Below are 461,373 nucleotides of genomic sequence, written 5' to 3'. Positions count from 1 at the left end.
CGCGAGTCCATTTCTTCGGCTTGTGTGCCGAGGCGGTCGGCGATGGTCATGACTTACGCTCCCAGAATGCCGGTCCGACGGGCTCGATGAAGTCGCCTGCCGCAACGAGGTAACCCTCATTGTTCACCGTGAGCGGCAGCTGTGCGAGAGCACGGGCGGCCGGTCCGAAGATCGGCTTGGCGTACTCGAGTGCATCGAACTGCGACTGGTGGCAGGGACACAGGATGCGGTTGCTCCGCTGTTCGTACAGCGAGGCGGGGCAACCGAGGTGGCTGCAGACCTTGGTGAAGGCGAAGTAGTCACCGTAGTTGAAGCTCTCCTGACCCGTGCGCTTGATGGCGCGGGCCGCGTCCTCGGGACGCAGGCGGATGAGCATGACGGGGTTGCGGACCTCGTGCAGGCTCTCCATCAGCGCGTGACGGGAGTGCTCGGTCTCGCCGTACCCGTTGGAACGACGCCACGGGAAGACGGTCTCCATGCCGCCGGCGTCGAGATCCTCGGGACGGACCAGGGCGACCTGGTACGGGTTGCCCGTGTCGCGACGCAGGTAGATGGTCTCGTTGGGGTCTTCCTTCGAGTTGTAGATCGGCGACCAGCCCGAGTGCCACAGGGGAGCGTTCTCCCGCTCGGCCCACGGGTTCTTGATGAAGCCACCGAGGAAGGCGACGAGACCGGTGAGTGCGAAGGCACCCAGACCGAAGCCGGCGGACCCGATGATCATCTTGCGACGACCCAGGGTCGAGGTGGTGCCGGTGTCCTGGAGGAGTCCGACGATCGTCTTCTTGTCGACCTCGGTCGAACCACCGTCGTGGCGGTCCTGCACGGAGATCTCCGACGGGATGAACTTCTTGGTGATCAGGATCATCGCGATGCCGATGGCCAGCACCGAGAGACCGAACGTCGCACCGAGGAGCGGCGTGTTGAAGGTGTACCACCAGTAGTTCGGGTCGTCCGGAAGGGCGAATTCCCAATGGTTGAACAGGAAGATGCCCAGGCAGGCGAGAGCGGAGACGCCGGCGACCGTGAACCAGATCGCGACCTGGCGCTCGGCGCGCTTCTCGACCTTCGTACCCGGCTCGGGGTACCGCTCGGCACGGTGGATGATCTCGACACCGTCGAGATTGGTGCCGAGTTTGACGAGCTCATCCGTGCTCATCTGCTCCAGTTCGTCCCGCGACGGGACGTCCTTGTCACTGCCACTCATGCTCGAGATCCCATCCACATGGCGCCTGCGACGATGGCGATGACGCCGACAAACCACATCACCATGCCCTCGCTGACCGGACCGAAGCCGCCGAGGCCGAGTCCGCCGCTGGGCTGTGCCTCGGTCACGTACTTGACGTAGGCGATGATGTCTTTCTTTTCTTCCGGATTCAGCTGCCGGTTCGAGAACTTGGGCATGTTCTGCGGGCCGGTCAGCATCGCGGTGTAGATCTGTGCCTCGTCGACGCCGTCGAGCACGGGCGCGTACTTGCCCGAGGAGAGGGCGCCGCCACGACCGGTGAAGTTGTGGCACGACGCGCAGTTGAGGCGGAACAGCTCACTGCCGCGACCGATGCTGTCGCCACGCAGGGATTCCTGCGCGACCTCGCCGTTGGCGTCACGCGGGACCTGCGGTCCGCCGCCCTCGGCCTGGATGAACGCGCCGAGCTGGTCGATCTGCTCGGTGGTGAACTTGGCGGGCTTGCGCTGCGCCTGTGCCTCGCCACGTGCGGCCGGCATACGGCCGGTCGACACCTGGAAGTAGACGGCGGCATCGCCGACGCCGAGGAGTGCGGGACCACGATCGGGCACACCCTGCAGGTTGGCGCCGTGGCAGGTGATGCACGAGGTCTCGTAGAGCTTGCGGCCGTCGTTGATCATCGCGGCGTTGCTCTCGTCGGCCACCGCGACCTGGGGGTCGGGGGTGAGAACCGAGGCGAGCACACCGGCCATGACCAGACCGGCCAGCAGCACGATGGTGCCGCTTGCGCGGCGACGGAGCTTGCGTCGGGCCTTGGCGCGGCGGGCGTCGGTGCCGCTATCCGACGGTCGCGCTGGAGATGAACTCATCTGTGACTCTCTACTAAGCGGGACGGAGTGGAGATCTAGAGCGAGCTGCGCTCTGAGGTGGCGGGTCGCGCGTGGCGCGGGATCGCCGGGGTCATCGGATGAAGTAGATCGTGACGAACAGTCCGATCCAGACGATGTCGACGAAATGCCAGTAGTAGGAGACAACGATTGCGGCGGTTGCCTGCGCCGGGGTGAACTTCGAGAGCTTGGTTCGGATGAGGAGATAGACGAAGGCGATCAGTCCGCCGATGACGTGTAGGCCGTGGAAGCCTGTCGTCATGTAGAAGACCGAGCCGTACGCATCCGATGCCAAGGTCGTGCCGTGGCCGACGAGGACGGTGTACTCGTAAGCCTGGCCGACGACGAAGATCGTCCCCATGATCAGGGTGATCACGTACCAACGGCGGAGGCCGAAGACGTCACCCCGTTCGGCGGCGAACACGCCCATCTGGCAGGTCACCGACGAGAGGATCAGCACCGTCGTCACCGGGATGGCGAGGGCGAGATTCAGCTCGGTCGGTGGCGGCGGCCAGCCGACGGCGGAGTTGGCCCGGGCGACGAAGTACATCGCGAAGAGGCCAGCGAAGAACATGAGTTCACTGGACAGCCACACGATCGTGCCGACGCTGACCATGTTGGGCCGGTTCAGCGAGTGCACGCGCGAGGTTATCGCAGTCCCTGAGGTACCTACAGCGCTTGTCACAAGTGAAGTATGACGGTTCGTAGTAAGCGGTGGCCACCCGGGTCGGATATTGGGTTCGGGTTTTTGTTCCGCTGCAGGTCGGGGGCTCCGTGAGGTAGTGGTCGGCGTGTCCGGAGAATGCCTTGCCGAGTGTCCGGGCGGGGGGTCCGGTGGTTACGGTGAGTTCATGTCGAGTTCGGATTCGCACGGTCGGCGAGACCTCAACGGACGCGTCGTCGCGCAGGGGCGCCTGGCGCGTCTGCGGTCGAGGTTCTCGGGTGGGGCCGGCGGTGGGCCGCTGGCGCTCGACGACGAGGTGGTGGTGGTCGCCGGCTCCGACGACGACGCGATCGCGAGTTCGGTCGCCCTCGACGCGTCGTCGTGGCGGTCCGACGAAGAGGTGATCCTGCGTCACGACCTCGAGCTTCCCCCGGAGCGGGTGGCCGAGGCGGTCGCGGTGGCGGCGATCGACGGCTATGAGGTCGTCGGCGACGAACGGTGGGGATCACGGCCCGGGGCGGGCGATGACCGGCTCGAGGTACTCGTCCTGGCGCGCGTCCAGCTGCTCGACGCGATGCATCTGTCCCAGGAACGCTCCCGGATGGCGAGTCTGGGTTCCCGTCACGGCGGGATCGCTCGACGATGGTCTGTACTGCAGCGTCCGTCGGGTGCGGCGGGGCACTAGGCTCTGTGCCTGTGAGTACCGCACAATCCGCCTTCACCTGGCCGCAGATCCTCGGCAAGATCACCGATCGCATCGACCTCAGCGCCGAAGAGGCCGGCTGGGCGATGAACGAGATCATGACCGACAGTGCCAGCGGCGCGCAGATCGCCGCGTTCGGCGTCGGCGTGAAGATGAAGGGCGCCGCCTCCGGCGAGCTGGTCGGGCTGGCTCAGGCGATGCTCGACCACGCGACGCTCGTCGAGGTGAGTCGTCCGGCGGTCGACGTGGTCGGCACGGGTGGCGACCGTTCGCACACCGTGAACATCTCCACCATGACCTCGATCGTGATCGCGGCCGCCGGGGTGGCGGTCGTCAAACACGGAAACCGGGCGGCGTCGTCGAAGAGCGGTGGTGCCGACGTGCTCGAGGCGCTCGGGGTGGACATCACCCTGTCCGCCGACGCGGTCGCGCGGTGCGTCGACGAGCTCGGGATCGGGTTCTGCTTCGCGCCGGTGTTCCACCCGGCGTTCCGGTTCACGGGTCCGCCGCGAAAGGAGATCGGTATCCCGACGGTCTTCAACGTGCTCGGACCTCTGACGAACCCGGCGCGTCCGACTGCCGGCCTCATCGGCTGCGCGTTCGCCGACCTCGCCCCGGTTCTGGCGAGTGCCTTCGCCGACCGCGGGGGTTCGGCACTCGTGGTCCGCGGCGACGACGGACTCGACGAACTCACCACGACCACCACCTCCACGGTGTGGCAGGTCATCGGCGGTCAGGTCATTCAGCTCAGCATCGATCCGACCGATCTCGGGATCGCACGTGTCCAGCTGTCCGCACTGCAGGGTGGCGACGCGGTCGCCAATGCGGCCATCGCCCGTGAATTGTTCGCGGGCACAACGGGTCCCGTGCGCGACGCGGTGCTGCTCAACTCGGCCGGCGCGATTGTGGCGTTCGAACAGCAGGCCCCGATGACCTCCGCCGAGCTGACCGAGGCGCTCGGTGCCGCGAAGGACCGTGCCGCCGACGCCATCGACTCGGGCGCCGCGGCGACGCTGCTCGACCGCTGGGCGTCGCTGAGCACCCGGCTGGGGTCGGCGGCGGGGAACTAGTTCTCGCCGATGGAGAAGCCGCCCTCGACATCCGAGCTCGAGTAGCTGCGGAAGGCGATGTGGGTGGCGCTCTTGAGCACTCCGGGCAGGCGGTTGATCTGACCGGTCACCACTGACGCGATGTGTTCGTGGTCGCGGACGCGGATCTTCGCGATGAGGTCGACGTCGCCCGCGCAGGAGTACACCTCTTCGACGCCGGCGATGTCGGCCACGGCCTGAGCGGTCTCCGGGATCTGGTGGATGTCGGCCTGGATGAGGACGATGGCAGTGATCATGGCGCAAGCCTAGTTGCCACGAGCTCCCGGACCGGCGAGCGTGGTGCGGGCCGTGGCGTCCGGTGCACCGCCGACCGGGCGTCGGAGCGGGCGTCCCGTGCGGACTGTGACCAGCCGCGGCGTCGTTCGGCGCACCCGGCCGGCAGTGCCACCGGGTCGGTCGTGGACACGATCCGGGCCCCCGGCTCGGTCATCCACCGGTAGATCAGTGCGACTTCTTCCGCCGGTGCACCGCGCAGCGGACCCGGTGCGGGGACGACCGTCTCGGCCGCGGCGACGAGCGCGTCGACGACGGGCATGGGGGAGACGCCTCGGCGGGCGCGTCCCGCTGCGGCGAGCCGTCCGTGACGGACGACGGCGAAATGCCATCCGCGTTCGTCGTCGGGACGCGCGACGACGATCTCGGCGATCGCGCACAGGGCGGCCAGCCGCTGACACCGCGCCAGTGCGTCGATGGTCAGGGCGAGCCGGTCGCGGTGGCGCGCGGCGGTCTCGAACATCTGCGCCTCGGAGAGATCGGCGAGGCGCTCGGTGAGGGCGTCGAGGAGGTCGTCGGCCTCCCCGCGCATGAGGCGGCGGGCCGCGGTGACGTGCGGCAGATAGTCCGGGACGGCCTGGGGTTGCGATGCGGCGGCGTGGCATCCGCCGGGTTGCCGGGTGCCGTCGGGTGTCGGGCACCAGTGATAGCCGGTGGCGCCGAGGCGTTTGGCGCAGGTGCGCAGCCCGGCGGCCGCGGCGATCACGTCGGCGACGGTCGCCGCGTTGTTGCGGTTGCCCACCGGGCCGATGGATTCGTCGGTGGGGGTGCGGCTGACCTTGAGGCGTGGGAAGTGTTCCTCGGTCAGCGTGACCCACCATCCCTTGTGGGGCTGCGTCGAACGGCGGTTGTAGGCGGGCGCGTGCGCGGCCAGCAGCCGCAACTCCCGGACCGCCGCCTCCAGGGCGTGGGAACACTCGACGACGTCGACGCGCTCGGCGAGCAGGACCATCTCGGTGATGCGTCGCCGCGGATCGCTGCCGGAGAAATAGGAACGGACGCGGCGTCGTAGGTCGACGGCCGTGCCCACATAGAGGACCTCGTTCGACGGACCGCGGAAGAGATAGACACCCGGGCGGGCCGGGACGCGGTCGGCGAGATGGCGTTTGGCGCGCAGACGCGGATCGGTCCGCGGCAGATAAGAGGTGAGGTCCCCGACCGTCGCGATGCCCTGGTTCCCGACGCGTTCGAGAAGACGGTGGAACACCTCGACGGTTGCGCGGGCGTCGTCGAGCGCCCGGTGGGTCGGGCGGACCGAGACGTCGAAGAGGTCGGCGAGGGCGCTCAGTTTGACCGTCGGCGCCTCGTCGCGCGACAGGATGCGCCGGGCCATCGTCACCGTGCACAGGCTCAGGCTGAACGGCCAGTCGAGGTGGAGCCGGAGCGCGTTCTGCCGCAGGAACCCCATGTCGAAGCGGGCGTTGTGGGCGACCAGGATCGCCCCGCGGGCGAACTCGATGAATGCGGGCAGCACCGACTCGATGCGGGGGGCGTCGGTGACCATCGCCGTCGTGATCCCGGTGAGCGTGACGATCTGCGGCGGGATGGGGCGACCGGGATCGACCAGGGTGGCGAACTCGCCGATCACCTCGCCGCCCCGGATCTTCACCGCACCGATCTCGGTGATGCGGTCGCCCGAGTGGTCCGAGCCGGTGGTCTCGAGGTCGACGACCACGAGGGTGGTCTCGAACAGCGCCCGGTCGCTGAACTCGTTCGACGTCGGGACGCCATCGGTGGCCTGGTCGGCGGCCTCGAGGTCGGCGAAGGTCAGCTGTCCCTCGGTCTCCCGTCCGGTGGCTGCGCGGCCACCATCCATGCGCCTCACAGGCCGAACATTAGTTCGATGCACCGACAGGGCCGATGTGACACCCCGATCGATCGTTCTGTTTCTGCCGGGGGAGGGAGGGCGAGATGTTCTCCGACGTCGACTGTTACTCGTGTGACGCATGTGTCGAACACTGTGCGATCGAGTTTGTCGGTGGTGCCGCCTAGTCTCCACCTCGAAGTGAGAGATCGTCGCCGACGGCGGCGAAATCACTCCCCTGACCCGCCCGATCCGGGGCTCGAACGCCCCGGACGGCCAGATGAGATGGAGATCACACGATGCACGTCGACTGCGCTACCTGCCCGGCCCGCCCCGTCGCCTGTGACGGGTGCATGATGACGGTGCTTTTCGGTGGTCCGAACTGGGATGATGCACCTGTTGAAGGTGGAGCTTCGGTAACGGCGCAGGCCCTCGACGACGATGCGGAACTGGACCTCGCGATCGATGTCTTCCAGTCGGCTGCAATGGTCACCAGCAGCGCTGCACGATCTGCAAGAACGTCGAAAAGTGCACGTCAGGCACCGTTTCGCGTCATCGCCGGCACCGAGCTGCGGGCGGGCTGAAAATCAACTGCGATCTGCGTGTCCGTGCCCTAGTGGACACGGCGCCGTCGATTTCGTAACCTTTCTGAGACCTTTGCGGAGCGTCCCGCTTCAACAGAAGTGGTCCGCACAAGTCACCGCTCAATCGCCCTCGCGGGCGAACCGGGGAACCACCAACTTCGGGCAGCCCGGCCAGACGATGTCAGTACTGACAAGACCTGGTGACACTGTTCCGAATCGGGGTGAATCGCGTCAAAAGCGCTTGCGTGTCCTCCTGGGGGACGTCTGTGCCGAAAACGCGTAGGGCCACTCTTCCGGCCCGAACCCGACAGCTAACTCGGTCGGCGGTACAGGGAGAAACTGAAGGAGAACACGCTTCGTGCCCAAACATCGTTTGGAACAGCCCAATCGTGGGAGCAAGGTTGCCAAGAAGGCGGTGATCGCTGGATCGATCACGCTCGGTTCGCTCGCCGCTGCCGCCGGCCCTGCTCTTGCGGCCCCGGTCCACACCCCGCTCGGCACCTTCGAGATCCCGGCTCTGCCCGGTGAGCAGAAGGCACCCCAGGCGGCACCCGCGCCCAAGCCCGTCGCGAAGTCTCCGGCCGCCACGGTCGAGATCCCGAACGTCGGCCAGTTCACCATCCCTGGTATCGGTCAGAACCAGATCCCGGAGCAGTTCCGTCCGCACGGTGGCGCCCCGCTCGGGCAGCCCCAGCTGACCGCCGGTGAGAAGGCCGTCAAGGCCGCGGAGAGCAAGATCGGCTCGCCGTACTCCTACGGCTCGGCCGGCCCGAATGCCTTCGACTGCTCGGGCCTCGTCTACTGGTCCTACAAGCAGGCCGGTAAGACGGTCCCGCGTGACAGCTACGGCCAGCTCGGCGGCGGTCGCCCGGTCTCCTACAACGAGGCCAAGCCCGGCGACGTGATGATCTTCAACGGTGGCGGCCATGCCGGCATCTACGTCGGAAACGGACAGTTCGTGCACTCCTCGAACTACGGCACGCCGGTCAAGCGTGACGCTGTCAAGGAGTGGCAGCTCACCGGTATCCGGCGCTACTGATACCAACTGAACAAAGGGCATCAAGGATAGGGCGGGTCGCGAGCTTTGTGCGATCCGCCCGATCCAGTCCTGGGGTCCACCGGGGGGAACTTAGGGTGGTCCGCGGGGGAGTTACACAGCGGTAGAGGAGTGACCAGCACCGTGCTTTCCGGGGAGGGACAAGTGAACGCAACGCGGCTGCGCGCACGATCGGGTTCGATGATGCTCGCCGTCTGTCTACTGGCGGCGCTCGTGACCGTCGTCCCGCTGGCAACCGGTGGCTTCGGGCAGGCCCGGGCCGTGCCCGCGCGATCGGCCGATCAGCTTCTCGAGCGGTACAAACAGCTCGGCACCGAGGCCGAGAAGACCACCGAGGCGATGCACAACGCCAAGATCGAGTACGACAAGCAGCGCTCGATCGTGGCCGGGGCCAAGAAGGCCGCGATCGACGCCCAGCGGAAGCTCGACATCAGCCGTGAGCAGCTCGCCGCCTATCAGTCCAGGGTCGACGCGATCGTGCGTGCGAGCTACCAGGGTGCCCGCGTCAGCGGCCTGTATGCGGTGATGGTCAGCGACTCGCCGCAGGCCCTGCTCGACCAGATGTCGGGACTCGACATGATCTCCCGGCAGGCCGCGTCCGACCTGACCGCCATCAAGAAGGTCCGCGCCCGTACCGCGGTCGCCAAGAAGGACGCCGACCAGACTGCCCTCGCGGCGTCGGAGGCGGTCTCGCGCGCCGAACGAGTCCGCGGAAACCTCCAGACCAAGCAGGCCGACCTGCAGATGCAGGCGATCCAGATCCGCGCGATCTACCAGTCGATGACCGGCAAGCAGCTCGCCGCCCTGCGCGGCCCGAAGTTCGACTTCGACCCGCGGATCGTCCCCCGGGGCACCGCTGCCGCACTCGTCGCCGTCCAGGCTGCGCTGACCCGTATCGGTGATCCCTACGTGTGGGGCGCCACCGGGCCGAACTCGTTCGACTGCTCGGGTCTGATGGTGTGGGCCTACAAGCAGGCCGGCAAGACGCTTCCGCGTTCGAGCGAGGCCCAGCTGGCCGGGGGCAGCCCCGTGGCCCGTGGGGATCTCAAGCCCGGCGACCTCGTCATCTACTACCCAGATGCCCACCATGTGGGGATGTACGTCGGGGACGGCTACGTCATCCATGCGTCGACCTTCGGTGTCCCGGTCAAGGTCGTCCCGCTCGACGAGGCCGGTCCTTTCAACTCCGGCCGCCGGTTCTAGACTCCACCGGTGGTTTCACTCCGCGGGCGATGGCGCCCGACGCTCGCGTCCGCGGTGGTGCTGATCCTCGGTGTGGTCACGGGATGTGGCGGGCCGGATGCGTCGCCGGACGCCGGATCGGTCTCGAGTGCGTCCACGACGACGTCGACGACGCCGGCCAACGTCTACGAGCAGCAGCGGGCGGCGGGCGTGACGCGCCTGCTCGACGAGCTCACCGAGACGATCACGTCCGGGAATGTGCGTGAGGTCGGTGTGCTGCTCGACGACACGGCGACCCCGGCGTTCAAGAACAGATGGGTCACCGCCACCGCGAACTTCCGTCCCCGTGAGTTCTCGCGCGGCGAGTCCGACGGGCGTCTGCGGTTCGCCCACTTCGACTATCAGCTCGCTCCCACGGAGGAAGCAGAGACGCTGGTACCTGCTGATGTGCAAGGGCTTCTCGACGCGAAGGGGAGTTCGGATTCCTGGGTGGCGCCGGTGGAGCTGCGATATGCCCTCGGGGGCGAACGCGCACCGGGCGTGGACGAGTCCGAGGTCGTCGTCTCCACCCAGTTCGTGGTGGCCCGGTACGGCGACGAGTGGAAGCTCGTCGGCGACGCGGAGGCGCTCGGCGGCGAGCCGACACCGACACAGCTGTGGGAACTGCCCGCACTCTCGGTCACCGATGTGGCCACCGCCGGCGGGACCTCGGTGATCGCCTCGTACCCTCGCACCGCCCAGACGGTCGCGAATCTGCGTCGGCTGCTGCCCGACGCCGTGGACGCGGTCAGCGCCTTCTGGGGCGACTCGTGGGATCGACGCGCCGTGGTGGTGGCGACGTCGAAGCCGAACGAGTTCGAAGAGCTGGTGATCCAGGGGCGCGGGGTGACCGGGACCGCGGCCGCGGCCACCGTCTACAACCGCGTGGACTATCCGCGACGCACCGCGACGGGTCAGCGGGTCGTCTTCACGCCGGCCGCCGACGACCTGGCCGCGCCGACGCTCGCCGTCGTGCTGCGCCACGAACTCACCCATGTCGCCGCCCGGGCCCAGACGGCGCTCGACGCCCCGTTGTGGATCACCGAGGGCGTCGCCGAGTTCGTCGGTCGCAAGGGCACGTACACGCGCTTCGCCGACGCCGCGCCCGATCTGACCGAGGCGATCCGGGCCGGGGACGTGCCCGCCGGCCTGCCCGACGCCGCCGCCTTCGCGATGGACGGAGCGACGTCCGAGGTCGCCTATCAGAGCGCGTGGTCGATGGCCGCGTACGTCGCCGATCGCTATGACGAGGCGCGTCTGAAGAGGCTCTATCTCGGGGTCGCGGCCACCGCCGATCCGGCTCGCCAGGACGCTGCCATCCGGGCCGCGCTCGGAGTCGATCGGAGCGAACTGGTGGCCGGTTGGGGACGATGGCTCGACGGACAGGTCCGCTGATGGCACGAACTCTGTTGATCACCAACGACTTTCCGCCCCGGCCGGGCGGAATCCAGTCGTACCTGCAGAATCTGGTGGATCTGCTGCCGCCGGAGGACATCGTCGTCTACGCGCCGCGCTGGCGGGGCCGCTCGCACGCCGACTTCGATGCCGAGGTGCCGTACCGGGTGTATCGCCATCGCACGACGCTGATGCTGCCGACGCCGTTCGTCGCGCGTCGTGCGGCCGACATCGTTCGGCGCGAACAGATCTCGACGGTCTGGTTCGGTGCGGCGGCACCGCTGGCCGTCCTGGCGCCCGCGATGCGGCGCGCCGGTGCGCAACGCATCCTGGCGAGTACTCACGGCCACGAGGTCGGTTGGTCGATGCTGCCGGGCGCGCGCCAGGTGCTCGGGCACATCGGGCGTCACACCGACGTGATCACCTTCGTCAGCCGGTACACCCGGGGCCGATTCGCCTCGGCCTTCGGCGCGCATGCCGCTCTCGAGTATCTGCCACCCGGTGTCGATGTCACCCGCTTCGCGCCCGATCCGGTTCTCCGACAAAAGTTCCGGGATCGACACGAGTTGGGGGACCGGCCCACCATCCTGTGTCTGTCACGGCTGGTGCCGCGCAAGGGGCAGGACGTGCTGATCCGGGCGCTGCCGTTGATCCGCCGCACGATCCCCGACGCCGTGCTCGTCGTCGTCGGCGGTGGTCCGTATGCGGAGAAGCTGCACGCCCTGGCGGCCGAGGTCGGCATCGAGGATCAGGTGATCTTCACCGGATCTGTTCCGGCCGAAGAACTCTCGGCGTACCACAACATCGCGGACGTCTTCGCGATGCCGTCTCGTACCCGCGGCGGCGGACTCGACGTCGAGGGCCTCGGGATCGTCTATCTCGAGGCGTCGGCCACCGGCGTGCCCGTGGTCGCCGGCCTCTCGGGTGGTGCGCCGGAGACGGTGGTGGAGGGGGTCACCGGGACGACGGTCGACGGTACCGACGTCGACGCCGTCGCCATGGCGATCCTGTCGATCCTGGGCGACCGCGCCGCGGCCGCCGAGATGGGCGCGGCGGGAAGACGTTTCGTCGTGGAGAACTGGCAGTGGAGTCAGATGGCGGCTCGGCTGCGCCAATTGCTCTGAGCCCGGCGTCGAAAAGCGTCCCTGGAAACCACCCCCGGTTCCGCCCCGCGTCGAAGAACGCCCCTGGAAACCACCCTGGACAGCGCCGCCGGCGTCGCATCGGACGCGGCGCCGCGCTCGAGGGTGGTTCTGAGGGGCGGTTTCCGGGCTGGGGCGGAAATCAGGGGCGGGTTTCGCGAGCAGTTTTCGACGCGGGGCGGAAATCAGGGGCGCTTCTCGGCGGGGGGAGCGATGCTCGGTACGTGACCGCCTACCCCTGGGTCGAGACCCGTACCACGATCTTCCCTCGCACGTGACCGGACTGGCTGCGCTCGTGGGCCCCGGAAGCGTCGGTCAGGTCGAACACCTCGGCGATCTCCGGCACGAGTTCGCCGGCGTCGCCGAGCCGGGCCAGCTCGGCCAGGTCCGCGGAGTCGGGACGCACCCACACGTACTGGCCCCCGAACTCGTCACGCGCCCGGGCATCGATGATGGAGGCAACGGTGCCGCCGTCGCGCAACACGTCCGGCACCGAGTCGAGGGCGTCACCACCGACATAGTCGAGGACGACGTCGACGCCGGCGGGTTCGATCGCACGTACCCGATCGGCCAGGCCGTCCCCATATGTGATGGGCTCGGCGCCGAGGGCCCGGAGATAGTCGTGATTGGATTCCGACGCGGTGCCGATCACTCGGGCGCCCAGCGCCCGCGCGACCTGCACCGCGAACGACCCGACGCCGCCCGCGGCAGCGTGGATCAGCACCGTGTGACCCGACTGCACGCCCGCCCGACGAATGGTCTGGTACGCCGTCAATCCGGCGAGCGGGACGGCCGCAGCCTCCTCGAACGACCAGCTGGACGGCTTGTGGGCGAGTGTGCGGACCGGGGCGGCAACGAAGTCGGCGAACGTGCCGCCGGCGACTTCCCCGCCGACGACGTCTTTGCGGACGTAGCCGAACACCTCGTCGCCGACCTGGAATTCCGGCGTGTCCAAGCCGACCTGCTCGACCACCCCCGCGACATCCCACCCCGGGATCACCGGGAACACGGTGTCCATGATCTCGGCCAGGTGACCCTCTCGGACCTTCCAGTCCACCGGGTTGACGCTCGAGGCGCGTACTCGGATCAGTACGGAATCGGGGCCGACCTTCGGGGTGGGGAGATCGGTGACCTGCAGGACATCAGGGCCGCCGAAGCGGCTGTAGGTGATTGCTCGCATGGTGGCACCAACGGGTGCCGGGGCGGATTGATTCCGAACCCGCCCCCGGGGCTCACTTCTGGTAGATCGCCTCGATGTCGACGGAGAATTTCTCCACGACCACGTTGCGCTTGACCTTGAGGGTCGGCGTCATCTCGCCGGTCTCCTCGGTGAAGTCCGACGGCAGGATGCGGAACTTCTTGATCGCCTCGGCGCTCGACACGGTCTTGTTGGCGGAGTCGATGGCCGACTGGACCTCGGCGCGGAGGTCGGCGTCGTCGATGAGGTCGGCGACCGAGGCCGACTCCGGCTTGTTGTTGCGTTCCTTCCACGCCGGGAAGGCCTCCGGGTCGACGGTGATGAGCGCGGCCACGAACGGCTTCGCATCGCCGACGACCATCGCCTGCGAGATCAGGGCGTGGGCGCGGATGACGTCCTCGAGACCGGCGGGGGAGACGTTCTTGCCGCCCGCGGTAACGATGAGTTCCTTCTTGCGGCCGGTGATCGTGATGAAACCGTCGGCGTCGACGGTGCCGAGGTCGCCGGTGTGGAACCAGCCGTCGACGATCGCGCCCGCGGTCGCCTCCGGGTTCTGCCAGTACTCTTTGAACACGACGCCGCCCTTGAGCAGGATCTCGCCGTCCTCGCCGAGGCGGACGGAGTTGCCCGACAACGGCTTTCCGACGGTGCCGATCTTCCAGGCCGACGGGGTGTTCACGCTGAACGCGGCCGTCGTCTCGGTCAGGCCGTAGCCCTCGAACACGGGGATGCCGACACCGGAGAAGAAGTGGCCCAGACGTGCACCCAGCGGACCGCCACCGGAGATCGCCATCCCGCACTCGCCGCCCAGGGCCGTACGGAGCTTCTTGTAGACCAGCGCGTCGAACAGCGCGTGCTTGAGCTTGAGGATCAGACCGATCTGGCCCTTCTCACGCCCTTCCGAGTACGCGACCGCGGTGTCGGCGGCGGCGTCGAAGATCTTGCCCTTGCCACCGTCGTAGGCCTTCTGGCGTGCGGAGTTGTAGACCTTCTCGAACACGCGCGGCACCGAGAGGATGAGAGACGGCTTGAAGACCGCGAACTCGTCGACGAGGGTCGAGATGTCGCTGGTGTGTCCGACCTCGGCTCCGGCCTCGATCGCTACGAGGGTGATCGCACGGGCCAGCACATGTGCCAGCGGCAGGAACATCAGGAGGCGCTTCTCGTCGCGCCCGATGAGGTCGTCGAGTAGGTCACCGGCGAGCACCGCGCGTACCTCGGACAGCATGTTCGAGTGGGTCAGCTCGCATCCCTTGGGGCGTCCGGTGGTGCCCGAGGTGTAGATCAGGGTGGCGGGATCGGCGGCCCCGAGGGTCGCGCGGCGCTTGCCGACCTCGTCGTCGTGGACGTCGGCGCCGGCGGACACCAGTTCGTCGACGGCACCGGGTGCGTCGGCTCGGTCGATCTGGAAGACCTTGACCGGCTCGGTGAGCGAGTCGATGGACTCGAAGGCGGCGCGGTGGGCGTCGTCCTCGAGCACGATCGCGACGGCGCCGGAATCGCGCATGATCCATTCGATCTGGCTTGCCGACGACGAGTCGTAGATCGGCACGGTGATCGCGCCGGCCGACCAGATCGCGAAGTCGAAGAGGTTCCACTCGAGGCGGGTGCGCGACAGCAGTGCCACGCGGTCGCCGGGGTTGACGCCGGAGGCGATCAGGCCCTTGGCGATCGACGAGATGCGTGCTGCGGCATCGGCGGCCGTGATGGGAGCCCACGTGTCGCCCTGCTTGTGGCGGAACACGACGTGCTGCGGTGATCGCTGAGCCAGATCGAAGATGATGTTCGTGCAGTTCTCGTCTTCGGCGATCGAGAACTTCGCAGGCACGCTGTACTCACTCATCGTGGTTACCCTCCAGTAGATGCCGTTGTGCAAATCGTATCCCTGCTGTAAATCGGCACGTTCACGGCACCGCCCTTCGGGTGCACTACCCTGCGTCGACGCGAGTATGTGAAGCTAGTGGGCGTGACGAGCATCCAGGTGGCCGACGAGGTCTTCGTCGCCGCGGCACCACGCCTGGCCGCTGCCGTGATCGGCGACCCCGCCAACTGGCGGCGATGGTGGCCCGACCTGCGTCTGGCGGTCACCGAAGACCGTGCGGAGCAAGGTGTCCGGTGGCGTGTCGACGGGCCGGTGGCCGGGACGATGGAGATCTGGAACGAGGCGGTCCTCGACGGCTTCGTCCTGCACTACTTCCTCCACGCGGAACCGACCCGCGCCCTGCCCGGTGAGCGGGGGGACGACCCGGTCGCCCGGGCCGACGCGCTGGCCGAGGAGAACAAGCGACGTCGCGTGGCGGGCAAGGACATGTCCTTCGAGGTGAAGCGTCTCCTCGAGGCGGACCGGCACGTGGGCGGCCCCGCGGCGGGGGCCGAGACCGCGGAGGCCGTGTGATGGCCGACCACACCGAACGCGACATCGTCATCGGCGCCGACGCCGAGGACATCCTCGCCGTCATCTCCGATTTCGCGCACTACCCGGACTGGGTCACCGCGGCACACGAGGTCGAGGTGCTGCGCACCGACGACGCGGGACGGGCACTCGAGGTGCGTTTCGTTCTCGACGCGGGTGTCCTGCAGGACACGTATGTACTTGCCTACGAATGGGATCCGCAGGGAACCTCGGTCTCGTGGCGGCTGGTCTCCAGCGATCTGCAGAAGGATCAGCGCGGCCGCTACATCCTGACCCAGCAGGTGCCCGGCTCCACCAAGGTCACCTATGAGCTCATGGTCGATCTGCAGGTGCCGATGATCGGTCAGCTCAAACGCCGTGCCGAGAAGGCGATCACCGATGCCGCGCTGAACGACCTGAAGAAGAGGGTCGAAGGCTGATCGATCTCACACCCATACATGTGGTGCTCGGTCCCGGAGGCTCCGGCGTCTCCGCTGTCGCCGCCGCGGCGGCGTCCCAACGACCCGGCACGCCCAGGGATTCGCGTCATGCCGTCACCCGGCCGGAGCGGCACACCCTGCTCATCACCGTCGACCGCTGGTCGCCCGTGCACGACTGGGCGCATGTCTACCGGCAGCCCGGTGAACCGGTGGCGGTCTCGAAGTTCCTCCACCTGCTGACACTGGATCGGCTCGATCTCACCGAACGCACCTGGTCGGCCTTCGTCGACGTCCTCGAGCACACCGCGGGTCGCAGCAAGGCCGTCCTGCCCGGGGTCGGGACGCTCGCCGGCATCGACGCCGCGGAACTGACCTCGCTGCCGGGTATCGACGACTTCCTGTTGCTGCGACGTATCCGCGACGAGGCGACGAGCGGTCAGTGGCAACGGATCATCGTCGACTGTTCGGGCTGCGGTGACCCGCTGCAGTTCCTGCGTGGGGGATCGGTGCTGAGTCAGGCGCTCAACCGGTTCTGGCCGCGGCACCGACGGCTCGCGACGGCGGCCGAGCGGCCGGTGATGGCGCAGCTGACCGCCGCGGTGGACGCCATCGACCGCGACTGCGCCGACGTCGCAGAGTTGTTCGCCGACGCGCACGCGGTGGCCGTCCACCTGGTCCTCGGCACGGATGATCGGGCACGCCGCCTCGCCGAGCACTACGTCGCGGGGGCGGACATCATGGGACTGCCGCTGGCCTCGGTGCAGGTGAATCGCGGCGTGGGCGCGGAGTCTCCGGAAGATCTCGTCGCGCACGTCGAGGGGCTGCTCGCCGGTCCCGACGGGTGCGGTGGTGTGCGGGTGGCGGTGGTGGACCGGTCGGCCGAGACGATCGATCGGATGGCCCGGCTGCGCAAACTCGGCGTCCGGCTGCCCGATCCGCACGGTATCCCGCGCGGATCGGCCGCGGCGGTCGTCGACTCCGCGTCCGGAGGGGCGACCGCCTTCCGCTTGTCGTGGCCGCAACGCCTGCCCGATCCCGACTCGCTGGTCCTCGGGCGCAGCGGTGACGACCTGCTCGTGACCATCTCCGGCTTCCGTCATCCGGTGCGTCTGCCGTCGGTGCTGCGGCGATGCACGGTCGTGGACGCGGCCTGGGACGAGGGACGGCTCACCGTCGGCTTCGTCCCCGACCCTGCTGTCTGGCCGCGCCGGTAGTCGCCTCCGGTACGGCCACCGGGTACGTTCGAAGACCACACAGGCGGCGACCGCACGGTACGGTGCTGGGACGCCCGTCCACATGTGGTCGCGGGTGTGCGGCACGATGCCTCCGGGCACCAGCGGCGAGGGGAGAGCAAGCGAATGGGTACGGACGATGGGACGTCACGCGGTGACGGGTCCGATCGTGACGACCGCGGTGCGACGCACGGCGATCCGGTCCGGGACTTGCTGCTCGGGTTGGCGAATCAGATCGACGCGCTCGCGGGCCTCTTCGCACGTGGCCCGCAGGATGCGGGTGCGACTGCTTCCGGGTATGCCGCCGCGTTCGGCGCCGACGGACCTGTCGGTCACGCGTTCGCAGGTGCCTCGGGGGAGATCACCTCGCTGCTCAGTGAGATCGGCGACCTGATCGCCCGGCTCCTCGCAGCGGTCATCGCCGTCCTGGAGGCCATCGCCGAGGCACTGCGGTCGGCTCCCACCACGACATCGGAACCACGACACTACGAACCGATCGCGGTCCGTATCGGTACCCCACGACGCCCGGACGCGCGCACCGGACCCGACCAGGAGCAGTGATGGGTGAGCTGACCATCGGCATCGACATCGGCGGCACGAGCGTGCGGGCCTCGGTGGTCGACGACCGCGGCACGATGCTCGACACCCTCCGCGCGCAGACGCCGCCCACCGTCCAGGCTCTCGAGCACTGCCTGGACCGGCTCGTCGGCGAGCTGACCTCCCGGTGGGATGCGAAAGCCGTCGGTCTCGCGATCGCCGGCTTCCTCACCACCGACCGCAGCATCGTCCGGTTCGCCCCGCACCTGCCGTGGCGGGAGGCGCCGGTCGCCGAGGACATGACCCGGCGCGTCGGCATCCCGGTGTTCGCCGAACACGACGCCAACGCGGCAGCGGTCGCCGAGTGGCGATTCGGGGCGGCCGCGCGTGGGCACAACACCGTGGTGCTCGCGATCGGCACCGGCATCGGCGCCGGTCTCGTCATCGACGGCGAGATCTATCGCGGGAGCTATGGCGTCGCACCGGAACTCGGACATCTCACGATCGTCCCCGACGGTCGTGCCTGCGCCTGCGGAAAGCGCGGATGCTGGGAACGGTATTGCAGCGGAACCGCTTTGGTGGACACCGTGGTCGAACTGCTGGCCGACGGGGACTGGGGACGCAGTCAGCTCGCCGCCGACGTGGCCGCCGATCCCGGTTCCCTGACCGGGCGTCGGGTCGCCGGAGCGGCCGCCGACGGTGACGCCGTGGCCCTCGCGGCCTTCGCCCGCTTCGCGACGTCCCTGGGTCAGGGGCTGGCGATGATCGCCGACATCTTCGACCCCGACCTGATCGTGCTGGCCGGTGGCGTCGGGGCGGCGTCGGGGCTGTTCCTCGACGAGGCCCGCGAGCACTACTCACGGCAGGTCACCGGTGCCGGACACCGCCAGCTCGCGCGTATCCGCGGCACCCAGCTCGGCGAAACGGCCGGTGTCGTCGGCGCGGCAGAGGTTGCGCGCCAAGCGCTTCGGGCGGCAGCGAGCCAGTCCGCGCCGCCGTCGGCCGCCCGCTGAGGAAACCGGGCCGGTCGCCGGAGTCCGACGCGGGTATGGTCTTGATGTCGGGACCGCGGGGTGAGTGTTCCGACGGTGGGGGTCCGCTGCCGGCACCGGCATCGGGTCAGGAGAAGTGTGCGGGCAAGGAGAGTCTCATGTGGTACTGGTCGTTCAAGTACATCTTCTTGGGGCCGATCCTCCGTGTCCTGGGCCGCCCGACGATCGAAGGGCATGAGAACATCCCGACCGACGGGCCGGCGATCCTGGCGAGCAACCACCTCGCGGTCATGGACAGCTTCTTCCTGCCGCTGATGGTGGACCGCCGCATCTACTTCCTCGCCAAGAGCGAGTACTTCACCGGCACCGGCCTCAAAGGGGCCTTCCAGCGGTGGTTCTTCACCGCGGTCGGGCAGATCCCCATCGACCGGTCCGGTGCCGCCGCCGCCGAGGGCGCCTTCACCGCCGCCCGCCGCCAGCTCGAAGCGGGCAAGCTGATGGGCATGTACCCGGAGGGCACCCGCTCACCCGACGGCCGGCTGTACAAGGGCAAGACCGGTCTCGCGCGCCTCGCCATGGACACCGGCGTACCGGTGATCCCGGTCGCCATGGTGGATACCCACAAGTTCAATCCGCCCGGTTCCATCCTGCCGCGCCCCACGAAGGTCACCGTCCGCATCGGCAAGCCCCTCGACTTCTCCCGCTACGAGGGGATGGAGGGCAACCGCTACATCGAGCGGGCCGTCACCGACGAGATCATGTACGAGCTCATGCAGCTCTCCGGCCAGCAGTACGTCGACGTCTACGCCGCGAGCCTCAAGAACAAGGCCCCGGCCGTCGAGCCGCCGGCAGCCGACGCCGCTGCCTGATCTCGAGAGAACGCGACGCACCCGGGTCCGCTGCCCGAGGTGCGAGGAGCGCATCGAAGTCGACGAGCCTCGAAGGCCGGGTGAGCCGACCTCGCCGGCCCTTCGTGGCTCGCTCCGCTCGCACCTCAGGGAGCAGGGGGCGATGTCCTCGCGCTTCTGGGAGCAGGGGGCGATGTCCTCGCGCTTCTGGGAGCAGGGGTGGTGTGCTCGCGCTTCTGGGAGCAGGGGTGGTGTGCTCGCGCTTCTGGGAGCAGGGGTGGTGTGCTCGCGCTTCTGGGAGCAGGGGTGGTGTGCTCGCGCTTCTGGGAGCAGGGGTGGCTGTGCTCGCGCTTCAGGGAGCAGGGGTACTGTGCTCGTCCTTCTGGCATCGCCGGGGGACCCGAGCCCGGCGGCGCGTAGTCAGCCCGCCTCGCCGACCCGTGCGTCGTCGAGCACGGCGCACAGCTCGGGAATCCAGCCACGGTCCGCCGGCACCACGTCCTCGGCGTCGATCCGCCGCAGCTCGTCAGCCGAGAACCACTGCATCTCGAGATGTTCGAGGGCGGCGGGGGTTCCGGAGCGGAGACGAGCCCGATACGCGTGCAGGACCAGGCCACCCGGCAGCCTCACCTCTGCGCCGACGCGCGCGCCCACCTCGATCTCGGCACCGAGTTCCTCGCGGATCTCGCGGGTGAGGGCCTGGGCGTGGGTCTCACCGGACTCGACGCGGCCACCCGGGAGTTCCCACTTGCCGGCCAGCTCGGCCGGATGGGCGCGCTGGGCGAGCAGCACCCGACCGTCGTCGACGATGGCCGCGGCCACCACGTCCTTCGGACGGTCGTCGGTCCCGTCTGCACCGCGCGCCGCCTTGGTGGCGATCATCCAGCCCATCGTGACGAAGGTGGCGACCGCCCACGCCGCGCCCAACACGGCCTCGACGGCCGTCGGGGGTACGGGCCCGTACTCGATGAGGACACGCAGGATCCACGGGATGCCGAGGGCGGCGACGGCCACCCACAGACCCAGGATCGCGCGGGCGCCGGGGCGTCGCGCTCCCGCGCCGTGGACCAGCCAGATGCCGAGCGGGACCACCCACACCCAGTGGTGGACCCAGGAGATCGGCGAGATCAGCAGGCCGAAGAACTGAACGACGAGCAGGACGCCGAGGGCGTCGGACACCGCACGCCAGGTGAAGAAGGCCACGACGGTGGCGATCAGGACGCCGAGGAACCAGATCCACCCGGTGCCGACGTCGAAACCGACGAACCGCGAGAGGGTTCCGCGCAGGCTCTGGTTGATGACCGCCTCGACGGGGCCGATCCGTTCGGCGTCCCCGAACAGCGTTCCGTAGTAGGTGCGGGTGACCTCCGGGAAGAGCAGCAGGCACCCGAGGACCGTGAACACGAAGGCGAACGCCGCCGACAGTGCGCCCCACGGCTTGCGGACGGCGAGGTACCAGAGACCGCTGATCGCGGGGGTGAGCTTGATCCCCGCCATCAGGCCGATCAGCGCGCCGCCGGCGAGCACACCGCGCTCGCTCGATGTCCCGTCGGCGCGGCGCGCCCAGAAGATCGCCAAAAGGGTGCCGAGCATCAGGAAGACGTTGATCTGGCCGTAGTCCAGGGTCACCCGGACCGGTTCACACCAGATGGCCGGTGCCGTCCACAGCGCCGCGAGCACGTGGACGTCGGTGGAGCGGCCGCACAGCCGTAGCGAGAGCACCACACACGCGTAGAGGGCGGCGAAGGTCGCGAGTTGCCAGCCGATCGCCACGATGTCCCACGGAATGAGCGACAGGGGATAGAGGACCACCGCGGCGAACGGTGGATAGGTGAAGGGGAGCGCGAAGTCCGTCTCACCGGAATAGGTGAACAAATAGAGCGACCCGTCGGCGAGACCCGCCGAACCGTCGCGGTAAACGTGCAGGTCCACGAAGTTCCTGCCGTTCACGGTCAGCGTGTCCCAGACGAGCCGCGCGATGATCGACGCCGCCAGGAAAGCGGTCGCCAGCACAGACCTGGAGCGCACGAATTACCAGGGTAGCCAGCAAAGTACGGCAATGGCGAAACGTGGCTCGTCCGGGCGCGTATCCGTGCCCCATCTCGCCGCGGGTCGAGGCCCGTCCGGGCGTGTGTGAATACTGTCCTCATGCGGTTCTTCTACGACTCGGAGTTCATCGAGGACGGAAACACCATCGAGCTGGTCTCGATCGGGGTCGTCGGCGAGGACGGCCGTGAGTTCTACGCGGTGTCCACCGATTTCGATCCCGGCCGCGCCGGTGACTGGGTGCGCGCGAACGTGCTGCCCAAACTGCCGTCGCCGTCGTCGCCGGTGTGGAAGGACCGCCGGCGGATTCGCGAGGACCTCCTCGAGTTCCTCACCGCGGACGGGACCGATATCGAGCTGTGGGCGTGGGTCGGTGCCTATGACCATGTGGTCCTGTGTCAGATGTGGGGTCCGATGACGGCGCTGCCCCGTCCCATCCCGCGTTTCACCCGCGAACTCCGCCAGCACTGGGAGGCCGTCGGACGACCCGCGCTCCCGCCGGCGCCGTCCGATGCCCACGACGCACTGAGCGACGCACGGCACAACCTGCGCCGCTGGGAAGCGATCGAGAAGGCTCGCCTGAACGTCGGTGGCTGACCCGGCGTAAATCGCGGGCGCGCCTGCTTTACGCTGGAACAGTGGTGAACTGGACCGTAGACGTTCCGATCGACGAACTCCCCGAACTGCCGCCGCTTCCCGGTGGCCTCCAGGAGCGTTTCGACGACGCGATGAGCCGACCCGCGCTGCAGCAGCCGAGCTGGCCCGCCGAGGAAGCACGCAAGATCCGCACCGTCCTCGAGTCGGTGCCGCCGATCTGCATGCCCGCCGAGGTCCAGTCGCTGTCGTCGCAGCTGGCCGACGTGGCCGAGGGCCGCGCCTTCCTGCTGCAGGGCGGTGACTGCGCGGAGACCTTCGCCGACAACACCGAACCCCACATCAAGGCGAACATCCGCACGCTGCTGCAGATGGCCGTCGTCCTCACCTACGGCGCGAGCCTCCCGGTGGTGAAGGTCGCGCGCATCGCCGGCCAGTACGCCAAGCCGCGGTCGTCGAACACCGACGCCCTGGGCCTGCCGTCCTACCGCGGCGACATGGTCAACGGGTTCCCGGCCGACGAGGCCGTGCGGGCGCACGACCCGTCACGTCTGGTGCGCGCCTACGCGAATGCCGCCGCGGCCATGAACCTGGTCCGCGCGCTCACCCAGGCCGAGGCCGACCTGCATCGCGTCCACGACTGGAACCGCGAGTTCGTGCGGACGTCACCCGCCGGCGCCCGGTACGAGGCGCTCGCATCCGAGATCGACCGCGGTCTGCGGTTCATGGACGCCTGCGGGGTCACCGACTCGAGCCTCCACTCGGCGTCGATCTTCGCCTCGCACGAAGCGCTCGTCCTCGACTACGAACGCGCCATGCTGCGACTCGCCGACAACCCCGACGGCGATGCCCGGGGAGAGGACAAGGTTCTCTACGACCTGTCGGCCCACTTCCTGTGGATCGGTGAGCGCACCCGTCAGCTCGATGGCGCGCACATCGCGTTCGCCGAACTGATCAACAACCCGATCGGCATCAAGATCGGCCCGACGACGACGCCCGAGCAGGCCGTCGAATACGTCGAGCGACTCGACCCGCACAACGTCCCCGGCCGCCTCACGCTCGTCGCGCGCATGGGCAACGGCAAGGTGCGCGAGGTGCTCCCGGCGATCGTCGCCGCCGTCGAGGCGACCGGGCACAAGGTCATCTGGCAGTGCGACCCCATGCACGGCAACACCCACGAGGCGTCCACCGGCTTCAAGACGCGCCACTTCGACCGCATCGTCGACGAGGTGCAGGGCTTCTTCGAGGTCCACCGTGCGCTCGGCAGCCATCCCGGCGGTGTCCACGTCGAACTGACCGGTGAGGATGTCACCGAATGCCTCGGTGGTGCACAGGAGATCTCGGATCTCGACCTCGCCGGCCGCTACGAGACCGCCTGCGACCCGCGCCTCAACACCCAGCAGTCCCTCGAGCTGGCGTTCCTCGTCGCGGAGATGCTGCGCGGCTGACGGTTGTCGGCCGAGGACCGTATCGAGGTCAGCCGATCGTGAGATAGGTGTTGCCGGCCCAGAACCCGGCGACACCGAGGCCCACGGCGAGCAGCAGCACCAGCAGGATCCACAGCAGCGCGCCCAGCCGCCCGCCACCGGAGAGTTCGGGTCCGAGCGGGTCCTGGTCGCGGGTGTCTTCGACGTCGGTCGTGACCCGCCGGCGGGCGGGCGGTGCGGGCCGATCGTCCGAGGGATCGCCGACACCGGCGACCGGGCGGATCGGTGTCGCGGGGGAGTCCGGCGACGACGAGCCCGGTTCGTATGGTCCCGGTGCCGACTGGACCCGGGTTCCGTGGCCGGCCGGCCCGACTGCGTGGTACCGCGACTTCACCTCGCGCTCGCGCGACCGCGTCGGCGCGGGGACGGTGAACGGCGGGAGATCGAGATCGTCGGCGACGGCGAGCAGGGCCCGCTGCATCTCGAAGCCGTCGGCATACCGGTCGGCGGGGTTGCGCTCGGTCGCGCGCAAGACGATCTCGTCGAATTCCACCGGGACACCGGCGATCACGTCGCCCGGGGCGGGGACGTCGAAAGTGAGTCGCTGATAGGCGAGGGCCAGGGGCGAGTCGCCGTGGAAAGGCGTTCGGCCGGTGAGCAATTCGAACATCATCACGCCCATGGAGTAGACGTCGCTGCGCGCGTCGGCATGGGTGGACTCGACCTGTTCGGGCGAGAGGTAGGCGGCGGTGCCGAGGATCACGCTGGCCGAGGTGACGCCCGCCTCCGCGACGGCGCGCACCAGTCCGAAGTCGGCGACCTTGACCTCGCCGGCGTCGGAGATGAGCACGTTCTCGGGTTTGACGTCCCGATGGACCAGTCCCGCGGCGTGCGCGGTTCCGAGACCTCCGAGTACGGGTTCGGCGACGGCCACCACGGCGTGCGGCGGCATCGGTCCCCGCTCGCGGAGCAGCTCGCGCAGGCTGCCGCCGTCGACGAGTTCCATGACCAGGAAGGCGATGCCGTTGTCGATGCCCTGGTCGTAGACCGCCACGAGACCCGGGTGTTTGAGGCCGGCGACCGCGCGCGCCTCGAACTCGAAGCGGCGCAGGAACTGCGGATCCCCCGAGTATCGCGAGTCCATCACCTTGACCGCGACCTCGCGGCCCAGGCGGAGATCGACGCCGAGGTAGACCGCCGACATGCCACCCCGCGCGATGGGTGCGTCGATGCGGTACCGGTCCTCGAGGACGGTCCCGAGCATCGCGTCGACGGGGGAGTTCACCCTGCTGAATCTACCTGCAGGGCCACACAGTCGGCGTCATCGGCGCGTGTGAACCGGCGCGGGTGTCGTCGGTTCGGGCGGGCGTGCGGAGCTCGGCGGTTTCACCGGGCCCGGGTGTACCGCTACGCTTTCTCCCGTGGGTTCCATACCGTTGTCGCCTGACACCCTGTCCGCTGATGTCGAGATGCTGTCCGTCGACGAGGTCGCCGACCGGCTCGCGGTGTCCACCAGCCGGGTGCGCACCCTCATCCGCGACCACAATCTGCTCGCCGTCTCCCGCGGCGGACATCCGGTGATCCCGGCGCTGTTCTTCGACGACGAGGGCGTCGTCAAACACTTCTACGGTCTCGTCGGGGTCCTGCTCGACGGCGGGTACACCCGCGACGAGGCGATGGCGTGGCTGTTCACCGTGCAGGACGATCTCGACCTGTACCCCGCCGCGGCGTTGCACACCGACTTCGCCCGCGAGGTCATCCGCCGGGCGCAGGCTCAGGCTTTCTGACCTCGTCGGTCCCGGTCGCCGGCATCTCCGGCGTGCCGGTCCGGTCAGACCCCCACGCCCATCGCCAGAACCGGCGCAGGCGCAACGGATCCGGGCGCAGCAGCGACCAGGCCGCGAGTCCTGCCAGCAGGAACGCCAGCGTGAGTTCGAACGGCTTGTAGAAGACGATCGCGTCGTCGGGCTGGAACACGATCAGCATGAACGTCGACACCCCGACCACGGTCGCGCGTGCCCACGGCGGGAGGGTGAACGCCACCGCGATCGCCAGCGCCCAGGTGTAATACCAGGGGAGCGTGGACGGTTCGAGCAGGAGCACGGCCAGCATCGCCCACGCCATCCCGGCGACGGCGTCCTTCTCGTCGTGGCGGTGCCGCCACCACAGCGCGACGAGCGTGACCGCGAGGACCGCGGAACCGATCGCGCGCGTGATCTCCAGCACCGGTTGCAGATTGAGCGCGACGAACGGCGCGGCGACCAGCGTGACGAGGTGTGCGACGAAGGTCGGGACGGTGAACCAGTTGATGATCACGTCGGCCCAGCCGAGGCCGGTCAGCCAGCCGAATCCCAGGCCGGCGAGCAGGGTCCACACACCGAAGACCGCCACCGAGATCCCGACGATCGCGGCGAAGACGCCGACGATGTCGCGGGCGGTCACCGGTCGGCGGGACCGTATGTGGGACAGCCAGATCCACAGTACGAACGGCAGGGCGATCCCGGCGGTGATCTTGATCGACACCGCGAGCGCCAGGACCGCGGTGCCGGTGACGTGCCGCCCGGTCACGACCAGGACGACGCCGGTGGTGAGCACGCCGGCCATCAGGAGTTCGACGTGCGGTCCCGCGACGAGGTGGATGAGCACCATCGGGTTGAACAGCGCCAGCCACAGACCGGCCTGCGGTGAGGCGCCGAAATGCCGTGCGAGCCGCGGGATCGCCCACAGCGAGAGGAACAGGCCGGGCAGCAGCACGAGCCGCACGGCGAGGACACCCGCGACGACGTGGTCGCCGGTGACCTCGGTGACGACGCGCAACAGCCCCATTGTGAACGGTCCGTACGGTGCGGTGGTGGTCGCCCAGACCGTGGCCATGCTGTCGACGAGCGGGCCCGGATGGTGGGCGGGGCCGTCGGCGTACGGGTCGAAACCCGCACCGAACACCGCGCCCTGGGCGAGGTAGGCGTAGACGTCGCGGCTGTAGACCGGCACGGCGACGAGCAGTGGAGCCGCCCAGACCAGCAGCCATCGCTGCAGGGTCCGGATGGACGGGACGTTCGCGGCGCCCGTCGCGACCCGGCGCCCGAGCCGGACCCAGGCGAACACCATGAGGAAGACACCGAGCCAGAAGAAGGTGCCGAAGAGGTTCTTGCCGTGACCGTAGGTGATCCAGCTCAATCCCAGGTCGGTGAGCGTCGTGCTGTTGCGCGGCGGATCCCCGACGCCGAAGCTGCCCACGCACACCAAGGCCGAGCCGATCGCGCCGACGATCAGATCGCCGCGTGCCGTCCGGTCACGAACGCCCGCGGGCGTGGGCGTCGGGGTGGGTGCGTCCACGCCGGGGCTCACGCCTCGCGATGCGCGGCCCGGTGGGCGACCGCGGTGAGTTCGGCGCGGATGTCGTCGCCGATGTCGGCGGCATCGAGTGCACCGAGTGCGGCGCCGAGGAGGTCGTCGATCTTGCCCTCCATCTCGGCGACCGCGCCCACGTCGACGAGAAGTGCTCGCGCGGAGCCCAACTCGTCGTCGTCGAGAGGGCGTCCGATGAAGGAGCGCAAGCGGGCCCCGAGCGCGGGGTCGGAGTCATCGGCGCGTCGTAGTGCGGTGGCCAGCAGGGCGGTGCGCTTTCCGGAGATCAGGTCGTCGCCCGACGGCTTGCCGGTCCGCTCCGGATCCCCGAAGACGCCGAGCTGGTCGTCGCGCAACTGGAAGGCGATGCCGAGGTCGTGTCCGATCTTCCGCAACGTCGCGACGAGGTCCTCCGACGCGCCGGCGAGGCGCGCCCCCAGCTCGAGGGGACGGGCGACGGTGTACGCGGCGGTCTTGAACTCCATCACGCGATAGGCGGCGGCCGCCGAGTCGTCGCCGCTGGCCTCGTTCACGATGTCGAGCAACTGGCCGCCGAGCACCTCGGTGCGCATCGCCGCCCAGGTCGCGCCGACCGCCGGGGGGAGCGCCCGGTAGTCGGAGATCGAATCTGTTCCTCCGCTGGTTGAGCTTGTTCCTCCGCTGGTTGAGCTTGTTTGTCCGCTGGTTGAGCTTGTTTCTCCGCTGGTTGAGCTTGTCGAAACCCCCGGCCGATGATCGTGCACGAGGTCGTCGGCCCACGCGAGCGCGAGGTCGCCGGCCAGGATCGCCGCAGCCACCCCGTGGTCGGCGGCATCCCCGGCCCACGACGCCGCCGCATGCCGCGCCTGGAAGACGCGGTGCAGTGTCGGGTGACCGCGCCGGGTGTCGGACTGATCGATGATGTCGTCGTGGATCAGGGCGCATCCCTGCACGAGTTCGAGGGCCGCGCCCACCCGCAGCGCGTCCCGGGCCTCGCGACCGACGGTCGACGCCGCGCCGGTGTCGGCACGCCCCGATTCGGTCATCCCGCACCGCCAGCCGGCGAAGGCGAAGACCGGTCGGATGCGCTTGCCACCCTGCAGCACGAAGTCCCGGACCATGTCGGCCGCGGTGCCGACAACGGGGGCGATCTCGGCCGCGGCCGGCACCGCGACGTCGAAGAATCTGCGCAATTCGGACTCGACGGCCGCCGGGACCGCATCGAGCGAGGTCGGCGTGGGGAAGGCGGAGGTCACCCTGCCAGGCTATGCGAATCGCTCTCTACACTGTTCGGGTGACCCCAACCGCTCCGGCACCCTCGATCGTCGAACGCCTGTCCGCCCCGCACCGTGGACCGGTGCCGTTCTCCGTCGAGTTCATGCCCCCGCGCGATGCAGAGGGCGAGGCCCGGCTGTGGCGCGCGGTACGGATCTTCGAGCGGCTGTCCCCGGCGTTCGTGTCGATGACCTACGGCGCCGGCGGGTCTACGCGCGACCGCACGGTCCGCATCACCGGCGAGCTCGCCGCCCAGACCACCCTGCTCCCGGTGGCACATCTGACCGCGGTCAACCACAGCATCGCCGAACTGCGCGCGCTCGTCGGCGCGTACGCGGATCAGGGCATCACCAACATCCTCGCGCTGCGCGGCGACCCGCCGGGCGATCCGCTCGGGGAGTGGATCGCCCATCCGGAGGGCGTCGAATACGCCGAGGAACTGGTCCGTCTCATCGGCACCCTCGGCGACTTCCACATCGGGGTGGCGTCGTTCCCGGAGGGCCACCACCGCGCCCCCGACCTCGAGCACGACACCCGCAACCTGGTGAACAAGCTGCGCGCGGGTGCCGAGTACTCGATCACCCAGATGTTCTTCGACGTCGAGGACTACCTGCGCCTCCGCGACCGGGTGCAGGCCGCCGACCCCGAGCAGGGTGCCAAGCCGATCATCCCGGGCATCATGCCGGTGACCTCGCTGGCCAGCATCAAGCGCATGGCCGAGCTGTCCGGGTCGGTGATCCCGCCGAACGTGGTGGAGCGTTTCACCAAGGCTGCGGGCGACGGACCCGAGGAGGACCGCGCGACCGTTCGCGCCGTCGGCATCGACTTCGCGACCGAGACCGCGGAACGACTCATCGCCGAGGGCGCGCCCTGCCTGCACTTCTGCAGCCTCAACTTCGCCAAGGCGACGTCAGAGGTGCTCGGCCGCCTCGGCGTGGACGTCGACGCCGTGCTGCACGTACCGGCCTGACCTCCGGTCTCAGCTGTCCTTCGGTGCGGTTGCCGGGGCGCGATCGGCGGCTGCCGACAATCCCTCGGCGGACAGGGTCGACGGCGTGGTGTTGACCGCGAGCGGTCGTCCCGGCCGAGGTCCGCGGTACCGCTTCGAGTACGCGATCCGCACGATGACCAGCACCGCGATCAGGCAGACGATGGCGACGAACCACGACCAGCTGCCGACCGCGGCGGTCGCCGGATCGGGGTAGGTGGCGTCGGCGCTGAAGTCCGACGGTTCGCCCGGCTCCGGGGTCCAGGTGACCGTCGACTCGCCGACCTGGTCGCCGTTGGTCGCCGTCACCGGCCCGCCGAACGTGACGGTCAGCTGCACGTAGTCGCGACCCGGGATGAGGTCGGAGAGGTCGGTGTCGCCGCGGAATCGGACGACCTCGCCGCTTCGCTTGGCGGTGAGGTCCATCGTCAGCGTGGTCTCGCCGTAGGCGTCGGCGATGATGTCGCCGAGCTGCCCGAACTGTCCGGCGGTCAGATCGGTGAAACTCGCGCGGCTGCCCACACGGGTGATCGCCTCGTCGACCTTGTCACCGGAACCCTTGTCGTCTCCCGCGGACCCCGACGGCGCCGCCGACGCGTCGCTCTCGTCCGGGCTCTCCTTGTACTCGGTCACCGAGACCTGCCCCATCATCGACTCGGGGAGGTCCAGTTGCGGCGCGCCACGGGGATTGTCCGGTGACGTCGCGACGATGACACTGCCGGAATACCGGTCACCGACCGTCGTCGAACGCTCGAGGCATCCGGCCATCAGCGGGGACATGAGGAGCGCCACGACGGCCACCGCCACCGGCATCAGCCTGCGGTGACGGGACTGATCGCGGTGGGACTTCGGTGCACCCTGCTGGGGATTCGACGATCGCACGCTGCTCATCGTGCCAGACGCTCACCCGATCAGGCGTCTCCGACGCTCAGCGGACCGAACGTCTCCGACGCTCAGCCGGAACGGCGTCTCCGACGCTCAGCCGGAACGGCGTCTCCGACGCAGGGCGGCGTGGCCGGCGATGTATCCGCTCGCGCCGGTCACCCCGCCGCCGGGATGCGTCGACGCCCCGGCCAGCAGCAGGCCGTCGGCGCCGGGGACGCGGTGGCCCGACAGATCCGGGGTCGGTCGCCACATGAACATCTGGTCGATCGACATCTCGACGTGCATGATGTTGCCGCCGATCAGGCCCAGTTCGGACTCGAGATCCTCGGGGGTCTGGATGTGGCGGTGCGCGATCGACTCGGCGAAACCCGGTGCGTGACGATCCACCTCGTCGCAGACCGCCGCGGCGGCCTGTGCGCCCGCCGTCGCCCAGTCGCCTCCGGCGACGCTTGCGCCCGCCGTTGATCGAGCACCGGCGAGCCGGTAGGGGTGCCACTGGGCCCACAGGTTGATCGCGTGCCGGCCCTCGGGGGCGAGGGTCGGATCGATCGCCGAGAAGCTCATCGCCACGACCGCGGGCCGCGGCGGCAACGCTCCGACCGCCGCGGCGGCGTGCGCGCGGACGAGGTGCGCACGGTCGGTGACGAGCAGTCCGAGTGCCGAGTGGACTCCGTGCGCGGGCAGGTCGTCGGGTAGGTCGCGGTAGGCGGGTAGCGCGGTCGTGCCGAGGCGGACCGCCATCCCGATCCCGCTGCCGACCACGATGTCGCGGCGCCAGCGGTCGAGGGTCCCGGCGTCGAAATCGCCCGCCGCCAGCAGATCCAGGGTCGCGAGCACATGGCAGGCGTTGATCACCGTCGGCGTGCAACGACGTTCACCGGATTCGGTCTGCACCCGCCAGTGGTCGCCGCACCGGGTGATCGAGACGGCGGGATCCCCGCAGGCGATCCGACCGCCGTCGGCCCCGATGCGATGTACGAGCGCATCCGTGAGCGCACCGCTGCCGCCGATGGCGCGGCCGGGTGGAATCCGGTGCATCAACGCGGCGAATCCGACCATCGGCGCGGTGCCGGGTGCGGTCATCGGCGGTCCCGACTGGGCGCCGAACCAGGCGAGTCCGGCCTTGAGCTGTTCGGAGTCGAAGTACCGGTCGAGAAGGGCGTCGCCCGACGCCATGAGCTCGGCGGTGAGATTGAGCATCGCGCCGCTGCGGCGTCCGACGATGCCGGTGCGTTCGGTGGTCGCGGTCGAACCGAGGCCGAGGAAGGCCCGGCCGAACTGTCCCATCGTCGCGGGCCGGTAGAACGCGTCCATGACGGCCGCCGCCCGCGGCGTCCACGTCTCGACGAACTGCCGATACGCCGCGGCATCTTTTGCGCCGCACGACCGTTCGATGGACGCGCAGGTGGCGTCGAGGTCGGTGCGGAAGACGATGGCCGGCGCGGTCGCGGTCGCCGGGACGAATGCCCACGGGTCGCAGTCGATGTAGCGCAGTCCGTGCGCGGCGAGGTCGAGGTCGTCGAGGACGGGGGAGTGCCGGATCATCAGGTGAGCCGAGGAACCGCGATCGATGAGGTGCCCGGGGAAGCGTTCGACGGTCGAGACGGCGCCGCCGGGGATCTCGTCGCGTTCGAGCACCTCGACGTCCCGGCCGGCCTGTGCCAGATAGGCCGCGGCGATCAGGCCGTTGTGGCCGGCGCCGATGACCACCGCGTCGCGCCGATCGCCGTGGCCGCTCATGCGTGTCCTGTGTCGTGCGCGTTCTTCTCCGGATGTGCCACGACTTCTACCTTCCGGGTTGTGGGGGACCGGCGGGTGGCGGTTGGAGATTCAGGGGCAGCGGACGGCCCAGGAAGGCGAACGGCCGAGGGTCGCCGGTGAAGGTGAAATGACGGAGGACATCCGAGAAACCCATGCGCCGGTAGAGCGACCACGCCCGGTTGCGTTCGGCCGGGATCTCCGGTGTGGACAACAGGACGTGGCGTTCGGGCCGGTCGGCGAGAAGCCGTGCGAGCAGCAACTGCCCGATGCCGTGGCCCTGTGCCGTCGGGTGGACGTGGAGCTCGGTCAGCTCGAAGTAGTCGCGGGCGATCATCTCGATGTCCGCGGGCGAGCGTCCGGTCTGTCGCAACCCGAGCCGGAGTTGCTGATTCCACCACTGGCCGGTTGCCCCCGTGTATCCGTAGGCGATTCCCACGAGGACGTCGTCGGGACCCGTACCCACGGGCAGTCCCACCCGGCGGCGAACGGTCGGCATCGACTGCGCCTCGTGTGGGGGCAGCGTGGCGACCGCTCCGATCGCACGCCATCCGGGACGGGCGATGTGTTCGCGCCACAGGGCGGCGCGGTGCACCTCGGTCCCGCGGGGGTACCCCATCGCGGTCACGTAGACGTCGAGCGCGGGCTCCAGCCACACGCGAGAGTCCTGACCGTTGAGGTTCACCAGGCGGATCGTCAAAGTCGGATCGCTCTCCGGCTCACCGGGCGGGCCGCACCGTCCCGGTCAATGCGTTCTCCGACCATCTGGTGTGACTGTCCTCTCGGTATGGCGGACCCGGCGGAATCGGGTCACGGGACCCGGTGTTGAAGATGGGTGCGGGGCGCGGACCCACGCCTTGAAGAGACGCGCGTCGCTAGCTATATTGAACGTGTCGAACGGGTGTTCGATGAATGTGCCTCCGCAAGCTGTTCGCGTTCATCCCGACGACATGACGGTCCGGTGGCGGACGAGGGAAGCGTCTGCCACCGGGCGCCGTCGTCAGCGAGTGAGGAGGATGCCATGCCCGGTCGGCCCACATCCAGGCGGTCCGCCCCCGTCGACCCGGTGATGGTCGGACGTGCGCGCGATCTGCTTGCGCGCGCCCATCTCCTCCTCGACAACGCGGACGGGGTCTCCGACGACGCCGAGCGTTTCCGTCAGTTCTATCTCGTCGCACTTCGTGCAGCCGGTGCCGCGCTGGCGATAGGCGAGCCGGTCGGTCCCTCCCGTCGCAAGACGTCGAACGCCTGGACCCGCATCGGCGTCGTCGCTCCCGAGCTCGCCCCGCTGGCGGCGCGCTTCGCCTCGCTGTCGTCCGTGCGGATGAAGATCGAGTCGGGGATCATCCGAACACTCGACCCCGACAGCGTCGCCGGCATGCGACTTCTCGTCCTCGATTTCCTTCGGCAGGTCGAAACCCTGGTCATCGCTTACGAGCAAGGCAAATTCGGGACAGAGGAGCCCCAAATCGGGCGAACGGCGTGAGGCCTGACACACTTTCGACGTTCCGTTGTCGTTCCGGTATGCGCATCCGACTCCGCAACAGAGAGTAATGGTGGTCGCGGCTGATTTCACCTCGTATCATGGGAGAATAAGGCGCAGACGCCCCACCGGTCGCGGTTGACCGTCGTCGGCGTCGCGGATCAGGGAGAAGGAGGGTCGGTGCCACTTTCGGAGCACGAGCAACGCATGCTCGAACAGATCGAGAGCGCTCTGTACGCGGAAGACCCCAAGTTTGCGTCCAGTGTCAAGCGTCGTCGGCTGGGCAAGTCGAGTGGTCGTCGTCGCCTGCAGGCGGTGGCGGTCTTCGTCGTCGGCCTCGTGATGCTCGTCGGCGGTCTCATCATAGGGATCGACATCGGGGGCTTCCCGATCGTCAGCCTCCTCGGCTTCCTGGTGATGTTCGGTGCCGGCCTCTTCGCCCTCTGGGGTGACGACCTCGCCGACTCCGCGACGTCCGCGCCGCGCGGGGGAGGCAAGAAGCAGTCCGGGTCATCGGGCTCCAAGCGCAAGCTGTCGGAGCGGATGGAAGAACGATTCAACCGTCGGTTCGAGCAGGAGTAGATCTCTCGCCGGCCTGACGGTCACAACTCTCACACGAGCCGCGCACCCCCTCGGGGGTGCGCGGCTCTTTTGTCTGTCGCCCCGTTTCGCCGCGCCGTTCGTCTGTGGCCCCGTGTCCACGCCTCCGGCTTCCCCCCACCGTCACCCACGCGCCGCCCCACCTTCCCTCACCGGCGTTCCCCACCTCGCCCCACCAGGGGTCCCCACTTTGCCCCACCAGCGAAGAAACGCAGGTCGCACGGGTACCTGGAGTATCACCAAACACGTATGTCACGCGCTTGATCGACGTCCGACGGGCCGGAATCGACGATGACACGCAGTACCACCAGCAGGGTTTTGCCCATCTGAACTGCGGATTTGCTGAATGTGGAAAGCCGTGTGGGCCTCTGGGGTGGAAAGTGGAGGAAAGTGGGGTACTGTGGCATCACTGGGTGAAGCGGTCCGGAGCGCAGAACCCAGGGGCAGGAGGCGTCGACGTGTCAATGCGATTTGTCGGCACCTACACGCCCAAATTGGACGACAAAGGGCGACTCACGTTGCCCGCCAAGTTCCGCGATGCATTGGCAGGAGGGGTAGTGGTCACCAAAGGCCAAGACCACAGCTTGTCGGTGTATCGGACCGAAGAGTTCGATGTGATCGCGGCGAAGATCGTCGAGGCGTCACGCAACGACCCTGACCTGCGTGCGTTTCAGCGAACGTTCTTCGCCGGCTCGGAAGAGCAACGACCGGACGGCCAGGGCAGGATCAGCCTGTCCTCCGACCATCGGATCTACGCGGGACTGTCCAAGGAGTGCGTGGTGTTCGGTAGCTTCGATCACCTCGAGATCTGGGATTCGGCCGCATGGAACGAGTACCAGACCCAGCACGAGGAGAACTTCTCGGCAGCGAACTCGGCCGCGTTGAACGCGGTCTTGTAGCCGAGAGGGGACCACAGGCGGAAGCGGTGCACGGGCTTCGGGTGGCACGAGGCCCCGGTCCGGTCCGACCCTGGCGTACTTCCCCAACGCCAGGTGCGCGATCGGGTCGGGACCTCGCTCCATCCGGGGCGCGGCCCGACGGTGATCCCCACCGTGACGTGACGTGACATGACACTCCTGGCGACAGATTCCGTTCGCACCGATACGCCGACTCAGCCGACCGACCTGGCCGACACGCCGATGGGGGCACTCCGTGGATGACACTGGTGACGACACTCGTCGCTCCGGCGAGTTCGGCCACATCCCGGTCATGGGCCGCCGCATCGTCGAATTGCTCACCCCGGCACTGGAATCAGATGACCGGCGCGTGTTCCTCGATGCGACGCTCGGTGCCGGTGGGCACAGCGAACTCATCCTGAACACGTTCCCCAACGTGCACCTCGTCGGCATCGACCGCGATGCCTCCGCCCTGGAGATCGCCCAGCGCCGGCTCGAGCCGCACGCGGACCGGATCTCGCTGCACCAGGCCACCTTCCACGAGATCGCCGACGTCCTCGCCGACGCCGGTGAGGAATCCATCGACGCGGCCCTGTTCGACCTCGGCGTCTCGTCGATGCAGCTCGACCAGGCCGGTAGGGGATTCGCCTACTCCGTCGACGCGCCGCTGGACATGCGCATGAACTCCGACGATCCGCTCACCGCCGCGGACGTCCTCAACACCTACAGTCACGGCGAATTGGCCTGTGTGCTCTCGGAATACGGCGAGGAACGCTTCGCCGGCAAGATCGCCTCGGCGGTCCTGCGGGAGCGCGAGAAAGAACCGTTCACCACCAGTGCGCGCCTCGTCGAACTGCTCTACGCCAGCATCCCGGCGGCGACCCGCCGCACGGGTGGGCACCCGGCCAAGCGGACCTTCCAGGCGCTGCGCATCGAGGTCAATCACGAACTCGACGTCCTGCGTGAGGCATTGCCGACGGCACTGTCGGTGCTGACGGTCGGCGGACGCGTCGCGGTGATGAGCTACCAGTCACTCGAGGACCGGATCGTCAAGCGGGAGTTCGCGACTCGCACGACCTCGACGTCGCCGCCCGGACTGCCCGTCGAACTGCCGGGTACCGCCGCGGAGTTCCGCCTCGTGACCCGCGGTGCCGAGCGTCCCGACGAGGAGGAACTCACCATCAATCCGCGATCGGCCCCGGTGCGGGTACGCGCGGTCGAACGAGTCGAGAAGAAGGGCTGAGCATGACGATCCTGCACGAGGCCCCCAATCGTCCCGGCTCCGGACGCTCTGAATCCGGTCGAGCTCGCGGCAGCCGTTCCGACACAGGGCGTTCCGAAGACGAGCGCGACACCCGGCGGTCACGGCGGGCGCGCATCGAGTCCGAACGTGCAACCCGTTCGCGTGCCGCACAGCGTGCGCTGGACCGCCGACACAAGCGCATGGCCGCCGGTGCCAGTGCGCCGCGCGCGACCCGCGGCGGGCTGTCGATGTCCGGTGCCTCGCTCCGGGAACGGTTGCAGCACACTCCTTTCGTGGTCCCGGTGATCGCGCTTCTCGTACTCGGTCTCGGTCTCAGCCTGTGGTTGTCCACCAAGTCGGCTCAGGACTCCTACAAACTCGGCATAGAGCGGACCGAGAACCAGTCGCTCATCGACCAGCGAGACGCGCTCAAGCGGACCTACGAATCCGGTAACTCGGCTCCCGAACTGTCCCGTGAGGCAACCCGTCTCGGCATGATCCCGTCGGACAATCCGGCGCGGATGATCGTCGACGACCCGCGCCGGCCCCGCGTCGTCGGGAAACCGGCACCGGCATCGGGGAAGCCGATGGCCGACCTCAACCCCGAGCTGAAGCCCGACCCCACGGAGAGCATCGACCCGCGCCAGGTGGACGACTCGATCGGTCTCGGTGGCGGGGCCGCGGGTACGCCCAATCCGCCAGCGCAGCAGAGCCCGGCGCAGCCGACCCCGGCACAGCCGTCACCGGATGGGTCGACGCCGTCGAATCCGTCGCAACCCGCTCCGGCCCAACCCGATCCGGCTCCCGGTCAGGGGGAGGGATCGGCCGCGCCCGAGTCCTCGACACCCCGGCCGTCGACACCGGTCCCGGCGCCGAACGTCGTGCCCCGCACCTGATGCGGGCGCTTCCGGTGGGTGTCGTCACACTGCCCCCATCGATCTGCAACCCGCCGATGCCAAATCCCTGTCACGACCTCGAAGCGGTGAACAATTGACGACCATGACACGTGCGACCTTCGAGCGACTCGGCCACGAGCCGTCTCGCCCGGGACGTCGTCCGGGGCAGGGATCCGGCGCCGCCGCGGGCGGCCCGCGTCGCGGTGGACCGGGTAAGGGCGGTCCGGGCAAGAACGGTCCGGGCAAGGGCGGGGGACTGCACAGCTTCGGTTTCCGCACACGGGCGGCCGGTGTCGTCGTGCTGCTCGTGGTCCTCGCGGTCGCGACCAAGATGATCGTCGTCCACACCGTCCAGGCCGGGTCCATCTCGGCCGAGGCCGCCCAGCAGCGCGAGTACACCCAGGTCCTCACCGCCAAGCGGGGTTCCATCCTCGACCGCAACGGCCGTCCGTTGGCCTACACCGACGAGGCGCGGTCACTGACGTTCCTGCCCAAGGCGGTTCGCAAATCGATCGAGGAAGAGCACCGGAAGAACGACGAACTGCCCGGCGTCGACGAGCGACTGAAGGAGATCGCGAAGGGCGTGTCGGTCGCACTCGGCGGCTCGATCAGCGAAGAGGACCTCTTGAAGAAGGTCACCGGCGACGAGTCCTTCGTCTACCTGGCCCGCGCGGTCAGCCCGGATGTCGCCAAACGCATCACCGAGGAGTTCCCCGAGGTCGGCGCCGACCCGGAGAGCATCCGGCTCTACCCCGGCGGTTCCCTGGCGGCCAATGTCGTCGGCGACGTGAACTACGACGGCAACGGTCTCATCGGTCTCGAGGCGTCCCTCGACGCGATCCTGTCCGGCACCGACGGTTCCCGGACCTACGACCGCGGTTCGGACGGCGCGATCATCCCGGGCAGCACGCGCAACGTGCACCCGGCGATCAACGGTTCCACCGTCCGACTGACCCTGGACTCCGACACGCAGTGGTTCGTCCAGAGTCAGGTCATGAAGGCCAAACAGGCCTCCGGTGCCCGGGCCGCGTCGGCGGTGGTGCTCGACGCCAGGACGGGCGAGGTGCTCGCGATGGCCAACGACGGCACCTTCAACGCCTCGCAGCCGCTGTCGGATCAGCCGAAGGCCGAACTCGGCAACCCGTCGGTGACCTCACCGTTCGAGCCCGGTTCGGTCAACAAGCTCGTGGCCGCCTCGGCCGCCATCGAATACGGCCTCACCAGACCGGGCACGGTCCATCGGGTTCCCGGCAGCATCCAGATGTCGGGCGTCACCGTCCGCGACGCATGGGAGCACGGCGTCGAGCCGTACACGACCACCGGCATCTTCGGTAAATCGTCGAACGTCGGGACCCTGATGCTCGCGAAGCAGATCGGCGAGGAACGTTTCGCCGAGATGCTCAAGCGATTCGGACTCGGCCAGCGCACCGGCGTCGGCCTACCGGCGGAGAGCGCCGGTGAGGTTCCCGCGCTGAGCCAGTGGTCGGGTGGTTCCTTCGCCAACCTGCCCATCGGACAGGGTCTTTCGATGACGCTGCTGCAGATGACCGCGATGTACCAGGCGATCGCCAACGACGGCCTGCGCATCCCGCCGCGCATCCTCGCCGGTGAGGAGCGCGACGGCAGCACGACGGAGGGGCGCGCCCGTCCCGAACCGGTCCGCGTCGTCAGCGAGGAGACCGCGCGAACCGTCCGCGACATGTTCCGGTCGGTGGTGCAGGACGACCCGATGGGCGTACAGATGGGTACCGGCACCAAGGCCGCCGTCAGCGGCTATCAGGTCTCCGGCAAGACCGGTACGGCGCAGCAGGTCGACCCGTCGTGTGGCTGCTACTCGAACTCGCGCTACAACATCACGTTCGCGGGGATCGCCCCGGCCGACGCCCCGCGCTACGTCATCGGGATCATGCTCGACAACCCGCGTCGTAGCTCCGACGGCTCGGGGGGACAGTCCGCCGGTCCGCTCTTCTCGACCATCGCGTCGTGGATGCTGCAACGCGCCCAGGTCCCGCTCTCCGCGCCGGCACCGAGGTTGACCCTCACCGCGAACTGATCACGATCGGCCGGGGTCGCGCACCGCGTCGGAGATCGCCGATCCCGGGTCGGTATCGTGAGTGCAATTCTGCGCCGAACACGTACCGACCGACCGCACCCCGATCGAGAACACCTGACCGAGAACGCCCGGACCGAACACCCGACCGAGAACAACCGAGGAGGCGAACACATGGCGTCACGTGGTTCCTCGGGCAGTGGTTCCTCGGGCAGTGGTTCCTCGGGCAGGGGCTCGACAGGCAGACGTAAGGGCAAGAAGGTCACCGGCCGTCCGCATGAGGTCGCACCGACGGCCGTGACGGTCCTGTCGACGGCCACCGGCGCCCGGCTCGACCTCGTCGGCGGCGCCGACCGCGAGACGAGTGTGCAGGGCGTGACCCTGCGTGCACAGGAGGTACAGCCGGGCGATCTGTTCGCGGCCCTGCCCGGTGCGACCACCCACGGTGCGCGTTTCGCCGACCAGGCCGTCGCCGCGGGTGCGACGGCGATCCTCACCGATCCGGCCGGCCGGGCCGAACTGAGCCGTGTCCTGCCTCCCGAGACGGCCGTCGCGGTACTCATCCACCCGTCGCCGCGGACGGTGCTCGGCAGCGTGAGCTCCCGTGTGTACGGGAACCCGTCGCAGCGACTCAAACTGATCGGGATCACCGGTACGTCGGGCAAGACCACCACGTCGTATCTCGTCGAGGCGGCCCTGCTCGCGGCCGGTCATTCGGTCGGCCTGATCGGGACCGTCGAGACGCGGGTGAACGGCGTCGCCCAGCCCAGCTCGCTCACGACACCGGAGGCTCCGACGCTGCAGGCGCTGCTGGCCTCGATGCTCGAGGACGGCGTCGACGTCGTCGTCATGGAGGTGTCCAGCCACGCACTGTCGCTGGGTCGCGTCGACGGTGCCCACTTCGCGATCGGGGCCTTCACCAACCTGTCGCAGGATCACCTGGACTTCCATCAGACGATGCGCGCGTACTTCGACGCCAAGGCGCAGTTGTTCGTGCCGTCGTCGCCGAACCACGCGGTGCGCGCCGTGCTGTGCGTCGACGACGAGTGGGGCCGGCGGATGGCCGACCTCGCACGCCGGCCCGGCGAGGCGGCGCATCTGCAGCCCGTGACGGTGTCGACCGGTCCGACGCCCGCACACTGGCACGCGGGACCATCGGATCTCGCCGGTGACGGCACCTCGCACACCCCGTTCACCGAGCCCGACGGGGACCACGTCCTCGTCATCCCGCTTCCGGGCCGCTACAACGTGGCCAACGGACTGCTGGCCGTCGCCGTGGCCCATGCCGCGGGTGTGCCGATCTCCACCGCACTCGACGCGGTCGCGTCGGTGAGCGTGCCGGGACGCCTGCAGCGCGTCGACCGCGGACAGCCGTTCCTCGCGCTGGTCGACTACGCGCACAAGCCGGGCGCCGTCGAGGCCGTCCTGGCGACGCTGCGGGGTCAGCTCGGGGAGGGCGCGGGGCGCGTGGCCATCGTGCTCGGCGCCGGCGGAGACCGCGACGCGGGCAAACGCCCGCTGATGGGGGAGGCCGCCGCACGCGGTGCCGAGCTCGTCATCGTCACCGACGACAATCCGCGGTCGGAGGACCCGGCCGCCATCCGGTCCGAGGTCCTCGCGGGTGCTCGCGGCGTCGACGCCGCCGACCGCCCGGCAGGTGCCGAACCGGTACGTGAGGTGGGGGACCGCGCGGCCGCGATCGCCGAGGCGATCGTCTGGGCGGGTCCCGGCGACATCGTGCTCGTCGCCGGCAAGGGACACGAGGCAGGGCAGGAGATCAACGGCGTGAAGCATCCGTTCGACGACCGTGACGTCGTCGCACAAGCGCTGGAATCGTCGAGCGCGCCCACCGGGTCGGTGGCTGCGGAGGATGATCGATGACCGAACCGTTCGTCACGGTGATCCGCGGGGATACGCCGGTGACGGTCGACGACGCACGCCTCCTCATCCGCCGGCTCGCCGAACACGCGGGTGCGATGCGGGGCAGCACGGTCGAAGACCGGCCGCGCACCTGGGCGATCATCGCCGAGGTCGCCACGCCCGAGGGAATCCCGGAGAACCAGCGTGTCGTCGAGCACGATCTCCTCGGACGCCTGGCCGTCCGGCTGGCCGTCGACAAGACTCTCTGCGTGGGCGACTCCAGATCGGTGCACGCCCTGCACCAGGGCGCCGTGATGGAGGGTTCCTGGGGCGACGAGGCGCGCATCGTCGAATCGGTCGAGGCGGCCGCGGCGCTCGTCGACACCGACCCCGACTGGCGGCCCGCGGCCGGGGATGTCATCCTCCTCGCGGCCGCGAACGCCGACCTCGATTCGGTGGTCACGGCCTGGAGCACGAACTGCGGATGGCAGATCCGCCACGAGGCCGACGGCGGTCCCGGTGGCGAACGGACCGCACCATGAGGGCGCGCGATGAGGCGCGCCGGCCGGGAACAGTGAACAGAGTCGGAGAGAAGAGCGTGGCCGGGAACGGACGAGCGAACACGAGGGCAGCACGGTGACTCAGATCCTCCTCGCAGGTGCGATCGCGATCGCGGTGTCGATCCTGCTGACCCCCGTGCTCATCAAGGTGTTCTCCCGTCAGGGATTCGGCCAGGAGATCCGGGTCGAGGGCCCCAAGAGCCATCAGACCAAGCGCGGCACGCCGTCGATGGGCGGCGTCGCGATCCTCGCCGCACTGTGGGCGGGCTACTTCGGTTCTCATCTGGTCGGCCTGTTCACCGACGGCGGCAACGGTCCCACCGCGTCGGGCCTGCTCGTGCTCGGCCTCGCGACCGCGCTGGGCATCGTCGGCTTCCTCGACGACATCATCAAGATCCGCAAGCACCGCAACCTGGGACTGAACAAGACCGCCAAGTCGATCGGGCAGTTCATCGCCGCGATCCTGTTCGGCATCCTCGTGCTGCAGTTCCGCAACGACTACGGCCTCACCCCGGCCAGCACCCACCTCAGCTATGTTCGCGACATCAACGCCATCGGCCTCGGCGCGGTGGTCTTCGTGATCTTCTGCTGGCTGGTGGTCGCCGCCTGGTCCAACGCGGTGAACTTCACCGACGGACTCGACGGCCTGGCCGCCGGGTCGATGGCGATGGTCCTCGGGTCCTACGTCCTCGTGACGTTCTTCCAGTTCGTCAACGCCTGTGCCGGCGGTGCCAAGCCGCCCAGCGACATCCCTACGGGGTGCTACCAGGTCCGCGACCCCCTCGACCTCGCGATCATCGCGGTGGCCGGCGGCGGCGCATGCCTCGGCTTCCTGTGGTGGAACGCCGCACCCGCCAAGATCTTCATGGGCGACACCGGATCGCTGGCGCTCGGCGGCATGCTCGCCGGCCTGTCCATCACGACCCGCACCGAACTCCTCGCGGTCGTCATCGGCGCGCTGTTCGTCGCCGAGATCATGTCGGTGGTCATCCAGATCGCCTTCTTCCGCACCACGGGCCGGCGCGTCTTCCGAATGGCGCCGTTCCACCACCACTTCGAACTGGGCGGGTGGGCCGAGACCACGGTGATCATCAGATTCTGGTTACTGACGGCCATAGCCTGTGCACTGGGCCTGTCGCTGTTCTACGGCGAGTTCCTCACCGCCAATGGCTGACCCGGCCGGTGCCGGCACCGATCCGCTGGGGTTGACCGGCCGGACCGTGGTGATCGGCGGGGCGGGTACGGCCGGCATGTCGGCGGCCCGGTACCTGATGACCCGCGACGTCCACGTCGTACTCGCCGACGACCGCTTCGCCTCGCGGGACGCCGACGCCGCCGGCCGGGAGTCGGCGGTCGCCGCCGTGGCCGGGGCCGCCGAGCTGATCTCGCAGGGCGCCGAGGCGGTCGCGATCGCCGATCTGCTCGCCGACCCGTCGTGGACCGCCGACACCGCCGTCGTCATCGTCTCGCCGGGGTTCGCCCCGACGCACGACCTCGTCGCCCGGGCGGCGGCGGGCGGCGTGCCGGTGTGGGGCGAGGTCGAGCTGGCCTGGCGCGTCGACGCCGCGGGCCTGCTCGGCGAGCCGCGCACCTGGCTGGTCGTCACCGGGACCAACGGCAAGACCACGACCACGTCGATGCTCGCCGACATCGTCGAACGCTCGGGCCGTTCCGGTGCGGCCTGCGGCAACATCGGCCTGCCGGTCCTCGACGCCATGCGCGCGACGCCCCGCGTCGACGTCCTGTGCGCCGAGTTGTCGTCGTTTCAGCTGCACTGGGCGCCGTCGGTCACCCCGGCGGCGGGCGTGGTCCTCAACGTCGCCGAGGACCATCTCGACTGGCACGGCACCTTCGACGCCTACGCGCTGGCCAAGGCCGGTGCGCTGCGCGGCGACATCGCGGTAGTCGGTCTCGACGACGCGGTCGCGTCGGGACTGCCGGGCGCGGGACGCCGCGTCGGATTCACCCTGAACGTCCCGCGGGACGGTCAGCTGGGCGTCGAGGATGGCCATCTGGTCGACCTCGCGTTCGGTGCGGGCCGCCTGCTACCAGCCGACGCCGTACACCCGGCCGGACCGTCCGGTCTCGCCGACGCCCTCGCCGCCGCCGCCCTCGCTCTGGCGATCGGGGTCGGGCGCGACGCCGTCGAGGCGGCGCTGACCGACTTCCGTCCGGCCGCACATCGCGGCGAGGTGGTGGCGACCCGCGACGGCATCCGCTTCGTCGACGATTCCAAGGCGACCAACCCCCACGCGGCCCAGGCCGCGGTCGCGGCGTACGACCGGGTGGTGCTGATCGCCGGTGGTCTGCTCAAGGGTGCGTCGATGGACGGGATGCTCACCGCGGTCGGTGATCGGCTCGCCGGCGTCGTCGCCATCGGCCGGGATCGTGACCTGGTCGTCGAAGCGATCGCGCGACACGCCCCAGAAGTCCCAACAGTCACAGTATTCACAGGGGACGATGGCACGGTGAACGTGCATCGCCAGGGTCAGACCGAACCCGTCCTCATGTCGACGCAGTCGTCGTCGGCAGAAGCCTCGGAGTCAGACACCGCCATCGCCGTGATGGATCGGGCGGTCGCCGAGGCCTGGGAGCTCGCCGCTGCGAGCGACCCGGCGCCCGACGCGGTGCTCCTCGCACCCGCCGCGGCCTCGCTGGACATGTTCGCCGGTTACGGCCGGCGCGGTGACGCGTTCGCGCGCGCCGCAGTGGACATCGCCGGCACCTCCGCCTCTCGGTGAGTCGCGTGAGCAGCGACAAGACCGCGGTCGACCACAACACCTTCGACGACGAGGGCACGTTCGACGATGATGTATTCGACGACGATGTGTCCGACGACATGACGGACGAGGACCGGGACGGCACGGACGAGAGCAGGTCCGGCGCCGTACGGCGGAAGGCGGCGGAACGCGCGGCCGCGCTGTCGAAGCCGGCCGCGGACGTCTCCGCGGCGGCCTCGACCGCCGCATCGGTGACCGCCTCGCTCCCGGCGTTGATCGTCGAAGCCGTCCGCAACCTGCTGGCGCGGCCGCTGGCGTCGTATCAGCTGGTCCTCACGATGGCCTTCCTGCTCACCACCTTCGGGCTGGTGATGGTGTTGTCGGCGTCGTCGGTGGAGGGGTATTCCGAGGACGGCTCGGCCTACGGACTGTTCACGACGCAGGTCATCTTCGCCGGACTCGGTCTCGTCGTCTTCTACCTGATGCTGCGCGTCCCCATCCGGCTGCTCCGGCGCTTCGCCGCGCCGTCGATGGCGATCACCATCCTGCTGCTCGGCCTGGTGCTCATCCCCGGCATCGGCGTGCTCAGCCAGGGTGCGCGGCGCTGGTTCATCATCGCGGGTGTGTCGGTGCAGCCCTCGGAGCTGGTGAAGGTGGCGCTCTGTCTCTGGGGCGCGCATCTGTTGGCGTCGCGGCGCCGTGACAACGCGTCGATCAAGGAACTCCTGATCCCGCTGGTCCCGGTCGCGATGCTGGTCTGCGTGCTGATCATCCTCGAGCCGAACCTCTCCACGACGATCACCATCGCAATCATCGTCGGCGCGATGCTCTGGTTCGCGGGCCTGCCGATCAAGGTCTTCTCCGCGTTCGCCGTGTCCGGCGTGGTCCTCGCGGTGATCCTCGCGCTCGCCGAGGGCTACCGGTCGCAGCGCGTGATGAGCTTCCTCGGCGGCATCGACGACCCGCAGGGTGCCGGTTATCAGGCGCGCCAGGCGACGTATGCACTGGCCAACGGTGGTGTGTTCGGTGTGGGCCTCGGCCAGTCCAGCGCCAAGTGGAACTATCTGCCCAACGCGCACAACGACTTCATCTTCGCCATCATCGGTGAGGAACTCGGCCTCCTCGGCGGCTTGTTGGTGGTCTTCCTGTTCGTGCTGCTGGGATACATCGGGTTCCGCATCGCGCACCGGTCCACCGACCCGTTCCTGCGTCTCATGACCGCGACCATCACCGTGCTGATCCTCGCCCAGGCGTTCATCAACATCGGCTACGTGATCGGGCTGCTGCCGGTCACCGGTATCCAGCTGCCGCTCATCTCGGCCGGCGGTACCTCGACGCTGACGGTGCTCGCGATGCTCGGCCTCCTGGCCAACGCCGCACGACACGAACCCGAGGCGGTCGCGGCGCTCACCACCGGGACGCCGGGACGGCTCGCGCGCGTGCTGCGCCTCCAGCCGCCGGTGGCCTATCGGCAGTCGCGGGCGGAGACCCTGCGTGATCGCCTCGACCAGCGACGGTCGTCGGGCGGCCGCGGTACCGGCCGCTCCGCCGCACCGGGACGGGCGGCGGCCACCGGGCGGACCGGAGCGTCGAACCGGCGTGGTCGACCGGCCGAGCCGGCCCCGAGCCGGGGTCGCTTCACGATGCCGTGGAAACGGACAAAGGCCCCCGAACCGGCGCCCGCACGGGGTGCGTCCGCACGGCGCACCGCAGCGGGCGGACGCACCCGACCTGCGCCGTCGACACGAGTGGGCGTCGACTACCGTGGCGGGTATCCCGGCGCCGGCACTGCACGTCGCTCGGCGTCACCGGGATGGCGGGCGGGCGCGCATCAGCCGCGTACGCCGCGGTCCGCCGACCCCGGGCGCGATCGGCCGACATACGGCCGCGCGGGACGCCGCTGACCCGGCGCCCGCGGCACACCGAGAGGTGCGGCGGGGGAACAGACGTGCACAGTGGCTGGAAATGGAGTGGCAACGCCGGTGAGTTCGGGTGCAGCACAATCTGATACGACCGGAGGCCCGGGTGGGCGGCCGTTGTCGGTGGTCGTCGCCGGCGGCGGGACCGCCGGACACATCGAACCCGCGCTCGCCGTGGCCGACGCGATCACCCGCATCGACCCGACGGCCCGCGTCACCGCACTCGGGACCAACCGCGGACTCGAGGTCAACCTGGTCCCCGAGCGGGGTTACGACCTCCGCCTGATCCCGCCGGTCCCGCTGCCGCGCAAACCCGGGATGGATCTGGCCAAGACCCCCGGCCGCCTTGTGTCCTCGGTCGCCGCGACCCGCAAGGTGCTCGCCGACGTGGATGCCGACGTCGTCATCGGCTTCGGCGGCTACGTGTCGGTGCCCGCCTACCTGGCCGCGCAGCTGCACATGCGCGGACGCAACCGCATCCCGATCGTCATCCATGAGGCGAACGCCTCGGCGGGCATCGCCAACAAGGTGGGCGCACGGTTCGCCGACCGTGTGCTGGCCGCCGTCGACGGTTCGGGCCTGGACGCGACGGTCGTCGGCATGCCTGTCCGCGGTGTGCTCACCGAACTCGACCGTCCGGCCCTGCGCGCCAAGGCGCGGCACTACTTCGGGCTCGACGAGGACGCGCCCACGCTGCTGGTCTTCGGCGGTTCCCAAGGCGCGCAACGACTCAACGAGTCCGTCTCGGGAGCGGCCGAGGCGCTCGGGAAAGCGGGTATCGGCGTTCTGCACGCCTACGGACCCAAGAACTCGATCGATCCGGTCGTCGTCGACGGCGCGCCGCCGTACCGCGGCGTCGGCTACCTCAAGCGGATGGATCTCGCCTATGCCGCAGCAGATCTGGTGATGTGCCGGTCCGGCGCGATGACCGTAGCCGAGGTGTCGGCGACCGGTCTGCCCGCCATCTACGTGCCGCTGCCGCACGGCAACGGCGAACAACGGCTCAACGCGCTGCCGGTGGTCGAGGCCGGCGGCGGACTCATCATCGAGGACGCGGCGGTGAACCCGGAGTGGGTGGCACGCGAGGTGCCGGCCCTGCTGCAGGACGCGGAACGGTTGCAGAAGATGTCGGCGGCCGCCGCCGGCACGGGTCATCGCGATGCCGCCGCGGCCGTCGCCGACGCCGCGCTCGAACTCGCACGCGGGTTCCGTGCGGGTCGGGGCCCGTCGCGGAAGGCGTTTCGTTCCCGACGATCGGCCGGCGAACAGTGACAATTGGACGGAACGTGGACGACGAGACGACCGGGACCGGTGCAGGAGGTGACGACATGAGCGAGGGCACGACAGTGGGAACCGGAGGACTGCCGCCGCAACTGGCCCGCGTGCACATGGTCGGCATCGGCGGCGCCGGAATGTCCGGACTCGCGCGAATCCTCCTGGCCCGCGGCGGCCAGGTGTCCGGATCGGACGCCAAGAACAGTCGCGGAATCCTCGAACTCCGCACGCGTGGGGCCCGCGTCCAGGTGGGCCACGACCCGTCGGCGCTGGACCAGATCCCGGGCGGTCCGTCGGTGGTGGTGACCACCCATGCCGCGATCCCCAAGACCAACCCCGAGCTGGTGGCCGCCCGTTCGCGGGGGATCCCGATCCTGTTGCGCCCGCGCGTGCTCGCGCAGCTCATGGAGGGGGACCGGACGCTCCTGCTCGCCGGGACCCATGGCAAGACCTCGACCACCTCGATGGCGGTCGTCGCACTCCAGCACGCCGGGAGCGACCCGTCGTTCGCGATCGGCGGCGAGCTCAACGAGTCCGGCACCAACGCCCATCACGGCGGCGACCCGGTCTTCGTGGCCGAGGCCGACGAGAGCGACGGGTCGCTGCTCGAGTACAGCCCCGACGTCGTCGCCGTCACCAACATCGACGCCGACCATCTCGACTTCTTCGGGTCCATCGAGGCCTACGTGGAGGTGTTCGACAAGTTCACCGACCGCATCCGGACCGGCGGCACCCTCGTGGTCTGCCTCGACGACCCCGGTTCGGCCGCGTTGGCCGGACGGGTCCGGGGCGCCCTCGCCAGGCGGGGGGTCACGGTCGTCGGCTACGGCCGGGGAACCCATGCCGAGCTCGCGCCGGGCGTGCCCAACGTGGCGACGCTGCTGTCGTGGGAACCGCGCGGCACCGGGGGAGCGGCACTGGTCCGCTTCACCGCGCCGGTGACCGGTCCCGCCGATGAGACCGGCATGATCGCCGAACGCGAACTCATCCTCCCGCTCCCGGGAGAACACATGGCGCTCAACGCCATGGCCGCGGTGATCGGTGCCGTCCGGGTGAACGGCGCGGCCGGCGCCGACGCGGTGGGCGCCTTCAACGGCATCCTCGCCGGGATCGGCGCCTTCGGTGGCGTCCATCGCCGCTTCGAGTTCCGCGGACGCCGCGGCGGCGTCGAGGTGGTCGACGACTACGCCCACCATCCGACCGAGGTGCGGTCGGTCCTGTCCGCGGCCCAGTCCATGATGGCCGCCCGGGCCGAGCCCGATTCGCCGCGCGGCCGGGTCATCGCGGTCTTCCAGCCCCATCTGTACTCGCGCACGGTCGAATTCGCGGACGAGTTCGCCGCCGCCCTCGACCTCGCCGACACCGTGGTCGTCGCCGACGTCTACGGCGCCCGCGAGGAGCCGATCCCGGGTGTGAGCGGTCGGACGATCGCCGACAAGCTGACCTCGCCGTCGGTCTTCGCGCCGGATGTGTCCCGACTGGCCGGCCAGGTCGCCGGACTCGCCCGTCCCGGCGACATCGTGCTGACCCTGGGTGCCGGTGACATCACCATGCAGGGACCCGAGATCCTCGCCGCGCTCGGCGGGCGGGACAACGGTGAGGACCCCGGCGACGGGGACCCCACGGGACGGGTGTCGTGATCCGCTGGCCGACCCGACGCCGGTCGCGCCTGATCCTCGGCACCCTCATGGTCGTCGCCGCCGGGGTGGGGATGGTCCTGATCGCTTATCTGACCCCGCTGATGTCGGTGCGCAGCACCGACATCCGGGACAACGGTTCGGTGCCGGCCGATGAGATCCTCCGCGTCGCCGCGGTCGCCCCGGGCACGCCGCTGCTCCAGGTCGACACCCGCGCCGTCGCGCAACGCGTGGCCTCGATCCCGTCCGTCGAGTCGGCCCGCGTGCAGCGGTCCTATCCGTCGTCGCTCACCATCACCGTCGTCGAGCGCGTGCCGGTCGTGATCGTCACCAATGGGGACGAGGTCCATGTCCTCGACCGTTCCGGGGTGTCCTTCCTCCACTACGTGCGCGCCCAGGGCGTGCCGCCCGAGGTGCTCAAACTCCCCGTGCTCGAGACCTCCGATCCGGGCCCGGCCGATCCGACCACCCGCGAGGCCATCACCGCGGTCGCCGGACTCCCGGAATCGCTGGCGCGACAGGTCATCCGGGTGACGGCGACTTCGCCGGTCGACATCGAGTTCACCCTCGCCGGAAACCGGCGGGTCGTGTGGGGCGACAGCGATCGGGGAGCGGAGAAGGCTCGAACCCTCACCTACCTGTTGAGCCGGGACGCCAAGATGTACAACGTGTCGAGCCCCGAGTTCCCGGCGTACAAGTGATCCCAGCGGTCCGGAGCGACGCCAGATTCGTTGACGATCGGCCGACTTCACCGAATTTCGGGTGTGACTTCCCGACACGCCGAGCGCTGTTGTGGATACCTGAGCCGCCGATGCCTAGCGTCATCTCCACAACGAACTACTTGACATAACTCTAAATCTATGGTTCAGGTTTAGGGTTTTGCCAGCACCTGAGCACTGGAACACCAGCACCGGAACGCGCTGAGAGATCAGCACCGGACCACCGAGCACGACCCATTACGAGGAAGGCGAGCGCATGACGCCACCGCACAACTACCTGGCCGTCATCAAGGTCGTCGGCATCGGCGGCGGCGGCGTGAATGCCGTCAACCGCATGATCGAGCAGGGACTCAAGGGAGTCGAGTTCATCGCGATCAACACCGACGCGCAGGCTCTGCTCATGAGTGACGCCGACGTCAAGCTCGACGTCGGTCGCGACTCCACCCGCGGTCTGGGTGCCGGCGCCGACCCAGAGGTCGGCCGGCGGGCCGCCGAGGACGCCCGTGACGAGATCGAGGAACTGCTCAAGGGTGCGGACATGGTGTTCGTGACCGCGGGCGAGGGCGGCGGCACCGGTACGGGTGGTGCTCCGGTGGTCGCTCAGATCGCGCGCAAGCTCGGCGCGCTGACCGTCGGCGTGGTCACCCGTCCGTTCTCGTTCGAGGGCAAGCGTCGTGGCGGTCAGGCCGAGGCCGGCATCACCGCGCTGCGCGAGTCCTGCGACACCCTGATCGTCATCCCGAACGATCGCCTGCTGCAGCTCGGCGACGCCCAGGTGAGCCTGATGGATGCCTTCCGCAGCGCGGACGAGGTGCTCCTCAACGGCGTCCAGGGCATCACCGACCTGATCACCACGCCCGGCCTGATCAACGTCGACTTCGCCGACGTCAAGGGTGTGATGAGCGATGCGGGCAGCGCCCTGATGGGCATCGGGTCGGCCCGCGGCGAGGAGCGTGCCAAGAAGGCGGCCGAGTCGGCGATCAACTCACCGCTCCTCGAGGCGTCGATGGAAGGTGCACGGGGAGTGCTGATCTCGATCGCCGGCGGCAGCGACCTCGGTCTGTTCGAGATCCACAACGCGGCCACCCAGGTCCAGGAGGCGGCCCACGAGGACGCCAACATCATCTTCGGCACCGTGATCGACGACAACCTCGGCGACGAGGTCCGCGTCACCGTCATCGCCGCCGGATTCGACGGCGGTACGCCGAAGAAGCGCTCCGACGTGCCCGCCGCGTCCGGACGTTCGGCTGTTGGCCAGGGGCAGGCCGGATCGGTGTCGACGCCGCCCAAGAGCGACCCGCTCTTCGGCGACATGCCCAAGGGATCGGGTGACCCGTTCGGTTCCGAGCGTGAGCCGGAGGCGCCGCGCCGCAACACCGTGCACGTCGACGACGACGACGTCGACGTGCCGTCCTTCATGAAGCGCTGACCCCGATGCGGGTACGCCGTGTGGTCACCACGCGTGCCGGAGGCGTCTCGGTGGCACCGTATGACTCGTTCAATCTCGGTGACCATGTCGGAGACGACCCGGCCGCGGTGGCCGCCAACAGAAGTCGTCTGGCCGACCAGATCGGGCTGCCCGCGTCGTCGGTCGTGTGGATGGAACAGATCCACAGCCGCAACGTGACGGTCGTCGACGGGCCGGTCACCGAGCCGGTCCCCGCGACCGACGCGCTCGTGACCACCACACCGGGGCTGGCCCTCGCGGTGCTGTCGGCCGACTGCGTGCCGGTCCTCCTCAGCGACGACGAGGCCGGCGTCATCGCCGGTGTCCACGCCGGACGCGTCGGGGCACGTATCGGGATCGTGCGCGAGACGCTCAAGGTGATGGTCGAGCTCGGCGCCCGGATCTCCTCGATCGGCGCCTTCCTCGGCCCGGCGGCCTCCGGCGAGCAGTACGAGGTCCCGGCGGCGATGCAGGCCGACGTCGAGAAGCGTCTCCCCGGCAGTGCCAGTCGCACGAAGAAGGGCACCGCCGGTCTCGACCTCCGCGCCGGCCTGCGACGCCAGCTCCTCGAGGCCGGGGTCGCCGGTGTCGCGGTGGACCCGCGCTGCACGATCTCGGACCTGAGCCTCTTCAGCCACCGACGTGGCGCACCGACCGGCCGCCTGGCGTCGGTGATCTGGATGGACGACGAGAGTGCACCGGACGGGGAGTAGGCCCCCGGTGCTCCACGCGGGGAATGTCGGGTGCTCCGCACGGGGAATGATGGGGGACATGAGCGACTCTCTCGATGACGCACGCACCGCCGAGCTGTCCGGGCGACTCGACGCGGTGCGCGGGCGGCTCGACGCGGCCGTCGCGGCTGCCGGCCGCCCGGCCGGTTCGTGTGAGCTCCTGGTCGTCACCAAGTACTTCCCGGCCGACGACGTCCGGCGGCTGTTGAGCCTGGGCGTACGGGAGTTCGGGGAGTCCCGTGAGCCCGAGGCCGGACGCAAGGTCGCCGAGGTGCTCGCCGACTGGAGTCCGGCCGATGTCGCCGACGTACCGGTGTTCGACATGATCGGCACGGTCCAGTCGAAGAAGGCCCGATCCATCGCCCGCTGGGCGCGTGCGGTGCACTCGGTGGACCGTCCGAAGGTGGTCGACGCCCTGGGTCGGGCCGCGCGCGCCGCGCTCGACGAAGGGGAGCGGGCCGAGCCTCTCGGCGTGCTGCTCCAGGTGAGCCTCGACGGAGACCCGCAGCGTGGTGGAGTCGTCGAGGCGGATCTCCCGGCACTCGCCGAACAGGTGTCGAACGACGATGCGCTGACCCTGTGCGGACTCATGGTCATCGCTCCGCTCAGTGGTGAACGGAAGCGCTGGATGGCCGAATCCGCCCGTATTCACAACGCTTTTCGGAATCAGTTCCCCGACGCTGTCGAACTGTCCGCGGGTATGTCCGGTGACATGGAGGAGGCGGTTGCGGCCGGGTCGACATGCGTGCGTGTCGGAACCGCGATCATGGGCGATCGGCCGCTACTCTCTCAGTAATCACATTGGTAACAACAGAACCAAGTGGCACAACAAGCGCAGACATCTCAACAAGCACAGTGACATCAGATGCACCATCCGGCACGGCTGCACACCGGCGTCGCACGACAGAGAGGCCGACAATGACCACGATGCAGAAGTTCAAGGCTTATTTCGGCATGGTGCCGCCCAGCGAGTACGAGGACGACTACCTCGAGGAGTCGGGCTCGGCGCTGCGCGCCCCGTCGCGTGAGCGTGCCTATCGTGACGACTACTACGGCGACGGTGCCTACGAGCCCGGCTACGAGCCCCCGCTCCGTGACGGCGGCTTCCGTGAGGCCGGCTACCGCGACGAGCTGGCCTACGACGACCGTCATTTCGACGGCGGATACGAACTCGCCGGCGAGTTCGCCCCCGAGTTCGCCTACGCCGGACCGCGGCCGGCGCCCGAGGCGCCGATGCGTTCCGCCGCGCGCCTCGAGCCGCTGCAGCGTTCGTCGAGTGCAGCCCTGCGTGCCGCCTCGTCGCGACCGGCCAGTGCCGAGCACCGGGAACTCGAGCGCGTCTTCGCCGACGGCCCGCTGCAGAAGATCACCACCCTGCGTCCGTCGGATTACGGCGAGGCCCGCACGATCGGTGAGCGCTTCCGCGACGGCAACCCGGTCATCATGGACCTGGTCGACATGACCAACGACGACGCCAAGCGTCTCGTCGACTTCGCCGCAGGCCTCGCGTTCGCGCTGCGCGGCTCCTTCGACAAGGTCGCCACCAAGGTCTTCCTGCTCTCGCCGGCCGACGTCGATGTGTCGCCCGAGGATCGTCGCAAGATCGCCGAGACCGGCTTCTACAACCACTCCTGATGCAGGTGGGCACCCTCGGTTCGCGCCGTCCGGTGCTCTTCAGGCAATCTTGACGCGTGGCTGCGATTCTGTTGGGCGTCTTGTACTACGTCCTGTTGGTGTTCTGGTTGTTCCTCCTCGGCCGGCTCGTCGTCGAGTTGGTGCGGACGTTTGCCCGTGAGTGGCGGCCCACCGGGGTGGCGGTCGTGATCATCGAGACGGTGTTCACCGCGACCGATCCGCCCATCAAGGCGCTGCGCCGGATCCTGCCGCCGATCCCGCTCGGCCCGATCCGTCTGGATCTGTCGCTGATGATCGTCATGCTCGTCGTCATCATCGCCATGAATGTCGTCAATGGTCTCCGCGCCGACGCGGTCGCCGATTCGCTCGCCACCGCGGTGGCTCTCGCCCGTTCCTAGACCGCCCGCGACTCGGGCACCGGGACCCTGTCACCCGGGTACCTTGAGGTACGGCGATGGACTACCGTTGGTGGTCGTCTCCAGATGTTCTGGCGAATCGGTGGAGTTTCGATCCGGCTGAGCATCAAAGAGTGCAACCTACGGTTCGCATGTGACAGGATTGGACGCCAGTTACGATTTTTGACTGGTATGAATAGTTAGTGTCAACCTGTATTGGTCGAACGACTCACGTCGAGAGATCCGGGTTGGACGGCACGCCAACTCAACACAAGCTTCACCACAGACACGAGGGGAACCGACATGCGGCTGACTCCAGCTGATGTGCACAACGTCGCGTTCAGCAAACCGCCTATCGGTAAGCGCGGCTACAACGAGGATGAGGTCGATCAGTTCCTCGATTTCGTCGAGGCCGAGCTCGCCCGGCTGATCGAAGAGAACACCGACCTGAAGCAGCGCGTCGAGGAGCTCGAGGGTGAGCTCGCCGACGCCCGGTCGGGAGCCGGCGCCGCCCCCGCGGAGGAGCGGACCCAGATGTTCGCCAAGCCGCCGGTGCAGGAGCAGCCCGCTCCGGTCCAGCAGCCCGCCGCGCCTGTGGTCGACGACGACGCCAATGTCCGCGCCGCCCGTGTCCTCGCGCTCGCGCAGGACACCGCAGACCGCCTGACCGGCAGCGCCCGGTCGGACGCCGACGCCATGCTGGCCGACGCGCAGACCCGCGCCGACACGCTGGTCTCGGAGGCCCAGAGCAAGTCCGACGCCATGCTCGCCGACGCGCGCCAGCGTTCGGAGGCCATCTTGGCCGACGCCCAGACGCGTTCCGAGGCCCAGCTGCGCCAGGCGCAGGAGCGAGCGGACGCGCTGCAGAGCGACGCCGAGCGCAAGCACAGCGAGATCATGGGCACGATCAACCAGCAGCGCGGTGTGCTCGAGGGCCGGATCGAACAGCTCAAGACCTTCGAGCGCGAGTACCGCACCCGCCTGAAGACCTACCTGGAGTCGCAGCTCGAGGAGCTGCAGCAGCGCGGGAGCGCGGCACCGGTCGAGGGTGGTCGTCCTGATCAGTCGTTCTCGAACGATCCGGGCAGCGGCGGTTTCAGCAGCTACTCGCCGAGCTGACCTCGCGCCGGACATGCACCCTAGGCTGGTGATGTGCTGACCTTGGCCCTGGCCGCGACCCTCATCGGGTTCGTGCTGCTCATCCTCGGTCTCATCACCGGGACCGTGTGGCTCGCCGTTGCCTGCATCGTCATCTGCCTCCTCGGCCTGACCTTCCTGCTCGTCGACGTGTTCTCGGGTCGTAACCGGGACTCCGCCCGATCGCTGGAGGACATGATCCCGGGAGCCGGACGCGATGACGACACCGACGACGCGGTCGATCGCGAGCACGCCGGGTCCGGCGGTGAACGGCGAGATGCCGGTGACGAGTCACCGACACGCCGTAATCCGCCGGCGACGCCACCCGCTCGGGACACCGGCTCCGACGCGGAGACGGCGGCCTACGAGGCCCCGTCCTTCGAACCGGGGATGGGTGCACCGTCCCGGCCGTCGACTTCTCAGTCGTCGAGTGATCGTCCGCCGGCACCCGAGAGCCGCCCGGCGCCGGAGCGGCGCGAGGGCAATCTCGAGGACTACCTGCGCTCGGTCGGCGAGCCCGTGGGTAGGGAGCCGCAGCAATCTGGCGGACAGCCACCGCGGCCGATGCCGCCCCAGTCCGGTCCGTTCCCGTCGGGTCCGTCCCGGCCGGGGCCACGCCCTCCGCAGTACGGGGCGCCCGAGAACAGAACGCCATCGTCGGGTCCCCAGCAGCAGTACGGGCAGCAGCCTTCCGGACAGCAGTCTCCAGGGCAGCGTCCGGCATTGGGGCAGGACCAGGTACCTCCGCGGACCGATTCCGCGCAGTCGCGGGAGCGGCCCCGGAGTGAGACTCCGGAGACACCCGAACCGAGGCCCGGCCGGCGTCGTGCCCCGGATTTCGATCCGCTCGACCCGAACTGGCGCCCACCGCTCGACTGATCTTCCCCGTCGTAGGACGATTCTCGTCAACACGACGACGCACCGCCCGGACAGCGATACCGATTCGCCTGTCCGGGCGGTGCGTCGTTACACTGGTTGACGCGTCGATCCGGCCATCACCGGGGAGCACCCGGAAGAACCGAGCCGTCCGCGGCTCCCAGTAGAACCGGGCGGGAGTGGCCCGTCACAGCCGCAGGACCGTACGGGAGACCCGCGCGATCCGATGAGCGGCGCCGGATCTCCGGCGCAAGCGGGGTGGTACCGCGCAGACCTGACGGTGTGCGTCCCCGTGCCGAGGAGAGACATCACCAGGCACGAGGAGACGAGCCGTGACCAACGTCAACGAGACGGGCACGAACGAGACGGGCGCCAACCCGACCGGGCGTGTGTACCCCAAGGTCGACATGACAGGTGGGACGGGCCGCAGCGCCCCCGATTTCCCGTCCGTGGAGGAGAACGTCCTTAAGTACTGGGACGCCGACTCGACCTTCGCCGCCTCCATCTCCAATCGCGCCGACGCCGAGGAATTCGTCTTCTACGACGGCCCGCCCTTCGCCAACGGCCTGCCGCACTACGGCCACCTGCTCACCGGCTACGTCAAGGATGTGGTACCTCGGTACCAGACCATGCGCGGCAAGAAGGTCGAGCGCCGATTCGGTTGGGACACACACGGTCTGCCCGCCGAACTCGAAGCCGAACGCCAGCTCGGGATCACCGACAAGTCGGAGATCGAGAAGATGGGCATGGAGAAGTTCAACGAGTACTGCCGTGACTCGGTTCTCCGCTACACCGGCGAGTGGCGCGACTACGTGACCCGTCAGGCGCGCTGGGTGGACTTCGACAACGACTACAAGACGCTCGACCTCGACTTCATGGAGTCGGTCATGTGGGCGTTCAAGGCACTCTTCGACAAGGGCCTGATCTACCAGGGCTACCGCGTGCTGCCGTACAGCTGGTACGAGCAGACACCGCTGTCGAACCAGGAGTCCAAGCTCGACGACGCCTACCGGATGCGTCAGGACCCGGCGGTGACCGTGCGGATGCCGCTGTCGGTGCCCGAGGGCCCGCTGGCCTCGCTCGACGGCGTCAACGCGCTCATCTGGACCACGACGCCCTGGACGCTGCCGTCGAACCTCGCGATCGCGGTCAACCCCGAGGTCACCTACGTCCACGTCAAGGCCGCCGACGGTCAGCAGTACCTGCTGGCCGAGGCGCTGCTGGGTGCCTATGCCAAGGAGATCGCCGAACCCGAGGTGATCGGTACCCATCTGGGCAAGGACCTGGCGGACCTCTCTTACACGCCGCCGTTCGACTTCTTCGTCGGACACCCCAATTCGCATCGCGTGCTGCTCGCCGACTACGTCACCACCGACAGCGGTACCGGCGTCGTCCACCTCGCGCCGGCCTTCGGTGAGGAGGACATGGACCTCGCGACCGCGAACGACATCGAGGTCGTCCAGCCGCTCGATCCGGGCGGCCGCTTCACCTCGCAGGTCCCGCCGTATGAGGGCCTGATGGTCTTCGACGCCAACCCGGTCATCATCAAGGACCTCAAGGCGGCCGGCCGCATCCTGCGCCACGAGACCATCGAGCACTCCTACCCGCACTCGTGGCGGTCGGGACAGCCGCTCATCTACATGGCGGTGCCGTCGTGGTTCGTCGCGGTCACCCAGTTCCGCGACCGGATGGTCGAGCTGAACAAGCAGATCACCTGGGTGCCCGAGCACATCCGCGACGGACAGTTCGGCAAGTGGCTCGAAGGCGCGCGCGACTGGAACATCAGCCGCAACCGCTACTGGGGTGCGCCGATCCCGGTGTGGATCTCCGACGACCCAGAGTTCCCGCGCATCGACGTCTACGGCTCGCTCGACGAGCTCGAGCGCGACTTCGGTGTGCGTCCGGACAACCTGCACCGGCCGTTCATCGACGATCTGACCCGCCCGAATCCGGATGACCCGAGCGGGAATTCGACCATGCGCCGGGTGCCCGAGGTCCTCGACTGCTGGTTCGAGTCGGGCTCGATGCCCTACGCCCAGGTGCACTACCCGTTCGAGAACCGCGACTGGTTCGACGGTAGTGATTCCGACGGGGGTGAGTCGGCGTCGGCCCGATCTGTTGGGGTGCCGGCCCACAACCCGGGCGACTTCATCGTCGAGTACAACGGTCAGACGCGCGGCTGGTTCTACACGATGCACGTGCTGGCGACCGCGCTGTTCGACCGTCCCGCGTTCAAGACCGTTGCCGCACACGGCATCGTGCTGGGTGACGACGGCCAGAAGATGTCCAAGTCCAAGCGCAACTACCCGGACGTCAACGAGGTCTTCGACCGTGACGGATCGGACGCGATGCGCTGGTTCCTGATGGCCTCGCCGATCCTGCGGGGCGGCAACCTCGTCGTCACCGAGCGCGGCATCCGCGAGGGTGTCCGGCAGGCGCTGCTGCCGCTGTGGAATGCCTACAGCTTCCTGCAGCTCTACGCGGACCGGCCCGCCACGTGGCGGACCGACTCGGAGAACGTCCTGGACCGCTACATCCTGGCGAAGCTCGCGACCACGCGCGACACCATGACCGAGGCGCTCGACACCTACGACATCGCCGGTGCGTGCGATGCGTTCCGTGAGTTCGTCGAAGCACTGACCAACTGGTACGTGCGTCGTTCGCGCGCACGGTTCTGGGCCGGTCAGGACGAGGACACCGACGCCTTCGACACCCTGTACACGGTGCTCGAAGTGGCGTGCCGCCTGGCGTCGCCGCTGCTGCCGCTGGCGACCGAGGCCATCTGGCGCGGGCTCACCGGCGAGCGGTCGGTGCACCTGGCCGACTGGCCGTCGGCCGACGAGCTGCCCGCCGACGCCGACCTCGTCAGCGCCATGGACGAGGTCCAGGCGGTCTGCTCGGTCGCGTCCAGCGTGCGCAAGGCCAACAAGCTGCGCGTGCGTCTGCCGCTGCCCGGCCTGACCGTCGCCTCGTCCACGGCAGCGGCGCTCGAGCCCTACGTCGACCTGGTCAAGGACGAGATGAACGTCAAGACGGTCACTCTCGCGACCGACGCCAGCGAGTACGGGCGGTACGAGATCGCGGTCAACGCCCGCGCGGCGGGGCCGCGTCTGGGCAAGGACGTGCAGCGCGCGATCAAGGCCGTGAAGTCGGGCAACTGGTCGGTGCAGACCGGTGCCGACGGTTCCGAGGTCGTCGTCGCCGACGGCATCGAGCTGCACGACGGCGAGTTCTCGCGCCGTCTGGTGGCCGTCGAACCCGACTCCACCGCGGAGCTGCCCGGTGGACGGGGACTCGTCGTCCTCGACACCGCGGTCACCCCCGAGCTGGAGGCCGAGGGCTGGGCGAAGGACCGCGTCCGCGAGCTGCAGGATGCGCGCCGCAACCTCGACCTCGACGTCTCCGATCGGATCACGGTGCGCCTCGTCGTCCCCGCCGAGCGCCTCGAGTGGGCGCAGACCCACGCCGGCCTCATCGCCGGCGAGGTTCTCGCCGTGGAGTTCGACGTCGCCGCCGACGGGGCGCCGGGTGCCATCGAGCTAGGCGACGGCGTGACCGCCGACGTCGCGAAGGTCGGCTGACCGGCGATTCCCTGCCAGCTGTCACGTTTTGCCGGCCGTCGGTGTCTCGAGGATGACCACCTCGAACACCGACGGAAGGCAGGACGATGAGCATCACCGACACCACCCGGGAGATCCCGACGGTCACCAGGACGCGCGTGGTCGTCCTCGGCGCCGGCTACGCGGGAGCGATGGCGGCCAACCGGCTGCTTCGCAACCCCGACGTGGACGTCACGGTCGTCAATCCGCAGCCGTTCTTCGTGCAGCGGATCCGGTTGCACCAGTTCGTCTCGGGAACCGGTGACCCGCAGGTCGCCTTCGACGACGTGCTGGCCGACGACATCCGCGTCGTCGTCGACACCGCGACGCGCATCGACGCCGGCGCAGCCCGCGTGCATCTCGCATCGGGCGCGCACCTCGACTACGACCACCTGGTCTATGCGATCGGTACCCGGCACCGTGCGCCGGAGATCCCCGGGGCCGCCGAGCATGCCTGGTCGGTGTCGGACTGGGCTGCGGCACAACGACTCCGCGACCATCTCGCGACGCTCGACGAGGGCGACCCGGTGGTAGTCGTCGGCGGCGGACTCACCGGTATCGAGGCTGCGGCGGAACTCGCCGAACGCGGTTTCGCGGTGAAGCTCGTCTGCGGCGGTGCCATCGCGCCCTCGGTGGGCCCACGGGCCCGCCGCGCGACGCTGCGGCAGCTCGCACGCCTCGGCGTCGAAGTCGTGGAGGAGGGGCGGGCCACCGCGGTCGATCCCTCCCGGGTGCTCGTCGACGTCGACGGCGTCGAGCAGATACTCCCCAGTGCGGCAACCGTCCTCACCACCGGGTTCGTCGCCCCCGAACTGGCCGCGGACAGCGGGCTGACCACCGATGAGATCGGTCGGCTGCACACCGACGACGCCCTGACGAGCGTCGACGACGACCGCATCGTCGGGGCGGGTGATGCGGTGGCGGTCGCCGGGATGTACCTGCGGATGAGCTGCCAGGCCGCCGAGCCCCTGGGGGCGCAGGCCGCCGACGCCGTTCTCGCACGGATCGCCGGCGACCGACCGCAGAAGGTCGATCAGGCGTTCGCCGCGCAGTGCACCAGCATCGGGCGCCGCGCCGCGACCCTGCAGTTCACCAAGCGGGACGATTCCCCGGCACGGATGGTGGCGACCGGACGTCTCGCGGCGACGGCCAAGGAGATCGCCTGCCGCGGTACCGTGTGGTTCATCCGCCACGAGGCGGCCCGTCCCGGCTCATACCGCTGGGCCCGCGGCGGTGACCTGACCACGACGACCGAACCGGCCCTCTCATGAGAGGCACGATGGTGAACAGCAGCGAATCAGCCCGTCGAGCAATACGTTTCGCGGAACTTCGGCCCCTGCTTTTCACCGTCGCCTACGAGATCGTCGGGTCCGCGGCCGATGCGGACGACGTCCTGCAGGAGAGCTATCTACGATGGGCCGACGTCGACGACGCCGATGTCACCGACCCGAAGGCCTACCTCGCGAAGATCGTCACGCGTCAGGCGCTCAACGCCCTGCGCTCCCGGTCGCGGCGCCGCGAGGAGTATGTCGGGCCGTGGCTGCCCGAACCGATCCTGCTCGACGACCGCGACCTCGCCGACGATGTCGTACTCGCGGAGTCGGTCTCGACGGCGATGCTGGTGGTGCTGGAGTCCCTGACCCCCGACGAGCGCGCGGTGTTCGTGCTGCGGGAGGTGTTCGGCTTCTCCTACAACGAGATCGGCGACATGGTCGCCAAGCCCGCGGCCACGGTGCGTCAGATCGGCCATCGGGCCCGGTCGCATGTCGAGTCGCGGCGCCCTCGCTTCGAGCCGGTCGACGCCGCACGTGCCGGCGCGGTCGTCGAGGAGTTCCTCGCGGCGGCACAGTCGGGGGAGATCGAGCCCCTCATGGCGTTGCTCTCACCCGATGTCGTGTTCACCGCGGACAGCGACGGCAAGGCCACCGCCGTCAAGCGGCCGATCCGCGGCGCGATGCCGGTGGCACGCCTGCTCACCGGCTTCGCGCGGCTCGGGGCCACGATCGACGACTACCGGGCCGAGGTCGCCGTGTTCAATCACGCACCGGGCATGGTCGTGTACTTCGACGGGAAGCTCCAGGGCGCCTTCACATTCCACATCGTCGACGGCGTGATCGAACAGATCTACGCGATGCGCAACCCCGACAAGCTGGTCGGGGTGGAGGAGCCGCGGACGATCGCACGGTGACAGGTCAGCCGGCACGGTCCCGGAGGTACTCGACCTCTCGCTCCCTGAGGTGCGAGGAGCGTGTGCACTGCCCTCTCGCTCCCTGAGGTGCGAGGAGCGTGTGCACTGCCCTCTCGCTCCCTGAGGTGCGAGGAGCGTGTGCACTGCCCTCTCGCTCCCTGAGGTGCGAGGAGCGATAGCGACGAGCCTCGAAGGGCTGCCGACCCGAACTCCTCAGCCGCGCAACCGGATCGACGTCTCTATCCCCGAAAGAGCGCCGCCAGCGTCAGTTCGATCTGCGAGCGGAACAGTTCGGCCGGGTGCGCGAAGGTGTCCTTGCCGTACTGGCCGAAGGTCTCCAGGCTGATCGCGCCGACGAGAACCGCCCAGAGGGTGGTCGACGCGGCCAGGACGGCCTCCGGGGTGTCGATGCCGAACTCGTCGCGGATCGCGATCATGTCGTCGGCGACTCCGGTTGTGGGAGTGGGCAGATCGTCGCGGATGAGGCCCTCCGAGTGGGCGGCCGCGCACTCGCGCAGGAGTAGGGCGGGAATCCGGGTGCCCGGCTCGACCGTCCGCTCGCCGGGCGCGGCATAGCCGGGTACGGGGCTGCCGTAGAGCAGTGCCCAGCGCGCCGGGTCGGCGAGTGCCCACTCTCGCGCGGCCTCGGCGGCGGCGAGCAACCGCTCCCGGCGGCGTGCGGGTTCGATCGCGTCGACGGCCGCGTCGATCGCGTCGCCGACGTCGTTGTATGCCTCGACGAGCAGCAATGTCAGCAGGTCGTCGCGGCTGGGGACGTACCGGTAGACGGCCGATGAGACCACGCCCATCTCGCGGGCGATCGCGCGCAGCGACAGTCCGGCCGCGCCGTGGGTCGCCAGGTGCTCGCGGCCCAGTCTGCGGATCTCGTCGGTCATCATCGCGCGGTTCTCCGCGCGGCTTCGTCCGGTCGCCATGTGTCGATCCTTCCACATTTCGAGAGCGGTGCTCTTGATTTCTTGCGCGTGTGGGTGCACACTCAAAACGAGAGCAGTGCTCTCGGAACTTCCACCGAGATGAACCCACCGAGATGAAAGGGTCGACACGATGACCGCCACCACCCACTACCGCGCCCCGAGGGCTTCGACAGCGTCTTCAACCGAACCGTCCGCTGGCTCGCCGCCCACGGCGTCAACCTGGCCGGCGCGCAGAACCTCACGGTCGCGGGTCGCCGCACCGGCAACCTGCAGACAGTCCCGGTCAACGTCCTCCGATTCGACGGCGGCGAGTACCTCGTCTCACCGCGCGGCAACACCCAGTGGGCGCGCAACGCACGTGTCGCGGAGACCGTCGAACTCCGTCGCGGACGCCGGCGGTCCGTCGTCACGCTGACCGAGGTCGACACCGACCGGCGTCCGCCGATCATCGGCGAATACCTGCGCAAGTGGGGTTGGGAGGTCGGCCGATTCCTGCCGGAGGGCCTCGACGCCAAGCCCTCCGACGCCGACCTCGAGATCCACGCCGGATCGATCCCGGTCTTCGAGATCCGGTCCGCCGAGTAGCCGATTCCACCCTCGGGTCTGCTCACTAGACTCGGACGCGTGGTGCGCCCGGATCCCGACTCGACGATCGCGGACGGTTCATCCGTCCCCGAACGGTGGATGTCCGGCGGGCACGAGGGCGGCGCGCCGGCGGGCGCCGACTCCGAGCGCGGCGCGCGCTGGGTGATGCACCTCGACATGGACGCGTTCTTCGCCTCGGTCGAACAACTCACCCGGCCCACACTGCGCGGGCGCCCGGTGCTGGTGGGCGGCTCCGGCGGTCGGGGAGTGGTCGCCGGGGCGAGCTACGAGGCTCGGGTGTTCGGGGCCAGGTCGGCGATGCCGATGCACCAGGCCCGACGCCTCATCGGTCCGAGCGGGGTCGTCGTGCCCCCACGCGGCGCGGTCTACGGCAAGGTCAGCAAGCGGGTGTTCCGCCTTGTGCGCGAAGCGGTTCCGGTGATCGAGACCCTCTCCTTCGACGAGGCCTTCGCCGAACCGTCCGAACTAGCCGGGGCGACCGTGGCGCAGGCGCGGGAATTCGCCGAGACGGTACGCGCCCGCATCCGCAGCGAGTGCGGACTCGCCGCCTCGGTCGGATTCGGCAGCGGCAAACAACTCGCCAAGATCGCCTCGGGGATGGCGAAACCCGATGGCGTGATGGTGATCCCGCCGTCGGGTGAGATCGAGTTCCTGCACGGCCTGCCGGTGCGCAAACTGTGGGGGATCGGCCCGGTCTCGGGGGATCGCCTCGCGCGTCTGGGAATCGACACCATCGGCGACCTCGCCGCGATGTCGCCGGTGGAGGTCGCCTCGGTGCTCGGGGCCACCGTCGGACCGGCGCTTCACCGTCTCGCCCAGGGCATCGACGACCGCCCGGTGGCCGAACGCGCGTCGGCCAAACAGATCAGCGCCGAATCGACCTTCGCCGAGGACATCGTCGACCTCGACGAGTTGCGCAAGGCCATCCGACGCGCCGCCACCGACGCGCATCGTCGGCTCCTCAAGGACGGACGCGGCGCGCGGACGGTCGTGCTGAAACTCAAACGCTCCGACATGTCGATCCTGACCCGGTCGGCGACCACCGCCGCGGCCACCACCGATTTCGACGACCTCGAACGCACCGCCCAGCGTCTCGCCCTCGACCCGCGGTCGGTCGGGTCGATACGGCTTGTGGGCGTGGGCTATTCGGGTCTCACCGCAGTGCAGCAGTATGCGCTGTTCGACGACCTCGGCACCGGCGGCGACGAGCAGGTCGTCGAGGTGTCGGAGACGGTGCAGGATTCCACGGTCTCGGAGACCGGGCAGGATCCCACCGTCGACACCGAGTCACCCGAACCCGAGCGATTCGCACCGGGCGTCAATCCGCTGAGCCGGGCGCCGTTCGCTCCCGGGGCCGACGTGACACACCCCGAATACGGTCACGGGTGGGTGCAGGGGAGTGGCCACGGCGTCGTGACCGTCCGATTCGAGACACGCACCACCGGGCCCGGACGCACGCGCACCTTCGGCGTCGACGACCCGGACCTACGATCCGCCGACCCGCTCGACAGCCTCGAATGGGATCTCGGCGACGACGAGTGACCAACCGCGTCGCATCACCCGCGTCGCATCACCTTCCGGAAGCAGCGAAGAACTCCGCGATCGTCTCGGGGTCCGACTTCGCCGTGAGCAGTGCGATCAAGGCCATCCGGGCCTGCGGCGCACGCAGCCACGGGGACACGATCGCGCCCGCACGATGCAGGTCGACGGCGCCGCCACCGCCGCCGTAGGTCGCCGACACCTCGCCGTACGGGACCCGGCTGGCCACGACGACGGTCACGCCGTGCGCGACGGCGAGTGCGACCTCGGCGGTGATGTCCGGGTGGGTGTTTCCCGACCCCGTCGCGGCGAGCACGATGCCCGCGGCGTTCTGCGCGACCGCGGCGGCGATCAGTCCGGGGGACACACCCGGATACAACGCGAAGGTGTCGACCCGCGCGGTCCGGCCGAGCGGGATCCCGTCGGTCAGCACCGGCCGGGGCAGGTCGGTACCGACCGAGTCGAAGGCGGCGGCGTCGGTCGTCGACACCTTGAACACCCCGCGCGCCGGCAGGACGCGACCGCCGGCCACCACGAGGACGCCCCGGCCCCCGGATGCCGGGTCGCCGACCGTTGCCAGGGCGGCGGCGAGGTTCCGCGGACCGTCCGCATCGGGACTGTCGGCCGGCAACTGTGCACCGGTGAACACGACCGGCCGATCGTCGGTGAGGTAGAGATCCACCAGGAACGCCGTCTCCTCCATCGTGTCGGTGCCGTGGGTGACCACCACTCCGGCGGTGGCGGGATCGGCGAGCGCCTCCGCGACCGCCCGAACCACCGCGAACTGTTCGGCGACGGTCATCGCCGAACTGTCCACCGACATCAGGTCGACGGTGCGAACGGCGCCCGGCCCGGCGTCCGCGGCTCCGGTGTTCGACGCGGCCAGCAGGTCGTCGGCACCGAGAGCGGGCACCGCGCCGTCGGTCGTGGTGTGGGCGGCGATGGTGCCACCGGTGGTGATCAGCACGGTCGTCGACCGACCGGGCGGGGGAGAAGCGGCCATGGTCGTCAAGCCTCACGGCACGTCGCCTGGTCGTCAAGCGTCGTGGCGCGCGGCGCGGAGCCCGGACCATCGCGTTTCGTTTGGCATAGTGGTGTGGGTTGTCTCCGGGTTCGCCCCGGCAGACCTCGACGACGAGTCATGGGACAGCGCTCCGGCGCGCCCACGTCCACAGACACAGTGAGGGAGATCGTTGAAGTATCGGAAGTTTCTTGGCGCGACCATGATCGCGGCCGCATTGATGACCGGTGTCGCCGCCTGCGGTGGTGACGACAGCGACGCACCGCCCGTCCCGACGCAGACCAGCACCGCCGCTGCGAGCGGCGCCGCCGGTGACACCGAATCCGAGATCACCAACGGCAGCAAGCCGCCGTCGATCGCGGCTCTCAACGAGCTCGTGGACACCGCTGTCGACCCCGACATCCCGAGCAAGGACAAGATCGTCCTCGTCGAGGGTTCGGAGAAGGACCCGGCCATCTTCGACGAGCTGGTCAAGGCCCGCGCGGAGAACTCCGACGTCGACTGGGTCCTGGTGAACCCGGTGATCACCGCCGGCCCGAACAAGGCCCGTGTGAAGGTCCGCATCGAGACCGCGGGCAACCCGCCGACCAACGCCGAGTCGACCATCGTCTTCGACGACGGCCGCTGGAAGCTCTCCAACGAGACCGTGTGCAACCTGCTCGGCCTGTACCAGGTCAAGAGCGCGATGTGCACGCCGGCGAGCTAGCCCGACGACCGATCGGCTGACCCCGTGAGAACCGGGTTGTCCATCACCGCCAGGTGACGGACAACCCGGTTTTCTGTACCAGGGGGCGCGCCGGGTCCGCCCCGACGAGTTCGCGCGCACCGGTGTACCTCAGCTCGCCGCCGACCGGCAGCCCGCGCGTGAGGTCGACCTGCACGGTGCCGCCGCCCTCGGAACTGAACCTGCTGATGGTGAGCGTGTCACTGCCGCCCGGGATGGCGAACACCGAGTTGACCGGCGTCTCCTCCGCCGAGAACTGGATGGTGAGGCGGTTGCCGTCCCAGGCCGACAGGCGTGCATCGATGGTCTGTGTCACGGTCGCGGCCGCGGAGATGACGCGTTCGGTGCGCCACCGCGCGCCCACCGCGATCGGTTCGGTCGGCAGCGCGATCGAGGTGTTCAACGCCGTCACCAGGGACTGCTCGACCGCCAGGCGTGCTTCCTCGCCGGCCTGCTCCGGCGGGGCGAGACGCAACGCGACCGGGGCGAGGCCGGGACCCGTCGTCAGTCCCGCCTTCGTGCCGGCCATCGCCGGCAGCTGTTCGTTCAGGGAGGAGTCCGGGGAGGTCACGGTCCCCAGATCGAGTTCCAGTTCCGACTTCTCGTCGCACGAGAACCGCGCGGTCAGCGGTGTCTCGACCGTCTGCGCATCGGCCGACCCGGGCGAGGCGACCTCGGACGTCGTCACCAGCGTCACCGCCTGAGCGGACGACGTGTCGGGAGCGGGCGACGCGACGCGACGTTCGCCCTCACCCGCGTCGACGAGGGTGACCGTGGCGGGCGAGATCGGCACCGGAGCCGCTCCGGCCGCACGTGACGGTGATTCGGTGGCACAGCCGGCCGTGGTCGCCGAACTCGCGCCGGCGTCGTCGGACCCCGATGAGCACCCCGCGATCACCACGGATATCGCCGTGGCGACTGCGCACGAGGAGACGACGGACCGGAACACACGACGATGCGAGGACACGGGTAGCCAGCGTATTCGACGGGTCGTGGACAATGATGCTGTGGACGACCAACCCCTGACGAATTCCGGCAACGCCGATCCGCACGGCGCCGACTCTCCGGACGCCGACCCCGACGAGGTCCGATCGGACGGGTCGACACCCGGACGACGCTTCTCCAAGGTGACCGCGGCGGTCCTCGGCGTCGCGCTCGTCGTCATCGGGCTGGATCTGCTGACCAAGACGATCGCGGTCGCGACGCTCGATCCGCAGCGCCCGGTCGAGATCATCGGCGACGTCGTCACGCTACGACTCGTCCGCAACAGCGGCGCCGCCTTCTCGCTGGCCTCGGGATACACCTGGGTCCTGACGGTCATCGCGCTCGTCGTCGTCTCCGTGATCATCCGCTACAGCAGTCGGCTGAAGTCGTGGGGATGGGCGATCGGTCTGGCACTCGTGCTCGGCGGCGCGATCGGCAACCTGATCGACCGCATCTTCCGCGCCCCCGCACCGCTCCAGGGCCACGTCGTCGACTTCGTGTCGGTCGGCTGGTTCCCGGTGTTCAACGTCGCCGACTCGGCCGTGGTCTGCGGTGCGATCCTTCTCGTGGTGCTCTCGGCGCTCGGCTTCGACTACGACGGCAGCCGCACAGGGTGGGCCGCGAGCCGCGACCGGCACGCGGCCGAGCACACCGACACCCACGGCGACAACGTCGAGGACGGGGGACCACCCATGCGTGAATCACGTGTCGTACCGGTACCCGACGGACTCGACGGCATGCGCGTCGACGCCGGGGTGTCCCGCATGCTGGGACTGTCGCGGACCGTGGTGGCCACGCTGGCCGAGGACGGCGACGTCCTCGTCGACGGCGTCGTCGTCGGCAAATCACACAAACTCGCCGCGGGCACCCTCCTGCACGTCACCCTTCCCGAACCCGACGAACCGCTGCGGGTCGAACCGACCCCGGTCGAGGACCTCGAGGTGATCTACCACGACTCTGACATCGTGGTCGTCGACAAGCCGGTCGGTGTGGCCGCGCATCCGTCGCTCGGCTGGAGCGGTCCCACCGTCATCGGTGCGCTTGCCGCCGCCGGGTTCCGGATCTCGACCTCCGGCGCGCACGAGCGGCAGGGGATCGTCCACCGCCTCGACGTGGGAACGTCGGGGGTCATGGTGGTCGCCGTCTCCGAACGCGCCTACACCCTGATGAAGCGCGCGTTCAAGCAACGGACCGTGCACAAGGGCTACCACGCCCTCGTCCAGGGCATCTCGACCCGCCGTCGGGCACCATCGACGCACCGATCGGGCGTCATCGGGGCAACGACTGGAAGTTCGCGGTGACCGCCAACGGCAAGCCGAGCATCACCCACTACGACACCCTCGAGATGTTCGCCGCGGCGTCGTTGCTCGACGTCCACCTCGAAACCGGCCGCACGCATCAGATCCGCGTCCACTTCTCGGCGCTGCACCATCCGTGCTGCGGTGACCCGACCTACGGTGCCGACCCGACTCTGGCCAAGAAACTCGGTCTCGAACGGCAGTGGCTGCACGCGCGGTCGCTGGGCTTCGCGCACCCGGCCGACGGCCGTGCGGTCGAGTTCACCTCGGAGTACCCGGAGGATCTCCAGCACGCCCTCGACGTCCTGCGCGCCACCTGACCGACTTGTCGGATCTCCACTGGGAGGACGGCATTCGTTCGCTCGATCAACCGGCGACATCGCCGGTCAACTCGCCTAGATTGAGAGGGTGTTCGAGCCTGGAACGGTGATCGCCGGGTACCGCGTCGAGCGACTGCTCGGCAGCGGTGGGATGGGCGCTGTCTTCTTGGCCCGGCATCCGGAGCTTCCCCGCTATGACGCACTGAAAGTGCTCAAGGGCTCGGCGGGCTTGACCGACAACAACTTTCGGCGCCGTTTTCTCCGTGAGGCCGAGGTCGCCGCGACACTCGACCACCCCAACATCGTCACCGTCTTCAACCGTGGCCGGGCGACCGTCCCCACCGCGTCGAAGTCCGGCGCGTCGGATCTGCTGTGGATCGCGATGCAGTACGTGCCGGGCACCGACTGCGCCCGCGAACTCGGCGACATCGGGCGATTCACACTGCCGAGGGTCGCGCACATCGTGTCTCAGGTGGCCCGCGGCATCGATCACGCCAACCGGCGAGGCCTCACGCACCGCGACGTCAAACCCGGGAACATCCTCCTCGCCGAGATCGACGAGGACTCGACCGTCGACGAGCAGCGCGTGTTGCTGACCGACTTCGGTGTGGCCAAGATCTCCGACGAGGCCGAGGCCCTCACGTCGGTCGGGACCGTCCTGGCAACCCTGTCCTACGCCTCACCCGAACAGCTCATGGGACGGACGCTCGACGGTCGGAGCGATCAGTACTCGCTGGCGGCATCGACCTTCCACCTGCTCACCGGCCGGGTGCCGTTCGACGACCGGGACACCGGCGCGGTCATCGGCGCACACCTCAAGGACCCGGTGCCGCGGGCATCGGAACTCGTACCCGGGGTGCCCCGGGGCGTCGACGCCGTGATCGCGAGGGCGATGGCGAAGACGCCGGAGGAGCGCTTCGCGAACTGCCGCGAGTTCGCCGACGCCCTCACCGCAGTTCTCCGACCTGCCCCGAACGAAGGTCTCCGACCTGGGCACCCGCCGGCTGTTCCCGACGCCCAGGCCGTCACCGTCCGCGGGGTCACGCCCCGCCCGGCGTCCCGGAACCAGCCGTATCCGATGCCGGCCACGCGTCGCGCGATGCCGCCATCGCAATCGCCACCGACGCCCGGACGTACGGCGTACGGTGCCGGACCGGCGCCCGCCCCGCCCGGTGAGGCGTCGACCCGACGAGCCGCGCCCCGGCCGAACGAGGACCGGCGGGCGGGGGACAGGCAGCCGCGGGAGGGACACCGGCGACCGGCGACGGGAGCCGATCCCGCCGTGTGGCAGCATCCGCCGTCCGGTCCGCACCGCCAGACCAACGACCATCTCCGCGCCGCGGGGTCGGGTCCGATGGGCCGGCCCCCGGGTGGACCGCCGTTCCCGGGCGGACCGACGTCGTCCGGGGTTCCCGGTCCGTCGTCGAGCCCGAACCGGCTGCCCCTGGTACTGGGCGGGGTCGCGGCCGTGCTGCTGATCCTGATCGTCGTCGTCTTCGTCGTGGCGCTGTAGTTCTCGTGGCCCGTGGCGCTACGTGAATCCGGGCGCGCGGCGGACATGGTGTCACAGCTGTCCCATTCGTCACGGCCCGGAGTGCCTCCGAGTAGGTGTCGGTGCGCGCGCCTAAAGTGGACCCGGACTCGGTAGTCGACGAGCACATGATGAGCGTGCGCACGATCTGCGAGCACAGCAACCAGCGAGCACAGAAGAGGCACAGTGACGGACTCGTTTGTTCACCTGCACAACCACACCGAGTACTCCATGCTCGACGGTGCGGCCAAGGTGTCACCGTTGTTCGCCGAGGCCAAGCGGCTGGGGATGACGGCCATCGGCATGACCGACCACGGAAACATGTTCGGCGCCAGCGAGTTCTACAACACCGCGGTCAAGAACGACATCAAGCCGATCATCGGCATCGAGGCCTACATCGCGCCGGGTTCGCGATTCGACACCAAGCGCATCCAGTGGGGCACGCGCGACCAGAAGAGTGACGACGTCTCGGGTTCGGGCGCCTACACCCACATGACGATGGTCGCCGAGAACGCGACCGGCCTGCGCAATCTGTTCAAGTTGTCCTCGCTGGCGTCCATCGAGGGCCAGCTCGGTAAGTGGTCGCGTATGGACGTCGACCTGATCGCGGCGCACGCCGAGGGCATCATCGCGACGACCGGATGTCCGTCGGGCGAGGTGCAGACCCGCCTGCGGCTCGGCCACGACCGCGAGGCCCTGGAGGCGGCGGCGAAGTGGCAGGAGATCTTCGGCCCGGAGAACTTCTACCTCGAACTTATGGAGCACGGCCTGGAGATCGAGCGCCGGGTCCGCGACGGCCTGCTCGACATCGGCCGCAAGCTCGGTATCAAGCCGATCGTCACCAACGACTGCCACTACGTCACCAAAGAACACGCTGCCGCGCACGAGGCGCTGCTGTGTGTGCAGACCGGCAAGACCCTCTCCGACCCGACCCGCTTCAAGTTCGACGGTGACGGTTACTACCTGAAGTCGGCCGCCGAGATGCGCGAGCAGTGGGACTCGGTGGTCCCCGGCGCCTGCGACAACACCCTGGAGATCGGCGAGCGCGTCCAGTCGTACAAGGACGTCTTCACCCACCGCGACCGCATGCCGGTCTTCCCGGTGCCCGCCGGCGACACCCAGGACTCCTTCCTGCGCAAGGAGGTCTTCAAGGGGCTCGCCGAGCGCCGTTTCGCCGGCACCGAGGTGCCGCAGGAGTACCTCGACCGGGCCAACTACGAGCTCGACGTCATCATCCAGATGGGGTTCCCCGCTTACTTCCTGGTCGTCGGCGACCTGATCCGGCACGCCCTCGAGGTCGGCATCCGCGTCGGCCCGGGCCGTGGTTCGGCGGCCGGTTCGCTGGTCGCCTGGGCGCTGGGCATCACCAACATCGACCCGATCCCGCACGGACTCCTGTTCGAGCGATTCCTCAACCCCGAGCGCGTGTCGATGCCCGATATCGACATCGACTTCGACGACCGCCGTCGCGGCGAGATGGTGCGCTACGCGACCGAGCGGTGGGGCAGCGAGAAGGTCGCCCAGGTCATCACCTTCGGAACGATCAAGACGAAGGCCGCCATCAAGGACTCCGCGCGAGTCCAGTTCGGCCAGCCGGGTTTCGCGATCGCCGACCGCATCACCAAGGCGCTGCCGCCGCCCATCATGGCCAAGGACATCCCGGTCTGGGGTATCACCAACCCCGAGCACGAGCGCTACGGCGAGGCCACCGAGGTCCGCACGCTCATCGAGACCGACCCGGACGTCAAGAAGATCTACGACACCGCACTCGGGCTGGAGGGCCTGATCCGCAACGCGGGCGTGCACGCCTGTGCGGTGATCATGTCCTCGGAGCCGCTGACCGACGCGATCCCGGTGTGGAAGCGCGCGCAGGACGGCGCGATCATCACCGGCTGGGACTACCCGTCGTGTGAGGCCATCGGCCTGCTGAAGATGGACTTCCTGGGTCTGCGCAACCTCACCGTCATCGGTGACGCCCTGGAGAACATCAAGCTCAACCGCGGGATCGATCTCGACCTCGACGCGCTGCCGCTCGAGGACGAGAAGACCTATGAGCTGCTCGCCCGCGGCGACACGCTCGGCGTGTTCCAGCTCGACGGCGCGGCCATGCGCGATCTCCTGAAGATGATGCAGCCCACCGGGTTCGAGGACATCGTGGCCGTCCTCGCGCTGTACCGTCCCGGTCCGATGGGTGTGAACGCGCACACCGACTACGCCAAGCGCAAGAACGGTCTCCAGGAGATCCGGCCGATCCACCCGGAGCTCGAGGAACCGCTCAAGGAGATCCTCTCCGAGACCTACGGCCTGATCGTCTACCAAGAGCAGATCATGCAGATCGCGCAGAAGGTCGCCGGGTACTCGCTCGGACAGGCAGACCTGCTCCGTCGCGCGATGGGTAAGAAGAAGAAGGAGATCCTCGACGAGGCCTACGACGGCTTCGCGGAGGGTATGCGCAACAACGGGTTCTCGCAGCCCGCGATCACCGCGCTGTGGGACACGGTTCTCCCGTTCGCCGGCTACGCGTTCAACAAGTCGCACGCCGCGGGCTACGGCCTGGTGTCCTTCTGGACCGCATACCTCAAGGCGAATTACCCCGCCGAGTACATGGCCGGCCTGCTCACCTCCGTCGGCGACGACAAGGACAAGGCGGCGATCTACCTCGCCGACTGCCGCAAGATGGGCATCACGGTGCTCCCGCCGGACGTCAACGAGTCGCAACGCAACTTCGCGGCCGTCGGCGCCGACATCCGCTTCGGTCTCGCCGCGATCCGCAACGTCGGCTCGGGCGTGGTCGGCTCGATCATCAACGCCCGTGAGGAGAAGGGGAAGTTCACCAGCTTCTCCGACTACCTCGGCAAGATCGACGTCACCGCCTGCAACAAGAAGGTGACGGAATCGCTGATCAAGGCCGGCGCGTTCGACTCGCTCGGCCACCCGCGCAAGGGTCTGTTCCTCGTGCACGCCGAGTCGGTCGAATCCGTCATCGGTACCAAGAAGGCCGAGGCGATCGGTCAGTTCGACCTGTTCGGCGGAGGGGACGACGCCGCGGATCCGGGACTCGCCGAGGTCTTCGCGGTCAAGGTGCCCGAGGAGGAGTGGGACACCAAGCACAAGCTCGCGATCGAGCGGGAGATGCTGGGTCTCTACGTCTCCGGGCACCCGCTGGCGGGCGTCGAACACGCCATCGCCGCGCACACCGACACCTCGATCACGTCGCTGCTGGAAGGCAACATCTCCGATGGCGCCCAGATCACCATCGGCGGCATCATCTCGTCGGTGACGCGCCGGGTGAACAAGAAGGGCGAGCCGTGGGCCGCGGTCACCCTCGAGGACATGGTCGGCGGTGTCGAGGTCTACTTCTTCCCGCGCGCCTACGTCGCGTACGGGATGGACATCGCGGCCGACAACATCGTGCTGATCAAGGCACGCGTGAACATGCGCGACGACAGCATGATGATCAGCGCCAACGACCTGGCCGTCCCGGACCTCGAGACCGCCGGCGCGACCAAACCGGTGGCGCTGACGCTGTCCGCCCGCCTCTGCACCCCGGACCGGGTCCAGGCGCTCAAGCAGGTCCTGACCCGGCACCCGGGCATGGCAGACGTGCACGTGACCCTGGTCAGCGACAAGCGTCAGACGCAGCTCAAACTGACCGAGTCCCTGCGCGTGGCACCCAGCTCGGCGCTGATGGGCGACCTGAAAGCCCTGCTCGGTCCGAGCTGCCTGGGCTGACGTTCCTGCTGGTCGAGTCGGTGGGTTTCGACGCGACGCCTCGCTTCGCTCGGTGTCGGCTCAACCGGCGTGGGGTGGCGTGTTCCTGCTGGTCGAGTCGGTGGGTTTCGACGCCTCGCTTCGCTCGGTGTCGGCTCAACCGGCGTTTCTGCTGGTTGAGCCGGTGAGTTGTGTTTCTGCTGGTTGAGCCGGTAGCGAGCGGAGCGAGCCACCGCGTCGAAACCGCCCGACCACCGCACTGACAGGGTCCCCGTCACCAGGGTTTCGGGCCACCGAACATTTCTCTTCGTGAGCCGCTATACTCGACGGCACGTCCAGTCACGTCAGCCGTCGAGGGGAGTGTCCGCAGATGACCACGATGATCGGCATCAACGCGCACCGTCCGGTCCGGCGTGCTCCGCGCACGATCGAGGTCTTCGGCATCGAGTGGCCCGCCCACAAGGCCCACGCGGTTCTCGCCGGTGTCGCCACCGCCGTCGTGACCCTGCTGATCTTCGGGTCGCCGCAGGCCACTGCCTGGGTGACGGCGGTGGCGGTTCTCGCGGTGTGGTGGGGTGAGCGCTACCTGCCGGGGAATGCGGCAGTCGCACCCGGATCGAATCCGCCCGGGATCTCGTAGATACGCCCGTCGAATCCGGCGCGGTACAGGCGTCCGGCCGAGAATCCGCGGTCGCCCCGACCGTAGGAGACCACGCTCGAGGTGGGCAGTCCGGTCGCGAGGACGCAGTAGCGTCCGGGTGAGGTGATCCGGACGATCTCACCGGTCGCGTTGAACGGCACGATCGGCCGTTCGCGGGAGTCCAGGGTCAGTCCGTCAGGAGTCGACGGCGCACCGACGCCGAGCAGACTCTGCACGACTCTCGGGTTGGCGGTCGAGATGCGGCTGACGCCCGGGTTCACGAAGGTGCGCGAGACGTAGAGCCAGCCGTCGCCGCGACCGAGGACCGCGCCGTTGGCGCTCGGCAGCGAACCCCACGCGGCGTTCACCGCACCACCCGGCGTGACCCGCCCGATGAGGTTGCCGAAGTCGTTGGTGGCGTACACATTTCCGCGGGCCGACACATCCATCCCGTTCGCGGCGGACAGGCCGGTCACCCACGGACGGAACGCCAGGCTGTTGATTTCCAGGCGGCCGATGGACGCGTGCCGCAGCGCATCGCCGACGATGACGCGGGGATCGGCGCCGTATCCGACCAGAAGGGTTCCGCCGGGAGTCCAGGCGAGCGCACCCGCACCGCTCCCGCCGGGAACCCGGGCGATCGGGACCGCCGGCGCACCCGGCCCGTTCAGCCGGTACACGCGACCGGAGATGAGATCGGTGGTGTAGAGCCGCCCTCCGGCGTCGACGGTGAGACCCTCGAGCGCGGCACCCGGAACCACGCCGACGAGCCGAGCGGGCGCGGCTCCGGGACACGCGGGTGCGGCCGCCGCGGGGGCGGGGCCGACCGCGGCGGCGAGACCGAGGGCCATGGCCGTGGCCGCAGCGCCGGCGGCGATCCGGGTGAGACGGGATATGCGCCCGGGCCGGCGCGAAGACGGATGGCGAGTTGTCATGACTGCTCCGGTGGTGAGGTGGCGGGTCGTGGTGCCTTCTCCTCGCCCAGTCTCGCGCACGGGCGCGAGCCGGCGAGGGGCTTCGCGGATATACCCAGACATCGGTGAGAGCAACCCCGGCACACACCCGGCACATACCCGCCGTGCCGGAATGGGTGTACCCGGACCGTTCGGGTGATCCCGCGCAGTGAGAACATGGCAGTCGTGAGTACGCACCACGTTCCCGTTCACCAGCGAGGTCCGGCGCTGACGGTCGACGCCATCGAGGCGGCGTCGTCGCGCATCGCCGACGCGGTGGCGCGTACCCCACTCGAGGCCTGCCCGCGACTGTCGGCGTCGGGCGCACAGATCTACCTCAAACGCGAAGACCTGCAGACCGTCCGCTCGTACAAGATCCGCGGCGCCTACAACGTGATGGCGCAGCTCTCGGCCGAGGAACTGTCCCGCGGTGTGGTCGCGGCCAGCGCCGGAAACCACGCCCAGGGAGTCGCATTCGCGTGCAAGAGCATGAAGGTGCCCGGCCGGATCTACGTCCCGACCACCACGCCGAAGCAGAAGCGCGACCGGATCGCCTGGCACGGCGGTGATTACGTCGAGCTGAAGGCGATCGGCGACACCTACGACGCCGCTGCGGCAGCCGCTCAGGCCGATGTGATGCGCACCGGCTCCGCGTGGATCCACGCCTTCGACGACCCGCGGACCGCGGCCGGTCAGGGGACCATCGCACGCGAGATCGTCGAGCAACTGGGCCGGATGCCCGACGTCGTCGTCGCGCCCGTCGGCGGCGGTGGCTGCCTGGCCGGCATGTCCACGTACCTGCGGGGGCTCTCCGACGAGGTGACGATCGTCGGCGTCGAACCGACCGGGGCGGTGTCGCTGAGCGCGGCGCTCGTCAACGGGGGACCGGTCACCCTCGACGAGATCGACCCGTTCGTCGACGGTGCGGCCGTGAAGCGGATCGGCACCATCGGACACCGGGTGATGTCCGAGCTGGGCGCGGTCGTCAGCGATCATCCGATCCTGTCGGAGATCTCGGCGAACCCGGCGGTCCGGGTGATCCCCGACGGACCGCTGTCGCCGGCCCCGGGCTCGGTCCACATCACGCACGTCGACGAAGGTGCCCTCTGCTCGGCGATGCTGGAGCTCTACCAGAACGAGGGCATCATCGCCGAACCCGCGGGAGCGCTCGCGGTGGCCGCACTCGACAAGCTGCGCCTGCCCGCCGATGCGACCGTCGTGTGCCTGGTGTCGGGCGGAAACAACGACGTGTCCCGCTACGGCGAGATCATCGAACGTTCGCTGGTGCACCGCGGACTCAAGCACTACTTCCTCGTCGACTTCCCGCAGGAGCCCGGGGCACTGCGCCGGTTCCTCGACGAGGTCCTCGGACCCGACGACGACATCACGCTGTTCGAGTACGTCAAGCGCAACAACCGTGAGACAGGTGCCGCGCTGGTCGGTGTCCAGCTCGGCAGCCCGGACGGCCTCGGCGACCTGATGGACCGGATGTCGCGCTCCCGCTTGCACTGCGAGCGGCTCGAACCGGGTTCACCGGCCTACGAATACCTGACCTGACCGACGTTCTACAGCCTCAACCCGCGCTCGGCGCGGCTCCGGGCTGTGAATCGCGCCGGACTCCGACGATCACGTTGTGCCCGGGTGAGATCCCGTCGGCCGGTTGCTCCCAGGCCAGCCGGACGTCGAGCGGCCAGGGGAGTGCCACCGGCTCCTCGCCGGGGATGCACACCACCGACCACTCGCCGCGGTGCATCGCGAACCAGCCTGCCGCCTCGTCGAATTCGGCGTCGACCGACGCGAAGGCCGGATCGTGGAGTGCCGGTTCGGTTCTCCGGAGCGCGATCAGCGACCGGTAGAACCCGAGCACGCGGGCATGGTCCGGCCGGGTGGGTTCCGACCAGTCCAGCTTCGACCGTTCGAAGGTCTCCGGGTCCTGCGGATCGGGCACATCGTCGCTGTCCCAGCCGTGTTCGGCGAACTCCGAGCGGCGGCCCTCCGCGGTCGCCCGGCCCAGCTCCGGTTCAGGGTGCGAGGTGAAGAACTGGAAAGGGGTTGCCGCGGCCCATTCCTCGCCCATGAACAGCATCGGGGTGAAGGGGGACAACAGGACCAGGGCGGCCTTGATCGCGAGCTGCCCGCCGTCTAGATAGGCGCTCGGCCGGTCGCCGATCGCCCGGTTGCCCACCTGGTCGTGGGTACACGTGTAGGCCAGCAACGACGACGCGGGCACGAGATCGGTCGGGATCGGCCGGCCGTGGCACCGGCGCCGGAACGACGAGTAGGTGCCGTCGTGGAAGAACCCTCCGGTCACGACCTTTGCGAGGCAGTCGAAACTGCCGAAGTCGGCGTAGTAGCCCTGCCTCTCACCTGACACCAGCGTGTGGATGGCGTGATGGATGTCGTCGTCCCACTGCGCCGCCAGCCCGAGACCGCCGGCCGCGCGCGAGGTGAACATCCGTGGGTCGTTGAGATCGCTCTCGGCGATGAGTGACAGCGGGCGTCCGAGTTCGGCCGACAGCGCGTCTGTCGCCGCGGCCAGTTCCTCGAGGATGTGCACGGCTCGGTGGTCGGCGAGTGCGTGGACGGCGTCGAGACGCAGTCCGTCGATGTGGAATTCGCTGAACCAGCGCAGGGCGGTGCCGGTGATGAAGGCGCGTACCTCGTCGGAGTCGGGGCCCGACAGGTTCACCGACGACCCCCACGACGTCGTGTCCTCACTGAGATACGGCCCGAAGTCGGGCAGGTAGTTGCCCGACGGTCCCAGGTGGTTGTAGACGACGTCGAGGATCACGCCGAGCCCCCTGGCATGACAGGCGTCGACGAAGCGGGCGAGTGCCGCCGGGCCCCCGTAGGTCTCCTGCACGGCGTACCAGCCGACGCCGTCATAGCCCCAGTTGTGGGTGCCGTTGAAGGCGTTGACGGGCATCAGTTCGACGAAGTCGACGCCGAGATCGACGAGGTGATCGAGCCGTTCGATCGCCGAGTCGAGAGTGCCTGCCGGGGTGAACGTCCCGAGATGGAGTTCGTAGATCACCGCACCTCGCGCGTCGCGGCCGGTCCACCCCGCATCGGTCCACAGCGATTCGTCGACCGTGAAGAGCGCCGACATCTCGTGGACGCCGTCGGGCTGGCGGACCGAGCGCGGGTCGGGCCGGACGGGTCCACCGTCGACGGAGAACCCGTAGCGGAGGTCTGGGCCGGCGTCGATCGCGGAGTCGGCGGGGACCCGCCACCATCCTCCTGCGTCGGCGGACATCGGCGCCGACCGTGAGGGGAGCCGGGACCGCCGGATCGTACGACGAGGTCCACTGTTTCCGCCCCGGGCGCCCACACCCGGATCTCGTTCACCGACGTCGGCGGGTGCAGAGGAGCCGCATTGGAACGAAGTGGGGGTTTTGTTCCCGTTGGTCGGCTGACCCAGTTATGGTGCTCTGGTCATCAGTCGCGGACGTCGTCGGGGAATTGCTCACATCATGCAAGGTATGTCGGGGCTCCCGCAGTCGCATCGCACGATACTGTGAGGCCGCGCACATTGGCGAACGAGAGCGGGGTATATTACGGCGACGCTCATGCCCAAGGGGGCACCTCGAGCAGATCTGCCGAGCGAGGTGCGCGATCGGAGCACGAGATCACGCATATTGCGACCTGACGGCCGGTGAACGGGTAAGCCGAGACGCAAGGGTAGGGATTGAGCACAGACGCAGTCACCTCGGATGACGAGGAGACCGGTCGGAAGAGACCGGGTGCGGTTCGGTCGTGGTTCGACAAGCATGTCGTGGCCTCGTTCGACACCTTCGGACGCCAGCTGGGCATGTTCGTCGAGGTGTTCCGCACGCTTTTCGTCGACCTCGCCAAACGGCGTTTTCCGTTCGGCGAGTTCGTCCGTCAGTGCGCTTTCATGGCGAGTACCTCGGTGTTCCCGACGCTCCTCGTCGCCATCCCGATCGGCGTGATCGTGTCGATCCAGGTGTCCAACATCGCCGGACAGGTCGGCGCCACCTCGTTCTCCGGAGCGGCCACCGGCCTCGGTGTGATCCGTCAGGGCGCGCCGCTGGTCACCTCGCTGCTGCTGGCCGGTGCCGTCGGATCGGCCATCGCGGCGGACCTCGGCTCGCGGACCATCCGCGACGAGATCGACGCGATGAAGGTCATGGGCGTCAACCCGATCGAGCGACTGATCTCCCCGCGACTCCTCGCCACGATGGTGGTCAGCTTCCTGCTCTGCGGTTTCGTCTGCTTCGTCGGGTTCATCACCGGTTACGTGTTCAACGTCTACTTCCAAGGGGGTACGCCGGGTAGTTACACCGGCACCTTTGCGTCCTTCGCGACCACTGCCGACCTCATGTTCGCGTTGGCGAAAGCAGTGATATTCGGCGCGATCGTGGCGATCGTCGCCTGCGATCGCGGACTCTCGACGAAGGGCGGCCCGGCGGGTGTGGCCAACTCCGTGAACGCCGCGGTGGTCAACTCGGTGCTGCTCCTGTTCACGGTGAACGTGATCCTCACGCAGTTGTTCGCGATCCTCTTCCCGGCGAAGGTGGTGTGAGATGGCTGCGTCCCGTTATGTGCCACCGGCGCTGAGACCCGTCGAGGCCGCCAAGGCCGTCTACCGCGGCCCGCGCGATGCGCTCGCGGCGATGGGTCACCTCATCACCTTCCTCGTCCGGTCGATCGCCGCGGTGCCACTCGCTTTCCGGCACTACAGCAAAGAGGTCTGGCGGCTGCTGTCCGATGTCGCCTGGGGCAACGGCGCCATCGTCGTCGGCGGCGGCACGGTCGGCGTCATGGTGATCCTCGGCATCATGGGCGGCGCGACCGTCGGCATCGAGGGTTACACCGCGCTGAACCTGCTCGGCATGTCGCCGGTGACCGGCGGACTGTCGGCCTTCGCGACGACTCGTGAGATCGCGCCGCTCCTCGCGGCGACCGCGTTCACCGCGCAGTCGGGCTGTCGCTTCACCGCCCAGCTCGGTTCGATGCGTATCGCCGAGGAGATCGACGCCCTCGAGGCCATCGCGATCCGTCCGCTGCCCTATCTGGTGACCACGCGCATGGCCGCGGCGGTCCTGGCGATCGTCCCGCTGTATTCGGTCTCGCTGGCCGCCAACTACCTTGCCTGCCAGTTCATGTTCATGGTCCAGAGCGGCCAGGGCGAGGGCACGTACCTGTACTACTTCAACCAGTTCATCGTGTCCTGGGACATGGTGTTCTCGTTCATCAAGGTGATCGTCTTCGTCCTGCTGACGACGTTCATCCAGTGCTACTACGGATATTTCGCCTCTGGGGGGCCCGAAGGTGTGGGAGTTGCTGCCGGACATGCCATCCGACTCGCGATCATCGTGATCGTGTTCGCGAACCTGGTCATGACGCTCGTCTTCTGGGGCACCTCGCCCGGAATCAAGATCTCGGGATGAGGGGGAGCCGGTGAACATCGCAACAGACGGGCGCAACCCCTCGCTGCTGCAGTACGTGCTGCGCGGCGTCGCCTTCCTGCTGGTCCTGCTCGTGATCTTCGTGCTGCTGTTCATGCGGTACCAGGGCACCTTCAGCAAGACGGTCGCCGTGACCGCCGATCTCGTCGACGTCGGTGACGGTCTGACGACGGGCGCAGACGTCCGGTTCAACGGGCTCATCGTGGGCTCGGTGAAGTCGATCTCGGTCGCCGACACCGGCGACGAGGTCGACGCGGCGAAGGTGATCAAGAACGTCGACATCGACATCGTGCCCGCGCAGGCGGAGGGCATCCCGGCTTCGGTGACCGCGCGGACCGTGCCGTCGAACCTGTTCGGCGTCAACTCCGTCGAGCTGGTGAAGCCCGCCGAGGCGGGGACCGAACGACTCGAATCGGGCGACACGATTCCCGCGGACAAGTCCCTCGAGACGATCAAACTCCAGGATGCGCAGAACGAGTTGAGCGCCATCCTCGACGCGGTGCCGCCGGAGGAATTGGCCCAGGTGCTCGGCGTCGTCGCCGACGCACTCAAGGGCGGCGGTTCGGTGTTCGGCTCGTTCGTCGGCGTGCTGCGCAACTACTTCGACTCGATCAACGCCCAGTTCCCGCCGGGGGCACCGCCGGGATTCGACAACTTCGACGCGGCGATCAGCGGCCTCGCGGAGTCCGCGCCGGAACTGCTCGACGCCCTGGGCCGCAGCGTGATCCCGGCGGTGACCCTCGCCGAGAAGCAACGCGACCTCGCGGCGCTGCTGTCCGGCAGCCAGGGACTGCTCGACCAGACCCAGTTGATGTTCGCCCGTAACGGCAACGGCGGTCAGCGACTCGTCACCGACCTGAACCGCATGCTCGGTGCCACGGTCCTCGAACCGAATTCGTTGCCGCAGGCCGTCATCGCGCTCAACAACCTGGCCGCTCGGGTGCTGACCGTCTTCACCGGTACCAACGGGCACGTCCAGCTCAACATCGGCGTCAGCTTCGGTGCGTTCGTGCGCTACACCCGGCAGAATTGCCCCGTGTACAACGGCGGTCCGTACGGGACGCTGCGCGGCCCGGGCTGTGTCGGGCCGGGAACCGGTACCGGACCGACGATGTCGGGTCCGCTGCAGATCTACCCGTCCGACGGCATGCGCAAGAACCGGCCGGTGGGCATGGTGACCACCGACTCCGACAACAAGACCCTCGGCGCGGTGCTGCGCCGGGAGCCGTCGGCCGCCGACACGATCATGCTCGGGCCGCTGGTCCAGTCGCTCGACGCACGTGACGCTGCCACAGACCAGGGAGGGGGACGATGAGCGCGGCCTCGGGTTCGATCCGCAAACCGTTGATCGGCTTCACGATCTTCGGCCTCGTCGCGTTGCTCGTGACGTACGTGATCTTCTCGACTCTCGAACGATCGGTGTCGGGATCGACGAACAGCTACTCGACGTTCTTCACCGACGCGTCGGGTCTCGCCGCCGGCGACGACGTTCGCATGGCCGGCGTCCGGGTCGGGCGCGTCGACAAGATCGAACTCGACAACGGGCGCGCCCGAGTCGAATTCGAGGTGCAGAACGATCAGCAGGTCTACACCAACACACGTTCCGCGATCCGCTATCAGAACCTGATCGGTCAGCGGTACCTGAACCTGACGCTGGTCGAGGGCCGGGACAGCAGGCCGCTCGCACCCGGGTCGACGCTGGAGTTGCCGTCTGAGGACTCCTTCGACGTCACCAAGCTCCTCGCCGGGTTCCAGCCGGTGTTCGAGACTCTCGACGCCGAGCAGGTCAACGCGCTGTCGCAGGGTCTCCTCGAGGCCTTCCAGGGCAATTCGGTGTCGCTGAGCTACACGGTCGCCGAAGTGGGCCGGCTCGCCGAGGACACCGCCAACCGCGACGTCGTGCTCGGTGCGATCATCAACAACCTGAGCACCGTGATGCGTGACCTCTCGCGTCAGGGCGGTCAGCTCGGCACGGTGATCGAGTCCATGTCGGCTCTGATCGCCAATCTCAACTCGAACTCGGCGGCCTTCGGCAGCGCGGTCTCCGACATCGGCCGGACCGCAAGTGGTTTCGCCGACGTCCTGAGCCGTAGCCGGGACAGCCTCGCCGACGCCGCGACGAACGGTCGGATCGCCACCAACACGCTGATCCAGAACGGCTCCAAGCTCGACCGGATGGCCGTCGACGCACCGATCTTCCTCGGTCACTTCCCGATGGTGCTCGGAGAGGGCAACTACCTGAACATCTACGCCTGCGACCTCGACGTCGCGATCGGCGATGTCCTGCTGCCGCCGGGGATCTTCAACAAGATCGGCGGCACGAATCACTCGGTGGTGTGCCGATGAACTGGTTCCGCAAGAAGTTTCGCAGCAACACGCGCGTCTGGTACGGGGTGATCGGCGCAGTCGTCATCGTCGCGCTCCTGCTGGGTGTGACGGCACTGGCCGGCGCGCACCTCGGCAAGCAGACGCTCACCGCGGACTTCGCCCAGGCGGGCGGAATCCGGCCGGGTGACAAGGTCCGCGTGGCCGGCATCGACATCGGCGAGGTCACCGACACCGAACTCGCGGGCAACCACGTCGCGCTCACGATGAAGGTCGACAGCGACGTGAAGGTGACGTCCAACGGGATGGCCGAGATCAAGATGTCGACGCTGCTCGGTCAGCGCTACGTCGATGTGTCGCTGGGGGATTCGCCCGACGAGGCGCCCGACGGCCACATCGAACGCACCGCGGTGCCCTACGACCTGAACCGCACCATCGAAGAAGGTGCGCCGATCCTGACCGGCATCGACGACCAGACCCTCTCGCAGAGCATCCGCACGCTCAACCGTCAGCTTGCCGGCGTTCCCGCCATCACCGAGCCGACCTTCGAGGCCCTGACGCAGATGTCCGAGGTGATCACCAACCGCAAGGACCAGATCAACCAGCTGATCGCCGACACCAAGACGATCACCACCATCGTCAACGACAACCAGGCACAGCTCGCGGTGATCGTCGGCCAGGGACGCGACCTGACCCAGAAGATCGTCGCCCGTGAGGAATTGGTGACCCGCCTGCTCGACGGCATCGCCGAACTCACCGAACAGGCCAGTGCCGTCGCGGGGGAGAACGCCAACCAGTTCGCCCCGATCATGGCCAACCTCAACACGATCACGCAGGGTCTCGAGAAGAACCGCAACAACCTGCGCAAGCTCCTGGAGATCCTGCCCGTGACGGCTCGTCTGACCAACAACATCATCGGCGACGGGCCGTACGCGAACGGCTATCTGCCCTGGGGCATCTTCCCCGACAACTGGCTCTGCCTGGCCAAGGTGGTGGACGGATGCTGAACCCGCAGAAGCTGCGTCGTTCGACGCTCCTCGTGTGCATCTCGCTGCTCGGCATCCTGGGACTGTCCGGGTGTTCGATGATCCCGGGCAGCTGGAAGGCTGCCTTCGGGCAGGCGATCGAGGTCACCGCATACTTCGACAACGTCGCCGGCCTCTACGTCAGCAACGACGTCGCGGTGCTCGGCATGCCGGTCGGTCAGGTGACCGCCGTGGAGCCGCAGGGTGATCGGGTCAAGGTCACCATGACCATCGACAACGACGTGCCGGTACCCGCCGACGCCACGGCAGCCATCGTCAACACCTCCATCGTGACCACGCGCCACGTCGAGCTGTCGCCCGCCTACGAGGGCGGGCCGAAGCTCGAGGACGGCTCGGTGCTGAAGGAGACCAAGGCCCCGGTGTCCGTCGGCGAACTGTTCGACGCCATCGACGGTCTCGTCGTGTCGCTGAAGGGCGAGGGCCCCGGCCCCGGACCCCTGGCGGACATGATCGACATCACCTCCGGGATCGCCACCGGCAACGGCGAGGAGATCCGCGCCGCCCTCGAGCAGCTGGGCCAGGCGTCGGATGTGGTGGCGGGCAACAGCGATGCGCTCGTCGACATCATCGAGACCATCGAGGGCCTGAGCACCACGCTGGTGAAGAACTACCCCAAGATGACGGCGTTCTCGAAGTCGGTCAACGAGGTGTCCGAGCTGCTCGGCGCCCAGTCGCCCGGTCTCGTCGCCACCATGCGCAACCTGAACCAGACGCTGCAGAACACCACGGCGTTCCTGCAGAACAACACCAACACCATCTCGGTCTCCTTCGATCGGCTCGCGGCGCTGACCGCCAATCTGAGCGACTACTCGCGGCAGGTGGTGGAGACCATCGACGTCGGTCCGCTGCTCTTCCAGAACCTGAGCAACTCGATCTCCGCCGAGCAGGGCGCCTGGCGTGCCCAGGTGCTGTTGGACAAGTCGCTCGTCGACAACGAGTTGCTCGCCAAGTTCTGTGAGGCGATCAACCTGCAGAAGGACGGCTGCCGCACGGGCAAGCTGAAGGATTTCGGTCCGGACATGGGCATCTACTCCGCGATGCTGGAGCTGACGAAATGAGAGCGGTGACAAGCGCATCCCTGGGTCGCACGGTCGCCGGCCCGGCCCGGCGCCGCACCCGCATCAGACGCGGCGCGGTGACGGCGTTTCTGCTCAGTGCCCTGATGGGGCTCACCGGATGTGGCCTGCTGCCCGGCCTGACCGTCGAGCAGATCCCGCTGCCGGCACCCGGTGGTATCGGCGAATCGATCAGGCTGACGGCGAACTTCGACAACGCGCTGAACCTGCCGACCCGCGCGAAGGTCAAGCTCAGCGGCACCGACGTGGGACAGGTCGACTCCATCGTCGCCAAGGACTACTCCGCCATCGTCACGATGGACGTCAGCAAGAAGACGAAACTGCCCGTCGGTACGGGCGCCGAACTCCGGCAGGCGACTCCGCTCGGTGACGTGTTCGTGGCGCTTCTGCCGCCGCCGAACGCCGAGAAGGGCTTCATGGTCGACGGGGACACCCTGACCGGACCCACCTCCGCGGCGGCGACGGTCGAGGACCTGCTCATCAGCATGAGCGGTGTGGTCGACAGCGGTTCGCTGAACTCGCTCACGGTCATCCTGACCGAACTCAGCGCCGCGGTCGCGACCAATCCGTCCGACCTCAACGGCGCGATCCGCGGTCTGACGACCGGCATCCGCAAGCTGAACCAGAGTTCGGCGCAGGTCGACCGGTCGCTGGAGAACACGCGGATCCTGACCGGCGAACTGTCCGACGGCAGAGCCCAGATCATGGCGTCGATCAACAAACTCGGCCCTGCGCTCGAGTCGCTGAACGGTCAGATCGGTTCGATCCTCACCACTCTGGACAAGACCCAGCAGGTGACCTCGGCGACCAATGACTTCCTCCGCACCGATCAGGACAACCTCGTCGAGATGCTCGGACATCTGTCGACGGTGCTGGCGGGTCTGCGGCAGGCGGCGGGTCCGCTCGGTTCGCTGGCCGACAACCTGCACACACTGACCCCCAAGTGGATCAAGTCCACGCCGGGTAGTGCGGCTGCAGTGTCGTCGAAGGTGTACTGGCTCAACCCGGGTGTCGGATTCGACTCGGCGAGCAGGCTTCCCGAACTCGAGGACGTCGATTCGGGTTCGGCGGCGCTCCAGCAGACGCTCACGCGGTTGCTGGCCCGACTCACCGGAACCAAGGGGTGCTGCGGATGAGCGGCGTATTCGGTTTCCTCCGCAAGCACTCGGTGCTCGTCGGCAACATCGGGCTCGTCCTGGTCATGGTCATCGGGCTCGGCTATCTGGCGCTCGGCACGCTGCGCTGGGAACCCTTCGCGGACAAGTACAAGCTGACCATCGAGTTCCCCATCTCCGGTGGCCTGCAGGAGACCTCGGGCGTCACCCTCCGCGGAGCGCGCATCGGCGAGGTCGACACCATCCGCGTGGAACCGGATTCGGTGACGGTGAAGGTCTCGATCGACGACCGGTACAAGATCAACCGGAACACCGAGGTCGCGGCGCTGGGGTTGTCGGCGGCCGGCGAGCAGTACGTCGACTTCCAGCCGACCACCACGGAAGGGCCATACCTGAAGGACGGCGACGTGATCAACGCCGGCCAGACCAAGGTCACCGTGCCGTTCTCCGATCTTCTCGAGTCCTCCCTGGAACTCATCCAGCAGATCGACCCGGCCGAACTCCGTTCGGCCGTGGACAATCTGAAGGTCGCCCTGTACTCCGAGGACGGCTCCAACGATCTGAAGGTGCTGTTCGACTCGGGCGGCACGATCTTCGCGCGGCTGTACACCGCCCTGCCCGAGACGACGAAGCTGATCCAGAACGCGGGCACCATCTTCGAGACGACCGCGGACATCCAGCCCGACTTCGGGACCACCGTGTCGTCGTTGAGCGACCTGATCAACGCCGCCGCGGCCTCCGACAAGGAACTGCGCACGTTGCTCGATCGCGGCCCGTCGCAGATGACGAGCCTCGCCGGTTCGATCAACCAGCTGACCGATCCGGTGACCGATGTGATGAAGCAGTTCCTCGACATCGCCGAGCAGGGTGCGCTGCGCGCGCCGGCGCTCGCGACGTTGATGCCGTCGATCCGGGACGCGAGCGTCAAGAGCCTCACCATGTTCCACGACGGTGCGTGGTGGGCGTTCGGTTCGGTGTACCCGCGGCCGAGCTGCAACTACCCGGTCACCCCGCGCCGGCCGACCCAAGTCCTCGAGCTGACCATCCCGACCAATCTGTACTGTGTGACCGAGGATCCGAACATGCAGATCCGTGGCTCGGCCAACGCACCACGACCGCCGGGCGACGACACCGCAGGGCCGCCACCGGGTTACGACCCGAACGCCCGCACGGTGCCGCTCGACAAATGACGACCAGACAAGTTGTGTGACCTGTACATGACAGACCGTGAGAACCCAGATCTCGAGAAGACCGACGGCACTGCCGACGAGGAGATCAGCACCGAGAAGACCGGCACCGAGAAGCCGGCCACGAGCGCTCCCGCGACTCCGCGCGGAAAGCCGGCTCGTCGCACCGGTTCCGGTGCGGCGGTGAGTGACCCCGAGTCCGAGCCCCGGACCGCGGATGCCGGCAAGAAAGAGTTCTCGCTGACGGTGACGTCTAGCGGGCTCAAGCGCGCGCTCGGTGTGCTCGTGGTCGTCGCCCTGATCGCGGCCGGTGTGTTCCTCGGCTGGCGGACCTACACGCTGCAGAGCGAGGCGAATGCCTTCGCCGACGCGAAGACCGCCTCGGCCGACTTCGTCACCAAGCTGGTGACGACCCTCAACGCCGACAACGCGGGGAACTCCAAGGAACTGCTCGGTCCGCTGTCGACCGGTGAACTGAGGCAGCGCCTCGAGCAGGAACGCGCCGACACCGAGCAGAACGTCGAGGCGCTCAAGATCGAGGTGTCGTCGAAGATCAGCGTCGTCGCCGTCGAGACGGTCGAGAAGGACTCCGCAGAGACGGTCGTGATGGCCGAGGTGACCGGGCGCAGCGTCAAACTCCCCAGCGGGGGAACCAGTCTCATGGTGTTCCGCCTCGATCTGAACAAGGAAGACGGCAAGTGGCTGGTGTCGAAGGTCGACGGTCCGCCCGGTAGCCCGAGCGGTCAGATCGACCCGTCGCAGTCGCTCCCCGGTGCCGGTGGTGCACCCGCGCCTGCGCCGACTCCCGCACCGGCACCCAACCCCGGCGGCTAGCTCAAACCCCGCGTCCCCGGACGAGGATCGCCACCGGGTGCGCGGATCTCGCGGTGGCGAGATCGACGATGTCGGTGTGGATCACGCCGCTCCGGACGTCCCGCCACGCGCCGGCCGGCAACCCGACGACGGTGCCGACCGCAGAATCGGGATCGAGGCTGTGGGTGAACCGTGCGGTGATCACCACGACCTCGGGAACGTCTCCCGCGCTGCGGGCGAAGGCGACGGCGTGGTCGGAGGCGGGACCGTCGGCGGGCAGTCGGTGATAGGAGCTCGACGCGCCGAACGCCTCCGGGTGCGCGGCACGGACCTCGAGCGCCGTCCGCACCAGTTCGGTCTTCGGGTGGTCGAGGGACTGATCGAAGTCCACCGGCCGCCGGTTGTCCGGGTCGACGAGTGAGTCCTCCCACCATTCGGTGCCTTGGTAGATGTCCGGGACGCCGGGGCCGAGGAGGGCGATGGCCTTGCGGGCCAGGCTCTCCTGCTGCCACGCGGATGCGGTCCGGGCGACCAGCTCGCTCACCGCGGCCGCGATCGGGCCGGTCGTGACCTGGGTGATCCACTTCTCGATCGCGGCTTCGAAGTCCTCGTCGACTTCCGTCCAGGTGGTGCGGAGTCCGGCCTCGCGGGCTGCCTTGCGGGCGTAGTCGACGAGACGGATCCGCAGTTCGTCGGTGACCTCACCATCGGCCGGCCACACCCCGAAGATGTTCTGCAGCAGGAAATAGCACGTCAGGTTGTCGGGGATGTCGGTGCCCAGCCAGACGCGTTCGATGAGCAGCGACCACCGCTCGGGAACCTGGGAGAGAAGCGCGATCCGGGCGCGGACGTCCTCGCCGCGTTTGGTGTCGTGGGTCGACGTGGCCGTCATCGCCAGCGGCCAGCGGCGGGACCGTTCGGTGTTGTGATGATGGAATTCGGTGAGCGACATCGACGGATTGGCCGGATCGCCACCCACCTCCTGCGCCGAGACGAGTCGGGCGGTGCGGTAGAAGAGACTGTCCTCGACGCTCTTCGCGGTGACCGCACCACACGTCTGCGCCAGGCGTGAGGCGGCGGCGCCGGGACTCCGGGTCTCCTGGACGATGGCGTCGAGCGCTCTTGTCAGCGACGGCTTCTCGGCCGCGATCCGCACGGCGGTCGTCTCCAGGCGCGGTCGCAGCGACGGATAGTCGGCCCGATAGACGCCGAGGGCGGCGATGAGTTCGGCGCATCCCTCGGCGATCGCGTCGGAGTCGGCGGCCGGGTCGGAGTGGGTGATCGCGCGCACCAGACGTCGCAGTTCGGTGGGGAAGGAGTCGCGCAGAATCGTCAGCTTGCGCTGGTGTTCCACCGTCGCGAACCACTGTGCGTCACCGGTGTCGCCGGTGACGTGTTCGTTGAGCTCGGTGAGCTGGACGACGCCCGACGGCGCGACGAACAGCGCGTCGATGACCCGCATCTGGTCGTAGCCGGTGGTGCCCTCGACGGGGAGCGTCGGTTCGAGGGGTTCGTCCGGGGCCAGGATCTTCTCGATGTAGATCAGCCGGTCGTCGCCGACGTCGGCGCGGAGCCGGTGGAGGTACTGCTGGGGGTCCCACAGTCCGTCCGGATGGTCGACGCGCACACCGTCGACGAGGTCCTCGGCGATGAGCTCCCGCAGCCACTCGTGTGTGGCGTCGTAGACGACCGGGTCCTCCTGCCGGAGACCGGCGAGTTCGTTGACGGTGAAGAACCGGCGATATCCGATCAGTCCGCTGTTCCACGGCACGAGCTTGTAGTGCTGGCGCGCATGGATTTCCGCGGCGGTGCCGTCCTCGGTCCCGGGTGCGACCGGGAATGCGTGGTCGTAGTAGCGCAGGTTGCCCTGCTCGTCGATCTCGAGCGGACTCAGGTCGCCGTCGGCGGCCACGACGGGAAGCGCGATCTTGCCGCCGGCACCGTTGTCGTCGCTCAGGTCGACGTCGAAATAGGAGGCGTAGGGCGAATGGGGGCCGTGACGTAGCAGGTCCGCGAACCACGGATTGGCGAGCGCATCCGCCACACCGGTGTGGTTGGGGACGATGTCGATGACGAGTCCGAGTCCGCGTTCGGTTGCGGCCCTGCGGAGCTCGCGGAGACCGTCGATGCCTCCCAGGATGTCGGACACGGCCGGCGGCGGTAGCCAGTCGTAGCCGTGGGTCGAACCGGCGGCAGCGGTGCCGATGGGGGACAGGTAGACGTGACTGATCCCGAGGTCGACGAGATGGTCGAGGGTCCCCACGACGTCGGCGAACCCGAAGTCGCCGTTGAGCTGGAAGCGGTAGGTGGCCCGTGGCGTCGGACGTGCGTTCATCGTGTCTGTACTCACCGTTGTCAGGACGTTTTCCGCAGCACGAGTACGGACCGGCCGCCGACCGTGACCGAATCACCGGACACCGCAGTCAGATCCGAGTCGCCGGACGGATGCGTGGTGTCGAGCTCGCCGACCCATTCGAGCCCGTACTGCTCCGGCGGGAGGTGGAAGTCGATGGGCTCGTAGTGGGCGTTGAAACAGATGAAGAACGAGTCGTCGACGACCCACTCGCCGCGTTCGTCCTTCTCGCCGAGCCCCTTCCCGTTGAGGAATACCGCGAGACTCTTCCCGAAACCGCTGTCCCAGTCGGCGGAGGTCATCTCCACGCCCGCCGGGGTGAGCCACGCGATGTCGAGGGACTGGTCTCCCCACCGGATCGGCTTGCCGCCGAAGAAGCGTCGGCGACGGAACACCGGATGCTTCGTGCGCAGTGCGATGGCCTTGCGGGTGAAGTCCAGGAGGTCGGCGTTCTCCTCCGCGAGCGACCAGTCCATCCAGGACAACTCCGAGTCCTGGCAGTACACGTTGTTGTTGCCCTGCTGGGTGCGGCCGATCTCGTCCCCGTGCGCGAGCATCGGCGTCCCCTGCGACAGGAAGAGGGTCGCGAGGATGTTGCGCTGCTGCCGGGCCCGCAACTCGTTGATCTCGGGATCGTCGGTCGGACCCTCGACGCCGCAGTTCCAGGACCGGTTGTGGCTCTCGCCGTCGTGATTGTCCTCGCCGTTGGCCGCATTGTGTTTCTCGTTGTACGACACCAGGTCCCGCAGCGTGAAACCGTCATGGGCGATGACGAAGTTGATGCTGGCCAGCGGACGTCGGCCAGTCGCCTCGTAGAGGTCCGACGACCCGGTCAGCCTGGAGGCGAACTCGCCCAGCGTCGACGGTTCTCCGCGCCAGTAGTCGCGGACGGTGTCACGGTACTTCCCGTTCCACTCGGTCCACAGCGGCGGGAAGTTCCCGACCTGGTATCCGCCCTCGCCGACGTCCCATGGCTCCGCGATCAGCTTGACCTGGCTCACCACCGGATCCTGTTGCACCAGATCGAAGAATGCCGAGAGGCGGTCGACATCGTGGAGTTCGCGCGCCAGCGTCGACGCCAGGTCGAAACGGAAGCCGTCGACGTGCATCTCCAGGATCCAGTAGCGCAGTGAGTCCATGATGAGCTGCAGGGTGTGCGGGTGCCGGCCGTTGAGGCTGTTGCCGGTTCCCGTGTAATCCATGTACATCTCGGGGTTGCCGTCGACGAGGCGGTAGTAGGCCGCGTTGTCGATGCCGCGGAAGGAGATCGTCGGACCCATGTGGTTGCCCTCGGCGGTGTGGTTGTAGACCACGTCGAGGATGACCTCGATATCGGCGTTGTGGAACTCCCGTACCATCGCCTTGAACTCGGTCACCGCGCTGGCGGGCTGATCGGGATTCGACGAATACTCGATGTGCGGCGCGAGGAATCCGAAGGTGTTGTACCCCCAGTAGTTTCGCAGCCCTTGGTCGCGGAGGACGAAATCCTGCATGAACTGGTGTACCGGCATCAGTTCGATCGCGGTGATGCCCAACGACTTCAGATGGTCGATGATCACCGGATGGCACAGGCCCGCGTAGGTGCCGCGAAGGTGTTCGGGTACACCGGGATGGGTGGCGGTCATGCCCTTGACGTGGGCTTCGTAGATCACCGTCTGGTGGTAGGGCCGGTTGGGCGATCGGTCGTTCTGCCAGTCGAAATACGGGTTGATGACCACCGAGACCATCGTGTGTCCCAGCGAGTCCAGTGCGGGCATCGGGTTCTCGACCGAGGGCGGGTCCGTCGGAAGAGGTTCGGAATCAACCGTTTCCACCGCCTCGTCAGCCTCGTCAGCCTCGTCGACCTCGACCTCGTCATCGACATCGGTGGCGGCGCCGTCGGCCTCGTCGTCGGTGTCGACGCCCGCGGCTTCCGTGTTCTCGGAATCGGCGTCGGTGACCTGTGCCTCGTCGTCAGGGGCCGCGTCGAGATCGTCTGCGGTCGGCAGGGGATAGGAGAACAGCGAGGCGTCACCGTCGAAGTCACCGTGAAAAGCCTTGCCGTACGGGTCGAGGAGCAGTTTGCTCGGGTCGCACCGCAGGCCTTGGGCGGGGTCGTAGGGTCCGTGTACGCGGAAGCCGTAGAACTGTCCGGGAACCACGTTCGGCAGGTAGCAGTGCCAGCAGTAGCCGTCGACCTCTTCGAGCCGGATGCGCCGTTCCTTGCCGTCCCGGTCGATGAGGCACAGTTCGACGGCCTCGGCGACCTCGGAGAACAGCGAGAAGTTCGTTCCCGCACCGTCGTAGGTGGCCCCGAGCGGATACGGGGTACCCGGCCACACCGGGATCGGTGCGGGTTCGGGTTCGACGAGCGCTTCGGCCTGGACCGGGTCCGTCGGCATGGGGACCGGCGGCGTTGCCGGGGTGTCGCTCCCTGTCGGTTCCGGCTGCCCTGTCGGTTCCGGCTGTGCTGCTGGGTCCGGTTGTTCACCCGCGGTTGGCGATGCGGTCTTGCCCACCTTCGGAGACGACGTCATGGGTCGACACTAGTCGTGTTGGGTCAGGCGGTCATCTCGGAGAGCGAATCACCGACAAAGCGGGCAGGCTCACCGGCGGAGTCCTGGTGATGTCGTTCGTGATGTGAAAGTTGCAGGTCACGGCACCTGTGGGCCAGTCCAGGGGAGCTGGGCCTCCATCTGGCGGCCGAGTTCGTCCGTGAGACTCCGGACGAACGTCGCCGACAGATGATGTGGGTCCTTGTAAACGGTGATGTTGCCGATGATCGCCGGGCAGAAGTCGTCGGTGCAGATGCCCCTCGACATGTCGAGCGGATGGAAGTCCGGGCGGGTGGCGGCGAGTTCCAGCGCCGGGTCCTCGGGGGCGAGGACGGTGGCGCGGCGCGAACCGCAGCTCTCCGCGTCGCCGCCGTCGGCGAGGCAGATGGGTGTGTCGATGGTGCCCTTGCCGTTCTTCGGCCACGGTGTGTCCCGCATCCCGAACACCGGGACTCCGGCGTCGAGGAAGCGATCGAAGATCGGGGTGTAGTCCGGCGGCACCCAGTCGCCGGGCTGATAGTCGCGCGGGCGCGTCGAGTTGGTGAAGACCGCGTCGGGCTTCTCCGCGATGACCCGGTCGATGACCCGCTGGCCCCAGTCGTAGCACTCGGGGTAGGGGACGCCGCGCTGCTTGGGGATCCGGTTGGTCGACAGCGGGCAACCCATCTTCAGATAGGTCTTGACCTTGAACCCGTTGCGTTTTCCGAGTGTGTCGAGCGCGGAGATCCACATCTCCGAGTGGGAGCCGCCGGCGAGTGCGATGGTGCGGGTGGCGTTGGGGTCACCGTAGACACCGACGTGGATCTCGTTGTCGGTGAAGTCGCTCATGTATCCGTCGGTGGAGGTCTCGGGATAGTCCTGGATCACCTCGAGCGCCGACGGTTGTGGGTCGAGAGCGGGGACCGGCCACCCGTCGAGGAGTGCCCGTGCACCCGGATACGACCGCGGGTCGAGGTTCTTGGTGTCGACGACGATGTTGTCGACGTGGTTCTCCCACACCTTGATGCCGACGCCCGCGACCACGGAGCCGAGCAACAGGATCGACGTCACCACCGCGGTGTAGGACAGCCGGCGTGATCTGCCCTGCCGATTCCCTCGTGCGAGGGCCGCCCGGTCACCGCCGCGGAGCGGGTCCTCGATGTACCGCTTGGTGAGCCAGGCGAGACCGATCGACACCCCGAGGATGCCGACACCCTCGAGGAAGTTCGCGTGGTTCTTGTCGCGCCAGGTGAGGTAGAAGATCAGCAGCGGCCAGTGCCACAGGTACAGCGAGTAGGCGATGGTGCCCAGCCACACCGGCCAGGTGCCGGCCAGCATCCGGTTGACCGCGGGCATCGTGTCCGGGGCGGCGTGTTCGCCTCGCGGCCGCTTCTGCAGCGCGGTCGCACCGGCCCAGATGATGAGCAGCGTCGAACCGACCGGGACCAGCGCCATCGGGCCCGGGTACTCGTTCACGCCGTCGATCCAGAAACCGCAGCTGACGATCAGCGCCAGGGCGACGACGGTGGCGGTGTTGCGCACCCAGTTCGGGACGCGCAGGCTCGGCAGCCAGATCGCCAGCAGACCGCCCGCGAGCGGCTCCCAGAGCCTGGAGAGCGTGGAGTAGTAGTTGTACGGCTGGTTGATGGCCATCCCGCGATGCGCCCACCAGAACGACGCCAGCGCGACGACGAACACCGCGGCGCCGACGAGGAATTTGATTACCCGCGGATCGGCGAACGGGCGCGCGAGGCCGGCGAGGAGCTTGAGGACGCCGGCGAACGCCAGCGCGACGAGCAGCGTCAGGAGGAAGAACTGTCCCTGCATCGACATCGACCAGATGTGCTGCAGCGGGCTGTTCGCCGAACTCGCGGCCAGGTAGTCCTGCGAGTTCAACGCCAGATACCAGTTCTGGTAGTACAGGGCGCTCGCGACGACCTCGTGCCCGATGTTGGCCCAGCGGGTCTGCGGCAGGATCACCACCGTGAGCACCGTGACCGCGAGGAGCACGGTGATCAGTGCGGGCAGCAGGCGTTTCAGGAGTCGTTTCAGGCGCGGCCACGGGTTCAGGGTGTCGCGGAAGGTGACGTTCGGCTTCTGGGCGTAGATCGCATGCCGGAGGAGCGAACCGAGGAAGAAGTATCCCGACAGGGTGAGGAAGACGTCGACACCGCCGGAGACCTTCCCGAACCACACGTGGAAGCAGGCCACGAGGGTGATCGCGATGCCGCGCAGACCGTCGAGGTCCGTGCGGTAGGCGGGGGTCGTCGGCGTCGAGGGGGCCGACTCCGGCGCCACTACTCGAGTCGTCGATGCCACAGAGGAGTCTTTCGGGTCGGGAACGGTTTCGGCCGGGTAGCAATGTACCCGCCGATCCTGTGAATTCTCGACTCAGCGGGCCGCGACACCCGGGTGCGTTGCACTAGTCACCGGCCCGGGTGCGGGCCCCGTCGAGGATGATCGTCAGCCCGTCCACGAACTCGCCGTCGAAGTTCCGTCCCGACGGCCCGGTGACGCCGAGGCGCTCCATCTGTGCACGCGTCTGTTCCTCGATGGTCAGGCCGATGACGAGCTGGCACACGGCGGTGCTGACGGCCTCCGCGTCGCGCAGGGACAGGCTGCCGGCATGCGCAGCCGCGACGATGTCGGCGGTGATGGCCTTGGTGGACAGGCCGCTGGCCCAGCTCGACGACACGACCTCGGCGCTGTCGGGCACGTCGAGCAGGGCGGCGCGCATCCCGGTGGCGAGCAGCTGCAGTCGTTCGTCCCACGCCAGGTCGGAGGCGGGGATCACGACCGCGCCGAGGATGTCGTCGGCGAGTGCCGCCAGCAGGGTCTGTTTGTTGGGGAAATGCCAGTACAGGGCGTTGGGACGCACCCCGAGCTCGGTGGCGAGCCGGCGCATCGACAGGTCGGCCAGGCTGTGCTCGCGCAGGATGTCGCGGGCAGCGCGGAGGACGTCGGTGCGGCTGTTGCTCACGCGGTCAGCGTAGTGACCGGTCGCCGACCGCCTCTCGCGAGCCACCTGTACACCGTCCAGGCCTACCTGTACGGTGTTCAGGAATCCTGGACGGTGTCCAGGCGATCGCGGGGGACAGACAGGAGGAGCGCGCCGTGGACCAGGCCGAGATCAGCCGTGTCGACGCCGAGCACATCTGGCATCCGTACGGGGCGTTGCCCGCGACGACCGAGCCGCTGGTGGTGTCGTCGGCGTCGGGGGTTCACCTCGAACTCGCCGACGGACGGTCGGTGGTCGACGGGATGAGTTCGTGGTGGGCGGCGATCCACGGTTACCGGCACCCGCGCCTCGACGCCGCGGCCGCGGTTCAGATGGGGCGCATGTCGCACGTCATGTTCGGCGGCCTCACCCACGAACCCGCAGCCCGGCTCGCGCAGCTCCTGGTCGAGCTGACCCCCGAACCGCTGCAGAAGGTGTTCTTCTGCGACTCGGGTTCGGTCTCGGTGGAGGTCGCGGTCAAGATGGCGTTGCAGTACTGGCGCAGCCGCGGACAGTCGCGGCGCACCCGGCTGCTGACCTGGCGGGGCGGCTACCACGGCGACACCTTCACGCCGATGAGTGTCTGCGACCCCGACGGCGGCATGCACTCGATGTGGTCGACCGTCCTCGCGCAGCAGGTGTTCGTCGACGCTCCGCCCGCCGACTATCGACCGGAGTACGTGGCCACGCTGGAGACGGCGGTCCGTGAGCACCGCGACGAGCTCGCGGCCGTCATCGTCGAACCGGTCGTCCAGGGCGCCGGCGGTATGCGCTTCCACGATCCCGCATATCTGTCCGCCCTGCGCGACATCTGCGACCGCCACGGCGTCCTGCTGATCTTCGACGAGATCGCCACCGGCTTCGGCCGTACCGGAACGCTCTTCGCCGCCGACGCCGCGCAGGTCGCCCCCGACATCATGTGCGTCGGCAAGGCGCTGACCGGCGGCTACATGACCCTCGCTGCCACGCTGTGCACCTCCCACCTCGCCGAGGTCATCAGCGCCGGCGAGGCCGGCGGTCTCGCCCACGGCCCGACCTTCATGGCCAACCCGCTCGCCTGCGCGGTGGCCGTCGCCGCAATCGAGTTGCTGCTGGAGACGCCCTGGGCCGCACGTGTGGCGGAGATCGGGAAGGGTCTCGCCGACGGCCTGGCGCCGCTGCGGGACCTCGACGGCGTCGTCGATGTCCGGGTACACGGCGCGATCGGGGTCGTCGAGCTCGACCGCCCCGTCGACATGTCTGCGGCGACCGCGGCCGCGATCGCCGCCGGGGCGTGGCTGCGGCCCTTCCGCAATCTCGTCTACACGATGCCGCCGTTCATCTGCACGCCCGACGACGTGGCGACCATCGTGCGCGGGATCTCCGCGGCGGTGCGGGCCACGCTGAGTGAAACATCTTCTGCAACTGCCGAACTCGTGGGGGCGCGGTCATGACCATCACCTCGGGACAGCCGGCCGCCGGTCACGACATCACCTCGGGTGAGGTCGGACTCGGTTGGCTCGCCCGGGCCGCCCGCGACCGCGCCGAGGCCGGGCTGCACCGCGACCCGCACGTGCGTCGCGTCGGTGTCGATGCGATCAATCTCGGATCGAATGACTACCTCGGGCTGTCGACGCACCCCGACGTCGTCGCCGGTGCGCAGGCCGCGGCCGCGCAGTGGGGCGGCGGCTCGACGGCGTCGAGGCTGGTCGTGGGCACCACGCAGGCGCATGTCGACCTGGAGAACGAACTCGCCGACTTCCTGGGTTTCCCTGCCGCGCTGGCCTTCTCCTCTGGCTACCTCGCCAACGTCGGTGCGGTCACCGCGCTCGCCGGTCGCGGCGACCTGATCGTGAGCGACACCGGAAGTCATGCATCGCTGATCGACGGGTGCCGCCTGTCCCGGGCTCGTGTGGTCGTCGTCGACCGCGGCGATCACGACGCCGTCCGCGCGGCACTGGCCGAACGCACCGAGGAGCGTGCTCTGGTCGTCACCGACTCGGTGTACAGCATCGACGGCGAACCGGCCCCGGTCGCCGACCTGTACGCGGCTGCTCGCGCACACGGTGCGACGCTGCTCGTCGACGAGGCCCACGCCGTCGGCGTCCGTGGTCCCGGTGGGCGCGGACTGGTTGCCGAACAAGGACTTTCCGGTGCCCCGGACCTCGTGGTCACCACGGTCCTGTCCAAGTCGTTCGGATCGCAGGGCGGAGTTGTCCTCGGGCCGGAGATCCTGCGGTCGCATCTGATCGACTGCGCGCGGCCCATGATCTTCGACACCGGACTCAATCCGGCGGCGGTCGGCGCGGCGCGGGCCGCCCTGCGAATCCTGCGGGCCGACCCTGCGCTGCCGGACCGGTTGCGGGACAACGCTCGCCACCTCGCCCGCGCTTGCGGCGCCGATGAGCCCGCCGCCGCGGTGATCTCGATCATCGTCGGCGACCCGCAACAGGCCGTCGACGCGGCCGCGGCCTGTCGTGACCGGGGCGTCCTCGTCGGTTGCTTCCGCCCGCCGTCGGTCCCGCCGGGCACGTCCCGTCTGCGCATCACCGTGCGCGCCGACCTCGACGCCGCGACCCTCGACCACGTCGCCGAGGTCGTCGACGCCGCGCTGCGTGAGGTGGGTGCACGATGACCTCACCGACCCCGCCACCGGCACGCGGGCGCGTCCTCGCCGTCACCGGCACCTCGACCGACGTCGGCAAGACGGTCGTCACCGCCGCGCTCGCGGCAGCCTCCTCGCTCCCTGAGGTGCGAGGAGCGCACGCGGCAGCTCCTTCGCTCCCTGAGGTGCGAGGAGCGCAAGCGACGAGCCACGAAGGGCCGGCGACCGGACCGCCCCGCGCAGCCCCGTCGCTCCCTGAGGTGCGAGGAGTGCACGCGGCAGCTCCCTCGCTCCCTGAGGTGCGAGGAGCGCTGGCGGCAGCTCCCTCGCTCCCTGAGGTGCGAGGAGCGCAAGCGACGAGCCACGAAGGGCCGGCGACCGGACCGCCCCGCGCAGCCACCGTCGCCGTCTGCAAACCCGTCCAAACCGGTGTCGCACCAACCGAACCCGGCGACCTCGCCGAAGTCGCGCGCCTCGTCGGCGACGTGACGACGGTCGAGTCCTACCGTTATCCCGAACCGCTCGCCCCGGACACCGCGGCTCGGCGCGCGGGTATGCCGCTCGCCGATCCCGCGGTCATCGTGCGCACGGTCGACGACCTCGCGGCCACGCATGATCTCACCCTCGTCGAAGGCGCCGGCGGTGTTCTGGTGCGGCTGGGGGAGTCCGCCACCATCCTCGACATCGCCGCCGAGACCCTGGCGCCCGGGACGGACGACGGCGTCGTCATCGTCGTGGCTCCCGGCCTCGGTGCCCTCAACCACGCCGAGCTGACCGTGAACGCGGTTCGCGCGCGCGGACTCCGTCCTGCCGGACTCGTGATCGGGTGGTGGCCGCCGGACCCCGACCTCGCCATGCGCTGCAACCGCTCCGACCTGCCGCGGATCACCGGCGTCCCGGTGATCGGGGTGTTGCCCGCGGGGGCCGCCGCCCTCGGCCCCGAGGAGTTCCGCCGGGTCGCACCGACGTGGTTCGACCCCGAGTGGCTCGCCGGCTCATCGACCAGTCGCCCGGCATCGCTCGCCCGGACCCCGTAGACCGTTCCCGCCCCGTAGCCCCTCTCCGCCCTCGTAGACAGTTCCAGCCCGCAATCAGTTCCAGTACAAGGAGTTCAGCCCCGTGACACAGGCAACCGTCGACACCGCCCGCGACGCACAGACGTCCGACGACATCCTCGCCATCGCCCGCGAACAGGTGCTCGAGCGCGGTGAACCGCTCGACCGCGACCAGGTCCTGGCCGTGCTGCGTCTGGACGACGATCGCCTGACCGAACTGCTGCAGCTCGCCCACGACGTGCGCATGAAGTGGTGCGGCCCGGAGGTCGAGGTCGAGGGCATCATCTCGCTGAAGACCGGTGGCTGCCCCGAGGACTGCCACTTCTGCTCGCAGTCGGGGCTTTTCGCCTCGCCGGTGCGCAGCGCCTGGATCGACATCCCGTCGCTGGTGGAGGCTGCCAAGCAGACCGCCAAGACGGGTGCGACAGAGTTCTGCATCGTGGCCGCCGTCCGTGGACCCGACAAGCGTCTGCTGAGCCAGGTCGCGGCCGGCATCGAGGCCATCCGCAACGAGGTCGACATCCAGATCGCCTGCAGCCTCGGCATGCTCACCCAGGAGCAGGTCGACCAGCTCCGCGACATGGGTGTGCACCGCTACAACCACAACCTCGAGACCGCGCGCAGCCACTTCCCGAACGTCGTCACCACCCACACGTGGGAGGAGCGGTGGGACACCCTGCGCATGGTCCGCGAAGCCGGCATGGAGGTGTGCTGCGGCGGCATCCTCGGCATGGGGGAGAGCCTCGAGCAGCGCGCCGAGTTCGCCGCCGATCTGGCCGCACTCGAGCCCGACGAGGTGCCGCTGAACTTCCTCAACCCGCGTCCCGGTACGCCCTTCGGCGATCTCGACGTGCTGCCCGCGTCCGAGGCGCTCAAGTCGGTGGCCGCCTTCCGTCTCGCCCTGCCGCGCACCATCCTGCGGTTCGCCGGCGGCCGTGAGATCACTCTGGGCGACCTCGGCGCCAAGCAGGGCATCCTCGGCGGCATCAACGCGGTCATCGTCGGCAACTACCTGACGACTCTCGGCCGGCCCGCCGAGGACGACCTCGACCTGCTCAGCGACCTGTCGATGCCGATCAAGTCGCTGAACGACACGATCTGACGTCTCCGCCAGTCCCGACAATCCCAGACGATCGGTAGCGTGTTCTCTCATGATCGACACCGTCCCGGGGCCGCTCGCCGAACCGTGCAGGTACGGCGTCTACACCGGCCTCGAACTGGAACTGCAGGCACCCGACGCCATCCCGCCGGCCGCGCGACTGGGTCTTGAGCCGCCACGCTTCTGCGGGCAGTGTGGACGCCGCATGGTCGTGCAGGTCCGTCCCGACGGCTGGAGCGCGCGGTGCTCTCGCCACGGGACGGTCGACTCGGCCGAGCTGGGTCGTCGGTGAACGGTCAGGTGCCCGGGCGACGACCCGCCCGGTCGGTCGCGACCCTGCTCACCGTGACCGCGGCGGTGCTCGTGCTCGGCGCGGTCGCCGGTGCGATCTGGGCAGTGGTGACACCCCCCACGACCGGCGTCGTGTTCAAGGGGCTGACCCGTGAGAACATCCCGACCGAGTTCGACGGCGTCGGCGCCTTCGCGCTGATCATGTTCGCCTACGGCGGCATCGCCGCACTCGTCGCCTGGGCAGCGGCGCGGCCGTGGCGCGGCGTCACCGGATTCCTGGTGCCCGCGGTCGGTACCGTGGCCGGTTCCGCGATCGGCGCCCAGCTCGGAATGTGGTTGGCAGGGCTGAGATTCGACGACGACATCGCCGGCCTGCCGCTCGATTCGGTGTACCGCGTGGTGCCCGACCTCTGGCTCGACGGCGGTACGCGCGCCGGGCACAGTGCACCCTGGACGTTGCTCATCTGCGCGCCGTTCGCCTTCGCGATCATCTATCTGGTCTGCGTGTTGTCCTCACGCACAGCCGACCTCGGCGTCGGCGACCTCGACGACGATCACCTCGCCGGGGGACCGGACGCGTCCGACCTCACATCGGTGGACGCAGCGTCGCGAACTCATCCGTGACGCGTAACCCGTTGTCGGCGAAGGCATAGAGCGCCGGCGGCCGCCCGCCGGACCGGCCGGTCTTGCCGACGGTTCCGGTGGACACCACCACGGCGCGTCGACTCAGGATGCGGAGCAGGTTCGTCGTGTCCACCGGGTAACCGAGAGCGGCACAATAGATCTCCGACAGTTCCGACATCGGGAACTGTTTCGGTGCCAGCGCGAAGGCGATGTTGGTGTAGGAGAGTTTCGCGGCGAGCCGGTGTCGGGCGGTGTCGATGATCTCGGCGTGGTCGAAGGCCGTCGGGGGGAGCGCGTCCACCGCGAACCACGCCGCCCCCTCGGGCAGCGCCAGCGGACTGTCCGATCGGATGAGGCCCATGTACGTCGACGCGATCGTCCGGATGCCGGGAACACGTGCGGGATCGGAGAAGACCGACAGCTGCTCGAGGTGAGCGATGTCGCGCACATCCATGGTGTCGGCGACGAGTCGTCGCGCGGTGACCGACAACGTCTCGTCGCCGGCGACATCGCCTCCCGGTAGCGACCACAGGCCGGGTTCGGCGCCGGAGTGGGTACGGGAGAGCAACACGCAGAGCGAGGGGTGGACGTCGGTGTCGTCGGCGGAAGACGGAGTGCGGACCTGGAAGACGACGCTGAGGACCTCGACCCGCAGCACGCCGGAGCTGGAAGGGTCGGACCCGGCGGCTGGCATGGCGTCGATTGTATGGGTCCGGTGCTCCCTGACTAGCGAACCGGAGACGTCAGTACGCGCGCCGCGCCGTCGGTGACCGCGATCGTGTGTTCGCTGTGGGCGCCGCGGGAGCCGTCGAACGACCGGATCGTCCAACCGTCGGCGTCGAATTTGATGCGCTCGGTGCCGAGCGTGAACCAGGGCTCGAGCGCGAGCGTCAGCCCGGGCCGGAGCTTCATGCCGCGACCGGCCTTGCCGACGTTCGCCACATGCGGGTCCTCGTGCATCGTGCGGCCGAGGCCGTGCCCGCCGAACTCCGTGTTGACGCGGTAGCCGTAGGACTTGGCGACGGCCTGGATCGCGGCGGAGATGTCGCCGAGCCGGGCGTCGGGGCGGGCTGCGTCGATGGCCGCCTGCAGCGCTTCCTCGGTTGCCTGGACCAGGCGCTGGTCCTCGGGGCGAGGGGTGCCGACGATGACGCTGCGGGCCGAGTCGGCGACCCAGCCGTCGATCGAGACCGCGATGTCCATGGACAACAGGTCCCCGTCGGCCAGGGCGTAGTCGTGGGGGAGCCCGTGGAGCACGGCGTCGTTCACCGACAGGCAGATGACGTTGCGGAAGGGCCCGCGGCCGAACGACGGGGAGTAGTCCCAGTAGCAGGATTCCGCACCGCGCTCGGCGATGAGGTCTCGGGCGCGCTGTTCGAGGTCGAGGAGGTTGACCCCCACGTCGGCCCGTTCGGCGAGGTCGGCGAGCAGATCCGCGATGAATGCCCCGGTCACCCCCATGGCGTCGACCTCGGACGGCGACTTCAGCTCGACCATTCTCATTTCCCCTTCACGATGGCGTGTACCGGTATAGAAATACCAACATGTCGGTATAGGTATACCGCATCGGCTAGTCTTCGGGGCATGGTCCGCAACCCGTTGACCCCGGAACAGATCGCCGCCGGCCGCCGTCTGGGCGCCCGACTCCGCGAACTCCGCGGCGCCCGCGCCCTCGCCGAGGTCGCGGTCAGCGCCGGCATCTCCCCGGAGACGCTGCGCAAGATCGAGACGGGCCGCATGCCGACTCCCGCGTTCGCCACGATCGCCGCGCTCGCGCGTTCGCTGAACACCTCGCTCGACGACCTGGCTCTGGTTTTCGACCAGACCGGCCTCGACGAGACGGTTCTCGGCGGCGAGGTGGCGCGCGCCGGGTGACCCCGCAGCCGTCGGACCTCACCTACGCGGAGGTCGGAGCGACCGCCGGAGAGTTGCCGGCGGGCTATCACCATCTGCGCCGCTCGCGCGTGATCGGCGCCGGGGAGGAATGCTTCACCACTGCCGCGCATCGAATCCTGAACTGGGACATGCATCGTCGTGCCGGGATCGGCATCGATTCCTCGACGCCGCCGGCAGCGGTCGGCGCCGCGGTGACCATGCGTCTGGGGCTGGGCCCGGTGGTGATCTCGGCCGCCTGCCGTGTCATCGAGGTGATCGATTCGGGGTCGATCGACGCGGGGACCGAAAACGGCTTCGCCTATGGCACCCTGCCGGGGCATCCCGAGATCGGGGAGGAGCGTTTCTGGGTCCAGCGACTTCCCGACGATTCCGTGGTCGCCCACATCGTGGCGTTCTCCCGTCCGGGTCGCTGGTTCACGCGGATCGGTGGCCCGATCGGACGGATCGCACAGTCGAGGATCACCGAGCGGTACCTCGACGCCCTGATGTGCGCCTGAGGAGGCCGCGAGGGGCGCGGAGCGAGGGGCGAGGGGAATGAACCGAGTGTGGTGAATGTTACGATGGACAGCGTTTTCGACCATGAGTCGAAAACCCTGCCTCGGACACACGGCCCGTGCTCCGGGGACACCGATGACCCGGGGGTCGTGGACGCCCGCCGGGACAGCCAGAGGAGTGGCAATGAGCATCACCAGTGATCGCCCGGCGGCCGTGACCGCGCCTGGGCTCCTCGATGCCGAATGGTTCGACGCACCTGGTGGCTACACCGGTGTCGAACCGACCCAGGAGTGGGCAGACGAGGTCCGACGCCTCGCCCGTGCCCGCAACGCGACCCTGCTCGCGCACAACTACCAGCTTCCCGCCATCCAGGACGTCGCCGACCACGTGGGCGACTCGCTGGCCCTGTCGCGTATCGCTGCCGAGGTCGACTCCGACGAGATCATCTTCTGCGGCGTCCACTTCATGGCGGAGACCGCCAAGATCCTCAGCCCCGAGAAGTGCGTCCTCATCCCGGACGGGCGCGCCGGCTGCTCCCTGGCCGATTCGATCACCGCCGACGAACTGCGTGCCTGGAAGGCCGAGTTCCCGGACGCGCTCGTGGTGTCGTACGTGAACACCACCGCCGAGGTGAAGGGTCTGACCGACATCTGCTGCACCTCGTCGAACGCCGTCGACGTCGTCGCGTCGATCGACCCGGACCGCGACGTGCTGTTCCTCCCGGACCAGTTCCTCGGTGCGCACGTCAAGCGGGAGACCGGCCGCGACAACATCCACATCTGGGCGGGCGAGTGCCACGTGCACGCCGGCATCAACGGTGACGAGCTGGCCGACCAGGCCGCGTCGCACCCCGATGCCGACCTGTTCATCCACCCCGAATGCGGCTGCGCCACCTCGGCTCTCTACCTGGCGGGCGAGGGTGCCGTGCCCGAGGATCGCGTCAAGATCCTCTCGACCGGCGGCATGCTCGACGCTGCTCGTGAGACCGGCGCCAAGCAGGTTCTCGTCGCCACCGAGATCGGCATGCTGCACCAGTTGCGCAAGGCCGCGCCCGGTGTCGACTTCCAGGCCGTGAACGACCGCGCGTCGTGCCCCTACATGAAGATGATCACCCCGGCCGCGCTGCTGCGCTGCCTGCGTGAGGGTCGCGACGAGGTGTTCGTCGACCTCGATGTCGCGGAGAAGGCCCGCAAGAGCGTCGAGCGGATGATCTCGATCGGTAACCCGGGTTCGGGCGAGTGACCGGAAGCTCCGCTGTGAGTGACGGTTTCATCGGCCAGGCCGCGGCCGGCGGCGCGCTGGAACTGGTCGTCGACGACGAGATCCGTGCCCTCATCCGCACCGCGCTCGACGAAGACCTGCGGTACGGACCCGACGTCACCACCACTTCGACCGTCCCGGCCGGCGCTGTCGTCGACGCGGCGATCGTCAGTCGTGCACATGGCGTGATCGCCGGTGTGCCTCTGGTGATCGCGGTGTTCGACGAGGTCATCGGAGAGGGCAACTTCGAGGTGACGGACGTCGTCGCCGACGGCAGCGGGGTCGAACCCGGCGACACCGTCCTGCGCGTCCACGCTCCGACGGCCGCGCTGCTGACGGCGGAACGTACCGCGCTGAACCTGATCTGCCATCTGTCCGGTATCGCCACCGCGACCCGCGCATGGGTCGATGCGGTTGCCGGGACGTCGGCCCGGATCCGTGACTCGCGCAAGACGCTGCCGGGTATGCGCGCACTGCAGAAGTACGCGGTGCGCGCGGGTGGGGGAGTCAACCACCGTATGGGTCTCGGGGATGCCGCCCTGATCAAGGACAACCACGTCGTCGCCGCCGGTTCGGTCGCAGCTGCGCTGGAGGCTGTCCGCGCGGCGGCTCCCGGTCTGCCCGTCGAGGTCGAGGTCGACTCGCTTGCTCAGCTCGACGAGGTCCTGCCCCTCGAGCCGCAGTTGGTACTGCTCGACAACTTCGAGCCGTGGGAAACCCAGATGGCCGTGCAGCGACGCAACACTCGCTCGCCGCAGACCAAGCTGGAGAGCTCCGGCGGCCTGACCCTCGACGTCGCCGAGGATTACGCCCGTACGGGCGTCGACTACTTGGCCGTCGGTGCGCTGACGCACTCTGTCACCGTGCTCGACCTGGGTTTGGACATACCCGCGCCGTAGGCGGCGACGTACCCGAAATGGCTGCGCGACTTCCATTTTCGCTCCCTGAGGTGCGAGGAGCGTTGGCCTGCGGTCTGCTCCCTGATCCGAAAGAAGTGACCCGACTCTCGCTCCCTGAGGTGCGAGGAGCGTTGGCCTGCGGTCTGCTCCCTGATCCGAAAGAAGTGACCCGACTCTCGCTCCCTGAGGTGTGAGGAGCGTTGGCCTGCGGTCTGCTTCCTGAGGTGTGAGGAGCGTTGGCCTGCGGTCTGCTCCCTGAGGTGCGAGGAGCGTTAGCGACGAGCCTCGAAGGGCTGGTGCCCCTTCCGCTCTAAGTCCCGAACGCATGATTGAGAAGTGCTGAGGCGACTGCGAGTTCGACGGGTGTGGCGTCACGCAGGTCGATGACCTGACGCAGGTGCAGGCGTGGGGTATCGCCGGACTCCGTGTCGGGTCCGTGGATTTCGTTGCGTACCTGTTTGAGGTGTTCGTTGAATCGGCGGGGGATGTCGGGTCGCCGGTTGATGCGTTCGGGGTTGGGTGGTGCGCCGGATCGGTGTTGAGTTGCCAGGTGCAGCGGCCTTCGTCGGGGCCTTCGCGGACCATGCGGGTGGTGTACTGGCCGGGTTGGTCGCCGACCATGCGGTTGTGTTTCGGGCAGGCGGGGGTGAGGTCGGTGATGTCGGTGAGTCCGCCGAGACCCCAATCGAGTTGCGCGTGATGGATTTCCACGTGCGCGGCAGATATGCCGCAGTCGGGGGTGGAGCAGCTGTCGCCGTCGGGTCGGGCGAAGGAGACGAGGCGTTGTTCGCGGGTGGCCAGTCTTTTGCCGCGTCCGAAGTAGAGCGGGACGGCGGTGGCGTCTTTGAACACTGCCAGCCAGGGTTGGACGTCGGCGGCCATGGCGAGGAGATCTTTGATCGGGATCAGGGTGCCGGTGGCGGTGGTGGCGACACCGGCTTGACGGAGTAGATCGGTCAGGTCGGCCTTGATGATCAACTGCATCGGCAATCCGCGGTGACTCTTCCCGAGGAGTCCGTCTTCGAACACGGCTTTGAGCAGGGCGTTGAAGGCGTCGTGGTTGAGCTGGGCGGGGGTGCGGTCATCGCGTGCGGCCGCGGCGGCCACGGCGTCGGGGTCCGCGTGTTCGATCGATCCGGTGGGTGATTGGGGGTCGTCGGGGTTGTTCATGCCGGGTCTGGCCCATACGGCGAGCAGCATGGTGATGCGGGCCAGTGCTTCGGGGGTGAAGTCGGCGGTGAGTTTGGCGGTGCCGTCGGCGCGTTGCCGGTTGACGTACAGCTGGCGGCGGCGTGTGCGGTCGGTGTCGTCGGTGAGTGTGCCGTCGGGGTCGAGGTGGGCGAGCAGTCGGGCGCCGAGGTTGGTGATGTCGGTGGGGGTGTGGTCGACGGCGATGTCGGCCATGTGTCGTTCGGCGGCGGTTTTCACGTCGTGGTCGACGGCGTGGGGGATCTGGTCGAGGACGTCGATGACGGCGCGGACGTGTTCGGGACCCACGTGCCCGTGGGCGAAGGCTTCGGCGAGGGTGGGGTGTTGGGGTGGGTGAATCACCCTAGGTTTTGTGCCGCCTCCAATGTGGGCTGGTCCTCGGGGCCGAGGCCAGCGTAGTGGAGCGTTTCGAACTCGGTCGGGGGAATCTGGCCAATACTCGAGTGCAACCTGCTGTTGTTGTACCAGTCGACCCAACCAGCGGTCGCGAACTCGACGTCGGAGATCGTCCGGTACGGGCCGGAGTGGAAGATCGTGGTCCGGATGCACTCGGTCTTGTACAAGCCGTTCACCGACTCGGCCAGCGCGTTGTCGTAGGCGTCCCCGACCGATCCGATCGACGCTGCGATGTCTTCGAGTCGCAGACGCTCAGTCAGTGTAACCGATGTGTACTGGGCGGGTTCAATCGGTCCATGCAACACCGGGTTGTTGTAGTGAGTGTAACTGTCCTTCAAAGACTTCGGCGGGGGTCTTCCAGCCGAGGGCCTTTCGGGGACGGTTGTTGAGGGTGTATGCGATGGCTTCGAGGTCGTTTGCAGACCACCGTGACAGGTCAGTTCCCTTCGGAAAATATTGGCGCAGCAGCCCATTAGTGTTCTCGTTGGACGGTCGCTGCCACGGTGAATGCGGATCGGCGAAGAACACCTGCGTTCCGGTATCCATCGCGAACTGGGCATGAGCGGACAGTTCCTTACCGCGATCCCACGTTAACGTCTTGCGCAACTGCTGCGGCAGCGCCGCTATCGACGCCGTCAGTGCCGCGTTCATCGCGATGGCGCCGTAGCCACCGAGTGCCGGCCCGTTCTTCACCGGCGGTTGCTCACCCCACCCTTGCAAGCGTGGGAGATGGACTAGAATCGTTGCGCGACTGCGCCGTTCGACAACAGTGCCGATAGCCGACCGACCCACACCGATGATGAGATCACCCTCCCAGTGGCCGGGGACAGCACGGTCGTGGGCCTCAGGCGGGCGCTGGCTGAGGACGACATCGGAGGTGACGTGACCCTGCGGCTTGTTGCGTGAGCGAGCACGGGGCTCCCGTAATGCCCGCCCGGTCCGCAGGCACGCCACCAACTCGCGTTTGAGCGCGCCACGGCCCTCGATGAACAGGGATTGATAGATTGCCTCATGACTGATGCGCATGGATTCATCATCGGGGAAATCGACCCGCAGGCGCTGGGAGATCTGCTCCGGACTCCATGCCAGAGACCACCGCCGGTCGGCCCGGTGCGGCTTGTTGAGCCCCTTCCACGGCGGCGGCGTGGGGCCGGCGACGATCGTGCCGTCGGGGCTACGGACAGTGCCCGCCAACCGCTCCTGCACGTACTCCCGCAACTCGACGTTGGCCACGAGTTTCGCTGTTTTCGGGCGCTTGGCGGCCTGCTCAGCTTTCCACTGCGCCACCGAGGCTCGATACTCACGTTTCCCACTCCTGGTAGCGGAGTTGCGGCGCAACTCACGCGAAATCGTTGCCGGACTGCGTCCGATCTGCCGAGCAATCTCTCTCACACCACACTGTTGGGCGCGGAGCAGCGCGATCTCTTCCCGTTCAGCGAACGACAGGTAACGACCCGCCGGCTCGTCCAGACTCAGTGGCGTCATTCCGCCAGCGTGGCGGAACCACCGCGACCCCACCGGCACCGACACGCCGACCGCCACCGACGCCTCCGCCGTGCTCATCCCCGTCGCGATCAACCCCCAAAACTGACGTTGCACCGCCCGCGACGGCTCGGGCCGGCCCGGCGAACGCATCGCCGGCCGCAACGCACGATCAGCTCGCCACTGCCGACGAACCCCCGTGGGCGCATCGCTGGTCTTCTTGCTCCAGTCTGCTGTAGCCAAAGCCAACACCTCCAAGATCAAGGTGTTGCGACGACAAGTTGAATTCACCCTGACTTCCGGCATCCGAATGATGAATAAGCTCAGCAGCTTTCACCGGATGCCCTTCCCGATTGCGCTGCCACAGTGCCATCCGAAGCGGGACTGTCACCAACTCCACCGACTTCGATGTCGAGGCATGCCATGCCACGATTCGACGGGAGAACACGTCGATGATGAACACCACATACACCCACCCAGCCCAGGTCCGGCAGTAGGTGAAATCGGTCACCCAAACCCGGTTCGGTTCGGCAGCACTGAACTGTCGGTTCAACAGATCCTCCGCGCGGACACCATCAGCGGATCTGACGGTCGTTCGGACTCCCTTCGACCGTCGAATTCCTTGGTGGCCTAACACTTTCATCGCTCGATCAACGGCGCCATAGGACACCCCAGGCAGAGTTGTGCGATGCAGATGGGCGCGCATCTTCACCCGCCCGTAGAGGCCCTCGGGAGTCATCTTCCGCCGGCCGTCGTCACCGGTGCGCCAGACGACAGTGCGCACCGCATCGACGACGTGGGCATCAGAGACCGTCCGTGCGGCAGGCGTGCGTGATCGCCATGCCCGGTAGGTTCGTGCGGCAATCTGGCAGCCCTGCCCACGCAGGACCCGGCAGATCGACTCGACCGCAAACCCGTTGGCGCGCATTTGATCTATGAACGCCACGATCATCGGTTGCGGGGGTCGAGTTCCCCCGCGAAGAAAGTTGTCGCTGCTTTCAGAATGGCAACGTCTTCTCGTAACTGCTTGTTCTCGGCCTTGAGGCGCTTGATCTCGGCGGACTCCTTCGTAGTGGTCCCGGAGCGGGCGCCGGCATCGATCTGGGCTTGTACGGCCCATCGACGTACCGTCTCCCCGCCGACACCGACCTGCTTGGCGATCGCTTCGGCCGCGGCAGTCAACGACGTGTACTCGCCGCCGTGGGTCTCCAGCAACCGCAAGGCCCTCGAACGGACCTCCGGGTCGATTTTCTTAGGCATGTGCTCATCCTTCCTGACTCAGAAGGAAGCGGTATCAAACCTGGGGTGATTCAGGGAGTGGTTCGCCGGTGAGGTTGGGAAAGGTTGCGGTGGCCGACATCTGGTCGCGGCGGCGCATGGGGTGGGCGACGCGTAGGCGGTGGGTCATGAACTGGATGACGCTGCGGTGCCCGGTTTTGCGGGGCAGGTCGCGTTCGGTGGCTTCGACGAGCTGCCGGTCCCCGGCGAAGGTCAGTCGGGCGATGGCGCGTTCGGTCTCGGCGGCGACGTCGACGATCTCGGCGTCCGAGCATTGTGTCAGGTCGACGGTCTGCAGTTCGGTGGTGATCCGGTGCAATTCCTGCACGAGCTCGCCAGGCGCGGGTCGACGGAGTGCCGTCGGTCTGCGAGTTTTCGGTCAAGACGGTCACCCCCGATGCCGTTGTACGAACGCATGTTCGACTGTACGCCTAATCCTGCTGCGGTGCAATGACTATCGCGATCGGATAGGTGGCCCGTGTTTGTCGGGGGTGTGTGCTAGCGGGTCGCCGTCGGCGGGCTGGGCTTCGGCGATCCCGCCACGGAAATCGGCCCCTTACGGTATACGGGTAGGGGGTATATAGTCGACGGCATGAGTGCTACATCGACCCGGGCCGGGCACGACATGAGTACGCACGAGGGTCACCGGCATGCCGGTGGCGAACACGCGGGCCACGCCGACCACGTCGGCCGATTCCGCCGGCTGTTCTGGATCATGGTGGTACTGGCTGTCCCGACTGTGACGTTCAACGAGATGTTCGCCCACCTGGTCGGCTATTCGCTGCCCCACCACGGGTGGGTCATGTGGATCTCGCCGGTGCTGGGCACGGTCATCTACCTGTGGGGTGGCCGCCCGTTCCTCACCGGCGCGGTCGCGGAGATACGGTCTCGCACCCCGGGGATGATGCTGCTGATCGGGCTGGCCATCACCGTCGCGTTCGTGGCGTCGTGGGGTTCGAGCCTGGAGTTGCTGTCCGGTGAGTTGAACTTCTGGTGGGAGTTGGCGCTCCTCGTCGTGATCATGCTCCTGGGGCATTGGATCGAGATGCGTGCGCTGGCCCAGACGACGTCGGCTCTCGACTCGCTCGCCGCATTGCTGCCCGATGAGGCGGAGAAGGTCGACGGCATCGGAACGATCACCGTCGCCGTCTCCGATCTGGGGGTCGGCGATGTGGTGCTGGTCCGGCCGGGCGCATCGATCCCGGCGGACGGCGAGATCATCGACGGGACCGCGGACATCGACGAATCGATGATCACCGGGGAGTCGCGTCCGGTACGACGATCCGTCGGGGAACGTGTGGTGGCCGGGACGGTCGCCACGGACTCGGCGGTCCGGGTGCGGGTCACCGCGATCGGAGACGATACGGCGCTGGCCGGGATCGAACGGCTCGTTGCGAAGGCGCAGGCCTCGTCGTCACGGGCTCAGCGTCTCGCCGATCGCGCCGCTGGGTGGCTCTTCTGGTTCGCCCTCGCCGCGGCGGCGGTCACGGCTGTGGTGTGGACCGTCGTCGGGATGCCGGATGCGGCGGTCGTACGTGTGATCACCGTGCTCGTCATCGCGTGCCCGCACGCCCTGGGTCTCGCCATCCCTCTGGTGGTGTCGATTGCGACGGAGCGTGCCGCGCGCGGGGGAGTGTTGATCTCGGACCGGCTGGCCCTCGAGACCATGCGGTCGGTCGACGCCGTTCTCTTCGACAAGACCGGGACGCTCACCCGCGGCGCCCCGACCGTCCGCGCCGTCGAACCCGCCGACGGCCGCACGGCCGACGACGTCCTGGCGCTGGCCGCAGCTGCGGAAGCCGACAGCGAGCATCCGCTCGCTGTCGCGATCGTCGAGGCCGCGCACGATCGCGGTGTGGATCTGTCGGCGGCGGAGGACTTCACTTCATCCCCTGCTGTGGGTGTCTCGGCACGAGTGGACGGGGTCCTCGTCGCGGTCGGCGGGCCGAGGCTCCTCGACAGCTATACGACGGCAGAACTCCCGATCGCCGAGACCTGGCGCGATGACGGGGCGATCATTCTGCATGTCGTCGCCGATGGTGAGGTCATCGGCGCACTCGCACTGACCGATGAGGTGCGAGCGGAATCACGCGAAGCCGTCGACGGGCTGCGTCGTCGCGGGATCGAGGCGGTTATGGTCACCGGCGACGCGCGTGCGGTCGCCGACGACGTGGCTCGCGAACTGGGGATCGAGCGCGTCTACGCCGGCGTCCGACCCGAGGACAAAGCGGAGAAGGTGGCCGAGCTGCAACGCGAGGGCAAGCGGGTCGCGATGGTCGGTGACGGGGTGAACGACGCTCCGGCACTCGCGCAGGCAGATGTGGGAATCGCCATCGGAGCAGGTACCGACGTCGCGATCGCCTCCGCAGGTGTGATCCTGGCGTCCTCGGATCCTCGATCGGTGCTGTCGGTGATCGAACTCTCGCGGGCGAGCTACCGGAAGATGGTGCAGAACCTGTGGTGGGCGGCCGGGTACAACCTGATCTCCGTCCCACTCGCCGCGGGCGTGCTGGCGCCGATCGGGTTCGTGCTGCCGATGAGCGTCGGCGCGATCCTGATGTCGGTCTCGACGGTTGTCGTCGCACTCAATGCCCAGTTGCTGCGCCGGCTCGATCTGTCTCCGAGTGGTCGGCCGTCCCGGTGAACTGCGACTGAGTCGACTTCCCGCTCGCTCTCCTCTGATGGCCCGGACCCGCTGTCCCCCGGCGGATCCGGGCCCTCGTCCTGTCTGTAGATGGACGCCTCGCCGAGTTCGTCATCGAAAACAGCGACGTCACGCTGGTGATCTCACTCACACAGGATCATTTGTCCAGGATTGCGTGACCTGCATGGGTGTGTGAAAAGGGTTGTGGCGCAACGGTGTTCAGTTTCATATATGAAACAGGGAATTCGGGACGCCGAAATGCTATTCACGGATTCTTGAAATCGCCCCGTAATACGTGACCATTCATATCTACTCACAAGTAGCAACGGCGTGGAAAAGGAGGTCGGAATGAACTCTTCGACCGTGCCGCTGTTTCGTCTCCCAACGATGTGAAGATTTGTGACAGACACTGATGAAAATTCATGCATCCTCGCGTACACCCCGTCATGCGTGCGACAGAACCGTTAGATCGTCTCAGGCTGGTCGGTCTGGATCTGCTCGTCAATGGGCAATCGGCTTGACCGGAATAGCGCTCACCGCGAGCGTCGCGGTAACAGCTTTCGGAGGCGCCGGTGCCGGCGTTGCCGCGGCCGCCCCGACGATTTCCACCTTCAATCTCTTCATCCCGGGAACCTGGGAAACGGACGCTGCCGCAGACCCGACGCATGCGACCGGCGCACTGGCCGAGGTGGCGAGGTCGATCGCCCGGGAGCACGGCGACTCGGCCACCGTCTACTTCCTGCCCTACATGGCCCGTGCCTTCGACAACGGGAGGACGTATGCGGACAGCAAGGCCTCGGCGATCGCGAGTGCATCCCGGGTGCTCGCCGACCGTGCGAAGGCCGACCCGGACCTGAGATTCACGATCAGCGGTTACAGCCAGGGCGCCGACGCGGCCGGCGATCTTGCCGCTGCGATCGGCGGTGGCGAGGGTCCGATTCCGGCGGACAAGGTGCTCGCCGTCGGTCTCCTCGCCGACCCGGGTAACGGAACCGCTGGTCAGAAGGTGATCGGACCGACTGCTCGGGGTATCGGTATCGCCGACCCTCGTCCTCAGGGGATGGGTGAGCTGTCCGGGCGGGTCACGAGCATCTGTGCCCCGGCCGACCTCTACTGCTCCATCGACAAGCGGCGGCATCCGGTTCTGGGGAAGATCGGCACTGTTCTCAGCGAGGGCGCGGAGGAGGTCGCGGACGCGGTGGAGACCGCCATCGACGTCATCGGCGCCATCACGAGGATCGACTACGCCGGTCTGGGGGCCGATATCGTTCGATTGCCGCAGCTCATCGGGGTGGGGGACCTGCGGTCGGCCCATCGGGTGGCGGGGCGTGTGAACGCCCAGCTACGTCCTTTCGTGAAGCTCGCGGACGCGGTGGACTACGCGAAGACCGCCCGCATCCTGGGCCTGATTCCCGACAAGACGGGTCTGGCGAAGGTCGGCGCGCGGGTCTGTCGGGTGCTCGATCGCGTGGACTTCGAGCGCACCGCGGACCTCGTCGGAGAGGTTCAGGAGCTCACCTGGTCGGCGGTGGGAGCGGTCGGGGCCCGCGTCGGCGCCGAGTCGCTGCCCGAGTCCGAGGTCTCGGTCGAAGAGGTCCTGGACCTGGGGAAAGAGCTCGCTTCGCTGGTCGCGGACACGTCCGTGGATGCTTCCGACGACGAGGAGGGGGATGCCGAAGCCCGCGCCGGGCTCCTCTCTGAACTGGTCTCGCCCGAGTTCAAGGAACTCGGTAAGGAGCTGGCCAGGATCGTGACGAAGCAGGCCATCACCGACCCGGCGTCGTTGATTCGTGACGCGGTCACGGCGAAGGACTTCTATTCGGGCAACGCGCACACGAACTACGCGAAGTTCGTCGTGGACGAGCTCGGTCGTAGCGCGATCACCTGGCTGGGTGGCTGGCTCGCCGACACCATCGACACGGCCGGCTCGGAGTCCGAAGGCGACTCCGAATAGAGCGATCCACGCGACTCGGTGGTGGGCCTCAAGGGGCTTTCGACTCAGGCCGCCCGGGTCTTCTGCTGGCGGAGTTTCACCAACGATTTCCAGGCCTGAAAGACAATGACCATTGTCGTGAATATCAATGCGCGTTGGCATCGTGGCAATGGGTGTTGTCGTAAATTTCGAGACGCTAAAGAACTGGGTCGTATGTCCATGGGGGTATTAGTCCGAACGGGCTACAAATAGGGCAACGCACGTATTCAAAAATCTGGAACAAATGGCCTAGAAGCGGTGAGTCACTTCAAAGGATTAATATCAGAAAACGGTCAAAAACAAATGACGAACAATCTAAATTACTCGTGAGTAGCAATGAGCTACGACCCCCGCAGAATGATGGATGGAAGATGACCAACAACCAGACCCCCAGCACCGCCCCTCTGACCGACGACGAGCGCAACCGCAAGAGCCGCAAGCGCAAGGCGATCCTCGCCTCGGGCGCGGTCCTCGGCATCGGCGCAGTGGTCACTCTCGCCGCGTGGAACGACACCGTGTTCGGTAGCGGAGAGTTCGGCATCGGCAACACCGCGTGGAACGTGCAGGGCAGCACCGTTTCGTCGACCGCAGGCTTCCTGGAGTACGCAACGAGCCCCGAGGCCGGCGCCATCTCGTTCTCGGCTACCCCGATCAACGCACTGCACCTGATGCCGGGGCAGACCACCGAGGGCAAGTTCTGGCTGAAGGAGACCAAGGGCAACCTGGATGCCCTGGTCACCATTCAGGCCCCGACGATCACTCCTGCGGTCAACTCGCTGGCTGACGTGCTGGAGGTGACGATCACGGACGGCACGACCGACTTCGTCGCGAACAAGAAGCTCAGCCTCCAGGGCGCTTCGACTGTCATCACGGTCCCGGCAGGTCAGACCAAGGAACTCACCTTCCGCGTGACTCTCCCGGCCGGCGCGAACCCGAACGCGATCTCGAACACGACCGCCCAGGCGACCTGGCAGATGACTGCACAGAGCGAAGAAGCCTGATGAGCCGCCTCGATCCGGCGGCGCGGCATTCCATCCCCTCTCGGGCCCCCGTCGGATCGAGGCTCTCATCGACCTGGAGTCGTGCTGCGTACTACCGAAACCCGGCCCCCGAGACCTCAGAGAGACAGCCCGATGACGACCACCGCGAAGCCAGGAACCGACCAGCCCCCGACGTCCGGGATCCGGGATTCGTGGACCGTGACCGCACCGATGAACGTCGTGACACCTGCCGCGCGCGCGGTGTGGACCTCTGTCCCCGGATGCTACGTTCCGGCATCGGATACACCGACCGTGCCGATCCCCGTGGTTCCGCTGACGCCGCCGGTGGACGCGGTTCCCGCTGAATCCGCGCCCGTCGAATCGCAGCAACCGCAGCCGGCCGCACGAACCTGGGGCGGCAGGCTCGTCGACTGGGGGCTGAACGTCCTCGCCGTGTTCGGCGTCCTGTGTATCGCGCTGACAGTCCTTGCCTTCGTGGGCAACTACACGATCATCATGTTCAAGACCGGCTCGATGGACCCGACCATCCCGCAGGGGTCCATCGCCGTCGTGCACGAGATCCCCGCCACCGAGGTGAAGGTCGGCGACATCATCACTGTCGACCGTGGGGTCGGCCTCAAGCCGATCACCCACCGGGTCATCGCCATTGAACAACTCGGCGGCGGCGAGGCCCTCATCGAGATGCAGGGCGACGCGAACCCGAACCCCGACCCGGAGCCGTATCGCGAGAGTCAGGTGCGCAAAGTCGTCTGGCACGCACCGGGTCTCGCCAAGCAGATCGTCTGGCTGTCGAATCCCTACGTTCTCGGCGGCATCACCCTGAGTGCCGCACTGCTCGTCCTCTGGGCCTTCTGGCCGAGGTCGACCGCCGGCCGCCGCGAAGACGAGAACAACTGATCGCCTCGTTCCCGACCCTCAGTTCCTCCGCAACTCATAGAGATACACGGCAAGCATGAACCTCACCAAGCGCAGCAAGATCCTGATCGCCGTCGTCGGCGTGATCGCGATACTCGGTGTCGTCGGCCAAGCGACCGGCGTGCTCGCGGCCTGGAACGACAAGGTCTGGGGCAAAGCGACTTTCACCCGTGCCGCCAATCTCGAGGGGTACGCACGGTCGACGACCGCCCACGCGTACACCAACCGTGCGATCACCAGCGGCGAGTTCACGGCGACGAACGCCACTCATACCCAGGCGAATCCTGGGACCACCCTGATTCCCAGCGCGACCGGTTGGACCCATGCCTCGAGTTCCGGAATCCTGTTGCTGGGCACGGTTTCGGCGGACGGCCGGTCGTCGGCGACGTACACGATGAACGGCAGCGTCGTGACCGCAAACGCCGCGTCGAACGCGAGGAACATCGAACTCTTCCCAACTGGCTTCGCCTCGGTGCTGAACACCGACAACAGTCAGTACTCGGCATCGGTGAGCTGCTCATCCAGCAACTGGGGCGGGGCGGTCTCCACCACTGCGGTCGCTCCGGCCGGTGGAAGCTTCCGAGTCGGGCTCACCAGCTACACCGTTCCGTCGGCGAACCAGACCACCACCATCGATTCGCTCGCTGCCGGATTCAGGGTGCAGGGAACCCTCAAGAGCACGGTGACGACGACCGCGAAGCGTGCGCTGTCCACCCTGATCCTCGATGTCGACATCAAGACCGCGATCACGCAGACCACCGTGTGGACGGTCACCGTGCAGTTCGTCCGCGCCGAATGCGGCATCGGCGAGCCTCTTCCGAGCGCGGGCGTCCAAAGTGCGGCGGCGGCGCGACTGGCCCGACTCGCCCCGAGTTCGTCGAGCGCAGAGCCCTCGGAGTCGGCGGCGAGCTCCAGTGCGGACAGTTCGGAATCGGCGACTCCTGGCAGTGAATCTGCGGCCTCGGAATCGGAGAGCTCCTCCGCAGCCCGCTCCGAGTCCGAGAGCGCCTCGTCGGCGAGCTCTTCCGAGAGCGAAGCCGCCGACACTCCGGTCGCCGGTCAAGGCCCGACGACACCGACCGACGTCGACGTCGGGGATCGGTTCCCGGTGATCGCGACCGATGGCACCGACCTCGGTGTGGCGACGATCCAGAAGATCGAGTCCACCGCACCCTCGGAGGGGGCGAAAGCGACGGTCGCGGTGAAGATGTCGGTGACCACGTCGGACACCGGCGGTGACGGACGGTTGTCGTCGGTCGCCTGGGACGACTTCGCCCCGATAGTCGGGGGAGTGCAGCAGGCGTCCGGGCGGGCGACCGCAGAGGGGTCGCCGTTGCCGGCGCAGCTCGAACCCGGCCGGACCTACACCGGATGGGTGACGTTCACCGCGCCGAGCGCTGCGGGGAGCGCCATCTGGAAGGCCCCGGGGACAGCAGGATTCACGTTCGTCCTGCCGGAGCCCGAGGTGCCGGTGACGTCGATGACCTCGAAGCCCGCACCCGTCGTGAAGGCGCCGGAGACCAGCGCACCGGAGACGAGTGAGCCCGCTGCCGATGCCCCGGAGGCGGATGCGTCCGAGCCTGAGGACTCCGACCCTGTGCCCACTCCGGAGAAGAAGCAGTCGCGATCGAGTTCCGACGACTCGTCGGAATCGTCGTCTGCCTCCTCCGACGAGGAGTAGCCGCGCGAACACGCCGCTGTCAGGGGTCTCGCCCCAGGTCCGCGAGAGCGCTTGCGAGATAGTCGTCTTCGGCCTCGTTGCCGGGGAGTTCGAGGGCACGCCGGTACGCGGCGGCCGCACCGTCGTGATCGTCCAACTCGGCGAGCGTGAGTGCACGCGCGACGTGGAACGGTCGGTACCGGTCGAGTGCGGCGTTTGATGCCAATCGGTCGAGCATCTCGATCCCGCGTGACGGTCCGAATGCCCGTCCGACGGAGACGGCCCGGCCCACCCGCACGACCGGCCCGGGGTCGTGCGCTTCGAGCAGGCGGTAGAGGACCGCGATCTGCGCCCAGTCGGTCTCGTCGGCGGTCCGAGCCTCGGCGTGCACCGCGGCGATGGCCGCCTGGATCGTGTACGCGCCCGCGTCACGTTGTGCAGCAGCGGATTCGGCAAGCCGCGTGCCTTCCGCGACAAGGCCGGCGTCCCACCGCATCCGGTCCTGGTCGGACAGGGGGATCGGCCGGCCGTCGGAGTCCACCCGCGCCGGCCGCCGGGATTCGGTGAGCAACAGCAGAGCGAGCAGCCCGGCGGTCTCGGCACAGGGGAGCAGGACATACAGCGTCCGCGTGAGCGCGATGGCCTCGGCGGTGATGTCGTCGCGGATGTGCGAGCTACCCGTCGACCGTGCGTAGCCCTCCGAGTACATCAGGTACACAACCCGTAAGACGCCGCCGAGGCGGTCCGGTAGATCGTCGGGACGCGGCGGATGGAACGGCACGCCGAGTGCCTTGATCCGCTTCTTTGCGCGTACGAGTCGCTGTTGTGCGGTCGGAACCGGGATCAGGAGTGCGTGCGCGACCTCGGGTGTGGTCAGGCCTGCGACGAACCGCAACATGAGTGCGATCCGGTCCTCGATCCGCAGCACCGGGTGGGTACACGCGAAGAACATGCCGAGACGTTCGTCGGTCAATTGTGTCTGCGTGATGTCGGCGGGATCGCCGAAGTCCGCCGGCACGGGCGCGCGGTCCGAATCGTTCTGCAACTGTGCGAGTTTCCCGGCGAGCACGTTCTCCCGCCGCAGCGCGTCGAGCACCCGACGTTTCGCGGTCGTCGTCAGCCACGCCTCCGGTGATTCGGGGACACCCGCCTGCGGCCAGGTGATCAGGGCCTGCGCCAGTGCATCCTGCAGGGCGTCCTCGGCACGATCGAGGTCGCCGAATCTCGCGGTGAGAGTGGCGATGACACGGGTGCGGACGTCGCGGTCGATGGAGGCAACCGCCCGACGGGCCACGAAGAGCGCGCCCGCCGAGCGGTCGGGTGGTCCGGTCACGGCTCAGTACGGCGCGAGCGGCCGGATCTCCACGTGCCCACCCGGTGCCGAACCCGGACTACGGCGAGCCCACTCGATCGCCTCGTCGATGTCGGCTACGTCGATGACGTAGACGCCGCCGACGAACTCGCGAACCTCCGCGAACGGACCCGACGACGCCACCACGCGTTCGCCTGTGCCGTTCGTGTGCACGACCGCGCGTTCGTCCTCGAGAGCGAAAGAGCTGACCACGACGCCGGCCTTGGTGATCTCCTCGTCGAACGCGAAGAACTCCTCGGGCGTCGCCCCGCCTTCCTCTCCGCACGCCGGGTCGTTGACGTGTCCCATGAGCAGCAGTGCGTATTTCATCGTTCCTCCAGTCATCTGCCGCCGGACCGGAGTGGTCCGACACCATGGTGACGTACGGGCAGGCGCGATATCGACAGCTGCCGGAAAACAGTCGACCGGCCGCTCGCGACGGCTATGCCCGGCACACCACGACCGAGGAGTCGTTGTCGACGGCGACGACCTGGCCGCTCACGATGAAATCCGCCCCTGAAAACTGGCCTCGGTATGGGTCCTGACCAGCGGTTTAGGCGACACCATGTCATCGGCAGGTCTGTGGAGGGTGGTTTACAGGGGCGGATTCCGACGCACGGGTCCGGGAAACGAAAAGCGGGAGGTCCGAAATTCGGACCTCCCGCTCGTCGGGGTGGATGACGGGACTCGAACCCGCGACAGCCAGGATCACAACCTGGTGCTCTACCAACTGAACTACATCCACCATCGGCACCGGAAACCTGGGCTTTCGCGCCGGGCCTCAGAGCCAAGAACACTCTAGCGGGTAGATGCCGCAGAACTCCAATCGGTTATCTGACCTGCGTTTTCAGGCGGGCCCGAGGTCCTTGACGATGTTCGCGAGCTCATCGACGTCGGGACCGGGAGCCGGCACGAAGGCCGCTGCACGGTAGTAACGGAGCTCGCGGATCGACTCGCGGATGTCGGCGAGGGCGCGGTGGGCGAGGCCCTTGTCCGGCTGCCCGAAGTACACCTTCGGGAACCAGCGGCGGGCCAGTTCCTTGATCGAACTGACGTCGACCATCCGATAGTGCAGGTAGGCGTCGAGCTCGGGCATGTCGCGGGCGATGAAGCCGCGGTCGGTGGCGATCGAGTTGCCGGCGAGCGGCACGGCCCCGGGCGTCGTCACATGTTTGCGGATGTAGTCGAGCACCATCTTCTCGGCCTCGGCGAGCGTGACGGTGGACTTGCGGACCTCTTCGGTGAGACCGGAGTCGGCGTGCATCTTGGTCACGACGTCGGGCATCGACGCGAGTGCCTCGTCGTCGGCGTGGATGACGACGTCGACGCCGTCACCCAGAATGTTGAGGTCACCGTCGGTGACCAGGGCCGCGATCTCGATCAACTTGTCCGACTCGAGTCGGAGGCCGGTCATCTCGCAATCGATCCACACCAGTTTGTCCTGCACCCGACAACCTTAACCAACCGTCACGACAAGCCCGCGTCAGACGCAGAACAGGGGTCCTACGCGGGCTATTGTGTCCATCGTGACCGAAGCCCTCAGCCCTGCTCAGACGATCGCCGCCGGCTACGCCTTCACCTCGACCTCGCTGGAACTGGGGTCGGTGTCGGTGGACGGTCAGGTCGACGCCGCCGCGTCGGTGCGTATCCCGCTCGCGATGATGAACCGGCACGGCCTCGTCGCCGGGGCCACGGGCACCGGCAAGACCAAGACGCTGCAGCTGCTGGCCGAACAGCTCTCCGCCAACGGGGTGCCCGTGGTGATGGCCGACATCAAGGGCGACCTCTCGGGGCTGAGTCGTGAGGGGGTCGGCAACGACAAGATCGCCGAACGCGCACAGCAGACCGGCGACTCGTGGCAGCCCGCCGCCCATCCCGTCGAGTTCGTCTCGCTCGGATCCACGGGCATCGGTGTGCCCATCCGTGCCACGATCACATCCTTCGGGCCGATCCTGCTGTCGAAGGTGTTGGGACTCAACGACACCCAGGAATCCACCCTCGGGCTGATCTTCCACTGGGCGGACAAGAAGGGCCTGCCGCTGCTCGACCTGAAGGATCTGCGGTCGGTCATCGCCTTCCTCACCGGCGACGACGGCAAGGAAGAGCTGAAGAACATCGGCGGGGTGTCGCGCCAGACCGCGGGCGTGATCCTGCGGGCACTGACCAACCTCGAGGCCGACGGCGGCGACACCTTCTTCGGTGAGCCCGAGGTGGAGCCCGCCGACCTCATTCGGCTCGCCGCCGACGGTCGCGGCATCATCACCCTCTTCGAACTCGGTGCGCAGGCGGCACGCCCCGCCCTGTTCTCCACCTTCCTCATGTGGATTCTGGCGGATCTCTTCGAGTTCCTGCCCGAGGTCGGCGACATCGACAAGCCGAAGCTGGTCTTCATCTTCGACGAGTCCCACCTCCTGTTCGACGACGCGTCGAAGGCCTTCGTCGACCAGGTCGTCCAGACGGTCAAGCTGATCCGTTCGAAGGGCGTGGGCGTGTTCTTCTGCTCCCAGTTGCCCACCGACATCCCCAACGAGGTGCTCTCGCAGCTCGGCGCCCGCATCCAGCATGCGTTGCGCGCCTTCACCCCCGACGATCAGAAGGCACTGAAGAAGACGGTCAAGACGTATCCGGTCTCCGAGGTCTACAAGCTCGAGCAGGTCCTCACGTCGCTGGGCACCGGTGAGGCCGTGGTGACGGTGCTGTCGGAGAAGGGCGCACCGACCCCGGTCGCGTGGACGGTGGTGCGCCCGCCGCGTTCGTCGATGGACGCCATCGGGGCGGAGGCGATCACGGTCGCGGCCAAGGCGAGTCCGCTCTACGCGAAGTACGGGCAGTCGATCGACCGTGAATCCGCCTACGAGATGCTCGCCGCGAACACCCTGTCGCCGGGTGAGGCCGCCGACGCGCCGGCCCCGGCGCCGATCCCGGCGCCGATCCCGGCACCCGCTCCTGCACCGACGCCGGAACGGGCGCCGGCACCGAAGCCGGTGCCCGAGGAGCCGGGCATCATCACCGAGGTGCTGACCAGCAAGCCGGTCCAGAGCTTCCTGCGTTCGGCGGCCAGCGCCGCGGGCCGCGAGTTCAGTCGCGCGATCTTCGGAACGGGGCGTCGCCGGAAGCGTTGAGCGGTTGCCTTGCTCCTTGAGTAGCCCCTGAGCTTGCGAAGGGGCGTATCGAAAGGTGCATCCACAAGCAGTGGGTGCAGCAGTTGCCTACTCGGCGCTGAACTTCTTGTAGAACCCGCCGACGATCGGCGCGACGACGGCGCGCGGGGTGTATCCGCCGGCCACCGACATGGCCTTGGACAGAGTTCCCGGGACAACGCGCATCTTGTTGTGCGCCAACGCATCCAGACTCATCTCCGCGACCTTCGCCGACGAGTGCCAGAGGAAATCGGGGACGACCTTGTCCACGATCGATTCTTCCTCGGGTGACGGCGTGTGCGTGCGGACGGGGCCGGGAGCGAGGAGCGTGACGTGGACGCCCCGGGAGGAGACCTCGCCGCGCAGCGATTCGCTGAACGTGTTGACGAAGGCCTTCGACGCGGCGTAGGTGGCGTTGTTCGGGATCGGCATGTTGCCGGCCGCCGAACCCACCATGAGGATGCCGCCGGAGCCGCGTTTCACCATCTGGGGAGTACCGCGAGGGTGAGGTCGTGAACGGCGTTGACGTTCAGGAGGACCTGGGCCTTCTCGTAGGCGGCGTCGAGTTCGGCGACGGGGCCGAAGGTGGCGATGCCGGCGTTGTTGCAGAGGATCGAGATCTCGCGTCCCGCGAACTCGGCGGCGAGGACCTCGACCTTGGTCGGGTCGGACAGGTCGACGGCACGGACCTCGACCGCGACCTGGTGTGAGGTGCGCAGTTCACCGGCGAGCTCTTCGAGTAGCTCCCCACGACGGGCGACGAGGATGACCGAATGGCCGCGGGCGGCAAGTGCCCGGGCGAGCTCGCGGCCGATCCCGGAGGAGGCTCCGGTGACGACGGCGCGGGCGTTTTCTGAAGGCGGCGGGACCGGCATGGGAGCAATCGTAACCGCCGCTACACCCCGGCTCGTCGAAGAGCCGGGGCGCAGCGGCGGTCGGTGTGAGAGGGATCAGTCGATACCGGCGGCGACCTCGGTGCCCTGCCGGATCGCGCGCTTGGCGTCGAGTTCGCCCGCGTAGTCGGCACCGCCGATGACGTGGGTCGTGACGCCGGCGAGGGTCAGCGGATCGATGAGTTCGCGCACCGATTCCTGGCCGGCACAGATCACCACGTTGTCGACCTCGAGGACCCGGGTCTCGGTCACGTTGCCCTCGTCGTCGCGGAAACTGAGGTGCAGTCCCTGGTCGTCGATCTTGTCGTAGGTCGCGCCGCTGATCTGCTCGACGCCCTTCATCTTCATCGTGGCGCGGTGCACCCAGCCGGTCGTCTTGCCCAGGGTCTTGCCCTGCTTACCGGTCTTGCGCTGGACCATGTAGACCTGACGCACGGCCGGCAGGGGTCGGGGCTTGGTGACGAAGCCGGGCTTCTCCGGATCGTCGGTGACGCCCCATTCCTGTTCCCATTCCTTCAGATTCAGCGTCGGCGACTCATCGGTGGTGAGGAACTCGCTGACGTCGAACCCGATTCCGCCGGCACCGATGACGGCGACGCGCTTGCCGATCTCGCGGTGGCCGAGCACGGCGTCGGCGTAGGACATCGCCATCGGATGGTCGACGCCGGGGAAGTTCGGGATACGCGGCACGACGCCGGTGGCGACGATGACGTCGTCGAACTTCTCGGCGATGATCGTGTCCGCGTCGACCCGGGTGTTGAGTCGGACGTCGACGCCGAGGACCTCGAGCTTGCGGGTGAAGTAGCGGATCGTCTCGTTGAACTCCTCCTTGCCCGGGATGCGGGCGGCGATGGAGAACTGGCCGCCGATGGACTTGCCGCCCTCGAACAGCGTCACCTTGTGGCCGCGTTCGGCGCTCGACACCGCAGCCGACAGGCCGGCCGGGCCGGCGCCGACGACGGCCACCCGCTTGGCCTTGCGGGTCGGGCTGAGGACCAGCGTGGTCTCACGTCCCGCACGCGGATTCACCAGGCACGACACCTTCTTGCCGACGAAGGCGTGGTCGAGGCAGGCCTGGTTGCAGCCGATGCAGGTGTTGATCTCGTCGGCGCGTCCCTCGCGGGCCTTGTTGGCCAGGTGGGGGTCGGCGAGGAACGGCCGGGCCATCTGGATGGCGTCGACGCGGCCGTTGCCGAGGATCTCCTCGGCGAACTCCGCGGTGTTGATGCGGTTGGCGGCGATCAGCGGGATCGACACCTCGTCGCGGAGACGCTCGGTGAACTTCACGAAGGCGCCGCGCGGGACCGAGGTCACGATGGTGGGGACCTGGGCCTCGTGCCAGCCGATGTCGGTGTTGATGGCGTCGACGCCGAACTCCTCGGCCTTACGGGCCATGAGGGCGATCTCGTCCCAGGTCTGGCCCTTGCGGATCAGGTCGGCGACCGACTGGCGCAGGATGATCGGGAAGTCGCGGGGGACCTGGCGGCGGATCTCCTTGATGACCTCGACCAGGAAACGCTGCCGGTTCTCGGTGTTGCCGCCCCACTTGTCGGTGCGGTCATTGGTGTGCGGGCAGAGGAACTGGTTGATCAGGTAGCCCTCGCCACCCATGATCTCGATGGCGTCGTAGCCGGCTTTGCGCGCGAGCTTGGCCGACTGGCCGAAGGATCTGATCACGTGCCAGATGATCGGCTCGGTCATCCGCAGGTGCTTGAACGGGTGGATCGGCGACGGCTCCTTGCCCGGTGCGACCTTGAACGGGGTGTACCCGTAGCGCCCGGCGTGGATGAGCTGCATGGCGATCTTGCCGCCCTCGTCGTGCACCGCCTTGGTGACGCGCTGGTGACGCTTCCAGTCGAGGACGTTGGTCATCTTGCCGCCGGCGAAGGCGAGCAGGCCGGTGCGGCTGGTGCCGAAACCTCCCGTGATGATGAGTCCCGCACCACCTTTGGCGCGCTCGGCGAAGTAGGCGGCGAGCTTGTCGGTGTCCCAGAGGCGATCTTCGAGGCCCGTGTGCATCGACCCCATCACGAGGCGGTTCTCGATGGTCATGCCGCCGACCTGCAGCGGCGTGAACAGGTGCGGATAATGCTGGTTGGGTTGTGCCGTGTGGGCTGACATGGCGCGACCTTTCATCTCGGTGTGTCTTCGTATTGCTCTGTGCGGGTGTTGTTTTCGTGCATGATCCGGTGGGTCGAGCGTTTCACCTTCCGGCGAGTTCGCGTTCGAGTGCGGGGATGACCTCGTCACACCACTCGACGTAGCTCTGCTCCTGGCGGATGCCGCCGCGCAGCACGAGGTACCGATGCAGTTTCCGGCCGGTCAGGGAGTCGGGTTCGGGGTAGTAGTCCGCCTGGAACCCCTGGAACAACTTCAGCTGTGCGAGGTGCTCGTCGCGGTGGGCCTTGAGTTCTCCGATGATGGCGGCGAGGTCGCCGAACTCCGCGGCGCGGAGCTTCACGCCGATGTCGCTGCGGAGCGGTTGCCGGGGAGTGGGACTCATCGCCCACTGCGCCAACGCGTCCCGGCCGGCGTCGGAGATGGTGTAGACCTTCTTGTCCGGCCGGCCGTCCTGGCTGATCGACTCGACGCTGACCAGTCCGTCGTCGAGGAGCTTCTTGAGCGTCCGATAGATCTGCTGGTGGGTGGCCGACCAGAAGTAACCGATGGACCGGTCGAACTGCTGACCGATCTCATAACCCGTGCCGGGTCGCTCCGCCAGCGACACCAGAATCGCATGTTCGAGCGCCATGTGAGCACGCTAACACTGCAACAGTGCACTATGCAACAAGGTGTATATGAGTCTTGTTGCATATGCCGTCGACTGGGGAAAGAAAGCGCAGGGTAGGGGGAGCGGGCGAGCCGTGAGTGCCGCAAACTATTGCGCATGACTGAACCGGGGACGAGATCCCAGAACCTGCTGTCGTGGAAGCTCACGACGAACGCCGTGGTGGCACCGGAGGAGCGGCTGAGCTGGCCGCGCACCGTGGGCATCGGATTGCAGCACGTGGTCGCGATGTTCGGCGCGACCTTCCTGGTGCCGGTGCTGACCGGGTTCCCGCCGTCGACGACGCTGTTCTTCTCGGGCGTCGGCACCATCCTGTTCCTGCTGATCACCCGCAACCGGCTGCCCAGCTACCTCGGTTCGAGCTTCGCGATCATCGCCCCGGTCACTGCCGCGGTCGCGTCCGACGGCGCGTCGTCGGCTCTCGGCGGCCTCGTCGCCGTCGGCGCCCTGCTCGTCATCATCGGTCTGATCAGCCACTTCGCCGGCGTCAGGTGGATCGAGACGCTGATGCCGCCGGTGGTGACCGGTGCGATCGTCGCGCTGATCGGTCTGAATCTCGCCCCGGCTGCGAAGAACAACTTCGTCGCGGACCCCGTGCTGGCGACCATCGTGCTGGTGCTGCTCGTCGCCTCGGCGGTGTTGTTCCGCGGACTGCTCGGGCGTCTCGCTATCTTCCTCAGTGTCGCCGTCGGATATCTGCTCGCGCTCTTCCTCGACTGGATCGACGCCGACAACGACTACATCGACACGTCCAAGATCGGCGACGCCGCGTGGATCGGCTTTCCCGACTTCCAGACCCCGACCTTCGACCTCGGCGTACTGCCGTTGTTCCTGCCCGTCGTCCTGGTGCTCGTCGTCGAGAACATCGGTCACGTGAAATCGGTCGCGATGATGACCGGCAAGGACTACGACGACACGATGGGCCGGGCGATCGCCGCCGACGGCCTGGCCACGATGCTCGCCGGCAGCGGCGGTGGTTCGGCGACGACCACCTACGCCGAGAACATCGGCGTGATGTCGGTGACCAAGGTCTACTCGACCGCGGCCTACTGGGTGGCCGGTGCGGCCGCGATCCTGCTGGGACTCTCGCCGAAGGTCGGTGAGGTGATCGCCGCAGTCCCGCCGGGCGTCCTCGGTGGCGTGACGACCGCCCTCTACGGTCTGGTCGGCATCATCGGCATCCAGATCTGGGTGAGCAACAAGGTCGACTTCTCCAAGCCGATCAACCAGTTCACCGCCGCGATCCCGCTCATCATCGGCATCGCCGACTACACGTGGCAGATCGGCGATCTCGTGTTCGCGGGCATCTCGCTCGGTTCGGTGGCCGCGCTGGTCATCTACCACTCGATGCGGATCATCGGCGGTTGGCGCGGGACGGTGGTTCCCGACAAGAGCTGAACAAGTCGCCGCTCACCACGGGAGCCGCAGTTTGATGTCGGGGATGGGGCCCGGCATGTCCACGTCTCCGTCGGCGCGGTCGTTGAGCAGGTACAGCCACCACAGTGGCGCGAACGCGGCGCCGGGCGGCGGGGGCGGGAGTTCGGGGACGTCTGGTTTGCGCGCGACGTAGAGGTCGGGCTGTTGACCGGTGATGACCTTCACCATGTTGTGGAAGGCCGTGGAGTGCGGGTCGTTCCAGTAGCCGCCGTGGGTCTTGATCCCGCTGTCGTAGGTGCGGCCGTCGATCTCGACCGTTCCGGTGTCCAGGCGGGTCACGCCCGGTGCGGAATCGGGGTCGGAACCGTGTGGATTGCCCGGCAGGGTCTGCGCGTAGTGGATCGGGTCGCCGGGGAACGTCAGCGAGTACCGGTCGACGCTGCTCGGGTGGGGTAGATCGTGGACCCCGGTGCCGGCCGATGATGCGTAGATGACCCGGTCGGGTGTCAGGCCGAGTTGTTCGGCGGTGCCGACCACCGATCCGCCGTACGAGTGGCCGATATAGGTGGTGGTCGCGCCGGGCGCGTGGCGGGCGATCTCGGCGTCGAGTTCGGTTCCGAACAGCTCGAGTCGATGTGCCATGGCGGCGGCGAACTTCGGGCTCGCGGCCGCGCGGAGGTCCGGGGGCAGGTCGCCGTCCAGGTAGAGGAACACCGGGCCGTTGGTCTGTGTGGCGAGTTCGGCCGCGGCGCGCCGGTTGTCGCCGCCGGCGGTGTCGATGGTGGTACCGGTGCCGGGCACATACGTGGCGACATTCCTGGTGCCGGGACGCAGTGAACCGATCATCTCGACGAGACGTCCCTGCGGCGTGTTCACGAAGGTGACGAACTGCCGCTCGACCAGTCCGTCGTCGCCGGCATGGGGGATCGGGGATGTGGGATCGGTTCTCGGTGTCAGCATGTCTCGTAGCGTTCGGGCACGACGGCCCTCGCCGCGGCCGGACTGGATCTCGTCGACGAGCGCGTTGCGGATGTTGATTTCGTTTGCCTGGATTCGCAGATCGAAGGGGACGCCCGGAAGGTTGCCCAGCACATGCGGATTCGCCTGTATGAGGCGGCGTGTGTCGTCGGGCGGCATCGCGTCGAGAACGGTGCGGATCTGGGCAGGCGTGAGGCTTTCCAGCGTGCGCACCGCGGCGTCGGCGTCCATGGTCCGGCCGCCGGGCAGGGTGACGTCGGGTTGGCCGTCGATCATGGACGCCAGATCTGCGGCGAAGTCGTCGAGTCGGGAGCCGTAGCGTTCGTCGAGGGCATCGATCGTGGTGAGTCCCGACTCGATGGTGTCGGTGACCTCGGCGGCAGTCGGGGCGCGAACCGGATCGGGGTGGGTGACGGTCCCGTCGTCGGCGACATCGAATCCGGACGACCTCGCCGCATCCACGATCCGGAGCACGTGGTCCCGGGCGTAGGACAGGTTCGTCCCCGCGTCGGAGGCCTCGTCGGCGATCATCTGGAGCACGTTCCGGACCTCGCTGCCGTGGTCGTGCTCCTGCCAGATCTTCCGATGCGCGGCGTCGTGGGTTCGGCCGAGCCAGGATCGTGCGGACTCGAAAGCCCGCACGGCTCGGCCGATTCCGGTGTCCAGGGCTTCGGCGGCGGTGGCGGCTGCTGATCCGGCGTCGACCAGGGTCTGCGGATTCCAGGTGCGCAGCGCCGAGATCGTCGGACGCATCAGCGCTCCCGCAGGGAGTCGAACTTCGAGGCCGATCGGGAGTCGGTCGCGAGCGTCGTCGACACGAAGGTGTCCAGGAGTTCGCCCATCGTGGTCAGGCGGTGGCCGATGGACTCGACGGCGCGTCGCGCGGGGTCGGCGGTGTCGCGTAGTGCACGCGCCACCCGGCTTGACGCGCCGTGGGCGTCGCCGATGGTTCGGACGCCGAGGGCTCCGGTGTCGATCGCGTGGATGGCGATGCCGTTGGCGCGCCACGACGTGACGATTTCCTCGATCTCGGACGGGGAGACCCCGAAAGTGTCCTCCTCCGTGCGGGTTCCGCGGTCCGGCCAGGGAAACCGAAGGGGGAGTGATGGATTGGGGAGCGGGCGTGTCATGATCCTCCGTGCCGGGATACTCGAGGATTGCGGCCACCCGGAGAGGTGGCGCGATTCTTGGACGCGCGGCGCGCCTGGCCGGTTCCGAAATGTGTTTCGCCGCGGAAGTGTCCGCGGGCTACGTTGGGACACTCAGCCACACGGTACAGGGGAGGCACCGATGCCGCAGCAGGCCTGGCGTACAAGAGCGGAGCGGCCCGACGACGTCGCGCGTGTCCACGAGATCAATGTCGATGCCTTCGAGAGGTCGGAGGAGGCCGAGCTGGTCGACGCACTCCGCGCCGACGCGGCGTGGATCGACGGGCTGTCCGTGGTCTCCGTCGACGCCGACGACCGACCGGTCGGCTACGCGCTGCTGACTCGCTGCCACATCGACGACACTCCGGCACTCGGCCTCGCACCGTGCGCGGTGGTCACGGCACAGCAGCGCACGGGCGCCGGTTCGGCCGCGATCATCGCCGCCCTCGACGCGGCGAGGGTGCTGGAGGAGAGCACCGTCGTCGTCCTCGGTCACGCCGATTACTACCCGCGCTTCGGCTTCGGTCGAGCCGTCGACCACGGCGTCCGCCTGAGCATCGAGGTGCCCGAAGACGCGCTGATGGTGCTCAGCCTCGACGGGACCGACATCCCGTCCGGGACGGTCCGCTACGCGGCGCCGTTCGGCATCTGATGCCGTTCTCACGGTGCCCCCGGCAGGACTCGAACCTGCGACCTAGGGATTAGAAGGCCCTTGCTCTATCCACCTGAGCTACGGAGGCTGACCGGCGCTGTCGTGACAAAAAGGGCACTGGGCGTCGGGCACATGGAGTTTACACATGGCGCCGGCGCCGCCACCGGCGTGCCGGGCCCATCGAAACGATGTCGCACGCGACATCAATGCGGTTCCGCGACGTCGGCCGAGGTCGCGCATCCGGATCGAGGTCGCACGCGACTTCGATCGGGTTGGGCAGGTCGCCGATGTGCCGCACACCACGGTGTCACCAGGTCGGACGGTGTGTCGTCGACGCGCGGACCTACAGTTGTGGAATGACCCGCACGTCGACGTCCGCCTCGCCGGATCAGAATCGCGACGCGATGAACGAACCGCGCGGCGTCGTCTCCGCGGTCCTCTGGGCGTCGGGATGGCTCGCCGCGATCGTGGCCGTCGCCGTCACCGCCGTGTCCGCGTCCACCGCGCTCAAGCTGACCGGCGTCCCGGACCCGGGCCCGCTCACGACCTACGGTCTGCCGGCGCTCACGGCCATCGGTGAGTTCGCCGCCGCGATCGCCCTCGGCTGTGCGGTGTTCGCCGCGTTCTTCGTGCCGCCGCAGTCCGACAACGTGCTCGACGTCGGCGGCTACCGCGCCATCCGGATAGCGGCGTCGTCCGCGCTCGTGTGGTCGGTGTGCGCGTTGCTGCTGATGCCGCTGTCGGCGTCGGAGGTCAGTGGTTCGCCGCTGTCGGAGGCGATCAAACCGGTCAACCTGATGAATGCGTACGGCCAGGTCGCCGAGGTGCGCACCTGGTTCTGGACGGCGGTGTTCGCGCTGGTCGCCGCGATCATCGCGCGGATGGTCCTCAAGTGGGGGCCGACGGTCGCGGTCATCGCGTTCACGATCTTCAGCCTCATGCCGTCCGCGCTGGCCGGGCACTCGTCGTCCGGCGGCAACCACGACATCGCCACCAACAGCCTCATCCTGCACCTGATCGGCGCGACCCTCTGGCTGGGCGGACTCGCGGCCGTCGTGGTCTACTCGCTCGCCTCCGGTCGATGGCGGGCACTGGCCGTTCGGCGCTTCTCTCGCGTGGCCTTCTGGTGCATCATCGTCGTCGGCCTCAGCGGCGTGATCAACGCCTTGGTGCGGGTACCCCTCGATCAGCTGTTCTCCGACACCTACGGCCGCCTCGTCATCGCCAAGGTGGTCGCCCTGGCCGTCCTCGGTGCGCTCGGTGCATGGCATCGGCGCGTGACCATCGCCCAACTCGAATCCGAGGAACGGCCGTCGCTGTTCGTGCGGTTCGGGCTCGTCGAGCTGGCCGTGTTCGCGGCCACCTTCGGCCTCGCGGTCGGCCTGAGCCGGACCCCGCCGCCGGCCCTCGACACGGCGAACGTCTCCCCGGTCGAGAACACCATCGGCTACGACATCGACGGTCCGCCGACCTTCGTCCGCTTCCTCACCGAGTGGCGGTTCGATCTCATCTTCGGTCTCGCCGCGATCGTCCTGGCGGTCGTCTACCTCCGTGGTGTCGTGCGGCTGAAGCGCCGCGGTGACGACTGGCCGATCGGGCGCACCTTCGCGTGGCTCCTGGGATGTCTGCTGCTGCTCCTGGCGACCTCGTCGGGCCTCGGCCGATACGCCCCCGCGATGTTCAGCGTCCACATGATCGCCCACATGCTGATGTCGATGATGATCCCCGTGCTGCTGGTGCTGGGCGGTCCGGTGACCCTCGCGCTGCGCGCACTGCCACCCGCCGGCCGCGGCAACCCGCCCGGGCCGCGCGAGTGGATTCAGGCCGGTGTGCACTCGGGGCCGTCGCGCTTCCTGACGCACCCGCTGATCGCGGCCATCATGTTCGTCGGCAGCTTCTACATCCTCTACCTCGGCGGCCTGTACGAGTCGGTGGTGCAGTACCACGCGGCACACCTGCTGATGAACCTGCACTTCCTGCTCAGCGGCTACCTGTTCTACTGGCTGGTCATCGGCATCGACCCCGCTCCGCGTCAGGTGAAACCGGTGGCGAAACTGGGGATCGTGCTGGGCTCGTTGCCCTTCCATGCCTTCTTCGGTGTGGCCCTGATGATGACCACGGCAGTCATCGCCGAGAGCTACTATCGCGGGCTCAATCTGCCGTGGACCTACAACCTGTTCGACGATCAGCGTGCCGGTGGCGGAATCGCCTGGGCTGCAGGCGAGATCCCGCTCGTCGTCATCATGCTGGCCCTACTGGTCCAATGGCAGCGCAGCGACACCCGCCAGGCAAAACGCTATGACCGCAATGCGGTCCGCGACCACGACGCCGAGCTCGAGAACTACAACGACATGCTCAAGGAGCTCAACAAGCGCGGCTGACCTGCAACCGGGACTCAGTTCGACCCCGTCGACACCACGCAGACCGACGCCCCGGCCTGGATCAGGGCGGCGACGTGGAGCGGATCGAAGCCGAGGCCGGCCGCGGAGGAACCGGTCGCGGCGACCAGCTCCGGCGGGCAACGGAGGCTTCGCGCAAATCCTCTCGAGGCGGCCAGTTCGTCGACGATGGCCACGTTGAACTCGTTGATCGCCGCCCGGACCGGACCGAGATCCGGAGTGGCGGGCGGGGCCGTTCGTCCCGGTAGTCCCCACTGGGCGAACAGCCCGCGCTGCACGGTCTTGCTCGCCTCGATCTGGTCGCGGAACACGCCGCGTACGTAGGCGGGCTCGAGGCCGCGGTCGACGGCCAGCTGCGACACGGTGTTGAGGACGACCTGCTCGCGCGCGGGATCGTCGATGGCCGCGCCTGATGCCCACTTCGTCGCGGCCACCGTGTCGGCCAGGGCGAGGCGGCCGGCGATCGCGTCGGTCAGGCCCGTCAACGGCGGCTGCGCCGCCGGTGCCGCGACGGCGAGGGGCTGCGCCGAATAGGTCGGTGACACCAACACCACTGCCGCGATCAGACCGGCCAGGAACACTCGCATCCGCATTCCGGGATTCTATGGGCAGGCGCGCCAGGTGTACCCGCGATCTGTGGGTAACCCAGAGGAGTTCTCCACAGCCCCATCGCGTCGCCGTCTCCGGTGTACGCCGGGAGAGATGCTGGTGCGGCCACACTTCCCGTGGCCGACACCAGTAGGAGACGACCATGTTTGAGACGTACACGACCGTCATCGGAACCGTTGTGTCCGAGCCCCGCCGACGCCAGACGACCACCGGCGAGGACGTGATCTCGTTCCGCGTTGCCTGCACCTCGCGCCGTATCGACAAGCGCACCGGCGAATGGATGGACGGGCCAACGCTGTATCTGACGGTGAGCTGCTGGCGTCGCCTGCTTGCCGGCGTCGGACTGGCCATCGCGAAGGGCCGGCCGGTCATGGCCCACGGCCAGATCAAGACCAACGAGTATCCCGCGGCCGACGGGTCACGCCGATCGGATCTCGAGATGACCGCCGTCGCGGTAGGCCTCGACCTGAGCCGGTGCATCGTCACCTACCGCGGGACGCCGTCGTCGGAACGCGGCGTCGCCGTCGGCGTGCCGCTGACAGACGAGAAATCGGTCACCAGCGAGACGGCCCCGTCTGCGGCGTAAGGCATCGTGCCGACGCCCGACGGCGAAACGAGGTCGCACGCGAACTCGATCCGGCCACGCGACTCCGGCCGAGGTCGTCAGGCCTGATCGACGTCGCGCGCGACTTCACTCCGGGCGATTCGGCTCGGCCGTCGCCCGTCGGCGGGGTCCGCGGAGTCGGTGACTAGACTGGGTTGCTGTTGTGCCACGAGGGCCCACCTCCACTGTGCTCACGCCATTCGATGCGGGGGATTTGCGGGAGGGGCCGCGGCAGATGAGCCAATAATCGCTGGTAGAGAGGCTAAGACATGGCAGAGTTCATATATACGATGAAGAAGGTGCGCAAGGCGCACGGCGACAAGGTCATCCTCGACGACGTCACCATGTCCTTCTACCCGGGCGCCAAGATCGGCGTCGTCGGTCCCAACGGCGCGGGTAAGTCGTCGATCCTGAAGATCATGGCCGGCCTCGACCAGCCGTCGAACGGCGAGGCCTTCCTCGACCCCGAGGCCACCGTCGGCATCCTGCTCCAGGAGCCGCCCCTCAACGAGGAGAAGACGGTCAAGGAGAACGTCGAAGAGGGCATGGGCGAGATCAAGGTGAAGCTCGACCGCTTCAACGAGATCGCCGAACAGCTCGCCACCGACTACTCCGACGAGCTGATGGAGGAGATGGGCAAACTCCAGGAAGACCTGGACAACAACGACGCCTGGGACCTCGATTCGCAGCTCGAACAGGCGATGGACGCCCTGCGCTGCCCGCCCGCCGACTCGCCGGTCACCCACCTCTCCGGTGGCGAGCGCCGTCGCGTCGCACTGTGCAAGCTGCTGCTGCAGAAGCCCGACCTGCTGCTGCTCGACGAGCCCACCAACCACCTCGACGCCGAGAGCGTGCTGTGGCTCGAGCAGTTCCTCGCGAGCTACCCGGGCGCCGTCCTCGCCGTGACCCACGACCGGTACTTCCTCGATCACGTCGCGCAGTGGATCTGTGAGGTCGACCGCGGCAAGCTGCACCCCTACGAGGGCAACTACTCCACCTACCTGGAGAAGAAGGCCGAGCGTCTCGAGGTCCAGGGCAAGAAGGACCAGAAGCTCCAGAAGCGCCTCAAGGAAGAACTGGCCTGGGTGCGGTCGGGTGCCAAGGCCCGCCAGACCAAGAACAAGGCCCGTCTGGCCCGCTACGAGGAGATGGCCGCGGAGGCCGAGAAGACCCGCAAGCTCGACTTCGAGGAGATCCAGATCCCCACCCCGCCGCGTCTGGGCGACGTGGTGGTCGAGGTCTCCCACCTCGACAAGGGTTTCGAGGGTCGCGTCCTGATCAAGGATCTGTCGTTCACCCTGCCGCGTAACGGCATCGTCGGCGTGATCGGCCCCAACGGCGTCGGTAAGACGACCCTGTTCAAGACCATCGTCGGTCTCGAGCAGCCGGACTCGGGCACCGTGAAGGTCGGCGAGACGGTCAAGCTGAGCTACGTCGACCAGTCCCGCGCCAACATCGACCCGAAGAAGACGGTGTGGGAGGTCGTCTCCGACGGACTCGACTACATCGAGGTCGGGCAGAACGAGATGCCGTCCCGCGCCTACGTGAGCGCCTTCGGCTTCAAGGGACCGGATCAGCAGAAGCGCGCGGAGGTCCTCTCCGGTGGTGAGCGCAACCGCCTGAACCTCGCGCTCACGCTGAAAGAGGGCGGCAACCTGATCCTCCTCGACGAGCCGACCAACGACCTCGACGTCGAAACCCTGGGATCGTTGGAGAACGCCCTCGAGAACTTCCCCGGCTGCGCCGTGGTCATCAGCCACGACCGCTGGTTCCTCGACCGCACCTGTACCCACATCCTGGCGTGGGAGGGCAACGTCGAGGAAGGGCAGTGGTTCTGGTTCGAGGGCAACTTCGAGGCGTATGAGGCCAACAAGATCGAGCGCCTCGGCGCCGACGCGGCCCGCCCGCATCGGGTGACGCACCGCAAACTCACCCGCGACTAATCCCATCCCCGTCCGGTACGGGTGACTAGCATCGGCGATGTGACGTCACTCGTGCCGGACGCGGTGAACCACTACTTCAGGTCCCGGGCCGATGGCTCGGCGACCGACAGCGCCGCCGAGCAGGTGGTGCGTCACCTTGACGTCGCAACCCGGCGCGACCCCGGTCAGGCACTCGTCGAGGTGGTCATCGACGAGGGCGGCGCGGTCGAGATCGTCGTCGTCAACGACGACATGCCGATGCTGGTGGAGGCGGTCCTGGCGACCGTCGAGGCGCATGACCTCACGATCGGCCGCATGGACCATCCGGTGATGCCGGTGCAACGCGACTCCGGCGGCCGGCTCGAGGCGATCGACGACGTACCCGGTGCCGGCTGGGAGTCCTGGATCTTCGTCGGCGGCCTCGCCGGTCATCCCGGCATCGACCCGCAGGAACTCCGTTCGCATCTCCTCGAGGTCGTGTCCCGGGTGGGCGACGTCGACCACGACTCCGCCCGGATGCGGTCGCGGATGACGTCGTGCGCCACCGATCTGTCCGTGGCACCGCTGCGCGAGTCGACCGGCATCGGCAACACCGATCGCCACGAGTACGCCAAACTCCTCGAGTGGTTCGCCGGGAACCACTTCCATCCCCTCGGGTACACCCGCGTGGGCAACGACGGAACCGGTGAGGGTGACGAACGGCTCGGTGTCTGGCGCACCGACTCGATCAACCGGGACTTCCCGTCGGTCACCGCGCGACCGCTGCTCCCGCGAGCGAGCCGCGTATTCGTCGCCACCGGCATCCAACGGTCGAATTTTCCTGTACTGCTTCAGGTCCCGGCCTTCGACTCGCACGGCGACCACGACGGCGAGCACCGCTTCCTCGGCACGCTGACCTCCTCCGGCCTGCATCAGACCGTGCTCGACGTCCCGGTGCTGCGCACCAAGGTGCACGACGTCCTCGCGCGAGCCGGGGTCGACGAGGACTCCTTCGCCGGCCAGTCGATGATCGAGCTGCTGCAGAACTATCCGCTGGTGGAGATGTTCGCCTCCACCACCGGAGAACTCACCCGACGCGTCACCGAGATGCTCGACGCCGTCGCGACCCGGTCATTGCGCCTGTTCGTGCGTACCAATCTCGACGGGAAGACCGCGATCGCCCTCATCTATCTGCCCCGCGACCGGTACAACACGCAGAGTCGGCTCGCCCTCGAACATGCGCTGATGGGCGAGTTACACGGCAGCGCACTGGAATACACGGCCCGGGTGAGCGAGATGCCGCTCGCGCTCCTGCAGGTGCTGGTCTGCATCGACCCGGCCACCGCATCCGGGCTCGGCTCGGTCGACACCGGGTCACCGGCACACGCCCGGATGCAGGCGGCGCTCGCGGCGGCCATCCGCAGCTGGGACGAACGCATCCGTGAACTCGCCGCGAACATCGGCGACCGCCTGGACTCACTGGACGGTGGTCCCGAACTCCTTCTGCGACAGCTGCCCTCGCTGTCCGACGACTACAAGGAACTCCGTGAACCGCAGGATGCCGTCGAGGACCTGATCCGGGTCGTCGCCCTCGAGCCGGGAGCCCTCGAGGTGACACTCGACGCCACCGAGGAGCGCGGGCCGGGCGGCCACGCCCGTTGGCGGTTCACCCTCTACCTGTGCGGGGCGTCGGCGACCCTCACCGACGTCCTGCCGGTGCTGCACAGCCTCGGACTCGACGCCCTCGAAGAACATCCGTACGAGATCCGCCGCGCCGACGACACCGTCTGCTGGGCCTACGAGTTCATCGTGCAGCTGGCCGCCGGGATGTCGGTCGACCTCGACCACATCGACGACCTCGAGGACCGTTTCACCGAGGGCTTCCGTCAGATCTGGCTCGCCGCGGCAGACGTCGACGACTACAACGAACTGATCATCCGATGCGGACTCCAGTGGCGGTCGGCCGCGATGCTGCGCGCCTACGGTCAGTACCTGCGGCAATGCGGATTCTCGTACAGCACAGCCCATGTCGCGAACGTGCTGGGCCGCCATCTGCAGATCACCCGCGGTCTCGTCGACTTGTTCGTGGCCTCCTTCGATCCGTCGGCCGCCGATCCCGAACGCCGGGAGAGTGTGAGTGAGCGGCTCCACGCCGACATCGGCACGGTGCTGAGCCTCGACGCCGACCGGATCGTGTCCGCGTTCGCCGCGGTCATGACCGCGACGTCACGGACCAACTACTTCGTCCGGGTCGGTGGTCGGGATGGTGAATACTGCCCGGTCATCTCGTTCAAGCTGCGGCCCCGGGAGATCCCGCAGACCCCCGAGCCCCGACCGCTGCACGAGATCTTCGTGTATTCGCCCCGCGTCGAAGGTGTCCACCTGCGGTTCGGTGCGGTGGCTCGCGGCGGGCTGCGCTGGTCGGACCGCAAGGAGGACTTCCGCACCGAGATCCTCGGCCTGGTGAAGGCCCAGGCGGTGAAGAACGCCGTCATCGTCCCGCTCGGCGCGAAGGGCGGCTTCATCGTCAAACGGCCGCCCGCGCCGACCGGGGACCCCGGAGCAGACCGGGATGCGCACCGCGAGGAGGGGATTACCTGCTACCGGCAGTTCATCGCGGGCCTGCTCGACATTACCGACAACATCGATCGCACGACCGGGGAGATCATCCCGGCGCGGGACGTGGTGCGGCTCGACTCCGACGACACCTACCTGGTCGTGGCCGCCGACAAGGGCACCGCGGCGTTCTCCGACATCGCCAACGAGGTGTCGAAGTCCTACGACTTCTGGCTCGGCGACGCGTTCGCCTCCGGCGGTTCGGCCGGCTATGACCACAAGGCCATGGGCATCACCGCGCGCGGTGCCTGGGAGTCGGTGAAACGGCACTTCCGCGAGATGGACGTCGACACCCAGTCGCAGGACTTCACCGTCGCCGGGATCGGCGACATGTCCGGTGACGTCTTCGGCAACGGGATGCTGCTCAGCGAGCACATCAGGCTCGTGGCGGCCTTCGACCACCGGCACATCTTCATCGACCCGGACCCGGTCGCGGATCGGTCATACGCCGAGCGGCGCCGACTGTTCGAGCTGCCGCGGTCATCGTGGGCCGACTACGACGCTGACCTGATCAGCGCGGGTGGCGGCGTGTGGTCTCGTGACCGCAAGTCCATCCCGGTCAGCGCGGAGATGGCGGCCGCGCTCGGCATCGACGAGGGTGTCGCCGAGCTCTCGCCACCGGATCTGATCAGGGCGGTCCTGCTCGCGCCGGTCGACCTGCTGTGGAACGGCGGGATCGGCACCTACGTCAAGGCGTCGACCGAATCGCACGGGGAGGTCGGCGACAAGTCGAACGACGCGATCCGTGTCGACGGAGACCAGGTGCGCGCCAAGGTGATCGGGGAGGGCGGCAACCTCGGGGTCACCGAACGCGGGCGGATCGAGTTCGACCTCGCGGGCGGCCGGATCAACACCGACGCACTCGACAACTCGGCGGGCGTCGACTGCTCGGACCACGAGGTGAACATCAAGATCCTGCTCGACTCGGCGGTGTCGACCGGTGTACTCGAACCCGGCGATCGCGATCCGCTGCTCGAATCGATGACCGAGGATGTCGCCGATCTCGTTCTCGCCGACAACATCTCACAGAACGCCGAGCTCGGTTTCTGCCGCACCTTCGAACTCAAGCGGGTGGAGGTGCACGCCCGGATGCTCGACAAACTCTCGCGGGAGCGCGGCATCGACCTCCGGCTCGAGGCGCTCCCGGAACCGCGTGAGTTGCGCAAGCGATTCGACGGGGAGCTGCACCGGGGTCTCACCTCACCCGAATTCGCCACGCTCATGGCCCACGTCAAGCTCGAGGCGAAGTCGGATCTCCTCGCGAGCGACCTGCCCGACAACGACGTGTTCGCACAACGGGTGGCCCGGTACTTCCCGGAGGCCTTGCGCGAGAAGTGCGATGACGCCATCGCCGGTCACCGGCTACGACGCCAGATCGTGGCGACGACCCTGGTCAACGACGTCATCGCGCACGCCGGGATGACGCACCTGTTTCGCTTGGGCGAGGGCAGCGGCTGCACCACGGAGGAAGGTGTCCGCGCCTACGTCGTGTCCAACGAGATCTTCGGGATGTCCGACGTCTTCGAACGCATCCGGCATTCCCCGGCGCCGGTCGAGGTCGTCGACGAGATGATGCTCTACGCCCGGCGGTTGGTGTTCCGGGCGTCGCGGTGGCTCCTCGCCTTCCGGCCCCAGCCCCTCGCCATGGCCGCCGAGGTCACCCGCTACACCGGCCGTGTCACGCGGCTGTCGGACGTGGCCGGAGCCTGGTTCGGCGAGAGTTCACGACGCGACATCGCCGATCGTGCGCGCACCTACATCGACCAGGGCGTCCCCGAGGACCTCGCGCAGACCGTCGCCGCAAGCCTCCACCGCTTCTGCCTCCTCGACATCATCGACGCCGCCGAGATCGCCGATCGCGCCCCGGAAGAAGCCGGTGAACTCTATTTCGCGGTGATGGAACATTTCGGTCTCGAGGGACTACTCACCGCGGTGTCCACCCTCGATTACGGGGACCGCTGGCATGCGCTCGCCCGACTCGCACTGCGCGACGACATGCACGGTGCGCTGCGGGCTCTGACACTCAAGATCCTGGAGGTCAGCGAGCCCGACGAATCGTCGGCGGACAAGATCGCCGAATGGGAGTCCTCGCATTCCAACCGGCTGAACCGGGTGCGCACCGTGCTGGAGGAGATCGAGGAGACCGGAACGCTCGACCTCGCGACCCTGTCGGTCGCCGCGCGGCAGCTCCGCAGTGTGATCAGATGAGCGGCTTCGCCGCGGTGATCGGATGAGCGGCTTCGCCCACGCCGACCCGATGCCCGGGCCTAGCGTGGGTTCATGACGCGCACGGCACCTCGAATCTGTCCGCTCTGCGAGGCAACCTGCGGGTTGACCCTCGTCATCGACACCCACGGCGGCCCGATGGACGAACACGCCGGGCACCACCGTGAACACGTCAGCGGCGCGCGCGGCGACACCGACGACGTGTTCAGCCACGGCTACATCTGTCCGAAGGGTGCGAGCTTTCCGGAGCTCGACAACGACCCCGACCGTCTCGCGCGCCCACTCGTCAAACGTGACGGACGATTCGTCGAGGTCGATTGGGACGAGGCGCTCGACGTCGCCGTCTCCCGGCTCCGGACGGTCATCGCCGAGCACGGCGGATCGTCGGTCGGTTTCTACCTCGGCAACCCGTCGGCCCACACCATCGCGGGCACGATGTACGCGCCCCTGCTGGCCCGTGCCCTCGGCACCCGCAACGTCTTCAGCGCCGGCACTCTCGACCAGATACCCAAACAGGCCGCGACGGGATACCTCTTCGGTCACGCCGGGACCTTCGCCGTGCCCGACCTCGACCGCACCGACCACCTGGTGATAATCGGGGCGAATCCCGTTGTCTCCAACGGGAGCATGACCACCGCCGCCGACTTCCCCGGCAAGCTGAAAGCCCTGCGGCATCGCGGGGGCCGTCTGACGGTGATCGACCCGGCCCGCACCCGCACCGCCCGGCTCGCCGACACCCACCTGGCACCTCGACCGGGTACCGACGCCGCGCTGCTGGCCGGCGTCGTCACCTGCCTGTTCGACGAGGGGCTGGTCGTCGACGACCTCGGCGGTATCGGGCAGTACGTGCAGGGCGTCGACGAATTACGCAGGGAGATCAGTGATCTCACACCCGAGCGGGTCGCATCGTACTGCGATGTACCGGCGGAGGACATCCGCGGGCTCGCCCGTGCGATCGCAGCATCGCCGTCGGCAGCGGTCTACGGGCGTCTGGGCACCACGGCGGTCGAGTTCGGCACGCTCGGGAGCTGGCTCATCGACGTGGTGAACATCCTGACCGGCAACCTCGACCGCCCGGGCGGTGTCATGTTCCCGACGGCGCCGACCGCGCCGGCACCCCGCCCGCCGGGACCGGGGCGGGGTTTCCGGACCGGTCGCTGGCGCAGCCGGGTGTCGGGGCATCCCGAGGTGGCGGGGGAGCTGCCCGCGGTCGCGATGGCCGAGGAGTTCGAGACCCCCGGTGACGGGAGGCTGCGGGCGTTGGTCACGCTCGCCGGCAACCCCGTGCTGTCCGCGCCCAACGGCGGCCGGCTCGCCACCGCACTCGGCTCCGCCGACGTCGTCGTGTGCGTCGACCCGTACCTGAACGAGACCACCCGGCACGCCGACGTCATCCTGCCGCCGCCGCGGCCCTCGCAGAGTCCGCACTACGACGCGATCCTCAACAATCTGGCCGTGCAGGCCACCGCGCGCTACTCGCAGCCGGTGCTGCCGCTTCCCGACGGCCGGCCCGACGAGGCCGAGATCGTCTGTCGCCTGATCCTGGGCCTCTCCGGGGTGGGCGTCGACGCCGATCCCGGTCTCGTCGACGAGCAGGTCATCGCCGCCACCCTGGCCAAGGAGGTGACCGATCCGCATTCGCCGGTGGCCGGCCGTGAGGTGGCGTCGCTCGTGGCGATGCTTCCCGAAGCCCCGGGCCATCAGCGCCGCCTCGACATGATGATGCGCATCGGCGCCCACGGCGACGCCTTCGGCGCCCGGGAGGGGCTGACGTTCGCCGACGTCCTGGCAGCTCCGCACGGCATCGACCTCGGACCCATGCGGCCGCGCCTGCCCGGGATTCTCCGCACCGCGTCGGGGAAGGTCGAGCTGGCGCCGGACCCGCTGATCGGCGACCTCGCCCGCCTCCGCGCCGCCGTCGACACCGAACAGGACCCCGACGATCAGGCCGCACTGCTCCTCGTCGGTCGCCGGCACCTGCGCTCCAACAACAGCTGGATGCACAACCTGCCCGCGCTCACCGGCGGCACCAACCGGTGCACCCTGCAGATCCATCCGGACGATGCGATGCGACTGGGCATCGACGGGCTCGCGACGGTTCGCGGCGCAGGCGGATCACTGACCGTCCCGGTCGAGGTCACCGCGGACATCAAACCCGGCGTCGCGTCGATCCCACACGGTTGGGGCCACGACGACGCCGAATCCCGACTCCACGTGGCAGCCGCCGAACCGGGCGTCAACGTGAACGCCCTCAACGACGGGACGCGGCTCGATCCGCTCTCGGGGACGGCCGTCCTCAACGGCCTGCGGGTCGAGATCGGCCCGGCCTGAGCCCGCCGCGGTGTCCCGTGCGTAGGGTTGGAGTCCGCGACGCCCGGCTGCGTCGTTCAGGAGATTCCGATCGAACAGGGGATGTGAGCACGTGCTCAACGAGGACGCGGGGATCGCGACGGCCGCCGGCTACGTGGTGAAGGTCCCGGTGCGATGGTCGGACATGGACGTGTACCAGCACATCAACCACGCCAGGATGGTCACGCTCCTCGAGGAGGCGCGCATCCCGTGGCTGTTCCTCGACGGCCGGCCCACCGCGCCGCTGCGCGACGGCTGCCTCGTGGCCGACCTGCACGTGAAGTACCAGGCGCAGCTGCGGCACTCGGAGGGGCCGATCGAGGTCACCATGTACGTCGAGCGACTGCGTGCCGTCGACTTCACCGTCGGCTACGAGGTCCGTGCGGCCGGTGCCGATCCCGCATCGAAACCGGCCGTCGTCGCCAGCACCCAACTCGTCGCCTTCGACGTCGCGGGACAGCGCATCGCCCGCCTCAGCCCGGAGCAGAAGGACTACCTGAACTCCTTCCGCCGCTCCGACGACACGTCCGCGAACCCACGCTGATGGAACGGTTCATCCAGATCGCGGAGTCGGATCGGTCCAACGCGTCGGCGTTCCTCGCGCATGCCGGCCGACTCGACGACGCCGCCGTGGTCCGTGTCGTCGCACGCTCCGACGGCCTCATCGCGCTCTGGACGCACACCGGCTTCGAGGTGCTCGCGACCCGTGCGGTCTCGGGACGGGTGGCGCCGGCCGACCTGGTCTGCGACGCCGCGTCGCTGCACTCGGCGCTCGCCGCCGCCCCCGCAGGCGCGCAGATCGATCCCGGGTTCTCCCTCGACTCCGCTTGGCGTGGAGCGCTTCCCGCGACGGTCGGCTACCGGCACGTCGACGACGTGCCCGCGCGCAGCGTGGTCGGCCTGGCTCGTGACGGTGCCCGCGTGGCGCGCGACGAGGGGAGTGCCCATGGACCCGCCACGGGGTTGCTCGACCAGGACGTGCTGGAGGTCTCGACCGAGGACGGCGCGCTGCGTGCGGCGATCACCATGCGGTCGCTCTTCGCCCTGACCGGGATGGGGTTCATCCGCGACCGCGACGGGCGTGCGGTCACCGAGACCTCACCCGTCGACGACATCGACGTCGCCGAGCCGGTCCGAATCCGCTTGTCGGCGGCCTGGATCCGGATTGACGCCCGGTACGGCTCGGTGTACCAGCGTCGTCATCGGGACCTGTCGGTGACGGTCCTCTAGGCCGGTTCGCTAGACCAGCCAGGCGGCGGCGTCGGGCGCCAGCATGCCGTCGACCAGCGGCGAACTGATCAGCAGCAGCTCGCCCGGCGGTAGCGGAACCGGGACGTCGCCCGCATTCAGGGCGCAGATCAGGAACCCCTCGGACCGCCGGAATGCCAGGCATCCCTCCGGCGATTCGTACCAGTCGATCGAGTCGCCGGCGAATTCCGGCCGGTTGTAACGCAATTCGATGGCCGCCCGGTACAGCGACAGCATCGAGCCCACGTCCTCGAGTTGCGCCTCCGCGGTCAGCGATCGCCACGACTCCGGCATCGGCAGCCAGGTGTCGGCCGATGTGCTGAAGCCGAACGGGGCTCGGTGCCCTGCCACGGCAACGGGACCCGGCATCCGTCGCGGCCGCGTTCGGTGTGACCCGACCTCTCCCACACCGGATCCTGGAGGACTTCCTCGGGCAGATCGTCGACGTTGGGCAGCCCGAGTTCGGAACCGTTGTAGAGGAATATCGATCCGGGCAGGGCCATCTCGACGACGAGCATCGCCCGCGCACGACGCGTCCCGCGTGCGAGATCGGGTTCGCCGGTCTCCGGGTCGACGGGGCGTAGCGCGTGACCTCTCGTTCGACGTCGTGGTTGGACAAGGTCCACGTGGGCGTCCCCGACACCGACAGCACCGCGTCGAGGGAGTTCTCGATGGCCTCCCGGATCGCCTCGGGCTCGAAGGGGCCTTGGCGAGACGGAAGTTGAAACCGAGGTGCAGTTCGTCGGGGCGTAGGTACTCGGCGAACCGTTCGTTGTCGTTCACCCAGATCTCGCCGACGTTCGCCGCACCGGGGTATTCGTCGAGGACCTTGCGGATCTTGCGGTGGATGTCGTGCACCGCATAGTTGTTGAACCGCGGATCGTCGTCGTCGTTGCTGAGCAGCGCGGTGTTGGTCAGATCCATGTCCGGCAGATCCGCGGGCTTGGCCATCCCGTGCGCGACGTCGATCCGGAAACCGTCGACCCCGCGATCCAGCCAGAACCGCAGCGTCTTCTCGAGATCGTCGAAGACCTCGGGGTTCTCCCAGTTCAGGTCGGGCTGTTCGGCGGCGAAGATGTGCAGGTACCACTGACCGGGACTGCCGTCGGCCTCGGTGACACGGGTCCACGACGGACCGCCGAAGATGCTGTGCCAGTTGTTCGGTGGCTCGTCGCCGTTCTCTCCGCGACCGTCACGGAAGATGTAGCGGTCGCGTTCCGGACTGCCCGGACCGGCGGCCAGCGCGGCCTGGAACCACTCGTGCCGATCGCTCGTGTGGTTGGGGACGAGGTCCATGGTGACGCGGATCTCGCGCTCGTGGGCCTCGGCGATGAGGGCGTCGAAGGTCGCCAGATCGCCGAACAGCGGATCGATGTCGCGCGGATCGGACACGTCGTATCCGTGATCGGCCATCGGCGAGGTCATGATGGGGCTCAACCAGATCGCGTCGATGCCGAGCAGTTCGAGATACCCCAGTTTGCCGATGACGCCGGCGAGGTCGCCGACGCCGTCACCGTTCGCGTCGCAGAACGACCGCGGATAGATCTGGTAGAAGACCGCGGACTTCCACCAGGTGGTGTCGGTCGGATCCAGCTGCGGTACAACGACGGTCACCGGTTCCTCCGGTGCGTCCACGATTTCCGCGGACTCGGCGTCCGGATCGAGTTCGGCGGCGGCCTCGGCTTCGATGGCCTCGTCGTCGAGGGCCTCGGGATCGGTTGTCGCGGGATCGATCACCTCGGGATCGCCGACGGCCGGCGCATCGTCGGAGTGTGCACCGTCGGCCTGACCCCCGTCAGATGGCTCGGCGGGGACAACATCTGGTGTCTCGTCGCTCACCGTGGTCATTCTGCCTTACCTGTGTTTTAGGCGAGAAATCCAGGTCAATCGGCGTGTCGATGGTGCGGGTGGCGAAAGGCGAAAGGTTTAGCCCGCTATCAGACCGGCGAGTTCATCATCGACTGGGCGGCCATCTCCATGTAGTCGACGAGCGCCTGCCGATGCGGCGGGTCGAGGGTCTCGTCGTCGATGGCGGCGATCGCGGTGTGCATGCAGCGCAGCCAGGCGTCGCGCTCGATCGGGCCGACCCGATAGGGGTTGTGGCGCATGCGCAGCCTCGGATGGCCGCGCTCGTCGGAGTAGGTCCGCGGGCCACCCCAGTACTGCTCGAGGAACATCCGGAGGCGTCGTTCGGCCGGCCCGAGATCCTCTTCCGGGTACAGCGGGCGCAGCACCTCGTCCTTGGCCACTTCGGTGTAGAAGACCTCGGTGAGCCGATGGAACGTCTCGGCGCCACCGATCTCCTCGTAGAAGCTCCGCGGGGCCGGGGTGGGGGAGTTGCCGGATTCGCCAGTCACAGCCGCCATTGTCCTCATGACCGCGCGGTGTCTCAATGTGACGTGCCGTCGGTCTCGACGTGACGTGCCGCCTGCCGGGGCCCGGGCAACCGACTTGCGGAGGAGTTTTCCTCCCGCGACGTCGGCGTCCGTGGTGAACTGTGCAGGTCAACCTGTTCACGCAGGCCTGGCGGGAGGTCGAATGACGCACCGGTCACATCACCAGAAGACCGAGGTCACGAGGCTGCACGGCGGTGCGGCCTCGCAGACGGTCGGGTCACGATCGTGGACGCGCCGCCGGGTGCTGCTGCTCAACGCGACCTACGAGCCGCTGAGCGCGGTCACCATCCGCCGCGCCGTCGTCCTGATCCTGCGTGGACGCGCCGACATGGTCCACGCCGACGAGTCCGGGGGAGCGTTCCACTCGGCGGCGACCGCGGTGCCGGTGCCGACGGTGATCCGGCTGCGGAGCTACGTCCGCGTCCCGTACCGCGCGGTGGTGCCGATGACCCGTTCCGCACTGATGCACCGTGACCGGTTCCGCTGCGGGTACTGCGGGAAAGCCGCCACCACCATCGACCACGTCGTGCCGCGCAGTCGGGGTGGCGCACACACGTGGGAGAACTGCGTCGCCTGCTGCGCGTCGTGCAATCACCGCAAGGCCGACCGTCTGCTCAGCGAGTTGGGATGGTCGTTGCGGACCCGGCCGATCGCCCCGAAGGGCCGGCACTGGGGCCTCATCGCCGCGGTCAAGGACATCGATCCGGCGTGGATGCAGTACATCGACGCGGGGGCCGCGTGAGGTGCCGGAGATGCCACTCGAGATGACCTCCGGAATGCGCCCCCACGGGTGTCTACGACGCGCTGTAGGGGTCGATGCACCGGGCGGTGTGATGTGGGCTAGATTGATCACCGATGACCTGTGCCGACAACCGGCCGGGTCCGGCGCGACCATCGAAAGGGTGACATGGACAGCCTGATCGTCCCCATCGGAGTGCCAGTCACGATCGTGACGGTGCTCTTCGTCGTGCTCTGCGTTGTCGCGATGGTGTTCTCCGGCGGGGTCAAGTACCCGAAGGTCAAGGAGTACACCCTCGATCAGCAATGGGAGCATGCACCGCTTCTCTTCAGTGCCACCGACATCGAACCGATGGCACTTCCGCGGCACGCGGAACCCGGCGACGTTGATGGGAGCTCGGCAAGTGGCAAGTGGTGAGGTTTCGCACGCGAACGTGAGTGCAGAGGTTGCGGCCCGCTCGGCCGCCGAACTGCCGATGGGCGCCGTGATCACCAACAGCGGACGCATCTCGGCGGCCCGCTACCCGGGTGACGCGCCGTCGACGCCGCCCTTCAGCCAGAAGGACCTGATCGCACTCGACGACACCCTCAAGGCGGCCAGCGAGAAGGCTCTCGTGCGCTTCTCGGTCTACGTCGGTGACCTCGACGGCGACCTCGACGCCAGCGCGCGCGCCATCCTGGCGAAGGCGCCCGAGCCGGCCCACGGCACGCTCATCGCGGTGTCGCCGAACACCCGTGACGTCGTCATCGTCTCCGGTAGCGAGGTGTCGAGCCGCGTCAACGATCGCGTGGCCGCCCTCGGTGTCACCGCAGCCGTCACCGGCTTCCGTCAGGGCAACCTGATCGACGGTCTGATCGCATCGCTGCGCGTGATGGCCACCGCCGCCGCAGCCGGCTGATCGCCGATACGAGAACCGCAAAGAGGCCGCCCCACCTTCCGGTGGGGCGGCCTCTTTCTCGATTTCCGGGTGCTGATGCAGATCAGCGGTACATGCGGACCAGCGGACAGGTGAACGGGTCGCGATCCCCGAGACCGACCTGGTTGAGGTACCGGATGACGATGCCGTAGGACGCGACCAGCGAGGTCTCGGTGTACTGCACGCCGTGACGCTCGCAGTGGGCACGGACGAGCGGCCGCACCTTGATCAGGTTGGGTCGCGGCATGCTGGGGAACAGATGATGTTCGATCTGGTAGTTGAGCCCTGCCACCAGGTTGTCGCCGAGCGCGATCACCGCTGTCCAGCAGCCGATGAAGGCGAGGACGGTCAGCGCCATGCGGGTGACGTAGAACCCGCGGCGGCGGTCGAGCAGCCCGGAGGCGCGGACCTCCACCGCCAGCTCGGTGTAGGAACTCACGAATTTCGTGGCGCGGGCCGGAACCGACTCGCCGAGAGCTCAGGACCTGGTGGCAGACCCCTCGAGCACCTTCTCGTGAGCGCCTGCCCCGACCGACTCGAGCTCGTCGTCGACCATGTTCGACTCGTCGAACGGGACGCGTCCGGCGAGCACTTCGTCGACCTGGTGCTTGTCCACGGTCTTTGTCCACGACCCGACCAGGAGAGTCGCCACCGCGTTGCCGGAGAAGTTGGTGACCGCACGCGCCTCGGACATGAACCGGTCGATGCCGACGATCACGCCGACGCCTTCGAGCATCTCCGGGCGGTGCGCCTGGAGTCCGGCGGCGAGGGTCGCCAGACCCGCACCGCTGACGCCCGCGGCACCCTTGGACGCGATGATCATGAATGCGAGGAGACCGATCTGCTCACCGACCGACAGCGGGTCGCCCATCGCGTCGGCGATGAAGATCGACGCCATCGTCAGGTAGATCGCGGTGCCGTCCAGGTTGAAGGAGTAGCCGGTGGGCACCACGACACCGACGGTGGTCTTCTCCACACCGAGGTGCTCCATCTTCGCGATCAGTCGCGGCAGCGCCGACTCCGACGACGATGTCGCGAAGATCAGCAGGTACTCGCGGGCGAGGTAGCGGACCAGGCGGAAGATCGAGACGCCGGCGATGGTCCGGAGGAGCACGCCCAGCACGCCGAAGACGAAGACCAGACAGGTGAGGTAGAAGGCGAGCATCAGGGTCAGCAACTGCTGCACGGCCGCCCACCCGGTCTGGCCGACGACGTTCGCGATGGCGCCGAAGGCGCCGATCGGCGCCACCCACAGCACCATCGTCAGGACCTTGAAGACCAGCTTCTGGAAGTAGGAGACCGCGGTCAGGATCGGTTCGCCGGTGCGTCCCATCGCCTGGATGGCGAAACCGACGAGGAGCGCGACAAACAGTGCCTGCAGGACGCTGCCGTCGGTCAGGGCCGAGAGCATGGACTCCGGGATGATGCCCTGGATGAAGTCCATGGTGCCGCCCGCCTCGTGGGCTTCCTTGGCGAGTTCCTCACCCTTGTCCGACAGCGACGAGATGTTCAGGCCCTCACCGGGCTGGATCAGATTGCCGACGACCAGGCCGATGGCGAGCGCGACCGTCGACATGATGAGGAAGTAGACGAACGCCAGGCCGCCGACCTTGCCCACCGTGGCCGCCTTGCGGACCGATCCGATGCCCAACACGATCGTGCAGAAGATGACCGGCGCGATCATCATCTTGATCAGGCTGACGAACATCGTCCCCAGTACGCCGAGCTCCTTGCCGAACTCTGGAGCGACGAGACCGACGACGACGCCGGCGACCACCGCGATGATGACCGCGATGTAGAGCCAGTGCGTGCGGTCCCGTTTGGCCCGCGGCGCCCCGGTCGAGTCGGTCGAGCCGGGCGTCGGGTCGGCTCCATCGCCGGCCGTCTCGTCACCGGCCTTCCGATCTGTGTTCATCGTCAGTTCTCTCCTCGTATACCCGGGACATCGGTGATTAGGATTGTGAATCGGTGCGGTGACCACGGTCACGGTTCTGTTCATTACGTTCACCGACTCCGGGGAACACCCGGAAACGGGGCTTCGGCGAAACACCGGCCCCGAAACACGAATCGAGGCCGAGAGCATGCGGTGGTATCCGCGGACGCTTGCCGGCCAGGTGGCGACACTCGCGCTTGTCGTGGTGGCGGTGGTGGTCGTGGCGGGCAGCGTCCTCGCGGCGATCGACGCGCGTGTCGACGGGGACCGGGCCGCACGCGACGAGGTCACCGCGGTGGCCGTCAGCCTCGCGGACTCGCCGTCCACCGTGGAAGCGCTCACCTCTCCGGACCCGAGTGCCACCCTGCAACCGGTGACCGACCGCATCCGTCGGGACACCGGCGTCGCCTTCATCACGGTTCTCGCTCCGGATCGCACGCGATACACCCACACCGATCCCGCGCTGATCGGCGCCCCCTACATCGGCAGCATCGACGCAGCCCTACGCGGGGAGACGATGACCGAGACCTACACCGGGACCCTCGGCCGGTCCATCCGCACGATCGCGCCGGTCCGGGGTCCCGACGGCCGGGTCATCGGCATGGTCGCGGCGGGGATCACCCAGCGTTCGCTCACGTCGACGTGGCGCGGGGAGCTGCCGCTGATCGCGGTCACCGCGCTTGCCGCCCTGATGACCGCGGCGGCCGGCGTCTGGTGGATTCGCCGGCGCCTGCTGCGGCAGACCGGAGGCCTGGCGCCGGATGACCTACGGCTCATGTACGACCATCACGATGCGGTACTGCGCGCGGTCCGCGAGGGGCTGGTCGTCGTCGAGGACGGGCGGCCGGCTCTGGTGAATGCCGAGGCGCAGCGCCTGCTCGGCATCGGAACCGACACGCCCGCCGACGATCTCCCGGATTTCCTGACCCGTGAGGACGATGCGGTCGTCGACGAGCTCTATGCGGAGGGCGGCCGGGTCCTGCTGGTCAGCCGGTTGCCGGTGTCCGGACGGCGCCGCTCCTCGGTCGTCACGATCCGCGACCGGACCGAATTGGCCGCGGCCATGGGCGAATTGGATTCGATGACCCGATTCGCCGAGGCGCTCCGCTCCCAGGCGCACGAGTCCGCGAACCGGCTCCACACGCTCGTCGCGCTGGTCGAGATGGGGAGGCCCGAGGAGGCGGTCCGGCTGGCGACCACCGAACTCGAACTGTCGCAACACCTCATCGACCGGATGACCCAGGCCGTGGCCGAACCCGCCTTGGTGGCACTGCTCCTCGGCAAGAGCGCGCAGGCGGCCGAACGGGGAATCGCGTTCTCGCTCACCGAGGATTCACAGGTGAGTGACGAGGCCACCCAGATCCTGTCACCGGCCGAGATGATCACCGTCGTGGGCAATCTCGTCGACAACGCCCTCGACGCGTGCGATCCGGACGACCCGTGGGTCGAGGTCGGCGTCGTCGGGGACCACGCCGCGCTCGACATCGTCGTCGCCGACAGCGGTCCCGGCATGGATGCGGACCTGTTCAGCAGGGCGACGGCTCGGGGGTACTCCACCAAGACCGGCGGTGACGAGGCCGGCCGGGGGTTGGGCCTCGCCCTCGTCGCCCAGGTGGTGGAGCGGCATCACGGGACGTTGACCGCGGAGAACACCTACGGTTCGGTCGTTTCGGTGCGGATACGCGCGGTGCCGGCAGTGGTGGGGGTGACGCGGTGATCCGTGTGCTGATCGTGGAGGACGAGTCGGTCATCGCCGAGGCGCACCGCGACTATCTCGGCCGGATCGGCGGATTCGAGGTCGTGGGGGCGGTGACCACCGCCCAGGAGGCGTTGCGCACCGCGCGCACACAGAACGTCGATCTGGTGCTCCTCGACCTCGGTCTGCCCGACGCCCGGGGTACCGACCTCGCCTCCGCGCTGTCCGGGGTGCGGCCGGCCCCCGACGTCATCGCGATCACCGCCCAGCGCGACCTGCAGACGGTGCGCGATGCGATGTCGCGCGGGGTGCTGCTCTACCTGCTCAAACCGTTCACGTTCGCGGCCTTCCGGGAGAAGATCGAACAGTACCTGCGGTACCGGGAGGCGTTGGCGGGTGATGCGGATGCGGTCAGCCAGCGCGACGTCGACCGGGCGCTGGCCGAGCTGCGCTCCGGCGACTCCCGGCGGTCGGCGAAGAAGGGTTCCGCGCCGCACACCGAGGACGCGGTCTGCCGGGCGGTCCGCGACAGCGCCGACGGACTCACCGCGTCGGAGGTGGCCCGCGCACTCGGGTCGTCGCGGGTCACCGCGTGGCGTTACCTGGAGCGGCTCGCCGACGACGGTGTCCTCGATCGCGACACCCAGTACGGTTCGGCCGGCCGGCCGCAGGTGCGGTACCGGTGGCGCCGGCGCTGACCGCCGCCGACACCACCGATACCGCGAATCCTCAGCCCTGCGCGTCGAACTCGCGTGCACGCAGCGAACGCGCCACCCCGTCGCGGCCTTCGGAGATCAGCCGCTTGAGGGCCGGCGGATGGTCACCGGCCAGGAACTCCTCGGCGAGGTCGAGGGCCCGCTGCGTCATCGCACCGCTCGGGTACAGGCCGATGACGACGGTCTGGGCGACCTCACTCGAGCGTCGGGCCCACACCTTCGGCACCGCGTCGAAGTACTTCTCGACGTACGGTTCGAGCAACTCGCCCTGTCCGGGACGTGCGAAGCCCTCGATCATGGTGCGGGTGTAGATGTTCGACAACGAGTCGTCGTCGATCGCCTGCGACCACGCGTCGGCCTTGGCCTCGGGGAGCGGTCGCGACGCGCGTGCGGCGGCGGCCTGGCGGGTGCCGGTGGCGGTGTTGTCGCGCTGCGCCTCGGCGTCGATGATCGGCGTCGAACCCGCATCCGGATCGATCGCGCCGGCGGTCGCCAACGCGCGCACCAGCTTCCAGCGGAGATCGGTGTCCACGGCCAGTCCGTCGAGACCCTGCTCGGCCGGGTCGGCCCCGTCGAGGAGGGCGCGCGCCACATCGGTCTGGTCGTCGTTGAGCTTGCCGGCCAGCCAGGTGTTGACGAAGGCGAGCTGGTGGTCGGAGCCGGCGTCGGCGCCCCGGGCCAGTTCCAGCAGTCGGGCGCTGAACGCGGGCCGGCCGGTCGTGGCCGCCCAGTCGGGATCGGCGTACGACTCGACGGCGGTGGTCGCCTGCATCAGAACACGCTGCACCACACCGATCTCGGTCTCCGACGCGATCCCGCGCTGCACGAGTTCGACGAAGTCGCGGGCGCGCATCTCGGCCTGGCGGGTCATCTCCCAGGCCGCCGACCACACCAGGGTGCGGGGCATCGAGTCGGTGATGTCGCCGATGCGGGCGGTCGCGGTGGCCAGCGACTCGGGGTCGAGCCGGATCGAGGCGTACGTGAGGTCACCGTCGTTGAGCAGCACCAGATCTCCGCGGTTCACGCCGACCAGGCCGGGCACGTCGGTGCGTTCGCCCTCGACGTCGAGTTCGACGCTGTGGGTCTGTTCGATCGCACCCGAGCCGTTGTCGGCGTAGACACCGACGCGGAGCCGGTGCACGCGGGTCTCGCCCGCGCCCGGAGCAGCACCGTCCTGCACGATGGTGAACCGGGTGAACGCACCGGAGGAGTCGACCTCGAAATCGGGACGCATCACGTTGATGCCCGTGGTGCGCAGCCACTGGTCGCCCCAGTCCGACAGATCGCGTCCCGACGACTTCTCCAGTGCGCCCAGCAGATCCGTGAACGTGGCGTTGCCGAACTTGTGGGCGGCGAAGTAGTCGCGCAGACCGGCGAGGAAGTCGTCGACACCGACGTAGGCGACGAGCTGCTTGAGTACCGAGGCGCCCTTGGCGTAGGTGATGCCGTCGAAGTTGACCTCGACGGCGGCGATGTCGGGGATGTCGGCGGCGACCGGGTGGGTCGAGGGCAGCTGATCCTGCCGGTACGCCCACGACTTCTCGACGTTGGCGAAGGTCGTCCAGGCGTTGGTGTACTCGGTGGCCTCCGACTGGCAGAGCACCGAGGCGAAGGTGGCGAAGGACTCGTTGAGCCACAGGTCATCCCACCACTGCATGGTGACCAGGTCGCCGAACCACATGTGCGCCATCTCGTGCAGCACGGTCTCGGCGCGTCGTTCGTAGAGGTACTTGGTGACGCGCGACCGGAAGACGTAGTCCTCCAGGAAGGTCACCGCGCCGGCATTCTCCATCGCGCCGGCGTTGAACTCGGGCACGAAGAGCTGGTCGTACTTGCCGAAGGCGTAAGGGATGCCGAAGTTCTTGTGGTAAAAGGCGAATCCCTGCTTGGTCTCGGTGAAGAGCCGGTCGGCGTCCATGTGCTCGGCGAGCGAGGCGCGGCAGTAGATGCCCAGCGGGATGTCGCCGTGGTCGTCGGAGTAGACGTCGGTCCACTCCGCGTACGGCCCGGCGATGAGCGCGACGAGGTAGGTGCTCATCGGGGCGGTCTCGCGGAAGCGGTGGATGCCCGGTTCGGCGGCGACGGTGTCGACATGCGCGGCGTTGGAGATGACCTTCCAGTCGTCCGGGGCCGTCACGGTGAGCGTGTAGGTGGACTTCAGGTCGGGCTGGTCGAAGCAGGCGAACATGCGCTTGGCGTCGGCGGTCTCGAACTGCGAGTACAGGTACACCGAGTCGTCGGACTGGTCGACGAAGCGGTGCAGGCCCTCACCGGTGTTGGAGTAGGCGCAATCGGCGACGACGGTGAGAGTGTTCTCCGCGGCCAGGCCGGGCAGGGCGATGCCGACGGATTCGTCGAAGCCGGAGACGTCGAGTTCGACGCCGTTGAGCGTCGCCGAATGCAGCGTCGGGGCGACGAGATCGATGAAGGTCTCGGCACCCTCGGTCGCGGTGAACGTGACCGTCGTGGTGGAACGGAACGTCTCGGTGCCGGGCGCACCTTTCCCGTCGGTGAGGTCGAGTTCGATCTGGTAGTTCGACACGTCGACGATCGCGGCGCGTTCGCGGGCCTGGTCTCTGGTGAGGTTCGGAGCAGTCACAACGGCCAGCTTATCGAGACCGGCGGTACTCAGCTGTTCGACAGCAGACCGGCGGGCAGCAGGATCCGGTTCGCGAGTGTCGTGAGGTCCTCGGTGATCCCGGGACGCTCACGCAACTCGGGGGACTGGACGATGTCACCTGCCACTCCGAGGAACGCCCGGGTGAGTGCTGCGGCGTCGGCGTCGGTCAGCTCGGCCGCCCGGGCGCGGATCGCGGTTACCCATTCGGCGATGTACTCGCGCTGCGCCGACCTCGAGGTCTCCTGGTCGGCATCCGGGAGATAGACGATGTCGCGGGTGAAGACGGGGATGATCCGTCCGTGGACGCCGAGCGACTGCTCGACGTGGATCGAGATCAGCACGTCGAGGGCATGGCGGGGGTCGACATCGCGGAGCGCATGCGTCGTCAGATAGAGCATGCCCTCGAGTCCGCGGATCAGGATCGCGCGCAGGACCTCGGTCTTGCCGGGGATCTGCTGGTAGAAGGTGGCGACGGAGATGTCAGCCGCCCGCGCGATGTCGTCGATGCGGACGTCGTGGAAACCGCGCTCGGCGAACAGGTCCGTCGCCGCATCGAGGATGCGCTCGTGCCGGCCGGCCGGGCGTCGCCCGGACGGCGCCGGTGCAGTGACGCCGGTGCCGACCGGGGGCGGCGTGCAGTCGACGATCGAACGGGCGATGGCCCGCTGGATCTGCATCACGCGTACGGGCGCCATCGACCCGCGGATGACGGAGGTGTTGGAGTACAGGCTCAGGACCGTGAATCCGAGGAGACGTGCGTCGTCGGTCGACAGATCGGGCCGTGCGGCAGCGACCTTGTCGGCGATGTAGTCGCTGAACCTCGTGAAATAGCCGCGCATCTGCTCGAGCTGCGTGGGGCGCAGGTGTCGCTGCTCACGGCGCCACAGGATGGACACGTCGTGGTTGGCGGTCAGGTCGCCGAGGCGATCGAGGAAACGCCACAGCTGGGCCTCCGGCGTCTCGCTGTACTCGTCGGCCTCGCGGACGAGTTCGTCCAACAGGTCGACCTGGGTGAGGAGTGCCTGCACCAGGATCTCGTGTTTGCCGGGGAAGTGGCGGTAAACCGCGGGCCCGGTCAGACCCACCGCGGCTCCGATCTGTTCGATGCTGACGTTGCGGTACCCGGCTTCCTGGAAGAGTGTCGTCGCCGCCCGGATGATCTGCTCGGCCCGAGGGCCGCGGGGGGTGGAACGACCGGCCGTCGACCCGGAAACCGATTCCGGATCCAACGGCGGTGACGACATGAAACCCCGACCTCTCTGTGAACCGCAGCAAATCTCTACTCAACGAACCGTAACCGGAATGGCCGCGGATTTCCCCACACACATCACAAACGGGGAACAGCCGCGTGGGCTCAGCTGTTGAGCCCGGTTGACGGTGCCGCCGGTACGGTTAGATCGAGTCACATTTCTGAGAGGACGTCGACGATGTCAGAGCAGGCCCAGTCCACCACCGATCGTGTCGATTTCTGGTTCGACCCGCTCTGCCCGTGGTGCTGGATCACCTCCCGGTGGATCCTCGAGGCCGAGAAGGTCCGGCCGATCGACGTGAACTTCCACATCATGAGTCTGGCGGTTCTCAACGAGGGCAAGGACGTCCCCGACGAGTACCGCGAGGCACTGAAGAACGCATGGCGCCCGGTGCGTGTCATCGCGGCGGCCGCGGCACAGAAGGGTGACGAGGTCCTCGCGCCGCTCTACGCGGCGATGGGCATCCGCATCCACAACGAGGGGATCAAGGACTTCGACGAGGTCATCGCGGGCGCGCTCGCCGAACTCGGACTCGACGCGTCGCTGGCGCAGGCCGCCGACTCGGAGGAGTTCGACGAGGCCATCCGCACGAGCCATCACGAGGGCATGGACAAGGTCGGCGACGACGTCGGCACCCCGACGATCCACGTGAACGGCACCGCCTTCTTCGGCCCGGTGCTGTCCCGAATCCCGCGCGGCGAGGACGCCGGCAAGGTCTGGGACGGCGCGCTCGCACTCGCGTCCTATCCGCACTTCTACGAGCTCAAGCGCAGCCGTACCGAGGACCCGCAGTTCGACTGAGCCACACGAGAAATCGGTCTCACGAACCCCCGCTCAGAACCTGGGCGGGGGTTCGATGCCGTTCGGGAGGGACCCGGCCGGAACCGAGGCCGGGTGGGGCGGCGGCGGAACGGCCACGACGTTGCCGCTGCCGATGCCCCGCACGATCCGGCGCGGCCGCAGCAGCATCGCGCCCGCTCGGGAGCGGTCGCGGAGTGCGGCTGCGCGCCAGGTCAGCACCGGATGGGTCGAGATCGCGTTGACCAGATGTACGAAGAACCCGCGCTCGTGGGTGGCGCGGTCGGCGAACTGGTCGAAGTCCACCGCGGACAACATGTACTTGCCCGCGGCGAGCACCCCGATGGCCCCGGGCGCACCCGCCGGCTTCGCGTAGTAGCCGTAGTTGTCGGCGCTGAACTCCTGCGCCCGCGACAGCGCGCTGCCGAGGAGGGGGATGCTGTTCCCGAAGACCGTCGCCAGCTGCCGCCAGTACGACGTGTGGCCGGCCGCGATGTGACCGACCTCGTGACCGATGATGAACTCCAGTGCCTCCGGGCTGCGGGCGGCGCCGCCGACCTCGAACAGGTCGGAGTACACCACGACGAAGCGCCGGAACCCGTGGCCGGAGGCGAACGCGTTGATCTGTCCGTTGCCGAGCACGACGTAGGCGTCGGGCACGTACTCCAGACCGAAGCGGGCGGCCGCCTCGACGACCATCCGGTATCCCTCGGGGAACTGGGTCGGCGTCATCTGCACACCGTTGACCCGTGGGGTCGCATACGTCAGACCACGAATCACGAAGAGAACCAACGGAAACGCCAGCGCGGCCAGTAGCAGCTGGTCGAGCATGCCGAAGGCGACCAGCACGATGATCGCGGCGTAGCCCACGACCGTCGTCAGGATGACGACGATCAGGACCGGGATCTCCCACGGATGCAGCTGCGGCCGTGCGGCGAACCGGGCCGCGCGTAGCCAGCGTCGTGACGGATCGGGGAGGGCCTCCGGGAGCGGATCGGCGACCCCGGGCACGTTCGGGATCGGGCTCGGCAACGCTCGGGGGATGGGCGCAGGCGTGTCCACGTCACCAATCTATAGTGGCGCCATGCGTGTCTACCTCGGTGCCGACCATGCCGGATTCGAACTCAAGAACCAGATCGCCGACCATCTGAAGGCGAACGGCCACGAGGTGGTGGACTGCGGCGCCCACGCCTACGACGCCCTCGACGACTACCCGGCCTTCTGCATCGACGCCGCGGCGCGGACCGTCGCCGACCCCGGCAGCCTGGGCATCGTGCTCGGCGGCAGCGGCAACGGCGAGCAGATCGCCGCCAACAAGGTGCCCGGCGCCCGTTGCGCCCTGGCCTGGAGCGTCGAGACCGCGCAGCTCGCGCGCCAGCACAACAACGCCCAGCTGATCGGCATCGGCGGGCGCATGCACTCGACCGAGGAAGCCCTCGCCATCGTCGACGCCTTCCTGGCCACCGCCTGGTCGGAGGAGCCCCGCCACCAGCGCCGCATCGACATCCTCGCCGAGTACGAGCGCACCGGCGCGGCACCCGAGGTCCCGCAGCCCCCGGCCTGACCGGTGCCCGAAGGTCACACGCTGCACCGGCTCGCCCGTCGGCAGCAGCGACTCTTCGGCGGCCGCCGCGTCCGGGTGAGCAGCCCCCAGGGGCGGTTCGTCGACGGCGCGGCCGCCGTCGACGGGATGACCTTCCACACCGCGGAGGCGTGGGGAAAGCACCTGCTCCATCGCTACCGCGACGGTCGTACGGAACGGATGGTGCACATCCACCTCGGGCTCTACGGCGCGTTCACCGAGCTGACGCAACCGCTGCCCGAACCGGTCGGTCAGGTCCGCCTGCGAATCGAATCCGAGGACGGCGGAACCGATCTGCGCGGACCGACGGCGTGTGAGATGTACCACCCCGCCGATCTCGAGTCGCTGGTCGCGCGTCTGGGGCCCGACCCCCTTCGTCGTGACGCGGACCCGGACCGTGCGTGGGCGGCCATCTCCCGGTCGTCACGCCCGATCGGTGCGTTGCTGATGGATCAGAAGGTCATCGCCGGCATCGGGAATGTGTATCGTGCCGAGGTCCTCTTCCGCGCCGGGATCGATCCCATGCGCCCCGGAAAGCGCCTTCTCCGAAGCGAATTCGACGAGATGTGGCTCGATCTGGTGGCGCTGATGAAGGTGGGCGTCCGACGGGGACGTATCCATGTGGTCCGCCCCGAGGACGATCACGGGGCGCCGGCGTATGCGGCGAACCGCCCGCGGACCTACGTCTATCGCCGGGCGGGGGAGCCGTGCCGCATCTGCGGTACGCCGGTCCTGCTCGCCGAACTCGAAGCGCGAAAGCTCTACTGGTGCCCCGTCTGCCAGACGTGACGAGGCCCTCAAAAGATGAAAGGTTAGGCGAACCTCAGTAACATCGCCGGGGTAGTTCGGGGTGCACGGCATCCAAAATCACCGACCCGGGGAGTATGTGTGTCGATCACCGAGGGCGCTCGTGTCCACGCGGGTCTGATCTCACGCGGCGAGGTGTCGCCGTTGAAGGACGTGCCGTTCCACGGCGCATCCGAGGCGCCGATCACCCGGCGCGTCCTCGCCGGTGGTGACCTGTTCCCCGAAGCCGAGAAGCGGGTCGTCGCGCATGAGATGCGCGCGGTGTCCGCGGCGACGCGGGACTACTGCGAACCGCACGTGCACGACTGTCCCGAGATCAACATCCTCCTCTCCCTCGACCACCTGGTCTACGAGATCACCCTCGGCGACGAGTCGTATGTGGTCGAGGCGCCCGCGAGTATCTACATCCCCGCCGGACTGCCCCACAGCGCGAACGTGATCGAGGGAAGCGGTTTCTTCATCGCGATCATCGAGACCGCGGAGTACGTCGCCAAACCGCCGCCCGGCGGGACGCTCTGACACGTCACGCCGGGAGACGTCGAACGGATCTCAGCGAACCCACAGTGTCGTCTGACGTCCGCTCACATGTGCGGTCGCCACGATGGACGAGGTGTACAGCGACCATCAGCTCTCCGAGGACGTCGTCGATGACAGCCACCCCGAGGGCGTCACGGTGCTCGTGGTCGGCGGGACCGGCGAGTCGCACCCCGGTGATCTCCGTACCGAGGTGACGGGTCTCCTGTCCGCGGTGACCGACGAGCTCGACGAACGATTCGACTGCCGCTGGGTCGCGTACCCGGCGAGCTACGGTCCCGCACCCCATCCCGGTGGTATGAGCTTCGCCGACAGTGTGACGATCGGCGCCCGACGACTGGCCGAGTCGCTCGAACGGACAACGGGGCCGGTTGCCCTGTTGGGCTATTCGCAGGGGGCCGTCGTGACCCGGGCGGCGCTCGCCGAACTGTGGGCATGCGGCCATCCCGTCGTCGCACGCGTTCTCGGCGTCGGGCTCGTCGCGGACCCGCACCAGCCGCCCGGTGCCGTACCCGGTTGTGACGGATGGGGTGTCGCCGGTCCCGGTGCGGAGCTGCCGCCGGGACTCCCGGTGATGTGGGTGGGCGCGCCCGACGACATGATCTGCAACGCTTGTGCCGACTCGCTCGTGCGCGACATCGCCGACCTGACGCGCGCGATGACCTTCGCCGGACCAGGCCGCTGGGGGCGCAGCGCATGGGAGGTAGTGCGTCGCAACGCCTTCCAGAACGCGCACCGCACCGCGGTCGGGCCGTCGCAGTGGCGGCGGGACATCTCCCGGCTGGCCTCGGCGTGGTGGGAGATCCGCTGCTATCTGCCGTCGATGATGCGCATCCTCGGCGTCGCGTTGCCGAATTCGCCGGGCGGACGCCACACCTCGTACCGGCACGAGCCGTACCGTCGTGGTTCCGTCACCGATCCGGTCTCCACCGGTTGTCAGGTCATCGCGGGCTGGCTGCAGGTCCAGGCGACCTTCGCCGAGGCTCTGGCCGCGTGAGGAGTCGCCGCTCGAGTCGCATCCGCATACGACGACGAGGGCCGGTCACCGTGTCGGTGACCGGCCCTCGTCGGGGTCGGATGGGCGTAGAGGTCAGTCGCCCTGGAACTGGCCGCCGATGGTGTTGCGCACCACGATCGGGGTTCCGCGCGGGACGTTGTCATAGACCCACTTACCGTACTCGGTGGTGACGTTGATGCAGCCGTGGCTCACGTTGCTGTTGCCCTGCTGCGCGACCGACCACGGTGCGGCGTGGATGAAGATGCCGTCCCACGACATGCGGGTCGCGTACTCGACGTAGGTGCGGTAGCCCTCGGCGGAGTCGACCGGGACGCCGTACGTGGACGAGTCCATGTACATGTCGCGGTACTTCTCCTTGGTGTGGTACACGCCGTTCGGGGTCGGGTGCTTGTCCGAACCCATCGAGATCGGCATCGTCTTGACGACCTCGCCGTTCTTCCACCAGGTGATGGTGTGGGTGTTGTCGTCGGCCAGGGCGATGTAGCCCGTCGAGGTCTTCACGTTCGGGATCGCCGGACCGGCCGGCTTCTCCGGGGTGGTGCTGCTCGACGGCGGCTCGGGAGCCTTCGGGGTGCTCGGCGCCGGCGGGGTGGGCAGACCGGGGATCACGGGGATCTCGACCGGGGGCAGCCCCGGGATCACGGTGACCGGTGCGGCGTTCGCGACGCCGGGAAGGGCGAGAGCCATGGCCAGGACGCCGACGACGATCCCGGTGAGGCGTCGAGTCGAGCGTCGACGAGACCGCGGGGTCGGCACTTTGTTGGTCTGCACTAGTCGTACCTTCGGTTCGATGAATATCTCGCGCATAAGATCTGAAAGCGCGAATCCATCGTTACACAACCGTTGTCTGGCGGCCAAGGAGTGCGGACCCCACACCCGCCCCGCGATCGCAAATGGCGGGTGCGAGCTGGCAAAAACCCGTGGTGAGCGCATCAGGCGGAAAGCCTGTGACTGTCGTCACAGCGAGATGGCAGACTCGGCCGATCATCCCGTTGGCGTACATCTCCGCCGCTGTCGCGACGGTGTCAACAGGATCGCTTGTCCCGGAGGGGCGTCGGTGGATCAGGCGGGTTGCGGATGCTCGGTGCGCAGATGGCGCACGGGCTCCGTGCAGGACTCGTCGCGGCAGACGAGCATGACGTCCACGCGCTGGAGGCCGGTCTCCGATTCGGTGATGTCCCTGCGTACGTATAGTGGTGCGCCGCAGGTCTGGCACTTGCGCTGGGTCTTGGTGTGTGAAGAGGACATGGGTCCACCCTACGCGAGATGTGTCGTGGGTCACAGCATGGTTTCGGCTTCGCGAAGGTTGCCTCGAATGTGCGGACGGGGAGGAACGTATATTTCGGTACCCGGGAAGGACAGGGCGCGTGCATGAGAGTGTGCGCAGGTCGGGAGACATTTCCGCGCGGAGGGGGGTGCTGACGATCTGCGAATGGAAGACCGAGAGCAATGAACCGACCCTTGACCACCTTGACGTTCGCCGTCGCCACCGCCACCGCAGGCCTCTTCGGTGGTGCGGCACTCGCGAGCGCCGACGAACCCTGCACGATGCCCATCGCCGACGGCCAGACCGCGCCGTGCCCGCCGCCCGTAATCTCGACGGGTCCGGGGGAGAACGGCCCGTTGAAGGAAACCCCGGAGACACCGCCGCTGCCGGATCTGCCCCCGTTCTATGACTATCCGTACGACTTCTACGAGTTCGGCGAGATTCCCTGGCTCGACCCCTTCGTTCCGTGATCGGTCGCCGCTGACCACTACGGGAAACGAAAAAAACGACCCTGGTCCGTACGTCTTGCGACGGGCCAGGGTCGGTTCGTGTCCTCGAAACCGAGGAGGGCGGTGGAGCGGGTGACGGGAATCGAACCCGCGTAGCTAGTTTGGAAGACTAGGGCTCTACCATTGAGCTACACCCGCGTGCTCGCGATCACCGGGAATCCGGTGCGCTGCGTGCGTTGAGTGACTGTACATGGCGGCTCGCCGGATTTCTAAATCGGGGGCGGGCCGCGGTGCGTCGGGCACCCGTTGGTCGAGTCGCTGCAGGCGCCACGTACTATCTTCTGTTGGCCCTGATGCGCGGTCGGCCGTGAGGCCTCCACCGCGTGCACGGACCGCGGGATGTGGCGCAGCTTGGTAGCGCATCCGCTTTGGGAGCGGAGGGTCGCAGGTTCAAATCCTGTCATCCCGACTTGTCGATGTGGCCGTGGGTCACGGGGGCACAACCCGCCGAAACGAACTTTCAACACCACCGCAGATATAAGGAGCAGTAGGCGTGAAGAGCACTGTCGAGCAACTCACCCCGACCCGGGTCAAGCTCAATGTCGAGGTCCCGTTCGAAGAGCTGTCGGCAGACTTCGACCGGGCATACCGGTCGCTGGCCCAGCAGATCCGGATCCCCGGCTTCCGTCCGGGCAAGGCGCCCGCCAAGCTGATCGAGGCCCGCGTCGGTCGTGACTCGGTCCTGGCTCAGGTCGTCAACGACGCCATCCCGGCCAAGTACTCGGAGGCCGTCGCCGAGACCGAGACCAAGGCCATCGGACAGCCGGAGATCGACCTGTCCGAGCTGAAGTACGGCGAGTCCGTGACCTTCACCGCCGAGGTCGATGTCCGCCCCGAGATCACCCTGCCCGACTACTCGACCCTCTCGGTCGAGGTCGACGCCATCGAGATCGACGACGCCGCTGTCGACGAGCAGCTCGAGGGCCTGCGCGCCCGCTTCGGCACCCTCAAGGGCGTCGATCGCGGGATCGAGAACGGCGACTTCGTGTCGATCGACCTCGAGGCCACCGTCGACGGCGAGGCCGTCGAAGAGGCCTCCACCGAGGGCCTGTCCCACGAGGTCGGTTCCGGCCAGCTCATCGACGGACTCGACGAGGCCCTCGTCGGCCTGAAGTCCGGCGAGAGCAAGGAGTTCACCACCAAGCTCGTCGCCGGCGACCACGCCGGTGAAGAGGCCCTGGTCAAGGTCACCGTGCAGTCGGTCAAGGAGCGCGAGCTGCCCGAGGTCGACGACGAGTTCGCCCAGATGGCCAGCGAGTTCGACACCGTCGAGGAGCTGCGCGCGAGCCTGGCCGAGCGCGTCGAGCAGTCGGCGAAGCTCGAGCAGGCCAACAAGATCCGCGACGCCGTGCTCGAGAAGCTGATCGAGACCGTCGAGGTCCCGCTGCCCGAGAAGGTCGTCGCCGACGAGATCGAGGGCCAGCAGCACCAGATCATCCACGCTCTCGGCCACGACGACGAGCAGGTCGCGAAGTTCCTCGAGGCGCAGGGCAAGACCCGCGAGGAGTGGGACGCCGAGGCCCGCGAGGAGGCCGAGAAGTCGGTCAAGCAGCAGCTGCTCCTCGACGCGATCGCCGAGCAGCAGGAGACCGAGGTCAGCCAGGACGAGCTGACCCAGCAGATCATCTTCACCGCGCAGCGCTACGGCATGCAGCCGCAGGAGTTCATCCAGCAGCTGACCCAGGCCAACCAGGTCGGCGCGGTCTACGCCGACGTCCGTCGCGGCAAGTCGCTGGCCGCCATCGTCGGCGAGTTCACCGTCACCGACTCCAAGGGCGCGACCGTCGACACCTCCGAGTTCTTCGGCAAGGACGAGGCCGCCGAATCGGACGAGGCCGCCGACGCCGACAACTGAGTCGACCGGGCACCTCGCCCGCACCGCACCACCGATCGCCGGTCCCCGTCAACGGGGGCCGGCGATCGCCGTCGGTGCGCAAGTGCCAGCTGTCCCGTCGGGGTATGTACCCGAGTGCATTCTCAGTCCACTGTGATGACCCGTTCTGCTCTCAGCGAATAGACGTGTCCTCGGAGTGCCGGTGGGTGCGGATTGGTTAGTGTCGGTGAGGACGTCATCAGAGAAGAGAACATGTGTGTTGCCGGAGACGGCGCGCACAGGTCATGACAACAAGGCAAAGGTAGGAACCCGTGAGTGAGCCGACCATCCACACACCCTCGATGAGTTCGGGTGTGGCTGGGTTGAACCTGACCGACTCGGTGTTCGAGCGTCTGCTGCGCGAACGCATCATCTTCCTGGGCACCCAGGTCGACGACGACATCGCCAACCGGCTGTGCGCACAGATCCTGCTGCTCGCCGCCGAGGACCCGACCAAGGACATCCACCTCTACATCAACTCGCCCGGTGGCTCGGTCACCGCGGGTATGGCCATCTTCGACACCATGCAGCTCGCCGAATGTGATGTCGCCACCTACGCGATGGGCATGGCGGCCTCGATGGGCCAGTTCCTCCTCGCCGCCGGCACCAAGGGCAAGCGTCACGCCCTGCCGCACGCGCGGATCATGATGCACCAGCCTTCGGCGGGTATCGGTGGTACCGCCGCCGACATCGCCATCCAGGCCGAGCAGTTCGCGCTCACCAAGAAGGAGATGAACCGGCTCAACGCCGAGTTCAGCGGTCAGCCGCTCGAGAAGATCGAGGCCGACGCCGACCGCGACAAGTGGTTCACCGCAGAAGAGGCCAAGGAGTACGGCTTCGTCGACAAGGTGATCTCGCGTCCGGGGCAGTGACCCGCACCCGACGACCCCGCCACCTTCGAGCCACACCTACTCATTGGAGCAACAGATGACCAACTCCCTTTCCCTGGACGGCATGCCCGCCGAGGTCGCCGCGGGTATCCCCGCGTCGGCGTTGGCGCTCAAGAGCATCGAGGCGCGCTACATCCTGCCGTCGTTCATCGAGCACACCCCGAACGGTCAGCGCCAGTACGATCCGTACGCCAAGCTGTTCGAGGAGCGCATCGTCTTCGTCGGCACGCCGATCGACCAGGTCGTGTCCAACGACGTGATGGCACAGCTGCTCGTCCTCGAATCGCAGGACCCCGATCGCGACATCACCATGTACATCAACTCGCCCGGCGGCAGCGTGCCCGACATGCTCGCCATCTACGACACGATGCAGTACGTCCACTGCGACATCGTGACCGTGTGCCTCGGTGAGGCGGCCTCGGCGGCGGCCATCCTGCTCGCCGGCGGAACCCCGGGCAAGCGTGCGGCACTGCCGAACGCGACCGTCCTGATCCACCAGCCGCGCACCGGCGGCGCGTACCAGGGTCAGGTCTCCGACCTCGAGATCCAGGCCGCCGAGATCGAGCGCATCCGTGATCGGCTCGACGAGATCCTGGCCGGCCACACCGGCCAGGACAAGGTGAAGATCCGCAAGGACACCGACCGCGACAACATCCTGACCGCCGCGGCGGCCAAGGAATACGGAATCATCGACGAGGTCTTCGAATACCGCAAGAAGTCGATGAAGAAGTCCTAGGGGACTTCTCGACCAGCACAGGAGTCGCGGGGATTTTCTGTCGCGACATTTGGCCTTATCGGTCGAAGTTCGAGCGGTGCGCGGGTACCGTCGGGTTACTGGGCATTCGGATGTCGATCAGATGACCCGTGCCCGGTTGCGTGCGACGCGACGGACCACACACGACAGTCCGGCAACGAGGAAGTAGGTACTACGCGAGATGGCACGAATCGGAGACGGCGGCGACCTGCTGAAGTGCTCTTTCTGCGGGAAGAGTCAGAAGCAGGTGAAGAAGCTCATCGCCGGTCCCGGCGTGTACATCTGCGATGAGTGCATCGACCTCTGCAACGAGATCATCGAGGAAGAGCTCGCCGAGAACGGCGACGTGAAGCTCGACGAACTCCCCAAGCCCGCGGAGATCCGGGACTTCCTCGAGAAGTACGTCATCGGTCAGGACACCGCAAAGCGCACGCTCGCGGTGGCCGTCTACAACCACTACAAGCGCATCCAGGCGGGGGAGAAGAAGGACTCCCGCACGGGTGAGACCGTCGAGCTGATGAAGTCGAACATCCTCATGCTCGGCCCGACCGGTTGTGGCAAGACGTACCTCGCGCAGACCCTGGCCAAGATGCTGAACGTGCCGTTCGCCATTGCCGACGCAACCGCTCTCACCGAGGCCGGCTACGTCGGTGAGGATGTCGAGAACATCCTGCTGAAGCTGATCCAGGCCGCCGACTACGACGTCAAGCGCGCCGAGACCGGAATCATCTACATCGACGAGGTCGACAAGATCGCCCGCAAGAGCGAGAACCCGTCGATCACCCGGGACGTGTCCGGTGAGGGGGTGCAGCAGGCACTGCTGAAGATCCTCGAGGGCACCCAGGCGTCGGTGCCGCCGCAGGGCGGTCGCAAGCATCCGCATCAGGAATTCATCCAGATCGACACCACCAACGTGCTGTTCATCGTCGCGGGTGCGTTCGCGGGTCTCGAGAAGATCGTGTCCGAGCGAATCGGCAAGCGGGGCTTGGGCTTCGGCAACGACGTGGCGAGCAAAGACGAGGTCGACACGAGCGATCAGTTCGCCGACGTCATGCCCGAGGACCTCATCAAGTTCGGTCTGATCCCCGAGTTCATCGGCCGCCTGCCGGTCGTCGCCTCGGTGACCAACCTGGACAAGGCCTCGCTGGTGAGCATCCTGTCGGAGCCGAAGAACGCGTTGGTGAAGCAGTACACCCGCCTGTTCGAGATGGACAACGTCGAGCTCGAGTTCACCCAGGACGCCCTCGAGGCGGTCGCCGATCAGGCGATCCATCGCGGCACCGGTGCTCGCGGTCTGCGCGCTATCATGGAAGAGGTCCTGCTGCCGGTGATGTACGACATCCCGAGCCGCGACGACGTCGAGAAGGTCGTCGTCACCGGGGAAACGGTGAGCGACAACGTGTTGCCGACCATCGTGCCGCGCAAGGCGTCCAGCAACGAGCGTCGCGACAAGACCGCCTGAGACCTCGATACGGCCGGCAACGACCGACCAGCGAAGAAATCCCCGCCCGGTGATCCGGGCGGGGATTCTTTCGTCCTGGGGGCGCCGGTCAGGCCGGTTCGAGCCGCACGACGACGGCCTTGGACACCGGCGTGTTGGATTCCTTCGCCACCGAGTCGAGCGGGACCAGCGGGTTGGTCTCGGGGTAGTAGGCAGCCGCGTTGCCCTGCGGGGTGTCATAGGCGACGACCTCGAAGCCTCGCACGCGACGCTCCTCGAGTCCGTTCTCGCCGTCGAACTCCGACACGATGTCGACGCGCTGGCCGTCGTGGAGTCCCAGTGCGGAGATGTCCGCGGGACTCACCATCACCACGTGGCGGTTGCCCTTGATCCCGCGATAGCGGTCGTCGTGGCCGTAGACGGTGGTGTTGTACTGGTCGTGACTGCGCAGGGTCTGCAGGATCAGCCGGCCTTCCGGGATCTGTACCCACTCAAGGGGATACACCGCGAAGTTGGCCTTGCCGTTGGGGGTGTCGAAAGTGCGGGTGTCGCGGGGCGGGTGCGGCAGCACGAAACCGTCGCTGCGCCGCACCCGGATGTTGAAGTCCTCGAACCCCGGCACCACCCGCTCGATCCGGTCCCGGATGGCGTCGTAGTCACCCTTGAGCTGCTGCCACGGCACCGGGTGATCGGCGCCCAGGGTGGCGGTGGCGAGGTCGCAGACGATGGCGACCTCGCTGCGCAACTCGGTCGACACCGGGGGCAGCGAGCCGCGGGACAGATGCACCGCCGACATCGAATCCTCGACCGAGACCCGTTGCGCCACACCGTTGATGACGTCACGATCGGTCCGGCCCAGGGTCGGCAGGATGAGGGCCGCGCGGCCGGTGACCGTGTGCGACTCGTTGAGCTTGGTCGACACGTGCACGGTCAGGGCGCAGCGCCGCAAAGCGTCGGCGGTTGCCTCGGTGTCGGGTGATGCAGACACGAAGTTGCCGCCCATCGCCACGAACACGCGGACGTTCCCGGCGGCCATCGCCTTGATGGCCGCGACGGTGTCGTAGCCGTGTTTGCGCGGGCTGACGATGCCGAACTCGGCGTCCTGCGCGGCGAGGAAGGATTCGGGCATCTTCTCGAAGATGCCCATGGTCCGGTCGCCCTGGACATTGGAATGGCCACGGACGGGGCACAATCCGGCGCCGACCCGGCCGATCATGCCGCGGAGCAGCAACACGTTGGTGCCCTCGCCGATCGTCGCCACGCCGTGCCGGTGCTGCGTGAGGCCCATCGCCCAGCACAGCACGATGCGCTGCGAGGTCCGCACCGCCTCGGCCAGATCGACGATCTGGGCGGTGGTCAGGCCGGTGATGGCGGCGACCTCGTCGATGTCGACGTCGTCGAGGAGCGCGAGGTAGTCGTCGACGCCGGCGCACGACTCGGCGAGGAACTCGTGGTCGAAGACGGTGCCCGGGTTCGCGTTCTCGGCGTCGCGCAGCAGTCGGGCGACGGCCCGGAACAGCGCCATGTCCGAGCCGAGCCTGACCTGGAGGAAGTCGTCGGCGAGCTTGGTTCCCTCACCGATGACCCCGCCGACCTTCTGCGGATCCTTGAAACGCATCAGGCCCGCCTCGGGCAGCGGGTTGATCGCGACGATCCGCGCGCCGTTGTGCTTGGCCTTCTCAAGGGTCGCCAGCATCCGCGGGTGGTTGGTGCCGGGGTTCTGGCCGGCGATGAGGATGAGGTCGGCGGCCTCGAGGTCGGGCACGGTCACAGAGCCCTTGCCGATGCCGATGGATGCGCCGAGGGCGGCGCCCGACGATTCGTGGCACATGTTGGAGCAGTCGGGGAGGTTGTTGGTCCCGAGGCTGCGTGCGAAGAGCTGGTAGACGAAGGCGGCCTCGTTGCTGGTCCGGCCGGAGGTGTAGAAGACGGCCTCGTCGGGGGAGGACATCGCGGCGTACTCGTCGGCGATGATGCGGTTGGCCTCGTCCCAGCTCACCGGGCGGTAGTGGGTGTCACCGGGAGCGAGATACATCGGATGCGCGAGCCGGCCCTGCTGGGAGAGCCAGTAGCCGCTGCGGGTGCCGAGATCCTCGACGCTGTGGGCGGCGAAGAACTCCGGGGTGACCGATCGTTTGGTGGCCTCCTCGGCGACGGCCTTGGCGCCGTTCTCGCAGAACTCGGCGTGCTTGCGGTGACCGGGCGTCTCCGGCCAGGCGCAACCGGGGCAGTCGAATCCGTCGCGCTGGTTGAGCTTGACGAGGGTCTGTACGGTGCGCATCGCACCCATCTGTTCCAGGCCGCGCTTGAGTGCCACGGCGACGGCGGGAACACCGGCGGCGTAGGTCTTCACGTGCTTGCGATGGACGTCGGTCGGCTCGCTCACCGAGCGGGGGTCACTATTGGGGGTATGGCTCATGATGTCCATCTTGCCCCGCGGTGACGTCGAATCGCGCACACTGGAGCCTGTGACTCAAGACACCGGGACGCAAGACACGGAATCGGGCAAATCGGAACTCGCGGCGATCGTGCTGGCCGGCGGTCGTTCGCGGCGGATGGGCAGCGACAAGGCGGCTCTGGACTGGGAGGGCGAGCCGATGCTCGCCCGTGTCGTCCGGGTCGTCTCGCAGCGGTGCGATCCGGTGTTCGTGGTGGCGGGTGAGGCGTCGGCGGCTTTCCGTGGCATCGACGACATCCGGGACCGCGCCGCGCCCGGCATCGACCGGTCCAAGGTCCACTGGGTGACCGACGAGCAGGAGGGGATCGGCCCGCTCGGTGGTCTGGTCGCGGGCCTCGCCAGGGCTGTGGCGGCGGGCGCCGACCTGGCGTTCGTGTGTGCCACCGACATGCCGCTGATCACGCCCGAACTGATCGACGAACTCCGCCTGGGCATGACCGGTTCCACCCAGGCCGTGATCGCCCGGGACGCGCAGCGCGACCATCCGATGGCCGGGGTCTATCGGACCGACGCGGGGCCGCTGATCGCCGATCTCGTGGCCGGCGGCGAACGCCGGATGCTCGGTGCGATCGAGGCCCTCAACACCCACCGGGTCGGCGTGTCCGATCCCGACTGGCTCGTGAACGTGAACGCGCCGGAGGACCTGCACCGGCTGCGAGTGGCCACGGGCTAGCGACGCCGCACGATCCCGAGATGCTCGGCGGCCGACACCCATTCGGCGAACTCGCCGAGCAGATCGGCGTACAGCTGTTCGTCCGAGCGCCGGTCGATGTCGTCGACCTGGAAGAAGCCTGCGTTGTCGACCACCCGCCCGGTCATCGTGTCGAGTGTGGTGAGTGTCCCGAAGTTGTTGTCGCCCAGTCCGATGAACTGCCAGAACACGGGCCGGGACGCGGCCTCGGAGATCAGTGTGCGAATACGGGGCACCTTGGAGTGGAACCCGCCGTCGGTGAAGAACAGGACCAGCACGGGCTGTTCGTCGGGTAGATCGTCGAGGATCGCCTGCATGATGGGTACTTCCTCGTTGGCCCCGCCGATGTGTTTGTCGTAGTCGATGTCGGGGCACATCGGGGACCCGTGACGGCCACGGAGGTGGACGAAGGTGTCCACCCACTGGTCGACGTTGCCCACGGTCACATCCGGCAGCTTCGCGAAACTCCGTGCGTACAAGTAGGTTTCGAGGTTCCCATCGCTGTCCAGCTGGGTGGCGACCGGTATCATGCGCTCGACGACGCGGTGGACGGTCCGCTCCCGGTACAGCGCGCTCATCGAGTGTGTCTTGTCGATGACCAGAATGACTCGCGCGTCGCGTCCGGCGACGCCCTTGGTCAGAAGGACCTTGTGTACGGCCTTCTTGCGGAGGTCGAGCTTCTGACGCTTCTCCAGGGAGAGCTTCTCCTCGCCCTCCACCCTGCGGATCGCTGGTGTCACTGTCGCCGGTTCGGGTGTCGCCGATTCGTGGGCGGCCTCGGGCTCGTCGTCGACGGTCACACCGAGGGCGCGCACCAGGGCGGCGAATCCGGCGTCCCACCCGGCCGACTCGCTGCGTACCTTCCATGCGCCGTTGCGACGGTAGATCTCCACGAGTACCGCTGCCCGCTCGGTGGACAGTCCGTCGGCCGGGGCGGTGATCTCGGCGTCACCGGCACGGACCGTCGCCGTCGGCGCGGCGGCCCCGAGCGGTCGTTCAGATGCCACGGCGACCGCTATCCGCTCGATGCCGTGCGGAACGGCGTGCAGGGCGATCTCGATGTCGGTCGGACCCACGAGCCTCACCGCGTCCTCCGGAGACCTCGGCTGGTTGAAGAAGACGAAGTCGGAGTCGTCTCGGACCGTGTTCGACTCCGTGAGCTGGAAGGCGAGGATGTCGAGTCCGGTGCCGGCAACGGTGACCGTCACCAGGTCGGCGGTGGGCAGGGTGAGGTTTTGGCCACGGGCCAGGGTGAGCGACGCCACGGTGTCCTTTGCCGGCTGGAACAGGAGTGAGGACCGGAGCGAGGGCAGGCCCGGCGAAAACATAGAATAGCGGCCGTGACATCACTCGACCCGACATCTGAGCTGCCCGCGACCGAATTGCCGAAGTCGTGGGACCCAGCCGAGCATGAGGCGACGCTCTACCAGGGCTGGGTCGATGCCGGCTACTTCACCGCCGACGCGACGAGTGACAAGCCCCCGTTCTCGATCGTGATCCCGCCGCCCAACGTCAACGGGTCGCTGCACATGGGTCACGCCTACGAGCACGTTCTGATGGACGCGCTGTCGCGTCGCCGCCGGATGCAGGGCTACGAGGTCCTGTGGCTGCCCGGCATGGACCACGCGGCGATCGCGATGCAGACGATGGTCGAGCGCAAGCTGGCCACCGAGGGCAAGACGCGCGACGATCTGGGCCGCGAGGCCTTCATCGAGCGGGTGTGGACCGAGAAGGCCGAGATCGGCGGCAACATCGGCGAGCAGATGCGCCGGCTCGGCGACAGCGTCGACTGGTCGCGCGAACGCTTCACGATGGACGAGGGTCTGTCGCGCGCCGTGCACACCGTCTTCAAGAAGATGTTCGACGACGGCCTGATCTATCAGGCCGAGCGCCTGGTGAACTGGTCGCCGGTGCTCAAGACCGCGGTCAGCGACATCGAGGTCAGCTACGCCGACGTCGAGGGCGAACTCGTCAGCTTCCGCTACGGCTCGCTCGACGACTCCGAACCCCACATCGTGGTGGCCACGACGCGTCTGGAGACGATGCTCGGCGACACCGCGATCGCCGTTCACCCCGACGACGAGCGCTATGCGCACCTGATCGGCACCGAACTGCCGCACCCGTTCCTCGACCGGACGATCCCGATCGTCGCCGACGACTACGTCGACCCCGAATTCGGCAGTGGCGCGGTGAAGATCACCCCGGCGCACGACCCCAACGACTTCGCGCTCGGCCAGCGGCACAACCTGCCGATGCCGACGATCATGGACGAGACCGCCCGGATCGCCGACACCGGAACGCAATTCGATGGCATGGACCGCTTCGAGGCGCGCGTCAAGGTCCGCGAGGCGCTGGCCGAACAGGGCCGCATCGTCAAGGAGGTGCGCCCGTACCTGCACAGCGTCGGACACTCCGAGCGCACCGGCGAACCGATCGAGCCGCGTCTGTCGATGCAGTGGTGGGTCGATGTCAGCTCGCTCGCGCAGGCCGCCGGCGACGCCGTCCGTGACGGTTCGACGGTGATCCATCCGAAGTCGATGGAGCCGCGCTGGTTCGGCTGGGTCGACGACATGCACGACTGGTGCATCTCGCGTCAGCTGTGGTGGGGCCATCGCATCCCGATCTGGTACGGCCCGGACGGCGAGGTCGTGTGCGTCGGACCCGACGAGCAGGCGCCGGAGGGTTACGTCCAGGAGACCGACGTCCTCGACACGTGGTTCTCGTCGGGCCTGTGGCCGTTCTCCACCATGGGCTGGCCGGAGAAGACCGACGACCTCGAGAAGTTCTATCCCACTTCGGTTCTCGTCACCGGATACGACATCCTGTTCTTCTGGGTGGCGCGGATGATGATGTTCGGCACCTACGTCGGCAAGGATCTGGGCCCGGGTAACGAGATCCCGTTCCACAACCTGTTCCTGCACGGCCTGGTCCGCGACGAGCACGGCCGCAAGATGTCGAAGTCGAAAGGCAACGGCATCGATCCGCTCGACTGGGTCGAGCGCTTCGGCGCCGACGCGCTGCGCTTCACCCTGGCGCGTGGAGCGAACCCGGGCGCGGACATCTCGGTGGGCGAGGACCATGCCCAGTCGTCGCGCAACTTCGCGACCAAGCTGTACAACGCGACGAAGTTCGCGCTGATGAACGGCGCGAAGATCGGCGAACTGCCGGACGCGGAGGCGCTGACCGACGCCGACCGGTGGATTCTGCGCCGCCTCGACGAGGTGCTCGTCGAGGTCGATGCCGGGTTCGAGTCCTACGAGTTCTCCAAGGCCTGTGAGTCGCTCTACCACTTCGCCTGGGACGAGGTGTGCGACTGGTATCTCGAGCTGGCCAAGGTCCAGTTCGCCGAGAACGACGAGAAGCGTTCGGAGACAACCGCCGTCGTGCTCGGTGCGGTGCTCGAACCGCTGCTTCGCGCGCTGTCGCCGGTGATGCCGTTCGTCACCGAGGTGCTGTGGAAGACGCTCACCGGCGGCGAGTCACTCGTCATCGCCGAGTGGCCCGCGCCGTCGGGACGCGACTGGTCGACCGATTCGGCGGCCCGCATCGCCGACCTGCAGCGCCTCATCACCGAGGTGCGCCGCTTCCGCAGCGATCAGGGACTGCGTCCCGGCCAGCGGGTCGCCGCACAGTTCGACGGACTGGGGGAGTCGGGCCTCGAGCCGCTGCTACCCTACGTGCAGTCGCTGGCGCGCCTGGATGCGGCCGGACCCGACTTCGGGGCCACCGCGACCATCGAGGTCCGCCTGTCGGTCGCGACGGTCACCGTGGCCATCGACACCTCGGGAACCGTGGACGTCGAAGCCGAGCGCAAGCGCCTCACCAAGGATCTGGCCGTCGCCGAGAAGGAACTGGCCACCACCTCGGCCAAGCTCGGCAACGAACAGTTCCTGTCCAAGGCGCCCGACAAGGTGGTCAGCAAGATCCGTGATCGCCAGCGGATCGCGACCGAAGAGGTCGAGCGGCTGAACGCCAAGCTGACGAGTCTGGCCGGCGGCGCGTGAGCGACGAAACCGGCTTCCCGGAGGAGGATCCCGCCGTCGTCGGCGAGGATCCGCTGGGACTGTCGGAGTTGATCGACGAGGAGGAACGGGCGGCAGACGCTGAGACCGACCGTCCGCCGCTGACCGTCTCGGACAGTGCCGACGATCTCGCCGAACTCGCCGACGTCGAGGCCGAACTCGACACCCGCTGGCCCGAGACCAGGATCGAGCCGTCGCTGACGCGGATCTCCACGCTGATGGATCTGCTGGGCTCGCCCCAGCACAGCTATCCGGCGATCCACGTCGCGGGCACCAACGGCAAGACGTCGGTGACGCGGATGATCGATGCGCTGATGGCCGCGTTGCACCGGCGGACCGGTCGGATCACGAGCCCTCACCTGCAGCGGGTCACCGAGCGGATCTCGGTGGACGGCGCGCCGATCCGGGCGCGCACGTACATCGACACCTACCGCGAGCTCGAGCCGTTCATCACCATGGTCGACGACAGCTCGACCGCGGCCGGTGGCCCGCGGATGAGCAAGTTCGAGGTGCTGACCGCGATGGCCTATGCGGTCTTCGCCGAGGCGCCGGTCGACGTCGCGGTGGTCGAGACCGGCATGGGCGGACGCTGGGACGCCACCAACGTCGTCGACGGCATCGTCTCGGTCATCACGCCGATCGCCATGGACCACGCCGATTACCTCGGCGACACACTCACCGCCATCGCGGGAGAGAAGGCCGGCATCATCAAGCCGGGCGAGCCCGACGCCATCGGCGCCGTCGACCCGGTCACGATCATCGCCGAACAGACCCCGGAGGTGATGGACGTGCTCCTGCGCGCGGCCGTCGAGGCCGGCACTGTCGTCGCCCGTCAGGGGTCGGAGTTCGCGGTACTCGACTCGGTCACCGCCGTCGGCGGCCAGATGCTCACGATCCAGGGTCTCGGCGGGGTCTACGACGAGGTGTTCCTACCGCTGCACGGTGCCCACCAGGCCGCCAACGCGTCGCTGGCACTTGCCGCGGTCGAGGCCTTCTTCGGTGCGGGACCGGACCGTCAGCTCGACATCGACGCGATCCGGAGCGGGTTCGCCGCGGTCGGCAATCCCGGTCGCCTCGAGCGACTGCGCAGTGCGCCGACGGTGTTCGCCGACGCCGCGCACAACCCGCACGGCGCGACCGCGCTGGCGCAGGCGCTGGCCGAGGAGTTCGACTTCCGCCGGCTGATCGGCGTCGTCGGGGTGCTAGGCGACAAGGACGCCCGGGGACTCCTCGAGGCTCTCGAGCCCGTGTTCGACGCCATCGTGGTCACCAACAACGGCTCGCCGCGTGCCCTCGACGCCGAGACACTCGCGGAGTATGCGCACGAGGTCTTCGGAGAGGAACGGGTCGTCGTGAAGCCGTTCCTGCCCGACGCCGTCGAAGAAGCCATCGCCCTCGCGGAGGACTCCGAGGGCCAACGTGTCTCGGGTGCGGGAGTCGTCATCACCGGCTCGGTCGTGACCGCCGGTGCCGCCCGCACCCTGTTCGGTAAGGAACCCTCATGACCCGCTACACACCGCCTACCAACGACCCGTGGAAGGGCCTGCGCGGGGTGATGGCCGGGACGATGGTCCTCGAGGTCATCGTGATCATCCTGGCGTTCCCGATCGTCTGGCGACTCGGCGGCGGCCTGACCTGGGTGTCCGGCGGATACCTCGCACTCCTGGTGCTGGCGATGATCGCGGCCTGTGGAATGCAGGGGCGCCCCTACGCCCTGAAGCTCGATCTCGCCCTTCAGGTGGTGGTGATCGCCGGCGGCGTCTTCCATTGGTCCATCGCCGCGGTCGGGGTGATCTTCGGGTCGGTCTGGCTCTACATCCGGTACATCAAGATGGATGTGGAGAAGCGCGTCGAACTCGGAATGCTTCCCGGTCAGGAACCGATCGACTGAGAGGTGCCCCACCTGGGCCGTCAACGCTGTCCCGACGGCGGTTTGGTGGTCGCAAGACCTGTGTCCGGACCGTTATCGGCGAAGACGAGCGGACCGCGGGGGTTGCTGTAACAATGGCGCAAGCCGTGGGGGAGCGGACGGGTTCCCGTCTGGCTTCATCCCACCGCGACCCACCATCGTGACGACATCCAACGTGAGGACGTACGTGCAGTTCCTGTTTTCCCGGACGCCCGCCGGTATCGATCGCCCCCGCATCTCCGCCCCGATCGGCCGTCGCGCCGGAATGGCTCTCCTCGGTGCGGCCGCACTCGCAGTGACCGCACCCGCGGTCGCCTCGGCGGATCCCGCTCCCGGGCAGACGCCCCCGGCGGTGGAGGCGTTCGCGGTTCCCGAAGCAGGTGCACCCGTCCCGGTCTCGCAGGGCGAGTTCAGCTACCTCGCGACCCATTCCGTGACCAAGCGTGCGGCCGGGATGAAGGCACCGGAGGCCATCGCGACGTTGCCGGTGCCCGCCCAGTACCGTCCGGCGAATCTCGCTCTGGCACAACAGTTCGACCTCGCGCTCGCCGGTGCGCTCACCTCGCCGGGTGGCTGCCTCCAGATCGTTGTCGACCCCCGTGCGCGTTCGGGCAGCCTGTTCAACTACGGCTTCTTCCCGGTCGCGGGTGAGTACTGCTCCTGACCGTCGGAAACCGCCGGCCGGTCGTTAAGGTGTCAGTCGTGACTGAACGCACTCTCGTACTCATCAAGCCGGACGGCGTCGAGCGCTTGCTCGTCGGCGACATCATCAGCCGTATCGAGCGCAAGGGACTCACCCTGGTGGCGCTCGAACTCAAGACCGCCACCGACGAGGTCGCCCGCGGCCATTACGCGGAACACGAGGGCAAGCCCTTCTACCCCTCGCTGCTGGAGTTCATCACCTCCGGCCCGCTGGTCGCGGCCGTCCTCGAGGGGCCGCGCGCCGTCGCGGCCTTCCGGCAGATCGCCGGCGGCACCGATCCCGTGGAGAAGGCGGTGCCCGGCACCATCCGCGGCGACTTCGCCCTGAACACCCAGTACAACCTGGTCCACGGCTCGGACTCGCCGGAGTCGGCCGAGCGTGAGATCGCTCTCTGGTTCCCCGAACTCGCAGGCTGATCGGGGTCTCCTGAAGTTCGACGCGCGGGACATACGCGCATACTTTGCGGTCATCCGACCACCGTGTGGGATACTTGCAGGGTTATCGCCGACACACTTTGTCGACGGTGGCCGGATGACGCGCCCTGGTTCGGCGCGTCGCGGTGCGGCTGATCCGCATCGCGACGCCCACAACCACAGCTGACCCCGCCGAGGTTCGTACTGCTGCCAGCAGCCGAACACTCAGGCTCTGCCTGTGCCCGGTGTCGTGGAAAGCGCCCGGGATGCGGTCATCGACACAGCAAGAGCGTTCTCTGCTGAACCGACTCTCGGCTCAGCGTGATGACGCGCAGACCACACAACACCGGCCATACGTGACCGGGACACAGAGCAGACCCTCGCGTGGCCGCGTCAGCCCGACGCGCCCGGGGGTTCGAGGAGACTGAGTGACCGACAACGGGTCACCGGCTGACGCGAACGCAGCGTCAGAACCGGTGGAAGAATTTCCCAGCAAACTTCGTGTGCACGCACTGGCCCGCTTCCTGGGCCTGACGAGTCGGCAGGTGCTGGCGCACCTGGCCAATCTCGGGGTGCAGACTCGCAGTCCGCAATCCAGCGTCGACCGCGAGTTGGCGCAGGCCGTCGCCGCTCGGGTGCGTGCCAACGTGGAGGCGGACGAGCCGGCAGCGGCGCCCGCCGCGCCTGAGGCGGCAGCCGAAGAACCGGCGACCGAGGCGCCGGCAGCAGAAGAACCCGCAGCGGAGGCACCGGCGGCCGACGAGCCGCCGACACTGTTCTCGGCTGCGGCGACCCGATACGACGAGCCGGTCGGATCGGCAACCGAGGTCGACACGTCGTTCGGCGGCCAGCCGCTGTTCCTCCAGCCGCAGGCGCCGGCCGAGAAGCCGAAGGCCACGCGCGCGCCGAAGAAGGCCGACCAGGCAGAACAGCCGGCGAAGGTCGAGAAGACGTCGGCTCCGTCGACCGACACCCCGTCCGAAGAGGCGGCGGCACCCGAGGCGGCCGAAGAGGCCCGCGCGGACGTCACCGACGAGACGACCGAAGCCACCGACACCGACACCGGGGACACCGACAACGACTCCGACGAGTCGGGTTCGGGCCGCAGTCGACGTCGTCGTCGCGGCCGGCGCGGTCGCGGTCGCGGTCGTGGCGACCAGGGTGGAGACGGCGAATCCGGCGATGCGTCGGATGACGACGAATCCGACGAGACCGGCGACGGGTCCGCGGACAAGGCATCCGAGGCCGACTCCTCGACGACCGAAGAGTCCGCCGATGAGTCGACAGCAGACGAGACCACCCCGGAAGAGTCGGAATCCGACGAGTCGAAGACCGACGAGACGAAGGCGGATGAGCCGACGACCCGGCGTCGCCGCCGCCGTCGGTCGGGTGCCGACACCTCCGAAGAAGCCGACGGCAAGGGCTCGGAAGCGGAGGCCGGCGACTCGTCGAAGGCCGCTGATTCCGGCGACGACGCCGAGTCGGACGACGGTGAGGGCGACGAGTCCGGTGAGGACGCCTCGGGCGACGGGTCCTCGACCCGCCGCCGGCGTCGTCGGCGCCGCCGCAAGGGCGGAGGAGAGCCCGACGAGGGTTCGCCGGACGATCCGCCGAACACGGTCGTCCACGAGCGTGAGCCCCGCAGCAAGCGTGCGCGTGACGAGGTGCAGGGAATCACCGGTTCGACGCGGCTCGAGGCCAAGCGTCAGCGCCGTCGCGACGGACGCGACGCAGGTCGTCGACGTCCGCCGATCCTGACCGAGTCGGAGTTCCTGGCCCGTCGCGAGGCTGTGGACCGCGTGATGGTGGTGCGCGAGCGCAGCGCAAACACCAGCATCACCGACAGCGACGGCCACGATCACGCCGCCGTGGAGGACTACACCCAGGTCGCGGTGCTCGAGGACGGCGTCCTCGTCGAACACTTCGTCACCACGGCGACGTCGTCGTCGATGGTGGGCAACATCTACCTCGGCCGCGTGCAGAACGTGCTGCCCGGCATGGAGGCGGCCTTCGTCGACATCGGCCGCGGCCGCAACGGTGTGCTGTACGCCGGTGAGGTCAACTGGGACGCCGCCGGGCTCGACGGCGGCTCACGCAAGATCGAGCAGGCGCTGAAGCCCGGCGACAACGTCCTGGTGCAGGTCAGCAAGGACCCGGTGGGCCACAAGGGTGCCCGCCTGACCACGCAGATCTCGCTGGCCGGCCGGTACCTCGTCTACGTGCCCGGCGGCTCGTCGACCGGCATCAGCCGCAAGCTGCCCGACGTCGAGCGCAAGCGCCTCAAGCAGATCCTGGCCAAGCTGGTGCCCGACGAGGCCGGCGTGATCATCCGCACCGCCTCCGAGGGTGTCAGCGCCGAGGAACTCGGCGCCGACATCGCTCGCCTCGAGTCGCAGTGGAAGACCATCGAGGAATCGGTCGCCGAGGCGAAGAAGGGTGGCTCGTCGGCTCCGCGTGCGCTGTACGAGGAGCCCGACCTGCTGGTGCGCGTGGTGCGCGACCTGTTCAACGAGGACTTCAAGAAGCTCGTCGTCGAGGGCGACAAGGCGTGGAACCTCGTCGAGGGTTACGTCAGCTCCGTCGCGCCCGACCTCATGGAGCGGGTCGAGCAGTTCAGCAAGCCGCACGCCGATGCGCCCGACTCGTTCGTGGTCCACCGCATCGACGAACAGCTCGCGAAGGCACTCGACCGCAAGGTGTGGCTGCCCTCGGGCGGCACGCTGATCATCGAGCACACCGAGGCCATGACGGTCGTCGACGTCAACACCGGCAAGTTCACCGGTTCGGGCGGCAACCTCGAGGAGACGGTCACCCGTAACAACCTCGAGGCGGCCGAGGAGATCGTGCGGCAGATGCGTCTGCGCGACATCGGCGGCATGATCATCGTCGACTTCATCGACATGGTGCTCGAGTCGAACCGCGATCTGGTGTTGCGCCGGCTCACCGAGGCCCTGGCCCGTGACCGCACTCGTCACCAGGTGTCGGAGGTGACCTCGCTCGGCCTGGTCCAGATGACCCGCAAGCGACTCGGTACCGGTCTGCTGGAGGCGTTCTCGACGCAGTGCACCGCGTGTGGCGGTCGCGGCATCATCGTGCACACCAATCCGGTCGAGGTGCGCGCCGACGACTCGGCGCGGTCGGACGGCGCCGGTTCCAAGCGCTCGCGCCGCGGCAAGAAGAAGTCGGAGGCGCCCGCCGAGACCAAGCCGGCCCCGCAGCAGCCGGCCCACAAGCCCGCCGCCGAGCATCCGCTGTTCCGCGCCATGGCCTCGCACACCCACGACGACGAACACCCCGAGGGTGAGCACGTCGAGGCCGAGACCGTCGAGGTCGAGCAGGCGGTGGCCACCGCCGCCGACAACGCCGCGACGACGGAGACTGAGAAGCCAGAACCGGCTGTCACCGAACCGGAACCGGCCGCGGAACCGGAGCCGGCCGCCGAGCCGGAACCGGCGAAGGCGGGGGAACCGACCGGGTCGACCGATGGGCAGGCCCCCGCGGTGGCGAAGCGCCGCCGCCGGGTGGTGCGCCGCCCGGCGCAGACGACGACCGCACCGGAGAACGTGGTGATGACGGCCGTCGAGGTGACTCCGGAAGCGCCCAAGACGACCTTCGGTCCCGTCTCCACGGGAGAGTCGGTGGTCGCGGTGCGCCGACGCCCACGGAAGCGTACGGCGGGCAGGCCCGCCGGGCCGCCGCCGGCCGACGGCTGATCCCCGAGGGGAGGGGCCGGCGGGGCGAGTTTGACCCGGCCACCGCCGTTCCCGTAACCTTGGAAAGTCGCCTCCCGCGGAGGGTCTGCGCTGTTCTGCGTGCCACGTGCACCGCAGCGGTGCGAATCCCGTCGGCAGGCCCTTGGTGTGAATCGCAGCCACTCCCGGTCAACTGACTGGGTGGACTGCGGCCCGCACCGGCAAGCACTACACGAACGCCTTCGAAAGCGCCTCGGCGCTGACGGAGGGCCCGACCAGACGATTAAGAGGAAGAACTTCGATGGCAACGTACGCGATCGTCAAGACCGGCGGCAAGCAGTACAAGGTCGCTGAGGGCGACACTGTCAAGGTCGAGAAGATCGACGAAAAGGTCGGCTCCACGGTGAGCCTGCCGGTCGCGTTGGTCGTCGACGGCTCGACCCTGACCACCGACGCCGACAAGCTGGCCAAGATCTCGGTCACCGGCGAGGTCGTGGAGCACGTCAAGGGCCCCAAGATCCGCATCCACAAGTTCAAGAACAAGACCGGCTACCACAAGCGCCAGGGTCACCGTCAGAAGCTGACGGTCCTGAAGGTCACCGGCATCAAGTAGTTCGACCCGCTTCGCGAAGACCTCAGGAGGACTGACACATGGCACATAAGAAGGGCGCATCCAGCTCGCGCAACGGTCGCGATTCCAATGCCCAGCGACTCGGCGTCAAGCGCTTCGGTGGCCAGCAGGTGAGCGCGGGAGAGATCCTCGTTCGTCAGCGTGGCACCAAGTTCCACCCCGGCGTGAACGTCGGTCGCGGTGGCGACGACACCCTGTTCGCGCTCGCCGCGGGCGCGGTGGAGTTCGGCAGCAAGCGTGGCCGCAAGACGGTCAACATCGTCCCGGAAACCGCTTCGGTCTGACCCGAGCAATCCGGCACGACAAGCCTTTTCGCAGGGCGGGCAGGGTCATCATGTACCCCGCCCGCCCTGTTCTTTTTTGACGGAAGAAGGATTTCGATGTCACGGTTCGTCGACCGCGTGACCATTCACGTCGCGGCGGGCAACGGTGGCCACGGCTGCGCCTCTGTCCACCGGGAGAAGTTCAAGCCCCTCGGTGGCCCGGACGGCGGCAACGGCGGCAACGGCGGGTCGGTGCGCCTCGTCGTCGACCCGCAGGTACACACCCTGCTCGATTTCCACTTCCGTCCCCACGCCAAGGCGGGCAACGGTCGGCCCGGAGCGGGCGACAACCGTGACGGTGCCAACGGAGAAGACCTGGTCCTCAAGGTCCCGGACGGGACGGTCGTCCTCGACGAGAACGGCACGATCCTCGCCGACCTCGTCGGCAACGGCACGACCTTCGAGGCCGCACAGGGCGGGCGCGGGGGGCTCGGCAACGCCTCCCTCGCGTCGAAGGCCCGCAAGGCACCCGGTTTCGCGCTCCTCGGCGAGGACGGCCAGGAGCGGTCCCTCGTCCTCGAGCTGAAGTCCGTGGCCGACGTCGGTCTCGTGGGCTTCCCGTCGGCGGGCAAGTCGTCGCTGGTGTCGGTGCTGTCTGCGGCCAAGCCGAAGATCGCCGACTACCCGTTCACCACGCTGGTGCCGAACCTCGGCGTGGTCCAGAGCGCGGGCGACGTCTTCACCATCGCCGATGTGCCCGGCCTGATCCCGGGTGCGTCGACCGGCCGTGGACTCGGTCTGGAGTTCCTGCGCCACCTCGAGCGGTGCGCCGTGCTCGCGCATGTCGTCGACTGCGCGACCCTCGAACCGGGCCGCGACCCGGTCTCGGACATCGACGCCCTCGAAGCCGAGCTCGCCGCCTACAAGCCGGCGCTCGACGCCGATCACGGTCTGGGGGACCTGGCCGAGCGTCCGCGCGTGGTCATCCTCAACAAGGTGGACGTCCCGGACGCCGCCGAACTCGCCGATCTCGTCGAACCCGAACTCGCCGAACGCGGGTGGCCGGTGTTCCGGATCTCGGCCGTGGCCCACTCGGGTCTGCGCGAACTGACCTTCGCGCTGGCGAAGATGGTCCGCGAGTACCGGGAGGTCCAGCCCGCGAAGACGCCTCGCCGCGCGATCATCCGCCCGAAGGCCGTCGACGACACCGGCTTCACCATCGTCCACGATCCGGAGAACGAGGGCGGTTTCATCGTCCGGGGCACTCGTCCGGAGCGCTGGATCGCCCAGACACAGTTCGACAACGACGAGGCCGTCGGCTACCTGGCGGACCGGCTCAACCGGCTCGGGGTCGAGGACGCATTGGTCAAGCTGGGCGCCGAGCCCGGCGCGCCGGTCACCATCGGTGCGGTCACCTTCGACTGGGAGCCGAGCACGCCCATGGGTGACGACGTCCCGATCACCGGGCGCGGCACCGACATCCGGCTCGATCAGAGCGACCGCGTCGGCGCCGCCGAACGCAAGCAGGCCCGCCGGTTGCGGCGCGGGCTGCCTGTCGAGGACGGAGAGCAGGACCAGTCGTGACCGCGGAAGCCGGCGTCGAGGTCCGGGGGGTTCGGGAACAGATCGCGCACGCGCGCAGCGTCGTGGTGAAGATCGGCTCGTCGGCGCTGACCGATCTGGCTGAGGGTCTCGACCGCGACCGACTCGACGCCCTGGCGGACGCGCTCGAGGCGCGGATGCGCGCCGGCTCCGACGTCATCGTCGTGTCGTCGGGTGCGATCGGGGCGGGCATCGCCCCACTGGGACTCAAGAAGCGTCCGAAGGATCTCGCCACCAAACAGGCCGCGGCCAGCGTCGGTCAGCTCGCGCTGGCGCACGCATGGGGAACCTCGTTCGCCCGGTACGGCCGCACGGTCGGGCAGGTCCTGCTGACCGCCGACGACTTCTCCAACCGCTCGCATCACGCCAATGCCCAACGCACACTTGATCGTCTGCGGTCGCTCGGCGCGGTCGCGGTGGTCAACGAGAACGACACGGTGGCGACCAACGAGATCCGGTTCGGCGACAACGACCGGCTGGCCGCGCTCGTCGCACATCTCAGCGGCGCCGATGCGCTGGTACTGCTGTCGGACGTCGACGGCCTCTACGACGGCGACCCGCGCAAGGTGGGTGTCGACGGGCGTCGTGCCCGACTGATCCCCGAGGTGAACGGTCCCGAGGATCTCGACGGTGTCATCGCCGGGTCCGGGGGAGCGCTGGGCACCGGCGGGATGGCCTCGAAGCTGGCCGCGGCGCGCCTGTCGGCGGATGCCGGTGTCCCGGTTCTGCTGGCCGCCGCGTCGTCGGCCGCGCAGGCCCTCGCCGACGCGTCGGTGGGCACGGTGTTCGCCGCGCGCGACGAGCGTCTCTCCGCCCGTCGTTTCTGGGTGCGTCATGCCGCCGACGCGCGTGGCCGGATCGTGCTCGACGACGGTGCGGTGGCTGCCGTATCCCGAAGGCGCCGTTCGCTTCTCGCGGCGGGCGTGGTCGGTGTCGAGGGCCGGTTCTTCGACGGGGACGTCGTCGAACTGGTGGATCAGCACGGCGTCGTGAAGGCGCGTGGAGTGGCGTCGTACGACTTCGACGACGTCACCTCGATGATCGGACGTCAGACCGACGAACTGCCGCCCGAACTGCAGCGGCCCGTCGTGCACGCCGACGATCTGGTCGTCGTCTCGCGCTGAGCGTCGGGTTCTGTCGCTCTAGCCGGACGCGAGGGCCGGCAACACCACTCCGGCCCGATGGTCGATCTTGAGTGTGGCCAGCTCGTCGCCGCGGGTGTGGCCGCGATTGACGATGATCAGCGGTTTGCCCGCGCGATGCGTCCGGCGTGCGAACCGCAGGCCGGACATCACCGTCAGCGACGAACCGACCACTAATAGGGCATCCGCGTCGTCGACCGCTGAGAATGATTGCTCGACAAGAGGTTTCGGAACAGTCTCACCGAAATAGACGATGTCGGGTTTGAGGATGCCGCCGCAGTGCGGACAGTCGATCATCACGAAGTCCGACGTGTCGGAGAGCGTGGCGTCGGCGTCGGGCGCGACTTCGATGGCGCCGCGGCCGGCGACGCGCTCGGCGAAACCGGGGTTGACCGACTCCAGGAGTTCGGCGAGTCGGTGCCGGGAGATGCGCCAGTCGCAGGTCAGGCACCGCACGCGCCCGTAACACCCGTGGAGTTCGAGGACTCCCCGGGTGCGGGCCTTGGTGTGCAGCATGTCGACGTTCTGGGTGATGACCGTCGAGACCGCTCCGCTCGACTGCAGGTCGGTGAGGGCGCGGTGGGCGGCGTTGGGGAGGGCGGCGTCCATGTGACGCCAGCCGAGATGGTTGCGCGCCCAGTAATGGCGGCGGAACTCCGGAGAGGACAGGAACATCTCGAGAGTCATCGGCGTCCGCGGCGGGGACCCCGGACTGCGGTAGTCGGGGATACCCGAGTCGGTGGAGATGCCGGCGCCGGTCAGGACCGCGAACCGACGCCCGCCCAGGATGTCGCCCGCGAGTTCGATGCGCTCGGCGACGTCGTCGTCGAGGGGCGTGTGTTCGGCCGGGGCCTGGCCGAGCTGAAGACGAGTGCGCACCCTGCCCAGGATAGGCAGGGTGCGCACTCGGGGTGTTCTGCGAGGTTCGTGCGTCAGGACGCCGCGGTCTCCTCGAGGGCCTCCTCGGCATGCTTCCCGGTCGGCTGCGGAACGGCGACCAGCGGGTACACGCCGTTCTCGTCGTGCACCTCGGTGCCGACCACCGGGGGATTGAACACGCACAGCATGCGCATCTGGGTGTCGGCGGTCACCGTGTGACGCTCGTGGCCGTTCAGCAGGTACATCGTGCCGGGCGCCAGCGGATGGGTCTCGCCGGTTTCCCGATTGAGCAGGGTGCCGGTGCCCTCGACGAGCCAGACGGCCTCGATGTGGTTGGCGTAGTGGAACTCGTTCACGCTGCCGGCCTCGATGGTGGTCTCGTGGAACGAGAATCCCACACCGTCGCCGCCGAGCACGATGCGCTTGGAGCGCCAGTGGCCGTCGGCGACGTCGCGCTCGGTACCGGTGATCTCTTCGGTGGTTCGGACGATCATCCGATCACCTCCTTGACTGCGTCGGAAAGGATGGACAGGCCGCGGTCGAGGTCCTCGCGCGAGATGGTCAGCGGCGGGAGCAGCTTGACGACCTCGTCGGACGGGCCCGACGTCTCGGCGAGCAGGCCGGCGCCGAAGGCCTGCGCACAGACCTTCCCGGCGGCCGTGTGGTCCTCGAACGCCAGGCCGCGGACCATGCCGCGACCGCGGGTCGAGATGCCTTCGTATCGGTTGCAGAGGTCGGTGAAGACCTCGTTGATGCGCTCACCCTTGGCGTGGATCTCGCGGCTCAGGGTGTCGTCGGACCAGTAGGTCTCGATGGCCTTGGCGGCGGTGACGAAGGCGGGGTTGTTGCCGCGGAAGGTGCCGTTGTGCTCACCCGGCGTCCAGACGTCGAGCTCGGGCTTGAACAGGGTCAGTGCGAAGGGCAGACCGTAGCCGCTGATCGACTTGGACAGGGTGACGATGTCTGGCTTGATGCCGGCCTCCTCGAAGGAGAAGAACTCGCCGGTGCGGCCGCAGCCCATCTGGACGTCGTCGACGATGAGCAGGATGTCGCGGCGCTCGCACAGATCGGAGAGCGCGCGCAGCCACTCGGCGCGTGCGACGTTGACGCCGCCCTCGCCCTGCACGGTCTCGACGATCACCGCGGCGGGGCGGTTGAGGCCGCTGCCCGAGTCGTCGAGGACGCGCTCGAACCAGGCGAAGTCCTCCATGACGCCGCCGAAGTAGTTGTCGAACGGCATCGGGGTCGCGTGAACCAGGGGGATGCCGGCGCCGGCGCGCTTCATCGAGTTGCCGGTCACCGACAGCGAGCCCAGCGTCATGCCGTGGAATGCGTTGGTGAAGCTGATGATCGACTCACGGCCGGTCACCTTGCGGGCCAGCTTGAGGGCCGATTCGACGGCGTTGGTTCCGGTCGGGCCGGGGAACTGGATCTTGTAGTCGAGTCCACGCGGCGCGAGGATGTGCTTGGTGAACTTCTCGATGAAGTTGCCCTTGGCGACGGTGGCCATGTCGAGGCCGTGGGTGATGCCGTCGGACGCGATGTAGTCGATGAGCGCCTTCTTCAGCACCTCGTTGTTGTGGCCGTAGTTCAGCGAACCGGCGCCGGCGAAGAAGTCCAGGTACTCCCGACCGTTCTGGTCGGTGATGTAGGAATCCTTGGCGGTGGTGAAGACCGCCGGCCAGTTGCGGCAGTAGCTGCGCACCTCGGATTCGTGGGTGGTGAAGACGGAATCGTCGATCTTCTTGTCGAGAACGGGACTGCTGTCGAGAAGTTGCATAGCGTGCTTCCTTCTTCTTGGTATAGCCGCGCTACATCTGTGTGAGCGCAGGAGTTCCGGTGCGGTTCGACGACCGCGAGTACCCAGAACTCGGGAATTCATGCCGGTTTTCGGCAACTTGTTCTGGAATGTGCCAACGGGCTTGGGGCACTTCGCATTCCGGATATGAGAGTGCAGCGACTCTCATCACGATCCGGGTGCCGAGGGATCACGCGCGAGCTCTACGGCTCGGGGATCTCCGGTTCCAGCATGTAGAGGTCCTCGGGCTCGTGAGAGTCCGGAAAAGCGTTGGCGGCGAACAGGTCACGACGCTCGAAACGGAGCCCGCGTGCCTTGGCCACCGACTCGAACAGCCGTTGCGACGGAATGTTGTCGGGGCTGATCGTGGTGTGCATCGCCACCATCCCGTGACGGTTCACGCGATCGAAGAGGTGATGCAGCATCGACCCGGCGATGCCGTGGCCGCGCATCGAGTCGTCGACGGCGACCTGCCAGACCATGAGGGTCGAGGGGTCGTTCTGACGGCGGTAGCCGGTGACGAAACCGACTGCCCGGCCGTCGAATTCGGCGACGATCGAGGTCTGGGCGAAGTCGTGGCACCACAGCACATAGGAGTACGACGAGTTGACGTCGAGAACCTTTGAGTCCGAGGCGATTTCCCAGAAGCGAGTGCCGTCGGCGACAGTAGGCATCCGATAGTCGACGGTGAGGACAGTTGTTGGGGCACTTCTTGTTTGTGAAGGGCTCATAACGCTCTCGACGTTAACAACGGGTATCGGGGAAGTCACCCACCAGCCGAAATTGCCCCATCGATCCACTACCTTCTACCTGCTCAGGCATGCAATGTGAAGTGGGTCACAAGAGTGTTACCCGGACGTCGATTCGTGGGCTCACGGGGGAGCAGAATGGCCGCATGACGAGGATCATCGCGGGCGAGCTGCGGGGTAGGCGGCTCCGTGTTCCGGACGAGGGAACTCGTCCCACTTCTGACCGTGTCCGCGAGTCGGTCTTCAACATGCTCGACGCCCGGTTCGATCTCGACGGTCTCTGGGTCCTCGATCTCTACGCCGGTTCCGGCGCCCTCGGGATCGAGGCGGTGTCGCGCGGTGCCGCCGGCGCGACCTTCGTCGATTCGGCCCGCAAGGCCGCCGCGGTGATCGGGGCCAATGTGAAAGCGTGCGGGATCGCATGCTCGACGACGGTGATCACCCGCGCGGTGTCCGCCTATCTGTCCTCGCCGCCCGAGCGTACATACGACCTCGTGTTCTCCGACCCGCCGTACGCGGTCGACGCGGCCGCGCTGTCGGAGGATCTGACCCGGCTGGCGGCGACGCGCCTGGCGCCGGACGCGCTCGTCGTGGTGGAACGTTCCGCCCGGGCGTCCGGCGACATCTGGCCCGCCGGCTTCGAGATCGTGGCGGACAAGAACTACGGCGACACCCGCGTCGAGGTCGGGGAGTTCACCGGCGCCTGACCTGCCTCGTGTCGGAGACCTGACGGTAAGTTCAGGCCATGACGACGGCAGTGTGTCCCGGTTCCTTCGATCCCTTCACCCTCGGCCACCGGTACGTGGTCGAACGCGCCGCGGCGTGTTTTGACGAGGTGGTCATCACCGTGGTGGTCAATCCCAACAAGCGTGGGATGTTCAGCGTCGACGAGCGCATCGCCCTCATCGAGGAGGACTGCGCCGATCTGCCCGGCGTTCGGGTCGATCGCTGGGAGGGGCTTCTCGTCGAGTATCTGAAGCAGGAGTCGATCCACACGATCGTCAAGGGGTTGCGCTCGGCGGTGGACTTCGACTACGAGGTCCCGATGGCCCAGATGAACCGTGCTCTGGCCGACGTGGAGACCGTCTTCCTCCTCACCGACCCCCGGTTCGCTCATGTGTCGAGTTCGCTGGTCAAGGAGGTGGCCAAGCTCGGCGGCGACGTCACGCCCTTCCTGTCGGCCCATGTCCACAAGTCGCTGAACGCGAAGCTGACGGGGGAGCGGTCCGTCTGAGGCGTCGAGGTTCGCGAGTCACCTGCGAAAACCGCGACACACCCCACGCGCTTCACTAATCACAGGCGCAACATTCGGCACAATAGTCACAGATTCACCAACTGTTGCAAACAGGCAAGCGCCGGATTGGGGTGGCTGTGTACCGGGTATTTGAGGCTCTCGACGAGCTCGTGGCGATTGTCGAGGAGGCACGGAGTGTGCCGATGACCGCGGGCTGCGTCGTGCCGCGTGGTGACGTGCTCGAACTCCTCGACGACATCAAGGACTCCATCCCGGGCGAACTCGACGACGCGCAGGACGTCCTCGACCAGCGCGACACGCTGATCGGCGATGCGCGGGAGCATGCCGAGACGACGGTTGCCAAGGCCGACTCCGAATCCGAGGCCGTGCTCGCCCACGCCCGCGCGGAGGCCGACCGCATCCTGTCCGAGGCCAAAGCTCAGGCCGATCGCATGGTCGACGAGGCGAGCTCGCACTCGCATTCGCTCGTCGAGGACGCCACCGAGGAAGCGCGCCGGCTGCAGACCAGTGCCGCCCGTGAGTTCGAGGCGGTCACCGGACGGGCGCGGGCCGAGGCGCAGCGCACCGTCGATGCGGCGAACAACACCTACGACAAGTCGGTGGCCGACGGCATCGCCGAACAGCAGCGTCTCGTCTCCGAGACCGAGGTCGTCGGCGCGGCCAAGTCGGAGGCCGAGCGCATCATCGACGCCGCACACGCCGAGGCCGATCGTCTGCGCGGGGACTGCGATGTCTACGTCGACGAGAAGCTGGCCCAGTTCGAGGAGATCCTCACCGGCACACTGCGTTCGGTGAACCGTGGACGTCATCAGCTGCGGACCGGCGCCGGGATGCACGACTATGTCGAGTATCCGCGCAGCGTCGAGGAGCCGGCACGCGAATCCCGCGGCGAGAACACACGTTCGCGTGAGACGTCGACCCGGAATTCCTACGACCGCGACCAGGGCTCCCCGCTGGCGGTGTGACCGAGTCGGCACACGCCGTCGGCGGCAGTCGATGATTCGTGATCGCCAGCGTATGGTGCAGATTGTGTCTGATCATGCTGTGACATCTGAAACGTCGCACGGTCCCGATTCCGCGCCGCGGCGCGATCCCTTCGTCCTCGACGTCCGGTCGTTGGGTCGTCGCCCCGGCACCATGTCGGAGGTTCACCGGACGGTGACGACCACCGACAAGCTCGGGGTCGAGATGATCGGTATCGCGGCCGGCTCCGAGGTCGACCTCGACCTCCGTCTCGAGTCGGTCAGCGAGGGAATCCTGGTGACCGGCACCGTCTGCGGTGAGACCACCGGTCAGTGCTCGCGTTGTCTCGAACCGATCGACGGCACGGTGACCGTGTTCCTGACCGAACTGTTCGCCTACCCGGACAGCGTGACCGAGCAGACCACCGAGGAAGACGACGTGCACCGCATCGTCGACGACCGCATCGATCTCGAGCAGTCGATCATCGACGCGGTGGCGCTGGAACTGCCGATGTCGCCGCTCTGTTCAGAGGACTGTGAGGGGCTGTGCCAGGTGTGCGGCATCCGGCTCGCGGTCGCCGAACCCGGTCACGCGCACGAGCTGATCGACCCCCGGTGGGCCGGTCTCGCCGACAAGTTCTCCGAAATCTCGGAAGACGGGAACCCGGACGACCAGGACCGTCGTGACTGAGACCAAACGTGAGGATGGTCGGCGGGCCGCGTTGCTCGCCGCGCTCGACACCGACATCCCCGAAGACCTTCTGACGCTGGCGCTCACGCACCGTTCGTACGCCTACGAGCACGGCGGTCTGCCGACCAACGAGCGTCTGGAGTTCCTCGGGGACTCCGTCCTCGGCGTGGTGATCACCGAACGCCTGTACCTGCATTTCCCCGATCGGCCGGAGGGCGAGCTCGCCAAGATTCGTGCCAGCGTGGTGAACATGCATGCCCTCGCCGACGTGGCGCGCGGTCTCGGGGAGGGCGGCCTGGGAATGTACCTGTACCTCGGCCGCGGCGAGGAGATGACCGGCGGTCGCGACAAGGACTCGATCCTAGCCGACGGCCTCGAATCGCTGTTCGGCGCGGTGTTTCTCAGCCACGGGCTGGAGACCTCGCAGCGGATCATCCTGCGTCTGTTCGACGAGCGCATCGAGAAGGCGGGGCAACTCGGCGCCGGACTGGACTGGAAGACCTCGCTGCAGGAGCTGAGCTCCGAGCGCGGTTACGGCCCGCCGCAGTACCAGATCTCGTCCACCGGCCCGGACCACAACAAGGAGTTCACCGCGATCGCGATGGTCGCGGGGGAGAACCTGGGCGAGGGCGTCGGACGCACCAAGAAAGAGGCCGAGCAGCAGGCGGCTGCGCTCGCGTGGACGGCGCTCACCGAACGCGCCGCCTCCTCCTCGTGACACCGGCAGTTCATGCCTGAACTACCCGAGGTCGAGACCGTACGGATGGGTCTCGAGAAGCATCTGACCGGGCGGACGGTGACCTCGGTCGAGGTTCTCCATCCCCGCTCCGCGCGTCGTCACGTCGGCGGCGAGCCCGATCTGATCGGTCGCCTGGCCGGCAAACACGTCACCGGGGTGCGTCGTCGCGGCAAGTACATGTGGATCGATGTCGCCGACGACACCGACCGCGCCGCCCTCGTCGTACATCTGGGCATGAGCGGGCAGATGCTGATCGCCCGCGACGGGGCACCCGATCACACCCATCTCCGTATCCGCGCGCACCTCGACGACGACAACGAACTTCGCTTCGTGGACCAGCGCACCTTCGGCGGCTGGCATCTCGACGATTATGTGGACGACATCCCGGTGTCGGTGGCGCGCATCGCGCCCGACCCGTTCGACCCCGCCTTCGACGCGGCGGGCGTCGTAACGCGCATGCGCGCCAAGCACTCCGAGATCAAACGCGTCCTGCTCGACCAGACGGTCATCTCCGGGGTCGGCAACATCTACGCCGACGAGGCGCTGTGGCGGGCCCGACTTCACGGTGCGCGTGTCGCCGAGACGATCTCACGCAAAAAGCTGCTCGAACTGATCGAGGCGGCGACCGCGGTGATGACCGAGGCGGTGGAGGTCGGGGGCACGTCCTTCGATGCGCTGTACGTGAACGTCAACGGGCAGTCGGGCTACTTCGAGCGGTCGCTCAACGCCTACGGACGCGAAGGGCAGCCGTGCCGTCGCTGCGGGGCGATCATGCGCCGGGAGTCGTTCATGAACCGCAGCTCGTACTTCTGCCCGAAGTGCCAGACTGCTCCTCGGCGTCGCGCGCGCTGAAGGCTTCGAGCGTTCCGCGGAACGCTCGTAGACACGTGGCCAGGCATTTTGTCGGTGGGCGCCGCTAAGTTGTTCGCATATCCGTTCGAACAGCTGGGGGCTTGGGGTGTCTGTTTCGGTGCTGCACGGTGAGAATGTGTCGTCGATGTTCGACGGCGCGGATCCGGCGTCTCTGTCCGATGAGGCGTTGGAAAGCAGAGTGCTGGGTCATGCCGCGCAGATCACCGCGCTCACCGCCGAGTTCTTGTCTCTGGTTGCGGAGTTGGATGAGCGGGAGTCGTGGCGAGGGCCGGGTATTCATTCGCTCGCGCACTGGTTGTCGTGGAAGGCCGGTGTTTCTCAGCGCACGGCGCAGGAGCAGGTGCGGGTGGCGAAGGCTTTGACGGAGTTGCCGCTGATTCGGCAGGCTTTCGGTGCGGGGCGGTTGTCGTATTCGAAGGTGCGGGCGCTGACGCGCGTGGCGACCTCGTTGCGGGAGAAGGAGCTGGTGAATCTGGCGTTGTCCTGTACTGCGTCGCAGCTGGAGCGGGCGGTACGTGCGATGGGGCAGATCGATCGGGATCGTGGCATCGAGTCGGGGGATCGGCCGCCGGTGGAGTCGACAGGCCGGTGGAAGTGGAATGCGGATGGCTCCTTGTTGGTGTCGCTGAGGCTGTCTCCGCTTGATGGTGCCCGGGTCCTGGCCGGTGCGGTCCGCGCGGAGTACGAACGAACCCGGACCTGCGACGATGCGGATCTGCCTGCGGTGTCGAACGTTCCGCGGAACGCTTCGAGCGAGTTGGAGACCGTGGAGGGAGAACCGGATTCCGAGGTCAAGCCGGCGAATCGGCGGGACCTGTGGCGGAATGTGCCGTCGAATCTGGCGCCGGCGATGGTGGCGATGGCCGACATGGTGCACGAGGGGATCGCGATGCCTGATCTTGCGCCGGGAGCCGAGATTCTGATCCATACCGACGAGGGTGGGGAACAGGCCCACCTTGACGACGGGCCGGCACTGTCGGAGGCCGAGTTGGAGGAGGCGCACTGCGGTGCTGCGGTCCGTAAGGCGCTGTCCAGCAGGGTTTCCGGCGCTCCGGGAAAGTTGGCGTTGCTGGGGTTGGGGCGTAGGTCGCGAACGCCGAACAAGGCACTCGTCAGGGCGTTGTTCCTGAGAGACCGGTGCTGCCAGACGCCCGGCTGTGAACGCACACGGCATCTGCACGCCCATCACGTGGTGTTCTGGTCGGCCGGTGGGGAGACCGAGCTGGACAACCTGATCCTGTTGTGTGGAAGCTGTCACCGTGCGCTGCATCGGGGTGAGTTCAGCATCACCGGTCATGGGGCGCAACGGTTTTCGTTCCACCGGCCGGGTGGTTCGGTGATCGACGTGGGTCCCGCGACACGTGCCCCAGGGTTGTGGCAGCCAGACTCGAAGATCGCGGCCGATGCGACAGTGCCTGTGGGCGGCGGCAAGCTCGACCTCGGGTATGCGACCGAGGTGATCTACGCGGTGTGGGAATGGAAGGAACGCAACGCAAGCCGAGAGTCGGCGGCGGCCTGACGACCCGCCCGCGGTGTCAGTGCCGTTCCAATCGGTAGTGCAGCCGTAAGGCCCGGAATCGCCCGACCCTCAGTTCGTGATCGGTGCGCAGGACACCTTCGTCGTCGACATACACCCGGAACGACTCCCGCAGAGGCGGCTGCGCCGAGTGCCACTCCTCGCCGAAGAGTACCGACACGTAGGCGCCGTCCTCGCCGAATCGACGAGATCGGGACGTCAAGGTCAGTGCCCCGTCGGCCTCCGCGCGTGGGGTGAGGAACACATGGACGTTGCCGAGTTCGAGCGGAAAGGCGACCGCGACGTGCGGCTGTGGCTGCCCCGGCAGGACCGCCCAGCGATAGAACCCGCTGTACACAGCAGAGCCGTCGAGGCGCAGGCGCCGGAGCCAGGCCGCACCCTCCCGGTGCCCCGAGTCGCCGGTGACGACACGGACCTCACTCGACATGCCACGGCTCACGGACAGGGGTTCGGTCGGCAATGCGAGTTGTTCGACGCGCCGGCCGAACAGCGCGGCGACAGCCATCCCGCCGGGAGCGAACAGCGGATTCCATTGCGACCAGACCTCCATCCGCCACGATCCGGTGTGTTCGTAGAAGTCGCGGACCATCGGGTGGAGGTCCGCAGCCCGGAAGTCCGGTCCGTCGAGTACCGACATGTCGTCGAACAGGCCGGCGTTCGGCGACGGCGGGTCGACCTCGCCTCGCTTCTCGTATCGGTGCAGCCAGGCGTCGCCGACCTCAAGCCGGCCGTTGTGGGGCGCAGCCAGGAAAGCGAAGTCCGGAGTAGAGAGGTCGACGGGCCGTCCGACCGCCCGCCACCATCTACGAGTCAACGGGTCCAACGCATGCGTCACCGGTCTGCGAGCCATGTCGGAGACGGTAGCGACCGTCTCACACTCATGCGCGCCGGGAATCTTTCCTGAATCGCAGCTCTTACTATGGTCTGCGGTGCCAGCGCCGCCCCGCCGCCTGAGAGGACTCATCCCAGCATGACGATCGAACAGAACACCGCCGCCCCGGCCCAGGCCGCGGAGCCCGCGCACACCGACCTCTGGGTCGAGCGCACCGGCACCCGTCTGTACACCGGGCGCAGCTCGCGCGGCGCCGAGGTGAAGATCGGCTCGCAGGACGTCGACGGGGTCTTCACGCCGGGCGAACTGCTCAAGATCGCGCTCGCGGCCTGCACCGGAATGTCGTCGGACCGTCCGCTGTCGCGCCGCCTCGGCGACGACTACGACGCCACCATCCGCGTCAGCGGTGACGCCGACCGGGAGAACGAGGTGTACCCGCGGATCGAGGAGATCCTCGAGGTCGACCTCTCCGAACTCGACGCGGAGGCCGCACAGCGTCTGCTCGTCGTCGTCGAGCGGGCCATCGACGCCGTGTGCACGGTCGGCCGCACCATCAAGGCCGGCGCCGAGGTCGACCTGAAGATCGTGACGGACTGACGCCCATGAGTGCCGACCCCGTCCGGCTGTCCGCGTTCGTCCACGGATACGTCCAGGGCGTGGGCTTCCGATGGTGGACGCGGTCGCGGGCCCTGGAGCTCGGCCTGGTCGGTTACGCGTCCAATCAGGCCGACGGGCGGGTGCACGTCGTGGCCGAGGGACCCCGCGACAAGGTGCAGGCTCTGCTCGATGCGCTTCGGTCCGGGGAGACCCCCGGTCGGGTGGATCTGGTGGTCGACAGCCTGGACCCGGCGCGCGGAGACCTGGTCGGCTTCCTCGAACGGTGAGCGTTGCCCGAAAGGTGTCGCGATGGTGAGTAGTCTGTACCGTCGTGCACCTCAAAAGCCTGACCCTGAAGGGCTTCAAGTCGTTCGCCTCGGCGACGACCCTGCGCTTCGAGCCGGGTATCACGTGCGTCGTCGGCCCCAACGGCTCCGGTAAGTCCAACGTCGTCGACGCCCTGACCTGGGTCATGGGCGAGCAGGGCGCCAAGGCGCTGCGCGGCGGGAAGATGCAGGACGTCATCTTCGCGGGCACCTCCGGACGTCCGCCGCTGGGACGTGCGGAGGTCACGCTCACCATCGACAACGCCGACGGTGAGCTGCCGATCGAGTACTCCGAGGTTTCGATCACCCGTCGCATGTTCCGCGATGGCGCGGGGGAGTACGAGATCAACGGCAGCACCTGCCGGCTCATGGACGTCCAGGAGCTGCTGTCCGACTCGGGTATCGGACGCGAGATGCACGTCATCGTCGGGCAGGGACGTCTGTCGGCGATCCTCGAATCGCGCCCCGAGGACCGGCGCGCGTTCATCGAGGAGGCCGCGGGCGTCCTCAAGCACCGCAAGCGCAAAGAGAAGGCGGTTCGCAAGCTCGACGCGATGCAGGCCAACCTCGCGCGGCTGACCGACCTCACCGCCGAACTGCGGCGCCAGCTCAAGCCGCTCGGCCGGCAGGCCGAGGTGGCCCGTCGCGCCCAGACCGTCCAGGCCGATCTCCGCGACGCCCGCCTGCGCCTCGCCGCCGACGACCTCGTGATCCGTCGCACCGAGATGGCCGAACACTCCGCCGTCGAGGAAGAGGTGCGGCGCCGCCAGGACGAGGTCGCCGCGGAACTCGACCGGGCCAACGCCGAGCTCACCGAACACGAACAGCATCTCGCCGAGGTCACCCCGGCGGCCGCGGCCGCGAGCCGCGCCTGGTTCCGGCTGTCGGCCCTCGCCGAGCGCGTCGACGCGACCCGCCGGGTCGCCGCCGAGCGCAGCCGCTACCTGAGCGAGGCCGCCACCGAGTCCACCGGACCGGATCCGGAGGAACTCGACGAACAGGCCCTCGAGGCCGCCGAACTCGAGGCCGAGCTGACCGAGGGCGTCGAGATCGCCGCCGAACAGCTCGAGACGGCCCGTGAAGTACTCAGTGAGCGCGAGTCGGTCGCCGAGGCCGCCGAGGCCGCCCATCTGGCCGCGGTGCAGGCCATTGCCGACCGGCGTGAGGGCCTGGCCCGTCTCGAGGGGCAGGTCGACAACCTGCGCACTCGGTCGGAGTCGTCCGACGCGGAGGCCGACCGCCTGACAGCCGCGATCGCCCACGCCTCCGAACGTGCGGAAAATGCTGCCTCGCAACAGGATTCGGCAGCCAGTGAGCTCGCGCAGCTGGAGGCCTCCGAGCAGGCCCTCGACGAACACCACGAGCGGTGCGTCGCCGCGCTGAACCTGTCCAACGAACGAGTCGCGACGCTGCAGGCGCAGCACCGCGAAGCCGAACAGTCCATCGCCTCGCTGTCGGCTCGGGTCGAGGCGCTCTCGATGAACCTGGAACGCAACGACGGCGGGGCCTGGCTGCTCGACAACGCCCCCGACGGCCTGCTCGGTCCGATGTCGGAGCTGCTCACCGTCGAGCCCGGTTTCGAGACCGCGATCGCCGGTGCCCTCGGACCCGCGGTCGACGGCATCGTGACCGTCGACGGCATGGCCGCCGTCCGCGCGCTCGAGGCCCTCAAGACCGGGGACGGGGGACGGGCGGCACTCATCTGCGGCGGCCTCACCGAATCCGTGCGGCAACGCGATGTCGCACTGCCCGAGGGTGCACGCTGGGCATCCTCCGCGGTGACCTGCGGGCCGGAGATCCGCAACGCGATCGACACCGTCCTCGCCGACACCGTCGTCGTCGACGATCCGGCGCAGGGCCTGGAACTGGCCCGTCGTCTCGGCGTGCGCGTGGTGACCCACGCCGGTGATCGGATCGGCCCCGCGTCGATCGAAGGCGGATCGTCGCGCCGCCCGTCGACGCTCGAGGTGCAGTCGGCGATCGACGCCGCGAGCGACGAGCTGGCCGCCACCCGGCGCCGCGTCGAAGAGCTGGAAGCCGCGCTCGACGGTGCCCTCACCGAACAGCGCGAACGTCGCGAGGCGGCCGAAGAGGCCCTCGCCGCGCTGCACGAATCCGATTCCAGTGTCGGTGCCGCCTATGAGCAGATGGCCCGGCTGGGCCACGAGATCCGGACCGCTCGGGCGGAGGCCGATCGCTTCACGCGTCAGCGCAACCTCCTGGAGAAGGGTCGCGCCGAGACCCTGGAGTCGCTGCACGAGCTCGAGGAACGGCTGCGCCTGGCCCGCGACGAATCCGACTCGGGACCGGAGATGGCCGCCGACGACTCCGAGCGGTCCACCGCCGCGGCGGCGGTCGGGATCGCCCGCGGCACCGAGATGGAGGCGCGGCTGGCCCTGCGCACCGCCGAGGAACGCCTCGCGTCGGTGCGCGGCAAGGCCGACTCGCTGCGCCGGGCCGCCCAGCGCGAACGCGAGGCCCGGGAACGGGCGCGCCGCCAGGACGAGATCCGCCGGCAGGCCGCGGGTGTCGCCGCGGCCGTCGAGCGGGCCGGAGCCCAGGTCGCCGAACGTCTCGCGGCGTCGGTCGCGTCGGCGCAGGCCGGCCGCGACGAACTCGAGGAGATCCGTATCGCACGGTCGGCGACGCTCGACGAGCTGCGCCTGAAGGCCGGCGAACTGACCAACACGCTGAACTCGTTGCGCGACACCGTCCACCGCGACGAGGTGGCCCGCGCCCAGGTGGCGCTGCGGATCGAGCAGCTCGAGGAGCAGATCCTCGAGTCGTTCGCGATGTCGCCCGACGACCTGATCGCCGAATACGGTCCCGACGTCCCGATGCCGCCCTCGGCCCTGGAGATGCAGGAGTACGAGGAGGCCAAGGGACGCGGCGAACAGGTGGTGGCACCGGCGCCCATGCCGTACCACCGCGCCACGCAGGAGGCCCGCGCGAAGAAGGCGCAGAAGGACCTCAACACCCTCGGCCGGGTCAACCCGCTCGCGCTCGAGGAGTTCGCGGCGCTCGAGGAGCGCTACAACTTCCTGTCCTCGCAACTCGAGGACATCAAGGCCGCACGCAAGGACCTGCTCGACGTCATCGAGGAGGTGGACGCCCGGATCCTGCAGGTGTTCACCGAGGCCTACGCCGATGTCGAGCGCGAGTTCGGACAGGTCTTCCAGACGCTGTTCCCCGGCGGTGAGGGACGCCTTGTGCTGACCGAGCCCAACGACATGCTCACCACCGGCATCGAGGTGGAGGCCCGGCCGCCGGGTAAGAAGGTGAAGAGGCTGTCGCTGCTGTCGGGCGGGGAGAAGTCCCTGACCGCGGTCGCGATGCTCGTGGCCATCTTCCGCGCCCGCCCGTCGCCGTTCTACGTCATGGACGAGGTCGAGGCGGCGCTCGACGACACCAACCTGCGCCGTCTCATCAAGCTGTTCGAGCAGCTGCGGGAGAAGTCGCAGCTCATCGTCATCACCCATCAGAAGCCCACGATGCAGATCGCCGACGCCCTCTACGGCGTCAGCATGCGCGGGGACGGCATCACGACCGTCATCTCGCAACGCATGCGCGGCGTGAACATGCCCGTGGCTCAACAGGAGGACACCAGCCAGTGAACACCGGAATCATCATCGGGATCGTCGTCGCGGTGGTCGTCATCGCCGCGCTGATCGTGCTCGGGCTGGTGCTGGCGCGCCGTCGGCGCATCTCGCTGTCCGACACGACCACGCAGCCGGAGATCGTCGACGGCAGCAAGCCCCAGGTCGATCGATCCGGGGGCTATCAGGCGGGGTCGGGTTTCAGTTTCAGTCGGGGTGACACGGCGCTGGCCGAGCCGCCGGAGCGCAAGCAGGCGCCCGAACGCAGGCCCGAACCGCCGGTGCAGCCGGAACCGCCCGTCCAGCCGGTCGAGGAGCGCACCGACGTCGACGGCCAGCCCGCGGTCGGCGACGACGCCGCGGTGCCGCGCGACGCCCACCGCCGCGGCATCACCGAGGTGTCCCTGCCGGACGCGGACGTGGTGGAACCGGCAGAACCGGAGACAGCAGAGCCGGAGACGGCAGAGCCGGAGACGACCGAGCCGGAGGCGAACGCCGCAGAGCCGGAAACGACCGAGCCGGAGGCGCCGGAGCCGGTCGTCGAGGAGCCGGTCACCGAGATTCCGGAGGACGCATCCGGTGCGGCGACGGCACCGCCGCGCGAGGAGATCGCGCCGACTGCGGGGCGTCTCGGTCGGCTGCGTGGTCGGCTGTCGCGGTCGCAGGGTGCGATCGGCAAGAGCGTGCTCGGTCTGCTCGGCGCGGGTGACCTCGACGAGGACAGCTGGGAGGAGATCGAGGACACCCTGGTCATGGCCGACCTCGGCACGGCGACCACCACGACCGTCGTCGAGACCCTGCGTTCCGAACTGGCCGCGAACCCGGTCAGGTCCGCGGACGAGGCGCGCGCACTGCTCAAGCGGGTGCTCGTCGAACAGCTCGATCCCACCCTCGATCGCTCGATCCGAGCGCTGCCGCATGCGGGGCGTCCGGCCGTCGTGCTGGTGGTCGGGGTCAACGGCACCGGCAAGACCACGACGACGGGCAAGCTGGCCCGCGTCCTGGTGGCCGACGGACGTCGCGTGCTCCTGGGCGCCGCCGACACCTTCCGTGCGGCCGCCGCCGATCAGCTGCAGACGTGGGGTGAGCGCGTCGGTGCGGAGATCGTGCGCGGCAAGGAGCAGGCCGATCCGGCCGCCGTGGCCTTCGATGCGGTCGACCGTGGCATCGAGGCCGGCGTCGACGTCGTCATGATCGACACGGCCGGCCGTCTGCACACCAAGACCGGCCTGATGGACGAGCTGGGCAAGGTCAAGCGCGTGGTGGAGAAGAAGGCGCCGGTCGACGAGGTGCTGCTCGTGCTCGACGCCACGGTCGGCCAGAACGGATTGATGCAGGCACGGGTGTTCGCCGAGGTCGTCGACATCACCGGTGTGGTGCTGACCAAGCTCGACGGCACTGCCAAGGGCGGCATCGTCTTCCACGTCCAGAAGGAGCTCGGCGTGCCGGTGAAACTGGTGGGTCTGGGCGAGGGCGCGGACGACCTGGCACCGTTCGAACCCGAGGCCTTCGTCGACGCGCTGTTGTGAGTCGGGCGGCGCGCTGCGAGTGAAGTCGATTCACGATCGGCAATCCCGAACTAGATGTGCTCGGACAAAACTGAGACCTACCTCAGAAGCATCCTTGCGATTTACCTGAGCGAAATATGAATCGCTCATGGGGTTACGTGGCTGAAACGTGAAGGCACCACCACGGAAACCGAGTGCCGACACTCTCTTTGGAGGCGCCGAGCCGTCGGCGCATCCTGAGGAGGTTTCACAGTGGTTTTGGCGCTGCCAGAAGAAGCGTTCGGCGCATTCGACACCGGCGACACCGCGTGGATCGTCACGAGTGCCGCATTGGTGCTGTTGATGACACCCGGACTCGCGTTCTTCTATGGCGGACTCGCTCGAGGCAAGTCCGTGCTCAACATGATGATGATGTCCTTCATCTCGCTGGCCACCGTCAGCGTCGTGTATGTCCTCTGGGGCTTCTCGATGGCTTTCGGCAACGGCATCACCGGCGATGACGACATCGCGGGTCTGTTCTCGAACCCGTTCGCACTCTTCGGGTCCGGCCAGCTGGCCGACACCATCCCCGGCCCGGACGACACCGAACTGGTCGTCACCGGCGGCCTGTCGATCCCGTCCTTCGTGTTCATGGGCTTCCAGCTCACGTTCGCGGTGATCACCGTGGCCCTCATCTCGGGCGCGCTCGCCGAGCGCGTCAAGTTCGCCACCTGGACGGTCTTCACGGTCATCTGGGCGACGGTCGTGTACTTCCCGCTCTCCCACATGGTCTGGGGCGGCGGCATCATGTCGGGTGCCGAGAACGGCTTCGCGTCGTGGATGTTCGGCAGCACCGACGGTGAGGCCAACGTGGCTCCGATCGACTTCGCCGGCGGCACCGTGGTCCACATCAACGCAGGTATGGCAGCACTGGTCCTGGCCCTCGTCGTCGGCGCCCGCGCCGGATTCGGCCGCACCGCCTACCGTCCGCACAACATCCCGTTCGTCATGCTCGGCGCCGCACTCCTGTGGTTCGGCTGGTTCGGCTTCAACGCCGGTTCCGAGCTCGCCGCCGACGCCGTCACCGGTCTCGTCTGGGTCAACACCACCGCCGCCACCGCTGCCGCGATGATCGGCTGGCTCGCAGTCGAACTCGTCCGCGACAAGCACGCAACCAGCGTCGGCGCCGCCTCGGGCATCGTGGCCGGCCTGGTCGCGATCACCCCGGCCTGTGGTGCGCTGACCCCCGTCGGCTCGCTGATCCTGGGTGTCATCGCAGGTGCTCTGGCCGCGCTCGCCATCGGCATGAAGAACAAGTTCGGCTACGACGACTCGCTCGACGTCGTCGGCGTCCACCTGGTCGCCGGTCTGTGGGGCACCGTCGGAATCGGCTTCCTGGCCAAGGACGTCGGCCTCTTCTGGGGCGGCGACTACAAGCAGCTCGTCGTGCAGGTCGTGATCGCGCTGTTCGCCCTCGTGTTCACCGGTGTCCTGACCGCGGTCATCGCCTTCGCGCTCAAGCCGCTCGGCTGGCGTGTCAGCGATGAGGACGAGAAGAGTGGCATCGACGAGGCAGAACACGCCGAGACTGCCTACGAGCTGGCATGACGCTCACGCCAAATCGCTACTACGCTGACACCCGTGGAGAGGGATAACAAATGAAGCTGATCACTGCAATCGTCAAGCCGTTCACGCTCGAGGACGTCAAGGCCGGCCTGGAGCAGGCGGGAATCCTCGGCATGACCGTCAGCGAGGTCCAGGGTTACGGCCGCCAGAAGGGCCACACCGAGGTCTACCGCGGCGCCGAGTACTCGGTTGACTTCGTGCCCAAGGTCCGCGTCGAGGTCGTCGTCGACGACGCCGCCGTGGACAAGGTCGTCGACGTCATCGTCGAGGCCGCCCGTACCGGCAAGATCGGTGACGGCAAGGTGTGGGTCTCGCCGGTCGAGTCGGTCGTGCGTGTCCGCACCGGTGAGCGCGGCGGCGACGCTCTGTAAGTGAGCTCGTGCCCTTTCTGAACAACCCGAACGGCCCCGCGTCCGACGACCAGTCGGGCGCGGGGCCGCACCGTTCGACCCCCGAGACCGATTCAACTCACGACACCGAGGAGCCTCCCGTAGCCGCGACCGATCTGGCCAAGACCCGCCGGCAGCTCACCGAGTCGAGCCGGAACGGGAAACTCGACGCACCGGCGTTGCGCCAGGTGCTCGTCGACCTGCACGAGTTCTGGCTGACCAGCAAGGGCGCCGAACTCGGCATCAAACCCCACAGCGGATTCGCGATAGTCGCGGTCGGCGGACTCGGACGCGGCGAACTGCTGCCGTACTCCGACCTCGACCTGATCCTGCTGCACGACGACATGCCCGTCGAGCGGGTGTCCGAGGTCGCCGACGGGCTCTGGTACCCGTTGTGGGACGCCAACATCCCCCTCGATCACAGCGTCCGGACCGTTCCGCAGGCGCTGCAGGTCGCCGGTGAGGACGTCACCGCCGCCCTCGGACTCCTCGAGGCCCGTCACATCGCCGGCGACGAGGATCTGTCGAACCTGCTGATCGGCGGTGTCCGCCAGCAGTGGCGCAACGACATCCGAAATCGCTTCCCCGACGTGGTCGCCCACGCGCAGGACCGCTGGCGCCGGGCGGGCGACATCGCGCACCGCGCCGAACCCGACCTGAAGAACGGCCGGGGAGGACTGCGCGACGTACAGCTCCTCGGTGCCCTGGCGATCGCCCAGCTCACCGACGGGATGGCCAGTCTGCGTCCGGATTCGCCCGGCGCCGGACCGCAGGTCGCCTACGCGCGACTCCTCGACATCCGGACCGAGCTGCACCGCATCGCGGGTCGCCCGCGTGAACAGGTGCGCGCGCAGGACGCCGACGAGATCGGCGCGGCGCTGCGGATCGGCGACCGGTTCGACCTGGCGCGCGTCATCAGCGACTCCGCCCGCACGATCAGCTACTCCATCGACGTCGGCCTGCGGACCGCGGGCAACGCGCTCCCGAGGCGCGGACTGGCCAAACTCCGCCGGTCGCCGCTGCGTCGTCCGCTCGACGAGGGCGTCGTCGAGCACAGCGGGGAGATCGTGTTGGCGCGCAACGCGATCCCGAGCAAAGACCCCGGCCTCATCCTCCGGGTCGCGGCCGCGTCGGCACGAACGGGTCTGCCGATCAGCGCGTCGACCCTGAGCCGGTTGGCCGACTATGCACCCGAACTGCGGGAACCGTGGCCCGCGGAGGCATTGAGCGATCTGCTGGTCCTGCTCAGTTCGGGGCACCACATGGTGGATCCGATCGAGGCGCTCGACCGCACCGGACTCTGGGGCCGGCTGCTGCCGGAATGGGGTGCGGTGCGCGACCTTCCGCCGCGCGACGCGATCCACACCTGGACCGTCGACCGCCACCTCGTGGAGACCGCGGCGTACGCGAGTTCGATGACGACGCGGGTCTCGCGGCCCGACCTGCTCGTTCTCGGAGCGCTCATCCACGATCTCGGCAAGGGGCGAGGCGCCGACCACAGCATCGTCGGCGCCGAACTCGCCGTCCAGATCGGCAACCGATTCGGCCTGTGGCCGCAGGACGTGACCATCCTGTCCGACATGGTGCGGCACCACCTGCTGCTGCCGCAGGTCGCGACGCGCCGCGACCTCGACGACCCGGCCACTGCCGAGTTCGTCGCCACCACACTGGGTCACAACCGCGTGCTGCTGGAACTGCTTGCGGCACTGGCCGAAGCGGATTCCCTCGCCACCGGTCCGGGCGTGTGGGGCGAGTGGAAGGCCTCACTCATCGGTGAACTCGTGCGACGCGCGATGCGCCACATCGACGGCATCCCGCCGTCGGTGCCCGAGCCGCTGACGCCCGAGCAGCTGGCGATCGCGGGCGAGGGGGAGTACGCGGTCCGGCTGGTACGCGCCGACGGTCAGCACACCTACGACGTCACGATGGTGGCTCCGGATCAACCCGGTCTGCTGTCGAAGATGGCCGGCGTGCTCGCGCTGGGCGGTTTGCGATCGCACAAGGCCTGTGCGCAGAGCCATGACGGCAAGGCCATCAACTCGTTCATCGTCGTGCCGATGTTCGGCAGTCCGCCCGACGCGGGCCTCCTGCGCCAGCAGCTGATCGCCTCGGTGAACGGCAAACTCGACGTCCTCGCGCGCCTCGATGCGCGGGAACGCGATTCGCCGATACCCACCATCGGCTCCGTCAGCACCCTGCCCGGAACGATGGTGAGCCTCGGGGCGAGTGCCGGCAGCACCGATCCCGACGTCGACGGCGCCGGTCACCCGAAGAACGCGGTGCCCGCGCTGTTCGCGGTCGCGCCGCCCCGGGTGACCTGGCTCGACGCCCCGGAAGCCGGTGCCGACGAGGGAGCGGTGTTGCTCGAGGTCCGCTCCGATGACCGCATCGGCCTGCTGAGCCGGGTCAGCGCGGTCCTGGAGAAACACGGCGCCGACATCCGCTGGGCGAAGGTCTCGACACTGGGTGCGACCGTCGTCGACATCTTCAGCCTGCGGCTGGCCCCGACAGCGACACCGACACCGAGGAGATGCGGACGACGCTCACCGACGCGATCATCGCCGTGTGTCCGCCACCGCAGCCCAAGCGTGACGAGGAGGGGGACGGCCCGCCGTCCCATGGGACCGGACGGTCCGGAGTGCCGATCTCCTAAATGGAACGCTCGGGGACCCACATGGAAGGATGGGACCCATGTTCGATTCCCTCTCCGACCGGTTGACCGGTGCTCTGAAGGATCTTCGCGGCAAGGGGCGGCTCTCCGACGCCGACATCGACCGCACCTGCCGCGAGATCCGGCTCGCCCTGCTCGAGGCCGACGTCTCGCTGCTGGTGGTGCGCGCCTTCATCGCGCGGATCAAGGAACGGGCGAAGGGCGCGGAGGTCTCCGCGGCACTGAACCCGGCCCAGACGGTCGTCAAGATCGTCAACGAGGAACTCATCGGCATCCTCGGCGGCGAGACCCGGCGGGTGCGGTTCGCGAAGAACCCGCCCACGGTCATCATGCTGGCCGGTCTGCAGGGTGCCGGTAAGACGACCCTCGCCGGCAAGCTGGGCAACTGGCTCAAGCAGCAGGGCCACACGCCGCTGCTGGTGGCCTGTGACCTGCAGCGCCCGGGCGCCGTCTCGCAGCTGCAGATCGTCGGCGAGCGCGCCGGCGTCCAGGTCTTCGCGCCGCACCCCGGCACGAGCATCGGCGGCGAGGGAACACTCGGCGTCACCTCGGGCGACCCGGTCTCCGTCGCGAAGGCCGGTGTCGACGAGGCGAAGGCCAAGCACTACGACGTCGTCGTCATCGACACCGCGGGCCGCCTCGGCATCGACGCCGAGCTGATGAAGCAGGCCTCCGACATCCGCGACGCCACCTCGCCCGACGAGGTACTGTTCGTCGTCGACGCGATGATCGGTCAGGACGCGGTGTCGACCGCCGAGGCCTTCGCCGACGGGGTCGGCTTCACCGGCGTCGTGCTGACCAAGCTCGACGGCGACGCCCGCGGCGGTGCGGCACTGTCGGTGCGCGAGGTGACCGGCCAGCCGATCATGTTCGCGTCCTCCGGTGAGAAGCTCGAGGACTTCGACGTCTTCCACCCCGACCGCATGGCCAGCCGGATCCTCGGCATGGGCGACGTGCTCAGCCTCATCGAGCAGGCCGAACAGCATTGGGACGCGGAGCAGGCCGAGGCCGCCGCGGCCAAGATCACCCAGGGCGAGCTCACCCTCGAGGACTTCCTCGAGCAGATGCTGATGATCCGCAAGATGGGTCCGATCGGCAACATCCTGGGCATGCTCCCCGGAGCGGGCCAGATGAAGGACGCGCTGTCGCAGGTCGACGACAAGCAGCTCGACCGCGTCCAGGCGATCATCCGCGGCATGACCCCCGCCGAGCGCGACAACCCGAAGATCATCAACGCCTCGCGCCGGCTGCGTATCGCCAACGGCTCCGGCGTGACCGTCAGCGAGGTCAACCAGCTCGTCGACCGCTTCTACGAGGCCCGCAAGATGATGGCCCAGATGTCGGGGCGCATGGGCATGGGCGCGATGAACCGGAAGTCCAACCGCAAGGGCAAGAAGGGCAAGAAGGGCAAGGGCCGCGGCCCCACACCGCCGAAGATGCGCGGCGGCTTCCCGGGGATGCCGGCCGGTATGCCCGCCGGGTTCCCCGACCTGTCCAACATGCCCCCCGGACTCGACCAGCTGCCCCGGGGCTCGAGGGCATCGACGTCTCACAGTTCCAGCAGCCCAAGAAGAAGAAGTAGCGGTGAGTGGCCCGGCGACGGATGGCCCCGCACTGGATGTCACCGCCCGTCACTACCGGGGTTCCGATCCGCTGACCGGCGAACCGATCGAGTTCTGGGTGGCGGGTGAGACCATCAGCCACACACCCATCCCGGACGCCGAGACCGCCGTCGACGGCGGCTGGCTCCTGCCGGGGCTCGTCGACGCCCACAATCACGTGGGTATCGCCCCCGGCCTCGGTGTCGACATCGAGCAGGCCCGCGGCTACGCGTACGCCGACGCCCGGGCGGGGACGCTGCTGATCCGCGAGGTCGGATCACCGCTGGACACCCACCCGCTCGACGACGACCCGGCCTGCCCGCGGTTCATCCGTTCGGGCAAGCACATCGCCCGACCCAAGCGCTATCTGCGCGACTACGGCGTCGACCTCGACGATCCCGACGAACTCGCCGCCGAGGTGGCCCGTCAGGCGGCGGCCGGTGACGGCTGGGTGAAGATCGTGGGGGACTGGATCGATCGCGAGGTCGGCGACCTCGCCCCGCTGTGGTCCCGGGATCAGATCGAGGCCGCGGTCGCCGTGGCGCACGAAGACGGCGCGCGGATCACCGCGCACGTCTTCGGGACGGACGCCCTCGTCGACCTCATCGGTGCCGGCGTCGACTGCATCGAACACGGCACCGGGCTCACCCCTGATCTGATCGATCAACTCGTGGAACGGTCGATTGCATTGGTGCCCACCATGATCCAGGTGGAGAACTTCCCGGGAATCGCCGACGGCGCCGAACGGTTCCCGACCTATGCCGAGCACATGCGCCGGCTGCACGCCGACGCCCCGAAGGTCTTCGACGCCGCGCGTGAGGCGGGTGTGGCGATCTTCGCCGGCACCGATGCCGGCGGGTTCGTCGAACACGGCCGGATCGTCGACGAGATCGAGGCGCTGTCGAAGGTCGGGATGGGGAACGCCGGGGCCATCGCGGCCGCGTCGGTGCAACCCCGTCGCTGGCTCGGAGCGGACCTCCTCGACGACGGCGATCGCGCCGACTTCGTGGTCTACGCGGAGAACCCGTGCGACGACCTGGGCGTCCTGCGCCACCCGCTAGCAGTGGTGTCATCGGGTCGCCACATCGTGTGAGCAACGCCACAAGTGGGGTGCTGGTTGCGAATACCTACTGCCGCGTAAGGTAGCAACCGCGTTGCAGAGGTTCGTAAGGGGACGAACCGATCAGCTCAGTGCAAGACCCTGCCGAAGCCGGGGGTACAACGGGGTTTCGGCAGGGTCGCGCAAGCCTGGGGGCCGAGTTCTCGGTGGGCAAGTGGGGTTGGCGACGTACGGCATGTGGTTGTTCTCGCGGGGTGGACAACCACATGCCGGATCTCCGTCCGGGGCTACATGCCGGATTTCTTTTCAGAGCCACCGTTCTGGCAGAATGGCTCGACGGTTCGTCGGATACGGTCACGGCCGTCCGACGGTCACACCGAAACAGACGCAAAACCGGGTCCACCATTCCGGGTGGGCCGCAGAATTGCGCAGTGACCACACGAAAGTAGATGTAGACATGGCTGTCAAGATCAAGCTCACACGGCTCGGCAAGATCCGCAACCCGCAGTACCGCATCGTCGTCGCCGACGCTCGGACCCGCCGCAACGGCCGGGTGATCGAGACCATCGGCAAGTACCACCCGAAGGAAGAGCCCTCGCTGATCGAGGTCGATTCCGAGCGCGCGCAGTACTGGCTGGGTGTCGGCGCACAGCCGACCGAGCCCGTCGCCGCGATCCTCAAGGTCACCGGTGACTGGCAGAAGTTCAAGGGCCTGCCGGGCGCCGAGGGCACCCTGAAGACCGCCGAGGCCAAGCCCTCCAAGCTCGACCTGTTCAACGCTGCGCTCGCCGCCGCCGACAACGAGCCGGTCGCCGCGGCGACCACCCCGAAGAAGAAGGCCGCCAAGAAGGACGAGGCTCCGGCAGAAGCTGCTGCGGAGTCTCCCACCGCCGAGGGTGACGCGTGAGCGCAGTCGTCGCCGACGCGGTCGAGCATCTCGTCCGCGGAATCGTCTCGAACCCGGACGACGTCCGGGTCGACCTCGTCACCGGTCGTCGCGGCCGGCTCGTCGAGGTCCACGTGAACCCCGACGATCTCGGTAAGGTCATCGGCCGCAACGGCCGGACCGCCACCGCCCTGCGCACCCTCGTCTCCGGCATCGGCGGACGTGGCATGCGCGTCGACATCGTCGACACCGACCGCTGACGGTCAGCTCGCAGGGCGATCGCATCGTGGATCTCGTCGTAGGACGTGTGGTGAAGTCGCACGGTATTCGTGGCGAACTCGTCGTCGACGTCCGAACTGACGACCCCGACCTGCGCTTCGCTCGCGGCTCGGTGCTGCGCGGCCGTCTGCCGCGCGGTGGTGGGGAACGTGAGTTCACCGTGACAGCCGCCCGGGATCATTCCGGGCGGCTGTTGGTGTCTCTCGACGGCGTCGCGAGCCGCGACTCGGCCGACGCCCTGCGGGGCACGCTGTTCCTCATCGACTCCTCGCAGGTCGAGCCGTCCGACGATCCGGACGAGTTCTACGACCACGAACTCGAGGGGGTCCCGGTGCAGCTCACCGACGGTACCGAGGTCGGCGTCGTGGAGTCGGTGCTGCACATGCCCGGCGGCGAGTTGCTCGCGGTGCGTACCCCCGACAAGCGCGAGGTCCTGATCCCGTTCGTGCGGGAGATCGTGCCCACGGTGAGTCGCGAACTCATCGTCATCGACCCGCCCGAAGGTCTACTCGACCCCGACGCGGCCGACGGCGCGAAGTGATGCGCCTCGACGTCGTCTCGATCTTTCCCGAATACCTCGACCCGCTCCGGGTTGCCCTGCTGGGCAAGGCCATCGACGCCGGCCGCATCAGCGTCGACGTCCACGACCTGCGGAACTGGGCGCACGACGTCCACCGCAGCGTCGACGACTCGCCGTACGGCGGTGGTCCCGGCATGGTCATGAAGCCCGAGGTGTGGGGGCCGTGTCTCGACGACGTGTGCCCCGACGACGCACTACTCGTCGTCCCCACGCCGGCCGGTGTGCCGTTCACCCAGGCGACCGCCGAGCGGTGGAGCACCGAGAAGCATCTCGTCTTCGCCTGCGGCCGCTACGAGGGCATCGACCAGCGTGTGTTCGACGACGCGGCCCGCCGGGTCCGCGTCGAAGAGGTGTCCCTCGGCGACTTCGTCCTGATCGGCGGCGAGGTCGCGGTGATGGCGATGATCGAGGCGACCGTCCGGCTGATCGACGGCGTCCTCGGGAATCCTCGCTCGCACCAAGAGGATTCGTTCTCCGACGGGCTCCTCGAAGGGCCCAGCTACACGCGTCCGGTGAGCTGGCGCGGCCTCGACGTCCCGGCGGTCCTCCTCAGCGGCGACCACGCGAAGGTCGCCGAGTGGCGACACGAGCAGGCGCTGGAGCGGACCCGCGCCCGCCGCCCCGATCTCCTCGCCGATCCTGTGGATCCCACCGGTGACCGCGGGCCGGATTCCGGCTAGGATTCGGCACAACTCGAGCCGAACGGGGGTGGGCATTGCAGGGCTATGAGGCCATGGTCGACGAACTCGACCGTCAGCGTGCCGAACTCGCGCGGACCCGTGAGACGTTGTCGGAGCTGACGTCTCGCGCCATCAGCCGGGACCGGCTCGTAGCCGTCACCGTCAATGCGCGCGGACTCGCCGTCGACATCTCGATCGATCCCACCGCACTGCGCCGATATCGGGCCGACCAGCTCTCCGAGCTGCTGACCACCCTCATCGCCGAAGCGGATCATGCCCTGAGCTCCCGTCGCGGTGAACTCCTCGCCGGCGCAGCGGCTTCCGGTGTGGATTACGCCGACGCACGCCTCGACCCCGAGCGGGCGCCCCGGTGATGTCGGGAGGACGGCGCAACCGGGTCGCCGCCGACGTGGGTACCGCGGCGGATCTCGCCGCACGTCTGGCCAATGCCGAGACGCGGTTGGGCACCGTGCACTCCGAACTCGTCGAACTGCTGGCCGACATCGACATCGCGGTCGGGACAGGGGCGGGCGCGCTGGCCTTCCGTCGGGGTTTCGGGCCCGCGAGCGCAGAGTCGACCGAACTCCTCCGGACCGCGGTCACACGCCTCGCGGAACATCGGACGGTGCTCACGCGGGGCGTCGAATCGCTCGCGGAGGCCGATGCCGACGCCGCGGCGGCATTCGAGTCCGGTGACACGCAGTGAACTCTCAGCCCAGGCAGATCGCGGACGAACTCGCGCAGGGAGTGTGGCCGGGTGCGGATCCGTTGTCGTTGCGCGAAGCGGCTCGTCGGGCACGGGCGCTCGCCGAGTCGGTGGAGCGGGCGACCGACGTGGTCGTCTCGGCGACCGGGGCCTACGCCTCGCCGGACACCGGCAGCGCGGCGACGGAGGGGGAGTTCGGCCTCGCCGTCGTCGACGGGCTGGAGCAGATCACCGGAGACGGTCCGCGCTCCCTGCCACACGTCGCCGGCCGTCTCCGGGCCATGGCCGCGTCGTTGGACGGCTATGCCGACATCGTCACGGAGACCGAGCAGCAGATGACGACCATCGCGCTCGTCGCCGACCGGGACCGGCATCGTGCGGAGGTCTTCGCCGAGGTCGGTGACGACTCGTGGCGGGTGAGTGCGGCGAGTGCGGGCCGGATGGCTCTCACCGCTGCCGGCGACGACTACACGCAACGGTCCGAGGAGGCCGGTCAGTCCGCCGGCGGAACCCCGCCCGCGGCGACCAGCGGGATGATGCCGTTCGCCCCGATGGGGGCGATGGGTGGGGCCGGAGCCCTGGGCGCCGGATTGGGGGCCGCCGGACTGGGCGCGGCGGTGGGCGCCGCCGCCTCACGCGCCGACCGGGGCTCCACCGGCGGCGACCTGACCTGGCTGCGCCGACGCGCCGAGAACCTGCAGTCGACCGTGCCGGCGGGTATCGCGGGGTGGTTCCGCACCGCCGTCGGCGTGGGCGTCGGGGCTCGCGGGCGTCGCGTGGTGGTCGTCGGGACCAACGATCCGCAGCCGTACCAGCGTGCGGGGCTCGAACTCTCCGACGACGAGGCACTGACCGCGAACGGCCGCGCGCCCGAGCTCGCGATCGTCGAACACATGACGAGTTCGGGGATCACGCCCACGGCGATCGCCGCGGCCACCCCGATGGAATCGGCCACCCTCTCGGCCCTGCAGGCCGCCGGCGTCGTCGCGATGGGACCCGGTTCCCGGCGCTGACCGGCGATTTCGTCGGACCGGGGTCTCTCTGGCACAATAGTCGGGTTGCCTGTCGTCATCGACCGGCACCGACGACTCGGAGTATGAACCGGTTCGAAGCCCACGGGCCCGCCAGGTTCCTCTGCTCAACGTTAACGCCAGACAAGGACCAACCAATGAACACGCTCGACTTCCTCGACAAGCAGTCCCTCCGCGACGATGTCCCGGACTTCGGCCCCGGCGACACCCTCGACGTCCACGTCAAGGTCATCGAGGGCAGCAAGGAACGCGTCCAGGTGTTCAAGGGCGTCGTGATCCGTCGCCAGGGTGGCGGCGTCCGCGAGACCTTCACCGTTCGCAAGGTGTCCTTCGGCGTCGGCGTTGAGCGCACCTTCCCGGTGCACAGCCCGAACATCGCCAAGATCGACGTCCTCACCCGCGGTGACGTCCGTCGCGCCAAGCTCTACTACCTGCGTGATCTGCGTGGCAAGGCCGCAAAGATCAAGGAAAAGCGCTGACGCGTCTAACCTGACGAGGTGGCCGACACACAGCGACCCAGCGACGATCGTGACCTTGACACCGACGGCGACGACGGTGAGAAGCGTCCCTGGCGATTGAAGTCCGATCCGGACGACCCCGCCGAGGACGGCAAGCGCAAGAAATCGGGCTCCGGCTCGCTCCTGCGCGAGGTCGTGATCATCGTGGGGTGCGTCCTGCTCCTCACCTGGCTGCTGCAGACCTTCATCGGACGGCAGTACGTCATCCCGTCGGAGTCGATGGAGTCGACTCTCATCGGCTGCGACGGGTGCACCAACGATCGCATCGTCATCGACAAGATGGTCTACCGCTTCGGTGACCCTCAGCCCGGTGACGTCGTCGTCTTCGAGGGACCGTCCGAATCGTGGAACGGTGCCTGGATGTCCCCGCGGTCGACGAACCCGGTGATGCACAAGGTGCAGGATGCGCTGTCGTGGTTCGGTTTCGCCCCGCCCGACGAGAACAACCTCGTCAAGCGTGTGATCGCTACCGGCGGGCAGACCATCGAGTGCCGCAACGACGAGGGTGTCGGCGTGAAGGTCGACGGCAAGCCGTTGCACGAGCCGTACATCAACATGGAGTTGCAGCGGCAGACCGTGGCCGCATTCGGTCCCGGCGTCGCCGGCCCCGGAGACTCGGTTCCGCCGTGCCTCGGTCCCGACTTCGGCCCGATCAAGGTGCCCGAGGGCAACGTGTGGGTGATGGGCGACAACCGCCTCAACTCGCAGGACTCGCGCTACCACGTCGACGACAAGTACCAGGGCACCGTCCCGATCAGCGACATCCGCGGCAAGGTCCGGACCATCATCTATCCCTTCTCGCGGATCGGTGGTGTCGGTTCGATCAATCCCCAGCAATGATCATGTGGGGATCGGGTACACCATGAGTCGCTGGCCACCGCGTTCGCCTGTCCGCCGTGCGGCGGGACTGCGGACCTTCGAATTCGCGCTCCACCGGCAGGGCCTCGGTCCGGTCGCGGGCGTCGACGAGGCGGGTCGTGGCGCATGTGCCGGCCCGCTGGTGGTCGCGGCCTGCGTGCTGAAACCGACTCAACTGGCGTCGCTGGCCGAACTCGACGACTCCAAACGCCTCACAGAGAAGACCCGGGAAGTGCTGTACCGCTCGGTGACCCGGTACGCGCAGGCATGGAGCGCGGTCATCATCGATGCCGCCGAGATCGACCGGATCGGCATCCACGTCGCGAACATCGAGGGCATGCGCCGCGCCGTTGCAGCACTCGACGTGACTCCCGGGTATGTGCTGTCCGACGGCTTCGTCGTCCCCGGGCTGACCGCGCCGTCGCTGCCGGTGATCGGAGGAGACGGGGCCGCGGCCTGCATCGCGGCCGCGAGCATCATCGCGAAGGTGACACGGGACCGGATCATGGTCGCGATGGACCAGGACCTACCCGGCTACGATTTCGCGATCCACAAGGGATACAGCACCGCACTACACATGTCCCGCATCGATGCGGCGGGACCGTCACCACAACACCGCATGTCGTACCGTAACGTCGCGGCACGAGTGGTCACCAGCGCAAACGACAACAGGGATAGGCTTACAGGATGAGTGCTGAGGATCTCGAGAAGTACGAAACCGAGATGGAACTCTCTCTGTACCGCGAGTACAAGGACATTGTCGGGCAGTTCACCTATGTGGTGGAGACCGAGCGGCGCTTCTACCTTGCCAACGCGGTCGAGATGATTCCCCGCAACACCGACGGCGAGGTGTACTTCGAACTGCGGATGAGCGACGCCTGGGTCTGGGACATGTACCGGCCGGCGCGTTTCGTCAAGCAGGTTCGCGTGATCACGTTCAAGGACGTCAACATCGAGGAGCTCGAGAAGCCGGAACTGCGGCTTCCCGACGAGCCCTGAACTCTCATGGGGTGATCCCGCCACCATGTGGGTGGTGGGGTGGTTCTCCACAGATTCGGCCGCGGCGGGTGCAGACCCGCCGCGGCCGAGTCGTGTTCGGGGAGGCTTCGCGGCATGAGCAATCGTCGTGCGCACATCGGCAGGCTGGGGGAGGACCACGCAGCCGACTACATCGAGTCGCTGGGTTGGGTTGTGCTGGAGCGCAACTGGCGCAACCGATATGGCGAACTCGACTTGATCGCAGCCGACTCCGACGCCCCGGACGGCTCGACGCTGGTGGTCGTCGAGGTCAAGACCCGGTCCGGCCGGACCTACGACGATCCGGTCATGGCGGTCACCCCGGAGAAGCTCGTCCGGATGCGGCGATTGGCCCGTCAGTGGCTCACGACGCAGGGGCGCGGGTGGTCACGGATCAGATTCGATGTGATCAGCGTTCGGCTCGACGGATTCGCGCCGGAAGACCCTGCGGCAGTCCGTATCCGCCACCATCGGGGAGTCTACGAGTGACCGCGGCCTACAGCTTGCTGAGGTCGGAGCGGATGAGCATGACGTTGTAGTCGCTCCAGCGTGAGGCGTTGAAGTACAGGTCTTTTCCCGTGCCCGTCAGTGCCGGCGAGTTCGGCAGCATCATGGGGCCGTACACCACAGGATTGCCGGGGCCCACGATGTTCCGCGGCGAGCTCCACGGGCCTTCCGGGTGATTCGCGGTGCGGAGCCGAATGCCGTTGTCGCCGTCGAGCATGATGTATTTGTTCAGATACGGGCTCCACGCGACAGACAGTTCGCTGACGGGCTGGCGGGCGACGACCCCTTCGGTGTCGTGGATGTCGCTGATGCTGTCGACCCAGCCGATCCGCTCGCCGGACCAGTACTCGTACTTGTCGAGGTCGAGGATGTCCGCCGGCTTGAACCGCGCCAGGAATGCGGCGCCGAAACGGCCGTTGGGCGTACCGAACTGGTAGATGTAGCCCGCTTCATCGGAGCCCGGCCGACCGCGCATGTACGCGTTCTGCTGGAACTTGCCGTTGTTGACGTCGATCGCGCGGAGGTTGCCGGGGAGGGCGAGATCGATCGGCGCGTTGATGAGGATCGTGTCGGGGTCGCTGGTCCAGGTCTGGCCGTTGTTGTCGGAGTACGCGATTCCCGAGTAGTTGGTGATCCAGTTGCCGGCCGAACCCCAGGAACGCACGGACATGTAGTTGATGTACTGCCGGAATCCGTTGCCGTAGGGGAGGGAGATCGCCGCGGTGGGGATCGTGGTGACCTCGATGTTCGAGATGCCCAGTGAGGGAATGAGTTCCTGGGCGAAGTTCGGCTTTCCGGGTGCGATCACGGTGCCGGACTCGACGTCGCCTGCGACACCGTTGGGGACCGAGAGGCCATCGGCGAGGTTGTTGTCGTTCGAGCGCAGGAGGACGTTGTGCCGCCATTCCTGTCGCGGGGCGTTGCAGTTGCCGAAGGTGTCGCCGAAGGCCATCAGGGTCTGGCCGCGGCCGTTGTCCCAGGCGATTCCCAGATCTGTGCCGCCGATGCCGAATCGGTCGAAGGTGTCGTTCTTGCTGTACGGGCCGGTCACCCAGCCCACCGAGCGAGAGATGGTCCCGACGTAGGGGATGAGCGGACGCTGAGGTCCCGGGTTGGGAACGCTGGAGCCGGAACCGGAGCCCAGGGAACCCGATGAGCCGAACCCCAAGAAGCTCGAGCCGTTTCCGGAATTCCCGCATGGAGCGGCTTCGGCGGTACCTGTGCCTGTGGTGAGGACGATCGCGGAGGTACCGACAGCGATTACCCCGGCGAGCGCCAGTCGGACACCCTTGGTGAGACGGCTGGACAACCCGTGACCTCCGAGTGGCTGGTGTTACTGATGTGAATGACGTGACTATTGTTACTAGAGTTGCGTCACAGCGGTGGTCGACCTGGGTCACGATCTGGTGTCAGCGGATGAGATGCCTATTCTCCGACTCGGTGCGGGACTGCCAGCCGACGCGCTCGAGTTCGGGGATGTCGTTCTCGTGTTCGGGGTATCCGACGCAGAGGTAGGCGACGAGCTTCCAGGCAGACGGGACCGCGAGTGCCGCGGTCACCTCGCCGGGTTCGAGGATCGACACCCAGCCGATGCCGACGCCGCGGGCTCGGGCCGCCAGCCACATGGTGGTGATCGCGGTGACGACGGAGTACTCGAGGGTTTCCGGCACGGTCTGGCGGCCGAGTCCGTGGCCCTGGTCGGCGTCGGGCTCGCAGAACACGGCCAGGTGGACCGGAGCGTCGTCGAGGCCGGCGAGTTTCAGTGACGAATACAGCTGCGCGCGCTCGCCGGTGTACCCGTCGAGCGCTTCGGTGTTGCAGCGGACGAAGCTGTCGCGCACCGCCTCCCGCGCCGATGCGGTTTGCACCTCGACCCAGCGCCAGGGCTGGCTGTTGCCGACCGACGGCGAGAACTCCGCCGACTCGAGGATCTCGGGGAGGAGATGTGGTTCGAGTGGCTCCCGGCTGAACCGCCGGACGTCGCGTCGCCAGCGGAACAGTCGGTCGAGGTCGCGGACGAACGCATCGTCGAAAGTTCCGTCACTCATCGGTTGTCGAGCTTAGCGACGACGATCTATCAGAACGGCGCCGGTCCGTCTGCTTGCTCGCGTCGTTCGCGTTCGCGCTGGTTGCGGGCGCGTTCGGCCCTCCGCCGGGCGTGTTTCGCGGCGGTTCGGTTGTTCGGTGGCGGGGTGTCGTCACCGGTGATGACCCGTGGTGTGGGTGGGGCCTGGGCGGGTTGTTCGAATCGGATGCGACGGAGGTTGGGGAAGAGGTCTTCGAGGGTTTCGGCGTCACCGCGGATGCGATAACCCTCCGGGGTGATGTATTCGGTGACCAGGCGGCCGTCCTCGTCGCGGTACTGCACATCGACCCAGTCGCCGAAGGTCTTGTGCAGATGCCCGAACCGGCATTTGGCGTTGAGGTTCTCACTCGAGGTGAGACCGCCGCGGGTGGGGCGCTGGCGGTCGTATTCGGTGACGTGGTCGAGGTCGCAGCTGAATGCTGACTTTTCGCAGCCGGGTTCGGTGCAGTAGCCGTCGCGGATGCGCACGAAGTCCGCGCAGGCGGTGGTGGGGCGATAGGGGTCAGACGGTTGCGAGCCGGGGTAGATGACGACAACATCCGACGACGGTGCTTCGGCGGCAAACCGTGTAGGCGCTGTACGTGCCGGGGTGACCGGTGTGATGGTTGCGTCGGGCCGGTCGGCGAGGTCGCGGACATGCTCATCGGAGATGACACCGTGCTCATCGACCCAGCCGATCCCCGGAGCCCCGTTCAGGGTCGCCTGATCAGTGACGACGTGAATGACGACCTCGCTGCGCACCGCCGCGACCACCGCATCCGGTTCAGGAACCTCCGCGGTGCAGTCCTCGCGATCACATAGACACTCGAACACGGTGCCGGTCAACAACGCGAACATCGCGTCGGAGTTGCGTTGCCCGACGGTGCGGCCGTCGTGTTTGCACACCGAATCAGCCAACACACGAACAGCTTTCGCCGCAATCCGCACATTCTCCGCAGCCATCACCCCGGTGAGCTCGGCGGTACCGTCGTCGAGGATGTGCGTCCACATGCCACGGTTGTCGAGCGCTTCTTTGCGGCGTTCCCGGACGAGGTCGGGATCATGACGGAAAACGAGGCGGTCGACCTCGTCCCGCAACCGGGCGCGCGTCCAGGAGCCCTTCTTCGACCGCAGGGTGGCGGCGATCTCGGCGTCGAGGGTCGGGGTGATCGACGACTCGTAGGGAACGAGCGCAGTGCGCGACAGGATCACCTGCAGCTGCCAGCGGGTGGTGATGCCATCACGCAGGGTGTCGAGGCCTTCGGGCAGCGATTCCCGCAGACCGATCGCCTCATCGACCAGGATCTCGGCCTGGCGTCGAGTGAGGGACAGCTGGCGGGCCACCCGAATCACACAATCCGTGTCGCCGCTGACGACGATCCCGCCATCGATGGTGCTGCGCACCGCGATACAGCGGTCGGCGATGGCGGTGACCACTCCGTAGCGCCGCCAGTCCTCGCGAGACTGGCGGTGTTGCGACTCCGCCAGCTCGTCCATCAACGAGTACATGTTGGCCGCGTACGGGTGGGCAGGATCGACCCCGGCGAAAGACCCGCCCGGTAGATCGACCCGATTCCCCGACACACTGCCCCCAGAAGTGTTGCAGCGCCAGCCGGTCGGCCGGCTCACTAGCTGATTACCAATGTAGACCCGACCACCGACAAGATTCGATTCTGATCCACAGGGCTCGGATCGTTACATGGTTGCGCAGCAACCAGATTCGCCGAACTGAAGTCGCACGCGACATCGATCCGGATCTGCGACCTGGGTGGAAGTCGCCCCGCCGGATCGACATCGCGCGCGACTTCGTTTCTTGGTGACCGATCAACCATCGGCGGTGGACAACCCAGCGCCCATCCACAGATCGCTCATCTCCCCGCCGCGAAGACGTTGTGAATCCTGACCCTCGATGACACTGTCTCCCATGTTGGGGCAAACACAGTCGGTGGGGCTCAACGCCTTTGCGGCGCGGGTCGTCGACGTGCAGGCGAGTGTGGGGTCGGGCCTGCCGGGCTTCTCGGTGACCGGGAACCCGGACCCGTCGGTGCGGGAGGCGCGCGACCGGGTGCGGGCGGCGATCAAGAACTCGGGATTCACCTTTCCCGATCTGAAGGTGACGGTGGCGCTGTCGCCGGCCGACATGCCGAAGGTCGGTTCGGGTTTCGATTTGTCCATGGCCGTCGCGATCCTGGCTGCGACAGAACAGGTGTCGTCGGAGAAGTTGGAATCGGCGATCTTCCTCGGGGAACTCGGACTCGACGGGAACCTTCGTCCGATCCGGGGTGTGCTGCCGGCGGTGATCGCCGCGCGTCAGGCGGGCTATCGGCGTGCGGTGGTGCCGATCGAGACGGTGGCCGAGGCGGCTCTGGTGGAGGGGATGGACGTCGGCGGTGCGTCGAGCCTCAAAGAGGTTGCCGCCTGGCTCGCGGGTGATCTCGTACTCGACAACTTCCATCGGACGGCACCCACCAAGCCGCCGCCGATCCCGGACATGGCCGACGTGGTGGGGCAGCACGAGGCGCGGCATGCACTCGAGATCGCCGCGGCCGGAGCGCATCACGTCCTGATGACCGGATCGCCCGGCATCGGGAAGACGATGCTGGCACGACGGCTCCCGGGCATCCTGCCGCCGCTGGGGCTCGAGGATTCCCTCGAGGTGACGGCGATCCACTCGCTGGTCGGTGAGTTGTCACCGGGACGTCCGCTGATCACCGAGCCGCCGTTCGTCGCGCCGCACCACAGTTCGTCGACGACGGCTCTACTCGGCGGGGGTACCGGATTCGCCCGACCGGGTGCGGTCTCCAAGGCGCATCGCGGAGTGCTGTTCCTGGACGAATGCGCCGAGATGAGCGCGAAAGTCCTGGAATCGCTGAGGGAACCGCTCGAAGACGGTGAGGTGAGGGTGCCGCGTCGCGACGGGGTCGCGTCGTATCCCGCGCGGTTCCAGCTCATCCTCGCGGCGAATCCGTGCCCCTGCGCGCCCGCGCACGACGTCGACTGCGTGTGCACCGCAGTTGTCCGGCGACGCTACCTGGGCAAGTTGTCGGGTCCGCTGCTGGACCGTGTCGACATCCGCGTCCGCATGGACCCACCGGGGAATGCCGCGCTGATGAGCGGGGTGGGGGAGTCGAGTGCCGAGGTGCGGGCACGTGTCACCGCGGCGCGCGCGGCAGCTGTCGAAAGATGGTCTGAGTTCGGTTGGCGCACCAACGCCGAAGTTCCGGGAGCGGCGTTGCGACAGCGATTTCGGCTACCTCCCGACGTCCTGCGTCCCATCGAGCTGTTTCTCCGCGACGGGCGCGTCACGGCACGTGGCGCCGACCGTGCGTTGCGATTGGCCTGGACTCTCAGCGATCTGCGCGGCACCGACGTCCCGGTCGAAGACGATGTCGCGCAGGCACTTCTGTACCGAGACCGAGGAGCGACCTGGTGAGTGGCAAGTATCCGGCAGAGATGACGGCGTGGGCGTACCTGGCCCGGGTGGCCGAACCGCCCTGTGCGGATGTCATCGCGCTCGTGGACCAGATCGGTGCGGTCGACGCGGCGGCGGCGATACGCAACCGCAAGGTCCCGGACGGGCACGAGCCTGTGCTGGCCGCGACGGCGGCCCGGTGCGATTCCGACTCTGGGACCGATGATCTCGACGCCGCGGCCGCTATCGGTGCACGTCTGGTGACCCGTTCCGGCCCCGAGTGGCCGGCATGGTCGTTGCTTGCGCTGAGCCAGGCCGACACCGCGGCTCGCGGTGGCGAACCACTCGCTCTCTGGGTGCGCGGACCGGCCCGCCTCGACGACCTCGCCGCAGCATCGGTCGCGCTCATCGGCTCCCGCGCGGCATCCCCGTACGGCCAACACGTCACGCAGACGCTGGCTTCAGGCCTCGCGGGTGAGGGTTTCGCGGTGATATCCGGCGGTGCCTTCGGGATCGACGGCGTCGCGCACCGGGCCGTGATCGCGTCCGGGGGAGTGACGGCGGCCGTCATGGCCTGCGGGATCGATCGTGACTATCCGGCCTCGCACTCCGCACTCCTGGGCGAGATCGCCCGGACCGGAGCGATCGTCAGCGAATACGCACCAGGGACCACCGCGGCCAAACACCGCTTCCTGACCCGCAACCGACTGGTCGCGTCACTGTCGGGTGCGACGGTCGTCGTGGAGGCGGGTAGGCGGTCGGGTGCGGCGAACACCGCAGCCTGGGCGCGCAAGCTCGGGCGTCCGCTGGGTGCGGTGCCCGGACCGGTGACGTCGGCGACGTCGGTGGGGTGTCACCGGATGATCGCCGACGGGCTCGCCGTCCTGGTCTCCGACGTCGCGTCGGCGGCGAACCTCGTCCGACCCGACGGCGGGGGAGACGTCGGTCGCGGACGGGCGAAGCCGACAGATGGGCTCAGCGACGAGCAACTCCGGGTGCACGACGCCATCCCCGGGCGCGGTGGCGTGGGCATCGAGGAAATCGCGTTCGCGGCAGGTCTCGAGGTGCCGACGGTCCGGGCGGCCCTGGCGCGGTTGGACATCGACGGTCTGGTGGAGAACGTCGGCGGTCAGTGGCGCCTGGCCGGCGGGTGATTCACTTGCGCGTCAGGATGTCGAGAAAGATCCGCAGATCGTCGGGCGTCGCCTCGCCGAGGCGGCCGTGGGCGTGGACGAAGCCGATGCCCGCGTACAGCAGTGTGGTCGCTCGGGCGTGGGCCTCGGCCTCGTCGAAGCCGAGCTCGCGCATCGCCTGATCGGCGATCTGGAAGATCTGGCCGTCGAGCTCGGAGACCGAGTCCGCGATCGACCCGTCGGTCTCGGCCCAGCGGCGCATCGCGCCCTCCATCCGCCAGCGCCGGGGGTCGGACACGAGCCGTGCCATCCCCTCGATCCGCTCCGCCGGTGGCAGGTTCTCGAGGGCGGCGATCTGTGCCGCCGCCGCGGTCTGGACCTTTCGGCAGTGGGCCGCGAGTTCTGACTTCATCGTCGCGATGTCGGTGAAATGCCAGTAGAAGCTGCCCTTGGTGACCCCGAGCCGGGAGCTGAGCCGTGAGATCTTCAGTCCGCCGATGCCGTCTTCGAGGAGGACCTCCACCGCCGCGTCGAGCCAGTCGTCGGCGCCGAGACGCGGTCCGCGAGCGGGAACAGTCTCCTGGGCTGGCTGGGGTTCCACTGGTCGGTCCGGCATGGAATCGCCTCTGGTCGGGGTCTCGCGACGTCTGATCTCAAGAATTGCAAACTCTCGGATCACATCGCTTGATCGTGAGAAAACCTTACAAGGACGCACCGCGGATTCGCCGAAATGACCGAAACCGGCTCTTAGGTAAACCTAAGTAGGAGGCGTAGGGTGGTCGCGACAAGGAGGTTTCATGGCCAAGCGTGTGAACACGATGACGGTGGTCCGTCGTGAACAGATCAGCCCCCACTTCGTCCGCCTGTATCTCGGCGGCGAGGGCTTCGACGACTTCCTGGCGGCGGTCGGGCCGTCGGGGGAGGCAGACACGGACATGTACGTGAAGTTCATCTTCGCGCCGGAAGGGGTGACCTACCCCGAGCCGTTCGACCTCCAGGAACTCCGCACGACGCTGCCTCCCGAACAGCAGCCGGTCCTCCGCACGTACACGGTTCGCCGCGTCGATCGGCAGGCCCGCGAGATCCTCGTCGACTTCGTCGTCCACGGCGACGAGGGCATTGCCGGCCCGTGGGCCGCCTCGGTGGAGCCGGGTGAGACCGTTCGGTTCATCGGCCCGGGCAGTGGATACCGACCGAAGTCCGACGCTCCGTGGCACCTCCTCGCCGCTGACGAGGCCGGACTGCCCGCCGTGGCCGCCGCCCTCGAGGCGCTGCCCGCCGACGCCGTTGCCAAGGTCTTCATCGAGGTCGCCGGGCCGGAGGACGAGCTCGACCTCATCGCACCCCCGGGTGCCGAGATCGTCTGGGTCCATCGCGGTGGACCCGCCGGCGAGGTCGACGACTCGGTCGCCGGCGACAACGCGCCCCTCATCGCCGCGGTCCGCGAGGCGCAGTGGCTCGACGGCGAACCCCACGTATTCATCCACGGAGAGGCGCAGGCCGTCATGCACAACCTGCGCGGCTACATCCGCAAGGAGCGCAAGGTCGGCGCCGCCAACGCCTCGATCTCCGGGTACTGGCGCCGCGGTCGCACCGAAGAGGGCTTCCGGACCTGGAAGGCCGAACTCCGCGCCGCCGAAGAGGGCGCACCGGCCGGCCGGTAGGCGGCCGAGTAGGCATCGATCCGGCCACGGCACCGCGTGTGGGGTTGCACCCGCTCGCGCCGCACGCTGTGCTGTCGGGCATGCTCGACGACTTCGCCGATCACCTGCGCCTGGAGAAAGGTCGCAGTGAGCACACCATCCGCGCATACCTGGGTGGTGCGCGGGCGCTGCTGTCGTTCGCGGGTGCGCGCGGAGTGGCCGCGGCGGACATCGACCTCGCGCTCCTGCGCGCCTGGCTCGCGGAGCTGACGCGACGCGGCGCCGCCCGCACGACCGTCGCGCGCCAGGTGTCGGCGGCGAAGACGTTCTGCTCGTGGGCGGTTCGCGAGGGCATCATGGCCACCGATCCGTCGCAGCGACTCAAGGCGCCCAAAGCGCATCGGACGCTGCCGGCGGTGCTCGCGCCCGGGCAGGCCGACGCCGCGATCGTGGCAACCGCGCAGGATCGCGATCCCGGCGACCCGATCGCCCTCCGCGACCGCCTGATCCTGGAGTTGTTGTACGCCAGTGGTGTTCGCGTAGGAGAACTGTGCGGCCTCGACGTCGACGACATCGACACCGGGCGGCGAATCCTGCGCGTGATCGGCAAGGGGGACAAGGAACGGTCCGTGCCCTACGGCGAACCCGCGGCCAAGGCGATCGACGAATGGCTGCGACGCGGCCGCCCGGAGCTGGCGACCGACGCGTCGGGACCCGCGCTGCTTCTCGGAGCACGCGGGGGTCGCCTCGACCAGCGGATGGCACGGTCGGTCGTCGCCGGCGCGGTCCAGGCCGCCGGCGGCCCGGCCATGGGACCGCACGGCCTCCGGCACAGCGCCGCGACGCACCTGCTCGAAGGCGGCGCCGACCTGCGCGTCGTACAGGAACTGCTCGGGCACTCCTCGCTGGCGACGACGCAGATCTACACCCACGTGAGCGTCGAACGCCTGCGCGCGGTGCACCGCCAGGCACACCCGCGAGCCTGATCGCGTCGCGCCGGCTCACGGTGGGTCCTTCTCGAGCGGTTTGAGCCGGACCCGCACCGCTCCGAGCAGGCCCAGGGGATTCAGATACTCGGCATCGCGACCCACCCCGCGTCGTGCGCCCCAGTGCAGGCACGCGAGCACCGGACATCCCGGATGCCCGGCGTCGAGCGTGCCGATCGGCTCGCCCCGAGACACGTGATCACCCTCGTCGACGGTGGCCTCGACGGGTTCGTAGGTCGTGATCACCCCGTCCGGGTGCTGGACCGAGACCACCGGGCGACCGGCGACCCGGCCCGCGAACCGCACGCGCCCGGCGCCCGCCGCCGAGACCGTCACACCGGGTACGGCCGCGAAGTCGACGCCGCGGTGACCCGGCTGCCACCGCTTCTCCGGCGCATCGAAGCCGGTCACGACCGTCGGACGCGGCGACAACGGGGCAGAATAGGGGCGCGACGCGGCGTCACCGGCCGGCGGGGTCGAGCACATGACGACCAGCCACACAGACACGGTGAGCGCAAGGCGGGAACCCGGGTTCGGCACTCCCATAAGACGCACCGGGGGCCGATCCGGATCCGTCATCGGCGGTCACGGGCCGGAGCGTTTTGGTTTTCGCTGGTCGACGCGCGTAAACTTTCGTCCGCATCTCATCGGTTGTTGATGGGGTGACTTCGCGCGCCTGCGAGAACACGTCGAGTGAGCAGTCCCGGCCACGGTCCACGGACCGATTCAGGGGTCACCGGCTGCAGGCGCCAGGGTCGGCACCAACCCGGTACCGACGGATAACTGCGACAAAAGGAAAAATCATGGCTGTCGTGACCATGAAGCAGCTGCTTGACAGCGGCGCACACTTCGGGCACCAGACCCGCCGTTGGAACCCGAAGATGAAGCGATTCATCTTCACCGACCGCAACGGCATCTACATCATCGATCTGCAGCAGACGCTGACCTACATCGACAAGGCCTACGAGTTCGTCAAGGAGACCGTCGCCCACGGCGGCACCATCCTGTTCGTCGGCACCAAGAAGCAGGCTCAGGAGTCCATCGCCGCCGAGGCCACCCGCGTCGGGATGCCCTACGTGAACCAGCGCTGGCTGGGCGGCATGCTCACCAACTTCAACACCGTGCACAAGCGTCTCCAGCGCATGAAGGAGCTGGAGACCATGGAGCAGACCGGTGGCTTCGAGGGTCGCACCAAGAAGGAGATCTTGATGCTGACCCGCGAGAAGAACAAGCTCGAGCGCACGCTCGGCGGTATCCGCGACATGGCCAAGGTTCCCTCGGCCGTGTGGGTCGTCGACACCAACAAGGAGCACATCGCCGTCGGTGAGGCTCGCAAGCTGAACATCCCGGTCATCGCGATCCTGGACACCAACTGCGACCCCGACCTCGTCGACTACCCGATCCCGGGCAACGACGACGCCATCCGCAGCGCTGCTCTGCTGACCCGCGTCGTGGCCTCGGCCGTCGCCGAGGGCCTGCAGGCCCGCGCCGGCGCTGCCGGTGGCGACGCCAAGCCGGAGGCAGCCGCAGGCGAGCCTCTCGCCGAGTGGGAGCAGGAGCTGCTGACCCAGGCCGCAGCTCCGGCCGGTGGCGAAGCAGCCACCGACGCCCCGGCCGCGCAGTAACACCTGCCGCAGCAATTCGGTCCCACCACACTCTTTCGAAGGAGGCTCGCCGACGATGGCGAACTACACCGCAGCCGATGTGAAGCGACTTCGCGAACTCACCGGCTCTGGAATGCTGGACTGCAAGAACGCGCTGGCCAACAACGACGGTGATTTCGACAAGGCCGTCGAGGAGCTGCGCATCAAGGGTGCCAAGGACGTGGGCAAGCGCGCTGAGCGCTCCACGGCCGAGGGCCTGGTCGCCGCCAAGGGCGGCGCCCTGATCGAGATCAACTCCGAGACCGACTTCGTCGCCAAGAACGACGAATTCCAGACGCTCGCCGATGACATCGTGACCGCGGCCGCCGAGGCCAAGACCAACGATGTCGAGGAGCTGAAGAAGGCTCCTCTCGGCAGTGGCACCGTCGACGAGGCGATCGCGGCTCTCTCGGCCAAGATCGGCGAGAAGCTCGAGCTCCGCCGCGTCGTCTACTACGACGGCCCGGTCGCCGTGTACCTGCACAAGCGTGCTTCGGACCTCCCGCCCGCCGTCGGCGTGCTGGTGTCCTACGAGGGTGCAGGCGACGCTGCCGAGGAGGCCGCTCGCGGCGCCGCCATGCAGGTCGCAGCTCTCAAGGCCAAGTACGCCACTCGCGACGAGGTCCCCGCGGACGTCGTCGAGAACGAGCGTCGTATCGCCGAGCAGACCGCCAAGGAGGAGGGCAAGCCGGAGCAGGCTCTGCCCAAGATCGTGGAGGGTCGCGTCAACGGCTTCTACAAGGACGTCGTGCTGCTCGACCAGGCGTCGGTCCAGGACTCGAAGAAGACCGTCAAGGCTCTTCTCGACGAGGCCGGTGTGACCGTCAAGGGCTTCACCCGCTTCGAGGTCGGCCAGGCCTGATCGTTCCCGGGGTCTCCCCGGACGACATCTCGACCGCCCCGTCTCCCATCGTGGAGGCGGGGCGGTTGTCGTTTCGGTGCAGCAGCATCGTCAGCATCCCGATGCCGACGGCGAGGCCGGCGAGCACCCACAGCGTCGTGCGGAACGCACACAGGAAGGTACGCGCGGTGACGGCCCGTGCCGCGCTCTGCGTCCAGGGCTGCGCCTCGGCGGCGATCGCGGCGACCGCGCTGCCGGTCGGGGCCCCGGCGCACCCGGCGGCGGGACGTTCCGGGTGCGGTGAGGTGAGCTGTTCGGTTGCGCACCAGGCGAACCGGTCGGCGACGGCCGGCCGGAACATCGGGTTGACCGGCGAATCCTCCAGTGCGACGGACAGTTCGGCGTGTACCGCGGGCACGCTGGTGTCGGTCTGCCCGGCCACCTGTCCGAAGAAGAACATCGTCACGAGCGCCAGACCGATCGACGCCCCGATCTGCTGCGCCGTCGGGATCGTGCCGCTGGCCGACCCCACCGTCTCCACCGACGTGTCGGAGAGGACGACCGCCTGCAGAGGCGCGACGAACAGTCCTGTACCGATCCCGCCGACCACCAGGGGAGCCAGGATCGCCACCACCGGAAGGGTTTCCGACGACGGGTCGAGGAGCAGTGCGATCCAGGCGAACGCCGCCCCGACCGTCAGGACGCCGCCGAGCAGGACCCGAGGCGCCGTCGCGCGGGCGACCGCCCACGGTGACACGACCGATCCCACGGCGGCACCGCAGGCGAACGGCAGCGCGAGCAGACCGGTGCGGAGTGCCGAGTAGCCGAGGCCGAACTGCGCCGAGATCGACACGGTGAAGAAGAAGCCCGCGAAGACGCTGAAGAACATCAGCGACATCGTGAGCCCGACCGCGAATCGGCGGGACGCGAAGAGATCCAGGCGGAGCAGGGGTGTCCCGCCGCGCGCGGCGAGCCGGTTCTGCTGCCGCACGAAGGCGAGCGACAGGATCACCGCGGCCCCGAGCATGACCCACAGTCTCGGCGGCCACTGCTGTTCGCGACCCACGGCCAGTGGATACAGGAGCAGGAAGAGTGCGGAGGCCGACAGCACCATCCCGGCGATGTCCGGCCGGTCCGGATCGGGGTCGAGGGCGGCGGGGAGCCGGCGCCAGGCGAGCGCACAGGCGAGGATGCCGAGCGGGAGGTTGACGAAGAAGATTGTGCGCCAACCCCATCCGGCGACGTCGGCGTGCACCAGCAGTCCGCCGACGACGGGACCCAGGATCGCGGCCATACCCGCCACGGCGCCGTAGATCCCGAAGACCAGTCCGTGGCGTTCCCTGGTGAACAGTGCGGCGATCAGGGCCAGTGTCTGGGCGGACATCAGCGCGGCGCTGATGCCCTGCGCCCCGCGGAACACGATGAGCATCACCGGATCCGTCGCCAGACCGCACAGCATCGAGGTGACGGTGAAGGCGATCATCGCGATCACGAACAGGCGCCGGCGCCCGTATCGGCCGCCGAGCGTGGCGGCGGTGAGCAGCGTGCATGCGAACGACAACGTGTAGACCGTCAGCACGAGCAGCTGTTGCGAGGTGGACGCGCCGAGGTCGACCGTAAGGTCGGGGAGCGCGATGTTGACGATGGTCGTGTCCAGCATCTGCATGAACACACCCAGGAGGCACCCGGCGAGGGCCAGCCACGCCGGGCCTCTGGTCACGATGTGAGTGCGGGCAACGACGGTCGATAGTCACCCTGGTCGGCCACCGAGCCGATGACCTCGACGAACCGCTCGACGTAGCGTTGCACCGATTCCTGCGCGATGTCGGTGTTCGGGTACAGGAAGGTGATCGACGTGGTGTCGGGGAACCGGTTCACCCACATGTAGACCTCTTCGCTGCTGCCGCGGTTGCCGAACAGACATCCGTTGCCGGCCTCGAAGATCTCCACTCCCGGGAGTTTGCGAACGTCGACGTAGGAGATCATCGGGACCGACCAGCCGGGTTGGACGGTGATCCCGTCCGCGGGTTCGGCCAGTTCCAGCACCCGGTGGAACGAGATGTCGGTCAGTTCCTTGCCGGCTGCGTAGCTGCTTGCGGCCTGTGGTGCGAGGCTGCGGAAAGTGGTCGTGTCGTCGACTCTCAGCGGAACCGGGATGAGGCTGGTGAACCAGCCCACCGAGTTCATCTCCTCGGCGCCGGATCGGGTGCTCTTCGGCGTCATGCCGAAATAGTCTTTCTTCCCGGTGAACTCGGCGTACACGAGTGCGGCGGTGGCCATGATCCCGGAGATCACGTTGGAACCCAGCTCGCGGCAGACGTCCTCGAAACGCTGGGCGGCGGCCTCGTCGAACACCGTCGCGTTCAGAAGTGCGCTTCGCGTGTAGCCCTCGGCGTCGGTGCCGAGGGGGAGCGGGAAGCTCGGCAACCGGCCCTCGTTCGCCTGGACGAGCTCGATCCACCGTTCCACGTGGGGCGAGCGGCGGGTCAGCTGCCGGGAGATGGCGCGTTCCCGTGCGCAGTAGTCGATGTAGCTTCCGACCGGCGGGAGTTCGGCGCCGGCGCCGAAGGCGGCGTTCATGTACAGCGTCATGAGCTCCAGGCAGGTCGACGCCTGGGAGATGCCGTCCGTGTTGAGGTGGTCGACGGCCGCGTAGATCGTGAAACCGCCGTCCCATTCGATCGCGCCGAAGGTGAAGCAGTCCCAGTTGAACGGTCCGGACGTCTCCTCCTGCACGAGAGTGCACAGGCCCTCGGCGTCGAGATCGCCGTGATCGACCGACACCATCTCGATGTCCTCTTCCGGAACGAGATGGCGCAGGACCGAACCGTCGTCCTCCAGCGAGAACCACGAGCGGAAGCTGTCGTGGCGCCGGACGAACTGGTTGACGGCCGTGGTCATCGCGGCCACGTCGAGCGGGGCCGTCACGTCGAACGCCATGAGACACAGACGGGCGAACCGGAAACCGGCGGACTCGTTGCGCCACGCGACCTTCAGGTATTCCTCCTGCTGGTGCGAGGCGGGGACGGGATGGACGGGAGCCCGGCCGGCGGCGGTCGCCGAGTCGACCGATGCGACCCAACTCGTCAGGTGACCTGGGCGGGGGTTCCATTCCTCGATCAGACCGAACTGGATCATGGTGTAACCACCTCTCTGCTGAAGGGGATGTGCTTCCGGGCGAGCCGATGTGACTACACCTGTTGTCATTCGGTTGACTGACAGACCTCGACGATCGCACGGACGCTACATGAGTTTTATTACGGCGACGAGCGGTTCCGGCGAACGCGTCCGTTTTGGGCGAAAGTGCCGGAGTTCCTGGACAATTGACCACATTCGATGTCAGTTGGGCCGTGGTGGACATCGTTGCGTTTGTCCGGCAGACTGCCTCCGCGTCACTGTGATGCGGATCGTATGGGTTGCGTCTCTGGCAGGAAAGCGGAGTGGATGAACGAAGAGGCTCACGCCGGCGTCGACGGTCGCCGGATGTTCGGTGTGGTGGGTCTCGTCGCGCTGTCGGTGATGGCCATGGTCATCGGTCTTCCGGGTCATGCTGCGGCGGAGCCGAATCCGAATCCGGCGTCGATCGTCGCCGAGTCCGTGCAGCCTGCCGGTGAGCTCGACCTGGCGGTGCGGTCAACGGCCATGCGGCGGAACATGACCGTGAAAGTGCTTCCGGCCAAAGGGGATCGACCGGCTCCCACGTTGTATCTCCTGAACGGGGCGGCCGGCGGCGACGGTGGCAGCAGCTGGTTCGACCGCACGGACATCCGGACGTACTTCGCCGATCAGAACGTCAACGTGGTCGTGCCCATGGGTGGTGCCGCCAGCTATTTCACCGACTGGCAGCATCCGGATCCCGTCCTCGGGGTGCAAAAATGGGCCACCTTTCTCACCTCGGAACTTCCCGCGGTGATCGACCGGCGTCTCGACACGAACGGTCGCAACGCGGTCGCGGGGATCTCGATGGCCGGCACCTCGGTGTTCCAGCTCTCGCTGCACGCCCCGGAGCTGTATCAGGCGCTCGGCTCCTTCAGCGGCTGCGCGCAGACCAGCGACCCGTTGGGCCAGGCGGTGGTGCGGATGGTCGTCGAAGGACGCGGCCACGGAAACACGCTCAACATGTGGGGTCCCCCGACCGATCCGGCGTGGCGGGCCAACGATCCCTACGTGCACGCGGCGTCGTTCCGCGGCAAATCGATCTACGTGTCGAACGGTACCGGCGCGCCGGGGCGTTACGACACGATCGACGGCCCGGGCATCGACGGCAACGGCCAGAAACTCTTCGATCAGCTCGCCGTCGGCGCGGTGATCGAGACCGCGACCGCCGAGTGCACCCGCAACCTCCAGCGCCGGATGCGGGAGGTCGGGGTCCCCGCGACCTTCCACCTGTACGAGGGTGGTACCCACTCGTGGCCGTACTGGCAGGACGAACTGCATCGGGCCTGGCCCCAGTTCCGTGCGGTGCTAGCACGCTGACACGCACACGCGTCGCGAGTCGCATTCGGTGAGGACGTACGATAGTTCACCGAACCGACGAGTGAGGAAGCGAATGAGCGAAGCGCCCGATCCCACCCCATCCGATCTCAACAAGTCCGAGCGTTCCGGATTCCAACGAGTCCTGCTGAAGCTGGGCGGTGAGATGTTCGGCGGGGGAGAGGTCGGTCTGGACCCGGACGTCGTCGCGACCGTGGCCGATCAGATCGCCGACGTCGTCAACTCCGGCGTCCAGGTGGCCGTCGTGATCGGTGGCGGCAACTTCTTCCGCGGCGCCGAGCTGCAGCAGCGCGGCCTCGACCGCAGTCGCTCGGACTACATGGGCATGCTCGGCACCGTGATGAACTGCCTTGCGCTGCAGGACTTCCTGGAGAAGCGCGGCATCAGCACGCGAGTGCAGACCGCCATCACCATGGGGCAGGTCGCCGAGCCGTACCTGCCGCTGCGCGCCCAGCGTCACCTGGAGAAGGGGCGCGTGGTCATCTTCGGCGCCGGCATGGGCATGCCGTACTTCTCCACCGACACCACCGCCGCCCAGCGCGCGTTGGAGATCAAGGCGGAGGTGGTCCTCATGGCCAAGGCCGTCGACGGTGTCTACGACGCCGACCCGCGTACCGATCCCGACGCCAAGCTGTTCACCGAGATCACCCACCGTGAGGTCCTCGACAAGGAGCTCAAGGTCGCCGACGCGACCGCCTTCAGTCTGTGTATGGACAACAAGATGCCGATCTTGGTGTTCAATTTGCTCCAACAGGGCAACATCGCCAGGGCGGTGGCCGGGGAGCGGATCGGCACGCTGGTCGGCACCTAACCGCACGCACCGGACACGCACGCACACGAGAACCGGCCTCCTCCCCAGGAAGCCCGACCGAACGGAACAAGGACGAAGATGATCGACGACGCGTTGCTCGACGCCGAGGAGAAGATGGAGAAGGCGGTCAACGTCGCCAAGGAGGACATGGGCTCCATCCGCACCGGACGTGCGAACCCGGCCATGTTCAACAAGATCAACATCGAGTACTACGGCGCGCTCACCCCGGTGACGCAGGTCTCGTCGATCAACACGCCCGAGCCGCGCCTCGTCGTCATCAAGCCGTACGAGGCGTCGACCCTCCGCGACATCGAGACCGCGATCCGCAACTCCGACCTGGGTGTGAACCCCACCAACGACGGCACGATCATCCGTGTCGCCATCCCGCAGCTCACCGAGGAGCGTCGTCGCGACCTGGTCAAGCAGGCCAAGGGTAAGGGCGAGGACGCGAAGGTCGCCATCCGCAACGTGCGCCGCAAGGCCGCCGACGAGCTCAAGCGCATCCAGAAGGACGGCGAGGCGGGCGAGGACGAGGTCACCCGTGCCGAGAAGGAACTCGACAAGACCACGGCCACCTACGTGCATCAGATCGACGAACTGGTGAAGCACAAAGAAGACGAATTGCTCGAGGTGTGAGCGAGAAGACATCCGACCCCGAGAAGGATTCTGGCCCCGAGAAGGATTCTGGACCGGCCAAGAAGTCACGGGCAGGTCGTGACCTGCCGGCCGCCATCGCGGTGGGCGGCACGCTCGGCGTCAGCATCATCCTGATCCTGCTGTTCGCGCCGATGCTCTGGTACGGCCTCGTGGCGGCCGCGTTCGCGATCGCCACCTGGGAGGTCACCAAGCGTCTGCACACCGCGGGATACAACGTCGCGCTCTGGCCGCTGCTCATCGGCGGACAGGCCATCATCTGGCTGAGCTGGCCGTACGGGCCCACCGGGGTGCTCGTCGCCTTCGTGGCGACCGTCCTGGTCTCGATGGTGTGGAAGCTGCTCGCGCAGGGCATCTCCAGCGCTCCCGAGAACTACCTCAAGGACCTGGCTCTCACGGTGTTCGTGCTGGCCTGGCTCCCGCTGCTCGCGTCCTTCGGTGTGATGCTCGTGACGCAGGAGGACGGCGCGGCCCGGGTCGCGACCCTCATGGTGGTCGTCGTCTGCTCCGACGTGGGCGGGTACGCCGCCGGGGTCCTCTTCGGCAAACATCCGATGGCGCCGGCCATCAGCCCCAAGAAGTCGTGGGAAGGTCTCGTCGGTTCGCTGCTCGTCGGCACCATCGGCGCGGTCGGCTGCATCACGTTCCTGATCGGGAGCCACTGGTGGATCGGCCTGATCCTGGGACCGGTGCTGGTCGTCTGCGCGACGCTCGGCGATCTGGTGGAGTCGCAGGTCAAGCGTGACCTCGGCATCAAGGACATGGGCACGCTGCTACCGGGTCACGGCGGCATCATGGACCGCCTCGACAGCCTGCTGCCCTCGGCGTTCGTCGTCTGGGCGGTGCTGACCGCCCTGCTCTGACCGCCCTGCTCGGACCAGGACGGTCCGACTATTTCGTGGCCTTGTTGAGGGCTCGTCGCAACTGCAGCATGCGCAGGCCGCCGACGAGCGCGACGATCAGCGCACCCGCGATGGCGGCGATCAGCAGGCTCACGCCCAGCGGGAGATTGACCTCCCAGAAGATCAGCTCGATCCGCTGACTCTCCAGGTTCTGGACGATGAACACCAGCAGCAGGACCAGGATGATCGCCCCGATGATGACCCCGAACCAGGTCGCCCGCGTGCGGGTGTGCTCGACGTCGGCCACCGTCTGTCGCAGCCGGTCTCGCTCGGCCACCACGGTGTCCTGATCGTCGCCCGGAGGCACCGGAGCCCCGGGCTCCGGTACTGCCTCGGGCGCCGGGCCGGGCTCGCCCTGCGAACCCCACTGCGGGACCGGATTTCCGCTTCGTCGGCGATCGGGTGTGGTCATGGGTTCATCATGACATGCGACAATGGCTGAATGACCTCATTACCGCTGGTGTTCGACGCGCCCAAACGCGGGCTGCCGCCGACACACTTCGCCGACCTCGACGCCGCCGGTCGCGTCGCGGCGCTGGCTGAGTTGGGGCTCCCGAAGTTCCGTGCCGACCAGTTGGCCCGTCAGTACTACGCCCGACTCAACGGCGACGTCGACGAGATGACCGACCTGCCCGCGGCCTCCCGCGAGGCCGTGCGGGAAAAGCTGTTCCCGCAGCTGCTGGCGCCGGTCCGGCATATCTCGTGCGACGACGACTCCACCCGCAAGACGCTGTGGCGCCTCCACGACGGCACACTCCTCGAGAGCGTGCTGATGCGCTACACCGAGCGCAACACGTTGTGCATCTCCAGCCAGGCCGGCTGCGGCATGGCCTGCCCGTTCTGTGCGACCGGACAGGGCGGCCTCGACCGCAACCTGTCGACCGCGGAGATCGTCGATCAGGTGCGGGCCGCGGCGCGTGCCCTGCGCGACGGTGAGCTCGGCGAGCCGGGTCGCCTGTCGAACGTCGTGTTCATGGGTATGGGGGAGCCGCTCGCCAACTACAAGCGCGTGGTGAGCGCGGTCCGGCAGATCACCTCACCCGCACCCGACGGACTGGGCATCTCGGCGCGGTCGGTGACCGTCTCGACCGTCGGTCTCGCACCGGCGATCCGGCGGCTCGCCGACGAGGGGCTGTCGGTCACGCTCGCGGTGTCGCTGCACACGCCCGACGACGAGCTGCGCGACACCCTGGTCCCGGTGAACAACCGCTGGTCGGTGGCCGAGGTCCTCGAGGCCGCGCGGTACTACGCCGACACCACCGGACGCCGCGTCTCGATCGAGTACGCGCTGATCCGCGACGTCAACGACCAGCCGTGGCGGGCCGATCTGCTCGGGCAGAAGCTGCACAAGGCCCTCGGGTCCCTCGTGCACGTCAACCTCATCCCGCTCAACCCGACACCCGGCTCGGAGTGGGACGCCAGCCCCAAGCCGGTGGAACGCGAATTCGTGCGCCGCGTCCGGGAGCAGGGCGTGTCCTGCACCGTGCGCGACACCCGCGGCCAGGAGATCGCCGCGGCCTGCGGACAGCTGGCCGCCGAAGAGCGCTGACGCGCCGACCGACAACGAAGAAAAACGCTGAGCGGCCGGGGCCGCTCAGCGTTTCTTCGTATTGGGGTTCAGTGGTCGGTCAGGACCACTTGCCGCGGCTCATCCACCAGCCGCGCGCGGCGATGACCAACACGCCGACGGCGAAGGCGACGAGCCAGATGTCCTCGACGTGGCCGGTGTGGTTACCGATCATCATGAGCAGCAGGAAAGCGGCGAAGAACACAGCGGCGCCGTAGAACGTCTTCGTCGCCACCCCGTGCCAGCCGAAACGGGCCGACGGTGCATCGGCGGGCTCACGGCGCCAGCCGGTGTCGATGACCTCGGCGTGTCCGCCAGTGTGCTCCACATCGGTGCTTGCCACAGCCACTCCTCACAGCGCGGGTCGTCAGATGTCTGACGAACGGTAGTAGTTCTCGATCAGCATAGCGGCACAGCGATCTCGCCGACCGAGCCCGGTGGGTGATTCGGTGACAGAATGCGGCTCATGTCTTCGTCGGAGTTCCGCCCAGGCCCGGGTGCGGGCCGTTCCCTCGCCGATTACCGGGCCGAGGCCTATCCCCGCGACATGGTCGGTTACGGTGCCACGCCACCGGATCCGCAGTGGCCCGGCGGTGCGAAGGTCGCCGTCCAGTTCGTGCTCAACTACGAGGAGGGCGGCGAGAACAACGTCCTCGAGAACGACCGCGGCAGCGAGACCTTCCTGTCGGAAATGGTCGGCGCGCAATCATTCCCGAACCGGCACATGAGCATGGAGAGCATGTACGAGTACGGCTCGCGGGCGGGCGTCTGGCGAGTCCTGCGGGCGTTCGAGCGCCGTGGGCTGCCGCTGACGGTCTTCGCCGTCTCCCAGGCCATGGCCCGCAACCCCGAGGTCGCGGCGGCCTTCGTCGAACGCGGCCACGAGATCGCCTGCCACGGATACCGGTGGCTCAACTACCAGCTGATCGACCCCGAGGTCGAGCGGGAGCACATGCGGGCCGGTATCGAGCTGCTCACCGAGATCACCGGTGAGCGGCCACGGGGCTGGTACACCGGACGCGACTCGCCCAACACGCGCCGGCTCGTCGTCGAACAGGGTGGATTCACCTACGACTCAGACAGTTACGCCGACGATCTGCCCTATTGGGTGAAGGTCCTGCGCGGCGACGAGCTCGTCGATCACCTCGTCGTGCCGTACACGCTGGACACCAACGACATGCGGTTCTCCTCGCCTGGCGGATTCCCGTCGGGGGAGCAGTTCTTCGCGCATCTGCGCGACGCCTTCGACGTGCTCTACCGCGAGGGCGTCGACGGGTCGCCGAAGATGCTCTCGGTGGGTCTCCACTGCCGGCTCGTCGGGCGGCCCGCGCGATTGGCCGCCCTCGAGCGGTTCCTCGACCACGTCCAGTCCCACGACGATGTGTGGATCACCCGCCGCATCGAGATCGCCGAACACTGGCGGAAGGTGCACCCGGCCGGCTGACACAATGGATACGTGCCCACACGTGTCTTGATCCTCGGCTCGACCGGTTCCATCGGCGTTCAGGCGCTCGAAGTGATCGCCGAGCATCCCGATCGCTTCGAGGTCGCCGGCCTCGGCGCGGGCGGCGGCAACCTCGACCGGCTCGTGCAGCAGGCCGCCGCCTTCGGTGTACCGGCGTCGAGGCTGGCCGTCGCCGATGTCGCCCGCGCCGCCGAACTGTCCGAACGACTCGGGGCGACCGTCCTCGGCGGTGCCGACGCCATGTGTGACCTCGTCGACGCGGTCGCCGCCGAGGCCGGTGTCGACGTCGTGCTCAACGCCGTGGTCGGCTCGATCGGCCTGGCGCCCTCGCTCGCCGCCCTGCGGACCGGCGCGCGACTCGCCCTCGCGAACAAGGAATCGCTCGTCGCCGGCGGGTCACTGGTCCTCGACGCGGCGGCCCCCGGACAGATCGTCCCGGTGGACTCGGAGCATTCGGCGATCGCCCAGTGCCTGCGCGCCGGAACGGCCGCCGAGGTCGATCGCCTCGTCCTCACCGCGTCGGGCGGGCCGTTCCGCGGCTGGACCGCAGAGCAACTCGAGGACGTCACCCCCGAACAGGCCGGCCGCCATCCCACCTGGTCGATGGGGCCGATGATCACCCTGAACTCGGCGACCCTGGTCAACAAGGCGCTCGAGGTCATCGAGGCGCACCTGCTCTTCGACGTCGACTACGACCACATCGACGTCACCGTCCATCCGCAGTCGATCGTGCACTCGATGGTGACCTTCGTCGACGGCGCGACCGTCGCCAAGGCCTCGCCGCCGTCGATGAAACTGCCCATCGCGCTGGCGATGGGCTGGCCGGATCGCGTTCCCGGATCGTCGACCGCCTGCGACTTCTCCACCGCCTCGGCGTGGACGTTCGAGCCGGTCGACGACAAGGTGTTCCCGGCGATCGAGCTCGCCCGGGCGGCCGGACGGGGCGGGGGAGTCTCACGGCGGTGTACAACGCGGCCAACGAGGCGGCCGCCGAGGGCTTCTTCGCAGGTGCGATCCGGTTCCCGCGCATCGTCGGGATCGTCGGCGAGGTGCTCGGCGAGGCGGATCAGTGGCGTGTCGCGCCAGGTACTGTGGAGGAGGTCTTCGCCGCCGATCGGTGGGCCCGGGAACGCGCAGCTCAGCTGGTCGCGGCCGCCGTGTAGCTGGATGGAGTGAGTACGTGAGTTTCGCGATCGGTGTCACGCTCTTCGCGTTGGCGCTGTTGCTGTCGGTCGCCTGGCATGAGTGCGGTCACATGTGGGCTGCGCAAGCGACCGGCATGAAGGTGCGTCGCTACTTCGTGGGCTTCGGACCGACGATCTGGTCGACGCGCCGCGGCGAGACCGAATACGGACTCAAGGCGATCCCGCTCGGCGGCTTCTGCGACATCGCGGGCATGACCCCGCACGAGGAGCTCACCGCCGACGAGCAGGACCGGGCGATGTACAAGCAGAAGGCGTGGAAGCGCCTCGTCGTGCTGTTCGCCGGTCCCGCGCAGAACTTCATCCTCGGCTTCGTCCTGATCATCATCGTCGGCCTCAGCTTCGGTCTGCCCGACCTCAGCCCGCCGCCCACCCCCGCGAAGGTCGCCGAGACCCAGTGCGTCTCGTCGACGATCACCATCGCCGACGGCAAACAGACCAACTCGCCGTGCACCGGCGGTGGTCCCGCAGCGGCCGCCGGGCTGCGTCCGGGCGATGAGATCGTCGCCATCAACGGCCAACCGGTCGGCAAGGCCGCCGACCTGACCCCGGTCATCCGGGAGTCGACCGGTCCGGTGGTCCTCTCCGTCGACCGTGCCGGCGAACGCCTCGAGCTGACGATGACGCCCGAACCCGTCACCGTGTCCGCGACGCGTTCCGACGGCACCACCGAGACCGTCAGCTACAACATGGTCGGCATCGCCTACGACGCCCCGCCGGCGATCAAGGACTTCAGCGGCTTCGACGTGATCCCGGGCGCCGTCGTCTTCACCGGCGACCTGATCAAGGAGACCTGGAACGCGCTGCTGTCGCTGCCCAGCAAGATCGGTGCGCTCTGGACCGCGGTGACCGGCGGAGAGCGCGCCCTCGACACCCCGGTCAGCGTCTACGGCGCCTCCGTGCTCGGCGGTCAGGCCGTCGAACGCGGACTGTGGGACATGTTCTGGATGCTGCTGATCAGCATCAACTTCTTCCTCGGCCTGTTCAACCTGGTCCCGCTGCTGCCGCTCGACGGCGGGCACATGGCGATCGTGGGCTACGAGAAGGGCCGCGACACCGTCCGTCGCTGGTTCGGCCGGGCACCCGGTGCCGCCGTCGACTACTACAAGCTGCTCCCGATCACCTACGCCGCGGTGGTGGTGATGGCCGGCTTCATGGTGCTCACCCTGACCGCCGACATCGTCAACCCGATCAATCCGTGGTGAGTTCCGGCGACGAATTCCCACCAGACATCCATCAGCCCCAACACGTCCGACTCACAGAGGTGAACAGATGAACGCCCCGACTCCTGCCAACGCCGTGCCGATCGGACTCGGCATGCCGGCCGGACCCCCGCCGGTGCTGGCCCCGCGCCGCAAGACCCGGCAGCTGTTCGTCGGCTCGGTCGGCGTCGGCAGCGACCACCCGATCTCGGTGCAGTCGATGACGACCACCAAGACCCACGACATCAACGCGACCCTGCAGCAGATCGCGGAGCTGACCGCGTCGGGTTGCGACATCGTCCGTGTCGCATGCCCGCGTCCCGAAGACGCCGAGGCGCTGCCGATCATCGCCAAGAAGTCGAAGATCCCGGTCATCGCCGACATCCACTTCCAGCCGAAGTACATCTTCGCCGCGATCGACGCCGGTTGTGCCGCGGTGCGCGTGAACCCGGGCAACATCAAGGAATTCGACGGCCGGGTCAAAGAGGTCGCCAAGGCTGCCGGTGAGGCCGGCATCCCCATCCGCATCGGCGTCAACGCGGGTTCACTCGACAAGCGCATCCTGCAGAAGTACGGCAAGGCGACGCCCGAGGCGCTCGTCGAGTCGGCGCTGTGGGAGGCGGGACTGTTCGAGGAGCACGGCTTCGGCGACATCAAGATCTCGGTGAAGCACAACGACCCGGTCATCATGGTCGAGGCCTACCGCCAGCTGGCCGCGCAGTGCGACTACCCGCTGCACCTCGGCGTCACCGAGGCGGGTCCGGCGTTCCAGGGCACCATCAAGTCCGCGGTCGCGTTCGGTGCGCTGCTGAGCGAGGGCATCGGCGACACCATCCGCGTCTCGCTGTCGGCACCGCCCGCCGAGGAGATCAAGGTCGGTGACCAGATCCTCCAGTCGCTCAACCTGCGGCCGCGCAAGCTCGAGATCGTGTCCTGCCCGTCGTGCGGACGCGCCCAGGTCGACGTCTACAAACTCGCCGACGAGGTGACCGCGGGACTCGAGGGCATGGATGTCCCGCTGCGCGTGGCGGTCATGGGTTGCGTGGTCAACGGACCCGGTGAGGCCCGCGAGGCCGACCTCGGTGTCGCCTCCGGAAACGGCAAGGGACAGATCTTCGTCAAGGGCGAGGTCATCAAGACCGTCCCGGAGGCGCAGATCGTGGAGACATTGATCGAGGAAGCGCTGCGGATTGCCGAGGAAACAGGAGAAACTGGAGACGGCACGCACGTCGGCCCGCCGGTGGTGACCGTCTCCTAGACGATGGGGTTCCAGGGCGCGGGCGCTGTCGCGAGATCCTTTCAGGAAAGTGAGGAGCGGTGGTGCTGAAGCTACTGGGCGACAAACCGCTCGGCGCGCGTGATGCGGCCGCTGTCGAACGCGTGCTCATGTCCGACCCGGTGGCGATGTGCATGGTCGCCGCGAGGTTCGAGACCCACGGCATCAACCCGCGTCTCCTCGGCGGTGAGCTCTGGACCGCGCAGGATCCGTCGACGTCGCTGTGTTTCTCCGGCGCCAACCTGATCCCGCTGCTCGGGGCCGCCGACGATCTCGACTACTTCTCCGACCGTGCGGTGGCCGCCCCGCGTGCCTGTTCGTCGATCGTCGGTCGGGCCGACCTGGTGCTGCCGATGTGGCAGCAGATCGAACCCGTGTGGGGCCCGGCGCGCGAGGTGCGGCCGGTCCAGCCGCTGCTGGTCCTGACCGGATGCCCGGCGGTGCCATCGGATCCGGCCGTGCGACTCGTCACGCTCGACGACCTCGACGCCTACATGCCGGCCGCGATCGACATGTTCATCGGCGAGGTCGGCGTCGACCCCACCGCCGGTGACGGCGGCCGCTCCTACCGCAGGCGCCTCGCATCGTTGATCTCGGCCCAGCGGGTCTTCGCCCGCTTCGACGGCCCCGACGTCGTGTTCAAGGCGGAGATCGGGTCGCTGTCGCGGCGGGTCGGTCAGATCCAAGGTGTGTGGGTGTCGCCGGAACGCCGCGGCGAAGGGCTGGGCCTGGGCGGCACCGCCGCCGTCGCCGAGGCGGTCGCCGCTCACGGGCGACTCCCGAGCCTCTACGTCAACAGCTTCAACGAGACCGCGCGCGCGGTGTACGACCGCATCGGGTTCACCGAGGTCGGCACCTTCGCCACCGTCCTCGTCGACTGATCCGAACCGGTCCGGAGGTCACAGTGCGACCTCCCGCGTGGCTACCCGGGATCGGCGGGTCGCAGCCCTAGACTCGACCGCGATGTGGCACACGCGAACTCGATGGACCCCGGCGGTGATCGTCGCGGTCAGTGCTGTCGTGATCGCGGCCACCGCAGCCTGTTCGACCTCGGAGGACGACGGCCCGCGACGCGCCGCCGAACGATTCCTCGAGGCGTACTCGCAACAGGAACTCGACGCAGCCGCCGCCCTCACCGATGTGCCGCAGACCTCGGGGTCGGCGATGAAGTCGGCGTGGTCGGGGCTCGCCGCGGAAGAACTCGACGCGAAGGCCGGTCGAGTACGCGTCACCGGTGACACGGCGGAGGTGCAGGTCGACTACACCTGGACCCTCCCGCGCGGCCGGGACTGGTCCTACGACGCGACCCTGCGCATGGGCCGATCCGACACCGGCTGGGCGGTGCGCTGGGCGTCGACCGCGATCCACCCGAAACTCGGTGCCGACCAACGACTCTCGCTCCAGATCATCGAGGCGCCCCGGGCCACGGTGAACGAGGCCGACGGCTCTGAGGTGATGGTCAACGGCACCGTCGTCGGGGTGAACTTCGATCCGGAGAAGGCGACCGAACAGGGCGCCTCCGTGGCGGCCTCGGTCACCAGTGCGGTGGCGGTGCTGCGCCGGTTCAACCCGGACCTCGACGAGCAGCTGATCACCGAGCGGGTCACCTCGAACGGGCAGCAGTATCCGCTGGCCCGCCTGTCCAACGCCCAGTTCGACCGGCTCCGCGACCAGCTCGCGATCCCCGGTGTCGTCACCAACGAGCAGGCCGAACTGGTCCCCAAGGACCCGAAGTTCGCGCCGGCGCTGCTGACCGAGGTCAAGAAGGTCGTCGACGGCGAGGTCGCCGGGCGGGCCGGTTGGCGCGTGGTCTCGGTCAACCCGAACGGTCTGGACGCCGACGTGCTCGCCGACCACGATCCCGACCCGTCGCCCGCGGTGTCGCTCAGCCTGTCGCGGACCGTGCAGAACTCGGCCCAGCGGGCGGTCAACGCCGCCAACCGGTTCCAGGTGGCGATGGTCGTCGTGCAGCCGTCCACCGGACGCATCCTGGCCGTCGCCCAGAATCCGTCCGCGGACCGGCAGGGGCCGATCGCGACCACCGGCCTGTATCCGCCCGGTTCGACGTTCAAGATGGTCACCGCCGCGGCTGCGATCAACCGCAAGATGGCCTCCCCGGACACGACCGTCGGCTGTCCGGGTGAGATCCAGATCGGCCCGCGCCTGATCCCGAACTACAACGGCTTCTCGCTGGGTACCGTGTCGATGCTGCAGGCCTTCGCCGCCTCGTGCAACACCACGTTCGCCAAGCTCGCCAGCCAGATGGGACCCTCGGACCTCGCCCACACCGCCGCGGCGATGGGGATCGGTCAGCGGTATTCGATCGCCGGCCTCGACGCCGTGTCCGGATCGGTGCCGATCGAGAACGAACTGGTCGCACGCAGTGAGGACGGGTTCGGCCAGGGCAAGGTGCTCGTCTCGCCCCTCGGCCTGGCGCTCGTCGCGGCGACCGTCGCCAACGGCTCCAAAGCCCCGGTGCCGCAACTCATCCTGGACAAGCCCACCGAGATCGAGGGTCCCATCCCGACGATGCCGCCCGAGGTCTACGAGCAACTGCGGCCGATGATGCGTGCCGTCATCACCAGCGGTACCGCATCGGTGATCGACGGCCGCGGAGCCGTGTTCGGCAAGACCGGTGAGGCCGAGTTCGACGGCGGATCGCACGCCTGGTTCGCCGGTTACCGCGGCGACATCGCCTTCGCGACCCTCGTCGTCCGCGGCGGCGACTCCAACAATGCGGTGGCCGTCACCCGCGACTTCTTCGACGGACTCGGGCCGGGTTACGCGGTGCGGTGATCAGCGGGATGAGCGTTCGGGCAGGATGATCCGGCGCCCGCCGTGGTCGACGACCTCGACCGGATGATCGTAGGTCCGGCTCAACAGCTCGGCGGTCATCACCTCGTCGGTGGGGCCGACCGCGAGCAGCTCACCGTGTTTCATGACCGCGACGCGGTCGGCGTACGCGGCGGCCAGGGTCAGGTCGTGTACGACGAGCAGCACGGCATTTCCGGCGTCGCGATGGATGCGCAGGATCTCGAGGACCTGTTCCTGGTGGTGGATGTCGAGTGCGGCGGTCGGCTCGTCGAGCATCATGACCGGCGTGTCCTGGGCCAGGGCGCGCGCCAGCGAGACCCGTGCCTGCTGGCCGCCGGACAGCTGGGCGAAGGGCCGGTCGACGATGTCGGCGAGTTCGCACAGGTCGACGGCGTCGGCGATCACGGCGGGGGACTGGGCGGCCTTCGGGGTGCGTAGCCACGGGTAGCGGCCCATGGCGACGACCTCGGCGACGGTGAACGGCGTGTCCACCCGGTTCTGCTGGGTGACCACGCTGCGGTGCCGTGCGAGCTCGCGCAGCGAGGTGCTCGCGACGTCGCGGCCGTCGATCGTCACGCGGCCGCTCTGCGGCTTCCGCGTGCCCGACAGCACCGACAGCAGCGTCGACTTGCCGCAGCCGTTCGGGCCGACCAGCGTCACGATCTCGCCGGGATGGACCTCGAGCGACACCCCGCGGACGACCTCCCGCCCACCGAGTTCCACCCGGACGTCCTCGGCGACGATGCCCGGTGTCGTCGCGATCGTCTCGGCGGTCACCAGCCTGCCCCCGCTCGACGGCTGCGGCGCAGCAGGATGAAGAAGACCGGGCCGCCGATCAGAGCGGTGAACATGCCGAGCGGGAGATCTGCGTCGCCGAGCATGGTGCGGGCCGCGAGATCAGCGGCGGTGATGACCAGCGCACCGCCGATGACGCTGGTGGGCAGCAGGATCGAGTGCTTGGGGCCGACGATCAGCCGCATCACGTGCGGTACCACCAGACCCACGAACGCGATGATGCCCGCGAAGGCCACCGCGGCGGCGGTCAGGACCGCGGTCAGCACGATGGCCTGGCGTCGAACCGCTTCCACATTGACACCCAGTGACGCGGCCTGGATCTCGCCCAGCGCGAGCAGGTCGAGCTTGTGCACGAGGAGCACGCAGACGGCGACACCGATCACGACCAGCGGTGCGACGACCCAGATGTCGCTCCACGTGCCGCCGGCCAGCGAACCCAACTGCCAGAAGACGATCTGCTCGCGGGCGGCGGTGGAGGCGACGAAGGTGAGGAAGGCGATGACACCGGCGGCGAAGGCGTTCACCGCGATACCGGTGAGCACCAGCATGATGGCCGACGACGAGCCGTCGCGCAGCGACAGCACGTACACCGCCGCTGCAGTGGCCAGGCCGAAGACGAACGCGGCACCGGCGAGCAGCCAGTTGTCCGCGGCGCCGCCGACTCCCGCGCCGCCGCCGGCGACGACGATCACCAGGCAGGCGCCGATCGCGGACCCCGACGAGACGCCGATGATGCTCGGTTCGGCGAGCGGATTGGCGAGCACACCCTGCAGCAGGCAGCCGGCCGCGCCGAGCGCGGCGCCGACGAACAACCCGAGCACGATGCGGGGGAAGCGCACGTTCCACAGTGCGCCTTCGCCGTTGGGGTGCGACGGCAACGGCCCGATGTCGAGATGCCAGTGGTGCGCGATGCTGCCCAGCACCTCCAGGGGCGGGACCTGTACCTGGCCGATCCCCGCGGAGATGATCGCGAGCAGCGCGGTCGCGATCAGCATCACGACCACGACGACGGTGTTGCGGACCCGGTGTGAGGTCGCCACGGGCGCAGGGGTCTGCGCCGTGGTGGTGGGCGCGCTCACTCGTAGATCGCCTTCGCCAATGACGCCAGCACGAGACCCACGTCGGGTCCGAAGGCGAGGATCTTGGTCTCGTCCATCTGCACGACGCGGCCGTTGCGGCCGGCCTCGGTCTCGGCGATGCCGGGAAGGCTCAACACGCCCTCGGGACCGCCGACGGTGTCGGCGCCCTGCGTCATGACGATGACGACGTCGGGGTCCGCGGTGATCATCGACTCGGCGGTGACCGCGGTGAAGGCGCCCGTGAGCCGGGCGGCCTCGCCGGCGTCCTTGCCGCCGAGTTCGGCGATCAGATCGTCGGCGCCGGAACCGGGTCCGGCGAGCAGCAGGAGATTTCGGCCCCGGATGTAGAGGAACGCCATCGTCGGGTCGCCGGACGGATCGGGGACGAGGTCGCGGGCCGACTCGAGCTGGGCGTCCGTGCGCTCGACGAGCTTCTCGCCGGACTCGGGCACACCCAGGGTCTTCGCCACCGACCGCATCAGGGTGTCGTTGGAGGCGAGGTCGCGGGTCGCGGGGAACACCACGACCGCGACACCGGAATCGCGGATCTGGTCGACCGCAGTCGCGGGCACCGTCGACTCGCTGACGAGTACGACGGACGGATCAAGGGCCAGAACGGATTCCGCGTTGAGACTGTGGCCGCGGTTGGTCACCACCGGCAGGCCGGCCGCGGAGGGAAAGGCCGTCGAGGTGTCCCGGCCGACGACCTTGGAACCGAGACCGAGGGCATAGACGATGCTGCCGAGCGTGCCGCTGATGTCGACGGCGATGATCCGGCTCGCGTCGGTCACGGTCACCTCGCCGTAGCGCACCGACTCGACCGTGACCGGCAGCCTCGGCGTCGGATTCGCCGACACCGGGGTGACATCGGTGTTCTCGAACTCGGCGGTCTGCGGGCCGCTGCGCAGATGCGTGGTCGGGGACTTCTGCTTCTGGTCGATGGGTGTGACGAAGCAGGCCGAAGCGGTCAACGACACGATGGCAAGGGTGAGCAGGACCAGCAACGTCCGCATCGACCTGCTCGACGAGCTCACCGCGACCACCTTCGAATCGGTGACCGCGCGTCCCGTCGCGGTCATCTTAGGACGAGCTTACTTATGCGGACCGTCGCGTCCGCGCGCCGGTCCGGTCCGATCGGAGGAGATAAAGTGGCCGCATGCCAGTTCGCAGTGCCCTCAAGCCCGGTACCCCGACGCCGATCCGGACCGTTCCCGACTCCATCGAGCGACCGGAGTACGTGTGGAAGCCGACGGTCGACGAGGGGCACGAACCGTGGGTACAGACCCCCGAGACCATCGAGAAGATGCGCCTCGCCGGGAAGATCGCCGCCAACGCCCTCGCCGAGGCCGGCAAGGCCGTCGCACCCGGCGTGACCACCGATGAACTCGACCGCATCGCCCACGAGTACATGGTCGACCACGGCGCCTACCCGTCGACGCTGGGCTACAAGGACTTTCCGAAGTCCTGCTGCACCTCGCTCAACGAGGTGATCTGTCACGGCATCCCGGATTCGACCGTCATCGCCGACGGCGACATCGTCAACATCGACGTCACCGCCTACATCGACGGCGTCCACGGCGACACCAACGCGACCTTCCTCGCCGGGGACGTCGAGCAGGAGGTCGTCGATCTCGTCGAGCGCACCCGCATCGCCACCCAGCGGGCGATCAAGGCGGTCAAGCCGGGACGCGAACTCAACGTCGTCGGACGGGTCATCGAGTCGTACGCGAATCGCTTCGGCTACAGCGTCGTCCGCGACTTCACCGGCCACGGCATCGGTGAGACATTCCACAACGGCCTCGTCGTGCTGCACTACGACGAACCCGACGTCGACACCGTCCTCGAGCCGGGCATGGTCTTCACCATCGAGCCGATGATCAATCTCGGCGGCCTGGCCTGGGAGATGTGGGACGACGGCTGGACGGTCGTGACCGCGGACCGCAAGTGGACCGCTCAGTTCGAGCACACCCTCGTCGTCACCGAGGACGGCGCGGAGATCCTGACCGTGCCAGACGCCTGACCGTGCCAGACGCCTGACAGGGGCCGGACGAGTGCTCAGGCGGGGAAACGCACCGGCTGGGGCTCGTTGCTCGTCGTGGTGGTCCCGTTTCCCAGCTGTCCCTTGCTGTTGAGTCCCCAGCAATACATCTCGGAGCCCGCCACCGCACACACGTTGGCCGAGCCGGTGGTGATCTCGGTGACCCCGGACAGGCCGTTGACCCGGTCCGGGCTGTGGTCGGGAAGACCGCTCCGCGAGCCCCAGCAGTAGGCGGAACCGCCCGCCGCGGCGCAGGCGCCGTATCCTGCGGTGGACACCTGCGTCGCCCCGCGTACGTCGATCGGGGTCGGGCGCGTCCGGTTGACCTCGGTGCCGTCACCGAGCTGCCCGGAGTCGTTCTCGCCCCAGCAGAAGACGGCTCCCGCGACGCCACCGGAACCGTTGGCGACCGCGCAGGTCGAGTAGAGGCTCGTGCTGATCGAGGTGGGCGAATCGAGGCCGGTCACCCTGGTCGGTGCCGACCGGTTGGTGGTGGTCCCGTCGCCGACCTGCCCGTCGGCGTTGTTGCCCCAGCAGTAGGCGGTTCCCGACGCGATGGCGCAGGTCGTCGTGTGCGAGGTCGAGACCGCCGTGACGCCGGACAGGCCCGGGACCCGCGTCGGCTCCGGGACCGTGGCATCGCTGCCCCCGCCGGCCTGACCGTTGAGGTTGTTTCCCCAGCAGTACAGGTCGCCCGAGGTGATCGCACAGGTGGTGAGGCCGACGGACACCGCGCTCACCTCGCCCATGCCGCGGACCTTGGTCGGCAACGTCACCTTCTGACCGGACTGTCCGACGCCATGACCCCAGCAGTACAACTCACCCGAGGCGATCGCGCACGCCTTGCCGAGGCCACCCATGCTGACCGCCGACACGTCGTCGAGGCCGGAGACCTTCTCCGGGCGGGGTCGGTCCGTCGTCGAGCCGTCACCGAGCGTGCCGTACTGGTTGCCGCCCCAGCAGAAGAGCTCGCCGCCGCGCACCGCGCAGGTGCTGTCGCCGCTCGAGGCGATGGACTCGAAGTCGCTGCTCGAACCGGGTGCGGCACTGGTCGATCCGCTCGCCGATGAACTCGAGGACCCCGAGGCCGTGGTCGCCGGGGCGTCGTCCGAACCGACCAGGACGATCGCGGTGACGACGAGTGCCAGGACCAGGACGAAGACACCGACGCCCACGCCCACGAACAACCCGGTCCGCTTCGGCGGCCGGGGTGGCCCGGACGGCCCGGACGGCCCGGACTGCGGCCCGGGAGGTGGCGGGTTCTGGCCGCCGAATATCGGGACCGGGGTGTGCGGGTTGTAGCCGGGTGGCTGGAGCCGGGGGTGTTGCCGGGTGTTCGGGTACAGCTGCGCCGGTGGTTGCTGCTGAGGCTGTGGGTGTTGCTGGACCTGCGGCGGGAACGCGGGCGCCGGGGTGGTGGTCGCGGCTCGCCGCGGGCCGGCGGCCCCTGTCTGGTCGAGGGGACGCGCACGCTCGAGGGCCGTCGCGAAGTCCGCGCACGACGCGAACCGGTCGCCGGGTCGCTTGGCCAGCGCGCGGGCGAACACCGGGTCGAGGTGTGCCAGTGCCGGATCGCGGTCCGAGAGCCGGGGCACGGGGGAGTTCACATGACCCGAGATGAGGGCCATCGGCGTCGTGCCCGGGAACGGCTGACGGCCGGTGAGGAGTTCGAAGGCGGTGCAGGCCAGGGCGTATTGATCCGAGGCGGGGATCGCGGCCTCTCCGGTGAGCAGTTCCGGCGCGGCGTAGGCCAGGGTGCCCACGAACAGGTTCGTCGCCGTCATCTTGTTCCCGTCGACCAGGCGGGCGATGCCGAAGTCGAGGACCGTCACGCGGCTGATGCGCCCGTCCGGCCCGCGGGCGACGACGATGTTCGCGGGCTTGATGTCGCGGTGGATCACGCGTTGACCGTGGGCGTAGTCGAGTGCGTCGGCGGCGCGGCCGACGACGGTGACGACCTCGTCCACGGGCATCGGACCGGCTGCGGTGAGGTCCCGGCCGTCGAGGTAGGTCATCGAGAACCACGGGCTGCCGTTCTCCACCCCGTGGGTGTAGACGGTGACGATGCCCGGGTGATCGAGGGCCGCCGCGGTCCGGGCCTCGTTGCGGAAACGCTCGTCGAAGCTGGGATCCGCCGGATTCGGCGAGATGATCTTCAATGCCTCACGACGGCCCAGCGTCGGATGTTCGACGAGCCAGACCTGGCCCATGCCGCCGCGACCCAGCAGCGAGATCACGCGATACCCGGCGAACACCGATCCGGGTTCCACGATCTCCACGCCCGACGACCCCCTTGTTCCGACCTGCTCGCACAGGCTCTCCCGACCGCGCCCCCGCGGGCGCTGTCGTCACTCTAACCAGCCGGAGCGGCTCGCGAGGCGAGTGGTGCGTCGGCTGAACGACGTCGCCGCCAGACGGATGCCCCTACACGGATGGCCCGACCACGTGTCGGCTCCAGTCGACGTGCGGGATGCCGTCCTCGACGGTGACGCGTGCCCGGACCGAGTACACATCCTCGACCAGCTGTTCGGTGATGACTTCGATCGGGGTTCCGGCCGCGACGATCGAGCCGTGGTCGAGGACGACGACGCGGTCGCAGAACACCGCTGCGAGATTCAGGTCGTGCAGCGCGATGTAGCTGGTGATCGGCAGGCCGGATACCAAGGCGAGGATGTCGAGCTGGTGGGAGATGTCCAGGTGGTTCGTCGGCTCGTCGAGGAGCAGCTCGTCGGGTTGTTGGGCGAGGGCTCGTGCGATCTGGACGCGTTGACGTTCGCCGCCGGACAGCGTATGCCACCGCCGGTGCCGATGCCGGAGCATCCCGGTGTGCGTGAGCGCTTCGTCGATCGCGGCGGCGTCGGCTGCCTGGTCGCCGCCGAAGGTGCCGCTGTGCGGGATCCGTCCGAGCCTGACGATGTCGGCGACGTTGATGTCGATCTCGGTGTCCGCGTGTTGCTCGACGACGGCGACTCTCCGGGCGATCTGACGCCGGCGAAGCGTTCGTATGTCGGTGTTGTCCAACAGGACACGACCCGTGTCCGGTCTGTGGACTCCGGCCAGCACACCGAGGAGCGACGATTTTCCGGAGCCGTTGGGTCCGAGGAGTCCGATCGTCTCTCCTGGGGCCGGTTCGACGGTGACGCCGTCGAGGACGAGGTGTCCGCCGCGGCTCCATCCGATGTCTTTGGCGTGCAGGGGCATCAGCACACCGTCCGTTGCGTGGATGGGTTCATGCGGTGCCCCGCATGCGGAACAGTATGAGTGCGAAGGCCGGAACCCCGACCAGGGCCGTGACGACGCCCACCGGGATCTCCTGGGGGGCGAACAGGGTTCGTGCAGCGGCGTCGACCCACACCATGAACACCGCGCCGATCACCGCGGCGGCGGGGAGTAGCCGTCCGTGCCGCGGCCCGACGAGGAATCGGGCCGCATGTGGCAGCACCAGACCGACGAACCCGATCGCGCCCGCCGCGCTCACCAGTGATGCGGTGATCAACGCGGTCACGGTGAGCAACAGGATCCGGATCCTGCGGACGGACACCCCCAGAGCCGCCGCTGCGTTGTTGCCGAAGGTGAACGCATCGAGCGATGAGGACACCGTGAGGCAGACGACGATTCCGAAGCCGGTGATCGTGCCGCAGACGATGACGTCCGACCAGTCGGCGCCACTGAGCGAGCCCAGTAGCCAGAACAGCACCCCGCGGGTCTGTTCGGCGTTCGCCGAGGACATGACGATGAACGAGGTCAGCGCAGAGAACAGTTGTGTCCCTGCGACTCCGGCGAGAATGACCTTCGCGGTGCCTCCTCCCGCACCCGCAGCCAGGGCGATGACTGTCGCGAATGCGACCACCGCGCCGGCGAACGCACCGGTCGACAGCGAGATGATCCCGCCCCCGATTCCGAGGATCGCCACCAGTACCGCACCGGTCGAGGCACCTGAGGAGATACCAAGAACGAACGGGTCGGCCAGGGGGTTGCGCAGCAGCGATTGCATGATCGCCCCGCACAGTGCGAGTCCTGCGCCGCAGACCGCGGCGAGGAGGGTGCGGGGGAGTCTGAGCTGCCAGACGATGCCGTCCTGTAACGCGGTCAGGCCCGACGAGCCGATTCCCCAGTGCTCGCCGATGACGGCGTATACGTCCCGTACCGACAGGCTTGCCGGGCCGAGAGTGACGGCCGCCGCGATCGAGATGATCAGTAGGGCGACTCCGCCGGCGAGCACGCCGATGAACACGGCGGTCGAGTCGGATCGTCGAGTCGCCAGGGGTGCTTCGATTGCCTCGACCGAGGTCTCTTCGGTCGCCACGTCGGACGTCACGATTGCGGAGTGGCGAGGTTCCACTTCTGCAGTGCAGCCGCGACCTTCTCGATGCCGTCGACGGTGCGGATCGTCGGGTTCATGTCCGCGCCGTTGACGATGATGTAGCGGCGGTCGCGTACTGCCTGCATCTGGGCGGTGACCGGATCGGACTCGAGGAACGCGATCTTGCTGTCGAGTGCGTCGCCGTCGACGCTGCGTCGACTCAGGTCGGCCAGCACCAGCGCGGTGGGATTGCGGTCGGCGACTGTCTCCCAGGGCACCTGCGGCCATTCGTCGGTGGTGTCGGCGAAGACGTTGGTGGCGCCGACCGCGGTGGTGATGGCTCCCGACGAGCCGCAGCATCCGGCCATGTACGGGGTCTGGGTGTCGGCGAACCAGTACGCCAGTGTCACCCCTGTCGCGTTCACCGGTTCCGAGGCCGCGCGTACGCGGCCCTTGAGTTCGTCGATGAGATCCTCGCCGCGCTCGTCGACACCGAAAATCGCTGAGAGCTCGCGAATCTCCTGGTAGACGCTGTCCATCGTGTATGGGGTCGTGCGTGCGCCGTCGGCGTTGGAAGCCGAGGACACGTCGCCGTTGCAACCGTTGTCGGTGGGCGAGAGATAGGTGGGTACGCCGAGCTTCTCGTACTGGTCGCGGCCCTCGGCTCCACCGTCGCCGATGGACGAGCCGAACGATGCCGTGACGAAGTCCGGGTTCGCCTCGAGCACGGTCTCCAGCGACGGTTTGTTGTCGGCGAGCCGGGGGACCGCGGCATTGGCGTCGGCGAGATTCTCGCGGACCGGGTCGGTCCACGTCGCCGTGCCGACCATGCGGTCGGCGAGGCCCAGGGACAGCAAGATCTCGGTCGAGGCCTGGTTGAGTGAGACCACCCGCTGCGGCGGGGACTCGACACTGACGGTCCGACCGCAGTTGTCGATGGTGACGGTGTCGCCGGTGGCGGCGGCTTCGTCTGTGTCGCTGTCCGAGCCGGTGCAGCCGGCGAGGACCAGGGTCGCGGCAAGGGTGATCGCGCAGCGGGTCGCTGAGATGCGCATGAGTGAGAGCTTTCCGGTCATGGGCCCACTCGCGGAGCCCAGGAATACCTGAGCCGAGCGGAGGAGCGATCGGACTCGCATGCAGTCGTTTGTCGGACTGGATGCTCACCGTTGCGCGTCAGTTCCGGATTTGCACCGGATTCTCTCGACCGATCGGCGCCGCAAAGCGGCCACGGTCACCTTAGCGGCACCGTGCCTGTCCGGTTTGACCGGCTCGCCGCCTGGTGTGCGGGACCGTCCGGTCAATCCTGTACCGGCCGGGGACGGTAGGGCACGGAGTCGCTGACCTCGGGGTCGACGTGAATGGGTCGCCCGAGTTGGGGGAAAGCGCGTTGCGGGCAGGCGGGGCGGTCGCACACCTTGCATCCGGCCCCGATGGGTACCACCGTCCGGGGATCGGTGAGGTCGACGCCGGTGGAGTAGACGAGTCGCTCGGCGTGGGCGACATCGCAGCCGAGTCCGATCGCGAAACTCTTGTGAGGGGTGAGGTACCCGCCGGGTTCGACGGTGGTGCGGGCGAGCCAGAAGTACGAGCGCCCGTCGGGCATCGCCGAGACCTGGGTCAGGACTCGCCCCGGTGTGGCGAAGGCGTCGTGCACGACCCACAGCGGGCAGCTGCCGCCGACTCGCGAGAAGTGGAATGCGGTGGCGGACTGTCTTTTCGAGATGTTTCCGGCGCGGTCGACGCGTACGAAGATGAACGGGATTCCGCGGCTGCCCGGTCGTTGCAGAGTCGACAGCCGGTGGCAGATGGTCTCGAACCCGACTTCGAAACCGAGGCTGAGCAACTCGATGTCGTAGTGTGCGGCGTCGGCGGCCTGTCGGAAGATCTCGTACGGCAGTAGTAGTGCGCCGGCGAAATAGTTGGCCAGACCGATTCGGGCAACGGGGACCGCTTCATCGCTGAGATCATCAGCGCCGGCGATGATGTCGTCGATGACCTCGGACTGGGTTTCCATGGCCAACTGGGTCGCCAGCTGGAACGCGCGCTGTCCTGCGGTCAGTCGCCCCGCCAGATGCACGGTGCGGTCGGTCGCGTCGAATCGTCGTTTGGGCGTGTGTGCCCGGGCGGCCGGGTCCGGGTGGTGGGTGATGGCCACCCGGATGCCGTGATCGGAGGCCAGTACGTCGGCCAACTGGAGGTCGAGGCCGCCGATGGTCAGTCGGTGATCGGAGAAGATCCGCTCGGCTGCCACGTCGAGTGCATCGATGTGGTTGCGCCGGTCGTAGAAGAAGTCACGGACCTCTTCGAACGGCATCGGGGTCGACGCCGGGCGGGACGGGTCGCCGGACACCTGCGCCCGGTAGTTGTCCACTTCGCTGTCGGCGGCGGTAAGGCGGCGGTGCAGGTTCACCAGTGTCGTACCGACCGCCGGCATGCGTGCGACGAGTTCGGCGATCTCCGCGCGGCTGACGTCGGGGACGTCAGGTTGGGCGGCGAGGACGTCGGCGAGGTCGGCAACGAGCCTGGCGTCACCGTCCGGGGCGAAATAGTCTGCGTCGAGGTCGAATTCGCGCGACAACGTCAGCAACACCGGCACCGTGAGTGGCCGCTGATCGTTTTCCAGTTGGTTGACGTAGCTGGTCGACAGGTCGATCCGCCGGGCCAACGCCGCCTGGGACAGGCCTCGCTCGTCGCGTAGCCGACGCAGTCTCGCGCCAACGAACATGCGCCGGCCGGGTGATCCGCCTCCTGCTTTCCTCACGACGGCAGCATAACGCTCTCCGCATCCACAACGTTCGCAAATTCTTCCGACCGCGTCCGCAAGAATACGCATCTGCCAGGTCTTTTCGAGGGGAGGGATGGATGCGTACGGTGCGAACATGATCAATCATCACGTCCGGACCCATCGCAGCTCCGAGGACTTCCCGCAGTCGGAGCATCTCGCTCAGAAGATCGCCGACATCGCCGTGGACCCGGTCGAGGTACCCGCCGACACCCGCGACATGATCATCAACCGCATCATCGACAACGCCGCGGTGAGTGCCGCCTCGGTCATCCGCCGTCCGGTCACCTCCGCGCGCCGACAGGCGCAGGCTCATCCGGGCACACCGGGCGCCACGGTGTTCGGGATCGACGGCACCTTCTCCCCGGAGTGGGCCGCGTGGGCCAACGGCGTGGCGGTGCGCGAACTCGACTTCCACGACACGTTCCTCGCCGCGGAGTACTCCCATCCCGGCGACAACATCCCCGCACTCGTCGCGGTCGGACAGCACGTCGGTGCCGGCGGCCATGACCTGATCCGTGGCCTGGCCACCGCCTACGAAGTGCAGGTCGACCTCGTCCGCGGAATGTGCTTGCACGAGCACAAGATCGACCACGTCGCCCACCTGGGGCCCTCGGTGGCCGCCGGTCTGGGCACGATGCTGAACCTGGACGCCGAGACCATCTATCAGGCGATCGGTCAGGCGCTGCATCTGACCACGGCGACCCGCCAGTCGCGCAAGGGGCTGATCTCCAGCTGGAAGGCCTACGCGCCCGCCCACGCCGGCAAGATCGCCGTCGAGGCGGTCGACCGCGCCATGCGCGGAGAGGGTGCCCCCGCCCCGATCTGGGAGGGCGAGGACGGCGTCATCGCCTGGCTGCTGAGCGGGGCCGACGCCGAGTACACGATCCCGCTCCCCGGGCCCGGTGAGCCGAAGCGGGCAATCCTGGACACCTACACCAAGGAACACTCCGCGGAGTACCAGAGCCAGGCGCCGATCGACCTCGCCCGCCGGATGCGTGAGAAGATCGCCGACTTCGACGACATCGAGTCGATCGTGCTGCACACGAGTCATCACACACATGTCGTCATCGGAACCGGGTCCGGGGATCCGCAGAAGTTCGATCCGACCGCCAGCCGCGAGACCCTCGACCACTCGGTGATGTACATCTTCGCCGTCGCCCTGCAGGACGGCACCTGGGATCACGAGAAGTCCTACGCCCCGGAGCGTGCGAACCGCCCCGACACCATCGCACTGTGGAAGAAGATCTCGACCGTCGAGGATCCCGAGTGGACCCGCCGGTACCACTCGACCGATCCGAACGAGAAGGCATTCGGGGCGAAGGCAGTCATCACGCTGCGGAACGGTGAGGTCATCACCGACGAACTCGCCGTCGCCGACGCGCATCCGCTCGGCGCCCGTCCGTTCGGCCGGGACCAGTACACCGCGAAGTTCCGTTCGATGGCCGAGGGCGTCGTCGACTTCGATGAGCAGGACCGCTTCCTCGGCGATGTCGAGAAGCTGGAGACGATCGCCGCCGGTGGCCTGTCGGTGCTGAACACGCTTGTCCTTCCGGCAGTCCTGGACAAGGCTCCGCAGACCGGGAAGGGCATTTTCCGATGACCGCCACCACTGAGGCAGCCACCACCTCCGCGGTCTCGGGCCTGTTCTCGTCGAACGCTTCCGCGTCGTCGAAGCGGCAGGCCCTGCGGGCGGGTCTCGACTCCGGGGCCCTCCAGCGTTGGCCGGGAGCATTCTCACCACTCGTGGCGAAGCTGATCGCGGACGTCGGCTTCGAGGGTGTCTACGTGTCCGGTGCGGTGCTCTCGGCCGACCTGGGACTGCCCGACATCGGGCTCACCACGCTCACCGAGGTCGCGACCCGGGGCGGATCCATAGCCCGCGCAAGCGAACTCCCCACCATGATCGACGCCGACACCGGCTTCGGCGAACCGATGAGCGCCGCTCGCACCGTCGCAACACTGGAGGACGCCGGACTCGCGGGCTGTCACCTCGAGGACCAGGTGAATCCCAAACGCTGCGGTCACCTCGACGGCAAGGACGTCGTTCCCGCCCGCGACATGGTCAAGCGGCTCGGTGCGGCGGTCGCCGCCCGCCGTGACAGTGACTTCGTCATCTGCGCGCGCACCGACGCCCGCGCGATCGAGGGGCTCGATGCCGCCATCGACCGGGCGAAGGCCTATGCCGACGCCGGCGCCGACCTCATCTTCACCGAGGCGCTCCGCGACCTCGGCGAGTTCGAGCAGTTCCGCAAGGCCGTCGACGTGCCGTTGCTGGCGAACATGACCGAATTCGGGAAGTCGGATCTGCTGACCGCCGAACAGTTGACGAGTGTCGGCTACAACGCGGTCATCTACCCGGTGACCACGTTGCGTATCGCGATGGGTGCGGTGGAACGACGGTTGCGTGACATCGTCACGCAGGGAACACAATCAGGGCTTCTCGACGAGATGCAGCACCGTAGCAGGCTGTACGAACTGCTTCGTTACGAGGACTACAACGACTTCGACTCCGATCTGTTCAACTTCACCATCGAGGGAGCACCGTGATGACCACAACCGAAGCGGACGCCGCGGGAGCGGTCGAGACCCCCACCATCTACAAAGGGCTCGCCGGTGTCGTCGTCGACACCACGGCCATCTCCAAGGTCGTACCGGAGACCAACTCGCTGACCTATCGCGGTTACGCCGTCCAGGATCTCGCCGAGCACTGCTCGTTCGAGCAGGTCGCGTACCTGCTCTGGCACGGCGAGCTGCCGACCGACGGGCAGCTGGCCCTGTTCACCCAGCGTGAACGCGCGAGCCGCCGACTCGACCGCTCGACTCAGGCCGTGCTGCAGCGGATTCCGGAGAACTGCCATCCCATGGACGTCGTCCGTACCGCGATCAGCTTTCTGGGCACCGAGGATCCCGACGAGGAAGTCAGCACTCCGGAGGCCAACTACGACAAGGCGGTGCGGATGTTCGCCGTGCTGCCGACCATCGTCGCCGCGGACATGCGCCGCCGGCGCGGCCAGGACCCGATCGCGCCCCACCACGGACTGGGCTACGCCGAGAACTTCCTGAACATGTGCTTCGGCGAGGTCCCCGACCCGGTGATCGTCCGGGCCTTCGAGAAGTCGATGGTGCTCTACGCCGAACACAGTTTCAACGCATCGACCTTCGCCGCGCGCGTGGTCACCAGCACCCGGTCCGACATCTACAGTGCGGTCACCGCTGCCATCGGAGCGTTGAAGGGGTCGCTGCACGGCGGGGCGAACGAGGCCGTCATGTACGACATGATCGACATCGACCGGCCCGACCGGGCGAGGCCGTGGCTGACCGCGAAACTCGATGCCAAAGAGAAGGTGATGGGCTTCGGTCACCGCGTCTACAAGAACGGTGACTCACGCGTACCCACCATGAAGAAGGCCCTCCTCGACGTGGCGGATCACCTCGGGGAGACCAAGTGGTGTCAGATCTACGCCGAACTCGAAGCGGTCATGGACGAACGCACCGGCATCAAGCCCAACCTCGATTTCCCCACCGGCCCGGCGTACTACCTCATGGGCTTCGACATCGCCTCGTTCACGCCGATCTTCGTGATGAGCCGGATCACCGGGTGGACCGCGCACATCATGGAGCAGGTCGCGTCCAACGCCTTGATCCGACCGCTCAGCCAGTACTCGGGTCTGCCGCAACGGTCACTGACCTCGGCATAGCGACCACCCCCCAGCCCGACGAGAGAGAGACACGTGTTCGAGAAAGTCCTGGTCGCCAACCGCGGCGAGATAGCTGTGCGCGCTTTTCGCGCGGCCTTCGAACTCGGTGCCCGCACCGTTGCGGTCTTCCCCTACGAGGACCGTAACTCCGTCCATCGAGCCAAAGCCGACGAGTCGTACCAGATCGGGCATCCGGGACACCCGGTACGCGCGTACCTGTCGGTCGATGAGGTGATCGCGGCGGCGCAACGTTGTGGCGCCGACGCGATCTACCCGGGCTACGGATTCCTGTCGGAGAATCAGGGGCTGGCCCGAGCATGCCAGGACGCGGGAATCACCTTCGTCGGACCGTCGGCAGACGTGCTGGAGTTGACCGGTAACAAGGCGACAGCGGTCGCCGCGGCCAAGGCGGCGGGCCTGCCGGTCCTGGCGTCGTCGGAGCCGTCGGCCGATGTGGACGAGTTGGTTCGGGCTGCACGCGACATGGTGTTCCCGGTGTTCGTGAAGGCTGTTGCCGGCGGCGGTGGCCGCGGTATGCGTCGGGTGGAAAGGATGGCCGACCTGGCCGATGCGATCGCAGCGGCCTCTCGTGAGGCCGAAGCGGCGTTCGGCGACCCGACGGTGTTCCTCGAACAGGCGGTGGTCGATCCGCGCCACATCGAGGTGCAGATCCTCGCCGACACTCACGGCAATGTGATCCATCTCTTCGAGCGTGACTGCTCGGTGCAACGGCGCCATCAGAAGGTCATCGAACTGGCACCGGCACCGAATCTCTCGCCGGAGCTGCGTGAACAGATCTGTTCTGATGCCGTCGCGTTCGCTCGTCACATCGGCTACACCTGCGCCGGTACCGTCGAGTTCCTCCTCGATGAGAACGGCAGGCATGTGTTCATCGAGATGAACCCGCGTATCCAGGTCGAACACACGGTGACCGAGGAGATCACCGACGTGGATCTCGTTGCCGCGCAACTGCGCATCGCCTCGGGTGAATCACTGGACGAACTCGGTCTGAGTCAGGACCGGCTCGACATACGCGGGGCGGCCATGCAGTGCCGAATCACCACCGAGGATCCGGCCGACGACTTCCGGCCCGCCGTCGGACGCATCACCGCCTACCGCAGTCCCGGGGGTGCCGGGGTTCGCCTGGACGGCGGCGCGGTACTCGGCGGCGAGGTCAGCGGGCATTTCGACTCGATGCTGGTCAAACTGACCTGCCGGGGGCGTGATTTCGGGACTGCGGTACGCCGTGCCCGACGTGCGGTGGCCGAGTTCCGCATCCGTGGCGTGGCCACCAACATCCCCTTCCTGCAGGCGGTGCTCGACGACGTCGACTTCCGCGAGGGACGGGTCACGACGTCGTTCATCGAGGAACGGCCCTGGTTGCTGACCTCGCGGTCCTCGGCCGACCGCGGCACGAAGATCCTGTCCTACCTGGCCGACGTCACCGTCAACAAACCCCACGGCGAGCGTCCGACGACGGTGTACCCGCGCGACAAACTGCCCACCCTGGGCCGGACGAGTCTGGCATCGCCGCCGGACGGCTCGCGGCAGCGTCTGCTGGCGTTGGGGCCGCAGGGATTCGCCGACGACCTGCGCGATTCGAAGGCGTTGGGCGTCACCGACACCACCTTCCGTGATGCGCATCAGTCGCTGCTCGCGACCCGGGTGCGTACGACCGGGCTGATGGCCGTGGCGCCGTATGTGGCGGCCATGACCCCGCAGTTGCTGTCCCTGGAGTGCTGGGGCGGCGCCACTTACGATGTCGCGCTGCGTTTTCTGAAGGAAGACCCGTGGGATCGGCTGGCGCAGCTGCGTGAAGCGGTGCCCAACATCTGCCTGCAGATGCTGCTGCGCGGTGCCAACACGGTCGGCTACACCCCCTATCCGGAGAAGGTGACCATGGCGTTCGTCGCCGAGGCGACCGCGACCGGCATCGACATCTTCCGGATCTTCGACGCCCTCAACAACATCGACGCAATGCGTCCGGCGATCGATGCCGTCCAGGAGACAGGCACGGCGGTGGCGGAGGTGGCCATGTCGTACACCGGGGATCTGGCGAACCCGGGTGAAGATCTCTACACGCTCGACTACTACCTGCGCCTCGCGGAACAGATCGTCGACGCGGGTGCGCACGTGCTGGCGATCAAGGACATGGCCGGCCTGTTGCGCGCGCCGGCCGCGGCCGCATTGGTGTCGGCGCTGCGCAAGAACTTCGACCTGCCGATCCACGTCCACACCCACGACACCCCCGGCGGTCAGCTGGCCACCTATCTGGCGGCATGGCAGGCGGGTGCATCGGCCGTCGACGGTGCCAGCGCCGCGCTGGCTGGGACCACGAGTCAGCCCGCACTGTCGGCGATCGTGGCCGCGGCCGCGCACTCCGACCGCGACACAGGTCTCGATCTGCAGGCGGTGTGCGACCTCGAACCGTACTGGGAAGCGCTGCGAAAGGTGTACGCGCCCTTCGAATCCGGTTTGCCCGCGCCGACCGGCCGCGTCTACACCCACGAGATCCCCGGTGGTCAGTTGTCGAATCTCCGGCAGCAGGCCATCGCACTCGGGCTCGGCAATCGTTTCGAGGCGGTCGAGCAGGCGTATGCCGACGCCGACCGTATGTTGGGCCGACTGATCAAGGTGACACCGTCGTCGAAGGTGGTCGGCGATCTCGCATTGGCCCTGGTGGGCGGTGGGATCACCGCCGAGGAATTCGCCGCCGATCCGAGCGCCTACGACATCCCGGATTCGGTGATCGGCTTTCTGCGCGGCGACCTCGGCGATCCCGCCGGCGGATGGCCCGAACCGCTTCGTACGGTGGCACTCGAGGGCCGCGCCGATGCGTCGGCGACAGAGGAACTCTCGGCCGACGACTCGGCAGCGCTGGACATTCCCGGACCTATGCGGCAGCACACCCTCAGCCGACTGCTGTTCCCCGGCCCCACACGAGACTTCGACGATCACCAGGACACCTTCGGCGACACCTCACGTTTGTCGGCGAACCAGTTCTTCTACGGCCTGCGATACGGCGAGGAACATCGCGTGGAGCTCGAACCGGGTGTGGAACTGCTCATCGGGCTCGAAGCCATCAGCGAACCCGATGAGAAGGGTATGCGCACCGTGATGTGCATCCTCAACGGACAACTGCGGCCGGTACAGGTGCGTGACCGCTCCGTCGACGCCGAAGTCGCCGCCGCGGAGAAGGCCGACCGGTCCAACCCGCGTCACGTGGGCGCACCCTTCGCCGGCGTGGTGTCACTGAGTGTCGGCCTCGGCGACGAGGTCGCTGCCGGTGCGGCCATCGGCACGATCGAGGCGATGAAGATGGAGGCGACCATCACCGCACCCGTGGGCGGTCGGGTCGCGCGGCTCGCGATCGATTCGGTCACCCAGGTCGCCCCCGGCGATCTGCTCCTCGAGATCGGTTGAAGGCTTCCTGAGCTCACGCGTGGCGAACCACATGCGCGCTCACCACCAGTGAGCGCCGAAGGTGTCCGGCCGAGCGCGGGAGAAGACCTCGAAGTCGAGTTCCCCCGACCGGCAAGGGAAGATTGACACCTGGTTCACAGTCGAGGAGGGGATGTCCTGGTGGCCGATCTCGGTGGTGCGTTGCTCGTGGGCGGGACCAGCAGTGACGCCGGCAAGAGTCTCGTCGTCGCAGGCCTGTGCCGTGCGCTGGCACGCGACGGTGTCCGGGTCGCGCCGTTCAAGGCGCAGAACATGTCGAACAACTCGGTCGTCACGCCCGACGGCGGGGAGATCGGACGCGCCCAGGCCCTGCAGGCCTTCGCCTGCGGACTCGAACCCTCGACGCGATTCAATCCGGTACTTCTGAAACCCGGCAGCGACCGGCGTTCCCACGTCGTGCTGCGCGGGCGTCCGGCCGGTGACGTCGGGGCCCGCGACTACCTGTCCTGGCGGTCGCGGCTGCGCGAGGTCGTCACCGAGGAACTCGCCGCGCTCCGCCGCGACTTCGACGTCGTCATCTGCGAGGGCGCGGGATCGGTCGCCGAGATCAACCTCCGTGCCAACGACATCGCCAACATGGGACTCGCGCAGGCCGCACGACTCCCGGTCCTCCTCGTCACCGACATCGACCGCGGCGGCTCGCTCGCCTCGCTGTTCGGCACCACCGCGATCCTCGATCCCGCAGATCAGGCGCTGATCGCGGGCTACGTCGTCAACAAGTTCCGCGGCGACCCGACGATCCTCGAACCCGGCCTCGAGCAGGTCCGGGCGATCACCGGTCGTCGGACACTCGGCGTCGTGCCGTTCGCCGACGACCTCTGGCTCGACGCCGAGGACTCGCTGTCGGCGCCCGTCGGGCGGCGGGTCGGACCGCCGCTCGACCCCGCCGAGGCGGGACGTGCCCGGCTTCGCGTGGCCGCGATCCGGTTACCGCGGATCTCCAACTCCACCGACGTCGAGGCGCTCGCCTGCGAACCCGGCGTCGACGTCACCTGGGTCGACGACCCGGGCAGCGTCGCCGCCGCGGACCTGGTGGTCATCCCCGGTACCCGTGCGACCGTTTCCGATCTCGGGTGGCTGCGTGAGCGCGGACTCGGTGATGCGCTGACGAACCGCGCCGCGCGGGGAGCGCCGATCATCGCCGTCTGCGGTGGATTCCAGATGCTGGCGCGCACGATCGACGACGCGATCGAGTCCGGCCGCGGCCGCGTCGACGGACTCGGCGTGTTCGACCTCGACATCAGCTTCGCCGCCGACAAGACGCTGCGACAGGTCACCGGCACCGGGCGCGGGGAGAAGCCATCGCCGGCTATGAGATCCACCACGGCCGGGTCGTCGGGTCGGGGGAGGACACCTGGATCGTCGACGACGTCGGCGGCCCCGAGGGCGCCCTACGGGGTCCGATCCGCGGGACGCACTGGCACGGACTGTTGGCCAACGACGCGTTCCGGCGAACCCTGCTCGCCGAGGTGGCCGCCGAGGCCGGGGTCGTGGGCTTCCAGGTGGCCCCGGACACCGAGGTCGAGGCGATCCGCCGACGTCAGGTCGACACGATGGCGGACCTGATGAGCGAGCACCTCGACCTCGACGCGGTGCTCCGCCTCATCGAGAACGGGCCGCCCGCGTCGGCGCCCGTCATCCGTCACCACCTGGACGACCGCACCCGCCAGTCGGATTCGCTATCGTTGCCCAATGACTGAAGATCAGCGTCAGGTGACCGTCAACGGCCTCACCTTCGACGTCCGGATCGGGGGACCGGACCGGGGCCCGTGGGTCCTGCTGCTTCACGGATTCCCGGTGAACGGTTCCTGCTACGACGCGGTGCTCCCTCGGCTCCACGAGTCGGGCCTGCGCACCCTGGTCCTCGACCAGCGCGGCTACAGCCCGGGCGCACGGCCCGAGGCCGTCGAGGACTATCACCTCAGCCACCTGGTGTCCGACGTCATCGCGGTGCTCGACGAACTGAAGGTCGGCTACGCGATTCTCGTCGGGCACGACTGGGGCGGGATCGTGGCGTGGCACCTCGCCGCCAAGTACCCCGACCGTTTCACCGGCCTCGTGGTTGCGAGCACCGGTCATCCGTCGGCGATGCGGGACGCGCTCGCGGCGAGCGATCAGCGCGAACGATCGTCCTACATCCTGGATTTCGTCGCCGACGGCGCCGAGGACACGCTCCTCGCCGACGACGGCGCGAAGCTGCGGGCCGCCGGGGTCACCGCCGACGAACTGGTCCCGCTGCGCGAACCGGGCGCGCTGAACGCTGCCCTGAACTGGTACCGGGCCAACTTCGTCGGCGACATCAAGGGCACCATGGCGTGCCCGCCCGTCGAGATCCCGACCACCCTGGTGTGGAGCGACGCCGATGCGGCGCTCGGTCGCGAGCAGGCCGAGGGCAGCGGTCGATACGCCTACTCCGACTTCCGGTTCTGCGTACTGGAGGGCGTCGACCACTGGATCCCGCAGAACGCTCCCGCGGCCCTCGCCAGCGAGATCGCCCTGCGGTCGACAGTCTTCTAGCCGGTCCTAGATCTCGAGACCCAGCAGCGCGTTCTCGAGGACCTCGGGCATCGCCGGGTGGATCCAGTACTGGCCCTTGGCGACCTCGAGTGCGGTCTGCCCGAACGACATCGCCTGGATGACCGGCTGGATCACGGTCGGTGCCTGCGGACCGATGATGTGCGTGCCGAGGATCTTGCCGGTGCCGCGTTCGGCGATCACCTTGCAGAAACCGGTCGTGTCCTCCATCGCCCAGCCATAGGCGACGTCGCCGTAGGCCTGGACCTTGACCGTGATGTCGTGGCCGGCGTCGCGGGCCTCGTCCTCGGTCAGCCCCACCGAGGCGATCTGCGGATGGGTGAAGACGGCCGCGGGCACGAAGCGGTGGTCGAACTCGACGAGATCGTCTGCATCCCAACCCTTCAGCAGGTTGGCCTGCACCACGCGCTCCTCGTGGTTGGCGACGTGCTTGAGCTGGTACGGCGAACTGACGTCACCGAGAGTCCACACCCCGCGCGCGGCGGTGCGACCGTGGGCGTCGCAACGCACCCGCCCCTCCTCGTCGAGTTCGATGCCGACCGACGACAGATTGAGGCGGTCGCCGTTGGGTTTCCGGCCGGTGGCGACGAGCAGGACGTCGGCCTCGAGATCCGATCCGTCGGCCAGATGCAGGCGCACTCCACCGTCGGGCAGGTCCTCCGCGCCGGAGATCCCGGTATCGAGGTGCACATCCCACTTGTCCCGGGCCACCTGCGTGAACCGGTTGGAGATGTCGGCATCCTGCTTGCGCAGCAGGGCCGGGCCCCGGGCGATGATCGAGACCCGGGAACCGAGCGCGCCGAAGACATGAGCGAATTCGGCTGCGATGTAACCACTTCCGACGATGACGAGCCGCTCGGGCAGTTCCGGGAGGCGCATCACGTCGTTGTTGGTGTAGTACTTGACCCCGGATTCGGCGATCGCCGGGGGGATCACCGCACGTGAACCCGCGGCCAGCACCACCTCACGGGCGAGAACCGTTGCGCCGTCGGCGGTGACGAGGAGATACAGCCCGTCCTCGTCGCGGCCGTCGAACTCCACATGCGAGCTGTAGACGGTGATGTTCTCGCAACGGTCAACGCGATATTCCTTGCCGCCCTCGGAGATCGGGTCGATCCGCCCGAACACGCGCTCGACGATGCCGGGCCAGTCCACCGAGTCGACCTTGGCGTGCACCCCGAGCCGCGCACCCTGCTCGGCGATCTCGGCGACCTCGGCGGCGTAGACGAACATCTTGGTGGGGATGCAGCCGACGTTGAGGCAGGTGCCGCCGTACACGCCCTCCTCGAAGATGGCGATCGTCGTGTCGGCGAACCGCTCGTCGGGGATGGAGTTGCCGCTGCCGGAGCCGATGATGGCCAGGTCGACGACCTGCGTGGCGCTCATAGGGTGCTCTCTTTTCTGGTGGGGTCCGAATTGTGGGTGCCGGGACGGATGGTCTGGGTCAGCCATGCGTCGACCTCGCGGTAGGCCTGTTCCCGGGCGTGCGCCACGGAGAGGAATACGTCGTGGCGGGCGTCGGGGATGGGGACGGCCGTCAGTCGTCCGCCGAGACATCCGCTCCACCGCGCGATCTGCCGGACGTCGAGGACGACGTCGGCGCGGTCGGTGGACGCCGAATAGCTCTTCGCGAAATGTGTCTTGTCCGAACGCAATACGAGAGCCGGTGTGCCGACGTCGATGCCGCGGTGCAGACGTCGCTGTCCGTTGCGGACCGCGTTCAGGAAGCCGAAGGTCACCGGGAACCCACCCATCGGTTTGAGTTCGAGGTCATAGCTCCACTCGCCGTGGGCACTTTCGTGGAGGCTCTCGCCGTAGGCGGCCGACAGCTCCTGTGGGATCACCCGAGTGGGGGCCACCGCGGCGACCGCCTTGATCAGCATCGTCACCGGCAGGGTCCGCAGCACGGCATCGCCCTGCAGATCCAGCCACGGAGAGTTGAGCAGCAGCCCGTCGACGAGCGCGTGGCGCGCCGGATCCCGCCGGCGCAACCGGTCCAGCCACAGCGCGGTGATCAGGCCACCCGTCGAATGACCCGCGACGATGATCCTGGTTTCCGCACCCACCTCCTCGGCGATGATCTCGAGCGCCAGGCCGAGCTCCTCGTCGTACTGCGCGAGGTCGGTGGTGAAGTGAGGCGTGTGGTGCGGTTCCCGCGAGCGCCCGCATTTACGCAGGTCGATCGCATAGAAGGCGTAGTCGCGGTCGGTGAAGAAGTCGGCCAGCGGCTCGTGGAAGAAGTAGTCGGTGAAGCCGTGGACGTAGAGCACCGCGCCGGCGACCGGGCGGGGATCGTCGATCCGTGCGGCCGCCTCGGCGCGACGGATCAGGGTCGCGGTGACCGGTGATTCCCCGTCGGGATCGTCGCCGAGCGGGATCGTGCGGAGTTGGTAGTGGTCCAGGAAGCGGTCGGGTTGCCAGCCGGTGCCTGCGGATACGCTCACAGCAGCCAGCTTAGTGACCCGGCCGCGGGGCTCTCGCCTTCTCGCCGGGGGTACCGCCGCAGTGTCGCGGATACCACAGTTGAGCAGGTCGATTCTCTGACCGAACGTGCCATGCTGGACAATGGCCGATGAAGAGATCGTCGATCAGCTTGAAGTGGAGTCCAGGTGTCGAAAACGGTGATCAAGACCGACGTGGCGTTGGTGGGTGCGGGCATCATGAGTGCCACCCTGGGAGCGCTCCTCCGTCAGCTGCAGCCCGATTGGTCGATCAGTCTGTTCGAACGGCTCGACGCGGCGGCCGGCGAGAGCAGTGACCCGTGGAACAACGCGGGCACGGGCCACTCGGCGCTGTGTGAGCTCAACTACACGCCCAAGACGGCCGACGGCGATGTCGACATCACCAAGGCGCTCAACATCAACGAGCAGTTCCAGGTGTCGCGCCAGTTCTGGGCCCACGCGGTCGACAACGGCATCCTCGGCGACCCGTCGGAGTTCATCAACCCGATCCCGCACGTCGCCTTCACCCATGGTGACGAGGGCGTGAAGTACCTGCGCAAGCGCTACGACAACCTGGCCGGCCAGACGCTGTTCGAGGGGATGGAGTTCATCGACGATCCCGCCGAGTTCACCAAGCGTCTCCCGCTGATGTCGGACGGTCGCGACTTCGCCGACCCGGTCGCGCTGAACTGGTTCGACCAGGGCACCGACGTCGACTTCGGTGCGCTCACCCAGCAGCTGCTCAACTACGTCGCGCAGGGTGCCGACATCTACTTCGGTCACTCGGTGACCAACCTCTCCAAGCAGTCCGACGGCAGCTGGATCGTCAAGGTCCGCAACGGCCGCACCGGCGACGTCCTGAAGGTCCACGCGAAGTTCGTCTTCGTTGGCGCGGGTGGCGGGGCACTGCACCTGCTGCAGAAGTCGGGCATCAAAGAGGCCAAGGGCTTCGGCGGCTTCCCGGTGTCGGGCGAGTTCTTCCGCTGCACCAACCCCGACCTCATCGGCGAACACCAGGCCAAGGTCTACGGCCAGGCCGCCGTCGGCGCGCCGCCGATGTCGGTGCCGCACCTCGACACCCGCGTGATCAACCACAAGCCGGGTCTGCTGTTCGGCCCGTACGCCGGCTGGTCGCCGAAGTTCCTCAAGTCGGGCAAGATCACCGACCTGCCCGCATCGATCAAACCCGGCAACCTCCTGCCCATGGTGTCGATCGCGCCGCAGGAGTTCGGCCTGCTCAAGTACCTCATCGGCGAGCTCGCCGCGAACAAGGCCGATCGCGTCAACACGCTGTCGGAGTTCGTGCCCCGTGCGCGCGGAGCGGACTGGGAGCTCATCACCGCCGGCCAGCGCGTGCAGGTCATCCGCAAGACGGGTGTCGGCGGCAAGCTCGAGTTCGGTACCGCCGTCGTGACCTCCGCGGACGGCACCATGTCCGGCCTGCTCGGCGCATCCCCGGGTGCCTCGACCGCGGTCCCGGCGATGCTGTCCGTGCTCGAGAAGTGCTTCCCGTCGGAGTACGCAGGCTGGTCGTCGAAGCTGACCGAGATCATCCCGTCGTTCGGCAAGAAGCTGAACGGCGACCGCGACCTCTACCGCCAGGTGTGGGACTGGACCAACAAGTCGCTGCGTCTGACCGGCCGCGACGCGAGCACTGTCGAGGCCGACGCGCTCGCCCCAGCCACCGCGGGGTGATGTGGGGCGGCCATCTGTGCTAACCACGACACATGAGCGCTGAACCGCAGGAACACCGGCGACCGCGGGTCCATCGCAGTACGGCAGCCGAGATCGACGCGGCGACGCTGTACCGCATCCTCCGGCTCCGGGTCGACGTCTTCGTCGTGGAGCAGGCCTGTCCGTACCCGGAACTCGACGGCCGTGACCTCGAGCCGACGACCCGTCAGTTCTGGATCACGGAGAGCGACGACCCGGAGGACGACGCGGTCCTGGCGACCCTGCGGCTCCTCCACGAGCCGCCGGGACCCGACGGTGGGCCGGTGTACCGGATCGGCCGCGCCTGCACGGACCGCACCCATCGTGGCCGCGGTCTGGTCGCCCGACTCCTGACGGAAGCGCTGGACGAGGTCGGAGACCATCCCTGCCGGATCGAAGCGCAGGCCTACCTCACCGAGATGTACGGCAAGTTCGGTTTCGTCGCCGAGGGCGACGAATACCTCGAGGACGGGATCCCACACGTGTCGATGCTCCGCGCCGGCTCACGATGAGCGACGAACCGATCCGCTACCCGTTCAGCGCGGTGGTGGGCCAGGAGCAACTCAAGCTCGCGCTCATCCTGTCGGCGATCTCGCCCGGAATCGGCGGCGTGCTGATCCGCGGCGAGAAGGGGAGCGCCAAGTCGACGATCGTGCGCGGGCTGGGCCCGCTGATCGGCGGCGACGACCGCTCGGGTCGCGTCGTCGAACTCCCGATCGGCGCGACCGAGGACCGCGTGGTCGGTTCGCTGGACCTCACCTCGGTGCTGCGAGACGGCCGCGCGGAGTTCACCCCGGGGCTCCTCGCCCGGGCCCACCGCGGCGTCCTCTACATCGACGAGGTCAACCTGCTCGCCGACCATCTCGTCGACGTCCTGCTCGACGCTGCCGCCAGCGGACGCGTCACCATCGAACGCGACGGCGTATCCCACACGCAGGCAGCCGATTTCGTGCTCGTCGGCACCATGAACCCGGAGGAGGGCGAGCTACGCCCGCAGTTGCTCGATCGCTTCGGGCTCGCGGTGGACGTCGCCGCGGGCAAGGACCTCGACGAACGCGTCGAGGTCATCCGGCGGCGGATGGCGTTCGATGCCGACCCGGCCGGGTTCGCAGCTGCACACCTCGAGGCCGAACACGAACTCGCTCAGCGCATCCGTGCGGCGCGCGACGACGTGGGAGGGGTCGAACTCCCGACACGTGAACTGCGCCGGATCGCCGGCATCTGCGCGCACCTCGAGGTCGACGGACTCCGCGGCGACATCGTCGTGGCGCGTACCGCGGCCGCGCACGCGGCGTGGCGAGGGGCCGTGACGGTGGCCGAGGAGGACGTGCGGGCCGCCGTCGAACTCGCCCTGCCGCACCGCCGGCGCCGCAACCCGTTCGACGAATCGGGACTGTCCTCCGATCAGCTCGACGATGCGATGTCGGCCGGCCGGGACGCCGCCGGTCCGGACTCGCCCGGGTCACCCGACGACGACCCGACCCCGCCCGAGGGCGGCCCGGACGGTGGAGCGCCCGACCCCGCCGATCCGTCGGACGTGTCCGGTCCCTCGGAAACCCCTGATGCGCAATCGGATTCGGAGTCCACGTCTCAGTCCCGGTCCCAGCCCGCGCCCGGTCCTGCCTTCGGTGCCGCCCCGATGCCGACGGGGCGGCGCGTCCGCGCGCTCCGCGTGACCGGTGTGGGCGAGGGTGACCCCGGACGCCGGTCGAAGGCGCGAAGCCGGCGCGGACACACCACCCACGCCGTCGACTTCGAGGCCGGCCGCCCGGTGCACCTTTTCGCGACCGTGCTGACCGCGGCGGGCCGCGCAGATCACACCGCGGCGGGCCGTGCTCAGCCGTCACCGCTCCGGATCGCCGCGCCGGACCTGCGCGGTGCCGAACGCATCGGGCAGGAATCGAATCTCGTCGTCTTCGTGGTGGATCTGAGCGGATCGATGACCGCACGACGCCGGCTCGCCGCGGTGGCGGAGCTGTGTGTGGAGATGCTGCGGGATTCCTACACCCGTCGCGACCGGGTCGCCGTCGTCGTCGCCCGCGGCGGCTCCGCGACGCTGGCCGTGCCGCCCACCAAGTCGGTGGACATCGCGGTGCGCCGCCTCGCCGAGATCCGCACCGGTGGCCGCACGCCGCTGGCCGAGGGGCTGTCGCTGGCCGGCGACGTCGTCGAACGTTGCCGTCGCACCGAACCGAACCGCAGGCCGCTCCTGGTCGTCCTCACCGACGGTCGGGCGACCGCCGGCCGGGACGCCCCGGCGCGGGCGCGGACCGCGGCATCGGCGATCCGGCGCCGGCGGATCGAGTCGGTGGTCGTCGACTGCGAGCAGGGGGTGGTCCGGCTGGGCCTCGCCGCCGATCTCGCCGGACACCTCGGCGCCGAGTTGCTGACGATGGACGAGCTGTCCGCGATCGCGTTGACCCGCGGCGCGGCCTGAGTTCGGCGAAGAAGGAGACATCCAGTGCCCCAAGGGGTTCCCGCCTCGGTTCCCGACGACGGCTTGACCACGCGTCAGCGTCGCAACTCACCGGTGCTCGCCGTTCACACCGGTGACGGCAAAGGGAAGTCGACGGCTGCCTTCGGGATGGCGATGCGCGCCTGGAACGCCGGGATGCGGGTCGCCGTCTTCCAGTTCGTGAAGAGCGCCAAGTGGAAGGTCGGGGAGGAGTCGGCGTTGCTGGCCCTCGGACAGTGCCACGCCGACACCGGCGTGGGTGGTCCGGTGGAGTGGCACAAGATGGGCCAGGGGTGGTCGTGGTTGCGGGCCAACTCCGAGCACGCCGACGATCACGCCGAAGCGGCACGAGCCGGCTGGACCGAGATCGCCCGCCGGCTCGACGGCGGTGAACACGACTTCTACGTCCTCGACGAGTTCACCTATCCGCTCGACTGGGGCTGGATCGACACCGACGAGGTCGTCGAGACGCTCGCCCGACGCCCCGGACGCCAGCACGTGATCATCACCGGTCGCCGGGCGCCGCAGAAACTCATCGACGCATCGGACCTCGTCACCGAGATGCGCAAGATCGCTCATCCGATGGATGCCGGCCGCAAGGGCCAGAAGGGTATCGAGTGGTGACCATGCCGGGTACGACTCCGGCGGTCGTGATCGCCGCACCCTCCTCGGGCAGCGGCAAGACGACGGTGACGACCGGACTCATCGGCGCCTTGCGCGCGGCCGGTCACCGGGTGGCGCCGTTCAAGGTCGGTCCCGACTACATCGACCCCGGTTATCACGCCGTCGCCGCCGGGCGTGCGGGCCACAACCTGGACCCGAACTTGGTCGGCGAGGACCTGATCGCACCGCTGTTCGCCCACGGCTCGGCCGGAGCCGACATCGCCGTCGTCGAAGGGGTGATGGGTCTGTTCGACGGCCGGATCACCGGCGATGACCTCGGCGCCGCCGGCACCGACGCGCTCGGCGTCGGCTCGACCGCGCACGTCGCGTCGATCATCGGTGCACCCGTTGTGCTGGTCGTCGATGCCGGCGGACACAGCCAGTCGCTGGCGGCGGTGCTGCACGGATTCCTGTCCTACGACTCCTCGGTGCACATCGCCGGCGTCATCCTCAACCGCGTCGGCTCGCCGCGGCACGAGATGGTGCTGCGCCAGGCGTGCGCCCGAGTCGGCGTCCCGGTCGTCGGCGTGCTGCGGCGCGACCCGTCGCTGACCGTGCCGTCCCGGCACCTCGGACTCATCCCCGCGGCCGAACGCAGCGCCGACGCGGTCGCCGCCGTGGCCTCGATGACCGATCACTTGCGCCACGCCCTCGACCTCCCGGCGATCGTGGCGGCAGCCCGGCAGCGTCGGATTCCGGACGCCGCACCCTGGTCGGCGGCCGACGCGCTCGCGCCCTATGCACCCGTGGAGAGGACCCCGGTACCGATCACGCGCCCCGTCGTCGCGGTCGCCGGGGGAGCGGCCTTCACCTTCGGCTACACCGAACACGCCGAGATGCTGCGTGCCGCCGGCGCCGAGGTCGTCGCCTTCGACCCGCTGTCGGACCGCCTTCCCCGAACACCGCGGGTGTGGTCATCGGCGGCGGCTTCCCCGAGGAACACGCCGAGGAACTCGGTGCCAACCACGAGCTGCGTGCCGACCTGCGCGCGCACGTGGCCGCGGGCCGGCCCATCCATGCCGAATGCGCGGGCCTGGTCTACCTCGCCGACCATCTCGACGGCCACCCGATGAGCGGTGTCCTCGACATCACCGGCAGCTTCGGGCCGAGGCTGACGCTCGGCTACCGCGACGCCGTGGCCGTCGGCGATTCGGTGCTGTTCCGCGCCGGGGAACGAGTCACCGGGCACGAGTTCCATCGCAGTACCGTGCAGACAGCCGGCGCGTCGCCGGCCTGGGCCTGGCGCGACGCCGAGGGTCGGCCGGCCACCGACGGCGTCATCACCGCGGCGGTCCACGCGTCGTACCTGCACCTACATCCGGTTGCGATCCCGGAGGCGCTGTACCGCTTCGTCTCCCGAGTAGGCTCCACCACGTGCACGACGCCGACAAACTGCTAGACGCAGGTTCCCCCATGACGGCGCGCAGACTGCGTGAGACCCTCGACGCGCTGGCCACCCACGGCGCCGACGACCCCGACCTGCTGCGCCAGCTGCTCGAAGCCGTACTCGTCGTCGGGCAGGGCGTGGAACTCGACCGCGCGCTGCAACGCATCGTCGAAGTGGCCGCCGGTCTGGTCGACGCCCAGTACGGTGCGCTGGGCGTGCGCGGTCCCGACGGGGGCCTGAGCGAGTTCGTGCACATCGGGATCACCGAGGTGCAGCGGGCGACGATGGGACACCTGCCGGTGGGGCGGGGCGTGCTGGGCCTGCTGATCGACGACCCGCGACTGCACCGCATCCACGACCTCGGCGCACATCCGACGTCGGTCGGGTTCCCGCCGAACCACCCGCCCATGCACACCTTCCTCGGTGCGCCGATCCTGGTGCGCGGCGAGGTGTTCGGCAGCATCTACCTCACCGAGAAACGCTCGGCGGACGACTTCTCCGAGGTCGACGAGACGGTCGTCGCCGTGCTCGCGGTGGCGGCGGGCATCGCCATCGACAACGCCGGACTCTTCGAGCGTGCGCGTACCCGGCATCGCTGGATGCAGGTGCTGGCCCGACGCGGTTCGGAACCGCTGGCCGGTATCGCCTTGTCGGACACCATGTCCCGGATGTGTGCCGATGTCGCCGACCTGGTCGGCGCGGTCGATGTGTACCTGCTCACCGAACTCGACGGTGAGGTGGAATTGCGCGGCCACACCGGTGACCGGGTCGAGATCGACACCTTCACCGCACCGCCGGCGAACGCGCTGACCGTCCTCCGCTCGGGCTCGATCGCGCCGTCGCTGGTGCGCCGCGGCGCCCGGTGGACGTCGGTGCAACCGCTGCAGCGGGCGTCGGGGGCCTTCGGCTGGATGCTCATCACGCACCGGAATCGTCCGTACTGGGACGAGGAGGAGATCGCCGGGCTGGCCGGTGTCGCCGAGATCGCGTCCCTCGCGGTCGTCTACGCCGAACAGCAGCAGATCGCCCGCGACCTGGAGGTGCTCGAGGACCGCCACCGCATCGCCCGCGACCTGCACGACCATGTCATCCAGCGGCTCTTCGCCGTCGGCATGTCGGTGCAGACCCTGCTCGCCGGATCGACCGATCCGGCCGCGGCCACCGCGCGTCTCGAGCAGATCATGACCGATCTCGACCGCACGATCGCGCAGATCCGGACCTCGATCTTCGATCTGCAGACGGTGACGGCCAATGCCGACGGTTCGACGCTGCGTCGTCGCGTCCTCGACATCGTCTCCGAGCTGTCCGGGCACGCGTCGATCTCGCCGAGCGTCCAGTTCGACGGTCCCGTCGACACCGTGGTGCCGGACACGCTGGGGCCGCACATCGATGCGGTGCTGCGTGAAGGGCTCAGCAACGCGCTGCGGCATGCGCAGGCCGACCACATCGAGGTGTCGGTGCGTGCCGACGACGTGCTGACGGTCGAGATCACCGACGACGGCGTCGGGATCGGCACCGACGTCACCTACCGCGGTCTGGAGAACCTGACCCGGCGCGCCGAAGACTGCGACGGCACGTTCAGCGTGATGACCCGCCCGCGCGGCAACCGGGACGAGGGCGGGACGACGCTCACCTGGTCGGTACCACTGATCGGCTGACGCCGGGGCCGCTGATTCGGCTAGACGGTATGGGTGGGGACACGTCCGATCGAGAGATTTGTTGGATGGATCGTAAGGGTAGGCGACGTTCGTGCATACAAATCCGTCGTCAAAGTCTGTCCTCGTGATAGCCGATCCAGGTGCAACGGAGACGATCGGTGAACGTCTGTCTGAAGCCTTGGCGGCGGGCAGGGAGAGTGCTGACGGGTGGGAGGTGTCCACCCGAAGGCAGGCGTACCCGATCGAGGAGCACACCGACTTTGTCGACGTGGTGGGCACGCTCGATCCCGATAATGTGAGCGAAGACATCGTCCTCTACCTCACCGATTTGCCCCGCCGCTCAGGGACGATCCCGCTTATTGCCGAGATAGCTCTTTCGAAGCGCCTTGCGGTGATCTCGATTCCGGGGATGGGGGCTACCTACGTCGAACGGCGGACACGGCGCTTGGTGCGATGATCGCCTGGCTGATCGTCGATCACGAATTGTGGGAACGGCCGGCGTCGCCGGATGAGCGGGAGCACGCTGTGCTCTACAACATGTCCACCGTCGTCACGCTGACGATCGGGGTCATGGTCTTCTATGTGGTCGTGTTTGTCCCATTGCTTTTGACGGCATGGTGGACGATACCTCCGGACGTGTTCGCCGACCAGATCGGCCACCCGGCGGGGTTTTCGTCGTTGGTGATCATGGCGTGGTTGGTGGCATCTGTTGCCACGTTGGGCGGCGCGCTGGGTTCGGGCATGGAGACGACGATGCAGTGCGGGCAGCTACCTACGGTGCCCGCCAACGTCAGCGGTTCGAGCGGGACGACACCGACGGTCGGCGGTCAGGCAAGAGTACGAGCGGTTGATGGCAGATGACCTCGAGCGCGTGCCGGCGGATTTCCGCGAGCGCTCGGGTCAGCGTCCGGCGAAGTACTCGTGGATCTGGCGTACCGCCATGGCTCCCTCGCCGACTGCCGATGCGACCCGTTTCACCGAGCTGCGGCGGACGTCGCCCGCCGCGAACAATCCGGGGCGGCTGGTCTCGAGCGTCCTGGATGGCTCGGCGCTGGTAGACCGGTGACCGTCTCTGTGGATGTGGACCGCGTCCTTGCCCGTGAGGACGAAGCCGTGGTCGTCGAGTGCGATCGCATCAGCCAGCCACGCGGTCTGCGGCGTCGCCCCGATGAAGACGAACAGTGCGCGCGCCTGGATCGTGTCTTGGGCGCCTGTGCGATTGTCTTCGACGCCGAGCCCGTCCAGGTATTTGGTGCCGTGGACCGCCCGCACCTCGGTGTTTCGGTGCACGGTGACGCGCGGGTGCTGTTCGATCTGGTCGACCAGATATCGGGACATGCTCTTCCCGAGATCGTCCCCGCGGATGAGCAGGTGGACGTGGGAGACCTGCTCGGCGAGAAACACAGTGGCTTGGCCGGCGGAGTTCCCGCCACCCACGATTCCCACCGGGTCGGTCGCGCACATCTGTGCTTCTTGGTGGGTCGCGGCGTAGTACACGCTGGTCCCCTCCAGTGCCTCGATCCCCGGAACCGTCAGCTTGCGGTACCGCGCCCCGGTGGCCAGCACGACGGCTCGTCCCCGAACAGCGCCGCCGTCCGCGAGTCGAAGCACATGATTCCCGCCCTCGGATTCGAAACCGGTCACCTCCGCCGACACCAGGACGCGGGCACCGAACTTGCCGGCCTGGATCACCGCCCGCTCAGCCAGTTCTGAGCCGGACACCCCTGCCGGGAAGCCCAAGTAGTTCTCGATCCGAGAGGAGGTACTGGCCTGCCCGCCTGCGGCCATCGACTCCAGTGTCACCGTGTTCAATCCGTCTGAGGCGCCGTATACCGACGCGGCCAGCCCGGCCGGTCCGGCACCCACGACGACGAGGTCGAACACGTCCTGGGACTCGTCCGGGACCGCAAGCCCGACGATTCGGGCGAGTTCCGCGTTCGTCGGATTGCGCAGCACCCTCTCGCCATGCCAGATCACGACGGGAGTGTCCTCGGGCGCGACGTGCAAGCTCCGCAGCAACTGCTCGGCCCGCTGGTCCTGCTCCAGATCGATCCACCTGTGCGGTAATCGATTTCGCATTGCGAACTCGCGAAGCCGCAACGTGTCCGGTGAATAGCAGGAGCCGATGATCCGGAAACCGGCTCCGAGGCCGATGAGTAGGTGCCGGCGAACAAGGTAGGCCCGCAGGATGAGATCGCTGAGCACTTGGTCGTGGGCCACAAGTTCGCGCACGCGTGCGGCCGGGACGACGAGCACCTCGCCGTCCTCGATGGCCTCGGCGGTGAAGAACGCCATCTGGCCTTCGAGTAGTCCGAGTTCGCCCAGGAATCGGCCGGGTCCATGCACGCGCAATACGCGGCGTCCGCCGTCACTGTCGCCTTCGTCGATGACTGCGACCCTTCCGGAGATGATGACGAAGAATTCGCGGCTGGGCGTGCCTTCTGTGATCAGAACCTCGCCGGTGTGCACCGATCGGCGGGTGCCACCGACCTCGAGCGTTGCGACTTGTTCGTCTGTCAAGCGTGGGAATGCTCCTGCATCGTCCGGTGTCTCGTCGTCGACCGCCAGAGTCCCACGGGCGGGTGTGGCGTCCTCAGACGAAGTTCTGGTCGACATAACACCAGCGCCAATCTTCACCGGGTTCCAGCGACTGGACGATCGGATGGCCGATGACGCGAGCGTGTGCGCTTGCGTGCTTGCCGGGCGAGGAGTCGCAACAACCGACGTGTCCGCACGTCAGGCAAAGGCGCAGATGCACCCACGGGGTGCCGAGGCGAAGACATTCCTCGCAACCCTGCGGGGTCCGGGGCATGACGGCCCGGATGGCGGTCACGTGTGGGTCCGCCTGATGAACAAAGGTCATGATTCAGCGTTCTTGTCTGCATCTTCCGGGAGTGTCTCATCCAGCCACGTGCGCAGCTGGCGAACCGGGGCTGCGCCAGCTTGACGTGCAAGGACTTCACCCCGGTTCATTACCAGCAGTGTTGGTACGGCGCGGACGGTGAACCGTTCGGCCATCTGGGGAGCAGCATCGACGTCGACCTTGACCAGCTTGATCTGACCCGCACGTTCTGTGGCGAGCTGCTCGAGCGCCGGGCTGACCATGCGGCACGGCGCGCACCACGTCGCCCAGAGATCGACGAGTACAGGCACCGAGGACTTCTCGGCAACCTCCGGAAAGTCACCGTCCCCGGCCGCGGCGATCCAGGGAAGCGATTGGTGGCAGTTCCCGCAGCGGGGTTTTCCTTCCCCGGCCGCCGGCACATTGTTGACTTTGCCGCAGTTCGGGCACTTCACCTTTTCGGGTCCCATGACCTCACCTCCGATCAGGCCGACGCGACAGCGGGTTCCGCATACGCGACGGCGAGCTCGTCGCCGTCCACCGTGACACTGATGGTGCCCCCCGGTGCGATTTCGCCCCGCAACAGCGCACGGCCGATCTTGGTCTCGACCTCGTGGGCGATGTACCGTCGCAGCGGCCGCGCACCGTAGACCGGGTCGAAACCGTGTTCGGCGATGAGCCGGCGTGCTTCCGGCGTGATATTCAGGTGTATCTGCCGCTCCGACAGCCTGTTCCGAAGGTCGGTGAGTTGCAGCTCCACGATGTGCTCGATCTGGGGCAGGGTGAGCGGGGTGAACAACACGATGTCGTCGACCCGGTTGAGGAATTCGGGACGGAAGTGCCCGCGCAGTTCCGCCAGCACCCGTTCCCGGGCGTCCGGTTTGATCTCGCCGTCGGTTGTGACTCCGTCGAGGAGATGCTGGGATCCGATGTTGGAGGTCATGATGATCACGGTGTTCCGGAAATCGACGTGCCGCCCTTGCGAATCGGTGATCCGGCCGTCATCGAGTACCTGCAGCAGGGTATTGAAGACGTCGGCGTGGGCCTTCTCGATCTCGTCGAAGAGCACCACGGAGTACGGCTTGCGGCGTACCGCCTCGGTGAGCTGGCCGCCCTCGTCGTAGCCGACGTACCCGGGGGGCGCACCGATGAGCCTGCTCACCGTGTGCCGCTCCTGGTATTCGCTCATGTCCAGGCGCACCATGTTGTCTTCGCTGTCGAAGAGGGCACTGGCCAGCGTCTTTGCGAGCTCGGTCTTTCCCACGCCCGTCGGGCCCAGGAAGATGAACGAACCGATCGGCCGGCGCGGATCACGGATACCGGACCTCGCCCGGATCACCGCGTCTGCGACCAGTTGCACCGCCTCGTCCTGACCGACGACCCTCTCGTGCAGAATCTCGTCGAGCTTCAACAGCTTCTCCCGTTCACCTTCCTGCAGCCGGGCGACCGGGATACCCGTCCATGCGGCCACGATCTCTGCGATCTCGTCGTCGGTGACCACCTCGCGCAGCAATGGATTGCGGCCCTGCCTGGTGGCCAGTTGCTCCTCCGCCGCCTCGAGTCTGCGTTCGAGTTCGGTGATCTCGCCGTATCGCAACTCGGCGGCCCGATTGAGGTCGTAGTTGCGCTCCGCCTCCTCGGCCTCGTGGCGCAATCGTTCCAGCTCCCCCCGCAGCTCCTGAACCCGCCGGATCGCCTGCCGCTCCGCCTCCCACTGAGCGTGCCGGGCGTCGGCCTCGGCCCGTAGATCGGCCAGCTCCTTACGCAGTTCTTCGAGGCGCGTCTTGCTGGCCGCGTCCGTTTCCTTGGACAGCGCGGCCTCTTCGATCTCCAGCCGGGTCACCTTCCGGGTGAGCTCGTCGAGTTCGGCGGGCATCGAATCGATTTCGGTGCGTAGCCGGGCACACGCCTCGTCCACCAGATCGATCGCCTTGTCCGGAAGGAAGCGGTCGGTGATGTACCGGTGCGAGAGGGTCACGGCGGCCACCAGTGCGCCGTCCTGAATCTTCACGCCGTGAAACACCTCGAGGCGTTCTCGAAGTCCGCGCAGAATCGAGATCGCATCCTCGGCGCTGGGCTCGTCGACGAGAACGGTCTGGAAGCGACGCTCCAGTGCCGCATCGGATTCGATGTGCTTGCGATACTCGTCGAGAGTGGTGGCACCGATCATGTGCAGTTCGCCGCGGGCGAGCATCGGCTTGAGCATGTTGCCCGCGTCGAGAGATCCCTCGCCGCCGACTGATCCCGCACCGACCACTGTGTGTAACTCGTCGACGAACAACAGGATGTGCCCCTCGGCCGACTTCACCTCGGACAGCACCGCCTGCAGTCGCTCCTCGAACTCGCCGCGGTACTTCGCGCCCGCCACCAGGGAACCCATGTCGAGCGAGAAGATCGTCTTGTCGCGCAGGCCCTCGGGCACGTCGCCGCGGACGATCCGCTGGGCGAGGCCCTCGACGATCGCGGTCTTACCGACGCCGGGGTCGCCGATCAGCACCGGATTGTTCTTCGTCTTCCGGCTGAGGATCTGCGTCACCCTGCGGATCTCGGAATCCCGGCCGATGACCGGATCGAGTTTGCCTGCGCGCCCCTCGGAGACGAGGTCGCGTCCGTACTTCTCCAGAGCCTCGTACGCCCCCTCCGGGGTCGCCGAGGTGACGCGTTGATTGCCGCGCACTTTCGTCAGCGCCGTGAGGAAGGCCTCTCGTGTGACCCCATGACTGGCGAGGACCCGCCCTGCCGCACTGGCCGATCCCTCCTCGGAGAGGGCCATCACGAGATGCTCCACCGATACGTAGGAATCCTTGAGTCGCTTCGCCTCCCGCTCCGCGGCGTCGAGCAGCTTGGCCAACCGCTGGGTGATCATCACCTGACCGGGCGTCGCGCCGGGGCCGCTGACTTTCGGCCTGCGCGACAGTTCACGTTCCAGGTCGGATCGCAGGGCATCGACGTTCGCGCCGGCCTGCTCGAGCAGTCGGGGGACCAACCCTTCCGGCTGATCGACCAACGCGAGCAACAGGTGCTCTCCGTCGACCTCGGTGTGACCCATTCTGGTCGCTACGTTCTGGGCTTCCTGCAGGGCTTCTCGTGACTTTTCAGTCAGGCTGCCGGTGTCCATCGGGGTGTCCTCCTTCTGCGGGAAGCTGCTTCGAGTTTCTCGATTCGATCCAGCAGATCGAGCACGAGCCCGATTGCCGAGTAGTTCAGGCCCAGACCGGTCCGCAGCCGTTGGATGCGGGCGGCGTGGGCCACTTCGGACGGTTCGAACGACATCTCGCCGTCGGCGGCGCGGTGGGCGTCGAGCAGGCCGAGAGCCACAAGCTTTCGTGCCAGGTCAGGGTGCAACCCGGTACGTTTGGCGAAGGCATCTGGCGACAATGCGGCACGGCGAACCAATACGTACTGGGTGACCGGGGTCGGGGTGCTCATGTCTCTTTCCTCGGATCGAAGTTCGATTCGGTGGCCAACTGCTGGAACAGCTCGCGCTCGCGTGCTGTCGGTTTCGGCGGCACCATGACCTTGATTTCGGCGTAGAGGTTGCCGTTGGCGCCCCGCGGATTTGGCATTCCCTCTCCGCGTAGGCGCAGCTTCCGTCCCGTCGACGAGCCCGGCACCACTTTGACTTTCGCCTCGCCACCCGGGGTGGGAACGACGACGGTCGATCCGAGTACCGCCTCCCATGGCGATACGGGCAGGTCGACGTAAATGTCCCGGCCCTGTACCCGGAACCGCGAATGCGGCTTGATCCGCACCACGAGGTACAGATCCCCGGGCGGCGCGTCACCGTTGCTCCGGCCGCCTTGCCCGGCCAGCCGGATTCGCTGGCCGTCCAGGACACCGGCCGGAATGTCGACGTCGTACTGCCGTCCGTCCAGTCTGAGAGTGCGTTTGCCGCCCCGATACGCCTCTTCCAGGGTCAGTTCCAGTTCCGCTTCCTGATCGGCGCCAGGAATCGGCCCGTACCCTCCACCGCCGCCGAACATCTGCCCGAAGAGGTCCTCGAAGTCGACGCCGCCCTCGCCACCGACACCGTGCCTGAAGTGCACCCGTCTGCCCCCGCCACCGCCGTACCGGCCGGCGCTTGCGCGGACCCGTTCGTCGTAATCGTCAGGGACATGCCGGAAGTCGGCGCCGAACCGGTCGTAGCGTTTCCGGGTGTCCGGGTCGGACAACACCTGGTAGGCCTCGTTGGCTTCTTTGAACAAGTCCTCTGCGGTGGGGTCCTTGTTCACGTCGGGGTGGTACTTGCGGGCCAGCTTCCGGTAAGCCTGCTGGATCTCCTCGGTGCCGGCGTCCCGCGGGACCCCGAGCGCTTCGTAGTAATCCCGTGCCATCGATGCTCACCCCTCGGGGCGGCTGACGACCACCGCGGCTGGACGCAACTGCTGCGCGCCCTCCCCGTAGCCCGGGCGGACGACCTCGATCACGGTCCCCGAGGGAAGGTCCGGTTGGGCCACAACGCTGACCACCTCGTGGAGCTCCGGGGAGAACGGCACCCCGACCTCGTCGTGGCGCTCGAAGCCGTAGCGTGCCAACACCTGCACTGCCTGGTCACGAGTCGCCTTCACCCCGTCGATGACAGTCTGCGGGTCGCTACCCGCATGCGCTAGAGCAAGCTCCAGGTTGTCCAGTACCGGTAGCCATGCCGCGGAGACCTGTGCTACTTCGGCGGCGCGTTCCCGGTCCAGATCCTTGGCATAGCGCTTGCGCAGGTTGTCCAGATCCGCCAAGGCCCTGCGCCAGCGGTCCTCGAGTTGAGCCAACTCGGCACCTGTGTCGGTGTGATCTCGCGCCGCTGTCCCGGACTGGTCGGTGTCAGCACCGTCGCGAGCCGGCTCGGTCGTTGAATGATCCCCAGAGCCGTCCATCGTGGGCTTCAGCTCCGATCGAATTCGGCGTCGATCACGTCGTCATCTGACGACGTGCCCGTTGCGTCGCCGACCTGGTGCCCGTCGCTGTCACCGGTTGGCGCCGGTGCAAGCCCGTAGAGCAATTGTTGTAGCTCCGAGGTCAATGGCTCTACCTCCGCAGGGGACGCACCATCTTGCACCGCTTTCCGGGCATCGGTGATCAGCATCTCGGCGCGTGCCCTGTCATGCGGTGGGGCGCTGTCGCCGAGTTCGGCGAGTCGCCGTTCCACTTGGTAGGCAACCGAATCGAGCGCGTTTCGGGCGTCGACCGCCTTGCGCAGCGCCTCGTCCTCGCCGCGGTTCCGTTCGGCCTCGGCGAGCATCCGTTCGACCTCGCTCTGGTCGAGGTTGCCCTGCTCGCTGATCGTGATGCTCTGTTCTTTTCCGGTGTCCTTGTCGCGGGCGGTGACGTTCAGGATGCCGTTGGCGTCGATGTCGAAGGTGACCTCCACCTGGGCTTCACCGCGCGGAGCAGGGCGGATGTCTTCGAGGCGGAACCGGCCGAGGACCCGGTTGTCGGCGGCCCGCTCGCGTTCGCCCTGCAACACCACCACGTCCACGGCGGACTGGTTGTCTTCCGCTGTGGAGAACACTTCGCTGCGCCGGGCCGGGATCGTCGTGTTGCGCTCGATGATTTTTGTCATCACGCCGCCCTGGGTCTCGACGCCGAGGGACAGCGGTGTGACATCCAGCAGCAGCACATCGGAGACCTCGCCCTTGAGCACGCCCGCCTGGACTGCGGCACCTAGTGCCACGACCTCGTCCGGGTTCACGCCCATGTGGGGGTCCTTGCCGCCGGTGAGCCGGCGAACCAGCGCCTGCACCGCCGGAATACGTGTCGAACCCCCGACCAGGATTACCTCGTCGATCTCGTTGGCGGTGACCTTGGCGTCACTCATCGCCTGCTTCACCGGATCGAGGCAGCGTTCTACCAGATCCGCCGTGAGATCCTCGAACTTCGATCTCATGATCGTGGTGGTGAGGTGCTTGGGTCCGTTTGCGTCGGCGGTGACGAAGGGTAGGTTGACCTGCGCCTGTGTCACCGATGACAACTCGACCTTGGCCTTCTCCGCGGCCTCGAACAGTCGTTGCAATGCCTGCGCATCCTCGCGCAGATCGATGTTCTCGGCACGCTGGAATTCGTCGGCGAGGAAGTCCACCAGGCGCCGATCGAAGTCGTCTCCGCCGAGGTGCGAGTCCCCGGCCGTGGACCGAACCTCGACCACGCCCTCACCGACGTCGAGCAGACTCACATCGAAGGTGCCGCCGCCGAGGTCGAAGACCAGTACGGTTTCATGGACCTGCTTGTCCATGCCGTACGCCAGTGCCGCGGCGGTCGGTTCGTTGATGATTCGCAGAACTTCGAGGCCGGCGATGCGGCCGGCATCCTTGGTGGCGTTGCGCTGCGCGTCATTGAAATAGGCCGGAACGGTGATGACCGCTTCCTTCACCTTCTCTCCGAGGAACTTGCTCGCGTCGTCGACGAGCTTGCGCAGCACGAGCGCGCTGATCTCCTCCGGCGCATACTTCTTGCCCCGCACGTCGATTCGGGCCTCACCGTTGTCGCCCGGCACGACGTCGAAGCTGACCGCTCGCGCTTCCTCGGAGATCTCATCGTAGTGACGCCCGATGAAGCGTTTCGCCGAGTAGATCGTGCCCTTCGGATTCAAGATCGCCTGCCGTCGTGCAAGCTGACCTACCAGGCGCTCGCCACTCTCAGTGAAGGCGACCACCGACGGAGTCGTCCGCGCTCCCTCGACGTTGGAGATCACCACCGGTTCACCGCCTTGCCAGCTTGCGATCACCGAATTCGTGGTACCCAGGTCAATTCCCACAGCTGTTGGCATGACTCAATTCCCTTCCATCGGACCAGCCGCCGCGAACTCGGGAGTGATCCCTGGAATGACTGGACCGCGGTGACATCGGGTCGGTCGCGCTGCCGAACTCCGGTGGAACGACAGTCGGCGTACTATTCGACGCCAGCGAGGCTATGGCGACGACGTAACGGTTGACTCTACCTCCTGTGGAGACGGGATTACTAGGGAGTCGCTGAAGTTCCTTGCCATTCCATATCGTGGGCGCACGGATGATTCCACAGTGCGGGTCCGCCGACGGCTTTGTGGTCGGGCCCCGCTGGCCGACCGTTGCCTTCCCAGGGCAGTGAGTAGTGACGATCGGCGCGTCTTTCTCGATTCAGTTGCGCAGGCTCGGCTGGTTGATGTCGAGCAGCGCGGCCCCTCCTCGCTGGGGTACGCGCCCGGGCCGCAGGGGTCCGCTGGCGGTGGCTAGTTGTCATGACCCGAGAGGTTGTTGACGGCGTGCCCGCTCGAGATGGGGAGGACCTCCTGACGGAGTGGATGTGTCTACACGGCCCGGGGACTGCGGCGCAGGTTCATTACTCGCCGCCTGACAACAACGTGTCAGGTCACTACAGCTAGTCCTTGGTGTCGCGCAGCTTGGTCGCCATCACCGCGACCTGCGTGCGGCGCTGCATGTCCAGCTTGCCGAGGATGCGGGACACGTAGTTCTTGATCGTCTTCTCCGCCAGGAACATCCGCTCGGCGATCTGCCGGTTGGTCAGCCCTTCGCCGATGAGGTTGAACACCTCGCGTTCCTGATGGGTGAGCTCGGCGAGCGGGTCCTTCTCGGACTCTTTGCCGCTGCGCAGCTTCGCGAGCAGGGCGGCCGTCGACCGATCGTCGAGCAGGGAACCGCCCTGACCCACGGTGCGGACCGCGGCGACCAGGTTGTGGCCGAGGATCTGCTTGAGCACGAAGCCCGACGCGCCGGCGAGGACCGCGGCGAGCAGGGCGTCGTCGTCGGCATAGCTGGTCAGCATCAGGCACTTCACGTCCGGTTCGGCGGCGCGGACGTCGCGGCAGAGTTCGACTCCGTTGCCGTCGGGCAGCCGGACGTCGAGCACCGCCACGTCGGGCTTGGTCGCGAGGATGCCGACGAGCGCCTCACCGACGGATGCGGCTTCGCCGACGACCTCGATGTCGCCTGCGGTGCCGAGGAGGTCGCGGAGTCCGCGTCGGACGAGTTCGTGGTCGTCGACGAGGTAGGCGCGGACCGGGGCGGGGGTCGAATCGTCAGCCATGGTCTGAACGTACCGGACCTTCTCAGCTGCGAGAACTCACAACGGCCCGCTGTGTCGGCGGCGACAGTGTTCCGGCTCGATTCGCGACGTCCGCCCCCATGGATGCGGGACTTTCTCCCCACGAGCAACACCCGCCCCGGCGAGCAGAGTGGTGGTCGACGGATTCTCGATCCGCCTGTCCAACCCGACCTTCGGACCAGGAGCGCACGTGACCACCCTCATCGGACCCCCCGAACTGAGCGACACCGGGATGACCGGATCGGACCTCCTCCGCGAACTGCTGCCGGTCTGCGAGACCGAGGTGGAGCGGCACATGCGGATGACGAAGGACTGGCATCCCCACGACTACGTGCCGTGGGACGAGGGGCGCAACTTCGCGATGCTGGGCGGCGTCGACTGGGACCCGGCGCAGTCGCAGCTGTCCGAGACCGCCAAGGCGGCGATGATCACCAACCTGCTGACCGAGGACAACCTGCCGTCGTATCACCGGGTCATCGCCGACAACTTCAGCCTCGACGACGCGTGGGGATGGTGGGTCGGCCGGTGGACGGCCGAGGAGAACCGGCATTCGGTGGTCATGCGGGACTACCTCGTGGTGACCCGCGGCGTCGACCCGGTGGAGCTCGAAGAGGTCCGGATGGCCCACATGACAGCGGGCTTCAATCCGCTGCCCGAGGACGACGGCCAGCGGGACCACAGCTTCGACATGCTCTACGCGGTCGCCTATGTCAGCTTCCAGGAACTCGCCACCCGCGTCTCGCACCGCAACACCGGCAAGGCGTGCGGTGACCCGATCGCCGATCGCATGCTGCAGCGCGTGGCGGCCGACGAGAACCTGCACATGCTCTTCTACCGCAACATCGTCGCCGGGGCTCTCGACCTGGTGCCGGACCAGGCGATGGCCGCGATCTACGCGATCGTGTCGAACTTCCAGATGCCCGGCGCCACCATGCCGAACTTCCGGCGCAACGCGGTGCTGATCGCGAAGGGTGGCATCTACGACCTGCCCCAGCACATGTCCGAGGTGGTCATGCCGGTGCTGCGCAAGTGGCGCATCTTCGAACGCGAGGACTTCGGCCCGCTCGGCGAGCACTACCGCGAGCTGCTCGCCGACTTCCTCGAGCAGATGAACGTCAAGGTCGAGAAGTTCGAGGCCTCGCGTGAGCGCGCGCTGCAGCGCGAACGGGCACGGGGTCGGGCATGACGCTTGCGCAACCGATGACGTCTGAAGTGATCGACCCCGAATCTCTGGGCACCGAATCCTGTGGCTGCGACACGGGTTTCGCGACCGCCATCTCGATGGCCGAGGCGGCCGCGGACCGTAACCCGGCGTGGTGGAACGAGATCCGCACCAACGCCGACGACGCGCTCGACGCGGCGTACTGCAGTTCCGAGCTGCTCGGCGCGCTGCTGCAGTCGGCCGCGCACCGGCTCGGCGTCCCGGCCGCCGACATCTGGGCCCACATCCGGCGGACCGGAGAGCTGCCGCTCTAGATCACACCGCACGGGCGGCGGAGAGCATGTCGACGCCCGGTAGTGTCACCTCCCATGTCTGGTCACTACCTCGCCGGCCTCGATCTCGCGGGCCGCAGGGTCGTCGTCGTCGGCGGCGGATCCGTCACGCAGCGGCGTCTTCCCAACCTCGTCGCCGCCGGGGCCGATGTGCATGTCATCGCCGTCGACCCCACTCCGGCCGTCGAATCGTTCCAGGGCATCACCGTGACCCGTCGCGCGTATGCCGACGGTGACCTCGAGGGCGCCTGGTACGCCATGGCGTGCACCGACGTCCCCGAGGTCAACGCCGCGGTGGTCGCCGAGGCCGAACGCCGCCACACCTTCTGCGTCCGCGCCGACGACGCCCGGTACGGAACCGCCGTCACCCCGGCGTCCGGCCGGCACCGCGACGTGCACTTCGGTGTGCTCGCCGGCGGTGACCACAAACTGTCGGCCGCCCTGCGCGCCGCGATCAGCCGCGCCCTGGCCGACGGTTCGCTGTCGGTCGACGACGCCGAACCCCACGCCCCGGGCGTCGCGCTGGTCGGCGGCGGCCCCGGCGACCCCGACCTCATCACCGTGCGCGGCCAGCGGCTCCTCGCCGAGGCCGACGTCGTCGTCGCCGACCGCCTGGCACCGCCGGAGTTGCTCGCCGAGCTGGGCCCGCAGGTCGAGATCATCGACGCCGCCAAGGTGCCCTACGGCCGCGCGATGAAGCAGGAGGCCATCAACGACGTCCTCGTCGCCAAGGCCAAGGAGGGCAAGTTCGTCGTCCGGCTCAAGGGCGGCGACCCCTATGTCTACGGCCGCGGGTTCGAGGAGTTGCAGGCGTGTGTGGCCGCCGGAGTGCCGGTGACCGTGGTACCCGGTATCAGCAGCTCGATCTCCGCACCCGCGTCGGCCGGCATCCCGGTGACCCACCGCGGCGTCACCCACGAGGTGGTCATCGCCTCCGGTCACGTCCCGCCCGGACACCCCGACTCCCTGATCGACTGGTCGGCGATGGGCAAACTGCGCGGCACGCTGGTGCTGATGATGGCTGTCGAACGTGTCGACGTCTTCGCCGACGCACTGCTCGAGGCGGGTCGCCCCGCCGACACGCCGGTCGCGATGATCGAGAACGGTTCACTGCCGACCCAGCGTCTGCTGCGCACCGACCTGGCACATGCCGCCGAGGTCGCGTCCGCCGAGGGACTCCGTCCGCCGGCCATCATCGTCATCGGGCAGGTGGCCGCTTTCACCGAAGGCGCCTGAGCGAGCGGCACCACCGAATCAACAGCGATCGGCGAATCAACAGGGATTGGCACATCGGAGCGGTGGGCCGGTACCGTCGTGCCTTATGTCGAATCCCGGATCCGTGCACGCTGGAACCGTGGGCACCTCCCAGTTCCGTCCGGTCTTCGGATTGCCGATCCTGGTGCTGTCCGGAATGCAGCTGCTCATGGTGCTCGACGGCACCGTCGCGGCGCTGGCCCTCCCGCGGATCCGGGAGGCCCTGTCGCTCTCCGAATCCAGCGCCAACTGGGTCATCAGCAGTTACGTACTCGCCTTCGGCGGGCTGATGCTGCTCGGCGGTCGTCTCGGTGACACCTTCGGCCGCAAACGGATGTTCATCGTCGGCGTCGTGGCCTTCACCCTGACCTCGCTGCTGTGCGGTCTGGCCTGGAACGAGGCGAGCCTGATCATCGGCCGCGCGTTGCAGGGTGCGTCGGCGGCGGTGGCCGCACCGACCGCGATGGCGCTGGTCGCGACCACTTTCGCGCCGGGCAAACCGCGCAGTCAGGCCTTTGCCATCTACGCGGCCATGACGGGCGTCGGATCGGTGGCCGGGCTGATCGTGGGTGGCGTCCTGACCGAGGTGTCGTGGCGGCTCGTGTTCCTCATCAACGTGCCCATCGGTCTGGTCGTCGTGATCGGTGCCATCGTCGCGCTCCGCGAGTCGCAGGGGGAGCGGCTGCCGCTCGACGTCCCCGGCGCGGTGCTCGGCACGCTCGGGTGCACGCTGCTGGTGCTCGGTGTCAACGAGGGCCCCAACGGGTGGGGGTCACCCGTCGTCGTGGTGTCGTTCGTGCTCGGCGCACTCGCGCTCATCGCCTTCGTCGTGGTCGAGCGGCGCGCCCGCAACCCGATCCTGCCGTTCTCGCTGTTCGACAACACCTCACGCGTCGCGGCGCTCCTGGCGATCCTGTTCGCCAGCATGATCATGATGTGCATGGCGGTCTTCATCTCGCTGTATCTGCAGGGCATCCTGAAGTACTCGCCGATCCAGAGCGGCCTGGCGGTCGTCCCGTTCGCCTTCGGTCTCGGGATCGCCGCGGCGATCGCGTCGAAACTCGCCCTGATGGTCCAGCCCCGCTGGCTTGTCCTCGTCGGCGGCGCGGTCATCCTCGCCGGCTGCTTCTACGCCTCGTCGATCGCCACCGACGCGCCCGACTACTTCCCGGGCATCTTCATCCCGGTGGTGGTCATCGGTTTCGGGGTGGGACTCGCGGTGATCCCGCTGACCCTGTCCGTCGTCGCCGGCGTCGGCGCGCACGAGATCGGTCCGCTGACCGCCCTCGCGCAGGTCGCCCAGAACCTCGGCGGTGCGGTCGGCCTCGTCGTCGTCGGCGCGATGGTCACCTCGCGGGCGCTGTCGAAGGGCGGCACCACCGAACCGGTCGAGACCATGAACCCCGCCCAGCTGGCGGCCCAGGCGGAGGGCTACGGCCTCGCCTTCGCCGCGTGCGCCGGGATCGCGGTCATCGCCGCGATCGTGGTCCTGTTCATGCGGTTCACCCCGGAGCAGGTCGCCGAGGGACAGGCCGCGCAGGAAGCGGCCGACGCGGGGGTGGACCCCTAGTCCGTCAGCACGACGATCTGGTCGGGTGCGGCGATCTCGACGCGTTTTCCCGCGTCGGAAAGGACGGCGGCCAGGCCGTTGACGTCACGGACATTGCGTCGCGTGCGCACCAGTTCACGGGCCATCAGCCCCTTGTAGTGCTTGTTGAAGTGGCTCACGACCTTGCGCGACCCGTCCGGCTGTTCGGTCATGACCGTTGCGGTCACCGCGCCGCTCACGGGGCCCAGTTGCTGGTACACCCCGGAGCGCAGATCGACGACGAAGTCGTCGACCGCGTCGAGTGCGGGCGACAGTTCGGGCTTCCAGATCGACGCGAGGGTCGGCATCCCGGGGAGCTTGGAACCACCCGACAGCCGGTAGGCGGGGATCGCGTCGGCGGCCCGGACCACTCCGAACAAGGCGGAACCGATCGCCAGCCGGTCGGCGGCCTTCGTCTTGCCGGCCTTGGTCAGCGAGGCGTGGTCGAGGGCGTCGTAGAGGACGCCGGTGTAGCGCTCGATGGCCGGGCGGGTGGGGGAGAGCCAGAGGTCGGCGTTGCGATCGACCTCGGAGAGCTGCGTCGCACCCAGACCGAGCGCCGTGCGGCTCGCGTCGAGGTCACCGGCCAGGTCGACGATGGCCTCACCGATGCGCTTGCGGACCGGGTTCAACTCGGGAAACGACAGGGTGTCCAGATCGAGGGGAGCCCCGCGCCCACCGTCGGATTTGGTCTCGGAGGGAGGGAGGATGACGAGCACCGGAACACCATAACTAAGCTGGTTTGTCGTGATCACACGCATGTCGACCCTGTTCCTGCGGACCCTGCGCGATGACCCGGCCGATGCCGAGGTTCCCAGCCACAAGCTGCTGGTGAGAGCGGGCTATGTCCGCCGCGTCGCGCCCGGCGTCTACTCCTGGCTCCCGCTGGGTCTGCGCGTGCTCAAGGCCATCGAGACGGTGGTGCGCGAGGAGATGAACGCCATCGGCGGTCAGGAGATCCTGCTCCCCGCGCTGCTGCCGCGCGAACCGTACGAGGCCACCAACCGCTGGACCGAGTACGGTGACGCCCTGTTCCGCCTCAAGGACCGCAAGGGCGCCGACATGCTCCTCGGGCCCACCCACGAGGAACTCTTCGCGACGCTGGTCAAGGGCGAGTACTCGTCCTACAAGGACATGCCGGTCATCCTGTACCAGATCCAGACCAAGTACCGCGACGAGGAGCGTCCCCGCGCGGGCATCCTCCGCGGACGCGAGTTCGTGATGAAGGACGCCTACTCCTTCGACCTCGACGACGACGGCCTCAAGAAGGCGTACAACGCGCATCGCGAGGCGTACCAGAAGATCTTCGAACGCCTCCAGATCAAGTACGTCATCGTCTCCGCCACCTCCGGCGCGATGGGCGGCAGCGCCTCCGAGGAGTTCCTGGCCGAATCCGAGGTCGGCGAGGACACCTTCGTGCGCTGCCTCGAGTCGGGCTACGCGGCCAACGTCGAGGCGGTCGTCACGCACGCGCCCGACCCGAAGCCGATCGACGGCCTGCCCGAGGCGGTCGCCCACGACACCCCGGACACCGCGACCATCGACACCCTCGTGGCGTGGGCGAACGAGACCCTCGACGGCGAGTTCACCGGTGCCGACACCCTCAAGAACGTGCTCGTGAAACTGCATGCGCTGGGCCAGGATCCGGAGATCGTCGGCGTCGGCGTCCCCGGTGACCGCGAGGTCGACCTGAAGCGTCTCGAGGCATCGGTGGCGCCGGCCGAGGTCGAGTTGCTCACCGAAGCCGACTTCGCCGCCAACCCGTTCCTCGTGAAGGGATACATCGGACCGAAGGCCTTGGCCGCCAATGGAATCCGCTACCTCGTCGACCCCCGTGTGGTGGACGGGACGTCGTGGATCACCGGCGCCGACGAGCCCGGACGTCACTACGTCGGTCTCGTCGCCGGACGTGACTTCACCCCCGACGGCACCGTCGAGGCCGCCGAGGTCCGGGACGGCGACCCGTCGCCGGATGGCGCCGGAGTCCTGGTGAGCGCCAAGGGTATCGAGATCGGGCACATCTTCCAGCTCGGCCAGAAGTACACCGACGCCTTCGAGGTCGACGTCCTCGGCGAGAACGGCAAGCCGGTCCGGCTCACCCAGGGCTCCTACGGTGTCGGTGTGTCACGCCTGGTCGCGGTGATCGCCGAGCAGTCACACGACGACAAGGGCCTGCGCTGGCCGAAGGCCGTGGCGCCGTTCGCCGTTCACCTCGTCATCGCCAACAAGGACGCGGCCGCGATCGCCGGAGCCGAGCAGCTCGCCGCCGACCTCGACGCCGCCGGACTCGAGGTCCTCCTCGACGACCGCAAGGCGTCGCCCGGCGTGAAGTTCAAGGATGCCGAGCTCCTCGGCATGCCGACCGTCGTCGTGGTCGGACGCGGGTACGCCAACGGCACCATCGAGATCCGGGACCGCTTCACCGGTGAGGCCACCGAGGTCGCGGTCGACGGCGCGGTGGACGCGATCGTCGCGGCCGCCCGCGCCTGAGGACCAGCCCCTGCTTTTTGATCAACCCGAGACGGGAGACCCCGGGAACGCCACCGTGACCGGGGTTTCCTGCAGTATCGCGCGCCAGCCGGCGGCACGGACCGCGCATTCCGACAGGCCGTCGACGCCGATCCGGCGACCGGGTTCGTCGTCGGCCCGCTCGAGCAGTGCACGATAGGCCGTCGTGCAGTCCACCTCGGCCGCCAGCGCGGCCCGCGCGGCGGTCTCCGGGTCGGTGACCTGCACCGGGAGTGTGTACCCGGCAGCAGCGAGCGGCGGGGTGCCGCCGGCGGCGGTTATCGCCCGGTCGATCTCGTCACGGCGGGCACGGTGCTCCGCCGCGTAGTCGCCGACCATGCGACGGCGCGCAGCCGCGACGAAGGCGGTGATCACCCCGTAGGTGAAGATCGCGGCGTTCTCCGCATCGGCCGCGACGGCGAGCGGATCGTCGCTGTCGGCGGCCGTGGACGGCGTCGGGACGGGGCTGGTCATGCCAGTTGCACCTCTCGCATCGAGGTCACGGCGGCCGCGACCGAACCGACCAACCCGGCCGGATAGCCGGAAAGGGAGATCGCCACGTCACGGGCCTCACCCGACGACCGCTCGAGGTCGGTGCGGAAGCCGACCAGGGTCGGGGGTGTGGCGGGAGCGGGCGACGTCGACGGCGCGGGTTCATCGAGGGTCGTCGCGACGTCCTGGTCGAGGCGGATGATCTCCTCGCGCAACGCCCGCGCATGCTCGGCACGCTGATCGGCCACCACGGTGAGCGCGGCCGCGTAACCCGCCTCGGCGGTCACGAGGGCCCGGGCGCTCTTCTCGTCGGCGAGTGCGGATCGAACGAGTGGGGTCAGGCGCTCGGCGGTGATGGTTTCCTCGGAGGGGCCGGTGCTGCAGCCCGACACGCTGACGGCCCCCACCCCGGCCACCGCGACCCCGACAACGAGTCCGCCGCGCAGCACGGTGCGCCGATCCAATGTGGTCACGCGAGACATGATGCCAGTCGTCCGGCAGAGGTGGTCGGGGCATGCCCGGCGATCCACTAGGATGTGTCGAAGCAACGACGTGCGAGACCTTGCACGGCCCGACAACTGAAGACGAGGGGAGTGGCATGCCGATCAGCCCGCCGCAGGTGAGTGAACTCGTCGAAAAGCTTGTCGTAGAGCAAGGTTTCGACCTCGAAGACGTCACGGTGAACCGACGCGACGGCCAGGACGAACTGACCATCGTCGTCGACCGCGACGGCGGTAGCGACCTCGACGTCCTCGCCGAGTTGTCCAACCGGATCTCCGAGGTCCTCGACGCCGCTCCCGAACTCGCCGACGACCCCTACACCCTCGAGGTGACCTCGCCCGGGGTCGACCGTCCACTGACACTCCCGCGGCACTGGCGTCGCAACGCCGGACGCCGCGTCGCAGTCGACGTCGCCGGGGGAGCGGACGCCGAGGCGCGGTCCGTCACCGGCCGCATCGGCAAGCTCGTCCCGGGAGACGACACCGACGAGGACACGGGCGGGCACGTCGAGATCGTGATGAACCACCGAGGGCGGATCGCCGTCGAGTCCATCCACCTGGACGCCGTGACGAACGCGGTCGTGCAGGTCGACTTCTCGCAGCCGAGCGCGACCGAACTCGAACTCTGCGGCCTCGACGCCGACGAGATCGACCGGCGCCGGGCACGCGACCGGACACAACTCAACAGCGATTGAAGAACAACAGCGACAAATGAACAGCGGCGACAAGTGAATAGGAGACAGACATGAACATCGACATCGGCGCACTGCGCATGATCGAGGCCGACAAGGGCATCTCGATCGACATGGTCATCACCGCGATCGAGACGGCCCTACTGACCGCCTACCGCCACACCGACGGATTCGCGCCGCACGCGCGCGTCGACGTCAACCGCAAGTCGGGTGCCGTCCGCGTCATGGCGCAGGAACTCGACCAGAACGGCGACGTCGTCCACGAGTGGGACGACACCCCGAGGGCTTCGGCCGAATCGCGGCGACCACCGCGCGCCAGGTCATCCTGCAGCGCCTGCGCGACGCCGAGAACGAGAAGAACTTCGGTGACCTCGTGGCACACGAGGGCGAGATCGTCGGCGGCGTCGTGCAGCAGGACTCCCGCGCCAACGCCCGCGGCATGGTCGTGGTGCAGATCGGCAGCGACGCCAACAGCACCGAGGGCGTCATCCCGCCCGCCGAACAGGTGCCGGGCGAGGTCTACACCCACGGCGACCGCATCAAGTGCTACGTCGTCGGCGTCAGTCGCGGAGCCCGCGGACCGCAGATCACGCTCTCGCGCACCCACCCGAACCTGGTCCGCAAGCTGTTCTCGCTCGAGGTACCCGAGATCGAGGACGGTTCCGTCGAGATCGTCGCCGTCGCCCGCGAGGCCGGTCACCGTTCCAAGATCGCCGTGCACACCGGCGTCTCGGGCCTCAACGCCAAGGGCGCCTGCATCGGACCGATGGGTCAGCGTGTGCGCAACGTCATGAGTGAACTGGCCGGCGAGAAGATCGACATCATCGACTTCGACTCCGATCCCGCGGTGTTCGTCGGGAATGCGCTGTCCCCGGCGAAGGTTGTATCGGTCACCGTGGTCGACGAGGCCGCGAAGGCTGCACGGGTCGTCGTCCCCGACTATCAGCTCTCCCTCGCCATCGGCAAGGAAGGGCAGAATGCCCGATTGGCCGCTCGTCTCACCGGGTGGCGGATCGACATCCGTTCCGACGCCGCACCCGCGGTCGAGGAGGCCGCCGAGTGACGCGAGTGACAACCGATTGTTCGCCACCGGGCCGGTCGGGCTAGACTGATCGATGGTTCAGCGATCCGCCCCCAGCACGTCGACCAACCACAAGCCAGTCCGGATGTGTGTCGGTTGCCGGCAGCGGGCAGAGATCACCGAGTTGGTTCGTGTCGTCGCTCGACAGCGTGACGACATCACCACGATCGTGATCGACCCCGCGAAGACCATGCCGGGACGTGGCGCTTGGTTGCATGCGAGGGCGGAGTGCATCTCCGCCGCGACGCGACGCAGGGCCTTCGCCGCGGCACTCCGGACTCCCGGTCTGACCGTGGACCCGGACGATCTCGCCGAACAGCTCGGCGTGATCACCCACTAAAGATGGCTCCTCGGAGCCGGAACAGGTTGCAGAAAACATGAGCACACCGTGAAGTCCCCACGATGAGCATGTACCGGACATAAATCGAGGCCGTAGCGGGTTAGCCGCTTGGCCTCCAGCAAAGGAGAGCAGTGGCAGGCAAAGCCCGCGTGCACGAACTGGCCAAAGAACTTGGCGTGACGAGCAAACAGGTGCTCGAGCGTCTCAAGGAGCAGGGCGAGTTCGTCAAATCGGCGTCGTCGACGGTAGAGGCCCCGGTGGCCCGTCGACTGCGTGAGTCATTCCCCGGCCAGGACGGGGGAGCCAAGGACGGCGGTTCGTCGTCGGCACCCAGTCCTCGCCAGTCGGCCAAGCCCGGACCCAAGCCGTCCGCAGCGCCGAAGCCCGGAGCCGCCCCGGCGGCGCCCGCGGCCGAACGTCCCGCCCCGGGACCCCAGACCGGTGCACCTCAGACAAGTGCACCCCAGACAAGTGCGCCCCGGACCGGTGCACCCAAGCCCGGCGGCCCGAAGCCGGGTCCCGCCCCGGTCGAGACGCCTGTACCTGCAGCGCCGGCGGCCGAGCGACCGAGCCCGGCTCCCGCGCCCGGTGCTCCCAAGCCCGCGGCACCGGCACCTGCGGCTCCGGCCGCATCGGCAGCACCCACGCAGCCGACCAAGGCACCGGGTCCGCGTCCGGGCGGTCCGAAGCCCGGCCCGCGTGCACCGCGCGTCGGTAACAACCCGTACTCCTCGGCTCCGGCTCCCGCGCCGCGTCCGGCGGCTCGCCCCGGCGGCCCCGGTCAGGGCGGTCCGCGTCCCGGCGGCGGCCGTCCCGGTGCCGCCGGACAGGGTGGTCCGCGTCCCGGCGGCGGCCGTCCGGCTCCCGGTCAGGGCGGTCCCCGTCCCAACCCGGGCAACATGCCCCCTCGTCCCAGCCCCGGTGCGATGCCCTCGCGCGCGGCTCGTCCTGACGCCCGTCCGGGTGGTCGTGGCGGAGCCGGCGCCGGCGGTGGTCGCGGCGGAGGCGGCGGCGGTTACCGCGGCGGCCCCGGTGGCGGCGGCGGTGCACCCGGCGCACCCGCAGGTGGTGGCTTCCGCGGCCGTCCCGGCGGCGGTGGCGGCGGAGGACGTGGTCGCGGTGGAGCCGCGGGTGCGTTCGGACGTCCCGGTGGCGCTCCTCGCAGGGGCCGCAAGTCGAAGCGCGCAAAACGCGCCGAATACGAGAACATGCAGGCTCCGGCCGTCGGTGGCGTCAGGCTTCCGCGCGGCAACGGCGAGGTCATCCGTCTCGCCCGTGGTGCCTCGCTGTCGGACTTCGCCGACAAGATCGACGCCAACCCGGCATCGCTGGTCCAGGCGCTGTTCAACCTCGGCGAGATGGTGACGGCGACCGAGTCGGTCAACGACGAGACGCTCGAGCTGCTCGGCTCGGAGATGAACTACCGCGTCCAGGTCGTCAGCCCGGAGGACGAGGACCGCGAGCTGCTCGACAGCTTCGACCTCACCTACGGCGAGGACGAGGGCGGCGAGGAAGATCTCGCGCAGCGTCCGCCGGTGGTCACCGTCATGGGCCACGTCGATCACGGTAAGACCCGACTGCTCGACACGATCCGTAAGGCGAACGTCCGCGAGGGCGAGGCCGGCGGCATCACGCAGCACATCGGTGCCTACCAGGTGAACACCCACCTCAACGGTGAGGATCGCCTGATCACCTTCATCGACACCCCGGGTCACGAGGCGTTCACCGCCATGCGTGCACGTGGTGCGAAGGCCACCGACATCGCGATCCTCGTGGTCGCGGCCGACGACGGCGTCATGCCGCAGACGGTGGAGGCGGTCAACCACGCGCAGGCAGCAGACGTGCCGATCGTGGTCGCGGTGAACAAGATCGACAAGGAAGGCGCCGATCCGCAGAAGATCCGCGGACAGCTGACCGAGTACGGCCTGATCCCCGAGGAGTACGGCGGCGACGCCATGTTCGTCGACATCTCGGCCAAGCAGGGCGAGAACATCGACGCACTGCTCGAGGCCGTGCTGCTCACCGCGGACGCATCGCTCGACCTGCGTGCCAACCCGGACATGGACGCCCAGGGTGTCGCCATCGAGGCGCACCTCGACCGTGGCCGCGGCCCGGTGGCGACCGTGCTGGTCCAGCGCGGAACGCTCCGCGTCGGCGACTCGATCGTCGCCGGTGACGCCTATGGTCGTGTCCGTCGCATGGTCGACGAGCACGGCGAGGACGTGGCCGAGGCACTGCCTTCGCGTCCGGTCCAGGTCATCGGTTTCACCTCTGTCCCCGGTGCAGGCGACAACCTGCTCGTGGTCGAGGAGGACCGCATCGCCCGGCAGATCGCCGACCGCCGCAACGCGCGCAAGCGCAATGCGCTGGCCGCGCGCAGCCGCAAGCGGATCAGCCTGGAAGACCTGGATTCGGCTCTCAAGGAGACCAGCCAGCTCAACCTCATCCTCAAGGGTGACAACAGCGGTACGGTCGAAGCCCTCGAAGAGGCCCTGCTGGGCATCGAGATGGGCGACGAGGTGTCGCTGCGGATCATCGACCGCGGTGTCGGTGGCGTCACCGAGACCAACGTCAACCTGGCGGCGGCCTCGGACGCGATCATCATCGGCTTCAACGTCCGCGCGGAGGGCAAGGCCACCGAGCTGGCCAACCGCGAGGGCGTCGACATCCGGTACTACTCGGTGATCTACCAGGCCATCGACGAGATCGAGAGCGCGCTCAAGGGCATGCTCAAGCCGATCTACGAAGAGGTGGAGCTCGGCCGCGCCGAGATCCGCGCCATCTTCAAGTCGTCGAAGGTCGGCAACATCGCCGGTTGTCTCGTGCAGTCGGGCATCATGCGTCGCAACGCCAAGGCCCGCCTGCTGCGCGACAACGTCGTGGTCGCCGAGAACCTCACCGTGTCGTCGCTCAAGCGCGAGAAGGACGATGCCACCGAGGTTCGCGAAGGCTACGAATGTGGTCTCACGCTGACGTACTCCGACATCAAGGTCGGCGACGTGATCGAGACGTACGAGCTGCAGGAGAAGCCGCGCGACTGATCGCGTGAACGTCTGAGCTCGTACGACACTCTCGACCCGCTGCCGTGCGCGCCGTCCCGACATGGGGCGGCGCGCACGGCACCGCTACGGAAGGACTCCCGATGGCTGATCCGGCACGGGCACAACGTCTGGCCAAGCGGATCTCGACGATCGTCGCCTCGGCGATCGCCACCGAGATCAAGGATCCGCGCCTGGCCTACGTCACGGTCACCGACACCCGCGTGACCAATGATCTGCACGACGCGACCGTCTACTACACGGTGATGGGCGAATCCCTCGACGTCGAACCCGACTACGAGGGTGCGGCGGCCGGCCTCGCCAAGGCGACCGGGGTGCTGCGCTCCAAGGTCGGCGCCGGCACCGGGGTGCGGTTCACCCCGACCCTGCGTTTCATGCTCGACACGGTTCCCGACACCGCCCGCCAGATGGAGGAGCTCGTCGAGCGCGCCCGCGCTGCCGACGAACTCGTCGCGCGGCAGGCGGCCGAGGCATCACCGGCCGGTGACGCCGATCCCTACCGTTCGGCAGACGACGCCGACCCCGACGACAAGTGAGCGGTTCGCCGACTGCGGCGATCGCCGCCAAGCTCGCCGACGCGCCGGCGGTGACAATCTGCTGCCACATCCGCCCCGACGCGGACACGATCGGCAGCGGTCTCGCACTGGGACTGGCCCTCGACCGGCGCGGCGTCGACGTCGAGGTGTCCTATCCCGGCGCCGAACAGCTACCGGCATCCCTCGGCGGCCTGCCCGGCAGCAAACTCCTGTGTTCTCCGAGCCAGGTGGTCGGGCACCCGCTGGTGGTGTCGGTCGACGCCGCCAACCTCGAGCGCCTCGATTCGCTGGGGGCGGTATTCAGCGCGGCCGACACCTCGATCACCATCGACCATCACGCGTCGAATCCCGGCTTCGGTGATCTCGACCTCATCGACCCGGCCGCCGATTGCACGTCGGTGCTGGTACTCGACGTGCTCGACGAACTCGGTGTCGAACTCGACGCCGACATCGCCACCTGCATCTACGCCGGGCTGACCACGGACACCGGCTCCTTCCGATGGGCCCGCCCGCAGTCGTTCCGCATCGCGGCCCGCCTGCTGGAGACCGGCGTCGACGCGCGCAGGTGGAGTCGCATCCTGTTCGACTCCCATCCGTTCGAGTGGTTCGCCATGATGTCGGGCGTGCTGGCCTCGGCGCAGCTGGTCCCGTCGGCCTGCAACGGTGAGGGTCTGGTCTACGCGATCGTCGACCAGCAGGCCCTCGCCGGCATGAGCTGGGAGGAATCCGAGAGCGTCATCGACACCATCCGGACGGCTCGCGACGCCGAGGTCGCCGCGGTGTTCAAGGAGAGCGAACCCGAGGTCTGGACGGTGTCACTGCGGTCCAAGGAGATCGTCGACCTCGTCCCGATCGCCCGCGCCCACGGCGGCGGCGGACACCGCCAGGCCTCCGGCTACAGCGACACCGGCACCGCCGACGAGGTGGTCGCCCGGTTGCTGGAGTCGCTCTGAGCGAGACCCGGCAGGACACACCCGGCGTCGACGATGCGGGACATGACGATGTGGGCGTCGCGCGGATCGCGACGCTCACCGTCTCGGCGCTCGCGGTGCTCATCGCGCCGCCGCTCTACCTGCTCCTCGACCTCGCGGTCGTCGGCCGGCTCGGCGGCGATCAGCTCGCCGCGCTCGGCGTCGGCACCCTCGTCCTGTCGATCGTCAGCACCCAGCTGACCTTCCTGTCGTACGGGACCACGGCCCGCGCGGCGCGCAGATTCGGTGCGGGCGACCGGGCCGGCGCGGTGCGCGAGGGCGTCCAGGCCAGCTGGATCGCGGTGGCCGTCGGCGTGGTGATCGTCGCGGTCGCGTATCCGCTCGCGCCGCTGGTCATGCGGTTGCTCGTCGGTACGTCGTCGCCGGCATCGGCCGCGGTGGCCGCCGACGCCGCGCACTGGATGCGCATCGCGATGTTCGGCGTCCCGCTGATCCTGCTGTCGATGGCGGGCAACGGGTGGATGCGCGGTGTGCAGGACACACGTCGTCCGGTCGTCTACGTCGTCATCGGGCTGTCGCTCGCAGCCGTGCTCGTCGTCGGCCTCGTGCATGGCATCGGGCCGTTCCCGCGTCTCGGCCTCCCGGGTAGCGCCGTCGCCAATGTGATCGGCCAGGGCGTCACGGGCGCGTTGTTCGCGGTGCGGGTGATTCGCGAGGCGTCCGGGGAGTCGCAGGGGTTCCGGCCGGACCGCACGATCATCGTCGCCCAGCTGGCGATGGCGCGCGATCTCGTCGTGCGCAGTCTCTCGTTCCAGATCTGCTTCGTGTCGGCGGCCGCGGTGGCCGCCCGCTTCGGCGTCGCCCAGGTCGCGGCGCATCAACTCGTACTGCAGCTCTGGGAGTTCATGGCGCTGTTCCTCGACTCGGTCGCGATCGCCGCCCAGGCGCTCGTCGGCGCGGCTCTCGGCGCCGGCCGGCTCAAGGTCGCCGACTCGGTGGTCCGCCGGGTGACCGCTGTGTCGGTGATCGCGGCGACCGCGATGGCCGCGGTGTTCGCCGCCTGCGCGTCACTCATCCCGCGCGTCTTCACCTCCGACGACGCCGTGCTCGACGCGATCGGGGTGCCCTGGTGGTTCTTCGTCGGCATGCTGCCGATCGCCGGGGTCGTCTTCGCCCTCGACGGCGTGCTGCTCGGCAGCGGCGACGCCGCCTTCCTGCGCACCGCCACACTCACCGGCGCACTCGTCGGGTTCCTGCCGCTGATCTGGCTGTCGCTGATCTTCGACTGGGGTCTGGCCGGCGTCTGGTCGGGCCTCGTGGTGTTCATGCTGGTCCGGCTCGCGACCGTCGTGTGGCGTATCCGTTCCGGCCGATGGCGACAGACCGGGGCCGTCCGGGCCTGAAGCCTCAGCGACGATCGTCGGGTCTGCGGATCTGTGTGGTGCGGAACGACGGGTCCTCGGGCCGCGCGGGCGGGCGGTTCCCGAGCGGAGGTGGCGGTGGGCGATACCGTTCGGTCTCCCGCTGATCCGTCTGGTGCGCCTGCGTCCGGTAGAGCTGGGTGGCGCCGAAATCGTCGGCCGGCGGTCCCTGCGGCGGCACCGTCGATGCGCCGCGTCGCATTGTCAGACCGATGCCGTCGAACGCCCACAGGATCAGGACGGCCACGAGGATGAAAGCCATCTCGAAGGCCACCACGCCGGCGAAGTAGCCGAGGGGGAGTGTGCCCCCGCTCGTGAGGTCCACGCCGAAGTCGGGCTGGTGGAAGTGGATCGCCCAGGTGCCGAGGGCGAGCACCCCGGCCGCCGGGATGACACCGAGCCAGGTCGCCGGCGTCCGGCGGCGTGCGATCGACCAGACGATGACCGCGCCGCTGTCGAAGAGGGCGATGTTCGCCATCGCCGCCGTGTCGAGGGCCCGCGCGTCCCAGTCGGCGATCACCGACGAGTCGAGATAGAAGGGCAGGATCGCGACCCGTTCGAGGGCCAGGAGGATGAGCCCGACCAGCAGTACGAGCGCGAGCCGCACACCGCTACGTGCCCACGCCGCGGTGATCAGCAGGAACACGAACGGCACGACCGCGGACGCCCCGTACCGAACCCAGGAGCCGGTGCCGGCCGATTCCATCGTGTGGAGCGACGCCACCAGGGCGGCGGCGAACGCGACGAGGATCGCGGCACTCACCAGCGTCTGGACCCACCAGGGCCCTCGATTGCCCCACACCGCTCGATGGTCCCACGTGGGGCCGCCCGCGGCACGGCGGATTCATCACCTCTGGCACGATGGATCCTCGTGGCAACTTTGTGGGCGATCAGCGATCTGCACGTCGCCCATCGGGGCAACGAGCACATCATCGACGACATCCGGCCGTCCTCGGCGGAGGACTGGCTCATCGTCGCCGGTGACGTCGCCGAACGCACCGACGACATCGTCGACACCCTCCGCCGTCTGCGCACCCGCTTCCACACCGTCATCTGGGTTCCGGGCAATCACGAGCTGTACACCACGGCCAAGGATCCGCTGCAGGTGTTCGGGGTCGCGCGGTACGACTATCTGGTCCAGGCGTGCCGCGACATCGGTGTGGTGACCCCGGAGGACATCTACCCGCTGTTCGATCCCGGCGACGGCAGCGACCCGGTCCGCGTGGTCCCGATGTTCCTGCTGTACGACTACACGTTCCGGCCGGAGGGCACCGCCAACAAGCTGACCGCGCTGGCCCTCGCGCGCGAACGCAACGTGGTGGCCACGGACGAATTCCTGCTCTCGCCCGAGCCCTTCCCGACCCGAGACGCCTGGGGTCGCGCGCGGATCGAGATCACGCGTCGCCGGTTGCAGGCGCTCGATCCCTCGGAGAAGACCGTCCTCATCAACCACTGGCCGCTGCGCCGTGAACCGTGTGATGCGCTCATCTACCCGGAGTTCGCCCTGTGGTGCGGCAGCGAGCTGACGGCCGACTGGCACACCGAGTTCAACGCGGAGTGTTGCGTGTACGGGCACCTGCACATCCCGCGCACCACCTGGTACGACGGCGTCCGGTTCGAAGAGGTGTCGGTCGGCTACCCGCGCGAGTGGAAGCGACGCGGCCTGCCCAACCCGTTGATGCGCAACATCGTGCCGGGTGACGGTCTCGGCCCGACCGACCTTCCCGAGCACGGCGTGCGGTTCGACCTGCCGCCCGATTACGCCGAACGAGCCGCGGAGTTCCGGGCACGGGTGGAGCAGAGGCAGGCAGAACGCCGTACGCGGCAGGCGGAGCGGCAAGCACGAAAGGACGAACAGTGATCGAACAACTCCTCCCATCCGGGGTCGCCTCGGCGGAGGCGTTCGACGATCCGCCGGGCCTGGTCCCCATGCCCGCCGAGCAGGCGCTCATCGGCCGCGCCGTCGAGAAGCGTCGCCGCGAGTTCACCACCGTGCGCCACTGTGCCCGACAGGCGCTCGGTGAGCTGGGCTACGACCCGGTGCCGATCCTCAAGGGGGACAAGGGTGCCCCCATCTGGCCCGCGGGCATCGTGGGCAGCCTGACACACTGCGACGGCTACCGCGCGGCCATCGTCGCCCATGCGATGGGTGTGCGTTCCCTCGGCATGGATGCCGAACCGCACGAAGCACTGCCCGACGGCGTACTCGACCACACCAGCCTGCCCGCCGAACGCGAGGTCCTCGCGACCCGGCCGGCCGGCCTGCACTGGGACCGGTTGCTGTTCTGCGCCAAGGAGGCCACCTACAAGGCGTGGTTCCCGATCACCAAGCGGTGGCTGGGATTCGAGGACGCCCTCATCACCTTCGAGCAGACGGCGGAGACCTCCGGGACGTTCATCTCGCGCATCCTCATCGACCCGGCCGCGGTCGACGGCGGCGCACCCGTGCTCGAGTTCCACGGCCGCTGGCTCGTCGAGCGCGGCATCATCACCACGACGATCGCGATGGTCTGAGATGGCCGACGCAACCATCGAGAAGGCCGGCCTGCTCATCGTCGACAAAGAGGCCGGGATCACCAGCCACGACGTCGTCTCGCGGTGCCGGAAGATCTTCAACACGCGCCGGGTCGGCCACGCCGGCACCCTCGACCCGATGGCCACCGGTGTCCTCGTCGTCGGGATCGAGCGGGCCACAAAGCTTCTCGGCCTGCTGTCGCTGACCACGAAGTCTTACACCGCGACCATCCGGCTCGGCGCCTCGACCACCACCGACGACCGTGAGGGGGAGATCCTCACCACGGTCGACGCGTCCGGTGTCGCCGACGACGAGATCGCCTCCGCGGTCGCCGATCTCACCGGTGACATCCAGCAGGTCCCGGCGAAGGTCTCGGCGATCAAGGTCGACGGCCGTCGTGCACATGCACTGGTCCGCACCGGCGCCGACTTCGATCTGGCCGCCCGTCCGGTGACGGTGTCGCGCTTCGATGTTCGCGCCACCCGTCGTGGCGACGAGAACGACACCGCGGGCGTCGTGGATCTCGATGTCGCCGTGGACTGTTCTTCGGGCACCTACATCCGGTCGATGGCGCGCGATCTCGGTTCCGCACTCGGGGTCGGCGGACACCTCACCGCCCTACGGCGCACCGCCGTCGGCCCCTTCACCCTCGAACACGCGCGCACGCTCGACGAGGTCCGCGAGGACGGCCGCGTCAGCCTCGACATCGACGAGGCCGTCAAGATCTCCTTCCCGCGTCGCGACATCAGCGACGACGAGGCCGAATCCATCAGCCAGGGACGGTGGCTCGAGCCCATCGGCATGAAGGGTGTCTACGTCGTCGTCGACCCGCACGAGCAGGCCATCGCGCTCATCCAGGAGAAGGGCAAGCGGGCGAGTTCGGTGATGGTCGTACGACCCGCCACCCTGCGCTGAGGCGCTAGCGCGGCACCACGAAGATCGCCCGCGCGGCGATGTCGCCGAGGTCGATCGGCGCCGCGTCGTCGAGGGACACCGAGATGGTGCCGGCGAAGGGACGCTTCTCGGCGACGGTGACCACACAGTCGAGGGCCACGCCCACCTCGTCGAAGTAGCGCAGCATCTCGGGGTCGGTGTCGGAGATGCGGGCGATCGATCCCGACGCCCCGACCTCGAGGTCGGCGAGAAGCGCCGCGGCGGGCGTGGGGATCGAACCGTCGAGTGCGGGGATCGGGTCGCCGTGCGGATCCCGGTCGGGGAAGCCGAGTTTGGCGTCGAGCCGGGCCATCAGCCGATCGGAGACGGCGTGCTCGAGGATCTCGGCCTCGTCATGTACCTCGTCCCAGCGGTAGCCGAGTTCGCGCACGAGGAAGGTCTCGAGGAGACGGTGGCGCCGCACCATGAGGATCGCGGCCTCGCGTCCCTCGTCGGTCAGCGTCACCGCGCCGTACGGTTCGTGGGAGACCAGACCCTGGTCGGCGAGTTTGCGGATGGCCTCCGACGCGGTCGACGCGGAGACGCCGAGGGACTGGGCCAGCAGCTTGGTCGTGACCTTGACGTCTTCCCATTCCTGGCTGGTCCAGATGACCTTCAGATAGTCCTGGGTGACCTGTGAGAGCTCGTTCACCGGACGGTCCGATCGCCATGGCATGGATACGAGCTTAGCGTCCCCTTGTCTGCCCGTACGCGTGTGGCGGTGGTGGTTTGGAACTGGTGCTGCCCGTAGTCTGGTCGCGTGTTGCGATGGCGAGGTCTTGACGACATCCCCGCGGACTGGGGACGGTGCGTGGTCACCATCGGTGTCTTCGACGGTGTGCACCGTGGGCATGCCGAACTGATCCATGCCGCCACGAAGGCGGCGAAGGAGCACGGGGTCCCCTCGGTCCTGATGACCTTCGACCCGCATCCGTCGGAGGTCGTGCGGCCGGGATCCCATCCGCCGCAACTGACCACGCTGACGCGACGCGCCGAGCTGGCCGAGGAACTCGGCATCGACGTCTTCTGCGTCATGCCGTTCACCCCGGAGCTCGCGGCGCGATCGCCCAAGGACTTCGCCCACGACATCCTCGTCGAGACGCTGCATGCCGCCGACGTCGTGGTGGGGGACAACTTCACCTTCGGGCGCAAAGCGGCCGGCGATGTCGCGAAACTGACGGAGCTGGGCGGCAAGTTCGGCTTCGAGGTGCAGGCCATCTCGCTGTTCGGTGAACACGCGGTGACCTACTCGTCGACCTACATCCGCTCCTGCGTAGCGGCCGGCGACATGGACCGGGCCGCGGAGGCTCTCGGCCGGCCCCACCGGGTGGAGGGCGTCGTGGTGCGCGGCGACGGTCGCGGACGCGATCTCGGGTACCCGACCGCCAACGTCGCGCCGCCGATGTACGCCGCGATCCCCGCCGACGGCGTGTACGCCGCCTGGTTCACGATCCTCGGCGCGGGACCGGCCGTCGGTGAGGTCGTCCCGGGCGAGCGATACCAGGCCGCGGTGTCGGTGGGCACCAACCCGACCTTCTCCGGACGCACCCGCACCGTCGAGGCCTTCGTCCTCGACAAGAACGCCGACCTCTACGGCCAGCACGTCGCCGTCGACTTCGTCCACCGCATCCGCGGGATGGTCCAGTTCGACGGGATCGACGCCCTCGTCGCCGAGATGGGCAACGACGTCGCCACGACCAGGAAGATCCTGGCGGCGGCCGAGACATCGTGAGCAGCCAAGGGGCCGACGCTCCCGGCAAGGGACCCGCGCCGACCGCGGCGATCGCCGCGGCTCTCACATCGGTCGTCCTGGGTCTGGTGGTCGTTGCCGCGACCTTCATGGAGTGGGTGGACCTCGGTTCGGTAGGGCTCGCCCCTCTCAACCCGAACGGTTTCGGCGTGCACAACGGGCGCTACGCGGAGGCGTTCGGAACCCAGCTGACACTCGGGTGGTTCACCACCGCGCTGGGTCTGCTGATCATCGTCGGCGGGCTCGCCGCCCTCTACGCCGTGGTGCGCCGCGTGGGTGCACCGCATCCGGGTTTCGCCGTGGTCGCCGGGGCCGGTGTCGGCGTCGTCGTCATGGCCGGAGCGGTACCCGTGCGGCCCTCGGGCTGACGCTGCCGTTGGGACAGGTCGGGGCCACGTCGGCAGCCGCCGACGTCGGTGACCCGACAACCGGGTTGTTCCTCATGCTCGCTGCCGCGTTCACCTCGGTCGTCCTGGGTGTGGTCGGTGTATCGCTGACCGGCCGCGGCGCCGCGCGGCACCAGGCCCGACGGCTGCAGGCGATCGCGATCATCGTCGGCGCGGTGATCGGGGTGATCGCGGTCGCGCTGGTCTGGTGGTGGCTCGGCCGCGACACGGGCATCCACGTCGGCGGGTAGGTGTCCGACGGATTTGGGTCCAGCGTCCCTCGGCAGGTAGCCTGATCGGTCGGTGTTGCTGCAGTCCGCGGTGGCGCACCGTGGTTCATTTTCAGACGCGGCACTGAGAAACAGGAGTGGCTCATGGCATTGACTGTCGAGCAGAAGAAGGAAATCCTCGGCGAGTACGGTCTGCACGAGACCGACACCGGTTCGCCCGAGGCCCAGGTCGCGCTGCTGACCAAGCGCATCGTCGACCTCACCGAGCACCTCAAGCAGCACAAGCACGACCACCACAGCCGCCGCGGTCTGCTGCTGCTCGTCGGCCGTCGTCGCCGTCTGCTGAAGTACGTCGCCAAGGTCGACATCAACCGCTACCGTTCGCTCATCGAGCGCCTCGGCCTGCGTCGCTGATCGCGTCCTCGCGGCAACAGACTCACCGACCGGCCATCTCCCACGGGGAGGTGGCCGGTCTGTTGTATTCCGGTATTGACAGCACGCGGTGATAGGCTGACACACGGATCGTTGCCGTGAACTGATGGCAGTGCGTGACGACGAGCCAGATCGGTCCTCGGTAGTGGCCGCCGGAGCACAGGTTCCGGCCGCTTCGATCGAAGGCCGTCTGAGCACTCAACCGGGCGCGAACACGTCGCGCCATTCACCCGCTGCCATATTTTCTCGGCGCGTTCTGGGTAGGTCCGATCCGCGCGTGCGATGAGTTCGACAGCACCTCTGCACCGATACCTCGGTGTACGCGGCGCACCTCGCGATGACCACCCTCAACCGCACAAGCGGCCATGTCTGCGTGGCCGCGCATCATGACGGCCGCTCACGGCAGCCGCTACGAAGGGATTCCACCCCACATGACAGATGTGACCACCACCGAAGATTTCACCGACGAGTACGACGACGCGATCACCGAGGCCACCGCGATCATCGACAACGGGAGCTTCGGCACCCGCACGATCCGGTTCGAGACCGGGCGCCTCGCCCTGCAGGCCGCCGGTTCGGTGACCGCCTACCTCGACGACGAGAACATGCTGCTCTCGACCACCACCGCGTCGAAGCACCCGAAGGAGCACTTCGACTTCTTCCCGCTGACGGTGGACGTCGAGGAGCGGATGTATGCCGCCGGACGCATCCCCGGATCGTTCTTCCGTCGTGAGGGCCGTCCGTCGACCGACGCGATCCTCACCTGCCGTCTGATCGACCGCCCGCTGCGCCCGTCGTTCGTCGACGGTCTCCGCAACGAGATCCAGGTCGTCGTGACCGTGTTGTCGCTCAACCCGAACGACCTCTACGACGTCGTGGCCATCAACGCCGCGTCGGCGTCGACCCAGCTCGCGGGTCTGCCGTTCTCCGGTCCGGTGGGCGGCGTGCGTGTCGCGCTCATCCCGACCGAGGAGAACAAGGCCGGCCAGTGGGTCGCGTTCCCGACCGTCGAGCAGCTCGAGGGTGCCGTGTTCGACATGGTCGTCGCGGGCCGCATCGTCAGCGGTGAAGGCGATTCCGCCGACGTCGCGATCATGATGGTCGAGGCCGAGGCGACCGACAACGTCATCGACCTGATCGCCGGTGGCGCCCAGGCACCGACCGAGGCGATCGTCGCCGAGGGCCTCGAGGCCGCCAAGCCGTTCATCGCCCGTCTCTGCGAGGCACAGAAGTCGCTGGCCGCCGCCGCTGCCAAGGCCACCGGGGAGTTCCCGCTGTACCCGCCGTACCAGGACGACGTCTACGAGGCCGTCGCCGCCGCCGCGACCGAGCGCCTCTCGGAGATCCTCACGATCCCCGGCAAGCAGGAGCGCGACGACAAGACCGACGAGCTCAAGGCCGACATCCTCGCCCAGCTCGGCGAGCAGTTCGAGGGTCGTGAGAAGGAGATCGGCGGCGCTTACCGCTCGCTGACCAAGAAGCTCGTTCGCCAGCGCATCCTGACCGACCACTTCCGCATCGACGGTCGCGGCATCACCGACATCCGTGCACTCTCCGCCGAGGTCGGCGTGATCCCGCGCGCCCACGGCAGCGCCCTGTTCGAGCGTGGCGAGACCCAGATCATGGGCGTCACCACCCTCGACATGGTGAAGATGGCGCAGCAGGTCGACTCGCTCGGACCCGAGACGTCCAAGCGGTACATGCACCACTACAACTTCCCGCCGTACTCGACCGGTGAGACCGGCCGCGTCGGTTCGCCCAAGCGTCGCGAGATCGGCCACGGCGCGCTCGCCGAACGTGCCCTGATGCCGGTGCTCCCGAGCGTCGAGGACTTCCCGTACGCGATCCGCCAGGTCTCGGAGGCGTTGGGCTCCAACGGTTCCACCTCGATGGGTTCGGTCTGTGCCTCGACCATGTCGCTGCTCAACGCCGGTGTGCCCCTGCGCGCCCCGGTCGCCGGCATCGCCATGGGTCTGGTCTCCGACACCGTCGACGGCGAAACCCGTTACGTCGCACTGACCGACATCCTCGGCGCCGAAGACGCCTTCGGCGACATGGACTTCAAGGTCGCCGGCACCAAGGACTTCGTGACGGCCCTTCAGCTCGACACCAAGCTCGACGGCATCCCGTCGCCGGTGCTCGCGGGTGCGCTCAGCCAGGCCAAGGATGCCCGACTGACCATCCTCGACGTCATGGCCGAGGCCATCGACGAGCCCGACGAGATGAGCCCGTTCGCGCCGCGGATCACCACCATCAAGATCCCGATGGACAAGATCGGCGAGCTGATCGGCCCCAAGGGCAAGACGATCAACGGCATCACCGAGGAGACCGGCGCCAACATCTCCATCGAGGACGACGGCACCGTGTTCGTCGGCGCCTCCGATGGTGTGAAGGCCCAGGCTGCGATCGACCGCGTCAACGCGATCGCCAACCCGCAGCTGCCCAAGGTCGGCGAGCGCTTCCTCGGCACCGTCGTCAAGACCACCGCGTTCGGTGCGTTCGTGTCGCTGCTGCCGGGTCGCGACGGCCTGGTGCACATCTCGAAGCTCGGTAAGGGTAAGCGCGTCAACAAGGTCGAGGACGTCGTGAACGTGGGCTCCAAGCTCCGCGTCGAGATCGCCGACATCGACGAGCGCGGCAAGATCAGCCTCGTCCCGGTCGACGACGACAAGGCAGAGGCCCCGGCCGCCGAAGCGGCCACCGCCGACGCCTGAGCCGTTCTGATCTGAAGTACCCCACACCGGGCCCGTCGTCCCTCGCGGACGGCGGGCCCGGTTGTCGTATCCGCGGCCGCCTATGATCTTCAGGGATGAACGGTCCGCCTGATCAGCTGACGGTCGCGCACCGCCGCGACGCGCAGCGCACACCCGGCTCGCGCACGGTCGCCGACCTGCTGCGGACCGCGCCGGTCATCGGGCGGGCCGACATGACCGTGCGGCAGGCCGCGGCGCTGATGACCGAGCGCGACCAGGACTACATCGTGATCCCGAGCCCCGAACACGGTCTCGGGTTGCTCACCGACGCCGGCATCCGCGCGCGGGTCGTCGCCGCCGGGCGGAGCATCGACACCCCGGTGGGGGAGGTCCTCGACGGGCCGGCGTTCGTCGTCGACTCCCGGACCGCCCCGGTGGACGCCCTCACCGAGCTCGTCGACCGCGACCTGACGGTGATCCCGGTGTGCGACACCGCCGGCACTGTCCTCGGCGTCATCGGCGCGAGCGATTTCGTCGCGGACCCGGCCGGTTCGAGTATGCCGCTGCGCGAACAGATTTCGCGGTCGCAGACGGTGGCGGAACTGCAGGGGCACGCGCGGCGCATCCCACAGCTGGTCGCCGATCTCGTGCGGCGGGACCGCCCGGCACACGAGGTCACCAGGGTCGCGTCACTGATCGTCGACGCCGTGGTGCTGCAAGGGTTGCAACTCGTCGTCGACAACCGTCCCGACGTCGATCCCGCGGCGTACACCTGGTTGTCGCTGGGCAGCAACGCGCGTCGGGAGCCGGTGCCGAGTTCCGATGTCGACTCGGCCGTGGTGTTCGACGACTCGCTGGAGGGGGCCGACCTCGACGGCTACCGAGAGGCCTTCGCCGAGCTCGACGAGATGCTCCGCGGTGCCGGTCTGACCGTCGATACCAACGGCGCCATCGCGTCGAAGCCGCTGTTTTCGCGGACCCGCGGCCAGTGGCAGACGGCGTCGCGCGGCTGGATCGACGCGCCGCTCGAGAACAAAGGGATGATCTTCACGTCGCTGATCCTCGACGGCCGGCCCCTCTTCGGGTCGCGTCGTGAATCGCGTTCGCCGGCACCGGGAGTCGAGATGATCGGCGCGCTACGTGCCGATCCGCGCACCATGCGTCTGCTGCTGGAGGAGTCGCTGTCGACCAAGGCCCGTCTGCGGTCGATGCGCGATGTCCTGACCCGGCGCGGCGACTCTTTCGACATCAAGACCCACGCGCTGACGCCACTGGTCAACATCGCGCGGTGGGCGGCGCTGAGCGTCGAATCCACCGAGGTGAACACCCGCGCCCGGCTACAGGTCGCGGCGGGGAGCGCGCTGCTGCCCGACGACGACGCGAGGACACTGACCGAGGTCTTCGACGTCCTGCAGCGGGTGCGGTTGAGGTACCAGGTCGCGCAGTTCGACCGAGGTGAGACGCCGACCGACGTCCTGGAGATGAAACGGCTGTCCCCGCTGGACCGGAGCCTGGTGGCGCAGGCGGTGCGGGAGATCGCCGGCGTCCAGCGCAGAATGGCCGGTATGAGCCACTACCAGGTGAACTGAGATGCCATGTGCCTGATCCTCTTGGCGTGGAATGCGCATCCCGAGTACCGGCTGATCGTCGCGGCCAACCGCGACGAGTATCACCGGCGGCGCACGTATGCGCTGTCCCGCTGGGACGACGCACCGATCATCGCCGGACGCGACGCGCTGGCCGGCGGCACCTGGATGGGTGTCTCCGCCGACGTCCCCGGTCGCGTGGCGATGGTGACCAACGTGCGGGTCGGTCGGCCCGAACGTTCGGGTGTCCGCTCACGCGGGCGGTTGCCGGTGGACTTCCTGACCGGTGACGAGGACCCCAAGGTGTTCGCCGACCTCGTCGTCGAACAGGCCGCCGACTACGACCCGGTGAATCTGCTCGTCGGTGACACCGACGACCTGTGGTGGGTGACCAACCGGCCCCATCCGCAGACCGCCCGGGTACTCGACGGCGTGCACGGGGTGTCCAACGGTGCGCTCGACAACGACTGGCCGAAGGTCGTCGACGGGGCCGCCGCGCTTCGCGATCTGATCGACTCCGGTGCGTCCGACGAGGACTACTTCGCGATGCTCTCCGACCAGGACCGCCCCGACCCGGTGCGTCTGCCCGACACCGGTGTCGGACCCGAGTTCGAGGCGGCCCTGTCGTCGAAGTTCATCAACATCCCGGGATACGGCACGCGGGCGTCGACGCTGTTGCGCATCCGCTACGACGGCCACGGCGAGATCAGCGAACGCCGCTACGGGTACCGCGGGAGGCGGCGGGGCACGACGCGCCTCGACTTCTGATCAGTTGTGTGCGAACGGCATCGCGGTGACCGGCAGGTCCAGCGCTTCGCCGACCTCGGCGGTGAACAGCTCGCCGCGATGGGTGCTGAGGCCCGACGCCAGTGCCGGGTCGGCGTCACAGGCCTTCTCCCAGCCCTGGTCTGCGAGGCGCAGCACGTAGGGGAGGGTTGCGCCGGTCAGCGCCTGCGTCGACGTGCGGGCGACGGTGCCCGGCATGTTGGCCACACAGTAGAAGGTGGTGTCGTGGACGCTGAAGGTCGGCTCGGCGTGGGTCGTGGGGTGCGAATCCTCGAAGCAGCCGCCCTGGTCGATGGCGATGTCGACCAGCACGGCGCCCGGCTTCATCTGTGCGACAAGGCTGTTGGGGACGAGGACCGGAGCCTTGGCGCCGGGGACGAGGACGGCGCCGATGACGAGGTCGGCCTTCTTGATCGCCTCGTCGAGCGCGAGTCCGGTGCTGTAGCGCGTGTGGACGCGGCCGGCGAAACGGGCGTCGATCGCGCGCAGCTTGGCGATGTCGAGATCGAACACGGTGACCTGGGCGCCCATGCCCACCGCGACGATCGCGGCGTTCACTCCGCTGACGCCACCGCCGATGATGACGACGTCGGCGGGTTCGGTGCCCGGGACGCCGCCCATGAGCACGCCGCGGCCACCTTCGGACTTCATCAGCTGGTAGGCGCCGACCTGGGGTGCCAGGCGTCCGGCGACCTCACTCATCGGGGCGAGCAGGGGGAGCGCGCCGTCGGCGGTGCGGACCATCTCGTAGGCGATGGAGGTGGTGCCGGAGGCGAGCAGGGCTTCGGTGCATTCCCGTCCCGCGGCCAGGTGGAGGTAGGTGAAGATCGTCTGACCCTCGTGCATGAGGTCGAATTCGGAGGCGATCGGTTCCTTGACCTTGAGCAGGAGGTCGGACTGCTCCCAGACCTCGGCGGCGGTGCCGAGGATCTGCGCGCCGGCGGCCTTGTAGTCGTTGTCGGTGATCGCCGATCCCTCGCCGGCGCCCGCCTGGATGATCACGTCGTGGCCGCGGTGATGCAGCTCGGCGACGCCCGCCGGGGTGATGGCGACGCGGTACTCGTGGTTCTTGATCTCGGTGGGGACGCCGACGCGCATGATGCTCCCTTTCGTTTCGAAGTTTGTGCAGATAATCTGCCTTCAGGGTGAAGGAACTTCAGAAGTCACACAATGTGCGTGAAGAAGATTCTCAGGAGCTCGGAAGTGGTGAAGATGGTTCTGCAGAGGAGGGTGAGATGCCTGCCGCACCGAAGGATGTTCAGCCGGGAGAACTCGACGCGACGGACCGCGAGCTGCTGAAGCTCCTGCAGTCCGACGCTCGCATGCCCAACAGTGAGCTGGCACAACGCGTCGGGATCGCCGCGTCGACGTGTCACGGGCGCATGCGCAGGCTCGTCGAACTCGGTGTCATCCGTGGATTCTTCGCCGACGTCGACCCGGCGGCCGTCGGGCGGCCGTTGCGCGCGATGGTCGCGGTCAGCCTGCAGTCCGATGCGCGCGGGCAGATCCGGCGCTTCGTCGGCGAGATCGCCGCCTACGACGAGGTCATCGACGTGTTCTTCCTCGCGGGCGCCGATGACTACATGCTCCACGTGGCCACCGCCGACACCGAGACGCTGCGCCAATTCGTGGAGCGGCTCAACAGCCGTCGCGAGGTCGCGGGCACCACCACGTCACTGGTCTTCGAGCATCGCCGCGGCGATGCGCCGATCTACTGATGCGCCGGGATACCGGAAAAGTCCTCGCCACTAGACTTGGGTCCTGTTGACACGTCGAGATCGAAGAGGGTGGACATGAGCGGTATCAAGGTGGGCGTCCTGGGCAGTCAGGGCAAGGTCGGGCAGGCGATCGTCACAGCGGTCGAGAACGCCGACGACCTCACCTACACCGTGGGCGTCGACAAGGGTGACTCGCTGGAGTTCTTCTCCGACACCGACACCCGGGTCGTCGTCGACTTCACCCACCCCGACGTGGTGATGGACAACCTGAAGTACCTCATCGCCAACGGGATTCACGCCGTCGTCGGGACCACCGGCTTCACCGAGGAGCGCCTCGAGACCGTGCGCGGCTGGCTGGCCGAGAACCCGAACGTCGGCGTGCTGATCGCCCCGAACTTCGCGATCGGTGCGGTGTTGTCGATGCGCTTCGCCGCGCAGGCCGCCAAGTACTACGACTCGGTCGAGGTCGTCGAACTCCACCACCCGCAGAAGGCCGACGCGCCGTCGGGTACCGCCTACCGCACCGCCGAGCTGATCGGCCGCGCACGTGCCGACGCCGGCGTCGGACCGAGCCCGGATGCCACCACCGAAGAACTCGACGGTGCCCGCGGGGCCGTGGTCGACGGTGTGCGCGTCCACTCGGTGCGCCTGGCCGGCCTCGTCGCCCACCAGGAAGTGCTGTTGGGTACCACCGGTGAGACGCTGACGATCCGCCATGACTCGCTGGACCGTTCGTCCTTCGCGCCGGGAGTGCTCCTGGGTGTGCGCAAGATCGGCGACCAGCCTGGGCTCACCGTGGGACTCGAAGAACTGATGGACCTCTGATCCCCATGGTCGATGACGGCACGCACGACGGCGGAACTCACGACGGCGGAACTCACGACGGCGGAACTCACGACGGCGGCAACCACACCGGCGACACCGAGGGTGGCGCACCGCAGCTGGGGCCGAAGAAGAAGGATGCGCGCCCGATCATCTGGATGATCGGATTCCTCGTCGTCGCGCTCGTCGTCTACTTCGTCCTGCTCGGCTGGCGCGGCTTCCAGCTGATCGCGACGGGTACCGCCGCCGGAATCGGACTGGGACTGGGCGTCATCGCCCTGCCGCTCATCGGTGCGTGGCTGATCTACGCGACGCTGCGCGCGGGTCTGGAACACCAGAAGCTCGCCGCGGTGATTGCCGAGGAAGGCCGCGAGCTCGACATCTCGAACCTCCCGCACCGCGCGTCGGGCCGCATGGAACGCGACGCCGCCGACGAGCTGTTCGCGCAGGTCAAGGCCGAGTGGGAGGCCGACCCGAACGACTGGCGCAACACCTACCGCATCGCCCGGGCCTACGACTACGCCGGTGACCGCCCCCGCGCCCGCGCGATGATGAAACGCGCGGTCGCCCAGTTCCACGGGCGCAAGCAGTAAGGCGGCCCGGGCCAGATGATCGCTCGGACGCGCAGGCTCGACGACGCCGCCCGGCTGTGGGCCGAGCATCTGGCGAAGGCCGGGCCCGAGACGCTCGGCGGGGCAAGCGGTTGCGCGGGATGGACCAACCGCGATCTGATCAACCACCTCATCGGCGGCGGCTACCGATACGCCATGCTGCTCGACGGCGCGAGCGCCACCGACACGCTGAAGACGCGCGACGTCGACTACGTGGGGGCGGGTGACGCGACCGCCGAATTCTGGCGTAGCGAGAACGCCTTTCGGGCGGCCGTCGACTCCGCGGACCTCGACGTCGAGGTCGATCATCGCGCCGGCCGACGCCCGGGACGCCAGCTCGTGGTGATGCGAATCATGGAGCTGGCGTTGCATTCCCACGATCTATGCGTCGGCATCGGGGCGAAGTGGACTCCGTCGGACGGGCTCGTCGACTTCGTGCTCACCGACGCCGGACCGGTCATCGAGGAGTTACGTGCGGCCGGACTGTTCGAGGCGCCGATCGAACCGGCGTCGGAGAGTGCCGCAGACCGGTTGCTCGCGTTTGCAGGGAGGTCCTGATGGCGGACAAGAGGCTACTGATCGTTCACCACACGCCGTCACCCCATTGCCAGGAGATGTTCGAGGCCGTCGTCTCGGGTGCCACGGACCCGGAGATCGAGGGCGTCGAGGTGGTACGTCGAGCCGCTCTGGCGGTGACCGCGAGCGACTTCCTGGAAGCCGACGGGTACATCCTCGGCACACCGGCGAATCTCGGATACATCAGCGGCGCACTGAAACACGCGTTCGACGTCAGCTACTACCAGATCCTCGACTCGACGCAGGGCCGCCCGTTCGGGCTCTACCTTCACGGGAACCAGGGGACCGAGGGCGCGGCGAAGGCCGTCGATGCGATCACCACCGGGCTCGGCTGGGTGAAATCGGCTGAGTATGTGACTGTCTCCGGCGCCCCGAGCAAGGACGACCGAGATGCATGCTGGGAGTTGGGCGCGACGGTGGCGGCGGGGTTGATGGGCTAGCCCGCTCGCTGACGCCCGGTCCGTGGACGTCAGCTCTTGGGTTCCAGCCACGCGACGATCGCCTGCCTGCGGGTGTGTACGCGGGAAGTCGCATCGGCGGTCAGTTCGCTGAGTCGATCAGGACCGAGCAATGACGCGAGCAAGATCCAGACTGTGCCACCGAGCACCCCACCGAGAAAAAGAATCCCGAAGAGCACATCGGCGAATGTGGGAACCAGTTCAGGCGCTCCAGGAAGTAGGAAGAACACGAAGAGCGCCGAGACGGTGATTGTCGCCAGCCGAAGCTTAAGACCGCCGAATACCAGCAGTGCTGCGCCGATCACGAACACGATCGCTACTACGCCGTACGCTACTGCGAAAGATGTCGCTGTATTGACTCGGTTGGCGGGAGGGTCCTGAAGGTGGTCTGTTTCGTTCGCCCACACGGCAAACACAAATACGAGGGACGTGGCCGTGGCGGCGCCGACTGCAGCTTCAATCACTCTTGACAGCCGCTCGATTCTCGAGAAACGAGAAGCCGCGAGCAGCTTGGCAATTGCGGTGGTGCCGAACTGCACGGCGGTGATGATGACCAAGTACGGTGCGAGGAGAGCCCAGTTGGAATTCATGGTCGCATCGTGCTCTACGTCACTGACAAGCGGCGCAGCGCGAATTTTCGCGGAACACTCGCCGTCTTCGGGACTTGCCTGGTTCAGCGCGTGGGCACAGGTAACCGGTCTCAGTATCGAGCGTTCCGCGGAACGCTCGTGGAGTCGTGATCTGCGGAATTGTCGGTGCCCCAGGGTAGCTTATTCGTATATTTGTTCGAACTGGCTGGGGGGTCGGGATGTCTGTTACCGCGTTACGTGCCGAGGGCGTGTCGTCGATGTTCGACGGTGCGGATCCGAAATCGCTCCCGGATGAGGTGCTCGAGGTTCGGGTGCTCGGTTACGCCGCGCAGATCACGGCGTTGACGGCGGAGTTCCTTGGTCTGGTGGCGGAGTTGGATGAGCGACAGTCGTGGCGAGGGCCGGGGATTCATTCGTTGGCGCACTGGTTGTCGTGGAAGGCCGGCATTGCACCGCGGACGGCACATGAGCAGGTGCGAGTCGCCAAGGCGCTCCGTGAGTTGCCGGTGATCCGGCAGCACTTCAGCGAAGGCCGGCTGACGTATTCGAAGGTGCGGGCGCTGACTCGGGTCGCAACTCCGTCGCGGGAGAAAGAACTGGTGAATCTGGCTCTGTCGTGCACCGCGTCGCAACTGGAGAAGGCGGTGCGGGCTATGCGCCAGATAGACCAGGGCTACGCCGATGGTGGGGAACTCGTACCGCCGGCGGAGTCGTGGGCTCGGTGGAAGTGGAACCTCGATGGCTCGTTGTCAGTGTCGATGACGTTGACGCCCCTGGATGGGGCGCGGTTTCTGGCGGGGACGGTGCGGGCGGAGTACGAGCGCACCCGCACGATGGGCGATTCTGATCTGCCGAGTGTTCCGCGGAACACTCCCGGCGAACTGGAAACCGAATCCGGCGAGACGGATTCGGAGGTGAAGCCGGCGAATCGTCGGGATCTGTGGCGAAACGTACCGTCGAATATTGCTGTAGCGGTGGTGGCGATGGCCGATGCGGTACATGAGGGAATCGCGATGCCGGAGTTGGCGCCGGGTGCGGAGATCCTTGTCCATGTCGGTGATGGCGTGGAGCGCGCTCATCTCGATGACGGACCGGCGCTCTCTGAGGCGGAGGTCGAGGAAGCGGCCTGTGGTGCGTCGCTACGAGAAGCGTTGTCCAGGAGGGTTCCTGGTCGTCCGGGGAAGCGGGCGTTGTTGGGGTTGGGTCGGAAGCAGCGGACCCCGTCGAAGGCGATGATTCGGGCGTTGTTCCTGAGGGATCGGTGCTGCCAGACGCCGGGTTGCGAGCGCACACGGCACCTGCACGCGCACCACGTGGTGTTCTGGTCCAACGATGGCGAGACCGAGCTCGACAACCTGATTTTGTTGTGCGGGTCATGTCATCGGGCGCTGCACAGAGGTGAGTTCTCTATCAAAACTCATGGGCGTCAGCGGTTTACGTTCCATATGCCGAATGGTTCGGCGATCGAGGTGAGTCCAACAACCCGGGCACCGGGCCTGTGGTCACCCGATGAACAGATCGCGGCTGATGCGACGGTGCCTGTGGGTGGCGGCAAGCTCGATCTCGGGTACGCCACCGAGGTGATCTACGCCGTCTGGGAGTGGCGCGAACGCCAGGCGTCAGCCATTCCCGCGGCCGCCTGAGTGTTCCGCGGAACACCGGAGGGCCGGGTGGTCAGCGTGGGGTCAGCTTGATGATCGGCAGTTCCCGATCGGTCTTCTCCTGGTACCCGGCGAAGCGCTCGTTCTCGCTGATCTGCTTCCACGCCGCTGCGCGCTCGTCGCCGTGGAGCTGCTGGGCGCGGACCTCGACGGTCTTGCCGTCCACCTCGATCCGGGCCTCATCGGGATTCGCCTTCAGGTTGTGGTACCAGCCGGGGTTGTTGACAGCGCCGTTGGCCGACGCCACGATCAGCCAGCTGCCGTCGGGTCCGGGGAACCAGGCGAGCGGGTTGGACCGTTCCTTGCCAGATTTGGCGCCGGTGGTGTGCAACACCAGCGCATTCGAACCGCCGAACTGTCCCTTCCGGCGGATCCTCGGCGTCACGATCGTGTTCACGATGCGCATGAGGGGACCCTTCGGCACACGGCCGCCACGTGTACCTGTCGAGGTCTCGAAGCTCATGGTCGTCTCTCCTTCGCCGGGATGATCCCAGTGTGCTCCAACAGAGTGTTCCGCGAACACTTCGCACCAGCCTGGGCCGAGCTCCGGACTACTCGACGTCGGCCAGGAGCCTGCTCACCTCGTACTGCCGCACCAGGAACGCCTTCTCGTCGAGCTTCTTGCGGCGCATCCAGGAGGTGACCTCGGAATTGCACTTGCTCGCGTTGCACGAACCGCAGCACGGCACGACGTTCGTCACGGTGTAGCGGCCGCCGCGGGAGATCGCGAGCATGCAGTCGCGCTGTAGAGCCACCCCATCGGCGCCGCAGTACGCACAACCGCCCCAGGCCTCCTGAAGGGCGAGCCACTGGGTGTCGGTGAGGTCGTTGTCGCGGGAGGCGACACGCTTACGGCGTCGCTTCGCGTAGCGATTGGCGCGGGTCGTGCTGCGGGTGGCCACGGGAGGAGGATACCGCTCGGAGTCACAGCAGTCACAGCAGTCACAGCGTCGTGTCATCAGGGGCTTCGACGCGGTTCGTCGCTGCGCTCCGTACCGGCTCAGCCGGCGGGGGGCGGTGGGTCTGAGCTGCAGCAAATGCGTCAGGCCCTACACTGACAGCCGTGAGCACCGCCATCCGCGACATCTCATCGACCGGGACGATCCCCACTCCGTACGAGGACCTGCTGCGTCTCGTGCTCGAGACGGGCACCCCGAAGGCGGATCGCACCGGGACGGGAACCAAGAGTCTCTTCGGTCATCAGCTGCGCTACGACCTCGCCGAGGGCTTCCCGCTGATCACCACCAAGAAGGTGCACCTCAAGTCGATCGTCTACGAACTCCTCTGGTTCCTGCGGGGCGACTCCAACGTCCGCTGGCTCCAGGAGCGCGGCGTGACGATCTGGGACGAGTGGGCCGACGCGAACGGTGAACTCGGACCGGTCTACGGCGTCCAGTGGCGCAGCTGGCCGACTCCTTCAGGGGAGCAGATCGACCAGATCTCGGCCGCCCTCGACATGCTCAAGACCAACCCGGATTCACGACGCAACATCGTGTCGGCTTGGAATGTGGGCGAGATCCCGCAGATGGCGCTGCCGCCGTGCCACGCGTTCTTCCAGTTCTACGTCGCCGACGGCAAGCTCTCCTGCCAGCTGTACCAGCGCTCGGCCGATCTGTTCCTCGGCGTGCCGTTCAACATCGCGTCGTACGCGCTGCTGACCCACATGATGGCGCAGCAGGCGGGTCTGGAGGTCGGCGAGTTCGTGTGGACCGGTGGTGACTGCCACATCTACGACAACCACGTCGACCAGGTGAACCTACAGCTCTCGCGAGAGCCGTTCCCGTACCCGAAACTCGAACTGCACAAGCGGGATTCGATCTTCGACTACGAGTTCTCCGACATCGAGATCGTCGGCTACCAGTCGCATCCGGGGATCAAGGCGCCGGTGGCGGTGTGACACCCCGTGTCCGGCTCGTCTGGGCGCAGGCACACGAGGTCGCCGGCAGCGGCGCGGCGATAGGACGGGACAACACCATCCCGTGGCGCGTCCCCGAGGACATGGCCCGCTTCAAGGAGAAGACCCTCGGACACCCGGTCGTCATGGGCCGCAAGACGTGGGATTCGCTGCCGCCGAAATTCCGGCCGCTGCCCGGCCGCACCAACATCGTGGTGACGCGCAACCCGGACTGGTCCGCCGAGGGGGCACTGGTCGCGCAGACCATCGACGAGGCACTGGCCCTTGCCGGCGGCGACGAGATCGGTGTCATCGGCGGTGGCGAGATCTACCGGGCGGCAATGCGGTTCGCGACGGAACTCTGCGTCACCGAGATCGACGTCGACGTTCCGGGTGCGGATGCATTCGCGCCGGAGATCGGGCCGGAGTGGACGGTCGCCGACCAAGGGGAGTGGCAGACCTCGACCACCGGCACGGCCTACCGCTTCATCGACTACACCCGCTGATGGCACCGGAACGGCTGTCCCCGGCTCAGGCGCGTCGAACCGCGCTCGCCGCACAGGGATTCGCGGATCGTGCACCGTCGGGCGCCCCGACCATGGCGCACCTCAAGCGGGTCGTCGGCCGGACCGGCCTGCTCCAGATGGACTCGGTCAACATCGCGGCGCGGGCGCATTTCATGCCGCTCTACAGCCGGCTCGGACCCTACGATCCCGACCTCCTGCATCGCGCGGCCTGGCAGCCGGTCCGGGGGAAGCGTCTGCTCGTCGAGTACTGGGCGCACGAGGCCGCTCTCATCCCGGTCGACGACTGGCCGCTGTTCCGTTGGCGCATGGATGAGTTCGCCGACGGACGGTACCGGCACACCCGGGAGGTCATGCGCCGCAACCGGAGTCTCGCCGAGGACGTCCGCAGTGTGATCGAGGAGATCGGTGCCGCGATGCCGCGGACCATCGAGGAGAAGCTCGGCATCGAACGCGAACCGGGCACCGCCGGGAGTTGGTGGCAGCGCGGCGAGATCAAGCACCTGTGTGAGGCGATGTTCGCCGCCGGCGACCTGTCGGCGGTCCGCAACGGCAACTTCATGCGCCACTACGACCTCACCGAACGGGTCGTCGGCGCCGACATCGCCGCGCAGCATCCGGACCGTGTGCAGGCGCACCGGGATCTCGTCGCCCGCGCGGCTCGGTCCCTCGGCGTCGCGACCGTCGCCGACCTCGCCGACTACTACCGCCTCAAACCCGCCGACGCCCGGCCGGCCGTCGCCGACCTCGTGGATGCCGGTGTGCTGCACGAGGTCTCGGTCGAGGGATGGCGAGACCCCGCGTATCTCGCCGACGGCGCGCCGATGCCGCGACGCATCGACACCTCGGCGATCCTCTCGCCGTTCGACCCGCTCGTCTTCTTCCGGCCACGAGCCGAGCGCCTCTTCGACTTCCACTACCGCATCGAGATTTACGTCCCCGAGCACAAGCGCGTCCACGGTTACTACGTGCTGCCCTACCTGCTGGGCACCGACATCGCCGCACGCGTCGACCTCAAGGCCGACCGCAGGTCCCGAACCCTGTTGGTACTGGGCGCCTTCTGTGAGTCCGGACACGATCGCGGCGTCGTCGCCGGGCGACTGGCCGACGACCTGCGCACTTTCGCGGGGTGGCTCGACCTCGACGACGTGTCGGTGGGTACGAAGGGTGACCTCGCGCGCGACCTCCGGACCGTGATGGGATGCTGAGCATCGGGAGGCCGCGAACCAGCGGAACACACACCCGGGGACGACCTGAAGGAGAGAACCGACGATGACCGTGTCGTATGACGGCAACGACTACCGCCTGGTGATGTTCGACCTCGACGACACACTCGCACCCTCGAAGAGCCCGCTCGACGACCAGATGGTGGACCTGCTCCGCCGGATGCTCGACGTCAGCCTCGGGTGCATCATCTCCGGCGGCAACTTCACCCAGTTCTCCAAGCAGGTCCTCGCGCGTCTCGGCACCTTCGACTCGGTCGGCAACCTCCATCTGATGCCCACCTGTGGCACCCAGTACGTCCGCTGGTCGGGCAACGAGTGGGAGACCGTCTACGCCGAGTACCTCACCGACGACGAGAAGAAGCGCACCCTCGACGTCCTCGAGACCGGTGCCAAGGAACTCGGGATCTGGGAGAGTGAGACCTGGGGTGAGATCCTCGAGGACCGCGGCAGCCAGATCACCTTCAGCGCACTGGGACAGAAGGCTCCGGTCGACGCGAAGGCCGCCTGGGACCCGGACGGCGCGAAGAAGGAGTCGCTGCGCGCCTACGCCGCCGAGCGGCTGCCCGACCTCGAGGTCCGCAGCGGCGGTTCGACGTCGGTCGACGTCACCAAAAAGGGCATCGACAAGGCGTACGGCGCGCTCAAGCTGATGGACATCCTCGGCCTGAGCACCTCGGACATCCTGTTCTTCGGTGACCGCCTCGACGAGGGCGGCAACGACTACCCGGTCAAGGCGCTCGGCATCACCTCGATCGCCGTGCACGGCTGGCCCGACACCCACGCCAAGCTGACGGCGATCCTGGAGCAGAGCTAGACGGCGGGTCGTCCGAGCGGCTCGACCCGCTGCGTACCGTTGCGCACCCGGTAGGACTTGGCGTAGAACTGGCCCGACCTCGGGTCGATCTTGTTGTTCACGAAGTACCAGTCCATCTGGGTGGCGGCGGGGGTGACGGTGAGGACCGAGTACCCGTGCGCGTCCAGCTCGCAGAAACGCACGTGGTGGTTCGCCGTGCGGAACGCCGCCGACGCCGCGACACCGGCGGTGTCCGGCGGCACGTTGAACATGTCGTCGACGTTGGTCGCCGTGACCGAGGTGCCGACGAGTTCGGTGGCGACGGTCCCGGCGCCGGGGTAGTTCGCCACGTCGACCGGGACATCGCAGGCCCACGACGAGTGGATGTCGCCGGTCACGAACACGACGTTGTCGACGCGGTTGGTCCGGATGGAGTCGAGCAGACGCCGGCGGTCGGCGGCGTACCCGTCCCACTGATCGGCGTTGTAGGGGATTCCCTCCTTCGGGATCCCGAGCATCGAGGTGACCGCGCCGGTCGTCGCCGGATCGAGCGGCGGGATCAGCACCGGCGTGATCATCACCGGGTTGCCGACGATCTTCCAGCGAGTCTCCGACGACATGAGCCCGTTGGTGAGCCACGACATCTGCGCCTTGCCCATGATCGTGCGAGCCGGGTCGTCGATGCTGGCCGACCGCGCGCTCACCTGCAGGTCGCGGTAGGAGCGCAGATCCAGCATCGACAGTTCGAGCAGTTTCCCGAACCGCAGCCGGCGGAACAGGTGTCGGCCCTGCGGGTCGACGCCGGGGCGGATGGGCATCCACTCGGAGTAGGCGCGTAGCGCGGCGGCGCGCCGGACCGGCCACGGCCCCTCGTTCGGCTGATGGTTCTCCGCGCCGCCGCTCCACGCGTCGTTGGCGGTCTCGTGGTCGTCCCAGACGGGGATGAACGGCACCTTCCGGTGCAGTGCGGCGAGGTCCGGGTCGGTCTTGTACTGGGCGTGACGCGTCCGGTAGTCGCGCAGCGTGACGACCTCGTGGCGTGGGTCGTGGACCCGGACTGTTCCGGTTTTCCCTGTGTAGCGGCCGGTTTGGTAGTCGTAGAAGTAGTCGCCGAGATGGAGCACCGCGTCGAGGCCGGGCTGGGCGGCGAGGTGCCGGTAGGCCGAGAAGTAACCCGCCTCCCAGTTGGCGCAGGACACGACGCCGAAGCGGATCCGTGCGACATCGGCGCTCGTGGCGGGAGCGGTGCGGGTGGTGCCGACCGGCGAGACTGCCCCGGCGGCCGGTCCCGATGTCACGGTGAATCGGTAGTGGTAGGTCGTCCGCGGACTCAGCCCGGTGGCGTCGACCTTGACGGTGAAGTCCTGCTCGGCCGACGTCTGCTCGACCCCGGAACCCACGATCGCACCGAAACCCGCGTCCTGAGCGATCTCCCAGCGGACTGAACACGGTTGTCCCACACCGGAACCCGGCGTCGACGTGGGGGACTGGGTGATTCGGGTCCACAGGATGACCGCGTCAGGCAGCGGATCGCCGGAGGCGACGCCGTGGACGAAGACGTTCCGTGGGGCAGCCTGCGCCGGGCCGGATTCGGCGGGGGCGGGCACCGTGAGGGCGGCGCCGGTGACGACCGCACCGGTTCGCAGGAAAGTCCGTCGGGTGGACTCATGCCGAGTGGACACATAGGGACCTTACCCACCGTGGACCGCGACTTCAGGCCGAATCCGAGCCCGGTGGAGCGGTGGGGGACAATCGGGTCACACAAACGTCGAATGGAGGGGACTGAGTGTCCGAGTTGGTGCCGCTGAAGGTGCAGATGGTCGCCATGACCCAGTTCACCCCGCCCGAGGACGTGCCGTGGAGCACGGACGCCGAGGGCGGTGAGGCGCTCGTCGAGTTCGCCGGCCGCGCCTGCTATCAGAGCTGGGACAAGCCCAACCCCCGCACCGCCACCAACGCCGGCTACCTCCGGCACATCCTCGAGGTCGGGCACCTGTCGCTGCTCGAACACGCCTCGGTGACCTTCTACATCTCCGGGATCTCGCGCTCGTGCACCCATGAGCTGATCCGCCACCGCCACTTCTCCTACTCCCAGCTGTCTCAGCGGTTCGTGCCCGAACACGACTCCAACGTCGTCGCGCCACCCGCGATCGTCGGCGACGAGCACCTCGAAGAACTGTTCACCGCCGCCACCGACGCGAGCCGTGAGGCGTACACCGAACTGCTCGCGGCGCTCGAGGCGAAGTTCGCCGACGTGCCCAACGCGATCCTCCGCCGCAAACAGGCGCGTCAGGCTGCCCGTTCGGTGCTGCCCAACGCCACCGAGACCAAGATCGTCGTCACCGGCAACTACCGTGCGTGGCGGCACTTCGTCGGCATGCGCGCCACCGAGCACGCCGACGTCGAGATCCGCCAGCTCGCGGTCGAATGCCTGCGGCAATTGATGCAGGTGGCGCCCACTGTTTTCGGCGATTTCGAGATCGGCACCCTCGCCGACGGCACCGAGGTCGCGACCTCACCGTTCGTGCTGGAAGGGTGAGGCCCGTCACGGAAACGGAGGCGGTAGCCTTTAGCACCATGAACGCAGTCCAGGAACCGCTGCACGAGCATCCCTTCGGGACGAACGTGGTGGCGATGGTGACCCCCTTCCGTCCCGACGGAAGTCTCGATCTGGACAAGGCCGCCGTCCTGGCCGACCACCTCGTGTCGAAGGGTTGCGACGGGCTTGTCGTATCCGGCACCACCGGCGAATCGCCGACCACCACCGTGCCCGAGAAGCTCGATCTCCTGCGCGTCGTGCTGGACACCGTCGGCGACCGCGCCCGGATCACCCAGGGTGCCGGCAGCTACGACACCGCCGAGAGCGTGCGGTTCGCGATCGAGTCGGAGAAGATCGGCGCCCACGGCCTGCTCGTGGTGACCCCGTACTACTCCAAGCCGCCCCAGGCGGGCATCCTCGCGCACTTCCGGACCGTCGCCGATGCCACCGCACTTCCCGTGCTGCTCTACGACATCCCGCCGCGCTCGGTGGTGCCCATCGCCAACGAGACGATGCTCGCGCTCGCCGAACATCCGAACATCCGTGGCGTCAAGGACGCCAAGGGCGATCTGCACTCGGCCGCCGGCCTCATCGCCTCCACCAAGCTCGAGTACCTCTCGGGTGAGGACGCCCTGAACCTGCCGTGGCTGTCGATCGGTGCCACCGGGTTCGTCAGCGTGATCGGGCACCTCGTGCCGGATCGCTTGCGCGAGATGCAGATCGCCGTCGAGAAGGGTGATCTCGCCACGGCGCGGTCGCTCAACACGTCGATGCTCCCGCTCGTCAACGCCATGGGTCGCCTCGGAGGTGTCACGATGGTGAAGGCGGCGCTGCGCGTCCTCGGACTCGAGGTCGGCGACCCGCGTCTGCCACAGGTGCCCGCAACCGGGCCTCAGATCGAGGAGTTGATCGTGGATCTACGTGCGGCAGGTGTTCTCGCCTGATGTCCGACAACACCGGCAGCGACACCAACGGTCCCGAAGCACGGCCGGCGCGCACCCGACGCCGCGCCGCGTCCCGGAAGGCCGGGCCACCCGTCACGCCGCCGGTGGAAGCCGTACCGGTGGATCCCGTACCTGCCACCACCGCACCCGAGGCGCCCGCGGCTGCTCCGGCCAAGCAGACCGAGTCCGCTCCCAAGCACTCCGCCAGGCAGCGGTCCGGCTCGTCGTCGGGCGGCAGGCGGGGTCGTCATGAGCGCGGTGGCGACTCCCGTGGTCGCCGGAACGAGCCGGCGACCCCGGCGCCGGTGGACCGTCTCGGCCCCCCGCGTCGTCTGCCCAAGGGCGGACTGCGGATCGTCGCACTCGGCGGTATCGGCGAGATCGGCCGCAACATGACGGTCTTCGAGTACGACGGTCGTCTGCTGATCGTCGACTGCGGCGTGCTGTTCCCCGAGGACCAGCAGCCCGGCGTCGACCTGATCCTGCCGGACTTCCGCTACATCGAGGACCGCATGGACGACGTCGACGCGGTGATCCTCACCCACGGGCACGAGGACCACATCGGCGCCATCCCGTTCCTGCTGCGTCTGCGCAGCGACATCCCGGTCGTCGGATCGAAGTTCACGCTCGCCCTCGTCGAGGCCAAGTGTCGGGAACATCGGCTGCGGCCCAAGCTCGTCCAGGTCACCGAGGGGGAGCGGACCACGCACGGTCCGTTCGAGTGCGAGTACTTCGCCGTCAACCACTCGATCCCCGACGCCATCGCGGTCGCCATCCGCACGCCGGCGGGTGTCGCGCTGCACACCGGTGACATCAAGCTCGACCAGCTGCCCCTCGACGGTCGTCTCACCGACCTCGCCGGCTTCAGCCGCCTCGGCGACGAGGGCGTGGACCTGTTCCTCGTCGACTCGACCAATGCCGAGGTCCCCGGCTTCGTCACCCCCGAACGCGAGATCGGCGGCGTGCTCGACCAGGTGATCGGCAAGGCCAAACAGCGCGTCATCGTGGCATCGTTCGCGAGCCACGTACACCGCATCCAGCAGATCATCGACGTCGCGCACACCCACAACCGTCGCGTCACCTTCGTCGGCCGGTCGATGGTGCGGAACATGCAGATCGCACAGGACCTCGGCTACCTGTCGGTGCCCGACGGGGTGGTCGTCGACCTCGACACCGCCGCAACGCTTCCCGACCATCGCGTCGTGCTGATCTCCACCGGTTCGCAGGGCGAACCACTGTCGGCGCTGTCGCGGATGGCCCGCGGTGAACACCGTCAGATCAACATCCGCGCCGACGACCTCGTCGTGCTGGCGTCGTCGCTGATCCCGGGTAACGAGAACTCGGTCTTCGCCGTGGTCAACGGACTCGCCAAGCGCGGCGCGACCGTCATCACCCAGCAGAGCGCGAAGGTCCACGTGTCCGGCCACGCCTCGGCCGGCGAACTGCTCTACCTGTACAACGCGGTGCGGCCGTCGAATGCGATGCCGGTGCACGGCGAGTGGCGCCACCTGCGCGCGAACGCGGCGCTCGCGGTCGCGACCGGCGTGCCGGAGGACCGGGTCGTGCTGGCCGAGGACGGCGTCGTGGTCGACCTCGTCGACGGCCGGGCCGAGATCGTCGGCCGGGTTCCGGTCGGACACGTCTACGTCGACGGCCTGTCGGTCGGCGACGTCGGCGAGTCGACCCTGTCCGAGCGTCTCGTGCTCGGCGAGGGCGGCTTCATCGCGATCACCGTCGCGATCGATGCGACGACGGGACGCGCGGTCAGCTCACCGGAGGTCTCCGGACGCGGCTTCTCCGACGACCCGGATGCGCTCAAGGCGGCCGCCGACCTGGTCAACCAGGTCCTCGACTCGCTGGCCGCCGAGGGCGTCACCGACGCCCACCGCATCGCGCAGGGCATCCGGCGCGCCGTGGGCCGCTGGGTTTCCGACGTCTACCGACGCCGGCCGATGATCGTCCCGACGGTGCTCGCGGTGGGCGCCGAGTAAATCGGTACGGCGGTATCGCCGAAACGCTCGTTACTGTGGAGCGGGTGACCGGTGCACAGGAAGAACGAGCGGCTCTCGTCGAGACCCTGAAGAAGGTGGGCCCGGACGCGCCCACCCTCTGTGAGGGCTGGACCACCCGCGATCTGTTGGCCCATCTCGTCGTTCGCGAACGGCGACCCGACACCGGGCCGGGCATCATGATCCCCGCGTTCGCCGGATACACCGAGAAGGTGCGGAGGAAGGCGGCCCAGCGGGACTTCGACGAACTGCTCGCCGAGCTCGCGTCGGGTCCGCCCGTATACTCGCCGTTCAAACTGGTCGACCGGTTCGCCAACCTCGCCGAGATGTTCGTCCACCACGAGGACGTACTGCGCGGGGGAGCGGACCCGGAGGGTCGATGGACGCCGCGGATGCTCTCACCCGAACTCGAGGCCGAACTGCGCGGTCCGGCCACCTCGATGGCCAGGATGACGCTGAAGAAGGTCCCCGCGCGCCTGACCCTGCGCACGACCACCGGCGAGGACCTGGTCACCGTCGGCTCCGGGAACGAGGTGGTGGTCACCGGATCGGTCGGCGAACTGGTCCTGTTCGCATTCGGACGCGCCCCGGTCGCGGTGACCTTCGACGGCGATGCGGCCGCGATCGCCGCGGTTCGTGAGAGTTCTCACGGCCTATAGGGCGTGTCCCGATGCGGCCGGGTAACAACTTCGACACGGCGCCGTTATCGGTGTTGCCCATGTGACTGAAGTGAACTCTGCCGACTAGTCTGTCGGTATGGCTTCGAAGGCAAGCACGGGTACGCGCACGTCCGCGTCTGGGTCGAGGGCATCCGGCACGCGATCGGGTGCCAAGAGCAGCGGACGGTCGACCGGTTCGGCGACTCGCTCGAGCGCGAGCCGGGGCGGTTCGAGCAAGACCGGTGCGAGCAAGACCGGTGCGAGCAAGACCGGGGCGGGCAAGGGCGGGGCCGGCAAGGCCCGTTCGAGCAAGTCCGGGTCGTCGCGGACGACCGGTCGTTCCACCGGTGGCAAGTCCCAGGCCCGGCAGTCCGCGACCGCGACGCCGCGACGCCGCAACACCTCCGCCTCGGCCGAATCGGTCGATCTGCACCGTCGTTCGGTGGCTGCCGCCGGCGCCTCCGCGGTGGGGAAGGGGATCGGCGCGGGCTGGTCGCTGTTCGCCCGCGGGGTCGGCAGCGCCGCCCGCGTGGGTTCCGGCGTCGGCCGCGGACCGCGTCCCGAGCCGCGCCCGTTCGACGACGACGATTTCGATCTGGACGCCGTCGACGGTGACGACACCGAGTACGACGACGATCTCGATGCCGACCCGCGGGGCGCGCGCGCCCAGAGGTCGGGCGGTCAGGGGCACAGTCATCGCCGGGACGGCGTCGCGCTCGGTCTGCTGGCGCTGGGTCTCCTGTTCGCGGCGAGCGTGTGGTTCGGCGCCGCCGGACCGGTCGGCGCCTTCATCGAGGCGCTGATCCGCGCGATCGTCGGGTCCGCGGCCGTCGTGGTCCCGGTGGCTCTCGTCGTACTCGCGATCATGCTGATGCGACGTCCGGCCGCACCCGACCGTCGTGGCCGTTACGTCGGCGGCGGATTCCTCGTCGTGCTGCCGCTGCTGGGCATCATGCATCTCATCGCGGGTGCGCCGCTGGATCTGCCGGGCCGTTCGGCCGCGGCGGGCTTCGTCGGTTTCGCCATCGGCACCCCGCTCACCGCAGGCGTCACCGCCTGGGTATCGGTTCCGATCCTGTTGCTGTGCATGGCTTTCGGTGTCCTCATCCTCAGCGGGCGGACCGTTCGCGAGGTCGTCGACGCCGCGGCCGGATACCTCGGACTGGGCGTGGCCGGTGCCGACGATGCGCCCTGGGAGGGCGACCTCGACTGGGACGAGGACGCGGAGAACTACGAGGACCCCGACTTCGGCGACCCGGCGGCACCCGCCGACGACGATGACGCCTACGGCTCCCGCGCGACCCGTCGCCAGTACTCGTCGAACCCGTACGACAACTACCCGCCGGACGAGACGTCGGCCCGGACCACGAGCCGGTCGCGTCGCAAGCCGGCCAAGATCGCCGACGAACCGATCGAGGAAGCGGTCACCGAGAACTTCGCCGACGCGTTCACCGAGCCGTTCGGTGACAACGCCGCCGACGAGCAGATGACCGAGGTGATCGAGCCCCCGGCCCGCCCGGCCGCCTTCCGCCGTACGACGCCGGCCGCGCGTCCGGCTCCCAAGCCTGCACCCAAGCCGGCGCCCGAGCCGGAGCCGGAACCAGACCTCGACGAGGAGGAGACCTTCTCGTCGACGGCCCCGGCCGCCGAGGGGGACTACATCCTCCCGCCGCCGCATCTACTGCTCGAGGGCGATCCGCCGAAGGCCGGCACCAGCGCCAACGACGAGATGATCGACCGGATGACCGGCGTCCTCGAACAGTTCAAGATCGACGCCGCCGTCACCGGCTACACCCGCGGACCGACGGTCACCCGGTACGAGGTCGAGCTCGGGCCGGGCGTGAAGGTCGAGAAGATCACCGCGCTACAGCGCAACATCGCCTACGCCGCGGCGACCGACAACGTGCGTCTGCTGGCGCCGATCCCCGGCAAGTCCGCGGTCGGTATCGAGGTGCCCAACGCCGACCGGGAGATGGTCCGCCTGGCCGACGTCCTCAGCGCCCCGTCGACCCGCAAGGACAAGCACCCGCTGGTCATCGGTCTGGGCAAGGACATCGAGGGCGACTTCGTCAGCGCGAACCTGGCGAAGATGCCGCACCTGCTCGTCGCCGGTTCGACCGGCTCGGGTAAGTCGAGCTTCGTCAACTCGATGCTGGTCTCGCTGCTGAGCCGCGCCACGCCCGACCAGGTCCGGATGATCCTCATCGACCCGAAGATGGTGGAACTCACGCCGTACGAGGGCATCCCGCACCTGATCACGCCCATCATCACCCAGCCCAAGAAGGCCGCCGCGGCCCTCGCCTGGCTGGTGGAGGAGATGGAGCAGCGCTACCAGGACATGAAGGCCTCGCGGGTGCGTCACATCGACGACTTCAACGCGAAGGTGCGCTCGGGGGACATCACCACCCCGCTGGGCAGCGAACGCGTCTACAAGCCGTACCCGTACATCCTCGCCATCGTCGACGAGCTCGCCGACCTGATGATGACCGCACCGCGCGACGTCGAGGAGGCGATCGTGCGCATCACCCAGAAGGCGCGCGCCGCCGGTATCCACCTGGTCCTCGCGACGCAGCGCCCGTCGGTCGACGTCGTCACCGGTCTGATCAAGACGAACGTGCCGTCGCGCCTCGCGTTCGCCACGTCGTCGCTGACCGACTCGCGCGTCATCCTCGATCAGCCCGGTGCCGAGAAGCTCATCGGCATGGGTGACGGCCTGTTCCTGCCGATGGGCGCCAACAAGCCCATCCGCATGCAGGGCGCCTACATCTCCGACGAGGAGATCGCGGCCGTCGTCGACTTCGCCAAGGAACAGGCCGAGCCGGAGTACACCGAGGGCGTCACCGCGGCGAAGGCCGGCGACAAGAAAGACATCGACAGCGACATCGGCAACGACCTCGACGACCTGCTGCAGGCGATCGAGCTCGTCGTCTCCAGCCAGTTCGGCTCGACGTCGATGCTCCAGCGCAAGCTGCGCGTCGGCTTCGCCAAGGCGGGCCGCCTGATGGACCTCATGGAGACACGAGGCGTCGTCGGACCGAGCGAGGGTTCCAAGGCGCGCGAGGTGCTCGTCAAACCCGACGAGCTCGCCGGGGTCATCGCCTCGATCACCGGTGGTGGCGAGGAAACCGACGGTTCGGGAGACTGAGAAACCTTCTGAACTGGGGTTTCTGCGGACTTACTACAGCCTGTACTAAGGTGGCGGCAGATCCATGAGGGGAGTATCCCCGACGCGGCGTCTCCGTCAATACGGTCACGGCCCGCGATGATGCCGATCATCGTCGCAGCCCTGGCCCGGAGCGTCGGCCGCCATTTCGGCGGGAGAGACCTCTGGCTCGTCAGCTGAAGCTGCCTGCTGGAGGAATTCTGTGGATGTCTCTGTATCCGTGTGGCTGATCACCGTTGCGGTGATCCTCGGATTGTTCGTGTTCGACTTCTTCTCCCACGTGCGCGTGCCGCACGCCCCGTCGCTCAAGGAATCGGGCACCTGGTCTGCGGTGTACATCACGATCGCGATCGTGTTCGGTCTGTTCGTCTGGTGGAAGTGGGGGTCGACGTTCGGCGGTGAGTACTTCGCCGGATACGTCACCGAGAAGGCGCTCTCGGTGGACAACCTGTTCGTCTTCGTCATCATCATGGCGAAGTTCGCGGTGCCGCCGGAGTACCAGCAAAAGGTGCTGCTGCTCGGCATCGTCATGGCGCTGGCCATGCGCGGTATCTTCATCGCCGTCGGCGCGGCCGCCATCAACGCCTACAGCTGGGTCTTCTACCTGTTCGGCGCCTTCCTGATCTTCACCGCGGTCAAGCTGGTCCGCGAGAGCGACGACCCCGTCGAGCACGAGGAGCAGCGGGAGACACGGCTCGAACGTTTCGTCAAGCGGTTCCTGCGCACCCATGACTCCTACGACCGAGACAAGCTCTTCACCCGTGTCAACGGCAAGCGGCTCGCGACGCCGATGCTCATGGTGCTCATCGTCATCGGCTTCACCGACGTGCTGTTCGCCCTCGACTCGATCCCGGCGATCTACGGCCTGACCTCAGAGCCGTACCTGGTGTTCACCGCCAACGCCTTTGCGCTCATGGGCCTGCGCCAGCTGTACTTCCTGCTCGGCGGACTGCTCGACCGGCTCGTGTACCTGTCGATCGGCCTGTCGATCATCCTGGCGTTCATCGGCACCAAGCTGGTCCTGCACGCCCTGCACGAGAACACCCTGCCCTTCATCAACGGCGGCGAGCACGTGAGCGTCCCGGAGATCTCGACGCCGCTGTCGCTCTCGGTGATCCTGGGTGTCCTCGTCATCACCACCGTCGCGAGCCTGGTGAAGAGCCGGCGGGGGGTCGCCGGCCGGGAGGACTCGGCTCAGGCGCCGAACGGCCCGAAGACCTGAGTCCACTCGTCGATGCGGATCGCGTCGACGGCCTGGTGGGCCTGGAACGGGTCGTTGGCGAGGAACGCCTCGGCCGCCTCGAGGTCGGCCGCGCTGATGATGATCAGCGCGCCCGACCCGTCCGGGTACGGTCCCGCGACGAGCACGTTGCCCGCCTTGTGCTCTTCTCCCAGCCACTCCCGATGGAGCGGCCGGTGCTCGTCGCGGAGCATGGCCTTGCCCGGACGGTAGGTGTACTGCACTGCGAAATAGGGCATCTGCTCACTCCTGGGAGATGGTGGCCAGCATCCTGGTGTTGCCCAGGGTGTTGGGTTTGACGTAACTCAGGTCGAGGAACTCGGCGACACCCGTGTCGTAGGAGCGACACATCTCCTCGAACACCTCGCGGGTGACGGGGGTGCCCTGGATCTCGCTGAAGCCGTGCCGGGCGAAGAAGCTCGTCTCGAACGTCAGCACGAAGACGCGGGACAGCGCGAGCTCTCGGGCGACCTCCATCAACCGGCCGACGATCTTGTGCCCGATACCGCGGCCGGAGAACGTCGGGTCGACCGCAACCGTGCGGACCTCGCCGAGGTCGGCCCACAGCACGTGGAGCGCACCGCAACCCACGACCATGCCGTCGAGGTCGGCCACCCAGAACTCCTGCACGGACTCGTACAGGGTGACGAGGTTCTTCTCCAGGAGGATCTTCCCCGCGTACTTGTCGATCAGCTCCTTGACGCGCGGCACGTCCGACGTACGCGCGCGTCGGACCACGACATCGCCAGTAGTCGGTTCGGGCGCAACGGGATCCGCCGCGGATCGGGATTCGGCGGGCTCCGGGGAGACGGGGGACATGGGAACACACCTTAGTCCTGCGGGGCCCGCGCGTCCCGCGGTGATCCCTGGGCGCGTCCGCGCGGATCGGCCCGGTTGACCTGCCACGCGGCGCGGGCCGATACCCTGTTGGGCGTGCGTATGAGAATTCCCGTGTATCGCGGAACCTGTCCGCGCCCGGGGGTGTGCTCATGACCGATCGCATTCGGCGGGCCGTCGACGAAAAAGGTATCGCAAATGTGGGCCGCGGGCCGGACCACATCACCGACCCCGTCGACCCGGTCCCGGTCGTCAACATCGCCAACGCACTCACCGTCTTCCGGATCCTCCTGGTCCCGGTGTTCCTGGTGGCGTTATTCATGGAGTCCGGTGAGTCGACGCTGTGGCGCACGATCGCGACGGTCGTCTTCGTGGTCGCGGCCCTCACCGATCGGTACGACGGACGCATCGCCCGGGAGCGCGGCCTGATCACCGACTTCGGCAAGATGGCCGACCCGATCGCCGACAAGGCCCTCATCGGCGGCGCGCTCGTCGGGCTCTCGATCCTCGGCATCCTGCCGTGGTGGGTCACCGCGGTCATCGTCGCGCGCGAAGTGTGGGTCACCGCGTTGCGCTTCTGGGTGTTGCGCCACAAGGTGATCCCCGCCAGCCGCGGCGGCAAGCTCAAGACGCTGCTGCAGGCGGTCGCGATCGGGTTGTACCTGGCGCCGCTCGGCGGCGGATGGCACCTCGCCGCCGACATCGTGATGGGTCTCGCGGTGGTCGTCACCATCTACACCGGCCTCGACTACACGTGGCAGGCGATCAAGGTGCGGTCCAGCACCGACACCCCCGATCCGGAGCCGGCGCCGCACAAGCGACGGGCCGTGGGAGGAACCGGCGCGGGGCGCTGAGTTCGACTATCGTCGGGGGAACCGCGGCCGGGAACCATTCGGCCGCGTGAGGCGTTCTCTGACAGTGGACAGGGAGAGGAGACTCGATGGCGATGCTCTTACGTGAGGCGCTCGGCGACAGCCTGCGTCGGGTCCGCACGCAGCAGGGCCGGACCCTGCGCGAGGTGTCCACCGGTGCACGCGTCAGCCTGGGTTACCTCTCCGAGGTCGAGCGCGGCCAGAAGGAGGCCTCGAGCGAACTGCTCGCGGCCATCTGCGATGCACTCGACGTGGAGATCGCCGACCTCCTCCTCGACGTCGGGAACGCGATGCGTCCCGCCGAGACGGTGGCCGCCGAGGTGGCCGAGGCCGGTCTGACCGCGACGAAGGTGGTCATCCCCGCACCCGCCGGACGCCACGACACCGCGCTGGCCGCGGCCTGATCCTGATCGTCCGAATGACCATTCGGCGTGCTGTGGCCTCATCGGTACCCGCAGCCACTAGATTGGTGTGCACAGTTCTCTCAAACCCCTGAATGGAGTGACGTAGAGCATGGCGAACCCGTTCGTGAAGTTGTGGCGTTATCTGACCGCACTCGGTAACGCGAAGATCGACGAACACGCCGACCCGAAGGTCCAGATCCAGCAGGCGATCGAAGATGCTCAGCGTCAGCATCAGGCGTTGTCCCAGCAGGCCGCCTCGGTCATCGGCAATCAGCGACAGCTCGAGATGAAGCTCAACCGGCAGCTCGAGGACATCGAGCGCCTGCAGGCCAACACCCGGCAGGCGCTGACGCTCGCCGATCAGGCCGCTGCCGCCGGCGACACCCAGAAGGCCACCGAGTACACGAACGCCGCCGAGGCCTTCGCCGCGCAGTTGGTGACCGCCGAGCAGAGCGTCGAGGACCTCAAATCGCTGCACGATCAGTCGCTGCAGGCCGCCGATCAGGCCAAGAAGGCCGTCGAGCGCAACGCGATGATCCTCCAGCAGAAGCTCGCCGAGCGTTCCAAGCTGCTCAGCCAGCTCGAGCAGGCCAAGATGCAGGAGCAGGTCAGCGCTTCGCTCAACCAGATGAGCGAGCTGTCGGTGCCCGGCAACACCCCGAACCTCGACCAGGTGCGCGAGAAGATCGAGCGTCGCTACGCCAACGCCCTCGGCTCGGCCGAGCTCGCCAAGAACTCGGTCCAGGGCCGGATGCAGGAGGTCGAGCAGGCCGGCATCCAGATGGCCGGTCACTCACGCCTCGAGCAGATCCGCGCCAGCATGCGCGGCGACGCCCTGCCGTCCGCCGGCGCCACCGCGCCGCCGCTGCAGAAGGGTCAGCCCGCGACCCAGGCCACCCCGCCGACCACCGAGCCGCCCACGCAGAACTGACCGGCGACACGTGCATGTCGCACTTGTCGCGGGTTCGGATGCGGGACATGCGTTTCCGGCCTTCGCCCTCGCCGAGCGATGTGTCGCGGCCGGTCATCGGGCCACGGTCTACACCGGACTGAACTGGTCGGACGCCGCGCGTCGTCGTGGCATCGACATCGCCGGGCTACCCGGTCTCGCGGCGACCGATGTCGATGACGACGCCGATGCCGGCGACAAACTCAGCGCTCGCGCGGCGCGCATGGCGCAACTGCTCGCCCCCGTCCTGTCGGAGTCGGGCACCGATCTCGTCGTCTCCGATGTCATCACCGTCTGCGGGGGATGGGCGGCGGAGCTCGTCGGCCTGCCGTGGATCGAGCTGTCGCCCCACCCGCTGTACCTGCCGTCCCGCGGCCTGCCGCCGATCGGTTCGGGACTCGCCCCGGGAACCGGTATCGGCGGGCGCCTCCGGGACACCTTGATGCGCGCCGCGACCGCGACGTCCATCCGCAGAGGGGAGCGGCAGCGCGCCGCCGCGCGGGAGTCGATCGGTCTCCCGGCGGTCGACGACGGCCCGTACGCGCGATTCGTCGCCACGCTGCCGGGACTCGAGGTGCCGCGGCCCGACTGGCCGGCCGACACCCATCTGATCGGTCCGCTGCTGTGGGAACCCACCGACGACGTCTTCGACCGTCCCGACGGTGACGAGCCGCTCGTCGTGCTGGCACCGTCGACCGCGGAGACGGGCGCCCCCGACATGGTCGGCGTGGTCCTCGAGGCACTGTCCGAGCGGGTCCTGGGCCGGCGTGTCCGAGAGGTGGTCTCGGGACTGCGTCGGCCCTCCGCCGACGACCTCGCCCGTTTCGGCTTCGGCGACGACGGCTCGGCCCCGATCACCGTGGGCCTGGGAAGACAGGACGAGGTGCTGGCCGACGCGCAGGTGCTGATCTGCGGCTCCGGGCACGGGATCCTGGCCAAGGCGATGACTGCCGGGGTGCCGGTGGTCGCGGTCCCCGGCGGCGGCGATCAGTGGGAACTGGCGAACCGGCTACAGCGCGCCGGTGCCGGCCGGTGGGTACGTCCGCTCACGGTCGACGCCGTCGCCGACGCCGTCCGCACGGTCCTCGACGATCCCGAACACACGCGGCGCGCGCAACGGATCGGGGCGAGCGGCGCCGACACGGTGGACCCGGTGACGGTCATGCGACGTAGGGTGGTGCGGTGCGCCTGACCGAGTTCACCGAACTGATGACCACCGAATTCGGTGTGTCCAGGGCGGATTCGATCCTCGTCGACCACGTGCTCACCGAGTTCGGCGGACGCAGCGGCGCGCAGGCGATCGACGACGGGATCGACCCCCGGGATGTCTGGGTCGCCATCTGCCGCGACTTCGACGTGCCGCGTCAGCGTTGGTGACACGCCCCGCGTGTCGCACTTGCCATCGAACACCTGTTCGTTCATTCTGGTGATCAGACGGAACCGTACGGACCGCCGCTGCGTCTGAAGTATCGGGACCGAGGAGAAAAAAGGGTCGCCGGGAGCGCCGCCAAGGCTTGTCGGACCCACGCGATACCTTTCAGACATGAACGCCCGGACCGCACCGACCACCCGCCGGAAATCCGGCTCACAACCGAGGAGAACTCCCATGGCATCTGCGCCTCAAGACCGTGAGAAGGCACTCGATCTGGCCCTCGCCCAGATCGACAAGAACTTCGGCAAGGGTTCGGTCATGCGCCTGGGCGAGGAGACCCGGCAGCCGATCGAGGTCATCCCGACCGGCTCGATCGCACTCGACGTCGCCCTCGGTATCGGTGGTCTGCCCCGCGGCCGCGTCGTCGAGATCTACGGTCCGGAATCCTCGGGTAAGACCACGGTGGCACTGCACGCCGTCGCGAATGCCCAGGCCCAGGGTGGCATCGCCGCCTTCATCGACGCCGAGCACGCGCTCGATCCCGATTACGCCGCCAAGCTCGGTGTCGACACCGATGCGCTGCTGGTGTCCCAGCCCGACACCGGTGAGCAGGCTCTCGAGATCGCCGACATGCTGATCCGTTCGGGCGCTCTGGACATCCTGGTCATCGACTCGGTGGCCGCACTGGTGCCCAAGGCCGAGATCGAGGGCGAGATGGGCGACAGCCATGTCGGCTTGCAGGCCCGCCTGATGAGTCAGGCGCTTCGCAAGATGACCGGTGCGCTCAGCCAGTCCAAGACCACCGCGATCTTCATCAACCAGCTGCGCGAGAAGATCGGCGTCATGTTCGGTACGCCCGAGACCACCACGGGCGGTAAGGCTCTCAAGTTCTACTCGTCGGTGCGTCTCGACGTCCGGCGCATCGAGACCCTCAAGGACGGGACGGACGCCGTCGGTAACCGCACCCGCGTGAAGGTCGTCAAGAACAAGGTCGCACCGCCGTTCAAGCAGGCCGAGTTCGATATCCTCTACGGGCAGGGCATCAGCAAGGAGGGCTCGCTGATCGACATGGGTGTCGCCGAGGGCTTCATCCGCAAGTCCGGCTCGTGGTTCACCTACGAGGGCGATCAGCTCGGTCAGGGCAAGGAGAACGCCCGCAAGTTCCTGCTCGAGAACGTCGACATCCGCGACGAGATCGAGAAGAAGATCAAGGAGAAGCTCGGCGTCGGCGCCACCGTCGACGCCGACGACATAGCCCCCGCGCCGGTCGAGTTCTAAGGCGGACATTGAACAAGGCATCGGACCCCGAGCAGACGCAGAAGCGTCGGGACAGCAATCCCGACCGAAAGGGACCCAGCGCATGGGATTCCGCGCTACGCCTGCTCGGGGTCCGTGCGCGTTCGCGGCAGGAGATGCGGGAACGTCTGACCCGCAAGGGATTCGACACCGACGCCGTCGACGAGGTGATGGCGCGTCTGGACAAGCATCGACTGCTCGACGACACCGACTTCGCCGCGGAGTGGGTGCGGTCGCGTCACCTGAACTCGGGAAAGGGGCGGGTGGCGCTGCGCCATGAACTCCGCACCAAGGGGATCGACGAATCGATCATCGTCGAGGCGCTGTCCGACATCGATCCCGATGACGAACGCGAGATCGCCGCGGGACTCGTCGCTCGGAAGCTGACGCCGTCGGTCGTCGAACGCGTCGCCGCCGACCGCGCGGAACGAGAGAAGACGCTACGACGCCTGGTCGGATTCCTGGTCCGCCGAGGCTATTCGCAGTCGCTCGCGTTCGACGTGGTCGGGGAGGCGCTCCGCGCCTTGGACGGCGCCTGAGGCCTCCCCGCCATGGTCGATGCACCGTCAGGGCATGTTCCCCCCGTCAGGGCATGTTCCCCCCGTCAGGGCATGTTCTCCGACGCGGCCAGTTCGGTCTTCTCCGGATCTGCCGGCGCCGTGGACGTGCGTCCGCCTTGCCGTAGGCGTCGCTCGACGTAGGTGGCGAGGTTCGACAGTCCGAAGTTGATGAGGATCATGATGATCGCCACCACGATCAGCGCCGGGATGTAGTTGCCGTAGCGCGACGCCGACAGCAGGCCGCTGCGGACGACCTCCGAGTAGCCGATGATGTAGCCCAGTGCGCTGTCCTTGAGGGCCACCACCATCTGCGAGATCAGCGCGGGCATCATCGCGGTGATCGCCTGGGGGAGCAGCACGATGCGCATCATCTGGCTCTTCCGCAGACCCAGCGCCATGGACGCCTCGGTCTGGCCCTTCGGCAGCGAGTTGATCCCGGAGCGCAGGATCTCGGCCATCACCGACCCGTTGTAGAGGGTCAGGCCGGTGACGACGGCGGCGAACGCCAGCATCGACGACGGGAAAATCCCGTAGATGGCGAACAGGAACCAGGTGAACACCATCAGGATGAGCACCGGGATCGCCCGGAAGACCTCGACGAACAGGCCCGACACCGCACGTACCCAACGGTGGTCGGACAGCCGGCCGATGCCGAGGACCGCACCGAGGATCAGCGAGAAGACGATCGACACGGCGGCGGCCGAGAGGGTGCGCCACAGACCCGGCAGGATGTAGCCGGTCCAGGTGGACCAGGTGACGAACGGGCTCCACTTCTCGCCGGTGAACTGCTCGTTGGCGGCGAGTACGGAGATCACGTAGATCGCGATCGCGGCGAGGATCGCGACGAACACGATCGCCGTCACGCGGTTTCGTGCCCGTGCCCGGGGTCCGGGTGCGTCGTAGAGAACGGTGGATTCGGCGCTCATCGTTTCACCGCCAGTCGCTTGGCGAGGTAGCCGAAGACGGCGCCCTCGGTGAGGGTTATGATCATGAAGCCCACGGCGATCACGCCGAAGATCACGAACAGCTGGTCAGAGAAGGTCTCGATCTCGGTCTTCATCAGGGCCGCGGCCTCCGCGACACCGATGACCGAGGCCACCGTCGTGTTCTTGGTGAGCGCGATCAGCACGCTGCCCAGCGGGCCGATGACCGACCGGATGGCCTGCGGCAACACGATGATCCCGAAGACCTGGGTGAACGACAGTCCCAGGGAGCGGGCCGCCTCGGCCTGTCCGAGGGGCACCGTGTTGAAGCCGGACCGGAGCGTCTCGCACACGAACGTCGACGTGTAGAGGATGAACGCGAGGACCGCGAGCCAGAAGTTGTTGGACTTGATGGTCGGTGCGAACGTCAGCCCCAGGTTCTGGTACAGGCCGATCGCGCAGAACAGCACGACAAGCGTCAGCGGGGTGTTGCGGACCACGTTCACGTAGACCCCGGCGAAGGCGCGCATCACCGGCACGGGGGAGACCCGCATCCCGGCGAGGATGGTGCCCCAGATCAGGGAACCGATCGCCGAGTAGAAGGTGAGCTGGATCGTCACCCAGAAGGCGGGCCACAGCTGGGGGCCCATGCTCTCCCACAGAGAGGCGTCATTCATCGAAGGCTCCTCTCACTCGAGTCCGGGCGGGCACGGCTTGGATGGCGAATCGAGGAACTCGAGGTCACCGGGGTCGGGTTTGTAGGGGAACTTCGAGCCGGGACGATCCGCGCGGGCGATGATGTCGTCGACGTACTTGTCGCCGAGGGCCTCACGCAGGTCGGCGTTCCACGGTGACTCGGCTCCCTCGACCGGCGTCAGCATGGTGTCGAGGGCCTTGTTGATCGCGTCCACGGACGCCTGGTCGCCGAGCGCGACGCCGATGCCGTAGCGCTCGGTCGAGAACGGGCTGCCCGCAGACTTCAGGGCGTCCTTGACGCAGGCGTCTTTGAGGTAGGTCATCTCGACGAGCTTGAACTCGTCCTTCCAGAAGTTGGCGTAGCCGGCGAGGATCGCCTCGTCGGTGGTCAGGGCGTCGACCTTGCCGCGGCGCAGCGCCTCGACACACGCCGAGTAGGAGTCGTACTCTTGCAGCTGCACCGTCGGGAGCTGGGCCTTCACGTTCTGTGCCGACGTGGAGCCGGTCACGGAGCAGAGCTTCTTGCCGTTGTCCAGGTCGGTGAGCTCGTCGATCGAGTTGTCGTCGGCACGCACCATCAGGCCCTGGTAGGTCTGCAGGTACGGGCCACCGAAGGACACCTTCTTGGAGCGGCTCGCATTGATCGAGTAGGTCGCGGCGATGAGGTCCACCTCGCCGTTGTCGATCATCGCCTCACGACGGGCCGACGGGGTCTCGCGCCAGGTGATCTCCGGGTGGGCCACCCCCAGGTCGTCGGCGATGTGGTTGACGACGTAGGTGGCGACCGATGCGTCGAAGCCGGTGACGTTGCCGTCCGGCTCGTACAGGCCGAGTCCGGGCTGGTCGAACTTGACGCCCAGGACCACCGATCCGTCGCGGACCGAGTCCAGCAGGTTACGGGGCTCGGTGCTGCCGCAGGCCGACAACAGGCCGGCCAGCAATGCGCCGACGGCGAGAACCAGACCGGCGCCACGCCATCGGGACGGACGCGGGTGTGCTCGTGGTGTGTTCCGGCTCATCCGCATCTCAGTGCCCCAGGATCTTGCCGAGGAAGTCGCGCGCCCGGTCGGTCTCGGGGTCGGTGAAGAAGGTGTCGGGGTCGGAGTCCTCGATGATCGCTCCGTCGGCCATGAAGATCACCCGATCGGCGGCCTTGCGGGCGAAGCCCATCTCGTGGGTGACGACCAGCATCGTCATGCCCTCCTTGGCCAGCGCGACCATCACGTCGAGCACCTCGTTGACCATCTCCGGGTCGAGTGCCGAGGTCGGCTCGTCGAACAGCATGATCTTGGGGTCCATCGCGAGTGACCGGGCGATCGCGACGCGCTGCTGCTGGCCGCCCGAGAGCTGGGCCGGGTACTTGTCCTTCTGGCTGGCGATGCCGACCCGTTCGAGTAGTTCGAGGGCACGCTTGTCGGCCTCGGCCCTGGGCTTCTTGCGCACCTTGGTCGGGGCCAGGGTGACGTTCTCGAGAATCGTCTTGTGGGAGAACAGGTTGAAGGACTGGAAGACCATCCCGACGTCGGCGCGCAGTCCGGCGAGGTCCTTGCCCTCGGAGGGCAGCACCTGGCCCTGGACCCGGATCTCACCGGAGTCGATCGGTTCGAGCCGGTTGATCGTGCGGCACAGTGTGGACTTTCCCGACCCCGACGGCCCGAGGACCACCACCACCTGTCCGGCGGGGACCTCGAGGTCGATGTCCTTGAGTACGTGGAGCGACCCGAAGTGTTTCTGCACTCCCCGCATTTCGATCATCGGCTGGGACGCTGGGCCCGCGGACTTGCTCGGCGAAACGGTCATTGAAGAACCCTAACCAAGTTCGTGCCATCCGGTGGGCTGCCCCCTACCCTCCGGTGAGTCGTCCAGGTCACGTGGAGGAAGCGATTTGCGTCGGCCCCGTACCCTGGTAGGAGTGAGTATCGAGTTGTCGGATCGGCCTGACGAGGCTGCATCAGCCCAGGCGCCCCGCAGCTACCAGGTTCGTACCTACGGCTGCCAGATGAATGTCCACGACTCCGAACGCATCGCCGGACTGCTCGAGGACGCGGGCTACGTGCGGGCCGCCGGGGACGACGACGCCGATCTGGTGGTCTTCAACACCTGTGCCATCCGCGAGAACGCCGACAACAAGCTGTACGGCAACCTGTCGCATCTCGCGCCGGTGAAGGCCGACCGTCCGGGCATGCAGATCGCCGTCGGCGGATGCCTCGCCCAGAAGGACAAGGACACCGTCGTCTCCAAGGCGCCCTGGGTCGACGTCGTGTTCGGCACCCACAACATCGGGTCGTTGCCGGCGCTGCTCGATCGCGCCCGCCACAACGAGGCGGCACAGGTCGAGATCCTCGACTCCCTCGAACGCTTCCCGTCGACGCTGCCCGCCAAGCGCGACTCGGCCTACTCCGGCTGGGTGTCGGTGTCGGTCGGCTGCAACAACACGTGCACCTTCTGCATCGTGCCGTCGCTGCGCGGCAAGGAGGTCGATCGTCGTCCCGGTGACGTGCTCGCCGAGGTGCAGGCCCTCGTCGACCAGGGCGTCGTCGAGGTCACCCTTCTCGGGCAGAACGTCAACGCCTACGGCATGTCCTTCGCCGATCCCGACCAGCCCCGCAACCGCGGCGCATTCGCCGAGCTGTTGCGGGCCTGCGGGACGATCGAGGGTCTCGAGCGGGTCCGCTTCACCTCGCCGCACCCCGCGGAGTTCACCGACGACGTCATCGAGGCGATGGCGCAGACCCCCAACGTGTGCCCGCAGCTGCACATGCCGCTGCAGTCCGGTTCCGACCGCGTCCTGCGGGCGATGCGACGCAGCTATCGCCAGTCCAGATTCCTCGGCATCCTCGACAAGGTGCGTGAGGCGATGCCGCACGCGGCCATCACCACCGACATCATCGTCGGGTTCCCGGGGGAGACCGAGGAGGACTTCCAGGAGACCCTCGACGTCGTCGAGCGCGCACGGTTCTCCAGTGCCTTCACCTTCCAGTACTCGCCGCGGCCCGGCACGCCCGCCGCGACGATGCCCGACCAGGTCCCGGCCGACGTCGTCGGCGAGCGCTACCAGCGGCTCATCGCACTGCAGGAACGAATCTGCCTGTCCGAGAACGAGTCCCTGACCGGCACCGAGGTGGAGCTGCTCGTCGTCGCCGACGAGGGACGAAAGTCGGCCGAGACCCGGCGCATGACCGGTCGCGCGCGTGACGGACGCCTGGTGCACTTCGCCCCCGGCGATTCCGCGGGCATCCGCCCCGGCGACGTGATCAACACCGTCGTGACCGCGGCCGCCCCGCACCACCTGATCGCCGACGCCGGGGTGCTCTCGCACCGCCGCACGCGCGCCGGCGACGCCTACGAGCAGAGCCGCACGCCGACCACCGCGCCCGTCGGTGTCGGCCTCGGCCTTCCGACGGTCGGCGTACCCGCGCCTGTACCCGCGTCCGCCGACGCCGGGTGCGGCTCCTGCGGTTAGAACGCGTCACACCAGACCCACACTCGAGATGAGGCGATGACATGTCCGAGAACCCGGACCGAACACCCGGCACTTCCGACCGGGACGCGTTCAAGGAATACGAACAGGACCTGAGGAAGGCCGAGCGCAAGGTCGCCGGCGAGATCGATCCCGGAGCACGAGCGGTCGTCGTGGCCGTCGCGGTCCTTCTGGCCATGGTGTCGCTGGTCCTGCCGCACACCGGATCGGTGACCGGCCTCGAGGTGCTGTCCTTCGCACCGGAGGCCGCGGCCGAACGCGTCACCATCGTGTCGAAGATCTTCGTCTATCTGGTGGCGATCTTCGGCATCGTGTTCTCGATGCTCGCGCTGCTGACCCGCCGGTGGATTCTGGCGTGGATCGCGTTGTGCGGCTGCGCGATCGCGTGCGTCGCCGGAATGCTGGCATGGTGGTCGCGCAACACCCCCGGCGTCGGTGGCCTGGAACCCCCGTCGGGTGTGGGCATCGGCCTGATCCTCGGCTGGATCGCGGTCTTCGTCCTCACGTTCCACTGGTCACGCGTGGTGTGGGCGCGCTCGTCCTACCAGCTCGCGATGGAGGCCGAGCGGCGCCGGCAGGTCGCCGAGCAGGAGGCGTATGCGTCCGCGCTCTACCGCAAGCACCCCGACGACCAGTCCTGAGGGCCGTTGGCACCCGCGCCCGGCGGGGCCGCTCAGCGGTCGGTGACGGCGCTCTGGGCGGCTTCGGCCCATTCGCGCCACTGCGTCGCCTGATCGCGTAGCTTCGCTGCTTCCCGATCCTTGCCGCGTTCGGCGGCCTTGCGCGCCTGCTCCTCGAACTGCGCGGCGCGATCGGCGAACTGGGCGGCGCGGGCCAGGGCCTCGGGGTCGGTGCGTTGCCACTGGGCGTCCTCGGCGTCGCGGATGCGCTTCTCGAGGGCGCGGGCGCGTCCCTCCAGCGACTGCATCTGATCGCGCGGCACCTTGCCGAGCTCGTCCCACTTGTCGCGGAACGCGCGGAATTCGCGGCGGGCGGCGTCGAGGTCGGCGGCCGGGTCGATGGCCTTCTCGGCCGCGTGGAGCAGTGCGATCTTGGCGGTTGCGTTGGCCGTGAACTCGGCATCGCGTTCGGATGTGGCCGCGTTGCGGGCGCTGAAGAACACGTCCTGGGCGGCCTTGAAGCGCTGCCACAGGGCTTCGTCGGTGTCGCGGGGAGCCCGGCCGGAGGCCTTCCACTCACCCAGCAGTTCGCGGAACCTGGCCGACGTGGGACCCCAGTCGGTCGACGAGGACAGTTCCTCGGCGCGGGCGATCAGCTCTTCCTTGCGTTCCTTGGCGCCCGCGCGTTCACGGTCCAGTTCGGCGAAGTGAGCGCCGCGGCGGCGGTTGAAGGCATCGCGCGCCTTCGCGTAGCGCTTCCACAGGGCGTCGTCGGTTTTGCGATCGATGCCCTTGATCGTCTTCCACTCGTCGAGGATCTCGCGGAGCCGGTCGCCCGCACCCTTCCAGTTGGTGGCCTCGGCACCGATCTGTTCGGCCTCGCCGGCGAGGGTCTCCTTGCGGGCGATGGCGGCGGCGCGGGCCTTCTCGCGTTCGGCGCGCTGCGACTCGGCCACCTCGTCGGCGTTGCCGACGATGGCCTCCAGCCGCCGCTGCAAGGCGGCGACATCACCGATGACGTGGGCATCGGGCAGGCCGTCGAGCAGGTGTTTGGCGGCGGTCTGCGCCTTGCGCGGGTCCCCCGACCGGGCGCCGAGTCGTTCCTCGAGGATCTCCACCTCGGTGGCGAGATCGTCGAAGCGGCGGGCGAAGTGGGCGAGGCCCTCTTCGATCGTGCCGGCCTGCCACTGGCCGATCTCGCGTTCACCGTCGGCGGTCTTGAGCCACACGACACCCTCGGAGTCGATGCGTCCGTAGCGGTGCGGGTCGCCGGCGCTGATGTGCGTGATGACGGGCTCGTGTGCCGCGCCCGGCCGCGGACCCGGCTTGGGACGAGGGCCGGGCTTCGGCCCCGGCGTGGGGCTCGGGGCCGGGCTCGGGGTGCTCGCCTGGGTCTCCTCGGTGGCCGGGGAGGGATCGATCGGGTGGGTCATCTGCACATGTCCTGCCGCTCATTGGTGCCGCGCGTCACGGCTGCCGGTCGCTGGGTCGGTTCTCGCCGGGCATCGTAACGCCCCGTCGACAGCCGACAGTACGGATCCATTCAAGCAGTTCAGGCGCGTGCATGTGGCGTGCGCGCCGACTTGCCGGGATCCGTGTCGGGGTTCGGCCGTCGGTGGGCATCCCCGGTTCGACTAGCGTCGTGGTGTGCTTGCGGCCGTCGTCTTCGTACCGAGTGCCCCGTTGCTGGTACCCGAACTGGCCGGTCCGTCGGCGTTCGACACCGAACCCGTCCGGTCGGCGGTCGGTGATGCCCTGGCCGGCGCGGTGGCGGTCGGGGTCGACCGCTGGGTCGTGGTCGGCGCCTCCGACGACCCGGTGACCGGTCCGGTCCGGGAGGCCGGATCGGGCGGTTTCGCCCGGTTCGGGTGGATGTCCGCGTGAGCCTGAACGATGAGACCGGACCCCGGATGAGCCTGTCGATGCTGGTCGGCGCCTGGCTGCACGAGTGGGCCTCGCTCGGTCCGGCGAGCGCCTGCGTCGTCGGCCGGGAGTCGACGCCCGACGAGTGCGCCGGGATCGGTGCGGAGCTCGCCGCCCGGCTGGGGGAGTCGCCGGAGCGGATCGGGCTCCTCGTGGTCGGCGACGGCTCGACGGCGTTGACGCCCAAGGCGCCGGGCGGGGGCCGACGCGACTCCGCGGTCGCCCTCAACGATGCGATCGTCGCCGCGATCGGCGGCGCCGACACCGCCGCCCTCGCCGCACTCCGGCCCGAGCCCTGCGACACCGAGGGTGTGGGCGGGCGGGTGGCCTGGCAGGTCGCGGCCGCCGCGGTGGAGAACTGCGGGTCCGCCGTCGTCGCGAAGACGGAATACGCCGACGAACCGTTCGGGGTCGGCTACATCGTCGCCACGTGGACCGTCACCGGGGATCGGGCATGAGCGACCATCCGGGGCCGCGGCCCATCATCGTGGTCGGTCCGACGGCGTGCGGTAAATCCGACCTCGCCCTCGACCTGGCCGAGCGCCTGGGCGGCGAGATCATCAACATCGACGCGATGCAGCAGTACCGCGGCATGGACATCGGGACCGCCAAGGTGCCGGTCGACGAACGCCGCGGCATCGCACATCACCAGATCGACGTCCTCGACGTCACCGAGGTGGCCACCGTCGCCCGGTATCAGCAGGCGGCGACCGCCGACGTGGAACGCCTGCTCGCCGCGGGCCGGGTGCCGGTCATCGTCGGCGGGTCGATGATGTACATCCAGGGGCTGCTCGACAACTGGCAGTTCCCGGCGACCGATCCCGAGGTCCGCGGCCGGTACGAGGAGATGCTCGCCGAGCGCGGGGTCGCCGAGATGCACCGGCTGCTCGCGTCGGTCGACCCGGCGGCCGCCGCGACCATTCTCGACACCGACGGCCGGCGCATCGTCCGCGCGCTGGAGGTGGTCGAACTGACCGGGCGGCCGTTCGCGGCGTCGCAGCCGACGATCGGTGAACCTCGATGGGGCACTGCGATTCTGGCGCTCGATCGGGAGACCGCCGAACTCGACGACCGGATCGCGCGACGCACCCGGCTGATGTTCTCCACCGGTCTGGTCGACGAAGTCGAGGCGCTGTGCGCGTACGGTCTGCGCGAGGGCCGCACGGCGTCGCAGGCGATCGGCTACAAGCAGGTCCTCGCCGCGCTCGACGGCGAGTACGACCTGGCCCAGGCCGAGGAACTCACCTTCATCGGCACCCGACGGTATGTGCGCAGGCAGCGGTCGTGGTTCCGGCGCGATCACCGTGCCGTCTGGCTCGACGCCGCCGCGCCCGATCTCGCCGACCGTGCCCTGGCGGCCGTCGCCGTGTGAGGTCACCGGCGTCCGGGTGCCGGCACGCGAAGTAGTCTGGTGCGCGTGAGTTCCCACCAGAGCGGCCTGCGTTTCGTCAAGGGTCACGGCACCCAGAACGATTTCGTCGTGCTCGCCGACCCGGCCGCCGAACTGACCCTCGACACCGAGATGGTCGCGGCGCTGTGCGATCGGCAGCGGGGGATCGGCGCCGACGGTCTGCTGCGCGTCGCGCGCACGGGAGCGCTCGTCGAACGCGGTGTTCTCGACGCGCTGCCCGACGGCGTCGCGGCCGACGACTGGTTCATGGACTACCGCAACGGCGACGGCTCGATCGCCGAGATGTGCGGCAACGGGGTCCGCGTCTTCGCGCATTACGTCCGCGCCACCGGCCTCGTCGACGTCGACACCTTCACCGTCGGCTCGCGCGCCGGAGCACGGCCGGTCATCATCCACTCCTTCGACGACGTGCACGCCGAGGTGACCGTGGAGATGGGTGTCGCACGCCTCGACGGCACCTCGGTGGTGCGCATCGGCGACGACATCTACCCCGGCGCCAAGGTCGACGTCGGCAACCCGCATCTGGCCTGCGTGGTCGCCGATCTGACCGCCGACGACCTCGCGGCGGTCGACTTCACCGCCGGTGTGGTCATCGAACCCGGAGACTTCCCGAACGGGGCCAACGTCGAGTTGCTGACCCCGCCGGTCGAGGACGCCGACGGCTGTCTGTACGCCCGGATGAGGGTCTTCGAACGCGGCGTCGGCGAGACGCGCAGCTGCGGAACGGGCCTGGTCGCGGCCACGCGCGCCGCCCTCGATGCGCGCGGTCAGGACGCCGGTGAGCTGCGGATCGGAATCCCGGGCGGCGAGGTCACGGTGACCATCCGGCCCGACGGCTCGACCCTGCGCGGGCCCTCCGCGCTGGTCGCCGACGGCGTCCTCCGGCCCGGCTGGGACCGCTGAGCCGATAATCACGTGCTGAGCAGGGGTCGGGCGTGAGACCATGGATCCCGTATGACCGAATCATCAGCACAGATCCTTTCCTCAGCGGACCTCGACGATCGCACCGGTGACATCCGGGACGACGATCCGACGGTCGGCGAACTCCAACTCTCCGAGCGCGCGTCACTGCAGCGCGTCGCGGGACTCTCCACCGAACTCACCGACGTCACCGAGGTCGAGTACCGGAAGCTCCGCCTCGAGAAGGTGGTGCTCGTCGGCGTCTGGACCGAGGGCAGCGCCGCATCGGCCGAGGCCAACATGGCCGAGCTCGCCGCCCTGGCCGAGACCGCCGGTTCGCAGGTCCTCGACGCGCTGATCCAGCGCCGCTCCAAACCGGACTCGGCCACCTACATCGGCAGTGGCAAGGCCGAGGAACTCCGCGAGATCGTCCTCTCCACCGGCGCCGACACCGTCATCTGCGACGGTGAGCTCACACCCGCCCAGCTGACCGCGCTGGAGAAGGTCGTCAAGGTCAAGGTCATCGACCGGACCGCACTGATCCTCGACATCTTCGCCCAGCACGCCACGTCCCGCGAGGGCAAGGCGCAGGTCTCGCTCGCCCAGATGGAGTACATGCTCCCGCGCCTGCGTGGTTGGGGTGAGTCGATGTCCCGGCAGGCCGGTGGTCGTGCCGGCAGCAACGGCGGCGTGGGCCTGCGCGGTCCCGGTGAGACCAAGATCGAGACCGACCGCCGGCGCATCCGTGAGCGGATGGCCAAGCTGCGCCGCGAGATCCGCGACATGAAGAAGGCGCGCACCACCAAACGGGCGGCGCGCAACCGTTCGGCGATCCCGTCGATCACCGTCGCCGGCTACACCAACGCCGGCAAGTCCAGCCTGGTGAATGCAATGACCGGCGCCGGTGTCCTCGTCCAGGACGCACTGTTCGCGACCCTCGACCCGACGACGCGGCGGGCCACCCTCGACGACGGTCGGGCCGTGGTCTTCACCGACACCGTCGGTTTCGTCCGGCACCTGCCGACCCAACTCGTCGAGGCCTTCCGCTCGACCCTCGAGGAGGTCGTCGACGCCGATCTCCTCCTGCACGTGGTCGACGGATCGGATCCGTTCCCGATGGAACAGATCTCGGCCGTCCGTCAGGTCATCGGCGAGATCGTCGCCGAGGAGAAGGCCGAGGCGCCGCCGGAACTGTTGGTCATCAACAAGATCGACGCGATCGACGGCAACCGGCTCACCGAGCTGCGCGGCGCCCTCGGCGTCGACGCGGTGTTCGTCTCGGCCCGCACCGGCGAGGGACTGCCCGAACTGTTCGACCGCATCCGCGAATTCGTGGGGCGTGAAGACGTCGAGATCACCATCGAGGTGCCCTTCTCGCGCGGTGACATCGTGTCGCGCATCCACAGTGAGGGCGAGGTCCTCACGTCCGATCACACCGAGTCGGGGACGACGATGAAGGTCCGCGTCCCGGCCGCTTTCGCGGGCGAGATCGCGGACCTCAGGGTCTAGCCGAAACCGTTCGGCGTCGGATAGATCGGCGTCGGATCAGTCTGCGTCCAGGTCGGTCTCGACGAGGGTGACGATCTTGTCCAGGGCCGCCTGGTCGTCGGCGGTCACCACGACCTTGGTGCCCTTCTCGGCGCCGAGGGTCATGATCATCAGCGCCGAACCGGCGTCGACCGGATCGCCGCCCTCGAGGCCGAGGGTGACGGTCGTGCCGGCGTCGGCGACGGCCTCGGCGATGATGGTGGCCGGGCGGGCGTGCAGGCCGACGGCCGATCCGACGGTGGCGGTGGTGCTGGGCATGGTGCCTCCTGTGTTGGTGGTTGCTGTTGTCTGGACGTGGTTGTTGTGTGCGGGCGTGGTTCTCAGGCTGCCACGGCTTCGAGCTCGGCCGCTGCGACCTCGCGGGTCCTGCCGAACTGCTTCGCAGCGATCACCGCGACCGCGCTGACCACGGTGCCGGCGACGAGGGCCACGAGGAACAGCACCCAGCTGTTCATGGCGAAGAAGACGAAGATGCCGCCGTGCGGGGCGCGGAGCTCCACGCCGAACGCCATGATGAGCGCGCCGGACAGGGCGCCGCCGGCCATCATCGAGGGGATGACGCGGAACGGGTCGGCCGCGGCGAACGGGATGGCGCCCTCGGAGATGAACGACGCGCCGAGAAGCCATGCGGCCTTGCCGTTCTCCCGTTCGGGTTCGGTGAACAGGCCGGGTCGCAGCACGGTCGCGAGGGCAAGCGCCAGCGGCGGCACCATGCCGGCGCACATGACCGCGGCCATGATCTGGAACTGCGCGGGACCGGCGGTCGCGGCGTCGGCGATTCCGGCGGTGGCGAACAGGTAGGCGGTCTTGTTGACGGGTCCGCCGAGGTCGAAGCACATCATCAGGCCGAGCACGATGCCGAGGACGACGGCCGATCCGCCGGACATGCTCTCCAGCCCGGAGTTCATCTGCTCGGTCAGCCAGGCGAGCGGCTTGCCGAGGACCATGTAGAGCAGTCCGCCGACGATCATGCTGCCGAACAACGGGATGACCACCACCGGCATCAGCCCGCGTGCCCACTGCGGCACCGGAAGCCGCGAGATCCACAGGCAGACCGCGCCGGCGATGAGACCACCGATGAGTGCGCCGATGAAGCTCGCACCGACCGCGAGTGACACCAGGCCCGCGACGAAACCGGGGGCGATGCCGGGCCGGTCGGCGATGGCGAAGGAGATGTATCCGGCGAGGACCGGGACGGCGAGTCCCATCACCCCCGACCCGATCGCGAAGCTGACCGCGCCCAGATACTGGAGCAGACCGCCCGATGGCAGATCCCAGAGGCTGTTGTTGAGGGCGATGAACGCGGCGTCGTTGAGCGAGCCGCCCGAATCGAGGGTGCTGTTGGCGATCTCGTAGCCGGCGAGCAGGAAGCCCAGCGCGATGAGCAGACCGCCCGCGGCGACGAAGGGGATCATGTAGCTGACGCCGGTCATGAGTGCCTGGCGGGTCCGACCTGCCAGACCGACGCGCGACGATCCGGTCGAGGTGGACTCGGTGCCACCGTCGTCGGTCACCCGCGGAGCACTCGGATCGCGGCCGGCCGCAACGGCTTCGGCGATCATCTTGTCGGGTTCGTTGATCGCGCGTTTGACGCCCGATGCGATGACCGGCTTGCCGTGGAAGCGGCCCTTGCCCTTCACCCCGATGTCGGTGGCGAAGATGACGGCGTCGGCGGCCGCGATCACCTCGGGGTCGAACGGCGTGGTGGCCGACGATCCCTGCGTCTCCACCGCGAACTCGACACCGGCTCGTTCCGCGGCGTACTTCAGTGCGTCCGCGGCCATGTAGGTGTGCGCGATGCCCGTGGGGCATGCGGTGATCGCCAGGATGCGGGGCCGGGTCTCGGCGGCCGGGGCGGCCGGGGCGGCCGGGGGAGCGGCCTCTTTCTTCTTGGCCTCGGGATCGACGGCCTCGGTGACGAGTTCGATGACGCGTTCGTCGCTCTCGGCCTCGCGGAGGGCCGCCACGAAGTCGGGACGGACCAGCGAGCGCGCCAGGGAGCTCAGCAGCTTCATGTGCGCGGCCGCACCGCCCTCGGGGGCGGCGATCAGGAAGACGAGGTCGGCCGGGCCGTCGGGGGCCCCGAAGTCGACCTTGCGGGACAGGCGCGCCATGGCGAGGCTCGCCGTCGTCACCGATGCGGTGCGCGCGTGCGGGATCGCGATGCCGCCGGGCAGGCCGGTGGCCGACTTGGCTTCCCGCTCGAGTGCCGCGCGGGCCAGATCGGCGGGGTCGGTGGTCCGTCCGGCAGCAGCCAGGGCGTCGGCGAGGGTGGTGATGACGGCGGCGGGGTCTGCACCGGCGTCGACGTCGAGACTCACCGTCTGGGCGGTGATGATCTGCTCGGTCATGGGATGTCCTTCGGAGTGGAGAGGTCGGTGAGCGGGTCGGGGTTCGGTCAGTTCATGGGGGCGGCCCCGGACAGCTCCGTGACCGAGACCCCGGACAGGTCGAGGTGGTCGGGGGTGGGTGAGGCGGTGCCGGCCAGGGCGGCGGCCGCCGAACCGTAGGCGACGGCGGATCGCAGACATTCGGGCGCCGAGGCGCCGCGCGTCTGGGCGATGAGGAAGCCGGCGAGGGAGGAGTCACCCGCGCCGACGGTGCTGCGCGGCACGATGGGCGGCGGGGTCGCGCACCAGGTGCCCGCCGGGGTGACCAGCACGGCGCCCCGCGCCCCGAGAGTGGCCAGGACGCTGCCGCCGATCTGCTCGACGAGAACTCTCGATGCGGTCACGACCGGACGGAGATCGTTGTGGGACAGCGATTCCCGGAGCTCGTCCGCATCCGCGCCGGTGAGTTCGGCGAGCTCGTCCTCGTTGGGCTTGATGAGGTCGACACGTCCGGCGGCGGCTGCACGCAGCGGTGCGCCCGAGGTGTCCACCGCCACGCGGCAGCCGGCGGTGACCAGGGCGTCGGCGACGGTCCGATACCAGTCGTCGGGTACACCAGGCGGCAACGATCCGCACAGGGTGACCCAGTCCGCTCCGTTCGCGTGGGAACGGATCAGCGTGCCCAGCGCCTCGAGTTGGGCCGGCGCCAGGGTGACGCCGGGTGCATTGATCTTGGTGGTGGTGCCGTCGGACTCGGCGATGGTGACGTTGGAGCGGACCTCGCCGTCGACGGGGACCGCGTCGTAGGGGAGTCCGAGGTCGTCGAGGGCCGCGAGCAGCGGATCACCCGCACGCGCCGGTAGCAGGGCGCGGGTGACGAGTCCGGCGGCGGCGACGGTCCGGGCGACGTTGACGCCCTTTCCGCCCGGTTGCGCCCGGACGACGCCGGCGCGCTGGACCTCGCCGCGCCGTAGCGGGGTGGCGAGTTCGAGGGTGCGGTCGACACTGGGGTTGGCCGTGACGGTGAGGATCACGCGATCACGACCTCGACGCCGCGGGCCGACAGTGCGGCCGAGAACCTCGGATCGATCCCGGAGTCGGTGATCAGGACGTCGATGTCGTCGACGCCGGCGAATCCGGACAACTCCTCGCGCTCCATCTTCGAGCTGTCGGCAAGGACGACGACACGTCGGGCCGCGGCGACCATCGCCGCCTTCACCGCCGCCTCGTCGGGGTCCGGGGTGGACAGGCCGTGTGACTCGCTCAGGCCGTTGGTGCCGATGAACGCGGTGGTCACGCGCAGCCGGCCCAGTGCGGCGACGGTTTCGGAGCCGACGGTGGCCTGGGTGAGGCCGCGGACACGGCCACCGAGCGAATGCAGACCGTCGGCGCGACGTCCGGCGAGCAGCCCGGCGATCGGCAGGCTGTTGGTGATGAGTGTGAGGTCGCGGTCCCGCGGCATGGCCTCGGCGGCCCGGAAGGTGGTGGTCCCGGCGTCGAAGAGCACCGATCCGCCGTCGGGCGGGAAGAAGCGGAGGGCGGCGCGGCCGATGGCGGCCTTCTCCTCGGTCTGTTCGGTCTCGCGTTCGTCGATGCCGAGTTCGCCGATCACGCGCGTGATCTCGGGCCGGACGGCACCGCCGTGGACGCGCTGCAGATGGCCGGCCCGCTCGAGGGCGGCCAGGTCACGCCGCACCGTCTCGCTGGTCACGTCGAACTTCGTGGCGAGCTCGGCGACCGAGGCGCGCCCTGCGACGCGCACCTCCTCGGCGATGGCCTGCTGTCTCTCCTCGGCGTACACACCGGCTCCGTTCTGATCGTTCCCGCGAGTCTGGCCGCTCCCGTGAATGTGGGAACATGTGACTTTGCGTGTTGTAGTAACTGTGTTTACGCCTGTTTGTGTTGACAAGTCAAGAAGAATTTGTAACCGTGGTCACATGACGGAGATTTTGACGGGGACGCCGGTTGTCGGTGGAGTGGCTCACGGGCCCGCGCTCTGGCCGGGACGCCGCCCCGACCATTCCGCGGAGGCACTCGGCGCCGGGGTCGAGATCGCGGAGGGCCGGCGCGCCGAGGAGAGCGCGCGGTTCACCGAGGCTGCGGCCACCGTCGCCGCGCGGCTGCGCGAGCGTGCGTCACAGAACACCGGCGTCGCCGCCGAGGTGCTCGCCGCCACGGCCGGGCTCGCGGAGGACCGCGGCTGGATCGGCGCGGCATCGGCACTGATCGCGAAGGGCGCCTCGGCGCCGTCCGCGGCCGTCGCCGCCACCGAACAGTTCGCCGCGGTGTTCACCAAGCTCGGCGGGCTGATGGCCGAACGTGTCACCGACCTCAACGATGTTCGCGACCGCGTCGTCGCCGAACTGCTGGGCCTTCCCGAACCCGGTGTACCCACGCCTGAGGTGCCCTCGATCCTCCTGGCCGACGATCTCGCCCCCGCCGACACCGCGGGCCTCGATCCCGCCGCCACGATCGCGCTCGTGACACGACTCGGCGGACCCACCAGCCATACCGCGATCATCGCCCGTCAACTCGGCATCCCGTGTGTCGTGGCGGTCGGCGGACTCGGCGAGATCGAATCCGGCACCGCGATTCTCGTCGACGGCACCACCGGCGAGATCGTCGTCGACCCCGACGACGCCGTCGCGTCCGCCCGGGTCGAGGAGTACCGGCACCACGCCGCGCGCGTCGCCGGTTGGTCGGGTCCCGGCCGGACCGCCGACGGCGTCGAGGTGGCGATCCTGGCCAATGTCGCCGACGGCGCGTCGGCCCGCGCTGCCACCGGCCAGCCGGTCGAAGGGGTCGGACTGTTCCGTACCGAGTTGGCGTTCCTCGAGCGCGCCGACGAACCGTCGGTGGAGGAGCAGGCCGCGATCTACCGCGAGGTGCTGGACGCGTTCGCAGGCGGGAAGGTCGTCGTGCGGACCCTAGACGCCGGATCGGACAAACCGCTTCGGTTCGTCTCCCACCCCGACGAGGCCAACCCGGCACTCGGTGTCCGCGGCGATCGGATCGCCCTGGCGCACCCCGAGATCCGCGCCCATCAGCTCGACGCGATCGCCCGCGCCGCAGAGGAATCGGGAGCCCGGCCATGGGTCATGGCGCCGATGATCGCCTCACCCGCCGAGGCCGCGGCGTTCGCCGCACAGGTGCGCGAACGCGGTCTCGTCGCCGGGGTGATGGTCGAGGTCCCGGCCGCGGCGATCCTCGCGCCGGCGATCCTCGCCGAGGTCGACTTCGTCTCGATCGGCACCAACGACCTCACGCAGTACACGATGGCCGCCGACCGGATGTCGGCCGACCTCGCGGCGCTGACCGATCCGTGGCAACCCGCTGTGCTGCACCTGATCTCGATGGTCGCGCAGGCCGGACGCGATCAGGGGAAGCCGGTGGGTGTCTGTGGTGAGGCGGCCGCGGACCCGTACCTCGCCTGCGTACTCGTCGGCCTGGGGGTGACGTCCTTGTCGAGTGCTCCGGTGGCGGCCCCCGCGGTGGGCGCCCAGCTCGGCGCGGTCACCCTCGAGACATGCAAGAAAGCGGCGGCAGCGGCGCTGGCCGCCACCGATCCGGCTGCGGCCCGCGCGGCTGCCGCCGCGATCCTGGACAGTGACGAGGTCAGACTCGCCGCATCACGGTGACGACCTTGCCGAGGATGACGGCCTCGTCGCCCGGGATCGGGTCGAACAACTCGTTGTGCGGCATCAGCCAGACGTGTCCCTGCCGGCGTTTGAACGTCTTGACCGTGGCCTCGCCGTCGATCATCGCGGCCACGATGTCGCCGTTGTCGGCCACGTTCTGCTGACGGACCACGACCCAGTCACCGTCACAGATCGCGGCGTCGATCATCGATTCGCCGACGACCTTCAACAGGAACAGTGACCCCTCGCCGACGAGTTCGCGGGGAAGCGGGAACACGTCCTCGACGGCCTCCTCGGCGAGGATGGGACCGCCGGCGGCGATCCGGCCGAGGACGGGCACGAAGGTGGGCTCGGGCAGCGCGCCGCCGGCGGGCGAGGTGGGCGGCGGTGGATCGCTCGGTGCGATGTTGACCGCACGCGGCCGGTTGGCGTCGCGCTTGAGGAGCCCCTTGCGTTCCAGCGTCCGCAGCTGATGGGCGACCGACGACGTGGACGTGAGACCCACCTCGTCACCGATCTCCCGGATGCTCGGGGGGTAGCCGCGTTCGCGCACGGATTTGCGGATCACCTCGAGAACTCCGCGCTGGCGGGGCGTCAGCGAGGCCTCTGCCGCCGCCACATCCGCCGGGGTGACGGGCTCGTCGGCGCCCCGCGCTCCGGTGCGCTTACCGCCGTCATCGCTCATGATCGGGTTTCCTCTCGATTCCGAACGTGCTGGTAGACCGCTTGTCTGTCCACGACCCTAGCCGAGAATGCCGACCGCATCAAACATTTGTTCGACGTGTCGCGAGACAATTGTCGGAGCGCCGTGCTACAAATCGAACATCAGTTCATCGAACAGATGATCGACATTCGAACGGTTCGAACGCGACGACGCCGTCGCAGTACGAACCCCGTTCGACCGGAAACACGGAGGGCACCATGCGCACCGCCACTCTCATCGACCCCGTCCGCCACACCGACACCGTCCGCGGTGACGTCCTGGATCGTCCCCGCGCGCCCCGACGCACCGACGGTCGCCGGCCCGTCGACAACCGTCCGGTGCCGGAGTCGGCGATCCGGGTCCGCCGCGTCAACTCCACCCAGTGCGCCGCACCGGTCGGTACCCGTGGGCGCGGACCGGTGGTCCCGGCCGCGCGTCCCGCCGCTCCGGCTCCCGCGGCTGTCATCCGCCGCCGTCGTCGTACCGCCACGGCGGTCCTCGCCGGCGTCGGGCTCGCCCTGGCCGTGTGGGTCATCGCGATCGTCGGGCAGAACTACGCCGCATCGGTCACGCCCGCCTCGGTCGGCACCGAGGTCGTGCACGTGCGGTCCGGCGACTCGTTGAGCACCATCGCGTCGCGGATCGCCCCCGAGATGCCGCGTGAAGCGGTGGTCGACGAGATCATCCAGATGAACGACCTGGCGTCCAGCGGGCTGCGCGTCGGTCAGCCGCTCCTCACCCCCCGGTACCACTGACCCCGGGCGGTATCCTCGATGTCACAGGGACCGGCCGAGTACCGGCCTGGCGTGCGGCGCGGCTGCACCACAGTGTCCCGTGACGTGCGTGAGGATACGATGCGCTGCCCCTTCTGCAAGAACGACGACACCAAGGTCATCGACTCGCGTGTCGCTGATGAGGGGCAGGCCATCCGGCGTCGCCGCTCCTGCGTGGAGTGTGGGCGACGCTTCTCGACCGTGGAGAGCGCCGTGCTCGCAGTGGTCAAACGCAACGGCGTCACCGAGCCGTTCAGTCGCGAGAAGGTGATGAGGGGTGTCCGGCGCGCATGCCAGGGACGCCACGTCGCCGAAGACGCCCTCGCCCAGTTGGCACAGCAGGTGGAGGACACCGTGCGGGCCAGCGGGTCGGCCGAGATCCCCAGCAACGAGGTCGGCCTCGCGATCCTGAAGCCCCTGCGCGACCTCGACGAGGTGGCCTACCTCCGTTTTGCGTCGGTGTACCGCTCGTTCGACTCCGTCGAGGACTTCCAGCGGGAGATCGACGATCTGCGCGCCGCCTCAGCCGAGTCGATCAAGAGTTCGTAGGACCCGCTTCTCCGACACCGGGAACGCGGTGCCGAGTCGTTCGGCGAACAACCCCACCCGTAACTCCTCGACGAGCCATTGCGCCTCGTCGTTGACGTGGGCTCGCCGATGTTCGGGTACCTGCGTCAGGCGCTGCGCCCACCGTTCGGTCACCCGGTCCACGACGGACACCCCGGCCTGATCCCGCGCGGCGGACGCCGGGAGAGCCGCCAGCCGTGCCTCCGCGGCCGCGAGATATCGCGGCACGTTCTCCAGATGGCGACGTGCGGTGGCGGCCACGAATCCGTCGAAGACGAGATTGTCGAGTTGTTCGGCGACGTCGTCGGCGGCCAGTGAACCCGCATGGCGGTCGATCGCGGCACGTACCGGTGCCACCCAACCGAGCGCTTCCACCGCGAGTGAGAAGTACTCCGGCGCCGATTCGGTGATGCGGGGACGGATCTTCTCGGTGAGGGCGCTGAACGCCTCGGGAGAACGCACCGCGGACAGCGTCCCGGCGCCGAGGCCGGCAACCACGTCGCGGATCGCGCGGCGCGTGCAATCTGCCAGCAGGACATCGAGATCGGCATACGGGCTCTGGCTCAGTGCGAGTCGTTCCGTGGCCCCGAGCGAACCGGCCACTCGCCGGTGCAGCGGCGGTATCGCCAGGTCGAGGAGCGCGACGATTCCCCTCTCCGCGAGGCGATCACGGGCCTGCTCCGACGCCGCGTCGATGACGACGACCCCACGGCTGCGTCCGGCGTCGTCGGTGATCGCGTCGATGGTCGGATAGCGCGTGAGGCGCTGACCGGCGATGTCGACGGTCCGCTGTTCGGCGAGTGTGCCGATGCCGTCGTCGGTCCAGGTCCGGTACAGCGTGCGCTTCACCGTCTTCGACACCGCGGGCGTGGTCGCACGCTGGAGTTCGGCGATCGAGTCGGCGCGTGCGGTGATCCGGCCGGCGTCGTCGGTGACCGCGTAATGCATTCGCAGATGAGCGGGAATCCGTTCGAGGTCGAAATCGGCCGCGGTGACCGTCAACCCGGTGATCGTGGACAGTTCACGGGCGAGCCCGACCGCGAGTGGTTCGCTGCGCGGGGTGAGCCGGCCCAGTGCCAGATCGGCGAACCGCTGTGCGGGGGACATCGACTTGCGCAACTGCTTCGGCAACGACTTCACCAGTGCGGTGGCCAGTTCCGACCGCATGCCGGGAACCGACCAGTCGAAACCCGCCGAGCGGACATGGGGGAGCAGTGCCCGCGGGATGATCACCGTGACGCCGTCGTCCGGCGCGCCGGGCTCGAAACGGTAGCGGAGTTCGAGCCGGGTGTCGCCCTGCTGCCACGCACCCGGGTAGTCGGTGGGCGCGGCCTCGGTGGCGGTGACGTCCTCGGGTTTCAGGTCCAGCAGGTCGGGATCGGTGCGTCGGGTCTTCTTCCACCACGTGTCGAAATGGCGCGCGGAGGTGACCTCTGAGCCGACCCGCTTGTCGTAGAACTCGAACAGCTGGTCCTCGGTGATCACCAGTCCGCGCGTGCGCATTCGGTTCTCGACGTCGGAAGCGGCGTCGAGCAGGGCCCGGTTGCGTTCGAAGAACGGATGCTGGGTTCGCCAGTCACCTTCGACGAGGGCGTGGCGGATGAACAGTTCCCGCGAGACCACGGGGTCGATGGGGCCGTAGTCGACGCGACGCTGGGCGACGAGGGTGACCCCGTAGAGGGTGACCCGTTCATAGGCCATTGCCGCGCCGCGCTTGGCCGACCAGTGCGGTTCGCTGTGCGTGCGTTTGACCAGATCGCCGGCCAGTTTCTCCGCCCACAGCGGATCGATGCCGGCGACGGTGTGCGCGAACAGTCGCGAGGTCTCCAGGACCTCGGCGGCCATGATGAACGGCGGCGGCTTCTTGGCGAGCGGCGACGCCGGGAAGATCATCAGCGTGGTGTTGCGCGCGCCGGTGAACTCGCGGCCCTCGGTGTTGCGTGCCGCGATGTTGGACAGCAGACCCGAGAGGATGGCTCTGTGAACGGCGTCGGCGTCGACCTCGGGCAGTTCGGAACCGATGGGACTGACCGGCCAGTCGAGGTCCTTGACGATCTCGGTGAGCTGGCGGTGCAGATCGCGCCACTCCCGAATGCGAAGGAAATGCAGGAACTCGCGCTCGCACATCCGGCGGAATCGGCTGCTGGACAATTCTTTGCGCTGCTCGTCGAGATAGCGCCACAGCTCGACGTAGGACAGGAAGTCCGACTGCGGCACGACGAAGCGACGGTGTGAGGTGTCGGCGGCCTCGCGGTGTTCGGCGGGCCGTTCGCGCGGATCGGGCAACGACATCGCGGAGGCGATGACCAGAAGATGGTCGAGGCAGCCGAGCTCACGGCCGGCGATCAGCATCCGGGCGATCCGCGGGTCGACCGGGATGCGCGACATCGAGCGGCCGACCGGGGTCAGGCGTGGTGGGCCGCTGTCGCGGTTCACGGTGATCGCACCGAGTTCGGTCAGCACACCCATGCCGTCGCGGATGGCGCGCTCGTCGGGTGGCTGGACGAACGGGAAGTCGGCGATCTCGCCGAGTTTCAGCGAGGTCATCTGGAGGATGACCGCGGCGAGGTTGGTGCGCAGGATCTCCGGGTCGGTGAACGCCGGCCGCGAGTCGAAGTCGTTCTCGCTGTAGAGCCGGATGCACACACCGGGTGCGACGCGACCGCATCGGCCGGCGCGCTGCCGGGCGCTGGCCTGCGAGACCGGTTCGATGGGAAGACGGTTGACCTTGGTGCGGGTCGAGTACCGGCTGATGCGGGCGGTGCCGGTGTCAATGACGTAGCGGATACCGGGCACGGTGACCGACGTCTCGGCGACGTTGGTGGCCAGCACGATCCGGCGACCGTTCGACGGTGCGAAGACCTTCTGCTGGTCGGCGATCGACAGCCGGGCGTACAGCGGGACGATCTCCGTGCCGCCGCTCTTTCCGTTGCCGGTCCGGCGCCCCAATGCATCTGCGGTCTCACGGATGTCGCGCTCGGTGGGGAGGAAGATCAGGATGTCGCCGCGGCCGCCGGCCCACAACTCGTCGATCGCGGCGTCGATGCCCTGGATCTGATCGAGGTCGGCGTGCTCGCCGCCACCGGCGTCGTCACCGCTGTCCGGACGCTCCTGCAGACTCAACGGCCGGTAACGGATCTCGACCGGGTAGGTGCGCCCGGACACCTCGATGACCGGCACCGAGGCGTCGGGCGTGCTGAAATGCCGTGCGAAACGGGCGGGCTCGATCGTCGCGGAGGTGATGATCACCTTCAGATCCGGGCGTTGCGGTAGAAGTCGACGCAGATAGCCGAGGATGAAGTCGATGTTGAGGCTGCGTTCGTGGGCCTCGTCGATGATGAGGGTGTCGTAGCGGCGCAGCATCGGATCGGTGGCGATCTCGCGGAGCAGGATGCCGTCGGTCATCACCCGGATGAGCGTGTCGGCGCCGGAACGATCGGTGAACCGGACCGAGTAGCCGACCGCGTCACCGAGTTCGGTGTCGGTCTCGTCGGCGATGCGCTTGGCCACCGAGCTCGCCGCGATTCGACGAGGCTGGGTGTGCCCGATCGTGCCGCGGATGCCGCGGCCGAGTTCGAGGCAGATCTTCGGCAGCTGTGTGGTCTTGCCGGAACCGGTCTCACCGGCGACCACCACGACCTGGTGATCCCGGATGGCGTCGGCGATCTCCTCACGAGCTGCCGACACGGGGAGTTCGTCCGGGAAGCGCAGCACCGGCACGCCTGCCCGGCGGCGTTCGAGGCGGTCGCGCGCCTTGGTCACGTCGGCGACGAGCTGGTCCCACTTGCGTGGTTCCGGGGTGCGCCCGAGCTTGTCGACCCGGCGGCGGAGACGGTGGGCGTCGAGAATCCCCACCTCGTCGAGTGAGCGCAACAGTTGGGATCGGGAGACGCCGGGCTCAGGATCTCGCGGGGCTGGATCTGGGGACTCGACCGACATGATGCCTCCAGGATATGGGGCGATGACGAAGGTGCTCACCTCGCCCGGCATCATGGTGGCCATGGCTGAGAATTCTGGTGCGCTGTGGCATGGTTTCGCCGACATGGGTGCGGTGACCGCGAGCGGTCCGTTCGTCGTGACCAGGGGTGAGGGAACCCGGATCTGGGACCGCGACGGCAAGTCCTATCTCGACGCGACCGCCGGCCTCTGGTTCACCAACGTCGGCCACGGCCGCACCGAGATCGCGGACGCGGTGTCGCGTCAGCTCGGCACCATCGCGCACTACTCCAACTTCGGGGACATCGCGAGCGACGTCACACTGCAGCTCGCCGACGAGCTGGCGGCGATCGCACCGGTGCCCGGATCGAAGATCTTCTTCACCTCCGGCGGCAGCGACTCGATCGACACCGCGGTGAAGCTCGCCCGCCGCTACTGGGTGGAGCAGGGCAAGCCCGGCAAGCGCGTCGTCGTCAGCCGCACCAAGGCCTATCACGGCATGCACGCGGCGGGTACGTCGCTGGCGGGCATCCCGCTCAACCACGACGGCTACGGCGAGCTCATGCACGACGTGCAGAACGTCGACTGGGACGACGCGAAGAGCCTCCTCGGGCTCATCGAGCGGGTCGGCGCGGACAACATCGCCGCGTTCTTCTGCGAGCCGATCATCGGTGCCGGTGGCATCTACCTGCCGCCGGCGGGCTACCTGGAAGAGGTCCGCGCGATCTGCCGCGACCACGACATCCTGTTCGTCGTCGACGAGGTCGTCACCGGCTTCGGTCGCATCGGCGGCGACTCGTGGTTCGCGTCGGCCCGCTTCGACCTGCAGCCGGACATGATCACCACCGCCAAGGGCCTGACCTCCGGATATGTCCCGATGGGTGCTGTCTTCATCGCCCCGCGCGTGGCCGAGCCGTTCTTCGCCGGCGGCGTCTGGTGGCGTCACGGCTACACCTACGGCGGGCACGCCGCGGCCGCCGCCGCCGCGCTTGCCAACCTCGAGATCATCCGGCGCGAGAACCTGCTCGCGGAGGCCACGCGACTCGAGGGCGACCTCGCGGCGGCGCTGTCGCCGCTGGCCGAACTCGACTCGGTCGCCGAGGTGCGCACCGGGCTCGGTGCGGTCACCGCGGTGCAGCTCGCCGACCCGGCGTCCGCACCCGCGACGGTGCTGAAGCTGCGTGAGCACGGTGTCAGCACACGTGCCGCCGGTCAGGGTGCGCTGCAGGTCTCGCCGGCCTTCGTCATGACGACCGAGGAGGTCGGCGAACTCGCCGACCGCATGCGGGCCGCGCTGAGCTGAACGACATCGCTCCCTGATCCGAAAGAGCGCGACGCTCCCAGGTCCGCTGGTTGATCCGAAAGAGCGCGACGCACCCAGCTCCGCTGGTTGATCCGAAAGAGCGCGACGCACCCAGCTCCGCTGCCTGAGCAGCCTATGAGGGTTTGTGTCAATGGGTCCTGTGGTGGGGTGTGGGCGTGTGGGTATTGCCGGGCGGCCTGGACGCTGTCCGGGATAGGTGCTGGTGATCGGTTGGGCGGCCGGGGTCGTTGCCTGGCGCGGGCTCTACCTAGCGGTCAAACGGGTTGGTACCCAACAGCCTTCATCCGAGCTCGGGTCGCGCCGGGTGGGACTGCTCAGGCTCAGGCGCGGGTTGTGCCCTAGGTGCGGCGAGCTTGTCCCGGTCGGTGGGGTTTTCGGTTCAGGCGGCGTTCACCTCCGCGGTCTGGGGTGCGCCGGCCAGGGTTGGGTCCCAGGGAGTGGCGGTGGTGATCACCACGTGCAGCTGGCGTAGCAAGGCAGCGGCGATGGCCACATAGGCCTGGTTGGGTTGCAGTCGGTTGTGGGTGCGGGTGGTCAGGTGTTGGTAGCGGGCGGCGTAGACCGGGTTGTGCCGCAACGCGCCGAACGCCGCACGCCAGGCGGCGGTCCGTAGGCGGGGCCGCCCGCGTCCGCTGATGGTGGTTTTGCCCTGGTAGCTGCCCGAGGAGTTCTCCCGCGGGCATAGGCCGGCGTGTTTGACCACTGCCCGTGCGGAATTAAAGCGGGACAGGTCACCGGTTTCGGCGAGGATCGCCGCGACCGAGACCGCGGTGACGCCGGGAATGCTGCTGGCCAACTCGTTCAGGTGCAGGTCGTTAAGGACGGCGAGCATCCGGTGTTCGACCTCGCGGCACTCGACGGTGGCGTGGTGAAAGTCGTTGAGAGCGTAGTGGGCACGTTCCAACGCTCCGGTCCGCTCGGGCGGCATGGTGGTCGCGAAAGCGGCGGTGATGATCGCGGTCAGGATCGGTCCGTGGATGCGGCGCACACCCCAGCGGGCAAGTTCACGGCGCAGCTTCGCCCGGAGCCGGGTATCGGCACGGGCAGGGGTTCTCAAGGCGGTGATAGTGCGCGGATCGCAGCCGATGATGGCCATGGTGGCCAGCCAGGTGGCCGAGTCCAATGGTTGGGCGGCGCACTCGAGCACCTGTGGCCAGGCACTGTCGAGCAGGTCACGCACTTGTTGGCGGGCCGCGGCTCGGCGGGTGAGTTGCTCGGCCCGTCGCACGCCGAGGTGGCGCAGCCGTGCCCAGTGCTGATCGGCGTGTTCGGGCAGGTAGATGTGGAGTTGGGTGGTCAGGCGAGCGATCAGCAGGGCGTCTTTGTCGTCGGATTTGTCGCGGGTGAAGTCTTCGGTTTCCCGAGCGCGGGCCACGACCATCGGTTGCACGCACACCATCTGCGCTCCGGCTGCGGCGGCCAAGTCGGCCACCACTTTCCAGCGGTGCCCGGTCGGTTCACAGGCGATCACGATGCCGGCGAATCCGGCCACCTCGGCCTGGGTGCGGGCCCAGGCGATCGCCGGCCCCAACTTCCACGGGGTGCAGGTAAACGTTTTGCGGGCCAGGATGCGGGAGTCGTGATCGGCGACCACGATCACCTGCTTCTTGGCTGCCAGGTCGATCGCCACCACCGCGTGATCGCGGCCCACGATTTCTCGGAACCGGGTCAACCGGTCGTTTCGGCGTTTCGCTCCTCGGCTCAACGGACTAGCCTCGAACATCGACATCCTCCTTTTGTGGTTGGGACACCAAGCCCTTATGACCACAACAGGAGGATGTCCCTCATTTCACCACCTTGGAGCTATTACTAGGTGCGAGGAGCGCAAGCGACGAGCCTCGAAGGCCGGGTGAGACACCGTCGCCCACCCAACCACCGGTCGACGGCAACCCGACCGACAGACGTCGATCGACGTCTGCCGGTCGAGTTGAGGTTCGGCAGTGGGGCTCCGGACGCTCCTGAAGGGCGGGTTGAGGTCGCGCGCGACCTCGTTTCCGGATGTGGTTGCGCGGCGAGGCGAACTCGCCGGCCCTTCGTGGCTCGTCGCTTGCGCTCCTCGCGCCTCAGGGAGCGAGAGTCGTGGCTCGTCGCTTGCGCTCCTCGCGCCTCAGGGAGCGAGAGTCGTGGCTCGTCGCTTGCGCTCCTCGCGCCTCAGGGAGCGAGAGTCGTGTCACAGCTCAACGCAGCACCAGCCCCACTCCTCGAGGAGGCCCGAGCTTGCTGAGGGCGTCCCGAAGGGCCGTTCGCTCGCACCTCGGGCACCAGCCCACACAACAAGGCCCGGTCGCCGAATCGGCAACCGGGCCTTGTGGTTTCTTGTGACGCGCTATCAGGCGTTCGCGAGCACCTCGGTGGTGGCGATGGCCTGGGCCACGCCGGTCACGATCGAGGCGACCTTGAGGGCCTCGAGGATGGCCTCACGGTCGACGCCGGCCTCACGCAGGGTGTTCTCGTGGGCGGCGACGCAGTGGCCGCAGCCGTTGATCGAGGACACGGCGAACGACCACAGCTCGAAAGCGGCCTTGTCGACGCCCGGGTTGCCGATGATGTTCATCCGCAGGCCGGGACGCAGATCGTCGTACTTGCCGTCGAGGAAGCCCCGACCGCGGTAGAACACGTTGTTCATGCCCATGATCGACGCGGCGCCCAGCGCGGCGTTGTATGCCTCGGCCGACAGGATGTCAGCGGCCTCGTCGGCGATCTCGGTGAGCACCTTGGCATTCTGGGTGGCGGCAGCGGTCGACAGCAGGGTGCCCCACAGCTGCTCCTCGTTCAGCGCGGTGGTCCGGCTGATCGAGCCGAGGTTGAGCTTGAGGTCCTTCGCGTACTCCGGAAGGGCTTCCTTGAGATTGTCGATACTCATCCGGTCTCCTCCTAGACGCCCGAGGACATGAGCTCGCCGGCGTTGATCGTCGGGTCGCCCTTCTTCCAGTTGCAGGCGCACAGCTCGTCGGACTGCAGGGCGTCGAGGACGCGCAGGACCTCGTCGACGTTGCGGCCCACCGAGCCGGCGGTGACCGACACGAACTGGATCTCGTTGTTCGGGTCGATGATGAAAGTGGCGCGGTCGGCGACGCCGTCGGCGTTGAGAACGCCTGCAGCGGTAGCCAGTTCGCGCTTCAGGTCGCTCAGCATCGGGAAGGGGAGGGTCTTCAGGTCCTCGTGCTGTGCACGCCACTGGAAGTGGACGAACTCGTTGTCGACCGAGGCGCCGAGCACCTGGGTGTCACGATCGGCGAACTCGTCGTTCAGCTTGCCGAATGCGGCGATCTCCGTCGGGCACACGAAGGTGAAGTCCTTCGGCCAGAAGAAGACGACGCGCCACTGGCCGGGGTGGTCGTCGGAGGTGACGGTGGTGAAGTAGTCATCGGGCTGCTGGGCGTTGACCTTGCTGAGGTCGCCGCCGATCACGGCGGTCAGGTTGTAGGCGGGGAACTGGTCACCGATGGTGAGCAGGGCCATATATCGCTCCTTCAGCTGGGGTGGTGTACCGAACTTGCGCGCGAAGAACTTTCGCAACGTACGAGTACCATCGTGCCGGAAATCCGGCAAAAGTGAAACGTGATTAGTAGCACTACACTGATAACCATGCCCGATAAAACTTATCAGCCGACCATAGCCGGTTTGCGTGCCTTCGTCGCGCTTGCGCAGCGCAGGCACTTCGGTTCCGCAGCAACGGATCTAGGTGTCAGCCAACCTTCGCTTTCGCAGGCACTGTCGGCGCTCGAGGCTGGTCTCGGCGTGACGCTCGTGGAACGCACGACGCGCCGGGTCCTGTTGACCCCGGACGGCGAGGAGCTGCTGCCGCGGGCGATCGCGGCAGTGGACGCGGTCGACGAGTTCACCGCGGCCGCTGCCGGTGCCGGACGGCCGCTGCACGGGGCGATCCGGCTCGGCGTGATCCCGACCGTCGCACCCTATGTGCTGCCCGCCGTACTGCGCGGTCTCGCCGAGCGGCTTCCGGACCTCCGCCCCCGCGTCGTGGAGGAACAGACCGCGCGGCTCGTCGAACAGTTGCGGGGCGGCACGCTCGACGTCGCGCTGCTCGCACTGCCGCTCGACGTACCGGGGATCGTCGAAGTCCCGCTCTACCGTGAGGATTTCGTCCTCGCCCTGCCGGCCGGGCACGCTCTCGCCGGAAAGCGCCGGGTGAACCCGAACGCACTGGCCGACCTGCCGCTGCTGCTTCTCGACGAGGGGCACTGTCTGCGGGATCAGGCGCTCGAGGTGTGTGCGCTCGCAGGCGTTCGGCCCGACCTCGGGCAGACCCGCGCGGCGTCGCTGACGACCGCCGTGCACTGTGTCGTCGGCGGACTCGGCGTGACCCTCATCCCGCAGACCGCGGTCGCCTCGGAGACCGCGTCGGGGGACCTGGCGATCGCCACGTTCGCCTCGCCGCGGCCGGGCCGTCAGATCGGGGTCGTGTTCCGGCGTTCCGCACGCCACGACGAGGCGTACCGGCAACTCGCGGCGATCATCGGTGAGCTCGTCGCCGAGACGGGCGCCGTCGCGCCAGTGTAGGGCTCAGACCTCAGCGGCCTGTGCGGCGAGCGCCTCCCACTCGTCGACCAGGCTGGAGTCGACCTCGCGGACCATGGTGCCGAGATCGGCGACGATCTGCTCGATCTCCGGTGTCACGGCGCTCGTCGGGACCCCCTGGCGCAGAACCCGGTAGCAGTCGGACAGGTAGCGCAGCACCACGCCCTCGCTGCGGGCGAGGCCGTAGGCGGAGATCAGCTCGGTGAAGGTCATCGCCTTCTCCAGCATCTCCCGGAGCACCGACTTCGGGTTGGGTGGGAACGACGCCACCCAGGGGTGTCCGCGCCGGTAGATCTCGAAGGCGCCGAAGATCTCCTCGAAAAGCGGTTGCGGCCAAGTGATGTCCTCCAGTTTGGCCATCCGTTCCTCGTATTCGATCCCGTCGGCCTTCATCTCGGCGATCGCCGCATCCCGCGCGACCTTGCGCTGGGCAAGCAGCAGCGGCCGCGGGTTCTCCAGCGTCGACTCGAGAATCGAGACGACATCCAGGGCGTACGTGGAGGATTCGGGGTCGAGGATCTCGAAGGTGGCCATCGCGAACGCCGACAGCGGGTTGGTCAGGGCGAAGTTCTCCGGCATGTCCACGCTGAGCGCGATGTGACGACCGGTCTCGTCGGGTTCCTCGAGCTGCACGACGATCCCGGCGTCGCGCAGACCGCGGTACAGCTCGATCGTGTGCTTGATGTGGCGCAGCTGACGGTCGCGCGGTTCGTGGTTGTCCTCGAGCAGGTGCCGCACGGCGACGAAGCAGTCGCCGGGACGGCCGAGGACCTCGAGCAGCATGGCGGTGGTCATCTGGAAGTGTGACCGCAACGGCTCGTCGGGTGCGTCGATCAGCTGGGTGAAGGTCTTCTCGCCCCACGACACGAAACCCTCGGGAGGCTTGCGGCGCACCAGTTTCCGCAGCTTCTTGGGATCGTCACCGGCCTTCGCGACCGCGCGGGCGTTCTCCACGTCGTGCTCGGGCGCCTGGGCGACCACGTAGCCGACGGTGTCGAAGCCGGCCCGACCGGCGCGGCCCGCGATCTGGTGGAACTCACGCGCCCGGAGGCGTCGGACCCGGCGGCCGTCGTATTTGCTCAGTCCGGCGAACAGCACCGTCCGGATCGGCACGTTGATGCCGACGCCGAGAGTGTCGGTGCCGGCGATGACCTTCAGCAGCCCTTGTTGCGCAAGACGTTCCACGAGGCGCCGGTAGCGGGGAGCATCCCGGCGTGGTGGACGCCGATACCCGAGCGCAGCAGCTTCGACAGGGTGTTGCCGAAGCCGGTGGAGAAGCGGAAGTCGCCGATCGCCTCGGCGATCGCGGCCTTCTGGTCCTTGTCGCAGATCTTCACGCTCAGCAGTGCCTGGGCGCGTTCGACCGCGGCCGCCTGGGTGAAGTGCACCACGTAGATCGGTGCGCGCCCGCGGTCGACGAGATCGGCGATCGTCTCGTGGATCGGGGTCATCGCATAGCCGTGTTCCAGGGGCACGGGACGCTGGGCGCCGGTGACCTCGACCGTGTCCCGGCCGGTACGCCGGGTGAGGTCGTCGACGAAGAACGAGACGTCGCCGAGAGTCGCCGACATGAGCAGGAACTGGGTGGAGGGCAGCTCGATGAGCGGAACCTGCCAGGCCCAGCCGCGGTCGGGTTCGCCGTAGTAGTGGAACTCGTCGGCGACGAGCGTGCCGATGTCGCTGTCGCCACCGGCCGCGAGGGCGAGGTTGGCGACGATCTCGGCGGTCGCGCAGATGATCGGCGCGTCCGGGTTGACCGCGGCGTCACCCGTCAGCAGACCGACCTGGTCGGCGCCGAACATCGCGCACAGTTCGAAGAACTTCTCGCTGACGAGAGCCTTGATCGGCGCGGTGTAGTACGCCCGCTCGCCTCGGCACCGCGCGAAATACAGTGCGCCGGCAGCCACCAGCGACTTACCCGAACCGGTCGGGGTGGCCAGGATGACGTGGCTGCCGGCGAGCAGCTCGAGCAGCGCCTCCTCCTGATGCTCGTACAGGTCGAGGCCGCGATCGGTCCACCACTGTGTGTAGGTGTCGAGCGCCTGGTCCTCGTCGTCGACGGGGACCAGGGCCGTCGAACTCGTGGTCAGATCGACGATTGCGGTCCCTCGTCTCCGGGCTCGTCGTCCGTCCGGCTCTGCTCGGCGGCCTGCTCGGCGAGGAAGCGTTCGAGTTCGGCACCGAGTTCGTCACCGCTCGGCAGCGATTCCTCGGCGGCGAGCAGGGATGCCCGTTCCTCTGCGGCCTGGGTGAACGTGTCGTACTGGGTCTCCAGCGCGGCGACGACCGACTCGATCTCGGCGTTGCCCTCGACCTCGGTGTCGACCTGTGCGCGCACCTTCTCGGCGGCGCTCTCCAGCGCGGCGAGCGGCAGGTCGAGACCGGCCAGCTCGGCAACCGCGGCGAGCAGTTTGGCGGAGGCGGCCGGGTAGTTGGTCTGCGCCAGATAGTGCGGCACGTGGACCGACAGCCCGGACGCCCGGTAGTCGTGCTCGCCCATCCGCAGCTCGAGCAGCATCGATGCGCTGGCCGGCAGCTTCATCGCCGAACCCCAGCGGGGGAGGTCGCCGAGGGCGTCGGGATCGCTGCCGTGCCCGGTGATCGACGGCGGCCGGGTGTGCGGCACCGCCATCGGAATCGCGTTGAGGCCGATCACATCGGTGACGCCGAGCCGGTCGGACAGGCGACGCACCGCGTCCACGAACTGTTCCCAGCGCAGATCGGGTTCGGAGCCGGCCAGCAGCAGGAAGCCCTTGCCCGCGTTGTCGCGGATCGCGTGCAGCGTCAGTGCGGGCATCTCGACGTCGGTGAAGGTCTCACCGCTGAACGAGATGGTCGGGCGCCGGGAGCGGTAGTCCATCAGCTCGTCGGAGGAGAACGTCGCGACCAGTTCCGACTCCAGGCTGTCCCGGAGATGGGTGGCCGCGAGCGCGACGGCGTGGCCGGCGTCGGCGAACCCTTCGAGCGCATGGATCAGTACCGGGCCCGTACCGTCGGCACGGGTGACCTGCGGAGCGGGAAAGGCGAGTTCGTACAGCGCGTCGTTCCGCGCGGGTTGATCGTCCACGTCATCCCTCCTTACACGTGGCAGCCGTCATACAGCACAGCTGGATTCTCGTCATCTGTCTCATTGTCTCGCACCGGGGTCGCGGGTGAGTACCTGCATCCGGCCAAACACCAACTATCCAACGACATCGCCTCGTCAGGGATTCCCGGCCCGGGTGTGTCACCCGCACAGGCGGGCGGTCTCGGTGGCACAGTAGATCGCTGTGACCCCGGCAACCGCTTCACCCCGTACGCCCTCTGGACGCCGTCTGCCCGCACTCGTGCTGGCCGCGGCCTGCGCCGTTCTCGCCGGTGGTGTCCTCTCGGCGTGTTCGGTCGGGGGAGACGCCCAACCGTCGAACCCGGACCTGTCCTCGAGGTCGGTGTCGGCGTCGGACTTCCCGACCCCGGCCAGCCCGATCCCGCCGCAGGCGGTGGCCAACGCGCTCGCCGACATCACCGGCAGCCCGTCGCCGGGGCAGGGGAGCAACACCGAGATCTCGCCGTCCGAGTGCGCACCCCCACCGGTGTCCGCCGACGGCGCGGTCGCCTTCCTCGGTCCCGGGACCGCGGAGCGTTCGACGCTGACCACCGTCGTCGCCCACGTGGACACGCCGCTCGCCGAGGTCGTGCGACGCGCCGAGAAATGCCCGGAACTGACGACGACCACGTTCGGCGCGTCGTCGACGGTGACCACCGAGGTCCTGCCGGCACCGCCGGCGCGCGACGGCGTCGAGACCGCGACCATCCGCCGCACGATCCTCACCGGCGGCGGCACCGTGCCCACCACCACCAGCTCGCTGTCGCTGATCGGCGAGCGCGACGGGGTGCGGGTGTACGCCGAATATCGTTGGCCTGCTGCGGGTCCCGTGCCCGCCGAGGACTCGGCTGCGCTCGACGAGCTCTTCACCAAGGCGGTCTCGGCGGCCTTCGGCTGAGTTGTGCCTGCCTGTGGACGGATCGCGCCCGTTGTCCACAGGCCTTCCGACGCGCCGTCGTGGGGGCCCCGCCCGGCAGATGCTGACGTGCATGCCAGCACTCCCCGCATCCTCCCGGTCCGCCCGTGGCCCCATCGATCCGACGACGCTCCTGACGGCGGTCCCCGCGCTGCTCGGCTTCCTTCCGGAGCGCTCGATCATCGTGGTCGCCTTCGCGTCCGACCGCGGTATCTCGGCCACCATGCGCCATGACCTCGCACTCGACGACGCGGGCAACCCGACCCGCGAGCTGGAGTCGGTGCTGGAAGGGCTCGGCACGATCACCCACTCGTACGGCGTCGAGGAGGTCGTGGCGGTCGTCGCCGACGACCGCTATCCGGCCGACAGCGCGCCGTACCGGCGTGTGCTGGAGATCGCCGACCGCCACTTCGACGCGATCGGGGGCGTCGCCGCCGGATTCGTCCTGTCCGCGTTCGATGCCGGTGCGGCGTGGTCGGTCGTCTGGTGTCCCGACGGACAGACCTGGTCGGTCGACGTCCTCGACGACCGGGGCGGGATCCTCGACGATCCGCAGACCTCCCCGACCGCGATCGCCGAGGCGGTGAGATCAGGCCGCCGGATCCTGACGCGCCGTTCGGAGATGAGAGCCATGCTCGAACCCGTCGACGGTGAGTGCAGCGCTGCCCGGCCGGGCCGGGACTGCGACGGCTGCGGCAGCCGGGCCGCGGTCGCGCCCCGCCGCCCGCTCTCCGACGCGCAACTGCTGGATCTGGTGATCGGTTCGGTCGCCGACGGTAGAAGGCCTCTGCCGTGTTCGGAGATCGCCCTCTTGGAGCAGGCCGTCCGACGACCCCGGGTACGCGACGCCGCACTCGCCCTCGCGGTCACCGACCTCCGCGACCACGCCGAGTCGGCCTGGCGGGAGCTCATCCGACGTCTCGCCGGGCCCGGACGGGCCGCCGCGGCGACGCTGCTGGCCCACCTGCACTACATCGGCGGGGAGGGGGCGTACGCCGGCGTCGCCCTCGACGTCGCCCTCGAATCCGACCCGGAAGCGAAGCTCGCCGAACTCCTCGACGGCTGCCTGCGCTCGGGAGTCCGGCCCACCAGACTGTGGGAGATGATCGACGGCTCCTACGCCACCGCCCGGGAACTGGGGGTCGGAATGCCAGAGATCACCCGGCGCGCCGCCGGGTGATCTCTGTGATTCCCTTCGCCTCAGACCGTCACGGCCTCAGCGCGTCAGACCTTCTCGACGACCTTCTCGACGAACACCGAATGTGCCATGTCCGCGGAGAGCTCCAGACCGTCGTGTCCGGGCGTGTTGATCGTGATGGTGCCGGCGGCGTTGGTCACCGTCACACGCGCGTTCGGCACCACGCCTGCCTCCCGCAGCTGCGAGATGAGCCCCACGTCGGACTGTGCGTGCTCGGAGAGCCGCCGCACGATGACCGCGATGGTGTCACCCGCCGGCAGGTCGGCAAGGCGGGTCGCGCCGTCGTCGGTCCCGGGCACCTCGACCCCGAGCAGCTCAAGACCCGGGATCGGGTTGCCGTACGGCGAGGTCGTCGGGTACTCGAGCACGGCGAGCAGACGACGCTCGACGTTCTCGCTCATGACGTGCTCCCAGCGGCAGGCCTCCTCATGGACCTGATCCCAGGGCATGCCGATCACGTCGACGAGGAGCCGCTCGGCCAGACGGTGCTTGCGCATCACCGCGACGGCCAGCGAGCGGCCGCGTTCGGTGAGTTCGAGGTGGCGGTCGCCTGCGACGCGCAGCAGTCCGTCGCGCTCCATCCGGGCGACGGTCTGGGATACGGTCGGGCCGCTTTGGTCCAGACGTTCGGCGATCCGTGCCCGGAGCGGCACGATCCCTTCCTCCTCGAGGTCGTAGATCGTCCGCAGATACATCTCGGTGGTGTCAACCAGATCGTTCACTGTGCCCAATCCCTTTCGTCCCCGCCAAGATTACCCTGTTTACCCACGGTGACCGCCCTCTCAGGCGCTCGTCGGCGTTGCAGCACGACCCCGACGGTACCCAGATGTGGCCGGACCGACATCGTGCACCCGCCCGCGAGCTGAACCACTAGCCTGAACCTGTGACCGACACTTCCGCGACGGCCGTCATCTGGAGCGAGGACTTCCTGTCCTACCGGTGGGCCCACACCCACCCGATGAACCCCGTGAGGCTCGCGCTGACGATGACCCTCGCCCAGAGCCTCGGGGTGCTCGACGAGGTCGAGACCGTCCCGCCGCAGGCCATCGACGACGACGCGCTCACCGTCGTCCACTCGCGCGACTACGTCGATGCCGTCCGCGCGGTCGGTTCCGGGACGGCATCGCTGTCGGGTCCGCTCCTCGAGCGGTTGTTCGGGCTCGGCGACGCCGACAACCCGGTCTTCGCCGGGATGCACGAGGCCGCCCGACTCCTCGTCGGCGGCACTCTCGCGGCCGCCCAGACCGTCGCCTCCGGGGCCGCGACCCGCGCGGTCAACATCGGCGGCGGCATGCACCACGCGATGCGGGCGCGGGCGGCGGGATTCTGCATCTACAACGACTGCGCGATCGCGATCAGGTACCTGCTGGACAAGGGATTCGACCGGATCGCCTACATCGACGTCGACGCCCACCACGGCGACGGGGTGCAGGTCGAGTTCGCGGCGGACCCGCGCGTGATGACGGTCTCGCTGCACCAGCATCCGGCGACGCTGTGGCCGGGGACCGGATGGCCCACCGAGGTCGGCGACGGCGACGCGCAGGGGAGTGCGGTCAACCTCGCGCTGATGCCCAACACCGAGGATCGACTGTGGCTGCGGGCCTTCCACGCGGTCGTGCCGTCGCTGATCGCCGAGTTCAAACCGCAGATCATCATCAGTCAGTGTGGTGCCGACAGCCACCGTGCGGACCCGCTCACCGACCTGTCGCTCACCGTCGACGGCCAGCGCGCCGCGATGATCGCGATGCGTGATCTTGCCGACAAATACTGCGAGGGACGCTGGATCGCCGTCGGCGGCGGCGGGTACGGCGTCGTCAACGTGGTGCCGCGGAGCTGGACCCACCTGCTCGGGGTCGCACTCGGCCGGGAGGTCGACGTCACCGCGAAGATCGACGAATCCTGGTGCGCGACAGCCGAACAGATCTCGACGCAAGTGCATTCGGATTATGCCCGGCCGCCGGTCGACGTGATGGGCGACGGCGGTGACGTCGACTATCAGCCGTGGGACGGCGACGCCGGCCAGGAGCCGCTCGAGGGAGTGAGCGCAACCGCCCAGCGACAGACCGATCGCGCGATCCTCGCGACCCGTCGCGCGGTGTACCCTCTGCACGGTCTCGACCCGGAGGATCCCCGTGACTGATCAGGACGTGTCGTCCACCCCAGAACGCTCCACGACCTCAGAACGCTCCACGACCCCAGAGCAACCCACGGCGCCGGGAGCACTGGCGGATCAACCCGAACCCCGCAGCGCCTGGGATTACCCGCGGCACTGGATCGCCGACGTGCTGGCCTCCGACGGCGGTGTCGTCCACCTACGGCCGATCGTGCCCGACGACGCCGACCGGATCGTCGCCTTCCACTCGAAGCTGTCCGAACGCACCCGTTACATGCGGTACTTCGGTCCGACGCCCACGCTGCCGCCGCGCGAGGTCGCGCGGATGACGACCGTCGACCACCAGCAGCGCGTCGCGATCGTGGCGGTCCTCGGCGGCGAGATCATCGCCGTCGGCATCTACGAGGGACTCGCCTTCGACGGCAAACCGGAGTCGGCCGAGGTCGCCTTCGTCGTCGCCGACGAACACCAGGGACGCGGTCTCGGCCCGATCCTCCTCGAACATCTCGCGGGTGCGGCCGCGGAGAACGGCTTCACCCGTTTCGAGGCCGAGGTGCTCAGCGAGAACCCGAACATGGTCGCCGTGTTCCGGGACGCGGGTTACCAACTCGCCCGCAGCTTCGACGGTTCGACGGTGCACGTGGAATTCCTGATCGACCCCACCGAGGCGCTGCTGTCGGTGCGCAACGCCCGCGAGAACGCGTCGGAGGCCCGTAGCGTCGCGAACCTGCTGCGCCCGACGTCGGTGGCGGTGATCGGCGCGTCGACCGATCCGAACAAGGTCGGAAACGCGTTGCTGGCCAACATCATCGCCGGCGGTTTCACCGGGCCGGTGTTCCCGGTGAACGGGCCCGCCCGCGTCGAGGAGGAGCCGGAGCAGCCGGGTTCACGGCGCCCCGGCCGCCCGACGACCCCGAGCCGGCGGCGTTCCCGCGAGCGGCCGCCGTCGGTCCGCGGCATCCGCGCCTACGAGACGGTGCGCGACATCCCGGATCCGGTCGACCTCGCAGTGGTCGCGGTCCCCGCGTCACGGGTCGACGACGTCCTCGACGACTGTCTGGTGAAAGGCGTGCGCACGCTCGTCGTCGTGTCGTCGGGCTTCGGTGACTCCGGCGAGGAGGAGGGGCTGGAGAACGAGCGGCGTCTCGTCGCGCAGGTCCGCGAACACGGCATGCGCCTCGTCGGCCCGAACGCACTGGGCGTGGCCAACAACGACGCCGGGATCGCCCTGAACGCCACGCTCGCGCCGCGCATCCCCGCGACCGGTCGGGTTGGGTTCTTCTGCCAGTCCGGCGCGCTGGGCATCGCGATCCTCGACACCGCCGCGCGGCGCCAGATCGGGTTGTCGACGTTCGTCTCGGCCGGCAACCGCGCCGACGTCTCCGGCAACGACCTGCTGCAGTACTGGGACAGTGACGCCTCGACCGACGTGATCCTGCTCTACCTGGAGAGTTTCGGTAACCCGCGCAAGTTCTCCCGCATCTCCCGGCGGGTGTCGCGGGCCAAGCCGATCATCGCGGTGAAGTCGGGCAAGGGCGCGATGAGCCCGGTGCGCGCCGCCCGGTCGACGGCCAACTTCGACGACCAGATCGCGCGCATGATGCTCGAGCAGGCCGGCGTCATCCAGGTCGACACGATCCCCGAACTGTTCGACTGCGCGGCGCTGTTCGCCTATCAACCGTTGCCGCGAGGACCCCGCGTCCGCATCATCGGCAACTCGTCGGTGCTCGGCAGCCTCGCCGCCGATCACGCGCGCAACGGCGGCCTCGAGGTGGTCGACAACATCGATCTCGGCGCGGGCGCGTCGGAGGAACTGTTCGAGGACGCCGTCTCGGCGGCGATGACCGACACCGGCGTCGACGCGATCATCGTCGTCTTCGTCCCACCGGTGGCCGTCGACGCCGACTGGCATGCCCGAGCCCTCATGGCGGCGGCCAACACACCCGGCGCCGACGGTGCCAAACCGATCGTCACCACGTTCCTCGCGGTGGACGGCATCCCGCCGGGTCTCACCAAACCCGGCCCCAACGGTATGCCCGAACGCGGGTCCATCCCGTCGTACGCCAGCCCGGAGCGGGCCGCGGCGTCACTCGCTCGTGCCTGGCAGTACGCCAAGTGGCGGATGCGGCCCGAGTCGGTGGTCCACCGGGCCGAGGGCGCCGACCCGGAGGCGGCCCGCATGTACGTCCGCGAGGCGATGGACTCCGACGGGCAATCGTCGGATCGTCTCCTCGGCCAGGTCGAGTCGGCGAAACTGCTGCGGTGGTACGGCATCTCGGTCGTCCCGTTCCGCGAGGTCAGGACGATGCACGAGGCGTCGGCGGCGGCCCGCGCACTCGGTTTCCCGGTGGCGGTGAAGGCCACCTCGTCCAAGTGGCGTGGACGCCTGGACCGGGAGGGCGCCCGACTCGACCTGCCCGACGCAACCGCGGTCGTCAACGCCTTCGCCGAACTGAGCGAACTCACCGGCGACCACGTTCTGCACGTCCAGAAGATGGCCCAGAAGGGGGTCGGCACGGTCATCCGCGTCCGCGACGACGAGTCCTTCGGATCGGTGATCTCGTTCGGGCTGTCCGGACGGACCTTCGAGCTGCTCGGCGACCACGGCTACCGCGCGATCCCGCTCGCCGAACTCGACGCGCGGGAACTGATCGACGAGCCGCGGTCGGCGCCGCTGCTGTCCGGATACCGGGGCGAGGAGCCGGCCGACAAGGAGGCGCTGGTCGACCTGCTGTTGCGGATCTCCACGCTGGTCGACGACATCCCCGAGGTGCGCGAGGTGCTGTGCGACCCGATCCTCGTCTCGGTCGACGGCGCGTCGGTGCTCAACGCCCAGATACGCGTCGGTCCGGTGCCCGACAGGCGGGACACCGGACCGAGACGATTGAGCTGAGGGACGGTTGGGTCAGTAGACCTCGAGGACGTCAGCTGGCGTAGGCGCGCAGGCGCTCGGCACGATCGCCCTGACGCAGCTTGCCCATGACCTCGCGCTCGATCTGACGAACGCGCTCGCGTGACAGTCCGAACATGCGGCCGATCTGGTCGAGGGTGCGCGGCTGGCCGTCGTCGAGGCCGTAGCGCATCCGGATGACCTGCTGCTCACGCTCGTCGAGGGTCGCGAGGACCGCGCGGATGTCGGAGTGGAGAAGACCGGCGATGACGGCGTTCTCGGCAGAGGTGGCCTCGGCGTCCTCGATGAAGTCGCCGAGCGGTGCCTCCTCGTCGCTGCCGACCGGCATGTCCAGGCTCACCGGGTCGCGGCTGTGGTCGAGGAGATCGGCGATCTTCTCGGCCGGGATGCCCGACTCGTTGGCCAGTTCGTCGTCGGTGGCCTCGCGACCGAGCTGCTGATGGAGCTCACGCTTGATCCGGGCGAGCTTGTTCACCTGCTCGACGAGATGGACGGGGAGCCGGATCGTGCGGCTCTGGTCGGCCATGCCGCGGGTGATGGCCTGACGAATCCACCACGTCGCGTACGTCGAGAACTTGAAGCCCTTGGCGTAGTCGAACTTCTCCATGGCGCGGATCAGGCCCAGGTTGCCCTCCTGGATGAGGTCGAGGAGGGGCATTCCGCGGCCGGTGTAGCGCTTGGCCAGCGAGACGACGAGACGGAGGTTCGCCTCGAGAAGGTGGGCCCGTGCGGCCTCACCCTCGCGGACGATCGTCGCGAGGTCGCGCTTCTTGGTGGCCGAGAGCCGCTTCTTGGTAGCCAGGACGTGTTTGGCGTAGAGGCCGGCCTCGATCTGCTTGGCGAGCTCGACCTCCTGCTCTGCGTTGAGGAGAGCGGTGCGTCCGATCCCGTTGAGGTACACGCGGACGAGGTCCGCGGCCGGCGACTGGGCGTCGAGATCCTGCTCCGTCATCGCCGGGCGGGTACCCGGGCGGAAGGATCTGCGAAACCTGTGGTCGGGGTCGAACGTGCAACTGTCGAGCGTGACATGCGGCCTCCTGACTTGAATGCGTTCACTGGGTTCAACGTCCATGTGATGGCGATAGTTCCCGAAAGTGATTCGGCGCAAACCCGGAGGAGGCTTGGTGACCTGCGAAGACTTTCCACGATTCGCGGGGCGGCTGAGAAGTTGCTGAGATGTCGGGCGCGGGGGAACCGCGCGGGGCCGAGGGGTGACTCAGTCGTCGGGATCGACGACGTGCCCCTCGACGGTTCCCCGATCGAGTTGCTGTTCGGTGCGCGTCAGGGCGGGCGGGCCGATGACGTCGTGGTCGGCGCCGTACTTGTAGTGGGGGACCTCACCGCGCTTGCGGGGCGGGCGGTCGTTGGCGATCAGCACCGCCATCCACGGCAGCGGGATGGAGATGGCGACGATGGCCAGCGCGAGGAGCCCGGAACCGGTGATCGAGTAGGCGATGCCGGCGATGATCAGCGCGGGGACGCGGAACGCCATCATGATCAGGTACTTGCGAACACGAGCCTTCTGCTGTGCTTCGAGCGAGTCCTGCGCGTCGGTGATCAGGAAGGTATCGGCGGACACCGCAGAGTTCTCCGACCTGCCGAACCGTCTCGAGCTCTCGTCATGGCCGTGCGGCTCACGGCCGGTCGCGCCCATGGAATCCCTTTGTTCGAACACCCTCTCCACTGTCCCACTTTCGGTTGCTCATTGCACTCGCGGATTCCGGGGCAACGCCTATGTGTGCTGTCGCTTCCCCGGTGACGCACAATAGAGCAATGGCAACTGAAACCATCGAACGCCCCGATCTCGACGAATTGACCGACACCGAGACCGACGAGCGGTCCGACGCCGACGCCACCGACGGTACGGACGACGATCGGCCCAAGTTCTTCCACTACGTCAAGAAGAACAAGATCGCGGAGAGCGCCGTGATGGGCAGCCATGTGGTTGCCCTCTGCGGCGAGACCTTCCCGGTGACCCGCTCGGCCAAGCCCGGTTCGCCGGTGTGCCCGAAGTGCAAGAAGATCTACAGCAAGCTGCGCAAGTAGACCCCGCGCAACAGCACGAGGGGTCGCCGGGACCGGTCAGTCGCTCTCGCGGTCACGCGTGGGCCGTCGGATCGGTCCCGACGACAGCCGGTCGGGGATCGTCTTGAGCTGACCGGTGATGTCCGAGGTCTGCGAGTTGACCCAGTGCCGGACCTGGGTCGTCGTGGACGCCTTGGCCGGCCAGAACTGTTGCACCGCGGCGTTGAACTCGGCGCCGATCACGATGCCGAAGCCGAGCGAGAACGTGAACAGCAGGAAGGCGATCGGCGTGGCCAGCGCACCGTAGGACACGCCGGCCTCGGTGATCTTCGTCAGGTAGATGCGCAGCACGTAGCTGGCGACCCAGAAGAACACGCCCGCGACGATCGCGCCGCCGATGAGCCGGTGCCACGGCAGCGGATTGGGCAGCGCCAGGTGGTAGAGCGTCGTCAGCACGAACAACAGCAGCACCGTGACGAACGGGAAGTAGCCGTAGTCGATGAGCGTGGTCACGAAGGACCCCCACGACTCCGGGACGATCGCCCGCAGGTAGTTCGGTCCGAGTGCGACCAGCGGCAGCAGGAACACCGCGACGCACAGGAAGCCGACGTAGAGGAACAGCGCGAAGAACCTCTGCCACACCGGATGCCGGACCTCGTGCTGGTCGTGGGCCTTGGCGATCGAGGCGATGAAACACGACATCGCCGACGAACCGGCCCACAGCGACAGGATGAAGCCCACCGACATCAGCCCGATCCGACCCCGTCCCAGGACGCTGTCCACGGTCGGGGTGATCAGGTCGTCGACGACGGTCTCGGTGAACGTGCGCTGCGCGAACTCGATGATGCGGTCGTAGACGATGTCGACGGTGCCCGGGCCGAACCAGCCCGCGACGTAACCCACGGAGCCGAGGAGCCCGAGCAGCAGGGGCGGCAGCGAGAGCGCCTGCCAGAACGCGGCCTGGGCTGCCCAGCCGATGATCCCGTCGTCCCAGGACTTCACGATCGTGCGCCACACCACCCGGTGGATGTTGGGCAGTACCGGCGGCCCCGGTTCGTCGTCGGCGTCGTCCGGGCCGGGCGCCGCGTCGGGCCGGCTCGCCGGGACCGGATCGTCGGTGCCTTCGGGCTTGCGGAGCTTCTCCGTCGGCGGGGTCTTCTCCGGCACGATCGCGACGTCGCGTGAGGCGGGCGCGGTGTCGCCGGGTACGTCGGTGTCCCCGGCGAGAGGTGCCGGCCGGCGCTGCTTCCGGGTGGGGGTGTCGAGCGGAGCGGTCACCGCGCTCGACGGATTCGGATGCACGGCAACCACCGGCGACGTCACGTCGCCGGCCAGCGGGACCGGGTTCCTCTTACGCGTTGTGATGAGTTCAATATCCCCGATCGGGGGTCCATGTGGGTACCCGGGTCACCAGGCGCGTCGTTCGGAGTGACCACACCGAGATCTCCGCGCACCCGGCGGCGAACGGCGCGGAGGGGGTGTCGCGATGCGGGGGGAGGGGTCGCCCGGCGGTACGATTGCCGGGTCCCCTTCGGCGCGGGTCCTCCCAACGCGAGGGGTCGTTTCATGCCCGGTAGGGAATCCGAACGCCGTCAGGAGCAGCACACACGTGACGTCAGCCGAACCCTCCACCAGCAGTACCAACGCTTCGGGAACCGCCGCTCCCAACCCCGGATCGCTCCGTGCCTGGCAGCGTCGTGCGCTCACCAAGTACCTGACGCGCAAGCCGAAGGACTTCCTCGCGGTGGCGACGCCGGGTGCCGGTAAGACGACTTTCGGCCTGCGGGTCGCCCGCGAGCTCCTCGACGACCGGACCGTCCAGCAGATCACCGTCGTCGCGCCCACCGAGCACCTCAAGCACCAGTGGGCGGAGGCGGCCGCGCGCGTGGGCATCGCACTGGACTCGCACTTCTCCAACTCGGCCGGCCAGACCAGCTCCGACTACCACGGCGTGGTCCTCACCTACGCCCAGGTGGCCGCACACCCGACCAAGCACCGCGTCCGCACCGAGAACCGGCGCACGCTCGTGATCCTGGACGAGATCCACCACGGCGGTGACGCCAAGTCGTGGGGTGAGGCCATTCGCGAGGCCTTCGACGATGCCGAACGCCGCCTGCTGCTCACCGGTACGCCGTTCCGCTCCGACGATTCGCCGATCCCGTTCGTCGTCTACGAACCCGAACCCGGCGGCAACCAGCGTTCCAAGGCCGATCACACCTACGGCTATGCCGACGCACTCAAGGACGGCGTCGTCCGTCCGGTGGTGTTCCTCGCGTACTCCGGTGAGGCGAGCTGGCGGACCAGCGCCGGCGAGGAGTTCACCGCGCGTCTCGGTGAGCCGTTGTCGGCCGAACACACCGCCCGTGCCTGGCGAACCGCCCTCGACCCCCACGGCGACTGGGTTCCGGCGGTCCTCACCGCCGCGCACACCCGGCTCGGCCAGCTGCGTGCCAGCGGCATGCCGGACGCCGGCGGCCTGGTCATCGCGACCGACCAGTCGACGGCCCGTGACTACGCCGAGCTGCTCACCGCCATCACCGGCAAACAGCCGACGCTGGTCCTCTCCGACGACCCCAAGTCGTCGTCGCGGATCGCCGAGTTCGCCGCGTCGAAGGACGAGTGGATGATCGCGGTGCGCATGGTGTCCGAGGGCGTCGACGTGCCGCGCCTCGCGGTCGGCGTCTACGCCACCAGTTCGTCGACGCCGCTGTTCTTCGCGCAGGCCATCGGTCGCTTCGTGCGTTCGCGACGCCCCGGCGAGACCGCGAGCGTGTTCCTGCCGTCCGTCCCGGTGCTGCTCGACCTCGCGAGCCAGATGGAGGCCCAGCGCGACCACGTCCTCGGCAAGCCGCATCGCGAGAGTGACGGTCTCGACGACCAACTGCTCATCGACGCGAACAAGCAGAAGGACGAACCGGGGGAGGACGAGCCCGCGTTCCAGTCGCTGCACGCCGACGCCGAACTCGACCAGGTCATCTTCGACGGCGCGTCGTTCGGCACGTCGACCTTCTCCGGCAGTGACGAGGAATCGGACTATCTCGGTCTGCCGGGTCTCCTCGACGCCGACCAGGTGCGCGCGCTCCTCCAGAAGCGTCAGTCCGAGCAGGTCGTGGCCCGGATGTCGGCCCCGGCGTCGGAGCCCACGCCCGCACCCGCCGATCCGGGGCGCGCTGCCGGCACCACCGCGGAGAACCTCCACGCGCTGCGCAAGGAACTCAACACACTGGTCGCCATGCATCACCACCGCACCGGGAAGCCGCACGGCATGGTGCACAACGAGCTGCGGACCAGTCTGGGCGGGCCGCCGACGGCGCTGGCGACCGCCGACCAGCTCAAGGAACGCATCGCCGCGCTGCGGACATGGCGCTGAGGCGGATCCGGCGCTGAGCGCTGACCCCGAACACGAGAGAACCCGGCCGGTGATCCGGCCGGGTTCTCTCGTTTCGTCTGTGGCTGTCGCCCGTCAGGCCATGACGACTGTCAGACCAGTTCGCCCGCGGATTCGACGACGGTGGCGCTGAGCTCCACCAGGCGGGCTTCGTGCTCGTTGAAGTGATGACGGCAGAAGAGAAGCTCGCCGCCCTTGGGCAGGACGGCGCGTACCTTGGCTGCGGCGCCGCAGCGATCACAGCGATCGGCGGCGGTGAGCGGTAGGTAGATCGGGGCTGTGGTGGTGGCGATGTCAGTCATTGTTCCTCCGTCCCGGTCCGGCGCCGGTGTCCGAGCGCCTTCCCTTCGAGCCGACACATCCGGGCGATGCGTCAGACCTCACTCTGTCAGACGCTCGGCGCCTTCGTATTGTTCCGGCAGGTGCTATCGGTGTGTCGTCACTCACCGTTTACCTCAGGCAACAATCCGACAACGTCCCGCTTCTCGGTGGCATCCGGGTCCGGGCCCGGCGCCGGAACGTCGTCGGTCCGGGTGCCGACGAGCGCCACCTCCTGCTCCTCACGGAAGTGGGTGACCGCGTCGGAGGACTCGTTGTCGCGGTCGCGCAGGTACTCGCGGAGCGAGTAGGCGAACGCAGCCGCCCAGCCGATGACGATCACGACGTAGAAGACGTTCCGCACGCCGCCGGGCGCGTCGATGAAGTCGCTCTTGAGCAGGCTGCGCGTGTTGGTGAGGACTATCAGGCCGCCGACCGAGGCGCCGAGCAGGCGCGGCGGGATGTGACGGACCAGCCAGGCGGCGATCGGCGCGGCGATGACACCGCCGACGAGGATGGCACCGACCCAGGCGAAGTTGATGCCCTGCGAGCCCAGGCTGAACAGGAAGCCCAGGCTCGCGGCGACCGCGATGATGAATTCGCTGGTGTCGATCGAACCGATCACCTTGCGGGGCTCGAGACGCCCACTGGCCAGGATCGCCGGGGTGCCGACCGGACCCCACCCGCCACCGCCGGTGGCGTCGACGAATCCGGCGACGAAGCCCAGCGGGCTCAGGAAGCGCTTGCGCAGCGGCTTGCCCAGGTTGTGTCGGGGGATGCCCTGGAAGGTGAAGCGGATCAGGATGTAGAGGCCGAGCAGCAACAGGATCACGGCCATCACGGGTGCGGCGGCCTCGGTCGACAGCTTCGACAGGATCGTCGCGCCGAGGAAGGCGCCGATGGCTCCCGGGATCGCGATGCGGCGGACCACGCGCCAGTCGACGTTGCCGAACTTCCAGTGCGAGACACCCGACACCAGGGTGGTGCCGATCTCGGCGAGGTGGACGGTGGCCGACGCCGCGGCCGGATTGGTGCCGATCGCGAGCAGGAGAGTGGTGGTGGTGACGCCGTAGGCCATTCCGAGGCTGCCGTCGACGAGCTGAGCGGCGAAGCCGACGAGGCCGATCAGGACAATCGTTCTCATAGAGGTACTTTCCGGGGCTGACGCGCGCGCGGGTCAGGGGCGCGCCGAGGCGGGGCGAGCGCTACGAGCGGCTCGTGATGAAGGGGGGGACACGAAGGTTCCCGGGTGGGGTCGGTCGCGTCACCGACACAACATCGAGGCCACGCGCAGGAGGTCCACGGCCGGGCGGGTCACCAAGAGGGGGCCACGGCTGCTTCCGGACGACGTCAACGCATAAGGCACCGGCACATCGTAGGCATCAACCTGCGGAAACGGCGAAGTCGGCGGCCGCGTCAGAATCCGTGCGCGTACAACCCTTGACGAACCGCGCGGCGTCGTGGTCAATCCAGGGGTGGCCGCGCCCGAGAATTCCGTTCTGACCCATCTCATCACGGTGGCGGACTGGGCCGAGGACGCCGCGGTCGTCGACGTCCGGGAACTGCGGCCGGGTCCCGACAACGCATTCGCCCCCGTGGCCGGGTGACGGCGACGGGGGCGAAGCAGACTGCGTTCGGAGTCCGGATGGGGCCTAGTCCAGGTAGTCCCGGAGAACCTGCGACCGCGACGGGTGGCGCAGCTTGGACATCGTCTTCGACTCGATCTGGCGGATGCGCTCACGCGTGACGCCGTAGACCTGACCGATCTCGTCGAGGGTGCGCGGCTGGCCGTCGGTGAGACCGAAGCGCAGGCGCACGACGCCCGCCTCACGCTCGGAGAGCGTCTCGAGGACCGACTGGAGCTGGTCCTGGAGGAGGGTGAAGCTCACCGCGTCGACTGCGACGACCGCCTCGGAGTCCTCGATGAAGTCGCCGAGTTGGCTGTCGCCCTCGTCGCCGATGGTCTGGTCGAGCGAGATGGGCTCCCGGGCGTACTGCTGGATCTCCAGCACCTTCTCCGGGGTGATGTCCATTTCCTTGGCGAGCTCCTCGGGAGTCGGCTCGCGGCCGAGGTCCTGGAGGAGTTCACGCTGGATGCGGCCCAGCTTGTTGATGACCTCGACCATGTGCACCGGGATGCGGATGGTGCGGGCCTGGTCGGCCATCGCGCGGGTGATGGCCTGACGGATCCACCACGTGGCGTAGGTCGAGAACTTGTAACCCTTTGTGTAGTCGAACTTCTCAACCGCGCGGATCAGACCGAGGTTGCCCTCCTGGATGAGATCCAGGAATGCCATGCCTCGACCGGTGTAGCGCTTGGCGAGCGAGACGACCAGACGGAGGTTGGCCTCGAGCAGGTGGTTCTTCGCGCGGTTGCCGTCGCGGGAGATCCAGTTCAGGTCGCGCTTCTGCGCGGTGCTGATCTTCTCGCCGGCGTCCATCATGCGGCGGAGACGCTCGGTGGCGAACAGGCCGGCCTCGATGCGCTTGGCGAGTTCGACCTCTTCCTCGGCGTTGAGGAGCGCGACCTTGCCGATCTGCTTGAGGTAGGCGCGCACACTGTCGGCCGACGCGGTGAGCTCGGCGTCCTTGCGTGCCTGACGGAGTGCCTCGGACTCCTCCTCGTCCCAGACGAAGTCACCGGACTTGGCGGCCTCGGTCTTGGTCGACTCCTTGGCCGCGGTCTTGGCGCCGGCGGGTGCCGCCTCCGCCTCGTCCGACTCCTCGTCGTCGGAATCCTCGGCGTCGTCGTCGACCTCGAGGTCGTCGTCGATCTCGACGTCCTCGAGTTCGGCGTCGGGACCGTCGATGTCGTCGATCGAGTTCGGATCGTCGGGCTCGGCGTCGGTGTCGCCCGCGCCGCCCTCGGCGGAGGTGGCCTTCTTGGCTGCCTTCTTGGGGGCTGCCTTCTTGGTGGCCTTCTTCGGTGCTGCCTTCTTCGCGGGGGCCTTACGGGCAGCGGTCTTCTTCGCAGCCTTCTTGGCGGGCCGCTTGGCCGGGGTTTCGGTCGAGGCGGTGGTCGACTGGGTTTCGTCGGCCTCGGCGTCCCCCTGGCGGGTCGTGATGGCTGCCACGTACAACCTTTCGAACTTCTCTTCTACGTTGTCTTTGTCGAGTCTTGCGAGACGTGACACGGCAGCATGAGCCGCCGTGGACAAGGGCTTGGTTTATCGGTTCAGATGACCGGTGACGACCATTGTAACGACATCGGCGGGCCCGATGTGACAAAGGCCTGGTCATTCCACGTGTGGTCTATGTTTTGAGGCCCTGGGAGACCGCCATCGCCGCGCCCACGATCCCGGCGGTGTTCAACAGCGTGGCGGGAACGACCGGGGTCTTGTTGGTGAGCAGCGGAATCCACTTGTCGGCCTTGCGGCTGATCCCGCCGCCGGCGATGAACAGCTTGGGCCAGAACAGCGCCTCGTAGGCCCCGAGGACGTCCGAGACCTTCTCGGTCCATTTCTCGTAGGACCAGTCCTTCTCCTCCTTGATCCGCGAGGACGCCTGATGCTCGGCCTCCTTCTTGCCGACCTGCATGTGGCCGAGTTCGGTGTTGGGCGCGAGGTTGCCGTTGATGAGGATCGCCGATCCGATGCCCGTGCCGAACGTCAGCAACATCACCACGCCGTCCACACCCTTGCCGGCGCCGTAGGCGTCCTCGGCCATGCCGGCCGCGTCGGCGTCGTTGAGGACCGACACCGCACGCCCGCCGAGGTGCCGGCTGAACAGCTCGTACACGTCGGTGCCGATCCAGCCCTTGTCGATGTTCGCGGCGGTCCGCATGATGCCCTCGGTCACGACGCCCGGGAGGGTGATGCCGACCGGGCCCGCCCAGTCGAAATGCGCGACGACCTCCGCGACCCCGGCGGCGACCGCCTCCGGGGTGGCAGGCTGCGGGGTCAGCACCTTGAATCGCTCACCGACGAGTTCGCCGGTGTCGAGATCGACGATGCCGCCCTTGATCCCGGAGCCCCCGACATCGACCCCGAAACCCAGATTCGTGGGAGTCGGCGAGCTTTCGGTGGCGGGCGTGTCGGTCATGGCGGAGTCCCCTTCGGCGGCCGGCGGTGATCGACCTCAGGCTATCGGCGCCCGGCCTCGGCCGCGCGGCATCCCTCTGATGGGTCCATCACGTCACCGGTGAGCGTCTCCGGCCGGTGATGTGCTGACATGGAACACGTGGATCAGACAATTCCGGTGGACGAACTGGCCGCCATCGCGGTGGACGTGGCGCAGGAGGCGGCGGCACACGTGCGACGACGCCGGCCCGAATTGTTCGGGGGGCAGGGGAGCCGACGGGGGAATCGGTGTCGACCGTGGCTCCGGTGTCGACGAAGTCGACGGAAGCCGATCCGGTCACCGTCGCCGACACCGAGACCGAACGCCTGATCCGGCAGCGCCTGCACGAGGCCCGGCCCGCCGACGAGGTCCTGGGTGAGGAACACGGCGGGAGTCGGGCCGTCCCGTCCGGTGTGCGCTGGGTGGTCGATCCCATCGACGGCACGGTCAACTTCATGTACGGCGTCCCGGCCTACGCGGTGTCGGTCGCCGCGCAGGTCGACGGCCACTCGGTCGTCGGCGTCGTCGTCGACGTGGCGCGCGAGGTGGTCTACGGCGCCACCCTGGGTGGCGGCGCCTGGGTGGCCGACGGCGACGGCACCCGTGTGCCGCTGCGGTGCAATCCCGTCGATCGTGCAGAACTCGCGCTCGTCGCAACAGGTTTCGGCTACGCCGCGGACCGTCGGCGCGCGCAGGGACGGATCGTCGCGGAGCTGCTCCCGCAGGTGCGGGACATCCGGCGGATCGGTGCCGCGGCCCTGGATCTCTGCATGGTGGCCTCGGGCGCCGTCGATGCCCATTACGAACACGGCCTGAGTCCCTGGGACTGGGCGGCCGGCGGCCTGATCGCCGCCGAGGCGGGTGCCGTCGTGGTGACCCCGCCGCCGGACTCGCGGGCGGACGAGGGCCACATCACCGTGGCGGTCGCACCCGGGATCGCCGACGAGTTCCTCGGCCTGCTCGACGAGGCCGGAGCGCGGGAGCCGCTCGCCTAGGGCCCGCTCAGCACGGGGCCGAGTGGACTGCCTTCACCAGGGCGGGGTCGGCGCCGGTCTCGGGGTTCTTGGGATCGGCCGATCGCAGCGCCTCGAGGGCCGCCTGCGAGTCCTGGGAGAGTTCGCCGGAGGAGTGGTAGGTGCCGAGCGCGACGTCGACCGCGGTGCCGCGGCGTCCGTCGTCGACGAGCTGTGCGCACGGGAACGCCAGCCAGGTCGCCGCGGCGGCGGCGCGTCCGGCGGGCCCGAACCGGATCTGCGCCACGCAGTCGAGATCCCGGTTCACGTAGACGGGGTCGTCGCCGAACGGGGTGTCGGCGGTCGGGGTGAAGCCCTGGGCCGCGAGGTCCTCGGACACCGATCGGGCGGCACCCCGCTCCTCGGACGCGTTGAGGACCCGGACCTGGAAGGTGGACAGCGGCGCGGGCGCCACCTCCACCATCTCGTCGCGGGGGACCGGGGTGAGGGCGGGCGGTTCCACCGACTCCGGGGAGCCGGGTTCGACCGCGGTCGGGGGAGTCGGCTGATTGCAGGCGGTGGGGACCGATTCGCTGTCGTCGCCGCCGAGGACCACCGCCCACATGACGACGCCGACGACCAGGAGAACCACCACCGTCACGATCGCCGGGACATAGCGCCGCCGCGGATACGGACGGCCCTCTTCGTCGGTCGGGTAGCCGGTCGTAATCTTCGAGACCACCGTGGAACGACTCCTCACTGGGATTTCTCACTCGGCTACGCCGAGGGCGCACTTCTCGAGCGGATGTACATCACCGCGAGCGACTCCCCGCGCAATGGCAACACTCTAGAGGGTCGGCAGCGCGGCGGGTGCGAGCCTCGCCGCAGTTGACGTTTCGCGCCGCCGTCGAGGGCCCCTACCTGCGACAAACACCAGATTTCGGACAAGTTCGCGTTGCCACATTGACGATTGACTGGACATGGTCTATTCTTCGGGCGCCCGCGCTTCCAGCCCCGGGGAGTAGTCGAAATCGAACCGTGACCGAAGTCACACAATACGTCGGATTCTCGGGTACGAATCTCGCTCGAGTCGACGTTGTAGTGACCCCACCGGCAAGACAATCCCGGCGGAGTCGTGCGCACACCCCTGGGTGACGGCCACCAGCCGGAACCGAGAGCGCCCCCTCACACTCTCAACCAAGTAAGGCACACAATGGCTACTGATTACGACGCGCCACGACGCACCGAGACCGAGGATCTCAACGAAGACTCGCTCGAGGAGCTGAAGGCCCGCCGAAGCGAGGCACAGTCGGCGGCGGTCGACGTCGACGAAGGTGACACCGCGGAATCCTTCGAACTGCCCGGTGCAGACCTCTCCGGTGAAGAACTGTCGGTTCGGGTCGTCCCCAAGCAGGCTGACGAATTCACTTGTACCAGCTGCTTTCTCGTCTACCACCGTAGTCGGCTGGCAGAGGAGAACGGCAACTCGCTCATCTGCGTCGACTGCGCATGAGTTCCGCGGGTCACCCGCGGATGCGCACGACGAGTCCCTGGCAGACGGAGTTCTGACGCAGGGCCTGACGAAGAAGGGGCCGCGCCATCCGGCGCGGCCCCTTCTTCGTGTTCGGTGTTCGGGTCAGGCGGTGGGCTCGGGGCGGTCGGCCGCGGCGTCCGGGATGTCGAGGGCGGCCAGCAGTTCGGCCGGGCGGCGGGTGGACACCAGCCAGTACGGGGTCGGGTCGTCGGGATCGTCGAGGACGATGAGCACCATGGTCTTCACCCAGAAGCGGTGCACCAGGTAGGCGGCGGGGTCGAGTTGGCGGCCGAGGGCGGCGCTCTTGGCGGTCGCCGGGATCGAGGCCCCGCGTGCGACGACGGCCCGTGGCAGACGCGCCCGGTGGGCCCGCAGTTCGTGGTCGGCGGTCACCTGGACACGGGTGCGGCCCATCGACCACAGCATCAGGACGCTGAGGATCGCGGTGACGACGTAGCCGATCACGCTCCACTTGCTTCCGTGGGCGGACAACTGGATCTCGTAGCCCACCACGCCGGTCACGACGGCGGCGGCGAGCCACCACCACCACGGCACGTGCAGACGCTCGTCGAAGAGGTCTGCGGGTCCGGAGTCCCGGCGGTTCGCCGGATTCTCCGACGTGCCGCCGGTGTTGTCAGGCGATTGAGGTGCGGTCACGTTGACCAGCGTAGTCTGCGTGCGTGACCCCAGATCTCCCCCCTCTGCCGCCCATCGCGGTACGACGACTCGACCCCGATCTGCCGTTGCCCACCCGAGCTCATCCCGGGGACGCGGGCGTGGACCTGTGCTCGACGATCGACCTGGAGCTGCCTGCCGGGCGGCGTCAGCTGGTCGGTACCGGGATCGCGATCGCGTTGCCCTTCGGCACCGTCGGCCTGATCCATCCGCGCTCCGGGCTGGCCGCCCGTGCCGGCCTGTCCATCGTCAACACCCCGGGCACCGTCGACGCGGGGTACCGCGGGGAGATCAAGGTCTGCCTGATCAATCTCGACCCCGAGCAGTCCATCACCATCTCGCGCGGTGACCGGATCGCGCAGCTGATCGTGCAGCGCGTGGAGCTGCCCGAGTTCGTCGAGGTCGACGAACTCGACGACACCAGCCGCGGCGACGGCGGATACGGATCCAGCGGCGGCCACGCCGTCCTGGGCTGAGCACGACACGCCGGGCGTCGCCCGCCGCAGCGTCGATTAATGTTCAACACGAACGCGGATCAACGAGGAGTAGGCGATGACGAAGAACGGTTCGGACGAGCTGCGGGTCGGACAGGCCCTCGGTCCCTACGACATCGACGCCCTCGCGACGGAGCCGCGCGAGCTGGAGAACTCCCACCTCGACCTGGGTTCGGTGCTGGTGCCGGTGGTCGAGGGCGGTCAGGTGACCGTCGAGATGTCGGAGACACACGAGCCGCAGAACGTCTACCTGGTCACGCCGATCGGCCGGATCTCGGTGAGCGCGTTCGCCGCGCCCAAGTCGCCGGGCATGTGGCGCGAGGTGGTCCGCGAGCTGGCCGAGTCGCTGCGTGACGGCGGTGCCGCCACCAGCATCGAGGACGGCCACTGGGGCCGTGAGGTGGTCGCCGAGGTCGAGGGCGCCACGCACCGCTTCATCGGCGTCGACGGCCCGCGGTGGCTGGTGCGGTGCGTCGGCAGCGGCCCGTCGGAGAACGCCGAGGACCTCGCCCGGCTGAGTCGTGCCGTGCTGGCCGAGACCGTCGTGCGCCGGGGTTCGGATCCGCACCCTCCCCGGGAGCCGCTCCCGATCGTGTTGCCGCCGGTCCTCGCCGATCAGGTGGCCGCGGCCCAGCAGCAGATCTTCGCCGACGCGGAGGCGGGTGAAGGCGCCCAGGCCCAGCCCCAGCAGACTCAGCCCCAGCCGCCTGCCGGTCAGGTCGCCGGTGCCGACGAGTCGGAAGCGGTCGCCGGGGGAGCGCTGGACCAGGTGGCGCACGCGACGGTCTACGGCGAGAACACCTACTCCGATACTCCCGCCGAGGGCGGTTCGGGTGGCCACGACGACCCGTCGTTCACCGCCGATCCCGATCCCGAGGACGACGCTCCGTTGCCGCCGTCGTCCGGCTCGGCGATGCAGCGGTTCTTCCGCCGGCGCTGAATCCGCCGCCGGTTCACCCGGACAGGCGCGTGTACGCGTCGAGACAACTGTCGCCGAGGAGCGCCGGATCACGGCCCCATCCTTCGAGCGTGACCTCGACCAGGCCCGATCGCGGCGCCGCGTCGCGCCAGGTGCGCGCGACCTCGATCGGATGAATGGCGTCGTCCGGGGCCGCGACGAGTGCCAGGGGCACGGTCAGTCCGGTGATCTGTTCCGGCGTGGGCGCCCGGTAGCGCGCCGCGTCGCGCAGCTGGCCGACGACTCCGGGGTGCAGTCGCCGCCAGGAGCGGGAGAGTTCGGCGGCCAGCCAGTCCGGACTGCCGGCGGCCATCGCGGTGACGGTGGCGTCCAGGCCGTCGCGTTCCATCGAGTCGGCGGTGGCCTGTGCGCTCGCGGCGGCGAGCGCCGAGTCGGCGTCGCCACTCCATGCGGGCAGCGCCGCGAACACACCCGCGCAGCGTCCGCCGGTGTCGGCGAGTGCCCATTCGAGAGCGATCGCGGCGCCGATCGACACGCCGCCGACCAGGACCGACCGGTGCCCGGCGGCCGCGCGGTCGAGACCTCGCCGATGCCCGTCGACGAGCGCCGGGGTCGGTTCGAGTGCCACGAGCTCCACGCCCAGCGACGACGCGGCGTGACCGAAGGCACGTGTGACGTGGTCGGCGTCGGAGCCGGTCCCGGGAATCACGACCAGCGCGGTGGGTGTTCGGGGCTGCGGACTGTCCATGCGGGGCATCAAATGTCGATCCGGATGCGGGGCACCAGGAGATCATCCCCTAGGGTGGCCCGGGACCGCGGGTGCGCCCCGGTCGTTTACGTTGTCACCCGCCGATGCCGGGTCTACGCTGGCGGACAGCCACCGATCATTCGTTCGGTGGCCACGGACGCTGTCGGCGGAAGCCTCGGCATCCGGCTGAAATCCATTGGGAGGTTGGGATGCCCACAGCTGGTTATCTCAAGCGACTGACCCGCCGACTCACCGAAGACCTCGGGGACGTCGACGCGGAGCGAATCGCGCAGGAATCGAAGGCGACGGGCGCACAACGCGCGTCGGACTGCGCCCGCGGTGACGAGGTCACGATGCACGGTGAGCTGCGCGCGGTGGAGACGTGTTCGCGCACGGCGAAGGCCGGCGTGAAGGCGGAGTTCTTCGACGGCTCCGACATCGTCATCCTGAAGTGGCTGGGCCGCAATCGCATCGCCGGTATCGAACCCGGCCGCAAGGTGACCGTGCGGGGTCGGCTGGCCCTGCAGGACGGTCACAAGGTGATCTACAACCCGTACTACGAGCTGCAGGGCAGCGACGACGAGTGACACCCACGAGTGGTGCCGACGGGTCGGCGGACGGGACCGCCGGCCACGACGTCGAACAGGATTCGAGCCCCGAGCAAACCCCCACGGTGCTGGAGCAGATGGGTGGCGTCTCCGGCCTGATCTACTCCACGATCCCGGTCGTGGTGTTCGTGCCGGTGAACTCGTTCTTCGGCCTCCGAGCCGCCATCGTCGCCGCGCTCGCCACCGCGGCACTCGTCTTCCTGATCCGGATCGTCCGCCGCGAAGGACTCACCCCGGCGATCTCCGGCCTCCTCGGCGTCGCGATCTGCGTCTTCATCGCCGATCGGGTGGGCGACGCCAAGGGATACTTCCTCTTCGGGATCTGGACCACTCTCGCCTATGCGATCGTGTTCGTGGTCTCCATCATGGTCCGCTGGCCGCTGATCGGCGTCGCCTGGCACCTGGTGAACGGCCAGGGGACCGCCTGGCGCAGGCATCGTCGGACATTGCGCGCCTATGACATCGCCACCGCACTGTGGGCACTGGTCTTCGCGGCGCGGTATCTCACCCAGTCCGAGCTCTACGACCTCGGCGCGACCGGCTGGCTGGCCTTCGCGCGGATCGCGATGGGATGGCCGCTGACGGCTCTGGCGGTGCTCGCGACGGTCGTACTCGTCCGCCGCGCGGTCCGCGAGGAGGACACCGTCAGCGCGTGATCTGCATGGCGTCGTAGAGGGCCGGTTCGGCCTCCGCCGGGGCGATGAAGACCAGTTCGTCCCCACCCTCGATCGGATCGTCGCTCTGCGGCACGATGACCCGCCCGCCCCGCAGGATCGCGACCAGGGCCACGTCGCGCGGCAGTTCGAGCCTGCGCACCGGCTTTCCGGCCATCGGTGTGTTCGACGGCAGGGTGAGTTCGACGAGGTTGGCCTGACCCTGGCGAAACGTCATGAGACGGACCAGGTCACCCACCGACACCGCCTCTTCGACGAGGGAGGCGAGCAGGCGCGGGGTCGACACCGCGACGTCGACGCCCCAGTCCTCGCCGAACAGCCACTCGTTGCGCGGGTCGTTGACCCGGGCGACGACGCGGTTGATCGCGAACTCGGTCTTGGCCAGCAGGCTCACGACCAGATTGGCCTTGTCGTCGCCGGTCGCGGCGATCATCACGTCGAACGTCTGCAACTGCGCGTCTTCGAGTTTCGCGAGTTCGCAGGCGTCGGCGAGGATCCACTTCGCGCCCGACACCGAGTCCGGGTCGACGTGGTCGGCCTTTCGCTCGATCAGCGTGACGTCGTGTGAGTTGACGAGGAGCTCGCGGGCGATCGAACGCCCGACCGCGCCGGCTCCGGCGATGGCGACCTTCACAGGACTACTCCTCGGTGGTTCGGCCCTCGGTGTCCGGGGCTCCGGGGGATCACGACTCGGCCTGGGTGAACGGTTCCGCGGCGACGCGACGCGCGTTCGCCAGGTTGTCGAGAAGGACCGCGCCGTAGATCACATCGTCCTGCTGCAGAACGGTTTTGGCGTCGGGGAGGACCGGCCGGCCGACCCGGTTGAGGAAGGCCACCCGCGCACCGGTCTGTTCCTGGAACCTGGCGACCGAGACCCCGATCCACGACTCGTCGACGTGGATCTCGGCGACCGCCAGCGAACCCGACGGGTCGCGCCACTCCGCCGTGGCGGTCTCGCCGAGCGCGGACACGAATCGTTCGGTCGTCCACGGCACGGTCGCGACGGTCGGTATGCCGAGCCGTTCGTAGACCTCGGCGCGTTTGGCGTCGTAGATCCGTGCGACGACACGTTCGACGTCGAAGGTCTCCCGCGCGACGCGGGCGGCGATGATGTTGGAGTTGTCGCCGGAGGACACCGCGGCGAAGGCGTCGGCGTTCTCGATCCCGGCCTTGACGAGGATGTCGCGGTCGAAGCCGACGCCGGTGATGGTGCGGCCCGCGAAATCGACGGACAGGCGCGCGAACGCGGACGGGTCTCGGTCGATGATCGCGACGTCGTGTCCGCGTTTCTGCATCGCCATCGCGAGCGACGATCCGACCCGCCCGCAACCCATGATGACTACCTGCACGGCATTCCTCTCCCGATGCGGCGTGCGTGCCGCGAGTCGAACCTACCCGCCGCGACGCGGACGCTCTAGGGTTGCCTGGTGTCCACCGTCTCCAAGGTGTCCGTTGCGACGAAGCGACTCCTGCTCGGCAGGCCCTTCCGCAGCGACAAGCTGGGCCACACCCTGCTTCCCAAGCGCATCGCCCTCCCGGTCTTCGCCTCCGACGCGATGAGCTCGGTGGCCTATGCGCCACAGGAGATCTTCCTGGTCCTGTCGGTCGCCGGGATCACCGCACTCGCCTTCACCCCGTGGGTGGCGCTCGCCGTCGCCGTGGTGCTCGCGGTGGTGGTCGCCAGCTACCGGCAGAACGTGCACGCCTACCCGTCGGGTGGTGGCGACTACGAGGTCGCCACCGTCAATCTGGGGCCCAACGCCGGCCTGACGGTGGGCAGCGCCCTGCTCGTCGACTACGTCCTGACGGTCGCGGTGTCGGTCACGTCCGCGGCGGAGAACATCGGTTCGGCGGTCCCGTTCGTGAACGAGCACAAGGTCTGGTTCTGCGTGGGGGCGATCATGATCATCGCCGCGGTGAACCTGCGCGGCATCAAGGAATCCGGCGCGGTGCTGGCCATCCCGACCTACGCCTTCATCATCGGTGTGCTCGGCATGCTCATCTGGGGGTTCACCGAGATCTTCGTCCTCGGCGAGGAGATCCGTTCGGAGACCGCCGACTTCGGTATCGCCGCCGAACAGGACAACCTCACCGGTCTCGCTCTGGTGTTCCTCGTGGCCCGGTCGTTCTCCTCGGGATGTGCCGCTCTGACGGGAGTCGAGGCCATCAGCAACGGCGTCCCGGCCTTCCGGAAGCCCAAGTCGCGCAACGCCGCGACCACGTTGCTGATGCTCGGTGGCTTCTCGATCACCCTGCTGCTGGGCATCGTGCTGCTCGCCCAGGAGATCGGCGCGAAATACGTGATGGATCCGGCGAAGGACCTCGTCGGTGCTCCCGAGGGGTATCAGCAGAAGGCGATGATCGCGCAACTCGCGCACGCCGTCTTCGACTCCTTCCCGGCCGGCTTCTTCTTCGTCGCGATCGTCACGGCGCTGATCCTGCTGCTCGCCGCGAACACCGCGTTCAACGGCTTTCCGGTGCTCGGTTCGGTGCTGGCCCAGGATCGGTATCTGCCGCGTCAGCTGCACACCCGCGGCGACCGCCTCGCGTTCAGCAACGGCATCATCTTCCTGGCCGCGGCCGCGATCATCTTCGTGGTCGCGTTCGGGGCTCAGGTGACCGCACTGATCCAGCTCTACATCGTCGGCGTGTTCGTCTCGTTCACCCTGAGCCAGACCGGCATGGTGCGGCACTGGACCCGTCTGCTGCGTACCGAGACCGACCCCAGCGCCCGTCGCCGGATGATGCAGTCGCGGGTGGTGAACTCGGTCGGCCTGGTGATGACGGCAACGGTCCTCGTGGTGGTTCTGATCACGAAGTTCACCGCGGGCGCGTGGATCGCGGTGCTGGCGATGGTCTCGATCTTCGTGCTGATGAAGCTGATCCACCACCACTACGCGTCGGTCCAGCGCGAACTCGACCGCGCCGAGACCGACGACGAGGGCGTGCTGCCCAGCCGGACGCATTCCATCGTTCTCGTGTCGAGTCTGCACATGGCCTCCAAACGGGCCGTGCGCTATGCCCGGGCGACGAGACCGGACGTCCTCGAGGCGATCACGGTGAACGTCGACGACCGGGACACCCGCAAACTCGTCTCCGAGTGGGAGGCCAGCGACATCACGGTCCCGCTGAAGGTCATCGCCTCCCCGTACCGCGAGATCACCCGGCCGGTGATCGAGTACGTGCGCCGGGTGCGCCGCGAGAACCCGCGCGACGTGGTGACCGTGTTCATCCCGGAGTACGTCGTCGGACACTGGTGGGAACAGATCCTGCACAACCAGTCCGCGTTGCGGCTCAAGGGACGCCTGCTGTTCGAACCCGGGGTGATGGTGACCTCGGTGCCCTGGCAGCTCACCTCGTCGGACCGCCGCAAGGAGACCAAGAGATACTGGGCGCCCGGCGAGACCCGCCGCGCCCTGGGCGAATCGGAGCGCACGCTATGACACCCCCGGCGACGACGCATCGCGTCGAGGTCACCGTCGATCGCCCGGCCAACGGCGGGGAGGCGGTCGGCCGCGCCGACGGCCGGGTGCTGTTCGTGCGTGGTGCGATCCCCGGGGAGCGGGTGGTCGCCGAGATCACCGACGACCGCCACGACTCGTACTGGCGGGGCGACGCGGTCGAGATCCTCGATCGGTCCCCGCGCCGGATTCCAGTGGCGTGTCCGGCGGCGGCCGGGGGAGCGGGCTGCTGCGACCTCGCCCACATCGAACCCGGGCACGCGCGCGACCTGAAACAGGCCGTACTGCTAGACGTCCTGAGTCGGGTGGGCCATCTCGACGAGACGACGATCGCCGCCACCGACCTCGCGACGCGCGGGGTCGACAGGTTGCCGGGTACCGACACCGGCTGGCGCATCCGGACGCGGCTGGCCGTCGACGGACGCGGTCGTGCGGGTCAGCACGCGTTCCGCGGTTCCGCGGTGATCCACGACGTCTGCGTCCAGCCGACGCCGGGGATGGTCGACGACCTCGCCGGTCGCCGGTTCACCCCGCACGCCGAACTGGCGGTCGTCCTCGACGCCGACGGCGTCCGGCACATCACCGAGCTCGCGCCGGTCGCCGAGGTCCGTCACGGCGACGCACGGCGACGCGCACAGCAGAACCGCCGGCGCAGGTCCCGACCCCGCGCCCAGACGGTCGTCGAGGGCGCCGATTACGCCGTGCACCGCGTAGGCGACCGGACCTGGGACATCCCGGTGACCGGATTCTGGCAGGCGCACCGCGCCGCGCCTCAGACCTACGCCGACACGGTGGTCGACTACGTCCGGGGCCGTCTGGATTCGACGCCGCGGGTCGCCTGGGACCTCTACGGCGGTGCCGGAGTGTTCGCGGGTGCGCTGCTCGACGGCCTCGACGGCGGGCTCCAGCGGGTGCACATCGTCGACTCCGACGCCGGGGCGCTGGCGGCCGCGACCCGGACCTTCGACGCCGACGGCGACCGGGTGGTCACCCACCGGGGTGAGGTGGCGGCCCGGCTGCACGATCTCGGCGAGGCCCCCGACATCGTCGTCCTGGACCCGCCGCGCACCGGTGCCGGCGAGCGGGTGATCGAGGCGATCACGGCCGCGCAACCGGCCGTCGTGGTGCACGTCGGTTGTGACGCGGCGAGGTTCGCACGTGATCTCGGTCTCTTCGTCCGGCACGGATATCGGGTGGCGCAGGTGCGCGGCTTCGACGCTTTCCCGCTGACACACCATGTGGAGGCCGTCGCGTGTCTGGTCCGCGCGTGAGCCGACACTTCCGGTGAACGCCCGTCGGCCATCCGCGGGGCGGGGTGGCGTCGAATGCTTCCGTAGACTGACGGGTTATGGGCCGGGGGTTTTCTCCCGGGATCGTGAACCGGGATTCCCCCGGGGACGTCACGTGATGGAGGAAACGATGGGTGTGCTCGACCGGATCAGCTCGCCGGCCGATCTGCGGTCGCTGTCGGAAGCGGAGATGGAGACTCTCGCCTCCGAGATCCGGACGTTCCTGATCGAGAAGGTCGCGGCCACCGGCGGGCACCTCGGACCCAACCTCGGCGTGGTCGAACTGACACTCGGGATCCACCGCGTCTTCGACTCACCGCACGATCCGATCCTCTTCGACACCGGCCACCAGTGCTACGTTCACAAGATCGTGACCGGCCGCAAGGACGGCTTCGACGAGCTGCGTCAGCGCGGCGGCCTGACCGGCTACCAGGAGCGAGCCGAATCCGAGCACGACTGGATCGAGTCCTCGCACGCCTCGGCCGCCATGTCGTACGCAGACGGCCTGGCCAAGTCCTTCGAGCTGACCGGCCAGCCAGACCGCACCGTGGTCGCGGTGGTCGGCGACGGCGCCCTCACCGGCGGCATGTGCTGGGAGGCGATCAACAACATCGCCGCCTGCAACCGACGCGTCGTGATCGTCGTCAACGACAACGGCCGCTCCTACGCCCCGACCATCGGCGGTCTGGCGAGCCACCTTTCGGGTCTGCGCCTGCAGCCCGGATACGAGAAGTTCCTCGACGAGAGCCGCCGCGTCGTCAAGCAGGTGCCCGTCGTCGGCGAACCGGCCTATGCGGTGCTCCACGGCATGAAGAGCGGCCTCAAGGACCTGCTGGCGCCCCAGGCGATGTTCACCGACCTCGGACTCAAGTACGTCGGACCGGTCGACGGACACGACATCGGAGCCGTCGAGTCGGCTCTGCGGCACGCCCACGACTTCGGCGGACCGGTCATCGTGCACACCGTCACCCGCAAGGGCATGGGTTATGCCCACGCGGAGAACCACGTCGCCGACCAGATGCACGCCACCGGCATCATCGACCCCGTCACCGGCCGTCCGACCAGCGTCGCACCGCAGGACTGGACCAAGGTCTTCTCCGCGGCCCTGCTCGACGCCGGTGCCAATCGTCCCGACGTCGTCGCGATCACCGCGGCCATGCCGGGACCCACCGGACTGACGCCGTTCGGGGAGCGCTACCCCGACCGGATGTTCGACGTCGGGATCGCCGAACAGCATGCGATGACCTCGGCGGCGGGTCTGGCCCTTGGCAGTCTGCACCCGGTCGTCGCCATCTACTCGACCTTCCTCAACCGCGCCTTCGACCAGCTGCTGATGGACGTCGCACTGCTGAAGCAACCGGTCACCCTCGTACTCGACCGGTCGGGCATCACCGGACCCGACGGGCCCAGCCACCACGGCATGTGGGATCTGTCGCTGATGGCGATGGTCCCCGGCCTGCGGGTGGCCGCGCCGCGCGACGCACTCCGGCTGCGCGAGGAGTTCGACGAGGCACTCGGTGTCGACGACGGGCCGACCGCGCTCCGGTTCTGCAAAGGTGCTGTCCCCGAGGACATCCGGGCGGTCGAGCGACTCGACGGCGGTGTCGACGTGCTGCATCGCAGCGACCGCGACCTGGGTCCGGCGACCGGCGACGTGCTCATCGTCGCGGTCGGCGCCTTCTGCGGCCTCGCGGTCGACACCGCCGAACGCCTGGCCCAGCAGGGCATCGTGGCCACCGTCATCGACCCGCGCTGGGTGCTGCCGGTGCCGACCTCGGTCGTCGAGGTCGCCCGTCGTCACCGCCTGGTCGTCACCCTCGAGGACGGATGCGTCAGCGGCGGTGTGGGATCGGCTGTCGCGGGAGCACTCTCGGCGGCCGAGGTGCCGGTTCCGGTGCAGATCAAGGGCATTCCGCAGGAGTTCATCGAGCACGCCTCGCGTGGGCAGATCCTCGGCGAACTCGGTCTGACCGCACAGGATCTGGCCCGTTCGATCACCGCGACGGTGTCGGGGATGCAGGCCGGCCCCGCGCTGGAAGGCCAGATCGAGAAGCCCGCGGACCCGGCGCCGAGTCGCGCGGAGGACTGACACCCGAGTCGATCCCGACGGGTGACCCGAGTACCTCAGCGCAGGGTGGCGAGATTCGAGATCGACTTGTGCACATCGGATTCCAGTACCTTCGCGACGAGTCGCCCGACCGGTCCGTTGAGCAGTCCGCCGGACAGTTCGGCGGACAGGTCGAAGTAGGAGCCGTCAACGATCTCGTCGACCTTCATCGCCAGATCGATCTGCACGCCGCCCCGGCCCGAACCGGACAGGGCGATCAGGCGGGGTTCGTCGTAGTCGGTGACCGACCAGTGGATGATGTTGCGGAACCCCTTGACCTTGATCAGCGACGAGATCTTCGTCCCCTCGGTGATCGTGTCCGGGATCGGGGACTTCCATCCGCCGAAGATCGTCATCCACTCGTCGAATCGCGACAGATCACTGGCGAGTGCCCATGCCGTACCGGGGTCGAGGTCCGAGTCGATACCGACAGAGACTGTGGCCACTGAGTGCTCCCATTCCGTGAGGTCGTGCCTGTGCGAGGTCGTTCCTGTCGGAGTGTCTCTTACCCAGGTCGGCGCCGGCCTATTCGCCGGTGCCCTGATTCCCGGCCGGTCCGGCGTCGCGCAGGGCCTCGGCCAGCGGGTCGACGCAGAGCCGGCGCTGCCACTCACGGGCCCCGGCGGCCGCGAGATGCGCATCCACGGCCTCGGGGGTGACCGGTTCGTCCAGGCCGTCCCAGCACAGCTGGCGGACGACGTCCGGGGCGAGGAGGTTCTCCACCGGGAGGGTGTGGTTCTCGGCGACCTCTTTGAGTGCGGGACGGACCTTCTGCATCCGGGCCGCGGCCTCCGGGTTGCGCTGATCCCACCGGCTCACCGGTGGTAGTCCGGGACCGGTGGTCTTGCGGTCCGGCAGCTCGCTCTCGGGCAGTTCGCGCGCCCGCTGCAAGGCACTGAGCCAGATTCCGGCCTGGCGCCGCTGGCGGGGGCCGCCGAAGATCGGCAGGCGGGTCAGTTCGTTGTTCGACTTGGGGTCGACGGTCGCGGCGTTGACGATCGCGGTGTCGGGCAGCACGCGGCCGGGGGCGACATCGCGACGTTCGGCCAATTCCTCACGTGCCGTCCACAATTCGCGTACCGCGGCGAGGGCGCGGGCAGACTTCACGGTGTGGATGTTCGACGTCTTGCGCCACCGGTCGGTGCGTGGCGGCGCCGGCGGACGGGACAGCACGTAGGCGAACTCCTCACGGGCCCAGCCGTCCTTGCCGGATTCGGCCAGTGCCGCGTCCATCGCGTCGCGCAGCTCGACGAGCACCTCGACGTCGAGCGCGGCGTAGTTCAGCCAGTCGTCGGGGAGGGGCCGCCGCGACCAGTCCGCCGCGCCGTGCCCCTTGAGCAGACCGAGGCCGAGGAACTGGGCGACCATCGCCGCCAGGTTCACCTTCGCCAGCCCGAGGAGGCGTCCGGCGAGTTCGGTGTCGTACAGCTCGACGCATTCGAAGCCGAGCTCGCGCAGGCACGGGAGATCCTGGTCGGCGGCGTGCAGCACCCATTCGGGTCCGCGTAGCGCGTCGATCACCGGGGTGAGGGCCTCGGGATCGGCGATCGGGTCGAGCAGGAAGCTGCCGGCGCCGCGTCGTTTGATCTGGATCAGGTACGCGCGCTGTGAGTAGCGGTAGCCGGAGGCACGTTCGGTGTCGACGGCGATCGGGCCCTCACCCGCGGCGAGTGCTCGGGCCGCGTCGGCGAACTCCGCCGCGGTCGACAGCACCGGCGGGACACCGTCGGCGGGGGCGAGCAACGGCTCGACCTCGGGAGCCTCGTCGTCTCCTGGTGCCTGATTCTCGGCTGTCTGGTTCTCGGGTGCGGTGTCCACGGTGCTCACGTCGCGCCGAGTTGGGTCACGCCCGCCGGAGGCAGGCCGGCCGCGGACGCCAACACCTCGCAGAAGGCCTCGAGGTGTCCGTTGAGGCCGTCGGCGGTCAGCGCAGTCCACGACGCCCGGACCTCGAGCTGGTGGGCGCGCGGCGGCCCGGCGATGTCGCCGTAGCGGACCGACGTGGTCGAGGTGACGGTGCCGCCGAGCGCGGTGACCTCGATGCGGTGGGCGGTGCCGTTCGGGGACGGGCCGTCGGGGGAGTGCTCGGGGTGCTGCTCTCACCGACCGGGACGCCGAGGGCGTCGGACAGCCAACTCCAGGCCACCTCCGGCAGCAGCGGATCCATCGCCAGCGCGGCCTCGACCTCGGCCTGGAGATAGGCGACGAGTCGGATCGTCCCGTTCCAGGCTTCCTGCCCGGCCGGGTCGTACAGCAGGATCAGCCGTCCGAATGCGGTGCCCTGGGAGTCGGTGGGCACGATGTCGGGGTCGTCGGGCGGGCGCACCTCGGCGCCGACGGCATAGCTGTACGGCGCCAGACGCTGCGGCGGGCGGATGGGCCCGACCTCGATCTCCCGGCGGACGCGGGCAGCATGCAGCGACTCCACTGCCGCGCGGAAATCAGCAGGCTCGTCCGGAGCTCCCGAAGAAGTCACCGTTCGACCGTAGGGGTGTCGTGCCTGGCCGCGGCGGAGGCGCGCCGAGTCGGCGGCCCCCGAATCGCCGGAGGCGGGCACGGATGTGCGGCAGTGGCGGGCCGGAACTCCGAACATGGCAGAGTAAACGGTGATGTCGAACGTAACTGGTACCCGGGTCCATCGGTCGCACCTGCCGCTCGTCGCCGCGGCCACGGGAGCGACCCCGTCACGCCGTCCGGTGTGGTTCATGCGGCAGGCGGGCCGTTCCCTGCCCGAGTACCGCGCGATCCGCGCGGACCACGGCATGCTCGAATCCTGCTTCGACGCCGAGCTGGTCTGCGAGATCACCATGCAGCCGGTGCGTCGCCACGACGTCGACGCCGCGATCCTGTTCTCCGACATCGTCGTGCCGCTCAAGGCCGCGGGCATCGACCTCGACATCGTCGCCGGCACCGGCCCGGTGATCGCCGAACCGGTGCGGTCGGCCGAGGCCGTCTCCCGCATCCCGCGGCTGGAACCAGCCTCGGTGGGCGCGATCTCCCATGCCATCGAGCTGCTGCTCGCCCAGCTCGGCGACACCGCGCTGATCGGTTTCGCCGGTGCGCCGTTCACCCTCGCGTCCTACCTCATCGAGGGCGGGCCGAGCCGCAACTACGAGCGCACCAAGGCGATGATGCACGGCGACCCGGAGACCTGGGCCGAACTGATGGCCCGCCTAGCCGACATCACCATCGCCTTCCTGCAGGTCCAGCTCGACGCCGGCGTCGATGCCATCCAGCTCTTCGACTCCTGGGCGGGCATGCTGTCGGCCGCCGACTACCAGCGTTTCGTCGCGCCGCACAGCGCCCGCGTCCTCGCCGAGGTCGCCGGATACGGCGTCCCGCGCATCCACTTCGGTGTCGGGACCGGCGAACTGCTCGCGCCCATGGCCCACGTCGGGGCCGACGTGATCGGCGTCGACTGGCGGGTGCCGCTCGACGAGGCCGTCCGCCGCGTCGGGCCGGGCAAGGCGGTCCAGGGCAACCTCGACCCGACGCTGCTCTTCGCGGGCCCGGAGGTCGTCGACACCGAGGTGCGTCGCGTGGTCGCCGACGGTGACCGGGCGATCGAGGCCGGTGCGATCGGCCACATCTTCAACCTCGGCCACGGGGTGCTGCCGGGCACCGACCCGGACGTCCTCACCCGCGCCGTCGAACTGATCCACAGCCTCTGATGAGTGCCCGGCGCCGGATCGCGGTCGTCGGCGGGGGTGTCTCCGGTCTGACGGCGGCGTACCGGCTGCGTCGCGAACTCGGCGCCGACGCGCGGATCGACGTCCTCGAGGCGAGCGAACGACTCGGCGGTGTCCTGCACACCACGACGGTCGGCGGGCAGTCCGTCGATGTCGGGGCCGAGGCGTTCATCGTCCGACGGCCGGAAGCGCTGGGTCTTGTCGACGAACTCGGACTGGGGGATCGGGTCGTCTCACCGACCGGCCGGCGTCCGGCCGTGTGGTCCGGCGGACGCCTGCACCCGCTGCCGACCCCGGCGCTGATGGGCATCCCGGCGTCTCCCGAGGCGGTTGCCGGCCTCGCCGAACCTGCCGACCTCGAACTCATCCACTCCGAGACACAACGCCCCTGGCGCTGGGACCCGTCGTCGGACCCGACGGTCGGGGACCTCGTCGCCGACCGTTTCGGGGCATCGGTGGTCGCCCGCAGCGTCGATCCCATGCTCGGCGGCGTCTACTCGAGCCTCGCCGCCGACATCGGACTACGTGAGGCGCTCCCCGCGCTGGCGGCGCGACTCGACGCCGGTGCGGCGAACCTCACCGAGGCCGTCGCCGGTCTCGTCGCCGACGCCTCCGGTTCGGGTCCCGTGTTCGGCACCCTCGTGGGCGGCTACCGGGTCCTCCTCGACGCACTACGAACCGCCGCGGCCGTGGAACCCGAACTCTGCTCCTACGTCCGTGGTCTGGAACCGACGGCCACCGGCTGGGCGCTCGACGTCGCCGGTGGGGCCCGCGAGGGCGTGCGCGACTACGACGGCGTCATCCTCGCCGTCCCCGCCTGGCAGGCCGGACACCTCCTACGGCGCTCGCTGCCCGACTTCGCCGCCCCGCTGCGCGCGGTTCGGGGGGCGTCGTCGGTCGTGGTGTCGATCGCGCTCGCCCCCGGCACGCCGTTACCCGATCGTTCCGGGGTGCTCGTCGGGACCGGGGAGAGCCTGCGCGCCAAGGCCTTCACCCTCAGCTCGCAGAAGTGGGGGCATCTGTCGCACGACGATGCGCCGGCCTCGGTGCGGGCGTCGTTCGGCCGGTTCGGAGCGCCGGTACCCGACGTCGACGCCGAACCGGGCGTCGACGACCGGCTGCGGGCCGAGGCGCTCGAGGATCTCGACGAGGTGTGCCGGGCCGCAGGTGTGGCACCCGCGTCGCCGAACGTCCTCGACACCTATGTGCAGCGCTGGACCAACGGCCTACCGGTCTACGGACCGGGGCACCTGGCCGCTATGGCACAGGTCGCCGCGTCGCGGCCGAGTCGACTCGCACTCGCCGGGTCGTCGTATGCGGGGGTCGGTGTCCCGGCCTGCATCGGCCAGGCCGGACGCGCCGTGTCGGCGCTGCTGACCGAGCTGACCTGACTGTTCGTCGTCCCGGCGGCGGTGGCACCATGTCAGACATGGCCCGCTTGGATTACTCAGAACTCAACTCCACGATCCGCTACCTCATGTTCTCGGTCTTCGCCGTCCGCCCCGGCGAGCTCGGCGCCGACCGTGACCAGGCGAAATCGGATGCCGCCGACTTCTTCAAGTCCCTCGAGGACACCGGCGTCGTGGTCCGCGGCGTGTACGACGTCTCGGGACTCCGCGCCGACGCGGACTTCATGATCTGGTGGCATGCCGCGGACGTCGAATCCATTCAGGCCGCCTACGCGAAATTCCGTCGCGAGACCGTCCTCGGCCGTGCCTGCAACGCTGTCTGGAGCAACGTGGCGCTGCACCGGCCCGCCGAGTTCAACAAGAGCCACATCCCGGCCTTCCTCGCCGGTGAGGAAGCGGGCAACTACATCTGCGTGTATCCGTTCGTGCGGTCCTACGAGTGGTACTTGCTACCCGACGAGGAGCGTCGCAAGATGCTCGCCGATCACGGCAAGGCCGCCCGCGAGTACAAGGACGTCCGCGCCAACACGGTGTCGTCGTTCGCTCTCGGCGACTACGAATGGCTGCTCGCCTTCGAAGCCCCCGAACTGCACCGCATCGTCGACCTGATGCGCAACCTGCGTGCCACCGAGGCCCGCATGCACGTCCGCGAGGAGACCCCGTTCTTCACCGGGCCGCGCGTCGAGGTCTCGGCGCTCATCGACGCCCTGCCCTGACCCACCGCGACACACGACGACAGAGGTTCTCGCCCGCGAAAGGCGAGAACCTCTGTTTCTGTGTGACCGGTGTCACCGGAACGAATGAAATCGGACAGAAAACGCCACGGGTGACGCGAAGGGAAGCGGAGCGTAAACGGAGCCTCAACACGAGGCAAACAACGCTCGACTCAACGTGGAGGAACCCAGATGGTCCGAATCGTCCCCGCGACACGCGTCATCGCAGCCCTGGCCTTCTCGGCCGCGCTCGCCGGCGGAGCCGCGGTCGCCAACGCTCAGCCCTGCCAGATCGACCTCGCGAACGGCCAGGTCGCGCCGTGCGCTCCCGGTGTCGTCTCGACGCAGCCGGGCGACCCGGGTGGCGGCAACGACGCGGCGTCCGAGCCGGCCGAGTTCGTGCATGTGCCGCTGGAGCACAGTTTCCCCGAGCCGGCACCGGAAGAACCTGAAGACCCGTCAGTCGAGAAGTGAGGGTCGCACTGTCCTGACCCGAGAAGTATCTGAAAGGGTGCCCGCAAAGACTGCGGGCACCCTTCTTCTCATGAGTTGCACTCTGGCACAAGCGACTTGGTCAATCGACCCACGAAAGGGCAGTTGACGAAAACCGGACAAAGCGCCCGTAACCTCTGTTATGAAGTGGAATGTGATCTTGGTCTCACCGAGGACGCATCAACGTTCTACTCGACGTGGAGGAACCCCCCGATGACTCATATCGTCCCCGCGGTCCGCATCATCGCAGCGCTCATGTTCTCGGCCGCTCTCGGCGTTGGACCCGGCGCCCTTCGCGCACACGCTCGTCGACGTCTCGCCGCCGGCCCCGGCGCCGGTCGAAGAGAAGCCGGCCGAAGAGAAGCCGGTCGACGACGACAAGATCTCGATTCCGCAGCCGGAGGAGAAGGAACAGCAGGAGAAGGAGCAGAAGGAACGGGAGCAGTCGGCGCCGAGTTAGGGGTCACTGCAGTAGGAGCCCACCGCAGTCGGGGTCACGGCAGTCTGTCCGGCCGTGACCTCGGGTGCGACAGTCCTACTCGGCCGGCTCGAGCTTCAGGCTGATCGAGTTGATGCAGTAGCGCAGGTCGGTGGGGGTGTCGTAGCCCTCACCGGAGAACACATGACCCAGGTGGCTCTTGCAGTTCGCGCAGAGCACCTCGACCCGCTTCATGCCGAGCGAGTTGTCCTCGACCTCGATGATCTTGTCGCCGGCGAGGGGTGAGAAGAACGACGGCCAGCCGCAGTGGGATTCGAACTTCTGCTCGCTGCGGAACAGCTCCGTGTCGCATGCCCGGCAGCGGTAGACGCCGACCGTCTTGGTGTCGGTGTACTCGCCGGTGAACGGTGCCTCGGTGCCGGCCTGGCGCAGAACCCGGTACTCGGCCGGGGTGAGGCGCTGCTTCCACTCCGCGTCGGTGAGGTTCGCGAGGTTCTCGGTGTCAGGCTTGCTGTCGGTCATGGGACCACGTTAGCGCGGAGCGCGGCATGTACCCCAGTAGCGCGGAGCGCGGCATGTGCCCCAGTAGCGCGGAGGCCCTACTTCGAGAGCGACAGCGAGTCGTCGGTCTTCGTCGCCGGCGCCGGGGGAGCGTCGGTCTCCGACCGCATCACGGTGTCCTCGCCGGTGACGCCGTCGGACCGCATGTCGAGCCAGCGGAACAGCAGCGAGCAGAACACGGCGATCATCAGCAGCGACCATCCCCAGGTCACCTTGTTGTACTCGACCATCCAGCCGAACGCGGTCCACCGCTGCGAATAGAAGCTGTCGAAGGTCATGCAGCCGTACACGCCGAGCCAGGCGGACCAGTTCCGCATCGCCGATCCGGGCAGCAGCACCGTCATCAGCAGCGGGAACAGCAGCATCGAGTAGTAGCCCTGGCCGAGCGAGCCGACGAGGAAGGTGGTGCCCAGCAGCACACCCGACGACGTCGTGAGCCACAGCAGTTCATTGGTCTTGCGGTAGTAGCGGTACAGGAACCACAGCGAGAACGCGGCCATCGCCACGAACGCGACACGCAGCAGCAGCACCAGCCACGGTGCGACGCCGAAGTAGGCGCCGTTGCCGGCGATCGAGCTGTTGTAGTAATCGCGGGCCTCACCGAGGTACGGGACCGTCCGGCTGATGAAGGCGTCGGCATCCACCGAGAGCGGCCAGGCGAGTGCCATCAGGACCAGCGGGATCACGATGGCGAGGACGAACACCCGCCACTGCCGGTTGAGCAGGGGCAACAGCATCAGCGGCGCCAGAACGGGTTTCACGGCGAGCGTCAGACCCATCGGTACACCCGCCCACCAGTCGTGCCGCGAGCGCATCAGCATCAGGAAGGCGAGCATGCCCAGCAGCACGAACGAGTTGAAGTTCGTGAAGATCAGCGTGTGCGAGACGGTCTCGGTGAAGAAGAAGGCGAACAGCACCGTCGGCATCACCCACGAGTTCAGCGCGTAACCGAACATCCGGGTCAACAGGTAGGCGCAGACCAGCAGGGCCACCACGCTCGCCGCGATGAACGCCCAGCGGGCACGTTCGTAGTCGATGACCGCGACCGGCGACATCAGGAGCGTGCCCGACGGCGGGTACAGGTAGTGCGGATCGACCGTGGCGTAGTTCTCGCCGTAGACCGGCAGGCTGTTCAGGAAGTTGTAGGCCGCGGCGTACACCGGCTTGAAGTCGTCGGTGCGGTCGCCGTTGACACCCAGGAACAACGAGCGGTGCACGACCATGAACAGGCTGATCGGCCACAGGATCATCGGGATGATCCGCTGCGCACTCATCTGGGGATAGAGATACCTGTCGAGATTCGCCACCCGCGCACCGTACTACGGGCGGCCTCCGACTCTCCGCAGAACCCTCCGGGCCAGCACCGATCCGGGCCGGTCAGGTGGGGCAGCCCCGCTGAGTGGGACCCTCGAGAGGCGTCTTCTCCACGTATTCGGCCGCGACCTGGGCCGCACATGCGCTGCGACCCAGCACCGAGAAGCCCAGTCCGTCCCAGCTGACGGTGACGGGCTCGGCGCCCGCGTTCATGAACAGCGGTACGAGGGTGTTCGCCCCGTTGCCGCCGTTCACCGGGTCCCGGGTGCCGTTGAGGATCAGCGGGTCGGCGGGCAGCGACGACGGCGGGCGCGCCCCGTTGTCCGACGCCCATCCGTTGCAGCGCACCAGCGACAGCGCGCTGTCGGCGCCGGTCAGTGGATTCTGCTTCGTCCAGGCGTCCACGAGACCGGGGATCTCGTTCTGACCGACCGGGCCGGTGACGTCATTGCAACGGGAGACCAGGGCGCCGTCGGTCGTCCGCAGGGTCGTAGCCCGATCGGCCAACCGGACCAGTGCGGCGGTGTCACCCCGGTCGGCGCCGGTGATGGCGCGGGACAGGTCGAGCAGCGCTTCGGGACGGTCAGGGGCGAGAGCGAGCGTGGTGGTGATCGCGTTCAGTGCGGTGGTGTCCGACAGGCCGTCGAGGCGGCCGGCGCGCGCCTTGGCGAGCAGGCCGGTCATCACACCCACCCCGTTGGTGCCGAGCGTGCACCCGTCGAGCGTGGAGCATCGCTGTGCGAACCCCTGCAGCGCGGCCTGCACACCCTGCGCGCGCAGATTCGCCCGATCGCGGGCATTGGCGCCGAAGGGCGTGGGGGTGTCGAGGATGATGCGTCCGGCGCGGCCGCCGTAGAGGGAGGCATAGGACAGGACGACGTCGGAGCCCTCGCCGACGCCGATGAGACCCAGATGCTCGACGCCCCACTTCTGCCGGAGCGTCTCGAGGTCTGCGGCGGCGAACTGTGCCCCGAAGTTGAGCTGGTACGGCGTCAGCGTCTCCGTGCAACCGTCCGAGGCCGACGACGCGGCCGAGGCGAGCCGCGAGATGCGCGCCTGGGTGGTGGTTCCGCGGGAGGTGAGCCCGTTGTCGGCGATCGTGCTGCGTTCCAGTCGGGTCATGCAGTCCAGGTCCCCGCTCTGGGGGATGCCGCGATGATCGACGGCCACCACGGGGTGGGCGTCGAGGAACGCCCGGCCCGGGCCCGAGGACATCACCATCAGGGTCCGCGACGACGGGAGATCCGACCCGGACGTGAGTACGAGCGGCGGGGCGTCGGCGGGCGTGGTCGCGGTGCGCGCTCGGGTCGCCGCGATCGTGACGACCTCACCGTCGGGCTTGTTCCGGTCGACCGGCGAGTCGAACTCGGCGCATTCGATGGTCACCCCGGCCGGGCGGGCGACGCCGTAGCGTCCGCTGGTGCCCGCGGCGCAGTCGGTCCACTCGAGATCGGCCTTCGGTACGGCGAGCGCAGGCGCCGGGGGCGGAGCCGACGACGAGGTCGCCGGGCCGTTGCCGCCGCCGCCACCGGGGATGAGTTCCGGGCCGCGGTCGGGGCCCACCGCGCACGACGACACGGTGATCGCGACGATCACACCCAGGACTGCCGTGACGGCGTGCGCTCTTCGCATGACCGCGAGCGTAGTCAACGTCTCCGGGTGGTGGCTGTGCAGTGGTCAGTGGATGGACGACCGGCCGTGCCGCAACCAGCGCATGAAGAGGTAGCCGTCGTCGTCGGTGAGGATCGCCGCCGGTGTCATTCCCTTGAGCGCCAGGGCGCCGTCGTCGTTGTCGTCGGCAGCATGGGTCGCGATCCGGCCGGCGCGGCCGCCGACCAGGTGGGGGCTGGTCGTCAGGCACAGTTCGTCGAGTAGGTCGTCGGCGATGATCGATCCGAGCAGGCTCGGTCCGCCCTCGCACAGCACCCGCGGCCGGCCCCGGTCACCGCACGTCTCGATCAGCTTCGCCGTCTCGACGTCCTCGTCGCCGCAGTCGATCAGGGTGGCGCCGGCGTCGACGAGCGCAGCACGTCGGTCCGCGGGAGCCGACCCGCAGGTGAGCACCACGGTCTCGGGGTGGCCGAGCGGCGGATAGTCCGGCGGGATCGAGAGTGAACGCGACACCAGGGCGAGGGCGGGGGCGGGTGCCTGTCCGTTCTCCTCCCGGAGTCCGGCGAACGCGGTGTCGGGTTGCGGCTGGCGATATCCCTCGGTGATCGCGGTCCCGGCGCCGACGAGGATCACGTCGGCCAGTCCGCGCAGCACACGGAAGACGGTCTTGTCGCCGTCGCCGCCGAGCCCGCCGGACTTGCCGTCATGTGTCGCCGCGCCGTCGATCGAGGAGACCATGTTGGCCCGGACGAACGGCGCCGCGGCGCCGGGCCCCTCGGCCGGCCGCGGGGGATAGCGGTAGTGCTCCGCGAGTCCGAGCAGCGTGTCGTCCCCCTTCTGATCGGACTCCGCGGATGTGACCTGGGTCGCTTTCTGCAGGTGGAACATGCGTCCATCATTCCGCGGATGGCTACTCTCCACACATGGCGGCCCGACTTTGCGATCGCAACCCTGCGACCTCGCCGGACGCACTCATCGACGAGATGGTGCCTCCGTCGACCTTCGACGACGTGAGTTTCGACTCCTACATCCCCGATCCGAAGGAGCCGTCGCAGGCCCAGGCGGTCGCCAAGGCCCGTGATTTCGTCGCGCGTGCGTCGAAGGCGCGGTCGGGGAAGAAGGGCCTGTTCTCGCGCAAGGCGCCCTCGCAGGGGATCGGGCTGTACCTCGACGGCGGATTCGGTGTCGGCAAGACCCATCTCCTCGCCTCGATCTACCACTCCATGCCCGAGCCGAAATCTTTCGCGACCTTCGTCGAGGTCACCCATGTGGTCGGCGCGCTGGGCTTCGTCAACGCCGTCGAACGCCTCTCACAGCACACGGTGCTGTGCATCGACGAGTTCGAGCTCGACGATCCCGGCGACACGATGCTGGTGTCGCGGCTGCTCACCGAGCTCACCGCCAAGGGCGTGTCGATCGTCGCCACCTCGAACACCCTGCCCGGTCAGCTCGGCGAGGGCCGCTTCGCGGCTCAGGACTTCCTGCGTGAGATCCGCAAGCTCTCATCCGTGTTCGAGACCATCCGCGTCGACGGCCCCGACTACCGCCACCGCGACCTGCCGCCGGCTCCGGATCCCCGCACCGAGGCCGAGCTGGTCGACATCGCCGATTCCACCGAGGGCGCGACCCTCGACGACTTCGACGCGCTGTGCGACCACCTGAGCACCCTGCACCCGTCCAAGTACAAGGACCTCGTCGACGGTGTCTCGCTGGTCTGCATCACCGGGGTACACCCCGCCAAGGACCAGTCCGTGGCACTGCGACTCGTGGTGCTCGCCGACCGCCTCTACGACGCGCACATCCCGGTGACGGTGTCGGGCGCCAAGCTCGACGAGATCTTCACCGACGAGATGCTCGCCGGCGGATACCGCAAGAAGTACCTGCGCGCGACCTCGCGGCTGCTGGCGTTGTCGCGGTTCGCCGAGACGGCTGCCTGAGAGTCAGTTCCCGCGTGACCGTTTCCCTCCCGCTTATTGAGTCTGACACGCGGGACGGAGACACGCCGGCGGGATGGAAACATGCCGGCGATTAGCCGCTACAGCTTCTGCGTGAACACGTAGTCGTGTTCGACGCTGCCGCCGAGCTCGAAGGTCCGCACCCCGGCGTTGGTGAAACCCGTTTTGGTGTAGAACTTCTGGGCCCGTTCGTTGAGCTGGTTCACGCCGAGCCAGACGACCGCGCTCCCGCGGTCGCGCGCACGATCGAGCGCCGCGGACATCAGGGCGCGTGACGGGCTGAGGCCGGGACGCGAATGGTGGTCGGGGAGTACGTACATCTTCGACACCTCGCTCGCCGGCCGCTCGGGAACCAGCGCGGCGACAACGGGATTCGACGGTGGGCGGTGCAGGACCAGCGCATAGCCCAGGATTGCGCCGTCCGCTCCGTCCCGGGCGACGAGCACGTCGGCGTCGGGGTCGGCGATGTAGCCGCGAAAGTTCTTCTCGCCGAGGTTTGTTGCCACGAACTCGGCGATGTCGGAGGCGGCGGTGTGCGGCGGGCACGCCAGCGGGAAGGTGGCGCCGGCGACCTCGGCCACCGCCGCGGCCAGGTCGGGATCGGTGACGAGTTCGACGGCCACCGCGGGGTGGGTCGAGGTCATGACCGGGAGTCGACCGACGACAGGGGACGTGCCGGGTCCGCGGTCGAGGCGTTCATCGACCCGTCGTACACCGCCACGTCGTGCCGGCCGAGGGTCTTCAGTGCGAGTGCCGCTGCGGTGGCTGCGATCCCGCCGCCGCAGTAGGTGACCGGCCGGACGGCGGGATCGAGGGCGCCGGCCTCGGTGAACAGTTCGCGCAGTTCGTCGAGCGACTTCAGTGCACCGGACTCGTCGACGAGTTCGCCGAACGGGACGTTGACGCTGCTCGGGATGTGACCGCCGGAGAACGATTCCCGGTCGAGCGCGTTGACCAGCAGAACCGACGAATCCGCGGTGGCCGCGACCACCTCGTCGGTCGACGCGATGCGCCCCGGGCGACGGTGCGCGGTGAAAGTGGCTGCCGGATGGGGGGATTCGCCGGTCTCGGTCGGGAGTCCGGCCTTCACCCAGGCGTCGTATCCGCCATCGAGGACGACGACGTCGTCGAATCCCTCGAGGCCGAACTGCCACCACAGGCGCGTCGCCCAGATGCCGTTGACCGTGTCGTAGACGACGACGGTCGAGTGGTCGCCGATCCCCGCCTCGCCGACGGTCGCGGCGAACTTCTCCGACGACGCGGCGGCGAAGGGCGCCTCGCCGTCCGGATCGGACAGGCCGGTGATCTGGTCGATGAACACCGCGCCGGGCAGGTGCCCCTCGAGGTAGGTGTCCCGGCCGGAGGCGACGTGCGCGCCGTCGGCGTCGAAGGTCAGGTGAACCGTCGCGTCGACGATGCGCAGGCGCCCCTCGCCGAGACGGTCCTGCAGTTCGGTCGGGGTGATCAGCGGTGCGGAGGTCATGCCTGACACGGTAGTCCCGCCGCCACGCCGGCCGATCTCAGGGATCGAGCGGCTCGGCGTGGAAGTCGGCGAGGTCGACGCGCCGGGTCTTGGCCCAGTAGTCGACGATCCGCCACGGCAGCACCGCCACCACGCGGCCCTCGGGGTTGCGGTACCAGTTGGTCATCGCCGGATGCGTCCACACCATCTTCGCGTGCGCGCGGTCGACGGCGTCGTTGTACTCCTCGGTGACCTCGCGGCGTACCTCGAGTGCGCCGAGCCGGTTCTCGATCATGGCGCGGATGGCGTCGCAGACGTAGCGCACCTGGTATTCGAGGATGCTGATGAAGCTGCCGCCGTGTCCGAGTGCGGTGTTGGGGCCTGTGAGGATGAACAGGTTGGGGAAGTCCGGAGCGGTGATGCCGAGGTAGGCGTACGCGTCGTGATCGCCCCAGGCCTCGACCGTCGTCTTGCCGCTGCGGCCGACGACGTCCATCGGGTAGAGGTAGCGGTCGCTGTGGAATCCGGTCGCGAACACGATGATGTCGAAGTCGTGTGCCCGGCCGGTGCTGTCGACGAGGCCGGTGGCGGTGACGGAGTCGACGCCGTGGCCCACCAGCTCGACGTTCGGCTGCCGCAGCATGCGGAACCAGCCGTTGTCCAACAGCATCCGCTTGCCGAAGGGCGGGTAATCGGGCGTCGACAGCTCGATCAGGTCGTCCCGATCGCCCAGTTCGGCACGCATGTAGCGCAGATAGAACTCGCGGTGGCCGTGGTTGACCGCGTTGATCGACGCGGTGGGTTCGGGCCACTCGGGATCGACGTGCAGGGTGGAGTGGACCTTGTCGTTGAAGATCCACGAGAGCCGGGCGCGGTACCACTCGCGGTAGCCGGGAAGGTTGTTCATCAGCCAGTGGACGCTGTCGCCGACCGGCGCGAAGTAGTCGTCGTTGGGGGCGATCCACTGCGGCGACCGCTGGAAGATCGTCATCGACCCGACCTTGTCGGCGATCGCGGGACCGATCTGCATCGCCGAGGCGCCGGAGCCGACGATCGCGACGCGCTTACCGGCCAGTGCTCCGGGCTCGTCGAGTTCGGTGGGCCAGTCGGCGGAGTGGAACATCCGGCCGGTGAAGGTGTCCATGCCGGCGAGGTGGGGGAGCTTGGGCCGGTTGAGGATTCCGACGGCGCTGATGAGGATGCGCGAGGTGAGGGTGCTCTCGCTCCCGTCCCGGTAGCGCACCCGCACCTCCCAGTGCTGCGCGGCGGAATCGTAGGTGGCGGAGAGGACCTCGGTTCCGAAGCGGACCCGGTCGCGCACCGAGTGCCGGTCGGCGAAGGCCTGCAGGTAGCCCTGGACCTCGTCGCGTTTGCCGAAGTGGGTGGACCAGTCGTGGTCGAAGGACGAGATCGAGTACAGGTAACTCGGGGTGTCGACACCGGCGCCGGGGTACTGGTTCTCGTACCAGGACCCGCCGACCTCGTCGTTCTTCTCCAGAACGGTGTGTTCGATCCCGGCCTCGGCGAGCTGGGTGGAGATCAGCATCCCGGCCACGCCAGCCCCGATGACCAGGGCGGTCATCGTCGAACCGAGTTCCGCGGGCAGCGCCGGCAGATGTGTGCCGCGCAGGTCGCCGCGCACGATCTCGCTCATCATCGGGCCGAACTCCGGCGCCACCGCCTCGCCGGCGGTGAAGGACATCAGCGCGGCGACGAGTTCCTCGTCGGCCGGTTCGCGGTCGGGTGAGCCCTGCTCGTACCAGTCCTCGAGGGCGTCGACGACGGCGTCGCGGATCTCGGCCTGCACATCCTCCGGCAGGCCGCCGGTGGAGTTGTCGTCCATCCCGCGGCTGCGTGTCGGGCGGAAGCGATCACCGAGCCAGCGACGATCCCCGGTCATCTCCACCAGCACGGCGAGCAGTGTCGGGATGTTGCCCGCGGCGACCGCCGCCCGGATCTCCGAGGTGGCCGGACGCGTCTCCGGACGCAGGGAAACTGAAGTCATAGTTGCAACTAACCACTGTTAGTCCCGTCTCGTCAACACGAGAAAACAATCGATATTCGACGCTTGACGACCGACCTGGCGTATGGAACTGTGTCCCCAGTCATACTAACAATGGTTAGTGATCACGGAGGATGACATGGAACTCAGCGAAGCAATGCGCACGACGGGCACCTGCCGCTACTTCAGCGACAAGCCCGTCGAGGACGACGTTTTCTACCAGGCGTTCGACGACGCGCGCTTCGGTCCGCAGGGCGGTAACCGGCAGCCGGTCCGGTGGGTTGTGGTCCGTGACGACGCCACCAAGAAGGCGCTGGCCGATCTCTACCTGCCGTACTGGGAGGGCTACTACGCGGCGGTGGTCGAGGGCTCCAAGAAGGTCGGTGCCATCCCCAAGACCGTGGAGAGCGCCAACTACTTCGCCCACCACCTCGCCGAGGTGCCCGCGCTCGTCGTGGTGTGCGCCGAGTCGGAGGGACTCCATCCCACCGATCACGAACTCGGCCGGCTCAGCGTCGTCGGCGGCGCGTCGATCTACCCGAGCGTGCAGAACCTGACCCTCGCACTGCGTCAGCAGGGCGTCGCCACCGCACTCACGACCCTGCTCTGTGCGGCCGAGAACGAGGTCAAGGAACTGCTCGGCATCCCGGACGACTACATCACCGCTGCCCACATCGCCGTGGGTTATCCGCGTGACGGCTTCCCGCGCAAGCTCACCCGTAGCCCCGTCGAGGAGATCGCCTTCCTCGACCGGTTCGACAACCGGATGTTCGCGTGAGCGCCCCCGCCATGGCCGCAGACCGAGCACGCACAGACCGGGCACTCACGGAGAACCAGACATCGCTGCTGGGCCGCGCGACCATCGGTGACCAGCTGCGCAGGCTGTCGCGCTCGCAGGGCAGCAAGCCCGCGATCATCGCCTACGCCGCCGACGGCGGCCGCACGTCGACCAGTTACGCCGAGCTCAACCGCATGGCCAACCGGGTCGCGCACGTCCTCGCCGACCTCGGCGTTCGACGCGGCGACCGCGTCGCGGTGATGAGCCGCAACCGCGTCGAGACCGTCGCCACCTACTACGGCGCGCTGAAGGTCGGGGCCGCGTACTCCGGCGTCAGCCCGATGTTCCGCGAGAAGGAGATCGCCCAGCAGCTCGGCCATCTCGAACCCGCGGTCCTCGTCGTCGAACGTGACCTGGCGCAGCTCGCCGGTCCGATCGCCGACAGTCTCGGGATCTCGGTCCTCGTCGTCGGGGAGGCCGCGTCGAACGAGTGGAACTCCTTCGACGACCTCGTCGGACAGGCCGACGACGCCGAACCCGACTGCGACGTCGACGAACACGATCTGGCCATGATCGTCTACACCAGCGGCACCGAGTCGACCCCCAAGGGCGTCGAGATCGCGCACCGCAACTACCTGATCTCCACCGCGCCCGCTTATACGTGGGGACTGCGATGCCAGAACGACGACGTCTGGCTGTACGTCATGCCGTTCCACACGATCGCCGGCATCGGATCGCTGACATCCCTGACACTGCTCGGGGCGACGCTCGTGCTGCCGGCGGCGGTCGACCCGGCGACGTCGTTGCGGATGATCCGCGACGAGAAGATCTCGGTGCTCGCCCAGACGCCGACCTTCTTCATCGCGCTGGCCAACCACCCCGAGTTCGGACCCGACACCGTCGGAACCGTCCGGCGCTGCCTCACCTACGGCGGCCAGGTGTCGCCGCACGCGGTCGACGCATGGGCCACTGCCACACCGGAATCGGTGTGGGGCACCTATTGGGGTCAGTCGGAACTCACCCAGCTGGGCTCGGTCGGGTGGTTCAAGCGGCTCGAGGACGTGCCCGGCCAGGACCCGACGTGGATCGGCAAGCCGGTGGGCCATCTCGAGGTGCGCGTCGTCGACGCCGACGGCAACGATGCCGAGGAGGGCGAACTGCTCTGCCGCACACCGTCGGTCATGTTGGGGTACTTCAAGGATCCGGAGAAGACCGCGCAGGTCCTCGAAGGTGGTTGGGTCCACACCGGCGACATCGTGCGCATCGACGACGACGGCAACATGTTCTTCCGCGACCGGCGCAAGGACATGATCAAGACCGGCGGTTACAACGTCGCCTCCCAGGAGGTCGAGCGTGTGCTGCAGGCGCACCCCGACGTCGAGCGCGGCGCGGTCGTGGGCCTGCCCGATCCGTACTGGTCCGAGGCCGTCACCGGTTTCGTCGTGCTGCGTGCGGGTAGTTCGGTGTCCGCGGAGGACATTCGCGAGCACTGCCGCACCGAGCTGGCGTCGTACAAGGTGCCCAAGGGGGTCCACCTCGTCGACGAGTTGCCGACCGACGCCCAGGGCAAGTTGCTGAAGCGTGAGTTGAGGAGAGCCTATGGAACCCCTCAGGGCTGAGGACGACGCCGCCGAGGCCGTCTCGACAGCGGCGGTGGCGGCGGAGCGTCCGCGGACCCGCCGCGACGAGATAGTGGAGGCCGCCGCACGGTATTTCGCCGAGCACGGTTATGCCAACGCGGGGATGCGCGACATCGCCGAGGCCGTCGGCATGCGAGGTGCGAGTCTCTACAACCACTTCCACTCCAAAGAGGAGATCCTCTTCGCCATCGCGTTGCGGATGACCGAGGACCCGCAGCAGGATCTGCTGGTGCTCGACGGCGAGGGCGGGCCGGTCCAGCGACTCACCGCCCTGGTCGAGGCGCATGTCCGCAGGCTCGCGCGGTACCGGGTGGAACACCTGGTGGCGCTGCGGGAACTGTCGGCGCTGACACCGGATCATCGCCGGGTGGTCACCGACTACCGCAAGTACTACCAGCGGCGCATCCGCGATGTGATCGAGGCGGGTGCCCGGATGGGCGTATTCGAGGTGCGCGACGCGCATCAGTCCGCGATCGCGGTGCTCGACCTGATGAACGGCATCAGCTGGTGGCTGCGTGACGAGCACGATGTGGACCAGTTGGTCGGCGACTACGTCGATTTCACGATCCGCGGGATACTCCACCATCAGGCGGATTCGTGAGCGGTCCGCTCGCCGGTGTGCGGGTCGTCGAGATGCCGGGACTGGGTCCGACGCCGCACGCGGCGATGATGCTCGCCGACCTCGGTGCCGACGTCATCCGGGTTCGACGCCCCGGCCCCGAGGCGCCGGGCCCGGACGGCCTCGTCGGGGCAGACGCCGGTCTGTACCGATCACGCCGCAGCGTCGAGGCCGACCTCAAGGACCCCGCCGACCTGGCTCGCATCCGCGAGATGATCGTGCGCGCGGACATCCTCGTCGAGGGTTTCCGGCCGGGCGTCATGGAACGTCTCGGACTCGGACCCGAGATCTGCGACGACGCATCGCAACTCGTCTATGCCCGGATGACCGGGTGGGGACAGGACGGCGACCGCGCGATGCTCGCCGGCCACGACATCAACTACCTCGCGGTGACCGGTGTGCTGGAGGCGATGGGCCCCGCCGGCGCGCCTCCGGTACCGCCGTTGTCGCTGGTCGGCGACTTCGGCGGGGGATCGATGCTGCTCGTGGTCGGCGTGCTGGCTGCGCTGCACGACCGGTCGCGGACCGGGCGCGGGCAGGTTGTCGACGCGGCGATGGTCGACGGCGCCGGTCTGCTCGCGCAACTGCAGTGGTCGTGGAAGGCGGCCGGCCGCTGGGTGTCCCGGTCGGAGGGAAATCTCCTCGACGGTTCGGCACCCTTCTACGCGACGTACGAGTGCGCGGACGGCAGGTTCGTCGCCGTCGGAGCACTCGAGGAGAAGTTCTGGCGCAACCTCATCGGCACCCTCGGCCTCGGTGATCTGCCCGACCGCTGGGACCGCGCGCACTGGCCGGTCATCTCCGCCGCGCTCGCCGCACGGTTCGCGACGCGCAGCCGGGACGAGTGGACCGACGAGTTCGCCGGCGTCGACGCGTGTCTGACCCCGGTTCTCGATTTCGACGAGGCGGCCGCCGATCCTGTTGCGCGGCAACGGGTTGCCTACATGTCGGTCGACGACGCCGTGCAGCCCGCGCCCGCGCCTCGGTTCTCCCGCACCGTCCTGCCCACGCCGTCAGGTTCCTCGACCGTCGACCTGACGCAGATTCTCGATCAATGGTCGACCTATTCACCCGTGGAGGTGTCGTGAGTTTCACCAGTCCGTTCCCCGATGTCGAGATCCCCGAGGTCAGCGTCCACGAGTTCCTGTTCGGCACGATCGCCGACGACGAGCTCGGACGGACCGCTCTGGTCGACCCGAAATCCGGTGCGGTGACGTCGTATGGGGAACTCATCGCCCAGATCGACGCGGTCGCCGGATGGCTGGCGTCGCGCGGGGTCGGGGTGGGGGACGTGGTGGGAATCCTGTCGCCGAACATCCCGGCGTTCGCGACCGTGTTCCACGGCATTCTGCGGGCCGGCGCCACGGCGACGACGATCAACGCGTTGTTCACCGCGTCCGAGATCGCCAAGCAGCTGCGGGATTCGGGTGCGAAGATGCTGGTGACGATCTCGCCGATGTTCGAGGAGGCGAAGGCGGCCGCCGACGAGGTGGGACTGCCGGCGGAGAACCTGATCGTGCTCGACGCTGCGGGGCAGGCGGATTCGGGTCATCCCAATGCGGCCGACGTGATCGGCGCGAGACTGCCCGCACCGCAGGTGTCCTTCGATCCGGCCACCCATGTGGCGGTGCTGCCCTACAGCTCCGGAACCACCGGCAATCCGAAGGGCGTCGCCCTCTCGCACCGGAACCTGGTGGCGAACGTCGCCCAGTTGAAGCCGTTGCAGGGCATGACCCCGGACGACGTGGTGATCGCGGTGCTGCCGTTCTTCCACATCTACGGAATGACCGTGCTGCTCAACGCGGCGCTGTTCAATCGCTCCTCGCTGGTGGTCATGCCGCGCTTCGACCTGGTGGAGTTCCTGGAGAACATCCAGAACCACAAGGTCACGATGGCCTACATCGCCCCGCCGGTCGCGGTGGCGCTCGCGAAGCATCCGATCGTGGACAACTACGACCTGTCCTCGCTGCACACGATGATGTCGGGAGCTGCACCGCTCGATGACGAACTCGGACAGGCAGTGGCCAAGCGTCTGGACCTGCACATGCTGCAGGGCTACGGCATGAGCGAGCTGTCCCCGGTGTCCCACATCATCCCGTTCGACACCCAGGCCACGCTGGGGCGTGAGGACCCGCCGCTGTCGTCGACCGGGTGGCCGGTGCCGAACACGGTGAACAAGGTCGTCGACCCGGCCACCGGCGAGGACATCCCGCTGCCGCAGGAAGGACTCTCCGAACCGGGTGAGCTGTGGGTGAAGGGGCCGAACGTGATGCTCGGTTACCTCAACAACGAGCAGGCCACGGCCGACACGATCGATGCCGACGGCTTCCTGCACACCGGTGATCTGGCGCAGGTCGACCCGACCGGCTGTGTGTTCATCGTCGATCGGCTCAAGGAGCTGATCAAGTACAAGGGTTATCAGGTGCCGCCGGCGGAGCTGGAGGCGTTGCTGCTGACCAATGACAAGATCGCCGACGCCGCGGTGATCGGTGTGATCGATGCCGAGTCGGGGGAGGAGATCCCCAAGGCGTTCGTGGTGCGTCAGCCGGATGCGGAGATCGGCGAGGCCGAGGTGATCGAGTTCGTGGCGTCGAAGGTGGCCCCGCACAAGAAGGTTCGTGCGGTGGAGTTCATCGAGGCGATCCCGAAGTCGGCGTCGGGCAAGATCCTGCGCAAGGACCTGCGGGCGTAGGAGCCAGGGCCCGCGGCTAACCCAGGTCGCGCCTGCCGAATCCGACGAGGCCTCCGATCGCGGCGACCGCCGCCAGTACGAGGACCCCGAGAATTCCTCCTGCGGTGACCGTGTCGAGAGGTGCCTGGGGCAGATGGCGGAACGGCGATGCGGTCCGGGTCCACTCGGGCAGGTTGAACGACTGGGCGAGGATCTCGGCGACGAGGCAGTACGCGAAGTACGTCCAGGCGATGATCGCGGCGGCCCGGGGCAGCCACCCGACGCCGGCCACGGCGACCGCAGGGATCAACCAGACCGCCGGAACGTACACCGCCGCCGCGGCGAGCAGGCGCGGGATCTGGCCGAGATCGCCGATGGTGAGGCCGTAGGCCAGCCCTTCGCCCACCGCACCGGCTGCCAGGACGGCGGCGCTGCCGACGAGCGCCATCGTGACGTGGCCGGCGAGCCAGGAGATCCGGTTGGTGGTGGCCGCGACCAGCCACTCGGCCCGCTCGGCGGTCTCCTCGCGGCGCGCCCGTAGCGCGCTGTTCACCCCGTATCCGGCCGAGAGCAGCGCGGCGATCGTGAGGGTCAGGGCGAGGTAGGCGTCCACGGCGTCCTCGGCGCCGCCGGGCAGGAACTCCGCGATCTGCGGGTTGTTCTCGATGAACTCGGTGATCGCGTCGCCGAACGATCCGTAGGCGGCCGACAACACGAACACGCCTGTCGCCCAGGCGGCGATCGATCCGCGGTGCAGACGCCACGCCAGACCCGTCGTCGTGTGCAACAACCACGACGCCTCCGCACGCCCGGCGCGGTTGCCGAAGACCCCGGCGCCGAAGTCGCGGTGTTCGGAGACGGCCACGGCCGCTCCGACGGTGAGCACCGATGCCACGAGTGGAAGCAGAAGAGGCCACCACCTGTCATCCACGTACGGCAACGTGCGCTGACCCCAGCCGATGGGGGAGAGCCACGACGCCAGCCCGTTGCCGACGTCGCCCACCGCGCGGAGGACGTACGCCAGGCCGAGCATGGCGGTGATGGATCCGTAGACGCTTCGGGGATTCTCGAAGATCTGCGCGGCCAGTGCCGTCAGTGTCGCGAAGGTGAGACCCACCCCTGCGAGTGCCGCTCCGAAGAGGACCGAGCCGCCGGCCGGGAGCCCGGTGGCGACGGCGGTGACCGCGACGGCGATGCCCGCGGCGAGGTTTGCGAGGGAGGCGAGGGCGAGGGCGGTGGCGACCGGCGCGTCGCGGCCCACACGTGTCGACCGGAGGAGTTCGGCGCGTCCGTTCTCTTCGTCGGTACGCGTGTGGCGACCGACGAGAAACATCGACATGAGTCCGAGAACGATTGCGGCATAGCCGAATATCTCGAACACGACCTCACCGCCGATACTGGCGAGAAGTGCCTCCGGGCCACTGAGTGCGACGACCGCGGGGCTCCCGCCGATGGTCTCGCGGAGGGCCGCGAGCTTCGCCGGCGTGTCGTAGAGGTTCTGACTGGCAACGGCCTGGAAGCCCACCAGGGCCGCGGTCCCGCCTATCCACGCCACGAGTGCGGCCCGTTCACGCCGGATGTAGAACCTCAGCAGTGTGCGGAGACCGGTGGCGTCTGCAGTCCGCCCGGCGCTGCGCACCGTGCTCTGCTGGGCGACCTGGGTCATCTCGATCTCCGCCATCCGGGGGCTCCCCAGACCTCAGTCGCCGTAATGCCGGAGGAAGATGTCCTCCAAGGTCGGTGGGGCGCTTGTCAGATCGCGGACGCCGAGGGTCGCGAGTTCGCGGACCACCGTGTCCAGTGCGGCGGCGTCGACGGTGCAGCGGATGCGGTGGCCGTCGCGGATGAGGTCGTGAACTCCGGGGACGTCGTCGAGTCGCGCGGGATCGTGGGTGGTTTCGGCACTGATCTCGAGGCGGCCGAGGTGCCGCAGTTCGGACAGCGAGCCGCTGTCCACCGTCCGGCCGGCCCGGATCAGGGTGACCCGATCGCAGAGGGTCTCGACCTGGGCCAGGATGTGACTCGACAGCAGGACGGTGCGCCCACGCCGCCGCTCCTCTTCGATGCATCGCTGGAACTCGGCTTCCTTGAGCGGATCCAGGCCGGCCGTCGGTTCGTCCAGCAGGAGCAGTTCGGCGTCGGAGGCCAGGGCGGCGATCAATGCGACCTTCTGCCGGTTGCCCTTCGAGTAGGTGCGGGCCTTCTTGCGCGGGTCGAGGTCGAAACGATCGATCAGCTCGTCGCGACGACGCCGGTCACGGTCACCGCGAAGGTTGCACAGCAGGTCGATGACCTCGCCGCCACTGATACCCGGCCACAGATTCACCTCGCCGGGCACATAGGCGATACGCCCGTGCAGGTTCACGTTGTCCCGCCACGGGTCCCGCTCCAGGACACGTACCACTCCCGAATCCGACCGCAGCAGCCCGAGCAGCACGCGGATCGCGGTCGTCTTTCCGGCGCCGTTCGGTCCCAGGAATCCGTGGACCTCACCGTCTTCGACGGTCAGGTCGAATCCGTCGAGCGCCCTGACATGGCCGAACGACTTGGCCAGGTCCTTGATCGCGATCGCGGCCACGATCTCAGACTAGATCGCCCCGGGCGTCCTGGTCGTTGGGCCGAAAGTCACCTGATTCCCGCTCGGTTGTGGCGGCTGATGGTCGGCCGGAAGCGAAAAGCCCCGGCCGAAGGCCGGGGCTGACTGGTCGGGCAATGGTGCGCGATACAAGGATTGAACTTGTGACCTCTTCCGTGTCAGGGAAGCGCTCTCCCACTGAGCTAATCGCGCGGGATGGGATTTTCATCCAGATGCGAGTCGACTCGCGTCGAGCGGATGACGGGATTCGAACCCGCGACCCTCACCTTGGCAAGGTGATGCGCTACCAGCTGCGCTACATCCGCATTCCCGCGAGCGATCTTGTGGATCGTGCTGCTCGCGGTGCGAAGAGAAACATACGCCATGAATTCGAAACTTCCGAATCGCCTGCACATCGCGGTGGAGAAACCGAGACGGCGGCCGGAACCGCAGACACAGAAAAGCCCCGGCCGAAGACCGGGGCTGACTGTTCGGGCAATGGTGCGCGATACAAGGATTGAACTTGTGACCTCTTCCGTGTCAGGGAAGCGCTCTCCCACTGAGCTAATCGCGCGGGTATGTAATTGTCACACGTGTGGAGGTGGCGACGGGAATCGAACCCGTGTACACGGCTTTGCAGGCCGTTGCCTCACCACTCGGCCACACCACCAGATGCGAGTCGACTCGCGCCGAGCGGATGACGGGATTCGAACCCGCGACCCTCACCTTGGCAAGGTGATGCGCTACCAGCTGCGCTACATCCGCATGCCCACGAGCGATCTTGTGGATCGTGCTGCTCGCGGTGCGTTGAGAAACTTACGCGATGGATTCCGAACTTTACAAATCGCCTGGTCAGAGGGCCGCCCGACGGCGAATTCCCAGCGTGTGATTCCCCAGGAGCAGCAGAATCGGCCTCTGTGACGTGGCGCACGTCGGTGATTTGGGAACTCTGGGCAACCCGTGTAATCTTCTGGCTCGTGCACAGGCGCCTCTGTCACAGACATAGGCGCCCGACACGGTCCCGTGGCTCAGTGGAAGAGCGTCCCGTTCACACCGGGAAGGTCGCTGGTTCGATCCCAGCCGGGACCACAGAACGAAAGGCCTGCCGAATAGGCGGGCCTTTTTTCGTTCCATTTCCCGCCGACTCCGGGGAGCTGCGACGCTGAGACGCGAATCGGCAACGACTCGCCAACCGTCGGCGTTTCTCGTGACCTGGATCACATTCCGAGCGTAGTCTCGCCCGAGTGCCCGCACCGACCGCTCTCACCCGTGCGATCCCGAGGTGGGCGCTGGTGGTGGCGGGGGTCGCGGCGCTCGGTGTGATCGCCTGGCACATCACCGCTTTCCCGATCACCAACCCGTTCTACGGGCTCTTCGAGAACGCGACCGATGCCCGCGTGTATCGCGCCGGTGCCGACACCGTGCTCGACTCGCGTTCGCTCTACGACGCGCCCGTGCTGTGGCGCCTGCACTTCACGTATCCGCCGTTCGCGGCGATCGCGTTCGTGCCGCTCGCGGTGATGAGCGCCGGAATGGCAAACATCGTCTGGTGGACAATCGGTTTCGCGGTACTCGTCGCGGTGGTGGCCCTGGTGACGCGCAGTCTGGGCTACCGGCCGGATGCCCGCCTCGTCGGGTTCGCCGTCCTCTTCTCGATCGCGGTGACCGCCCTCGAGCCGGTGCGGACCACCATCTGGCTCGGCCAGGTCAATCTCCTCGTCATGGCGCTGATGCTCACCGACCTGGTGTTCCTGCGCGCCGGTTCGCGGTGGCGGGGAGTGGCGCTCGGGATCGCGGCCGGAATCAAGCTGACACCGCTGTTCGCCGTGATCTACCTGCTCGTGACGCGGCAGTGGCGGGCTGCGGCCACCGCGATCGCCACCTTCGGCGCCACGGTCGCGATCGGGTTCCTCGTCGTCGGATCGGATGCCCGGGCGTACTGGACGCGCCACCTGTTCGACTCCGACCGCATCGGCCGCGCCGACTCACCCGCGAATCAGTCCGTCCGCGGCTTCGGCTCTCAGATGCTGGCGCACCTCGACGTCCGGCGCTTCACCCATCCCGGACCCGGCGGTCCGGTGTTCACCGCGCCGCCGTGGTTGTGGGTGCCCGCAGCACTGGTGGTCGCGGCGCTCGGACTGTGGGCCGCCGTCGTCGCCCACCGGATGTCCCGGGAACTTCTCGCCGCGACCATCGTGGGAATGACGATGTGCGCGGTCTCGCCGTTCGCCTGGGGACACCACTGGGTGTGGTGCGTGCCGCTGCTGCTCGTGGCCCTCGACCTCGCCCTACGGCACGGCGGGTCGCGTCGGACCTGGTGGTACTGGCTCGCCCCGGCGGGCGTCGTCGCGCTCACCTTCACCTGGTGGCGGCACTGGTGGGACAGCGGTCCCTATCTGACATCGGACCACGCGATCTCGTTGGGGTTGTTCATGATGCCGCGAAGCCCGGGTCCGGTCGGGCACGGACCGGCCGTCGTCTACGCCGGCTGCTACCCGCTGCTACTCGCCGTCACGGTGGTGGCGACCCTGGTCGCCCACACGGTCGCGCAGCGTCGTGCCGACGCCCGGGCGCCGGCACGCGACGACGTCGTCGCGGTTGCGTAGCAAGGTCACCGCGGTGGCGTGGCCAGGAAGGCCGCGATCTCGCTGCTCACCTGCCCGCTCTGGCCGAGCAGGAGGTGCCCGCCGGATTCGAGGGTGACCAGTCGAGCACCGGGAATCCTCGACGCCGCCTCGACGGCCGCGGCGTGGGACGCCAACGGATCGTCGGCAGCGTGGACGATCAGCGTGGGAGTGCTGATCTCCTCGAGCGGGTAGGTGCCGATCTCGGGGTCCCCGACGTAGGCGTCGAACACCGCGCCGCGTCTGCGCAGCGCCATCGGGAAGATGCTGTCGGCCACCTCGTCGGCGAGTCGACGTTCCTCTGCCGTACGAGGAAGACCCGCCGGGACGCCGAGCAGCCGGAAGAACATCGGCCGGGCGCACATCCGCAACGCCCACATCGCACGATCGTCGTAGAACAGCCGGGCCCACCGCGGCGGGGGCTGCGCTGTTCGGCTGCCGGGAAAGCTGCCGGAGACGATGACCAGGTGGCGAACCCGAGTCGGGTGCCGCAGTGCGAACTGGGCCGCGGCGCTCGTGCCCGCGGAGATCCCGATGACGTCCACCTCGTCGTAGCCGAGATGATCGAGTAGCTCGGCGAAGCCATCCGCCTGATGCGCCACCGACGGTTCGTCGGGCATCGCCGAACCGAGATAGCCGAAACGGGAGGGGGCGAGGACCCGCCGGTCCGTCACGAGGTCCCGTGCGGCCAGCAGCCCGCCATCGCAGCCCTGGAAGATGCCGTGGCTCAACAGAACCGGGCCTCCGGCACCGCGCCCGGCGTACTCGATCGCACCGAATCGCGATTCGATCAGGTGGCGGGGGTCGACCCGATCCGTTCGCGCGCTGCGACCAGGTCGCGAACATAGGCGACCCGGACGAACCCGGCGGCCGTCGCGACGATCGCGGCGGTGATCAGGGGGAGGGTGCGCACCCTCATCGGGCTTCGGCGACTCGGGCTTCGGCGACGCGGAGAGCTCATTCGAAGGCCACCGTCCGTCCCGGCGCGAGCTGGACCAGCAGATCGCGGCACTGGACATCGATCGGGTCGACGTCGCGTTGCTCGGAGGTCACCTCGATGCCGCTGCCGCTGACGGTCAGCTTCAGCCGGTGGCGCCGGTAGTAGATGCGAAAGGACAAGGCGCCCAATGATCGAGGCCAGCGCGGATTGAGGATCAGCCGGTCGTTGCGGAGCTCGAGGCCGCTGAAGCACCGCTGCAACAGGTCGATGCTGCCGCACATGGCCGCCAGATGGATGCCCTCCGAGGTCGTGCCGCCCTGGATGTCGGTGATGTCTGCGTCGAGCACCTGCTCGAAGAACTTGACCGCATGCTCGCGGTCGGCCCGGGCGAGGACCCACGAATGGACCACCGAACTCAGCGTCGAACCGTGCGAGGTGCGCGCCATGTAGTAGTCGATGGTGTGCGGGATCATCTCGGCCGGCAGGCCATAACCCAAGTGCTCCAAGAGTTCTCGTAGTTCCTCCGCGGACAGGAGATAGAAGAGCATGAGGACGTCGGCCTGTTTGGACACCTTGTACCGGGTCACGTCGTCGTTCTCGGCCTCGAGGATGCGGTCGAGGCGCTGGATGCTTCCGTACTTGGCGCGGTAGGCGTCCCAGTCGAGCTCCTCCAGCTCGTCGTATCCCTCGAACTGACTGATCATCCCGTCGTGGAAGGGCACGAACATGCGGCGGATGAGCGTCCGCCACACTTCGAGCTCGGGTTCCCGCAGCCCGAGGTCGACGAGCAGGTTGATGCGATCCCGCTGCGGGATCGTCGCGAGGGCGTCGAGGGCGCGACGGATCACCCATACCGCCATGACATTGGTGTAGGCGTTGTTGTCGATCCCGTCGTAGGGCGCCTCCGGATAGCCGGCATGGAATTCGTCGGGCCCGATGACCCCGCGGATCACGTAGCGACCGCGGTCGTGGTCGTAGGTCGCCAGGTCGGCCCAGAAGCGTGCGATCTCGACGAGCATCTCGGCGCCGGCCCCGATCAGGAAATCGAGATCGTGCGTGATCTGGAAGTACTGCCAGACGTTGTAGGCGACCGCCAGACCGACATGATGCTGGCGTGCACTCGGATCCGGATTCCACCGGCCCGACCGCGGGTTGAGATGCAGCTTCTGACTCTCCTCGCGACCGTCGCTGCCGGACTGCCAGGGGAACATCGCACCGCGGTGGCCGGCCTCACGGGCGGCGATGCGGGCCTCGTCGAGCCGGCGGAAGCGGTACCGCAGCAGCGCCTCGGCCAGGTGGGGGAGCCGCGGCGTGACGACGGGGAGGACATACATCTCGTCCCAGAAGATGTGCCCGCGGTAGGCCTCTCCGTGCAGTCCACGCGCCGGGATGCCGACATCGGTGTCCACGGTGTTGTGGGAGACCACCTGCAACATGTGAAGCATGTGGAACCGGATCGCCCGCTGCGCGACGGGATGGCCGTCGAGGTCGATGCGGCACAGATCCCACAGGCGCACCCAGGCACGTGCGTGGTCGGCGAGCAGGCCGTGGAACCGTCCGAGCCGCGCGAGCCCGTCGGCTGCGGCCAGGCCCGGCTCGGAGATGCTGCGATCACGGGAGGTGTAGAGCATGACGACCTTCTCGACGACGAGCTCCTCGCGGGCGGCGACGTCGACGGTGAGGAGATGTCCGATCCGGCCCTGATCGGAGACGAGGTCGCGGTGCGCCGGGACCTGTTCGTTCCCGCGCCACACCGTGGTCCGCGCCGCCAGCGCGACCTCGATTCGTGACTGGTTGGTCTGCACCCGCAGGAGCACCGAATCCGGTGCGGTGGCCGTGGTCTCGTGCGCGGTGAGATGGCGGCCGGCGAGCTCGCGGTACCGATCGACCCCGGTGTTCGCGACGTCCCCGTCGAGTACCGAGGACAGCTCGACACGGCCCGACCAGTCCTCGGCGTGGATTGTCGTCTCCAGAGCGCACACGTGCGGCATGTCCATCGACACGAAACGACGCTGCCGGAGCCTGGTCGTGCGTCCTTGGGGGTCGCGGAACCGGACGTCGCGGATCAGGACCGCCCGACGCAGGTCGAGGGTCTGACGGAACCCCAGGAGCTCGACCGCGTCGATGTCGAACCAGTCTCCGTCGTCGATCCGGAAGGTGAGCGGCAACCAGTTGGGCAGGTTGACCAGGCTCTCGTTCTCCACCACCCCGGCGGGGAGCTCGTCGCTGAGCCGGTTGTAGACGCCGGCGGCGTAGGTTCCCGGATAGTGGATCGCTCCGGCGACGGATTCCGGTGCGGCGCCGCGGGTGGCGAAGCAACCGTTCCCGACGGTGCAGAGGGCTTCGCGGAGCTTCTCCTCGGCTGGGTCGTAGTGGTCATAGGTCAGCGACCAGGCGGTCGACGGTTCGACGGTCTCGGCGATGAGGTCGGCGATCCGCCCCAGCACCGCCGGGATGGCCGCGGGCGAATCGACGGCGAACTGCGCAGCGGTGCGGCGGTTGCGGTTCTCGTCGGCCCGCACCACCACTCCCAGGCCGTCGGTCGCCACCCGGTCGAAGGCGTCCTCGTCGGGGAGGTCGTCACCGAAGTAGATCGGGATCGACTCGACGTCGGCCGCGCCGACCTGGTGGAGTATCCAGTCGACCGCGCGACCCTTGTCCCACTCGACGTCCGGACGCAGCTCGAGGACCATGCGCCCGGGGAGGGCCCGCAACCCGTGCTGCGCGCCGATACCCCGTGCGCCCGCGAGGATGTCGTCGGCCAGAGCGGGGTCCGCGTTGCGGAAATGCACGGCGACGCTGTACTGCTTGGGTTCGATCAGGACCCCGGGCAGGTCGGCGAACCGTTGCCGGAGGTCGGCGGTCGCGGCGAACACCGCGGAGGTGGATTCGCGCGCGACGTCGTTGACGCGATGCTCGCCGTTCGGGCCGACGAGCTCGAGGCCATGACACCCGGCGTACCAGAGTCCGGGCATGCCGACACGCTGCCGGATGTCGGGCAGGTCGCGGCCGCTGATGATCGCCACCGGGCACAGTTCGGAGAGTCGGGCCAGCGCCTCGCGGGCGCCCTCGACGAGGGTCGCGACCGCCGGGTCGTCGACGATCTCCGACAGCGTCCCGTCGAAATCGAGGAAGACGGCGGGCCGCCGCGCGACGGCGATGGCGTTCAGGTGTTCCAGGTAGGTGACGGCGTCCGGCATCGTCGAGATCCGGGCGCCGCCGAGGCGCGTTCTGATGTCTGCGGGGTGCTCGAGGACGGCGTCGGCACCGTGGCGCCGCAGTTCGTCGGCGGGCGCGGTGCCGTCGACGCCGATCACCAGGGCGAACCCGTCGCGACGAGCCGCGGCCACGCCGGCGGGACCGAACTCGACGGCGACACATCGTTGCGGCGACACCCCGATGGCGTCGGACACATGCAGAAGAGTCGCCTCGTCGGCGGGGCCGACCAGGGCCGGGACATCACCCATCCCGGCGGCGTCGAGCAGGGCGGGAAGGTCGCGACGGGAGGAGTGCACCCCGCAGGCGACACCGAACCCGCGCAGGCGGTGGACGAGTCCGCCGGTGGATTCGAGCAGCGTCGAGCCGGCCTCGGTGTGCATCGTGTCGAGACCGAAGACGACGCCGTCGTGCAAACGTGCGTCGATCGTGATCGGGCGAGTCGACCCCATCGCCCCAGCATGCGCTCGAGCCGGGGTAGACACGGGGGACTTCGGTAGCCTGGACCCGACTTTGCAGGTGACGGGTCCGAGGAAAGGGGAACATGGCGGAGTCGATGTGGAAGCGGCTGCGTATCCGGGCGCGTCATCGCCGGTACGTGGTGAGGTCCAATCCCCGCTGGCATCGCGCATACCGCATCGCGGTCGCCGTCGTCGGCACGATCGTGCTGCTGTGCGGCATCGTCGCCATCCCGTACCCGGGGCCCGGCTGGCTCATCGTCTTCCTCGGCCTGGGGATCCTGGCCTCGGAGTTCGACTGGGCTCACCGTCTCCTCAAGTTCGCCCGGGCGAAGTACGACGCCTGGATGGAGTGGATCGGCCGGCAACACTGGTCGGTGCAGTCGGTGTTCTGGATCGGTACCTGCATGATCGTCGTGGGCACGCTCTGGCTCCTGGGGGCCCTGTACACAGCGGCCGGATGGGTGAACCTCGACTACGCGTGGCTCGCCAGCCCCTTGTTCTCCTGATCGGGCCGCCGGCTCCGGCGGCGCAGCGCGCCGCGGAGGAGGGGTTCGGCCGGTCGGGATGACACGCGGATACCATCAGAGTCGCAAACGTCCCCCCTCGGACGCGCCCTCTGCGTGTCCGAACTATCTCGAGGAGCGTCCCGTGCCCGACGACGTCCAGGTGACCAGCCCAGCCACGATCCGTGTGCCGGCTGGAACAACCGCGGGCACCGCACTCCGTGACCACGACCTGCCCAACAAGGGCCCGGAGGCGATCGTCGTCGTCCGCGATGCCGCCGGGGACCTGCGTGACCTGTCCTGGACGCCGGCCGAGGACGCCGAGGTCGAGCCCGTCGCCGCCAACACCGAGGCCGGCCGCAGCGTCATCAGGCACTCGTGCGCGCACGTGCTGGCCCAGGCGGTCCAGGACCTGTTCCCCGACGCCAAGCTGGGCATCGGCCCGCCCATCAAGGACGGCTTCTACTACGACTTCGATGTCGCGGAACCGTTCACGCCCGAGGACCTCAAGGCCCTCGAGAAGAAGATGAAGCAGATCATCAAGTCGGGTCAGCGCTTCTCGCGCCGCGTCTACGAGTCCAAGGACGAGGCACGTGCCGAACTGGCGAACGAGCCGTTCAAGCTCGAGCTGATCGACGACAAGGGTGCTGCCGACGACGCCGAGGTCATGGAGGTCGGCGGCGGTGAGCTGACCGTCTACGACAACCTGAACCCGCGTACCGGCGAACTCATCTGGTGCGACCTCTGTCGCGGCCCGCACGTGCCGACCACCAAGTACATCGCCGCGTTCAAGCTGACCCGGAGTTCGGCCGCGTACTGGCGCGGTGATCAGGACAACGCCGACCTGCAGCGCGTGTACGGCACCGCATGGGAGTCGGCCGAGGCACTCGACGCCCACCTCGAGCTGCTCGCCGAGGCGGAGAAGCGCGACCACCGCAAGCTGGGCGCCGAACTCGACCTGTTCAGCTTCCCCGACGAGCTCGGCTCGGGCCTGCCGGTCTTCCACCCCAAGGGCGGCATCATCCGCAAGGAGATGGAGGACTACTCACGGGCTCGCCACGTGGCGGCGGGCTACGAGTTCGTCAACACCCCGCACATCACCAAGTCGCACCTCTACGAGGTCTCCGGTCACCTCGACTGGTACCGCGACGGGATGTTCCCGCCCATGCACGTCGACGCCGAGTACGACGAGAACGGCGAGGTGCGCAAGCCCGGCCAGGACTACTACCTCAAGCCGATGAACTGCCCGATGCACAACCTGATCTTCCGGGGGCGCGGCCGTTCGTATCGTGAACTGCCGCTGCGCATGTTCGAGTTCGGCTCGGTCTACCGGTACGAGAAGTCGGGCGTCATCCACGGCCTGACCCGCGTGCGCGGCATGACGCAGGACGACGCCCACATCTACTGCACGCGCGAGCAGATGCGCGACGAGCTGACGTCGATCCTCAACTTCGTCCTCGGCCTGCTCAAGGACTACGGCCTCGACGACTTCTACCTCGAGCTGTCGACGAAGGACCCGAAGAAGTTCGTCGGCTCCGACGAGGTGTGGGAAGAGGCGACCAACACCCTCGCCGAGGTCGCCGAGGCGTCGGGTCTCGACCTGGTGCCCGATCCGGGTGGCGCCGCGTTCTACGGTCCCAAGATCTCGGTCCAGGCCAAGGATGCCCTCGGCCGCACCTGGCAGATGTCGACGATCCAGCTCGACTTCAACCTGCCCGAGCGCTTCGAACTCGAGTACACCGCTCCGGACGGCACCAAGCAGCGTCCGGTGATGATCCACCGCGCCCTGTTCGGCTCGATCGAACGGTTCTTCGGCGTGCTCACCGAGCACTACGCGGGAGCCTTCCCGGCGTGGCTGTCGCCGGTCCAGGTCATGGGCATCCCGGTCGCCGACGCGTTCGCCGATCACCTGCAGGGCGTCGTCGACGCGCTGCGCGCTGCAGGCGTCCGCGCCGAGGTCGACCACTCCGACGACCGCATGCAGAAGAAGATCCGCAACCACACCACCGGCAAGGTGCCGTTCATGCTGCTCGCCGGCGAACGCGACGTCGAGGCGCATGCGGTGAGCTTCCGCTTCCGCGACGGATCGCAGATCAACGGCGTCCCCGTGGGTGCCGCGATCGCCGCGATCACCGACTGGGTGGCCAGCCGGCGCAACGAGTCGCCGACCAAGGAGTTGCTGGAGGCGAAGCTCGGCACCATGGGGGCCGTCGATGGCTGAGGCACCCGGTGAGATCCGCGACGAGGGCGTCGGAGTCGGCGATCGGCTGGAGCGGCTGTGGAGTCCGCACCGGATGACCTACATCGCCGATCCGCAGCCGGCGGCCAAGACCGGTCACCCCTTCCTCGACATCCCGACGATGTCCGACGAGGACGGCCTGATCGTCGCGCGCGGCGAGTCCGTGTACGCGGTGCTCAACCTGTACCCGTACAACCCGGGTCACACGATGGTGGTGCCGTACCGCCAGGTCGCCGACCTCGAGGACCTGACGCCGGCCGAATCGGCCGAGCTGATGGCGTTCACGCAGCGGATGATCCGCACGATCAAGGCGGTCTCGAACCCGAACGCCTTCAACGTCGGACTCAACCTGGGCTACGCCGCCGGCGGCTCGCTGTCCGAGCACCTGCATCAGCACATCGTGCCCCGATGGATGGGCGACGCGAACTTCATCACGATCGTCGGCGAGACCAAGGTGATGCCGCAGTTGCTGCGGGAAACCCGGGGGCTGCTCGCCGAGGCGTGGCAACGACTCGATGGCTGAAGGGGGAGGTGCTCGACGATGCTGAGCATTCTGGGTCGGGCGTCGGTCTCCAAGGTGACGTTGCCGATGGGGCGGGCGCTGTTGAAGACCGGCCTCACCCCGGACATCATGACCGTGATCGGGACGGTGGCGAGCGTGGCGGCCGCGCTCACGCTGTTCCCGATGGGATACCTCTTCGCGGGCACCCTGGTCATCTGGCTGTTCGTCATGTTCGACATGCTCGACGGTGCGATGGCGCGTGCCCGCGGTGGCGGGACGCGGTTCGGCGCCGTGCTCGACGCCACCTGTGACCGTATCGCCGACGGGGCGATCTTCGCTGGTCTCGTGTGGTGGTGCACCGTCACCGAGCCGCATCGTCTGCTCCTCGTCGCGACCCTGATCTGCCTGGTCACCTCGCAGGTGATCTCGTACGCGAAGGCTCGCGCCGAGGCCAGCGGACTCTATGGCGACGGCGGTCTCATCGAACGTCCCGACCGGCTCATCATCGTGCTCGTCGGCACCGGGCTCACCGGACTCGGTCTGCCGTGGGCGGTCCATGTCGCGATGTGGCTCCTCGCGGTCGGCAGTGTCATCACCGTCGGGCAGCGCATGTGGTCGATCTCGAACTCGCCGGGTGCGCGGGACCTCATCCCGCTCGAGGCCGCACCCGAATCCACCGATTCCGACCCCGCCGGCACTGACACCGACGGCACCACCCCGCCCGCGGGGTCGCGATGACCGACATCTCGGCCATCGCCGCCGACCTCGGTTACCGGGCCGGTTGGGCCGCGGTGCGGCGAGCCCCCGAAGGCGCCGCGCGGGCCGTGTTCGACCGCGTCGGCGGATTCGCCGGACGCCGCAATGGAGGCCCGGACCAGCTGCGCCGCAACCTGGCCCGGGTGATCGGGGTGCCCCCCGCAGAGGTTCCCGACGAGCTCGTCGCGGACGCGGTGCGCTCCTATGCGCGGTACTGGTGCGAGGCCTTCCGGCTGCCCGCACAGGACCGCGCCACCGCGGCGTCGACCGCGAACCTGCCCGCCGCCGACCACGCCCGGCTCGACGCCGCGGTCTCCCGCGGCAAGGGTGTGGTGCTGGCGTTGCCGCACACCGGCAACTGGGACATGGCCGGGGTGTGGCTCGTACAGCACTACGGGAAGTTCGCGACGGTGGCCGAGCGTCTGAAGCCGGAGTCGCTGTTCACCCGGTTCGTCGAATACCGCGAGTCGCTGGGCTTCGAGATCTTCCCGCTCAGCGGCGGCGAGCAACCGCCGTTGCGCGTACTCGCCGACCGGCTGCGGGCCGGCGGGATCGTCTGCCTGCTCGGGGAACGGGACCTCGCCCGCCACGGCGTCCCGGTCACCTTCTTCGGCGAACGCACCCGGATGCCGGCCGGATCGGCGCGCCTGGCGATCGAGACCGGCGCCGCCCTGTTCCCGGCTCACCACTGGTTCGAGAAGGCGCCCTACTCGTCCATGAGTGTCGGCGAGGAGATCGATGTCTCCGGCGGCGTGGAGTCGGCCACCCAGGCGCTCGCCGACGCGTTCGCGGCCAACATCGCCGCGCATCCCGCCGACTGGCACATGCTGCAACCGCTGTGGGAAGCGGACTGGACCGATCGACAGAAGGCGCGGATGAGCGAAACCGGGGGAGCGGCATGAGAATCGGCATGATCTGCCCCTACTCCTTCGATGTGCCCGGTGGTGTCCAGGCGCACGTGACCGAGCTCGCGCACGTCTTCATCGACCGCGGGCACGAGGTCAGCGTGCTGGCCCCGGCGTCGCGGCGGACCGAACTGCCCGAGTACGTGGTGCGGGCCGGCCCGGCGTTGGCCATCCCGTACAACGGGTCGGTCTCGCGGGTGAACTTCAGCCCGAAAGGCTATCTGCGGCTGCGTCGTTGGATCGCGGAGAACGGATTCGACGTCCTGCACGTCCACGAGCCCAATTCGCCGTCGATCTCCATGCTCTCGCTGATGGTGGCCTCCGGTCCGATCGTCACTACCTTCCACACCGCGACATCGAAGTCGCTGTGGCTCAGTGCTTTCCAGGGCATCCTGCGTCCGTATCACGAACGCATCGCGGGGAAGATCGCCGTCTCCGAACTCGCCCGGCGCTGGCAGATGGAGTCGCTGGGGTCCGATGCCGTGGAGATCCCCAACGGCATCAACGTCGGCGGCTTCGCCAACGCCAAGCCCCTGGACGGCTACCCGCATGCCGGACGCACCATCCTGTTCCTCGGCCGCTTCGACGAGCCGCGCAAGGGCATCGACATCCTGATGCGCGCACTGCCGTCCGTGGTCGAGGAGTTCCCGGATGTGCGCGTGCTGGTCGTCGGCGGCGGAAACCAGGCAGCGCTGCGTCGGCGCGCTGGGGGACTCGCCGATCACCTGGTGTTCCTCGGGCAGGTCGACGACGCCACCAAAGCGCGCGCCCTGGCCTCGGCCGACGTCTACTGCGCACCCAACCTCGGCGGCGAGAGCTTCGGCATCGTCCTCGTCGAGGCGATGGCCGCCGGTGCCGCGGTGATCGCGAGTTCGCTGAACGCCTTCCGGCGCGTCCTCGACGACGGCCGGGCGGGCAAGCTCGTCGACACCGGTTCGCCGGATCAGCTCGCGGCGGGCATCATCTCGCTGCTCTCCGACGACGAGGCCCGCGAGCAGCTGATCGCCCGGGGACGCGTCCGTGCGGACAAATACGACTGGTCGCGGGTCGCCGACCAGATCCTGCGTGTCTACGACACCGTGACGGTCGGTGCCGGACCGGTGGTGGTGTCGGACTGATGGCCACCTGGATCGTCCTCGGGGTCGTTGCAGTCCTGCTGGCCGCCGGCTGGGCGTATCACACCGCCAACCGGCTCGACCGCCTCAACGTGCGCGTCGATCTGGCCCGCCAGTCCCTCTATGCGAGCCTCGACCGTCGCGCCGTCGTCGTGCGCGCGATCGCCGCGGAGCAGGCTTCGTCCGATGAGAGCGCGAATCGAGAGCTGGTCGCACTCGCGGACCGAGCCGAACGATCCGGCCCGGAGGCGCGTGAGGACGCGGAGAACGCGGTGTCGGCGGCACTGGCCCGCACCAGCGCCCACGGGCGGTCTCACGCCCTGGTCATCGAGCTCGCCGACGCCGAGACTCGGGTGATGATGGCCCGCCGGTTCTACAACGACGCGGTGCGCGACACCCGGGCACTCGCCGAGCGGCGACTGGTGCGGTGGCTGCGTCTGGGCGGCCGTGCCTCGCCGCCGTCGTACTTCGAGATCATCGAGCGCGTCACGCCGGGCCGGGGCGAGTGATCCTGGTACCAGGGCGTTCAGCGCGCTGACCTAGACTGGTCCCACGCTGCCGCGGGGTCCCCGAGAGGGATCGGTCGCGGCACGCCGAGACAGCGACATGAGGAGAAATCAGTGAGTCACAACGGCGCGACCGTTCCCGAGGTCGGACAGGGCACCGCCCGGGTCAAGCGGGGAATGGCCGAGATGCTCAAGGGCGGCGTGATCATGGACGTGGTCACCCCCGAGCAGGCGAAGATCGCCGAGGACGCCGGCGCGGTGGCCGTGATGGCTCTCGAGCGGGTACCCGCCGACATCCGCGCCCAGGGCGGCGTCTCGCGGATGAGCGACCCGGACATGATCGACGGCATCATCTCCGCGGTGTCGATCCCGGTGATGGCCAAGGCCCGCATCGGCCACTTCGTCGAGGCGCAGATCCTGCAGAGCCTGGGCGTCGACTACGTCGACGAGTCCGAGGTCCTGACCCCGGCCGACTACTCCAACCACATCGACAAGTGGGCGTTCACCGTTCCCTTCGTCTGTGGCGCGACCAACCTCGGTGAGGCGCTGCGCCGCATCACCGAAGGCGCGGCGATGATCCGCTCCAAGGGTGAGGCCGGCACCGGTGACGTGTCCAACGCGACCACCCACATGCGTCAGATCCGCGACGAGATCCGTCGTCTCACCTCGCTGCCCAAGGACGAGTTGTACGTCGCGGCAAAGGAACTGCAGGCACCGTACGACCTGGTCGTCGAGGTCGCCGAGGCCGGCAAGCTGCCGGTGACGCTGTTCACCGCCGGCGGTATCGCCACCCCGGCGGATGCGGCGATGATGATGCAGCTCGGCGCCGAGGGCGTCTTCGTCGGGTCCGGGATCTTCAAGTCCGGCAACCCGGCTCAGCGTGCCGCCGCGATCGTGCAGGCCACCACCTTCCACGACGACCCGGACGTGCTGGCCAAGATCTCGCGCGGACTGGGCGAGGCGATGGTCGGCATCAACGTCGACGAGATCCCGCAGCCGCACCGTCTGGCCGAACGCGGCTGGTGATACTTTCCGCCGGGACGCCCCTGCTCAACACGCCGGAGACCGAACAGTCGACATGCGTAGCGAGCCGGGGGTGTTCCGGCGGTAGTATCTGCTGATCATGGATGCGGCGACCATCGTTCGGGACACCTCGGTCTCGGGCACACACATCGTGGGTGAATTGCGGCTCGAGTGGTCCGCGGCGTGCAACGTCGGTCGGGTCCGCGAGACCAACGAGGACGCCGCACTGGCCCTGCCGGGCATGTACCTCATCGCCGACGGCATGGGCGGCCACGACAGCGGCGAACTCGCCAGCGAGGCCGCGCTGCTCACCCTCTCCGAGGCGACGAGCGCCGGCGAACTGAACGCCACCAAACTCCAGCTCGACGACCTGCTGGTCGCGGCCCAGCGCCGCATCGGCGAGATCGACACCGAGACCGACCGCCGTGCGGGCACCACCGCCACCGGCGCCGTGCTCGTCACCTACGAACAGAGTCCGCACTGGCTGGTGCTCAACATCGGCGACTCGCGCACCTACCGCTACCAGAACGGTTCGCTGCAGCAGCTGACCACCGACCACTCGCAGGTCCAGGAGTTCATCGACGCGGGCTTCCTGACGCCGGAGCAGGCGCGGACCGACCCGCGCCGCAACGTCATCACCCGTGCGCTCGGTGCGGGGATGGTCGACCCCGTGCCCGACTTCTTCAACACCCCGGCCTTCCCGGGCGACGTCCTGCTCCTCTGTACCGACGGGCTCACCGGTGAACTGCCCGACGAGGAGATCGGCGACATCCTGGCCAACGCGTCGACCTCGCACGAGGCCGCCGAACGTCTCGTCGACGCAGCGCTGGCGCTCGGCGCCCACGACAACGTCACCGTAATCGTGGTGACCGTGCACGAGTCGGTTCCGACCCTGACGATGCCCGCTCTCGACGGTGCGGCCGAGGGTGAGACCACCGGCGAGGCGACGGTCGCCGACCCCAACTGAACGAGGTGATCTGATGACCCCAGGTCACGACCCCGCGGTGTACGACCACTCCGGGGTTCCCGATGCCACGCCGGCGGATGCAACTCCCGACCCGGATGCCGCCGCCACCTTCGTCGAATACTGCGGTGAGCGCACGGCGCTCGACGCCGATCGGCGCTTCTTCATCGGGCGCGAGGCCGACCTCTCCATCGACGACAACCCGTATCTCCACCGCCGATTCCTGGTGGTGCACAACGAAAACGGGCTGTGGTGGCTGACCAATCTGGGTACCCACCTGTCGGCGAGCGTGTCGGCGGGCGACGTCGGGTTCTCCGCAACCCTCGGACCGGGGGCACGCATGCCGCTGGTGTTCGGCGAGACGACCATCGTGTTCACCGCCGGTCCCACCACCTATGAGCTGAGTGTGTTCGCGCGTGCGCCGCAGGTGAAGTCGGTGACCCGTCCGGAGTTCAGCGGCGGCCACACCACCCAGGGCGTGCCGACCCTGACCGAGAGCCAGAAGCTGCTGATCGTCGTGCTGGCGGAGGAGATCCTGCGGCGCGAGGGGACCGGCGCCTCGTCGATCCCGTCCTCGGCACAGGCCGCCCGACGCCTCGGCTGGCCGCTGACCAAGTTCAACCGCAAGCTCGACAACGTCTGCGACAAGCTCGATCAGCTCGGCGTCAGCGGGATGCGGGGCGGCGGTGGCAAACTCGCCAGCAATCGCCGGACCAAGCTCGTCGAGTACGCGGTGTCCTCGCGCATCGTGACCCGCGAGGACCTCCCGCTCATCGACGCGGAGGCGGCGAAGAACGCCGCCGGCTGACGCGGCACCCTGACCTGCACTGATGGCATGGGTAGTTCTCCCCATGCGGTGGGGAGTTCTCCCCATCGACCGGGGCGCGAAACGCCCATAATCTTCATCTCATCGCCGGAGGAGAACCGGCACAGACCACCCGGTTCGATGAGTGAAGAGGAAGCACACATGACTGCGATCGCCCACCAGGCCCCCCAGCACCTGCGCCAGATCAACGCTCGACGCGACGCCGAGGCCCAGGCCCGTCGTCAGGAGGCCCTGGCCCGTCTCGCGGCCCGCCGGATGCCTCTGCCCGGGCAGGTTTCCCGCCAGACGCAGCCCGGACTCGGCCTGCGCCCCGGTCACCCCCACCTGCACCGCGTCGCCTCGCCGATGCCGGCCGCGGAGACCCCGGTGACCGCCGAGGCGGCCGCCGGTCGCGCCAAGCCGAACCTCACCTCCCGCGAGGTCGAGGTGCTGCGGACCTGGATGCTCGTCGACTCCAAGCCCGCCGTCGCGCAGGAGCTCTACATCTCGCTGGGCACGGTCAACACCCACCTGACCCGCATCCGCGCCAAGTACGCCGAGATCGGTCGTCCCGCGCCCACCAAGGCGTCGCTCGTGGCCCGTGCCATCCAGGACGGGATCATGACGCTCGACGAGCTGTGAGGCCGGCCTCGGGCCGGTGACACCGTGGTCGGCCTACGGCCGGGTCACCCCGTGCGGAATACTGGTCGGCGTGGCAGCCATCGAGGACATACTCCAGGTCGAGCGGATCGAGACCGACATCTACCGGGGTGGTGCGTTCCCGAGCCACCTCCAGCGCACCTTCGGCGGGCAGGTCGCCGGACAGGCGCTGATGTCGGCGACGCGGACGGTCGACGCCGACCACCACGTCCATTCGCTGCACGGATACTTCCTGCGGCCCGGTGACCCCGACATCCCCGCCGTGTTCCTCGTCGACCGCATCCGCGACGGCCGATCCTTCGTCACCCGGCGGGTCACCGGAATCCAGCACGGCGAGGCGATCTTCATGATGTCGGCGTCGTTCCACGTCCGCACCGACCAGGGCTACGAACACCAGGACCGCATGCCGCCGGTGCCGGACCCCGAAGAACTCAACGACCGTCTCGACGAGCTCGCGGAGGAAGAGCGCGCGGTCTTCAAGGAGTGGCGCAACTTCGACCTCCGCATCGTACCGCCCGAGAAGATGGTGACCTCGCCGTATCTCGCTGCGCAGCAACGGGTCTGGTTCCGATACCGCCACCCGCTGCCGGCCGACACGGTGTTCCATGTTGGAACGCTCGCCTACATGAGCGACATGACGCTCCTCGGGTCGTCGAGGGTGCCGCACCCCGAGGTCAACCCACAGGTCGCCTCCCTGGACCACGCGATGTGGTTCATGCGCCCGTTCCGCGTCGACGACTGGCTGCTCTATGACCAGACCTCGCCGTCGGCCGATGGTGGCCGCGCCCTGACACAGGGCCGGATCTTCGACCGGCAGGGACGCATGGTCGCGGCGGTCACCCAGGAGGGACTCGCCCGGACCGGTCGCGTGATGCCCGAAGACCAGCACGCCCGGACCGATCGGTGAGCGCCGGATCGCAGCCGCGGATCGGGGTTCTCGCACTGCAGGGTGACGTGCGCGAGCACGTCCACGCCCTGCAGGCCAGCGGCGCCGACGTGCTGCCCATCCGGCGTCCGGTCGAACTCGACGAGATCGACGGCATCGTCATCCCCGGCGGGGAGTCGACGACGATGAGCAAGCTGCTCGGCATCTTCGACCTCTTCGACCCGCTCGTCGAGCGACTCGGGAACGGGCTGCCCGCATACGGTTCCTGCGCGGGCATGATCATGCTCGCCTCCACCATCCTCGACACCCGACCCGACGCTCGTCACCTCGACGCGCTCGACATCACGGTGCGCCGCAACGCTTTCGGCCGTCAGGTGGAGAGTTTCGAGACCGATCTCGACTTCGTCGGCATCACCGATCGCGACGGTGCGCAACCGATGCGGGCGGTCTTCATCCGTGCCCCGTGGGTCGAATCGATCTCGCCCGACGTCGAGGTCCTGGCCCGGGTCCCGGAAGGTCCGGCGGAGGGGAGGATCGTCGCCGTGCGCCAGGGGAATGTGCTCGCGACGTCGTTTCATCCGGAAGTGACCGGCGACCGTCGCGTACATGAATACTTCGTGGAGATGGTGCGTCGGTAAGATCGTGCCGAACCAGCGATAGTGCAAGCGCCTGCGGCATCAGTCGGCAGGTTTGAGGATCGCCGGATGCGGGGCCGCGGCCCGGCATGCGTGCGCCGGGCACCCACCCGCCGCGCACCGGCACCGGGAAAGGATGCGACGGACATGAGCGGCCATTCCAAATGGGCCACCACCAAGCACAAGAAGGCGGTCATCGACGCCAAGCGCGGCAAGATGTTCGCCAAGCTCATCAAGAACATCGAGGTGGCGGCGCGTACCGGCGGTGGTGACCCGGCCGGCAACCCCACGCTCTTCGACGCCATCCAGAAGGCGAAGAAGTCGTCGGTGCCCAACGACAACATCGAACGCGCCCGCAAACGCGGCGGCGGTGAAGAGGCCGGCGGCGCCGACTGGCAGACCATCATGTACGAGGGCTACGGCCCCAACGGCGTGGCGATCCTCATCGAGTGCCTCACCGACAACCGCAATCGCGCGGCCGGCGAGGTCCGCACCGCGATGACCCGCAACGGCGGCAACATGGCCGACCCGGGTTCGGTGTCGTACCTGTTCACCCGCAAGGGTGTCGTCACCCTCGAGAAGGGCGACCAGTCCGAGGACGACGTCCTGATGGCCGTGCTCGACGCCGGCGCCGAAGAGGTCACCGACCTCGGCGACACCCTCGAGATCGTCAGCGAACCCACCGACCTGGTCGCGGTGCGCAGCGCCCTGCAGGAAGCCGGTATCGACTACGACTCGGCCGAGGCGAGCTTCCGGGCATCGGTCGAGGTCGCCGTCGACGCCGACGGGGCGCGCAAGGTCTTCAAGCTGATCGACGCGCTCGAGGACTCCGACGACGTGCAGAACGTGTACAGCAACGTCGACATCAGCGACGAGGTCCTCGCCGAGCTCGAGAACGACTGATCCTCGGCGCCCTCGTGAGGGCGTGTTGATCATCGGAGTTGTCCGCCCTCCCCGATAGAATCTCGAACAATTGTTCGTAACACTTGTCCGCAAGGCCCGGGAGGGCTGCGGACGCCTGGGAGGGTTGTCGTGCGCGTCATGGGCGTCGATCCGGGTCTCACGCGGTGCGGTATCGCGCTGGTGGAGTCGGGTCGTGGGAGGTCGGTGACCGCACTCGACGTGGACGTGGTGCGCACGCCGAGCGACATGGACCTGGCCGAGCGGCTGCTCGCGATCTACACCTCGGCGTGCCACTGGCTCGACGTCCACCAACCCGATGTGGTGGCCATCGAGCGCGTGTTCGCACAGAACCAGGTGTCGACCGCGATGGGCACCGCGCAGGCGGGCGGCGTGATCGCGCTGGCCGCGAGTCAGCGTGACGTGCCCGTCCGCTTCCACACGCCGTCGGAGGTCAAGGCCGCGGTCACCGGCAGCGGTCGTGCCGACAAGGCACAGGTGACCGCGATGGTGACGCGGATTCTCGGCATGCAGACCAAGCCGAAGCCGGCCGACGCCGCGGACGCTCTCGCGCTCGCGATCTGTCACTGCTGGCGCGGACCCATGATGGAGCGGATGGCAGCCGCGCAGAAACAGGCCGACGCGGCCGCCGCGAAGCATCGCCAGCGGATCGCCCAGGCACGAGAGGGGAGTCGCGCATGATCGCGTCAGTCCGCGGTCCGGTTCTCGAGATCGCCCTCGATCACGCCGTGATCGACTGTGCGGGAGTCGGTTACCGGGTACTCGCGACGCCGGTCACACTGTCGCGGCTGCGTCGCGGCGACGAGGCGACGCTGTTGACCTCGATGATCGTCCGCGAGGACTCGATGACGCTGTACGGGTTCACCGAACCCGACGCCCGCGCGCTGTTCGCGCTGCTGCAGACGGTCACCGGCGTCGGCCCCGGCTGGCGATGGCGACGCTCGCGGTCCTCGAACCGGATGCGTTGCGGCGTGCCCTGGCCGACTCCGACACCAAGGCGCTGACATCGGTGCCGGGGATCGGCAAACGCGTCGCCGAACGGCTCTGCGTCGAACTCCGGGACAAGGTCGACCGCCCGGCGCCGGAGACGGCCACGGGCGCCGTCGGCGCAGGCGGGATCCGTGAGCAGGTCGCCGAGGCACTCGTCGGACTCGGATTCACCGCAGGCCCCGCCGAGAAGGCGGTCATCGCGGTCCTTGCCGACGATCCCGACGCCGATGCGTCCACCGCGCTCCGGCGCTCCCTGGCGATGCTGGGCAAGGCCTCGTGATGGACGACCCCGACGATTTCGGGGAACGCGAGGTCAGCGCGACGCCGGTGCGCTCCGACGGTGACCTCGACGCCGGCCTACGGCCCCGCTCGCTGGCCGACTTCATCGGCCAGCCGCGCGTCCGCGAACAGCTCGAACTCGTCCTGCACGGAGCCAAGGGTCGTGGCGGCACGCCCGACCACATCCTGCTGTCCGGACCACCTGGACTCGGCAAGACCTCGCTCGCCATGATCATCGCCTCCGAGATGGGGGCCGCGATCCGCGTCACGTCGGGACCGGCACTCGAACGCGCCGGTGATCTCGCGGCCATGCTGTCCAACCTCGTCGAGGGCGACGTCCTGTTCATCGACGAGATCCACCGCATCGCCCGTCCCGCCGAGGAGATGCTGTACCTCGCGATGGAGGACTTCCGCGTCGACGTCGTGGTCGGCAAGGGGCCCGGCGCCACCTCAATCCCACTCGACGTCGCCCCGTTCACCCTGGTCGGCGCCACCACCAGGTCCGGATCGCTGACCGGTCCGCTGCGCGATCGCTTCGGGTTCACCGCGCACATGGAGTTCTACGAGCCCGCCGAACTCGTCCGGGTGCTCAACCGGTCCGCCGGCATCCTCGGCATCGAACTGGGTCCCGACGCCTCCGCGGAGATCGCCCGCCGCTCGCGCGGCACACCGCGAATCGCGAACCGCCTGCTCCGGCGGGTCCGTGACTACGCCGAGGTCCGCGGCGACGGTTCGATCACCGTCGACGTCGCCCGGGCCGCGCTCGCCGTCTACGACGTGGACCAACTCGGCTTCGACCGCCTCGACCGCGCCGTCCTCGACGCCCTGATCCGGGCATTCGGCGGGGGACCGGTAGGGGTGTCGACCCTGGCCGTGGCGGTCGGCGAGGAGCCCGCGACCGTCGAAGAGGTCTGCGAACCGTTCCTCGTCCGGGCGGGGATGATCGCCCGCACCCCGCGGGGGCGGGTCGCCACCGCGGCGGCCTGGCATCACCTCGGTCTGACCCCGCCCGCGGGCGCGATGAACGCCTCCTTCGGCGCCCGTCCCCGGGACATCGGGGCCGATTCGATGTTCGACGACCTGTGACCTCCATCCGCGTGGTGTGACTCTGCGCACCACCTGCGGGGATGCTCTCGCCGGCGGACGTGGCACACTGTGTGGAGCACAGCGTGGCCATCTGCTCGCCTCACGCCCATCGGCGTGGGGTGTCGGCTCACGCGGTACACCCCGAAACACAAAGGACTGACTCTTTCCCATGGACGCTTTGCTCTTCCCCCTCTTGCTGGCACTGCTCGCCGGCTTCATGTTCTTGTCGATGCGGAAGCAGAAGAAGCGCGCGGCCGAGATGCAGGACATGCAGAACTCGGTGTCCACGGGTACGCGCATCCAGCTGACCTCGGGCCTCTTCGGCACCGTCATCGATGCGGCGTCGTCCGACTTCGTCGACGTGGAGATCGCCACCGGTGTGGTCACCCGCTGGAACCGCCTCGCGATCATGCGCGTCATCCCCACCGATGAGGCCGCTGCCACCTACCCCGGCCACACCGCGCCGGAGGACGAGTACGACGCCTACGCCGACGATGCGGATTCGGTGAGCCTGGACAAGCCGTCGACCGACGACGCGCGCGACACCGACAAGTAGTCCCCGGAGCTGCGCCGCGCCGTCGGACGGCGCGGCGCCTCCTGCCCACCTCCCGCGCATCGCCTGTCTCGCCGAGGTCTGCGTGCCCCGCTGTGGTCTCGGCGCTGCGCACGCAGACCTTCGGAGTCGGTGGGTCATGCGGTCCGAGCACCCTCGGCCGGTTGACGTTCCCAAAGGAGCCTGAACAGCTGTGACAACTCCTCGTTCGACTGCAATGGCGGGTAAGCCCGCCGCGAAGCGGTCGCGACCGAGTCGTGAGATCCCGCCGTGGCGTCCGCTCGTGGCCTTCCTCGGCCTGCTCGCCATCGTGTACGGACTCATCTACTTCACCGGTCCTCAGACCCTCGAACCCAAGCTGGGCATCGACCTGCAGGGCGGTACCCGTGTCACGCTGACCGCGCGCACCGAGGACGGCAAGGAGCCGACCCGGCAGCAGCTGGATCAGGCCAAACAGATCATCGAACAGCGTGTGAACGGCCTCGGTGTCTCCGGCTCCGAGGTGGTCGTCACCGGCAACAACCTGGTGATCACCGTGCCCGGCGAGGACGGCGCGCAGGCCAAGTCGCTGAGCCAGACCGCGCGTCTGTACGTGCGGCCTGTGATCGGCGCCATCGCGGCGACCCCGCAGCCGCCGAAGCCCGAGGACCAGTCCGACCAGCAGAACACCGCGATGCCCACCGAGGTGGCCGCGGTGGCGATCGCCGAACAGCGCAAGATCCGCCAGGCGCCCGGCGACGCGAAGCAGGAACAGCTCGCGGCGCTGCAGGAGCAGATGGCGAAGATGGACTGCTCGCCGGAAGCCAACGATCCGCTCCGGGGCAACGACCTGCCCGATCAGTACCTGGTGGCCTGTTCCACCGACGGCAAGGAGGTCTACCTCCTCGGGCCGCAGATCATCGACGGCCGCGACATCAAGGACGCCTCCGCCGGCACCGACCCGCAGACCGGTGAGTGGGTGGTCACCCTCGAGTTCAAGGGCAAGGCTGCCGATTTCTGGCCGAAGTACACCGCCCAGGAGGCCCCGAACCGCACGCAGACCGCGTTCACCCTCGACTCCGCGGTCGTGTCGGCGCCGGCGATCAACGAGCCGATCCCGGGCGGCCAGACCCGCATCAGCGGCAGCAGTGCCGACCCGTTCACCGAGAAGTCGTCCAACGAGCTCGCGAACGTGCTGAAGTACGGTTCGCTGCCGCTGTCGTTCAACGCCTCCGACGCCGAGACCGTTTCGGCGACACTGGGTCTCTCGTCGCTGAAGGCCGGTCTGCTGGCCGGCGCGATCGGACTCGTCGCGGTGTTGATCTACGCGTTGGCCTACTACCGGATGCTGGGCATCCTGACGATGCTCTCGCTGGTGCTCGCCGGTGCGATGGTCTACGGCATCATCGTGCTGCTCGGACGCTGGATCGGGTTCACCCTCGACCTAGCGGGCATCGCCGGTCTGATCATCGGTATCGGTATGACCGCGGACTCCTTCGTCGTCTACTTCGAACGGATCAAGGACGAGATGCGGGAGGGCCGTAGCTTCCGCTCGGCCGTGCCACGCGGTTGGGCCAGTGCCCGCCGCACCATCTGGTCGGGTAACGCGGTCAGCTTCATCGCCGCCGCGGTGATCTACATCCTCGCGATCGGCGAGGTGCGCGGCTTCGCGTTCACACTCGGCCTCACCACGATCCTCGACGTCATGGTCGTGTTCCTGGTGACCCACCCGCTCGTGGTGTACGCCAGCCGGTCGTCGTTCCTGTCCAAGCCGAGTGTCAACGGCCTCGGGGCCATCACCGAGGTGGCCCGCGAACGCAAGGTCGCGGCTCGCCGCCAGGCCGAGACCGTCGGCGTCGGAGCGGGAGCGGCCCGCGCCGACGAGTCCACCAGTGAGAAGGGGACTGTGCGATGACCCGTCCGGACAATCCGAGCCAGGGCCCGGGGAAGATCACCGACACCGCGGTCGCCGAACCGCCGTCGCCGTCCACCGGCACCGACGCCGATTTCGTCGCCGACCGGCAGCGCAGTTTCTTCTCCCGGCTCTACACCGGTACCGGCGCTTTCGAGATCGTCGGCAAGCGCAAGACGTGGTACATCGTCACCGCCGCGATCATGCTGATCTGCCTGGCCTCGATCGCCATCCGCGGCTTCAGCTTCGGCATCGACTTCGAGGGCGGCACCCAGATGTCGGTGCCGGTCGCCTCGTCCGAGATCACCGCCGACTCGGTCGAGAAGGTCGTCACCGAGGCTCTCGGCGAGGAACCCGAATCGGTCCAGACCGCGGGTTCCGGCAACAGCGCCACGGTGCAGGTGCGCACCGAGACTCTCGACCTGGCGCAAGCCGAGGCCGTGACGCGCGCGCTCGCCGAGGAGTTCGGTCCCGAGCTGGCGCCCGCCGAGGTCAGCATCTCCGACGTCAGCTCCACCTGGGGCCGCGAGATCACCGAGAAGATGGCCATCGCGCTCGCGGTGTTCCTCGTCATCGTGTTCGTCTACATCGCGGTGCGCTTCGACCGGGAGATGTCGATCGCTGCGATGGCCTCGCTCTTCTTCGACATCATCGCCACCGCAGGTGTGTACTCGCTCGTCGGTTGGGAGGTGACCCCGGCCACGGTCATCGGCCTGTTGACCATCCTCGGCTTCTCGCTCTACGACACGGTGGTCGTCTTCGACAAGGTGCAGGAGAACACGCGCTCGGTGCTGCAGACGTCCCGGCGGACATACGGGGAGCAGGCGAACCTCGCGATCAACCAGACCCTGATGCGTTCGATCAACACGACGATCATCTCGGTGCTCCCGATCATCGCGCTGATGGTGGTGGCGGTCTGGCTGCTCGGCGTCGGCACGCTGAAAGACCTCGGACTCATCCAGCTGGTCGGCGTCGTGGTGGGCACATACTCGTCGATCTTCCTCGCGGCACCGCTGTTGGTGACGCTGAAGGAACGGCGTCCGGACGTCAAGCGGCACACCACGAAGGTGCTGAACCGTCGCGCGGGGATCACCTCCGGTGCGGTGCGGACCGACGACGAGCGCCCGGTGCGCCGCCGCCGTGCCGCGGCCGACACGGACGAGGCCGACCGCGCGGTACCGACCGGCAAACGCCGTCGCAACCGCTAGTCTCACCGACGTGATCGTCAGGCACCGGGAGTTCATCAGGGCCCTGAGCCTGGTCGTCGGGGTCGTCACGGGCGCCGGCGTCCTGACGGCCTGCGGCGACGACGGGCCGCCGACCATCGACTACGTGGTCGATGCCCACGTGACCAGCTACAACGCGAACACCGTCGACGGCAACGCCGACGGTGTGATCATGGCGACGAGTCGGCTGCTGCCCGGTTTCAGCCTGCTCGGACCCCAGGGGCAGGCGATCCCGGATCGCGACGTCGGCGTCGTCACCCGGATTCCGGGGCGCGTGCCGGCGTTGCGGTACGAGTTCACCCCCGAGGCCGCCTTCACCGACGACGTCGCGCTCGACTGCGACGATCTGGTGCTGGCGTGGGCTGCGATGAGCGGACGATTCCCGGGGTTCACCCCGGCGACGACGGCCGGGTACCGCGACATCGAGAAGGTGGAGTGCGCGCCCGGCGAGAAGTCCGCGACGGTGACCTTCGCGCCGGGGCGTGAGTACCGCGACTGGTTGTCGCTGTTCGGTGCGGGCACGATGTTGCCGGCCCACATCGTGGCCCGCGAAGCCGGACTCGCCAACGTCGTCGACCCCATCCGGGCGATGGACCGCGGCGCGCTGGCCCGCATCGCCACGGCGTGGAACACCGGCTTCGACCTGACTTTCGGTCCGGTCGACCACGCGCGGTACCCGGCCTCCGGGCCCTACCGCATCGACCGCTACTCACGATCGGGCGGGCTCGTCCTGATCCCCAACGAATCGTGGTGGGGCGACAAGCCCGAGACCTCGCGCATCGCGATCTGGGGCCGCGGAACCGATTCCGCGCGCCGCCTGCCCGACGGGAAGTTCGACATCGTCGACGTCACCGCGGGGATGGTCGAGGGTGACATCGCCGGCACGCCCGGAGCAGCCGGACCGGCGTCGCCGTCCCGGGCGGTCGGCGTGGAACAGATCGTCCTCTCCGGACGAGGCGTCTTCGGGGATGTGCGGATGCGGCAGGCATTCGCCTCCTGCGTTCCGCGCGCCGATCTCGCCCGCGACTTCTCCGGCGGTGCCCAGGTGTGGAATCTGCGCGTGCTCGCACCCGCCGACAACCTCGCCGGACCGATGAACCCCGAGTTCGGCCGCGCCTACCAGAAGCCGGATCTCGCACGCGCACGGACGCTGCTGCGCGCCGCGACCGGTCAGGTCGCGGATGCCGGAGCGTCGACGACGGCCGGCCTGCAGCCGCGCCGGGTCCGCATCGGATACGTGGCTCCGACCCTGCGGTGGCAGCAGATGGTCGCTGCCATCGCGGCGTCGTGCCGGGAGGCCGGGTTCGTCGTCGAGGACGTCTCGACGCCCGATGTTCAGCCCGAATCGCTCGGCAAGGACGTCGACGCGCTGATCATCGCCGGGGGCGACTCCTTCGCCGCGGCCGGTGCCGCAGACCCGAGCCGAGACGCCTATGCGCTGCGCGGCGGCGACCCGCTCAACCTCTCCGGAACCCGCGATCCACAGGTCAGTCGCGGAATCGATCAGTTCGCGGTCACCGTGTCCGAGCCCGATCGGCTCCGGCTGGCACGCTCGATCGAGAACGCGAGCTGGTCGTCGATGCCGTCGATCCCCCTCTTCGCGTCGCCGCGCATCCGGCAGTGGAAGGATCAGGTGGGGGGTGTCGCGGCCGGCCTCGGTCGTACCGGCACCGGATGGAACATGGATCGATGGACGATCAGCAGATGACAGTACAGACGAGCAGTGGGCAGACAAGCGGTGAGGAAGAACTGATGGGCGGCGTGGTACCCGAACGGACCGCGGAGGCGGTGACACGTGCCCAGGCGGCGATCGCCCGGCACACCCGCCTGGTCGACGACTTCCCGAGCCCCGGGATCGCCTTCAAGGACCTGACACCGGTCCTGGCCGACCCCGAGGGGCTGTCGGCGATCGTCACGGCCCTGACCCACGGCTGCATCGACATCGACCTCGTCGCCGGCATCGACGCCCGCGGCTTCCTCCTCGGCGGAGCGGTCGCCCGCGAACTCGAGGTCGGGGTCCTCGCCGTACGCAAGGGCGGCAAACTGCCGCCGCCGGTGCACGCGGTCACCTACAGCCTCGAATACGGCACCGCGACCCTGGAGATCCCCGCCGACGGACTCGACCTGACCGGGCAGCGCATTCTTCTCGTCGACGACGTGCTCGCGACCGGCGGCACCGCGGTCGCCGCGGCAGATCTGCTCCACCGGACCGGAGCGAGCGTGGTCGGGGTCGCGGTGATCATGGAGCTCGTCGGGCTCGGCGGCCGCGACACGATCGCCCGCGGCCTCGGCGCCGGCATCCCCGTCCACTCGGTGGCGCTCGACTGACCGTCGGGGATCTAGACTCGGAAAGACCACGACCGACGACAGGAGGACCGGACATGCCCGATGAATCCGGCACGGCTCAGCGATCCGTGACTCCTGCGGCCGACTCGTCGGTTGGCGACGACGCAGCGCCGGGCGCACCCGTCTCGACGTCGGCCTCGACCTCCCCGTCCGCCTCCCGGCGTGTGCGCGCCCGCCTCGCGCGCCGGATGACCGCGACGCGCAGCCAGGTCCGGCCCGTCCTCGAACCACTGGTCACGCTGCACCGCGAGATCTATCCCAAAGCCGACGTCGCCCTCCTGCAACGGGCCTACGACGTCGCCGAGGAGCGCCACAGCGGACAGAAGCGCAAGTCCGGCGACCCCTACATCACCCATCCGCTGGCGGTCGCGACGATCCTCGCCGACCTCGGCATGGACACCACGACCCTGATCGCCGCGCTGCTGCACGACACGGTCGAGGACACCGGCTACTCGCTGCAGGCACTCGAACGCGACTTCGGCCAGGAAGTGGCGCACCTCGTCGACGGTGTGACCAAACTCGACAAGGTCGCACTGGGCAGCGCGGCCGAGGCCGAGACGATCCGCAAGATGATCATCGCGATGGCCCGCGACCCGCGCGTCCTCGTGATCAAGGTAGCCGACCGGCTCCACAACATGCGGACCATGCGTTTCCTCCCGCCGGAGAAGCAGGCGCGCAAGGCTCGCGAAACATTGGAAGTCATTGCCCCGCTTGCACATCGACTCGGTATGGCAACCGTCAAGTGGGAACTCGAGGACCTCTCGTTCGCGATCCTGCACCCCAAGCGCTACGAGGAGATCGTGCGCCTGGTCGCCGACCGCGCCCCGTCGCGCGACACCTACCTCGCGCGGGTGCGGGCCGACATCAACAACGCGCTGTCCGCGGCGCGGATCAACGCGACCGTCGAGGGACGTCCCAAGCACTACTGGTCGATCTACCAGAAGATGATCGTCAAGGGACGCGACTTCGACGACATCCACGATCTCGTCGGCATGCGCATCCTGTGCGAAGAAGACCGTGACTGCTACGCCGCGGTCGGCGTCGTCCACTCGCTGTGGCAGCCGATGGCCGGACGCTTCAAGGACTACATCGCCCAGCCGCGGTTCGGGGTGTACCAGTCGTTGCACACCACCGTGATCGGCCCCGAGGGCAAGCCCCTGGAAGTGCAGATCCGGACGCACGAGATGCACCGCACCGCCGAGTTCGGCATCGCCGCGCACTGGCGCTACAAGGAGAGCGGCTACCGGAAGTCGGGCAAGAAGTCCGACACCGCCGAGATCGACGACATGGCGTGGATGCGCCAGCTGCTCGACTGGCAGCGAGAGGCCGCCGACCCCGGTGAGTTCCTCGAATCGCTGCGCTACGACCTCGCCGTCCGCGAGATCTTCGTCTTCACGCCGAAGGGCGACGTGGTCACGCTGCCCGCCGGATCGACGCCCGTCGACTTCGCCTACGCCGTCCACACCGAGGTCGGGCACCGCTGCATCGGCGCCCGCGTCAACGGCCGCCTGGTCGCGCTCGAACGCAAACTCGAGAACGGCGAGGTGGTGGAGGTGTTCACCTCCAAGGCGCCGACCGCCGGGCCGTCGAAGGACTGGCAGGGCTTCGTGGTGTCGCCGCGGGCCAAGGCCAAGATCCGCCAGTGGTTCGCCAAGGAACGCCGCGAAGAGGCACTCGAGGCCGGTAAGGACGCGATCGCCAAGGAGGTCCGTCGCGGCGGTCTTCCGTTGCAGCGCTTGCTGTCCGCGGAGTCGATGGCGGCGATCGCCAAGGAACTGCGCTACACCGACGTCACCGCGCTGTACGCCGCGGTGGGCGAGAACCATGTCTCCGCACGGCACGTCGTCAACCGCCTCGTCGCATCCCTCGGTGGCATCGAGGACGCGGAGGAGGCGCTCGCCGAGCGCTCCACACCGTCGACGATGCCGACCCGCCCGCGTCAGGGCGGGGATGCCGGCGTGGTCGTCGACGGCGTCGACAACGTGGTCATCAAACTCGCCAAATGCTGTACGCCCGTACCGGGTGACGACATCATGGGCTTCGTCACCCGCGGCGGCGGAATCAGCGTGCACCGCACGGACTGCACCAACGCGACCTCGCTGCAGCAGCAGTCCGAACGCATCCTCGACGTGTCGTGGGCGCCGTCCCCCGAGTCGGTGTTCCTCGTCGCCATCCAGGTCGAGGCCCTCGACCGCCACCGATTGCTGTCCGACGTCACCAAGGTGCTCGCCGACGAGCGCGTCAACATCCTCTCGGCGTCGGTCACCACCAGCCGCGACCGGGTCGCCGTCAGCAAGTTCACCTTCGAGATGGGCGACCCCAAACACCTCGGTCACGTGCTGAACGTGGTCCGCAACGTGGAGGGCGTCTACGACGTCTACCGCGTCACCTCGGCGGCGTAGGCCCTCCTGCTGGTTGAGCCGGCACCGAGCGCAGCGTGGGCCGCCTCTGCTGGTTGAGCCGGCACCTAGCGCAGCGTGGGCCGCCTCTGCTGGTTGAGCCGGCACCGAGCGCAGCGTGGGCCGCCTCTGCTGGTTGAGCCGGCACCGAGCGCAGCGAGGAGCCGTGTCGAAACCAGAGATCCCGTTGCGTTCTGTCCCGGAAAGCGGGACTCAACGCAACGGGATCTCCGTTGTCTCAGCGACTCTCGGTCAGTCGATGGTGGCGGTCTCGATCGTCACCGGGAGCTTCGGCTTGCCGTCGCCCGGCTGGCTGCCGGCCGGGCCGGGGGTGATGCCGCCGGCGTAGACCTTGTCCAACACCGCGAGGCCGGGCTCGTCGACCTTGCCCACGATGGAGTAGTCGGGACCCAGTTCGCTGTCGTTGATGACGATGAACAGCTGGCTCGACCCGGTGTTGGGATTCTGGCCGCCCTGGCTGCTGTTCGCGATCGCCACCGTGCCGCGCGGGTAGACCACCGGCTGCGATCCGCTCATCGGATCGGGCTGCCCGACCTTCTGCAGGTCGGTCGGCGGCTCGTCGGGGCTGGTCCAGCCCGGCCCGCTCATGCCGGTGCCGGTCGGGTCGCCGCACTGCAGGATCTTCAGCTTGTCGCTAGTGGTCATGCGGTGGCACGTCGTGTCGTCGTAGAACTTGTTCTCGATCAGCGAAGTAACCGCGGCGACGTTGCAGGGGGCGCCGTCACGTTCCAGCGTGATCGGCAGGACGCCCTGGGTGGTGGTGAAGGTGGCCTGCTCGGTGCCGGACTTCAGGACCTTCTCGTCGGGCTTGGGGGACTGGCGCTCGTTCTTCGCCGCCGCCTTCAGCTCGTCGAGCTCGGCCTGGTACTGCGGCCGCTGATCGGCCGGCACGTTGTCGGGAACCTGGTCGGGGAGCTGGTCGAACCGGCTCGGTGAGTCCTCGAACGCACAGCTGGTCCAGCGTGCGGCCTCGCGGTCGTCCATGATCTTCTTCACCACGACGGCGGTCACGGTCGCCACGACGGCGACCACGACGGCGGTCGAGACCGAGGCGATGACGATCTTCCGCTTGCGCCGGGCGAGGCGCTCGGTTTCGAGGCGTTCTTCGAGCTTCCGCTTCGCCGCCTCGCGGCGCTCCTCATTGGTGGTCACGCGGGTGGATCCTCCTGAATCCCGGCACGCCGGTGCCGACAATCTGCGCGGATGTCACTTACTCGAGAGGCAAGTCTGCCAGTTGTACCTGAGAACAGGATTCAGTGGGTGGTGGAGAGGGCGTCGCGGAAGGGGATTCGACGGCGAGGAGAAC

Annotated in this window: 397 protein-coding genes, 10 tRNA genes, 21 pseudogenes, 1 riboswitch and 1 other annotated feature (1 of these 430 running past the window's edge); of the genes and pseudogenes, 279 read left to right on the top strand and 149 right to left on the bottom strand. The window is 68.3% G+C overall.

The window, feature by feature from the left end; all coding sequences use genetic code 11:
• The 4 genes from qcrB to ctaE all read right to left on the bottom strand — a co-directional run.
• A protein-coding gene (qcrB, locus tag BLU62_RS10335; protein WP_074849387.1) for a cytochrome bc1 complex cytochrome b subunit crosses the window boundary here: on the bottom strand, positions 1-50 show its start. The gene continues 1,573 nt to the left of window position 1, outside the view; 50 of the gene's 1,623 nt are visible here — the first part of the coding sequence; its start codon is at positions 48-50; its stop codon lies beyond the left edge, outside the window.
• Positions 47-1,204 (bottom strand): cytochrome bc1 complex Rieske iron-sulfur subunit, encoded by a 1,158-nt coding sequence (qcrA, locus tag BLU62_RS10330; RefSeq protein ID WP_074849386.1) that lies wholly within the window; start codon positions 1,202-1,204, stop codon positions 47-49. Before qcrA ends, qcrB begins: the two co-directional genes overlap by 4 nt.
• Positions 1,201-2,052 carry a cytochrome bc1 complex diheme cytochrome c subunit gene (gene qcrC / locus BLU62_RS10325; protein ID WP_074849385.1) on the bottom strand — a complete coding sequence of 284 codons (852 nt, stop codon included), beginning with the start codon at positions 2,050-2,052 and terminating at the stop codon, positions 1,201-1,203. The genes qcrA and qcrC overlap by 4 nt, the downstream gene beginning before the upstream one ends.
• A 91-nt stretch (positions 2,053-2,143) precedes the next feature.
• Positions 2,144-2,755 (bottom strand): aa3-type cytochrome oxidase subunit III, encoded by a 612-nt coding sequence (ctaE, locus tag BLU62_RS10320; RefSeq protein ID WP_074849384.1) that lies wholly within the window; start codon positions 2,753-2,755, stop codon positions 2,144-2,146.
• Between the two features lie 166 nt (positions 2,756-2,921).
• Between ctaE and BLU62_RS10315 the strand changes: the two genes are divergently transcribed.
• Both BLU62_RS10315 and trpD read left to right on the top strand, forming a co-directional pair.
• Positions 2,922-3,419 (top strand): hypothetical protein, encoded by a 498-nt coding sequence (locus BLU62_RS10315; protein WP_074849383.1) that lies wholly within the window; start codon positions 2,922-2,924, stop codon positions 3,417-3,419.
• An 11-nt stretch (positions 3,420-3,430) separates the two neighbouring features.
• Entirely contained in the window at positions 3,431-4,507 is a 1,077-nt protein-coding gene (trpD, locus tag BLU62_RS10310; RefSeq protein WP_074849382.1) for an anthranilate phosphoribosyltransferase, read from the top strand.
• On the opposite strand, the gene BLU62_RS10305 is transcribed toward trpD, so the two are convergent.
• Both BLU62_RS10305 and BLU62_RS10300 read right to left on the bottom strand, forming a co-directional pair.
• Entirely contained in the window at positions 4,504-4,782 is a 279-nt protein-coding gene (locus BLU62_RS10305) for an Lrp/AsnC family transcriptional regulator (protein WP_005200119.1), read from the bottom strand. The two genes, trpD and BLU62_RS10305, sit on opposite strands and share 4 nt — an antisense overlap.
• Positions 4,779-6,635, bottom strand: coding sequence for a DEDD exonuclease domain-containing protein (locus BLU62_RS10300; RefSeq protein WP_208863678.1), 1,857 nt, complete (start codon positions 6,633-6,635; stop codon positions 4,779-4,781). The genes BLU62_RS10305 and BLU62_RS10300 overlap by 4 nt, the downstream gene beginning before the upstream one ends.
• A gap of 341 nt (positions 6,636-6,976) precedes the next feature.
• Between BLU62_RS10300 and BLU62_RS10295 the strand changes: the two genes are divergently transcribed.
• The 5 genes from BLU62_RS10295 (at position 6,977) to BLU62_RS10275 (ending at position 12,004) form a co-directional block, all read left to right on the top strand.
• The gene (locus tag BLU62_RS10295) at positions 6,977-7,207 is read left to right on the top strand and encodes a hypothetical protein (RefSeq protein ID WP_244278108.1); all 231 of its coding nucleotides are present in this window, start codon (positions 6,977-6,979) and stop codon (positions 7,205-7,207) included.
• 107 nt (positions 7,208-7,314) lie between these two features.
• Positions 7,315-7,548: riboswitch (cyclic di-AMP (ydaO/yuaA leader) on the top strand.
• 17 nt (positions 7,549-7,565) lie between these two features.
• A complete protein-coding gene (locus BLU62_RS10290) occupies positions 7,566-8,246 on the top strand; it encodes a C40 family peptidase (protein WP_074849379.1) in 681 nt (226 codons plus the stop codon).
• A 201-nt stretch (positions 8,247-8,447) separates the two neighbouring features.
• Positions 8,448-9,467 (top strand): C40 family peptidase, encoded by a 1,020-nt coding sequence (locus tag BLU62_RS10285; protein ID WP_074852816.1) that lies wholly within the window; start codon positions 8,448-8,450, stop codon positions 9,465-9,467.
• A 9-nt stretch (positions 9,468-9,476) separates the two neighbouring features.
• Positions 9,477-10,880: a hypothetical protein gene (locus BLU62_RS10280; protein WP_074849378.1), complete on the top strand. Its 1,404-nt coding sequence runs from the start codon at positions 9,477-9,479 to the stop codon at positions 10,878-10,880.
• On the top strand, positions 10,880-12,004 hold the full coding sequence (locus BLU62_RS10275; RefSeq protein ID WP_074849377.1) for a glycosyltransferase family 4 protein: 1,125 nt from the start codon (positions 10,880-10,882) through the stop codon (positions 12,002-12,004). The genes BLU62_RS10280 and BLU62_RS10275 overlap by 1 nt, the downstream gene beginning before the upstream one ends.
• A gap of 250 nt (positions 12,005-12,254) precedes the next feature.
• On the opposite strand, the gene BLU62_RS10270 is transcribed toward BLU62_RS10275, so the two are convergent.
• Positions 12,255-13,202, bottom strand: coding sequence for an NADP-dependent oxidoreductase (locus tag BLU62_RS10270; protein ID WP_074849376.1), 948 nt, complete (start codon positions 13,200-13,202; stop codon positions 12,255-12,257).
• Between the two features lie 52 nt (positions 13,203-13,254).
• A complete protein-coding gene (locus BLU62_RS10265) occupies positions 13,255-15,063 on the bottom strand; it encodes an AMP-dependent synthetase/ligase (RefSeq protein WP_074849375.1) in 1,809 nt (602 codons plus the stop codon).
• Between the two features lie 108 nt (positions 15,064-15,171).
• Between BLU62_RS10265 and BLU62_RS10260 the strand changes: the two genes are divergently transcribed.
• The 6 genes from BLU62_RS10260 to BLU62_RS10235 all read left to right on the top strand — a co-directional run bounded on the left by BLU62_RS10260 (position 15,172) and on the right by BLU62_RS10235 (position 19,682).
• Positions 15,172-15,615 (top strand): hypothetical protein, encoded by a 444-nt coding sequence (locus BLU62_RS10260; RefSeq protein WP_005200111.1) that lies wholly within the window; start codon positions 15,172-15,174, stop codon positions 15,613-15,615.
• Positions 15,615-16,052 carry an SRPBCC family protein gene (locus BLU62_RS10255; protein ID WP_005200110.1) on the top strand — a complete coding sequence of 146 codons (438 nt, stop codon included), beginning with the start codon at positions 15,615-15,617 and terminating at the stop codon, positions 16,050-16,052. Before BLU62_RS10260 ends, BLU62_RS10255 begins: the two co-directional genes overlap by 1 nt.
• Positions 16,053-16,072: 20 nt before the next feature.
• Positions 16,073-17,266, top strand: a complete 1,194-nt coding sequence (locus BLU62_RS10250; protein ID WP_074849374.1) for an ArsA-related P-loop ATPase — start codon at positions 16,073-16,075, stop codon at positions 17,264-17,266.
• Positions 17,267-17,410: 144 nt separating this feature from the next.
• Positions 17,411-17,845, top strand: coding sequence for a hypothetical protein (locus BLU62_RS10245; protein WP_074849373.1), 435 nt, complete (start codon positions 17,411-17,413; stop codon positions 17,843-17,845).
• A complete protein-coding gene (locus BLU62_RS10240; protein ID WP_074849372.1) occupies positions 17,845-18,834 on the top strand; it encodes an ROK family protein in 990 nt (329 codons plus the stop codon). The genes BLU62_RS10245 and BLU62_RS10240 overlap by 1 nt, the downstream gene beginning before the upstream one ends.
• 137 nt (positions 18,835-18,971) lie before the next feature.
• Entirely contained in the window at positions 18,972-19,682 is a 711-nt protein-coding gene (locus tag BLU62_RS10235; protein ID WP_074852815.1) for a lysophospholipid acyltransferase family protein, read from the top strand.
• A gap of 399 nt (positions 19,683-20,081) precedes the next feature.
• Here the strand turns inward: BLU62_RS10235 and BLU62_RS10230 are convergent, their stop codons facing one another.
• Positions 20,082-21,674, bottom strand: coding sequence for a glycosyltransferase 87 family protein (locus BLU62_RS10230; protein WP_074849371.1), 1,593 nt, complete (start codon positions 21,672-21,674; stop codon positions 20,082-20,084).
• A 135-nt stretch (positions 21,675-21,809) separates the two neighbouring features.
• Here BLU62_RS10230 and BLU62_RS10225 point away from each other — a divergent pair, with 135 nt between their 5' ends.
• Both BLU62_RS10225 and BLU62_RS10220 read left to right on the top strand, forming a co-directional pair.
• Positions 21,810-22,304, top strand: a complete 495-nt coding sequence (locus BLU62_RS10225) for a polyadenylate-specific 3'-exoribonuclease AS (RefSeq protein WP_074849370.1) — start codon at positions 21,810-21,812, stop codon at positions 22,302-22,304.
• Between the two features lie 41 nt (positions 22,305-22,345).
• Positions 22,346-23,749, top strand: a complete 1,404-nt coding sequence (locus tag BLU62_RS10220) for a class II 3-deoxy-7-phosphoheptulonate synthase (RefSeq protein WP_074849369.1) — start codon at positions 22,346-22,348, stop codon at positions 23,747-23,749.
• A gap of 28 nt (positions 23,750-23,777) precedes the next feature.
• On the opposite strand, the gene BLU62_RS10215 is transcribed toward BLU62_RS10220, so the two are convergent.
• A complete protein-coding gene (locus tag BLU62_RS10215) occupies positions 23,778-25,013 on the bottom strand; it encodes a protein kinase domain-containing protein (RefSeq protein WP_074849368.1) in 1,236 nt (411 codons plus the stop codon).
• Positions 25,014-25,149: 136 nt separating this feature from the next.
• Here BLU62_RS10215 and BLU62_RS10210 point away from each other — a divergent pair, with 136 nt between their 5' ends.
• Positions 25,150-25,515 carry an Rv2175c family DNA-binding protein gene (locus BLU62_RS10210; protein ID WP_074849367.1) on the top strand — a complete coding sequence of 122 codons (366 nt, stop codon included), beginning with the start codon at positions 25,150-25,152 and terminating at the stop codon, positions 25,513-25,515.
• Here BLU62_RS10210 and BLU62_RS10205 read toward each other — a convergent pair.
• The gene (locus BLU62_RS10205; RefSeq protein WP_208863622.1) at positions 25,484-27,076 is read right to left on the bottom strand and encodes an alpha-(1->6)-mannopyranosyltransferase A; all 1,593 of its coding nucleotides are present in this window, start codon (positions 27,074-27,076) and stop codon (positions 25,484-25,486) included. The genes BLU62_RS10210 and BLU62_RS10205 overlap by 32 nt on opposite strands.
• Positions 27,073-28,311, bottom strand: a complete 1,239-nt coding sequence (locus tag BLU62_RS10200) for a polyprenyl synthetase family protein (RefSeq protein ID WP_074849366.1) — start codon at positions 28,309-28,311, stop codon at positions 27,073-27,075. The genes BLU62_RS10205 and BLU62_RS10200 overlap by 4 nt, the downstream gene beginning before the upstream one ends.
• An 11-nt stretch (positions 28,312-28,322) precedes the next feature.
• On the opposite strand from BLU62_RS10200, the gene metF reads away from it, so the two are divergent.
• On the top strand, positions 28,323-29,300 hold the full coding sequence (gene metF, locus BLU62_RS10195) for a methylenetetrahydrofolate reductase [NAD(P)H] (RefSeq protein WP_074849365.1): 978 nt from the start codon (positions 28,323-28,325) through the stop codon (positions 29,298-29,300).
• A gap of 9 nt (positions 29,301-29,309) precedes the next feature.
• On the opposite strand, the gene BLU62_RS10190 is transcribed toward metF, so the two are convergent.
• The 3 genes from BLU62_RS10190 to BLU62_RS10180 all read right to left on the bottom strand — a co-directional run bounded on the left by BLU62_RS10190 (position 29,310) and on the right by BLU62_RS10180 (position 32,661).
• Positions 29,310-30,209: an LppM family (lipo)protein gene (locus BLU62_RS10190; RefSeq protein WP_074849364.1), complete on the bottom strand. Its 900-nt coding sequence runs from the start codon at positions 30,207-30,209 to the stop codon at positions 29,310-29,312.
• Between the two features lie 87 nt (positions 30,210-30,296).
• Positions 30,297-31,943 (bottom strand): phytoene desaturase family protein, encoded by a 1,647-nt coding sequence (locus BLU62_RS10185; protein WP_074849363.1) that lies wholly within the window; start codon positions 31,941-31,943, stop codon positions 30,297-30,299.
• 46 nt (positions 31,944-31,989) lie between these two features.
• A complete protein-coding gene (locus BLU62_RS10180) occupies positions 31,990-32,661 on the bottom strand; it encodes a GNAT family N-acetyltransferase (RefSeq protein ID WP_074849362.1) in 672 nt (223 codons plus the stop codon).
• 321 nt (positions 32,662-32,982) lie between these two features.
• Here BLU62_RS10180 and BLU62_RS10175 point away from each other — a divergent pair, with 321 nt between their 5' ends.
• The 24 genes from BLU62_RS10175 to sigJ all read left to right on the top strand — a co-directional run bounded on the left by BLU62_RS10175 (position 32,983) and on the right by sigJ (position 61,827).
• Positions 32,983-33,447 (top strand): SAV_6107 family HEPN domain-containing protein, encoded by a 465-nt coding sequence (locus tag BLU62_RS10175; RefSeq protein WP_074849361.1) that lies wholly within the window; start codon positions 32,983-32,985, stop codon positions 33,445-33,447.
• Positions 33,448-33,624: 177 nt separating this feature from the next.
• Positions 33,625-34,026 (top strand): DUF3040 domain-containing protein, encoded by a 402-nt coding sequence (locus BLU62_RS10170; RefSeq protein ID WP_074849360.1) that lies wholly within the window; start codon positions 33,625-33,627, stop codon positions 34,024-34,026.
• 476 nt (positions 34,027-34,502) lie between these two features.
• Positions 34,503-34,943: a division/cell wall cluster transcriptional repressor MraZ gene (gene mraZ / locus BLU62_RS10165; RefSeq protein ID WP_074849359.1), complete on the top strand. Its 441-nt coding sequence runs from the start codon at positions 34,503-34,505 to the stop codon at positions 34,941-34,943.
• 253 nt (positions 34,944-35,196) lie between these two features.
• Positions 35,197-36,183, top strand: coding sequence for a 16S rRNA (cytosine(1402)-N(4))-methyltransferase RsmH (gene rsmH, locus BLU62_RS10160; RefSeq protein ID WP_074849358.1), 987 nt, complete (start codon positions 35,197-35,199; stop codon positions 36,181-36,183).
• Positions 36,184-36,185: 2 nt separating this feature from the next.
• The gene (gene ftsL, locus BLU62_RS10155; RefSeq protein ID WP_074849357.1) at positions 36,186-37,079 is read left to right on the top strand and encodes a cell division protein FtsL; all 894 of its coding nucleotides are present in this window, start codon (positions 36,186-36,188) and stop codon (positions 37,077-37,079) included.
• Between the two features lie 103 nt (positions 37,080-37,182).
• Complete coding sequence (locus BLU62_RS10150; RefSeq protein ID WP_074849356.1) at positions 37,183-39,132, top strand: peptidoglycan D,D-transpeptidase FtsI family protein; 1,950 nt, start codon at positions 37,183-37,185, stop codon at positions 39,130-39,132.
• 171 nt (positions 39,133-39,303) lie between these two features.
• On the top strand, positions 39,304-41,010 hold the full coding sequence (locus tag BLU62_RS10145) for a UDP-N-acetylmuramoyl-L-alanyl-D-glutamate--2,6-diaminopimelate ligase (RefSeq protein WP_074849355.1): 1,707 nt from the start codon (positions 39,304-39,306) through the stop codon (positions 41,008-41,010).
• Positions 41,007-41,531, top strand: coding sequence for a UDP-N-acetylmuramoyl-tripeptide--D-alanyl-D-alanine ligase (locus tag BLU62_RS10140; RefSeq protein ID WP_074849354.1), 525 nt, complete (start codon positions 41,007-41,009; stop codon positions 41,529-41,531). Before BLU62_RS10145 ends, BLU62_RS10140 begins: the two co-directional genes overlap by 4 nt.
• Before the next feature lie 94 nt (positions 41,532-41,625).
• The gene (mraY, locus tag BLU62_RS10135; RefSeq protein ID WP_074849353.1) at positions 41,626-42,723 is read left to right on the top strand and encodes a phospho-N-acetylmuramoyl-pentapeptide-transferase; all 1,098 of its coding nucleotides are present in this window, start codon (positions 41,626-41,628) and stop codon (positions 42,721-42,723) included.
• On the top strand, positions 42,716-44,290 hold the full coding sequence (gene murD, locus BLU62_RS10130) for a UDP-N-acetylmuramoyl-L-alanine--D-glutamate ligase (protein WP_074849352.1): 1,575 nt from the start codon (positions 42,716-42,718) through the stop codon (positions 44,288-44,290). The genes mraY and murD overlap by 8 nt, the downstream gene beginning before the upstream one ends.
• A 5-nt stretch (positions 44,291-44,295) precedes the next feature.
• Positions 44,296-46,173, top strand: a complete 1,878-nt coding sequence (gene ftsW, locus BLU62_RS10125) for a putative lipid II flippase FtsW (RefSeq protein WP_074849351.1) — start codon at positions 44,296-44,298, stop codon at positions 46,171-46,173.
• Positions 46,174-46,251: 78 nt separating this feature from the next.
• Entirely contained in the window at positions 46,252-47,460 is a 1,209-nt protein-coding gene (murG, locus tag BLU62_RS10120) for an undecaprenyldiphospho-muramoylpentapeptide beta-N-acetylglucosaminyltransferase (protein ID WP_074849350.1), read from the top strand.
• Positions 47,461-47,516: 56 nt separating this feature from the next.
• Positions 47,517-49,103: a UDP-N-acetylmuramate--L-alanine ligase gene (gene murC / locus BLU62_RS10115; RefSeq protein ID WP_074852814.1), complete on the top strand. Its 1,587-nt coding sequence runs from the start codon at positions 47,517-47,519 to the stop codon at positions 49,101-49,103.
• Positions 49,100-49,801, top strand: coding sequence for a cell division protein FtsQ/DivIB (locus BLU62_RS10110; protein WP_074849349.1), 702 nt, complete (start codon positions 49,100-49,102; stop codon positions 49,799-49,801). Before murC ends, BLU62_RS10110 begins: the two co-directional genes overlap by 4 nt.
• 274 nt (positions 49,802-50,075) lie before the next feature.
• Complete coding sequence (gene ftsZ, locus BLU62_RS10105) at positions 50,076-51,248, top strand: cell division protein FtsZ (RefSeq protein WP_074849348.1); 1,173 nt, start codon at positions 50,076-50,078, stop codon at positions 51,246-51,248.
• Positions 51,249-51,253: 5 nt separating this feature from the next.
• Positions 51,254-51,979, top strand: coding sequence for a peptidoglycan editing factor PgeF (pgeF, locus tag BLU62_RS10100; RefSeq protein ID WP_074849347.1), 726 nt, complete (start codon positions 51,254-51,256; stop codon positions 51,977-51,979).
• 49 nt (positions 51,980-52,028) lie between these two features.
• The gene (locus BLU62_RS10095) at positions 52,029-52,793 is read left to right on the top strand and encodes a YggS family pyridoxal phosphate-dependent enzyme (protein ID WP_074852813.1); all 765 of its coding nucleotides are present in this window, start codon (positions 52,029-52,031) and stop codon (positions 52,791-52,793) included.
• Positions 52,794-52,915: 122 nt separating this feature from the next.
• Positions 52,916-53,632: a cell division protein SepF gene (locus BLU62_RS10090; RefSeq protein WP_074849346.1), complete on the top strand. Its 717-nt coding sequence runs from the start codon at positions 52,916-52,918 to the stop codon at positions 53,630-53,632.
• A 56-nt stretch (positions 53,633-53,688) separates the two neighbouring features.
• Complete coding sequence (locus BLU62_RS10085) at positions 53,689-54,030, top strand: YggT family protein (RefSeq protein ID WP_074849345.1); 342 nt, start codon at positions 53,689-53,691, stop codon at positions 54,028-54,030.
• Between the two features lie 300 nt (positions 54,031-54,330).
• A complete protein-coding gene (gene wag31 / locus BLU62_RS10080) occupies positions 54,331-55,146 on the top strand; it encodes a DivIVA-like cell division protein Wag31 (RefSeq protein WP_074849344.1) in 816 nt (271 codons plus the stop codon).
• 33 nt (positions 55,147-55,179) lie between these two features.
• Positions 55,180-56,043, top strand: a complete 864-nt coding sequence (locus tag BLU62_RS10075; protein WP_074849343.1) for a hypothetical protein — start codon at positions 55,180-55,182, stop codon at positions 56,041-56,043.
• Positions 56,044-56,447: 404 nt separating this feature from the next.
• A complete protein-coding gene (gene ileS, locus BLU62_RS10070) occupies positions 56,448-59,621 on the top strand; it encodes an isoleucine--tRNA ligase (RefSeq protein WP_074852812.1) in 3,174 nt (1,057 codons plus the stop codon).
• A gap of 86 nt (positions 59,622-59,707) precedes the next feature.
• On the top strand, positions 59,708-60,910 hold the full coding sequence (locus BLU62_RS10065) for an NAD(P)/FAD-dependent oxidoreductase (RefSeq protein ID WP_074849342.1): 1,203 nt from the start codon (positions 59,708-59,710) through the stop codon (positions 60,908-60,910).
• A gap of 8 nt (positions 60,911-60,918) precedes the next feature.
• The gene (gene sigJ / locus BLU62_RS10060; protein ID WP_099047845.1) at positions 60,919-61,827 is read left to right on the top strand and encodes an RNA polymerase sigma factor SigJ; all 909 of its coding nucleotides are present in this window, start codon (positions 60,919-60,921) and stop codon (positions 61,825-61,827) included.
• A 239-nt stretch (positions 61,828-62,066) separates the two neighbouring features.
• On the opposite strand, the gene BLU62_RS10055 is transcribed toward sigJ, so the two are convergent.
• Positions 62,067-62,762, bottom strand: coding sequence for a TetR/AcrR family transcriptional regulator (locus tag BLU62_RS10055; RefSeq protein ID WP_074849340.1), 696 nt, complete (start codon positions 62,760-62,762; stop codon positions 62,067-62,069).
• A 130-nt stretch (positions 62,763-62,892) separates the two neighbouring features.
• Here BLU62_RS10055 and BLU62_RS10050 point away from each other — a divergent pair.
• Both BLU62_RS10050 and BLU62_RS10045 read left to right on the top strand, forming a co-directional pair.
• A pseudogene (locus BLU62_RS10050) lies at positions 62,893-63,347 on the top strand (nitroreductase/quinone reductase family protein).
• Positions 63,348-63,446: 99 nt separating this feature from the next.
• The gene (locus BLU62_RS10045) at positions 63,447-64,910 is read left to right on the top strand and encodes a DNA polymerase IV (RefSeq protein WP_074852811.1); all 1,464 of its coding nucleotides are present in this window, start codon (positions 63,447-63,449) and stop codon (positions 64,908-64,910) included.
• Positions 64,911-64,938: 28 nt separating this feature from the next.
• Here BLU62_RS10045 and BLU62_RS10040 read toward each other — a convergent pair whose 3' ends face one another.
• Entirely contained in the window at positions 64,939-65,910 is a 972-nt protein-coding gene (locus BLU62_RS10040) for an asparaginase (RefSeq protein ID WP_074849339.1), read from the bottom strand.
• Positions 65,911-66,100: 190 nt separating this feature from the next.
• Between BLU62_RS10040 and BLU62_RS10035 the strand changes: the two genes are divergently transcribed.
• On the top strand, positions 66,101-66,634 hold the full coding sequence (locus tag BLU62_RS10035) for a WKL family lipoprotein (RefSeq protein WP_483099062.1): 534 nt from the start codon (positions 66,101-66,103) through the stop codon (positions 66,632-66,634).
• Positions 66,635-66,677: 43 nt separating this feature from the next.
• Here BLU62_RS10035 and BLU62_RS10030 read toward each other — a convergent pair whose 3' ends face one another.
• Positions 66,678-67,445 (bottom strand): hypothetical protein, encoded by a 768-nt coding sequence (locus BLU62_RS10030; RefSeq protein WP_084811775.1) that lies wholly within the window; start codon positions 67,443-67,445, stop codon positions 66,678-66,680.
• A gap of 199 nt (positions 67,446-67,644) precedes the next feature.
• On the opposite strand from BLU62_RS10030, the pseudogene lspA reads away from it, so the two are divergent.
• From lspA to BLU62_RS10005, 5 genes and pseudogenes are all read left to right on the top strand, one after another.
• A pseudogene (gene lspA / locus BLU62_RS10025) lies at positions 67,645-68,292 on the top strand (signal peptidase II); the annotation flags it as partial.
• Between the two features lie 36 nt (positions 68,293-68,328).
• Positions 68,329-69,254 (top strand): annotated as a pseudogene (locus BLU62_RS10020) (RluA family pseudouridine synthase).
• Between the two features lie 88 nt (positions 69,255-69,342).
• Positions 69,343-70,767 (top strand): serine/threonine-protein kinase, encoded by a 1,425-nt coding sequence (locus tag BLU62_RS10015; protein WP_074849336.1) that lies wholly within the window; start codon positions 69,343-69,345, stop codon positions 70,765-70,767.
• 204 nt (positions 70,768-70,971) lie between these two features.
• Positions 70,972-74,517, top strand: a complete 3,546-nt coding sequence (dnaE, locus tag BLU62_RS10010) for a DNA polymerase III subunit alpha (protein WP_074849335.1) — start codon at positions 70,972-70,974, stop codon at positions 74,515-74,517.
• Between the two features lie 349 nt (positions 74,518-74,866).
• Complete coding sequence (locus BLU62_RS10005; RefSeq protein WP_074849334.1) at positions 74,867-75,136, top strand: hypothetical protein; 270 nt, start codon at positions 74,867-74,869, stop codon at positions 75,134-75,136.
• Here the strand turns inward: BLU62_RS10005 and BLU62_RS10000 are convergent.
• Complete coding sequence (locus tag BLU62_RS10000; protein ID WP_244278356.1) at positions 75,079-75,987, bottom strand: SMP-30/gluconolactonase/LRE family protein; 909 nt, start codon at positions 75,985-75,987, stop codon at positions 75,079-75,081. The two genes, BLU62_RS10005 and BLU62_RS10000, sit on opposite strands and share 58 nt — an antisense overlap.
• A 279-nt stretch (positions 75,988-76,266) precedes the next feature.
• Here BLU62_RS10000 and ilvA point away from each other — a divergent pair, with 279 nt between their 5' ends.
• Positions 76,267-77,646: a threonine ammonia-lyase IlvA gene (ilvA, locus tag BLU62_RS09995; RefSeq protein WP_074852810.1), complete on the top strand. Its 1,380-nt coding sequence runs from the start codon at positions 76,267-76,269 to the stop codon at positions 77,644-77,646.
• A 16-nt stretch (positions 77,647-77,662) separates the two neighbouring features.
• Here ilvA and treZ read toward each other — a convergent pair whose 3' ends face one another.
• Complete coding sequence (gene treZ, locus BLU62_RS09990; RefSeq protein ID WP_074849332.1) at positions 77,663-79,345, bottom strand: malto-oligosyltrehalose trehalohydrolase; 1,683 nt, start codon at positions 79,343-79,345, stop codon at positions 77,663-77,665.
• Between the two features lie 432 nt (positions 79,346-79,777).
• Here treZ and BLU62_RS09985 point away from each other — a divergent pair, with 432 nt between their 5' ends.
• Genes BLU62_RS09985 through BLU62_RS09945 form a run of 9 tightly spaced genes read left to right on the top strand, consistent with a single transcriptional unit; the run spans position 79,778 to position 89,104 of the window.
• Positions 79,778-80,635 (top strand): MlaE family ABC transporter permease, encoded by an 858-nt coding sequence (locus BLU62_RS09985; protein WP_074849331.1) that lies wholly within the window; start codon positions 79,778-79,780, stop codon positions 80,633-80,635.
• 1 nt (position 80,636) lies between these two features.
• Positions 80,637-81,503 carry an MlaE family ABC transporter permease gene (locus BLU62_RS09980; protein WP_074849330.1) on the top strand — a complete coding sequence of 289 codons (867 nt, stop codon included), beginning with the start codon at positions 80,637-80,639 and terminating at the stop codon, positions 81,501-81,503.
• A gap of 10 nt (positions 81,504-81,513) precedes the next feature.
• A complete protein-coding gene (locus tag BLU62_RS09975; protein WP_074849329.1) occupies positions 81,514-82,836 on the top strand; it encodes an MlaD family protein in 1,323 nt (440 codons plus the stop codon).
• The gene (locus BLU62_RS09970; protein ID WP_074849328.1) at positions 82,833-83,867 is read left to right on the top strand and encodes an MCE family protein; all 1,035 of its coding nucleotides are present in this window, start codon (positions 82,833-82,835) and stop codon (positions 83,865-83,867) included. Before BLU62_RS09975 ends, BLU62_RS09970 begins: the two co-directional genes overlap by 4 nt.
• A complete protein-coding gene (locus BLU62_RS09965) occupies positions 83,864-84,853 on the top strand; it encodes an MCE family protein (protein ID WP_074852808.1) in 990 nt (329 codons plus the stop codon). The genes BLU62_RS09970 and BLU62_RS09965 overlap by 4 nt, the downstream gene beginning before the upstream one ends.
• Entirely contained in the window at positions 84,847-85,950 is a 1,104-nt protein-coding gene (locus BLU62_RS09960; protein ID WP_074849327.1) for an MCE family protein, read from the top strand. Before BLU62_RS09965 ends, BLU62_RS09960 begins: the two co-directional genes overlap by 7 nt.
• Entirely contained in the window at positions 85,947-87,104 is a 1,158-nt protein-coding gene (locus BLU62_RS09955; RefSeq protein WP_208863621.1) for an MlaD family protein, read from the top strand. Before BLU62_RS09960 ends, BLU62_RS09955 begins: the two co-directional genes overlap by 4 nt.
• A complete protein-coding gene (locus BLU62_RS09950; RefSeq protein WP_074852809.1) occupies positions 87,101-88,273 on the top strand; it encodes an MlaD family protein in 1,173 nt (390 codons plus the stop codon). The genes BLU62_RS09955 and BLU62_RS09950 overlap by 4 nt, the downstream gene beginning before the upstream one ends.
• A gap of 27 nt (positions 88,274-88,300) precedes the next feature.
• On the top strand, positions 88,301-89,104 hold the full coding sequence (locus BLU62_RS09945) for a hypothetical protein (protein WP_074849325.1): 804 nt from the start codon (positions 88,301-88,303) through the stop codon (positions 89,102-89,104).
• A 1-nt stretch (position 89,105) separates the two neighbouring features.
• Here the strand turns inward: BLU62_RS09945 and treY are convergent, their stop codons facing one another.
• From treY to BLU62_RS09925, 4 genes are all read right to left on the bottom strand, one after another.
• The gene (treY, locus tag BLU62_RS09940; RefSeq protein WP_074849324.1) at positions 89,106-91,418 is read right to left on the bottom strand and encodes a malto-oligosyltrehalose synthase; all 2,313 of its coding nucleotides are present in this window, start codon (positions 91,416-91,418) and stop codon (positions 89,106-89,108) included.
• 20 nt (positions 91,419-91,438) lie between these two features.
• Positions 91,439-93,952 carry a glycogen debranching protein GlgX gene (gene glgX / locus BLU62_RS09935; RefSeq protein WP_074849323.1) on the bottom strand — a complete coding sequence of 838 codons (2,514 nt, stop codon included), beginning with the start codon at positions 93,950-93,952 and terminating at the stop codon, positions 91,439-91,441.
• Between the two features lie 117 nt (positions 93,953-94,069).
• Positions 94,070-96,247 carry an acyltransferase family protein gene (locus BLU62_RS09930; protein WP_074849322.1) on the bottom strand — a complete coding sequence of 726 codons (2,178 nt, stop codon included), beginning with the start codon at positions 96,245-96,247 and terminating at the stop codon, positions 94,070-94,072.
• A gap of 124 nt (positions 96,248-96,371) precedes the next feature.
• The gene (locus BLU62_RS09925; protein WP_074852807.1) at positions 96,372-96,929 is read right to left on the bottom strand and encodes a TetR family transcriptional regulator; all 558 of its coding nucleotides are present in this window, start codon (positions 96,927-96,929) and stop codon (positions 96,372-96,374) included.
• 134 nt (positions 96,930-97,063) lie between these two features.
• Between BLU62_RS09925 and BLU62_RS09920 the strand changes: the two genes are divergently transcribed.
• From BLU62_RS09920 to BLU62_RS09890, 6 genes are all read left to right on the top strand, one after another.
• Positions 97,064-98,380 (top strand): adenosylmethionine--8-amino-7-oxononanoate transaminase, encoded by a 1,317-nt coding sequence (locus BLU62_RS09920; protein WP_074849321.1) that lies wholly within the window; start codon positions 97,064-97,066, stop codon positions 98,378-98,380.
• The gene (locus tag BLU62_RS09915) at positions 98,377-99,561 is read left to right on the top strand and encodes an 8-amino-7-oxononanoate synthase (protein ID WP_074849320.1); all 1,185 of its coding nucleotides are present in this window, start codon (positions 98,377-98,379) and stop codon (positions 99,559-99,561) included. Before BLU62_RS09920 ends, BLU62_RS09915 begins: the two co-directional genes overlap by 4 nt.
• 308 nt (positions 99,562-99,869) lie before the next feature.
• On the top strand, positions 99,870-100,568 hold the full coding sequence (gene bioD, locus BLU62_RS09905) for an ATP-dependent dethiobiotin synthetase BioD (protein ID WP_074852806.1): 699 nt from the start codon (positions 99,870-99,872) through the stop codon (positions 100,566-100,568).
• 82 nt (positions 100,569-100,650) lie between these two features.
• The gene (gene bioB / locus BLU62_RS09900) at positions 100,651-101,688 is read left to right on the top strand and encodes a biotin synthase BioB (protein ID WP_006438556.1); all 1,038 of its coding nucleotides are present in this window, start codon (positions 100,651-100,653) and stop codon (positions 101,686-101,688) included.
• A 49-nt stretch (positions 101,689-101,737) separates the two neighbouring features.
• Positions 101,738-101,977: a biotin synthase auxiliary protein BsaP gene (gene bsaP / locus BLU62_RS09895; protein WP_006438557.1), complete on the top strand. Its 240-nt coding sequence runs from the start codon at positions 101,738-101,740 to the stop codon at positions 101,975-101,977.
• Positions 101,978-101,985: 8 nt separating this feature from the next.
• Positions 101,986-102,600 carry a DUF2567 domain-containing protein gene (locus BLU62_RS09890; RefSeq protein WP_425284545.1) on the top strand — a complete coding sequence of 205 codons (615 nt, stop codon included), beginning with the start codon at positions 101,986-101,988 and terminating at the stop codon, positions 102,598-102,600.
• Here the strand turns inward: BLU62_RS09890 and BLU62_RS09885 are convergent.
• Together BLU62_RS09885 and map (BLU62_RS09880) are read right to left on the bottom strand one after the other, a co-directional pair.
• Positions 102,563-103,294: an NUDIX hydrolase gene (locus BLU62_RS09885; RefSeq protein ID WP_074849318.1), complete on the bottom strand. Its 732-nt coding sequence runs from the start codon at positions 103,292-103,294 to the stop codon at positions 102,563-102,565. The genes BLU62_RS09890 and BLU62_RS09885 overlap by 38 nt on opposite strands.
• Positions 103,295-103,326: 32 nt before the next feature.
• On the bottom strand, positions 103,327-104,097 hold the full coding sequence (map, locus tag BLU62_RS09880) for a type I methionyl aminopeptidase (protein ID WP_074849317.1): 771 nt from the start codon (positions 104,095-104,097) through the stop codon (positions 103,327-103,329).
• An 87-nt stretch (positions 104,098-104,184) separates the two neighbouring features.
• Between map (BLU62_RS09880) and BLU62_RS09875 the strand changes: the two genes are divergently transcribed.
• The 4 genes from BLU62_RS09875 (at position 104,185) to nadC (ending at position 107,150) form a co-directional block, all read left to right on the top strand.
• The gene (locus BLU62_RS09875) at positions 104,185-104,475 is read left to right on the top strand and encodes a helix-turn-helix transcriptional regulator (protein WP_074849316.1); all 291 of its coding nucleotides are present in this window, start codon (positions 104,185-104,187) and stop codon (positions 104,473-104,475) included.
• Positions 104,472-104,993, top strand: a complete 522-nt coding sequence (locus BLU62_RS09870) for a DUF1990 domain-containing protein (RefSeq protein ID WP_074849315.1) — start codon at positions 104,472-104,474, stop codon at positions 104,991-104,993. Before BLU62_RS09875 ends, BLU62_RS09870 begins: the two co-directional genes overlap by 4 nt.
• Before the next feature lie 181 nt (positions 104,994-105,174).
• A complete protein-coding gene (gene nadA, locus BLU62_RS09865; RefSeq protein WP_074849314.1) occupies positions 105,175-106,233 on the top strand; it encodes a quinolinate synthase NadA in 1,059 nt (352 codons plus the stop codon).
• A gap of 14 nt (positions 106,234-106,247) precedes the next feature.
• Entirely contained in the window at positions 106,248-107,150 is a 903-nt protein-coding gene (gene nadC, locus BLU62_RS09860) for a carboxylating nicotinate-nucleotide diphosphorylase (RefSeq protein ID WP_074852805.1), read from the top strand.
• Positions 107,151-107,422: 272 nt separating this feature from the next.
• Here the strand turns inward: nadC and BLU62_RS09855 are convergent.
• From BLU62_RS09855 to BLU62_RS09830, 5 genes and pseudogenes are all read right to left on the bottom strand, one after another.
• Positions 107,423-108,689, bottom strand: a pseudogene (locus BLU62_RS09855) (DUF222 domain-containing protein); the annotation flags it as partial.
• Between the two features lie 8 nt (positions 108,690-108,697).
• Positions 108,698-109,039 (bottom strand): annotated as a pseudogene (locus BLU62_RS09850) (integrase core domain-containing protein); the annotation flags it as partial.
• A 1-nt stretch (position 109,040) separates the two neighbouring features.
• Positions 109,041-110,390: an IS30 family transposase gene (locus BLU62_RS09845; protein WP_425284598.1), complete on the bottom strand. Its 1,350-nt coding sequence runs from the start codon at positions 110,388-110,390 to the stop codon at positions 109,041-109,043.
• A 136-nt stretch (positions 110,391-110,526) separates the two neighbouring features.
• Positions 110,527-111,497, bottom strand: a pseudogene (locus BLU62_RS33790) (IS3 family transposase); the annotation flags it as partial.
• Positions 111,094-111,225, bottom strand: a sequence feature (AL1L pseudoknot). Its footprint overlaps the pseudogene before it by 132 nt.
• A gap of 52 nt (positions 111,498-111,549) precedes the next feature.
• Positions 111,550-111,907 (bottom strand): annotated as a pseudogene (locus BLU62_RS09830) (HNH endonuclease); the annotation flags it as partial.
• Positions 111,908-112,107: 200 nt separating this feature from the next.
• Here BLU62_RS09830 and BLU62_RS09825 point away from each other — a divergent pair.
• The 5 genes from BLU62_RS09825 to BLU62_RS09805 all read left to right on the top strand — a co-directional run bounded on the left by BLU62_RS09825 (position 112,108) and on the right by BLU62_RS09805 (position 119,728).
• Positions 112,108-114,159, top strand: coding sequence for a heavy metal translocating P-type ATPase (locus BLU62_RS09825; RefSeq protein WP_084811772.1), 2,052 nt, complete (start codon positions 112,108-112,110; stop codon positions 114,157-114,159).
• 517 nt (positions 114,160-114,676) lie between these two features.
• Positions 114,677-116,113: a cutinase family protein gene (locus tag BLU62_RS09820; protein WP_244278106.1), complete on the top strand. Its 1,437-nt coding sequence runs from the start codon at positions 114,677-114,679 to the stop codon at positions 116,111-116,113.
• 389 nt (positions 116,114-116,502) lie between these two features.
• Positions 116,503-117,132 (top strand): SipW-dependent-type signal peptide-containing protein, encoded by a 630-nt coding sequence (locus tag BLU62_RS09815; protein WP_074849311.1) that lies wholly within the window; start codon positions 116,503-116,505, stop codon positions 117,130-117,132.
• A 132-nt stretch (positions 117,133-117,264) separates the two neighbouring features.
• The gene (locus BLU62_RS09810; RefSeq protein ID WP_208863620.1) at positions 117,265-118,029 is read left to right on the top strand and encodes a signal peptidase I; all 765 of its coding nucleotides are present in this window, start codon (positions 117,265-117,267) and stop codon (positions 118,027-118,029) included.
• Positions 118,030-118,084: 55 nt separating this feature from the next.
• Entirely contained in the window at positions 118,085-119,728 is a 1,644-nt protein-coding gene (locus BLU62_RS09805) for a hypothetical protein (RefSeq protein ID WP_074849310.1), read from the top strand.
• Between the two features lie 19 nt (positions 119,729-119,747).
• Here the strand turns inward: BLU62_RS09805 and BLU62_RS09800 are convergent, their stop codons facing one another.
• The 4 genes from BLU62_RS09800 to orn all read right to left on the bottom strand — a co-directional run bounded on the left by BLU62_RS09800 (position 119,748) and on the right by orn (position 122,505).
• A complete protein-coding gene (locus BLU62_RS09800) occupies positions 119,748-121,040 on the bottom strand; it encodes an RNA polymerase sigma factor (protein ID WP_074849309.1) in 1,293 nt (430 codons plus the stop codon).
• Between the two features lie 3 nt (positions 121,041-121,043).
• Complete coding sequence (locus BLU62_RS09795) at positions 121,044-121,388, bottom strand: YciI family protein (protein WP_074849308.1); 345 nt, start codon at positions 121,386-121,388, stop codon at positions 121,044-121,046.
• Positions 121,389-121,730: 342 nt separating this feature from the next.
• A tRNA-His gene (locus tag BLU62_RS09790) sits at positions 121,731-121,803 on the bottom strand.
• A gap of 102 nt (positions 121,804-121,905) precedes the next feature.
• Positions 121,906-122,505, bottom strand: coding sequence for an oligoribonuclease (gene orn / locus BLU62_RS09785; RefSeq protein ID WP_074849307.1), 600 nt, complete (start codon positions 122,503-122,505; stop codon positions 121,906-121,908).
• Positions 122,506-122,575: 70 nt separating this feature from the next.
• Between orn and BLU62_RS09780 the strand changes: the two genes are divergently transcribed.
• Positions 122,576-124,180 (top strand): helicase HerA-like domain-containing protein, encoded by a 1,605-nt coding sequence (locus BLU62_RS09780; protein ID WP_208863619.1) that lies wholly within the window; start codon positions 122,576-122,578, stop codon positions 124,178-124,180.
• Positions 124,181-124,267: 87 nt separating this feature from the next.
• Here the strand turns inward: BLU62_RS09780 and cmrA are convergent.
• The 3 genes and pseudogenes from cmrA to BLU62_RS09765 all read right to left on the bottom strand — a co-directional run bounded on the left by cmrA (position 124,268) and on the right by BLU62_RS09765 (position 127,843).
• A pseudogene (gene cmrA / locus BLU62_RS09775) lies at positions 124,268-125,073 on the bottom strand (mycolate reductase).
• 75 nt (positions 125,074-125,148) lie between these two features.
• Positions 125,149-127,212 carry an NADPH-dependent 2,4-dienoyl-CoA reductase gene (locus tag BLU62_RS09770; RefSeq protein ID WP_074852801.1) on the bottom strand — a complete coding sequence of 688 codons (2,064 nt, stop codon included), beginning with the start codon at positions 127,210-127,212 and terminating at the stop codon, positions 125,149-125,151.
• A gap of 82 nt (positions 127,213-127,294) precedes the next feature.
• Positions 127,295-127,843, bottom strand: a complete 549-nt coding sequence (locus BLU62_RS09765) for a PadR family transcriptional regulator (protein ID WP_074849306.1) — start codon at positions 127,841-127,843, stop codon at positions 127,295-127,297.
• Between the two features lie 135 nt (positions 127,844-127,978).
• Here BLU62_RS09765 and BLU62_RS09760 point away from each other — a divergent pair, with 135 nt between their 5' ends.
• Positions 127,979-129,277 carry a uracil-xanthine permease family protein gene (locus tag BLU62_RS09760; RefSeq protein WP_074849305.1) on the top strand — a complete coding sequence of 433 codons (1,299 nt, stop codon included), beginning with the start codon at positions 127,979-127,981 and terminating at the stop codon, positions 129,275-129,277.
• A 12-nt stretch (positions 129,278-129,289) separates the two neighbouring features.
• Here BLU62_RS09760 and BLU62_RS09755 read toward each other — a convergent pair whose 3' ends face one another.
• Both BLU62_RS09755 and BLU62_RS09750 read right to left on the bottom strand, forming a co-directional pair.
• Positions 129,290-130,987, bottom strand: a complete 1,698-nt coding sequence (locus tag BLU62_RS09755) for an alpha/beta hydrolase (protein ID WP_074849304.1) — start codon at positions 130,985-130,987, stop codon at positions 129,290-129,292.
• Positions 130,987-131,364: a hypothetical protein gene (locus tag BLU62_RS09750; RefSeq protein WP_074849303.1), complete on the bottom strand. Its 378-nt coding sequence runs from the start codon at positions 131,362-131,364 to the stop codon at positions 130,987-130,989. The genes BLU62_RS09755 and BLU62_RS09750 overlap by 1 nt, the downstream gene beginning before the upstream one ends.
• A 160-nt stretch (positions 131,365-131,524) precedes the next feature.
• Between BLU62_RS09750 and BLU62_RS09745 the strand changes: the two genes are divergently transcribed.
• Positions 131,525-132,034 carry a GNAT family N-acetyltransferase gene (locus BLU62_RS09745; RefSeq protein WP_074849302.1) on the top strand — a complete coding sequence of 170 codons (510 nt, stop codon included), beginning with the start codon at positions 131,525-131,527 and terminating at the stop codon, positions 132,032-132,034.
• Positions 132,035-132,048: 14 nt separating this feature from the next.
• On the opposite strand, the gene BLU62_RS09740 is transcribed toward BLU62_RS09745, so the two are convergent.
• Positions 132,049-132,122, bottom strand: a tRNA-Arg gene (locus BLU62_RS09740).
• Between the two features lie 268 nt (positions 132,123-132,390).
• Between BLU62_RS09740 and BLU62_RS09735 the strand changes: the two genes are divergently transcribed.
• A complete protein-coding gene (locus tag BLU62_RS09735; RefSeq protein WP_074849301.1) occupies positions 132,391-134,415 on the top strand; it encodes a bifunctional copper resistance protein CopD/cytochrome c oxidase assembly protein in 2,025 nt (674 codons plus the stop codon).
• Positions 134,416-134,429: 14 nt separating this feature from the next.
• On the opposite strand, the gene BLU62_RS09730 is transcribed toward BLU62_RS09735, so the two are convergent.
• Positions 134,430-135,026 (bottom strand): chorismate mutase, encoded by a 597-nt coding sequence (locus tag BLU62_RS09730; RefSeq protein ID WP_074849300.1) that lies wholly within the window; start codon positions 135,024-135,026, stop codon positions 134,430-134,432.
• Positions 135,027-135,184: 158 nt separating this feature from the next.
• Here BLU62_RS09730 and BLU62_RS09725 point away from each other — a divergent pair, with 158 nt between their 5' ends.
• From BLU62_RS09725 to BLU62_RS09700, 6 genes are all read left to right on the top strand, one after another.
• Positions 135,185-135,628, top strand: coding sequence for a single-stranded DNA-binding protein (locus BLU62_RS09725; RefSeq protein ID WP_074849299.1), 444 nt, complete (start codon positions 135,185-135,187; stop codon positions 135,626-135,628).
• Positions 135,629-135,915: 287 nt separating this feature from the next.
• Complete coding sequence (gene ettA / locus BLU62_RS09720) at positions 135,916-137,589, top strand: energy-dependent translational throttle protein EttA (protein ID WP_074849298.1); 1,674 nt, start codon at positions 135,916-135,918, stop codon at positions 137,587-137,589.
• 39 nt (positions 137,590-137,628) lie between these two features.
• Complete coding sequence (locus tag BLU62_RS09715; RefSeq protein ID WP_074849297.1) at positions 137,629-142,371, top strand: NAD-glutamate dehydrogenase; 4,743 nt, start codon at positions 137,629-137,631, stop codon at positions 142,369-142,371.
• Between the two features lie 72 nt (positions 142,372-142,443).
• Positions 142,444-144,720 carry a molybdopterin-dependent oxidoreductase gene (locus BLU62_RS09710; protein ID WP_074849296.1) on the top strand — a complete coding sequence of 759 codons (2,277 nt, stop codon included), beginning with the start codon at positions 142,444-142,446 and terminating at the stop codon, positions 144,718-144,720.
• Positions 144,721-144,811: 91 nt separating this feature from the next.
• Positions 144,812-145,282 carry an acyl-CoA thioesterase gene (locus tag BLU62_RS09705; RefSeq protein WP_074849295.1) on the top strand — a complete coding sequence of 157 codons (471 nt, stop codon included), beginning with the start codon at positions 144,812-144,814 and terminating at the stop codon, positions 145,280-145,282.
• A complete protein-coding gene (locus tag BLU62_RS09700) occupies positions 145,282-145,968 on the top strand; it encodes a DUF8010 domain-containing protein (RefSeq protein WP_074849294.1) in 687 nt (228 codons plus the stop codon). The genes BLU62_RS09705 and BLU62_RS09700 overlap by 1 nt, the downstream gene beginning before the upstream one ends.
• Positions 145,969-145,977: 9 nt before the next feature.
• Here BLU62_RS09700 and BLU62_RS09695 read toward each other — a convergent pair.
• A pseudogene (locus BLU62_RS09695) lies at positions 145,978-147,834 on the bottom strand (glycoside hydrolase family 13 protein).
• 89 nt (positions 147,835-147,923) lie between these two features.
• The gene (locus tag BLU62_RS09690) at positions 147,924-148,352 is read right to left on the bottom strand and encodes a globin (protein ID WP_074849293.1); all 429 of its coding nucleotides are present in this window, start codon (positions 148,350-148,352) and stop codon (positions 147,924-147,926) included.
• 172 nt (positions 148,353-148,524) lie between these two features.
• Here BLU62_RS09690 and BLU62_RS09685 point away from each other — a divergent pair, with 172 nt between their 5' ends.
• The 3 genes from BLU62_RS09685 (at position 148,525) to BLU62_RS09675 (ending at position 150,019) form a co-directional block, all read left to right on the top strand.
• Positions 148,525-149,124 (top strand): HNH endonuclease, encoded by a 600-nt coding sequence (locus tag BLU62_RS09685; RefSeq protein ID WP_074849292.1) that lies wholly within the window; start codon positions 148,525-148,527, stop codon positions 149,122-149,124.
• A gap of 165 nt (positions 149,125-149,289) precedes the next feature.
• Positions 149,290-149,538 carry an aa3-type cytochrome oxidase subunit CtaJ gene (gene ctaJ, locus BLU62_RS09680; protein WP_006437159.1) on the top strand — a complete coding sequence of 83 codons (249 nt, stop codon included), beginning with the start codon at positions 149,290-149,292 and terminating at the stop codon, positions 149,536-149,538.
• Positions 149,525-150,019: a DUF5130 domain-containing protein gene (locus tag BLU62_RS09675; protein ID WP_167544018.1), complete on the top strand. Its 495-nt coding sequence runs from the start codon at positions 149,525-149,527 to the stop codon at positions 150,017-150,019. Before ctaJ ends, BLU62_RS09675 begins: the two co-directional genes overlap by 14 nt.
• Before the next feature lie 82 nt (positions 150,020-150,101).
• Here the strand turns inward: BLU62_RS09675 and BLU62_RS34555 are convergent.
• Positions 150,102-150,338, bottom strand: a pseudogene (locus BLU62_RS34555) (fatty acid desaturase family protein); the annotation flags it as partial.
• 177 nt (positions 150,339-150,515) lie between these two features.
• On the bottom strand, positions 150,516-151,952 hold the full coding sequence (locus BLU62_RS09665; RefSeq protein ID WP_074849291.1) for a cation:dicarboxylate symporter family transporter: 1,437 nt from the start codon (positions 151,950-151,952) through the stop codon (positions 150,516-150,518).
• A 166-nt stretch (positions 151,953-152,118) separates the two neighbouring features.
• Between BLU62_RS09665 and BLU62_RS09660 the strand changes: the two genes are divergently transcribed.
• Both BLU62_RS09660 and BLU62_RS09655 read left to right on the top strand, forming a co-directional pair.
• A complete protein-coding gene (locus BLU62_RS09660) occupies positions 152,119-153,687 on the top strand; it encodes a sensor histidine kinase (protein ID WP_074852799.1) in 1,569 nt (522 codons plus the stop codon).
• Positions 153,684-154,364, top strand: coding sequence for a response regulator (locus tag BLU62_RS09655; protein WP_074849290.1), 681 nt, complete (start codon positions 153,684-153,686; stop codon positions 154,362-154,364). The genes BLU62_RS09660 and BLU62_RS09655 overlap by 4 nt, the downstream gene beginning before the upstream one ends.
• Positions 154,365-154,395: 31 nt before the next feature.
• Here BLU62_RS09655 and pepN read toward each other — a convergent pair whose 3' ends face one another.
• Together pepN and BLU62_RS09645 are read right to left on the bottom strand one after the other, a co-directional pair.
• Entirely contained in the window at positions 154,396-156,981 is a 2,586-nt protein-coding gene (pepN, locus tag BLU62_RS09650) for an aminopeptidase N (RefSeq protein WP_074849289.1), read from the bottom strand.
• 29 nt (positions 156,982-157,010) lie between these two features.
• On the bottom strand, positions 157,011-158,246 hold the full coding sequence (locus BLU62_RS09645) for a TetR/AcrR family transcriptional regulator (RefSeq protein WP_074849288.1): 1,236 nt from the start codon (positions 158,244-158,246) through the stop codon (positions 157,011-157,013).
• A gap of 183 nt (positions 158,247-158,429) precedes the next feature.
• Here BLU62_RS09645 and BLU62_RS09640 point away from each other — a divergent pair, with 183 nt between their 5' ends.
• Complete coding sequence (locus BLU62_RS09640; protein WP_074849287.1) at positions 158,430-159,053, top strand: mycothiol-dependent nitroreductase Rv2466c family protein; 624 nt, start codon at positions 158,430-158,432, stop codon at positions 159,051-159,053.
• Positions 159,054-159,086: 33 nt separating this feature from the next.
• Here BLU62_RS09640 and BLU62_RS09635 read toward each other — a convergent pair whose 3' ends face one another.
• Positions 159,087-160,112 (bottom strand): M48 family metallopeptidase, encoded by a 1,026-nt coding sequence (locus BLU62_RS09635; protein WP_074849286.1) that lies wholly within the window; start codon positions 160,110-160,112, stop codon positions 159,087-159,089.
• Between the two features lie 22 nt (positions 160,113-160,134).
• Between BLU62_RS09635 and BLU62_RS09630 the strand changes: the two genes are divergently transcribed.
• The 4 genes from BLU62_RS09630 to BLU62_RS09615 all read left to right on the top strand — a co-directional run bounded on the left by BLU62_RS09630 (position 160,135) and on the right by BLU62_RS09615 (position 162,970).
• Positions 160,135-160,614, top strand: coding sequence for a ribose-5-phosphate isomerase (locus BLU62_RS09630; protein WP_074849285.1), 480 nt, complete (start codon positions 160,135-160,137; stop codon positions 160,612-160,614).
• A gap of 3 nt (positions 160,615-160,617) precedes the next feature.
• Positions 160,618-161,421 carry an Fpg/Nei family DNA glycosylase gene (locus BLU62_RS09625; protein WP_074849284.1) on the top strand — a complete coding sequence of 268 codons (804 nt, stop codon included), beginning with the start codon at positions 160,618-160,620 and terminating at the stop codon, positions 161,419-161,421.
• A gap of 99 nt (positions 161,422-161,520) precedes the next feature.
• Positions 161,521-161,958, top strand: coding sequence for a cupin domain-containing protein (locus BLU62_RS09620; RefSeq protein WP_074849283.1), 438 nt, complete (start codon positions 161,521-161,523; stop codon positions 161,956-161,958).
• 82 nt (positions 161,959-162,040) lie between these two features.
• Complete coding sequence (locus BLU62_RS09615; RefSeq protein ID WP_084811770.1) at positions 162,041-162,970, top strand: PE-PPE domain-containing protein; 930 nt, start codon at positions 162,041-162,043, stop codon at positions 162,968-162,970.
• Positions 162,971-163,063: 93 nt separating this feature from the next.
• Here the strand turns inward: BLU62_RS09615 and BLU62_RS09610 are convergent, their stop codons facing one another.
• Together BLU62_RS09610 and BLU62_RS09605 are read right to left on the bottom strand one after the other, a co-directional pair.
• Positions 163,064-163,798: a L,D-transpeptidase gene (locus BLU62_RS09610; RefSeq protein WP_074849282.1), complete on the bottom strand. Its 735-nt coding sequence runs from the start codon at positions 163,796-163,798 to the stop codon at positions 163,064-163,066.
• Between the two features lie 255 nt (positions 163,799-164,053).
• On the bottom strand, positions 164,054-164,239 hold the full coding sequence (locus BLU62_RS09605; RefSeq protein ID WP_074849281.1) for a hypothetical protein: 186 nt from the start codon (positions 164,237-164,239) through the stop codon (positions 164,054-164,056).
• A 213-nt stretch (positions 164,240-164,452) separates the two neighbouring features.
• On the opposite strand from BLU62_RS09605, the gene BLU62_RS09600 reads away from it, so the two are divergent.
• Positions 164,453-164,728 (top strand): hypothetical protein, encoded by a 276-nt coding sequence (locus tag BLU62_RS09600; RefSeq protein WP_244278105.1) that lies wholly within the window; start codon positions 164,453-164,455, stop codon positions 164,726-164,728.
• A 103-nt stretch (positions 164,729-164,831) separates the two neighbouring features.
• On the opposite strand, the gene BLU62_RS09595 is transcribed toward BLU62_RS09600, so the two are convergent.
• Positions 164,832-164,905 (bottom strand) — tRNA-Gly (locus BLU62_RS09595).
• A gap of 197 nt (positions 164,906-165,102) precedes the next feature.
• On the opposite strand from BLU62_RS09595, the gene BLU62_RS09590 reads away from it, so the two are divergent.
• From BLU62_RS09590 to clpX, 5 genes are all read left to right on the top strand, one after another.
• Positions 165,103-165,176: transfer RNA gene (locus BLU62_RS09590), tRNA-Pro, on the top strand.
• Positions 165,177-165,260: 84 nt separating this feature from the next.
• A complete protein-coding gene (gene tig, locus BLU62_RS09585) occupies positions 165,261-166,622 on the top strand; it encodes a trigger factor (RefSeq protein ID WP_074849279.1) in 1,362 nt (453 codons plus the stop codon).
• 290 nt (positions 166,623-166,912) lie between these two features.
• Positions 166,913-167,512, top strand: coding sequence for an ATP-dependent Clp protease proteolytic subunit (locus BLU62_RS09580; protein ID WP_074849278.1), 600 nt, complete (start codon positions 166,913-166,915; stop codon positions 167,510-167,512).
• 55 nt (positions 167,513-167,567) lie between these two features.
• Positions 167,568-168,266: an ATP-dependent Clp protease proteolytic subunit gene (locus BLU62_RS09575; RefSeq protein ID WP_074849277.1), complete on the top strand. Its 699-nt coding sequence runs from the start codon at positions 167,568-167,570 to the stop codon at positions 168,264-168,266.
• A gap of 199 nt (positions 168,267-168,465) precedes the next feature.
• On the top strand, positions 168,466-169,746 hold the full coding sequence (gene clpX, locus BLU62_RS09570) for an ATP-dependent Clp protease ATP-binding subunit ClpX (RefSeq protein WP_074849276.1): 1,281 nt from the start codon (positions 168,466-168,468) through the stop codon (positions 169,744-169,746).
• Between the two features lie 88 nt (positions 169,747-169,834).
• Here the strand turns inward: clpX and BLU62_RS09565 are convergent, their stop codons facing one another.
• Positions 169,835-172,144 (bottom strand): FdhF/YdeP family oxidoreductase, encoded by a 2,310-nt coding sequence (locus BLU62_RS09565; protein WP_074849275.1) that lies wholly within the window; start codon positions 172,142-172,144, stop codon positions 169,835-169,837.
• A gap of 49 nt (positions 172,145-172,193) precedes the next feature.
• Between BLU62_RS09565 and mobA the strand changes: the two genes are divergently transcribed.
• Positions 172,194-172,856, top strand: a complete 663-nt coding sequence (mobA, locus tag BLU62_RS09560; RefSeq protein WP_280141528.1) for a molybdenum cofactor guanylyltransferase — start codon at positions 172,194-172,196, stop codon at positions 172,854-172,856.
• Here mobA and BLU62_RS09555 read toward each other — a convergent pair.
• The gene (locus BLU62_RS09555) at positions 172,853-174,139 is read right to left on the bottom strand and encodes a VWA domain-containing protein (RefSeq protein WP_074852796.1); all 1,287 of its coding nucleotides are present in this window, start codon (positions 174,137-174,139) and stop codon (positions 172,853-172,855) included. The genes mobA and BLU62_RS09555 overlap by 4 nt on opposite strands.
• Before the next feature lie 75 nt (positions 174,140-174,214).
• On the opposite strand from BLU62_RS09555, the gene BLU62_RS09550 reads away from it, so the two are divergent.
• The 10 genes from BLU62_RS09550 to proB all read left to right on the top strand — a co-directional run bounded on the left by BLU62_RS09550 (position 174,215) and on the right by proB (position 187,233).
• On the top strand, positions 174,215-176,878 hold the full coding sequence (locus tag BLU62_RS09550) for a valine--tRNA ligase (RefSeq protein ID WP_244278104.1): 2,664 nt from the start codon (positions 174,215-174,217) through the stop codon (positions 176,876-176,878).
• Positions 176,875-178,401, top strand: a complete 1,527-nt coding sequence (gene folC / locus BLU62_RS09545) for a bifunctional tetrahydrofolate synthase/dihydrofolate synthase (protein WP_074849273.1) — start codon at positions 176,875-176,877, stop codon at positions 178,399-178,401. Before BLU62_RS09550 ends, folC begins: the two co-directional genes overlap by 4 nt.
• The gene (locus BLU62_RS09540) at positions 178,398-178,787 is read left to right on the top strand and encodes a DUF4233 domain-containing protein (protein WP_074849272.1); all 390 of its coding nucleotides are present in this window, start codon (positions 178,398-178,400) and stop codon (positions 178,785-178,787) included. The genes folC and BLU62_RS09540 overlap by 4 nt, the downstream gene beginning before the upstream one ends.
• A gap of 205 nt (positions 178,788-178,992) precedes the next feature.
• Positions 178,993-179,469 (top strand): hypothetical protein, encoded by a 477-nt coding sequence (locus BLU62_RS09535; protein ID WP_074849271.1) that lies wholly within the window; start codon positions 178,993-178,995, stop codon positions 179,467-179,469.
• Positions 179,470-179,507: 38 nt separating this feature from the next.
• Positions 179,508-179,924, top strand: a complete 417-nt coding sequence (ndk, locus tag BLU62_RS09530) for a nucleoside-diphosphate kinase (RefSeq protein ID WP_074849270.1) — start codon at positions 179,508-179,510, stop codon at positions 179,922-179,924.
• A gap of 425 nt (positions 179,925-180,349) precedes the next feature.
• Positions 180,350-183,634 carry a translation initiation factor IF-2 N-terminal domain-containing protein gene (locus BLU62_RS09525; RefSeq protein WP_074849269.1) on the top strand — a complete coding sequence of 1,095 codons (3,285 nt, stop codon included), beginning with the start codon at positions 180,350-180,352 and terminating at the stop codon, positions 183,632-183,634.
• A 280-nt stretch (positions 183,635-183,914) separates the two neighbouring features.
• Complete coding sequence (gene rplU, locus BLU62_RS09520; protein ID WP_005198945.1) at positions 183,915-184,226, top strand: 50S ribosomal protein L21; 312 nt, start codon at positions 183,915-183,917, stop codon at positions 184,224-184,226.
• Between the two features lie 38 nt (positions 184,227-184,264).
• On the top strand, positions 184,265-184,528 hold the full coding sequence (gene rpmA, locus BLU62_RS09515) for a 50S ribosomal protein L27 (RefSeq protein ID WP_004019626.1): 264 nt from the start codon (positions 184,265-184,267) through the stop codon (positions 184,526-184,528).
• A 96-nt stretch (positions 184,529-184,624) separates the two neighbouring features.
• Positions 184,625-186,091 carry a GTPase ObgE gene (obgE, locus tag BLU62_RS09510; RefSeq protein ID WP_074849268.1) on the top strand — a complete coding sequence of 489 codons (1,467 nt, stop codon included), beginning with the start codon at positions 184,625-184,627 and terminating at the stop codon, positions 186,089-186,091.
• Entirely contained in the window at positions 186,088-187,233 is a 1,146-nt protein-coding gene (gene proB / locus BLU62_RS09505; RefSeq protein ID WP_074849267.1) for a glutamate 5-kinase, read from the top strand. The genes obgE and proB overlap by 4 nt, the downstream gene beginning before the upstream one ends.
• 18 nt (positions 187,234-187,251) lie before the next feature.
• On the opposite strand, the gene BLU62_RS09500 is transcribed toward proB, so the two are convergent.
• From BLU62_RS09500 to ectA, 4 genes are all read right to left on the bottom strand, one after another.
• The gene (locus tag BLU62_RS09500) at positions 187,252-188,130 is read right to left on the bottom strand and encodes a Sir2 family NAD-dependent protein deacetylase (protein ID WP_074852795.1); all 879 of its coding nucleotides are present in this window, start codon (positions 188,128-188,130) and stop codon (positions 187,252-187,254) included.
• A 53-nt stretch (positions 188,131-188,183) separates the two neighbouring features.
• Positions 188,184-188,624 carry an ectoine synthase gene (locus BLU62_RS09495; RefSeq protein ID WP_074849266.1) on the bottom strand — a complete coding sequence of 147 codons (441 nt, stop codon included), beginning with the start codon at positions 188,622-188,624 and terminating at the stop codon, positions 188,184-188,186.
• Positions 188,621-189,910, bottom strand: coding sequence for a diaminobutyrate--2-oxoglutarate transaminase (ectB, locus tag BLU62_RS09490; protein ID WP_074849265.1), 1,290 nt, complete (start codon positions 189,908-189,910; stop codon positions 188,621-188,623). The genes BLU62_RS09495 and ectB overlap by 4 nt, the downstream gene beginning before the upstream one ends.
• A gap of 221 nt (positions 189,911-190,131) precedes the next feature.
• On the bottom strand, positions 190,132-190,659 hold the full coding sequence (ectA, locus tag BLU62_RS09485; RefSeq protein WP_074849264.1) for a diaminobutyrate acetyltransferase: 528 nt from the start codon (positions 190,657-190,659) through the stop codon (positions 190,132-190,134).
• Between the two features lie 164 nt (positions 190,660-190,823).
• Here ectA and rsmD point away from each other — a divergent pair, with 164 nt between their 5' ends.
• From rsmD to BLU62_RS09450, 7 genes are all read left to right on the top strand, one after another.
• On the top strand, positions 190,824-191,384 hold the full coding sequence (rsmD, locus tag BLU62_RS09480; protein ID WP_074849263.1) for a 16S rRNA (guanine(966)-N(2))-methyltransferase RsmD: 561 nt from the start codon (positions 190,824-190,826) through the stop codon (positions 191,382-191,384).
• Positions 191,385-191,422: 38 nt separating this feature from the next.
• Positions 191,423-191,911, top strand: coding sequence for a pantetheine-phosphate adenylyltransferase (gene coaD, locus BLU62_RS09475; RefSeq protein ID WP_074849262.1), 489 nt, complete (start codon positions 191,423-191,425; stop codon positions 191,909-191,911).
• Positions 191,912-192,048: 137 nt separating this feature from the next.
• Positions 192,049-192,897: a F0F1 ATP synthase subunit B gene (locus BLU62_RS09470; protein WP_074849261.1), complete on the top strand. Its 849-nt coding sequence runs from the start codon at positions 192,049-192,051 to the stop codon at positions 192,895-192,897.
• Positions 192,898-192,928: 31 nt separating this feature from the next.
• A complete protein-coding gene (locus BLU62_RS09465; protein WP_208863618.1) occupies positions 192,929-193,585 on the top strand; it encodes a YceD family protein in 657 nt (218 codons plus the stop codon).
• Positions 193,578-194,303 (top strand): ribonuclease III, encoded by a 726-nt coding sequence (gene rnc, locus BLU62_RS09460; protein WP_074849260.1) that lies wholly within the window; start codon positions 193,578-193,580, stop codon positions 194,301-194,303. The genes BLU62_RS09465 and rnc overlap by 8 nt, the downstream gene beginning before the upstream one ends.
• 12 nt (positions 194,304-194,315) lie before the next feature.
• Entirely contained in the window at positions 194,316-195,176 is an 861-nt protein-coding gene (mutM, locus tag BLU62_RS09455; RefSeq protein WP_074849259.1) for a bifunctional DNA-formamidopyrimidine glycosylase/DNA-(apurinic or apyrimidinic site) lyase, read from the top strand.
• A gap of 145 nt (positions 195,177-195,321) precedes the next feature.
• Positions 195,322-196,716, top strand: a complete 1,395-nt coding sequence (locus BLU62_RS09450; protein WP_074852793.1) for an HNH endonuclease — start codon at positions 195,322-195,324, stop codon at positions 196,714-196,716.
• A gap of 16 nt (positions 196,717-196,732) precedes the next feature.
• On the opposite strand, the gene BLU62_RS09445 is transcribed toward BLU62_RS09450, so the two are convergent.
• The gene (locus BLU62_RS09445) at positions 196,733-197,584 is read right to left on the bottom strand and encodes a hypothetical protein (RefSeq protein ID WP_074849258.1); all 852 of its coding nucleotides are present in this window, start codon (positions 197,582-197,584) and stop codon (positions 196,733-196,735) included.
• Positions 197,585-197,704: 120 nt separating this feature from the next.
• Between BLU62_RS09445 and BLU62_RS09440 the strand changes: the two genes are divergently transcribed.
• The 21 genes and pseudogenes from BLU62_RS09440 to BLU62_RS09340 all read left to right on the top strand — a co-directional run bounded on the left by BLU62_RS09440 (position 197,705) and on the right by BLU62_RS09340 (position 217,963).
• Positions 197,705-198,163 (top strand): OsmC family protein, encoded by a 459-nt coding sequence (locus tag BLU62_RS09440; RefSeq protein WP_074849257.1) that lies wholly within the window; start codon positions 197,705-197,707, stop codon positions 198,161-198,163.
• A gap of 5 nt (positions 198,164-198,168) precedes the next feature.
• Positions 198,169-198,450 carry an acylphosphatase gene (locus tag BLU62_RS09435; RefSeq protein WP_074849256.1) on the top strand — a complete coding sequence of 94 codons (282 nt, stop codon included), beginning with the start codon at positions 198,169-198,171 and terminating at the stop codon, positions 198,448-198,450.
• A gap of 44 nt (positions 198,451-198,494) precedes the next feature.
• A complete protein-coding gene (gene smc, locus BLU62_RS09430; RefSeq protein WP_074849255.1) occupies positions 198,495-202,103 on the top strand; it encodes a chromosome segregation protein SMC in 3,609 nt (1,202 codons plus the stop codon).
• Positions 202,100-203,614, top strand: a complete 1,515-nt coding sequence (gene ftsY / locus BLU62_RS09425) for a signal recognition particle-docking protein FtsY (RefSeq protein ID WP_074849254.1) — start codon at positions 202,100-202,102, stop codon at positions 203,612-203,614. Before smc ends, ftsY begins: the two co-directional genes overlap by 4 nt.
• 231 nt (positions 203,615-203,845) lie before the next feature.
• Positions 203,846-205,180, top strand: a complete 1,335-nt coding sequence (locus BLU62_RS09420; protein ID WP_074849253.1) for an ammonium transporter — start codon at positions 203,846-203,848, stop codon at positions 205,178-205,180.
• Between the two features lie 50 nt (positions 205,181-205,230).
• Positions 205,231-205,569, top strand: coding sequence for a P-II family nitrogen regulator (locus tag BLU62_RS09415; RefSeq protein WP_004572306.1), 339 nt, complete (start codon positions 205,231-205,233; stop codon positions 205,567-205,569).
• An 8-nt stretch (positions 205,570-205,577) separates the two neighbouring features.
• Positions 205,578-208,240 (top strand): annotated as a pseudogene (locus BLU62_RS09410) ([protein-PII] uridylyltransferase).
• A gap of 38 nt (positions 208,241-208,278) precedes the next feature.
• Positions 208,279-209,840: pseudogene (gene ffh / locus BLU62_RS33225) on the top strand (signal recognition particle protein).
• Positions 209,841-209,842: 2 nt separating this feature from the next.
• Entirely contained in the window at positions 209,843-210,952 is a 1,110-nt protein-coding gene (locus tag BLU62_RS09400; RefSeq protein ID WP_074849252.1) for an amidohydrolase family protein, read from the top strand.
• A gap of 424 nt (positions 210,953-211,376) precedes the next feature.
• On the top strand, positions 211,377-211,826 hold the full coding sequence (rpsP, locus tag BLU62_RS09395) for a 30S ribosomal protein S16 (RefSeq protein WP_074849251.1): 450 nt from the start codon (positions 211,377-211,379) through the stop codon (positions 211,824-211,826).
• Positions 211,823-212,065 carry an RNA-binding protein gene (locus tag BLU62_RS09390; RefSeq protein WP_004572301.1) on the top strand — a complete coding sequence of 81 codons (243 nt, stop codon included), beginning with the start codon at positions 211,823-211,825 and terminating at the stop codon, positions 212,063-212,065. Before rpsP ends, BLU62_RS09390 begins: the two co-directional genes overlap by 4 nt.
• 26 nt (positions 212,066-212,091) lie before the next feature.
• Complete coding sequence (rimM, locus tag BLU62_RS09385; protein WP_074849250.1) at positions 212,092-212,625, top strand: ribosome maturation factor RimM; 534 nt, start codon at positions 212,092-212,094, stop codon at positions 212,623-212,625.
• Complete coding sequence (gene trmD / locus BLU62_RS09380; RefSeq protein ID WP_074849249.1) at positions 212,625-213,344, top strand: tRNA (guanosine(37)-N1)-methyltransferase TrmD; 720 nt, start codon at positions 212,625-212,627, stop codon at positions 213,342-213,344. The genes rimM and trmD overlap by 1 nt, the downstream gene beginning before the upstream one ends.
• A gap of 35 nt (positions 213,345-213,379) precedes the next feature.
• Positions 213,380-213,718 carry a YbaB/EbfC family nucleoid-associated protein gene (locus BLU62_RS09375; RefSeq protein ID WP_074849248.1) on the top strand — a complete coding sequence of 113 codons (339 nt, stop codon included), beginning with the start codon at positions 213,380-213,382 and terminating at the stop codon, positions 213,716-213,718.
• The gene (locus BLU62_RS09370) at positions 213,718-214,050 is read left to right on the top strand and encodes a hypothetical protein (RefSeq protein WP_425284544.1); all 333 of its coding nucleotides are present in this window, start codon (positions 213,718-213,720) and stop codon (positions 214,048-214,050) included. Before BLU62_RS09375 ends, BLU62_RS09370 begins: the two co-directional genes overlap by 1 nt.
• Positions 214,047-215,063 (top strand): hypothetical protein, encoded by a 1,017-nt coding sequence (locus BLU62_RS09365; RefSeq protein WP_074849246.1) that lies wholly within the window; start codon positions 214,047-214,049, stop codon positions 215,061-215,063. Before BLU62_RS09370 ends, BLU62_RS09365 begins: the two co-directional genes overlap by 4 nt.
• Before the next feature lie 155 nt (positions 215,064-215,218).
• A complete protein-coding gene (gene rplS / locus BLU62_RS09360; RefSeq protein ID WP_004572295.1) occupies positions 215,219-215,560 on the top strand; it encodes a 50S ribosomal protein L19 in 342 nt (113 codons plus the stop codon).
• Positions 215,561-215,578: 18 nt separating this feature from the next.
• The gene (gene lepB / locus BLU62_RS09355) at positions 215,579-216,439 is read left to right on the top strand and encodes a signal peptidase I (RefSeq protein ID WP_074849245.1); all 861 of its coding nucleotides are present in this window, start codon (positions 215,579-215,581) and stop codon (positions 216,437-216,439) included.
• 22 nt (positions 216,440-216,461) lie between these two features.
• The gene (locus BLU62_RS09350) at positions 216,462-217,148 is read left to right on the top strand and encodes a ribonuclease HII (RefSeq protein WP_074852792.1); all 687 of its coding nucleotides are present in this window, start codon (positions 216,462-216,464) and stop codon (positions 217,146-217,148) included.
• Positions 217,145-217,456, top strand: coding sequence for a DUF2469 domain-containing protein (locus BLU62_RS09345; protein ID WP_005198978.1), 312 nt, complete (start codon positions 217,145-217,147; stop codon positions 217,454-217,456). Before BLU62_RS09350 ends, BLU62_RS09345 begins: the two co-directional genes overlap by 4 nt.
• A 114-nt stretch (positions 217,457-217,570) precedes the next feature.
• Entirely contained in the window at positions 217,571-217,963 is a 393-nt protein-coding gene (locus BLU62_RS09340; RefSeq protein ID WP_074849244.1) for a YraN family protein, read from the top strand.
• Positions 217,964-217,970: 7 nt separating this feature from the next.
• Here BLU62_RS09340 and BLU62_RS09335 read toward each other — a convergent pair whose 3' ends face one another.
• The 3 genes from BLU62_RS09335 to BLU62_RS09325 form a co-directional block, all read right to left on the bottom strand.
• Positions 217,971-219,290 carry a glycoside hydrolase family 183 protein gene (locus BLU62_RS09335; protein WP_074849243.1) on the bottom strand — a complete coding sequence of 440 codons (1,320 nt, stop codon included), beginning with the start codon at positions 219,288-219,290 and terminating at the stop codon, positions 217,971-217,973.
• Positions 219,291-219,390: 100 nt separating this feature from the next.
• Complete coding sequence (gene bluB, locus BLU62_RS09330) at positions 219,391-220,029, bottom strand: 5,6-dimethylbenzimidazole synthase (protein ID WP_074849242.1); 639 nt, start codon at positions 220,027-220,029, stop codon at positions 219,391-219,393.
• Between the two features lie 29 nt (positions 220,030-220,058).
• Positions 220,059-221,630 (bottom strand): HNH endonuclease signature motif containing protein, encoded by a 1,572-nt coding sequence (locus BLU62_RS09325; RefSeq protein ID WP_074849241.1) that lies wholly within the window; start codon positions 221,628-221,630, stop codon positions 220,059-220,061.
• Positions 221,631-221,970: 340 nt separating this feature from the next.
• Here BLU62_RS09325 and BLU62_RS09320 point away from each other — a divergent pair, with 340 nt between their 5' ends.
• Together BLU62_RS09320 and dprA are read left to right on the top strand one after the other, a co-directional pair.
• Complete coding sequence (locus BLU62_RS09320) at positions 221,971-223,479, top strand: YifB family Mg chelatase-like AAA ATPase (RefSeq protein ID WP_074849240.1); 1,509 nt, start codon at positions 221,971-221,973, stop codon at positions 223,477-223,479.
• Between the two features lie 20 nt (positions 223,480-223,499).
• On the top strand, positions 223,500-224,612 hold the full coding sequence (dprA, locus tag BLU62_RS09315; protein WP_208863673.1) for a DNA-processing protein DprA: 1,113 nt from the start codon (positions 223,500-223,502) through the stop codon (positions 224,610-224,612).
• A gap of 1 nt (position 224,613) precedes the next feature.
• Here the strand turns inward: dprA and BLU62_RS09310 are convergent, their stop codons facing one another.
• Positions 224,614-225,207 (bottom strand): TetR/AcrR family transcriptional regulator, encoded by a 594-nt coding sequence (locus BLU62_RS09310; protein ID WP_074849238.1) that lies wholly within the window; start codon positions 225,205-225,207, stop codon positions 224,614-224,616.
• Positions 225,208-225,388: 181 nt separating this feature from the next.
• Here BLU62_RS09310 and BLU62_RS09305 point away from each other — a divergent pair, with 181 nt between their 5' ends.
• Positions 225,389-226,255, top strand: a complete 867-nt coding sequence (locus BLU62_RS09305) for a siderophore-interacting protein (protein WP_074849237.1) — start codon at positions 225,389-225,391, stop codon at positions 226,253-226,255.
• A 38-nt stretch (positions 226,256-226,293) separates the two neighbouring features.
• Positions 226,294-227,220, top strand: coding sequence for a tyrosine recombinase XerC (locus BLU62_RS09300; RefSeq protein WP_425284543.1), 927 nt, complete (start codon positions 226,294-226,296; stop codon positions 227,218-227,220).
• A 15-nt stretch (positions 227,221-227,235) separates the two neighbouring features.
• Here BLU62_RS09300 and BLU62_RS09295 read toward each other — a convergent pair whose 3' ends face one another.
• Entirely contained in the window at positions 227,236-227,706 is a 471-nt protein-coding gene (locus tag BLU62_RS09295; protein ID WP_244278353.1) for a M23 family metallopeptidase, read from the bottom strand.
• 317 nt (positions 227,707-228,023) lie between these two features.
• On the opposite strand from BLU62_RS09295, the gene rpsB reads away from it, so the two are divergent.
• On the top strand, positions 228,024-228,845 hold the full coding sequence (gene rpsB, locus BLU62_RS09290) for a 30S ribosomal protein S2 (RefSeq protein WP_005198990.1): 822 nt from the start codon (positions 228,024-228,026) through the stop codon (positions 228,843-228,845).
• A 55-nt stretch (positions 228,846-228,900) separates the two neighbouring features.
• Entirely contained in the window at positions 228,901-229,725 is an 825-nt protein-coding gene (gene tsf, locus BLU62_RS09285) for a translation elongation factor Ts (protein ID WP_074849235.1), read from the top strand.
• Here tsf and BLU62_RS09280 read toward each other — a convergent pair.
• A complete protein-coding gene (locus BLU62_RS09280) occupies positions 229,697-231,424 on the bottom strand; it encodes an MFS transporter (RefSeq protein ID WP_280141526.1) in 1,728 nt (575 codons plus the stop codon). The genes tsf and BLU62_RS09280 overlap by 29 nt on opposite strands.
• Positions 231,421-232,842, bottom strand: a complete 1,422-nt coding sequence (locus BLU62_RS09275) for a condensation domain-containing protein (protein ID WP_074849234.1) — start codon at positions 232,840-232,842, stop codon at positions 231,421-231,423. The genes BLU62_RS09280 and BLU62_RS09275 overlap by 4 nt, the downstream gene beginning before the upstream one ends.
• Before the next feature lie 306 nt (positions 232,843-233,148).
• Here BLU62_RS09275 and BLU62_RS09270 point away from each other — a divergent pair, with 306 nt between their 5' ends.
• From BLU62_RS09270 to BLU62_RS09255, 4 genes are all read left to right on the top strand, one after another.
• A complete protein-coding gene (locus BLU62_RS09270; protein ID WP_074849233.1) occupies positions 233,149-234,180 on the top strand; it encodes an alpha/beta hydrolase in 1,032 nt (343 codons plus the stop codon).
• 73 nt (positions 234,181-234,253) lie between these two features.
• Positions 234,254-235,009, top strand: a complete 756-nt coding sequence (gene pyrH, locus BLU62_RS09265; protein ID WP_074849232.1) for a UMP kinase — start codon at positions 234,254-234,256, stop codon at positions 235,007-235,009.
• Positions 235,010-235,087: 78 nt separating this feature from the next.
• A complete protein-coding gene (gene frr, locus BLU62_RS09260) occupies positions 235,088-235,645 on the top strand; it encodes a ribosome recycling factor (RefSeq protein WP_074849231.1) in 558 nt (185 codons plus the stop codon).
• Entirely contained in the window at positions 235,642-236,526 is an 885-nt protein-coding gene (locus BLU62_RS09255) for a phosphatidate cytidylyltransferase (protein ID WP_074849230.1), read from the top strand. The genes frr and BLU62_RS09255 overlap by 4 nt, the downstream gene beginning before the upstream one ends.
• A 28-nt stretch (positions 236,527-236,554) precedes the next feature.
• Here the strand turns inward: BLU62_RS09255 and BLU62_RS09250 are convergent, their stop codons facing one another.
• Positions 236,555-236,977: a LapA family protein gene (locus tag BLU62_RS09250; protein ID WP_074849229.1), complete on the bottom strand. Its 423-nt coding sequence runs from the start codon at positions 236,975-236,977 to the stop codon at positions 236,555-236,557.
• A 30-nt stretch (positions 236,978-237,007) separates the two neighbouring features.
• Between BLU62_RS09250 and rlmN the strand changes: the two genes are divergently transcribed.
• On the top strand, positions 237,008-238,114 hold the full coding sequence (gene rlmN / locus BLU62_RS09245; RefSeq protein WP_074849228.1) for a dual-specificity RNA methyltransferase RlmN: 1,107 nt from the start codon (positions 237,008-237,010) through the stop codon (positions 238,112-238,114).
• A gap of 79 nt (positions 238,115-238,193) precedes the next feature.
• On the opposite strand, the gene BLU62_RS09240 is transcribed toward rlmN, so the two are convergent.
• A complete protein-coding gene (locus BLU62_RS09240; RefSeq protein WP_074849227.1) occupies positions 238,194-238,475 on the bottom strand; it encodes a DUF2631 domain-containing protein in 282 nt (93 codons plus the stop codon).
• 114 nt (positions 238,476-238,589) lie between these two features.
• Between BLU62_RS09240 and puuE the strand changes: the two genes are divergently transcribed.
• From puuE to BLU62_RS09210, 6 genes and pseudogenes are all read left to right on the top strand, one after another.
• Positions 238,590-239,576 carry an allantoinase PuuE gene (gene puuE / locus BLU62_RS09235; protein WP_074849226.1) on the top strand — a complete coding sequence of 329 codons (987 nt, stop codon included), beginning with the start codon at positions 238,590-238,592 and terminating at the stop codon, positions 239,574-239,576.
• Positions 239,577-239,588: 12 nt separating this feature from the next.
• A pseudogene (dxr, locus tag BLU62_RS09230) lies at positions 239,589-240,760 on the top strand (1-deoxy-D-xylulose-5-phosphate reductoisomerase).
• Between the two features lie 17 nt (positions 240,761-240,777).
• Positions 240,778-242,004: a M50 family metallopeptidase gene (locus tag BLU62_RS09225; RefSeq protein ID WP_074849225.1), complete on the top strand. Its 1,227-nt coding sequence runs from the start codon at positions 240,778-240,780 to the stop codon at positions 242,002-242,004.
• Between the two features lie 67 nt (positions 242,005-242,071).
• The gene (gene ispG, locus BLU62_RS09220; RefSeq protein ID WP_074849224.1) at positions 242,072-243,259 is read left to right on the top strand and encodes a flavodoxin-dependent (E)-4-hydroxy-3-methylbut-2-enyl-diphosphate synthase; all 1,188 of its coding nucleotides are present in this window, start codon (positions 242,072-242,074) and stop codon (positions 243,257-243,259) included.
• 62 nt (positions 243,260-243,321) lie between these two features.
• Complete coding sequence (locus BLU62_RS09215; protein ID WP_074852789.1) at positions 243,322-244,158, top strand: GNAT family N-acetyltransferase; 837 nt, start codon at positions 243,322-243,324, stop codon at positions 244,156-244,158.
• 82 nt (positions 244,159-244,240) lie between these two features.
• Entirely contained in the window at positions 244,241-246,073 is a 1,833-nt protein-coding gene (locus tag BLU62_RS09210) for a penicillin-binding transpeptidase domain-containing protein (RefSeq protein ID WP_074849223.1), read from the top strand.
• On the opposite strand, the gene BLU62_RS09205 is transcribed toward BLU62_RS09210, so the two are convergent.
• Genes BLU62_RS09205 through BLU62_RS09195 form a run of 3 tightly spaced genes read right to left on the bottom strand, consistent with a single transcriptional unit; the run spans position 246,074 to position 248,978 of the window.
• Positions 246,074-246,868 (bottom strand): heme ABC transporter ATP-binding protein, encoded by a 795-nt coding sequence (locus BLU62_RS09205; protein ID WP_425284541.1) that lies wholly within the window; start codon positions 246,866-246,868, stop codon positions 246,074-246,076.
• Positions 246,865-247,965 (bottom strand): FecCD family ABC transporter permease, encoded by a 1,101-nt coding sequence (locus tag BLU62_RS09200; protein WP_074849221.1) that lies wholly within the window; start codon positions 247,963-247,965, stop codon positions 246,865-246,867. Before BLU62_RS09200 ends, BLU62_RS09205 begins: the two co-directional genes overlap by 4 nt.
• Positions 247,962-248,978, bottom strand: a complete 1,017-nt coding sequence (locus BLU62_RS09195) for a heme/hemin ABC transporter substrate-binding protein (RefSeq protein WP_074852788.1) — start codon at positions 248,976-248,978, stop codon at positions 247,962-247,964. The genes BLU62_RS09200 and BLU62_RS09195 overlap by 4 nt, the downstream gene beginning before the upstream one ends.
• A 143-nt stretch (positions 248,979-249,121) precedes the next feature.
• Between BLU62_RS09195 and map (BLU62_RS09190) the strand changes: the two genes are divergently transcribed.
• Positions 249,122-249,985, top strand: coding sequence for a type I methionyl aminopeptidase (gene map, locus BLU62_RS09190; protein WP_074849220.1), 864 nt, complete (start codon positions 249,122-249,124; stop codon positions 249,983-249,985).
• A gap of 35 nt (positions 249,986-250,020) precedes the next feature.
• On the opposite strand, the gene BLU62_RS09185 is transcribed toward map (BLU62_RS09190), so the two are convergent.
• From BLU62_RS09185 to BLU62_RS09165, 5 genes are all read right to left on the bottom strand, one after another.
• Positions 250,021-252,282: a protein kinase domain-containing protein gene (locus BLU62_RS09185; protein WP_074849219.1), complete on the bottom strand. Its 2,262-nt coding sequence runs from the start codon at positions 252,280-252,282 to the stop codon at positions 250,021-250,023.
• 145 nt (positions 252,283-252,427) lie between these two features.
• Positions 252,428-253,204: an ABC transporter ATP-binding protein gene (locus tag BLU62_RS09180; RefSeq protein WP_074852787.1), complete on the bottom strand. Its 777-nt coding sequence runs from the start codon at positions 253,202-253,204 to the stop codon at positions 252,428-252,430.
• Positions 253,205-253,232: 28 nt separating this feature from the next.
• Positions 253,233-254,237: a FecCD family ABC transporter permease gene (locus BLU62_RS09175; protein ID WP_244278351.1), complete on the bottom strand. Its 1,005-nt coding sequence runs from the start codon at positions 254,235-254,237 to the stop codon at positions 253,233-253,235.
• 80 nt (positions 254,238-254,317) lie between these two features.
• Positions 254,318-255,361, bottom strand: a complete 1,044-nt coding sequence (locus BLU62_RS09170) for an ABC transporter substrate-binding protein (RefSeq protein ID WP_074852785.1) — start codon at positions 255,359-255,361, stop codon at positions 254,318-254,320.
• A 242-nt stretch (positions 255,362-255,603) separates the two neighbouring features.
• The gene (locus tag BLU62_RS09165) at positions 255,604-257,031 is read right to left on the bottom strand and encodes a short-chain fatty acyl-CoA regulator family protein (RefSeq protein ID WP_074849218.1); all 1,428 of its coding nucleotides are present in this window, start codon (positions 257,029-257,031) and stop codon (positions 255,604-255,606) included.
• Positions 257,032-257,185: 154 nt separating this feature from the next.
• Between BLU62_RS09165 and prpD the strand changes: the two genes are divergently transcribed.
• The 6 genes and pseudogenes from prpD (at position 257,186) to BLU62_RS09140 (ending at position 266,768) form a co-directional block, all read left to right on the top strand.
• Positions 257,186-258,691: a 2-methylcitrate dehydratase PrpD gene (gene prpD, locus BLU62_RS09160; protein ID WP_074852784.1), complete on the top strand. Its 1,506-nt coding sequence runs from the start codon at positions 257,186-257,188 to the stop codon at positions 258,689-258,691.
• Positions 258,688-259,638, top strand: coding sequence for a methylisocitrate lyase (gene prpB, locus BLU62_RS09155; protein WP_074849217.1), 951 nt, complete (start codon positions 258,688-258,690; stop codon positions 259,636-259,638). The genes prpD and prpB overlap by 4 nt, the downstream gene beginning before the upstream one ends.
• Positions 259,638-260,789, top strand: coding sequence for a bifunctional 2-methylcitrate synthase/citrate synthase (locus BLU62_RS31860; protein ID WP_099047844.1), 1,152 nt, complete (start codon positions 259,638-259,640; stop codon positions 260,787-260,789). The genes prpB and BLU62_RS31860 overlap by 1 nt, the downstream gene beginning before the upstream one ends.
• 33 nt (positions 260,790-260,822) lie before the next feature.
• Positions 260,823-264,212, top strand: a complete 3,390-nt coding sequence (locus tag BLU62_RS09150; RefSeq protein WP_099047843.1) for a pyruvate carboxylase — start codon at positions 260,823-260,825, stop codon at positions 264,210-264,212.
• Positions 264,213-264,371: 159 nt separating this feature from the next.
• A pseudogene (locus tag BLU62_RS09145) lies at positions 264,372-265,951 on the top strand (cobyric acid synthase).
• 13 nt (positions 265,952-265,964) lie between these two features.
• The gene (locus BLU62_RS09140; RefSeq protein ID WP_084811902.1) at positions 265,965-266,768 is read left to right on the top strand and encodes an alpha/beta fold hydrolase; all 804 of its coding nucleotides are present in this window, start codon (positions 265,965-265,967) and stop codon (positions 266,766-266,768) included.
• Between the two features lie 6 nt (positions 266,769-266,774).
• Here BLU62_RS09140 and mtr read toward each other — a convergent pair whose 3' ends face one another.
• Together mtr and BLU62_RS09130 are read right to left on the bottom strand one after the other, a co-directional pair.
• Entirely contained in the window at positions 266,775-268,172 is a 1,398-nt protein-coding gene (mtr, locus tag BLU62_RS09135) for a mycothione reductase (RefSeq protein ID WP_074849215.1), read from the bottom strand.
• Entirely contained in the window at positions 268,169-269,230 is a 1,062-nt protein-coding gene (locus tag BLU62_RS09130; protein WP_074849214.1) for an alpha/beta hydrolase, read from the bottom strand. Before BLU62_RS09130 ends, mtr begins: the two co-directional genes overlap by 4 nt.
• 165 nt (positions 269,231-269,395) lie before the next feature.
• On the opposite strand from BLU62_RS09130, the gene mqo reads away from it, so the two are divergent.
• The 8 genes and pseudogenes from mqo to BLU62_RS34905 all read left to right on the top strand — a co-directional run bounded on the left by mqo (position 269,396) and on the right by BLU62_RS34905 (position 277,964).
• Positions 269,396-270,922 carry a malate dehydrogenase (quinone) gene (mqo, locus tag BLU62_RS09125; RefSeq protein ID WP_074849213.1) on the top strand — a complete coding sequence of 509 codons (1,527 nt, stop codon included), beginning with the start codon at positions 269,396-269,398 and terminating at the stop codon, positions 270,920-270,922.
• 32 nt (positions 270,923-270,954) lie between these two features.
• Entirely contained in the window at positions 270,955-271,452 is a 498-nt protein-coding gene (locus BLU62_RS09120) for a GNAT family N-acetyltransferase (RefSeq protein ID WP_074849212.1), read from the top strand.
• Positions 271,449-273,377, top strand: a complete 1,929-nt coding sequence (locus BLU62_RS09115) for a VWA domain-containing protein (RefSeq protein ID WP_074849211.1) — start codon at positions 271,449-271,451, stop codon at positions 273,375-273,377. Before BLU62_RS09120 ends, BLU62_RS09115 begins: the two co-directional genes overlap by 4 nt.
• A 24-nt stretch (positions 273,378-273,401) precedes the next feature.
• On the top strand, positions 273,402-274,019 hold the full coding sequence (gene cobO, locus BLU62_RS09110; RefSeq protein ID WP_074849210.1) for a cob(I)yrinic acid a,c-diamide adenosyltransferase: 618 nt from the start codon (positions 273,402-273,404) through the stop codon (positions 274,017-274,019).
• A 2-nt stretch (positions 274,020-274,021) separates the two neighbouring features.
• Positions 274,022-275,457: pseudogene (locus BLU62_RS09105) on the top strand (cobyrinic acid a,c-diamide synthase CobB).
• A 14-nt stretch (positions 275,458-275,471) separates the two neighbouring features.
• Positions 275,472-277,103, top strand: a complete 1,632-nt coding sequence (locus BLU62_RS09100; protein WP_074849209.1) for a GAF domain-containing sensor histidine kinase — start codon at positions 275,472-275,474, stop codon at positions 277,101-277,103.
• Between the two features lie 124 nt (positions 277,104-277,227).
• Positions 277,228-277,560 (top strand): hypothetical protein, encoded by a 333-nt coding sequence (locus BLU62_RS34910; RefSeq protein WP_425284540.1) that lies wholly within the window; start codon positions 277,228-277,230, stop codon positions 277,558-277,560.
• Positions 277,557-277,964 (top strand): hypothetical protein, encoded by a 408-nt coding sequence (locus BLU62_RS34905; protein WP_425284539.1) that lies wholly within the window; start codon positions 277,557-277,559, stop codon positions 277,962-277,964. Before BLU62_RS34910 ends, BLU62_RS34905 begins: the two co-directional genes overlap by 4 nt.
• A gap of 39 nt (positions 277,965-278,003) precedes the next feature.
• On the opposite strand, the gene BLU62_RS09090 is transcribed toward BLU62_RS34905, so the two are convergent.
• The 9 genes from BLU62_RS09090 to BLU62_RS09050 all read right to left on the bottom strand — a co-directional run bounded on the left by BLU62_RS09090 (position 278,004) and on the right by BLU62_RS09050 (position 287,955).
• Positions 278,004-279,719: an FAD-dependent oxidoreductase gene (locus tag BLU62_RS09090; protein WP_074849208.1), complete on the bottom strand. Its 1,716-nt coding sequence runs from the start codon at positions 279,717-279,719 to the stop codon at positions 278,004-278,006.
• Positions 279,697-279,966: a UBP-type zinc finger domain-containing protein gene (locus BLU62_RS09085; protein ID WP_074849207.1), complete on the bottom strand. Its 270-nt coding sequence runs from the start codon at positions 279,964-279,966 to the stop codon at positions 279,697-279,699. The genes BLU62_RS09090 and BLU62_RS09085 overlap by 23 nt, the downstream gene beginning before the upstream one ends.
• Positions 279,963-280,415 carry a thioredoxin gene (gene trxA / locus BLU62_RS09080; protein ID WP_074849206.1) on the bottom strand — a complete coding sequence of 151 codons (453 nt, stop codon included), beginning with the start codon at positions 280,413-280,415 and terminating at the stop codon, positions 279,963-279,965. The genes BLU62_RS09085 and trxA overlap by 4 nt, the downstream gene beginning before the upstream one ends.
• Positions 280,416-280,429: 14 nt before the next feature.
• Complete coding sequence (clpB, locus tag BLU62_RS09075; protein ID WP_074849205.1) at positions 280,430-283,063, bottom strand: ATP-dependent chaperone ClpB; 2,634 nt, start codon at positions 283,061-283,063, stop codon at positions 280,430-280,432.
• Positions 283,045-283,374, bottom strand: a complete 330-nt coding sequence (locus tag BLU62_RS09070; RefSeq protein ID WP_074849204.1) for a chaperone modulator CbpM — start codon at positions 283,372-283,374, stop codon at positions 283,045-283,047. The genes clpB and BLU62_RS09070 overlap by 19 nt, the downstream gene beginning before the upstream one ends.
• A complete protein-coding gene (locus tag BLU62_RS09065; RefSeq protein WP_074849203.1) occupies positions 283,371-284,279 on the bottom strand; it encodes a DnaJ C-terminal domain-containing protein in 909 nt (302 codons plus the stop codon). The genes BLU62_RS09070 and BLU62_RS09065 overlap by 4 nt, the downstream gene beginning before the upstream one ends.
• Positions 284,280-284,285: 6 nt before the next feature.
• Entirely contained in the window at positions 284,286-284,813 is a 528-nt protein-coding gene (locus tag BLU62_RS09060) for a nucleotide exchange factor GrpE (protein WP_074849202.1), read from the bottom strand.
• A gap of 8 nt (positions 284,814-284,821) precedes the next feature.
• Positions 284,822-286,702 carry a molecular chaperone DnaK gene (gene dnaK / locus BLU62_RS09055; RefSeq protein WP_074849201.1) on the bottom strand — a complete coding sequence of 627 codons (1,881 nt, stop codon included), beginning with the start codon at positions 286,700-286,702 and terminating at the stop codon, positions 284,822-284,824.
• Between the two features lie 587 nt (positions 286,703-287,289).
• On the bottom strand, positions 287,290-287,955 hold the full coding sequence (locus BLU62_RS09050; protein WP_074849200.1) for a response regulator: 666 nt from the start codon (positions 287,953-287,955) through the stop codon (positions 287,290-287,292).
• 208 nt (positions 287,956-288,163) lie between these two features.
• Here BLU62_RS09050 and BLU62_RS09045 point away from each other — a divergent pair, with 208 nt between their 5' ends.
• From BLU62_RS09045 to BLU62_RS09030, 4 genes are all read left to right on the top strand, one after another.
• Positions 288,164-289,159: an acyl-ACP desaturase gene (locus tag BLU62_RS09045; RefSeq protein ID WP_074852783.1), complete on the top strand. Its 996-nt coding sequence runs from the start codon at positions 288,164-288,166 to the stop codon at positions 289,157-289,159.
• Between the two features lie 14 nt (positions 289,160-289,173).
• A complete protein-coding gene (locus tag BLU62_RS09040; RefSeq protein ID WP_074849199.1) occupies positions 289,174-289,449 on the top strand; it encodes a hypothetical protein in 276 nt (91 codons plus the stop codon).
• A gap of 54 nt (positions 289,450-289,503) precedes the next feature.
• On the top strand, positions 289,504-290,703 hold the full coding sequence (gene cobA, locus BLU62_RS09035) for a uroporphyrinogen-III C-methyltransferase (RefSeq protein ID WP_074849198.1): 1,200 nt from the start codon (positions 289,504-289,506) through the stop codon (positions 290,701-290,703).
• A gap of 85 nt (positions 290,704-290,788) precedes the next feature.
• Positions 290,789-292,291, top strand: coding sequence for a DHA2 family efflux MFS transporter permease subunit (locus BLU62_RS09030; RefSeq protein WP_244278102.1), 1,503 nt, complete (start codon positions 290,789-290,791; stop codon positions 292,289-292,291).
• Here BLU62_RS09030 and yaaA read toward each other — a convergent pair.
• Complete coding sequence (gene yaaA / locus BLU62_RS09025) at positions 292,288-293,070, bottom strand: peroxide stress protein YaaA (RefSeq protein WP_208863617.1); 783 nt, start codon at positions 293,068-293,070, stop codon at positions 292,288-292,290. The genes BLU62_RS09030 and yaaA overlap by 4 nt on opposite strands.
• On the opposite strand from yaaA, the gene BLU62_RS09020 reads away from it, so the two are divergent.
• Positions 293,069-294,799, top strand: coding sequence for a proline--tRNA ligase (locus BLU62_RS09020; RefSeq protein ID WP_074852782.1), 1,731 nt, complete (start codon positions 293,069-293,071; stop codon positions 294,797-294,799). The genes yaaA and BLU62_RS09020 overlap by 2 nt on opposite strands.
• Positions 294,800-294,820: 21 nt before the next feature.
• Here BLU62_RS09020 and BLU62_RS09015 read toward each other — a convergent pair whose 3' ends face one another.
• Both BLU62_RS09015 and BLU62_RS09010 read right to left on the bottom strand, forming a co-directional pair.
• Positions 294,821-295,291 carry a ferritin-like domain-containing protein gene (locus BLU62_RS09015; protein ID WP_074849195.1) on the bottom strand — a complete coding sequence of 157 codons (471 nt, stop codon included), beginning with the start codon at positions 295,289-295,291 and terminating at the stop codon, positions 294,821-294,823.
• Positions 295,288-295,791 carry a hypothetical protein gene (locus tag BLU62_RS09010; RefSeq protein ID WP_074849194.1) on the bottom strand — a complete coding sequence of 168 codons (504 nt, stop codon included), beginning with the start codon at positions 295,789-295,791 and terminating at the stop codon, positions 295,288-295,290. The genes BLU62_RS09015 and BLU62_RS09010 overlap by 4 nt, the downstream gene beginning before the upstream one ends.
• 116 nt (positions 295,792-295,907) lie before the next feature.
• Here BLU62_RS09010 and rimP point away from each other — a divergent pair, with 116 nt between their 5' ends.
• The 7 genes and pseudogenes from rimP to BLU62_RS08975 all read left to right on the top strand — a co-directional run bounded on the left by rimP (position 295,908) and on the right by BLU62_RS08975 (position 303,852).
• The gene (gene rimP, locus BLU62_RS09005) at positions 295,908-296,504 is read left to right on the top strand and encodes a ribosome maturation factor RimP (protein WP_074849193.1); all 597 of its coding nucleotides are present in this window, start codon (positions 295,908-295,910) and stop codon (positions 296,502-296,504) included.
• Positions 296,505-296,554: 50 nt separating this feature from the next.
• Positions 296,555-297,564, top strand: a pseudogene (nusA, locus tag BLU62_RS09000) (transcription termination factor NusA).
• A 52-nt stretch (positions 297,565-297,616) separates the two neighbouring features.
• Positions 297,617-297,922, top strand: coding sequence for a YlxR family protein (locus BLU62_RS08995; RefSeq protein ID WP_244278101.1), 306 nt, complete (start codon positions 297,617-297,619; stop codon positions 297,920-297,922).
• Positions 297,923-298,053: 131 nt separating this feature from the next.
• Complete coding sequence (gene infB, locus BLU62_RS08990) at positions 298,054-300,963, top strand: translation initiation factor IF-2 (RefSeq protein WP_074849191.1); 2,910 nt, start codon at positions 298,054-298,056, stop codon at positions 300,961-300,963.
• Between the two features lie 101 nt (positions 300,964-301,064).
• Positions 301,065-301,517 carry a 30S ribosome-binding factor RbfA gene (rbfA, locus tag BLU62_RS08985; RefSeq protein WP_074849190.1) on the top strand — a complete coding sequence of 151 codons (453 nt, stop codon included), beginning with the start codon at positions 301,065-301,067 and terminating at the stop codon, positions 301,515-301,517.
• Complete coding sequence (locus BLU62_RS08980; RefSeq protein WP_074849189.1) at positions 301,514-302,470, top strand: DHH family phosphoesterase; 957 nt, start codon at positions 301,514-301,516, stop codon at positions 302,468-302,470. Before rbfA ends, BLU62_RS08980 begins: the two co-directional genes overlap by 4 nt.
• A 50-nt stretch (positions 302,471-302,520) precedes the next feature.
• Positions 302,521-303,852 carry an MATE family efflux transporter gene (locus tag BLU62_RS08975; RefSeq protein ID WP_244278100.1) on the top strand — a complete coding sequence of 444 codons (1,332 nt, stop codon included), beginning with the start codon at positions 302,521-302,523 and terminating at the stop codon, positions 303,850-303,852.
• A gap of 4 nt (positions 303,853-303,856) precedes the next feature.
• Here BLU62_RS08975 and BLU62_RS08970 read toward each other — a convergent pair whose 3' ends face one another.
• A complete protein-coding gene (locus tag BLU62_RS08970) occupies positions 303,857-304,672 on the bottom strand; it encodes a hypothetical protein (protein ID WP_084811767.1) in 816 nt (271 codons plus the stop codon).
• Between the two features lie 6 nt (positions 304,673-304,678).
• Here BLU62_RS08970 and BLU62_RS08965 point away from each other — a divergent pair, with 6 nt between their 5' ends.
• The 3 genes from BLU62_RS08965 to truB are packed head-to-tail and all read left to right on the top strand — an operon-like array spanning position 304,679 to position 307,300.
• A complete protein-coding gene (locus BLU62_RS08965) occupies positions 304,679-305,731 on the top strand; it encodes a metallophosphoesterase family protein (RefSeq protein ID WP_425284538.1) in 1,053 nt (350 codons plus the stop codon).
• Complete coding sequence (locus BLU62_RS08960; RefSeq protein ID WP_074849186.1) at positions 305,728-306,384, top strand: 4'-phosphopantetheinyl transferase family protein; 657 nt, start codon at positions 305,728-305,730, stop codon at positions 306,382-306,384. Before BLU62_RS08965 ends, BLU62_RS08960 begins: the two co-directional genes overlap by 4 nt.
• A gap of 1 nt (position 306,385) precedes the next feature.
• On the top strand, positions 306,386-307,300 hold the full coding sequence (gene truB, locus BLU62_RS08955; RefSeq protein ID WP_074849185.1) for a tRNA pseudouridine(55) synthase TruB: 915 nt from the start codon (positions 306,386-306,388) through the stop codon (positions 307,298-307,300).
• Positions 307,301-307,304: 4 nt separating this feature from the next.
• Here the strand turns inward: truB and BLU62_RS08950 are convergent, their stop codons facing one another.
• Positions 307,305-307,994, bottom strand: coding sequence for a metal-dependent transcriptional regulator (locus tag BLU62_RS08950; protein ID WP_208863615.1), 690 nt, complete (start codon positions 307,992-307,994; stop codon positions 307,305-307,307).
• Positions 307,995-308,078: 84 nt separating this feature from the next.
• Between BLU62_RS08950 and BLU62_RS08945 the strand changes: the two genes are divergently transcribed.
• The 7 genes from BLU62_RS08945 to BLU62_RS08920 all read left to right on the top strand — a co-directional run bounded on the left by BLU62_RS08945 (position 308,079) and on the right by BLU62_RS08920 (position 315,163).
• Positions 308,079-309,050 (top strand): bifunctional riboflavin kinase/FAD synthetase, encoded by a 972-nt coding sequence (locus BLU62_RS08945; protein WP_074849183.1) that lies wholly within the window; start codon positions 308,079-308,081, stop codon positions 309,048-309,050.
• Positions 309,047-309,436: a hypothetical protein gene (locus tag BLU62_RS33785; RefSeq protein ID WP_244278099.1), complete on the top strand. Its 390-nt coding sequence runs from the start codon at positions 309,047-309,049 to the stop codon at positions 309,434-309,436. The genes BLU62_RS08945 and BLU62_RS33785 overlap by 4 nt, the downstream gene beginning before the upstream one ends.
• Before the next feature lie 8 nt (positions 309,437-309,444).
• Complete coding sequence (locus BLU62_RS33780; RefSeq protein WP_244278098.1) at positions 309,445-309,705, top strand: hypothetical protein; 261 nt, start codon at positions 309,445-309,447, stop codon at positions 309,703-309,705.
• Between the two features lie 123 nt (positions 309,706-309,828).
• Positions 309,829-310,098: a 30S ribosomal protein S15 gene (gene rpsO, locus BLU62_RS08935; RefSeq protein ID WP_074849182.1), complete on the top strand. Its 270-nt coding sequence runs from the start codon at positions 309,829-309,831 to the stop codon at positions 310,096-310,098.
• Between the two features lie 449 nt (positions 310,099-310,547).
• Entirely contained in the window at positions 310,548-312,830 is a 2,283-nt protein-coding gene (locus tag BLU62_RS08930) for a polyribonucleotide nucleotidyltransferase (protein WP_074849181.1), read from the top strand.
• 95 nt (positions 312,831-312,925) lie between these two features.
• Positions 312,926-314,398 carry a putative nucleotidyltransferase substrate binding domain-containing protein gene (locus BLU62_RS08925; protein WP_074849180.1) on the top strand — a complete coding sequence of 491 codons (1,473 nt, stop codon included), beginning with the start codon at positions 312,926-312,928 and terminating at the stop codon, positions 314,396-314,398.
• A 6-nt stretch (positions 314,399-314,404) separates the two neighbouring features.
• On the top strand, positions 314,405-315,163 hold the full coding sequence (locus BLU62_RS08920; protein WP_074849179.1) for an NRDE family protein: 759 nt from the start codon (positions 314,405-314,407) through the stop codon (positions 315,161-315,163).
• Here the strand turns inward: BLU62_RS08920 and ald are convergent, their stop codons facing one another.
• A complete protein-coding gene (ald, locus tag BLU62_RS08915; RefSeq protein WP_074849178.1) occupies positions 315,164-316,279 on the bottom strand; it encodes an alanine dehydrogenase in 1,116 nt (371 codons plus the stop codon). It abuts the gene before it with no gap.
• 137 nt (positions 316,280-316,416) lie between these two features.
• Between ald and BLU62_RS08910 the strand changes: the two genes are divergently transcribed.
• The 5 genes from BLU62_RS08910 (at position 316,417) to BLU62_RS08890 (ending at position 319,348) form a co-directional block, all read left to right on the top strand.
• A complete protein-coding gene (locus tag BLU62_RS08910; RefSeq protein WP_006359556.1) occupies positions 316,417-316,899 on the top strand; it encodes an Lrp/AsnC family transcriptional regulator in 483 nt (160 codons plus the stop codon).
• A 75-nt stretch (positions 316,900-316,974) separates the two neighbouring features.
• Positions 316,975-317,724: a 4-hydroxy-tetrahydrodipicolinate reductase gene (gene dapB, locus BLU62_RS08905; protein ID WP_074852780.1), complete on the top strand. Its 750-nt coding sequence runs from the start codon at positions 316,975-316,977 to the stop codon at positions 317,722-317,724.
• Positions 317,725-317,729: 5 nt separating this feature from the next.
• Positions 317,730-318,314, top strand: coding sequence for a hypothetical protein (locus BLU62_RS08900; RefSeq protein WP_074849177.1), 585 nt, complete (start codon positions 317,730-317,732; stop codon positions 318,312-318,314).
• 15 nt (positions 318,315-318,329) lie between these two features.
• Positions 318,330-318,890 carry a maleylpyruvate isomerase family mycothiol-dependent enzyme gene (locus BLU62_RS08895; RefSeq protein WP_074849176.1) on the top strand — a complete coding sequence of 187 codons (561 nt, stop codon included), beginning with the start codon at positions 318,330-318,332 and terminating at the stop codon, positions 318,888-318,890.
• The gene (locus BLU62_RS08890) at positions 318,890-319,348 is read left to right on the top strand and encodes a flavodoxin family protein (RefSeq protein WP_074849175.1); all 459 of its coding nucleotides are present in this window, start codon (positions 318,890-318,892) and stop codon (positions 319,346-319,348) included. The genes BLU62_RS08895 and BLU62_RS08890 overlap by 1 nt, the downstream gene beginning before the upstream one ends.
• A gap of 29 nt (positions 319,349-319,377) precedes the next feature.
• Here the strand turns inward: BLU62_RS08890 and BLU62_RS08885 are convergent, their stop codons facing one another.
• Positions 319,378-319,956, bottom strand: a complete 579-nt coding sequence (locus BLU62_RS08885; protein ID WP_074849174.1) for a hypothetical protein — start codon at positions 319,954-319,956, stop codon at positions 319,378-319,380.
• Positions 319,957-320,174: 218 nt separating this feature from the next.
• On the opposite strand from BLU62_RS08885, the gene BLU62_RS08880 reads away from it, so the two are divergent.
• Positions 320,175-321,599, top strand: coding sequence for an HNH endonuclease (locus BLU62_RS08880; protein ID WP_074849173.1), 1,425 nt, complete (start codon positions 320,175-320,177; stop codon positions 321,597-321,599).
• Positions 321,600-321,630: 31 nt separating this feature from the next.
• On the opposite strand, the gene BLU62_RS08875 is transcribed toward BLU62_RS08880, so the two are convergent.
• Both BLU62_RS08875 and BLU62_RS08870 read right to left on the bottom strand, forming a co-directional pair.
• Entirely contained in the window at positions 321,631-322,080 is a 450-nt protein-coding gene (locus tag BLU62_RS08875; RefSeq protein ID WP_074849172.1) for a nitroreductase family deazaflavin-dependent oxidoreductase, read from the bottom strand.
• 88 nt (positions 322,081-322,168) lie between these two features.
• Positions 322,169-322,519 (bottom strand): HNH endonuclease, encoded by a 351-nt coding sequence (locus BLU62_RS08870; protein WP_006359548.1) that lies wholly within the window; start codon positions 322,517-322,519, stop codon positions 322,169-322,171.
• A 161-nt stretch (positions 322,520-322,680) separates the two neighbouring features.
• Here BLU62_RS08870 and BLU62_RS08865 point away from each other — a divergent pair, with 161 nt between their 5' ends.
• The 4 genes from BLU62_RS08865 (at position 322,681) to BLU62_RS08850 (ending at position 326,075) form a co-directional block, all read left to right on the top strand.
• Positions 322,681-323,514, top strand: coding sequence for a thymidylate synthase (locus tag BLU62_RS08865; protein ID WP_074849171.1), 834 nt, complete (start codon positions 322,681-322,683; stop codon positions 323,512-323,514).
• The gene (locus BLU62_RS08860) at positions 323,511-324,017 is read left to right on the top strand and encodes a dihydrofolate reductase (protein WP_074849170.1); all 507 of its coding nucleotides are present in this window, start codon (positions 323,511-323,513) and stop codon (positions 324,015-324,017) included. The genes BLU62_RS08865 and BLU62_RS08860 overlap by 4 nt, the downstream gene beginning before the upstream one ends.
• Positions 324,017-325,243: a winged helix-turn-helix domain-containing protein gene (locus BLU62_RS08855; RefSeq protein ID WP_074849169.1), complete on the top strand. Its 1,227-nt coding sequence runs from the start codon at positions 324,017-324,019 to the stop codon at positions 325,241-325,243. Before BLU62_RS08860 ends, BLU62_RS08855 begins: the two co-directional genes overlap by 1 nt.
• A gap of 64 nt (positions 325,244-325,307) precedes the next feature.
• Positions 325,308-326,075 (top strand): HAD-IIB family hydrolase, encoded by a 768-nt coding sequence (locus BLU62_RS08850; protein ID WP_074849168.1) that lies wholly within the window; start codon positions 325,308-325,310, stop codon positions 326,073-326,075.
• Here BLU62_RS08850 and BLU62_RS08845 read toward each other — a convergent pair.
• Complete coding sequence (locus tag BLU62_RS08845; RefSeq protein WP_074849167.1) at positions 326,072-327,736, bottom strand: alkaline phosphatase D family protein; 1,665 nt, start codon at positions 327,734-327,736, stop codon at positions 326,072-326,074. The genes BLU62_RS08850 and BLU62_RS08845 overlap by 4 nt on opposite strands.
• Positions 327,737-327,840: 104 nt before the next feature.
• Here BLU62_RS08845 and thyX point away from each other — a divergent pair, with 104 nt between their 5' ends.
• From thyX to BLU62_RS08815, 6 genes are all read left to right on the top strand, one after another.
• The gene (thyX, locus tag BLU62_RS08840) at positions 327,841-328,593 is read left to right on the top strand and encodes an FAD-dependent thymidylate synthase (RefSeq protein ID WP_006436437.1); all 753 of its coding nucleotides are present in this window, start codon (positions 327,841-327,843) and stop codon (positions 328,591-328,593) included.
• Between the two features lie 38 nt (positions 328,594-328,631).
• Complete coding sequence (dapA, locus tag BLU62_RS08835) at positions 328,632-329,537, top strand: 4-hydroxy-tetrahydrodipicolinate synthase (RefSeq protein WP_074849166.1); 906 nt, start codon at positions 328,632-328,634, stop codon at positions 329,535-329,537.
• Entirely contained in the window at positions 329,537-331,528 is a 1,992-nt protein-coding gene (locus BLU62_RS08830) for a ribonuclease J (RefSeq protein WP_074849165.1), read from the top strand. The genes dapA and BLU62_RS08830 overlap by 1 nt, the downstream gene beginning before the upstream one ends.
• A gap of 44 nt (positions 331,529-331,572) precedes the next feature.
• On the top strand, positions 331,573-332,205 hold the full coding sequence (locus BLU62_RS08825) for a TIGR03085 family metal-binding protein (RefSeq protein ID WP_074852779.1): 633 nt from the start codon (positions 331,573-331,575) through the stop codon (positions 332,203-332,205).
• A gap of 97 nt (positions 332,206-332,302) precedes the next feature.
• A complete protein-coding gene (locus BLU62_RS08820) occupies positions 332,303-335,350 on the top strand; it encodes a DNA translocase FtsK (protein ID WP_074849164.1) in 3,048 nt (1,015 codons plus the stop codon).
• A gap of 220 nt (positions 335,351-335,570) precedes the next feature.
• Positions 335,571-336,590 carry a TerC family protein gene (locus BLU62_RS08815; protein WP_074849163.1) on the top strand — a complete coding sequence of 340 codons (1,020 nt, stop codon included), beginning with the start codon at positions 335,571-335,573 and terminating at the stop codon, positions 336,588-336,590.
• Here BLU62_RS08815 and BLU62_RS08810 read toward each other — a convergent pair.
• On the bottom strand, positions 336,563-336,847 hold the full coding sequence (locus tag BLU62_RS08810; RefSeq protein WP_074849162.1) for a YciI family protein: 285 nt from the start codon (positions 336,845-336,847) through the stop codon (positions 336,563-336,565). The genes BLU62_RS08815 and BLU62_RS08810 overlap by 28 nt on opposite strands.
• 4 nt (positions 336,848-336,851) lie before the next feature.
• Complete coding sequence (locus BLU62_RS08805; RefSeq protein ID WP_208863614.1) at positions 336,852-337,427, bottom strand: amino-acid N-acetyltransferase; 576 nt, start codon at positions 337,425-337,427, stop codon at positions 336,852-336,854.
• A 170-nt stretch (positions 337,428-337,597) separates the two neighbouring features.
• Between BLU62_RS08805 and pgsA (BLU62_RS08795) the strand changes: the two genes are divergently transcribed.
• The 7 genes from pgsA (BLU62_RS08795) to BLU62_RS08765 all read left to right on the top strand — a co-directional run bounded on the left by pgsA (BLU62_RS08795) (position 337,598) and on the right by BLU62_RS08765 (position 342,877).
• Positions 337,598-338,299 carry a CDP-diacylglycerol--glycerol-3-phosphate 3-phosphatidyltransferase gene (gene pgsA / locus BLU62_RS08795; protein WP_074852777.1) on the top strand — a complete coding sequence of 234 codons (702 nt, stop codon included), beginning with the start codon at positions 337,598-337,600 and terminating at the stop codon, positions 338,297-338,299.
• An 86-nt stretch (positions 338,300-338,385) separates the two neighbouring features.
• Positions 338,386-338,721, top strand: coding sequence for a helix-turn-helix domain-containing protein (locus BLU62_RS08790; RefSeq protein ID WP_074849160.1), 336 nt, complete (start codon positions 338,386-338,388; stop codon positions 338,719-338,721).
• Between the two features lie 109 nt (positions 338,722-338,830).
• Positions 338,831-339,652, top strand: coding sequence for a phage shock protein PspA (gene pspA, locus BLU62_RS08785; RefSeq protein WP_074849159.1), 822 nt, complete (start codon positions 338,831-338,833; stop codon positions 339,650-339,652).
• Positions 339,653-339,662: 10 nt separating this feature from the next.
• Positions 339,663-340,862: a glycosyltransferase gene (locus BLU62_RS08780; RefSeq protein WP_074849158.1), complete on the top strand. Its 1,200-nt coding sequence runs from the start codon at positions 339,663-339,665 to the stop codon at positions 340,860-340,862.
• A complete protein-coding gene (locus BLU62_RS08775) occupies positions 340,853-341,047 on the top strand; it encodes a DUF3046 domain-containing protein (RefSeq protein ID WP_074849157.1) in 195 nt (64 codons plus the stop codon). Before BLU62_RS08780 ends, BLU62_RS08775 begins: the two co-directional genes overlap by 10 nt.
• A 229-nt stretch (positions 341,048-341,276) precedes the next feature.
• Positions 341,277-342,320, top strand: a complete 1,044-nt coding sequence (gene recA, locus BLU62_RS08770; RefSeq protein WP_074849156.1) for a recombinase RecA — start codon at positions 341,277-341,279, stop codon at positions 342,318-342,320.
• Between the two features lie 8 nt (positions 342,321-342,328).
• Positions 342,329-342,877 carry a regulatory protein RecX gene (locus tag BLU62_RS08765; protein ID WP_074849155.1) on the top strand — a complete coding sequence of 183 codons (549 nt, stop codon included), beginning with the start codon at positions 342,329-342,331 and terminating at the stop codon, positions 342,875-342,877.
• 65 nt (positions 342,878-342,942) lie between these two features.
• Here BLU62_RS08765 and BLU62_RS08760 read toward each other — a convergent pair whose 3' ends face one another.
• From BLU62_RS08760 to BLU62_RS08745, 4 genes are read right to left on the bottom strand one after another with little or no spacing between them, the layout of a single operon-like run.
• Positions 342,943-343,824, bottom strand: a complete 882-nt coding sequence (locus BLU62_RS08760; protein WP_074849154.1) for an amino acid ABC transporter permease — start codon at positions 343,822-343,824, stop codon at positions 342,943-342,945.
• Positions 343,821-344,498: an amino acid ABC transporter permease gene (locus BLU62_RS08755; protein ID WP_074849153.1), complete on the bottom strand. Its 678-nt coding sequence runs from the start codon at positions 344,496-344,498 to the stop codon at positions 343,821-343,823. Before BLU62_RS08755 ends, BLU62_RS08760 begins: the two co-directional genes overlap by 4 nt.
• 12 nt (positions 344,499-344,510) lie before the next feature.
• Positions 344,511-345,542 carry a glutamate ABC transporter substrate-binding protein gene (locus tag BLU62_RS08750; RefSeq protein ID WP_074849152.1) on the bottom strand — a complete coding sequence of 344 codons (1,032 nt, stop codon included), beginning with the start codon at positions 345,540-345,542 and terminating at the stop codon, positions 344,511-344,513.
• 1 nt (position 345,543) lies between these two features.
• Complete coding sequence (locus BLU62_RS08745) at positions 345,544-346,272, bottom strand: amino acid ABC transporter ATP-binding protein (protein ID WP_208863671.1); 729 nt, start codon at positions 346,270-346,272, stop codon at positions 345,544-345,546.
• Positions 346,273-346,441: 169 nt separating this feature from the next.
• Here BLU62_RS08745 and miaB point away from each other — a divergent pair, with 169 nt between their 5' ends.
• Both miaB and BLU62_RS08735 read left to right on the top strand, forming a co-directional pair.
• Positions 346,442-347,980 carry a tRNA (N6-isopentenyl adenosine(37)-C2)-methylthiotransferase MiaB gene (gene miaB / locus BLU62_RS08740; protein ID WP_074852776.1) on the top strand — a complete coding sequence of 513 codons (1,539 nt, stop codon included), beginning with the start codon at positions 346,442-346,444 and terminating at the stop codon, positions 347,978-347,980.
• A gap of 41 nt (positions 347,981-348,021) precedes the next feature.
• Positions 348,022-348,639, top strand: a complete 618-nt coding sequence (locus tag BLU62_RS08735; RefSeq protein ID WP_074849150.1) for an Rv2732c family membrane protein — start codon at positions 348,022-348,024, stop codon at positions 348,637-348,639.
• 32 nt (positions 348,640-348,671) lie between these two features.
• Here BLU62_RS08735 and BLU62_RS08730 read toward each other — a convergent pair whose 3' ends face one another.
• Entirely contained in the window at positions 348,672-350,051 is a 1,380-nt protein-coding gene (locus tag BLU62_RS08730; RefSeq protein ID WP_208863613.1) for a DUF349 domain-containing protein, read from the bottom strand.
• Between the two features lie 214 nt (positions 350,052-350,265).
• On the opposite strand from BLU62_RS08730, the pseudogene BLU62_RS08725 reads away from it, so the two are divergent.
• The 4 genes and pseudogenes from BLU62_RS08725 (at position 350,266) to hflX (ending at position 354,361) form a co-directional block, all read left to right on the top strand.
• A pseudogene (locus BLU62_RS08725) lies at positions 350,266-350,999 on the top strand (class III extradiol ring-cleavage dioxygenase family protein).
• Positions 350,996-351,913, top strand: coding sequence for a tRNA (adenosine(37)-N6)-dimethylallyltransferase MiaA (gene miaA, locus BLU62_RS08720; protein WP_074852775.1), 918 nt, complete (start codon positions 350,996-350,998; stop codon positions 351,911-351,913). The pseudogene BLU62_RS08725 and the gene miaA overlap by 4 nt, the downstream one beginning before the upstream one ends.
• Before the next feature lie 39 nt (positions 351,914-351,952).
• Positions 351,953-352,855: a diaminopimelate epimerase gene (dapF, locus tag BLU62_RS08715; protein WP_074849148.1), complete on the top strand. Its 903-nt coding sequence runs from the start codon at positions 351,953-351,955 to the stop codon at positions 352,853-352,855.
• A gap of 51 nt (positions 352,856-352,906) precedes the next feature.
• Entirely contained in the window at positions 352,907-354,361 is a 1,455-nt protein-coding gene (gene hflX, locus BLU62_RS08710; RefSeq protein ID WP_074849147.1) for a GTPase HflX, read from the top strand.
• Positions 354,362-354,397: 36 nt separating this feature from the next.
• On the opposite strand, the gene BLU62_RS08705 is transcribed toward hflX, so the two are convergent.
• The 4 genes from BLU62_RS08705 to BLU62_RS08690 all read right to left on the bottom strand — a co-directional run bounded on the left by BLU62_RS08705 (position 354,398) and on the right by BLU62_RS08690 (position 358,531).
• Complete coding sequence (locus BLU62_RS08705; protein WP_074849146.1) at positions 354,398-354,658, bottom strand: HPr family phosphocarrier protein; 261 nt, start codon at positions 354,656-354,658, stop codon at positions 354,398-354,400.
• 62 nt (positions 354,659-354,720) lie between these two features.
• Positions 354,721-356,751 carry a PTS fructose transporter subunit IIABC gene (locus BLU62_RS08700; protein WP_074849145.1) on the bottom strand — a complete coding sequence of 677 codons (2,031 nt, stop codon included), beginning with the start codon at positions 356,749-356,751 and terminating at the stop codon, positions 354,721-354,723.
• Between the two features lie 47 nt (positions 356,752-356,798).
• On the bottom strand, positions 356,799-357,764 hold the full coding sequence (pfkB, locus tag BLU62_RS08695) for a 1-phosphofructokinase (protein WP_074849144.1): 966 nt from the start codon (positions 357,762-357,764) through the stop codon (positions 356,799-356,801).
• Complete coding sequence (locus BLU62_RS08690; protein ID WP_074849143.1) at positions 357,761-358,531, bottom strand: DeoR/GlpR family DNA-binding transcription regulator; 771 nt, start codon at positions 358,529-358,531, stop codon at positions 357,761-357,763. The genes pfkB and BLU62_RS08690 overlap by 4 nt, the downstream gene beginning before the upstream one ends.
• Positions 358,532-358,667: 136 nt before the next feature.
• On the opposite strand from BLU62_RS08690, the gene BLU62_RS08685 reads away from it, so the two are divergent.
• Complete coding sequence (locus BLU62_RS08685; protein WP_074849142.1) at positions 358,668-360,368, top strand: phosphoenolpyruvate--protein phosphotransferase; 1,701 nt, start codon at positions 358,668-358,670, stop codon at positions 360,366-360,368.
• Here the strand turns inward: BLU62_RS08685 and lexA are convergent.
• The gene (gene lexA, locus BLU62_RS08680; RefSeq protein WP_074849141.1) at positions 360,346-361,053 is read right to left on the bottom strand and encodes a transcriptional repressor LexA; all 708 of its coding nucleotides are present in this window, start codon (positions 361,051-361,053) and stop codon (positions 360,346-360,348) included. The genes BLU62_RS08685 and lexA overlap by 23 nt on opposite strands.
• Before the next feature lie 236 nt (positions 361,054-361,289).
• On the opposite strand from lexA, the gene BLU62_RS08675 reads away from it, so the two are divergent.
• Together BLU62_RS08675 and nrdR are read left to right on the top strand one after the other, a co-directional pair.
• Positions 361,290-361,826 (top strand): LysM peptidoglycan-binding domain-containing protein, encoded by a 537-nt coding sequence (locus BLU62_RS08675; RefSeq protein WP_074849140.1) that lies wholly within the window; start codon positions 361,290-361,292, stop codon positions 361,824-361,826.
• Between the two features lie 99 nt (positions 361,827-361,925).
• Positions 361,926-362,393, top strand: a complete 468-nt coding sequence (gene nrdR / locus BLU62_RS08670) for a transcriptional regulator NrdR (protein WP_074849139.1) — start codon at positions 361,926-361,928, stop codon at positions 362,391-362,393.
• On the opposite strand, the gene hrpA is transcribed toward nrdR, so the two are convergent.
• Positions 362,367-366,350: an ATP-dependent RNA helicase HrpA gene (gene hrpA, locus BLU62_RS08665; protein WP_074849138.1), complete on the bottom strand. Its 3,984-nt coding sequence runs from the start codon at positions 366,348-366,350 to the stop codon at positions 362,367-362,369. The genes nrdR and hrpA overlap by 27 nt on opposite strands.
• Before the next feature lie 61 nt (positions 366,351-366,411).
• Here hrpA and BLU62_RS08660 point away from each other — a divergent pair, with 61 nt between their 5' ends.
• Complete coding sequence (locus BLU62_RS08660; protein ID WP_375295775.1) at positions 366,412-367,650, top strand: aminotransferase family protein; 1,239 nt, start codon at positions 366,412-366,414, stop codon at positions 367,648-367,650.
• 400 nt (positions 367,651-368,050) lie between these two features.
• On the opposite strand, the gene BLU62_RS08655 is transcribed toward BLU62_RS08660, so the two are convergent.
• From BLU62_RS08655 to BLU62_RS08645, 3 genes are all read right to left on the bottom strand, one after another.
• Positions 368,051-369,322 (bottom strand): IS110 family RNA-guided transposase, encoded by a 1,272-nt coding sequence (locus tag BLU62_RS08655; protein ID WP_074849136.1) that lies wholly within the window; start codon positions 369,320-369,322, stop codon positions 368,051-368,053.
• A gap of 678 nt (positions 369,323-370,000) precedes the next feature.
• Entirely contained in the window at positions 370,001-370,534 is a 534-nt protein-coding gene (locus BLU62_RS08650) for an alkyl hydroperoxide reductase (RefSeq protein ID WP_074849135.1), read from the bottom strand.
• Positions 370,535-370,545: 11 nt separating this feature from the next.
• On the bottom strand, positions 370,546-371,133 hold the full coding sequence (locus tag BLU62_RS08645; protein ID WP_074849134.1) for a peroxiredoxin: 588 nt from the start codon (positions 371,131-371,133) through the stop codon (positions 370,546-370,548).
• Between the two features lie 126 nt (positions 371,134-371,259).
• Here BLU62_RS08645 and BLU62_RS08640 point away from each other — a divergent pair, with 126 nt between their 5' ends.
• Positions 371,260-372,192, top strand: a complete 933-nt coding sequence (locus BLU62_RS08640) for a hydrogen peroxide-inducible genes activator (RefSeq protein ID WP_074849133.1) — start codon at positions 371,260-371,262, stop codon at positions 372,190-372,192.
• Between the two features lie 3 nt (positions 372,193-372,195).
• On the opposite strand, the pseudogene BLU62_RS08635 reads toward BLU62_RS08640, so the two are convergent.
• Together BLU62_RS08635 and BLU62_RS08630 are read right to left on the bottom strand one after the other, a co-directional pair.
• Positions 372,196-374,300 (bottom strand): annotated as a pseudogene (locus BLU62_RS08635) (DEAD/DEAH box helicase).
• The gene (locus tag BLU62_RS08630) at positions 374,297-375,277 is read right to left on the bottom strand and encodes a PAC2 family protein (RefSeq protein WP_074849132.1); all 981 of its coding nucleotides are present in this window, start codon (positions 375,275-375,277) and stop codon (positions 374,297-374,299) included. The pseudogene BLU62_RS08635 and the gene BLU62_RS08630 overlap by 4 nt, the downstream one beginning before the upstream one ends.
• 202 nt (positions 375,278-375,479) lie before the next feature.
• Between BLU62_RS08630 and BLU62_RS08625 the strand changes: the two genes are divergently transcribed.
• A complete protein-coding gene (locus BLU62_RS08625; protein ID WP_244278097.1) occupies positions 375,480-376,193 on the top strand; it encodes a hypothetical protein in 714 nt (237 codons plus the stop codon).
• 91 nt (positions 376,194-376,284) lie between these two features.
• Positions 376,285-377,391 carry a DUF4192 domain-containing protein gene (locus BLU62_RS08620; RefSeq protein ID WP_074852773.1) on the top strand — a complete coding sequence of 369 codons (1,107 nt, stop codon included), beginning with the start codon at positions 376,285-376,287 and terminating at the stop codon, positions 377,389-377,391.
• A 44-nt stretch (positions 377,392-377,435) separates the two neighbouring features.
• Here the strand turns inward: BLU62_RS08620 and BLU62_RS08615 are convergent, their stop codons facing one another.
• Positions 377,436-378,131, bottom strand: coding sequence for an iron-dependent transcriptional repressor DtxR (locus tag BLU62_RS08615; protein ID WP_074849131.1), 696 nt, complete (start codon positions 378,129-378,131; stop codon positions 377,436-377,438).
• A gap of 161 nt (positions 378,132-378,292) precedes the next feature.
• On the opposite strand from BLU62_RS08615, the gene BLU62_RS08610 reads away from it, so the two are divergent.
• Both BLU62_RS08610 and BLU62_RS08605 read left to right on the top strand, forming a co-directional pair.
• Positions 378,293-379,549, top strand: a complete 1,257-nt coding sequence (locus BLU62_RS08610; protein ID WP_074849130.1) for an acetoin utilization protein AcuC — start codon at positions 378,293-378,295, stop codon at positions 379,547-379,549.
• Complete coding sequence (locus BLU62_RS08605; protein ID WP_074849129.1) at positions 379,542-382,415, top strand: bifunctional acetate--CoA ligase family protein/GNAT family N-acetyltransferase; 2,874 nt, start codon at positions 379,542-379,544, stop codon at positions 382,413-382,415. The genes BLU62_RS08610 and BLU62_RS08605 overlap by 8 nt, the downstream gene beginning before the upstream one ends.
• Before the next feature lie 31 nt (positions 382,416-382,446).
• Here the strand turns inward: BLU62_RS08605 and BLU62_RS08600 are convergent, their stop codons facing one another.
• Positions 382,447-383,385, bottom strand: a complete 939-nt coding sequence (locus tag BLU62_RS08600; RefSeq protein WP_167544016.1) for a sigma-70 family RNA polymerase sigma factor — start codon at positions 383,383-383,385, stop codon at positions 382,447-382,449.
• Between the two features lie 264 nt (positions 383,386-383,649).
• Positions 383,650-384,087 (bottom strand): DUF3099 domain-containing protein, encoded by a 438-nt coding sequence (locus tag BLU62_RS08595; RefSeq protein ID WP_074849128.1) that lies wholly within the window; start codon positions 384,085-384,087, stop codon positions 383,650-383,652.
• Positions 384,088-384,206: 119 nt separating this feature from the next.
• Between BLU62_RS08595 and BLU62_RS08590 the strand changes: the two genes are divergently transcribed.
• Complete coding sequence (locus BLU62_RS08590; protein WP_074849127.1) at positions 384,207-384,479, top strand: DUF3039 domain-containing protein; 273 nt, start codon at positions 384,207-384,209, stop codon at positions 384,477-384,479.
• A gap of 36 nt (positions 384,480-384,515) precedes the next feature.
• Here the strand turns inward: BLU62_RS08590 and BLU62_RS08585 are convergent, their stop codons facing one another.
• Complete coding sequence (locus BLU62_RS08585; RefSeq protein WP_074849126.1) at positions 384,516-385,781, bottom strand: YihY/virulence factor BrkB family protein; 1,266 nt, start codon at positions 385,779-385,781, stop codon at positions 384,516-384,518.
• A 286-nt stretch (positions 385,782-386,067) separates the two neighbouring features.
• On the opposite strand from BLU62_RS08585, the gene BLU62_RS08580 reads away from it, so the two are divergent.
• A complete protein-coding gene (locus tag BLU62_RS08580) occupies positions 386,068-387,828 on the top strand; it encodes a DEAD/DEAH box helicase (RefSeq protein ID WP_074849125.1) in 1,761 nt (586 codons plus the stop codon).
• A gap of 110 nt (positions 387,829-387,938) precedes the next feature.
• Here BLU62_RS08580 and BLU62_RS08575 read toward each other — a convergent pair whose 3' ends face one another.
• Complete coding sequence (locus BLU62_RS08575; protein ID WP_074849124.1) at positions 387,939-388,148, bottom strand: DUF7455 domain-containing protein; 210 nt, start codon at positions 388,146-388,148, stop codon at positions 387,939-387,941.
• Between the two features lie 137 nt (positions 388,149-388,285).
• On the bottom strand, positions 388,286-389,308 hold the full coding sequence (locus tag BLU62_RS08570; protein WP_084811763.1) for a sulfite exporter TauE/SafE family protein: 1,023 nt from the start codon (positions 389,306-389,308) through the stop codon (positions 388,286-388,288).
• 331 nt (positions 389,309-389,639) lie between these two features.
• Here BLU62_RS08570 and BLU62_RS34370 point away from each other — a divergent pair, with 331 nt between their 5' ends.
• The gene (locus BLU62_RS34370; protein ID WP_280141523.1) at positions 389,640-389,771 is read left to right on the top strand and encodes a hypothetical protein; all 132 of its coding nucleotides are present in this window, start codon (positions 389,640-389,642) and stop codon (positions 389,769-389,771) included.
• A gap of 45 nt (positions 389,772-389,816) precedes the next feature.
• Here the strand turns inward: BLU62_RS34370 and BLU62_RS08565 are convergent, their stop codons facing one another.
• Positions 389,817-391,238 carry an RNA polymerase sigma factor gene (locus BLU62_RS08565; RefSeq protein WP_074849123.1) on the bottom strand — a complete coding sequence of 474 codons (1,422 nt, stop codon included), beginning with the start codon at positions 391,236-391,238 and terminating at the stop codon, positions 389,817-389,819.
• 178 nt (positions 391,239-391,416) lie between these two features.
• Complete coding sequence (gene ppgK / locus BLU62_RS08560) at positions 391,417-392,205, bottom strand: polyphosphate--glucose phosphotransferase (protein ID WP_074849122.1); 789 nt, start codon at positions 392,203-392,205, stop codon at positions 391,417-391,419.
• 129 nt (positions 392,206-392,334) lie between these two features.
• On the opposite strand from ppgK, the pseudogene BLU62_RS08555 reads away from it, so the two are divergent.
• Positions 392,335-393,218 (top strand): annotated as a pseudogene (locus BLU62_RS08555) (inositol monophosphatase family protein).
• Positions 393,219-393,225: 7 nt separating this feature from the next.
• On the opposite strand, the gene cei reads toward BLU62_RS08555, so the two are convergent.
• A complete protein-coding gene (gene cei, locus BLU62_RS08550) occupies positions 393,226-393,918 on the bottom strand; it encodes an envelope integrity protein Cei (RefSeq protein WP_074849121.1) in 693 nt (230 codons plus the stop codon).
• Between the two features lie 471 nt (positions 393,919-394,389).
• Here cei and BLU62_RS08545 point away from each other — a divergent pair, with 471 nt between their 5' ends.
• A complete protein-coding gene (locus tag BLU62_RS08545; RefSeq protein WP_074849120.1) occupies positions 394,390-394,689 on the top strand; it encodes a DUF4193 domain-containing protein in 300 nt (99 codons plus the stop codon).
• A gap of 123 nt (positions 394,690-394,812) precedes the next feature.
• Here BLU62_RS08545 and BLU62_RS08540 read toward each other — a convergent pair whose 3' ends face one another.
• Positions 394,813-395,367: a DUF3093 domain-containing protein gene (locus BLU62_RS08540; protein WP_074849119.1), complete on the bottom strand. Its 555-nt coding sequence runs from the start codon at positions 395,365-395,367 to the stop codon at positions 394,813-394,815.
• A 23-nt stretch (positions 395,368-395,390) separates the two neighbouring features.
• Between BLU62_RS08540 and dut the strand changes: the two genes are divergently transcribed.
• Both dut and BLU62_RS08530 read left to right on the top strand, forming a co-directional pair.
• Entirely contained in the window at positions 395,391-395,861 is a 471-nt protein-coding gene (gene dut / locus BLU62_RS08535) for a dUTP diphosphatase (protein WP_074849118.1), read from the top strand.
• A gap of 76 nt (positions 395,862-395,937) precedes the next feature.
• The gene (locus tag BLU62_RS08530) at positions 395,938-396,819 is read left to right on the top strand and encodes a DUF3710 domain-containing protein (protein WP_074849117.1); all 882 of its coding nucleotides are present in this window, start codon (positions 395,938-395,940) and stop codon (positions 396,817-396,819) included.
• Positions 396,820-396,832: 13 nt separating this feature from the next.
• Here the strand turns inward: BLU62_RS08530 and BLU62_RS08525 are convergent, their stop codons facing one another.
• Positions 396,833-397,555, bottom strand: a complete 723-nt coding sequence (locus tag BLU62_RS08525) for an alpha/beta hydrolase (RefSeq protein ID WP_074849116.1) — start codon at positions 397,553-397,555, stop codon at positions 396,833-396,835.
• 200 nt (positions 397,556-397,755) lie between these two features.
• Here BLU62_RS08525 and BLU62_RS08520 point away from each other — a divergent pair, with 200 nt between their 5' ends.
• Together BLU62_RS08520 and BLU62_RS08515 are read left to right on the top strand one after the other, a co-directional pair.
• Positions 397,756-398,133, top strand: coding sequence for an OB-fold nucleic acid binding domain-containing protein (locus BLU62_RS08520; protein ID WP_074849115.1), 378 nt, complete (start codon positions 397,756-397,758; stop codon positions 398,131-398,133).
• On the top strand, positions 398,130-398,810 hold the full coding sequence (locus BLU62_RS08515; protein WP_074849114.1) for a DUF3159 domain-containing protein: 681 nt from the start codon (positions 398,130-398,132) through the stop codon (positions 398,808-398,810). Before BLU62_RS08520 ends, BLU62_RS08515 begins: the two co-directional genes overlap by 4 nt.
• On the opposite strand, the gene BLU62_RS08510 is transcribed toward BLU62_RS08515, so the two are convergent.
• A complete protein-coding gene (locus BLU62_RS08510; RefSeq protein ID WP_074849113.1) occupies positions 398,800-399,462 on the bottom strand; it encodes a potassium channel family protein in 663 nt (220 codons plus the stop codon). The genes BLU62_RS08515 and BLU62_RS08510 overlap by 11 nt on opposite strands.
• 49 nt (positions 399,463-399,511) lie before the next feature.
• Complete coding sequence (locus BLU62_RS08505) at positions 399,512-400,177, bottom strand: potassium channel family protein (RefSeq protein WP_074849112.1); 666 nt, start codon at positions 400,175-400,177, stop codon at positions 399,512-399,514.
• Positions 400,178-400,255: 78 nt separating this feature from the next.
• On the opposite strand from BLU62_RS08505, the gene BLU62_RS08500 reads away from it, so the two are divergent.
• The 3 genes from BLU62_RS08500 to dxs all read left to right on the top strand — a co-directional run bounded on the left by BLU62_RS08500 (position 400,256) and on the right by dxs (position 405,667).
• Complete coding sequence (locus BLU62_RS08500) at positions 400,256-402,271, top strand: APC family permease (RefSeq protein WP_084811762.1); 2,016 nt, start codon at positions 400,256-400,258, stop codon at positions 402,269-402,271.
• Positions 402,268-403,560 carry a class I SAM-dependent RNA methyltransferase gene (locus tag BLU62_RS08495; RefSeq protein WP_074849110.1) on the top strand — a complete coding sequence of 431 codons (1,293 nt, stop codon included), beginning with the start codon at positions 402,268-402,270 and terminating at the stop codon, positions 403,558-403,560. Before BLU62_RS08500 ends, BLU62_RS08495 begins: the two co-directional genes overlap by 4 nt.
• A 148-nt stretch (positions 403,561-403,708) precedes the next feature.
• Complete coding sequence (dxs, locus tag BLU62_RS08490) at positions 403,709-405,667, top strand: 1-deoxy-D-xylulose-5-phosphate synthase (RefSeq protein ID WP_074852772.1); 1,959 nt, start codon at positions 403,709-403,711, stop codon at positions 405,665-405,667.
• Positions 405,668-405,702: 35 nt separating this feature from the next.
• Here the strand turns inward: dxs and BLU62_RS08485 are convergent, their stop codons facing one another.
• The 3 genes and pseudogenes from BLU62_RS08485 to BLU62_RS08475 all read right to left on the bottom strand — a co-directional run bounded on the left by BLU62_RS08485 (position 405,703) and on the right by BLU62_RS08475 (position 408,161).
• Positions 405,703-406,131 (bottom strand): type II toxin-antitoxin system Rv0910 family toxin, encoded by a 429-nt coding sequence (locus BLU62_RS08485; protein ID WP_074849109.1) that lies wholly within the window; start codon positions 406,129-406,131, stop codon positions 405,703-405,705.
• Positions 406,132-406,210: 79 nt separating this feature from the next.
• Positions 406,211-407,503, bottom strand: a complete 1,293-nt coding sequence (locus BLU62_RS08480; RefSeq protein ID WP_074852771.1) for an HRDC domain-containing protein — start codon at positions 407,501-407,503, stop codon at positions 406,211-406,213.
• 5 nt (positions 407,504-407,508) lie between these two features.
• Positions 407,509-408,161: pseudogene (locus tag BLU62_RS08475) on the bottom strand (DUF3000 domain-containing protein).
• 133 nt (positions 408,162-408,294) lie between these two features.
• On the opposite strand from BLU62_RS08475, the gene hemE reads away from it, so the two are divergent.
• The 5 genes from hemE (at position 408,295) to BLU62_RS08450 (ending at position 412,448) form a co-directional block, all read left to right on the top strand.
• On the top strand, positions 408,295-409,356 hold the full coding sequence (gene hemE, locus BLU62_RS08470) for a uroporphyrinogen decarboxylase (RefSeq protein WP_074849108.1): 1,062 nt from the start codon (positions 408,295-408,297) through the stop codon (positions 409,354-409,356).
• Positions 409,356-410,765, top strand: a complete 1,410-nt coding sequence (locus tag BLU62_RS08465) for an FAD-dependent oxidoreductase (protein ID WP_074849107.1) — start codon at positions 409,356-409,358, stop codon at positions 410,763-410,765. The genes hemE and BLU62_RS08465 overlap by 1 nt, the downstream gene beginning before the upstream one ends.
• A gap of 38 nt (positions 410,766-410,803) precedes the next feature.
• Positions 410,804-411,499: a hydrogen peroxide-dependent heme synthase gene (hemQ, locus tag BLU62_RS08460; protein ID WP_074849106.1), complete on the top strand. Its 696-nt coding sequence runs from the start codon at positions 410,804-410,806 to the stop codon at positions 411,497-411,499.
• A 189-nt stretch (positions 411,500-411,688) separates the two neighbouring features.
• Entirely contained in the window at positions 411,689-411,970 is a 282-nt protein-coding gene (locus tag BLU62_RS08455; protein WP_074849105.1) for a hypothetical protein, read from the top strand.
• Between the two features lie 295 nt (positions 411,971-412,265).
• Positions 412,266-412,448 carry a hypothetical protein gene (locus BLU62_RS08450; RefSeq protein WP_074849104.1) on the top strand — a complete coding sequence of 61 codons (183 nt, stop codon included), beginning with the start codon at positions 412,266-412,268 and terminating at the stop codon, positions 412,446-412,448.
• 75 nt (positions 412,449-412,523) lie between these two features.
• Here the strand turns inward: BLU62_RS08450 and msrB are convergent, their stop codons facing one another.
• The 4 genes from msrB to BLU62_RS08430 form a co-directional block, all read right to left on the bottom strand.
• Complete coding sequence (gene msrB / locus BLU62_RS08445) at positions 412,524-412,949, bottom strand: peptide-methionine (R)-S-oxide reductase MsrB (protein WP_074849103.1); 426 nt, start codon at positions 412,947-412,949, stop codon at positions 412,524-412,526.
• Positions 412,950-413,026: 77 nt separating this feature from the next.
• On the bottom strand, positions 413,027-414,295 hold the full coding sequence (locus BLU62_RS08440; protein WP_074849102.1) for a glycosyltransferase family 87 protein: 1,269 nt from the start codon (positions 414,293-414,295) through the stop codon (positions 413,027-413,029).
• A gap of 70 nt (positions 414,296-414,365) precedes the next feature.
• Positions 414,366-415,934 carry an alpha/beta hydrolase gene (locus tag BLU62_RS08435; RefSeq protein WP_244278096.1) on the bottom strand — a complete coding sequence of 523 codons (1,569 nt, stop codon included), beginning with the start codon at positions 415,932-415,934 and terminating at the stop codon, positions 414,366-414,368.
• 45 nt (positions 415,935-415,979) lie between these two features.
• Positions 415,980-416,801 carry a pyrimidine reductase family protein gene (locus tag BLU62_RS08430; protein ID WP_074849101.1) on the bottom strand — a complete coding sequence of 274 codons (822 nt, stop codon included), beginning with the start codon at positions 416,799-416,801 and terminating at the stop codon, positions 415,980-415,982.
• 35 nt (positions 416,802-416,836) lie between these two features.
• Here BLU62_RS08430 and zapE point away from each other — a divergent pair, with 35 nt between their 5' ends.
• Positions 416,837-417,850 carry a cell division protein ZapE gene (gene zapE, locus BLU62_RS08425; protein WP_074849100.1) on the top strand — a complete coding sequence of 338 codons (1,014 nt, stop codon included), beginning with the start codon at positions 416,837-416,839 and terminating at the stop codon, positions 417,848-417,850.
• A 98-nt stretch (positions 417,851-417,948) separates the two neighbouring features.
• Here the strand turns inward: zapE and BLU62_RS08420 are convergent, their stop codons facing one another.
• From BLU62_RS08420 to BLU62_RS08410, 3 genes are read right to left on the bottom strand one after another with little or no spacing between them, the layout of a single operon-like run.
• A complete protein-coding gene (locus BLU62_RS08420; RefSeq protein WP_074849099.1) occupies positions 417,949-418,512 on the bottom strand; it encodes a GNAT family N-acetyltransferase in 564 nt (187 codons plus the stop codon).
• On the bottom strand, positions 418,509-419,351 hold the full coding sequence (locus tag BLU62_RS08415; RefSeq protein WP_074849098.1) for a sulfurtransferase: 843 nt from the start codon (positions 419,349-419,351) through the stop codon (positions 418,509-418,511). Before BLU62_RS08415 ends, BLU62_RS08420 begins: the two co-directional genes overlap by 4 nt.
• 37 nt (positions 419,352-419,388) lie before the next feature.
• Entirely contained in the window at positions 419,389-421,335 is a 1,947-nt protein-coding gene (locus BLU62_RS08410; protein WP_074849097.1) for a flavin-containing monooxygenase, read from the bottom strand.
• Between the two features lie 136 nt (positions 421,336-421,471).
• On the opposite strand from BLU62_RS08410, the gene BLU62_RS08405 reads away from it, so the two are divergent.
• The 5 genes from BLU62_RS08405 to BLU62_RS08385 are packed head-to-tail and all read left to right on the top strand — an operon-like array spanning position 421,472 to position 427,061.
• On the top strand, positions 421,472-422,110 hold the full coding sequence (locus tag BLU62_RS08405) for a nitroreductase family protein (RefSeq protein WP_074852769.1): 639 nt from the start codon (positions 421,472-421,474) through the stop codon (positions 422,108-422,110).
• Between the two features lie 11 nt (positions 422,111-422,121).
• Positions 422,122-423,729 (top strand): class I adenylate-forming enzyme family protein, encoded by a 1,608-nt coding sequence (locus BLU62_RS08400; protein ID WP_425284597.1) that lies wholly within the window; start codon positions 422,122-422,124, stop codon positions 423,727-423,729.
• Complete coding sequence (locus BLU62_RS08395; protein ID WP_074849095.1) at positions 423,710-424,351, top strand: TetR/AcrR family transcriptional regulator; 642 nt, start codon at positions 423,710-423,712, stop codon at positions 424,349-424,351. Before BLU62_RS08400 ends, BLU62_RS08395 begins: the two co-directional genes overlap by 20 nt.
• Positions 424,348-425,457 (top strand): CaiB/BaiF CoA transferase family protein, encoded by a 1,110-nt coding sequence (locus BLU62_RS08390; RefSeq protein ID WP_074849094.1) that lies wholly within the window; start codon positions 424,348-424,350, stop codon positions 425,455-425,457. The genes BLU62_RS08395 and BLU62_RS08390 overlap by 4 nt, the downstream gene beginning before the upstream one ends.
• Entirely contained in the window at positions 425,454-427,061 is a 1,608-nt protein-coding gene (locus BLU62_RS08385; protein ID WP_074849093.1) for an AMP-binding protein, read from the top strand. Before BLU62_RS08390 ends, BLU62_RS08385 begins: the two co-directional genes overlap by 4 nt.
• Positions 427,062-427,077: 16 nt before the next feature.
• On the opposite strand, the gene BLU62_RS08380 is transcribed toward BLU62_RS08385, so the two are convergent.
• The 7 genes from BLU62_RS08380 to BLU62_RS08350 form a co-directional block, all read right to left on the bottom strand.
• A complete protein-coding gene (locus BLU62_RS08380; protein WP_074849092.1) occupies positions 427,078-428,721 on the bottom strand; it encodes an ABC transporter permease in 1,644 nt (547 codons plus the stop codon).
• An 18-nt stretch (positions 428,722-428,739) separates the two neighbouring features.
• A complete protein-coding gene (locus tag BLU62_RS08375) occupies positions 428,740-429,618 on the bottom strand; it encodes an ABC transporter ATP-binding protein (RefSeq protein WP_074849091.1) in 879 nt (292 codons plus the stop codon).
• A 135-nt stretch (positions 429,619-429,753) separates the two neighbouring features.
• Positions 429,754-429,828: transfer RNA gene (locus BLU62_RS08370), tRNA-Val, on the bottom strand.
• Between the two features lie 40 nt (positions 429,829-429,868).
• A tRNA-Gly gene (locus BLU62_RS08365) sits at positions 429,869-429,941 on the bottom strand.
• 173 nt (positions 429,942-430,114) lie between these two features.
• Positions 430,115-430,189 (bottom strand) — tRNA-Val (locus BLU62_RS08360).
• A 22-nt stretch (positions 430,190-430,211) separates the two neighbouring features.
• Positions 430,212-430,285, bottom strand: a tRNA-Cys gene (locus BLU62_RS08355).
• 22 nt (positions 430,286-430,307) lie between these two features.
• A tRNA-Gly gene (locus BLU62_RS08350) sits at positions 430,308-430,380 on the bottom strand.
• A 252-nt stretch (positions 430,381-430,632) separates the two neighbouring features.
• On the opposite strand from BLU62_RS08350, the gene BLU62_RS08345 reads away from it, so the two are divergent.
• A tRNA-Val gene (locus BLU62_RS08345) sits at positions 430,633-430,704 on the top strand.
• Between the two features lie 155 nt (positions 430,705-430,859).
• Positions 430,860-432,221, top strand: a complete 1,362-nt coding sequence (locus BLU62_RS08340; protein ID WP_074849090.1) for a glycosyltransferase 87 family protein — start codon at positions 430,860-430,862, stop codon at positions 432,219-432,221.
• 5 nt (positions 432,222-432,226) lie between these two features.
• Here BLU62_RS08340 and BLU62_RS08335 read toward each other — a convergent pair whose 3' ends face one another.
• From BLU62_RS08335 to otsB, 3 genes are read right to left on the bottom strand one after another with little or no spacing between them, the layout of a single operon-like run.
• Positions 432,227-432,970: an alpha/beta fold hydrolase gene (locus tag BLU62_RS08335; RefSeq protein WP_244278095.1), complete on the bottom strand. Its 744-nt coding sequence runs from the start codon at positions 432,968-432,970 to the stop codon at positions 432,227-432,229.
• 59 nt (positions 432,971-433,029) lie between these two features.
• Positions 433,030-433,152: a hypothetical protein gene (locus tag BLU62_RS34365; RefSeq protein WP_280141522.1), complete on the bottom strand. Its 123-nt coding sequence runs from the start codon at positions 433,150-433,152 to the stop codon at positions 433,030-433,032.
• A gap of 44 nt (positions 433,153-433,196) precedes the next feature.
• Positions 433,197-436,847, bottom strand: coding sequence for a trehalose-phosphatase (gene otsB / locus BLU62_RS08330; protein WP_074849088.1), 3,651 nt, complete (start codon positions 436,845-436,847; stop codon positions 433,197-433,199).
• Between the two features lie 92 nt (positions 436,848-436,939).
• Here otsB and BLU62_RS08325 point away from each other — a divergent pair, with 92 nt between their 5' ends.
• The 23 genes and pseudogenes from BLU62_RS08325 to BLU62_RS08215 all read left to right on the top strand — a co-directional run bounded on the left by BLU62_RS08325 (position 436,940) and on the right by BLU62_RS08215 (position 460,049).
• Complete coding sequence (locus BLU62_RS08325; RefSeq protein WP_074849087.1) at positions 436,940-437,362, top strand: TIGR02611 family protein; 423 nt, start codon at positions 436,940-436,942, stop codon at positions 437,360-437,362.
• A gap of 142 nt (positions 437,363-437,504) precedes the next feature.
• Positions 437,505-439,580, top strand: a complete 2,076-nt coding sequence (thrS, locus tag BLU62_RS08320; RefSeq protein WP_074849086.1) for a threonine--tRNA ligase — start codon at positions 437,505-437,507, stop codon at positions 439,578-439,580.
• Positions 439,573-440,121 (top strand): ATP adenylyltransferase, encoded by a 549-nt coding sequence (locus BLU62_RS08315; protein WP_074849085.1) that lies wholly within the window; start codon positions 439,573-439,575, stop codon positions 440,119-440,121. Before thrS ends, BLU62_RS08315 begins: the two co-directional genes overlap by 8 nt.
• 18 nt (positions 440,122-440,139) lie before the next feature.
• Positions 440,140-440,838, top strand: coding sequence for a phosphatidylinositol phosphate synthase (gene pgsA, locus BLU62_RS08310; protein WP_074849084.1), 699 nt, complete (start codon positions 440,140-440,142; stop codon positions 440,836-440,838).
• Entirely contained in the window at positions 440,835-441,758 is a 924-nt protein-coding gene (locus tag BLU62_RS08305; protein ID WP_074849083.1) for a phosphatidylinositol mannoside acyltransferase, read from the top strand. Before pgsA (BLU62_RS08310) ends, BLU62_RS08305 begins: the two co-directional genes overlap by 4 nt.
• Entirely contained in the window at positions 441,755-442,879 is a 1,125-nt protein-coding gene (locus BLU62_RS08300; RefSeq protein WP_074849082.1) for a glycosyltransferase family 4 protein, read from the top strand. The genes BLU62_RS08305 and BLU62_RS08300 overlap by 4 nt, the downstream gene beginning before the upstream one ends.
• Positions 442,879-443,385 (top strand): LemA family protein, encoded by a 507-nt coding sequence (locus BLU62_RS08295; RefSeq protein WP_074849081.1) that lies wholly within the window; start codon positions 442,879-442,881, stop codon positions 443,383-443,385. Before BLU62_RS08300 ends, BLU62_RS08295 begins: the two co-directional genes overlap by 1 nt.
• 111 nt (positions 443,386-443,496) lie before the next feature.
• Positions 443,497-444,408 carry a pyridoxal 5'-phosphate synthase lyase subunit PdxS gene (gene pdxS / locus BLU62_RS08290; protein WP_074849080.1) on the top strand — a complete coding sequence of 304 codons (912 nt, stop codon included), beginning with the start codon at positions 443,497-443,499 and terminating at the stop codon, positions 444,406-444,408.
• A gap of 97 nt (positions 444,409-444,505) precedes the next feature.
• Entirely contained in the window at positions 444,506-445,372 is an 867-nt protein-coding gene (locus BLU62_RS08285) for a PP2C family protein-serine/threonine phosphatase (protein WP_074849079.1), read from the top strand.
• A 13-nt stretch (positions 445,373-445,385) separates the two neighbouring features.
• The gene (locus BLU62_RS08280) at positions 445,386-446,177 is read left to right on the top strand and encodes a hypothetical protein (RefSeq protein ID WP_074849078.1); all 792 of its coding nucleotides are present in this window, start codon (positions 445,386-445,388) and stop codon (positions 446,175-446,177) included.
• 159 nt (positions 446,178-446,336) lie between these two features.
• Positions 446,337-446,816 (top strand): helix-turn-helix transcriptional regulator, encoded by a 480-nt coding sequence (locus BLU62_RS08275; RefSeq protein WP_074849077.1) that lies wholly within the window; start codon positions 446,337-446,339, stop codon positions 446,814-446,816.
• A 70-nt stretch (positions 446,817-446,886) separates the two neighbouring features.
• On the top strand, positions 446,887-447,741 hold the full coding sequence (locus BLU62_RS08270; RefSeq protein WP_074852768.1) for an acyl-CoA thioesterase: 855 nt from the start codon (positions 446,887-446,889) through the stop codon (positions 447,739-447,741).
• Positions 447,738-448,358, top strand: coding sequence for a pyridoxal 5'-phosphate synthase glutaminase subunit PdxT (pdxT, locus tag BLU62_RS08265; protein WP_074849076.1), 621 nt, complete (start codon positions 447,738-447,740; stop codon positions 448,356-448,358). The genes BLU62_RS08270 and pdxT overlap by 4 nt, the downstream gene beginning before the upstream one ends.
• 144 nt (positions 448,359-448,502) lie before the next feature.
• A complete protein-coding gene (locus BLU62_RS08260) occupies positions 448,503-449,258 on the top strand; it encodes a YebC/PmpR family DNA-binding transcriptional regulator (RefSeq protein WP_074849075.1) in 756 nt (251 codons plus the stop codon).
• Between the two features lie 129 nt (positions 449,259-449,387).
• The gene (gene ruvC, locus BLU62_RS08255; RefSeq protein ID WP_074849074.1) at positions 449,388-449,957 is read left to right on the top strand and encodes a crossover junction endodeoxyribonuclease RuvC; all 570 of its coding nucleotides are present in this window, start codon (positions 449,388-449,390) and stop codon (positions 449,955-449,957) included.
• Positions 449,954-450,546, top strand: a pseudogene (ruvA, locus tag BLU62_RS08250) (Holliday junction branch migration protein RuvA). Before ruvC ends, ruvA begins: the two are co-directional and overlap by 4 nt.
• Positions 450,543-451,631, top strand: a complete 1,089-nt coding sequence (gene ruvB / locus BLU62_RS08245; protein ID WP_099047840.1) for a Holliday junction branch migration DNA helicase RuvB — start codon at positions 450,543-450,545, stop codon at positions 451,629-451,631. Before ruvA ends, ruvB begins: the two are co-directional and overlap by 4 nt.
• A 169-nt stretch (positions 451,632-451,800) precedes the next feature.
• On the top strand, positions 451,801-452,187 hold the full coding sequence (gene yajC, locus BLU62_RS08240; RefSeq protein WP_074849072.1) for a preprotein translocase subunit YajC: 387 nt from the start codon (positions 451,801-451,803) through the stop codon (positions 452,185-452,187).
• A gap of 190 nt (positions 452,188-452,377) precedes the next feature.
• Positions 452,378-454,078 carry a protein translocase subunit SecD gene (secD, locus tag BLU62_RS08235; protein WP_074849071.1) on the top strand — a complete coding sequence of 567 codons (1,701 nt, stop codon included), beginning with the start codon at positions 452,378-452,380 and terminating at the stop codon, positions 454,076-454,078.
• Positions 454,075-455,283: a protein translocase subunit SecF gene (secF, locus tag BLU62_RS08230; RefSeq protein ID WP_074849070.1), complete on the top strand. Its 1,209-nt coding sequence runs from the start codon at positions 454,075-454,077 to the stop codon at positions 455,281-455,283. Before secD ends, secF begins: the two co-directional genes overlap by 4 nt.
• A 10-nt stretch (positions 455,284-455,293) precedes the next feature.
• Positions 455,294-457,009: an ABC transporter substrate-binding protein gene (locus tag BLU62_RS08225; RefSeq protein ID WP_074852767.1), complete on the top strand. Its 1,716-nt coding sequence runs from the start codon at positions 455,294-455,296 to the stop codon at positions 457,007-457,009.
• Between the two features lie 44 nt (positions 457,010-457,053).
• Positions 457,054-457,629, top strand: a complete 576-nt coding sequence (locus BLU62_RS08220) for an adenine phosphoribosyltransferase (protein ID WP_074849069.1) — start codon at positions 457,054-457,056, stop codon at positions 457,627-457,629.
• Between the two features lie 53 nt (positions 457,630-457,682).
• A complete protein-coding gene (locus tag BLU62_RS08215; protein WP_074849068.1) occupies positions 457,683-460,049 on the top strand; it encodes a RelA/SpoT family protein in 2,367 nt (788 codons plus the stop codon).
• A gap of 249 nt (positions 460,050-460,298) precedes the next feature.
• Here BLU62_RS08215 and BLU62_RS08210 read toward each other — a convergent pair whose 3' ends face one another.
• Positions 460,299-461,219, bottom strand: a complete 921-nt coding sequence (locus tag BLU62_RS08210) for a peptidylprolyl isomerase (RefSeq protein ID WP_074849067.1) — start codon at positions 461,217-461,219, stop codon at positions 460,299-460,301.
• Positions 461,220-461,373: the final 154 nt, after the last annotated feature.

The organism is Gordonia westfalica (assembly GCF_900105725.1).
GTDB classification, from domain to species: Bacteria; Actinomycetota; Actinomycetes; order Mycobacteriales; family Mycobacteriaceae; genus Gordonia; species Gordonia westfalica.
This window is presented reverse-complemented; position numbering and strand designations above follow the sequence as displayed.

Excerpts from the sequence above, each read along its gene's own strand:
- clpB (WP_074849205.1), bottom strand. The coding sequence starts at position 283,063 with ATGGACACCGGCAGCCTGACTGAAAAGTCACGAGAAGCCCTGCAGGAA.
- BLU62_RS10265 (WP_074849375.1), bottom strand. The coding sequence starts at position 15,063 with ATGAGTGAGTACAGCGTGCCTGCGAAGTTCTCGATCGCCGAAGACGAG.
- BLU62_RS10295 (WP_244278108.1), top strand. The coding sequence starts at position 6,977 with ATGATGACGGTGCTTTTCGGTGGTCCGAACTGGGATGATGCACCTGTT.
- hemE (WP_074849108.1), top strand. The coding sequence starts at position 408,295 with ATGTCGAACGTAACTGGTACCCGGGTCCATCGGTCGCACCTGCCGCTC.
- BLU62_RS08595 (WP_074849128.1), bottom strand. The coding sequence starts at position 384,087 with ATGGGCGCGACCGGCCGTGAGCCGCACGGCCATGACGAGAGCTCGAGA.
- hflX (WP_074849147.1), top strand. The coding sequence starts at position 352,907 with ATGACCGAATCATCAGCACAGATCCTTTCCTCAGCGGACCTCGACGAT.
- BLU62_RS09305 (WP_074849237.1), top strand. The coding sequence starts at position 225,389 with ATGGCCAAGCGTGTGAACACGATGACGGTGGTCCGTCGTGAACAGATC.
- BLU62_RS08530 (WP_074849117.1), top strand. The coding sequence starts at position 395,938 with ATGACGAAGAACGGTTCGGACGAGCTGCGGGTCGGACAGGCCCTCGGT.
- dapA (WP_074849166.1), top strand. The coding sequence starts at position 328,632 with ATGAACGCAGTCCAGGAACCGCTGCACGAGCATCCCTTCGGGACGAAC.
- BLU62_RS09295 (WP_244278353.1), bottom strand. The coding sequence starts at position 227,706 with ATGTGCTCGACCCCGCCGGCCGGTGACGCCGCGTCGCGCCCCTATTCT.
- BLU62_RS09320 (WP_074849240.1), top strand. The coding sequence starts at position 221,971 with ATGTTGGGGCAAACACAGTCGGTGGGGCTCAACGCCTTTGCGGCGCGG.
- pspA (WP_074849159.1), top strand. The coding sequence starts at position 338,831 with ATGGCGAACCCGTTCGTGAAGTTGTGGCGTTATCTGACCGCACTCGGT.
- BLU62_RS08260 (WP_074849075.1), top strand. The coding sequence starts at position 448,503 with ATGAGCGGCCATTCCAAATGGGCCACCACCAAGCACAAGAAGGCGGTC.
- rlmN (WP_074849228.1), top strand. The coding sequence starts at position 237,008 with ATGACCTCATTACCGCTGGTGTTCGACGCGCCCAAACGCGGGCTGCCG.
- ald (WP_074849178.1), bottom strand. The coding sequence starts at position 316,279 with ATGCGCGTCGGCGTCCCCACCGAGATCAAGAACCACGAGTACCGCGTC.
- BLU62_RS10055 (WP_074849340.1), bottom strand. The coding sequence starts at position 62,762 with ATGGCGACCGGACGAAGCCGCGCGGAGAACCGCGCGATGATGACCGAC.
- BLU62_RS08280 (WP_074849078.1), top strand. The coding sequence starts at position 445,386 with ATGACCCCAGGTCACGACCCCGCGGTGTACGACCACTCCGGGGTTCCC.
- BLU62_RS09970 (WP_074849328.1), top strand. The coding sequence starts at position 82,833 with ATGAGCGCGGCCTCGGGTTCGATCCGCAAACCGTTGATCGGCTTCACG.
- BLU62_RS09710 (WP_074849296.1), top strand. The coding sequence starts at position 142,444 with ATGACGCGCACGGCACCTCGAATCTGTCCGCTCTGCGAGGCAACCTGC.
- BLU62_RS09665 (WP_074849291.1), bottom strand. The coding sequence starts at position 151,952 with ATGAACACAGATCGGAAGGCCGGTGACGAGACGGCCGGCGATGGAGCC.
- BLU62_RS08805 (WP_208863614.1), bottom strand. The coding sequence starts at position 337,427 with ATGTCCCCCGTCTCCCCGGAGCCCGCCGAATCCCGATCCGCGGCGGAT.
- BLU62_RS09750 (WP_074849303.1), bottom strand. The coding sequence starts at position 131,364 with ATGACACGCCCGCTCCCCAATCCATCACTCCCCCTTCGGTTTCCCTGG.
- ectA (WP_074849264.1), bottom strand. The coding sequence starts at position 190,659 with ATGAGCCCTTCACAAACAAGAAGTGCCCCAACAACTGTCCTCACCGTC.
- murC (WP_074852814.1), top strand. The coding sequence starts at position 47,517 with ATGAGCGAGGGCACGACAGTGGGAACCGGAGGACTGCCGCCGCAACTG.
- pgsA (WP_074852777.1), top strand. The coding sequence starts at position 337,598 with ATGACCGATCGCATTCGGCGGGCCGTCGACGAAAAAGGTATCGCAAAT.
- BLU62_RS08435 (WP_244278096.1), bottom strand. The coding sequence starts at position 415,934 with ATGCGAAGAGCGCACGCCGTCACGGCAGTCCTGGGTGTGATCGTCGCG.
- BLU62_RS09915 (WP_074849320.1), top strand. The coding sequence starts at position 98,377 with ATGACCATCACCTCGGGACAGCCGGCCGCCGGTCACGACATCACCTCG.
- dapB (WP_074852780.1), top strand. The coding sequence starts at position 316,975 with ATGAGCGGTATCAAGGTGGGCGTCCTGGGCAGTCAGGGCAAGGTCGGG.
- BLU62_RS10140 (WP_074849354.1), top strand. The coding sequence starts at position 41,007 with ATGACCGAACCGTTCGTCACGGTGATCCGCGGGGATACGCCGGTGACG.
- BLU62_RS34905 (WP_425284539.1), top strand. The coding sequence starts at position 277,557 with ATGATCGCCTGGCTGATCGTCGATCACGAATTGTGGGAACGGCCGGCG.
- BLU62_RS09610 (WP_074849282.1), bottom strand. The coding sequence starts at position 163,798 with ATGCGCGAGATATTCATCGAACCGAAGGTACGACTAGTGCAGACCAAC.
- BLU62_RS08675 (WP_074849140.1), top strand. The coding sequence starts at position 361,290 with ATGCGCACCGCCACTCTCATCGACCCCGTCCGCCACACCGACACCGTC.
- trmD (WP_074849249.1), top strand. The coding sequence starts at position 212,625 with ATGCGCCTCGACGTCGTCTCGATCTTTCCCGAATACCTCGACCCGCTC.
- BLU62_RS08215 (WP_074849068.1), top strand. The coding sequence starts at position 457,683 with ATGCCCGATGAATCCGGCACGGCTCAGCGATCCGTGACTCCTGCGGCC.
- BLU62_RS08430 (WP_074849101.1), bottom strand. The coding sequence starts at position 416,801 with ATGTTCCACCTGCAGAAAGCGACCCAGGTCACATCCGCGGAGTCCGAT.
- BLU62_RS09765 (WP_074849306.1), bottom strand. The coding sequence starts at position 127,843 with ATGGCGCTCGAACATGCGATTCTGGTGTCGCTGGCGGAGCGACCCGGC.
- BLU62_RS09450 (WP_074852793.1), top strand. The coding sequence starts at position 195,322 with ATGTTCGACGGCGCGGATCCGGCGTCTCTGTCCGATGAGGCGTTGGAA.
- BLU62_RS09495 (WP_074849266.1), bottom strand. The coding sequence starts at position 188,624 with ATGATCGTCCGAACCACCGAAGAGATCACCGGTACCGAGCGCGACGTC.
- secF (WP_074849070.1), top strand. The coding sequence starts at position 454,075 with ATGACCCGTCCGGACAATCCGAGCCAGGGCCCGGGGAAGATCACCGAC.
- BLU62_RS10045 (WP_074852811.1), top strand. The coding sequence starts at position 63,447 with ATGTCCGGCGGGCACGAGGGCGGCGCGCCGGCGGGCGCCGACTCCGAG.
- BLU62_RS09435 (WP_074849256.1), top strand. The coding sequence starts at position 198,169 with ATGAGTGCCGACCCCGTCCGGCTGTCCGCGTTCGTCCACGGATACGTC.
- BLU62_RS09195 (WP_074852788.1), bottom strand. The coding sequence starts at position 248,978 with ATGCGGACGTTGCTGGTCCTGCTCACCCTTGCCATCGTGTCGTTGACC.
- BLU62_RS08315 (WP_074849085.1), top strand. The coding sequence starts at position 439,573 with ATGGCTGAGGCACCCGGTGAGATCCGCGACGAGGGCGTCGGAGTCGGC.
- BLU62_RS08295 (WP_074849081.1), top strand. The coding sequence starts at position 442,879 with ATGGCCACCTGGATCGTCCTCGGGGTCGTTGCAGTCCTGCTGGCCGCC.
- BLU62_RS08220 (WP_074849069.1), top strand. The coding sequence starts at position 457,054 with ATGGGCGGCGTGGTACCCGAACGGACCGCGGAGGCGGTGACACGTGCC.
- mutM (WP_074849259.1), top strand. The coding sequence starts at position 194,316 with ATGCCTGAACTACCCGAGGTCGAGACCGTACGGATGGGTCTCGAGAAG.
- ppgK (WP_074849122.1), bottom strand. The coding sequence starts at position 392,205 with ATGACCGACACGCCCGCCACCGAAAGCTCGCCGACTCCCACGAATCTG.
- yaaA (WP_208863617.1), bottom strand. The coding sequence starts at position 293,070 with ATGCGTGTGATCACGACAAACCAGCTTAGTTATGGTGTTCCGGTGCTC.
- BLU62_RS09965 (WP_074852808.1), top strand. The coding sequence starts at position 83,864 with ATGAACTGGTTCCGCAAGAAGTTTCGCAGCAACACGCGCGTCTGGTAC.
- zapE (WP_074849100.1), top strand. The coding sequence starts at position 416,837 with ATGGCGGCCCGACTTTGCGATCGCAACCCTGCGACCTCGCCGGACGCA.
- rpsP (WP_074849251.1), top strand. The coding sequence starts at position 211,377 with ATGGCTGTCAAGATCAAGCTCACACGGCTCGGCAAGATCCGCAACCCG.
- pyrH (WP_074849232.1), top strand. The coding sequence starts at position 234,254 with ATGAGCGAAGCGCCCGATCCCACCCCATCCGATCTCAACAAGTCCGAG.
- BLU62_RS09605 (WP_074849281.1), bottom strand. The coding sequence starts at position 164,239 with ATGTCCTCTTCACACACCAAGACCCAGCGCAAGTGCCAGACCTGCGGC.
- rpmA (WP_004019626.1), top strand. The coding sequence starts at position 184,265 with ATGGCACATAAGAAGGGCGCATCCAGCTCGCGCAACGGTCGCGATTCC.
- BLU62_RS09575 (WP_074849277.1), top strand. The coding sequence starts at position 167,568 with ATGACCAACTCCCTTTCCCTGGACGGCATGCCCGCCGAGGTCGCCGCG.
- BLU62_RS09810 (WP_208863620.1), top strand. The coding sequence starts at position 117,265 with ATGACGACCACCGCGAAGCCAGGAACCGACCAGCCCCCGACGTCCGGG.
- BLU62_RS09440 (WP_074849257.1), top strand. The coding sequence starts at position 197,705 with ATGACGATCGAACAGAACACCGCCGCCCCGGCCCAGGCCGCGGAGCCC.
- BLU62_RS09725 (WP_074849299.1), top strand. The coding sequence starts at position 135,185 with ATGTTTGAGACGTACACGACCGTCATCGGAACCGTTGTGTCCGAGCCC.
- rbfA (WP_074849190.1), top strand. The coding sequence starts at position 301,065 with ATGGCTGATCCGGCACGGGCACAACGTCTGGCCAAGCGGATCTCGACG.
- rplU (WP_005198945.1), top strand. The coding sequence starts at position 183,915 with ATGGCAACGTACGCGATCGTCAAGACCGGCGGCAAGCAGTACAAGGTC.
- rimP (WP_074849193.1), top strand. The coding sequence starts at position 295,908 with ATGCCGATCAGCCCGCCGCAGGTGAGTGAACTCGTCGAAAAGCTTGTC.
- BLU62_RS09845 (WP_425284598.1), bottom strand. The coding sequence starts at position 110,390 with ATGCGTTCGCCGGGCCGGCCCGAGCCGTCGCGGGCGGTGCAACGTCAG.
- BLU62_RS08305 (WP_074849083.1), top strand. The coding sequence starts at position 440,835 with ATGACCGACATCTCGGCCATCGCCGCCGACCTCGGTTACCGGGCCGGT.
- rsmD (WP_074849263.1), top strand. The coding sequence starts at position 190,824 with ATGACGAGGATCATCGCGGGCGAGCTGCGGGGTAGGCGGCTCCGTGTT.
- BLU62_RS09065 (WP_074849203.1), bottom strand. The coding sequence starts at position 284,279 with ATGGCACGGGATTACTACGAAGCGCTCGGGGTCCCGCGGGACGCCGGC.
- dprA (WP_208863673.1), top strand. The coding sequence starts at position 223,500 with ATGACGGCGTGGGCGTACCTGGCCCGGGTGGCCGAACCGCCCTGTGCG.
- BLU62_RS10240 (WP_074849372.1), top strand. The coding sequence starts at position 17,845 with ATGGGTGAGCTGACCATCGGCATCGACATCGGCGGCACGAGCGTGCGG.
- BLU62_RS08590 (WP_074849127.1), top strand. The coding sequence starts at position 384,207 with ATGGCAACTGAAACCATCGAACGCCCCGATCTCGACGAATTGACCGAC.
- BLU62_RS08995 (WP_244278101.1), top strand. The coding sequence starts at position 297,617 with ATGGTTCAGCGATCCGCCCCCAGCACGTCGACCAACCACAAGCCAGTC.
- ispG (WP_074849224.1), top strand. The coding sequence starts at position 242,072 with ATGAACGCCCCGACTCCTGCCAACGCCGTGCCGATCGGACTCGGCATG.
- yajC (WP_074849072.1), top strand. The coding sequence starts at position 451,801 with ATGGACGCTTTGCTCTTCCCCCTCTTGCTGGCACTGCTCGCCGGCTTC.
- rpsO (WP_074849182.1), top strand. The coding sequence starts at position 309,829 with ATGGCATTGACTGTCGAGCAGAAGAAGGAAATCCTCGGCGAGTACGGT.
- BLU62_RS09350 (WP_074852792.1), top strand. The coding sequence starts at position 216,462 with ATGAGTCGCTGGCCACCGCGTTCGCCTGTCCGCCGTGCGGCGGGACTG.
- BLU62_RS09875 (WP_074849316.1), top strand. The coding sequence starts at position 104,185 with ATGGTCCGCAACCCGTTGACCCCGGAACAGATCGCCGCCGGCCGCCGT.
- clpX (WP_074849276.1), top strand. The coding sequence starts at position 168,466 with ATGGCACGAATCGGAGACGGCGGCGACCTGCTGAAGTGCTCTTTCTGC.
- nadA (WP_074849314.1), top strand. The coding sequence starts at position 105,175 with ATGAGCATCACCAGTGATCGCCCGGCGGCCGTGACCGCGCCTGGGCTC.
- BLU62_RS09955 (WP_208863621.1), top strand. The coding sequence starts at position 85,947 with ATGAGAGCGGTGACAAGCGCATCCCTGGGTCGCACGGTCGCCGGCCCG.
- BLU62_RS09770 (WP_074852801.1), bottom strand. The coding sequence starts at position 127,212 with ATGTCAGCCCACACGGCACAACCCAACCAGCATTATCCGCACCTGTTC.
- BLU62_RS08850 (WP_074849168.1), top strand. The coding sequence starts at position 325,308 with ATGACCGTGTCGTATGACGGCAACGACTACCGCCTGGTGATGTTCGAC.
- otsB (WP_074849088.1), bottom strand. The coding sequence starts at position 436,847 with ATGGGGTCGACTCGCCCGATCACGATCGACGCACGTTTGCACGACGGC.
- BLU62_RS08275 (WP_074849077.1), top strand. The coding sequence starts at position 446,337 with ATGACTGCGATCGCCCACCAGGCCCCCCAGCACCTGCGCCAGATCAAC.
- miaA (WP_074852775.1), top strand. The coding sequence starts at position 350,996 with ATGAGCGACCATCCGGGGCCGCGGCCCATCATCGTGGTCGGTCCGACG.
- BLU62_RS10225 (WP_074849370.1), top strand. The coding sequence starts at position 21,810 with ATGCGGTTCTTCTACGACTCGGAGTTCATCGAGGACGGAAACACCATC.
- BLU62_RS09735 (WP_074849301.1), top strand. The coding sequence starts at position 132,391 with ATGACCCGCACGTCGACGTCCGCCTCGCCGGATCAGAATCGCGACGCG.
- BLU62_RS08900 (WP_074849177.1), top strand. The coding sequence starts at position 317,730 with ATGGTCGATGACGGCACGCACGACGGCGGAACTCACGACGGCGGAACT.
- pgeF (WP_074849347.1), top strand. The coding sequence starts at position 51,254 with ATGCGGGTACGCCGTGTGGTCACCACGCGTGCCGGAGGCGTCTCGGTG.
- BLU62_RS09980 (WP_074849330.1), top strand. The coding sequence starts at position 80,637 with ATGGCTGCGTCCCGTTATGTGCCACCGGCGCTGAGACCCGTCGAGGCC.
- BLU62_RS09540 (WP_074849272.1), top strand. The coding sequence starts at position 178,398 with ATGACCCGCTACACACCGCCTACCAACGACCCGTGGAAGGGCCTGCGC.
- BLU62_RS08885 (WP_074849174.1), bottom strand. The coding sequence starts at position 319,956 with ATGAATTCCAACTGGGCTCTCCTCGCACCGTACTTGGTCATCATCACC.
- BLU62_RS09815 (WP_074849311.1), top strand. The coding sequence starts at position 116,503 with ATGACCAACAACCAGACCCCCAGCACCGCCCCTCTGACCGACGACGAG.
- BLU62_RS09945 (WP_074849325.1), top strand. The coding sequence starts at position 88,301 with ATGACAGACCGTGAGAACCCAGATCTCGAGAAGACCGACGGCACTGCC.
- BLU62_RS10245 (WP_074849373.1), top strand. The coding sequence starts at position 17,411 with ATGGGTACGGACGATGGGACGTCACGCGGTGACGGGTCCGATCGTGAC.
- BLU62_RS09630 (WP_074849285.1), top strand. The coding sequence starts at position 160,135 with ATGCGTGTCTACCTCGGTGCCGACCATGCCGGATTCGAACTCAAGAAC.
- BLU62_RS08810 (WP_074849162.1), bottom strand. The coding sequence starts at position 336,847 with ATGCCCTATTTCGCAGTGCAGTACACCTACCGTCCGGGCAAGGCCATG.
- BLU62_RS08895 (WP_074849176.1), top strand. The coding sequence starts at position 318,330 with ATGATCGCTCGGACGCGCAGGCTCGACGACGCCGCCCGGCTGTGGGCC.
- bluB (WP_074849242.1), bottom strand. The coding sequence starts at position 220,029 with ATGAGTGACGGAACTTTCGACGATGCGTTCGTCCGCGACCTCGACCGA.
- BLU62_RS09270 (WP_074849233.1), top strand. The coding sequence starts at position 233,149 with ATGAACGAAGAGGCTCACGCCGGCGTCGACGGTCGCCGGATGTTCGGT.
- BLU62_RS08405 (WP_074852769.1), top strand. The coding sequence starts at position 421,472 with ATGGAACTCAGCGAAGCAATGCGCACGACGGGCACCTGCCGCTACTTC.
- BLU62_RS08620 (WP_074852773.1), top strand. The coding sequence starts at position 376,285 with ATGCCAGCACTCCCCGCATCCTCCCGGTCCGCCCGTGGCCCCATCGAT.
- treZ (WP_074849332.1), bottom strand. The coding sequence starts at position 79,345 with ATGTCCGCCGACGCAGGAGGATGGTGGCGGGTCCCCGCCGACTCCGCG.
- BLU62_RS09100 (WP_074849209.1), top strand. The coding sequence starts at position 275,472 with ATGACGGCGCGCAGACTGCGTGAGACCCTCGACGCGCTGGCCACCCAC.
- bsaP (WP_006438557.1), top strand. The coding sequence starts at position 101,738 with ATGATCGACACCGTCCCGGGGCCGCTCGCCGAACCGTGCAGGTACGGC.
- BLU62_RS08545 (WP_074849120.1), top strand. The coding sequence starts at position 394,390 with ATGGCTACTGATTACGACGCGCCACGACGCACCGAGACCGAGGATCTC.
- msrB (WP_074849103.1), bottom strand. The coding sequence starts at position 412,949 with ATGACCGACAGCAAGCCTGACACCGAGAACCTCGCGAACCTCACCGAC.
- BLU62_RS09180 (WP_074852787.1), bottom strand. The coding sequence starts at position 253,204 with ATGCCCCTGCACGCCAAAGACATCGGATGGAGCCGCGGCGGACACCTC.
- BLU62_RS08820 (WP_074849164.1), top strand. The coding sequence starts at position 332,303 with ATGGCTTCGAAGGCAAGCACGGGTACGCGCACGTCCGCGTCTGGGTCG.
- tsf (WP_074849235.1), top strand. The coding sequence starts at position 228,901 with ATGGCGAACTACACCGCAGCCGATGTGAAGCGACTTCGCGAACTCACC.
- BLU62_RS09340 (WP_074849244.1), top strand. The coding sequence starts at position 217,571 with ATGAGCAATCGTCGTGCGCACATCGGCAGGCTGGGGGAGGACCACGCA.
- BLU62_RS08650 (WP_074849135.1), bottom strand. The coding sequence starts at position 370,534 with ATGAGTATCGACAATCTCAAGGAAGCCCTTCCGGAGTACGCGAAGGAC.
- dnaK (WP_074849201.1), bottom strand. The coding sequence starts at position 286,702 with ATGCCAACAGCTGTGGGAATTGACCTGGGTACCACGAATTCGGTGATC.
- BLU62_RS09020 (WP_074852782.1), top strand. The coding sequence starts at position 293,069 with ATGTCGACCCTGTTCCTGCGGACCCTGCGCGATGACCCGGCCGATGCC.
- BLU62_RS09825 (WP_084811772.1), top strand. The coding sequence starts at position 112,108 with ATGAGTGCTACATCGACCCGGGCCGGGCACGACATGAGTACGCACGAG.
- BLU62_RS09805 (WP_074849310.1), top strand. The coding sequence starts at position 118,085 with ATGAACCTCACCAAGCGCAGCAAGATCCTGATCGCCGTCGTCGGCGTG.
- BLU62_RS10040 (WP_074849339.1), bottom strand. The coding sequence starts at position 65,910 with ATGGCCGCTTCTCCCCCGCCCGGTCGGTCGACGACCGTGCTGATCACC.
- BLU62_RS10095 (WP_074852813.1), top strand. The coding sequence starts at position 52,029 with ATGGGGGACATGAGCGACTCTCTCGATGACGCACGCACCGCCGAGCTG.
- BLU62_RS09885 (WP_074849318.1), bottom strand. The coding sequence starts at position 103,294 with ATGCCAGCCGCCGGGTCCGACCCTTCCAGCTCCGGCGTGCTGCGGGTC.
- BLU62_RS09645 (WP_074849288.1), bottom strand. The coding sequence starts at position 158,246 with ATGTCGTCACCGCCGTTGGATCCGGAATCGGTTTCCGGGTCGACGGCC.
- BLU62_RS09030 (WP_244278102.1), top strand. The coding sequence starts at position 290,789 with ATGTCGAATCCCGGATCCGTGCACGCTGGAACCGTGGGCACCTCCCAG.
- BLU62_RS08645 (WP_074849134.1), bottom strand. The coding sequence starts at position 371,133 with ATGGCCCTGCTCACCATCGGTGACCAGTTCCCCGCCTACAACCTGACC.
- BLU62_RS08855 (WP_074849169.1), top strand. The coding sequence starts at position 324,017 with ATGGCACCGGAACGGCTGTCCCCGGCTCAGGCGCGTCGAACCGCGCTC.
- rpsB (WP_005198990.1), top strand. The coding sequence starts at position 228,024 with ATGGCTGTCGTGACCATGAAGCAGCTGCTTGACAGCGGCGCACACTTC.
- BLU62_RS08325 (WP_074849087.1), top strand. The coding sequence starts at position 436,940 with ATGGCGGAGTCGATGTGGAAGCGGCTGCGTATCCGGGCGCGTCATCGC.
- murD (WP_074849352.1), top strand. The coding sequence starts at position 42,716 with ATGGCTGACCCGGCCGGTGCCGGCACCGATCCGCTGGGGTTGACCGGC.
- map (WP_074849317.1), bottom strand. The coding sequence starts at position 104,097 with ATGGTCGAGCTGAAGTCGCCGTCCGAGGTCGACGCCATGGGGGTGACC.
- truB (WP_074849185.1), top strand. The coding sequence starts at position 306,386 with ATGGCCGACGCAACCATCGAGAAGGCCGGCCTGCTCATCGTCGACAAA.
- BLU62_RS08890 (WP_074849175.1), top strand. The coding sequence starts at position 318,890 with ATGGCGGACAAGAGGCTACTGATCGTTCACCACACGCCGTCACCCCAT.
- rplS (WP_004572295.1), top strand. The coding sequence starts at position 215,219 with ATGAACACGCTCGACTTCCTCGACAAGCAGTCCCTCCGCGACGATGTC.
- wag31 (WP_074849344.1), top strand. The coding sequence starts at position 54,331 with ATGCGGCTGACTCCAGCTGATGTGCACAACGTCGCGTTCAGCAAACCG.
- BLU62_RS08575 (WP_074849124.1), bottom strand. The coding sequence starts at position 388,148 with ATGACTGACATCGCCACCACCACAGCCCCGATCTACCTACCGCTCACC.
- dxs (WP_074852772.1), top strand. The coding sequence starts at position 403,709 with ATGGGTGTGCTCGACCGGATCAGCTCGCCGGCCGATCTGCGGTCGCTG.
- glgX (WP_074849323.1), bottom strand. The coding sequence starts at position 93,952 with ATGACGTCGTCTCCGAAGGTGGGCAAGACCGCATCGCCAACCGCGGGT.
- ctaJ (WP_006437159.1), top strand. The coding sequence starts at position 149,290 with ATGGACAGCCTGATCGTCCCCATCGGAGTGCCAGTCACGATCGTGACG.
- lexA (WP_074849141.1), bottom strand. The coding sequence starts at position 361,053 with ATGAGCGATGACGGCGGTAAGCGCACCGGAGCGCGGGGCGCCGACGAG.
- BLU62_RS08910 (WP_006359556.1), top strand. The coding sequence starts at position 316,417 with ATGCCTGCCGCACCGAAGGATGTTCAGCCGGGAGAACTCGACGCGACG.
- BLU62_RS08640 (WP_074849133.1), top strand. The coding sequence starts at position 371,260 with ATGCCCGATAAAACTTATCAGCCGACCATAGCCGGTTTGCGTGCCTTC.
- BLU62_RS09040 (WP_074849199.1), top strand. The coding sequence starts at position 289,174 with ATGACGTCTGAAGTGATCGACCCCGAATCTCTGGGCACCGAATCCTGT.
- mtr (WP_074849215.1), bottom strand. The coding sequence starts at position 268,172 with ATGAGCGCCACGCAGGTCGTCGACCTGGCCATCATCGGCTCCGGCAGC.
- BLU62_RS08420 (WP_074849099.1), bottom strand. The coding sequence starts at position 418,512 with ATGACCTCGACCCACCCCGCGGTGGCCGTCGAACTCGTCACCGATCCC.
- BLU62_RS09465 (WP_208863618.1), top strand. The coding sequence starts at position 192,929 with ATGATTCGTGATCGCCAGCGTATGGTGCAGATTGTGTCTGATCATGCT.
- BLU62_RS08525 (WP_074849116.1), bottom strand. The coding sequence starts at position 397,555 with ATGCCCCGCATGGACAGTCCGCAGCCCCGAACACCCACCGCGCTGGTC.
- BLU62_RS10300 (WP_208863678.1), bottom strand. The coding sequence starts at position 6,635 with ATGGATGGTGGCCGCGCAGCCACCGGACGGGAGACCGAGGGACAGCTG.
- BLU62_RS08455 (WP_074849105.1), top strand. The coding sequence starts at position 411,689 with ATGGTCCGAATCGTCCCCGCGACACGCGTCATCGCAGCCCTGGCCTTC.
- BLU62_RS09685 (WP_074849292.1), top strand. The coding sequence starts at position 148,525 with ATGACGCACCGGTCACATCACCAGAAGACCGAGGTCACGAGGCTGCAC.
- ettA (WP_074849298.1), top strand. The coding sequence starts at position 135,916 with ATGGCAGAGTTCATATATACGATGAAGAAGGTGCGCAAGGCGCACGGC.
- BLU62_RS09275 (WP_074849234.1), bottom strand. The coding sequence starts at position 232,842 with ATGATCCAGTTCGGTCTGATCGAGGAATGGAACCCCCGCCCAGGTCAC.
- BLU62_RS08965 (WP_425284538.1), top strand. The coding sequence starts at position 304,679 with ATGGTCCCACGTGGGGCCGCCCGCGGCACGGCGGATTCATCACCTCTG.
- cobA (WP_074849198.1), top strand. The coding sequence starts at position 289,504 with ATGTCTGGTCACTACCTCGCCGGCCTCGATCTCGCGGGCCGCAGGGTC.
- BLU62_RS08380 (WP_074849092.1), bottom strand. The coding sequence starts at position 428,721 with ATGGCGGAGATCGAGATGACCCAGGTCGCCCAGCAGAGCACGGTGCGC.
- BLU62_RS08495 (WP_074849110.1), top strand. The coding sequence starts at position 402,268 with ATGACACCCCCGGCGACGACGCATCGCGTCGAGGTCACCGTCGATCGC.
- BLU62_RS08600 (WP_167544016.1), bottom strand. The coding sequence starts at position 383,385 with ATGACGGAGCAGGATCTCGACGCCCAGTCGCCGGCCGCGGACCTCGTC.
- BLU62_RS08745 (WP_208863671.1), bottom strand. The coding sequence starts at position 346,272 with ATGATCGAAATGCGGGGAGTGCAGAAACACTTCGGGTCGCTCCACGTA.
- metF (WP_074849365.1), top strand. The coding sequence starts at position 28,323 with ATGCGAATCGCTCTCTACACTGTTCGGGTGACCCCAACCGCTCCGGCA.
- ftsZ (WP_074849348.1), top strand. The coding sequence starts at position 50,076 with ATGACGCCACCGCACAACTACCTGGCCGTCATCAAGGTCGTCGGCATC.
- BLU62_RS09085 (WP_074849207.1), bottom strand. The coding sequence starts at position 279,966 with ATGACCTTTGTTCATCAGGCGGACCCACACGTGACCGCCATCCGGGCC.
- BLU62_RS09755 (WP_074849304.1), bottom strand. The coding sequence starts at position 130,987 with ATGCGTCCGACGATCTCGGCGCTGCGCACCTGGAATCCGCAGACCCTG.
- BLU62_RS08700 (WP_074849145.1), bottom strand. The coding sequence starts at position 356,751 with ATGACCGAGCAGATCATCACCGCCCAGACGGTGAGTCTCGACGTCGAC.
- BLU62_RS10190 (WP_074849364.1), bottom strand. The coding sequence starts at position 30,209 with ATGAGCAGCGTGCGATCGTCGAATCCCCAGCAGGGTGCACCGAAGTCC.
- pgsA (WP_074849084.1), top strand. The coding sequence starts at position 440,140 with ATGCTGAGCATTCTGGGTCGGGCGTCGGTCTCCAAGGTGACGTTGCCG.
- BLU62_RS10285 (WP_074852816.1), top strand. The coding sequence starts at position 8,448 with ATGCTCGCCGTCTGTCTACTGGCGGCGCTCGTGACCGTCGTCCCGCTG.
- BLU62_RS09050 (WP_074849200.1), bottom strand. The coding sequence starts at position 287,955 with ATGGCTGACGATTCGACCCCCGCCCCGGTCCGCGCCTACCTCGTCGAC.
- BLU62_RS09745 (WP_074849302.1), top strand. The coding sequence starts at position 131,525 with ATGCCGCAGCAGGCCTGGCGTACAAGAGCGGAGCGGCCCGACGACGTC.
- BLU62_RS10005 (WP_074849334.1), top strand. The coding sequence starts at position 74,867 with ATGACCACGATGATCGGCATCAACGCGCACCGTCCGGTCCGGCGTGCT.
- hrpA (WP_074849138.1), bottom strand. The coding sequence starts at position 366,350 with ATGTCGGTCGAGTCCCCAGATCCAGCCCCGCGAGATCCTGAGCCCGGC.
- trxA (WP_074849206.1), bottom strand. The coding sequence starts at position 280,415 with ATGGGACCCGAAAAGGTGAAGTGCCCGAACTGCGGCAAAGTCAACAAT.
- BLU62_RS09690 (WP_074849293.1), bottom strand. The coding sequence starts at position 148,352 with ATGGCGGCTGTGACTGGCGAATCCGGCAACTCCCCCACCCCGGCCCCG.
- BLU62_RS09250 (WP_074849229.1), bottom strand. The coding sequence starts at position 236,977 with ATGACCACACCCGATCGCCGACGAAGCGGAAATCCGGTCCCGCAGTGG.
- BLU62_RS10090 (WP_074849346.1), top strand. The coding sequence starts at position 52,916 with ATGACCACGATGCAGAAGTTCAAGGCTTATTTCGGCATGGTGCCGCCC.
- BLU62_RS09170 (WP_074852785.1), bottom strand. The coding sequence starts at position 255,361 with ATGCGCATCTCAGCGACCCGCTGCGCGATCACCCTTGCCGCGACCCTG.
- ectB (WP_074849265.1), bottom strand. The coding sequence starts at position 189,910 with ATGCAACTTCTCGACAGCAGTCCCGTTCTCGACAAGAAGATCGACGAT.
- ilvA (WP_074852810.1), top strand. The coding sequence starts at position 76,267 with ATGGCAGTCGTGAGTACGCACCACGTTCCCGTTCACCAGCGAGGTCCG.
- ileS (WP_074852812.1), top strand. The coding sequence starts at position 56,448 with ATGACAGGTGGGACGGGCCGCAGCGCCCCCGATTTCCCGTCCGTGGAG.
- BLU62_RS08735 (WP_074849150.1), top strand. The coding sequence starts at position 348,022 with ATGTCCGAGAACCCGGACCGAACACCCGGCACTTCCGACCGGGACGCG.
- BLU62_RS09115 (WP_074849211.1), top strand. The coding sequence starts at position 271,449 with ATGAGCGACGAACCGATCCGCTACCCGTTCAGCGCGGTGGTGGGCCAG.
- BLU62_RS09415 (WP_004572306.1), top strand. The coding sequence starts at position 205,231 with ATGAAGCTGATCACTGCAATCGTCAAGCCGTTCACGCTCGAGGACGTC.
- BLU62_RS09210 (WP_074849223.1), top strand. The coding sequence starts at position 244,241 with ATGTGGCACACGCGAACTCGATGGACCCCGGCGGTGATCGTCGCGGTC.
- BLU62_RS08410 (WP_074849097.1), bottom strand. The coding sequence starts at position 421,335 with ATGACTTCAGTTTCCCTGCGTCCGGAGACGCGTCCGGCCACCTCGGAG.
- BLU62_RS09060 (WP_074849202.1), bottom strand. The coding sequence starts at position 284,813 with ATGGACGGCTCTGGGGATCATTCAACGACCGAGCCGGCTCGCGACGGT.
- BLU62_RS08660 (WP_375295775.1), top strand. The coding sequence starts at position 366,412 with ATGGCTGAGAATTCTGGTGCGCTGTGGCATGGTTTCGCCGACATGGGT.
- BLU62_RS09370 (WP_425284544.1), top strand. The coding sequence starts at position 213,718 with ATGTCGGGAGGACGGCGCAACCGGGTCGCCGCCGACGTGGGTACCGCG.
- qcrA (WP_074849386.1), bottom strand. The coding sequence starts at position 1,204 with ATGAGTGGCAGTGACAAGGACGTCCCGTCGCGGGACGAACTGGAGCAG.
- nrdR (WP_074849139.1), top strand. The coding sequence starts at position 361,926 with ATGCGCTGCCCCTTCTGCAAGAACGACGACACCAAGGTCATCGACTCG.
- BLU62_RS10235 (WP_074852815.1), top strand. The coding sequence starts at position 18,972 with ATGTGGTACTGGTCGTTCAAGTACATCTTCTTGGGGCCGATCCTCCGT.
- BLU62_RS08750 (WP_074849152.1), bottom strand. The coding sequence starts at position 345,542 with ATGCGGATGAGCCGGAACACACCACGAGCACACCCGCGTCCGTCCCGA.
- BLU62_RS09660 (WP_074852799.1), top strand. The coding sequence starts at position 152,119 with ATGCGGTGGTATCCGCGGACGCTTGCCGGCCAGGTGGCGACACTCGCG.
- BLU62_RS08925 (WP_074849180.1), top strand. The coding sequence starts at position 312,926 with ATGAACGGTCCGCCTGATCAGCTGACGGTCGCGCACCGCCGCGACGCG.
- BLU62_RS08790 (WP_074849160.1), top strand. The coding sequence starts at position 338,386 with ATGGCGATGCTCTTACGTGAGGCGCTCGGCGACAGCCTGCGTCGGGTC.
- BLU62_RS10185 (WP_074849363.1), bottom strand. The coding sequence starts at position 31,943 with ATGAGCGGCCACGGCGATCGGCGCGACGCGGTGGTCATCGGCGCCGGC.
- BLU62_RS09010 (WP_074849194.1), bottom strand. The coding sequence starts at position 295,791 with ATGTCTCGCGTGACCACATTGGATCGGCGCACCGTGCTGCGCGGCGGA.
- BLU62_RS08300 (WP_074849082.1), top strand. The coding sequence starts at position 441,755 with ATGAGAATCGGCATGATCTGCCCCTACTCCTTCGATGTGCCCGGTGGT.
- prpD (WP_074852784.1), top strand. The coding sequence starts at position 257,186 with ATGATCAATCATCACGTCCGGACCCATCGCAGCTCCGAGGACTTCCCG.
- BLU62_RS09120 (WP_074849212.1), top strand. The coding sequence starts at position 270,955 with ATGAGCGCTGAACCGCAGGAACACCGGCGACCGCGGGTCCATCGCAGT.
- BLU62_RS10275 (WP_074849377.1), top strand. The coding sequence starts at position 10,880 with ATGGCACGAACTCTGTTGATCACCAACGACTTTCCGCCCCGGCCGGGC.
- coaD (WP_074849262.1), top strand. The coding sequence starts at position 191,423 with ATGACGACGGCAGTGTGTCCCGGTTCCTTCGATCCCTTCACCCTCGGC.
- BLU62_RS10000 (WP_244278356.1), bottom strand. The coding sequence starts at position 75,987 with ATGGCCCTCGGTCTCGCCGCCGCGGTCGGCCCCGCCCCCGCGGCGGCC.
- BLU62_RS08875 (WP_074849172.1), bottom strand. The coding sequence starts at position 322,080 with ATGAGCTTCGAGACCTCGACAGGTACACGTGGCGGCCGTGTGCCGAAG.
- obgE (WP_074849268.1), top strand. The coding sequence starts at position 184,625 with ATGTCACGGTTCGTCGACCGCGTGACCATTCACGTCGCGGCGGGCAAC.
- qcrC (WP_074849385.1), bottom strand. The coding sequence starts at position 2,052 with ATGAGTTCATCTCCAGCGCGACCGTCGGATAGCGGCACCGACGCCCGC.
- BLU62_RS10315 (WP_074849383.1), top strand. The coding sequence starts at position 2,922 with ATGTCGAGTTCGGATTCGCACGGTCGGCGAGACCTCAACGGACGCGTC.
- BLU62_RS10065 (WP_074849342.1), top strand. The coding sequence starts at position 59,708 with ATGAGCATCACCGACACCACCCGGGAGATCCCGACGGTCACCAGGACG.
- BLU62_RS09960 (WP_074849327.1), top strand. The coding sequence starts at position 84,847 with ATGCTGAACCCGCAGAAGCTGCGTCGTTCGACGCTCCTCGTGTGCATC.
- BLU62_RS08950 (WP_208863615.1), bottom strand. The coding sequence starts at position 307,994 with ATGCCATGGCGATCGGACCGTCCGGTGAACGAGCTCTCACAGGTCACC.
- BLU62_RS08920 (WP_074849179.1), top strand. The coding sequence starts at position 314,405 with ATGTGCCTGATCCTCTTGGCGTGGAATGCGCATCCCGAGTACCGGCTG.
- BLU62_RS08880 (WP_074849173.1), top strand. The coding sequence starts at position 320,175 with ATGTCTGTTACCGCGTTACGTGCCGAGGGCGTGTCGTCGATGTTCGAC.
- ftsL (WP_074849357.1), top strand. The coding sequence starts at position 36,186 with ATGACGATCCTGCACGAGGCCCCCAATCGTCCCGGCTCCGGACGCTCT.
- BLU62_RS08760 (WP_074849154.1), bottom strand. The coding sequence starts at position 343,824 with ATGAGCGCCGAATCCACCGTTCTCTACGACGCACCCGGACCCCGGGCA.
- sigJ (WP_099047845.1), top strand. The coding sequence starts at position 60,919 with ATGGTGAACAGCAGCGAATCAGCCCGTCGAGCAATACGTTTCGCGGAA.
- BLU62_RS09565 (WP_074849275.1), bottom strand. The coding sequence starts at position 172,144 with ATGAGCCATACCCCCAATAGTGACCCCCGCTCGGTGAGCGAGCCGACC.
- BLU62_RS08465 (WP_074849107.1), top strand. The coding sequence starts at position 409,356 with ATGAGTGCCCGGCGCCGGATCGCGGTCGTCGGCGGGGGTGTCTCCGGT.
- BLU62_RS09730 (WP_074849300.1), bottom strand. The coding sequence starts at position 135,026 with ATGCGGATGCGAGTGTTCCTGGCCGGTCTGATCGCGGCAGTGGTGTTG.
- BLU62_RS08930 (WP_074849181.1), top strand. The coding sequence starts at position 310,548 with ATGACAGATGTGACCACCACCGAAGATTTCACCGACGAGTACGACGAC.
- BLU62_RS09760 (WP_074849305.1), top strand. The coding sequence starts at position 127,979 with ATGACTGAACCGGGGACGAGATCCCAGAACCTGCTGTCGTGGAAGCTC.
- BLU62_RS09015 (WP_074849195.1), bottom strand. The coding sequence starts at position 295,291 with ATGACCAGCCCCGTCCCGACGCCGTCCACGGCCGCCGACAGCGACGAT.
- BLU62_RS09090 (WP_074849208.1), bottom strand. The coding sequence starts at position 279,719 with ATGTCGACCAGAACTTCGTCTGAGGACGCCACACCCGCCCGTGGGACT.
- BLU62_RS08685 (WP_074849142.1), top strand. The coding sequence starts at position 358,668 with ATGACGGAGATTTTGACGGGGACGCCGGTTGTCGGTGGAGTGGCTCAC.
- BLU62_RS08755 (WP_074849153.1), bottom strand. The coding sequence starts at position 344,498 with ATGAATGACGCCTCTCTGTGGGAGAGCATGGGCCCCCAGCTGTGGCCC.
- BLU62_RS08830 (WP_074849165.1), top strand. The coding sequence starts at position 329,537 with ATGTCCGACAACACCGGCAGCGACACCAACGGTCCCGAAGCACGGCCG.
- BLU62_RS10305 (WP_005200119.1), bottom strand. The coding sequence starts at position 4,782 with ATGATCACTGCCATCGTCCTCATCCAGGCCGACATCCACCAGATCCCG.
- BLU62_RS08415 (WP_074849098.1), bottom strand. The coding sequence starts at position 419,351 with ATGACCTCCGCACCGCTGATCACCCCGACCGAACTGCAGGACCGTCTC.
- BLU62_RS08570 (WP_084811763.1), bottom strand. The coding sequence starts at position 389,308 with ATGAGAACGATTGTCCTGATCGGCCTCGTCGGCTTCGCCGCTCAGCTC.
- BLU62_RS09070 (WP_074849204.1), bottom strand. The coding sequence starts at position 283,374 with ATGAGCACCCCGACCCCGGTCACCCAGTACGTATTGGTTCGCCGTGCC.
- BLU62_RS09345 (WP_005198978.1), top strand. The coding sequence starts at position 217,145 with ATGAGTGCTGAGGATCTCGAGAAGTACGAAACCGAGATGGAACTCTCT.
- map (WP_074849220.1), top strand. The coding sequence starts at position 249,122 with ATGCCAGTTCGCAGTGCCCTCAAGCCCGGTACCCCGACGCCGATCCGG.
- BLU62_RS09795 (WP_074849308.1), bottom strand. The coding sequence starts at position 121,388 with ATGAAATACGCACTGCTGCTCATGGGACACGTCAACGACCCGGCGTGC.
- puuE (WP_074849226.1), top strand. The coding sequence starts at position 238,590 with ATGCGGCTCATGTCTTCGTCGGAGTTCCGCCCAGGCCCGGGTGCGGGC.
- BLU62_RS09445 (WP_074849258.1), bottom strand. The coding sequence starts at position 197,584 with ATGGCTCGCAGACCGGTGACGCATGCGTTGGACCCGTTGACTCGTAGA.
- BLU62_RS31860 (WP_099047844.1), top strand. The coding sequence starts at position 259,638 with ATGACCACAACCGAAGCGGACGCCGCGGGAGCGGTCGAGACCCCCACC.
- BLU62_RS10255 (WP_005200110.1), top strand. The coding sequence starts at position 15,615 with ATGGCCGACCACACCGAACGCGACATCGTCATCGGCGCCGACGCCGAG.
- BLU62_RS08520 (WP_074849115.1), top strand. The coding sequence starts at position 397,756 with ATGCCCACAGCTGGTTATCTCAAGCGACTGACCCGCCGACTCACCGAA.
- BLU62_RS10175 (WP_074849361.1), top strand. The coding sequence starts at position 32,983 with ATGCCCGGTCGGCCCACATCCAGGCGGTCCGCCCCCGTCGACCCGGTG.
- recA (WP_074849156.1), top strand. The coding sequence starts at position 341,277 with ATGGCATCTGCGCCTCAAGACCGTGAGAAGGCACTCGATCTGGCCCTC.
- BLU62_RS09700 (WP_074849294.1), top strand. The coding sequence starts at position 145,282 with ATGGAACGGTTCATCCAGATCGCGGAGTCGGATCGGTCCAACGCGTCG.
- BLU62_RS09950 (WP_074852809.1), top strand. The coding sequence starts at position 87,101 with ATGAGCGGCGTATTCGGTTTCCTCCGCAAGCACTCGGTGCTCGTCGGC.
- BLU62_RS10270 (WP_074849376.1), bottom strand. The coding sequence starts at position 13,202 with ATGCGAGCAATCACCTACAGCCGCTTCGGCGGCCCTGATGTCCTGCAG.
- BLU62_RS08705 (WP_074849146.1), bottom strand. The coding sequence starts at position 354,658 with ATGCCCAGCACCACCGCCACCGTCGGATCGGCCGTCGGCCTGCACGCC.
- BLU62_RS08285 (WP_074849079.1), top strand. The coding sequence starts at position 444,506 with ATGGATGCGGCGACCATCGTTCGGGACACCTCGGTCTCGGGCACACAC.
- BLU62_RS09615 (WP_084811770.1), top strand. The coding sequence starts at position 162,041 with ATGGACGAGGTGTACAGCGACCATCAGCTCTCCGAGGACGTCGTCGAT.
- BLU62_RS10150 (WP_074849356.1), top strand. The coding sequence starts at position 37,183 with ATGACACGTGCGACCTTCGAGCGACTCGGCCACGAGCCGTCTCGCCCG.
- BLU62_RS10145 (WP_074849355.1), top strand. The coding sequence starts at position 39,304 with ATGGCGTCACGTGGTTCCTCGGGCAGTGGTTCCTCGGGCAGTGGTTCC.
- BLU62_RS08400 (WP_425284597.1), top strand. The coding sequence starts at position 422,122 with ATGGCCGCAGACCGAGCACGCACAGACCGGGCACTCACGGAGAACCAG.
- BLU62_RS08730 (WP_208863613.1), bottom strand. The coding sequence starts at position 350,051 with ATGACCCACCCGATCGATCCCTCCCCGGCCACCGAGGAGACCCAGGCG.
- BLU62_RS09165 (WP_074849218.1), bottom strand. The coding sequence starts at position 257,031 with ATGTTCGTTGGCGCGAGACTGCGTCGGCTACGCGACGAGCGAGGCCTG.
- treY (WP_074849324.1), bottom strand. The coding sequence starts at position 91,418 with ATGAACGCACGTCCGACGCCACGGGCCACCTACCGCTTCCAGCTCAAC.
- BLU62_RS08395 (WP_074849095.1), top strand. The coding sequence starts at position 423,710 with ATGGAACCCCTCAGGGCTGAGGACGACGCCGCCGAGGCCGTCTCGACA.
- hemQ (WP_074849106.1), top strand. The coding sequence starts at position 410,804 with ATGGCCCGCTTGGATTACTCAGAACTCAACTCCACGATCCGCTACCTC.
- frr (WP_074849231.1), top strand. The coding sequence starts at position 235,088 with ATGATCGACGACGCGTTGCTCGACGCCGAGGAGAAGATGGAGAAGGCG.
- prpB (WP_074849217.1), top strand. The coding sequence starts at position 258,688 with ATGACCGCCACCACTGAGGCAGCCACCACCTCCGCGGTCTCGGGCCTG.
- BLU62_RS09640 (WP_074849287.1), top strand. The coding sequence starts at position 158,430 with ATGTCAGAGCAGGCCCAGTCCACCACCGATCGTGTCGATTTCTGGTTC.
- BLU62_RS09310 (WP_074849238.1), bottom strand. The coding sequence starts at position 225,207 with ATGCCGGACCGACCAGTGGAACCCCAGCCAGCCCAGGAGACTGTTCCC.